Origin of the sequence: Anatilimnocola floriformis (genome assembly GCF_024256385.1) — a bacterium.
Lineage (GTDB): Bacteria > Planctomycetota > Planctomycetia > Pirellulales > Pirellulaceae > Anatilimnocola > Anatilimnocola floriformis.
Genome location: NZ_JAMLFW010000002.1, coordinates 977379 through 1438751 on the forward strand (window position 1 = coordinate 977379; position 461373 = coordinate 1438751).

At 59.3% G+C, this 461373-nt stretch carries 350 protein-coding genes, 5 tRNA genes and 2 pseudogenes (2 of these 357 running past the window's edge); 150 read left to right on the top strand and 207 right to left on the bottom strand.

Annotated elements, in window-relative coordinates; translation table 11 throughout:
* The 6 genes from M9Q49_RS28520 to M9Q49_RS28545 form a co-directional block, all read right to left on the bottom strand.
* A protein-coding gene (locus M9Q49_RS28520; RefSeq protein ID WP_254512706.1) for a type II and III secretion system protein family protein crosses the window boundary here: on the bottom strand, positions 1-237 show its beginning. Its footprint begins 1380 nt before the window's first position; 237 of the gene's 1617 nt are visible here — the first part of the coding sequence; its start codon is at positions 235-237; its stop codon lies off the left edge, out of view.
* A gap of 193 nt (positions 238-430) precedes the next feature.
* Complete coding sequence (locus M9Q49_RS28525; protein WP_254512707.1) at positions 431-1387, bottom strand: type II secretion system F family protein; 957 nt, start codon at positions 1385-1387, stop codon at positions 431-433.
* Between the two features lie 3 nt (positions 1388-1390).
* Entirely contained in the window at positions 1391-2212 is an 822-nt protein-coding gene (locus M9Q49_RS28530) for a type II secretion system F family protein (protein ID WP_254512708.1), read from the bottom strand.
* Positions 2209-3549: a CpaF family protein gene (locus tag M9Q49_RS28535; RefSeq protein WP_254512709.1), complete on the bottom strand. Its 1341-nt coding sequence runs from the start codon at positions 3547-3549 to the stop codon at positions 2209-2211. Before M9Q49_RS28535 ends, M9Q49_RS28530 begins: the two co-directional genes overlap by 4 nt.
* 6 nt (positions 3550-3555) lie before the next feature.
* Positions 3556-4560 carry a Flp pilus assembly protein CpaB gene (cpaB, locus tag M9Q49_RS28540; protein WP_254512710.1) on the bottom strand — a complete coding sequence of 335 codons (1005 nt, stop codon included), beginning with the start codon at positions 4558-4560 and terminating at the stop codon, positions 3556-3558.
* Positions 4561-5673: 1113 nt separating this feature from the next.
* Positions 5674-6183, bottom strand: a complete 510-nt coding sequence (locus M9Q49_RS28545) for an A24 family peptidase (RefSeq protein ID WP_254512711.1) — start codon at positions 6181-6183, stop codon at positions 5674-5676.
* Positions 6184-6360: 177 nt separating this feature from the next.
* On the opposite strand from M9Q49_RS28545, the gene M9Q49_RS28550 reads away from it, so the two are divergent.
* The 7 genes from M9Q49_RS28550 (at position 6361) to M9Q49_RS28580 (ending at position 32056) form a co-directional block, all read left to right on the top strand.
* Positions 6361-6924 carry a hypothetical protein gene (locus tag M9Q49_RS28550; RefSeq protein ID WP_254512712.1) on the top strand — a complete coding sequence of 188 codons (564 nt, stop codon included), beginning with the start codon at positions 6361-6363 and terminating at the stop codon, positions 6922-6924.
* 473 nt (positions 6925-7397) lie between these two features.
* Positions 7398-21452 (top strand): cadherin domain-containing protein, encoded by a 14055-nt coding sequence (locus M9Q49_RS28555; RefSeq protein ID WP_254512713.1) that lies wholly within the window; start codon positions 7398-7400, stop codon positions 21450-21452.
* A 226-nt stretch (positions 21453-21678) separates the two neighbouring features.
* Complete coding sequence (locus M9Q49_RS28560) at positions 21679-22044, top strand: Flp family type IVb pilin (protein WP_254512714.1); 366 nt, start codon at positions 21679-21681, stop codon at positions 22042-22044.
* 95 nt (positions 22045-22139) lie between these two features.
* Positions 22140-25121 carry a cohesin domain-containing protein gene (locus tag M9Q49_RS28565; protein WP_254512715.1) on the top strand — a complete coding sequence of 994 codons (2982 nt, stop codon included), beginning with the start codon at positions 22140-22142 and terminating at the stop codon, positions 25119-25121.
* Between the two features lie 132 nt (positions 25122-25253).
* Positions 25254-30455: a beta strand repeat-containing protein gene (locus M9Q49_RS28570; protein WP_254512716.1), complete on the top strand. Its 5202-nt coding sequence runs from the start codon at positions 25254-25256 to the stop codon at positions 30453-30455.
* Positions 30456-30555: 100 nt separating this feature from the next.
* Positions 30556-31017, top strand: coding sequence for a hypothetical protein (locus M9Q49_RS28575; protein ID WP_254512717.1), 462 nt, complete (start codon positions 30556-30558; stop codon positions 31015-31017).
* A gap of 10 nt (positions 31018-31027) precedes the next feature.
* Positions 31028-32056: a DUF1559 domain-containing protein gene (locus M9Q49_RS28580; RefSeq protein WP_254512718.1), complete on the top strand. Its 1029-nt coding sequence runs from the start codon at positions 31028-31030 to the stop codon at positions 32054-32056.
* 134 nt (positions 32057-32190) lie between these two features.
* Here M9Q49_RS28580 and M9Q49_RS36235 read toward each other — a convergent pair.
* Positions 32191-32304, bottom strand: a pseudogene (locus M9Q49_RS36235) (helix-turn-helix domain-containing protein); the annotation flags it as partial.
* Positions 32305-32692: 388 nt separating this feature from the next.
* Between M9Q49_RS36235 and M9Q49_RS28585 the strand changes: the two are divergent.
* Positions 32693-32992 carry a hypothetical protein gene (locus M9Q49_RS28585; protein WP_254512719.1) on the top strand — a complete coding sequence of 100 codons (300 nt, stop codon included), beginning with the start codon at positions 32693-32695 and terminating at the stop codon, positions 32990-32992.
* Positions 32993-33062: 70 nt separating this feature from the next.
* Here M9Q49_RS28585 and M9Q49_RS28590 read toward each other — a convergent pair whose 3' ends face one another.
* Positions 33063-43169, bottom strand: a complete 10107-nt coding sequence (locus tag M9Q49_RS28590; RefSeq protein WP_254512720.1) for a DNRLRE domain-containing protein — start codon at positions 43167-43169, stop codon at positions 33063-33065.
* A 315-nt stretch (positions 43170-43484) separates the two neighbouring features.
* Between M9Q49_RS28590 and M9Q49_RS28595 the strand changes: the two genes are divergently transcribed.
* Both M9Q49_RS28595 and M9Q49_RS28600 read left to right on the top strand, forming a co-directional pair.
* Positions 43485-43862 carry a PadR family transcriptional regulator gene (locus tag M9Q49_RS28595; protein WP_254512721.1) on the top strand — a complete coding sequence of 126 codons (378 nt, stop codon included), beginning with the start codon at positions 43485-43487 and terminating at the stop codon, positions 43860-43862.
* A gap of 65 nt (positions 43863-43927) precedes the next feature.
* Positions 43928-45094 (top strand): permease prefix domain 1-containing protein, encoded by a 1167-nt coding sequence (locus M9Q49_RS28600; protein WP_254512722.1) that lies wholly within the window; start codon positions 43928-43930, stop codon positions 45092-45094.
* Positions 45095-45167: 73 nt separating this feature from the next.
* On the opposite strand, the gene M9Q49_RS28605 is transcribed toward M9Q49_RS28600, so the two are convergent.
* From M9Q49_RS28605 to M9Q49_RS28615, 3 genes are all read right to left on the bottom strand, one after another.
* On the bottom strand, positions 45168-46202 hold the full coding sequence (locus M9Q49_RS28605; protein ID WP_254512723.1) for a hypothetical protein: 1035 nt from the start codon (positions 46200-46202) through the stop codon (positions 45168-45170).
* A 39-nt stretch (positions 46203-46241) separates the two neighbouring features.
* Complete coding sequence (locus tag M9Q49_RS28610; protein WP_315861224.1) at positions 46242-46511, bottom strand: phosphopantetheine-binding protein; 270 nt, start codon at positions 46509-46511, stop codon at positions 46242-46244.
* A 172-nt stretch (positions 46512-46683) separates the two neighbouring features.
* A complete protein-coding gene (locus M9Q49_RS28615; RefSeq protein WP_254512724.1) occupies positions 46684-47526 on the bottom strand; it encodes a hypothetical protein in 843 nt (280 codons plus the stop codon).
* A 250-nt stretch (positions 47527-47776) separates the two neighbouring features.
* Between M9Q49_RS28615 and M9Q49_RS28620 the strand changes: the two genes are divergently transcribed.
* Entirely contained in the window at positions 47777-49411 is a 1635-nt protein-coding gene (locus M9Q49_RS28620) for a hypothetical protein (RefSeq protein WP_254512725.1), read from the top strand.
* Between the two features lie 71 nt (positions 49412-49482).
* Here M9Q49_RS28620 and M9Q49_RS28625 read toward each other — a convergent pair whose 3' ends face one another.
* Positions 49483-50061, bottom strand: coding sequence for a hypothetical protein (locus M9Q49_RS28625; protein WP_254512726.1), 579 nt, complete (start codon positions 50059-50061; stop codon positions 49483-49485).
* Between the two features lie 114 nt (positions 50062-50175).
* Positions 50176-51210: a HEAT repeat domain-containing protein gene (locus tag M9Q49_RS28630; RefSeq protein ID WP_254512727.1), complete on the bottom strand. Its 1035-nt coding sequence runs from the start codon at positions 51208-51210 to the stop codon at positions 50176-50178.
* A 212-nt stretch (positions 51211-51422) separates the two neighbouring features.
* Between M9Q49_RS28630 and M9Q49_RS28635 the strand changes: the two genes are divergently transcribed.
* Positions 51423-51686, top strand: a complete 264-nt coding sequence (locus tag M9Q49_RS28635; protein ID WP_254512728.1) for a hypothetical protein — start codon at positions 51423-51425, stop codon at positions 51684-51686.
* 6 nt (positions 51687-51692) lie between these two features.
* Positions 51693-52010, top strand: coding sequence for a helix-turn-helix domain-containing protein (locus M9Q49_RS28640; RefSeq protein WP_254512729.1), 318 nt, complete (start codon positions 51693-51695; stop codon positions 52008-52010).
* Between the two features lie 608 nt (positions 52011-52618).
* Here M9Q49_RS28640 and M9Q49_RS28650 read toward each other — a convergent pair.
* From M9Q49_RS28650 to M9Q49_RS28675, 6 genes are all read right to left on the bottom strand, one after another.
* Entirely contained in the window at positions 52619-53101 is a 483-nt protein-coding gene (locus M9Q49_RS28650) for a hypothetical protein (protein ID WP_254512730.1), read from the bottom strand.
* 144 nt (positions 53102-53245) lie between these two features.
* Positions 53246-54727 (bottom strand): DUF1501 domain-containing protein, encoded by a 1482-nt coding sequence (locus tag M9Q49_RS28655; RefSeq protein WP_254512731.1) that lies wholly within the window; start codon positions 54725-54727, stop codon positions 53246-53248.
* A 44-nt stretch (positions 54728-54771) separates the two neighbouring features.
* Entirely contained in the window at positions 54772-55356 is a 585-nt protein-coding gene (locus tag M9Q49_RS28660; protein ID WP_254512732.1) for a nucleotidyltransferase family protein, read from the bottom strand.
* 2 nt (positions 55357-55358) lie between these two features.
* Positions 55359-58472, bottom strand: a complete 3114-nt coding sequence (locus tag M9Q49_RS28665; RefSeq protein WP_254512733.1) for a PSD1 and planctomycete cytochrome C domain-containing protein — start codon at positions 58470-58472, stop codon at positions 55359-55361.
* A gap of 99 nt (positions 58473-58571) precedes the next feature.
* Positions 58572-59168: an HNH endonuclease gene (locus M9Q49_RS28670; RefSeq protein WP_254512734.1), complete on the bottom strand. Its 597-nt coding sequence runs from the start codon at positions 59166-59168 to the stop codon at positions 58572-58574.
* A gap of 3 nt (positions 59169-59171) precedes the next feature.
* Complete coding sequence (locus M9Q49_RS28675) at positions 59172-59528, bottom strand: hypothetical protein (RefSeq protein ID WP_254512735.1); 357 nt, start codon at positions 59526-59528, stop codon at positions 59172-59174.
* 340 nt (positions 59529-59868) lie between these two features.
* Between M9Q49_RS28675 and dcd the strand changes: the two genes are divergently transcribed.
* From dcd to M9Q49_RS28690, 3 genes are read left to right on the top strand one after another with little or no spacing between them, the layout of a single operon-like run.
* Entirely contained in the window at positions 59869-60447 is a 579-nt protein-coding gene (gene dcd / locus M9Q49_RS28680; RefSeq protein ID WP_254512736.1) for a dCTP deaminase, read from the top strand.
* A 29-nt stretch (positions 60448-60476) separates the two neighbouring features.
* Positions 60477-61070 carry a HEAT repeat domain-containing protein gene (locus M9Q49_RS28685; RefSeq protein ID WP_254512737.1) on the top strand — a complete coding sequence of 198 codons (594 nt, stop codon included), beginning with the start codon at positions 60477-60479 and terminating at the stop codon, positions 61068-61070.
* Positions 61071-61076: 6 nt separating this feature from the next.
* Positions 61077-63299: a transglutaminase family protein gene (locus tag M9Q49_RS28690; protein ID WP_254512738.1), complete on the top strand. Its 2223-nt coding sequence runs from the start codon at positions 61077-61079 to the stop codon at positions 63297-63299.
* Here M9Q49_RS28690 and M9Q49_RS28695 read toward each other — a convergent pair whose 3' ends face one another.
* Positions 63300-63992, bottom strand: a complete 693-nt coding sequence (locus M9Q49_RS28695; RefSeq protein ID WP_254512739.1) for a YiiX/YebB-like N1pC/P60 family cysteine hydrolase — start codon at positions 63990-63992, stop codon at positions 63300-63302.
* Between the two features lie 162 nt (positions 63993-64154).
* On the opposite strand from M9Q49_RS28695, the gene M9Q49_RS28700 reads away from it, so the two are divergent.
* On the top strand, positions 64155-65909 hold the full coding sequence (locus tag M9Q49_RS28700) for a cytochrome c peroxidase (protein ID WP_254512740.1): 1755 nt from the start codon (positions 64155-64157) through the stop codon (positions 65907-65909).
* Positions 65910-65933: 24 nt separating this feature from the next.
* On the opposite strand, the gene M9Q49_RS28705 is transcribed toward M9Q49_RS28700, so the two are convergent.
* Both M9Q49_RS28705 and M9Q49_RS28710 read right to left on the bottom strand, forming a co-directional pair.
* The gene (locus tag M9Q49_RS28705; protein WP_254512741.1) at positions 65934-66155 is read right to left on the bottom strand and encodes a hypothetical protein; all 222 of its coding nucleotides are present in this window, start codon (positions 66153-66155) and stop codon (positions 65934-65936) included.
* 100 nt (positions 66156-66255) lie between these two features.
* Positions 66256-66696 (bottom strand): hypothetical protein, encoded by a 441-nt coding sequence (locus M9Q49_RS28710; RefSeq protein ID WP_254512742.1) that lies wholly within the window; start codon positions 66694-66696, stop codon positions 66256-66258.
* A gap of 147 nt (positions 66697-66843) precedes the next feature.
* Here M9Q49_RS28710 and M9Q49_RS35850 point away from each other — a divergent pair, with 147 nt between their 5' ends.
* Together M9Q49_RS35850 and M9Q49_RS28720 are read left to right on the top strand one after the other, a co-directional pair.
* The gene (locus M9Q49_RS35850) at positions 66844-67827 is read left to right on the top strand and encodes a cytochrome c (RefSeq protein WP_254512743.1); all 984 of its coding nucleotides are present in this window, start codon (positions 66844-66846) and stop codon (positions 67825-67827) included.
* A complete protein-coding gene (locus tag M9Q49_RS28720) occupies positions 67824-68315 on the top strand; it encodes a hypothetical protein (protein ID WP_254512744.1) in 492 nt (163 codons plus the stop codon). The genes M9Q49_RS35850 and M9Q49_RS28720 overlap by 4 nt, the downstream gene beginning before the upstream one ends.
* On the opposite strand, the gene M9Q49_RS28725 is transcribed toward M9Q49_RS28720, so the two are convergent.
* The 6 genes from M9Q49_RS28725 to M9Q49_RS28750 all read right to left on the bottom strand — a co-directional run bounded on the left by M9Q49_RS28725 (position 68316) and on the right by M9Q49_RS28750 (position 76165).
* Positions 68316-69038 carry a hypothetical protein gene (locus M9Q49_RS28725; protein WP_254512745.1) on the bottom strand — a complete coding sequence of 241 codons (723 nt, stop codon included), beginning with the start codon at positions 69036-69038 and terminating at the stop codon, positions 68316-68318. It abuts the gene before it with no gap.
* Complete coding sequence (locus tag M9Q49_RS28730; RefSeq protein WP_254512746.1) at positions 69035-69901, bottom strand: sialidase family protein; 867 nt, start codon at positions 69899-69901, stop codon at positions 69035-69037. The genes M9Q49_RS28725 and M9Q49_RS28730 overlap by 4 nt, the downstream gene beginning before the upstream one ends.
* Before the next feature lie 41 nt (positions 69902-69942).
* Positions 69943-71397 carry a DUF1552 domain-containing protein gene (locus M9Q49_RS28735; protein ID WP_254512747.1) on the bottom strand — a complete coding sequence of 485 codons (1455 nt, stop codon included), beginning with the start codon at positions 71395-71397 and terminating at the stop codon, positions 69943-69945.
* A gap of 18 nt (positions 71398-71415) precedes the next feature.
* Complete coding sequence (locus tag M9Q49_RS28740; protein WP_254512748.1) at positions 71416-73386, bottom strand: DUF1592 domain-containing protein; 1971 nt, start codon at positions 73384-73386, stop codon at positions 71416-71418.
* A gap of 70 nt (positions 73387-73456) precedes the next feature.
* Entirely contained in the window at positions 73457-74599 is a 1143-nt protein-coding gene (solA, locus tag M9Q49_RS28745) for an N-methyl-L-tryptophan oxidase (RefSeq protein ID WP_254512749.1), read from the bottom strand.
* Positions 74600-74629: 30 nt separating this feature from the next.
* Positions 74630-76165, bottom strand: a complete 1536-nt coding sequence (locus M9Q49_RS28750; RefSeq protein ID WP_254512750.1) for a hypothetical protein — start codon at positions 76163-76165, stop codon at positions 74630-74632.
* Positions 76166-76769: 604 nt separating this feature from the next.
* Between M9Q49_RS28750 and M9Q49_RS28755 the strand changes: the two genes are divergently transcribed.
* The 4 genes from M9Q49_RS28755 (at position 76770) to M9Q49_RS28770 (ending at position 82396) form a co-directional block, all read left to right on the top strand.
* Complete coding sequence (locus M9Q49_RS28755; RefSeq protein ID WP_254512751.1) at positions 76770-78329, top strand: NupC/NupG family nucleoside CNT transporter; 1560 nt, start codon at positions 76770-76772, stop codon at positions 78327-78329.
* 157 nt (positions 78330-78486) lie between these two features.
* Positions 78487-79362 (top strand): GyrI-like domain-containing protein, encoded by an 876-nt coding sequence (locus M9Q49_RS28760; protein ID WP_254512752.1) that lies wholly within the window; start codon positions 78487-78489, stop codon positions 79360-79362.
* Between the two features lie 361 nt (positions 79363-79723).
* Entirely contained in the window at positions 79724-81316 is a 1593-nt protein-coding gene (locus M9Q49_RS28765; protein WP_254513635.1) for an efflux transporter outer membrane subunit, read from the top strand.
* Positions 81317-81946: 630 nt separating this feature from the next.
* The gene (locus M9Q49_RS28770) at positions 81947-82396 is read left to right on the top strand and encodes a hypothetical protein (protein ID WP_254512753.1); all 450 of its coding nucleotides are present in this window, start codon (positions 81947-81949) and stop codon (positions 82394-82396) included.
* 21 nt (positions 82397-82417) lie between these two features.
* Here M9Q49_RS28770 and M9Q49_RS28775 read toward each other — a convergent pair whose 3' ends face one another.
* The 6 genes from M9Q49_RS28775 to M9Q49_RS28800 form a co-directional block, all read right to left on the bottom strand.
* Positions 82418-83728, bottom strand: coding sequence for a glutamine synthetase beta-grasp domain-containing protein (locus M9Q49_RS28775; RefSeq protein WP_254512754.1), 1311 nt, complete (start codon positions 83726-83728; stop codon positions 82418-82420).
* A gap of 2 nt (positions 83729-83730) precedes the next feature.
* Complete coding sequence (locus tag M9Q49_RS28780) at positions 83731-84459, bottom strand: hypothetical protein (protein ID WP_254512755.1); 729 nt, start codon at positions 84457-84459, stop codon at positions 83731-83733.
* A 262-nt stretch (positions 84460-84721) separates the two neighbouring features.
* Positions 84722-86881: a glutamine synthetase III family protein gene (locus tag M9Q49_RS28785; RefSeq protein ID WP_254512756.1), complete on the bottom strand. Its 2160-nt coding sequence runs from the start codon at positions 86879-86881 to the stop codon at positions 84722-84724.
* A gap of 992 nt (positions 86882-87873) precedes the next feature.
* The gene (locus tag M9Q49_RS28790) at positions 87874-89055 is read right to left on the bottom strand and encodes a trans-sulfuration enzyme family protein (protein ID WP_254512757.1); all 1182 of its coding nucleotides are present in this window, start codon (positions 89053-89055) and stop codon (positions 87874-87876) included.
* Positions 89056-89330: 275 nt separating this feature from the next.
* Positions 89331-89915, bottom strand: a complete 585-nt coding sequence (locus M9Q49_RS28795; protein ID WP_254512758.1) for a hypothetical protein — start codon at positions 89913-89915, stop codon at positions 89331-89333.
* Between the two features lie 306 nt (positions 89916-90221).
* Positions 90222-91019, bottom strand: coding sequence for a transposase (locus tag M9Q49_RS28800; RefSeq protein WP_254512759.1), 798 nt, complete (start codon positions 91017-91019; stop codon positions 90222-90224).
* Positions 91020-91209: 190 nt separating this feature from the next.
* On the opposite strand from M9Q49_RS28800, the gene M9Q49_RS28805 reads away from it, so the two are divergent.
* The 4 genes from M9Q49_RS28805 (at position 91210) to M9Q49_RS28820 (ending at position 100864) form a co-directional block, all read left to right on the top strand.
* Positions 91210-92325 (top strand): Gfo/Idh/MocA family protein, encoded by a 1116-nt coding sequence (locus M9Q49_RS28805; RefSeq protein ID WP_254512760.1) that lies wholly within the window; start codon positions 91210-91212, stop codon positions 92323-92325.
* Between the two features lie 137 nt (positions 92326-92462).
* On the top strand, positions 92463-94457 hold the full coding sequence (locus M9Q49_RS28810) for a hypothetical protein (protein ID WP_254512761.1): 1995 nt from the start codon (positions 92463-92465) through the stop codon (positions 94455-94457).
* Entirely contained in the window at positions 94454-96325 is a 1872-nt protein-coding gene (locus M9Q49_RS28815) for a hypothetical protein (protein ID WP_254512762.1), read from the top strand. The genes M9Q49_RS28810 and M9Q49_RS28815 overlap by 4 nt, the downstream gene beginning before the upstream one ends.
* Positions 96326-96481: 156 nt before the next feature.
* Positions 96482-100864, top strand: a complete 4383-nt coding sequence (locus M9Q49_RS28820; protein ID WP_254512763.1) for a PVC-type heme-binding CxxCH protein — start codon at positions 96482-96484, stop codon at positions 100862-100864.
* A gap of 198 nt (positions 100865-101062) precedes the next feature.
* Here the strand turns inward: M9Q49_RS28820 and M9Q49_RS28825 are convergent, their stop codons facing one another.
* From M9Q49_RS28825 to M9Q49_RS28835, 3 genes are all read right to left on the bottom strand, one after another.
* Positions 101063-104032, bottom strand: a complete 2970-nt coding sequence (locus M9Q49_RS28825) for a CHAT domain-containing protein (protein WP_254512764.1) — start codon at positions 104030-104032, stop codon at positions 101063-101065.
* Positions 104033-104172: 140 nt separating this feature from the next.
* The gene (locus M9Q49_RS28830; RefSeq protein WP_254512765.1) at positions 104173-105777 is read right to left on the bottom strand and encodes a hypothetical protein; all 1605 of its coding nucleotides are present in this window, start codon (positions 105775-105777) and stop codon (positions 104173-104175) included.
* Positions 105778-105826: 49 nt separating this feature from the next.
* Complete coding sequence (locus tag M9Q49_RS28835; protein ID WP_254512766.1) at positions 105827-106297, bottom strand: hypothetical protein; 471 nt, start codon at positions 106295-106297, stop codon at positions 105827-105829.
* Positions 106298-106392: 95 nt separating this feature from the next.
* Between M9Q49_RS28835 and M9Q49_RS28840 the strand changes: the two genes are divergently transcribed.
* Positions 106393-107136: a class I SAM-dependent methyltransferase gene (locus M9Q49_RS28840; RefSeq protein ID WP_254512767.1), complete on the top strand. Its 744-nt coding sequence runs from the start codon at positions 106393-106395 to the stop codon at positions 107134-107136.
* A 14-nt stretch (positions 107137-107150) separates the two neighbouring features.
* On the opposite strand, the gene M9Q49_RS28845 is transcribed toward M9Q49_RS28840, so the two are convergent.
* The 4 genes from M9Q49_RS28845 to M9Q49_RS28860 all read right to left on the bottom strand — a co-directional run bounded on the left by M9Q49_RS28845 (position 107151) and on the right by M9Q49_RS28860 (position 109764).
* Entirely contained in the window at positions 107151-107528 is a 378-nt protein-coding gene (locus M9Q49_RS28845) for a DUF2513 domain-containing protein (RefSeq protein ID WP_254512768.1), read from the bottom strand.
* Between the two features lie 73 nt (positions 107529-107601).
* Positions 107602-108051 carry a hypothetical protein gene (locus M9Q49_RS28850; RefSeq protein ID WP_254512769.1) on the bottom strand — a complete coding sequence of 150 codons (450 nt, stop codon included), beginning with the start codon at positions 108049-108051 and terminating at the stop codon, positions 107602-107604.
* Between the two features lie 29 nt (positions 108052-108080).
* Positions 108081-109130: a hypothetical protein gene (locus M9Q49_RS28855; protein WP_254512770.1), complete on the bottom strand. Its 1050-nt coding sequence runs from the start codon at positions 109128-109130 to the stop codon at positions 108081-108083.
* A gap of 163 nt (positions 109131-109293) precedes the next feature.
* A complete protein-coding gene (locus M9Q49_RS28860; protein ID WP_254512771.1) occupies positions 109294-109764 on the bottom strand; it encodes a GNAT family N-acetyltransferase in 471 nt (156 codons plus the stop codon).
* A gap of 193 nt (positions 109765-109957) precedes the next feature.
* Between M9Q49_RS28860 and M9Q49_RS28865 the strand changes: the two genes are divergently transcribed.
* Genes M9Q49_RS28865 through M9Q49_RS28875 form a run of 3 tightly spaced genes read left to right on the top strand, consistent with a single transcriptional unit; the run spans position 109958 to position 114036 of the window.
* Positions 109958-111460 (top strand): hypothetical protein, encoded by a 1503-nt coding sequence (locus M9Q49_RS28865; RefSeq protein WP_254512772.1) that lies wholly within the window; start codon positions 109958-109960, stop codon positions 111458-111460.
* Positions 111461-111482: 22 nt separating this feature from the next.
* Entirely contained in the window at positions 111483-113189 is a 1707-nt protein-coding gene (locus M9Q49_RS28870; RefSeq protein ID WP_254512773.1) for a tyrosine-protein kinase family protein, read from the top strand.
* 31 nt (positions 113190-113220) lie between these two features.
* A complete protein-coding gene (locus tag M9Q49_RS28875) occupies positions 113221-114036 on the top strand; it encodes an ExeA family protein (RefSeq protein ID WP_254512774.1) in 816 nt (271 codons plus the stop codon).
* Between the two features lie 306 nt (positions 114037-114342).
* Here M9Q49_RS28875 and M9Q49_RS28880 read toward each other — a convergent pair whose 3' ends face one another.
* Positions 114343-116325, bottom strand: a complete 1983-nt coding sequence (locus M9Q49_RS28880; RefSeq protein WP_254512775.1) for an FG-GAP repeat domain-containing protein — start codon at positions 116323-116325, stop codon at positions 114343-114345.
* Between the two features lie 138 nt (positions 116326-116463).
* Between M9Q49_RS28880 and M9Q49_RS28885 the strand changes: the two genes are divergently transcribed.
* Positions 116464-116910: a YybH family protein gene (locus M9Q49_RS28885; RefSeq protein WP_254512776.1), complete on the top strand. Its 447-nt coding sequence runs from the start codon at positions 116464-116466 to the stop codon at positions 116908-116910.
* A 2-nt stretch (positions 116911-116912) separates the two neighbouring features.
* On the opposite strand, the gene M9Q49_RS28890 is transcribed toward M9Q49_RS28885, so the two are convergent.
* From M9Q49_RS28890 to M9Q49_RS28910, 5 genes are all read right to left on the bottom strand, one after another.
* Positions 116913-117662, bottom strand: a complete 750-nt coding sequence (locus M9Q49_RS28890; protein WP_254512777.1) for a sigma-70 family RNA polymerase sigma factor — start codon at positions 117660-117662, stop codon at positions 116913-116915.
* A gap of 104 nt (positions 117663-117766) precedes the next feature.
* Positions 117767-118120, bottom strand: a complete 354-nt coding sequence (locus tag M9Q49_RS28895; protein ID WP_254512778.1) for a YciI family protein — start codon at positions 118118-118120, stop codon at positions 117767-117769.
* 161 nt (positions 118121-118281) lie between these two features.
* Complete coding sequence (locus M9Q49_RS28900) at positions 118282-120411, bottom strand: hypothetical protein (protein WP_254512779.1); 2130 nt, start codon at positions 120409-120411, stop codon at positions 118282-118284.
* A 52-nt stretch (positions 120412-120463) separates the two neighbouring features.
* Entirely contained in the window at positions 120464-122515 is a 2052-nt protein-coding gene (locus tag M9Q49_RS28905) for a WD40 repeat domain-containing protein (RefSeq protein WP_254512780.1), read from the bottom strand.
* Between the two features lie 161 nt (positions 122516-122676).
* Complete coding sequence (locus tag M9Q49_RS28910) at positions 122677-123756, bottom strand: alpha/beta hydrolase family protein (protein ID WP_254512781.1); 1080 nt, start codon at positions 123754-123756, stop codon at positions 122677-122679.
* Positions 123757-123914: 158 nt separating this feature from the next.
* On the opposite strand from M9Q49_RS28910, the gene M9Q49_RS28915 reads away from it, so the two are divergent.
* Together M9Q49_RS28915 and M9Q49_RS28920 are read left to right on the top strand one after the other, a co-directional pair.
* Complete coding sequence (locus M9Q49_RS28915) at positions 123915-125771, top strand: sensor histidine kinase (RefSeq protein ID WP_254512782.1); 1857 nt, start codon at positions 123915-123917, stop codon at positions 125769-125771.
* Positions 125772-126062: 291 nt separating this feature from the next.
* Complete coding sequence (locus tag M9Q49_RS28920) at positions 126063-127268, top strand: hypothetical protein (RefSeq protein ID WP_254512783.1); 1206 nt, start codon at positions 126063-126065, stop codon at positions 127266-127268.
* A gap of 252 nt (positions 127269-127520) precedes the next feature.
* Here M9Q49_RS28920 and M9Q49_RS28925 read toward each other — a convergent pair whose 3' ends face one another.
* The 3 genes from M9Q49_RS28925 to M9Q49_RS28940 all read right to left on the bottom strand — a co-directional run bounded on the left by M9Q49_RS28925 (position 127521) and on the right by M9Q49_RS28940 (position 130108).
* Positions 127521-127982, bottom strand: coding sequence for a hypothetical protein (locus tag M9Q49_RS28925; protein WP_254512784.1), 462 nt, complete (start codon positions 127980-127982; stop codon positions 127521-127523).
* A 1-nt stretch (position 127983) separates the two neighbouring features.
* Positions 127984-128910 (bottom strand): DUF1559 domain-containing protein, encoded by a 927-nt coding sequence (locus tag M9Q49_RS28930; RefSeq protein ID WP_261365331.1) that lies wholly within the window; start codon positions 128908-128910, stop codon positions 127984-127986.
* Positions 128911-128983: 73 nt separating this feature from the next.
* The gene (locus M9Q49_RS28940; RefSeq protein WP_254512785.1) at positions 128984-130108 is read right to left on the bottom strand and encodes a 2OG-Fe(II) oxygenase; all 1125 of its coding nucleotides are present in this window, start codon (positions 130106-130108) and stop codon (positions 128984-128986) included.
* Positions 130109-130282: 174 nt separating this feature from the next.
* Between M9Q49_RS28940 and M9Q49_RS28945 the strand changes: the two genes are divergently transcribed.
* Positions 130283-130858 (top strand): hypothetical protein, encoded by a 576-nt coding sequence (locus tag M9Q49_RS28945; protein WP_254512786.1) that lies wholly within the window; start codon positions 130283-130285, stop codon positions 130856-130858.
* A 354-nt stretch (positions 130859-131212) separates the two neighbouring features.
* Here M9Q49_RS28945 and M9Q49_RS28950 read toward each other — a convergent pair whose 3' ends face one another.
* A complete protein-coding gene (locus M9Q49_RS28950; protein WP_254512787.1) occupies positions 131213-131974 on the bottom strand; it encodes a hypothetical protein in 762 nt (253 codons plus the stop codon).
* 113 nt (positions 131975-132087) lie between these two features.
* Complete coding sequence (locus M9Q49_RS28955; RefSeq protein WP_254512788.1) at positions 132088-133137, bottom strand: DUF1611 domain-containing protein; 1050 nt, start codon at positions 133135-133137, stop codon at positions 132088-132090.
* A gap of 238 nt (positions 133138-133375) precedes the next feature.
* On the opposite strand from M9Q49_RS28955, the gene M9Q49_RS28960 reads away from it, so the two are divergent.
* Positions 133376-134329, top strand: coding sequence for a DUF1559 domain-containing protein (locus M9Q49_RS28960; RefSeq protein WP_254512789.1), 954 nt, complete (start codon positions 133376-133378; stop codon positions 134327-134329).
* Between the two features lie 43 nt (positions 134330-134372).
* Here M9Q49_RS28960 and M9Q49_RS28965 read toward each other — a convergent pair whose 3' ends face one another.
* Positions 134373-134603, bottom strand: a complete 231-nt coding sequence (locus tag M9Q49_RS28965; RefSeq protein ID WP_254512790.1) for a hypothetical protein — start codon at positions 134601-134603, stop codon at positions 134373-134375.
* A 108-nt stretch (positions 134604-134711) separates the two neighbouring features.
* Entirely contained in the window at positions 134712-135170 is a 459-nt protein-coding gene (locus M9Q49_RS28970) for a hypothetical protein (protein WP_254512791.1), read from the bottom strand.
* Between the two features lie 78 nt (positions 135171-135248).
* Here M9Q49_RS28970 and M9Q49_RS28975 point away from each other — a divergent pair, with 78 nt between their 5' ends.
* The 3 genes and pseudogenes from M9Q49_RS28975 to M9Q49_RS28985 all read left to right on the top strand — a co-directional run.
* Positions 135249-136991: a recombinase family protein gene (locus tag M9Q49_RS28975; protein WP_254512792.1), complete on the top strand. Its 1743-nt coding sequence runs from the start codon at positions 135249-135251 to the stop codon at positions 136989-136991.
* Positions 136992-137805: 814 nt separating this feature from the next.
* Positions 137806-139422: a DNA cytosine methyltransferase gene (dcm, locus tag M9Q49_RS28980; RefSeq protein ID WP_254512793.1), complete on the top strand. Its 1617-nt coding sequence runs from the start codon at positions 137806-137808 to the stop codon at positions 139420-139422.
* A gap of 12 nt (positions 139423-139434) precedes the next feature.
* Positions 139435-140037, top strand: a pseudogene (locus M9Q49_RS28985) (DNA-methyltransferase); the annotation flags it as partial.
* Positions 140038-140343: 306 nt separating this feature from the next.
* Here the strand turns inward: M9Q49_RS28985 and M9Q49_RS28990 are convergent.
* The gene (locus M9Q49_RS28990) at positions 140344-140628 is read right to left on the bottom strand and encodes a hypothetical protein (protein WP_254512794.1); all 285 of its coding nucleotides are present in this window, start codon (positions 140626-140628) and stop codon (positions 140344-140346) included.
* Between M9Q49_RS28990 and M9Q49_RS36240 the strand changes: the two genes are divergently transcribed.
* Genes M9Q49_RS36240 through M9Q49_RS29000 form a run of 3 tightly spaced genes read left to right on the top strand, consistent with a single transcriptional unit; the run spans position 140582 to position 142183 of the window.
* Positions 140582-140698, top strand: a complete 117-nt coding sequence (locus tag M9Q49_RS36240; RefSeq protein WP_390845208.1) for a Holliday junction DNA helicase RuvB C-terminal domain-containing protein — start codon at positions 140582-140584, stop codon at positions 140696-140698. The genes M9Q49_RS28990 and M9Q49_RS36240 overlap by 47 nt on opposite strands.
* Before the next feature lie 21 nt (positions 140699-140719).
* Positions 140720-141205 carry a helix-turn-helix transcriptional regulator gene (locus tag M9Q49_RS28995; protein WP_254512795.1) on the top strand — a complete coding sequence of 162 codons (486 nt, stop codon included), beginning with the start codon at positions 140720-140722 and terminating at the stop codon, positions 141203-141205.
* A gap of 42 nt (positions 141206-141247) precedes the next feature.
* Complete coding sequence (locus M9Q49_RS29000) at positions 141248-142183, top strand: tyrosine-type recombinase/integrase (protein ID WP_254512796.1); 936 nt, start codon at positions 141248-141250, stop codon at positions 142181-142183.
* A gap of 30 nt (positions 142184-142213) precedes the next feature.
* Here M9Q49_RS29000 and M9Q49_RS29005 read toward each other — a convergent pair whose 3' ends face one another.
* Together M9Q49_RS29005 and M9Q49_RS29010 are read right to left on the bottom strand one after the other, a co-directional pair.
* Positions 142214-143962, bottom strand: coding sequence for a hypothetical protein (locus tag M9Q49_RS29005; protein WP_254512797.1), 1749 nt, complete (start codon positions 143960-143962; stop codon positions 142214-142216).
* A gap of 5 nt (positions 143963-143967) precedes the next feature.
* Positions 143968-144351, bottom strand: coding sequence for a helix-turn-helix transcriptional regulator (locus M9Q49_RS29010; RefSeq protein WP_254512798.1), 384 nt, complete (start codon positions 144349-144351; stop codon positions 143968-143970).
* A gap of 193 nt (positions 144352-144544) precedes the next feature.
* On the opposite strand from M9Q49_RS29010, the gene M9Q49_RS29015 reads away from it, so the two are divergent.
* The 7 genes from M9Q49_RS29015 to M9Q49_RS29045 all read left to right on the top strand — a co-directional run bounded on the left by M9Q49_RS29015 (position 144545) and on the right by M9Q49_RS29045 (position 151659).
* Positions 144545-145144, top strand: coding sequence for a hypothetical protein (locus tag M9Q49_RS29015; protein WP_254512799.1), 600 nt, complete (start codon positions 144545-144547; stop codon positions 145142-145144).
* A 279-nt stretch (positions 145145-145423) separates the two neighbouring features.
* The gene (locus M9Q49_RS29020) at positions 145424-145750 is read left to right on the top strand and encodes a DUF1580 domain-containing protein (RefSeq protein WP_254512800.1); all 327 of its coding nucleotides are present in this window, start codon (positions 145424-145426) and stop codon (positions 145748-145750) included.
* A gap of 328 nt (positions 145751-146078) precedes the next feature.
* Positions 146079-147413, top strand: a complete 1335-nt coding sequence (locus M9Q49_RS29025) for a hypothetical protein (RefSeq protein ID WP_254512801.1) — start codon at positions 146079-146081, stop codon at positions 147411-147413.
* 59 nt (positions 147414-147472) lie between these two features.
* The gene (locus M9Q49_RS29030; protein ID WP_254512802.1) at positions 147473-148942 is read left to right on the top strand and encodes an ApeA N-terminal domain 1-containing protein; all 1470 of its coding nucleotides are present in this window, start codon (positions 147473-147475) and stop codon (positions 148940-148942) included.
* Positions 148943-149011: 69 nt separating this feature from the next.
* Complete coding sequence (locus M9Q49_RS29035; RefSeq protein WP_254512803.1) at positions 149012-150052, top strand: hypothetical protein; 1041 nt, start codon at positions 149012-149014, stop codon at positions 150050-150052.
* Positions 150045-151235 carry a hypothetical protein gene (locus tag M9Q49_RS29040; RefSeq protein WP_254512804.1) on the top strand — a complete coding sequence of 397 codons (1191 nt, stop codon included), beginning with the start codon at positions 150045-150047 and terminating at the stop codon, positions 151233-151235. The genes M9Q49_RS29035 and M9Q49_RS29040 overlap by 8 nt, the downstream gene beginning before the upstream one ends.
* Before the next feature lie 106 nt (positions 151236-151341).
* Positions 151342-151659, top strand: a complete 318-nt coding sequence (locus tag M9Q49_RS29045) for a hypothetical protein (protein WP_254512805.1) — start codon at positions 151342-151344, stop codon at positions 151657-151659.
* Here the strand turns inward: M9Q49_RS29045 and M9Q49_RS29050 are convergent.
* Positions 151641-152162: a hypothetical protein gene (locus M9Q49_RS29050; RefSeq protein ID WP_254512806.1), complete on the bottom strand. Its 522-nt coding sequence runs from the start codon at positions 152160-152162 to the stop codon at positions 151641-151643. The two genes, M9Q49_RS29045 and M9Q49_RS29050, sit on opposite strands and share 19 nt — an antisense overlap.
* A 117-nt stretch (positions 152163-152279) precedes the next feature.
* Between M9Q49_RS29050 and M9Q49_RS29055 the strand changes: the two genes are divergently transcribed.
* Positions 152280-153191, top strand: coding sequence for an ArdC family protein (locus M9Q49_RS29055; RefSeq protein ID WP_254512807.1), 912 nt, complete (start codon positions 152280-152282; stop codon positions 153189-153191).
* Between the two features lie 232 nt (positions 153192-153423).
* Here M9Q49_RS29055 and M9Q49_RS29060 read toward each other — a convergent pair whose 3' ends face one another.
* The 3 genes from M9Q49_RS29060 to M9Q49_RS29070 all read right to left on the bottom strand — a co-directional run bounded on the left by M9Q49_RS29060 (position 153424) and on the right by M9Q49_RS29070 (position 155820).
* Positions 153424-154356, bottom strand: coding sequence for a major capsid protein (locus M9Q49_RS29060; RefSeq protein WP_254512808.1), 933 nt, complete (start codon positions 154354-154356; stop codon positions 153424-153426).
* Positions 154357-154510: 154 nt separating this feature from the next.
* Complete coding sequence (locus M9Q49_RS29065; RefSeq protein ID WP_254512809.1) at positions 154511-155287, bottom strand: head decoration protein; 777 nt, start codon at positions 155285-155287, stop codon at positions 154511-154513.
* A 59-nt stretch (positions 155288-155346) separates the two neighbouring features.
* A complete protein-coding gene (locus tag M9Q49_RS29070) occupies positions 155347-155820 on the bottom strand; it encodes a hypothetical protein (RefSeq protein ID WP_254512810.1) in 474 nt (157 codons plus the stop codon).
* Positions 155821-156053: 233 nt separating this feature from the next.
* Here M9Q49_RS29070 and dacB point away from each other — a divergent pair, with 233 nt between their 5' ends.
* Both dacB and M9Q49_RS29080 read left to right on the top strand, forming a co-directional pair.
* Positions 156054-157712, top strand: coding sequence for a D-alanyl-D-alanine carboxypeptidase/D-alanyl-D-alanine endopeptidase (gene dacB, locus M9Q49_RS29075; protein ID WP_254512811.1), 1659 nt, complete (start codon positions 156054-156056; stop codon positions 157710-157712).
* Between the two features lie 22 nt (positions 157713-157734).
* Positions 157735-158640 carry a tetratricopeptide repeat protein gene (locus M9Q49_RS29080; RefSeq protein WP_254512812.1) on the top strand — a complete coding sequence of 302 codons (906 nt, stop codon included), beginning with the start codon at positions 157735-157737 and terminating at the stop codon, positions 158638-158640.
* 16 nt (positions 158641-158656) lie between these two features.
* Here the strand turns inward: M9Q49_RS29080 and M9Q49_RS29085 are convergent, their stop codons facing one another.
* The gene (locus tag M9Q49_RS29085) at positions 158657-158941 is read right to left on the bottom strand and encodes a hypothetical protein (protein WP_254512813.1); all 285 of its coding nucleotides are present in this window, start codon (positions 158939-158941) and stop codon (positions 158657-158659) included.
* A gap of 241 nt (positions 158942-159182) precedes the next feature.
* Here M9Q49_RS29085 and M9Q49_RS29090 point away from each other — a divergent pair, with 241 nt between their 5' ends.
* The 6 genes from M9Q49_RS29090 (at position 159183) to M9Q49_RS29115 (ending at position 164093) form a co-directional block, all read left to right on the top strand.
* Positions 159183-159518 carry a helix-turn-helix domain-containing protein gene (locus M9Q49_RS29090; RefSeq protein WP_254512814.1) on the top strand — a complete coding sequence of 112 codons (336 nt, stop codon included), beginning with the start codon at positions 159183-159185 and terminating at the stop codon, positions 159516-159518.
* A 10-nt stretch (positions 159519-159528) separates the two neighbouring features.
* Positions 159529-160077 (top strand): hypothetical protein, encoded by a 549-nt coding sequence (locus tag M9Q49_RS29095; protein WP_254512815.1) that lies wholly within the window; start codon positions 159529-159531, stop codon positions 160075-160077.
* A 118-nt stretch (positions 160078-160195) separates the two neighbouring features.
* Entirely contained in the window at positions 160196-161308 is a 1113-nt protein-coding gene (locus M9Q49_RS29100) for a GNAT family N-acetyltransferase (protein ID WP_254512816.1), read from the top strand.
* Positions 161309-161311: 3 nt separating this feature from the next.
* Complete coding sequence (locus M9Q49_RS29105) at positions 161312-162790, top strand: terminase large subunit domain-containing protein (RefSeq protein ID WP_254512817.1); 1479 nt, start codon at positions 161312-161314, stop codon at positions 162788-162790.
* A gap of 183 nt (positions 162791-162973) precedes the next feature.
* A complete protein-coding gene (locus M9Q49_RS29110; protein ID WP_254512818.1) occupies positions 162974-163114 on the top strand; it encodes a hypothetical protein in 141 nt (46 codons plus the stop codon).
* 97 nt (positions 163115-163211) lie between these two features.
* Positions 163212-164093 carry a hypothetical protein gene (locus M9Q49_RS29115; RefSeq protein ID WP_254512819.1) on the top strand — a complete coding sequence of 294 codons (882 nt, stop codon included), beginning with the start codon at positions 163212-163214 and terminating at the stop codon, positions 164091-164093.
* 83 nt (positions 164094-164176) lie between these two features.
* On the opposite strand, the gene M9Q49_RS29120 is transcribed toward M9Q49_RS29115, so the two are convergent.
* Together M9Q49_RS29120 and M9Q49_RS29125 are read right to left on the bottom strand one after the other, a co-directional pair.
* A tRNA-Leu gene (locus M9Q49_RS29120) sits at positions 164177-164260 on the bottom strand.
* Positions 164261-164438: 178 nt separating this feature from the next.
* Entirely contained in the window at positions 164439-166898 is a 2460-nt protein-coding gene (locus M9Q49_RS29125; RefSeq protein WP_254512820.1) for a hypothetical protein, read from the bottom strand.
* A 434-nt stretch (positions 166899-167332) separates the two neighbouring features.
* On the opposite strand from M9Q49_RS29125, the gene M9Q49_RS29130 reads away from it, so the two are divergent.
* The 7 genes from M9Q49_RS29130 to M9Q49_RS29160 all read left to right on the top strand — a co-directional run bounded on the left by M9Q49_RS29130 (position 167333) and on the right by M9Q49_RS29160 (position 172515).
* Positions 167333-168211, top strand: coding sequence for a hypothetical protein (locus tag M9Q49_RS29130; RefSeq protein WP_254512821.1), 879 nt, complete (start codon positions 167333-167335; stop codon positions 168209-168211).
* Between the two features lie 36 nt (positions 168212-168247).
* Entirely contained in the window at positions 168248-168811 is a 564-nt protein-coding gene (locus M9Q49_RS29135; protein ID WP_254512822.1) for a hypothetical protein, read from the top strand.
* Positions 168812-168942: 131 nt separating this feature from the next.
* A complete protein-coding gene (locus tag M9Q49_RS29140) occupies positions 168943-169974 on the top strand; it encodes a hypothetical protein (RefSeq protein WP_254512823.1) in 1032 nt (343 codons plus the stop codon).
* Positions 169975-169977: 3 nt separating this feature from the next.
* On the top strand, positions 169978-170892 hold the full coding sequence (locus M9Q49_RS29145) for a hypothetical protein (protein WP_254512824.1): 915 nt from the start codon (positions 169978-169980) through the stop codon (positions 170890-170892).
* Positions 170889-171218 (top strand): hypothetical protein, encoded by a 330-nt coding sequence (locus M9Q49_RS29150; protein WP_254512825.1) that lies wholly within the window; start codon positions 170889-170891, stop codon positions 171216-171218. The genes M9Q49_RS29145 and M9Q49_RS29150 overlap by 4 nt, the downstream gene beginning before the upstream one ends.
* Before the next feature lie 64 nt (positions 171219-171282).
* Positions 171283-171366: transfer RNA gene (locus tag M9Q49_RS29155), tRNA-Leu, on the top strand.
* Positions 171367-171813: 447 nt separating this feature from the next.
* Positions 171814-172515, top strand: a complete 702-nt coding sequence (locus M9Q49_RS29160; protein ID WP_254512826.1) for a hypothetical protein — start codon at positions 171814-171816, stop codon at positions 172513-172515.
* A 612-nt stretch (positions 172516-173127) separates the two neighbouring features.
* Here M9Q49_RS29160 and M9Q49_RS29165 read toward each other — a convergent pair.
* From M9Q49_RS29165 to M9Q49_RS29175, 3 genes are all read right to left on the bottom strand, one after another.
* Positions 173128-174552, bottom strand: coding sequence for a hypothetical protein (locus tag M9Q49_RS29165; RefSeq protein WP_254512827.1), 1425 nt, complete (start codon positions 174550-174552; stop codon positions 173128-173130).
* A gap of 285 nt (positions 174553-174837) precedes the next feature.
* Positions 174838-176088, bottom strand: coding sequence for a M16 family metallopeptidase (locus M9Q49_RS29170; RefSeq protein WP_254512828.1), 1251 nt, complete (start codon positions 176086-176088; stop codon positions 174838-174840).
* A 113-nt stretch (positions 176089-176201) separates the two neighbouring features.
* Positions 176202-176762 (bottom strand): GNAT family N-acetyltransferase, encoded by a 561-nt coding sequence (locus M9Q49_RS29175; RefSeq protein ID WP_254512829.1) that lies wholly within the window; start codon positions 176760-176762, stop codon positions 176202-176204.
* A 672-nt stretch (positions 176763-177434) separates the two neighbouring features.
* On the opposite strand from M9Q49_RS29175, the gene ilvB reads away from it, so the two are divergent.
* On the top strand, positions 177435-179225 hold the full coding sequence (gene ilvB / locus M9Q49_RS29180) for a biosynthetic-type acetolactate synthase large subunit (RefSeq protein ID WP_254512830.1): 1791 nt from the start codon (positions 177435-177437) through the stop codon (positions 179223-179225).
* A gap of 126 nt (positions 179226-179351) precedes the next feature.
* Here ilvB and M9Q49_RS29185 read toward each other — a convergent pair whose 3' ends face one another.
* The gene (locus M9Q49_RS29185) at positions 179352-179810 is read right to left on the bottom strand and encodes a DUF6924 domain-containing protein (RefSeq protein ID WP_254512831.1); all 459 of its coding nucleotides are present in this window, start codon (positions 179808-179810) and stop codon (positions 179352-179354) included.
* A 203-nt stretch (positions 179811-180013) separates the two neighbouring features.
* On the opposite strand from M9Q49_RS29185, the gene M9Q49_RS29190 reads away from it, so the two are divergent.
* Together M9Q49_RS29190 and M9Q49_RS29195 are read left to right on the top strand one after the other, a co-directional pair.
* The gene (locus M9Q49_RS29190; RefSeq protein WP_254512832.1) at positions 180014-180766 is read left to right on the top strand and encodes a DUF1559 family PulG-like putative transporter; all 753 of its coding nucleotides are present in this window, start codon (positions 180014-180016) and stop codon (positions 180764-180766) included.
* Positions 180767-181003 carry a hypothetical protein gene (locus tag M9Q49_RS29195; RefSeq protein WP_254512833.1) on the top strand — a complete coding sequence of 79 codons (237 nt, stop codon included), beginning with the start codon at positions 180767-180769 and terminating at the stop codon, positions 181001-181003. It begins immediately after the preceding gene.
* Between the two features lie 9 nt (positions 181004-181012).
* On the opposite strand, the gene M9Q49_RS29200 is transcribed toward M9Q49_RS29195, so the two are convergent.
* The 4 genes from M9Q49_RS29200 to M9Q49_RS29215 form a co-directional block, all read right to left on the bottom strand.
* Positions 181013-181876, bottom strand: a complete 864-nt coding sequence (locus M9Q49_RS29200) for a DUF6528 family protein (RefSeq protein WP_254512834.1) — start codon at positions 181874-181876, stop codon at positions 181013-181015.
* Positions 181877-181900: 24 nt separating this feature from the next.
* Positions 181901-182242, bottom strand: a complete 342-nt coding sequence (locus tag M9Q49_RS29205; RefSeq protein WP_254512835.1) for a hypothetical protein — start codon at positions 182240-182242, stop codon at positions 181901-181903.
* Between the two features lie 81 nt (positions 182243-182323).
* The gene (locus tag M9Q49_RS29210; protein WP_254512836.1) at positions 182324-182719 is read right to left on the bottom strand and encodes a DoxX family protein; all 396 of its coding nucleotides are present in this window, start codon (positions 182717-182719) and stop codon (positions 182324-182326) included.
* Between the two features lie 43 nt (positions 182720-182762).
* Positions 182763-183161 (bottom strand): VOC family protein, encoded by a 399-nt coding sequence (locus M9Q49_RS29215; RefSeq protein ID WP_254512837.1) that lies wholly within the window; start codon positions 183159-183161, stop codon positions 182763-182765.
* Positions 183162-183340: 179 nt separating this feature from the next.
* On the opposite strand from M9Q49_RS29215, the gene M9Q49_RS29220 reads away from it, so the two are divergent.
* The 9 genes from M9Q49_RS29220 to M9Q49_RS29260 all read left to right on the top strand — a co-directional run bounded on the left by M9Q49_RS29220 (position 183341) and on the right by M9Q49_RS29260 (position 190653).
* Positions 183341-183700, top strand: coding sequence for a hypothetical protein (locus tag M9Q49_RS29220; protein WP_254512838.1), 360 nt, complete (start codon positions 183341-183343; stop codon positions 183698-183700).
* 546 nt (positions 183701-184246) lie between these two features.
* On the top strand, positions 184247-184429 hold the full coding sequence (locus M9Q49_RS29225; protein ID WP_254512839.1) for a hypothetical protein: 183 nt from the start codon (positions 184247-184249) through the stop codon (positions 184427-184429).
* 70 nt (positions 184430-184499) lie between these two features.
* Positions 184500-185669 carry an ABC transporter permease gene (locus M9Q49_RS29230; protein ID WP_254512840.1) on the top strand — a complete coding sequence of 390 codons (1170 nt, stop codon included), beginning with the start codon at positions 184500-184502 and terminating at the stop codon, positions 185667-185669.
* A 21-nt stretch (positions 185670-185690) separates the two neighbouring features.
* On the top strand, positions 185691-186212 hold the full coding sequence (locus tag M9Q49_RS29235; protein ID WP_254512841.1) for a hypothetical protein: 522 nt from the start codon (positions 185691-185693) through the stop codon (positions 186210-186212).
* A 15-nt stretch (positions 186213-186227) separates the two neighbouring features.
* Positions 186228-187760: an efflux RND transporter periplasmic adaptor subunit gene (locus M9Q49_RS29240; protein WP_254512842.1), complete on the top strand. Its 1533-nt coding sequence runs from the start codon at positions 186228-186230 to the stop codon at positions 187758-187760.
* Positions 187761-187772: 12 nt separating this feature from the next.
* Positions 187773-188495 (top strand): ABC transporter ATP-binding protein, encoded by a 723-nt coding sequence (locus M9Q49_RS29245; RefSeq protein ID WP_254512843.1) that lies wholly within the window; start codon positions 187773-187775, stop codon positions 188493-188495.
* Between the two features lie 3 nt (positions 188496-188498).
* Positions 188499-189641, top strand: a complete 1143-nt coding sequence (locus tag M9Q49_RS29250; protein ID WP_254512844.1) for an ABC transporter permease — start codon at positions 188499-188501, stop codon at positions 189639-189641.
* 402 nt (positions 189642-190043) lie between these two features.
* Positions 190044-190268, top strand: a complete 225-nt coding sequence (locus tag M9Q49_RS29255) for a hypothetical protein (RefSeq protein WP_254512845.1) — start codon at positions 190044-190046, stop codon at positions 190266-190268.
* Positions 190269-190287: 19 nt separating this feature from the next.
* Positions 190288-190653 (top strand): hypothetical protein, encoded by a 366-nt coding sequence (locus tag M9Q49_RS29260; RefSeq protein ID WP_254512846.1) that lies wholly within the window; start codon positions 190288-190290, stop codon positions 190651-190653.
* A 119-nt stretch (positions 190654-190772) separates the two neighbouring features.
* On the opposite strand, the gene M9Q49_RS29265 is transcribed toward M9Q49_RS29260, so the two are convergent.
* From M9Q49_RS29265 to M9Q49_RS29510, 51 genes are all read right to left on the bottom strand, one after another.
* Positions 190773-191891, bottom strand: coding sequence for a hypothetical protein (locus tag M9Q49_RS29265; protein ID WP_254512847.1), 1119 nt, complete (start codon positions 191889-191891; stop codon positions 190773-190775).
* A gap of 2 nt (positions 191892-191893) precedes the next feature.
* On the bottom strand, positions 191894-192328 hold the full coding sequence (locus M9Q49_RS29270; RefSeq protein ID WP_254512848.1) for a hypothetical protein: 435 nt from the start codon (positions 192326-192328) through the stop codon (positions 191894-191896).
* Positions 192316-193287: a hypothetical protein gene (locus tag M9Q49_RS29275; RefSeq protein WP_254512849.1), complete on the bottom strand. Its 972-nt coding sequence runs from the start codon at positions 193285-193287 to the stop codon at positions 192316-192318. Before M9Q49_RS29275 ends, M9Q49_RS29270 begins: the two co-directional genes overlap by 13 nt.
* Before the next feature lie 3 nt (positions 193288-193290).
* Positions 193291-194106 carry a hypothetical protein gene (locus tag M9Q49_RS29280; RefSeq protein WP_254512850.1) on the bottom strand — a complete coding sequence of 272 codons (816 nt, stop codon included), beginning with the start codon at positions 194104-194106 and terminating at the stop codon, positions 193291-193293.
* Positions 194106-196139 carry a hypothetical protein gene (locus M9Q49_RS29285; protein WP_254512851.1) on the bottom strand — a complete coding sequence of 678 codons (2034 nt, stop codon included), beginning with the start codon at positions 196137-196139 and terminating at the stop codon, positions 194106-194108. Before M9Q49_RS29285 ends, M9Q49_RS29280 begins: the two co-directional genes overlap by 1 nt.
* Positions 196132-196275: a hypothetical protein gene (locus M9Q49_RS29290; RefSeq protein WP_254512852.1), complete on the bottom strand. Its 144-nt coding sequence runs from the start codon at positions 196273-196275 to the stop codon at positions 196132-196134. Before M9Q49_RS29290 ends, M9Q49_RS29285 begins: the two co-directional genes overlap by 8 nt.
* A gap of 41 nt (positions 196276-196316) precedes the next feature.
* Positions 196317-196853 carry a hypothetical protein gene (locus M9Q49_RS29295; protein WP_254512853.1) on the bottom strand — a complete coding sequence of 179 codons (537 nt, stop codon included), beginning with the start codon at positions 196851-196853 and terminating at the stop codon, positions 196317-196319.
* Between the two features lie 47 nt (positions 196854-196900).
* The gene (locus tag M9Q49_RS29300) at positions 196901-197509 is read right to left on the bottom strand and encodes a hypothetical protein (protein ID WP_254512854.1); all 609 of its coding nucleotides are present in this window, start codon (positions 197507-197509) and stop codon (positions 196901-196903) included.
* 70 nt (positions 197510-197579) lie between these two features.
* The gene (locus M9Q49_RS29305) at positions 197580-198014 is read right to left on the bottom strand and encodes a hypothetical protein (RefSeq protein WP_254512855.1); all 435 of its coding nucleotides are present in this window, start codon (positions 198012-198014) and stop codon (positions 197580-197582) included.
* Positions 198015-198026: 12 nt separating this feature from the next.
* Positions 198027-198422, bottom strand: coding sequence for a hypothetical protein (locus M9Q49_RS29310; RefSeq protein WP_254512856.1), 396 nt, complete (start codon positions 198420-198422; stop codon positions 198027-198029).
* Positions 198419-198952: a hypothetical protein gene (locus tag M9Q49_RS29315; protein WP_254512857.1), complete on the bottom strand. Its 534-nt coding sequence runs from the start codon at positions 198950-198952 to the stop codon at positions 198419-198421. The genes M9Q49_RS29310 and M9Q49_RS29315 overlap by 4 nt, the downstream gene beginning before the upstream one ends.
* The gene (locus M9Q49_RS29320; RefSeq protein WP_254512858.1) at positions 198952-199311 is read right to left on the bottom strand and encodes a hypothetical protein; all 360 of its coding nucleotides are present in this window, start codon (positions 199309-199311) and stop codon (positions 198952-198954) included. The genes M9Q49_RS29315 and M9Q49_RS29320 overlap by 1 nt, the downstream gene beginning before the upstream one ends.
* Positions 199312-199314: 3 nt before the next feature.
* Positions 199315-199728, bottom strand: coding sequence for a hypothetical protein (locus M9Q49_RS29325; protein ID WP_254512859.1), 414 nt, complete (start codon positions 199726-199728; stop codon positions 199315-199317).
* Positions 199729-199851: 123 nt separating this feature from the next.
* Entirely contained in the window at positions 199852-200763 is a 912-nt protein-coding gene (locus M9Q49_RS29330; protein WP_254512860.1) for a major capsid protein, read from the bottom strand.
* 132 nt (positions 200764-200895) lie between these two features.
* Positions 200896-202236 carry a hypothetical protein gene (locus M9Q49_RS29335; protein ID WP_254512861.1) on the bottom strand — a complete coding sequence of 447 codons (1341 nt, stop codon included), beginning with the start codon at positions 202234-202236 and terminating at the stop codon, positions 200896-200898.
* Positions 202233-203684: a phage portal protein gene (locus tag M9Q49_RS29340; RefSeq protein WP_254512862.1), complete on the bottom strand. Its 1452-nt coding sequence runs from the start codon at positions 203682-203684 to the stop codon at positions 202233-202235. The genes M9Q49_RS29335 and M9Q49_RS29340 overlap by 4 nt, the downstream gene beginning before the upstream one ends.
* 3 nt (positions 203685-203687) lie before the next feature.
* Entirely contained in the window at positions 203688-203891 is a 204-nt protein-coding gene (locus tag M9Q49_RS29345; RefSeq protein WP_254512863.1) for a hypothetical protein, read from the bottom strand.
* Positions 203892-203969: 78 nt separating this feature from the next.
* Positions 203970-204377, bottom strand: a complete 408-nt coding sequence (locus tag M9Q49_RS29350; RefSeq protein ID WP_254512864.1) for a hypothetical protein — start codon at positions 204375-204377, stop codon at positions 203970-203972.
* Between the two features lie 44 nt (positions 204378-204421).
* Positions 204422-204742: a hypothetical protein gene (locus M9Q49_RS29355; RefSeq protein ID WP_254512865.1), complete on the bottom strand. Its 321-nt coding sequence runs from the start codon at positions 204740-204742 to the stop codon at positions 204422-204424.
* Positions 204726-206900 carry a terminase gpA endonuclease subunit gene (locus M9Q49_RS29360; RefSeq protein ID WP_254512866.1) on the bottom strand — a complete coding sequence of 725 codons (2175 nt, stop codon included), beginning with the start codon at positions 206898-206900 and terminating at the stop codon, positions 204726-204728. Before M9Q49_RS29360 ends, M9Q49_RS29355 begins: the two co-directional genes overlap by 17 nt.
* Positions 206897-207694 (bottom strand): DNA-methyltransferase, encoded by a 798-nt coding sequence (locus M9Q49_RS29365; RefSeq protein ID WP_254512867.1) that lies wholly within the window; start codon positions 207692-207694, stop codon positions 206897-206899. The genes M9Q49_RS29360 and M9Q49_RS29365 overlap by 4 nt, the downstream gene beginning before the upstream one ends.
* Before the next feature lie 133 nt (positions 207695-207827).
* Positions 207828-208349, bottom strand: coding sequence for a hypothetical protein (locus M9Q49_RS29370; RefSeq protein WP_254512868.1), 522 nt, complete (start codon positions 208347-208349; stop codon positions 207828-207830).
* Positions 208349-209599, bottom strand: a complete 1251-nt coding sequence (locus tag M9Q49_RS35605; RefSeq protein WP_261365333.1) for a collagen-like protein — start codon at positions 209597-209599, stop codon at positions 208349-208351. Before M9Q49_RS35605 ends, M9Q49_RS29370 begins: the two co-directional genes overlap by 1 nt.
* Before the next feature lie 77 nt (positions 209600-209676).
* Positions 209677-209907 carry a hypothetical protein gene (locus M9Q49_RS29380; RefSeq protein ID WP_254512869.1) on the bottom strand — a complete coding sequence of 77 codons (231 nt, stop codon included), beginning with the start codon at positions 209905-209907 and terminating at the stop codon, positions 209677-209679.
* 112 nt (positions 209908-210019) lie between these two features.
* Complete coding sequence (locus tag M9Q49_RS29385; protein WP_254512870.1) at positions 210020-210244, bottom strand: hypothetical protein; 225 nt, start codon at positions 210242-210244, stop codon at positions 210020-210022.
* Positions 210245-210301: 57 nt separating this feature from the next.
* Entirely contained in the window at positions 210302-211297 is a 996-nt protein-coding gene (locus tag M9Q49_RS29390) for a hypothetical protein (RefSeq protein WP_254512871.1), read from the bottom strand.
* Positions 211294-213108, bottom strand: a complete 1815-nt coding sequence (locus tag M9Q49_RS29395) for a hypothetical protein (RefSeq protein WP_254512872.1) — start codon at positions 213106-213108, stop codon at positions 211294-211296. Before M9Q49_RS29395 ends, M9Q49_RS29390 begins: the two co-directional genes overlap by 4 nt.
* Before the next feature lie 43 nt (positions 213109-213151).
* Positions 213152-213292 (bottom strand): hypothetical protein, encoded by a 141-nt coding sequence (locus M9Q49_RS29400; RefSeq protein ID WP_254512873.1) that lies wholly within the window; start codon positions 213290-213292, stop codon positions 213152-213154.
* Positions 213289-213519: a hypothetical protein gene (locus M9Q49_RS29405; protein ID WP_254512874.1), complete on the bottom strand. Its 231-nt coding sequence runs from the start codon at positions 213517-213519 to the stop codon at positions 213289-213291. The genes M9Q49_RS29400 and M9Q49_RS29405 overlap by 4 nt, the downstream gene beginning before the upstream one ends.
* Positions 213520-213566: 47 nt before the next feature.
* The gene (locus tag M9Q49_RS35610) at positions 213567-213698 is read right to left on the bottom strand and encodes a hypothetical protein (protein WP_261365334.1); all 132 of its coding nucleotides are present in this window, start codon (positions 213696-213698) and stop codon (positions 213567-213569) included.
* Between the two features lie 5 nt (positions 213699-213703).
* Positions 213704-213967, bottom strand: a complete 264-nt coding sequence (locus tag M9Q49_RS29410) for a hypothetical protein (RefSeq protein ID WP_254512875.1) — start codon at positions 213965-213967, stop codon at positions 213704-213706.
* Positions 213968-213983: 16 nt separating this feature from the next.
* Entirely contained in the window at positions 213984-214895 is a 912-nt protein-coding gene (locus tag M9Q49_RS29415) for a caspase family protein (protein ID WP_254512876.1), read from the bottom strand.
* Positions 214896-214936: 41 nt separating this feature from the next.
* Positions 214937-215308 carry a hypothetical protein gene (locus M9Q49_RS29420; RefSeq protein WP_254512877.1) on the bottom strand — a complete coding sequence of 124 codons (372 nt, stop codon included), beginning with the start codon at positions 215306-215308 and terminating at the stop codon, positions 214937-214939.
* A 505-nt stretch (positions 215309-215813) separates the two neighbouring features.
* Complete coding sequence (locus tag M9Q49_RS29425; protein WP_254512878.1) at positions 215814-216269, bottom strand: hypothetical protein; 456 nt, start codon at positions 216267-216269, stop codon at positions 215814-215816.
* A gap of 56 nt (positions 216270-216325) precedes the next feature.
* Entirely contained in the window at positions 216326-216553 is a 228-nt protein-coding gene (locus M9Q49_RS29430) for a hypothetical protein (RefSeq protein WP_254512879.1), read from the bottom strand.
* 25 nt (positions 216554-216578) lie between these two features.
* Positions 216579-216908, bottom strand: coding sequence for a hypothetical protein (locus M9Q49_RS29435; protein ID WP_254512880.1), 330 nt, complete (start codon positions 216906-216908; stop codon positions 216579-216581).
* Between the two features lie 2 nt (positions 216909-216910).
* On the bottom strand, positions 216911-217159 hold the full coding sequence (locus tag M9Q49_RS29440; protein ID WP_254512881.1) for a hypothetical protein: 249 nt from the start codon (positions 217157-217159) through the stop codon (positions 216911-216913).
* Positions 217156-217896: a hypothetical protein gene (locus tag M9Q49_RS29445; protein ID WP_254512882.1), complete on the bottom strand. Its 741-nt coding sequence runs from the start codon at positions 217894-217896 to the stop codon at positions 217156-217158. Before M9Q49_RS29445 ends, M9Q49_RS29440 begins: the two co-directional genes overlap by 4 nt.
* Complete coding sequence (locus M9Q49_RS29450; RefSeq protein ID WP_254512883.1) at positions 217893-218270, bottom strand: hypothetical protein; 378 nt, start codon at positions 218268-218270, stop codon at positions 217893-217895. Before M9Q49_RS29450 ends, M9Q49_RS29445 begins: the two co-directional genes overlap by 4 nt.
* Entirely contained in the window at positions 218267-218725 is a 459-nt protein-coding gene (locus tag M9Q49_RS29455) for a hypothetical protein (protein ID WP_254512884.1), read from the bottom strand. Before M9Q49_RS29455 ends, M9Q49_RS29450 begins: the two co-directional genes overlap by 4 nt.
* Positions 218722-219834: a hypothetical protein gene (locus tag M9Q49_RS29460; RefSeq protein ID WP_254512885.1), complete on the bottom strand. Its 1113-nt coding sequence runs from the start codon at positions 219832-219834 to the stop codon at positions 218722-218724. The genes M9Q49_RS29455 and M9Q49_RS29460 overlap by 4 nt, the downstream gene beginning before the upstream one ends.
* On the bottom strand, positions 219782-220282 hold the full coding sequence (locus M9Q49_RS29465; RefSeq protein ID WP_254512886.1) for a ParB/RepB/Spo0J family partition protein: 501 nt from the start codon (positions 220280-220282) through the stop codon (positions 219782-219784). The genes M9Q49_RS29460 and M9Q49_RS29465 overlap by 53 nt, the downstream gene beginning before the upstream one ends.
* A 77-nt stretch (positions 220283-220359) precedes the next feature.
* Positions 220360-221481, bottom strand: coding sequence for a helix-turn-helix domain-containing protein (locus M9Q49_RS29470; RefSeq protein WP_254512887.1), 1122 nt, complete (start codon positions 221479-221481; stop codon positions 220360-220362).
* A 26-nt stretch (positions 221482-221507) separates the two neighbouring features.
* Positions 221508-221759: a hypothetical protein gene (locus M9Q49_RS29475; protein WP_254512888.1), complete on the bottom strand. Its 252-nt coding sequence runs from the start codon at positions 221757-221759 to the stop codon at positions 221508-221510.
* Entirely contained in the window at positions 221756-222052 is a 297-nt protein-coding gene (locus M9Q49_RS29480; protein ID WP_254512889.1) for a hypothetical protein, read from the bottom strand. Before M9Q49_RS29480 ends, M9Q49_RS29475 begins: the two co-directional genes overlap by 4 nt.
* On the bottom strand, positions 222049-222252 hold the full coding sequence (locus M9Q49_RS29485) for a hypothetical protein (protein ID WP_254512890.1): 204 nt from the start codon (positions 222250-222252) through the stop codon (positions 222049-222051). Before M9Q49_RS29485 ends, M9Q49_RS29480 begins: the two co-directional genes overlap by 4 nt.
* Positions 222253-222340: 88 nt before the next feature.
* Positions 222341-222418 (bottom strand) — tRNA-Met (locus tag M9Q49_RS29490).
* Positions 222419-222465: 47 nt separating this feature from the next.
* Positions 222466-222765 (bottom strand): hypothetical protein, encoded by a 300-nt coding sequence (locus tag M9Q49_RS29495; protein WP_254512891.1) that lies wholly within the window; start codon positions 222763-222765, stop codon positions 222466-222468.
* Between the two features lie 30 nt (positions 222766-222795).
* A complete protein-coding gene (locus M9Q49_RS29500) occupies positions 222796-223167 on the bottom strand; it encodes a hypothetical protein (protein WP_254512892.1) in 372 nt (123 codons plus the stop codon).
* 128 nt (positions 223168-223295) lie between these two features.
* Complete coding sequence (locus M9Q49_RS29505) at positions 223296-224390, bottom strand: site-specific integrase (RefSeq protein WP_254512893.1); 1095 nt, start codon at positions 224388-224390, stop codon at positions 223296-223298.
* Between the two features lie 361 nt (positions 224391-224751).
* Positions 224752-225054 (bottom strand): helix-turn-helix domain-containing protein, encoded by a 303-nt coding sequence (locus tag M9Q49_RS29510; protein WP_254512894.1) that lies wholly within the window; start codon positions 225052-225054, stop codon positions 224752-224754.
* Positions 225055-225086: 32 nt separating this feature from the next.
* On the opposite strand from M9Q49_RS29510, the gene M9Q49_RS29515 reads away from it, so the two are divergent.
* The gene (locus M9Q49_RS29515; protein WP_254512895.1) at positions 225087-225356 is read left to right on the top strand and encodes a hypothetical protein; all 270 of its coding nucleotides are present in this window, start codon (positions 225087-225089) and stop codon (positions 225354-225356) included.
* Here the strand turns inward: M9Q49_RS29515 and M9Q49_RS29520 are convergent.
* The 4 genes from M9Q49_RS29520 to M9Q49_RS29535 all read right to left on the bottom strand — a co-directional run bounded on the left by M9Q49_RS29520 (position 225353) and on the right by M9Q49_RS29535 (position 230418).
* Complete coding sequence (locus tag M9Q49_RS29520; protein ID WP_254512896.1) at positions 225353-225583, bottom strand: hypothetical protein; 231 nt, start codon at positions 225581-225583, stop codon at positions 225353-225355. The genes M9Q49_RS29515 and M9Q49_RS29520 overlap by 4 nt on opposite strands.
* A gap of 96 nt (positions 225584-225679) precedes the next feature.
* Positions 225680-225753: transfer RNA gene (locus M9Q49_RS29525), tRNA-Arg, on the bottom strand.
* Positions 225754-225865: 112 nt separating this feature from the next.
* Entirely contained in the window at positions 225866-227311 is a 1446-nt protein-coding gene (locus M9Q49_RS29530) for a DUF1501 domain-containing protein (RefSeq protein WP_254512897.1), read from the bottom strand.
* Between the two features lie 101 nt (positions 227312-227412).
* Entirely contained in the window at positions 227413-230418 is a 3006-nt protein-coding gene (locus tag M9Q49_RS29535) for a DUF1553 domain-containing protein (RefSeq protein ID WP_254512898.1), read from the bottom strand.
* A gap of 133 nt (positions 230419-230551) precedes the next feature.
* Here M9Q49_RS29535 and M9Q49_RS29540 point away from each other — a divergent pair, with 133 nt between their 5' ends.
* The 3 genes from M9Q49_RS29540 to M9Q49_RS29550 all read left to right on the top strand — a co-directional run bounded on the left by M9Q49_RS29540 (position 230552) and on the right by M9Q49_RS29550 (position 232949).
* The gene (locus M9Q49_RS29540; RefSeq protein WP_254512899.1) at positions 230552-231307 is read left to right on the top strand and encodes a FadR/GntR family transcriptional regulator; all 756 of its coding nucleotides are present in this window, start codon (positions 230552-230554) and stop codon (positions 231305-231307) included.
* Between the two features lie 87 nt (positions 231308-231394).
* Complete coding sequence (locus M9Q49_RS29545) at positions 231395-232468, top strand: DUF1559 domain-containing protein (RefSeq protein ID WP_254512900.1); 1074 nt, start codon at positions 231395-231397, stop codon at positions 232466-232468.
* Positions 232469-232541: 73 nt separating this feature from the next.
* Positions 232542-232949 (top strand): hypothetical protein, encoded by a 408-nt coding sequence (locus tag M9Q49_RS29550; protein WP_254512901.1) that lies wholly within the window; start codon positions 232542-232544, stop codon positions 232947-232949.
* Between the two features lie 6 nt (positions 232950-232955).
* Here the strand turns inward: M9Q49_RS29550 and M9Q49_RS29555 are convergent, their stop codons facing one another.
* The 5 genes from M9Q49_RS29555 to M9Q49_RS29575 form a co-directional block, all read right to left on the bottom strand.
* Positions 232956-233198 carry a GlsB/YeaQ/YmgE family stress response membrane protein gene (locus M9Q49_RS29555; protein ID WP_254512902.1) on the bottom strand — a complete coding sequence of 81 codons (243 nt, stop codon included), beginning with the start codon at positions 233196-233198 and terminating at the stop codon, positions 232956-232958.
* 32 nt (positions 233199-233230) lie between these two features.
* A complete protein-coding gene (gene mqnC / locus M9Q49_RS29560) occupies positions 233231-234364 on the bottom strand; it encodes a cyclic dehypoxanthinyl futalosine synthase (RefSeq protein WP_254512903.1) in 1134 nt (377 codons plus the stop codon).
* A complete protein-coding gene (locus tag M9Q49_RS29565; RefSeq protein WP_254512904.1) occupies positions 234361-235155 on the bottom strand; it encodes a menaquinone biosynthetic enzyme MqnA/MqnD family protein in 795 nt (264 codons plus the stop codon). The genes mqnC and M9Q49_RS29565 overlap by 4 nt, the downstream gene beginning before the upstream one ends.
* Before the next feature lie 185 nt (positions 235156-235340).
* Positions 235341-237137, bottom strand: coding sequence for an Hsp70 family protein (locus M9Q49_RS29570; protein WP_254512905.1), 1797 nt, complete (start codon positions 237135-237137; stop codon positions 235341-235343).
* A 47-nt stretch (positions 237138-237184) separates the two neighbouring features.
* Positions 237185-237736, bottom strand: a complete 552-nt coding sequence (locus tag M9Q49_RS29575) for a DUF2760 domain-containing protein (RefSeq protein ID WP_254512906.1) — start codon at positions 237734-237736, stop codon at positions 237185-237187.
* Positions 237737-238411: 675 nt separating this feature from the next.
* Here M9Q49_RS29575 and M9Q49_RS29580 point away from each other — a divergent pair.
* The gene (locus tag M9Q49_RS29580; RefSeq protein WP_254512907.1) at positions 238412-243451 is read left to right on the top strand and encodes an Ig-like domain-containing protein; all 5040 of its coding nucleotides are present in this window, start codon (positions 238412-238414) and stop codon (positions 243449-243451) included.
* A gap of 194 nt (positions 243452-243645) precedes the next feature.
* A complete protein-coding gene (locus M9Q49_RS29585; RefSeq protein WP_254512908.1) occupies positions 243646-244428 on the top strand; it encodes an SDR family NAD(P)-dependent oxidoreductase in 783 nt (260 codons plus the stop codon).
* 90 nt (positions 244429-244518) lie between these two features.
* Here the strand turns inward: M9Q49_RS29585 and M9Q49_RS29590 are convergent, their stop codons facing one another.
* From M9Q49_RS29590 to M9Q49_RS29600, 3 genes are all read right to left on the bottom strand, one after another.
* Complete coding sequence (locus tag M9Q49_RS29590; protein WP_254512909.1) at positions 244519-245337, bottom strand: hypothetical protein; 819 nt, start codon at positions 245335-245337, stop codon at positions 244519-244521.
* 63 nt (positions 245338-245400) lie between these two features.
* Positions 245401-245955 (bottom strand): Uma2 family endonuclease, encoded by a 555-nt coding sequence (locus tag M9Q49_RS29595; protein ID WP_254512910.1) that lies wholly within the window; start codon positions 245953-245955, stop codon positions 245401-245403.
* Between the two features lie 53 nt (positions 245956-246008).
* Positions 246009-246887: a M48 family metallopeptidase gene (locus M9Q49_RS29600; RefSeq protein WP_254512911.1), complete on the bottom strand. Its 879-nt coding sequence runs from the start codon at positions 246885-246887 to the stop codon at positions 246009-246011.
* Positions 246888-247058: 171 nt separating this feature from the next.
* Between M9Q49_RS29600 and M9Q49_RS29605 the strand changes: the two genes are divergently transcribed.
* From M9Q49_RS29605 to M9Q49_RS29640, 8 genes are all read left to right on the top strand, one after another.
* On the top strand, positions 247059-248399 hold the full coding sequence (locus tag M9Q49_RS29605; RefSeq protein ID WP_254512912.1) for a Gfo/Idh/MocA family protein: 1341 nt from the start codon (positions 247059-247061) through the stop codon (positions 248397-248399).
* 256 nt (positions 248400-248655) lie between these two features.
* The gene (locus M9Q49_RS29610) at positions 248656-249426 is read left to right on the top strand and encodes a transposase (RefSeq protein WP_254512913.1); all 771 of its coding nucleotides are present in this window, start codon (positions 248656-248658) and stop codon (positions 249424-249426) included.
* Positions 249427-249633: 207 nt separating this feature from the next.
* The gene (locus M9Q49_RS29615) at positions 249634-250074 is read left to right on the top strand and encodes a hypothetical protein (protein ID WP_254512914.1); all 441 of its coding nucleotides are present in this window, start codon (positions 249634-249636) and stop codon (positions 250072-250074) included.
* 8 nt (positions 250075-250082) lie between these two features.
* Positions 250083-250463 (top strand): DUF2750 domain-containing protein, encoded by a 381-nt coding sequence (locus M9Q49_RS29620; RefSeq protein ID WP_254512915.1) that lies wholly within the window; start codon positions 250083-250085, stop codon positions 250461-250463.
* A gap of 466 nt (positions 250464-250929) precedes the next feature.
* On the top strand, positions 250930-252996 hold the full coding sequence (locus M9Q49_RS29625; protein WP_254512916.1) for a transglutaminase domain-containing protein: 2067 nt from the start codon (positions 250930-250932) through the stop codon (positions 252994-252996).
* Between the two features lie 89 nt (positions 252997-253085).
* Entirely contained in the window at positions 253086-253688 is a 603-nt protein-coding gene (locus M9Q49_RS29630) for a helix-turn-helix domain-containing protein (protein WP_254512917.1), read from the top strand.
* 55 nt (positions 253689-253743) lie between these two features.
* A complete protein-coding gene (locus M9Q49_RS29635; protein WP_254512918.1) occupies positions 253744-256764 on the top strand; it encodes an ATPase, T2SS/T4P/T4SS family in 3021 nt (1006 codons plus the stop codon).
* Positions 256765-256983: 219 nt separating this feature from the next.
* On the top strand, positions 256984-257394 hold the full coding sequence (locus M9Q49_RS29640; RefSeq protein ID WP_254512919.1) for a hypothetical protein: 411 nt from the start codon (positions 256984-256986) through the stop codon (positions 257392-257394).
* 122 nt (positions 257395-257516) lie between these two features.
* On the opposite strand, the gene M9Q49_RS29645 is transcribed toward M9Q49_RS29640, so the two are convergent.
* Positions 257517-258641, bottom strand: a complete 1125-nt coding sequence (locus tag M9Q49_RS29645; RefSeq protein WP_254512920.1) for a leucine-rich repeat domain-containing protein — start codon at positions 258639-258641, stop codon at positions 257517-257519.
* A gap of 253 nt (positions 258642-258894) precedes the next feature.
* On the bottom strand, positions 258895-260970 hold the full coding sequence (locus M9Q49_RS29650; RefSeq protein WP_254512921.1) for a hypothetical protein: 2076 nt from the start codon (positions 260968-260970) through the stop codon (positions 258895-258897).
* 113 nt (positions 260971-261083) lie between these two features.
* On the opposite strand from M9Q49_RS29650, the gene M9Q49_RS29655 reads away from it, so the two are divergent.
* On the top strand, positions 261084-261935 hold the full coding sequence (locus M9Q49_RS29655) for an SGNH/GDSL hydrolase family protein (protein WP_254512922.1): 852 nt from the start codon (positions 261084-261086) through the stop codon (positions 261933-261935).
* A 70-nt stretch (positions 261936-262005) separates the two neighbouring features.
* The gene (locus M9Q49_RS29660) at positions 262006-262962 is read left to right on the top strand and encodes an SMP-30/gluconolactonase/LRE family protein (protein WP_254512923.1); all 957 of its coding nucleotides are present in this window, start codon (positions 262006-262008) and stop codon (positions 262960-262962) included.
* 15 nt (positions 262963-262977) lie between these two features.
* Here M9Q49_RS29660 and M9Q49_RS29665 read toward each other — a convergent pair whose 3' ends face one another.
* The 5 genes from M9Q49_RS29665 to M9Q49_RS29685 all read right to left on the bottom strand — a co-directional run bounded on the left by M9Q49_RS29665 (position 262978) and on the right by M9Q49_RS29685 (position 269118).
* Entirely contained in the window at positions 262978-263349 is a 372-nt protein-coding gene (locus M9Q49_RS29665; protein WP_254512924.1) for a hypothetical protein, read from the bottom strand.
* Positions 263350-263444: 95 nt separating this feature from the next.
* Positions 263445-265910, bottom strand: a complete 2466-nt coding sequence (locus M9Q49_RS29670) for a DNA gyrase subunit B (RefSeq protein ID WP_315861211.1) — start codon at positions 265908-265910, stop codon at positions 263445-263447.
* A gap of 202 nt (positions 265911-266112) precedes the next feature.
* On the bottom strand, positions 266113-266508 hold the full coding sequence (locus M9Q49_RS29675; RefSeq protein WP_254512925.1) for a DUF721 domain-containing protein: 396 nt from the start codon (positions 266506-266508) through the stop codon (positions 266113-266115).
* Between the two features lie 29 nt (positions 266509-266537).
* Positions 266538-267656: a DNA polymerase III subunit beta gene (gene dnaN, locus M9Q49_RS29680; RefSeq protein ID WP_254512926.1), complete on the bottom strand. Its 1119-nt coding sequence runs from the start codon at positions 267654-267656 to the stop codon at positions 266538-266540.
* 391 nt (positions 267657-268047) lie between these two features.
* The gene (locus M9Q49_RS29685; protein ID WP_254512927.1) at positions 268048-269118 is read right to left on the bottom strand and encodes a helix-turn-helix domain-containing protein; all 1071 of its coding nucleotides are present in this window, start codon (positions 269116-269118) and stop codon (positions 268048-268050) included.
* Here M9Q49_RS29685 and M9Q49_RS29690 point away from each other — a divergent pair.
* The gene (locus M9Q49_RS29690) at positions 269117-269284 is read left to right on the top strand and encodes a hypothetical protein (protein WP_254512928.1); all 168 of its coding nucleotides are present in this window, start codon (positions 269117-269119) and stop codon (positions 269282-269284) included. The genes M9Q49_RS29685 and M9Q49_RS29690 overlap by 2 nt on opposite strands.
* Here M9Q49_RS29690 and M9Q49_RS29695 read toward each other — a convergent pair.
* Genes M9Q49_RS29695 through M9Q49_RS29705 form a run of 3 tightly spaced genes read right to left on the bottom strand, consistent with a single transcriptional unit; the run spans position 269281 to position 271781 of the window.
* Positions 269281-270477, bottom strand: coding sequence for a cysteine desulfurase family protein (locus tag M9Q49_RS29695; protein WP_315861212.1), 1197 nt, complete (start codon positions 270475-270477; stop codon positions 269281-269283). The genes M9Q49_RS29690 and M9Q49_RS29695 overlap by 4 nt on opposite strands.
* 3 nt (positions 270478-270480) lie before the next feature.
* The gene (locus tag M9Q49_RS29700; protein WP_254512930.1) at positions 270481-271185 is read right to left on the bottom strand and encodes a hypothetical protein; all 705 of its coding nucleotides are present in this window, start codon (positions 271183-271185) and stop codon (positions 270481-270483) included.
* Entirely contained in the window at positions 271182-271781 is a 600-nt protein-coding gene (locus tag M9Q49_RS29705; RefSeq protein WP_254512931.1) for an RNA polymerase sigma factor, read from the bottom strand. Before M9Q49_RS29705 ends, M9Q49_RS29700 begins: the two co-directional genes overlap by 4 nt.
* Before the next feature lie 253 nt (positions 271782-272034).
* Here M9Q49_RS29705 and M9Q49_RS29710 point away from each other — a divergent pair, with 253 nt between their 5' ends.
* Complete coding sequence (locus M9Q49_RS29710; RefSeq protein ID WP_254512932.1) at positions 272035-273063, top strand: hypothetical protein; 1029 nt, start codon at positions 272035-272037, stop codon at positions 273061-273063.
* On the opposite strand, the gene M9Q49_RS29715 is transcribed toward M9Q49_RS29710, so the two are convergent.
* Entirely contained in the window at positions 273035-273667 is a 633-nt protein-coding gene (locus tag M9Q49_RS29715) for an IS630 family transposase (RefSeq protein ID WP_254508353.1), read from the bottom strand. The genes M9Q49_RS29710 and M9Q49_RS29715 overlap by 29 nt on opposite strands.
* Positions 273628-273975 (bottom strand): hypothetical protein, encoded by a 348-nt coding sequence (locus M9Q49_RS29720; protein ID WP_254508352.1) that lies wholly within the window; start codon positions 273973-273975, stop codon positions 273628-273630. The genes M9Q49_RS29715 and M9Q49_RS29720 overlap by 40 nt, the downstream gene beginning before the upstream one ends.
* Before the next feature lie 58 nt (positions 273976-274033).
* Between M9Q49_RS29720 and M9Q49_RS29725 the strand changes: the two genes are divergently transcribed.
* Positions 274034-274207 carry a hypothetical protein gene (locus M9Q49_RS29725; protein ID WP_254512933.1) on the top strand — a complete coding sequence of 58 codons (174 nt, stop codon included), beginning with the start codon at positions 274034-274036 and terminating at the stop codon, positions 274205-274207.
* 61 nt (positions 274208-274268) lie between these two features.
* On the opposite strand, the gene M9Q49_RS29730 is transcribed toward M9Q49_RS29725, so the two are convergent.
* The 4 genes from M9Q49_RS29730 to M9Q49_RS29745 form a co-directional block, all read right to left on the bottom strand.
* Complete coding sequence (locus M9Q49_RS29730) at positions 274269-276266, bottom strand: ABC transporter ATP-binding protein (RefSeq protein WP_254512934.1); 1998 nt, start codon at positions 276264-276266, stop codon at positions 274269-274271.
* A gap of 141 nt (positions 276267-276407) precedes the next feature.
* The gene (locus tag M9Q49_RS29735; protein WP_254512935.1) at positions 276408-276794 is read right to left on the bottom strand and encodes a type II toxin-antitoxin system VapC family toxin; all 387 of its coding nucleotides are present in this window, start codon (positions 276792-276794) and stop codon (positions 276408-276410) included.
* A complete protein-coding gene (locus M9Q49_RS29740; protein WP_254512936.1) occupies positions 276791-277027 on the bottom strand; it encodes a type II toxin-antitoxin system Phd/YefM family antitoxin in 237 nt (78 codons plus the stop codon). Before M9Q49_RS29740 ends, M9Q49_RS29735 begins: the two co-directional genes overlap by 4 nt.
* A gap of 92 nt (positions 277028-277119) precedes the next feature.
* Complete coding sequence (locus M9Q49_RS29745) at positions 277120-277980, bottom strand: enoyl-ACP reductase FabI (protein ID WP_254512937.1); 861 nt, start codon at positions 277978-277980, stop codon at positions 277120-277122.
* Positions 277981-278205: 225 nt separating this feature from the next.
* On the opposite strand from M9Q49_RS29745, the gene M9Q49_RS29750 reads away from it, so the two are divergent.
* On the top strand, positions 278206-280152 hold the full coding sequence (locus M9Q49_RS29750) for a sigma-54-dependent Fis family transcriptional regulator (protein WP_254512938.1): 1947 nt from the start codon (positions 278206-278208) through the stop codon (positions 280150-280152).
* Positions 280136-280996: an alpha/beta hydrolase-fold protein gene (locus tag M9Q49_RS29755; RefSeq protein WP_254512939.1), complete on the top strand. Its 861-nt coding sequence runs from the start codon at positions 280136-280138 to the stop codon at positions 280994-280996. The genes M9Q49_RS29750 and M9Q49_RS29755 overlap by 17 nt, the downstream gene beginning before the upstream one ends.
* Positions 280997-281182: 186 nt before the next feature.
* Here M9Q49_RS29755 and M9Q49_RS29760 read toward each other — a convergent pair whose 3' ends face one another.
* Positions 281183-282433, bottom strand: coding sequence for a BBP7 family outer membrane beta-barrel protein (locus M9Q49_RS29760; RefSeq protein ID WP_254512940.1), 1251 nt, complete (start codon positions 282431-282433; stop codon positions 281183-281185).
* A gap of 389 nt (positions 282434-282822) precedes the next feature.
* On the opposite strand from M9Q49_RS29760, the gene M9Q49_RS29765 reads away from it, so the two are divergent.
* The 5 genes from M9Q49_RS29765 to M9Q49_RS29785 all read left to right on the top strand — a co-directional run bounded on the left by M9Q49_RS29765 (position 282823) and on the right by M9Q49_RS29785 (position 290124).
* Complete coding sequence (locus M9Q49_RS29765; protein WP_254512941.1) at positions 282823-283794, top strand: TraB/GumN family protein; 972 nt, start codon at positions 282823-282825, stop codon at positions 283792-283794.
* Between the two features lie 395 nt (positions 283795-284189).
* Entirely contained in the window at positions 284190-286064 is a 1875-nt protein-coding gene (gene dnaG, locus M9Q49_RS29770) for a DNA primase (RefSeq protein WP_254512942.1), read from the top strand.
* 115 nt (positions 286065-286179) lie between these two features.
* Complete coding sequence (gene rpoD, locus M9Q49_RS29775) at positions 286180-287841, top strand: RNA polymerase sigma factor RpoD (RefSeq protein WP_254512943.1); 1662 nt, start codon at positions 286180-286182, stop codon at positions 287839-287841.
* A 150-nt stretch (positions 287842-287991) separates the two neighbouring features.
* A complete protein-coding gene (gene ilvA, locus M9Q49_RS29780; protein ID WP_254512944.1) occupies positions 287992-289221 on the top strand; it encodes a threonine ammonia-lyase in 1230 nt (409 codons plus the stop codon).
* A 291-nt stretch (positions 289222-289512) separates the two neighbouring features.
* Positions 289513-290124 carry a DUF4919 domain-containing protein gene (locus M9Q49_RS29785; RefSeq protein WP_254512945.1) on the top strand — a complete coding sequence of 204 codons (612 nt, stop codon included), beginning with the start codon at positions 289513-289515 and terminating at the stop codon, positions 290122-290124.
* Here M9Q49_RS29785 and M9Q49_RS29790 read toward each other — a convergent pair.
* Entirely contained in the window at positions 290072-291052 is a 981-nt protein-coding gene (locus M9Q49_RS29790; RefSeq protein WP_254512946.1) for a hypothetical protein, read from the bottom strand. The two genes, M9Q49_RS29785 and M9Q49_RS29790, sit on opposite strands and share 53 nt — an antisense overlap.
* 216 nt (positions 291053-291268) lie before the next feature.
* Between M9Q49_RS29790 and M9Q49_RS29795 the strand changes: the two genes are divergently transcribed.
* A complete protein-coding gene (locus M9Q49_RS29795; RefSeq protein ID WP_254512947.1) occupies positions 291269-293623 on the top strand; it encodes a hypothetical protein in 2355 nt (784 codons plus the stop codon).
* A gap of 20 nt (positions 293624-293643) precedes the next feature.
* On the opposite strand, the gene pstB is transcribed toward M9Q49_RS29795, so the two are convergent.
* Positions 293644-294528: a phosphate ABC transporter ATP-binding protein PstB gene (gene pstB, locus M9Q49_RS29800; RefSeq protein WP_254512948.1), complete on the bottom strand. Its 885-nt coding sequence runs from the start codon at positions 294526-294528 to the stop codon at positions 293644-293646.
* 232 nt (positions 294529-294760) lie between these two features.
* On the opposite strand from pstB, the gene M9Q49_RS29805 reads away from it, so the two are divergent.
* The 4 genes from M9Q49_RS29805 (at position 294761) to M9Q49_RS29820 (ending at position 296878) form a co-directional block, all read left to right on the top strand.
* On the top strand, positions 294761-295696 hold the full coding sequence (locus tag M9Q49_RS29805) for a TIM barrel protein (RefSeq protein ID WP_254512949.1): 936 nt from the start codon (positions 294761-294763) through the stop codon (positions 295694-295696).
* Between the two features lie 115 nt (positions 295697-295811).
* Positions 295812-295976, top strand: coding sequence for a hypothetical protein (locus M9Q49_RS29810; RefSeq protein ID WP_254512950.1), 165 nt, complete (start codon positions 295812-295814; stop codon positions 295974-295976).
* A gap of 79 nt (positions 295977-296055) precedes the next feature.
* A complete protein-coding gene (locus M9Q49_RS29815) occupies positions 296056-296439 on the top strand; it encodes an SMI1/KNR4 family protein (RefSeq protein ID WP_254512951.1) in 384 nt (127 codons plus the stop codon).
* Complete coding sequence (locus M9Q49_RS29820; RefSeq protein ID WP_254512952.1) at positions 296405-296878, top strand: YgaP family membrane protein; 474 nt, start codon at positions 296405-296407, stop codon at positions 296876-296878. Before M9Q49_RS29815 ends, M9Q49_RS29820 begins: the two co-directional genes overlap by 35 nt.
* Positions 296879-296890: 12 nt before the next feature.
* Here the strand turns inward: M9Q49_RS29820 and M9Q49_RS29825 are convergent, their stop codons facing one another.
* Both M9Q49_RS29825 and M9Q49_RS29830 read right to left on the bottom strand, forming a co-directional pair.
* The gene (locus M9Q49_RS29825) at positions 296891-299950 is read right to left on the bottom strand and encodes a VWA domain-containing protein (RefSeq protein WP_254512953.1); all 3060 of its coding nucleotides are present in this window, start codon (positions 299948-299950) and stop codon (positions 296891-296893) included.
* 141 nt (positions 299951-300091) lie between these two features.
* Positions 300092-302713, bottom strand: coding sequence for a tetratricopeptide repeat protein (locus M9Q49_RS29830; RefSeq protein ID WP_254512954.1), 2622 nt, complete (start codon positions 302711-302713; stop codon positions 300092-300094).
* A gap of 97 nt (positions 302714-302810) precedes the next feature.
* Here M9Q49_RS29830 and purE point away from each other — a divergent pair, with 97 nt between their 5' ends.
* The 3 genes from purE to M9Q49_RS29845 all read left to right on the top strand — a co-directional run bounded on the left by purE (position 302811) and on the right by M9Q49_RS29845 (position 305934).
* On the top strand, positions 302811-303308 hold the full coding sequence (gene purE / locus M9Q49_RS29835; protein WP_254512955.1) for a 5-(carboxyamino)imidazole ribonucleotide mutase: 498 nt from the start codon (positions 302811-302813) through the stop codon (positions 303306-303308).
* 190 nt (positions 303309-303498) lie between these two features.
* Positions 303499-304698 (top strand): SGNH/GDSL hydrolase family protein, encoded by a 1200-nt coding sequence (locus M9Q49_RS29840; RefSeq protein ID WP_254512956.1) that lies wholly within the window; start codon positions 303499-303501, stop codon positions 304696-304698.
* Positions 304699-305418: 720 nt separating this feature from the next.
* On the top strand, positions 305419-305934 hold the full coding sequence (locus M9Q49_RS29845) for a hypothetical protein (protein ID WP_254512957.1): 516 nt from the start codon (positions 305419-305421) through the stop codon (positions 305932-305934).
* Positions 305935-306186: 252 nt separating this feature from the next.
* On the opposite strand, the gene M9Q49_RS29850 is transcribed toward M9Q49_RS29845, so the two are convergent.
* Positions 306187-306738, bottom strand: a complete 552-nt coding sequence (locus M9Q49_RS29850; protein ID WP_254512958.1) for a hypothetical protein — start codon at positions 306736-306738, stop codon at positions 306187-306189.
* A gap of 51 nt (positions 306739-306789) precedes the next feature.
* Between M9Q49_RS29850 and M9Q49_RS36245 the strand changes: the two genes are divergently transcribed.
* From M9Q49_RS36245 to M9Q49_RS29865, 4 genes are all read left to right on the top strand, one after another.
* Entirely contained in the window at positions 306790-307053 is a 264-nt protein-coding gene (locus tag M9Q49_RS36245; protein WP_390845268.1) for a helix-turn-helix domain-containing protein, read from the top strand.
* Positions 307050-307664, top strand: coding sequence for an HNH endonuclease (locus M9Q49_RS29855; protein WP_254512959.1), 615 nt, complete (start codon positions 307050-307052; stop codon positions 307662-307664). The genes M9Q49_RS36245 and M9Q49_RS29855 overlap by 4 nt, the downstream gene beginning before the upstream one ends.
* Positions 307665-307756: 92 nt before the next feature.
* Entirely contained in the window at positions 307757-308323 is a 567-nt protein-coding gene (locus tag M9Q49_RS29860; protein WP_254512960.1) for a DUF4928 family protein, read from the top strand.
* 14 nt (positions 308324-308337) lie between these two features.
* Positions 308338-308607, top strand: a complete 270-nt coding sequence (locus tag M9Q49_RS29865) for a very short patch repair endonuclease (protein WP_315861225.1) — start codon at positions 308338-308340, stop codon at positions 308605-308607.
* Between the two features lie 243 nt (positions 308608-308850).
* On the opposite strand, the gene typA is transcribed toward M9Q49_RS29865, so the two are convergent.
* Positions 308851-310674: a translational GTPase TypA gene (gene typA / locus M9Q49_RS29870; protein ID WP_254512962.1), complete on the bottom strand. Its 1824-nt coding sequence runs from the start codon at positions 310672-310674 to the stop codon at positions 308851-308853.
* 260 nt (positions 310675-310934) lie between these two features.
* Between typA and M9Q49_RS29875 the strand changes: the two genes are divergently transcribed.
* Positions 310935-311450, top strand: a complete 516-nt coding sequence (locus M9Q49_RS29875; RefSeq protein WP_254512963.1) for a hypothetical protein — start codon at positions 310935-310937, stop codon at positions 311448-311450.
* Positions 311451-311465: 15 nt separating this feature from the next.
* On the opposite strand, the gene M9Q49_RS29880 is transcribed toward M9Q49_RS29875, so the two are convergent.
* Entirely contained in the window at positions 311466-311930 is a 465-nt protein-coding gene (locus M9Q49_RS29880; protein ID WP_254512964.1) for an EVE domain-containing protein, read from the bottom strand.
* Positions 311931-312057: 127 nt separating this feature from the next.
* On the opposite strand from M9Q49_RS29880, the gene M9Q49_RS35615 reads away from it, so the two are divergent.
* On the top strand, positions 312058-312192 hold the full coding sequence (locus M9Q49_RS35615; RefSeq protein ID WP_261365336.1) for a hypothetical protein: 135 nt from the start codon (positions 312058-312060) through the stop codon (positions 312190-312192).
* A 26-nt stretch (positions 312193-312218) separates the two neighbouring features.
* Positions 312219-312359: a hypothetical protein gene (locus tag M9Q49_RS29885; RefSeq protein WP_254512965.1), complete on the top strand. Its 141-nt coding sequence runs from the start codon at positions 312219-312221 to the stop codon at positions 312357-312359.
* A gap of 13 nt (positions 312360-312372) precedes the next feature.
* On the opposite strand, the gene M9Q49_RS29890 is transcribed toward M9Q49_RS29885, so the two are convergent.
* The 6 genes from M9Q49_RS29890 to M9Q49_RS29915 form a co-directional block, all read right to left on the bottom strand.
* Positions 312373-312906, bottom strand: a complete 534-nt coding sequence (locus M9Q49_RS29890) for a DUF420 domain-containing protein (RefSeq protein WP_254512966.1) — start codon at positions 312904-312906, stop codon at positions 312373-312375.
* A gap of 89 nt (positions 312907-312995) precedes the next feature.
* Positions 312996-314405 carry an SMI1/KNR4 family protein gene (locus M9Q49_RS29895; protein ID WP_254512967.1) on the bottom strand — a complete coding sequence of 470 codons (1410 nt, stop codon included), beginning with the start codon at positions 314403-314405 and terminating at the stop codon, positions 312996-312998.
* A gap of 120 nt (positions 314406-314525) precedes the next feature.
* Positions 314526-315008, bottom strand: coding sequence for a hypothetical protein (locus M9Q49_RS29900; RefSeq protein ID WP_254512968.1), 483 nt, complete (start codon positions 315006-315008; stop codon positions 314526-314528).
* Positions 315009-315051: 43 nt separating this feature from the next.
* Positions 315052-315909, bottom strand: a complete 858-nt coding sequence (gene ilvE, locus M9Q49_RS29905; RefSeq protein WP_254512969.1) for a branched-chain-amino-acid transaminase — start codon at positions 315907-315909, stop codon at positions 315052-315054.
* A gap of 392 nt (positions 315910-316301) precedes the next feature.
* On the bottom strand, positions 316302-316601 hold the full coding sequence (locus M9Q49_RS29910; protein ID WP_254512970.1) for a hypothetical protein: 300 nt from the start codon (positions 316599-316601) through the stop codon (positions 316302-316304).
* The gene (locus M9Q49_RS29915) at positions 316598-316867 is read right to left on the bottom strand and encodes a hypothetical protein (protein ID WP_254512971.1); all 270 of its coding nucleotides are present in this window, start codon (positions 316865-316867) and stop codon (positions 316598-316600) included. Before M9Q49_RS29915 ends, M9Q49_RS29910 begins: the two co-directional genes overlap by 4 nt.
* An 892-nt stretch (positions 316868-317759) precedes the next feature.
* Here M9Q49_RS29915 and M9Q49_RS29920 point away from each other — a divergent pair.
* The 6 genes from M9Q49_RS29920 (at position 317760) to M9Q49_RS29945 (ending at position 330045) form a co-directional block, all read left to right on the top strand.
* The gene (locus tag M9Q49_RS29920; protein ID WP_254512972.1) at positions 317760-320657 is read left to right on the top strand and encodes a choice-of-anchor D domain-containing protein; all 2898 of its coding nucleotides are present in this window, start codon (positions 317760-317762) and stop codon (positions 320655-320657) included.
* Between the two features lie 623 nt (positions 320658-321280).
* Entirely contained in the window at positions 321281-324112 is a 2832-nt protein-coding gene (locus M9Q49_RS29925; RefSeq protein ID WP_254512973.1) for a choice-of-anchor D domain-containing protein, read from the top strand.
* Positions 324113-324485: 373 nt separating this feature from the next.
* Positions 324486-325094: a hypothetical protein gene (locus M9Q49_RS29930; protein ID WP_254512974.1), complete on the top strand. Its 609-nt coding sequence runs from the start codon at positions 324486-324488 to the stop codon at positions 325092-325094.
* A 228-nt stretch (positions 325095-325322) separates the two neighbouring features.
* A complete protein-coding gene (locus M9Q49_RS29935; RefSeq protein ID WP_254512975.1) occupies positions 325323-327893 on the top strand; it encodes an ATP-dependent Clp protease ATP-binding subunit in 2571 nt (856 codons plus the stop codon).
* A gap of 191 nt (positions 327894-328084) precedes the next feature.
* On the top strand, positions 328085-328972 hold the full coding sequence (locus M9Q49_RS29940; RefSeq protein WP_254512976.1) for a leucine-rich repeat domain-containing protein: 888 nt from the start codon (positions 328085-328087) through the stop codon (positions 328970-328972).
* 164 nt (positions 328973-329136) lie between these two features.
* Entirely contained in the window at positions 329137-330045 is a 909-nt protein-coding gene (locus tag M9Q49_RS29945; RefSeq protein WP_254512977.1) for a hypothetical protein, read from the top strand.
* 222 nt (positions 330046-330267) lie between these two features.
* Here the strand turns inward: M9Q49_RS29945 and M9Q49_RS29950 are convergent, their stop codons facing one another.
* From M9Q49_RS29950 to M9Q49_RS29960, 3 genes are read right to left on the bottom strand one after another with little or no spacing between them, the layout of a single operon-like run.
* Complete coding sequence (locus M9Q49_RS29950) at positions 330268-331059, bottom strand: SDR family NAD(P)-dependent oxidoreductase (protein ID WP_254512978.1); 792 nt, start codon at positions 331057-331059, stop codon at positions 330268-330270.
* Positions 331060-331097: 38 nt separating this feature from the next.
* The gene (locus tag M9Q49_RS29955; protein WP_254512979.1) at positions 331098-331607 is read right to left on the bottom strand and encodes a GDYXXLXY domain-containing protein; all 510 of its coding nucleotides are present in this window, start codon (positions 331605-331607) and stop codon (positions 331098-331100) included.
* Positions 331600-332985 carry a DUF2157 domain-containing protein gene (locus tag M9Q49_RS29960; RefSeq protein WP_254512980.1) on the bottom strand — a complete coding sequence of 462 codons (1386 nt, stop codon included), beginning with the start codon at positions 332983-332985 and terminating at the stop codon, positions 331600-331602. Before M9Q49_RS29960 ends, M9Q49_RS29955 begins: the two co-directional genes overlap by 8 nt.
* Before the next feature lie 113 nt (positions 332986-333098).
* Between M9Q49_RS29960 and M9Q49_RS29965 the strand changes: the two genes are divergently transcribed.
* Together M9Q49_RS29965 and M9Q49_RS29970 are read left to right on the top strand one after the other, a co-directional pair.
* Positions 333099-333710, top strand: a complete 612-nt coding sequence (locus M9Q49_RS29965; RefSeq protein ID WP_254512981.1) for an SRPBCC family protein — start codon at positions 333099-333101, stop codon at positions 333708-333710.
* Positions 333711-333881: 171 nt separating this feature from the next.
* On the top strand, positions 333882-334874 hold the full coding sequence (locus tag M9Q49_RS29970) for a hypothetical protein (RefSeq protein WP_254512982.1): 993 nt from the start codon (positions 333882-333884) through the stop codon (positions 334872-334874).
* A gap of 25 nt (positions 334875-334899) precedes the next feature.
* On the opposite strand, the gene M9Q49_RS29975 is transcribed toward M9Q49_RS29970, so the two are convergent.
* From M9Q49_RS29975 to M9Q49_RS29995, 5 genes are all read right to left on the bottom strand, one after another.
* A complete protein-coding gene (locus M9Q49_RS29975) occupies positions 334900-336684 on the bottom strand; it encodes a hypothetical protein (protein ID WP_254512983.1) in 1785 nt (594 codons plus the stop codon).
* A 236-nt stretch (positions 336685-336920) separates the two neighbouring features.
* A complete protein-coding gene (locus M9Q49_RS29980) occupies positions 336921-337838 on the bottom strand; it encodes a hypothetical protein (protein WP_254512984.1) in 918 nt (305 codons plus the stop codon).
* A 122-nt stretch (positions 337839-337960) separates the two neighbouring features.
* A complete protein-coding gene (locus tag M9Q49_RS29985) occupies positions 337961-339739 on the bottom strand; it encodes a cytochrome c peroxidase (protein WP_254512985.1) in 1779 nt (592 codons plus the stop codon).
* 81 nt (positions 339740-339820) lie between these two features.
* Positions 339821-348448 (bottom strand): GH36-type glycosyl hydrolase domain-containing protein, encoded by an 8628-nt coding sequence (locus tag M9Q49_RS29990; protein ID WP_254512986.1) that lies wholly within the window; start codon positions 348446-348448, stop codon positions 339821-339823.
* A 51-nt stretch (positions 348449-348499) separates the two neighbouring features.
* On the bottom strand, positions 348500-348694 hold the full coding sequence (locus tag M9Q49_RS29995) for a hypothetical protein (RefSeq protein WP_254512987.1): 195 nt from the start codon (positions 348692-348694) through the stop codon (positions 348500-348502).
* A 352-nt stretch (positions 348695-349046) separates the two neighbouring features.
* Here M9Q49_RS29995 and M9Q49_RS30000 point away from each other — a divergent pair, with 352 nt between their 5' ends.
* Positions 349047-350891 carry an ABC transporter ATP-binding protein gene (locus M9Q49_RS30000; RefSeq protein ID WP_254512988.1) on the top strand — a complete coding sequence of 615 codons (1845 nt, stop codon included), beginning with the start codon at positions 349047-349049 and terminating at the stop codon, positions 350889-350891.
* Positions 350892-350903: 12 nt separating this feature from the next.
* Here M9Q49_RS30000 and M9Q49_RS30005 read toward each other — a convergent pair whose 3' ends face one another.
* The 7 genes from M9Q49_RS30005 to cysK all read right to left on the bottom strand — a co-directional run bounded on the left by M9Q49_RS30005 (position 350904) and on the right by cysK (position 356922).
* Positions 350904-351284: a DMT family protein gene (locus M9Q49_RS30005; RefSeq protein WP_254512989.1), complete on the bottom strand. Its 381-nt coding sequence runs from the start codon at positions 351282-351284 to the stop codon at positions 350904-350906.
* A 137-nt stretch (positions 351285-351421) separates the two neighbouring features.
* Positions 351422-353884 carry a DUF1549 domain-containing protein gene (locus tag M9Q49_RS30010; protein WP_254512990.1) on the bottom strand — a complete coding sequence of 821 codons (2463 nt, stop codon included), beginning with the start codon at positions 353882-353884 and terminating at the stop codon, positions 351422-351424.
* A gap of 72 nt (positions 353885-353956) precedes the next feature.
* On the bottom strand, positions 353957-354202 hold the full coding sequence (locus M9Q49_RS35620; RefSeq protein ID WP_261365337.1) for a type II secretion system protein: 246 nt from the start codon (positions 354200-354202) through the stop codon (positions 353957-353959).
* 37 nt (positions 354203-354239) lie between these two features.
* A complete protein-coding gene (locus tag M9Q49_RS30020) occupies positions 354240-354683 on the bottom strand; it encodes a hypothetical protein (protein WP_254512991.1) in 444 nt (147 codons plus the stop codon).
* Complete coding sequence (locus M9Q49_RS30025; protein WP_254512992.1) at positions 354680-355084, bottom strand: hypothetical protein; 405 nt, start codon at positions 355082-355084, stop codon at positions 354680-354682. Before M9Q49_RS30025 ends, M9Q49_RS30020 begins: the two co-directional genes overlap by 4 nt.
* Before the next feature lie 74 nt (positions 355085-355158).
* Positions 355159-355884: an RraA family protein gene (locus tag M9Q49_RS30030; protein ID WP_254512993.1), complete on the bottom strand. Its 726-nt coding sequence runs from the start codon at positions 355882-355884 to the stop codon at positions 355159-355161.
* 81 nt (positions 355885-355965) lie between these two features.
* On the bottom strand, positions 355966-356922 hold the full coding sequence (gene cysK, locus M9Q49_RS30035; RefSeq protein ID WP_254512994.1) for a cysteine synthase A: 957 nt from the start codon (positions 356920-356922) through the stop codon (positions 355966-355968).
* Positions 356923-357057: 135 nt separating this feature from the next.
* Here cysK and M9Q49_RS30040 point away from each other — a divergent pair, with 135 nt between their 5' ends.
* Both M9Q49_RS30040 and M9Q49_RS30045 read left to right on the top strand, forming a co-directional pair.
* Entirely contained in the window at positions 357058-358431 is a 1374-nt protein-coding gene (locus M9Q49_RS30040; protein WP_254512995.1) for an alkaline phosphatase family protein, read from the top strand.
* A gap of 163 nt (positions 358432-358594) precedes the next feature.
* Positions 358595-360634 carry a mechanosensitive ion channel domain-containing protein gene (locus tag M9Q49_RS30045; protein WP_254512996.1) on the top strand — a complete coding sequence of 680 codons (2040 nt, stop codon included), beginning with the start codon at positions 358595-358597 and terminating at the stop codon, positions 360632-360634.
* An 8-nt stretch (positions 360635-360642) separates the two neighbouring features.
* Here M9Q49_RS30045 and M9Q49_RS30050 read toward each other — a convergent pair whose 3' ends face one another.
* From M9Q49_RS30050 to M9Q49_RS30065, 4 genes are all read right to left on the bottom strand, one after another.
* Positions 360643-362019 (bottom strand): sulfatase, encoded by a 1377-nt coding sequence (locus tag M9Q49_RS30050; RefSeq protein ID WP_254512997.1) that lies wholly within the window; start codon positions 362017-362019, stop codon positions 360643-360645.
* 36 nt (positions 362020-362055) lie between these two features.
* Complete coding sequence (locus tag M9Q49_RS30055; protein ID WP_254512998.1) at positions 362056-362496, bottom strand: hypothetical protein; 441 nt, start codon at positions 362494-362496, stop codon at positions 362056-362058.
* A gap of 4 nt (positions 362497-362500) precedes the next feature.
* The gene (locus M9Q49_RS30060; RefSeq protein ID WP_254512999.1) at positions 362501-363559 is read right to left on the bottom strand and encodes a DUF1559 family PulG-like putative transporter; all 1059 of its coding nucleotides are present in this window, start codon (positions 363557-363559) and stop codon (positions 362501-362503) included.
* Positions 363560-364026: 467 nt separating this feature from the next.
* The gene (locus M9Q49_RS30065) at positions 364027-366414 is read right to left on the bottom strand and encodes a glucuronate isomerase (protein ID WP_254513000.1); all 2388 of its coding nucleotides are present in this window, start codon (positions 366412-366414) and stop codon (positions 364027-364029) included.
* A 188-nt stretch (positions 366415-366602) separates the two neighbouring features.
* Between M9Q49_RS30065 and M9Q49_RS30070 the strand changes: the two genes are divergently transcribed.
* Together M9Q49_RS30070 and M9Q49_RS30075 are read left to right on the top strand one after the other, a co-directional pair.
* On the top strand, positions 366603-367091 hold the full coding sequence (locus M9Q49_RS30070; protein WP_254513001.1) for a hypothetical protein: 489 nt from the start codon (positions 366603-366605) through the stop codon (positions 367089-367091).
* 209 nt (positions 367092-367300) lie between these two features.
* Positions 367301-368581 (top strand): MFS transporter, encoded by a 1281-nt coding sequence (locus M9Q49_RS30075; protein WP_254513002.1) that lies wholly within the window; start codon positions 367301-367303, stop codon positions 368579-368581.
* On the opposite strand, the gene M9Q49_RS30080 is transcribed toward M9Q49_RS30075, so the two are convergent.
* Positions 368559-369950 (bottom strand): efflux RND transporter periplasmic adaptor subunit, encoded by a 1392-nt coding sequence (locus M9Q49_RS30080; protein ID WP_254513003.1) that lies wholly within the window; start codon positions 369948-369950, stop codon positions 368559-368561. The two genes, M9Q49_RS30075 and M9Q49_RS30080, sit on opposite strands and share 23 nt — an antisense overlap.
* 84 nt (positions 369951-370034) lie before the next feature.
* Positions 370035-373181 carry an efflux RND transporter permease subunit gene (locus tag M9Q49_RS30085; RefSeq protein WP_254513004.1) on the bottom strand — a complete coding sequence of 1049 codons (3147 nt, stop codon included), beginning with the start codon at positions 373179-373181 and terminating at the stop codon, positions 370035-370037.
* 226 nt (positions 373182-373407) lie between these two features.
* On the opposite strand from M9Q49_RS30085, the gene M9Q49_RS30090 reads away from it, so the two are divergent.
* A complete protein-coding gene (locus tag M9Q49_RS30090) occupies positions 373408-375084 on the top strand; it encodes a CRTAC1 family protein (protein WP_254513005.1) in 1677 nt (558 codons plus the stop codon).
* A gap of 702 nt (positions 375085-375786) precedes the next feature.
* Positions 375787-376824, top strand: a complete 1038-nt coding sequence (locus M9Q49_RS30095) for a hypothetical protein (protein ID WP_254513006.1) — start codon at positions 375787-375789, stop codon at positions 376822-376824.
* A gap of 241 nt (positions 376825-377065) precedes the next feature.
* Here the strand turns inward: M9Q49_RS30095 and M9Q49_RS30100 are convergent, their stop codons facing one another.
* The 3 genes from M9Q49_RS30100 to M9Q49_RS30110 form a co-directional block, all read right to left on the bottom strand.
* Positions 377066-378088, bottom strand: a complete 1023-nt coding sequence (locus M9Q49_RS30100; protein ID WP_254513007.1) for a PIN/TRAM domain-containing protein — start codon at positions 378086-378088, stop codon at positions 377066-377068.
* 198 nt (positions 378089-378286) lie between these two features.
* Positions 378287-379330: a GGDEF domain-containing protein gene (locus M9Q49_RS30105; protein ID WP_254513008.1), complete on the bottom strand. Its 1044-nt coding sequence runs from the start codon at positions 379328-379330 to the stop codon at positions 378287-378289.
* 32 nt (positions 379331-379362) lie between these two features.
* Positions 379363-379500, bottom strand: a complete 138-nt coding sequence (locus M9Q49_RS30110; RefSeq protein WP_254513009.1) for a hypothetical protein — start codon at positions 379498-379500, stop codon at positions 379363-379365.
* A gap of 328 nt (positions 379501-379828) precedes the next feature.
* On the opposite strand from M9Q49_RS30110, the gene M9Q49_RS30115 reads away from it, so the two are divergent.
* The 6 genes from M9Q49_RS30115 to M9Q49_RS30140 all read left to right on the top strand — a co-directional run bounded on the left by M9Q49_RS30115 (position 379829) and on the right by M9Q49_RS30140 (position 390781).
* Positions 379829-379902: transfer RNA gene (locus tag M9Q49_RS30115), tRNA-Asp, on the top strand.
* A 242-nt stretch (positions 379903-380144) separates the two neighbouring features.
* Positions 380145-381353, top strand: coding sequence for a leucine-rich repeat domain-containing protein (locus M9Q49_RS30120; protein WP_254513010.1), 1209 nt, complete (start codon positions 380145-380147; stop codon positions 381351-381353).
* Between the two features lie 96 nt (positions 381354-381449).
* Complete coding sequence (locus M9Q49_RS30125; RefSeq protein ID WP_254513011.1) at positions 381450-385784, top strand: hypothetical protein; 4335 nt, start codon at positions 381450-381452, stop codon at positions 385782-385784.
* Positions 385785-385860: 76 nt separating this feature from the next.
* Positions 385861-388242: a c-type cytochrome gene (locus M9Q49_RS30130; RefSeq protein WP_254513012.1), complete on the top strand. Its 2382-nt coding sequence runs from the start codon at positions 385861-385863 to the stop codon at positions 388240-388242.
* Positions 388223-389725: a hypothetical protein gene (locus M9Q49_RS30135; RefSeq protein ID WP_254513013.1), complete on the top strand. Its 1503-nt coding sequence runs from the start codon at positions 388223-388225 to the stop codon at positions 389723-389725. Before M9Q49_RS30130 ends, M9Q49_RS30135 begins: the two co-directional genes overlap by 20 nt.
* A gap of 12 nt (positions 389726-389737) precedes the next feature.
* Positions 389738-390781: a ThuA domain-containing protein gene (locus M9Q49_RS30140; protein ID WP_254513014.1), complete on the top strand. Its 1044-nt coding sequence runs from the start codon at positions 389738-389740 to the stop codon at positions 390779-390781.
* A 17-nt stretch (positions 390782-390798) separates the two neighbouring features.
* Here the strand turns inward: M9Q49_RS30140 and M9Q49_RS30145 are convergent, their stop codons facing one another.
* From M9Q49_RS30145 to M9Q49_RS30170, 6 genes are all read right to left on the bottom strand, one after another.
* Positions 390799-395001, bottom strand: coding sequence for a M56 family metallopeptidase (locus tag M9Q49_RS30145; RefSeq protein WP_254513015.1), 4203 nt, complete (start codon positions 394999-395001; stop codon positions 390799-390801).
* Positions 395002-395385 (bottom strand): BlaI/MecI/CopY family transcriptional regulator, encoded by a 384-nt coding sequence (locus M9Q49_RS30150; RefSeq protein ID WP_254513016.1) that lies wholly within the window; start codon positions 395383-395385, stop codon positions 395002-395004.
* Between the two features lie 241 nt (positions 395386-395626).
* Positions 395627-424819 carry an autotransporter-associated beta strand repeat-containing protein gene (locus M9Q49_RS30155; RefSeq protein ID WP_254513017.1) on the bottom strand — a complete coding sequence of 9731 codons (29193 nt, stop codon included), beginning with the start codon at positions 424817-424819 and terminating at the stop codon, positions 395627-395629.
* A gap of 454 nt (positions 424820-425273) precedes the next feature.
* Complete coding sequence (gene rnhA, locus M9Q49_RS30160; RefSeq protein ID WP_254513018.1) at positions 425274-425744, bottom strand: ribonuclease HI; 471 nt, start codon at positions 425742-425744, stop codon at positions 425274-425276.
* Positions 425745-425747: 3 nt separating this feature from the next.
* A complete protein-coding gene (locus M9Q49_RS30165; protein WP_254513019.1) occupies positions 425748-428171 on the bottom strand; it encodes a transglutaminase TgpA family protein in 2424 nt (807 codons plus the stop codon).
* A gap of 682 nt (positions 428172-428853) precedes the next feature.
* Complete coding sequence (locus tag M9Q49_RS30170; RefSeq protein ID WP_449224115.1) at positions 428854-429867, bottom strand: IS1/IS1595 family N-terminal zinc-binding domain-containing protein; 1014 nt, start codon at positions 429865-429867, stop codon at positions 428854-428856.
* 312 nt (positions 429868-430179) lie between these two features.
* On the opposite strand from M9Q49_RS30170, the gene M9Q49_RS36250 reads away from it, so the two are divergent.
* From M9Q49_RS36250 to M9Q49_RS30200, 7 genes are all read left to right on the top strand, one after another.
* Positions 430180-430290: a ribbon-helix-helix domain-containing protein gene (locus M9Q49_RS36250; protein WP_390845502.1), complete on the top strand. Its 111-nt coding sequence runs from the start codon at positions 430180-430182 to the stop codon at positions 430288-430290.
* Positions 430287-430982 (top strand): DUF1559 domain-containing protein, encoded by a 696-nt coding sequence (locus M9Q49_RS30175; RefSeq protein ID WP_261365396.1) that lies wholly within the window; start codon positions 430287-430289, stop codon positions 430980-430982. The genes M9Q49_RS36250 and M9Q49_RS30175 overlap by 4 nt, the downstream gene beginning before the upstream one ends.
* A 333-nt stretch (positions 430983-431315) precedes the next feature.
* Entirely contained in the window at positions 431316-431918 is a 603-nt protein-coding gene (locus M9Q49_RS30180) for an RNA polymerase sigma factor (protein WP_254513021.1), read from the top strand.
* A gap of 185 nt (positions 431919-432103) precedes the next feature.
* Positions 432104-441541: a VIT domain-containing protein gene (locus M9Q49_RS30185; protein WP_254513022.1), complete on the top strand. Its 9438-nt coding sequence runs from the start codon at positions 432104-432106 to the stop codon at positions 441539-441541.
* A gap of 70 nt (positions 441542-441611) precedes the next feature.
* On the top strand, positions 441612-443636 hold the full coding sequence (locus M9Q49_RS30190) for a DUF1549 and DUF1553 domain-containing protein (RefSeq protein ID WP_254513023.1): 2025 nt from the start codon (positions 441612-441614) through the stop codon (positions 443634-443636).
* A gap of 15 nt (positions 443637-443651) precedes the next feature.
* Complete coding sequence (locus tag M9Q49_RS30195; RefSeq protein ID WP_254513024.1) at positions 443652-444986, top strand: DUF1501 domain-containing protein; 1335 nt, start codon at positions 443652-443654, stop codon at positions 444984-444986.
* Between the two features lie 43 nt (positions 444987-445029).
* Positions 445030-445491 carry an immunity 22 family protein gene (locus M9Q49_RS30200; RefSeq protein WP_261365397.1) on the top strand — a complete coding sequence of 154 codons (462 nt, stop codon included), beginning with the start codon at positions 445030-445032 and terminating at the stop codon, positions 445489-445491.
* Between the two features lie 6 nt (positions 445492-445497).
* Here M9Q49_RS30200 and M9Q49_RS30205 read toward each other — a convergent pair whose 3' ends face one another.
* The 7 genes from M9Q49_RS30205 to M9Q49_RS30235 form a co-directional block, all read right to left on the bottom strand.
* Entirely contained in the window at positions 445498-445668 is a 171-nt protein-coding gene (locus tag M9Q49_RS30205; RefSeq protein WP_254513026.1) for a hypothetical protein, read from the bottom strand.
* 20 nt (positions 445669-445688) lie between these two features.
* Complete coding sequence (locus M9Q49_RS30210) at positions 445689-445964, bottom strand: hypothetical protein (protein ID WP_254513027.1); 276 nt, start codon at positions 445962-445964, stop codon at positions 445689-445691.
* Between the two features lie 9 nt (positions 445965-445973).
* Entirely contained in the window at positions 445974-447005 is a 1032-nt protein-coding gene (locus M9Q49_RS30215; protein ID WP_254513028.1) for an aldo/keto reductase, read from the bottom strand.
* A 53-nt stretch (positions 447006-447058) separates the two neighbouring features.
* A complete protein-coding gene (locus M9Q49_RS30220; RefSeq protein ID WP_254513029.1) occupies positions 447059-448231 on the bottom strand; it encodes a hypothetical protein in 1173 nt (390 codons plus the stop codon).
* A gap of 16 nt (positions 448232-448247) precedes the next feature.
* Positions 448248-450842, bottom strand: a complete 2595-nt coding sequence (locus M9Q49_RS30225) for a serine/threonine-protein kinase (protein WP_254513030.1) — start codon at positions 450840-450842, stop codon at positions 448248-448250.
* Positions 450843-450883: 41 nt separating this feature from the next.
* Positions 450884-451498 carry a sigma-70 family RNA polymerase sigma factor gene (locus M9Q49_RS30230; RefSeq protein ID WP_254513638.1) on the bottom strand — a complete coding sequence of 205 codons (615 nt, stop codon included), beginning with the start codon at positions 451496-451498 and terminating at the stop codon, positions 450884-450886.
* 293 nt (positions 451499-451791) lie between these two features.
* Positions 451792-452793: a hypothetical protein gene (locus M9Q49_RS30235; protein WP_254513031.1), complete on the bottom strand. Its 1002-nt coding sequence runs from the start codon at positions 452791-452793 to the stop codon at positions 451792-451794.
* On the opposite strand from M9Q49_RS30235, the gene M9Q49_RS30240 reads away from it, so the two are divergent.
* Positions 452777-453046 carry a hypothetical protein gene (locus tag M9Q49_RS30240; protein ID WP_254513032.1) on the top strand — a complete coding sequence of 90 codons (270 nt, stop codon included), beginning with the start codon at positions 452777-452779 and terminating at the stop codon, positions 453044-453046. The two genes, M9Q49_RS30235 and M9Q49_RS30240, sit on opposite strands and share 17 nt — an antisense overlap.
* Before the next feature lie 79 nt (positions 453047-453125).
* Here the strand turns inward: M9Q49_RS30240 and M9Q49_RS30245 are convergent, their stop codons facing one another.
* Together M9Q49_RS30245 and M9Q49_RS30250 are read right to left on the bottom strand one after the other, a co-directional pair.
* Positions 453126-455099, bottom strand: a complete 1974-nt coding sequence (locus M9Q49_RS30245; protein ID WP_254513033.1) for an esterase/lipase family protein — start codon at positions 455097-455099, stop codon at positions 453126-453128.
* A 101-nt stretch (positions 455100-455200) separates the two neighbouring features.
* Positions 455201-456451, bottom strand: a complete 1251-nt coding sequence (locus M9Q49_RS30250; protein ID WP_254513034.1) for a PQQ-binding-like beta-propeller repeat protein — start codon at positions 456449-456451, stop codon at positions 455201-455203.
* Positions 456452-456621: 170 nt separating this feature from the next.
* Between M9Q49_RS30250 and M9Q49_RS30255 the strand changes: the two genes are divergently transcribed.
* The 3 genes from M9Q49_RS30255 to M9Q49_RS30260 are packed head-to-tail and all read left to right on the top strand — an operon-like array spanning position 456622 to position 457713.
* Positions 456622-456894 carry a hypothetical protein gene (locus M9Q49_RS30255; protein WP_254513035.1) on the top strand — a complete coding sequence of 91 codons (273 nt, stop codon included), beginning with the start codon at positions 456622-456624 and terminating at the stop codon, positions 456892-456894.
* The gene (locus M9Q49_RS36255; protein WP_390845292.1) at positions 456891-457313 is read left to right on the top strand and encodes an HNH endonuclease; all 423 of its coding nucleotides are present in this window, start codon (positions 456891-456893) and stop codon (positions 457311-457313) included. Before M9Q49_RS30255 ends, M9Q49_RS36255 begins: the two co-directional genes overlap by 4 nt.
* Before the next feature lie 25 nt (positions 457314-457338).
* Positions 457339-457713, top strand: a complete 375-nt coding sequence (locus M9Q49_RS30260) for a cupin domain-containing protein (RefSeq protein ID WP_254513036.1) — start codon at positions 457339-457341, stop codon at positions 457711-457713.
* Between the two features lie 22 nt (positions 457714-457735).
* Here M9Q49_RS30260 and M9Q49_RS30265 read toward each other — a convergent pair whose 3' ends face one another.
* From M9Q49_RS30265 to M9Q49_RS30275, 3 genes are all read right to left on the bottom strand, one after another.
* On the bottom strand, positions 457736-458824 hold the full coding sequence (locus M9Q49_RS30265) for a 1,9-bis(guanidino)-5-aza-nonane synthase (RefSeq protein WP_254513037.1): 1089 nt from the start codon (positions 458822-458824) through the stop codon (positions 457736-457738).
* Positions 458825-459216: 392 nt separating this feature from the next.
* The gene (locus M9Q49_RS30270) at positions 459217-460482 is read right to left on the bottom strand and encodes a tetratricopeptide repeat protein (RefSeq protein ID WP_254513038.1); all 1266 of its coding nucleotides are present in this window, start codon (positions 460480-460482) and stop codon (positions 459217-459219) included.
* 134 nt (positions 460483-460616) lie between these two features.
* On the bottom strand, positions 460617-461373 hold the 3' portion of the coding sequence (locus M9Q49_RS30275) for a dienelactone hydrolase family protein (RefSeq protein WP_254513039.1). It continues 338 nt past the right edge of the window; 757 of the gene's 1095 nt are visible here — the last part of the coding sequence; its start codon lies beyond the right edge, outside the window — the gene reads right to left on this strand; it ends in the stop codon at positions 460617-460619.

A 461373-nucleotide genomic window follows, 5' to 3' on the forward strand; every position in this document is an offset into this window, starting at 1 on the left:
TCGTGTGCGGATCAGTTTGGAATGGCCTGGCTCAACATCGAGCGAGAGTTCCGTTTCGAGCACTTCGCCAATGAGGTTCCGCTGCCGCTCCAGCGTCTCGGGTCGCGCCGGAATTGGCAGCGGCTGAGCGCGAGGAGGTTGGGCCAAAGCCGATCCAGCAAACAGTGCGACAGCCAGACTCAACGAGTTGGCAATCAAACGGCTCGGCAGGTGTGCTGGATGAATTCGTGTTGACATAGTCCGGGCTCCGCTCCGAAAACAGACGGCCGGTGAAATATCACTTTCGCTGCGGACTGGCAATGCGATTCGGCAACAGTCGCGGGTTGCATCATTACGGAATATGCATTTTTCCGCGGGAAATTGGCGTTTTTGCGTCAGCCTTGCCCAGCTGCGCGCACAAGATTCATCCAAACTTCACATTCACTGCCGCCTAGCGCCCAGCCGGTAAATCGCTGACGCTGTCGATCTTCGCCTTTCGTTCCAGCAGTCCGCCGGCGCGATTTTCTTCCTCGCGAAACCGCTGCAAATCGAGCAGCGGCGGTGCTAGCAGCACGATGTAAGTTGCTGGCGCGAGACAAAGCACCGTTGGAAACAGCATCTGAATCGCAACACGATTCGAACGAGATTGCAGACGTTGCATGCGCTGCAAGCGGAGCGTGTCGGCGTAATTTCGTAGCGTGGTTGCAATGCTCACACCAGTCCGCTCGGCCTGACTGATGAGTGCGGCGAGGCCGGAGACTTCGTCGAGTTCGACTCGCTCGGCCCAGCGCTCGAAAGCGAGCTCGAGCGTGGCCGCTGCTGCTTGTCGCCGTACGATTCGCAGTTGTGTGGCCAGCACGGGATAAGTCGTCGTGAGCTCATCACAGGCCCGCGCGAGCGCGGGGTGAATCGACAAGCCGCCGCTCAGTCCCATCACGATCATCTCGAGAGCATCGGGCAACCCCAACACGGTTTGATCCGCGGCCTGATCACCACGCCAATTCAAATAGACACGCGGCAATGAATAGGCGAGCAACAGTGCGATACCACCGACGAGCAGAACTCGCAGCGCGAGCGAGTCATCTTCCGCAACGACAACCAGCCAAGCGCCAACCGACAAGATCACGCCGATCACCAGCGCGTTACGGAGAGCGAGAAAGCTGTCGTACGCCTGCGGATGCAAGTAGCCGCAGCGCTGCAAATCGCGCCGAGCTTTGTAGGGGAGCAGATCGGGCAAGACCCGCGCTAAGAGCCAAGTAGCGCTGCCGAAGATGCCCGGACCTGGTTCTTCATGAGCTTCGTCGGCCGCGTTCGGCCGCGCGCGAAACATCCAGGCAATCGCGAGGAACATCGCGGCGAGCGAAAGACCGATCAAGCCGGCAGCGATGGTTTCGCTGGAAGTGTCCATCGCTCAAACCTCCGTCTGCGAGAGGTAGCTGAGCCAGACAATGCCGATCAGTTCCAAGACCACGGCCAAGCCGAGCGCGAACTGGCCGGTGGGGTCGTTCAGCAGCCTGTCGACGAACTGCCCGGTGTACCAGTAATAGGCAAAGATCGCCGGCGGCGCGATGGCCAGGCAAATGGCGGCAAACCTCGCGGTCGAACTAGCCGCCTGCGATTGTCGCCGATAATCGAGTCGCTGCTGCGCGACCAAAGCGAGACGTCGCAGCGCTGCGACCAGATCACCGCCCGTTTGACTATGCATGGCGAGCGCGCTGAGCGTCATCTGCAATTCGAGCGACTGATGACGCGCGCCGAGATCGCGAAGTGCCTCGTCCACGGGCAATCCCAAGTCGAGCAGATCCGCACTTCGGCGAACATCGGCCGCAAACGAACCACTCAGCTTTGGCAGGCTCGACCGCAACGCATGAGCCAGGCCCTGTCCGACCGACAGCGAACGAGCAAGCATCTCGATCCACCGCGGCAGAATGCCGAGCGTTTGCTGACGGCGAATGCTCGCCAGGATGAAGCCGCCCAGCGTGACGACAATTGCAACCACAGCCGCGACTACGGCGGCAACGAGTTCATTCTCGTAAATGACAAAGCACAAGCCACCAGCCAGCAAACTACTGCCGACGATCGCAATCATCGCGGCCGGTGCAGAAAGCGGAAGTCCCGATTCGCGTACTTGAAAGAAAAGCCAGCGATCAAGACGCGCCTGCCAGTCTGCGCCGGTCGGCGGCTGGATTGCTTCGCCGACGATATGCGGGCGGGCTGCAGCATCGTGGCTCATACACTCACCTGCTCGGCTCGCGCCGCATGGCGCGCGGACTCAGTGCTCCAGCGCTGCGGCGCAAAGTCGGCATCGCTCAAATCAACGCCCGCCGCGCGAATGCGTTCGATGCACCGAGGCACATAGCCGGTCGCGTAGAATTCGCCCTGGGCAACGCCTTGTGCATCAGTGCCCGTTTGCTTGAAACCGAAGATCTCTGCGAGCTGATACTCGCCCTCTTTCAGGCCGGTGATTTCCGCGATTCTAGTCACCCGCCGCACGCCGCCTTTAAGACGAGACAGCTGCACGATGAGCTTGATTCCCGCGGCAACATACTGACGCATGACCGGCACTGAAAAATTGAAGCCCGTCATGCCGAGCATGATTTCGAGCCGCGAAAGGGCATCGCCCACATCGTTGGCATGGATCGTCGTCAGCGAACCTTCGTGGCCTGTGTTCATCGCTTGCAGCATATCCATCGCTTCCACGCCGCGCACTTCACCGACGAGAATGCGATCGGGCCGCATCCGCAAGCTGTTGCGAACCAGGTCGCGAATTGTCACGGCGCCGAGTCCCTCGGCAGAGTTCGGTCGGGCTTCGAGCGCCACAACGTGCTCGTGCTTCAACTGCAACTCAGCCGCGTCTTCGATGGTCACCAGTCGTTCGCCGGCGGGAATGTATGCCGAGAGTGCATTGAGCAACGTCGTTTTGCCGCTGCCCGTGCCGCCTGAAATGAGAAAGCTGATCCGCGCTTCAATGGCAGCCGCGAGAAAGTTCACCATCGGCGGCAAGAGCGAGTTCTTCTGCACGAGGTTCTGAATCGTAAGGGGCTGCGCTCCGAAGCGGCGAATGGAAAGCGTCGGACCGCGCAGGGCAAGCGGCGGAACAACGGCATGCACGCGCGAACCATCAGGCAATCGCGCATCGACCATCGGACTCGATTCATCAATGCGGCGACCGACGCGACTCGCAACGCGTTGAATGATCCGCAGCAGGTGCCGTTCGTCGGCGAATTCGATCTCGGTGCGACTAAGCACGCCCAATCGTTCCACGAAAACTTCGCGCGGATGATTCACCAGAATGTCGCTGATCTCGGCGTCGTGCAGCAGCGGCTCGAGTGGCCCCAAGCCGACAATTTCTGCTACCACTGCGGCGACAGTTGTCTCTTGTTCTTCGGCCGATAGTTGTGGATACCGGCGACGGCAAAGGGCTTCGGCCGGAGTGCGGAGCTCGGCTCGCAGTTGCTCCGGATTCGATTCATCAAGGCCGCGCCATTCGAGCGACTGCACTAGTTGCCCGTGCAGTTGTTGCACGCGGGCGAGACGCTCGCGCGTGGTAGCTTGTGCTGAAGCGTTCATAGGTCACTAGCTGACACGATTCATTCGCGGCGGATTCGCATTGTTGCGCGGAGCAGGTGGGGCAGGATCAGCCGGCGGGGCATTTGCGGGCGGCAGTTGCGGAACGACAGGCGGTGGAACAACCGCTGGCGGGTTTCCTTGATCGGCTTGCACGCCACCGGTCGGTTTGAACGTCAATGTTTGCCGCTGACCGTGACGATAGACTTCGGCGACAAACGGCGGAGGAGGAGGCGCGGGAGGCGGCGGCTCGGGCGGAATTCGCAGAAGTTGCGACAATGTTAGATCAGGATTGAGCGCGTCGACTTCGGCATCGCTGCTGCCGCGAAGGGCGAGGGTCAAGTCGCCATGCCCTTCGGCGACTTTCAGAATCGTGGCTTGGTGCGGCGAAACAGCGAGCGTCACGGCTTGCGCTTCGCTCTTAGGATCGATGCCGCCCTGAATGCCGGGCGTGGCGTTGTTGCCGATGGCGAGGATCTTCACCCGCTCCATTAGCGTGCGCGTGACTTCGGGAATGCGCTGTTCCGGATTCGCCTTGGCGCGAAAAATTACATCGACCACCGAGCCGGGCATGGCCTGCGCGGGGAACGAACTGTCGCCGAGCACATTCACCGTCACCGCTCGCAAACCGGGCTCGATGAGCTCGGAAATATCAGGGCCCGTTCCCTCAGGGTAGAACGAATCGGGCTCGAAGGGATCACCCTTTTTGAGTTGCTTCTTCAACGTTCGCCCGACGATCTGTTTGCCATCGGCCAGCATTACGGCGGGCCACTTGCGGGCCACGTACTGTGCTTGCGAATAGCGAACGTTCATGAAGTCGCCGGAGTGAATCACTCGCCCCGGCGGCAAGTCGACCGAAGCCATGATCACCAGATACACCGGCTCTTTCGGCTTGGCGACGATCGGCGGCGGCGCGGGTTTTTGCAAGCTTTTGCGCACGAAGTACGCAGCTCCCAAGCCGATCACGCCGGCAAAGAAGAGGAGCAGCAACGTGCCTGGTGAGATCTGCCTCAAGGGGCAATTCCAATCAGAAAAACAGCGAGCAACGCGAGAGGAACGGCCATTGTGAAACGAGGTAATTTGATGTCAAGGATTACTAGAATGCTCTTAACTTAATCCGCGAGTAATCTTCACAAACGAAGCCGGCCATCTCGCCCTTATCACCGCCGCAGCGAGGTTCGAAAATCGGCGTGCATGGTGAAATAACCCCCACCATGCGGGCGCAAAACCATCGAAATCCTCGGTAATGGCACAGGTCAGGCTCGGATTGATTCACACGGACCCTGTTTTGCGCAAGCGGAAGAAACGTCGCCATTAGCGAACAGTTGCCGCATAGGTCGGCGGTATTTTTGCACTAATTTATCAACGTCAATCGAGCACTTCATTCTAAGAGGATCAATGACAACTCAGGTCTGGAGTGCTCAGGAAGTAAGAGCTTTTGTGGCAACCATTCGCGCGGGAACGGCTGTACCCGCTTCTTCCCTCGCTTACGCGTCGGGCTACCTTTACCTCGCTGCGCTCGGCATGTGATTCGTTGCGCAGCAACGAAAAGGTAGCCCGACGCGTGAGCGAGGGGTGACATGGTCGCCTTTGTTGTTAGCCGTTCGCGCTGGCGCTGATTTCGGGAGGGCGAGGCTCCTGCCGAGCCGCGCCGGTCGAAAGCAGTCGCCAACGGCCTTCGCAATTCCACCTCGGCGGCTCGGCGGGAGCCTCGCCCTCCCGTCGCTCGCCGCGACAGCGTCGCTGGCGTGAATGGCTACCTTTGTTGCAAAGCGTTGACCGAAGTTGTCATCACATTCGCGTTTAATTGGCGAGTGTTCTTTCTCAATTAGGTTGATGTTGTTTGAAAACGAAGGTCGTCTCTGCGCTACCGGTGCGCGCTGAGAGCAGCCGATCTATGTCGAAAGGAGCCTGGTTGTGGAAGCAATCGATTCGCACGCGAACAAACGGCGATGGTTATAAAGAGGTTATAGGCCTGGACTGATTTCACCGCGTAATTTTTTCGCAAGGCGTTGACTGCCAAGACGTTGCCATAATCGCGTAAAATTTTATAACCTGTTATATATTCCACCGCACGGATTCGTGACTGATATGGTGTCGAATAATTTTCGACGGCGTGAACAGTTGCTAAGAAGATCGGCCGATGAGAAGCAGGTGCGCAAGCCGCAGCACGATGGCGAGTGTCGCCGGCAGAGCATACGGAACGGTATGTGACAGCAGGTTTGTCTTCCCTTCGCTGCCGACGGTGGTGGCCGTCGCGGTTATGAATAAGCGACCGATCAGCAAGCAGGTCATGCACACGAGCATCAATACCGCCGAGGCGACGATCACTACGAAGGTGTGATACGGCCCCAGCCACACGCCGACCGCGGCCATGAATTTCACATCGCCGCCGGCGCTGCTGCGGCAGAGCCAGAGGAGCAGAAAAATACCGAAGCCGACGCCGAAGCCGGACAAGGCGTCGAGCAAGCCCGGAAAAAACTCAGTGCTGCCGCGGAAGACCACGCCGGCGAGGAGCAAGGGCAGTGTGAGCCAATTGGGAATCTTGCGGTCACGCAAATCGGTGCTCACCGCAATGCAACCCGCCAGGATGCAGACGATAAAGCGAAGCAAGAATAGCCAGGGAAGATCGGGCATGGTGCAGTCGTGGGATAGCGGCCGAGGCAGCATTGCTGGCAGTAGCAAGACTGGCAAGGGCTGCGGCGAGCTCTGCTGCCAAGAACATCAATTTTTCACAATTGGTTGCGATTTGCGCAGTCGATACTTTCGAAGAGGCGCGAACCTGCTCTGAGTCTGTTGTGGGAACTTGCAATCATGAACCACCGAATTTGCCATTGCTGCTGGCTGCCGCTGTTCGGTGGATTGCTCGCTGGTTCGCTGTTCGCGCAAGACACAACCAGCAGTCGGTGGATTGCGGAAGCACCAGCGAAATCGCCATTTCGCGAACGCGAGATTCCTAAAGTCGAAGCCTTCGATCGGCTGCGAGCTCTTGCCGAGCGGGATTCGCTAGCGGCGGGCAATCCAACGCACTATCCGGTGAAACCAGTGGCGCTGGTGACTGCCCAGCAGCCAGTTGCACCGCCAGCGACCTTGCCACAGACCGTGGTTCAACCGACGCAAACCTGCTGCGAAGCCGATGCGCAAATTCCTGCCCGGCAATGGCGGCAGGCCGCCCGTCAGGAGCAATGGACTGCAGCCCGCGAGATGTATCCGCATCACGCCTATCAAGCGCCATACGGCGGGGCGTACTATTTTCGCCCCTATCAGGCCCAGCACATCGGCCGCCAAGCGGAAATCATCGGCAACTGGGGCGGCGATCGCGCGAACCCCTACGACAACCGATTCCTGCAGGCCATCTACGCCCAGCCCGCGCAGTAAATCGCCGTTTTTCGCGGCAATTCTGCACTGCAAGGCCCCACGACTGCGAAAATCTCAGCTCCCATTTGGGAGGAGGTTGTGGGCTATTTGCGATTTTGTTTGCACAAACTCTTGAGGTATTTGCGCGCGCATTTTCGGCAGTTAACCGGAAAAGCACTCTTCCTTATCGCTCGATTAACCAAATCTCAACAATCGAGCTCTAGATTCCTCACCGTTCTGGCAATTGCCCCCCGGGCAATGGGTCAGAGCCAGGCGTGATTGCTAGTGGCGTGCAGGGATTCATTCGCACGCACCGCCAATTGCCCAGTCTGCCTGAGCAGCCAGCAGAAATCCTCTCGCTGGTGTTCGTTCCCGCACGCACGCTCGCACAACTTCAGCACTCCAGCGCCGTGAGCGCGAGTGCTTGTTTCGTATTGCAGTCGTATCTGGCCCGCGCCCACAGCAGTCATCTATCTCCCGTAAGGACCTTGTCGATGTTCAAGAATCTGGCGGACATGTTTCGTAGCTTGTTTGGACGTCGCACACGCAAGTCGGTCACTTCGCAGCGCCGGCGGGAATTTTTTAATCAGTTTCGGAAGGGTCAAGTTGAAGGGCTGGAAGATCGCTCTCTGATGGCGCAGCTGCTTTCCTGGGACTTCTTTGGTGAAAACACGGGTGTCGCGACTTCTCCTGCCGACTTCGTGGCATCGAACTTAGATGCTTCAACCAACGTAACCCGCGGCGCTACTGCGGCAGCGAGCACAGCGAGCAATTCTTTCCGCACGACTGGATTTCAGAACAATGGAATCTCTACTGCCAACACCGATTACTTCCAGGCGACCATTTCGGCGTCTCCTGGCTTTGAACTGAATTTGGGCACGCTCGATGCCCGCTTCGCCGGTACTGCGACTTTTCGCGCGGCCCCTGGCGCTTCTGGACAGTTTGCCTACAGCACGGATGGCACGAATTTTACGTTGATTGGTTCGCCGTTCAGCCTCACCGCTGATGCAGCCATGCCGCAAATCAGTTTGAGTGGTATTACCGCGTTGCAGCACGTGCCCGACAGCACCACGGTTACTTTGCGCTACTATGCAAGTGGCCAGACTACGACAGGTGGCTGGGGGTTCAATTCTCCTGCTGCTGGTCAGTACGGTCTTGATATTCGCGGCACGGTCGATGCCGTGGGTGTGAATACTTCCACCACAACGTCTCTGACCACGGTGACCCCGCTAACGGTCACTGGTGGAGACAACGTGACGTTCTCAGGCACTGTGGTCGCGGATAGTGGAACGACTACTCCTGGAGGTACCGTTGAAATTCGCAATGGTGGTTTGGCCGGCACGTTGCTCGCCACCGCTCCCATCACTGGTAGCGGCGTGAATGGCGCGTTCACCATCACCTCGAATACGTTGCCGACTGGCACTTACAACAATCTGCAGGCCTTCTACGTTCCCACGGCGGGATTTTCGGGCAGCAACTCCGCTGCATTTGGGTCGACCTTGACCGTAAACGCCCCGGTCGGCGCGACGCTGGCTGCCGGTGACGTCGCCGTGGTGGGCTACAACACTCAAGGTAGCCCCAATGACTTCTTCATGATCGTCGCCTTACGCGATCTGTCGGCGGGAACGACCTTCTTCATTGGCGACAATGAAATTGCTGCCGATGGCGGCGCGGCGTTCACGGATCTGGCGGAAGGCGTGGCCACCTTTACGGTCAAGAATGGCCAGTCGATTCCCGCCGGAACGGTAATCAGCCTGCCTTGGGGAGCTGGCGCGGTCTCTGCGACTGCCTATGACTATTCCACCACGTCGAGCTTTGGTCTTGGTAACAACAACGACGAGATCTACATCTACACTGCTCCGACCTCCACCAGCACCACGCCGACGGCATTTATCTATGGAGCCGCGATTGGCACTTCGCCGAGCCAGCGGCCCTTGGGCCTGACGACCGGCAGTACGTTCATCACGCCCACCATTGGCTCCTTTGGACGGTATAAGACCACGGGCGCAAGCTATTCAGGCAACCAAACAACCCTTCTCGCGGCCATTGGAAATACGGCTGCGAACTGGGAAAATGTGGCTCCAGGCGCGACGACTGATTGGACTTTTTCGGTCGTTGCTTCGCCAACGGTGACTTCTCCGACGAGCGCGGCCATCACTGAAACGGCTGCCACGCTGGGTGGTAACATCACCGCCGGAACTGGCATCACCGAGCGCGGCGTTGTTTACTCACTGACATCCGACAACGCCGATCCGCTCATTGGCGGCTCGGGAGTTATCAAAGTTGTCGAAGGCGGAACGACGACGGGAGTTTTCACGACGAGCGTCTCTCCCTTGACGGCGTCGTCGGGTTATTCGTTCAAGGCCTACGCGATCAATGCCAGCGGCACGAGCTATTCGTCCGTGGCGACCTTCACCACGCAAGCTCCAGCCGCCGCCCATCAGGCTCCGCAAGGAACCGACAAGACCGTCACGTTCAATGAAGACGGCACGTACACCTTTGCCGCGGCTGATTTCGGCTTTAGCGATCCCAACGATACGCCTGCCGATGCCTTCGCGCGGGTGAAGATCACTACGTTGCCGACGGCGGGAACGTTGACTCTCAGTGGCAGCCCGGTTGCTGCGGGTGACTTCGTCACGGTAGCCAATATCCCGAACCTCCTCTTCACGCCGGTCGCCAATGCGAATGGGATCGCTTACGCCACGCTCACTTTCCAAGTGGAAGACAACGGCAGCCTGGCCGGCGGTGGACAAAACCTGGATGGCTCGGCCAATGCCTTTACCTTCAACGTCACGAGCGTGAATGACGCTCCGGCCGGCGCCGACAAGACGGTCACTGCCTCGATCGCAGCCGGTTATGTCTTCGTTCCCAACGACTTTGGTTTTGCGGATGCGACTGATACTCCCGCGAATACGCTGCTCGCAGTGAAGATCGCCAGTCTGCCAGCCGTTGGCACTTTGACGAGCAACAATGTTGCCGTCGGCGTGAACGATGTGATTCCGGTGGCCGACATCCTCGGCGGCAAATTGAAATTTGCCGCAGCTGGTGGCGCGACGGCTGGGTTGAACTACGCCAATTTCACGTTCCAAGTGCAGGACAACGGCGGCACGGCGAATGGCGGTGTCGATCTGGATCAAACGGCCAATACGCTCACGATTGACTTGAATGCTGCCACGCCGCTGGTGATCGGCGATATCGCGTTCACTGCCGTTCACTCTGATTCGGGTGCGCCGGATTCGGACTTCTTCCAATTTGTCGCGCTCCGCGATATGGGCGTCGGCACCACGATTTACTTCTTCGACAGCCCTTTCAATGGCACCGCGTTCCAGGCCAATGAAAGTGGTCTGCGCTGGGTGGCACAGACGGCAGTAACCGCTGGAACCACGTTCTCCTTTGCGTCAGCGCCGGGTGGCGGAAGCGTAGCCAATACTCCGGAATGGACCGGCATCGTGCCAACGACCGGCGCAGTCGATGCCAACGCAGCCTTCGGCTTGTCGACCAGTGGCGAGTCGATTCACGCGGTCTTTAATCCGACGTTCGGCGGCACGAATGCCTTGACGGGAACTGTGCTCGCCGCTGTTTACTTCGGTGAAGTTCCCTCGACCTTCCCGGCCGGCGTGGTGCTGGGCACGAACGCTGTGTCGATCGGCAATATCGACAACGGGCAATACGATCCGAACATCGCTGGTTCCATCGAGTCCGGCTCGCCGGCAGTCGTGCGGGCTTCGATCAACACGGCCAGCAACTGGTTGCTCAGCGATAACTCGATCTCGCCGCCGGGCACCTCGGCCGTCTTTACGATCGTGGAAACTCCCGAAATCAACATTCAAGGGAGCGGCCTGAACATCGCCGACGGCGACAATACTCCGAGCACGGCAGACGGCACGGACTTTGGCGCAGCGGTGCAAGGTGGCGCGGCCATCGATCGAACCTTTACGATTCAGAACCTCGGCGCGCAGCCGCTGGTACTGTCGGGCGGTCCCAACTTTGTCGGGATTAGCGGCGGCAGCAACTTCTCGATCCTCACGCAGCCGTCCGGCACTATCGCGGCTGGCGCTTCGGCGACTTTCGTCGTGCGGATGATTCCGACGATCGTGGCCACGCAGACCGCGACGATCACCATCGCCAACAACGATCCCGATGAAGGGAGCTATGACTTCCAGGTAACTTCGGTCGTTACCTCGTCGGCGGCTGCGACCACGACTGCGTTGACGACGGTTACTCCGGTCAACGCGGCCGCTGGTGACAATATCACGTTTGCGGGAACGGTAGTCGCCGGCAGCGGCAGCGGAACTCCAGCCGGCACGATCGAAATTCGCAATGGCGGATCGAGCGGCACGCTGCTCGCCACGACGACATCGATTGGCGGCACGGGCGTGAATGGTACGTTCAACATCGTCACCACCACGGTGCCGGCAGGAACGTACAACAACATTCAAGCCTTCTTTATTCCCGGCGCGGGCTTCCAAGCGAGCAACTCGAGTCCGTTCGTCGGCACGCTCGATGTGGTCGCAGCTCCTACCTATGTCAATTACAACGCGGCTGGCGTCACTTACTCGCAGAACTTCAACTCGCTGATCAACACCGGAACGGTGACCTTGTCCGGGAACGGCCCGTTCCACCTGGCCGACACGCAATTCGCGAGCACGCCGATCACCGGCTGGTATTTCTCGAAGTATGCAGGCACCGGCAACAACGCTCTCTTCAATGTGAATGATGGCGCGAGCGGTTCGGGATCGATCTACAGCTATGGAGCGACCGGCGCGAGCGATCGGGCTCTCGGCTCGACAGCATCGGGCACAACGATTTCGCGTTTCGGCGCTGTCATCCGCAATACGACAGGCTCGACGCTCGATACTTTCACGATCACGTTCGATGGCGAGCAATGGCGGAATGGCGTGGGCTCTTCAACTGGCGCCAACGTCCTCGACTTTGAGTACGCCATTGGTGTCGCGCCGGGCGGCACGATCGATGGCACTGGCTTTACGGGAGAAAGCGGCCTCGACTTTACGGCTCCGGTCACGAGCAGCACCGAAGGACCCATTGATGGCAACACCGCGGGGCTCACGGCTGGGATCACGAAGACGATCAGCGGTATTAGCTGGGCGGCTGGCACGGATTTGATTTTGCGTTGGACCGACATCAACGACACCGGCAACGACGACGGTTTGGCCGTTGATAATTTCGCCTTCTCGGCAAACACCACCGCGCCCAATGGATCCCTCTCGTTCAGCTCGCCGACCTACAACGTTACCGAGAACGGCGTAACGGCTACGGTGACGGTAAATCGCGTGAGCAACGCGGCCGGAGCTATCGCGGTGAACTACAGCACGGTTCCCGGCGGAACGGCAGTGGCTGGCACCGACTATACGACGACCAGCGGCACGTTGAATTGGGCCAATGGCGACAACACGCCGAAGACGTTCACGATTCCGATCACCGACAACCTGACGCTAAATGCCAACAAGACCATCAACCTGGCCCTGTCGAATCCGACCGGTGGCGCTACGCTCGCCGGCACGACCACGAGCGTGCTGACCATTCGCGAAAACGAACAGGCTTCGCAAGTGTTGCTCAATGAATTCGTCGCCAACCCGCCGACGAACAACGACCGCCCGTACGAATACATCGAGGTTCGCGGCACGCCTGGCACCACGCTGGGCAGCTACTACGTCGTGCAAATCGACGGCGGCTCGGTCACGCCAGCTAACACGGGCAACGTCTGGTTCATGAGCGAACTGAGCAACGCCACGCTGGGATCGAACGGCTTGCTGATCATTGCAGCGACAACCGGTGGCCATACGGTCAGCGGGCCGACGACTGTCGTTGGCAGCTCGCTGCTCGACGTCGCGAATGGCCGAGGCTTGATCAACACGGCCCAGACCATGGCGATTATCTTCAGCCCCACGCCGCTGGCCCTCGACATGGACCTCGACACCAACGACGACGGCACGCTCGATCTGCCGGCAGGTGCCTCGCTCGTCGACGCCGTGGGTTGGACCGACAATTCAGATGCCAATGCGGGTCTGTATGCAGGCAAGGTCTATGGTGGTGCTGAAATCCATAACGAGCCCTTCCCGCTGAATGGCTCCGGCACTCCCGATGCCGCGTCACGCATTTACAACAACACCACGCCGCTCTCCTCTGCCGCCTGGTACGGTGGCGATATTGCCGACACGGGCACTCCCTCGAGCGTCACCTACGACCCCAACAAAGCCACCGCCAATCTGCCGCCGGGCGCCAATGTCAGCCCGGGTGTTCCCAATAGCGGTCTGTCGATCAGCACCAGCTTGGGTTCGCTTTCGCAGTCGGAAGGCAACAGCGGCCTGACGGCGTACACCTTCACGATTTCTCGCGCGGGCGATCTGTCGACAGCCGTCGATGTGACTTGGACCGTTTCCGGTTCGGGAACGAGCCCAGCCACCGCAGCTGATTTCGAAAACGGCGCGTTCCCGACGGGGCTAACGAGCTTTGCCGTGAACGAAGCGGTGAAGACGATCACGGTCAACGTGATCGGCGACACCAGCATCGAAACGACCGAGCGGTTTGCCGTCACGTTGTCGAATCCGACGAACGGTGCGACGCTGGCGAGCCCGATCGCAACGGCCGCGATCGTTAACGACGACTATCAAGCGCTGACGGCTGGCGATGTGGTGCTCACGGGCATCAACACTTCGAACCCCGATCAGTTCTCGTTCGTGCCGCTGGTCAACTTGGAGCCGAACTCGCCGATCAATTTCACCGACAACGGCTGGGATGGCTTTGGCTTCACGTTGACGGAAGGAACGGTGACTTATACGGCTCCTGCTGGCGGTCTCGCCGCGGGGACTAAGGTGATCATTCAAGTCGATGGCACGGTTCTCACCGTCACCGGCGGCGGCACTGCTGCCGTGGCGGGGAGCTTTGGTCTCAACGGCACGGGCGATAGCTTGATCGCGTATGTCGGCGCTTCCTTCGTGCCGACGTTCCTGTTCGCAGTCAACACCAACAACTTGTATCTGTCGGGCGAGGTGGTCGATTCGACCACGACCTATTTGCCTGGTCAGCTGACGATCGGCACTTCGGCGGTTGCACCGTTGGCCGCGACGGGAACGATCGGCAATGCTCAATACACCGGCACGACGAATGGCACGGCGGCTGAGCTGCGAGCCTTGGTTGCCGACAAAGCGAACTGGACCACTTCGACTGGCGCTCAGGTGCTGAGCACGGTCAACTTCACGTTCGGCGGCAACACCGCGCCGACGATCAACGCTCAATCGTTCAGCGTGGCCGAAAACGCCGCGAGTGGCTCCACGGTGGGAACGGTGGTCGCGAGCGATGCCAATGCCGGACAAACGCTGAGCTATGCCTTCGTGGTCTCTGGTTCGCCGACGCAGGTCAGTGGGCCATTTACGATCAGCGCGACGACCGGCCAGATAACGGTGACCGACGCGCTCGATTTCGAAACGACTCCGAGCTACACCACGACGGTGCGCGTCACCGACAACGGCGGCCCTGCCTTGTCGACCGATGGCACGGTGACGATCAACGTGACCGATCGGAGCGAAGGCCGAGTCTTCATTCCGACCACACTCACGGCGAACGCCGGTGGCACGCTTGTTGTGCCCGTGAATCTCAACGTCACCGAAGTCGATGGCGCTGCCGTGAGCAGCGCGGTCATTTCGCTCGCTTACGATTCCTCGAAGTTCACCTTCAACTCGATCAATCTGGCCGGTGGACCGCTCGCTGGCTTCAGCCTCGATACCAGCAGCAGCACTCCCGGCAACTTGGTCTTCACTGCGACCGGAACTGCGGGCGCGTTGATCACCAGTGGCACGACCGTGACGCTGGCGAACGTCACCTTCAACGTTGCTGCCGGGGCAGCCGCTGGAGCGAGCGAGCTCAATCTGCGAGCCGCGACCAACATCAGCGATGCCACGCCGAACTTGTTCTTGCTCGGTCCTGCAATCACCGATGGCAGTACCGATGCGAATGTCGATGGCAGTGTGGCGATTAGCGCCGGTCCGCTCGCGATCGCCAGCATCGTGCCGACGGCGACTGGTTTTGTGGTGACCTTCAATCGGCCGGTCAATCCCGCGAATCTGAATCTCTACCAGCAAACGGGTGCTGGCGGCATCTTGGGCGCGGCGGACGTGACCTTGGTGGGTACGACTACCGGCGCGGTTCGCGGCTCGGTGGTATTCAATAGCACCAACACGGCATTCACGTTCATCAAGACCGGCATGCTGACGACCGAAACGGGCGTTGCCCAAGCGGCCGGTCGTGTGCCGGGAATTCTGGCGCCAGATACTTACACGGTGACGCTGCGGAGCAACGCCGCCGACGGCTTTGTCGACCTGGCCGGAAATGCCCTGCGAGATTTCGCTGGCGCGACGGCGGGAGACTACACGACGACGTTCAACGTGGCGACGCCAGCGACGGGAACGGTCACGATTAGCGTTCCCGACTTCGCCCGCGGTTATGGCCAGGCAGTGCGAGTGCCGAACACGGCGGCCACTGGGCTGCCAGTGGTGATCAGCGACGGCACGAATGTGGCCAGCGTCAGCTTCCGTTTGAACTTCGATCCGACGTTGCTGTCGGTCACCAGCTTCGTGGTCAATCCGGCAATCGTGGGCGCTTCGGCGACCTTTACGGCGGTCAGCCCAGGCGTGGTGCAAGTTACGATGAGCAGTGCCTCGGCCTTCGCGGCCACTGCCGACGCGCTTTCGCTGGGTGAGTTTGTATCGGCCGTACCCGACACGGCAACTTACGCCGCGAAAGATTTGTTGACATTCACCAACGTGCAAATCGGCAGCGTGAGCTCTGGCCCGTTGCCGACATTGATCGACAACGGTTTGCACATTTCATCGTTCCTCGGCGACGTCAATGGCTCGCAGTCGTACAACGCAGCCGATACAGGCCTGATCCAGCGGGCGATCTTGGGAATCAATTCGGGCTTCGCGGCCTACCAATTGGCCGATCCGTATATCGTCGGCGACATCAACCACAGCTTGTCGTTCGCAGCTGCAGATACCGGCTTCGTGCAGCGGCAGATTTTGAACATTGTGGTGCCGAACATTCCGGCGCTGCCGGTGGGCGTGACGCCGCCGGTGGGAACTCCTGGTCCGGATCCGAAGTTGTTCATCCCGAATAACTTGTCGGGGTCGGTCGATGCGGATGGAAATTCCGCGAATGGAATTCAGGTTGATATTCCGGTGATGCTGGAAGTGACGGAACCGTCGGGCATCACGATGAATGGTTTTGATCTGACATTCAGCTACGACCCCACGAAGCTGACGATTCCCGGTTCGGCGGGAGCGCCGACGAGCTTGAGCTTCGGCAGCTTTCTGGCCGGTGCAGGCTTCAGCGGGGCGTACACGATTCCTTCGCCGGGCCTGGTTCAGGTAACGGCGTCGTCGGGAGGCGCCTCGCCGCAGTACGCGTTCGGCACGGTGGGCGCGCTGTTCACGATTCGAGCCACGGTGGTGGCGGGAGCGACGGGAACGACGAAGCTGAATCTGCGGAGTGGGGCGTCGGTCGTTGATACCGACTTCATCGATCTGACGTTGATTCCGGCGCCGACGAATGCGGATACCGACTCCGTCGATGGTGCGGTGGTGTTTGCGGCTCCGGTCAACAACCCGCCGGTGTTCGTGGGCTCGCCGTATACGTTCAGCTTGCCGGAGAACTCGGCTACGAACGCTGCCGTGGGAAGTGTATCGGCCAACGACGCCGATGCGGGGACCACGCTGGTCTATAGCTTGAGCGGCACTGGTTCGAGCAACTTCGCGATCAACCCGAGCACGGGTGCGATCACGGTGGCTGCGGGCGCGACGCTCAACTTCGAAGGGACGGCGAGCTTCGCGCTCACGGCTTCGGTTAGCGATGGCACCGCGACGGTGAATGCTCCGGTCACGATCAACCTCACCAACGTCGTGGAACCGACGACGTTTGCGAATCAGACGTTCTCGCTGCCGGAGAACACGGCGAATGGCATCACGGTGGGCACGGCCACGGCGGTTCCGGATACCGGTGTGACGATCACTGGCTATGCGATCACGGCTGGCAACGGCACGGGTGTTGGTGCCTTCAGCATCAACAGCAGCGGTGTGATTCAAGTCAATGATGGCTCGCAGCTGAACTTTGAGGTCACGCCGACGTTCACGTTGACGGTGACTGCGACGGATTCCACTTCCGCAGTCACCACGTCGACGGTGACGGTCAACCTGACGAACGTCAACGAACAGCCGATTCAAACGTTGAACCGGACGATCACGATCAATCCCGGCCAGGTGATTCAACTCGGCAGTGCGCTGCTGAGCTTTGCCGATCCGGAGAACGCCACGCTGACCTACACCATCACCAGTGCGCCGACTCGCGGCACGCTAACGAAGAACGGTGCAGCCATCACGTCGTTCACCTCGACCGACCTGAACGCCAGTAGCTCGCTCGGCAACGCGATTCGCTACACCGGCACGACGGGAACGGCTGGCCAAACCGATAGCTTCACCGTGACGGTCAGCGATGGTGCGAACACGATCACCGGTGTCGTGGTGAACATCAACATCGTGGCGCCGGTTGGACCGGCTTCGTTCACGGGCGTGTATACGCAGAACTTCGATAACCTACTGCCGACGCCAGTTCCTGCCGATCGGTTGACGTTGCCGACGGCGATGGTTCTGCCGGCTGGTTGGAGCGTGATCGAATACGGCGGTACGTTCGGCACGGTGGGCGGCAACGCTGAGCAGAGCATTCAGATCGACAGCGGCACTTCGACCACGGGGGATACTTTCCTTTACGGTAATCCTGGCTCGAACGAACGGTCGCTGGGTGCGTTCTCGTCCGGCAGCCTGCAAGCCTATCTGGGCTTGGCGATTGTGAACAACAGCGGCGCGCCGCTGAGCAACTTCACGCTGAGCTTTGTCGGTGAACAGTGGAAGGATGGCGTGCACGCCTCGGCCGTCAATAAGCTGACGTTCGACTACAGCACGACGGCCACTTCGCTGGGCGCGACGACCGGCTTCACCTCGGTGACGGCCCTCGACTTCACCGCGCCAGTCGCCGCTGCAGTGACCGGCGCCGATGTGGTGCTCGATGGCAACCTCGCAGCTAATCGCACGGCTGTCTCGGCGACGGTGACGGGAGTCAGCTGGGCGCCGGGCGCCACGCTCTTCCTTCGCTGGAAGGACTTGAACGATGCCGGCAACGACGACATGCTGGCCATCGACAACGTGACGCTCTCGACGAACACCTCGCCGACAATCGCCAACCAAGCCTTCAGCCTGGCCGAGAACAGTGCGAATGGTGCGGCAGCAGGAACGGTTGTCGCCAGCGACGCCGATGTGGGCCAGACGCTGAGCTACGCGATCACCGGCGGCAACGCCTCGGGCGCGTTCGCGATCAACGCCAGCACCGGTGCGATCACCGTAGCCGATAGCTCGCAGTTGAACTTTGAAACGACTCCGTCGTTCCCGCTCACTGTGACCGTGACCGATGATGGTGCTTCGCCGGTATCGTCATCGGCAACGGTGACGATCAACCTGACAAACGTGGACGAAGCTCCGACGTTCGGCGCCGCCAGCTACAGCTTGTCGGTGGCCGAGAACTCGACGACGGGAGCTGCCGTCGGTGCTGTTTCGGCAACAGATCCTGATGCCGGAGCCTCGCTGACTTATTCGCTCAGCGGCACTGGTTCGAGCAACTTTGTGATCAATCCGAGCACTGGCGCGATCACCGTGGCCAGTGGTGCGGTGCTGAACTTCGAAGGAACGAACACCTTCAGTCTGACGGCGAGCGTCACCGATGGAACTCATCCCGTGAGTGTCCCGGTGACGATCTCGCTGACGAATGTCAACGAAGCTCCGACGATCGGTGCTCAGTCCTTCAGCGTCTCGGAACAAGCGGCGATTGGTGCGACGGTCGGCACGGTGCTGGCCAGCGACGTCGATGCAGCCGACACCAAGACGTTCGCCATCACCGGTGGCAACACCGGCAACGCCTTCGCGATCAGTGCCAGCGGCGTGATCACGGTGGCCGCTGAGCTCGACTTCAACACCACGCCGGTTTACACGCTGACGGTGAGCGTGACCGATGGCGGCAATCTCTCGGCGAGCAACACGGTGACGATCAACGTCACGAACGTGAACTCGGCCCCGACGATCGCTCCGCAAACCTTCTCGGTCGCCGAGAATAGTGCGAATGGAGCGGCTGTCGGCACGGTGGTTGCTAATGACGTCGATGCGAGCGACTCGAAGAGCTTTGCGATCACCGCTGGCAACAGCAGTGGTGCTTTCGCGATCAACGCCAGCACCGGAGCGATCACGGTCGCAAACGGTTCGCTGCTGAACTTCGAAGCGACTCCGAGCTACAGCTTGACCGTGAGCGTCACTGACGGCGGCAGCCTGTCGGCCAGTGCCACGATCACGATCAACCTCACCAATGTCAACGAAGCCCCGGCGATCACCAGCGGTAATGCCTTCAGCGTTGCTGAGAACACCACCGCGGTGACGACGGTCACCGGTCTCGATCCGGATGCAATCGCCACGCTGGCTTACAGCATCGTGGGTGGACTCGACGCTGGGAAGTTTACGATCGATCACGATCTGGGCCTGCTGTCGTTCCTCTCGGCTCCCAACTTCGAGAACCCCGGGGACATCGGTGGTAACAACGTCTACGACCTGATCGTCCGCGTCAGCGACGGCTCGCTCTCGGGTGACAAAGCCATCGCCGTGACGGTCACGAACGTCAACGAAGCTCCAACGATCGCCAACCAAAGCTTCTCGGTGCTCGACACTGTGGCCACGGGCTTTACGGTGGGCACGGTCGTCGCCAATGATGTCGACGCTGGTGATACCAAGACGTTCGCGATCACTGGCGGCAACACGGGCAACGCTTTCGCGATCAGCCCAAGCGGTGTGATCACCGTGGCGAACACTCTTAACTCGGCGGTTACTCCGTCGTACTCACTGACTGTGTCGGTGACCGATGCAGGGAACCTCAGCAGTTCGGCTACGGTGACGATCACTGTGAATCACCTCAACAGCAATCCGACGAACATCAGCCTGTCGAACGCGACGATCGCTGAGAACGCCGGTGTGAACGGTGTGGTTGGTCTCTTGAGCACTACCGATCCGGACCTGCCGAGCGACACGCACACCTACACGCTGATGACGACTGGCACGGGTAGCACCGACTTCGCCAGCTTCAACATCAGCGGTAACCAGTTGCGTGCGAATGGCAATCTCGACTTCGAGACGAAGCCCAGCTACTCGATTCGTGTGAAGAGCACCGATCAAGGTGGTGCATCGGTTGAGAAGGTCTTTACGATCTTCGTCACCGACGTCCCCGAGACAGGTAACCAGGCTCCGACGAACATCGCCCTCTCGGGATCGACGGTCGCACCGTCGTCTCCGACCGGCACGGTCATCGGCAACTTGACGACCACCGATCCGAACAGCGGCAACACCTTCACCTACTCGCTGGGTGGCGTGAACGCTGCGAAGTTTATGATCGCTGGCACGATGCTGCGGATGGCTACGCCCGTGATCGAACCCGTCGGCACGGTCTACAACATCACCGTCACCTCGACCGATCAGGGCGGCCTGTCGTTCACGAAGGCCTTCACGATCACGGTTGGGAATGCAGCCAACGTCGCGCCGACCTTCATCAATCTCACGGCGACTTCGATCGCCGAGAATAACCTGCCGAACGACCTGGTGAGCTTCCTTACGTCGGTCGATGCCAACCCGGGGAACACGTTCACTTACGAACTGGTGAGTGGCACCGGCAGCGCTGACAACGCATTGTTCTCGATCCCGACCGGCACCAACGAACTGCGGGCCAACGTCAGCTTCGACTTCGAGGCGAAGACGTCGTACCAGATCCGCATTCGCAGCACCGATCAGGGTGGTCTGTCGACCGAGCGGGCCGTGACGGTCTACATCGCCAACGTGGTCGAGACCGGCAACCAGGCACCGACCAACATCAGCCTGTCGAACTTGACGGTGCGGCCCGCCGCTCCCGCGGCCACGGTGGTCGGCAACCTGACGACGACCGATCCGAACCCCGGCAACACGTTCACTTACACCCTGAGTGGACCTGACGCGGGCAAGTTCATCATCAACAGCCACGTGCTGCAAGTCGCCCCTGCCGCAGTCATCGGACCGGTGGGAACGACTTACACGATCAGCATCACGTCGACCGATCAGGGAAATGCTTCGATCACGAAGACGTTCACCATCACGGTCGCCAACCCGGTGAACGTAGCGCCGACGGGACTCGTGCTCTCGAGCAGCATCATCCCCGAAAACGCTGGGCCGAACGCCTTGATCGGCTGGTTCACACCGACCGATCCGAACTCGGGCGATACCCACACGTATTCGCTGGCGTCGGGCCTCGGTGGTGACGACAACGCCCTGTTCACGATCGTGGGGAATCAACTCTTCGCGGTGAACAGCTTCGATTACGAGCTCAAGACGAGCTACAAGATCCGCGTGCGTACGACCGATCAGGGTGGTCTGTTCTACGACAAGGCCATCACGGTCTTTGTGAGCGATGTGACGGGCGCTTAATTCTCGCAACGTTCATCTGAAATTCGAAATGAATCGGAAAATCTTCTCGCTGCCTGGTGCACTCAGTGACCAGGCGGCCACCATCGGGAGGATGGTGAATCAACCGGCCGGTGAGTTGTTCGCCAGCCGAGGAAATAAGTTCTCAATGACTTGCCGTGTCGGCGGTCTGTGTTTCCAAGTTCAGTCCAAAGGTCTGCGTTCTAAACCCATGTGTGAGGAGTTTGCTGTGAAGAATCTCGTTCGTAAGTTGTGGAAAGACGAAGGCGGCTTCGTGGTCAGCGTCGAGCTGATCCTGATCGTCACCATCCTGGTCATCGGCCTGGTCAGCGGTTGGACGATGCTCCGCGACGCGGTGCTCGCCGAATTGGCCGACACGGCCAACGCCATCGGCGCGACTGATCAAAGCTTCGAAGTCTCGGGCGTCACCTACGGCGCTGCCGGCAGCGGCGCCTCGAGCGCTCACTTCGGTTGGTCGGACGCCAAGGACACCGCCGACAGTTCGACCGGCATCGGCCTCGCCGTCGACACCGGCCTGACCGTTGTCGTCAACACCAACAACGCTGCTGACAACGTCAACGAAACCGGACCGTAGGTTCCGTTTCGAAATCAATCGAATCAAATAACCTTGGGACGTTTCTGCCGCGGCCCAAGGTTTATTCTTGCGCTGAAGACTTCTAGGGAATCGAGATGCCTGCCTCGAACGGAATCAAGCATCGTCGTTTGCGCTTGGAATTCTTGGAGCAGCGGAGCTTGCTGGCCGGCGATCTGCGGTTTGTTACGTACAACGTCCATGCGACCGACAACAGCTTTGGCCGAGGCAATGGTTTGCCGGCGAGCGATCTGGGAACTGTGTTGCAGGCGATTGGGAATGAAGTGACCAACGGTCTCGCGCGCCCCGTGGATCTGGTTGCACTGCAAGAAGTGCGGAGCCAGGCGACCACCACGGCAGACGCTGTTATTCAGCTGAATGCGATCTATGGTGCGGGCATTTATGCACGCGGCTCGCTCAACGGTAGCGGCAGCGGTGCAGATACGGTGGGATTTGTTTACAACACGCAAACGCTCGATCTGCTCGATGAAGTCGGGATCGGAGTGGTTAGTTCCAGCGGACAACCCCGACAAACGCTCCGCTATCACATGCGGCCGGATGGCGGCAGCGCGGCCACCGAGTTTTATCTGTATGTGAGTCACTACAAGTCGAGTGACGGCGATGAGGAAATGGCTCGTCGCGCAATCGAGGCCGCGGCAATCCGCGCCGATGCCGACGCGCTGGGCCAGGGCGTGAACATCATCTACGCAGGCGATTTCAATCTGCAGGGGAGCAGCGAAGCGGCGTACCAGACGTTGTTGTCGGCGGGCAATGGCCAGGCGTTTGATCCGATCAATTTGCCGGGGGCCTGGCACAACAACAATTTCTTCCGCTCGATTCTGACGCAAACTCCGGCCAACAATCCCACGAATCAGAATTTCACCGGCGGTGGGCTCGATGACCGTTTTGACTTTCAGCTGATGTCGGGCGAATTGACAAATGGAACCGGCCTGGAGTACCGCGCTGGTTCGTATCACACGTTCGGCAACAACGGCAGCCTGGGAGTGAATAGCAACATCAATGACGCAGGTAATGCTGCGCTGCCCGGTCTGGCCAATCGCACCACGATTTTGAATCTGCTCACGACGGTCTCGGATCACTTGCCGGTGGTTGCCGATTACTTTGTGCCGGCCGCGGCAACGGTGCAGTTCACTGCAGCGACTCAGACAGCAAGCGAAGGAACGACGAGCATCACGATTACCGCTCAGCTGTCGGCAACGACGACTGCCAACGTTGCCGTTCCCTTCACGCTGAGCGGCACCGCGAGCGGAAATGGGACAGATTACACGCTGGCGACTGCGAGCCCGCTGATGATTGCGGCAGGAAGCCTGGCCGCGTCGATCACGATCAACCTCGTGAACGACACGCTCGACGAACCGAATGAAACCATTGTCGTGACGATGGGCACGCCCACGAATGCAATTGCGGGCGCAACGACAGTTCATACAGCGACCATCATCGACAACGATCTGCTGCGAGTGACATCGCTTACGCCAACGGCGAGCGGGTTTCAGGTGAACTTCAATGGCGTGGTGAATACCACGAGCGTCAATCTTTACGACCAGAACGGTGTGTATGGTGCGAGCGATGTGACCTTGGTCGGCGCAACGACGGGTAGCATTCGCGGTTCGCTAATTTGGAATGCAACGAGAAACCAAGCCACGTTTGTGCGGACCGGCGGCTATCAACTGATCAGCAATTCATTCGGCACGCTGCCGGCGGATACGTACACCATCACACTAAGCAGTGGCGAGGCGGGCTTTGTCGGCGCGCAAGGAGATCAGCTCGATGGCGACGGCAATGGAATTGCCGGTGATTCTTATCACGCGAGTTTTGTGGTCGCTCCGGCGGCTGCGAATACGGTGACGCTGAGTCTGCCCGATTTCGCGCGCGGATTTGGCCAGGCTGTGAACCTGCCAGCCGATACGACGGCTGGCATTCCGCTGACGATCAGTCGCGGCGCGGGTTTAACGAGCGTGGCGTTTACGCTGCAGTACGACTCGTCGTTGCTCACCATCAGCAGCGTGACCAAAGGGATCGGCGTGGCTGCGGATGCTCTGTTGAGCACGGCGGGTTCGACGCCCGGTCAACTCGTCGTTTCGTTAACTAGTGCGACCCAACTTAGTTTTATCAACGCGCCATTCACGCTGTTGAATTTGGTTGCGAGCGTTCCTGCGACGGCGGCATACTCCGCGAAACAGGTCCTCATGCTCAGTGCAGCGACGGTCACTGCCGGCGCGACGAATCTGCCGGTTGCAGTCGACAACGGTGTGCATGTCGCTGCGTTCTTCGGCGATGTCGATGCCAGTCGCACGTACAACGTGGTCGATCTGCCCGTGCTGCAGCGGGCGTTGACGGGTACCAATTCAGGATTTGGAGCCTATCGCGATCTGGATCCCGTGATCGAGGCCGATCTCAGCGGCGATGGCGAAATCAAATCAGACGATGCAGCCCTGATCTATCGTTTGCTGCAGTCCTTGCCGGTTAGCACCATTCCTGCCTTACCAACAGGCATTGTCACTCCGCCGCCGACGGGGACCGATCCGCGAATTTCCATTTCACGCGATTTGGTTGCGCGGGTTGGCGAGTTGATTGCAGTTCCAATCTGGCTCGAGGCCACCGATCCACAGCCGATCAGCGTGCAAGCGGCCGACGTGACGCTCCAGTACGACTCTGCCGCCCTCAGCTTGGTCGGCGTGCGAGGCGGCTCGCTCCTCAGCAGCGTGGCGCGAACGTACGGTCCAGCACGATCAGGGGAAATCGAAATTCGAGCTTGGAGCAGCAACGGCGCGACAGAACTGACAACCGGAGAACGCGGCACGCTGGTGGTACTGGAGTTTCTCGTGGCCAGTGAAGTAGCGGGAACGAGTTCACTGAATCTCGTGCCGGGCCGAGGAACGCGCACCGCAATTTATGACGCGCAGCTGACGTCGCTGGTACTGCAGCCCGAGCCAACTTGGGACGCCAACGACGAGACCGATGGGCTGCTTTCGATTCTGGCCGCGGAGCAATCGCTGCAGCAACGGAACTCGCAATCACGCCCGATTCAGGGGCCAATACCGCTGTTTTCTCGCCAATAAGACGCGTCCGGGGGCAACTTCATTGATTCCTAACATGACCTTCATTCCTGCCTAGTTTGAATGGAAGTAACTAGGTGAACTTTCAATTTGCCCCGCTAATCCCGCCGAAATTCCCGACCAGGACTCGCTCCCATGACCGTTCGCTCCCTGTTAGCTCCTCTGTCTCGGACCTCGCGCAAACGGCGGGCTGCCGAACGTATTCGACAAACTCGCCGTCGGTTGTTTGGGGGCTGCGAACGCTTGGAAGATCGGTCGCTGCTGGCCACCGTCTCGATTCCGACGAATCTGACTGCCACCGATGTCGATCCCGGAACGGAAGGCATTCAGATTGACATCCCCGTCAACTTCACCGTCACCGAACCGGCAGGAGTAGCCATTTCCGGCTTGGATGTAACTTTCAATTTCGATCCAGCCAAGGTGACGATACCTGGTTCGCAGTCGGCGCCGACGAACGTGACGGTAGGCAGTCAGTTGGCCGCTGCGGGCTTCAGCGGAGGTTACGTTATTCCGTCAGCAGGTACGCTGCAGGTTACCGCTTCGACGGGAAGTCAAACTTCAGTCTTATCGCAGGGAACCACGATCACACTATTCACGATACGCGGCACGATTGTCGACGGCGCGACGGGGACGACGCGGTTCAACTTGCGCAGCGGCCTCTCGGTGGTTGATTCGGATTTTAACGATCTGACTCTGGTTCCAGCCGCGACGAATGCGAACACCGACGCGGTCGATGGCTTGATGACGATCTCGGCAGTGGTGAATAACCCTCCGGTGAACACCGCCCCGGTGGGCATGGTGCCGGGAACCGAAGACACACCGCTGGCGATCACCAGCATCTCGGTGAGCGATGCGGACGCGAGCGACACACTGACGACAACGGTGTCGGTGCCTGACAATACCTACGGCACGTTTACGGCGAGTGCCGGCAGCGGTACCGCGACGGTTTCGATCTTGAATGGTGGCACCCAGGTGCGGATTGTTGGCTCGCAAGCGAATGTGAATGCCGCGCTGCAATCGCTCATCTTCACGCCAGCGCTAAATCGGGCCAATCCGCCGGATAGCGCGACGACAATCACGGTGACGACGACGGATGGCATTGCGACCGACACAGATAGCTTCAATGTCGGCCTGTCGGAAATCAACGATCCTCCGATTGTGGGCGCCGATGTGCTGCCGAATGTCAACGAAGATTCGGCGCCGATCGTGATTCCTGTCGCCACGCTGCTGCTGAATGACAATGCGGGTGCGCCCAACGAAAGCACGCAAACACTGACAATCTCGTCGACGTTCACCAACGTGGTGGGCGGAACGGTGCAACTCGTCGGCACGGATGTGATCTTCACACCGACTCCCAATTACAACGGGCCGGCGTCGTTCCGCTACACAATCACCGACAACGGCAAGAATGGCGGCTTCGATTCGCCGCAGTCGGGTTCCGGCACGGCATCGTTCAATATCGTTGCTGTGAATGACCGGCCGACCTTCACGCCCGGGCCTAACCAAGTGGTGCCGTTTGGCACGAACACGCAGCAAACCGTGAACGGCTGGGCGACCGCCATCACGGCGGGTGGCGGCGAAACGCAGACGTTGACCTTCAACGTATCCAACAACAGTAACGGGCTGTTCACCAGCCAACCAACGATTTCGCCGACCGGTGTTTTGACCTACACGCCGACTGGTGTGGCCGGTACCGCAACCGTCACCGTCGTGCTGATGGACAACGGTGGCATCGCGAACGGCGGCCTCGATTCCACCTTACCGGTCACGTTCACCATCACGGTCAACTCACCCGGCAACGCGCCGACGCTTAACGCAATCGGCAATGTGACGATCAATGAAGGTGCCGGGCTGCAAACGGTCAACCTCAGCGGCATCACCGACGGCGGCGATCCGACCCAGCAGGGCATTTCGATCTCGGTGAGCAGCACCAACACGGCGGTTGTCCCCACACCGACGGTGAACTACACGTCGCCGAACAACACCGGCACGCTCACGTTCACGCCCCCGACCGATGCCAATGGTACGTCGACCATCACGGTTACGGTTCGCGATTCCGGCTTGGATTTGATTCCGGGCAACGCCGACGATTTGACGACGATTCGCACGTTCACGGTGACGGTCAATCCCGTTAATGATGCGCCGAGCTTTGTAATCGGTGGCAATCAAACGGTGAACGAAGACGCCGGGCCGCAATCGGTCCCGGGCTTTGCCACGGGCATTTCGCGCGGACCAGCCGACGAAAGCACTCAAACGTTGAACTTCACGCTCTCGGGAAACAATAACCCGGGGCTGTTCTCCTCGCCTCCGACGATCGCTGCCGACGGCACGCTGACTTACACACCGGCCGCCAACGCTAATGGCACGGCGACGATTTCGTTCACCTTGTCCGACAACGGCGGCACGGCGAACGGCGGGGTTGATACGAGCCTGCCGCAGTCGTTCACGATCACGGTCAACCCCGTCAATGATCCACCGACCATTTCGGTCCTCGGCAATCAAACCGTGGGCTTCAATGCTCCGGCCCAAACGGTGAATGGCTTTGCCAGCGTCGTTTCGGTGGGTCCGAACGAAAGTGGCCAGACGGTAACGTACAACGTTACGGTCAATACCAACGCGGGTCTCTTCTCGAGTGCTCCGACAATCGACGCGGCCGGTGTCTTGCGATACACGCCCGCTAGCGGCCAACAGGGAACGGCCTCGATCACCGTGGTGGGCGTCGACAACGGCGGCACGGCGAATGGCGGCAATGCGACGAGTGCACCGGTGACGTTCACCATCACCGTCAATGCACCGCTGGTGAACAGCCCGCCGACCATCAGCCCGATCAGCGCTGTGACGATCAACGAAGACGCCGGTTTGCAGACCGTCAACTTCAGTGGCGTGTCGTACGGCGGCGATGTGCCGGCACAAGCGATTGCCATCTCGGTGAGCAGCAGCAATCCCACGCTCATTCCCACGCCGAACGTGAACTACACTTCGCCGAATGCGACGGGGAGCTTGAGCTTCACGCCGGCTGCGAATCTGAGCGGCACTTCGACCATCACGGTTACGGTGCGTGATTCCGGCATCGATCTGATTCCCGGCAACGCCGACGACGGCAGCGTGACGACGACCTTCTTGGTCACCGTAAATGCCGTCAACGACTTGCCGAGCTTTGTCGTTGGGGTCAATCAAACCGTGAATGAAGATGCCGGGCCGCAAACGGTCGCAGGCTTCGCGACGAGCATTTCGGCCGGCCCTGCCGACGAAATTGGCCAGGCACTAACGTTCAACATCGCGACGAACAGCAATCCTTCGCTGTTCGCGGTTGCTCCGGCGATTGCCGCCGATGGCACGCTCACTTACACGCCCGCCGCCAACGCGAATGGCAGTGCCACGATCACGGTCACACTTTCGGACAACGGCGGTGGCACGAATACGACCGCCCCGCAAACGTTTACGATTACCGTGAATCCAGTCAACGACGCGCCGTCGTTCACTGTCGGCGCCAATCAAACGGTCTTCGACAACGCAGCACTGCAAACGATTTCGAACTGGGCAACCGCGATCTCGGCGGGGCCGACGAACGAAGCCGGCCAACTCGTCACGTTCAGCGTGACCGCCAACTCGAACTCCGGCCTGTTCGCTGTGCAACCGTCGGTGGCCAGCAACGGCACACTGACTTTCCGCCCCGCAGCGGGCTTCACTGGCACGGCGACGATCACGCTCGTCGCGCAAGACAACGGCGGCACCGCCAATGGAGGTGTCAACCAAAGCGCGCCGCAGTCGTTCACCATCACGGTCAATCCCGCGCCGGTCAATCAACCGCCAACGCTCAATCCGATCACTAGCATTTCGGTGAATCAAAATGCCGGGCCGCAGTCGGTCAGTCTCACCGGCATCACGGCTGGCGGCGAATCGCAGACCATCGCGATTTCGGCAACGAGCAGCAATCCGGCGCTGATCCCCAATCCCAGCATCAGTTACGTTTCGCCGAATACGAACGGCACGCTGGTCTACAACGCCGGGGCTCAGATCGGCACGACGACGATCACCGTCACCGTTCGCGATGCGGGCTTCGACGGAATCTTGAACAATGTCGACGACGGTGTGACGACGCAAACGTTTACGATTCAAGTCGTCGACGTGAACGATCCGCCGGTGGCCAACGATCAGACGTTGTCGGTGCAGTTCAACACGCCGGTCAACGGCGTGCTGACTTCGAGCGATCCTGATGGTCCAGCTCCGGCTTACGCGCTTACTTCCGCGCCGTTGCTAGGCACGATTTCGAACTTCAATCCAGCCACGGGCGCATTCACTTACACTCCGCTGACCGGCGCGACCGGCCTCGATACGTTCAGCTTCAGCGTGAGCGACGGCCAGTTCAGTGATACCGGTGTGGTGCGATTGGCCATTCAAGGGTTGACGTCGGTTGTCACGCCCATCGATGGCGACCTACTGGTGATCGGTACCCCGAATCGCGACATGATCATCATCACGCCGGTTTCGGCGGGAGTGGTTCAGGTTCGCACCGACTCCGGTTCTGGCTATTACCCCGTCGGCAATCGGCTGATCGTCAATGCCGGCGACGGCAATGATTATGTCGTCGTCACGAACGTCAATTCTCCGATGCAGATCGATGCCGGCAGCGGCGACGATTACATTTCGACCGGCATGGGCGACGACGTCATCATCGGCGGCGCGGGCAACGATCAAATCAATGCCAGTGGCGGCAACAACATCATCTGGGGCGACAACGTCGGTGAAGAGGACTTGCCCACGGGCGGCAACGATACGCTCAGCAGTCTTGGTGGCAACGACGTGATGTACGGCGGCGGCGGCAACGATCAGATCTTCCCTGGTGCTGGCGATGATTACGTCAACGCGGGTCAGGGGGACGATCTGGTTTCGGCCGGCATGGGCAACGATCGCGTCTTCGGCGGGCTCGGCAACGACTCGCTCTACGGCGATGAAGGCAACGACCTGCTGGTCGGCGGTGGCGGCAGCGATACGCTCGTCGGCCGCAGCGGCAGCGATGTGCTCATCGGCGGCCTGGGTGCCGACACGCTCAATGGTGAGGATGGCTCCGATATTCTCTTCGGTGGCAACACAACGAACGCCGCAAGTTCGCTCGCCGGCGATGCCAATGACCTGGCGCTCCTGGCAATCCTCAACAGCTGGGCAACTTCACGTCCGGCAGGACTTCTCTCCGGCAGCAGCGCGGGGAATGACGGCTCGGTCGATTCGCTCAATGGCTACACCGGCGACGACGATTTCTACATGAGCACCGGCGATACCCTGGGCGATTTCAACATGCCGTTTATGGGGACCGATCGGCTGTTCAGCGTATTGTGAAGAATGGATGAACAAGCCTTTGGGTAGTCCCCCCTGATCGTTAAGCTGACACGACTGTTTTGATCGATTTCATCTGGCAAGCATCGAGTATCTGAACATGATGTTCCGTTTGCCAGGATCTTGGATTGTCGTGTTGGTCGTGTGTGGTGCGCTGGCCGGTTGCGGACCGGCGCCAGCGGCGCGACTTCCCTGCGTACCGACGCAAGGGGAATTGTTCATCGGCGGTCAGCCTGCGAGCGGCGCCGAATTGTTATTTCATCCAGCCGATGCGAACTCAGGGCGCTGGCTGGCCGGTATGCCGCATGCCGTGGTCCGCGCCGACGGCACATTTGCCGTCGAGACTTATGAAACAAAAGACGGCAACGCCGATGGCGCTCCGGAAGGGGAGTACGTCGTCCTGGTGAAGTGGATGACGCAGCCCAGCACGCCACAAGGTGAACGGCCTCGTGACGATCACGCTTCGTACGATCGACTCATCGGCAAGCACTACAACCCTGCCACGGCCACGTTGCGAGCGAAGGTTGCCATGCCGGAAACCAGGCTGCCGCGTTTTCAACTGTAGGATCCTGCCGATGAAAAACCGCCCTCAGCACAGAACGGCTTTTACGCTCGTTGAATTGCTCGTCGTCATCGCCATCATCGGTGTCCTCGTGGCACTGTTGCTGCCCGCCGTCCAAGCTGCGCGCGAGGCTGCACGGCGAATGCAGTGTTCCAACAATGTGCGGCAGATCGGCATTGGGCTGCACAATTTTCACGATACGTATCAGACGTTGCCGCCAGGTCGCATCAAGGAATATGGCAGCACGCTCCCGTCGCAGGCGCATATCAAGTTCAGCATTCCTGGCGTGGGAACGACTGACCAGCGGCACAGCTGGGCAGTTTTTCTACTGCCGTTCATCGAGCAGAAGAACCTCGCCGACAAATACTCACTGCAAATCGACTGGCGCGTCGCGCCGAATGAAAAGGTCTATGCCGAACATGTGAAATGCTTCTCGTGCCCTTCGACGCCGCAGCCGAAACGCTTCGACGATTTCACCAGCAACGGCGTGACCGTGCACGCCGCCTGCGGCGACTACGGCCTGGCCAATGAAATCAACTCCGAGGAGCTCTTCAATCGTGCCTTGATCGACGAACAATCGGCCAAACTGCCTTACGGCGTCATGCTGCTCAACGGCCGTCCTGGTCCTGACCTGGCCGTGCTGATCACGGCTGGCAAACGCGATGCGAACGAATACAACCGGTTGCACAATTTCAAAGACATCACCGACGGGCTATCGAACACCATGTGGATCGTCGAAGATGCGGGTCGGCCCTTCGCCTACATCACGGGTCAAAAAAAATCGACACTGGCCAACGTGCAAGGTGGCGCCTGGGCCGACGATGAGAACGAATTCACGCTCGATGGTTATCATCCCAACGGCATGACCAAGTTCGGCCCGTGTGCGGTCAACTGCAGCAACGACAACGAGATCTACGGCTTTCATCCAGCCGGCGCCAACGTTCTCTTCGGCGATGGTTCGGTCCGGCTGCTGCAAGCCAATACCGACATCCGCATCGTCTCCCGCTTCATCACCCGCAGCGGCGGCGAACTCGTACCGTAGAGCTCATTGGCACGCGGCTGATCGAAAACGTTTCCAGAGGCCGTTGAGAAACGACGACGTTTTTGGGCGCGATGCGAGCCGCAGGATTCATCGCACCGCGCGAGTTGATTCGATTCGCGACGCTGTTGCTTCACGCGTCGCACCCATGATTCCGACACGCCGAAGCGAACCGCCACGACACGCGTCCCCTCACCCGCATCACACGCGGCAAGAATCTCCGCGCGAATTTCCACCGCAATTGGTTCCATCAGACCACCTCCTGGAGATGGTCTCTAAATTACCGACCTTACCTAGCTGGCGCTAGATGGATTGTGGAAACGCACTAGCCGCGGTGGTGGGATCAATCTTCGCCGCATTCGGCTTCAGGCCTTGGCAATATCTAGGGCTTGCAGCTCTGGTCTCAATTTCTATTGGCGCATGGATTCGGCTGAACTATCGACTGAGTCACGGCAGATAAGGCCCGCCGAGTCGGCAAGGCAATTGAGGCAGTGAGGGTAATGCTTGCAAGTCTTTTTGGAGAAAGCGCAGCCAAGGAATTTGATGCGGTTCCGAATAACACCGAATTCCTAGCAACTCATCTAGAGTCGCTAGCGATGCGAATTCACAACGACATGATCCGAATGGACTAGAGGCACCATGCTCTGCAAATTCACTGTCGGCGGTCCCGAAGATGACACCGAGCAAGACATTGCCGACGAAATCAACGAAGTGCGCTGCACCGGGTTAACTCGCGGCTTCGCTGATCTTTATTCCCGCGATCTGCAAAACCCTGCGCAATTCCTCTACAGCGGCACGGTGCCGGTCGAAGTCATCCCGCCCGGTGTCGAGATTCTGGAAGGACACGAAAACATCGATGACGTTCCCCTGCCGGACTGGGCGCAAGGCAAAGAAATGTACGACTTGATTACTCTGCAGCCGATCAGGCCACAGAGTTGATTTGATGGGCCGAATCCTCACTTGCCCATCAAATCAACGCGTTTCGGGGTTCGGTGGGCAAAGCCTGGCATCAGTTGAACAATCGATCGGTTCCCATGGCGCTCGCGTTGATGTCCGAGAGCAGATCGGTCGCGCTGGCATAGAAATCGTCGTCACCGGTTTGGCCGTTGAGCAAATCGTTCGCGCCGTCGTCAGCAGCGATCACGCTACTCAGCAGGCCTGGTGTATGCGAAGTATTCCAGGTGGTCAGGAGCGCGAGCAGGGCCAGATCGTTGGCATCGCCGGCCAAGCTGCTGGTTTCGTTCGTCGTGCTACTGCCCACCAGCACGTCGCTGCCGCCGTTGCCATTGACGTCGTCCAGTCCGGTGCCGCCGATGAGCAGATCGTTTCCTTCGCTTCCCATCAGCAGATCGTTGCCCGCGTTGCCGACCACGATGTCGTCGCCGGCGTCGCCGTTGAGCACGTCGTTGCCGCTGCCGCCGTAAAGACGATCGTTCCCCATGCCACCACTGGAGATGTCATCTCCCTGGCCGCCGTAGACGTAGTCGTCGCCAGCGCCCGGAAAGAGTTGATCGTTGCCGCCGCCGCCATACATCACGTCGTTGCCATCCAGGCTGCTGAGGATGTCGTCGCCGCCAGCGGCCAGGTTCTGCTCGCCGGGGACATCGCCCCAGATCACGTTGTTGCCGCCGCTGGCGTTGATCTGGTCGCTGCCACTGCCGCCGATGATCGTGTCATCGCCCATCGCGCCCGACACATAGTCGTTGTCAGGACCTGCATCGAGATAGGTCGGTCCGGTCAGACCGGCGATCATGATGGTATCGGCTCCAGCGCCGGTTTCGACATGAATCATCCCGGTCAGCGGCAAGGTGGCTGCCATGCTGTAACTGCCGCTCTGCAGGCGAACGAGCGCGTTATTGCCGGTCGCCTTCGAGACAATGACGTTGTCTGAACCAGGAGTGCCGCGAATGTTCAAATCGCCGCCGACTGCTTCCACGGTGGGAACAATCGGCTGAATAGTGATGCGAACCGTAGCCGTGTCGCTGTTCGTACCGTCGGTGACGCGGAAGGTAAAAATATCGAGGCCGACCGCATTCGGCGCGGGAGTGTAAGTGAACGCGCCGGTGGCTGGATTGAAGGAAGTCAAACCGCCGAGCAGGGGCGTGTTCACCAGGCTGAAGGTCAGTGCCGGGCCGTCGACGTCGGTCGCCACGAGCGTGCCGCTGACAGGATTGCCGGCCAGCGTGGTGAACGAACCGTCGCTCGCATCCGGCGGATCGTTGACGGCGGCGACATTGACCGTGAAGGTGGTCGTTGTGATGCCGTCGTCGGCGTCGCCCAGCGTGAGATTGAAACCGGCGTCGCGAACCGTAATGGTGATGACCGACGTGCCGCTGCCGTTTGCCACCGGCGTGAACGCCAGACTACCGGTCGTGCCGGGCGAGGCGTAAGTCACCGTAGGATTGGCGATCAGCGTGGGATTGCTGCTGGTCGCAGTGACCTGCAGGTCCTGCACTTCGCCACCCGCCGTGATGCCGCCGAGATTGATCGTCTGCGCGCCGGCGTCTTCGAGCAGCGGCAGATTGGGAATCGCATTGATCGTTGGCAAGCCGTTGACCGGCGCATCGACCGTGATCACAAACGTTTGTGTCGCGCTCTGATCGACACCGCCATTCGCGATGCCACCGTTGTCATTCAGGCGAACCGTGATTGTCGCCGAACCTTGCTGACCCGGTTGATGCGTGAATGTCAGTGTGCCGTTGCTGGAGATCGCCGGCGCGACGCTGAAGAGCGATGGGTTGTTGTTGGTGACGGTGAACGTCAGCGTTTCCGTCGATTCGTTCGGCGCACCGGGCGAAATCGCCGTGGCCCAACCTGGAATGGTTTGAGCGGGCGAGTTGAACGGAATCAGCAGGTCACTTCCCTTGGTGAAGCTCGGCGCGTCGTTCACGCTGTTGATGGTAATGGTGAAAACTTGCGGCGTGCTCGTATCAACACCGGTATTGGCCGTGCCGCCGTTGTCGACTGCAGTGACCGTGATCGTCGACACACCATTGGCGTTGGCGGCCGGCGTATAGGTGAGGACTCCCGTCGCCGAGATGCTCGGTGCCGTGGCAAACAACGCGCTGTTCGTCGCATTGACGATGTAGGTCAACGTTTGGGTCGATTCGTTCGACGGACCAGCCGAACTGCTGCTGACAAAACCATTCACCGTTTGTGCCGGCGCGTCTTCGTTCATCGTTTGATTGCCGCCAATCGTCAGCGTCGGCGCGTCGTTCACGCTGTTCACCGTTACGGTGAAGGTTCGAACGACCGTGCCGTCATCGGAGTTCCCCGCAATGAGATCGAGTCCCGAATCGCGCACCGTAACGGTAATGGTCGCCGTTCCGCTCTGGTTGGCAACCGGCGTGAAGGTCAAGCTGCCAGTGGCATTCGGCGACGTGTAGTTCACCGCCGGATTCGCAATCAACGACGGATTGTCGCTGACTGCCGTAATCGCGATCGTTTGCGCGGGAGTATCGCCGCCATAGGAGATGCCGCTGAGGTTCACCGTTTGCAGCCCTGCGTCTTCGTTGATCGTCAGATTGCTGATTGCGGTGAGCGTCGGCGGGGCATTCGTGGGTGCAGCGCCGATCGTGATCGTAAAGGTCTGCGAAGCACTCTGGTTCGTGCCGCCGCCGTTGTCTTGTGCGATCACCGTGACCGTCGTCGATCCCGAAGCGCCCGTCTGCGGACGGAAGGTGAGGGTGCCGGTGCTGTCGATCGCCGGTTGCGTGAGGAACAGCGCGGGATTGGCCGGCGTGACGAGGAACGTCACCGTTTGCGGCCCTTCGTTGGCTGGGCCGAACGAAATCGACGAAGCCCAACCGGTGATGGTTTGCTGCGGCGCGTTGAAGGCGACGTTTTGATCGGCGCCCTTGGTGAAGCTCGGCGCGTCGTTCACCGAGTTGACGGTGATCGTGAAAGATTGCACCGTGCTCGTCGGTTGTCCGCCATTGGCGTTGCCGCCGCTATCGGTGACGGTCAGGTCGAAAGTCGCCGTGCCAAAGGCATTCGCGGCTGGCGTGTACTGCAGCGTACCGTTGGTGCCGATCGTCGGCCCGGCCGAGAACAGCGAGGTATTCGTCAAATTGGTGATGTTGTACGAAACCACCGTTTGGCTAGTTTCGTTCGGTCCCGGATTGAACACGGCCCAGTTGGCAATCGAAACCGCGGCTGCATCTTCGTTGACGGCAGGCGGATTCGTCGCAGTGAAACTCGGCCGATCGTTGATGCCGGTCAGCGTGACGTTGAACGTATCGCTATCGATGGCAATGCCGTCGCTGGTCGTCATGGTGATTGTCGTCGCGCCGGAAGTCGTATCGCGATTCGCAGCCGGGACGAAGATGAGCGTTGCGAGGGCAGTGGTGATATCGGTTGGCAGGCCAGTGAGAGTGATCGATGCCGTCCCCGTGCCGGTCACAACGGCAGCGCCGCCGCCGTTGTTCGCCGTGAAGGTGCCGACGGTGGTTCCCGTCACCGAGACAGTCGTCGTCAGGCTCTGTCCCACATCGGCATCGCTCACGCTCAGGGCGTTGCCGCCGGTGAACGGCACGTTGGCGTCTTCGAAGCTGGCAATCGGTCCCGCCGGCGCGGTATTTACCGGCGCGACGTTTGGCACCCCTTCGAAATAGACCGTCAACATCGGCCGGTTCGTTACGACGGTGGTTTCGCTGGACGAAATCCCCCAGCCGTTCGTGCCGCCAGTCCAAGGAAGCCAGGCCCAACCGTTGTTGGTGTTGGTTCCATCGAGCCAGCTTTGCACATCGGCAGTCACGTCGTAGTTGTTGTAACCTGGCTGAGCATTGGAGCCCGCGGCCAAAGTCCCCGCGATTGCCGACGGTGTGATCGCCGCTTCGAACCCGTTCGCCGAAACGCCGTCGCCGCCCAGCGAAGCCCAGGTGGTGGTCGCCGTCCAGGGTTGCAGCATCATGTGCATCGTGCCGCCATCGCCGACTGTGTCGACAGAGCCAGTGCCCGGCAGCGTGAGAACGGCAGCGTAGACCTTGGTGCCGGCTGGCAATGCGCCCGCGCCGATGATGTTGTCGAAGCGGAACAAGATCTCTGACGAAGGAGCCGAGCCCGCATAGTCGGTAAACAGATCGACACCCGTGGCAGCAGTTGCCGTCGGTGTGATCGCGATGTCGGTCATGCCCGTGTAACCATTCACGCCTTGGCGGAAGGAGCTGCTGGCCGCGCCGGCAGGAATCCATTCGATTCGCAACTTCGGCCGATCGGCAAGCGTAACGGCTTCGGAAGCGCTGAAGCGGATCTCATCGCTGGCCGAGGCGGCAAAGGGCATGATCGCCCAGCCGTTGTTGGCTGCGCCATTCGACCAGGCTTGCAGGTCGGTCGTCACACCCACGCTGACCGTGCCCACGCCTGTCGTGGCGCCCGTGCCGGCCGCGTTATTCAGCGTCGAGCCGAAGGTGCTGCGAGCTTCAATGTCATCGGCTTGAATGCCGTTCGTCAGGCTGTTCCAGGTCGAGGTATTGGCATCCCAGCCGGTGAGCATGCGGCGGAACACCGGGCCGTTGCCGTCGTTGTTCACATCCAGATCGAGATAAGCCGAGGTGATGATCGAGCCCAGCGGAATCTGTCCTGGGCCGTTGCCGAAGATATTGTCGAACCGCAGCAGCGTTTGCGAAGCTGCCGTCGCGCTGCCGACCACGCCGAGTCCTTCGGCCGTCGCGCCCGTGGGATAAGCGGTCGCGGGATTGGCTTGCGAGATTTGAATATCCGCAGTCCCCGCGTAAGCACCATTGCCGACGTCAGCTCCATTCTGGAATGACGTGGTCCGACGCATGCCGACGACGATCGTCTTGCTGATCGGCAAGCTCGTGCTCCCCGCGCCGTCGTTGAGCGTCGCCGAAATCGTTCGCGTGCTGTTGGCGAACGTGCTGCTCACTTCGCGGAAGGTGATGTTTCGCAGCAGCGCTTGTGTGGCGGCGATCGTGGCCGAGCTGTTGAGCGTAATCACCAGCGGCGAAAATCCCGAGCCCCCCGTGAACGTGCCGATGGTCACACCACCGAATGTCACGTTGCTCCCCGAGATGCCGATCTGTCCAGCGCCCGTTCCCACGTTCCGAATTTCGAGCCGATCGTCGACCGTGGTGCCCGAGGTGGTTTGGATCGTCAGGTTGCCGTTATTAAAATTCGGCGAGTCGAGATCGACGATCGTCGCCTGAAAATCGACGAGCACGCCAGCCTCGCCGTGGCCGTAGACCTTGGTTCCTTCCAGCCAGGTGAGAATCGGTCGCGAATCGAGATTGGTCGCGGTTACATCGGCGGGATTGAAGTTGTTGTAATTGGGATCGCTGCTCGAGATGGGGCTCGTGATGATGGTGTAACCCACCGCGCCATCGCTGTCCCCATCCATCGTCCCTGTCAACGTGACTGTCTGCGGCACGTTCCAGTTGGCAGAGGTAAAGGTGAGGAATGACACCGAAGGATTTCCTTCGTTGCTATTGCTCGAAGACAAGTTGAAGGTGACATCGGCAGTCGGTTGCGTTGCCAGCACGGCAGTGAACGTGGCCGTGCCGCCGATTTCGGTGGTTTGCAAACCACTGCTCGGCGTGAAGATCACGCCTGCCACATCGTTGTCTTCATTGGTCACGCTCACGTCGGCGACCGGCAAGTTGTTGTAGCTGAGATCGGTGCTGACGGTGTTCGCCGTGATGATCTGATAAGCCACCGAACCGTCGATCTGCGAGTCGTTGACGCCCGTCACGGTCACCGTCTGCGGCGTGCTCCAATTCGCCGGCGTGAAGACCACGCTCGCGGGAACCGAACCTTCGGTCGTATCGCTCGACGACAAGCCGACCGTCACGTTCGCTGTCGGCGGGAAGTTGAGCACAATGGTGAACGTCGCCGTGCCGCCGTTTTCGTTGGTCACCAGGCCGAACAACGGCTGCACGGTCACGCCGGGTGTTTCGTTGTCGGTGTTGATGACGCTCACGTCGGCGGGATTGAAGCCGTTGTAGAACTGATCGGCGCTGGTCGCCGCGCCAGTGACAATGCTGTACGCAATGTTGCCATCGGCGAGCAAATCGTTCACACCAGCGATCGTCACCGTCTGCGGAATATTCCAGTTGGCGGGAGTGAAGATCAGGCTCGACTGACCAATGGTTCCCTCGGTCGTATCGTTCGACGACAACGGAATGGTGACATTGGCGGTCGGCGGCGTATCGAGCACCACGGTGAACGTCGCGCTGTCGCCGGCTTCGCTCGTAAACAGTCCCGACGTCGGCGTGATCGTCACACCGGGCGTGCTGTAAAACACCTTGAGTGTGGGGCGGGATTTTTCGATCAAAATTTCTGAGGAACCAAAGAACCAACCATCCGAGCCGTTCGTCCACGGCAGAACTGCCCAACCGTTATTGGGAAGCGCTCCGTTGACCCAGGCCTGCACGTCGGCAGTGACATCAAACGGATTGAAGCCACCCTGCACCATGCCCGACAGATCGGGGTAGCCAGCCTGCGTGGTGAACGTGGTCGCTGCTTCGACGCCATTCGCCGAAATGCCGTTTACGAACGAGTTCCAGGTCGAGTTTCCATCCCAGGACTGCAACATGCGATAGAAAGCACCGCCGTCGCCCATCGCATTGCCCGTGGTGCTGGCAAGCACCAGCGAGGCAGCATGCACGTAAGAACCGGGAGGAATCTGCCCCGCATTGGTTCCCACCAGATCATCGAATCGCAGCAGTGTTTGCCAGGCATTGGCAGGCGCAGGGTAGTCGACACCCAACGTAAAATCCGTCGATGATGGCACATCGGCGTTGGCCTGCTGCAGCGAGAGATCTTGCGCACCATTGTAACCATTCGCCCCTTGGCGGAAGCTCGTACTGCTCACTCCGGCTGGCAGCCATTGCACTTTCAGACGTGGCCGCAGCAGCGCATTCGTCGCTTCCGACGGGCTGAACGACGTGCCGTCGCCGTTGTTGGTCCAACCATCGATCAACCAACCTTCGTTGGCTTCGCCATTGGCCCAGGCCGCCAAATCGTTGGTCACGCCAATCGAAACGATGCCTGTGCCCGAAGCTCCCGAGCCGTCGACCAGACCCCATTCCGAGTCAGCCGTGGAACGGGCTTCCAGATCATCGGCGTTCACACCCTGAATGCCGTTGCGCGGGAAGACATTGCTGCCGAACGAGTTCCAGGTTTCGGTGTTTTCATTCCAAGGGCTGACCATGCGAAAGAGCCTGCCGCCGTCACCGGAATTGATGACGTTCACCAGCAGTTCTGCCGAAACGATCGTGGCACCCAGCGGAATCTGCCCCGGACCATTGCCAAACAGATTGCCGAATTTCAGCAGGATCTGGGCGGTTGCTCCCGAGGCATCCCAGTCAACGAGCAGTTCAGTGCCGTTGCCAGCCGGGCGCGGCGTCGTCGGATTGGCCTGCGAGATTTCGATATCCACCTGTCCGTCATAAACGCCCGTTCCTCGATCGACGCCTTGCTGAAGCTCGGTCGCCCGCATCAAACCGACGTTGATGTTGCGCGTGACCACGTTGCTGGTGACGCCGCCCAAGCCGTTGATCACAATCGAAGCCGTACGCACCGTCTGCGGCGGATTGGCGTTCACGCTGCGATAAGTCAGCGCTCGCAACACCGCTTGCACTCGCGCCGGAGTAGCGGCCGTGTTGAGGGTCAGCGTGAGCGGTGTGGAACCGCTGCCGCCGGCAAACGTCCCCACGACGGTTCCGCCGACAGACACATTGCTGCCAGAGACTCCGACTTGTCCCGCTGCCGTGCCGTAGTTGCGAATCTCGATCCGATCATCGACATTCGCGTTGGCAGTCAGCGAGACCACTAGTTGATAGTTGTTGTAATTCGCGGTCAGCGGATCGGTCAGCGTCATCAGCGAATCGATAGAGATCGCCGGCGTGCCAACGCCATACAGCACAGCCCCCGTGGCGATCGCCAGGAAGGGATCGTTGTCATTCGTCGTAACCGCAATGTCGTCGGGATTCATCGCTGCGTAAATCGCATCGGTGGTCGTCACCGTCGTGACGATGGAAAACGCGATATTGCCATCGCCGACAAGATCATTCACGCCCGTGATCGTGACCGTTTGCGGCGTGTTCCAATTCGCCGCCGTAAACACCAGCGCGCCGGTGCTGACCGTACCTTCGGTCGTGTCGGTCGAAACAACGTTGATGGTCACGTTCGCGGTCGGCTGGCTCGTGAGAACCACACTGAAGTTCGATGTCGTGCCGGCTTCGGTCAGCGTCACGGCGGTGCTTGGGTTGACAATAATCCCCGCCGTGTCGTTGTCGATGTTGACCACCGACAGATCGGGAGCGTTGAAATTGTTGTACAGCGGATCGCTGGAAACAGCCGGCGCGGTGACGATGCTGTAGGTGATATCGCCATCATCAATCGCATCATTCACGCCGGTGATCGTGACTGTTTGCGGCGTGTTCCAATTGGCTGCCGTGAACGTCAGGCTCGGAACCGAAATCGTTCCTTCATTGATGTTGCTCGAAGTCAGCCCGATCGTCACATCGGCAATCGGCGCCGTGTTGAGTCGCACCGTGAACGTCCGCGTGCCGCCGGCTTCGGTTGTGGTCAGACCAGTCGGCGGATTGAACGTGACCCCCGGCTCGTTGTCGGCGTTGGTCACCGTGATATCAACCACCGCGCGGTTGTTGTAATTCGGATCGGAACTAACGGCAGCCGAGGTGACAATGGAATAGTCAATCGAGCCGTCAGCGGCGGCGTCGTCCTGACCCGTGACCGTTACATTCTGCGCGATGTTCCAATTCGCCGGCGTGAACGTCAGCTGGTTGACCGAAATGGTTCCTTCGGCCGTATTGCTCGAGGACAAATCGATCGTCACATCAGCCGTCGGCGCGGTATCAAGCTTCACCGCAAACGTCGCCGTGCCGCCGCTTTCTGTAGTGAGCAAACCAGTGCTCGGCGTCACATTCACGCCCGGCGTCGGGCCTGGGATGAACACAAACGACACGACGTTGTCGGCCGCATCGATGTTTTGCAAACCCATATTAGGCAAATCGCGGGTTTGAATATCCCAGCTATTGCCGTTGGCCACGAAAGACACGGGATTGTCGATGTTGTTGCCGGCGCCACCTTCCGCTGAAATGATCAGCACGCCATCGGCCGGCGAGTGCCCTGGGATCGTCAGGCGGTAAGTTCCCGTCGAGGGATTCGTCACCGTAAACGGTGCGTTCTGCATCGTGATGTTATTGGCGCCCCCCCTAAACTTGCCGACGACTACATTGGTGTTCGACAGCGGTGCATAGACGAACGCCACCGGATCTTGTTCATAGCTGGTTCCATCTTGATTATGACCTTTGACGAAGACCGTCCAGGTACCATCGGCATTGGCTCGCGACAGCGCGAAGTTGTTTTCGTTCTTGGCGCCATTGACCAGCAGCACGCCGTCCTTTGTCGAGTCAATACCCATCGAGCGCAAGTCGACCGTCGATTGCCCTGCAACCGTGTTGGTGTAGTGCGCACCAAACGTGAGCCCGGGTGAGCCAATCAACTGATCGTTGAGCGCAGTAGCGCTGCCGTTGGCGCCATCAGCACGTCGGGCGATGCCGCCGATCCAGCCATCGGCATAGGGAAAGTAGGCGGCCGACAGATCGAAGTTGTATTCAATCCCTTCGTTGTCAGCGACATTCACGGCGTTCGACGTGTTGAAAACAGGAATGGAGTAGCCCGTCGCTGTCGCCGAAACAGCCGAAATGCCGTACTGCACGCCAGCCGCGGTGTCAGGCTCGGGGGGAACGCTATTCACTTCGCCGTTGTCGCGGCCGTTATTGCGAATGCTCGTCATCAAGATGCCGCCGGCCACGTCGTCGGTGGCGCTCGGGCCGATTTGCACGTCGTAATCGGCGCGATTGCCGCCGCGAATGCGAAAATCGTTGAACGAGTAGGGAGTCGTAATCGTCACCGAGGTAGCCGCATTCCCCGGATCATTCTGCTGCACGTTGATATTGGCTGCGGCAATGTGATGCGGCGTCGCATCCATCACTTCTCGCGCTTCGAGTCGTTCGATTTGTGCGTTACGGCGCTGCAAGCCAAAAAAATCCCGGCGGCGGGCGCGGGCGCTGGATTGACGGCGGTTTTGCTTGCGGGCTGCGAACAATTGAGCAATCTGATTGAGCATCGTCTGGTTTCCTGCGCGATCGGAAAGGTGTTGAGACCTTCCTCGCTGGGCAGTTAAGGGCGGGGACTTCTTGGAGAGGACTGCGGCGGCAGAAGAATCCGCAGAAGGGACCAGACGAGGGTAGATAGGCGATGTTCAGATTGTGTTAATACACTGCCAATTCCACCGCCAAGACACGGTCGCAATGTGCGGACTGCCGCACAAAAGCCGACGATTTCTCGTGTCGGAATTACATTGACAGGCGATATATCGCCACGCTATACATAGGCCTGCGATGGATGCTCGCTCGATGATAGAGGCGAAACGGAAGACGGCATGGCTGAGAAACCGGGACTGGACAAATTCGAACGCGACCTGCTCCGCGGCAGCTTGGACCTGATGTTGCTATCGGTCCTGGCCAGCGGCAAGAAATATGGTTACTTGCTGCAGAAGCAAGTCCGCGATGCGAGTGGCGGCCGTGTCGAGATCGCCGCCGGCACGCTCTATCCACTGCTCCATCGCCTGGAAGAAGACAAGCTCATCCGCAGTTCCTGGGACGACGACACCGGCCGTCGCCGCAAGTGGTACGAACTAACCGCCGCCGGCCACCGCCGTCTAAAAACCCAAGCCCAAGAATGGCTCGACTACGCAGCCTGCGTCCGTGAACTATTGCAACTGGCTTCGATTATGCCGAGGAGTAGTTTGGAGTTCTAAGTTCTGAGTTTTGAGACAAGAGGGCTTCTCCTGTCTCAGAACTCACAACTCAGAACTGAAATCCCATGAACCCCCACGAGTTCGACAACTACCTGACGCTCCTCACCAGCTTGCTGCGGATTCGCGGCGAGCAACGGGATGTGATTGCGCAGGAACTGCGGGCTCACCTCGAAGATCGGCTCGATGATTTGCTGGCCCGCGGCGTCGATCGCGACACGGCGGTCCGGATGGCCCTCGAAGATTTCGGCGATGCGGCTGGTCTAGCCGCCAATTTTTCTCTTCTCGTTCGGAACAGGCGAAGGAGGTGGTTTGTGAAGGTGACGTCTTATTCCACAGCGGTTCTCGTGTTACTCGCGCTCGGAGTCATCGCAATCTGGCCGGAGCGTCGGCCCGGTCCCGCGCCGCCCCAAGCTCAGGCCCAGGCCGTGGCCAAGAACGGACCGCAGATTCCCGAGCAGGGACCTACCAAGCCGACGGCTGACAACTCATTGAGCGACAAACTCGCCCTGCGCGTCACGGCGGAGTTCTCCCAAACTCCTCTCGAAGACGTACTGGCCTTCCTGGCCGATACGAGCGACGTGCAGATGTTTATCAATCGCAAAGCTCTCGAAAGCGAAGGGCTCGAACTCTCGGCGCCGATCACGATCAATCTGAAAAAAGTTCGCCTCGACATGCTGCTCGAACTGGTGCTCGAGCAAGCCAGCACGAATGGCAGCCTGGCCTATGTGGAACGCGACGGCATCCTGATTGTCTCGACGAGCACCAACCTCGAAGGGGCCAGCGAAGTACGAGTCTACAACTGCCGCGATCTGCTCAACTTCGAAGAGCCGCGTGGTCCGCGCGCGATGCCCGGAATGGGAATGCCGCCGATTGGCGGCGGTGCTGGAGGCATCATGCTGCCGGGTCCAGGCCCCGGTGGTCCGCCAGGGGCAGTTCCAGGTATGCCAGGTGGAATGGGCCCGATGGGCGGTGGCGGTTTTGGTGGGGGAGAAGACAAGCCGCTGACCGAAGCGCAACAGCGCGCCGAATCGCTCAAGCAATTGTTGCAAACCGCCGTCAAACCCAGCAGCTGGAGTGAAGTGGGCGGTATCGGCACGATCTCGGAATACAACGGCTTGATCGTGATCAATCACGACGCGAAGACGCACAAGCAAGTCGAGAACGTCCTGAAGATGCTCCGCGAAGCCGCCGGCCTGGAACCAGGCAAGACGGCGAAAATTCCGAAGCAGTAACTTCCACTCGGCAAACCGTCCCTCTCCTCGACTCGCGCGAGGAGAGGCCCTAGCAACGCTCGAAGCGGAGAGCCTACTCCGCAGCTCGTCCACCTGGCAAGTTTGGAAGTTCGCTTTCGGACCACAGGACTGATCCGGTGCGAGAATAGCGCAACATCTCAACGGCATCTTCCCAAGGGGTTGCCGGGATGTCCTCAACGGACTCAAGCTCATGCACATGGAGTCTCAACTTGTTGCGCCTCGATAGTTCGCTGCAGGTGCTCATCAGAGTCTCGTACTGCATCAGCGAAATCTCTAAGTCTTGAATCCGCTCACACTGCACGAGTGCCGTGACAGAACCAATCAGGTCGACGCTGCGCAAGTCGATATGCACCAATTCGGAATTCGCCATCGCCAGCACATCAGCCTCATCCAACTGCACGGCGGGAAGTGCAATCTCTTGCAGTTTCAGCTGACTCATTAGTTTACGCACGCCTGCCGTCGAGATGCTGGTGTGAGCGATGCCGAGTCGACGCAACGACTTCGAGGCTGCCAGGGGCTCTGCGGTCTTGTCCGTGATCAATTTGTTATTGATGTAGACCGCCGTAGCGGCTGGCTGGTTGGCGATCCACTCCAGGTTTTCGTCACTCACATCGCCCGAGAGAAAGCTGATGTTGTTGAGGTGCGGGAGTGGGGGAATGACGAATGGCTGCGAGCTGTTGTTGGGCTCCCAGAAGATGAGTGACTCCAGTTGGCGCGCATCACTGATGGTGGCTGCCAGCTCTGGTGACAAGTCACACGCATTAAACATTAGTTCGCGCAGGTGCTCCTGATTTTGTTGCACAAGTTCGCGAAACTCAGGACGCTGGATATCGGGATTCCAAATCGCTATTTCTCGAAGTTCTCCGAGCCGGCGAAGATGGCGCCAGTCAGTGCTCGTAGCGTCGCAGATCTCCACGGCCCAGCCGTTGGGTTCTGCGAAATAACCGCACAAGAAACGACGCGACTCTAAATGTTTGGTGGCACGCCATGTCGAATAATAGGACGCCGCAAACGTCCCCAGCCACACCGCAACAGCGACGACGCTTACCGCGATCAAAAAGGTTCGCAGAGAATAACGGATGCGCATCACGTCCGCTCAATTGCGTGAAATTGAACTAGTGGCACTTTACTTTTTATCCGTTGGCGGCAACTTCTTTTGCTGCTCCACCAACTCGGCCAGCTTGGCGAAAGTGACATTCTTCGCCCCTTGCTGCCACTCTTTGGTTCCGAAGAGACGTTCCGTTGCGTCATCGGGTATCGAAACGTCGAACTCCTCTTCCATTTCCATCACGAGCTCGACGAAGTCCAATTCGTCGGCGCCGATATCGGCCAGCGAAGTTTGGCCGTTCAACTTGGCGCGATCGACTTTCATCTGCTCGGCCACCAGCGCGCAGATCCGCTCGGTGGTGGTGCCGGAATGAAGCGGCTGTGCTTGACGTGCTGCGGGGCCGCTTGGCGTCGGCAGAGCTTTGGGTTTCGGCTGCCTGCATCCCACGAACAGGAGGCAGCCGAGCAGAAAACAACGAGTGAGATGAAGGTTACTCATCGCAACATTATAGCCACGTCATTCAGTCTTCCAGCACAGGCTCGTCGCTCGGCTTGCCGACTTCTTCTTCATTTGGTTTGTCAGCAGGCGGGTTAGATAGCGATTCTTCGGTCTTGGCTTCGGCTTTGGGTGCGGAAGGTAGTTCATTGGCAAGCGAAGGTGATCCCGCTGGCGGCAGCATGGCAGGTGCTTCATTGCTTGCTGGCGGCGTGCCATACATGGGGGGCGCAGGATAAGCGACCGGCTCGAGCGGTGTATTCGAAGATCCGTCGCTCGAGATATTCCAGCTGACGTGCAACGCATCGGACGGGATCAGTTCTACGCCGAGCGACAGCACTCCGACCAAGCCGATCAGAAGCGGCAGTGCGCCGGTGCACAAACCGGTGATCGCCCAACCCGTGCCCGTAGCCGTTTGTCCGCGACGAGCCAGTCGCAGGATCGACACGCCGCCGCAGAACACGGCCAAGCCGCCACCGCAGGTAATGAGCAGCGCGAGCAACACGAGCAGCAAGATGGCGAACGCTTCGCCCAGCAATTCGCCGAAGATCGAGAGCACGATGAAGAGAACCGGAGAAGCCAACAAGCCCGCGGCGACCACGATGCCCAGCACCCCAGAAGAAAAAGCCAATCGCGAACGACGCCGCCGGCCGGTGCTTGCCGTTGCGGTTGCTGTCAGCACTTCTGGCAGATCGCGACCAAGATCCACTGCGCCGCCGAGCTCGCGCACGCGACCTTCGACACTAGCCACCAGCGCCAGCCGTTCTCCGCGCGGCAGCAACCCCAGCAGCAACCGATCGAGTTCATCCAACCGCCGCTCGACTACGCCCCGACGCTCATCGGCTGACAAAACTGGTTCCGCTGCCATCCTGCACCTCCGTGAGAGAAACGCCCGACTCCAAATTCGGTTCGCACCACAGGGAAATGGTATGCCAACTCGCAACAATTCTCCTAGATCAGATCGATAACGAATCGTGCAGTGATAGCACGGCAATTGACGAGCTATACGTCGCTAGTGCCTTCGATATAAGCGTGCGCTAGATACACAAATTTTCTAGAAAAGGCCGATTTGCGAGGACAGAAATTGGCGTTTGTCCTGGTGCATGATAGGGCACACTATGACCCGCACTACAACTGCCGACAGCGCAACCAATCCGCTGGGCCGACTTCTTTTCCAACGGCAGCGGACGCTGTCGGAATTGAAATGGTCCTTGCTGGCTGCAGCGGTTGCGATTGTCCTGGGCATTGCGGGCTGCGCCGTCTCACTGCTCATTGAGTGGCAGACCGTCAAGCTGGGCCAGGATGCCCTCATGCTGTCGTCAGGCGCGGTCGGGGCCGGAGTTTTGTTGGCTGGCTTGTCTTGGTTTGCCTGGCGTGCCCAGTTGTTCTGTTACGAGCACGGCGTGGTGCGAGTTTCCGCTTTGGGGGGCGTGCGGCAGCTGCGGTTTGAAGATCTGGAATCGATCTCGTTCGCCAGGCATCGCTACGCAGGCACGCTCTACTTGTTGTCGCTTTACCCGCACTCCAATACTGCCAGTCAGTCGCTGACGCACAATGTCTGGCTGCTGCAAGGCGAAGATGTCGAGATGCAGTCCATTCGCGATTTCATCACGCGGATGGTCCTCGAAAACATGCGAGCCGAATTGGAGCAGACGGGGACCGTAGCTTGGACGCCGTTGCTGCGAATCACGCGCGCGGGCATCGAGCATGTTGGTAAAGCAGATGACTGGAAACTAGTTCCTTGGGCAAATTTGCGTTTCGTTTTGGAAGGTGATACTGGCGTTCATGTCTACGACAGCCGAATGGCTTCGCCCGTGATCTCGTTCGGCCAAAACTTCCCCAACTTCTGGCCCGGCTTGCGACTCGCCGAACAGCAGTGTGAGCAGCGCACAGGATCGGCGAATGACGTTGCTGCGAAAGGGCCGTCACCGGCTGCGCCCGCCGCAGCAGCCACGACCTCGGCGCAATCTACTGAGGTTAGCAACACCACGCACGAATTGGGTCGGTTGCTGTTTCGACAGCAGCGCGCATTCGCCGAAGCTTGGTGGATGTTTTTGCCTGGCGCTGGTCTGCTGTTGCTGGCTGTGGTTCCGGTCGCGCTGTGGATATTGAACATCGGCAGCGCCGACGCACTTGAACGCGGACTGGCCATGGGTCTAGGTGCGGCCCTTTGTGGCAGCGCGTGGATCGGTTACTTATGGGCTTCGCTCTTTACGCAGGTTCGTTGCTTCGAAACAGGAATCGTGTACTCCACACTTTTGGGAACACGGCAGTTGCGATTTGCTGATCTTGAGTCGCTAACCTTCGCCAAGCGCAGCCAGCATACAGGCCGAGGCGTGTACTCAGACTACTTTGCGTTGCTCCGACCAATTCCAATCACTGGCGTTCGTCCAATTTCATTTCATGTGGATGGAAACTGGCGTCGCGCCGACATCGAAGCACTCCGAGACCACATCGCGGCAATTCTCGCGCAGAAAATGCTGCTCAAGTTGCAGCAAACCGGCACGGTTGATTGGACACCACTGATGCGAATCACCAGAACGGGACTGGAGTGCTTGGACAACCGTGAGTGGCAGATGGTTCCCTGGACGAATCTACGTTTGGAATTGGAGGATGACGAATGGCTCAAGGTGAGAGACTCCCGCGTACGATCTGGCGTATTGCAGGTATCAAAGGAATCAGAGAACTTTTATCCCGGCTTGCTAGTTGCTATGGAGCAGTTCAATAAATTCGGCGGCAACGACAACAACTAGTTGTACTGAACGACTGGAGCTCAACTCCCGATTCCTGAAGTGTGGTATTCCAACTGGCAAATATGCAGTGGTTAGTCGCCGCTAATGCCTTCGATATAAGCGTGCGTCAGCCGCTCGCCGGTGTAGACCGGCACGTATACAGGCTGCAACCGTTCATAGGCCCCCGGCCTGCGCTCGCCGATGAGAAATCGGCGATTCACGACATTTTCGAACTGCACACGCTCCTTGCCGAACACCGCGATGCGATCGGCTTCGACCAGCGGGAAGAGATGAGCACTCTTTGCATGATCGGCGACATCGCAAATATCGAGCGCCGAATGAGTGCCATCCCACGATAGGCACTGCAGCACTCGCAAATCATCGAGTGTAGCCACCGTCTGGTCTTCCTCACGCTCCGCGATCCACGGCAACACTCCCTCGAGGCCTACTCGCTCGGCAAGGGACATAATCGGCTGCAAGCCGTAATCCTCCACCAGTTCCTCTCGCTCCTCATCCGGGACTTCAAAGAAGTCCATCTCTTCCAGAAATGAAATGTCCGTATGTGGAAATTGAAATAGCCGCTCGGCGAACACATACTCGTGCAACAAACGCAGCATTCGTTCGGGATCGCCATCGAACTCGCGAAGATAGGTCCAACCGGTTGCGCCCATTGGGTGATTCCAAGAGATCGTTCAGTAGCTGCTAATCGTTGGCAGCAACCTAATGCATTCCCAATGAAGATTCACCCTCTGACAGCCCTGGGCGCAGTCCCGAAGCGTCCGATGTTATTCGCAGCCGGGCGGTTCGGCTGGATAGCCGGCGGGAAATTGCTTCGCCTTTTCGCCCGTGAGTCTATAGAGGGCGATGGCAGCCTGCGCTTGAATCGCAACTTGCTCATCGTCGAGCAGTTTCCGCAGCGGATCTGCCAGCGTTGCAACCTTCATCCCACCGATAGATAGAATCGCGTTGCAGCGGACACCGAGCGATTCGCGTGTGTCGGCTGCCACTTCGAGTAACTGCGGCGCCGTCTTGGCGTCGCGAATTTCGCCTAAGACGAGCGCTCCCCACAACCGCACGCCCTCAGTTTCGTCCTTGAGTGTCGCGACGAGCTCGGCTGGAGCCTCTTTCAAACGCAAAAAGCGAAAGGCCACCACACCCGACTCGCGGGTCTTGGCGTCGCTGCTCGCCAATCGATCGTAAAACGGTTTGAGGAGCGCGGTGTCCTGCGTCACTTGATAAAGCGCCTGCAGTCGCACGTCGGCCAATTGTTCGCCGTCCTGCGGCTCGGCGGGTTTGAGGTTGCGCAGTTCTTTTTCCACCGCTGGTTTCAGCGCCGGAAACCGCGCGGCTAGATCGGCGAGCGCAAAAGTCGCTTGCCGCCGAGCGCTGGTGCGGAACGCAATGCAGCCGCGAACGCAATCGCTGGTCTTGTCATTGGCCGCAGCGTGAGCCAACGGCGCGAGCGATTTTTCAGTCCCATGCGTTCCCAGCAGGCTGGCCGCCTCGCCCCGCAGACCCGAGTCCTCTTCATTGGCCAGCACGTCCCCAAAGAACAAATCCGCCTCGGCTGCCGGCAGCCGAGCGGCGGTGGCAACTCCCTTTGCCCGCACCTCAACACTCGGGTCCTTCATCCATCGCTGCAGCACTTTCCGCTGCTCCGGCCCCGGCCGCGCCGCCGCAAACTGCTGCTGAAAGTCCGCCACGACAGCCGCCTGCCGCTGCCCCTCCTCCGCGCTCTGCGGCTTGGCAATCGCCCAACTCGCCGCTGCCCAGAGGATTAAGAAAGTAGCTGCTCTACTCGTAGTGTCGATTAGTCGCATAGCCGTGCCCTATATTCGTGCGTTACCTCTCTGACGAACCATCGAGCTGATTGTTTCAGGGGTAATTCTGAAAATATCCTAAAGCGCGTCGTGGAGCACAATTGATCTTCAATGGCCGAAGGCTCAAATGACGAATAGTCAATTGACTATTACCGTAGCACCGGTAAAATAAACGCAGCGAAAGGCCCCACATCCTGCCACGGTTGGGCTGTATGGATTTTCAAAGCATCATTTGGGACGAAGACGACGATCCCTTAGGCAATGTGCAGCATGTTGCCGAGCACGATCTAACGATTGACGATGTTGAATTTGCGCTGACACAGCCTGATACCGAGGGCACAAGCCGCTCCAGTGGTTTGCCGGCCATTTGGGGTTACGCTGAAGACGGCAGATACATCATCGTCGTATACGAACAGGTCGATGCCGAGACAATTCGTGTGGTAACCGCGTACGAGGTTCCCGAACCTGGGAGGTGACAAACGATGGAACGCAAAAAACTAACTCGCAAAACTCGCACATCCCCCGTGACATCGGAGGAATTCGCACGCGACGAGCAAGTGCGCCAAAAGATCCAGGGCGAATTTCCGCCTGTCGAATCAGCGTCACAGGTATCGGGAGGGCTCAGCGAATTCCTCAAGCAGGCGATTCAATCGAGCGACAAATCGGTTTATCAGATCTGCAAAGATGCCGGCGTTTCGCAAATCGTGGTTTCACGCTTCCTCTCGGGCGAGCGCGATATCCGCCTCGCCACGGCGGATCGATTGGCGAAAGCTTTGGGATTGACGGTGGCGAAACCCTAGTGAGTCTCTTTTGAAAGTCGACTTCGAAATCGCTGTCGGAATTTTGAGCTGCCCACTCGCGGTTGCGCCCACCCATTTTAGTGGCAATAAGATGCAATATTTTCGGAGCGATATCACTGCCACTTTGCGCCCTTAAGTCTTGTTTCGCAAAGACTTGCAGAGAAATCGATTTTCTGCGCGACCTGTTATAATCTGGGGGCACGAAAGGGGGTGGCAGGGCGAGAGAGCCTGGTGCGTTCCACGCCTAGTTCTCGCTGCGATGCGAAAGGCTTTTCTTGCCAAGCATTCGCAATTAGTTTTTATTTTCCGCCGACTTCGGACCAAAGTTGTCAATGGCTGCGCGTCTACTATTCGTAAATCGATGCGATCTTTGACAATTGAACCTGGAAACTTTCTGGGCTAAACGTGCGTTGCGGAAACAGGGCGGCAGTTATGCCAAAATCTCTTTCACCAACTTCCCTTCCACGTCCGTCAGCCGGAAGTCGCAGTCCTGAAAACGATAGGTGAGGCATTCGTGGTAGACGCCGGGGCAGTGGAGGATGGTGACGTTGAGGACAGCTAGATGGTGAAGGGCCGCCTAGAATGGGCCTGATCATCTTCTTATTCTCTCAATAGCCCTTCTCGTCAACCTTAGTAATCACGACCGTAACGCGAGCAGCCGGTCGTCCGAGATGTTGTGGCAGCTTATGCCCCATACCTTTTGGCGAGACGTGCGTGGCACCCGAGGCAACACCGGGCTCATCGCTGGATGTTGCGTAGATGCAGTATGCAGGTGCCGAATACACCACCTTGTTCTCTACGTCGAACGCTTTAATGTCCGCATATATCGCGCGCACTGGCCTCTTTCCTGTATTCTTCCAGTCAACATGAACCTCATGTGTTTTGAAGCCAGTGGCGGCCTGAAAGGGTTCCAAACGACTCCTAATAATTTCAGCCGACAATGTACCTCTGGAGCTCTTGACCTTCCGTGCAGAAGAATTTCCGGTCGCCTTGACCTTTTTGTTCGAGCTATTCACCTCCCCACAACCTAGAACCATTGCGAACCCAACCGCAAAGAAACTAGCCACGGCCGCCGATCGTAAAATATTCATGAACTTGAACCCGTTTCATCGTGTCGCTCATAATCGTGCCGACTCCGGAACACCCACATAACACGTGCCTATATCTAGCCGTAAGCGACACTCTCACGACGAATGAATGGCCTACGGCAATTCGCGGTAGTTGCATGTTTAACTTCACACCAAAATCTCTTTCACCAACTTCCCTTCCACGTCCGTCAAGCGAAAATCTCGTCCCTGAAAACGATACGTCAGGCGTTCGTGTTGAATGCCCATGCAGTGGAGGATGGTGGCGTTGAGGTCGTGGATGTGGACCGGTTTTTCGGTGACGTTGTAGCTGAAGTCGTCGGTCTCGCCGTGGACGATGCCCGGCTTGATGCCGCCGCCGGCCATCCACATGGTGAAGCAGCGAGGGTGGTGGTCGCGGCCGTAGTTGTCCTTGGTGAGCGTGCCTTGGCTGTAGACCGTGCGGCCGAATTCGCCGCCCCAGACGACGAGCGTGTCTTCGAGCATGCCGCGCTGCTTGAGGTCTTTGACGAGGGCCGCGGCGGGTTGGTCCATGGCTTTGCTGAGGTTGGGAATTTGACCCGGCAGGTTGCCGTGATGATCCCAGCCGCGGAGAAAGACCTGCGTGAACCGCACACCGCGCTCGGCGAGGCGGCGAGCGAGGAGGCAGTTGTAAGCGAAGGTCCCCGGCGTCTTCACCTCGGGGCCGTACATGTCGAGCGTCTCGGCTGACTCCTTCGAGATATCGACGAGGTCCGGCACGCTGCTCTGCATGCGGAACGCCATTTCGTACTGCGCGATGCGACTGGTAATTTCAGGATCGCCGACCTGTTCCTGCTTTTTCTGATTCAATTCAGCGAGGCCATCGAGCATGGTGCGGCGCGTCTCGGCAGACACGCCCGGCGGATTGGAGAGATACAGCACCGGATCGCCGCTGCTGCGGAGCGCGACCCCGGCATGCTTCGTCGGCAAGAAGCCAGCGCCCCACAAGCGCGAAAACAAAGCCTGCGTTTGCGAGCCCGCCGCGATCCGCGAATGAAGCACGACATACGCGGGCAAATCTTGATTCACACTGCCAATGCCGTAGCTGGCCCATGCCCCCATGCTCGGCCGGCCGGGAATCTGGCTGCCCGTTTGAATGTAGGTGATGGCCGGGTCGTGATTGATGGCTTCGGTGTTCATCGTCTTGATGATCGCGAGGTCATCAACGATGCCAGCTAGGTTCGGCAGGAGTTCGCTCACCCACGCGCCGTGCTTCCCATGCTGGGCAAACTTGAACTTGGTCGGTGCGCAGGGAAAGCGGGCCTGGCCGCTGGTCATCGTGGTGATGCGCTGGCCGTTGCGAATGCTCTCGGGCAGATCCTTGTCGAAATACTCCGTTAGCTTCGGCTTGTGATCCCACAAGTCGAGCTGCGAAGGACCATCGGCCATGAACAGCCAAATGACACGCTTGGCCTTAGGCGGATGATGCAGGGCTTTGAGTTCGCCAAGCGTGGCGAGCGGATCTGCCGACGCTTGTGCTGTAGCTGTATCCGCGGCGAAGAGCTGCGGGTTGGTCAACGAAGCGAGCGCCGCAGTGCCGACGCCGGCGGCCATGCGGCCGAAGAAGTAGCGGCGTGTTTCGGCTTGCAAGTGTTGTTCGATGGGGTTCATGGCTATTTTTCGATAATATGAAAGCGATTGATTGCCAAGCAGGACTAACCACTAGGATCGTCGAGGAGTGTTTGAAGCCGCTGGCCGATTTCTGTAGGGAATCGCGCGACCCAGGTTTGATCAATGAGGCCGACGTCGATGAGGTCGAGCACATGAACCTGGTCCTTGCGACGGTTGGACGTGAGTTTCATCCTCACAAGTGATTCCAGGTTAAGAACAGAGTATCCCTTGTATTCATCGACTTCATCCACATTCGGCGTCGCCAACAGGTACTCAGGCCGGACGCGTTCCGCGGCGAAAATGACGTGCACTGCATCGCGCGCTTTGGCATCGGGTCCATCGAGGAACATGTCGATGCTCGCGGCATGACGATAAACAAATCCTGCGTTTTCGAGCGCAGTTTTTGCTAGTGGTAAGTCTTCTCGCCGGATCAAAATGTCAACATCCTGAGTATTCCGCACTGCGGCTTCGTCAACACGCGACACCCAGGCGGCAACCGCATTGCCACCGATGATGGCATATGGAACCTGGTGTTGATTCAAGGCCGCCGTTGCGCGGAGTAATCGTTCGCGGACTTTTTCCACGGCACGTACCATCCGATCGAGAGAGAATTCACCAAGATCAACCACGACTATTCCTTCGTCATCGTTTCATCCAAGTTCAAAATCAAATTGCAAACCATCGCGTACGCTGCGAGGTTCTCGACGGCTAAATCCTTGTCGCGCGGGGCGAGGCCGACGGCGAGGAGTTTTTCGGCGGCGGGTTTGTCGGCGGTGAAAGTGGCTTCGTTCTTTTGGAAGACGCGCACGAGGACTGCTGTTTCATCGGCAGCCGGTTCGCGGCCGGTGGCGAGGCGGAAGGCATAGGCCAGTCGCTTTTCGGGGGTGTCGCCGCCTTCCTTGATGATTCGCTGCGCGAGCATCCGTGCGGCTTCGACGTATTGCTGATCGTTCATCAGCAGCAGGGCTTGCAGCGGCGTGTTGGTGCGAGCGCGGCGCACGACGCAAGCTTCGCGCGAGGGCGCGTCAAGCGTTTGCAAAGCGGCCGGCGGCGCGGTTCGCTTCCAAAAGGTGTAGATGCTGCGGCGATAAGTCGCGTCGCCGCCGTCCATCTTGTAGTTCTGCGTGTTGCTTCCTTGAAAGCTGATTGCTTCCCAAATGCCGTCGGGTTGATACGGACGCACGCCGCGGCCGCCGGATTTTTCGATCAACAGGCCGGAAGTGTTAAGGGCCGAGTCGCGAATGGCTTCGGCGTCGAGCCTGAACCGCGGACCGCGGGCGAGCAGAACGTTGTCGCCATCGCGCTTGAGTAGCTCGGGCGTGACCTTCGAAGATTGCTGATAGGTGCTGCTCATCACAATCAGCTTTTGCAACCGTTTCACGTCCCAGCCGCTATCGATGAACTCGCGCGACAGCCAGTCGAGCAACTCGGGATGACTCGGAGCTTGTCCTTGCGAGCCGAAGTCTTCGGCGGTCTTCACGAGACCGGTGCCGAAGTATTGTTGCCAGAAGCGATTGACCGTCACGCGGGCCACGAGCGGATGTTGCGGATCGGTCAGCCAGCGCGCGAGACCGAGTCGATTGGCCGGCGCATCGGCAGCCATCGGCGGCAGAACCGCGGGAGTGCCTGGCGTGACCTTTTCACCCTTCTTGTCGTACGCGCCGCGGATGAGGATGAACGTGTCGCGCGGGCTCGGCATGTCGGCCATCACGAGCGAGGCGGGAATCGCGTTGTCGGTGTCTTTGCGTTCCTGCTCCGCCTTGTCGACTTCTTTCTGCAATGGCAGCAGAATCTCTTTGGTCTTGGAGTAAACGTTCTTCAGAAAATGGTCGCGGATCGTTTTCTTTTGCGCGTCGTTCCGTTTGTCTTCGGCAACTTTTAGCGCATCCTGCACGGGCTTCGGCAGCGACGACTTCTTCTGCGTCTTTTCATACGCTTGCCAAACGGCCAGCGATTCAAAACCTTGGCCGTCTTGCGGAGTGCTCGTCAGAATGCCAGCCGTATCCCAATGCACGGTGCCGCCGAACTGCGTGAAGGCCCAGCCGTTGATCACCGCGCCGGCTTTCAGGCCGACGTGGGCCGCATCCACTTCGAGCCGGACCCATTCGCCGATGGCCGGCAGATCGCCGAGGCGACGATGGCCTGGCGAATCACCGCTGCCGAAGGGAATCGCATCGTCGCCCCAAAAGGCCCGATGCTCCCATTGGCCGTCGTTCCACTGCAGCATGACGGTCTTCGGCGGATCAAGCGGATCGAGATAGACGTAGGCAAACAGCTTGTCCCCGTCGCCCACCTTGAGACCAGGACTCGCATCCGTGAAAAAGTGCTGACTCTGGCCGGGAGCCTTGCGAGTGTTCGATTTGTCGCCGCGATGGACCGGGCCGTCCTTCTTCTCGACAAACTTCCAAGGCGTGTCTCCCTGGAGCTTCGCGCCGGCCGGCGTGCCGTCGTCAATCCAGACATATTCCTTTGGCTCGATCGTCTTCTCGGCCGCAGCGCCATCCGGAGTCGGATCGGTGTATTCGATCGTCGCGACCTTCTCGTCCATCTGCTTGCGCAGTTCGGCGACGCGCTTTTCGATGTCGGCGAGCTTCGTCAGTTGATCTGGCCCGGCCACTTTCATGATCGGCGCGGGCAGCAGGGCGTTGCCGTCCATGGCTGCATCGGCGGCAGAGTTGAAGAACGCATAGAGTTGATAAAACTCCTTTTGCGTCACGGGATCAAACTTGTGGTTGTGACAAACGGCACAGCCGAGCGTGAGGCCGAGGAAGACCGTGCTCATCGTCTCGGTTCGATCGACGGCGTAGCGCGCGAGGACCTCGTCGTTGATCGAACCACCTTCGCTGGTCGTCACGTTGCAGCGGTTGAAACCGCTGGCGATCTTTTGATCGAGCGTTGAATTCGGAATGAGATCGCCGGCGATCTGCCAAGTGGTGAATTGATCGTAGGGAAGGTTGTCGTTGAACGAGCGCACGACCCAATCGCGATACGGCCAGAGACTGCGCTCGTTGTCAAAGTGTAAGCCGTGCGTATCGCCGTAGCGGGCCGCGTCGAGCCAATAGCGGGCCATGTGCTCGCCGTAGCGAGGCGACTTCAGCAGGCGATCGACGAGCACTTCGCAAGCATTCGGCGCGGTGTCTTTGGCGAAGGCTTCGATCTCGGCGATCGTGGGCGGCAAGCCGGTGAGGTCGAATGTCAGGCGGCGAATCAGCGTGATCTTGTCGGCAGCCGCGGCAGGCGACAGTCCTTCTTTATCCAGCCGAGCAAGAATGAAATTGTCGATTGGGTTTTTCACGCTGGCTTGCGTCTTCACCTGCGGCAGTTCAGGCCGGACCGGCGTGACGAACGACCAATGGCCTTGGTACTTGGCCCCTTGATCGATCCAGCGCTTGATGAGTTCGATCTGCTGCGGCGAAACGGTCTTGCCCGAGTCCGGCGGCGGCATTCGCTCGCTGGCATCGGTCGCCGTCAGCCGTTTGATGATTTCGCTCTCGGCGTGCTTGCCAGGAACGATGGCCGCAGCGCCCGATTCGAGTTTCTGTAGCGCCCCTTCCTGCGTATCGAGCCGCAAGCCGGCTTCCCGCTTGGCCGCATCGAAGCCGTGGCACTTAAAGCAGGTGTCGGAAAGAATCGGCCTGATGTCGCGATTGAAATCAACCGGCGGATCGGCGGCTGAAACAACCGACACGCTCAGCGCGATGCCAACGACAACGTGAAAGACTGCGCACAGAAACTTCTGCAGCATGATGCAATCCCGCAGGTGGGAAGTAAGGCGGGTGAAAGGAAAGCGGACCTTTTAATTACAACACACGGGTGGGGCAGAGTCTAGCGCGGAAAATCTGGCTCAATAGAGCGACGGCAGCTCACCTCGCTCGCGCTGCACGAGGTAAGACTGCTCGATTCCGCTCGGTTTGCCGTTTCCACTCGGTGGCTTGAGCAAGCGGAGGTCTGGAAGGTCGGCTGGAAAGCCCATGAGTTGAAGGTGTAACTGCGGGTTACATTCCCTCGCCATCGCAATAATCTCGAGCCATAAGCGACGAAAGTGGATCATCTCCGAACTATTGAGGCGCAGTTGGGCGATCAGTCGCAGGCATTCCGAATCTGCGGTTATCAGCTCTCCGTGTGCGGCAATCGCAACGTTGCAAGCCAACAGATGATGAGTGGGATTGCCAACGGCTAGCGAACCCTTGATCAAATTGCAGCGCGAACAAGCGTACAAAAGATTGTCGTAAGACAGTTGCTGCAGGGGAAACTGGCTCACCGGCAGGAAGTGATCGATATGCAGACTCGCTACCACATCCCACTGCTCTCGGCGGAGGCAATAAACGCAGCGAAAACAGAACCCATCGCGGAGCCACGGGAGAAAGCTCGATACATCGAGATAGCCTCGAGGTTGATGGCGACGGACATGCGCGGCGGCTGGATATTCAAATGGCTCCATGCGTCACGGCTGCGAATTTCCAATAGCCCCGCGTAAGCGTTCATGGATCGCCCGTGCTTCAGCAAGTGGCAGCGGCGCAACACGGCGCAAATATTCGTCAATCTCGTGTTGCAGCTGCTGCAGTTCCCGCTGCTCATTAGCAGAAATGGTTCCGGCGATGTCCTTGTCGATCAGTGCAAACCGCCTCGCGTTTTTAGCTTCGTCCCAAGTGCCATTCGAGGCTGTGCCAGGAACAGTTGCAAACTGCTCCTCCGCGACGATGACGTAGACCTTGTGGTTGCGCGGATTTTCGACCCGCAACGGGATATTTCCGTTCCGTTCCAGTTCCTGAGAAAGCTCGTCCGAAAGTCGGGCAATCATGCGAGTGGTTCAACCATCAATTCAAATATCGAGGCACCATTTGATTACAACACACGGGTGGGGCAGAGTCTAGCGCGAAAAAGTCGTCTGCCAGGTCGTTCGCAAAGTAGCTGAATTCGCCAGAATTCTGATGGTCACTACTAGCTGCAGGCTCTGAATTCTGGCGAATTCAGCTACAGTTCGAATCTTGCTTTGCGCGCCGCCGTGCGGCGACCATCCTTTCCCAAGCCACACACTGCTACTAGAATGCACCGGCCTCGTCTCGATTGGCATGTCTCTTGGGACACGTCTTCAGGGGCAACTGCTCCTGTTCCGCACCGCAGCCGCTATTGGGTGAACCATGATCCTCTCCGGTGACGAGATCCGCCGACGCCTCGGACAGGACATCAACATCGATCCGTTCGAGCCCGAGCGGCTCAACCCCAACAGCTACAACCTGACGCTGCACGACGAGCTCATCACGTACGAAGAAGTCGTCCTCGACATGGCCCAGCCGAACCGCACGCGGCGGCTGCGGATTCCCAAGGATGGCATCGTCCTCGCGCCGCAGAAGTTGTATCTTGGCCGGACTGTCGAACGGACCGAAACGCACAACTGCGTCCCCATGATCGAAGGTCGTAGCTCGATCGGCCGGCTCGGCCTGTTTGTGCATGTGACGGCGGGCTTTGGCGACGTCGGCTTTTGTGGCTATTGGACGCTCGAAATGTTCGCCGTGCAGCCGATCCGCATTTATCCCGGCGTGCCGATCTGCCAGATCTTTTATCACGAGATCGCCGGCACTTACAGCGAATACAACAGCGACAAATATCAGCACAATCGCGACATTCAGCCGAGCCTGCTCTATCGCGAATTGAACCCCGGCAGCGACCGCCGCGATCCGCAGCTGACCCTCTCGTTTGGCAACGACGGCGCGCAGTAACGCCGGCTGTCGCTCGCGGAGATTCATCGATGCCCAAGCTCTTCGTTGCGCTGGCCTTTGTTCTCTGCGCCGCCAACTCTTTCGCGCAAGTCCCGACGGTTCTCGGCAAGACGGCCGATGACTGGCATTTGCGGCTCGCCATGGGCGATGGTCAGGATCGCCACCTTGCGGCATGGGCTTTGGCTCAATCTGGCAAGTCAGCCGATCGCTGGTTGCTCCATCAAACGCACCATCCCGATCCGGTCGTGCGTTATTGGCTGATTCAAGGCCTCGGCCGAAATGCTGCGAATGAGAAGACGAAGGATGGCCGTGAACCCTATTTGAAAGTATTGCGCAAGCTGCTCACCGACGAATCGCCTGCGCCCCGGCTGGCTGCTGCCGATCAACTCGCGCGACTCGGCGCCGTCGACGAAGCGATGCCGGTGCTCATCGCGGGTCTCGATGAACCTCAGGATTCCGCGGGCATGCAAGCCGCTGCCACGCTCGCTGCGTTAGGGAAGCAAGCCGCGCCGGCCCAAGCTAAACTACAAACGGCCGCCGCGAATGGTGGTGAATATGTCAAACGCCTCGCCAACCGAGCGCTGCAAAATCTGGGTGTGCCCAGCAAAAATCTCGAGGAATGATTTTCCATGCCTTCTCCCCGCTCCACGTTTCTCGCGTTGCTGTTGATCGGGGTTGGCTGGCTGAGTTCTGTTCTCCAGGCAGAAGAAAAGTTCACCGTCGAGCAGCTCGCGAAGAATGCCCGTCAGTCGATCGTGGTCATTTCCATCTCCGGTCGCGACGGCGGTCAGCAAGGGATGGGGACCGGCTTCGTCATCGATAAGACGGGCTTGATCGCGACCAATCTGCACGTCATCGGCGAAGCGCGGCCGATCAAGATTCAAACAGCCGACGGCAAGAGCTTGCAAGTCACTGCCATTCACGCCACCGATCGCGCTCGCGATCTCGCCATCCTGCGCGTGGCCGAAAAAGATCTCGCCGCGCTGCCGCTCGGTGATTCCGACAAGCTCGAGCAAGGTCAGCCGATCGTGCTGCTCGGCAATCCACAGGGTTTGAAACACAGCGTGGTTGCGGGTGTCGTCTCCGGCACGCGCGAGGTCGAAGACCGCACGCTCATTCAGCTCGCCGTGCCTGTCGAACCGGGTAACAGCGGTGGCCCGGTGCTCGATATGCAAGGCCGAGTGCAAGGCGTGATGACGATGAAATCGGCAGTGACCGAAAACCTGGGCTTTGCTGTCAGCGCGAATGATCTGCAACCGCTTCTCGACAAACCGAACCCCGTGCCGATCGAGCGCTGGCTGACCATTGGCACACTCGACAACAAAGAATGGACCACGCTTTTCGGCAGCCTGTGGCAACAGCGGGGCGGCCGAATTCTTGTAAGTGGACTCGGACAAGGCTTTGGTGGACGCAGTTTGTGCCTCGCGAGTGCGACGCCACCGGAGTTACCGTACGAAGTCGCAGTCAGCGTGCTGCTCGACGACGAAGCGGGCGCCGCCGGTCTCGTTTTTCACGCTGACGGCGGCGATCGGCACTACGGCTTTTATCCCAGCAACGGCAAGCTGCGACTCAGTCGCTTCGAAGGGGCCGATGTCTTCAGTTGGAAAGTACTGCTCGAAAAGCCAATCGATTCTTACAAGCCGGGCGAATGGAATCGTCTGCGCGTGCGAATTGAAAAGGACAAGTTCCGCTGCTACGTCAACGACGAGCTCGTCATCGAATCGACCGACGATGCCTTCACCAAAGGCAAGGTCGGCCTCGCCAAGTTTCGCCAAACGGCAGCTCAGTTCCGCCGTTTCGAAGTCGCCCGCGAAACTGTCAGCAAACAGGCCGATGAAAAACTGGCGTTGGAATTGAATGCGGCGATCGAAAGACTACCCCAGCTCGCGGAAGTGAAAGCGGAGCAACTTTCGCCACTCGAAAAACAAGCGGGCCTTAGCAGTGATCTCCTTCGTCAGCGCGCGAAAGAACTCGATCAACGAGCCACGGATCTCCGGCGTCTCGCTGCCGACGTGCGGGCGGCCAGCGTTTGCCAGCAACTCGCGAAAGTTGCCGGGCCAGAAGTAAAGGAAGTCAATCTCGTCCGCGGCGCGCTCCTGGTCGCCACGCTCGACGAAGAGGACATCGACATCGAAGCCTACGTCCGTCAGCTCGATCGCATTGCCGGTGAAGTGCGGGCTTCGCTGAAAAAAGACGCCAGCGATGCCGACAAGCTCGCCGCGCTGAACAAGCTGCTGTTCGATGAACTCGGTTTTCACGGCAGCCGTAGCGACTACTACAACGCGGCCAACAGCTATCTCAACCGCGTGCTCGACGACCGCGAAGGGCTGCCGATCACGCTGTCGCTCGTCTACATGGAGCTCGCCCGTCGCCTCGACTTGAAAGTCGTCGGCGTTGGTTTGCCGGGGCATTTTGTAGTTCGTCACGAACCGACCAAGGGGGACAAGCAGCTGCTCGATGTTTTCGATGGCGGCAAGCCACTCAGCGACAAAGAGGCTGCGAAGATCGTCCTCGATAACACCGGCGAACCAATCCAGCCGCAACATCTCAAGACAGTCACCGAGCGGCAGATGCTCCTGCGGATGTTGCAAAACCTCCTCGGTGTCGCGCAGGGCAAAAAGGATCGCGAAGCCACGCTCCGCTACCTGCAAGCGCTCATCACGCTTGAACCCGAACTGCCGCGCGAGCGCGGCTTGCAGGCGATGCTCCGTTTCGAAACCGGCCGCAAGCAAGCCGCCATCACCGGCCTTGATTGGTTCCTGCAAACCAAACCGGAAGGGATCGATCTGGAGCAAATCGAAAAGATGCAGCAATTCTTCCGCGACAACAAAGCCGAACGCATCGTGCCGTAGTTAGTAACCGTATGAGAACACAGTCTCCAACTGCTCCGCCCGCGATAGATCGCGCGGCGTGATCATCTGCCGATCGAGCGGCGGTGGCGCTTTCTCGATTCGTTCGATCAGTTTTTCATAGGGATTCCATTTCAACTCACCCAGCGCGATGAGCTGGCCTAACTGTTCTCCGTCGGTCGCATCCTGATACGCCAGGTAAATCAGCTCCGAACAATAAATGGCCGCTCGGTCGTCATCGAGTCGATAACGGATGTCATATGGCCGGCCGCGCAGTGAGCGCACACTGGCGAGCATTTTCGGCACGTGAGGTTGCTCATCAGCCTTCAAACGCTTGACGAGAAATGCTCGATCGCGCCCCCGCGCGACGAAATCGCCCAAGGGCGTCGGCCCCACCGGTGCGTATGCTTCATACACTACCCACCGGCCGTTCTCCCGCGCAACAATTCCGCAATGCGACAACGGCGACCGCGTGCCACCCTCAATCGCGTTCACCAGCGGCGAACGCGGCAGCGATTGAAAAATGACGTCCCCTTCCTGCGGCTGGTAGCTCGCTAAAGCCCACAGCGCCGGCCCGAACGTGAATCCCCAAATCGTTCCGGCGACGACCACAAACACAACCAGCACGATCGCCGACCAGAGCAACTCCCGCCGGCTATTCCGCCCACCGTGCGATCGTCGAATCATCTCGTTCATCGCGCAAACCTCCCGCCGTAAGATCCCCAATTCCCATTCGTTCTCCAGGCCTGGCGATATTCCTGCATTGCCTTCCTGAATGCCCCCTGCGATTCGAGTTGTCGCGATCGCATGGCTGTGCCAGACTGAAGGCTCCGATTCTCCCCGCCTGGATTTCCCGCCATGAAACGCTATTGCCTGCTGTTCGTTGGTTTGCTGATGGGGCTATTGGCGGGCAAAATCTTCGCTGCCGATGACGCGCCGCAACTGGCGACAAAACTCCGCCGGCCGATCGCGCTAACTAGCGACCAGGCCGGTGATTGGTGGTATGTCGCCAATCGCGACAGCGGTTCGATTTCAGTGCTTACTTCGGCTGGCAAATTGCGGGGTGAAACCACTGTCGGCAAAAAACTGTCGGACTTTATCGCGGATGGCGGCGATCTGTTTCTCGCGACGGATGAGCAAGCTCATCAGCTGTTGGTTCTGCAGATCAACGGCGAGAAGGTCAGCGTTCGGCAGCGACTGGGAGTCAGTCCTTATCCCGTCGGCGTGACGGTTTGGGACAATGGCAAACTGGCGGCCGTCACATCGCTCTGGTCGCGGCGTGTTTCGTTTCTTGATTTCAATGCAACAGCCGATGCGCCAGCGAAGATCGCCCAGGTTCTCGACCTCCCCTTCGCGCCGCGCAAGCTCATTCACCTGCCGCAGCAGGGCAAGCTGATTGTCGCCGATTCGTTCAAAGGGCAGCTCGCAGTCATCGAGCCGAACAAGCACACGATCGAAGCCGTCCGGCAATTCCCCGGCCACAATATTCGCGGCCTGGGCATCAGCGCGAATGGCGAGATGCTGCTGGTGTCGCATCAGATGCTGAATGAACTGGCCCACACGATTCGCAACGACGTGCACTGGGGCCTGCTGATGTCGAACGATCTCCGCTGGCTGAAGATCGAGTCGGTTCTCGCCGGCGGCCGCGAGACGTACTTCGGCTCGCACATGCATCCGCTGGGCGAAGCCGGCCAAGGTGGCGGTGATCCGGGCGGACTTGATGTTTCGCCGACAGGCACGGTGGTGGTGACCATGTCCGGCGCGGGGCAAATCTCCGTCGGCAAGGAAGACGACTTTTCGCTGTATCGAATCGATGTCGGGCAACGGCCCGTGGCGGTAAAGTTTTCGCGCGATGGCAAAAGCGTTTGGGTCGTCGATCAATTTGCCGACTCGCTCGTGCGCGTCGATCTCGTTGCCAACGAAGTGGCCGAAAAGATTTCGCTCGGACCAGCGCCGAAACTGACGCTCGCGCAGCAAGGTGAAGTTCTCTTTCACGATTCGCGACTCGCTCACGACGACTGGATGAGTTGTCACAGTTGTCACAGCGATGGCCATGCCAACGGCCAGATGAACGACAACTTCAGCGACAAATCGTTCGGTGCGCCCAAGCGAGTGTTGTCGCTTCTCTCGCAAAAAGACACGGCCCCTTACGCCTGGAACGGCGAGGCTAGCGAGCTCTTGCAGCAGATCCGCAGCTCGCTCGAAAACACGATGCAGCACGACGATGAAGTTCCCGATGCCGATGTGAAAGCGCTCGCGGCGTATGTGGAAACGCTGGAATTGCCGCCGTCGGTCGACGCACTGCGTGGCACGAGCGATCCCGCCGCGATCGCTCGCGGCAAAGCCGTTTTTGAAAACCACGACTGCTCCCGCTGCCACGCCGCGCCGACGTTTACCACGCCGAAGACCTACGACGTGGGGCTGACCGACAAGCAAGGCAACAAGCTCTTCAACCCGCCGAGCCTCCGCGGCGTGAGCCATCGTGGCCCGTTCTTCCACAACAACCGCGCAGCCACGCTGGAGGAGGTCTTCCTCAAGCATCAGCATCCGGGGAATGCGAAATACAGCGCGGAAGAAATCGCGGATCTAGTGAAGTACCTGAAGAGCTTATAGGCACACTCGCGCCAGCGGGCCCATTCACCTTGGTAGATGAACCGCGAAGTGATGCAATTCAACTTGCCGTTTGACCGCTTCGCGAGCACCCTGCGTGTCGTTGCGCGGTTCAGCATTGTGCGACTTGCCGCAGAGCGGGCAGTACCATTCGCCCCAATACCCGATCCGGCCAATCATCAGGCGAATTGCGTAAGTAACATTGCCTAAAGCGACTTGATAACTATCTTGCTGAATTGGCTTTGACATCGCGCGACCTTCCCACCGACGAGTCGGTTTTGCCCTGTCGAAATCGCCGCTACTTGCGCGCCGCTAGCGAGAACGCAGCTGGAAGGAAATTCCCCAGTCATTACAAGCGCGAATAGACAGCGAGCTCCGTGGCCAATACTGCCGTGAACGCGAACCAGTGCCATAGCAAGAATCGGTAGCGCAGAAAGGGACCGACGGCAAATGGCAGCAACAACGTGATCGCAAACGGAAGGGGAATCCACAGCGTGTGGCGAAAGCGCGCCAGGGTGTAGTCACTCCTTGCATAGCGGAACCGGCCCACGTAGCACCGACTGGGAAATTGCCTGGAAACCTCCGCGTGCACTCCGACTGGAAAGGCAGGACTTGGCGGCCGTAGAAAAAGATAGCGAAGCGTTCCGTCTTGAATATCAACGATGCCACTTCCCTGGGCGAACGGGTACGCTACCCAGACAACTCCCAACTGACTCACCAACCACATCACGAAAAGGATGCAGCAGCTAATCGCCGGTAGATACTTCGCACTATTGAAGACCGTCTTCATGACGTCGATCTTACATCCCGCTAGTATCCCATACCTTTGTGATCTGAAACCGGCCAACCTCGTTGCTCACCGGCGAGTTTGCGGCTCATTCCGAGCACCGTTAGAATATCGAGGTTCTTCGGGCTCTTCTCTACTCTGGACGCGATCGTGACAAAGCTCGTTCCCCTTGGCTTACTCTTGGCGATTCTCTGCGGCTGCAATTCGGCGCCGCCGCCAACTCCTGCCGCTCCTGCGCCGCCGGTTGCGCCTGCTGCAGTCACTCCTGCGCCAGCCAAGATCGAAAAGCTCACGGCCAAGCATCTGCCCAATCCGGTGCGGGTGCATGAGAAGGTGATCTCGGGCGGATTGCCCGAAGGGGACGCGGCGTTTGCCGAATTGAAAGAGCTGGGCATCAAAACAGTGATCAGCGTCGATGGTGCCAAGCCCGATGTGACGCTGGCCGAAAAATATGGCATGCGGTATGTCCATCTGCCGCACAGTTACGACGGCGTGCCGGAGAAAACAGCGCAGGAGCTGGCGAAAGCGGTTCGGGATCTTCCTGGTCCGATCTACATACATTGCCATCACGGCAAACATCGCAGCCCAGCCGCCTCGGCCGTCGCCTGCGTTGGCGCGGGGATGATCACTCATGACGATGCTGCCGCGCTCTTGAAAGTCGCCGGCACCAGCGAAGCCTATCGCGGCTTGTTTCAATCGGCCGAGAGTGCGCAAGCGCTCGATAAAGCGTTGCTCGACAATCTACAAGCCGAGTTCCCCGCCACGGCGAAGATCCCGGCGATGGCGCAGCACATGATCGAGGTTGAGCATGTTCATGATCGCCTGAAAGCCATCGAAAAAGCCGGCTGGAAAACTCCTGCCGACATGCCTGCACTGGTCCCCGAGCATGAAGCGCTGCTCCTCCGTGAAGCATTCACCGAATTGCTCCGCACCAAGGAAGTCATGGAGAAACCAGCGAAGTTTCAAGAGCTGACCAAGGAAGCAGAAGCTCTCTGCCTGCAACTCGAAGAGCTGCTGAAGAAAAACCCGGACGCGGCGGATGCTTCCAAACTATTCACCGCCGTGAGCAACAACTGCAAAGCTTGTCACACCGCATTTCGCGATATTCCGCTGAAAGAAAAGGGAATCAAATGAACCGTTTCCATCTGCTGCTAACCACGGCCTGCCTCGCGCTGTTGCCTGCCTTCGCTTGCGCTCAAGAAGCAAAACCCAAGCCGACCAAGGACGAGCTCGTCAAACAACTCGAACAACTGCTGACCGGCGCGAAGATGACCGGCACCTTCACGGTCGTCGGCAAAGCCGACAAGCCTCCAGCCGCGGAAGAATACTCGGTCGTCAGCGCCCAACGCATCGACGGCGACACCTGGCTGCTCAAAGCCCGCATCAAGTACGGCAAGACCGACACGACATTGCCCGTGCCGCTCGAAATTCAATGGGCAGGCGAAACGCCGATCATCACCATGACCGACATGTCGATCCCCGGCCTGGGCGACAGCTTCAGCACCCGCGTAGTGATCTACGACGGCATGTACGCGGGCACCTGGGCCCACGGCAAAGTGAAAGGCCACATGTTCGGCACGATCACAAAGGGTGACGAGAAGAAAGACGAAAAGAAGGAATAGTCACTGCACGAAGCGAATCAAGAACGGCAGCGCAGTCGTGTAGATCAAATAACCCGCCACCACGATCACGCCGATCCAGTGCACATTGTCGCGACGCACGCCCTGCCGCAGATCGGCAACGGCCAAGACGAGCAGCGCGAGGCCATATCCCCAGCCGAGCAGCTGCCGCAGCAGGTTGACCGCCACCAAGAACTGAAAGTCCAACCGCAATAGCAGCATCATGAAGATGGCCAAGGCATTGGCGGCCACGCCGATCGCAAACAAGATTCGCCAGCGATCGCGCGTGGCAATCGAGGCCGCGATATTCAAGATCATCGCGAATGCGAGCGCAACAAAGTTCACGCCGACGTAAAAACTCGAGCCGGGCAGTCCTGTCAGCGAGATGAAGGTCATCATCCGCATGAGCAGCGTCGCCACGCTGGTAAAACCAAACGCCAGCAGCAACCAATGCCCCGGCTGCGATGGAAACGGCGGCCCCTCGGTGTACCACCGCCAGAGCATCAGCACCCAAGCCGACAACCCCACGGCAACGAGCGGCGACACCACAAACGCCATCAGCAGCGGAAAGCTGCCGAGTTCACCATTCGACGGCTGACTCGTCGCCCGATCGTAGCCGAGCAGCGCCGCAGTTACCGCCGTCCACAAGAGCAACAAGCCGATGCTCAGCCGTTCTTCATGCGGCTGCTTCAGTCGCTGGTCGATCGGCGAGAACGGGTCGCTCATGATTTGAGCAGGCCGAATGCTACCGATTCGATGTGCTGTTCCGCCTGAAAGACTTCGTCCCAAGTCACTGCATCGGTGGATCGCAAAATTCGGCCCCGCCAGTTGGAACCCAGGAATTGCCCCTCGCCGAAGACCGCAATCAGCGGCGCGTTCTTATTCGGAATCCGTTCCCACGCGAGGCCGTCGGGCGAAAGATACGTCGCCCCCTGACCGACCGCGACAAACCGCTCGCCGGTCCAAACCACCGAGTTGATGTGCTCCCCTTCTTCACCGACGAGGCGCTCCGACCACGCCACGCCGTCTTCGCTGCTCATCCGCAGGCCGTGCAAACCCACGCCCACAAATCGGCCGTTCCCAAACGTGACATCGATCAGCGTATCGATGGCCTTCACTTTTTCGGCGTCGATCCATTCCTTCGTGTCTTTCGTCATCGCCCGCCGGCCGCGATCGCCAACGGCGACGTAGCGATCGTTCCCCCAACAAATCCGCCGCAGCATGTTCTTGCCGCCGATCGGCTGCGCATCGCTCCAGGTCATGCCGTCGGTCGAAGTCATCAGAAACGGATTGGAAATGCCCACCGCGCCGGGATCGCCACCCAAACCCATGAACTGTCCGTTGCCAAAACCCAGGCCGCGCAAGTACTGCACATACTTCGCCTCGCGCTTGCCGGTCTTCCAAGTCGCACCATCCGTTGTCGCCGCGAGAATGTTGTCGCCGCCATACGAACCGACCGCAGCGAACACCCCATTTCCAAAACAAACCGCGCGATAGGTTTCCCCTTCTTTGCCCGTCTGCAGGTTCGTCCATTCCTTGCCATCAACAGAAGACAAGCGGAGACCGCGATGACCAACAGCAACAAACATTTCCCGCCCTCTCTCTCTCTGCGTCCTCTGCGTCTCTGTGGTTAAACAAACCCCGGCAGCCGCCCATCGAGCGAACCCGCAAACCGCGACGTATGGCTATCCCCAAACGTCGTCGTCGGCACGCCGAGCAAATTCAATAGCTCGACATACAGATTCGCCATCGGCGCCTTCTTCTCAAAGGCCAAATGCCGCCCAGTCGCCAGCTTGCCGCCAGCCCGGCCCGCGATCACCACCGGATAATCGTCGCGCCCGTGCCCGCCGTCGGCCATGTACGAGGTGTAAAGGAGCGCACAGTTATCAAGCAGCGTGCTGCCCCCTTCATCGATGTTCGCCAGCTTCTGCACCGTCTCGGCAAAGAGCATCGTGTACCAGGCATGAATCTGCCGCAGAGCCTCGCGAGCGATCGGGTCGGCATCTTCAGGCCGGCCTGCGTTGCCTTGATGCTCGAGCGTATGGCAGTGACGTTCGTAACCGACCGTCACCACGCCGGGGAACATGCTTTCGTCGCTGCCAGCCGCGACGGTCGCCACGCGCGTCGTATCGGTTTGAAAACCAAGCACCAGCATGTCGGCAATCAACCGAATGTAATCGGCATGCCGCGACGGATCTTGTTCCGTCGGCCGCGTGATCTCCCAAATCGGAGTGCCGTGCTTCGGCAACGATTCGGGCAGCACCAATTTCGACTTGCTGGGACTCGCCAGATCGAGCAAGTCCTGCCGCTGCCGTTCTTCTGTTGCGGCGATTCGCTTTTCCACGGAGTGAACCGACTCGAGATACTGATCGAGCTTCTGCTGATCTCCCTTGCCGAGGACGCGACGCAAATCGTTCGCTTGCGAGAGCACCAGATCGAGCACGCTGCGGTCGAGCGAATCGCTGCTCGGCTTCTCGGGCGCTTTCGTCGCGCTCGCCTCAGCCCGCCGTTGCCAGTTGGGCGCAACCGGCGTGCGGCCGCGGAACATCCGATCGAAAATGAGTCGCGGATTTCCTTCGTAGGGAACCACCGACTCGCGCGAGCGGAACGAGTAGTTCTTCTCACCACCGTTGAGACCGATCTCGAGCGACGGCAGAAGCGTATCCTTGCCGATCACCGCCGCTGCCGCTTGATCGACGGAAATGCCAGCGTACAGTTTGCCACCTTCCTTCTTCACGCTGCTCGCGCCAGTCAGGTGGGTGAGCGAGCAATGCTCGTGAGCGTTCAGGTTTTCTGAGCGCCCGGCATGGCAGAGGCCGCTGACGATATTGATCTGATCCTTGGCAAATTCGAGCGGCCTGAGAATCGACGGCAGTTTTTCAATCGTCCCCGCTGCCGCCGGCTTCCACGACTCCACCACCGTGCCGCCGGTGACCGTAAAAATTCCCAGCCGCTGCGGCGGTTTGGCGACGGCAGCTCCTTGCGCGATCCGCGTGGGAAACAGCGTCTCGAAAAACGGCAGGGCCAACAGGGCGCCACTCGCGCGAAGCAGACTGCGGCGGGAAATTTGAGGTTTGGAATTCATAGCAACTCGGTTAGCGAATCAGTTCGCGGCACGCCGGTGTTGGAACGGATAACTCTTCACGATCTGCAGCACCAGCGACAAAAAGCGGTGCTGGTCGACCTTCAATTGTGCGGTGATTTGCCGAACGGGGCAATCGTCAAAATCCTCGAGTTCCCTGCCGAGCGCGTATGTCAGCAACTGTTCGCTCAGGTTCCGCACGAAATCATCTTGGCGGGCGAGGATCACTTTTTTCAGATCGGCGGCGCCGTTCAACTTCTCGCCGGTCGGCAGTTCGCCGCTGACGTCGATCGGCTGATCGCCAACCTTGTCGCGCCAACGGCCGACGGCGTTGAAGTTGTCGAGCGCAAAGCCCAGCGGATCCATCTTTTGATGGCAAGCCGCGCACGCTGTGTCGTGCGCATGTTGGGCGAGTTTCTCGCGAAAGGTTTGCACATCTTTCTTACGCTTGTCGGTCTCTTCCTTGATCTGACTGACGTTCGCCGGCGGTGGTGGCGGCGGCGTGCCGAAGATCACTTCCAGAATCCATTTGCCGCGCATCGTGGGGCTGGTGCGCGACGTGTGCGAAGTCACCGCGAGAATGCTCCCCATGCCGAGCAAGCCGCCGCGCGGATCGCCGGCAGGAAGTTGCACGCGCTGCAACTCCTTCCCTTTTACTTCGGCCAGACCGTAATACTTCGCCAGTTCTTCGTTGGCAAATGTGTAGTCGGCGTTCAGCAGTTCGAGCAGGCTGCGATCATCGCGGCGGAGCGTATCGAAAAATGTCGTCGTCTCGTCGAACATCGCCTGGCGGATGTTGCTGTTGAACTCCGGAAAAAACTCCGTACTTGGTCGCGCGACAGGCAGCTTATGAATCTGCAGCCAATGGACCGCGAAGTTGTCGGTCAGCGACCGGGCTCGTTTATCGGCGAGCATGCGCCGGACTTGCTGTTCTTGAACTTCCGGCTTCGATAGTTCACCACTCTCAGCCAGCCCCAGCAATTCGTCATCCGGCATGCTCGACCAGAGAAAATAGGACAACCGCGTGGCCAGTTGTACGTCGCTCACCCGCACGATGCCCTTCGCGGTCGCGTCATCCTGTTCGATCCGAAACAAAAACTTCGGCGAAACGAGAACGGCCTTCAGCATCACGCGCACGGATTCACCGTAGCTCTTTTGCTGCGTTGTGGCTCGATCGAAGATGGCCAGCAAGCGATCCACATCGGCTGGGGTTTGTTGGCCACGATAAGCGCGGCGAACTAGCGGCGTGATGAGCGCGCGGGCTGCGTCGCGCGGCTCGCTCCCCATCGGCGGCGCGACTTCGTAATCACTCTTCCGCCAGGTTCCTGGCTTGAGCGAAAAGAGTTGCTCGCGACTCACGCGGGCTTGATCGATGATCCTGCCATCGACTGATGAGCTCAATTCCACTCCGTACAACCGATCAAGCAGTTGATCGGCAGCGGCAAAGTACTTTTCCAAGAGCGCCGGCGGCATATCGAGCGCGGCGGCGAGATTGCCAAAGCTGTTGCCTTCGCTCACGTCGTTCGCAATGCCGACCGATGCCGCGTCAAACTCTACGCCGAGCAGATCACGCACCGTGCGGTTGTATTCCGAGAGCGTCAGCCGCCGCACTAGCGCGGGACCAGGATCTTGATTGGCGGGGTCGTTGCAATCGACGGTCTCGATTGCCCTCTTCATCCAGGCCAGCAACTTCTCTTTTTCCGCTGCAGTCAGCTGCGGTTCGTCGACGGGGGGCATCGCGCCGGCTTCGAGTTGCGCGACCACTTTCCGCCACAGCTTCCGCTGCCGCGCTGCCGATTTGTCGTCGGTGATCGTGGCGAAGTTGACGTTCGCCGATTTTTCATCTGGGCCGTGACACTTCACGCAGCGCGAGCGCACGATCGGCTGAATGTCGGTCGTGAAAACCGGTTCGGCGGCGCTGGCGAACGAGCAGGCAGCGCACACGGCCAGACAGAGGACGGAGATAGGGAAGCACACGATGCGGAACGACACAGAAACTGTCTCGGCGGGAAGTTGGCGGGAATGCCTCAGTATAGCCACTGTTCCCGGCGTTTGCTCTTATTCAGCGACTGCGGAGTGCCTGACGACTGGCCGAAAGAAAGTCCACTGGCAGCGACGTCGCGCCGCTGAGCGTCCAATCGGCGAGGACCTGGCCGAGGACTCCCGTGAACTTAAAGCCATGGCCCGAGAGACCGGCGGCGAAGCAAACGTTGGCATGCTCCGGATGGCGGTCGACGATGAAGTGCTCATCGGGCGACATCGTGTAGAAGCACACGCTGCGGCTGTGAAATTGCGGCGCGACTCCCGGCAGAAAGTCGCGAACAAACTCGGTCACCCGCTGCTGATCGCGCTCATCGGCCAGACGCGGATCCGACAATGGATCGGCCACTCGTTCGCCGCCGGAGTGCTCACCGCACTTCAACCCATCTGCGTTGATGCTGGGCAAGCCGTAAAAGCAGCCGTGCGGCAGATCGTAGAGGAAGGTCGGTGCACCGGCGCTGGCTTGATGCTCTGGCCGCGGCGCGGCGAACCAATAGAGATGTTTCCGCAGCACACGCAACGACAACTGCGGACAACCGAGCAACTCCGGCGACCATGCGCCGGCGGTAACGATCAGCCTGGCCGCGTGAAAGTCGCCCTGGTTGGTATGCACTGTCACTGCACCCGGTTTCGCATCCCAGCCATGAACCGTCACGCCGCTGAGAAGCTCCGCGCCGGCGGTCATGGCAGCCAGGCAATGGGCGCGCACGCAGGCTTCCACATGCAGCAGACCGGCCCGCGGTTCAAAGACGGCGGTCAACGCTTCGGGAACATGAAAGCCAGGGAAGCGCCGGTTCGATTCAGCGGCAGAAAGCGTTTCTACGGGCAGCTGATGGAGCGCCGCTGCATGCAGCACACCCGAAATCACCGCGCCGTCGTCAGGGCCGATTTGCAGCAGGCCCACTTGCTCGAATAGTTGCTGACCGACTGTTTGTTCCAACTCGGCCCACAACTCGTAGGCGCGGAGCAGCAGTGGCACGTAGTCGGCATGCTCAAAGTAAGCCTGCCGAATGATCCGCGTTTGGCCGTGGGAGCTGCCGCGGTCGTGGCCTGGAGGAAAGCGATCCAATCCCAAGACCGCGGCGCCCCGCTGACTCAGTTGCCAACAGGCGGCGCTACCTACGCCGCCCGTGCCTAAGACAATGCAGTCGTAATGCTGCTTCACACAAACTCGGCTTCAATCGCTGGGAGTGTGTTATTTAAACGGATCGTCAACCGGAGCCATCGGCATGGGAACGCCCATCGGATTGGCGGCTGGCGGACCAAAGCCCGGCACGCCCGAAGGACCAGCGGCAGGCGGAGCAACACCGCCACCAGCAGGAGCAGCAGCGCCGCCCGGACCACGCTTCTTGAACTCGTTCTTGGCTGCATTCGTGCCAAGCTCGACTTTCCGTTCTTCCGGCTTGTAGCCCATCATCGACATCAGCTTCTGAACGTTGATGGTCTCGGTACCGTACTTGTTCACTTCGCCGAGCATGAAGTTGTATTCGGCCAGCACGCGAGTGCCCGACCGTTCGTTCGGCTTTTCGCCCAGCACCAGGTAACGGGTGTTGACGTTGATGCTGCCCGTGCGAGTGCCGTCGTCTTGCAGTTCGGCATCGATGATGCCACCGCTCATCTTGATAACGTTGCGGATCATTTCGCGATCGCTCACGCTGTCCTTATTGATATCCATAAAGCCAACCAGAGCGAAGTGAACTTCCACGCCCGGCGACCAGGCCGGCGTGAAGATCACGTCGTTCTGCAGAATGGGATTGGCTGGCTTGTCTTCCAGAATCCGGCATTCTGCCAAGTGATCGCCAACGATGCGGACCACTTCCAAACGGGCCTTGGGTTCGGCTTGAGCGACGCCGTTTTCATCGTGGTTGAACACGCTGAAGGTCGTCTGCCGTTGCAAACCATCTTTTTGACCCAGGTTGATCCACACCAGACGCTGGGCTTGGTTGACCAGAGTCACGCGGCCATCGGGAGATTCAAAACGATTGACCGTCGAGTTGTTGAAATCGAGAACCTTCTTCTTCATCGTTTCGGCGAGACCTTGCATCGTGGTCAGCTGGCCGGAGATGGTCGCGATGGTCTTTTGCGATTCTTCGCGTTCCTTCTTCAGCAGTTGGTCTTTCACCGTCAACTGACCGGCGACGCGGTCTTTTTCTGCCAAGGCGGCAGCGCGGTCCGTGGTGTAGGTCGCGGTTTGATCTCTGAGATCGGTCTCGGCTTTGGCCTTGGCGTCTTCGGCCACTTTGGTGACGGCGACTTGTGAGGCCAGATCTTGCACGCTCTTGGCCTGCACGCGGCGGGTCTCGGCTTCGGAATCGACCTGGGCGAACTGCTTGTTCGTGATAATGCCCAGCAGGTAGTTCGGCAGCACGACGTAATTGCTGGCTCCTTGTTCGCCCACTTGAGCAGCGTACATAGCCATGTCGGTGTCGAACTTGGCGAGGATTTCGTCCACGGCTGGATCACCGGCAACCGGCTTGGCCGACATCACGGTCGGACGATCGATGTTGCCGTAGCCGATGACGAACTTCAGCGCTTGGTTTTGATAGAAAACCGCGGCCCGTTCCTTTTCCTTAGCGGTGGTGGCGGCTTGGGCGGTCGCTACGTCCTTCTTGGCCGTTTCGGCTTGGGCGTAGAAGACATAGGTGGTAACCGCGAGAACGATGGTGAGGACCGCGAAGATAATGACCGCGATCTGCAAACCCTGACTTTCACGTGACGATGCTGCTGCCATTCTCGGTTCCTCCCCACCCTGTAGAAAAGTTCGCACCCCTGACCCATTCGGACCGGCTGCGGCGAGTTATTCCCGCGGCCGAAAAAGGGGTGCGACGAAAGGGCGTCCAATTCAGTCTAGATACGGGGTGGTGGAGAGTCAACGAAATCTGGCAGGTTGTGTCTAGGGGTTGGGAACTGGGGACTGGGGAAACGGCAAAAGGAGTTTCGCTCTGCCTGCGGAACTCCCGCGCGGTGGAGTGACCAGCAATTTTGGAACAACCCACCCCCCCCTTTCATACCCCAGAATATAACAGGTGATGCAAATAATCATTTCATCCACAAGTCGTTGCCAAACCAGACTTAAGAACAAAAACTGACAGCAGTATCGTGTCTTCCATATCACACTTTATCACCATCACCACTCAGCCAAATAAAGACACGCCGGCTCGGACAACTTTGGTCCGGCACAAATCCGCGATACTCCCTGACTCCTGGCCCCTACCTCCCGCCTCCCGCCTCCCGCCTCCCGCCTCCCGCCTCTCGCCTCCCGCCTCTCCCTCACTTACTATTGCTGCTATCACATTCCGGTCCTCTCCGACTCGGGTTTGCGCAAAGGGTGTTCCGTGGACAGGCTGATCAGCTTTCTCGGTCTTGCTGTGATGATCCTGCTGGCCTGGCTGATGAGCAACCACAAGGGGAAGTTCCCTTGGCGGATGGTGCTGTTTGGCGTCGGCCTGCAATTCGCGCTGGCTTTCATCACCATCAAGACCATTCCCGGCCAGTTGTTCTTCGGCGCGATCGGCGACTTCTTTACCAAGCTGCTGGAGTTCACCGACAAGGGAAGCTCGTTCGTCTTCGGCGCGAGTTTCAAGGACCACTTCTTCGCCTTCAAGGTGCTGCCGACGATCGTCTTCTTCTCCTGCCTCATGACGATGCTCTACTACATCGGCGCGATGCAGTGGATGGTCAAGGTCATGGCCTTCGTCATGCAAAAGACGCTGGGCACGAGCGGCGCCGAAACGCTGTCGGCCAGTGCGAACATTTTCCTGGGACAGACCGAAGCGCCGCTCGTCATCAAGCCCTACCTGGCAACCATGACGCAATCGGAACTCAACGCTGTGATGGTCAGCGGTTTCGCCGGAGTGAGCGGCGGAGTGCTCGCGGCGTTTGTCAGTTATGGCATTGATGCTGGGCACTTGGTAACTGCCTCGGTGATTTCTGCGCCGGCCAGTTTGCTGCTGGCGAAAGTCATGCTGCCGGAAACCGAAAAGCCCGCGACGCTCGGCGTCGATCGCATCGAACCGCCGCCGGTCGGCGCCAACTTGCTCGAAGCAGCCGCCATCGGCGCGAGTGATGGTTTGAAACTCGCCCTCAATGTCGCTGCGATGCTCATCGCCTTTCTCGCGCTCATCGCGCTGCTCGATTGGTGTGTGCAGATGACAGGCGATGGCGTGGCAGCCGTCACTGGCTGGCAGGACGCCGCCGATTGGTCGATGGAAAAAGCGCTCGGGGCTCTCTTCGCACCGCTGGCCTGGGTGATGGGCATCGAATGGAGCGACTCCGGCAAAGGTGGCCAGCTGCTGGGCTTGAAGACCTTTGCCAATGAGTTCTTGGCATACACGCAACTGGGAGAGTGGATTGCCGCCGACAAAGCCACGCTCACCGAGATTCTGAAATCGGCCGGCAAACTGGCAGCCGATGCTGATCCGGAGACCATCAAAGAAGCGTTGAAGCACTGGATGCAAGTCGACCGCAGCGCCATCGATGAACTCGTCTCCCAAACCCGCGATCACAATTGGATCTTTCATAGCCGCGAGACACTCACGGCCGTCCTGCAAGTCGCTGGCGAGTTGAAAGACAAAGCCGATCCCACGACCGTCGATGCCGCACTGAAGCAATGGATGGCAGCCGATCAGACGGCGCTCGACGAACTGCTGCGGCAAGCGCAACACCAAGGCTATCAAATCCATTTCACGCGGATGGTGCAACCGCGCAGCGTCACCATTCTCACCTACGCTCTCTGCGGTTTCTCGAACTTCAGTTCCATCGGCATTCAGATCGGCGGCCTCGGCGCGATGGCCCCGGAACGGCAAGGTGACTTTGCCCGCCTGGGTTTGAAAGCCATGCTCTGCGGCGCGCTCGCCACCTGCATGACCGCATGCGTGGCAGGGATCTTGATCTAATCAAAACGCCACCGGGCTCCCGCCGCCGAGCCGCGGCGGTCGAATGCAGTCGCCGTTTCCCTTTGTGAATCCACCTTTACGGCTCGGCAGGAGCCTCGCCCGCCCGAAGGCAAAGATTAACGTACCCGGCACAACTTACGACGAAGCGGAGAATCCCATGAAAGTCATGGTCATTGTCAAAGCTACCAAGGATTCCGAAGCCGGAGTCATGCCCGGCGAGGAGTTGCTCACCGCGATGGGCAACTACAACGAGGAACTGGTGCGGGCCGGCGTGATGCTCGCCGGCGAGGGTTTGCACCCGAGTTCCAAGGGGGCCCGTGTCCGCTTTGCGGGGAAGAATCGCAGCGTGATCGATGGGCCGTTTGCCGAGACCAAAGAGCTGATCGCCGGCTTTTGGTTGTGGCAGGTGAAGTCGCTGGAGGAAGCTATCGAATGGGTCAAGCGCTGCCCCAATCCGCATTACGAAGACTGCGAACTCGAGATCCGGCAAGTCTTTGCCGCCGAAGATTTTGGCGCAGAGTTTACGCCCGCCCTGCGCGAGCAAGAAGCGGCGCTGCGGGCCAAGACGCTCGGCCTTGAAATGCCGCGGTTCGAAGATGGCAAGGAATTGCTCATCGCGGGATTAAACGAGCGGTATACGTTCGAGACCCGCGTCAACATTCCGGCGCAGTGGGGCCGGTTTTGTGAATATCTCGGCAAGGTGCCGGGACAAGTCGGACAGATGTCTTATGGCGTGAGTTGGAACTGCGAACCGAAGGCCGGATTCGATTATCTCGCGGGCGTCGAGGTGAGCGATACGTCGCAACTGCCGGCCGGCTTCAGCTATGTGAAGATCGCGGCGCAGCGTTATGCGGTGTTCGTGCATCTGCTGCACGTTTCGAAGTTGCCGGAAACCATCGACACGATCTGGCGCAAGTGGGTTCCCGACTGCGGCCTGGCAACCGGTGAGGATTGTATCGAGCGTTACACGGCAGAATTCAATCCAGCGACCGGTCTGGGTGGCATGGAGATCTGGATTCCGCTCAAGAGCTAATCGCGGCGAATTCCGCGCATGCCGTCCGTGACGATTGTACGGGCGCGGTGCTAGTAGTGAATCTCCCACTGATTGCGACAGTTTGGCCGAAAAACGCTGCAGAAAACGTGCGGGGGGTGCGGGACGTTCCGGTCGTACCGCCTTTGCGATCAGCGTTTTTTCCGCACCCACGTTACATGCGTTCTAACCAGCGCGCGGGGCCCTGCTCTGGCCGATAACTCGGGAACAACCGTTCCGTGAGGCAGTAGCAGAGCATCCGATGTTACTCATACGACAGCGCTTAATATTCACGATTCTTACGATCCTCTTGGCAGGAGCATCCGGCAGTCTAACGGGCTGCCGGACCGCACCCTTGGAGTACGTGAAGAACGGCTTCAAGGTCGGCCCGAACTACCAGACGCCCGGCGCGCCGGTAGAGTCGTTGTGGATCGACGACAAGAACAAACAGCTGGCCAGTTACCAGGAACCCTATTGGGATTGGTGGCGGGTCTTTCAAGATCCGTACCTGGAGATGCTGATTCAGGATGCCCACCGGCAGAACCTGACGCTCCGCCAGGCCGGCTTCCGCATTGAAGAAGCTCGCGCTCGGCGGGCCGTTCAATTCGGCAACCTGTTCCCGCAGCAACAATCGCTGTACGGCTCTTACAGCCGCCGTCAGATCAGTAAAGAAACCGGCATTACGGCGGGTGGTGGTGGCGGTTTGCCAGGCGCCAAGCGGGCCTTCGACGTGTACACCGCGGGTGGCCAGTTTGCCTGGGAACTCGACTTCTGGGGCCGGTTCCGCCGCGCGGTCATTCAAGCCGATGCGCAGCTTGATTCGACCGTCGAAGACTACGACGATGTGCTCGTGATCCTCCTCGGCGATGTGGCGCAAGCCTATGTCGACATCCGTGTCACACAGCAGCGCATTCGTTTTGCCGAAGCCAACGTCCGTTCGCAGACCGTCACCTACGACAAGGAAGTGATCCGTGCCAACGGCGGTTTGAGCAGCCCGCTCGACGTCGCTCAAGCCCGTACCAACCTCGCCCAAACCGAAGCCAATGTTCCGCAGCTGAAGACCGATCTCCGCCGCGCTCAAAACCGCCTCTGCATTTTGATGGGTATGCCGCCAGCGGATCTCGATCAGATGCTCGGCAGTGAACTGTCGATTCCCGGAGCGCCGGCGAAAGTCGCGGTCGGTATTCCCGCCGATCTCATTCGCCGCCGTCCCGATGTCCGTCGTGCCGAACGCCTGGCCGCGGCTCAGAGCGAACGCATCGGTATCACCGAAGCGGCCATGTACCCGGCCTTCACGATCAACGGCAACTTGTTCGTGCAAGCCAATCAGCTCAACAACCTGTTCGTCCCCACGGCGACCGCAGGCAACGTCGGCCCGTCGTTCAACTGGAACCTGCTCAACTACGGCCGGATCTGGAACACGACCAACGCCGAAGAAGCCCTGTTCCTGCAACTCGTCACCGCTTATCAGGTGGAAGTGCTCAACGCTCAGCGTGAATCGGAAGATGCGATCACCGGGTTCTTGAACGCCGAAGAGCAGAGCCGCATTCTGCGAATCGGTGTCGACAATGCCGTCATCGCCCGCGACCTCACCGCTCGGTTGTACCTGGAAGGCCGCGAACGTTACGACCGGTTGTTCATCGCTGAATTGTTCCTCACGCAGCAACAAGATTCGCTCGCGCTGGCCGAAGGGGCCGTCGCCGCGAACCTGGTCGACCTCTTCCGCTCGCTCGGTGGCGGTTGGCAAATTCGGCTCAACGGCGCCGACGGCGTGAACACGCAGCCAATGATGGACATTCCGCGAGACCAACTGGCCCCGATGCCGCAACGCTTGCGACCCGTGGAAGTGATTCCGGAAAACCTGCCGCGGGGCAACGCCGCCCCAGGTGGACCAATGCCCGCTGGCCCGATGCCCGGCAATGCACCCGGCAACGTGCCAATGCCGCCGCCGAACTAGGAATCGATCCCGCCGTGGATCACCAACATCAACCCCGGGTCGCTGCACGAGCGGCGCACCCGGGGCCTGCAACGTATGCCGGATCGATCATCAACGAGGATGAGCAATGCAGATTCATAACCGCTGGCTCCAAACAACGCTGCTACTGCTCGTGGCGAGCACACCTATCATCGCTCGCGCGGCAGAACCAACTCCAGCAAACGCAGCTGCCCCAACCGCGCCGGCCACCTCGTGCGGTTGGTTTCCCTTCTTTTGCCAAACCGCGCCCTACTGCTGCAAGCCGGCGCCCTGTTCGCCGCCGTGCGACTATCCGAAGGTCTGTGCACCTTACTGCAGCAAACCCTGCCCCTGCCCGCCGAGCCCTTGCCAGCACTGGTATCCCAACTGCTACTGCTCGAAGCCGCCGGTCTGCAACTTTCCGGGCGATCCCTGCCCGCCGTGTGATGCGAAATGCAAGCGTTGAACCGTCGCGAGCGATCTGACGTATAACAGGCCTGATGCAAACAGAGGTGAAGCAGCGAACATCGGCAGGTGACTGTGCGCGCAATCAAGACTTCGATACTGGCGGCCATATTTCTGGTGTTATCGCAAACGTGCGTTCACGCGATTGGTCCGCCGGATCTCGGAGAAGTGAACTCGGTTAACAAGCGGGCCTGGGATAGCTTGATTGCAATCACCGGCGTAGTCACCAAGGTCGAACCCGGCGAAAGCACTTGGGTTATCGCCGGCCTCAAGCCCCAATCTCTGTTGAGTGGTTCCTTTGATCCCGGCACGTGCTCGAGTATGCGGATTGCCTATCGGCAATCCATCATTACCATCTATCCCGATTTAAAAATTGGCGACGAGATCATAGTCGTCTGCTTTCGTAAGCGTGCAGACACCAGCGTTGACGACGCCGATGCCTTACCAGAAAACGCGGAATACGGCGTCATCTGGGCCAACGTCGATTTGGCCAAAACTCGCTTTATGGGGCTTGAAATAATCAGCGGTCCCGATCGCGAAATCGATGTCGACGCCCGCCGTGAGCGCGTGAAGCTGCTGCAGGAAAAGATCCGCGAGATTCGAGCATTCAAGAAGTAGGTTGCCGGCTAACAGCAGCACTCAGCAATCAAAGTACTGGCTGAATTCCAACGGATGAGGCCGGAGCCGCAGCGGTTGAATTTCCGTGCGCCGTTTTTGCTCGATCCAGGTCTGCAGCACTTCGGGTGTGAAGACATCGTCGCGGAGCAGAAACTCCTGATCGTCTTCGAGGGCGGAGAGCGCGTCGTCGAGCGTGGCGGGAATGGCTTGCTCGGATGAGCGCGAACCGTTGCGCTGTTCCTCGAGCGGTTGACCGGGATGCAACTTCAATTGAATGCCGTCGATCGCGGCGAGTACGATGGCGGCGAAAGCGAGATACGGATTGCAGCTGGGATCGGGCGTGCGAAACGCAACCCGCCGGCTCTTGGGACTCGCGTTGTAAACCGGAATGCGGCACGTTGCCGTGCGGTTCTGCTGCGAGTAACCCCACTTCGCTTCGCCGGCGCTGCCGGGGGCGAGCCGTTTGTAACTGTTCGTGGTTGGATTGCACAGCGCGAGCAGCGCCGGGGCATGCCGCAGCACGCCGCCGATCGCATACAGGCCGATTTCGCTCAGACCCGCATAGCCATGGCCGGCGAAGATCGATTGCTCTTTCTTCCAGAATGAAAAATGCGTGTGCAGTCCGCAGCCGGGTCCTTCGCCCAGCGGTTGCGGCATGAAGGTCGCTCGCTTGTTGCGGCGGCGAGCCACCTGGCGAACGATGTGCTTGTACGTCAGCAGCGCATCGGCTGTCGCCACAATCGGCTGACGAGCCAGGCCGATGGCCGTGGGATGCCAAGGCGAACTGGCTTGCAGCTCACCTTCCACCGGCAAGCCGGCTTCGCTCAGCGCTTGCAGAATTTCGCTATGCAGTTCGGCCTGATTGGTCGCGCTGCTAACCTGACAACTCGAAGCCGTTGCCGTGTTCGCAAAGCTGGCTTCATCGAAGACAAAAAACTGGGCCTTCGCGCCGATCGACGCGGCATCGGCAAAACCGGTGCTGCGCAGATAATTTTCGGCCCGCTGGGCGATCTGCCGCGGATCGCGGGCGAATGGTTCGCGCGTGAGCGGGTCCTGCAAGTTGCACAGAATGGCCAGAGTGGGAATCGCCGCCGTGGGATCGAGATAAGCCGTGTCGGGCTGCGGCAGCGCGATCAAATCGCTGGCTTTCGCCGTCGGCCCGCCCCACAGCTGACTGCCATCGAAGCCGATTCCTTCTTCGAACAGATCTTCATCCAGCCGGCTAACCGGCACGCTGATCTGAGTCCAACGACCAGCCAAATCGGCGAGCCGCAGATCGACGACCCGGACTTCCTTTTCACGGCAGAGAGCGAGAATTTCACGGGGAGTCACTATCAGCTCGCAGTCAGTTGTTGTTTGTAGATTCGCGGCATGCCTTGCAAGGCTGCCTGGTAAGTTGCTTCTAGGGGAACGTTCACGTATCGACCACGTTCCAAAAACAGCGGCATGTCGATGAGCTCATCACCGATGGCAGCCGGCTGAATGTAGGCTTTGAGCGGTGCATCAGATTCGTAAGCAACGAGCGTCAGTCGCTTGTCGGCCGGAGCCTGATATTCGCTGCCGTCAAACGTGTTGATGATCGCGCCGTGAATGCCTTGCGGGTCGCGCTTGGTTGGTTTGTGCGGATCAACGATTAGAACGGAAACGCCAATTTCAAAATAGTTATGCAGACGCGACAAAAGCACATCAAACTCGAACTGACTTGACTTATTGCCAGGCGACAAGATTTCTATCGCCGCAATCAATTGATCGCTTTCCGTCAGATGGATTCCCAGCGTGCGTCGGCGCCGAACATAGTGCTCAGTGGATTTCGCGGCAGTTGAAAAATCATCGACTTGGGAAATCACACTGTCGCCACGCCATTCATTGGCGATCTGAGCCGTAACCGCAAGCGAAGGCTCTTCTTCGGCCTGCATGATCATTGCGTAGCAATCGTTGGAGAGCAGACCATTATTCAATGCGCACTGTATCTGCGCAACCCAGCCCATGTGAAAGCTGTGAAATACCCCTTCGCTGACGCGCGACCAATCATGAACCGGCATGCAAATCTCGCCTTTTTGCATGAGGAAAGTCCACTCGCGGCACTAGCCCCTCACCCCAACCCTCTCCCCGGAGTACCGAGGCGAGGAGGAGTCCATCATACCTTCAGCTCGACACTGAAAATCAAACATCCAAACAACACGAGCGGAAGGCCTATTAAAAGGACCTTCCGCTCGTGATTTGTTAGGTGGAATCCGTTCCGAATCGGCAGGCGGGCAATCGAGGAGATTTGCCCGCGGCCGATGCGATCCCTGTTAGAGGAGTCTGAGTACAGACGGAATCAGACTACTTGATGAACAGCATTTCTTGATAGGTCGGCAACGGCCAGAGGTCGTCGGCAACCATGCCTTCGAGCTCGTCGGCGAATTCGCGAACCTTCAGCATGCCAGGAAGAACAGCCGTGCAGATGTGCTTGGCTTCTTCGAGCAGACCGCCGCTGTGATGGCTCAGCGTCTTGTCGAGCGCACTCGCCGAATCCTGCAAGCCCTTGACGAGCTTGGTCAGTTTGTCGAGCGTGTCGGTGTCGAAGCTGTAACCGAGCACCTTCAGATTGGTGCAGGTCGTGGCCAGTTCGCTTTGATAGCGAACCGCGGCTGGGAAGATCATCGTCTTGGCGATCTCGAGCGTGAGGCGGGCTTCGGTCAGCACCGTCTTCACGTACTGTTCGAGATAGATGTCCTGGCGCGAAGCAGTTTCCCGCGGCGAGAGCACACCGTACTTCTCAAACAGCGCGACCACTTCTGGATTGGTGATCTGTGGCAGAGCATCGACCGTCGTCTTCAGGTTCAGCAGCCCGCGCGACTCGGCTTCGTTGTGCCAGGCCTGCGAGTAACCGTCGCCGTTGAACACGACCGCGCCATGCTTGGTCACAATGTCTTGCAGCACCTTTTGCACGGCGCCAGCCAGCTTGCTGGAGTCGCCGCCCGTGGCCTTTTCCAATTCCGTGGCGATGTAATCGAGCGATTCAGCCACGATCGAATTGAGGGCAACCAGCGGGCCACCAATCGATTGGCTCGAACCGACCGCGCGGAACTCGAACTTGTTGCCGGTGAAGGCGAACGGGCTGGTGCGGTTACGATCGCCAGCGTCCTTCGGCAGGACCGGCAACGTATCGACACCCACGGTCAGCGTGCCAGCGGCCTTGCTGGTCTTCGCGCCACCCTTTTGAATCTGCTCGAACACGTCGGCCAATTGCGAGCCGAGGAAGATCGAGATGATCGCCGGAGGAGCTTCGTTAGCACCCAGACGGTGATCGTTGTTCGCCGTGGCGACGACAGCCCGGAGCAGACCGCCGAACTTGTGCACAGCGCGAATGACGGCGCCGGCAAAGACGAGGAACTGCATGTTGTCGTGCGGATTATCGCCTGGTTCGAGCAAGTTGCCTTGCGTCGAGTTGCCGAGCGACCAGTTCAAGTGCTTGCCCGAGCCGTTGATGCCGGCGAACGGCTTTTCGTGCAGCAAGCATTCCATGCCGTACTTCTGCGCGACCTTCTTCAAGGTCAGCATCACCAGCTGTTGGTGATCGGTCGCGACGTTGGCGTCTTCATAGACCGGCGCGATTTCGTACTGCGAAGGAGCCACTTCGTTGTGGCGGGTCTTCACCGGAATGCCGAGCTTGAACAGTTCGCGTTCGGTTTCCAGCATGCAGGCCAGCACGCGATCCGGAATGTGGCCGAAGTATTGATCTTCGAATTCCTGACCCTTCGGCGGCTTGGCGCCGAACAGCGTGCGACCGGCGTTGAGCAGGTCGGGGCGAGCGTAGAAGAAGTTGCGGTCGATCAGGAAGTATTCCTGTTCCGCACCAGCCGACGACGACACGATGGTCGGGTCCTTGTGGCCGAACAGCTTCAAGATGCGCTGAGCTTGCGCGTTGAGCGCCTTGTTCGAGCGGAGGAGCGGCGTCTTCTTGTCGAGCGCTTCGCCGGTCCAGCTGACGAAGCAGGTCGGAATGCAGAGCGTCGTGCCGTTCGGATTTTCCAGAATGTAAGCCGGGCTGGTCACATCCCAAGCCGTGTAACCACGGGCTTCGAACGTGGCACGAATGCCGCCGCTCGGAAAGCTCGAGGCGTCCGGTTCGCCTTGGATCAGCTGCTTGCCGGTGAACTCAGCGACCGTGCCACCCTTGCCGTCGGGCGAGAGGAAGCTGTCGTGCTTTTCGGCGGTCAAACCGGTGAGCGGGTGGAACACGTGAGCGTAGTGCGTGGCGCCGTTTTCGATCGCCCAATCGCGCATCGCGCCGGCGACGACGTCGGCCACGCTGTTGTCGAGCTGCGAGCCAGTCTCGATGGTCTTCTTCAAAGATTTGAAGACCGGCTTGGGCAGACGCTTTTGCATCTCTGCCAGACCGAAGACGTTGGCGCCATAGGCATCCTTCGACGAATCGGCTTTGAAATTGACCGGCAGACTGACCGGCTTGTAACCCGTAACGGCCGCAATGGCCTGCATGCGCGCTGTGCTACCACTCACGTAAAGAACCCCCTATATCCCAATACTTAGAAACCAGGAAACCGCCTTGGGGACGAAAACCCAATGGGTAAAGACCCAAGGCCCGGCGGAATCGCACCTTCTGTGCCAATCCCTGCCGCCGCTAGCATTCCGCTCAGCCGTGCGCCAAAACTGTTGCCAGATAACTACTTACTGCCGACGCTAATTTGTCTGTAGAAGTCGTTAAATGCTGTTTTTGCCCGCTTCCTTGGCAGCCGTGCACAAGAGCTGGGCAATTTGGGGAGAAGTGCTCGAAGAGCAAGCGCAAGCCATCGGCATGCGACGGCCTTTGTCACTCGATAAGCTCGCTCCGCCAAGCGCGCACACCGCGACCAGCGATGAACATAACGGCCAGCTAACCCTATTGAACACCCCCTCTTTCATACCCCCAGAATATAACAAGCGATCGAGATTTTCGAATCTGCTGTAAGTTGCTACAAGTAAACGTGTTACGCGCAAATCTGCCTGCAATATCGTGCTGAGGATATCACACTTTATTCTAGCTAAATCGGGTGGATTGAAATCAGCTCCTAACTCAGTAAACACCCAGTCACTGACAGCTCTGGTCTGACGTAAATCCGCCAAGTAGCCGTTCGCGACCGCGACGCTGTCGGCACACGCTGGCGACCACCGGCCTTGTGCCGGTGGGGCGATCACTGGTCAGCTACAACAAGTGACGCGAGAAAAACGCTTTCGCGACCACGGGGTTCATCCCCGTGGAGCGATCACTTTCCGCTTCCTCAAGCTGGTCAGTGAGGGCCCCATCGGCACAAGGCCGATGGTCGCCGTGTCGATTGGTCCTTGCGGGTAGCTGTCCAGTGAACGCCCCACCGGCACGAGGCCGGTGGTCGCGGTCACGCTCGCCAAAGTGCTGGAATATCGCTAACGCTCATTCCAGCGGGCCGTTGCCTGCCACCGCCACCACCGAATATGGAATATTCGGCGACGATAAATCACGTCTGCATCAGCGCCGTGGCCAGCGAGCTGCAAACAAACTCCGGCGTCTCGGTCCCGACCGAAAGACGAATCGTCCCGCCGGTGATGCCGAGGGCGGCGCGACCTTCCGGGGTCAAGCCGCGATGACTGGTGGTTTCGGGATGGCTTAGCGTTGTCGAGAGTTCACCCAGCGAGGGACAAAACGGAATGTCCTTGGCTGCCGTGATGAATTTGTCGGCGGCGGCGCGGCCACCTTTCAATTGAAACGCCACCATCGTGCCGAACTGCGGGCCGGTGGGGCCCACGAACTGCCGCTTGGCAATCGCGTGCTGAGGATGAACGGCCAGGCCCGGGTACTCGACGCGTTCCACTTCGCGGCGCTGCGATAAGAACTCTGCGGCGCGCAATGCATTTGAGCAGGCTCGTTCCAAGCGCAGATGAGCAGTCGCGAGTCCGCGCGCTGCCAACCAGCAATCAAAAGGGGAAGCCGAAAAGCCCCAAGCGCTCACCACCTGTTTCACGCGCGGCCAAATGTCGGTGCGACAACCGAGATAACCGAGCAGCACATCGCTATGGCCGTTCAGCGTCTTCGTCAGGCTCTCCATCACGATGTCGGCGCCGAGCTCCAGCGGTTTGCAGACCAGCGGCGAGGCAAACGTGTTATCGACCAGCAACCGCGCGCCGCCCCGATGCGTGATCTCGGCCAGCGCGGCGATGTCGGCGACCTGCAGCAGCGGATTGGCAATCGTCTCGGCAATCACGAGCTTCGTCTTCTCGTTCATCGCGGCAGCAACGGCGGCCAGATCGTTCGTATCGACAACAGTCAGCGAGATTCCGAGTCGCGAAGCTTCGGCATTCAACAACTGCAGCGTCTTGCCATACACACGACTCGCCGTGACGACATGTTCCCCCTGCGCGACCGTGGCCAGCAGCGGCACCGAGATCGCCGCCATGCCCGAGGCCACCACCATGCCATGCGGCGCTTGCTCAAGTTCGTTCAACTTCGCCGCCAGCGCCGCGCCATTGGGGTGGCCATCGCGCTGATAGACATACCCCGGCTCCTGCCCACCGAGCATCGCATCGGCCTGCGCCGGCGATTCGCATTCCCACACGCTCGTCAAATAGAGAGGCGTGGCATGCGGCTGTGTGGCAAAGGTCTTTACCTGATCAGGCCGCGGCAGAAAGTCATCGGGTTTCATGGTCACGCCGTTCTAAGAGAGAACTATCAGGCAATCGACTCGCCTTTACTGAGCGACATGCCCGTATGAAAGCTTACCAGCATTTCGGCTTGCTTTGCGCTGCGGCTCACATCGGCGAAATGCAAGCCACGCCATCATGGCCAACGGCTGGACCGGCTGCGACACGATCAACTTCACGACCAAAGATGTGGCCGCCCTGCAAGCATCGATCAAGGCCGAACCGGCCTACAGCAACTGAGCGTCGACCGCCGTGCATAACGGATGTTGAAAGCAAATCACTTCAATCCTGGCACCAGGCTCGCATCGTACTTCGCGCCGGCCGAGACCTGGATCATCGTGATCCGCATCTTCGTGGGGAAGAACTTTTCGTGGTCAGGCCGTTTGTGGGCATGACCATTTCCGCCGCTGTTGTCCTTGATCACCAGGTCCATCTGCTTGATCCCTTCCGTCCAGACAATTCCTTCGTTCTGCCAAAAGCTCTTCATCGAGACATCGGACTCGTACACTCCCTTTTCCTTGTACACCTTCGTACCGACGCAGCCGTAGCCACCTTTCTCTTTATCGCCCTTGTTCGGGATGTAGCACAGCGTCCACATCGTGGCTTCGCTCCCTTCGGGCTTCTCGAGCACCTCGGCCCGAATGTGCACCGTGCCGTTGCGATAATCGACCGGCGCCGTCCAATCCTTCGGCCGTTCTTTATTCAGCATGTCTCCCTTCACGTAGTAATGCGACTTGCTCGGCTTCGAGTTATCGGCATCGTCCTTCGTAAAAGTGAACGTCACATCAAACAGCACAAACTGCTCGGCGTGGGCGAGAGAAGCGGTAAGGATCAGAACGGCGAATGTCAGGTATCGGAGCATGGTTGACCTCGGGAGAAAGTAATCGGTCGTCAGTATAACAACTACGAAGCACTCAGCGCGCATTCTGGAAGCGCACGAGTTCTCCGTTTCCTTCTATCGATCTGCGTCTTCGAACCGCCTCCCGTGACCACTGGGCTTGCCCCAGTGGAACGCTCACTGGCCAGCTACCCACCTGCGTCTTCGAACTGCCTCCCGTGACCACTGGGCTTGTCCCAGTGGAACGCTCACTGGCCAGCTACCCACCTGCGTCTTCGAACCGCCTCCCGTGACCACTGGGCTTGCCCCAGTGGAACGCTCACTGGCCAGCTACAAGTTCGGCAACCGATTCCGAATGGCCTGGTGATCGTAAGGACCGAATGTACCCAGATAGAAACTGCTTTCAAAAACCCGTTTCATGCCGTGCGCAAAGGCCAAATTGTTCATGAGACTCAAGGCGACGTCTTGCGGGATTTCATCGACATCGCAGCCCAGCAAAATGTGAAGATGATTCGCCACAATGCCCACTCGCGATAATAGCCAGCCTTTCTTTCGGCAAGCGCGGATGATCATTTCGCGCGTGGTCACGAGCCACTCCTCGCGAACATCGTTCAAGTGGTCAGCGTTTTCAAGAACGATGTGCAGGCTATTGGTGAACCTGCCGTGCGCGCTGGACCGCAGTTCGTCCAACAGCACGCCTGAGTCGTGGAATTGAACTTGCTTCAACCGCTCAACAACTCGCGCGTCGGCTTGTGGATGATGTTCGACCTGCCGGCCTACGTATGATTGCAAGACTTCGTTGTTTGCCGATCCAACACTAGTGATTGCGTAGTGCCGCCTCCACAACTGAGGAATGGTATTGCGTAACAGGTATTGCAATCGGCCCTTGATCGAACGAACGACTGCGGCAGGCGCGACATCCGGACGTGAACTTAGAAAGAACTGCCCGGCGGCATTCTCGACGGAGGAGAATTCCAATAGCCGGACACCATCGGCTTCGACGGCGAGAGATAACGCTTCGCGCCATTCGGACGCGGCGGGAATTGGACATTGGCTAAAGACGCTTAGGGACCAGTGGAGCTGATAAGCGACGCTGCAGTTTGCTGCGATGTATTGCGGTTCTGGCATAATTCCGTCTTCACGTCTTTGCCGGCATTGTAGCTGGCCAGTGAGCGTTCCACTGGGACGAGCCCAGTGGTCACGGGAGCGGGAGGCGTTCGATGACCACAGCGGCAAGCCCGATGGTCATGCCGTTACAAATCACTACGCTAATGGGCAGACCTAAACGAAAAATCCTCTTCACGCAGCGGGAGTTACCATGAGCGGCAAAAAGTGGAATGTGGCCATGATCGGACTCGGCTTTGGCGCCGAGTTCATTCCGATTTATCAAGCCCATCCGAATGCGAACGTCTACGCCATCTGCCAGCGCAACACGGAGAAGATGAACGTCGTCGGCGATCGCTTCAAAATCGAGAAGCGGTACACCAGCTACGACGACGTGCTGAAGGATCCGAATGTCGACTTCGTCCACATCAACAGCCCGATTCCCGATCACGCGTCGATGAGCCTCGCCGCGCTGAAGGCCGGTAAGCACGTGATGTGCACGGTGCCGATGGCGACGACGATTGAAGATTGCAAAGCGATTGTCGAGATGGTGAAGAAGACCGGCCTCAAGTACATGATGGCCGAGACGGTCGTCTATGCCCGCGAATATCTGTTCATCAAGGAGATGTATCAGAAGGGTGAGCTCGGCAAGATTCAGCACCTCGCGGCGTCGCACCCGCAAGATATGGACGGCTGGCCAGATTATTGGGAACGGATGATTCCGATGCACTACGCCACGCACGTGGTGAGCCCTTGCCTCGGCTTGGTCGATGGCAAAGCCGAGTACGTCAGCTGCTTCGGCAGCGGCGCCGTGCGCGACGATATCGCGAAGAAATCGGGCAACAAGTTCGCCGTCGAGAGCTGCCACATCAAGGTGAAGGATCAGGACGTGGTCGCGCACATCTGGCGGTTTCTGTACGACGTCGCGCGGCAGTATCGCGAGAGCTTTGATGTCTATGGCACCAAAAAGTCCTTCGAGTGGACGCTCGTCGAAGGGGAGCCGCACGTGCTGCACACGGCGAAGAAGCCGGAGCACGAGATTGCCTCGAAGATCGAAGTGACGGACTTTGCACACCTGCTGCCCGAGCCGATTCGGAAGTTTACGAAGAGCATTCAAGATGCCGATCACCTGTCGTTCATCCAGGGCGGCGGCCACGGCGGTTCGCACCCGCACCTGGTGCATGAGATGATCTCGGCGCTGTCGGAGAATCGCGATCCTCGGCCCAATGCGGTGACGGCCGCCAACTGGACCTGCGTTGGCATCTGCGCTCACGAGTCGGCGCTGAAGGGTGGCGAGATCGTACGGTTGCCGGAGTTTACGCTGGGTTAGGATGACTACCACAGAGGCATTTCTCTGCGTACTCTGTGTCTCTGTGGTCATTTTTCTGCAACCCCGGCACGCCAGCTGCATTCCTCGCGTCAGCCTCCAAATTGGGGGCCTCCTGTCGCACCCTGAGGTTTGCAACCATGAGGCTGGCACTGTTTTTGGCGGGCGCGTGGTTTGCGCTCGCTCACCTTGGCGTTTCGGCTGCCGAGTCGACTCCCGAACTGCGCGATACCGCAGGAAATCGCCATCGCTTCGATCGCATTCACGATAAGAGTGCGAAGGCGACAGTCTTTGTTTTTCTCGATGACAACTGCCCCGACGCCAACCGCTACGTCGATACACTTCGGAAATTGCACGATCGCTACAACGCCTTTGAAATGGATCGCCGCGGCAAACCGATTCGCAAAAATGCGGAGGGCAAGTGGGAACATTCGGGGCGACAAGGAGACGCGATCAGCTTCATCGGCGTGTATAGCCGTGGGCCCTTTTTGAGTATTCGCGAAATCGCTCGTCACGCGCTACGGCAGAATATTCCGTTTCGCGTGATGCACGACGCCGAGCAGGAGTTGATGACGAAATTTGGTGTAACGAATTACACCGAAGTTCGCGTCTGGGATCCGCAAGCCAAACGTGTCATCTATTCGGGGCCCATCGACGATCAATATCAGCGCGGCGCTGGCAAACCCGAGGCGAAAAATCTGTTGCTGCAAGAAGTGCTCGATCGCATCGTTGCCGGCGAAAAGGTTGATGAGATCGACGAGCCGGTGAATTCTGGTTGTCCGATACCGAAGCTCGCCGATGCTCAGTTCGAACCGTTCACGTTCTACGAAGATATCGAACCGATTCTGCAACGACGTTGTCAGGAGTGCCATCGCGAAGGTGGCGCTGGGCCGTTTGAGTTGATGTCGCTACGCGACTTGCAGGACCACGCCGAGATCATCGATCAGGTGGTGCACGATCGCACCATGCCGCCGTTTCCCGGTGATTCGCCGCATGAGCTCGAGCATGATCGTCGGCTGACGAAGGACGAATGGTACAAGCTGATCTCTTGGCTTCGCGGCGAACGGAAGCTGGGAGATCGCGCCAAGCGGCCCGCGCCGCGCGAGTTCTCGCAGACGAAAGAATGGCAGATCGGCAAACCCGACTTCGTCGCCAAGATGGGTCAGCCGTTTCAAGTGCCGAAGGACGGGATCGTCGATTACGTCTACGTGCCGATTCGTGTGCCTGATGAGGTTCGCGAAAAGTACGGGCACGACGGCAAGCTCTATGTGCAAGCCATCGAGTCGCGGCCCGGCGCCCATCCGCAGGTCGTGCATCATATTCAAGTGCATGAGTACCACGGCAAGATCAACGAAGCCACGCAATCCGCGGCAGGCGGTGGAGCAGCCGTCGGCTTGAACGCGCTCGATTTGCTCTTCATGTATGGCCCTTCGATTCTCGGCGCCCGCCGCCTCGGCGGTTATGAACCGGGCGATCCCGACAACGCCCGCACCTTCGATCCGCAATTCGGCACGGTGCTCGGCGGCGACATCATTCTCGAGATGCATCTCACTCCCGACGGCAAACGTTCCTATCCCGTGCAGTCCGATGTCGGTTTAATTTTTTCGAAAGAGCCGCCGAAACGACTCATTCAAACGAACTACTTCTTCACCAAACGTGGCAACTTTCTCGTCCCTGCCAACGTGAAGAACCACACCATTCAAGGGCTGTTCCCGTTTCAGAAGCATGTGCGCATCGAGAGTGTGCGCGGTCACGGCCATTATGCGTGCACGCGACTGAAGCTCGAAAAGATCGGTGCTGCCGACGTGACGATCGCCGATCTGGAAGATCGCAAGCAGCACTGGCAGTTGCGGGGCGAGACGCTCCTGGAAGTGCCGAATTGGGATTTCAACTGGCAAGTGACTTACAAGTTCAAGGAGCCGCTGGTCGTGCTCAACGACGAAGCCGTGCTCGGCACCGGTTTCTACGACAACACCGAGCACAACCTGCGACGCGTCGGCAAAGGGCCGATCGAAGACATCGTGTGGGGACAGCAAACGTTTCACGAGATGTTCAACGTCCTCTTCTTGTATGAAGAGCTGGAGGACGATCATCCCCTCGTGATCGAAGCGAAGCGCAAGCGAGAGCAACCATGAAATGCAACTATGTTCTGACCATCCTCGTTTCTCTTTTGTCCGCCTCGGCTTGGTGCGCATCGCCCGAACAGCCAGCGAAGGTGGTGAAAGTGGCCCGGCAGGAACTCGCGCGCAATGAACTGCAGCCAGCCGACGAAGCCGATCGGCTTATCAACGAGTGCCGAGCAGCGTTGCAAGGTTTGAATCGACATTTCGAGCAAGCTTCGTCGCGCGACAAGAGTATTTTGAATCGCTTGCTCGATCGCGAGGCACTCACTGAAGCGCTGCAGGCCGCGCGCCCTGATGCAAGTCGCCTGCTGGTGCTCTCGAAGCAGTTCTACGCACCGCGCGAGGGGTTGGAACTCGATGCCGTGCTGCAGATGCGCGCTGCGCTCGATCGCTATCTCGATTCTCAACTGCTCACGAACGATCGCTTGCCGGAAGACTTGCGTGAAGAGCGCGCCATTCACATCGAGCGGATCATTGAGTTGTTGGCAAATCGCGAGTTGGATCACGCCGCTCTGCGGGAAGAAGTCGCTTGGCTGGCGACACTGAATCAAGCGCAGCCGCTGGTCGCCGCGCTGCAGGACGAATTTCAGCAACCCAATTTGCAGTTCACTATCTCGCGCAACATGCTGCCGGCGATGGCGGAGAAATTTCAGAAGCAAGTCGAACGGAGTCATTGGTCTTCGAATGTCATCCTGGGAAACCGCGTGGAAGGGATGAGCCACTTCCAAGGTCAGCTTGGCGGCCAACCCGTCGCCAAGCAGGAGAATGCCCTCGAGCTCGCACTGACCGGCCAACTGCAGTCGCCGCACAATACGGCGTACGCTGGCAAGTTTCAAATTCACAGTCAGGGACAAACCGCCATCCAAGCCAAGACCAAGGTGGAGTGGGATGGAACTAAGTTCACCGCCACGCCGGCGCAGGTGGCCGCTCAGACAACTTCGGCGCTCACCGGCGCGAGTGTCGAACGGCGGCGTTTGTTTCCGAATAGTCGCCTGGCCGGTCGCATCGACAATCGCATTCAAAGCGAAGTGTTGAGTCGCGCATCGGAGTCGCTGCCACAAGCTCGTCAGCAAGCATCCGGTTTGGCCGCGACGCGGATTGCTGAGTCGTTCAACACCGAAATCAAAGCGCGGATGGCCGAATGGAATGCACAGGTGCAACATTACTACACGCATCCACTCGTGCGCGTCGGCATGCTGCCGAAGTCGTCGGCGTCGCTGAACGAATCGCACGCCAATTTGCACTTCAACATTCCCGGCCGCAGCGGCATCGCGGCCCGAACTGCGCCCGACATGAATCTGCGCGGCGACCTCAACGTACACATTCACGAGTCGGCATTTCCGAACTTGATCGAGCGCTTCGCCGGCGGCGGCATTTGGGATGACGAGTTCTTTGCTTACATTCAAAAGGAAGCGCTCGGCGACAACGATGTGGAGCTGCGCGTTCGCGAGAACAGCGAGCGCTGGGCCGTTCAATTCGAACGCCTTAGTCCTTGGTCAACCCGCATCGATCGCGACGGCGTGCACTTCACGCTGGCGATCGCGGCGTATTGGATCAACGGCCAGGAGCGGGCCACGCCGTTCACGCTGCATTGCACTCTGGCTCCTGTTGAAGAAGTCGGCAACGAGCACGGCTGGCAACGTGTCGGCGACGTGAACATTGAAGGTGACATCGCGTCGCAAGATCGCGCGTTCCTGCGGCAAAAATTCTCTGGGTTCTTCGCGAGCCGCTTTCATCTCGATGGCTTGAGTTCGCCGGCTGGCGGCGCTTGGGATTATTTGAGCACCGTCCGGCTCCACAAGCTCAAGCTGGCCGATGGTTGGCTGGGGATGGAATTTCGGCGGGAGCAGAACAGCACCGATAAGGTGGCGGCTCAGTAAGCGAGCACGGAGTCGTTTTCTCAGCATCCTCTGGTCTCTGTGGTTATCCCTTCTCCCCGAAAATCGGTTGATTAATTCGCCCAAGTGGTTTCCAGCGACCGCTCCTCGGAACATGATGAAGCGGATACTTCGCGTCTCTCAGCGAGAAAGTTTCGCATGCATCGCCTCCTCTCCCTCGTATTATTCGTTTCGTTCTTGAGCGCCTCGGCACTTCAGGCCGCCGAACCGGCGCGTCTCAAGCTCCTCTTCCTCGGCGATCGCGGGCATCATCAGCCCGAGGCTCGCTTCAAGCAGATCATGCCCGTGCTGAAAGAGCGCGGCATTGATCTGACGTATACCGAGAAGATGAGCGATCTCAACGAAAAGACGCTCAGCGAATACGCGGGCCTGGTGATCTACGCCAACACGACCGAGATTTCGCCCGAGCAAGAAAAAGCGTTGCTCGATTATGTCGAAGGTGGCAAGGGGCTGATTCCGCTCCACTGCGCTTCGTACTGCTTTTTGAATTCGCCGAAGTACATCGCGCTCGTCGGCGCTCAATTCAAACGGCACGGCACGGGCACGTTTCGCACGACGCTGGCCGACGAAGATCATCCGCTGCTGCGCGGCTTTGGTGGTTTTGAAAGTTGGGATGAAACGTACGTCCACGAGAAGCACAACACGACCGATCGGACGGTGCTGGAGTATCGCGAAGACAAAGAGGGCAAAGAGCCGTGGACTTGGGTTCGCACGCAAGGCAAGGGGCGCGTGTTTTATACCGCGTGGGGCCACGATCAACGCACGTTCGGTAACCCGGGCTTTCACAACTTGCTGGAGCGCGGCATTCGTTGGGCGGTGAAAGACAACCTCGATGCGGTTCCGGCATTTGTCGATCGGCCGAAGATGACCGAGGTGGCGAAAAATGTGAAACCCTTCGAGTACGAACCCGCCGACGTGCCGTTCTACCCGCCAAATCGCGGCGCGGGTGCGAATCCGAACGCGAATTGGCAGATGCAAAAGCCGGTCTCGCCGGAAGAATCGATGAAGCATCTCGTCACGCCAGAGGGTTTTCATGTCGAGCTGTTCGTGGCTGAGCCGGAGCTGCAAGGCAAGCCGATCTGCATGAACTGGGACGAGCGAGGCCGACTGTGGGTGAGTGAGACGGTCGACTATCCGAACGAAATGCAACGGAAGGGCGAAGGCCGCGACCGCATTCGGATTTGCGAAGACACCGATGGCGACGGCCGGGCCGATAAGTTCACGGTGTTTGCCGACAAGTTGAGTATTCCGACGAGCCTCGTCTTTTGCCGCGGCGGTGTGATTGTTCATCAAGCGCCGGACACACTCTTCCTCAAGGATGAAGACGGCGACGACAAATGCGACACGCGCAAAGTCCTCTTCACTGGTTGGTCGACGGGCGACACGCACGCCGGGCCGAGCAACTTGCGCTACGGCCTCGATAACTGGTACTACGGCCAAGTCGGTTACGCGGGTTTTCAAGGTGAAGTTGCGGGGCAACAACAGTCGTTCAAGCAAGGCTTCTACCGCTTTAAAGTCGGCGCGGAAAAAGGCGACGTGAAGGTCACCGAGTTCGAATTCCTCCGCAACACGAACAACAACAGCTGGGGTGTCGGCATTACCGAGGACGGCATCCTGCTCGGCAGCACCGCCAACGGCAACCCGAGCGTCTACATGCCGATTGCCAATCGTTGCTACGAACGCGTCCGCGGCTGGAACAGCAGCGTGCTCGGCACGATCGCCGAGAGCGACCGCTTTTATCCGATCACCGACAAGATTCGCGAGGTCGATCATCACGGCAGCTTCACCGCCGCCGCCGGCCACGCGGTTTACACGGCTCGCACGTATCCGCGCGAGTATTGGAACAGCACCGCGTTCGTCACCGATCCCACGGGTCACCTGGCAGCCACATTTGTGCTGAAACGCAACGGCGCCGATTTCAGCAGCAAGAACAGTTGGAACCTGCTCGCCAGCGACGACGAATGGACCGCCCCGATCATGGCCGAGGTCGGCCCCGACGGTCATGTGTGGGTGATCGATTGGTACAACTACATCGTTCAGCACAACCCGACGCCGGCCGGTTTTAAGAACGGCCGAGGCAATGCGTACGAAACGAACCTACGCGATAAGAAACACGGCCGCATCTATCGCGTCGTTTATACGAAGGCGGAAAAAGAAAAGCCGCTAACGCTGAAAGATGCTTCGCCGGAAACGCTGGTGAAGACGTTGTCGAATGACAATATGTTCTGGCGGTTGCATGCGCAGCGGTTGCTAGTGGAGCAAAATGGCACGGCGAACACGGAGCAACTTCATGCACTGGTGAAGGCGGATGAGGCTATTTCGCCAGAGACGCGACAGCATGCGATTTGGGCCCTGCAGGCTCTGACCACGCGCGACGAACGGGCGAAGTTTGCAGCCACACTCGGGATGGCTTTACACAACTCAGCGCCCGGTGTGCGTCGTAATGCGGCACTGGCTTTTGTCGCCGATGCTGCCCGCACTGGCATGGACGAAGGGTCGTACATTGACCTGATGATCAGCTCAAAAGTCTTGCAGGATCCGGATGGCCAAGTTCGCCTGGCTGCGTTTCTTGCGCTCGCGGATCGACAGCCGTCGCCAGAGGTGGCCGACAGAATTCTGGCCGCGATTCAAAACTCCGAGACCTTGCGCGATCGCTGGCTGCTCGACGCAGTGACGGCCGCCGCTGCGAAAAATGACGAACACTTCCTTGCCGCCGCCCTTTCCCGAACTGCCAAGGGAGACTTCGCCCAGTCGCTGGTCCGCGAGCGAATCGCGCTCGTCGCGCAACACTTCGCCCGTGGGGATTCGGCAGGCGATAAGGTCGGTGAAGTGGTCTCCAACTGCATCATGGCTCAGCCCGAGGTGGTCTCTGCCGTTCTCAATGGGCTGGAGAAGGGTTGGCCGCGCGCGAAGAAGGCAAGCCTGAACGACAATCAAGAACTGGCGCTGGCGCATCTGCTCAAAGTGATCCCCGCCACCGAGCAATCGACCGTCATCAGCCTCGCCCGCAAACTCGGCAGCGAAAAGCTCGACAAGTTCGCCGCAGAAATTGCCGCGACACTCCTTTCGACAGTGCAGAACGACAAAATCGAAGATGCGGCGCGGGTGACTGCGGCGAAGCAACTCGTGGAATTTCGCAAGAATGATTCTGCCGCGGCCGCAGCACTGCTGAGTCTCATTTCGCCGCGGATTTCTCCGCAGCTCGCGCAAGGACTGATCGAAGCCGCCGCGAAAAGTGAATCAGCCGAAACCGGCGCGGCGTTGCTCGACGCGATGAAGCGCGTCACACCTGGCAATCGTGCGAGCGTGGTGAATGCAATCGTCTCGCGCAGCGAATGGACAAAGACGATGCTCGATGCTGCCGAGAGGGCCGAGTTCGCGCTTACTGAATTGAATCTCGATCAAAAGCAGTCCCTCGCCGCGCATCCCGATCGCGGCTTGCGTGATCGTGCGAAGAAATTGCTCGAAGCCGGTGGCGGTTTGCCCAATGCCGATCGGCAGAAGGTGATCGACGAGCTGTTCGACATTACGAAGACCACCGGCGATGCAGCCGCGGGCAAAATCGCGTTCAAGAAGGTCTGCGCCAAGTGCCACACGCACAGCGGCGAAGGAAACAAGGTCGGCCCCGATCTCACCGGCATGGCCGTGCATCCCAAGAAGGAACTCATCATCCACCTGCTCGATCCGAGTCGCAGCGTGGAAGGGAACTACCGGGCATATACGGTGCTGATCGACGACGGCCGGGTGCTGACCGGGCTGCTCGCTTCCGAAAGCAAGACCGCCGTCGAGATCATCGACGCCGAAGGTAAGAAGCACGCCGTGCAGCGCGAGCAGATCGAAGAGCTCGCGCAGTCGCAAAAATCGCTGATGCCCGAAGGCTTTGAAAAGCAACTCACGAAGGTCGAGCTGACCGATATCCTCGAGTTCCTCACGCAGCGCGGCAAATTCATGCCGATTCCGCTCGATAAAGTGGCCTCGATCGTTTCGACCAAAGGCATGTTCTACGACGAGAAGGCCGCGCAGGAACGGCTGGCCTTTGACGATTGGTCGCCGAAGACGTTTGAAGGTGTCCCCTTCCAACTGGTCGATCCCAAGGGAGACCAGGTTCCGAACGCGATCCTGTTCTACGGCCCGAACGGAAAATATCCGCCGACGATGCCGAAGAGCGTGACGCTGCCGTGCAACTCGCCCGCAAAGCAGATTCACCTGCTGAGCGGCGTGGCGGGCTGGGCGGCGCCCTACAACGCGAAGGAGACGACCAGCCTGATCGTCCGCCTCCGCTACGAAGACGGCAGCCGCGAGGATCACCCGCTGCAGAACGGCGTGCACTTCGCCGACTACATCCGCCGTGTCGATGTCCCCGGCAGCAAGTTTGCGTTTCAACTCCGCAACTCACAGCTGCGTTACATTGCCGTCACGCCCAAGAAGCCCGATACGATCGCGACGATCGAACTTGTGAAGGGGAACGACGAAACCGCCCCGGTGGTGATGGCCGTGACGGTGGAAACGTTGACGAAGTGAGAAAAAAGTCGTCGAACGCTCTGCGGTCGATGAAGGGACTCGAACCCGCCGCGCACCGCCGAAAGAGCGATAGCGAATTTCGGCACTTCGGCGAGTGGGAGGGGACGCGCGAGCAGATCGAGGTGGTTTGCAGGTCGCCCCTCACCCCGGCCCTCTCCCCTGAGTACAGGGGCGAGGGAGTGAGGAGAATGAGAACGTTTACCGCGGGCCCACGAAGACGAACGGGGCCCAGAAGTACGGGCGGTTCCATTTTTCTTGATCGCGGGTCCAGCGTTTGGCATCGCGGAGGGCCTTGGAGTAGTCGAGCGGCTTGTCGGCTTTGCGATCGAGGGCCAGACGGCTGCAGAAGATGCTGATCAAGCTGCCAGCCGCGGCGTCGTCGACAACCCAGTCGCTGGCGACCACGCGGCGAGCACCGGCGACCAGGAAGCCGCGCGAGAGCGCCCACACGCCTTCGCCTTCTTGCTGCGGGCCGTGGTTGGTGAGGCAGGCGCTGAGGATGGCCAGCTCGCAACCTTTCAGATTCAGCGTGTTGATCTCGGCGAGCGTCAGCATGCCGTCGTCCATCGGATTGCCGACCTTCTGTCCCGGGGCGACGGCCAGTGCGCCGAAGAAGTTGCCGTACGAGGCATCACTCGATCCGTGGCAGGCCAGATGAATGATCTCGCGGCCTTCGATGTTGGCGCGGATGTTCGCTTCCGTAGCCGTGCCGAGCAGGAACTGCACCGATTCGGCGCCCGACTTGCGAAAGGTTTCGGCGACCCAGCGCGATTCGGTGCCGGTGAAAGGCAACGGCCGCAGCGAACTGCGGATGACGGCAGCGCGACCGGTTTCGGCGAGAGCATTGGCAGGAGCACGAGTGTAGGTCGGGTTGCCTAACGTCAGCACCGAGATTTTCTTGGGCGGAACTGTCGGGCGGTCAGTGAGGGTCATCAGCACGGCAGCCGACGGGCCATATTCGATCGGCGGCGCGACGTCGAGCAAGTAGACAATGCCCGCCGAGCGATCGACGATCAACGCTTCGAGCGGCAACAGCGACAGCGGGCCATCGGGAACGACGATCAACTTATCGAGTCCGCCGCCGGTTACCTCAGCCCGCAGTTGCTCGGGCACGAGAACCTGCCACAAGCTGTGCAACTTCGGTTCGACATCGCCCAGCGGCACGTTCTTGGCAATCCGCGGCAACACGGCCGATTTGTCATCGCCAAGCAACACTTTCTTCAGATTATCTCGAGTGAGCGGTCCCACTTTAAGCGCCAGCACGGCGGCGTCTTGTGCGGAAACTTTCAACTCGAGCAGGCGAGCGTTGGTTGGAGTGACGGCCAGCACATAGCTGTTGTGCTCTCCGATGAAGTAGCTCAGGAGCAGCGTTTTTTCCTGCACCAATTTCTTCTGAACTTCGGCCAGCTCCTGAACTTTTGGTTGCGTCGAAATCAGCTGGCGATAAGCCTGGCTGGCGTTTCGCAAGTCGCGCTCGAAGTTGTAGAGTTCGTCGCGGGCGTCGAGCAGATTATTCGCGAGCTGCTGCCGTTCTTCGGTCACGGCGCGCTCTTCTTTGTCGGTGGCGGCGGGAAACTCAAGCCATTCGGTTTGCAGTTTCGAAACCTTGCTGTTGAGTTCGACTTGTTGCTGTTGTTCGCGAGCCTTGTCTTCAGCCGAACGGCCAGCCCACAGATCGACGCCGGCCTGATCGATCGATTCCTGAAAAGTTCTAGCCCGTGCGCGTTCAAAGGTCTTGAAGGCTTCGGGCACATCGCCGAGCTCGGCTTGCCATTGCAGCAAAATCTCGTGCGTGAGCGTGAACTTCGAGTAGTAGGCCGCTCGTTCCACTTCGCTGCCACCAGCCGAAGCTCGCGAAGAATCGACCAGTTCGATGGCTGCTTTCAATTCGCGAATGGCGCCCTGCTTGTCGCCTCGCTTCCACAGAATGCGAGCTTGCGTTCGCATCAGATCGTGACGCCGCGTCAGATCGGTGCCGCGTTCCGTCAGGTCACTCAGGGCCCGCTTGAGCTCGGCTTCAGATTGGTCCACTTTGTCTTGCAGGAAGAGAATATCGGCGAGCAGCGTACGCAATTGAGCTGCCAGACGCTTCTCGCCGTTGCTGGCCTTTTCGGCGATGGCCAAACCGCGACGAGCCACTTTTTCGGCTTCGGGATAGTCGCCATCGTCGACCAGATCCCAAGCCAACGCATAAATCATGGGGCACAAGCGGGCGTGCTCGGCGCCGTAGACGCCAGAGTAAATATCGATCGCTCGCTTCAGCAGCTCGCGCGCTTTCGCGGTTTCTTTCAGCTCGGTGTAGCACACCGAGAGGTTGGCACAAATCGAACCCGTATCAGGATGATCAGCGCCGAGCAGACTGTCAGCGGCTTTGAGAGCCTCTTCCAAAATCGGCCGAGCTTCTTCGTAGCGATGCTGAACCTGATAGGTCATGGCCAGACGTTCGAGCAGCATGATGGTCTTGGGATGCTTCGTGGGCAAACCCAAGGCCTTCACCACGGTCAGCCCGTAGCGGGCGATCGACTCGGCCTGCTCGTAACGTCCTTGGTATTGATAGAGCAAGGTGAGATTGCAGATCGGTATCATGCGTTCGAGATTGCGACTGCCGATGCGATGCTGGCGATTGATCGTGTCGCGAAACAGCGTGACCGCGCGGTCCCACTCGCCTGTCTTTTGATAGACGCTCGCCAGGTTGGTCTGCGCGTCGAGCGTGGTTTCGTTGTCGGGGCCGAGCTTGCGCACGCCCATCTTCACGGCTTCTTCCAAGACGGGAGCGGCTTCGTCGGTCAAATCCATCTCGATATACAAACCGCCCAAGGTCATCAGCCCTTCGACGGTGCGGATCTCTTCGCCGTGGTTCTTCTTGCAGAGCTCGACATACGATTCGAGCAGCGGCCGGGCTTCGTCGTAACGGCCCTGATTTTTGATGGCCAGGCCGAGAAAGATTCGCCAGGCGAAATTCTTCGGGTCGAAACGTTCGTCGTTGGCTTTTAGCTGCAACGCGTAACGCTCGGCTTCCTTGTAACGTCCGTTGTCGTTGGCAGCGAGCGTTGCCGCCAGGATTTCGTTGTAGGTATCGTCGTCCAGCTGCGATTGAGCCAGACAGGGAACAGCAAACGCCAGCATCAGGCAGACGGCCAGCGTTCGGTAAAGTTGCTGAAGCTTCATCTCATTCTCCTCACTTCGGACCCGCGAACCAGGCAAGAGTACTGCAGGGCGAATGCACGATTCAGCCCCAGTGTATGGTCCATACCGGCGGGATTCGAGTTTGTGACAGCGAGGCGAGATTTGCCTTACGAAGAAGTTAGCTACGGCAATTCCCAGAGATAAGCCGTGCCAACGTTGCTGCGGGCCGTGACTCTTTTGTCGTCGGCGAGCAGCCTGACATCGGTCAAGAACGAGGTTTGGCTAGCGGCCACGGTTCGCTTCGTGGCGAAGTTCATCACCTTCAACTCGGTAATGCTGGCGCCGACGATCTGGGTTCCTTGCTTTCTGGAGAACTGCAGGCTCGACGGTTGCTTGTCGAGCTTGGTGATCCGCATTCCCGGCAGATTGTCGAGCGGAACGATACCAACCTGGTCCAGACTGCCAAAGGTCAGCCAGCGCGAATCGGTGTTCGCGGTGATGTCCGAACTTTTCAGCTCTTCCGGAATCTTCCAGAGTTCACGCTGCACGCCCGTCGTGCAGTGGACGCTTTCGATGGTGTGGTTGCCGCGGAATAGCAGTTCTTCGTCGTTGGCCGAGAAGGCGATAAACCCGGAATCCGCCTTCTTCACGGGCAAGTTTTTACGCTGCTGCAGATTTAGCAGATTGATGAGTTCAATGCTGCCCGCGCGCATGACACCTGCCAAGCGTCCCGCGTGCGAGATCGTCAATCGCTCCGCGCCGGGCAACTTGATGACTTCCAGCACCTTGCCGGCCTTGGGGTCGATGCTGACGAACTCGTCTCTCGTCAAGTAATAAAGTCGCGAGCCGTCGGCAGAGAACTGCGCAGTCAGCCCCTTGGTGAATTTTTGATCGAGCGGCTTGAAAGGCTGTTCGCCGATGGCGATCTCGATCGTGCCCGCGAAATCGGCATAGGTGCTCATTCCGCCATCGAACGACACTGCCCAAGTTCGCGGTTCGCGACCCGAATCGATTTTCCAAGTCTTGACGAGCTTCAGCGCTGGCGCTGGTGGTTCTTGCACTGCGGGCGCAACCACTGGCGCAGCAGGCGGTGGAGCCGCTAGGTCTTTCGCCGGTGCAGCCGCTGGTTTGCTGGCCGCCATCACCAGGCTCACCAGCAGCGCGAGCAGACCAACCCCCGCGGCGATTCCTGCGCCGATCCACTTCACCGGCGATTGCCAGGTGGGGACCCATTCGCGCTTGATTTCGGTCAAGCGTTGCAACCGCACGCCGCGAGCCGTGAGAAATTGCACCAGGTTTTGCAGCGGAAAATCGCCGGGGATCGCCAGCACATCGAACGCGCCGTCGGCGCACACCACCAGCATGCCATGCCGCTGCGTATCACTCGGCGGCAAGATGCCGCAGCTCTCAATATCGGAGTAGGGCCAGGTCATGTCGCTCCATTGCGTCACCACGCCGTTCACGCCCATGTACATCTTGGTCGTCTTGCGCACGAGCGCCATCGGCTGACATTCGACGGTCGAGGTGCCCGGCCAAACGCGCTGCAACGCGACGAAGGCGACAAACAAGCCCAGAAAGCCCGAGAACAATAACCAGGGAATACCCTGCATCGTAAACTTTTCCGCAGGAATCGAGGCAATGGCCGGCGAAGCGACCAGCGTTGCCACGGCCAGGCCGATGAGCGCAGCAAAACCCAACCGCTGCGGAACATCGCCAGCCAATTGCAATTCAAACCAGCGCGGACATGGCCACTGCAGCGCTGCAGGGGAATTCGAATTCGTAGTCATTATTGTGGCTGACTAATGCGTGTGCGATGTGAGCGCGAGCAACATGCGATCAAGCTGTCTTTGGACGAGCGCCAGCAGGAAGATTCGGCAGCCGCGAGAGAAAGCCGACACCTTGTTGCTTGAGGCGAGCGATCTCCTCAGGGCTGCCTGGCATCGTCCCGGATCCGTCGCGCTTCGACATCTGCACCACGTTGGCGTGCAGCTGAAGTAACGGCGCGAGATTGATCGCCAGCCCCGCCTGCTGATAGGCAGTAGTCATACCGACCATCGCTTGATCGAACGACTCTTGCTGTCCGGGCCAAATCTTGAAAGCATCGTTGGTCCCCACCGTAATGGCCGCAGCTGCTTTGTAAGCGACGACCGCCTCGGCGAGGTTTCCTTTTCGCAGGCTCGCGTTGCCGGCCCAAATCTTCGCCTTCGCTCGGCCCAACTGGACCGCTACAACGATCGCCACGACCAGGAAGAGAAGCACCACGAGGACCACCAGCCCGGCGATCATTTCAGGAGAGAGTAACAACATGCAGAGGCTCTACACAATTACGAGGAAGCAATCTGCTCTACTATAACTAGACCAGCCCCGCTAACAAACGGCTGAATTGCGACCAGGAAACGCGCATGTCCCTCGGCGACTTCTCTCCGCAGGCCGATGCCTATCGTCAGGCCCGGCCGACCTATCCTGCCGAGCTTGTCGAACAACTAATTGCCGACGCTTGCCTGCCGTCAGGCGCTGCCGTTGCCGATTTCGGCGCGGGGACCGGCATCTTCACGCAGCTGCTGATCGACCGCGGTTTGCAGGTCACTGCGCTCGAACCCAACGAGCAGATGCGCTCGCAAAACGCCGTTCCCGCCGCGTGCTGGACGGCGGGAACCTTTGAAAACAGCGGCCTGGCCGATGGCTCGCAGCGCTGGGCTGTTGCCGCGCAAGCCTTTCATTGGGCCGATCCACCGCGGGCTCTGCCGGAGCTCCGGCGCATTCTCGCTCCCGGCAGTTTGTTCACCGTCGTCTGGAACAACCGAGCCAACCGCGACAGCGAAATCCTCGGCTGGACCGAAGCGACCATTCGCCGCCTCATTCCCGAATTCGACGAAGCCTATCGCAATCGCCCCTGGCCCACGATTCTCGCCTCGACCGGCGACTTCACCTTCACCACCCACCGCACCGCCACGCACACCATCCGCATGTCGCGCGCCCGCTACCTCACCCTCTGGCGCAGCCACAACCGGCTCACCATCACCGCCGGCCCTGAACGCTTCGCGCAGCTGCTGCAGGAAATTGAAAGCCACCTCGATCAACTTGGTTTAGCAGAGGTCGACGTGCCGTACCGCTGCGAAGCCTGGTCGGCGCGGCGAAGCGATTAGTGCTTATCGGTGAGTTACCGCCGCAGCCAACTATCCACCGCTCCCATCGCAAAGATCCCCAGCGTTTGCGTAAGGATATTCAGCGTCAGGCCGGCGCCGCTGCTGAGGGCGGCTTCTTTGGCTTTGTTCCATTGGCTGTCGTTGCGGGCCGCTTCGAGAAAGTCGTGGCCGGCGTTGGTCAGATGCGTGAGCAGTACAAAGGGGAAGTCGCCGCCACCAAGATTGCTCTGCTCGATGCCGATGGCCAGGCCGGCGTCGTGAATCAGATAGAGGTGATAACTCAAATGCCGCACGGTAAACGTGCTGGTGATGAGCGGCCGAAAATCGGGTTGGCCATCGCTCTCTTCGAGCATGGCCAGGATCGAACGGACGGCATCCATGTCCCGTTTCATCGTGTTCCCTCACCGTGAGTTGGTTGGCAGATTCCGACGTAGCAGAATACCAAACTCGAGGCGCTGACAAAGTTCAGCACGTACCTCGCAAATAGTCTTTTCCGTTGTATTCAATCAAGCCCGACGTAAGCACAATCTCGTCGCCAGCGCCGCGTTCCACACCAAATAGCAGGCAAATGCCCGGCGATCGCCAGACCAGTTCGTCGAGGTGCCGGATCATGAACTCCATCTGGCCGAGCAAGCAGGGCTGCGTCGTGCCGAGCAGCAAAAGTCCCCAGGCGCACCGGCCCGCCAGTGTTCCCCGCGACCAGGCCACGGTTTCGTCATCGCTCGCTTCCGACCACTGCAGCACGGCAGAGGGAACCTGACCCCAGTCCACGACCGATGTTGTCGCTTTGGTCTGAAGTGGAAACTGCTGAGCCAAGTAACGATCGGCCGCTGCCGACACAGCAATCGGCAGTAGTTCGACATGCCCTTGCTGTATGAACAGTTGAATCGGCTCGGTCGTCAGGTGGTCGTTCATTAGGTTTGTCGGCGTTATCTAAATCGCTGCTAACGATACCGATGATACGTCACACCAAATAGCGCAGGGACCAGGTTCGCGAACGGTGTGTAAGAGAAGGTGACGAGCATCACCATCCAGGCGATGCCAAAGCAGACGACATACAAGCCGATGGGTGGACCAGGGTTGACCACGTTCGGCGGAATGCACGCGATGGTGAGCAAGCCGGCGAGCGGCAACAACAACAGGTAGTGCGCGATCGCGCACGCGGCGGGAGTTTTGCGCCACATTCGTTTGCGAAAGGCTTCGAGGGTTTCGCCGGTGTCGGTCCAGCGCAGCTTGCTCAGCACTGGAAACTCTCCGCACCCTGTGCACTGCGCGACACTCGCGACGCGCAGCGGATTGCACAGGCGTTTCAGCACGCTGTCTTTGGCGAGCGTTTGACCGCCGCAAATCTCGCAGGTGAACGAGCGGCTTGGCGAGCCGGCTTGCACTTCATCGCGCAGCTCAAGTGGATCGGCTGCGGATGGAATCTTCGTTTTGCGAGGCACGCCCGCCGAACCACCAGCAGCAGCGACGCGCTCGCGCAAGTAGTCGATAAATTCAAACGGCCCTTCGATGCCGTCGATCAACCGATAGTTGATCCGCTGGCTGATCATCGGCGGCGGCGCGATGCCGGGCGCCGGCACCTCCCAATAAACCTGATTGCCTAGCTCCCTGCTCGCGGTCGGCGTGAGCCACACGAGCAACATCGGCACCCCTTTTCCCGACGGCAGCTTGCCGTTCGTCAGCTCGATTCGCGTGATGGTCTGCCAAGGGATGGCCAGCTCTTGCTGCGGAAAATCTAAATCCTTGCGCGAGAGAATGAGCCTGACCACTCCCTTCTTCATACTGATCCAGCCGTAGCCGACGAGCAGCAACGCGGCAAAGAGCAGCACCCAGTTCAAGGCCGACTCATTGGCTGAAACCTGCCTTAGCAACAGCCACTCAGTAAGCATCTTCGGCACGATCGTCGACAGCATGATGATGCCGAGCCACCGAATGATCACACCCGGCAACCAGGTGGCTCTCAATTCCGTGGTGGTGCGAGAGGAACTCATCGGAGCGAATTGAGAAAGGTGAATTGGCAGGAAACGCGTTCCGGATTGTAGTGGCAGCGCGGTCGATCTTCCAATGAACTCGCGGCGTGTGCGTCAGTAGCTGAATTCGCCAGAATTCAGATGGTGGCGTCTAATTGCCAAGTCTGAATTCTGGCGAATTCAGCTACTTAAGCGCGAGTGTCATAAACACGCTGTGCGGATCGATCACGTAATCGCCGAACGGCCCGCACTCGGTAAAGCCGAAGTCTGCGTACAGTCGGCGCGCGGGTTCGAAGGCAGCGGCGGAACCGGTTTCCAAGCTCAACTGTCGATAGCCGCGCTGCCGGGCAGTGGCAATGATGTGCTCGAGCAATCGCCGCGCGACGCCCTTGCGCATGTGAGCGGCGGCGGTCCGCATCGATTTGATTTCGCCCTGCTGTGGATCGAGTTCCTGCAGCGCGCCACAACCGAGTAACTCGGCGAGTGACTCGTCGCCGTCCCAAATCGTCCAGACAGTGATAGCAGGACTGCGCAGGCCGGCCAGATCGAGTGCATGCACGCTTTCTGGCGGCGAGTGCAAGTGCATGCTCTGCAGATGTTCCTGCAGCAGTTGCAGAACGGCAGGGCTGGTCAGATCATCGACGCGGATTTGCATAGCGTCAGTGTAGTCATTGCGGCTGGTCGCTAGCACAGCAGTGAATTTCTCCCGCAAAGTCGCGCCAAACCTCAAGATCGTTAAATTCGATTCCGATAAAGGGAAAGCGACAACATCCCTTCGCGCGCTCAGCCGCGCGGCAATGTTCTGCTCGGCGGGCAGCCAGCAGACGGGGAAAGGACTCCCCCCAATCATGAACAACGCTACCGAAAACCAGACCGGTCACTGGCCCGTTCGCAACGCCGCTGCGGCCGCCGATCAGCAGCGCACTCGCGAGATGCCGCTGCTGTTTCAGCTGGCCGATGCCACTCGCGCTGCCGCTGCCAGCATGCAGGCCTCCGCGAACACGCAAGCGTTCGCCACCAGCCTTCCGACTGCGATCGCGCCGCCAGCACCGAAACTGCACACGAGCAACTTGCCGCCGGTCGTCGCCGCGCCGATCGAGCTTCCCAAAGCCGATCCGTTTCCGCTCGCTTCGTCGGTGCTCGACTCCTGGCCCAAGGCTCCGTCGAGCATGTTCGAGATTCCCTCGGGACTCTCGACCGCCGCCCTCGCCATCGGCGCTGCGGCTCACAAGGAAGAAGCCAAGCCGGCCGCCAGCGCCACGCTCGCTCCCGAGTCGCCAGTCGCGGAAAAGAAACCAGCCGAAAAACTTGCCGACAAGCCAGCCACGCCGGCCGTCAGTAGCGGCTTGCCTGCTGCCATCGAATCGGCAGTAAAGGCCGCGACCGAAACCAGCGAAGCCAAGGCCGAAGTAAAAATCGAAGCGAAGGCCGAAGCCAAAGTCGAAACTAAAGCAGCCGCCAAACCTGAAGTCAAAGTCGAACTCAAACCCGACGCCAAAACCGCCAAGCCAGCTGCCGACACAACCGCCGCTGCCACGCCAACCACCGAAAAGCCGTCGCCCGCTTCGCTCCGTCGCCAACGGGCCGAAGCTCGCCAGGCCAAGGTCGAAGGGAAAAAGGATGGCGATTGGCTGCAGTCGCACGGCAAGGTGATTGCCATCTGCTTTGTGCTCGCCCTCCTCGGCACGATTTATCTGGCTCGTCGCAATCGTGGCGCGGCGCTGCCGCCGCCGACCATCGACACGCCGAACCTGGCCGTCGAAATTCCTGGCGAACACAGCCACGACAAACACGACCACACTCCGGTCAAGCCCGTCGAAGCGGCCAACACCGCGCCGCGACTTGTCGAAGCGCCCAGCCATCCGCAAGACACCACTCCTTCGCCGGCCACACCCGTCGAACCAGCTGCTCCACCGACCAGCACTGCCGAGCTCCATTCGCCCGTCGTGCCCAACGCCGGTCAATCGACCACTCCGCCGACGAGTGAGCCGCTGTTCCCCTGGCAAAACGAATCGCGCGTCGCCACTCGGCCCGATGCAGTGCAACCGACGGCTCCCGCGCACGCCGCGCCGCCAACCGCTGCACCTAGCTTCAATCCGCCGACCTACAACGCACCGGCTGCCAACACTGCTCCGCCATCGGCGCCCACGCTCAACGCACCGACTTATCCTGAAACGAATCTCCGCGACGCTCCTCTCTTGCCTCCGGCTCCACCTGCCACGCCGACCACTGCACCCGGCTCGGGCCAAGGTGGATCGACGGGCCGCGTTCCTCGCAGTTTTTCTCCTGCATCGTTCACCTCAGCCCCCGGCGGTAATCGCTATGAGCGCACTGGATCAGGCCTTTATTAAAGCCTTCGCGAAAGAACCGCAGATGCAGACTCCATCCCAATCTGCCTACGCGCCATCGGCCCCGCCGTCGCGATCCGCTGCTCGTAGTTCTACGACAACGGAACGGACCGCAGCGCCAGCGCGCGATCCGTCGCTGTTCGACGAGCAGTACGACGCGGGGACGTTCTATCGCGTCGACTCCGCGGCCGCCAATCCGGTTCCCGCCGCACATGTGACGGCCGAACCGAAGGTTCCGCGCCGCTTGCAGCGCCGCGCCGGTCGCTTCGATTCGACCATCGAAGACGTAGCACCGCCGCCGCAGCCCGCTGTCGAACCCCATCCGCACACGCTGCCGCCGCGCCGTCAGTGGTCGCAGAGCATGCTCGAAATCGCGCGGCAACTCGCCCGCCTCGATTTCAAGGGCACGCCCCTCAGCGAACTGCCGCCGGAAATCGTCTACGTCGAACCCGAACTTCCCGCACCGCCACCCACGCCGGTCGTCCCTGCCGAACAAAACGTCGTTGAGGAAGAGATCGCTGCCGAGATCGAGCTCGAGTGCCCGCCGCAAGCGTTGGCCGAACTCTGGTCGATGAACGCGATCATCATGCAGTCGTCGCTCGTCGAACTGGCCGATGCCGAAACCTGGCTCGCTCAGCCCGTCGCGCCATCGGTCATCTGCCACGAAAATATCGCTAATGGTTGGTCGGCTGCGGCTGAAGTTGCCAAGCCGGAAGCAAAAATCGAAGCCGCTATTCAGCAGAGCATTGAAGCGAAGTTCAAAGCCTCGGTGGTGATCGAAACACCAGTCGAAGAAGTCTTCAACGAAGTAGAAGCCGAATCGATCGTCGAAGAGATCATCGAGCCGGTTGTCGAAACCAAAGCAAAAAAGAAGTTCCGCATCGACTCGGCTCACGCGCCGATTCGCGGCCCGCACACCAAGGTTGCTGAACCGGTTGAAGAAATCGCCGACGAATTCGCCGCAGAGATTGTCAGCGAAGAACCGGTTGCTGAAGTGAAGCCCGAACCAGTGGCTGAAAAGCCCGCCGAGGCGCCGACCGTGCCGAAGCGGCCTTACGTGCCGCTGTGGGAAGTCGATCGCCTCACCTGGCCGCCGTTGTGCGACAAGCTGATGAAGGATCCGCAGGGCTACTTCGCCACGGCCAGCAACAAATTGCTGAGCGTGGTCCGCGGCGGCCTCAAGGTTCTCGGCATCACGGGCAGCCGGCGCGGCGAAGGTCGCACGACACTCGCGCTCTGTCTCGCTCGCGCTGCCGCGCAGGCCGGCATTCACGTCGCCCTCGTCGATGCCGACTTTGCTCGTCCGCAGTTGGCCACGATGCTCGGCCTCGAAACCGCTTACGGCTGGCAGGAAGCCGCGACCGGCAAGATTCCACTCAGCGAAGCCGCCGTGAAATCGCTCGCCGATCGCCTGACGGTGCTGCCGCTCGAAGTTTCGACCTCAACCTCGAAGCTCTCGCTCGCCGATCCCCGCGTGACTGCCACGCTGCGGGCCACGGCGGCGACGTTCGACCTGGTGATTGTCGACATGGGTCCGCTCGGCACGAGCAATGAGCCGCTCTTTCCGGTCGGTGAGAACTGCCCGCTCGATGCTGCCGTGGTCGTTCGCGACGTCCGTTACTCGCTCGTCAACGAAAGCCGCTCGGCTGGCGATCGACTGTACGACGCAGGCATCGAAGCCGTCGGCATCGCCGAAAACTTTGTCACGCAACCCGAACTCGCTTTCCTGTAGTCATCACTGATTAGCTCCGGATTCCGTCACCATGTACGAAGCGTATTGGCAACTCGCAGCCCGGCCGTTCGATCATTCGGCCGACGCGCGCTTCTACTATCCGGGCGAGAGTCAGCAGGGCGCGCTCCTCAAACTGCGCTACGCCGTCGAAATGCGTCAGCCGGCTGCGCTCCTCGCCGGACCGGCCGGCGTCGGCAAGACCGCGCTTGTGCAACATCTACTGCGCAAGTGCAGCGACGCTCTCGCGCCGCGACTGAGCATCGTCTATCCACAATTGCCCGGCGACCAACTCCTCAGTTATCTCGCCGCGCAGCTGAATCCGCACGCGCCGCGCCTCAGCACTCCGGAACAAAACCTGCGACAACTCGAAACCACACTCGGCGACAACGCCCGCGCCGGCAAACACGCGCTGATTCTCATCGATGAAGCGCATCTCCTCGCGCATAACGGCGGCCTCGAAACCGTTCGCTTGCTCCTCAACCTGCAATGCGAAGGCTTGCCCGTCGCGACGCTCGTGCTGCTCGGTCAAACGGGTTTGCTCGTTGCCGTCGAACGCTTGCCAGCCCTCGAAGAACGGATCGCTGTGAAGTGCCTATTGCGCCGGCTGACGCAAACGGAAACACTCGCCTACGTGCAACATCGTCTGCAAGCCGCTGGCGCTACTCGGCCTCTCTTCAGCGATGCCGCGCTGGAAGCCGTTCATCAACATTCTCTGGGCGTGCCGCGGCGAATCAACCGCCTCTGCGATCTGGCCCTGCTCGTCGGCTTTGCCGAAGAAGCTACCACCATCGAAGCTCCGCAGATCGATGCGATCTCGGAAGAGCTGCTCACGTCGACGGCGGATTAAACGCCGGAGCTCTCATTCATCCACCTTGTAACGCACCAGGGCGTAGATACCTGCTGCACACGTGATTGCCATTAAAAGGAGCGTCACGAGCTCAGCGGCGTGATTCTGGATAGCGCGCCAAGGAGTTGAGACTACGAACAGCTCCACATACAAGCCATGCAACAGCCCGACAAGAATCACGCCGAGGACCAGCACGGGGAACCACCGCAAGAGACTTCGAGCTGACCTTTGCCGGGGCCGTGGGTCAACCGGCAAGGGCTCGTCCGGCAGCGGCGACTCGTAGGGGTTTTGCTCCATGGGGCGCTGCTACTCGCGTTCGGCGTAATAGAGGAAACCATCCTCGGCGCCGATCAACAGATTCCGCGCCGCATACGCTTGCCAGCCGATTGTCGTGGGGCTGGTGTCGTGCCCCGCGAGTTCTCGCTCGGCGAGGTCGCCGATTTCCTGAAACTCGATGCGGCCAGGCGCGGACTTTACGCATTTGAAGAACGTCGCGTTCTTGCCATTCAGCAGTAGATCGGGCAAGCCATCGTGGTCCCAGTCAGTGACCGACAGTTTTCGCCGTCCACTCTTGCCGGCTTCGCCGTTGTTGAGGCGGAGTTCACCGGGCTCTTTATTGACGAGCTTGCCGTTCGATTCCCACTGCGAGCCATTCGCGCCGAAGAAGACGCGCTGCGGCGGCTCGAGCGTCAGTCGTTCGCCGACTTTCTTGCGCGGGAAGAGAGCGAGATAACCTTGCTGATCGATCATGGCGAGATCGACGAGGCCATCGCCGTTGAAATCGTAAACAAGCGGCGTCGTGCGCCACTGCGTAACGATTTCTTTCCCCTGCGGATTCCACCAGACCCACTCGGGCTTCGGCGTCGCGGCTGGCCAGGCCACTTCGATCGCTTGCATCTTGCCGAGCCTCGGCTCGCGCCGCGTGCCGATGTTTTTCCACCACACGACTCGGCCCCAAATGCTGTTGGCCACGATATCGGGCAAGCCGTCTTGATCCCAATCGGCGACGCTGATCGTGGTGTAACCCCACTTCGCTTCGGCAGGTCCCTGAATGCTGCCGTTCGGACCGGCTTGAATGCGAATCTCTTCGCCATCGGCGGTGAAGTTGCGGGGCGCGGCCCACTTCGGCGTCTTGCTCTCTTTCGCCGCGCCGAGATTTTCTACCCAGCCGATGTAGCCCGCGCTGTTACCACTCACGATGTCTTCGTCGCCGTCACCATCCCAATCGAAACCGACTGGCGTGCAGAGCACTCCATACTTCACACAGTCCGCTTCTTGCTGAAAGAATCGCGGCGCGGCGAACTCTGGCTGCTCGCCTTTCGCTTGCTTGATGTTCTCAATCAGCGCGACTCGGCCATCCTCCTGACCGACGACCAAATCCGCATCGCCATCGAGATCCCAATCGAAGGGAACGACGATCAGCATCTGCAAATCCATCTTTAGCTCACTGCCGTTCCGCTTCACGCGCTGGCCGGCGGCATACTCCGGTTTCTTGCGCGTGCCGACGTTTTGAAAGTAAGTAAAGCCATCGAGAAATTCGCCGCAGAGCAAATCAAGATCGCCGTCGCCATCAAAATCGGCGAAGCTCTGGGAAGGGCAGCCAAAAATATCTAGCGTCTGGCCACCAGCGGTGATCTTCACCGGCTTCTCGTAGTCCGGCTTCTCCGTCGAGCCCGCATTCCGCAGCAGATAGATCTGCCCATGCAAGGGCCCGCGGGTCCACTCGCCTTTTTCGTTGAACGCGCGATCCCAACCATACTCGGCCCAGTCTTCGATGCCGATCGTCAGATCGAGCGCACCATCGCCGTCGTAGTCGACATATCGCCATTGATTGAAGCGGACCTTGCTGCCGTGCACGTTGGCCGTGAGTTTCAGCTTTTGCGGGTTCGCGAGACCGCTGCGGAGAAAATCGGGATACTCCACGGCTGGCGTCATCACGCGTACGGTCGTCTTGCCTTGCGCGTCGACGACGTACGACGGCGTGACTTGAAAAGCCCCTTCGCTGAGCTTGCGCGCGGGTTTGAAGATCGGAAACTTCTCTTTCCCCTGCGTGTTCTCAAAAAACCACGTGCCGTTGGAGGGAACATCGGGGCAGACCACAATCAAATCATGATCGCCATCACCGTCGGCATCGGCAGGAACCGGCCAGGCCCAGAGACCCACGCCCAGATCGACGACCAGGCCGGGGTTGTTGTAGGGAAGACGTTGCAGCTCGCCACCGTGTGCGGTGAAGACGATCGCCACGGTTGCCAGAGTCAAGACAGCGAACGTTAGGGCAGCAGTGCGCATAAGACTCTCCAGATATGCTGAATGCAGGCAGTCTACAATATCGATGCGAGGTAGCCGAGCCGATGGCAACACTCGCTGGACATCGCACTTGCGATTGGCCCAACAAAACCGCGATTTCAAGAGATGGAAAGGTTCGTGATGCTGCGATTCATCGTTATGCTCGGCCTGTTTTGCCTGACGCTCTCGGCTGCCAAGGCCGCCGAAACCAAGCCGTCGGCCGAAGAGACTGCTGTTCGCAAAGTGTTGAATGACCAGGTCGCTGCTTGGAACAAAGGCGATCTCGACGGCTTCATGGCCGGCTATTGGAACTCCGAGGAGTTGACCTTTTATTCCGGCAAGGACAAACAACTCGGCTGGGCAAAAACGCTCGAGCGCTATCAAAAGCGTTACCAGAGCGACGGCAAAGAAATGGGGCAGCTGGCATTTGCCGAACTGGAAGTGCAAACGCTGAGTCCGGAATACGCCATCGTCAAAGGTCGCTTCAAAGTCGAGCTGAAGAAAGAGACGCTCGAAGGGCTCTTCACACTCGTGATGAAGAAAATGGACCGCGGCTGGGTGATCGTACACGATCACACGTCGTCGTGAATTCATACGAGCTGCGCGAGGAGTGAGTAAGTCTCCGCCGTGGCATAGCGACGATCGGAGGCGAGCAATCGACCGAGGCGGAGTACTTCGCCGCGCATCGCCAGCGCGACGTGTACGGGAAGATGCCCGCGGTTCGCTTCTTGCACCAAGGCCCGCAACACGCCGTGCACAGCCGTCAATCGCTGAACTGCTTCGTCGGGACCGGGTGCGTCGAGCGTCACTTGGAAGTCGATGAGTTCCGTTTTGGCCCGCTGCAACCGCTTCTTCACCGCGGCCTCGGAAGCGCCGATGGCTTCGGCCACTTCGGCGGGCGAATAGGCAAACAGTATTTTTAAGATCAGGGCGATGCGATTCTCGGCCGCCAGTCGCGGATGGCAGCAAGCAAAGATCATCCGCAACTCGCTGTCGGCTAAGACGGCGTCGTCGAAGAGTTCGTCCAATTGCAAATCGGCCGCTGCATCACCGCCGGCACGACTGACGGCAGCTCTCAATTCCGCTCCTTGTCTGCGCAACGCATCGATAACCTTGTTGCGAGCAATGCGATGCATCCAGGCTTCGGGGCATTCCGGAATGCCATGTCGCTGCCAACATTGAAATGCATCCAGCAGCGATTCCTGCACCATGTCTTCGACCAGCTGCAGCTGTCCCCAGCCGAAGAAACGCGTCAGCACCGCGATGAGTCGCGTGGCCTGATGACGAAAGAAGTGCTCGAGCATCGGCCTGATCAAAGCGGTGTGGCTGTTGTCAGTCATGGAACGGTCGATCGTTGAGGAAGGCCAGGAAGCGGGCAAAAGCGTGAGCAGAACTGGCTCGCTGCGGGCGACGTTGTGACGTCGCCCGCAGTTCACCGCACCGTTTAGCCTTCGTATTCACCATCGAACAACGGTCGCACTTCCACGCGTCCCCCCGCGAACAAGCCGGGGCATTCCTTGGCTCGCTGCGCTGCGGCTGCCAGATTTTCGGCCTGCACGATCGAGTAACCTCCCAACGTTTCGCCACATTCGGCAAACGGCCCGTCGGCAGATTTTCCATCGGCTGCCACCACGACACCAGCGTGATCAAACTCGTTGCCGGCATCGAGCATCCAACCCGCGGCCTGCCCTGCGGCGATCCAGCGGAGCCATTGTTGCATGACTTCCTGCATTTTTTCCGGCGAGGTCGCCTGGTAAACGCCCACGGGATAACGATAGATAAAAATGAACTTCGGCATGACAGCCAACTCCTGCGATAGGGGAATGGATCGATTCGCATCAAGAGCGGCTAGCCTCGCTCCAATGAATAGACGAAGACGAGCCTCAAATCGGGACAACTTCCCGGCCGGTTAGGCAGAATAAGTTTCGCGCGCCGCAAATGTCTCGCGGCCAGGCAGCGTTATGGCGAAGGCGCGTCAGCGGCGGGGATCTTCCAAAGTCGCACAGGCCCATGCTGATCCCAAGTAGCGAGCCAACTGCCGTCGGGGGAGAAGCGGCCTTTGATGAGCGCTTTGTCGGCGTGACCCTGGATGCTGTGAATCTTTTTGCCGTCGCGCAGGCGATAGATATTGATCTCGGGCTGATGGGCCGATCGATCGGGACCGCAGGCGACCAGTTCATTGCCGAGAATGGCCATCGGTTGATCGCGCCGCTCGAGGAGGCCTAGCTTGCGCATTTCTTGGGTCTCCAGATCGAAGACGCTCAGCGTCAGATCACTCGTGCCGGAAGTTCGTTTGCGACTGCGGAACAGTGCGCTGTGATCGGGCAGCAGACCGCCAAAGCCCATGAGAAATTCCGTGCGCACCATTTTCTCCGAGATCTCGCTCACCTTCGTTCCTTGTTCGCAGTCCCAAATCTCGATGCGTTCTTGCGCTTGCAAGGCCAGCAATTTGCCATCGGGCGAAAGATGACGCGTCTTGCTTTCGATCGAGCTGTAGGCGTCGCCGACGTTGAACGACTTGAGCTTCTTCGCCGTCGCCGGATCGAAGACCTCGACGTCGCCGCCCAAGTAAGCGACGGCAACCTTGCCGTCTTCGCTAATCTCAAAGAAGCCGCGGCGGGAGTTGGCAGGGCCGCTCAGCGGATTGACGGTGGTGGCCTCGATCCGCGGACGATACCAGACGACCTTGCTGAATTTTTGGGGAACCGGCTCGGCCGATAAACGGAAGATGCGCGTGATCAAACTATGGCGGCCGACATCGTAAACCAGCAGGCAGTCTCCCTGCCGATCGACGTCGAGCTGCCAGCCCATCGGTTCGTCGATCCGAACGTGATGTGGTTCGCCGAAATTTTCGTCAGCCATCGGCCAAACGCAGAGCGCATCCTGGTTGCGATCGCCGCCGGTAGTAACGACATACCGCCCCTGATCGACAAAGACCATCGCGCTGACTCCTGCCGGTCCCGGCCAAATCAGTCGCGCGGCTTGATCGCGTGGCGCGGTGGTCTTGGCGAACTCTTGAAAGTTCCGCCAATGCGCTTCCTCGCCCCAATCATCCATGCTCGGCTTGCGAGCAGTCAGCTCCGGAAGAACTTCCTGAGCCAGCGCGCGGTCTTCCGTGAGATAAGCCACCACGCCGATGAAATCGATCAGATCGGCTGCCTGCGGATAACGTTGCAACAGCAGCTTGCAACCGGCGTTTAACTTGGCCAGATCGAAACCGCTGCGCAGGATCGTGCGACGATCGACGCGGTTCGCGGCCCGGGCGATGCGCGTATAAATCTCCAAGCCTTCGTCGCCCGGATGATCGGCCAGCGCTTCGCGAGCCAGCCGCGCGAACTGCGGCAACTTGCCATCGATCTCGGTCCCTTCCTGGGAAAGTTTGGCCAAGAGATCGTAGAGCGGGTAATACTTGGGAGCCAGCCTGACCGCCTGTTCGATGGTGGGCCTGAGCAACTGCGGCGGCATCTCGAGCTCCAATCCCGATTGCACGAACAGCCGAAAGGCTTCCGGATCTTCGATCCCCTGCTCTAGCGCTTCGGCAGCGCGACGATGGGCATCGGTCAAGAGCAAGACAAAGCGTTCCTTCTTCTTCTGCGAAACAATATCGCCATAGACTGCGCCGCGCGCGGTGTAAGCCTGGTTGAGGCTCGCGCGGGCAATGGCCAATTGCGGCGCGGGGTCGCTGTTGTCGGCTTGCAACCATTTCTGCAACTGCTGATCGACTTCCTGCGAGTTCGCGGCGCCTTGAAAGCCGCGCGAAACAACCAGGTGATACAAACGATCGAGCTCGGCACTGCCGTCGGGCAAAGTCTTTTGCTCTTTGCGTGCCTTGGCGAAGCGCTGCGAGAAATCGGTAAAGCTGGCATCACGAGCAATGTCGAGCGGCGCTGAGGTAATCATCTCGCGCGCTGCCCGCTGCGTTGCCGGTACTCCCGGCGGTGTACCAACCGGCTGCACGGCTTCCTTGGCGGTTTGCGCATTGGTAGGAACGGGGACCCGCGCAACGGCTTGGCGGTCGTCGTTACTCGCTCCGCAACCGACGAGCAACAGCAGCGCGAGCAGGCAATTCAGATGACAGATACTTTTCATGAGCAGAGATAATCGTTCGTTTCGATGCCGACACGCGAGCGACGGAGTTACCTCAATTGGCTGCCGCTGCCGGCAACTTCCAAAAACGGATCGGGCCGAACAACTCGGCGACAGCGAATTCGCTTTCGTTGGGAGCGATAAGAACCTTCGTCATCGGTCCGTAATGACCGTCGATCGTCCGCAGGTACTTGCCGTCCGGGAGGCGATGAACGTGCAGCAGTGTCGAAGCCGGGTGGCGCGTCTCTTCCAGAATCAGGAAGTTCTTGCTCACTGTTTTGACAGACATATGGTGCTTGGACGGAATCAGCAGGAATGGTTCCCCCTTTTGCTCCGTGGTCAGCCACTTGGCGAACGACGTCTTTCCTCCCGTCGAGGTGCCGCGAAAGAAGATCGTGTCGGAATCGAAAAAGTCGCTGAACTGACTCAAATACATTCCGGTCAATCGCTTCGACGGCTCGATTTCGGCGACCACCTTGGCATCGACCACGTCGTAAAGTTTCACGGCTTTGCTCGTGGCAACCAGCAGCCGTTTGCTGTCGGGCGAAAAAGCCAGTTTGGTGTAATCGGGCGCGGCGGGAATCTCGTGCAGGACATTGCCGGAGCGAGGATCCCAGAGCGCGATGTCGGCTTCGCGCCGCGTCGCAGCGGTGTTGCCATCGGGGCTGAGAATGACAGCGGCATGCTGCGCGGTGGCTTTAAAGATCGCAGGCTCCTCGGGCGTATCGAGATGAATGGCGACGGTGTTGCTTTCCTTGCCGTTGATTGCCGTCAACAGCAACTGCTTACCGGCGGCTTGCAACTGCTGCACCTTGTCGGGAAATGGCGGGATGGCCCCTTTCGGGGTTTTCAGATTTTGGCGGTCCCACAGACGGACCAGTTCCTCTTTGGCTTGCGGCGAAACCACCAGCGTCGCGCCGCCGTCGAGGTAGGCGATGTCGCCGGTCCCTTGGCGGAACGGCCAATGAATTTCATCGGCGACATCGGGACAAGGAGGCGCTTCGCAGTAGTGCGTGTATTGCTCAAACCGCCACTGAGTTTTCCAGTGACGAATCTCGGGTTTGCGACCTTTTAGTTGCGGATAATAACTGCGCGCCAGCTCGTGGTTCTGCGCCATCCAAGCCACCACGGCTGCAAAGCTGATGGGCGCTCGCGCGAGCGGAAACCGCTTTCCCATGATCTCGCAACCCGCCGCGATTTTCTTGGGATCGTATTCGCTCGTATAAAGCATGTCTCGGTCATAACAATTCGTGGTCATCGCGATGCGCGCATACGCCTCCAAGCCATCATCGCCCCCCACGGCGGCACAGATCGACTCGGCAAAGGCTTCGCAATCGCCGGGCGCACCATGCCACCGCGGCAAAAGATATTCGACGGTCGATTCGTAGAGAGGAAAATAGTTCGGGCAGATCTTGCGGCCCGTCTCTACATAGCGATCGATATGCTTGCGCTCCGCACTCAAACCTTTGCCCAGATCGACGAGCGCGCGATACAGTTCCGGATCCTGCGGCTGCAACTTCTCAGCTGCCAAGGCATACTTCAAGCCTTCACCCAGACGATCCTTGAACTGCAGGTAACCATCGCCCGTAACGGTGTTGATAAAGCCGTTGCCGCGCGCCTCCCAACCCCACGTGGTGTAAAGGCGAGCGAGAATGATCAACGGCGTCGGATCTTCGGGTTTGGTGGTGGCCCATTCTTGCAGAATGGGAACGCGCTCTTCGACGGCCTTTTTATCGCGAAAGGGAGTTCGTATCGCCGCGTTGTAGAGCTCCTGCAACTCAAACTCGCCGATCGGCAGTTGCTTCATTTCCTGACGGGCTGTGGCGAACCGCGCCGATAAATCGTCGAAGCTGGCCTGCGGATCGAGCTCGATCTTTTCTTCGGCAAAGGCCTGATTCGTCGCCGGCGTTACAGGCTGGAGAGCCTTCACCGCGATTGGTTCTGGCGGCCCCGCCAACGGCAGCGGCGGGCCTTCGTCTTCGACCGGCTTCGGCGGTGGTGCAACCGCGACAACCGGATTCGCGACGGGCGCGGGCAAATTGGGTTTGCCGCCGCAACCAGCCGCCAACAGCAACAGAGCAACGAGGCAGAAACGCTGCACTACCATCGGAAATAATCCCAACCGAAGAGGATGATCGCCGCCCTCGGAATCGGGCAGCAATCAGCGATTGAAAAGTGCCATCAGCTTAATGCAGGGGAGAAGTGGGCGGCAAATCTTTTTATAAGACAGCAACAGCGTAAAGCCCGCGTGAAGGTTCACAAAAAAACTTATAAGCGTTTCTCAAACCAATCGAGCGCCGCCGTCCTCTGTTCTGCTGTCACCGAGTGCCCCACTCCTTCGGCGACCATGATTTTTAAATGGTCGCTCCGTTTCTTTTCAGCGAATGCTTGTTCAGCCGAGGCGAACGCGATCTTCGCGCCGCCGATCGGGCAGTTGGGATCTTTTTCGCCGTTGACGATCAGCAAATCGCGATCGGCAAAGAGCCGGAGCAAGCTCGGGCAATCGTATTGAGCGAGCATGCCGGGGATGACTTTGTTCCAGAGTTCGCGGCAAACACGCTGATTGACTTCCTTTTCGCCCAGATCTTTCGCCGCCGCATCGTGCGCCGCTTTGATGGTCTTGGCTCGGCCTTGCCATTCGTCGTGTTCGAGGCTCCAGCGAAAGCTCTGCACTGCGATCGCCGGCACGGCGACTTTGATGCGCTCGTCGACCGACGCGGCCAGCCACGTTTGAATGCCACCCATGCTGAAACCGATCATGCCGATGCGGGTGGCGTCGATATCATCGCGCGTAGCGAGATAGTCGACGGTTCGCCACAGATCCCAAGCCGTGTCGTAATAAAACGGATGCTCTTGCGGTTCGCCAGCCTTCGTCTGCCAGGCTCGCTCGATGGCAGCGACGTAAGCTTCGGCCCCCTTCTTTCCACCCGAGCGTTCGCCGTGATAGCGGGCGTCGATGGCCACGCCGATGATGCCCCGCTTGGCGAGATCAACCAGAAACCCCCGCTGACTTTCCTTATTCCCACCCGTGCCATGCAACACGATCACGCAGGGCAACTTCGCCTTGTCCGACTTCGGCCGCACGAGCAGCAGCGGCACCCGCTCTGTCACGCCATCGGCCTTCTTTTCGCTAGCGAACGATAGCTTCTCTTCGAGCATCCCCGCCGCATCGGTTTTCGATTCGCTCACCTGCGGGTCAATCGCCACACGTGGCCGATCGAGCATTTTTAGGAACGAGGCCTTCACTTCCGCCGCTGGCGGATACTTCGTCGGCGAGGCTTCTTGCCCATAAGCAGGGAGCGCCAGCAAGCCCAACAGCAGCCCGAAGTAAAGCCAAGGTAAACGCATCGCAATTGTCTTGTTCATAGAGAAAGCTCAGCGGGATTGCGGCAACCAACTCCTGATTACCAGCCTGCATTGCACTGGCTGCAAACCGGGAGTACTGCGTAAAATAAGCAACGGGCGAATCGCCAAGGATTCGTTCAGGACCAGAATAGCGGACGATCATGGGCGGATACAAATCTCTCAAGCGCGTGCTCGGCGAAACCCATCTAGGGCGGAAGCTGCGCTGGTTGTTTGGCGTGAGCCTGTTCGCCCTTATTTTTGTTTCGTTCTTCCTCGTCGACTGGATCGGCGAAGATCTGGTCATGCGCAACATCCACCGCAACGGCCGCGAGTGGGTCCGCTATTACCTGCTCGATCAGCACTGGAATTTCTGGGACACCAAGCCCGAGAACAAAGCGTTTCGGAGCGAGGTCAGCAAAAAGTTTCTGCCGGAGACTTACGAAGCCCGCACCATTGGCAAGGATCCTGCCTGGGTGAATTCGCTTCATGCGGGATTCAATCAGCGTGAAGGCAAGCCGCGCATCTGGTCGCCGGAGAACGACGAAGAGCAAAAACTGATTCGCGAGTTGCAAGTCGATTTTGCGCGCGTGCTCAATGGTCAGCCAGCAGTGAATCCACAAAGCAGCCCCGAAGAACGGCGAGCCGCCCGCAACCAACTCGAGGACAAACTCGACGATGTGTTTGCGACCCGCGTCGATGCAGCCAAGGACAAGTTCTACTTCTATCAACCCGTGGTTTGGGACCAAGCGCTCTGCTCGCATTGCCATTTAGACACGTATCAGGTCGTCAAAACGGGCGAGCTGGCCGCGAGCGATATGGAAGCGCAACCGAGCTCGGCAGAGCTGCCGTACCTGGTCACGCGCGTGGCCCTGCCTTACAGCAAAACGCGGGCTTCGGTCTCTTGGATCCGCGCGATTCTCTCGACCGTCGGCATTCTCACCGTGTTCCTCTCGATGGTCGCGCTGTGGATGGTGGTGCGCTATGTCGTCCTCAAGCCGCTCGCGCACTTGCGCGAGGTGAGCGACTCGATCACCCGCGGCGATCTCGAGCAGCGGGCCGAAATCAATACCAACGACGAATTCCAAGAGCTGGCCGCGTCATTCAACAAAATGTTGCGCCACCTCGTCGAAGCCCAAGGCCAACTGCAAACGGCCAACGATGAACTCGACGGCAAGGTCGATCAGCTCGCGCAGCTCAATATGCAGCTGCATGAGCTCAACCGCCTGAAGGGCGAATTCCTCGCCACGATGAGCCACGAGCTCCGCACGCCGCTCAACAGCATCATCGGTTTTTCCGAAGTGCTCGCCGGCATCGACGCGCTCGACGATCGGCAAAAGCGGTTCGTCCACAACATTCAAAAGTCCGGCCAAAAGCTGCTGGAGATGATCAACGACATTCTCGATCTCTCGAAACTCGAAGCCGGCAAGATGGACGTCAGGCCGAGCGAATTCCGGATCGATACGATCGTCGAAAGCCAGTGCGACTTGGTCCGCGCACTTACCGAAGACAAAAACATCGACCTCTCGATCGAGGTCGAGCCCGAGCTGCCGCTGCTGTTCCAGGATCAAACCAAGGTGCAGCAGATCCTGACCAACTTGCTATCGAACGCCATCAAGTTCACGCCCGAGGGAGGCCGCATCACCGTCGGCGCCAAGGGAAACTCGCGCGGCTTCATCGAGCTTTATGTCTCCGACACCGGCGTGGGCATCGCCGAGAGCGATCGCGAAATCATCTTCGAAAAATTCCGCCAAGGCGCTGCCGTGCTGGGGACCGACAACTTGACTCGCGAATACAGCGGCACGGGCCTGGGCCTGTCGATCGTCAAGGAACTGTGCAAACTCCTCGGCGGCGAAGTGCACGTCGAAAGCGAACTGGGCCGCGGCAGCACGTTCCGCGTGCTGATCCCCTGGATGCGCGTCGACGCCTCGCCGAAGCTCAACAACCGCCTCGACGACCTAACCCGCCCCCGCCGCGCCGACGTGGCCATCTCTGGCGATACGGTCGTCATCGGCAAATAAAAGTCGCACTTTCGTCATTGTCGTCGATCACTCCGTGCTCGATGGGTTGAGGTTAACCAACCGCGCGCCGCCGAAAGAGCTCCGCGATTTTCGGCACTTTGGCGAGTGGAGGTTAGAGCAGAGACTGCGTTGGTGGTGAGGCGAACTTCAAACTCTGCACGCCAAAACCGGAACTTCGCGGAGCTCGTTCCTTGGCGCGCTGCAGAGTCAACTCAACCCACCGATTTCGGAGAAATCGGCGACAATGTCGATCCACCAAAGAGAAGCAACGAACACATTCAGTAGCGCGCGATGTTCAACTTTCTTCCCACCTTTCGCGTTCCCCGCCTGCGGTTCAGCCTGCGAACTCTGCTATTGATGATGGTCGGCGTGGGTGTCGCCCTCACGATTTACCGTTGGCCCTGGGAGCAAGTGGATGTAAGTAGTTCACCACCCATCACAAGTCGTTATCACCGAAGTTGGACTGGACGAGCGGTCAAGCATGGTTGGGAGATCCAAAAAGATTCGCAGGAAAATTGGCGTTCGGAGACGCTGTACGATGAGGGAGAACTGCGGCTCAATCGCACCTGGAAAAACGGCGAGCTGACTCACGAGTTGAACTATCGCCAGGGCGATGTACAGGGTCACGTTTTGTGGGTGAACGACGGCGTGCGGATGGAGGGAGAAGGCCTGCGGGGCAAGAAGCACGGACCTTGGACGGAGGACAGCGCAGATGTCCTGCTGCGCGAAGTTTGGAATCACGGCAAGCTGCAAGGCCGACGAACTTGGACCACGCCTGCTGGCAGAGAGTTGCAATCGGCTGAGTACGACGACGCCGGCCAATTGGTGAAATGGAATGGCCAGCCGATAGCGACCGCGGTGCGTCAATGGCTTGACCAACACATGGAGGATGATGAACTGCGCCGGTTCCTGCTCGAGACCCGCGTGACCCGCAGCGAAATCCGCATGCAGTATTGCAACTTTTTACAACTTCAATATTCCATCGGCCGGCGAAAAATTGCTGTCCAATGCGTCCGCCGTTTTGTTGCGCCCGACACCGAGTTCGCGGCGTGCCCGCTGGGTGAAGTCCTCCTGCAAGATGCACTGTCATTCAGTTGCACGCTGGCCTACCGGTTTGGCGCGCTCCATTTCGTACCGATCTCGCCGGAGTCGCTCGCCTGGCAAGATCGCACACGCATTGGCGAAGTAAATTTCGAGGCTGGCTCGTTACAAGAAAAGGCTTGGCTCAGCGAAGTCGCTGCCGATCAAGCAGAGTGGGTGTTTCCTGCTGCATGTATGTCCAAGATGTTTGAGCCCGTGAGCGCGACGGGTATCACGATCGATACTACGGCAATTCCTGATTCGGCGGACCCAACACTTCGCGGCTTGTCCACTAATCGACCGAATCCGCCGCGCGCCCGACGATATCTCCTCGGCCAACATCTCGAAATGGAGAACTGCTACTGCGAACAGCACGGTAACGTGCTGGTTATCAAACGCCGAGAGATGGCGAAATAACATGAGGCTCGCTGCATCACAACGTCGTCGATCACTCCGTGCTCGATGGGTTGAGGTTAACCAACCGCGCGCCGCCGAAAGAGCTCCGCGACTTTCGGCACTTTGGCGAGTGGAGGTTAGAGCAGAGACTGCGTTGGTGGTGAGGCGAACTTCAAACTCTACACGCCAAAACCGGAACTTCGCGGGGGTCGTTCCTCGGCGCGTGATGAGTCACCTCAACCCACCGATTTCGGAGAAATCGGCGACAATGGCTTACTTTCCATCTGCCGGCAGATCGAATGGCAGGTCGTTCTTGCCGCGTTTGACTTCCGCGGTTAGCGGCGTGGTGTGCAGTTGCGAGTATTTTTCGGGGACGAGCCAGGTGACTTTGCCGGGGACAAGTCGCTTGCCGGGGGCGCCCGGCGTGGCGAGTTCGTCTTCGATTGATTTAGGTTCGACGATACTGCTGGGGCCGATGCTGGTGGCTTGGATCACGACGCGATGGCTGCCGATCCAGGCGCCGTCACCGGGTTTGCTCGTCGTGAGCGTGTAGCTGCCGTTTTTAATTTCGCCCACGGCAGCCGGACCGCCGCTGGGAGTAAACATGATCGTGCCGCTGGGGACGGGTTGGCCGCCGACGCTTACCGTGCCACTGACCTTGGCCAGCTTGTTGTCGGAGCAGCCGATGAGGATTGGCAGCGTCGACAACAAAAAGAGAAAGACGCCGCGCGGCATGTTAGTAATTTCCACCAGGCACCACTTCGCCATCCTGACAGGCAGCCAGCATTTGATAGATGTTCATTTCTAGGCCGGTCCGCAGGAAGCTCACATGGCCGTCGGCGAACACAAAGTTTGCTCCGCCCGGATGCTGACTTCCCAGCGGCGAGTCGTTTTCGTTGTCAGCCAGCAACGGCACGATGGCGTTGATGGGGAATCGCGTGTTGCGCATATCGCGTCCATACGACCGATCGGCGGGTAAGCAATTCGGTTTGATGCACGCACTGCCGACGATCCAACCGACGGGCCCACCTTGGGTCGCCACGCCATAACCTGGCCCGAGTCCCCACAACTGCGCGTGACACGATTCGCCGACGGCCATCGTGTTCGACGTGCCGTCGGTGATCTCGGCGAGTTTGCGGCGCTGATTGATATTGAAGATGCCGTCGAGATAAACATCGCCCCGCCAGCCGTGGCTATCGCGCACCCGGCCACCTGCAATGCCGAAGAAATTGCGGCGGTTCTTTGTCGTCAGCCATTTGGCATCGCTCGGACAGGTGTAGGTCGCAATCGGCACCGCGCCGAGCACGTTCACATGATTGGCCACGTTGTAGCCCAGCGAGTCGTCGTATCGATCGGAGATATTCCGCTGCTCGATATACGGCAGCAACCGCGTCCACATCGCATTGCCTCGGCAATCGGCAGCCGTGCAATGGATCGACAGTTCCACTTCCATGCCGGCCGGCAGCCAGACGTGCGTGTCGTTGTAATTGTGAATGGCCAGGCCGATTTGACGCGAATGATTCTGGCAAGTCGTTCGGCGGGCTGCTTCGCGGGCGGCCTGCACGGCCGGCAAGAGCAACGCGACCAGTACGCCGATGATGGCAATGACGACCAGCAATTCGACAAGCGTAAAAGCTCGCCGCGCGATGGAAAAGCGATTCATAGGTAGGCCCTCCAGGCCTCAAGTAAACATGCCTGGATGCGAGCCGTCAACTAAATGTTTCATCCCGTCACGATTACGAAGATGAGTCCGCTACGAACTTCTGATTCTCTTGACGGATTCTGGCAGCCGCTTCGTCGTAGAGAAAAGGAAGATAGGCGTAACGCTTGCCGCGAGTGATTTTCGTCGCTTCGTGAAGCAGCGAACAAGAAAAGACGACCGCGCCGCCGGCCGGGGCTTCGTATTGCAACCGGCCGAACTCCGGAAAGCGCAAGCGGCCGCCATCGTACTCGCCCGTGTTGAGATTGAGCGAGACGGCGAACTTGCGGTGGGCTGTTCCCTTCGTCGTATTGTCGCGATGGGCACGAAAATGCCCGCCGTCATTGGCGTCGTAACAAGCGACGATGTGCCGTTCGATGCGCGTCGCATGAAATTGAAAGGCGCGCTGGATCTCCGGGCCGACTCGATCGTGCACGGCAAACATCGCTCGCTTGCGCAGATCTTCGTCGGCAATCTCACAGTCCTTCCGCTGCTTGTGATCGGGGTTGTGAATCTCGACCGTCTTGCCGTTCACATCTTTCATGAATCCTGAAACCTCACCGCCCTGCGTTTCGTAGTAAGCGATCAGCTCGCGGCAGAGCGCCGGCTCAAAGACTCGCGGCACGATCAGAATCGGCGCTTGCACCGCTGCCAACGATTCGGCGGGGAGCGGCGGCAGACGATCGAGGATCGCTTGCAGTTGTTTTAGATGCTCGTCGGCACGATTGTCTTCCAGCAACAGCGTGGCGACGGTGCGCAGTCGTTCATCGATCACGACTGTCATCCGGCGATACAGGTCACGTTGTTCTGGCGACGACACCGGATCGAGCGTCGCGGCGCCGAACTGTTTGCTCGCGCTCCGATCGAGATCGTAGACAAACCGCACGCCGTTGCCCCGATCAGCCAAGCGGTTTTGTTCCTGATCCTGTGGATCGACACTCACGCCAACAAAACCCACGTTGTCGTAATCAAAGCGCTGACCGATCGCAGCCAAGCCGCGCAGTAACTGCTGGCTCGTCGCGTCGCCCGCGGAGCGGAAGAAGCTGACGACCAGATAACGGCCGGCGTGCGAATCGAGCTTGTAAGGGATTCCGGCGATCGATGTCGCCAGCAACCAGGGAGCAGGATCACCATTCTGAAGCAGAGCTTTGGCTTGCGGCATGAGCGATGGTCTGTGAAGGCAAAAGTGAAGTGGAGTTGTCTATCGTAACTCGATTGGCAACGTGCTGGCACGCTCGCGGTAGCAGCAGATCATTTCCTTTGGCCCGCTGATTGCATAATGGTCTGGCAGCCAGTTTGGACGCTGGAACCATCCACGATAGCAAGGAGGCTTACCATGAAAACCGCCAACCCAGTTCACTTTATCGGTGGTTTGTTTCTCGAGTTCGGTGCTGCTGCCGCTGCAATCGCGGTTCTTTGGCCAACTCACAAGGCAGAAGTGTTGCCACCACCGCCACAACCGGTCGAATGGTCAATGTCGCAGCCTGCTCCCTTGGCTCAAGCCCCTATCTATTTTCAGAACGACGCTTTTCAAAATGATGCAGTTCGCGAACGCGAGAGCTTCGCGACTCGCCCGTTGCTGCCGCCAGCTCCCGCGCCGCGGTCGGCCGAATCGGACCGCTATTTCGTCCGCAACTCGTTCAGCACGAGCGACTATCGCCCAGCCGAACCACTGCCGCAGCGCGAACTGCCGCCTGCGTATTCGCAGCGGGAAACCTCGTTTTCGCGGCCACAAACCGCCTATTCGCAACAGCAACCGAATGCGTATCCGCAGCAGCAAACCAACTATTCGCAGCAACAAACTGCTGTGGCTCGGCCGCGTGTGCGAACCTTTGCGAACGATCAGTATTCGCCAGCTCCCGCCTATCGCACTGCCGAACGCTTGGATGACAACTACCACAGCCGCTACTAAGCATTGTTGATCACTGACGCCTGCCGGCGAGTCGCGCTCCCTCATCCGATTAGTTCTTCTTTCTCGCGCCCCACAGCTGCCCTTGGCAGCCTTCTTTCTCAAGCCGCCCGACGTGCCGCCACACGTCATCTTCTGGCGATGCTGTCTCAACTCTGGCCTGGCCAATCTCATTTTGAGCCGCTGTTTTCACCTGCCGGTCTTCAACGATTTTTCGTCCCTGGCAAAATCTGCGGCTGATCGAATGTTGATCCGCCGGGCTGGCGACCAACCAGAACACTCACAACGGCGAGCAGACCAAAAGATTCTGTAAAAAGATTCGGCCAATGCTAGCGAGTCATCTCGATGGCTGAGAACCTATCGCTTCGGTTGCTGCGGAGACATCGTCGCCGCCAGAATGCTGCAAAGAATTAAACCCATCAGCAGACCGATGCCAATCACGCCGAGGAAGGCGTAGGGAGCGGGGATGACTTGTTCCAAGCCGTGATTGAGCGACACGCCGAAGATCGAGCAGAGCGTGACGATCGGAAAGAAGAAGGCCGCGAGCAAGTTGAGGCGGTGCGCAGCAAGAGCCATCTGATGGGCAGCGGCGGTTTGCTCTTCCGTCTTTTTGGCGAGGGCAAACTCGAGCGCTGTCTGCACTTCATTGAGTAGCAGTTCCGCGGCGCGTTCGATTTCATACGCGCGGTCGCGAAAGTTGATCAAATCGCGATCACCCGAGATCAGTGTGCGACCTTCTTGCAGCGCGACGTGCAAGTTGCGCGTGCTCCGCTGCAGCGGGCTCATCGCTTCGATGATGTTGAACATCTGATCGACGGTCGTCGCATTCTCTTCCAGACGGTCAAACTTTTCGACGAGATCGCTGTACTCGCCCAGATGCTTGGTGATCGAGACGGCCCCTGGTCCCAACTCATTCGAGATCCACGAGCCATCGGGCTTGCGCCAAAAGAATCGACCGAAGCGTTCGTTGTCGTTCACCTTCGGCGGCCGATGCAGCACGAGCAGCAAGTGACCATCAGCAGCCATCGCGCGCTGTCGGCCCACCTTGTCGCCCAATCGTTCACGAATGGCAACAGGAATGTCCCAGGTCGGCGGCAGAATGTTCTTGGCAATCGGCATGCAATGTTCTCAGGGGCCAAAACTCAGAATGTAGAACGCAGAATGCAGAATTAGAAATTCAAAATGCATTTCATTTTGCATTCTGCGTTCTTCGTTCTTCGTTCTGCATTTTCCTAACCCTGCCAGCCACCTCGCTGATGAAAGGCAATCACCGCGTCGACCAGTTCGTCGGGGCCGTCGCGGAGCACGTCGCAGGCGGGCAAGCCGAACTCCGCTTTGATGCGGGCTCGTTCGGCGGCTGCGGCAGCGGCGTCGATTCGTCGGCTGTTGATCGCTATTCCAATGACTTCGCATCTCTGATGGATATTCGCCATCAGCTCAAACATCTTTTTAATTTCCGCAAGTGGTGGAATCTTCACGCTTTCCACGCCGGTGACGGTGTCGCGGCCCACCTCGTAACACAAAATTAACGCCTGCGGAGCACAGCCATGCAGCAAGCTGAGCGTGACGCCGGAATAAGACGGATGGACCAAGCTCCCCTGCCCTTCAACCAGCAGGATCTGATGGTGCTGATGCTCAAGTACCATCTTTTCGGCGGCTCCGGAAACGAAGTCGGCGACGATGCAATCGATGGGTAAGCCGTCCCCTTCGATCATGATGCCGGTTTGGCCGGTGGCGATAAACTTCGAGTCCCAGCCGCGCTTCTTCAGCGCATTCGTGATTTCGACCGACACCACCATCTTGCCGATGCTGCAATCGTGACCGACGGTATGCACTCGCAGGCAATCGGGCCGCAGTCCTTTCCGCCGCGCGATCGACTTTTCGCTGTTGCTGCGAACGTCGATCAACTTCACGCCGGCCTGATCGGCAGCCGCTTTGAACTCGGCGTCGTTATTCAGAAAATCATGCAGACCGGAGAGGATGTCCATCTTCCGCGAAATGGCCTCGAGGATGATCGGCCGCCAGCTGGCCGGAATCTTTCCTCCCGGCGGCGCGATACCCAGCAACAGCGTGTTGGCCCCGGGCGCCTCGGCGAGCTTGGCGATGACCGGTACCGGTTCGCCGGTGGTGACGGCCAGCAGTTCGCGGCTGGTTTTGCCGACCTGGGTGCTATCGAGCATCGCGACAACTTCTTCGCGGCGGTAGCGAATGACATTGGCCGCGGTCTTCCCCGCGTGTGGTTCGGAGTGCCCTTCGGTGAGACAGACAATTTTGCGTGGCATGGCGCTAATCGATGAAGGTGAAAGTGCGAAATCCGCCGGATGGCGATTGTAGCGTGCGCAATTGTATCGCATTGAGCCAGGCACCCGCTGGCCCGCGCCGCTGAGCCAACGGCGCAGAAAAACCACCAAATTCTCGTAGCCGACCTTTGACTTTCACGCTATCCTGAGCGGGTATTCAGCGCTTCGTCCTCTCTCCTGTTCTTCGTTAGCGCGGCTGCGCCGATTCATCGGATCAACTATGCCTCTTCAACATCCCCAGCGCTCGGCGCGGGCGTTCACTCTCGTGGAACTCCTCGTCGTCATTGCCATCATCGGCGTCTTGGTGGCCCTGCTGCTTCCGGCGGTGCAAGCCGCTCGTGAATCAGCGCGGCGAATGCAATGTCAGAACCATCTCAAGCAGATGGGGCTGGCGTTTCATAACCATTTCGACACGATGGGCCATTATCCGACCGGCGGTTGGGGCTGGAACTATGTGGGTGATCCTGACCTGGGTTTCGCCGAAGGTCAGCCGGGTGGCTGGACCTACAACATTCTCCCCTTCATCGAACAGAAAGCGGCCCGCGAAATTGGCTTGGGGCAGACAGGCCCGCTGAAACAAGCCGAGCTTGAGCGACTCGTGACGATCCCGATCAAGTTCTATAACTGCCCCTCGCGACGGCCAGCCAAGGCGTATCCCATCAGCGTCCATCCCACGAACGCACCGAATGTGAGCGCTGGCGCGAAGCTCGATTATTCGGCCAACGTTGGCGATGGCACGGGTAACCAATGGAAAGGTGGACCTCCCGAGGATCGATCGGATCCAACCATTTGGACCGGCCTGCTCTACGATTACAGCAAGGTACGGCAGTCAGAAGTGACCGATGGCACTTCGAACACGTTTATGGTGGGTGAAAAGTTTCTGGATCAGAACCATTACTCCGACGGTCTGGACGCGGCCGACAATGAGAACTTGTATGTCGGCTTCGACAACGATAACTGCCGTTCAACCAATGCCAGCTATTATCCTCCGCGCCGCGATTTTCGCGTGCCGCCGACTGAAGGTCCTTACTACGTATTCGGCAGCGCTCATCCCGCCGGTTTCAATGTAGTTCTTTGCGATGGTTCGGTCCGTCTTGTCGCGTACAACATCGATAAAGAGAACTATCGCCGCCTGGGCCACAAATCAGACGGCGAAACCATCACGAACTACTAGTGCGTACGTGACGATTCGTCACGTACTACATCATGATGTGGCTCTAAGCAGCTTCGGCACAACTCCGCTGCGGAAACTCCTCAGCGAGCACGGCCTGCGCTGGATCGCCGTGAATCACCTCGTTGTAAGTTCGCGCCCAGGCCGTCGCCTCGCGCAGCGACAAACCACGAGCAACCAGTTCGTACTGCGGCAGCAGCAGCACCGAATACGAAGCTGGTGCTGGCTCGGCCAGGTGCGCGCGGGAGGAAATCATCGAGTTTGCAACCTTGTTCATAGGCAGTTCCTTTCCAAAACCATTAGTGTACATCTGTGCCAATTAGAGCGTCGGCCTGGACAACTTAGGTCCGCTGCCAGCAGAAAATGCTGGCGTGATTTTTCGGGCCTACGCCGGCGGCGCAGCGACACCGCCAAAGCGCTCGCCGTAGGTTTCCGTCAGTGGTTGCGGCCGGATTTCATACTGCGGCACGACGCCGAAGTTGAGTTGCGCGATCGGTCGCAAGATGTCTCGATCGACACAGCGCACCAGCTCGGCGAACTCCGTTTGCACTGCGCTGAGCGCGATGACGAACGGAATCCAGCGGCCCGAGTAGCCGCTGCCCGTGCTCGCGGCCTGAATGATTTCGGGCGGCACTTCGAGTGCTTTCCAGATTTCGATGTCGAGGTCCTTCTTCCAATCAAAGATCGCTGTGTGCCCGCCCATGCTTTGCGGCGGCGTGTAATCGACCAGCTTCCTGCCGTCCTGGTCGTACAGCAGCGGCAACGTCATCGCGCCGCCTGATTGCCGGGCTTCGATCATGCCGCGAGCAATCTCCTGCCAGCTCACTTCCGTGCCGTCGGCCATTTGCACCTTGCGCTCCGGTGGGTACCAAAAAATATCTCTCTTGTGTAGGATTCATCCCTGACGAAAGAGAGTGCGAAAATGAGCGGAGATGCGTACAGTTACGTCCGATTCAGCGCCAAGAAGCAGGAACTCGGCAGAAGCCAGAAACGGCAAGCTGAGGCAGCCGCCCGATTCTGTGAGCGGCACAATTTGAAGCTGTCCCCAAAAAGTTATCAAGACCTCGGCGTAAGTAGCTGGAAGGGCAAGAACTTTCACGAGGGAGCGCTCGGAGCATTTCTAACGGCAGTGAAAAAAACGAGTAGCCCAATCAAACGAGGCTCGGTGCTGGTCGTCGAATCCCTAGATCGCATCAGCAGGGCCTCTGCTCGGAAGGCGCTGCGAATCATGGAAGAAATTATTGAAGCAGGCGTTACGATTGCCACGCTTGACCCTGAACGCTCCTACGATGAGAAATCTCTCGACGATCCGTTCTCCCTGATCGAAATGATTCTGGTGTTTGTTCGAGCAAATGAAGAAAGCAATATGAAGTCAATGCGGGTTCGTGACGCATGGACTGCAAAGCGAATGAATGCTGCGAACGCCCCGATGACAACACGAGGTCCTGCGTGGCTCATCCCGATTGCGGGCGGGTGGAAGAAGGACGAGCGAAAGGCGGAGTCAGTTCGGACAATCATCAGAATGTCCGCCGACGGAAACGGCGCTCCCGCAATCCTGCAATATCTTCACGATGCTCAAGTGCCGAACCCATCAACCGGCAAAGCTCGATGGTCGCTCGCCTATGTTCAACTCCTAATGCGTGACCGCCGTATCATTGGTGAGTTGCAACCTTGCGTATGGACAGATGGTAAGCAGCAGCCAGTCGGCCCGCCATTAGAAGATTACTACCCTGCGATCTGCGACCTCGATACATTCGCTCGGGCGCAGTCCGCTCTTGCGAATCGACGAAAGAACAACAACACAAAGCAAGGTAACACCATCAACTTGTTTGGCGGACTGATGATTGATCCTGAAAGCGGCTCGAAGTGGATTGTCGGTAAGAAAGCAGCAAACAAACCGGCAAGGCTGCAAACTATGGCTGCTCGCAATAAGGTCAAGAAGTCGCTCTCAGTCGATTATGACGAAGTTGAGAAAGCCGTCCTTCGATTCATTGAAGGACTAGACCTTGAACAGTTGCTGCCGCACGAGGCTCATGCGAACCGTGGCAGGCTCGGAACGGTCGAGCAGCGTATTGCGATCTTGCAGCAACGAATTGAAATGGATGATCCGGCAACGCTCGGGCCGCTGATGGATACACTCGCAAAACTAGAAGCTGAACGGCAACAACTGAAAGCAGACTTCAATGAAGAATCGGCGCTCCGCCATTCGGCGGTCAATGCTCACGATGTAATCGACAAGATGCGCAAGGCGAAGGGCGACGAACGGAAGCGATTGCGGCTTCAACTTCGCACCCACCTAGCAACGGTTATCCGTAAAATCACGATGACCACCGCACCGTTTTGGCGTCACAGTATCGGAATCCTCGATATCGAATTGATCGACGGAATATTACATAGAGAGATTACACATCAGGATATTATGCCAGTCGAAACGCTCGCAGAAATTGCACTTTCGGGCCTATTGCTGAACGACAAGCGTAGGGAATCAGTTAGAAAAGGAATCCTCTACGTTGCTGAACGAGGCTTCACGTTGCGAATTGTCGTTGAAGGCGGACGAAAGGGCGTAAAGCTGATGGCCGTCAGGCCGAAGGGAACTGGTAATCCCGTCGTTGATGTTGAAAGCGCTATGACGCCCGAGGAATTATCGGGCGCTGCTTGGCGCTAGTCCGATACCAACCCCACTCCCTGCGTTGCAGGGAGTGGGGTTTTTCATGCGGTGGCATTACTCAACAGTGAACGACCGCCGGTACTTTTTGCCGATCCAATCGCTCTTTGTATCCCACAACGAGTTGTCTTTGGCGATGTCCGACGAGAACTCTCCGATATTTTCCAGCCTCGGATAGCCTGCTTCCTTCATTAGGGCGTAAACGCCCACTAGTAGAGTCTCGGCGGTCTGTTTATCGCCTAAAACAATCCCTGGCACTGATTAGCTCGATCCTGCCACGCCAAGGTCAAAGTCGGTATAAACGACGGCGGCTCAGTTATCGGTTAATCTCCGAGTGATCCGACCATGCCACCCAGTGAACGCTAGAGCAGCAGTTCCTCTCCCAACGGCCGAGGGTTTTAGAGATGATCAGCGGAGAGAATAACAAACGCAAGGACGTGCCATGAAGCGCAATGCGAAACGTGCCCCCTCACATCGAAAGACCAGCAAGACGCCGTGATCGAAGCCACGCTCCGGGCCGCTTACCTTGGTCCTCATTCCCCAACGTCGCATCGAGCGATTGCTTCAATGCTCCCTGCGTGGATCAAAGCCGATCATAAACGTGTTGGGCGGCGAGCTACCTATTCACGAGCAATGGATGCCCTGCCAATGACTGACCAGAAAACTGCTCTCGGAATCGACCCGCTAAGAGTATTCGCTGAGCCGATGCGGCAACTCCCTTCCTGAGCATCATTCGACAATTCCCCTGAGCAAACTGACAGCCCCGGCCGTTTCGCACGGCAGCGGTTTTACATGCGCTACTTCCCCCTTTTTTTTGGGCATTGCCATCGGCGAGGGCTTGGGCGATGATTTCCTGATGGCATTTAACGTACTTAGCATGTTCTGTGGCGGAGGGGGCTTCGACCTTGGCTTTAAGCAATCCGGCTTCGACATCATCTGGGCCAATGATTACGACAAAGATGCTTGTCGTACTTATCGGCGCAATTTTGGTGATCTTCATTTGGTGGAGGGCGACATTACCAAGATTCCGATCCCAACCTTGAAGCAACCAGTCCATGTGCTCTTAGCGGGCTTTCCCTGTCAGCCCTTTTCGACTACTGGCAATAGATTATCTGGCGATGACTCACGAGGCCGACTCTACCAAACCTGCTTTGACTATATTGGCAAATTCCAGCCACAGGTTGTTTTCTTTGAGAACGTGCGGGGAGTTCTCAAATCCCAGGGCATCGAGCGCAAGTACATCATTGAGGACATATGCGACGATCTTGTTGGACTGGGTTACGAACATGTTTACATCTCATTGATCGATGCAACCATGTATGGCGTTCCTCAGAAACGTCGGCGAGTAATCATCACAGCATGCAGGAAGCCATTCATTTTCCCCCAGCCGATTGCTGAGGAATGTGGCCTAACCATACAATCCGCTTTAGAGGGCATCCAAGAGGCTACACCGAACAGCCAGGAGATTCAGAAGATATGTGATCGGTATTTGACTTTGCTTCGCTACGTGCCTCCTGGGGGCTGCTGGGACGACATTCCCTATGACCAATTACCGAAACGGTTTCAAAAGATCAGGGACGACAAGAACAAGTACAGAAGCCCTCGTTTCTTTCGCCGGCATGCGATGAGCGACATCTCAACAACAATTAAGGCAAAAGCACTACCAGAAACGAGCGCTATTTGGCATCCGATGTATGATCGTTCGTTCTCCGTGCGGGAAGTTGCCAGGATTCAATCGTTCCCAGATGACTTTGTGTTTGATGGCCGAAGTGTTTGTAGTAATTATCGGGTAGTCGGAAATGCCGTCCCGCCCCGCCTGTCCTACAACTTGGCGCAGGCAGCTAAAGAGATGCTGTCAGGCAATAATCATACGACCAACATCTCCATGTATCAAAGCGAGGCGATTTTAGCATTGGGTGAAACCGTCAGATATCCGAATAGTGTAACTTCCAAGTGCCAAAATATGGTAAGCAATTCGTTACTACAACCCATTGAGGGAGCCATGAAGCCGCAATGCAATGAGTGCCCGCTCACGTCGAAAGACCAGCAAGACGCCGTGATCGACGCTGCGATTCGGGCCGCTTATCTCGACCCTCACTCGCCAACGTCCCACCGAGCGATTGCTTCGATGCTCCCTGGTTGGATCAAAGCGGATCACAAGCGGGTTGGGCGTCGAGTGCAGGAGCTGGTTTCAACTGGGGCATTGCCCCAATTAAGCAGGAGGGTTGGGCTAGACGGGAAGTTGCGGCAAGGCAGGCAGATTCCTAAGGCGGACGTTCCTGATGACTTCCAGCCGCAAGTGTCCCTTCACTGCGGTGATGCCGAGCAGCAACTGCGAAAGTTGGGCGATGATTCCGTGGATTGCTGCGTCACCTCTCCGCCGTATTTTTTGCAGATGGATGTCTGCGCCGAGCAGCAGATCGGCCAATAGCAAAGCGTCGAACAGTACATCGCCAAACTTGCGAAGGTCTTCGACGAGGTTCGCCGCATCCTGCGGCGAACCGGCACGCTCTGGATCAACATCGGTGATACGTTTCGTGATGGCCAGTCGTTGCTCGTTCCGCAACGACTGGCTTTGGCGCTCACAAGCCGGGGCTGGAAATTGAGGGGCGAAATCATCGTTGAAAAGTCGAATCCGGCACCATATCGACACGAAGGCAGACTGTCCCCGACACACGAAACGATGTTGGTTTTTGCGCTCAACGTGCCGCACTATTTCGACATGGATTCACTGCGGGTCGATTTTGCAGATACACAGAACTGGGGGCTGGCTCGGCACCATGCGCCCATTCGAGGTACGGTCTGGCGATTTCCGCCTGTCCGCCACGAAGTTGGCGGTCACCCGGCCCCGATGCCAATTGAATTGGCACGGCACTGCGTGACGCTTGGATGCCCTCCAGGCGGCATGGTTCTTGATCCATTTGCCGGGATCGGGACGAGCTTGATCGCCGCCGCAGAAAACTACCGTCACGGCATTGGGATTGAACTCTCTCCGTACTACCTCGCCTTGGCCCGGCAGCGTCTTCCTCAGTCTTCATTGGTCTAGGGCTCTTAATGGGTCGTGCTCCGAAAGCGACGACCTAACTCTCGATACCGCCTTCTTTTCGGTGTCGACAAGGCTGGACCTCGGCCCTTCTTCCGCTCATTTCTGCGTGAGTCTTCTGCACGTTTGTCGCCTTATGGCAGCGATTCGCAACGCAAGGGAAATCGTCGATCTCTTTCCCAGGTTATCCAGAGTTTCCGACGGGTGTCATGAAATTCTGAAACCTGGGCAGTCCAGGCCAAGAAATCGCATCGAAAGGAACCAGTTTGATGAACGTGACGAAGCTGACCGGTTTGAGCAAGCGACAACTCAACCGACGGATGAAGGCTCGGTGCCTCCGGCAGACGCCATGCACGATTTATTTCGTGGATTCGTATGACGTAGCCATGCGTTGGCACAGCCGGAGGCCGGAGCTGCTTCGGGTTCTGTTAGTGGCGGCAGGGCCATCCCGTTTCGCAAATCGCCGCCCAGCGTGCGGATGATGATGCACAGCGCCGGGCAAGTCTTGAGCAACTCCTTCGCCTCGTGAGTGACCACGGCGAGCGCCGTGATTGAACCGTTTCTGATTCGGTCAGGGTTGATCACGAAGGACAAGAGCGGGCTGCGTGAGTTGACCGCCGACGGGCGAGAGTTTCTGTCGAACTCGTGTCAACAAGCCGTCTAATTTTCGTAGCAGGAGTGTCGTATGAGCGCCCAAATGCAAACCCAAACGAAGGCCATCGTGACCGTTGCTGAAATGGCTCGCATGGTCGGATTGTCACGAGCGAGGTTTTACCAATTGATCGGGTCGGCGTTCCCAGCGCCGGATCGTGACCCGGAAACTGACCGTCCATATTACGTCGAAGATGCGCAGAAAATCTGTCTTGAAGTGCGCCGGCGAAACTGCGGCGTCGATGGCAAGCCGATCTTGTTTTATGCACGACGAGGAGGAGCGCCCACGATGCCCAAACGACGGGAGTCCAAGCCGCAGGCAAAAGAAAAGAACAAGTACACCGCCATCGTCGATGCGATGAAAGGTCTTGGCCTCGTCGGCGTGACCGATCAACAGGTCAGTGCGGCGGTCGCCAAATTGTTCCCTTCGGGGATCGCAGGCGTCGATGAGGCCGAGGTAATCCGTTCCGTTTTCGTCCAAATTCAGCGCCAGAACTCGACCGATAATCTCGGTCGATAATAGTCAATATCAGCCCAGTTAGCGGTGAAAGGTGTCAAATTCATGTCTACTTTCCGTCAGGAAGGCCGTGAGAATTGGAGCGATAATGTTTTCAGCGGCGTCCCGACCGGGCCGGACGAGGCAGCGCTGTTCGGTCAGTTCCTCGGATCTCTCGATCTCGCCGCCAACAGTCGGCAAGCGATGTCCCAGGACGTGCGAAAGTTTGCTGCGTGGTTCAGCACCTCGAACAAAGAACCCTTCGTGATCGGTCGAGTGACGACGAGGGACGTGACGGACTTCAAAGAGCATCTGCGCCGTGACAAGCAGCAGGCCGTCGCCACCGTCAATCGCTGCCTCGTCACTATCCGCCGTTTCTTTCGATGGCTGACCGAGAACGGCCATGCCAAGTCGAACCCTGCCAAGCCGGTGAAGGAACTGCGCCGGCAGCAACTGTCGCCAAAGGGATTGGATCGTAGTGCCGTGCGCCGGCTACTTCGTGAGATCGAACTGCGCCAGGACGTGCGGGCAAATGCGATCTTCAGCACGATGCTCTACACTGGATGTCGAGTGGGTGATCTAGTCAATCTCGAACTTTCCGACATTCTGGTCAACGAACGCAGCGGCTCGGTCCTCTTCCGCCACGGCAAAGGTGGGAAGCAGCGGTCGGTGCCGCTCCCGCTTCCTGCACGGCGAGCATTGCAGGCGTACCTTGAAACTCGACCACCTGTCCAGTCGGACAAGGTGTTCGTCGGAGAGCGAGGACCACTTACAGATCGAGGGGTGCGGGCACTGTGCGACAAGTACAGTGCTTTGATTGGGGTGAAGCTCCACCCGCACCTGCTGAGGCACACGATGGCGCACCAGTTCCTGGCCAATTCGCAGAACGATCTCGTCAGCCTTGCTCAAATCCTCGGCCATGAGTCGTTGAACACGACGGCCCGGTACACGAAGCGGTCGGCAGATCAGTTAGCGGATATGGCGGAACGGCTGAATTATTGACCACTGCGTTCATGGGCGTGACTTGTTGTCTCACCGACGATGCTTCGGCTTCTTTTGTCCAAAGCTATTCATCATGCCCAGCATTTCCGCCATCATTTTCTTGTGCCGTGCCTCCGAAACATCATCTGGTTCTTCCAAGGCCGGAAGTCGATAGGTGACGTTTCCGACCTTCACTGGCACATGCTTCTCCTTGTACTTATCGAGTGGGTCCAGCCACTTTCGATCACGACACGCAGCCCAGAACTTCACGGGCGATGCAAAATGGTTGTCACGCAATCGTGTCTTGATTGCTTGAAGGGAAATGCCGGGATAGTTCGAGTGGTCGTAAAGGTCATTTGGCTCTGCGTCCAATGCCACCACCACTCCTTTGATCGTCTTTACGTTTTTCCATTGAACGTACTTGAACGTGGCCTGCCGTTCTTCAAGACTTAGCTTCTGCAAGAGTTCAATGGATCGTGCAAGTTGCCGTTGGCCCTTCTGCATTTCCTTGGTCGCTGACGCTACCTCTCCAATTTCGTCAACGCCGAGTACCGCCTTGCCTTCGAGTACAAGCACTTCTTCGGGGAACTTTGTGTTGAATCCCAGCAAGTCAATTTCTGCCTCTTCATTACCGACTTTAATTGTCGTAGTGAGCTTATATTGAGTGCCACCCTTTCTCGAAAGATGCTGCCCGATTTCGAGCAACATCTTCGGTTCCTGGCTGCCGATAAGCGTTGCTGTGTGATCTCTGGTTGCAGCGGTCCGGCTCATTAGCTTGAGCATATTGCGTATGTATCTGGAGTTGAGCACAACCATCGTGCTCCACGCCACTAACGTCGGCCCCATCAGCAACGGTTGCTGAAATATGTCGGGGCTGTTAGTTCGTGCGTCAAGCACCAGCCTCTGTGTAATGGCATTTACCTTCTCTTCGGTTAGTCCAGTAATTGCTATCATCGTGTCTCGAAAATGGTCCACGTTCACAGCCTGCGTAGGAATGCACTCCAACTGCTTCTTGCCGCTTGTGACCTCTTTCATGAATGTGAAGGTGGCGCAAAGACTCCAACGTCGGAGAGCCTCAAAAAACGTCGTAAACTCCGAAAGAGAGAATCCAACGAGATCGCAATTCCCGTCGAGCAGCACTGCCTCCTTCGGGAACACCACATCCAAAAGCTTAGCAATGGCGGGATCATTGACAATGCTGAGATTATCGAGAACTACTCGACCTTCGACTGTGTGAACTGCTGCCGAATCGAGAACCTTAAAAGCACTTTGTCGTGTTTGCTCAATTGATGCAGGGTCATTGAGGGCGGGGATTGCTGCTAAGCGGTGAGTCTGCTCAGCCATTCCGCTGATCGGAGTGCGACCTGGATTCCCTGGTGGAGACGAAAATGTAATAATACGAGCGCTTTCATCTACGCTCACGTCCATCTGCTTTTGACCATACATCTTGTGAAAATCGGCGATGTTCACGTAGTTCCCGGCAAACTGGCCGAAACTCCCTGCTTCATCGAACACTTTTTCGTCAATGGCCGTCGAAACATCAGTCGCACTGCCGTCATGAAACCACTTAATTGCCTGCGAAAGCCCTTCTTCGATGGACTTAAATCCCTGTACTGCGCCCATGTAAGCCCCGCCGGGCATGAACAGAGCAAGGATAGCAGTGCAGTCGAATTGTGCGAGTAGGGAAAACAGTGCTTGAGTGGCGGGTCGTTTCCACAGTGGCAACTGCTGATGATGCTTGTCGAGCACGCTTGTCTCATAATCTCGAAATACTTTCTCGCTGTTGGCATCAAGTGGCATAGTGGTTACTCGTTTATCGAAGTTGCGCTGTTGGGGCAGCCTTGCTCAACCCATTTCTTCAGTGCTTCGTAGCTCCATCGTACCGCTTTTCCAATTCTGATCGGCGCAGGCATCCGCCCATCGTTTTGCATTGCCCAGAGTTTTCTCGGCGACACCTTGAGAAGTTTGGCCGCTTCACGGGAGTCGATCAACAATCCTTGGTCTTCCGGTGGCTTCTGCCCGGCAAAGAGGGCGTTCTGGGATGCTCGAACACGGGCCTCCCGTCTCTCGTCTACATCGCTGCTGGTCGGCGTCTGTGCCTGTTTGATTGCAGGCCCAAAAATCTCAGCAAGAATTCTGGCTGCGTCGTCACCAATTGTTACCGAAAGTTGCAACTGAATCGTTTTCATAGTCGCTCTCCCTCAGGTTTGTTCGGTTATCTTCTCCCGAAAACGACATTGGACCACGAAGGATCGACTGTCGGGCGTAAATTGCCCGCTCGGCCAACGGAGTCGAGCGGAAACCTTCTGCGGTTCTGAAGTTGAGTTGTAAGCCATGTCCAAACGAAAACGCCGAGAAACCAGCGGACGGATTCAAATCGTCGTGATCGGCACTGAACACGTTGGTGCGATCCTTGTTCCTCAGATTTGCCAATTGCTTACGAGCGGCCAGGAACCCTATCAATTCAATCATCCCTTGCTCACTCTCGTCGCCTCGCACGGCGTCGATGCCTTGGCTGACAAGTGTCGGAGGGAGTTTGGGGAAATCAAGATTGCTTCTCGCCAAGCAGCGGTGACACCAAAGTCAGCGCCGGGACTCTTTTCCGAAGACGCACTGGTTTTCTGCTGCGACCAGAGCCGATCCACTGCACGGGTCGTCTCTGACCATTGCGGCACGCTTCAGAATATCACGGCAATTCGATGTGGCTGCGGTGGCGACAACGGAGCCATCTACGTTTTCATGCGCCGGAATGGAGAGAACATCACGCTGCCGTTCGTCAACGACTTCCACGCCGACTTGGCAGCACCGAGCGATAGCGGCTCGGAGCGGCAATTCATGATCACAAACATCGCCGTTGCGAGCCTAATGCTCAATGCGCTCCACGCTTGGCTCTTTGGTCGTCTCGGAGAATACGACGAAGCATACGTCAACGTCACGGAGCAAACGGTGCGGCAAGTGAGGCTGCCGACGAAAGTAAAGTGATCGGCGGCCATTGCACCCGAAGACAGGCTCATTTGAATGTCGGAACTTCCGACATCTAGTTTCGGAATGCAGCAGGTCGGTCATCTTCCGTAAAGGGATCGCCCTCATGGGCGTGAAGCTCCACCCACTGATGAGCCATTCAGCCTTGCTAAAAACCTCGGCCATGAGTCGGTTGGCCGAGGCGGCGGAACAGTTGCATTACTGACCGTTGCGCTCCTAGATGAAATGATTGCCGCCACGTCGGTGGCACAGTTCCTGCGTTTCACAAGGAGCGGTCTTATGGCGATTGATGTCTTCACGGAGAAGGTTGTCAGCCTGAAGGAGGCAACGAAGATTCTCCCAAGCCGAGTTCCCGGCAAGAAGTTGAACTATGCCACGATCTATCGTTGGGCGCTTCGGGGTTGTCGATGCAAGGATGGCCTCTGGGTGAAGCTGGAGACGATCAAACTCGGTGGCACCCTTTGCACCAGCAAAGAGGCTCTTCAGCGGTTTTTTGACCGTTTATCCGCTGAGGAACCCATCGTAGTTCCGCCGCCTGTGACAACCCGCAGCCGTGAACGAGCGATCCTCGCCGCCGAGGAAGAAATGCGGCGGGCTGGAGTCTGATTCGCTTTGCAGCCCAGTCTCCCCGGCATGGCCGGGGAGACTGGGCATCGAGCGGCGACATTTGAAGTCTCCGTTCTGCTCTGCTGTCGGTAGACCGCCGAAATAAGTCGATACAATTGGAACATCGACGAGGCGGACGTGAAATTTCAAATCACAATAACTGCACCCGAGGAACCCGACCTGGATGGACGTGAGATCGAGTTTGTATGTCCGAAGTGCCGCCTCTTCAACCCGGATTGAACCTGAGTACGCCGAACGGCGTCCTTGGCGGGTGTATCAGGAATCAGGCGTTTCGGTGACTTCACTGGCAACTTCAAAAGGCACACAAGTGACAATCAAGCAATATGCATTTTGGAAGACACCGTGGGGCAAACCTTACAAGGGGAAAGACGAATCGTCCGAGGCGCAAGACGATCACAAGCATATACCTTCGGAGTTGATCAAGAAGATAATTGAGAATGCAGCGGTTAGCGCCGAAGGGAAAGTCGTCTGGTTGCCAATCGTCGGTTCGCCGATGTTAGAAACCGCTGTCCGCAGCACACTTGTGATATATGGAGAAGCCGGGCAGGTTCTTGATGAGGGTACGTCCTGGTCGCTTTTCACGAAGGCTCTGTCGAACTTGATCGAGAAAGCGGGCAAGAGAAAGCACATTCCAATTCCCGACATCATGAAGGAAGTTAATAGCGTTGTCGCCGAACATCTCAGGCAGGCTCCGCAGGACTTCATTCTGAAATCATCGTTGTCAATTCGAGAACTGCCAGCCAAGTGCATCACCGTGAATGGCTGCGATATTCGCTCCTGCGACGATACAGCAAAGTTCAAACACCCGGAGTCGCTTGACAACTATCTCCGGCACACGAAGTCAGATTTTGCAGGTGGATACCATGTCGTAACAGTCGCCACGAAGGGCCGTTCAAAGACCGAAGCCATAGATACATCGCTGACGGCTCTGCACGTATTAAGAGGAGTCTGGACGCTATTTGCCACTCATGGGTCGTGGCGAATACCGCTCATGTCTTCCCCCTCAACTCAGAAGCCAGTCGGAGTGATTCACTCCGGGCAATTTCATACTCTGCATAACGCAGACGGATCATCGGCGACTCACATGTACTGGTTTGAAGTGGCGACAGGTGAGAACACCAAGATTTTTCATCCCAAGGATGATTGGAAAGCGCTCGAAAAGAAGCGGCGTTGGGCGCTCAAGAAGCTGGCGACTCATCCCTTCAAAACGGAAATGGAATCGCTCCTTGTCCGATACGTGTCCGCACTCGATCATGTCGATTACGACGTGGCTTTTCTCAAGTTGTGGAGCCTATTGGAAACGATCACTGGGACCGACCAGTACGATCAGACGATCAAGCGAGCAACGTGGTTTTTCGGCCACCGCCGATATTACAGGCAAGTCCTGGAATCTCTCCGAGTGCGCCGCAACCAATATGTTCATGCGGCCCAGCAAGGTGAGGGCGGCGAGTACGTTCTTTACATGATCAAAGAGTTCATTGATCCGCACTTGTATCGGTTGCTACGCAATTCGTTCAATGTGTCCAGCCTCCACGACTACGGAGAGTTCCTTTCGCTTCCCGCTGATCACGACGGGATCACGAAGCGAAAGCGGCAGACGGACAAGGCCGCACGATGGATCAAGAAACATGTGAAGGAATAGACTTGATTCGCTCCGAACCTATCACTGCCTATTGATGTCCTTCTTAACTGGTGAGTTCGATGCCGGAAAATATGGGGGCGGGGATGACCAAGATGCGATACATGTTGGACGAGGATTTCGAGGCTGATGGCCGATGGTGGCTGCCTGACCGTCCCGATGAATGGCGGTACGGCACGATTCTATTTTCGCAGCGTGACCTGAAACTGAAAATCCACGGCTCGCTGGAAAGCAAGGAAACGGTTCAGGCCGAAGCAGGCGTATGGCGTCGAGATTTCCGGCGATTCGATACGATCTATGGTGTCCTCAACGATGGAAAGCGGGTCACCCTGCTGAAGTGTCGGGCGCAGGGCGGCACATCCGACATGCAGGAAGCGCTGATTTCGATCTACGGGGCGATTTATGGAGTTGTCGGCCACCATTGTCAACCGTTCGATGAACAGCGTTTCACCGATTGGCGATTCAACTGCAACCGGCTTGATGACTTCACTGCGAATCTGACGATCACTTGGGACGAACGAACGAACGAGGTAGGCGACTTTTCCGGCATCGGTGTGGATCACACTGCGCCGCCGAAGCAGTTGTACGAGAGCCAATGCACGGATGCCAAATGGCAATTTGAATCCGAGTTATGGTTCAAAACTAAGATCGGCAAGCCAAAGGTTTCGATGAGGGGAGTGCCAGTTGTTAATGTCCAGCCGAACCAGCCGCAGACCATCGATTGGTTCGTCAAACAGATGTATCACTTCTGCGGATTGCTCTGTCTTTTCATGGATCAGCGGATACTGCCAAGGTGGGTCCGATGCAGCATTGGCGAGGAAGCAACGTGCTGGCTTCTGTTTCCCAACGGCTACACCAAGGAGGAATCAGAACGTGAGACTCTTGGAGCGGACTTTCCGCTATTTGTTCTCCCCGACTTTGGCGAGGGATACGGATCGAAGTTGGAAAAGTGGATGTCTGCGCCCGAGATGCTGCGAAACGCCATCCATCTGTTTCTTGACGCTCGGTTCTCCGAAGGCGATTCCGACCAGGGCCGGTTCTTGACTGCGATGAGGTCATTGGAAACCGTAAGCCGAGCAACCCAGCCCGGCCTGTACATGAAGAAAGAAGACTACGCCGATGTTCAAACCGCTCTTGTCGATGCGATTCCCAAGTCGCTTTCCGGGCCTCATCGGAGCAGCCTGGAAAGCAAGATTGAATACGGAAACGAACTCTCTCAACGAGTTCGGATCGTAAGTCTTCTGGAATCGCTTACGCCGGAATTGCTGAACTGCGTTTGCGTTTCGCTCGTTAAGTTCAAGAACGGAATTGTCTTAACTCGGAACTATCTGACGCACTATTCGGAAAAAGACCGCTCCGTGGCGCTGCGTGGCGGAGAACTGATTTGGGCGAGAGATAAGATCATCATGCTTATCAGGATTCTGTTGCTAATGCACCTTGACTTACCTCAGGAAAAGATCGCCGCTCGGATCAGCAATCATCCCCGATTCATGCAGCAAAAGTGGATTTGGAAAGAGGTCAGGGAGTGCTAAGGTTGGGGCAGCGCCAAATTGTCCTCGGATATTTGCGGCTTGCTCAGTCTGTTAAGTCATGGAGGGGATATGAACGATCTCGAACTGCGAATCGAGCAATACCGAGCCGATTTTAAGGCGACAACAGGAAAGCCCTTCGACCATTTTTACTGTCCGATCTTGATGCGAGACGAACAGACTGAAATGTGCCGAGGCCACGTCGTGGCCGATGCATTTGGGACATGTGGCAAGTGGGTGCCACAGCGCAAGGACGTAGATAATTTCTACGGGTCAGTCGTTGAGGCCGACTTGATCACCGTCGTCGAAGACAGAGGCAAAGACCCATTCAGGCTCTGGCTCGAACCCAATGGGCGAAGGCTACACCGCCCTCGGCTCGAATACGATGGAACCGTATGGTCGCACTATTTTCCTCAAGGTGATATTCCCAAGGTTGAAGGGCATACGCCAATCCTGATTGAAGGTTCCGATGGCAGCAACTACAAGATGGTTGTCAAGGTTCCGCCAAGCGTTCTCCAGTCTGCAGAGAACCCGAAACTCAGTTTGATAATCGAGCGAGATTATCGTCCTGCGGTCACCGCATCCATGCTTAAAGCGGCACATCTCACTCTGTTCGAGATTTTCGGTTACGAGCATGTGTTTCGTTCATCTGGGCAGTTTTTGGCGAGCATTCTCCGTGAGTTCTTCGACAGATTCAAATCTGCGAAGAACGTCACCGAAGACGATGTCGCTGACCATTTTATGAAATTCGAGAGGATGATTTCCCCGATTGTCCTCCAAGACAAAACTCTGTTGCAAGGAACGATTACTGACCGGCGATTTATCACATGCATCTCGACGAACAAGGACGTTTTCGCACTCGGCGTTATCGTCAGGGCCAAAGATGATATGTTCTGCGTCTTTCTCCCAACGGATAAGTCGATTGATACGTATTTCAGCTTCTTGAAGGAGCCGCCAAAGTCCATCGCTGCGAGAATCACGCAGTTTTTCGAGAAAGATGACAAAGGTGGCCCTCGGTGGCGGGACTTGCACGCTGACACTCTTCGGCTCCCACTGGATCAGTCGATGCCGGACTATTTTTCACATGAATCCAACGGAGGTCCAGATGAGTGATTCAAACCCGCAGGGCGAAAACAGTTCGATGGCAAAGCAGGCGGCTGAACTGCAAGCAATGCTGAAACCTATCGACTTTGCGAAAATCCAAGCGGCGACCGCTGCCTTCAATTCCATCAAGATGTCGGAAGAGGTGAAGAATGCGGCGAAGATGTTGGCGGAACTCGCCGTTCCTAAGTTCGCCGAATCGATGCCAGATATGAATCTGTTGGCATCGCTTGTGGTGCCTGACCTGACGGTGATCAAGCAGTTCGAGATGCCGAAAATCCCGAAGATCGAAATGACAGACTTCCCGAAGATGCACACCGATTTCGAGCGGGTGCGTGATCTCGTAATTGGGGCACAAGCGAACTACACGGAGCAGTTCAATCACATCAAGTCGATGCTCGATGGCATTTCAACAAGTCTTACCACTCCCTTTGAACACCTGTTCTTTGAAAACCGGCTCTCATCGCTCGTCAATGACTTGATCGGAATCAACAACAGCAAGATTGCAGAGCGGCTGCGTCGTCATCATGAGCGACATCTGATCGTCGGCGATAAGTTGCCAAGTCGTGGCTGGTATCTCACTGGCACCGAACCCATCGGTCTGACCTTCACTCTGGCCGAAGCCATCGAGAACAATGACTGGGATCGTGTTGATCAGAAAGTCATGGAACATCTCCCCGTATTCGACGAGGACAAACTCCGGGCCGCTTTGGTGGATGAGGGCGTCCCAGAACACTGCATAAACCGTCTGTGCAAGTTCTTGCAGCATCATCGTTCGGGGAATTACGAGGAAGCGACCTATCTCGGCGTGCCGCTCATCGACGAGTTGGCCCGGTGCATGTACAAGGGTAAGGACTTCACGACAAAGGGCAGGGCCAACCCCAAGAATGGCAAGATGCGCCCCCAGATCGCAATGGCGTCAGCGGGTGCGCCGGCGCTCAAGGAATACCATAGCGCTTTCGTGAGTGACTTCGGATCGCTCCAGCACGAATCCAACACGGCAAAAGTCGCCGACGAGAACTATTGGAATCGCCATGCCATAGTTCATGGTCAGATGAAGCGACCGATGGGTGCAAAGGACTCAGCAAAGTGCCTGATGGCGATCTCCTTTGTTCTGTCTGCGAAGGAGGAACCGAAGCCAACGCCGCAGGAAGAAGTCGAACGGCTTGTTGCCGAACTTGAGGGCAGGAACTGAAATTGCCCCTCTGCTCGATGCGTAATTTGAGAGGCATTCGCTTAATTTGGTAGAAATCCGCCGACGACGGGCGTCCTGAAACTCACCAGCAAAGTGAGGCTCAGGAATGTGCAGCGAATCACACGTCGTCGTTTTTCGGAAGTGGCGAGACACCGGCACGGTCATCGCCCTTTTCCCCGAACTGCCGTCCGACATCAACGGATGGTACTGCGACTCATATGAGCAGATCGGCCAGCACGGCGGAGCCGACTATCACGGCGTCATCCAGCACACCACGCCTGCGTCAGCCGAAGTCTGTGCAGGTTTGTCCAGAGAACTAACCGGCATCGGATACAACCTCAAGCCGATCAAGCGTGCTTCGTACCGGCACCATGAGCGCCGGCGTGAAGCGGCTCGGCAATTCCGCTATCCCCAGACAACGTAACGAAGATTCACCTCGAATCCGCACTCAGAACATCTGGGCTTTGCGACTCCGACTTTGCCCTTCTCGCAATGCGGGCAAACGTCAGAGTCCAGTAGTATCTTCACTTGCTCGCCAAGCCTGATTCCGCACTCACCGCAAACGGGCTGATCCATCTTGAAGTCCCAGACACCCCAGCAGGCCGGGCAGTGATCGTGGGGAACGATCATCATCTCACCGTTAACGACGTATTTTTGCGGCGACGAATCGCCCCAGGTGCGGTACGGCTGTTGGCCACGTAGTGACGATAGGCCAGTGGAAAGCAGCGGCAATGATCGCTCTCGCTTGGAATCGAACACATCGAGCCGACAGTCGAGACTCACCGACAAATCGCTGCCAACGGCTTTGCTGAGTTCTGCCAACTTCGTCTTGAGCAACTCCGCTTTCTCCGACGCCAACATCTCATCAACGATGTCGGCGATCTCATCGACGAGCGCATCGGCGGCTTCAAACTTCTCACGGTCCATTGCTTCATTTCCTTCGGTGGGTATTGCGCCAGCGTACCGACCAACGGCGATTATCACCAGCAGCCGACGGGCGTCCAAAAGTCAGTGGCAATCCAACTGACTCAAAAGGACGCTCAAATGATCGCTCAGTCTGATCTCTACCAGCAAGTCACCGATCAAATCATCAAGCAACTCGAAAGCGGCGTCGGTGAATGGCGCAAACGTTGGGCGAGCGCCGGCTGCGGCCTGCCACGAAACGTAGCAGGCCGCAGCTACCGTGGCGTGAACATCTTGCTGCTCTGGTCTGCGGCTCAGGATCGGAACTTCGATTCGTCGATCTGGGGTACGTTCAATCAATGGAAGGGGATCGGTGGTCACGTCAAACGTGGCGAGAAGGGGACTCGCATCATCTTTTGGCGAGTTGTCACGGAGACTGTCACGGACCCGAAGACTGGCCAGGACAAAGAAGAACGCCGGTTTTTCTGCAAGCAGTTTGTTGTTTTCAACTTGGACCAGTGCGGCGGCGACAAGCTCGAGCGCTTTCGCACGGTTCGACCCGTTCGTGAATTTGTCGATTTTGGCCCGGCAGAAGAGGCGATCTCTGCGACGGGCGCTGACATCCGCCACATCGGAAATCGGGCTTTCTACACTCCCGATTCCGACTTCGTACAACTGCCGCCGAAAGTCGCATTCGACAGCGAAGCGGCCTATTACTCGACGGCACTCCATGAATTGGTTCACTGGAGCGGCCATGAAAGCCGTCTTAGTCGTCTCGACAAGTTGGCCCGGTTCGGTGATCAGTCCTATGCGGCTGAAGAATTGGTTGCCGAGTTGGGGGCTGCTTTCTTATCGTCGTCGCTTGGCATTCCCAACTTGCCGCTGCAAGACAATGCCGCCTACCTGAAGTCATGGCTTGAAGTGCTGCGTGCCGACAATCGAGCAATCTTCACCGCCGCAACTGCCGCCAGCGCCGCAGCGGATTTCATCCTTGGATTCAGTCGGCAGGATGAAGCTCAAGAAGCGGAAGAAGAGGAGGCAATGCTGGTCTAACCACACCGACGGGAGTCGGAAATCTGTCCGATTCACGTCGCATTAGTGGAGACAAGCAATGGTCGCTCTCGGTGAAGTTGATCTGAAAGACGCCGCTCGTGAAGCGGCGGGCAACTGGCAGGACTTCAACTGCTTCGTGTGGTTTCGCCGCAATGAACTCGCCAAGCCGGAAGACTGGGCGGTTATCTATACCAGTAACCGAGACAGCGGGCTGCTCGACCAAAGCAATGCTTCAGTGATCCGGGCAGCACTGAAGCCCTTCGGGGAAGAACGCCGCGTGCGTATCGTCGATCAGCTTGGCAAACGTGTGGCTCGAGCCATTCCAGATGTCGAGACCATAATCGATCACGTGAAACGTCACCCAAGGAATCGCCCGCAGCACCACCGAAAACTCACCCGCGCCGATCCGCTGCAGCGAATCGAACACGACGTTGGCCGAACCTCCTTGCGCTTGCACCTTGGTGTTATTCACCAGGTATTGCCAGCCGACGCTGGTGAGCGCGACGTGCGCGAGCCCCAGCCCCGTCAATCGCACCATGGCAGCATTGATCTGGTGCAAGTGCTGGGGAATGTCGGTCCCCGCCGAGGCCCAGTCGGCATTCAAGATGTCCCCCTCGCCGAGCATGTCGAGCTGACTCGTATTACCGGTGGGAACCGAGAACGAGATCTGCACGCCATTACCCGTGAAGCCATGCCGCAGCTCGTCTCCTTCTTCCTGATAGGCATAGCTGCCGCGCAACATGGCCGCCGTCTGAAACTCGATCAGGTTGGCGAACCGCTGCGCGAGATAAGCTTCCTGCCGCGTGACGTATGTCTCGCCGCGCGAATCGAGTTCATCGCTCGGCCCGCCGATGGCGCGACGATTGAGCAGGTCTTCGTCGAACAGCGAGATCGTTTCTGCCGAGCGCGGAAACGTGCCGGTGCTCGCCTGAATCTGCTGTGGCCGCTGCCGCGACGAAGCCTGGCCCGGCACACGGGCAGTCGCAATCTGACGCGTGTTTTGGACCACATCGTAGGCAAAGTTGCGACCCGACTGCTGCAACTTGTTCGTGCCGCTGAAATGCCAGCCGAAGAGCCGCTGCAACGTGGTGCCCGGCAAATTGAGTTGCTGCACCGCTTTGACAATCGTCTTCGGGGCAAGCACTTGAGAAACGGAAAGACCCATGGTGAAAACTCCGGGAAAGGGGGCTAGGAACTGAGAACTAGTGACAAGGGACTTGAGACTGGGGAAAGAACAGAAAGCTCGATTCATGGACGGAGCGAGAACCGGGATGGAACTGGTTTTCCCCAGCTCCAAGCCTCCAGTTCCCAGCCTCCGCCTACGACACCGTCGCGGTCGTACCGCCGAGGTTCGTCACCAGCCACTTCAGCGTGGAACTGGCCGTGTAGATGCATTCCACAAGCACCTGACTGCCGATCTTCTGGCCGGTCGTGCTGAACACGACCGAGCTGGCGGCGGCGTTGCCTTTGTGAATCAGATCGCCGCTGCCGGCGATCGTCAGATCGCTATCGGCGAGTTGCACGATCCGAAACGCCAGGCCATTGGCTTTCGTCGGCAGCGTGAACGTCGCCGCGCCGGTCGCGGCAAAGAGCAAGCCGTTGTCACCCTGGGTCAGCGAGTAGCTGGTCGTCTTGCGATACACGCCCCGCGGCGCCAACATCGGCGCCGGCGACAAGGGCTTGCGATCGAACACGACCTGCTGGCTCAACTGCTGCCGGGCCCGCGTGTCGAGATTGATCAACTCTCCCTCGCGCACCAAGCCATGCACGATCATCTGCGTGTACCGCTCCGTGGCCACGCCATCGACGAGCATGTCTTGATGTTGATCGAGCACGCCGACGGCGATTTGCGAACCATCGTTCGCGTCGGGCGTATACTTCGTCACCTTGCTGTCGGTATCGCGAATGGCAACGACCAAGCCGGCCCGCAGCGTGGTCGTCGGCGTGTTGCCGCTGTCGGTCGTACTGCTGTGAATCACCGCCCGCTGCGTGACCACCTGATCCTGGCCATGCCGGCCCGACCAGGTGATCTGCTTCTGCTCCGAGGTAACTGCGGAACCAACGCCGGGTGCATTGCCTGTGGTGAACTGCGTCATAGCGAACTCTCCTGGAAACGAACTGTGAAACAAAACAAACGTTGAAAAACCGTTGCCAACTACACTGAGCGCAACATGCCGGCCCGTTGCAGTTGCTGCCGGGCGATCTGCTCGGCTTGTTGATCGCTGAGGTCTTCGCCCGCCAGCGCGAAGAACGCATCGCCATCGGGATGATGCGGCCGAACAATCTCGGCTGCCGCTTCGTGCCGCAGCACCGGCGGCAACCCCTGCGCGAGCAGATCGAGAACTTGCCGCGTGGCCAGAAGCGGCTCGCCGGCGACATCGAGCGTCACGGCCGACTGCACCAGCGTTTGCAACCGCTCGCGCACTCCCGGCGGTAGCTCGCGAGCAGTTTGCACCGCGGCCAAAACCGCCGAACGCTGATCGAGAGCAGCGCTCGCCGGCGGCGAAACGGCAACTTCCGCAACAGTGGATTCTTCCAGGCGCACTTCGGCCGGCTCTTCAGCGCTCGCTTCTACAGAAATCGCCTCAACCGCTGTAACTTCTTCCTCAACCAGCATCGAATCGGACATGACAACTCTCCTGCAATGAACGTTTCATTCACTCCCGCGAACCACTCCGCAGATGTGTGTACGAATGTTCATAATGTGCTGGCTGGTTGTCAACAGTTGTTGGAAAGATTTCCAATACCTCTTCATCTCGATCGGCGGAAGACCTTATCGATCCTTGTGTTGTGACGCGGGAAAATCTGGCGAAATCTTCTCCTGCAGGCCGCCACTCCCCCGGCTCGCGGTCAGAATTTAGAATGAGTCTCTCGGCGTCGCGCATCGTTTGCGCCGGTTCGCTCGCCAGGCGGGTCGTCTCGTTCCCCTTCAGCTTTTATTGCTCGACCCCCATGCACATTTCATTTCGACCGATCGGTTGCCTGTTGCTGGGTTTGTGCCTGGCCATGGGTGGTTTTGCGCGCAGTAGTCACGGCCAGGATTCGCTCGAAACGCAAGTTCAAGCCCTGCTCGATGAACCCATCTATCGCCAGTCGCATTGGGGTTTGCTGTTCGTCGATTTGCAGTCGGGCGACGTCGTGTACGAGCACAACCGCCACAAACTCTTTGCGCCGGCATCGGCGACAAAGATTTTTTCTACTTCGGCCGCCCTCGATGGCCTGGGTGCCGATTACCGCTTTCGCACGCCGGTCTTCGCCCGTGGCAGCGTGAATAGCGCGGGCAAGCTAAGTGGCGATTTGATTTTGCGGGCCAGCGGCGATCCCACGCTCGGCGGCCGCACGAGCGATAAAGGAACCATCGAGTTCGCCGATTCCGACCACACGTACGCCAACTGGAGCAGCGAAGCCGGTCTCACTCCGCAGGAGCCGCTCGCTGGTCTCAACGATCTCGCCCGCCAGGTGCGAGCCAGCGGCATTCGGGCGGTCGACGGCGAAGTGCTTGTTGACGATCAACTATTCGAACGAGCCGAGAGCTCGGGGAGCGGGCCGAAGCAAGTCTCGCCGATTGTGGTCAACGACAACGTGATCGATCTCGTGCTCAAACCAGCCGAAGCCGGCAAGCCAGCCGAGGTTACCTGGCGGCCTCATTGCGGATTGCTGCGAGTCGAGTCGCGTGTCGAAACCATCGCCGCCGGCGGAAAAACTGAAATGTTTCTCCGCGATCACGATGGCTTGATCACCATCACGGGCAAATTAGCCGCCGACAAACAGCCCGTCGTCCGCATTCAAGAAGTGAGCGATCCCGCCGGCTGGGCCCGCTCGCTCTTCATCGAAGCCCTCGAGCGCGCCGGCGTGACGGTTTCGTGCAGCCCCTCGCTCAAGCATCCCACCCATTCGCTTCCCAGCGCAAGTCAGTATGCCGAGCTCAAGCAAGTAGCCGAGTTGAAGTCGTTACCCTTCTCGGAAAATGCCAAGCTCATTCTGAAAGTCAGCCATAATCTGCATGCCAGCGAGTTGCCGCTGCTGCTCGCGGCCAGCAAGGGAAAGAAGACACTCGCCGATGGCATGAAGTTGCAGCGCGAATTTCTGCAGCGCTGCGGCGTGAATGTGGAAACAATCTCCTTCGGTGGCGGCGCGGGAGGCGCGCGGGCAGACTACGTCACGCCGCAGGCCACCGTGCAACTGCTGCAACATCTAGCCACGCGCAAAGATTTCGCCGCGTTCGAACAAGCCCTACCGGTGATGGGTGTCGATGGAACGCTGGCCAAGACCGTGAAGTCCGACAGCCCGGTGCGCGGTAAAGTACAAGCCAAGACTGGTACGCTGGTGTGGGACAACGTCCTCAACGATCAGGGCCTCATCACCAGCAAGGCGCTCGCCGGTTATCTGACGACTGCGTCGGGCAAGCGTCTCGCCTTCGCGGCCTTCATCAACGGTGTGCCAGCCCGCGATGGCGTCGACAGCAAAAAGGTCGGCAACGATCTCGGCCGGCTGTGCGAAATCATTCATCGCGCCAAGTAACTGCAGAAGTATCACTCGAAACATGACCGAATCAGAGGCCACCTGCCGACTCTACACCGCCGCGATGCTGGCCGAACTCTCGGGCGTCGAAACCTGGCGGATTCGCAACTGGCAGCGCCGCGGCTGGCTGCAAGCCTGCGAACAGCAGCACCGCGTGTCGTATTTCGATTTCGCCGAAGTGGCCGTTGCGCGGCAGCTCGCGCAACTCCATCAGGCCGGCGCCGCGCCCAAACAGATTCAAGCCCAGCTCCGCAAGTTGCAGCGCGCTGCTCCGGATGTCGCACGGCCGATGGCAGAGTTGAGTGTCGTGCTCGACGGCCGGCAGATTTTGCTGCGCAGCGATTCCGGCTTGATCGAACCGGGGGGCCAAAAACGCTTCGAATTTGATGGCGACGAAGCCACCGCCGAAACACCGGCGACCATCCTTTCGCCCGCGCAATTTCTGGCCAGCGGCGGCGCGAGCACGACGCCCGCGGCCACACTCGCCGAATGGGCGCTGCAGCTTGACGAACAAGGAGATTTGCCCGGCGCGCTCGATTTGCTCCGCGCCGCTCTCGCCGCCAATGGCCCGTCGGCGGAATGGTCGTTCCAGCTGGCCGAAATGCTGTATCGACAGGGAGATCTATCAGCCGCCCGCGAACGCTATTACTGCGCGATCGAGCTCGACGAAGACTTCGTCGAAGCTCGCGCCAACCTCGGCTGCGTCCTCGCCGAGCTAGGACAATCCGAACTGGCCGTCGCCGCGCTCGAAGGGGCGATTCTGCACCATCCAAACTACGCCGACGCGCATTATCATTTGGCGAGATTGCTCGACGAAGCTGCGCAGGCCGGCGACGCCGAGACGCATTGGCAGCGTTTTCTGGAACTGGCCCCGGAGAGTCCGTGGGCAGAAGAAGCCTTGCAGCGCATCGAGGCTGCAAGGCTGTAAGCGTGGGGGTTTAACCCTACAGCGTTTCGCGTGCGGTCTTGGCTTCGCGTACGGCTCGCGAGGCGTTGTCGAGGAAATTTTCGATCTGGTTCAAACCGCGAATCAACATCGCGTGGCCATCGACGACGATGGAGTCGATCTTGGCGTCATCCAGCGCGCGGGCCAAAGCCGACATCCGCGTGGCTTGTTCACGAATACGTTCGAGCACGGCGCCCATCCGTGCGCTCGTGTAGGGTTCTTTGCGAGGTATGCGGTCATCCGACGCCGCGTCCACTTTCTTCACCGCTTTTTTCTTGCCCACCAGAATACCTCCTACGAGTAATTGCAGCCCTAAGTAATTTCAGCACTGGGCCGCGAGTCGTGAAACATTTCCTCGCTATTTATGCAGGGTTTCTCTCGGCTCGTCAAGCAGTTTCATCAAAAAGTCATCAGAACTATTGACAGAATGTGTACGTATGTATACTATCTGCACCGTGACAAGTTAGTGGCCAGGAACGGCTGACTTCCGCAATTTTAAGACATTTATTGCTGAGGACCTGCCCATGATCACTTCACGCACTGCCATCAACTTCGCGCGCATTTTAGAGCTGGCGGCGGAGGGACATTCGCAGCGCTGGATCGCCCGCCGCTTGGGCATCGATCGCGCCACCGTCAGCCAAGTTGTGCAAGCGGCGGCAGAGCAGCCGAACCCACAAGCAGCATCAAACGCGGCAGAAATCAACTTTTCCAGCGATCTGCCGAATCCCGACGATGCTCCCCCGGGCTTCGATCCGGCCAACGTCCGGCGCTGTTGCGGTTGTGGCGCACTCGTTTATCTCTGGCCCTGCCTGGCTTGTTGCCATGCCGCGGGAATCTTCGAAACGACCTCGCAGAAATAGGAGACTTGCCATGCAAATCCGTGATCGCATTCAAGACTTTCGTCGGGTCCTCGCGCGGGACCTGCAGCCCAATCCACGCAACTGGCGAACGCACCCCGCGCCGCAGCAAGATGCCCTCCGCGGGATCCTCGCCGAAGTGGGTTACGCCGGCGCACTTTTGGCCCGCGAAGTCGCCGGCGGCGGCCTGCAATTAGTCGATGGACACCTGCGCGCCGAGACGACGCCGGATCAACTCGTGCCGGTGCTCGTGCTCGACGTCAGCGAAGCCGAAGCCAACAAGTTGCTCGCCTTCTACGATCCTCTCTCGTCACTCGCGGGCCGTGACGAGGAACTTGCCCGACAACTCGCCGCGGAAGTGGAGACCAGCTGCCCTGTTCTACAGGAACTGCTGCAATCGCTCCGCGGCGACCAAGCCGCGGATGCCCACGCTGCCGAAAGTGATGATGCGCTCGCGGCGTCGTACCAGCTCGTCGTGCAATGCGCCGATGAAGCGCAGCAGCGCGAACTCTTCGAGCGACTCTCGGCCGAAGGATTGAGTTGCAAAGTTCTCACGATGTAGCGCCGTAGGGTGGGTCGAGCGGTACCCCCGCGAGGCCCACCGCAATGGACGCTGAACTCATAGTGGGCCTCGCGGCGTACCGCTCGACCCACCCTACACTTCGCGCGAGGAGCCCATCATGCAATGCACCGTTTCTGTCGAGTCGCCGGTTCGCGATAGTTTTCGCGTCCGGCAGATCATCGGCATGTTCGATCTGCCGGAGAAAAAGGCCTGGGGCGAAACCTTCACCGCCGATATTCCCGCACCGGGCGACGAGTGGTCGATCGGTTGCATTGTGGGACCCTCAGGAAGCGGCAAGTCGACGCTGGCCCGCGCGGCATTTCCCGATCACTTCTATGAAGCGCAACCTTGGCCGCGGCAGCGCGCGGTGATCGATTGCCTGGGCGCTGCGCCGATCCAGCAGATCACGCACACGCTCACCGCCGTTGGCCTCGGTAGTCCGCCGGCCTGGCTCAAGCCTCACTCAGTACTCAGCAATGGTGAAAAGTTTCGCTGCGAGCTCGCGCGGGCACTGCTGACGACTGCCCATTCAAAAGGTGAAGAAAAGTTGCTCGTCTTCGATGAGTTCACTTCGCTCGTCGATCGCCAGGTAGCCAAGATCGCGAGCGCTGCCATCAGCCGTTCGATTCGTAGCGGCAAGTTGAACTGCCGGTTCGTCGCCGTCACTTGTCATGCCGATGTCGTGCCGTGGCTGGAGCCCGATTGGGTGCTCGATTTGAGTCAGCCAGCCGGTTCGCAGCTATCGCGGGTGCGTCTTCGGCGACCGCAACTTCAGTTCCGCGTTACCAGCGTGCCGAAAAAACTGTGGCAACTCTTTGCCCGACATCATTATCTGAGCGGCGGCTTGAATGCAGCCTCGAGTTGCTTTGCGGCCTGGCACGAAGAGCAGCCAATCGCGTTTTGCGCGCTCGTGCCAGTGCTCGGCAAGAAAGGTCAGAAGCGGATCAGCCGCATCGTGACATTGCCCGATTATCAGGGCCTCGGCATTGGCCTGCGACTGGCCGAGCGTGTGGCCGAGTTCGGCCGAGCGCTGGGTTCGCGCGTGAGCATCACGGCCAGTCATCCCGCTGTGATCGGCGCTTGTCGCCAGTCGCCGCGCTGGCAACTTCGATCCTTCAAACCACTGGGCAATCTTGGTCGCCAGCGATTCGAGCAGCGAGTGATCGTCGGCTCGGCTGGCCGCGGCGTGGCGTCGTTTGAGTATCTCGGTGAGCGCATAACAAAGGAATAGAACATGAGTCACTCGCAATCAGCGCAAAATCTGCTCAGCACTGAGGCCGCGGAACCAACGCAACCAAAGGTCGAGTCATCGCGGCCCGTCGCTTGGGTGCCGCATCGTCCCTGGCCAAAACAGCAGACATTCATGCAGCTGACTTGCCTGGAAGCGCTCTACGGCGGTGCGGCTGGCGGCGGCAAAAGTGAAGCGCTGTTGATGGCAGCGCTCGAGCATGTGCATGTGCCCGGTTATGCCGCGCTGATTTTGCGGCGCGACACGCAGCGGCTGAACCTGGCCGGCGGTTTGATTCCGCGTTCGCACGAATGGCTGTCCGGCAAAGGAGCGACGTGGAGCAGCGCGCAGAAGCGCTGGACATTTCCCACCGGCGCCGAACCGGCCACGCTGACGTTTGGTTATCTACGTGATCGGCACGACAAGTATCGCTACGGCAGCAGCGAGTTTCAGTTCATCGCGTTCGACGAACTGACGGAGTTTCCGGAGGAGGATTACCTCTTTCTCTTCAGTCGGCTGCGACGGAAGCGCGGGCTGCACGCGCCGCTGCGGATTCGCTCGGCGAGCAATCCGGGAAACATCGGCCATCTGTGGGTTCGGTCGCGCTTCATTCATCCTGACTACCTTGCTCACGGTACGGATCAATCTCGGGCTGCGATTATCTGGCATCAAGATCGAGCTTATGTGCCGGCGCAGATCGGCGACAATCCGGCGCTCGACGAGCAAGAGTATCGACAGAGTCTCGTTCATCTGCCGCCCCTCGCGCGCGAACGGCTGATGCACGGCGATTGGACGATTCAGGAGCAAGGACTCATTCAAAGCGAATGGTTGCGGTATTTCCAAACGACGGGCGCGGGTGCTGAGATCATGCTGCACTTGCTATCGCCGCCGGGCGAGATCGTGCAGAGCATTGCCGCGCGTGACTGTCGACGGTTTGTCACCATCGATCCGGCCGGCACGAGCGCCGATCGGGCTCGCGAACGGCAAGGACGTTCAGCGAGTTGGAGCGTGGCGCAAGTTTGGGATCAACCGCGCGGACCGTTCTCGAAGCTGCTGATTCTCCGCGATCAAGCGCGCGAGCGCGTGGGCTTCGATGGTTTGTGCCGCATGCTGATGCGTTTGCACGAGGAGTGGCGGCCCGGGGCAATGTGGATCGAAAACGAAAAGCTGGGCCAGGCCGCGGTCGATGTGCTGAAGAACCGTCTACCGCTGCGAACCATCGCCACGCAAGCGCGCGACAAAGTGGCCCGCGCGGCGCTGCTACTCGACAAGCTCACTCGCGGCGAAGTCTTCCTGCCGCAACAAAGCCTGCAATGGCGTCCCACCCTCGAAGCCGAATGGCTGGCCTGGACCGGCGACCCATTGGAAGCCGCCGATCAGATCGACGCGGCTGCCTACGCGGCGATTCTGGGGAATCAGCAGCCCAGCGGGCCGGTCAGTTTCAGCATGCTGACGTTGCCGTTATTCTCCCGCACGCTTCCATGACAAATTCGAGGAAAAAACTACCACGGATGCTCATTCCGGTCTCAAGAACGGCAAAACAGGCACGAATCGGCCAATCGATGCTATCACCGCGACCCGCAATATCACTAAAGCCCGGGCAAGATGCGCTCCGATGGTAATATCGGGGGGATTCTTCGAGCCAGATTCGATACTCAGGAGAATAGCATGGACGCTTTGACCTGGATTGTTGAATCGGTGACGGAAGCCGCTGCCGGAATTTTGGTTCTGTGCGTGGCGATCGTGGCCGTTTGTGTTGGCGCCTGGCAAGGTGTGGAACGGGCTTTTCGCCCGCGCCGCCGTTGCTAAAGGTAAAGCGTACATGCGTATGCCTGCCAAACTGTAACAACGAAAAAGAGCCGCTGAAGCGAACGCTTCAGCGGCTCTTTCTTTTTGAGGTGAAGTAATGTCCGCGGCGACCTCTAAAATTTCCAGACGGAACGCTCTTCTGGTCGCGTTCACGGTAGTTGGATTGGTTGCGGTCGGTGCATTCGCACTTAGGCAAAAATTCCAATCCGGCGGGTTCGGGGCGGTTCAGGTACTGGCCGCAGATGGCGTCATTTTTTTCGGGAGGGAGGGTGGAGAGTACTCTGGCGTCGCTGCCAGCGCACTCCAGCCCAGTGACATTGTCGGCCTCAAGTTTAGTCGCTCAACGGCCCAGCCTGCAGACCTAAATCGCATGCGACAGCTTCCGGGGATTTTGACAGTTACGATTGAAAAATGCGATAACGCCGACAACATTCTGGAGACTACGAGTACGCTCCCGGGATGTCGATGCGTGGATATCTTAGGATCACAAATATCCAACAAAGGAGTTGACGCGATTCGCCGCCACGGCGAGCTGGCGCAGCTGACGGTGAAAGACATTTCATTAAAGGAACTAGATATGCGACTACTTGGGAAGCTACCCAAGGTTCGAATTTTAACTTTGCAAGGTCGGACAATCGATGATTCCGTACTGGATGCTGTTACCGAACTCTTCGATGTTCAGTTTCTGGGCCTCGAAGACTGCAGTGTTTCAGATCTTTCCTTTGCGAGCATAGCAAGAATGTCGAATCTGGAGTCACTTGCAATTATTGACACTTCAATTACAGGGGCCGGATTCAAACACCTGGCGAAACTGAAAAAACTGTCGCGGGTCAGACTGCAAGACTGCGACGTTGACGACAGCGGCCTGTTCAGCCTGTCCACCATCGGCTCTCTGGAGACCGTTCGGATTGGGTCTCTGAAAACAACTGCTTCTGGAGTTTCGCAGTTGGGCGAGAAGGTTAGGGTAATCCGCGACTAACCAAACTGAGGGCCTAGAACGGCCGACAAATTTCAAGAAAAGAAAAAAGCCGCTCAGGTCGTAAACCCAAGCGGCTTTTCGAGTGCGGGCAAGAGGAGTTGAACCTCCACGTCCTTACGGACACAAGAACCTGAATCTTGCGCGTCTGCCAATTCCGCCATGCCCGCAGACTGATCAATGGAATATAGGACACGACACCCGCGCGTCGCAAGGGGTTCGCGCTTTCTCTCCGGGCTGTGAAGCACACTCACCCGGATTGACTGCCAGAACCGCTACAACCGGCCGTCGCCAGTGTAGTGGCCACACTCCGTGTGGCCTGACCCCACGCGGAGCGTGAGGACGACACTACTTCGCCGGTTCGGCAGGTTTCGCTTCGGCTTTTTCGGCCGGCTTCTGCTCAGTTGCCTTTGGCGAGGCAGCGGGCAGGGTCCAAGCCAGGGTCAACCAACCTTCGGCCGACTTGGCCGTGGTGGTCGGCAGCGGCGGCAACTTCGACCAGTTGCCGAAGTTCTGCGCCGTACTGTTAGCACCGGTCGACTTCTTTTTGGAGAAATCCATCGGGCCGACCTTGATCACGATCGGGAAGACATCGCGGCGCATCCGATTGGTGAACTTGGCTTGTTCGGTCCGGCTGACCAGCGTCGAACGCTCCTTCGAGAAGCGGGCGCTGTACACACCGCGGCGAACATCCGGAATGTCGGCGGCTTGGCCTTCGCCACCTTCTTCGACGTCTTCACCCATCTTGTCGCGTTCGAGCACCCAGTCGCCGTCGACTTGCTTCAGCTCGTAGAGGGCGGTCACTTCGATGCCCTTGGCCATCACCTGGCGTTCGTCCTTCGGCCCGCCGTAGTTCTGCACGCGTTCGAGTTGCTTGACGCGCATCACGATCAGCACGTGACCGCCGCGGAACTCGACGCGAAGCGGAATCTCTTCGTCAAATGTAATCAGCGAACCGGCCAGCTTGGCGACGGCATCGTTGGCGCTTTCGTAACGGCGTTCCTTGGCGAGTTTTTCCAACGAAGGAACTTCGCCACCCATTTGCGCCTGCATCTGCCGCATTTCGAGGGCCGTATAAGTTTGGCCAGCGAGCATCGCATGGGCATAGTTCATCACAAACGACTCATGCACCTGCGCGGCAATGTCACCCTCGGGCGCTTGCGGCGGAGTCGTCGGTGCGCCGAGCTGCCCAGCGCTGGCTTGCGACAGGACGACCTGCATCTTGTTCGCACTGGTCGCAGTCAGGAACTGCTTGGGATATTCGCCGCGGATGATCAACGGCCGACGATACTTTTCTTCAAAGCCCTTGTTGATCTTGTTCGTCGAATCCACACCTTGCGAATCCATCTCGGCGCTCAGATTGGCCGCGGCGTGTTGCGAGGCAATCGCTTCGGCTTCGGCTTTGCTGGCCGAGGCCCGCTTCCAGGCGATTCGTTCGATGAGCCGGCTGCGAGCACAAATGCTGTTGATCGTCGTGCAGGTCGAGGCCGACGCGGTGGCCGGGCTCGGTTGCATGCCGCCGATTTCGTCGTCGAAGTGAATCTTCTTTTGACCGCTGAGTTGCGTTACGCCCGTGCTGTAAATCACCACTGGGCCGTTGTAGCCGATGGTGTTCGAGTTGGCCGTCGCGCCGAGCTTGATCAAGTAACCGGCTTGCAGCGGATTGGTGAGCATATCGACCGTCGTCGCGCCGACCACGTGGGCCGTGCCGCTGACGCTCGTGCCGAGAATGTTGTCACTCACTGGGCGAACGCGATCGATCTCTTGTTGCAAACCGCCCGCGAAGAAATCTTGCGAGGCATAGACCACGAGGTTCGGCAGCGAATAGCCCGCCACGACTTCGCGCGTCACACCGCCGGCCTGACCCGTGCGCTGCAACTTGCCGAGCGTATCGGCAGCTTCGACGGCAGCGGGAAACGGCAGCGGCTCGGTCGTTTTGGGATCAATGCCCTTCGGCACGGCGTCGGCGCGGAGATTTTCTTGCGACTTGGCGACGTCGGCGGCGAGCTTTTCGAGCAGCGTCTTCGTCGAGCCTTCGCCGTCCTTGAGACCAGTCGTGGCGTTCAGATCTTGCACGCGGCGGATGGCGGTGCGGAGTCGCGAGAAGGCGGCGCCGGCGAGGCCTTCGACCTTCGTTTCGTTCCATAGCGCCAGGTCGGCAACTTCGATGGCTTCGAGTTTTTTCTCGGCCTTCAGTTTGGCAACGGCGTCGATATATTCCTTGTCGTAGACCAGCCAGCGATACTTGGCGAGCTTGGTGCCGAGGGCTGCGAGCTGGGCATCGTCACCCTTGCCACTTGCGATGGCTTGGAGCGCGGGAAGATCGAAGTAAGCCCGTTGAGCTGCCGGCAATGCCTTGACCTGCGTCTGAACCGCAGCAGCGGCCTGGCGGAGTTCCGTTTGAGCCTTGGTGACAACATCGTTCGCCGGCGCGGCGAACTTGGCATCTTTCACGGCCGCGGCGACTTGAGCGCGAGCGAGCTTCGTACGGTTATTAATGTATTCGTCGAGCGCGACGCGGACCTTTTGAAAGCGAGCTCCTTCCAAGCCGGCTTCGCCGCTGTTGAACCGCCGCCAGGCTTCGACCAGCACGGCGGGATTGGCTTCGCGGTCGCCGCCGACTTCGGCTTGCAATTCCTTGAGCAGCAGATAGCTGCGCCAGGTCTTGGCATTGGCATCGGAACCGAGCCATTTGTCGAGCGACTTGACCTCGGCATTGAGCGCGGGTGCATCGTTCTGAGCTTGGACCGGAGCTTGTGTCACCAGTCCGGCCAGCGCAAAGGCACCCCAATAAAGAATCTTCCTCATAATCGCCACCTTGCTTGTGCGTGCATGCGTGCGCTAGCTGCCTTAGGACTAATAACCATCGGTTCCACCGAGGGGAGATCAGCAGCCCGCAACGTCGACTTCATATTCTGCAGACTTCTCCCGTCATGTAAATCATGTATCAGGCAAAGTTGACCTACTTGACGCAAGACTCCCGCCTGCCCTATTCTCTGCGACTCCTACGAACATTCTCTGCGCTCGCTGTGAAAACCGCGCACTCAGAGACAACCCTGCCGCGCGGGCATGACTGCCCCGCCTCTCTGGCAAAGGATGTGCCACGCTCCGCACCCCTGCGAGAGTGGTCTTCGGTTCTCGCCAATCTTCCCCCGTTTTGAACTGCGCTGTGGCTGTTCTGCGTATTCGCAGCACGTTTTGGCTTCACGCCCCAACAGCACCGCGCGAAAGGAAAGGCTCCGATGCGCTGGCAATCTGGTTTCGCGGCAACACTGTTGGTCTCTTTCGCTTCGCTAGCACTCGCTGCCGAAGCCCTGCCGGAGATTCGCACCGAAACACCGCTGAAATGGCAAGACAACTATCTCGACGCCACCGAAGCGGCCCGCGATGCCAAACAAATCCTGCTCGTATGGTTTGCAGATGAAAAACAGGAACCAGCCAACGAGAAGTTTGCCGCCAGCGTGCTCAACCAAGCCGACGTCGCGCCGTTGCTCGCGGGCATGACGCTGGTGAAAGTGAATACGAGCACCGAGATCGAATCGAAGGGAAAGACCTTCAAGCTGATCGAGCATTCGACGATGAAGGAGCTGCTCGGCGGGCCCGGCCTGGTGATGATCGATTTTCGTGATGCCGAACAAAAGGTGTTTGGGCACGTCGTAACGGTTTATCCGTTTCAGCATGGACCGATTACCGCGGCGAAGCTGAAAGTGCTGTGCGAATTGCCGACTGGCACGCTCACGCAACGAACTTTGATGTTCGCCGTCCGGACGCATCCTGCCAAACCGGCCAGCGCCTGGTCGCCGCACAGCGACTATCTCGCCAAGGAAGCCGAGAAACATTCGCAGCATCAGGCCAGCATCAATCTGCAAGGTCATCACAACTGGGAAGCCCGCTTCCACCAGATCAACGCCGGCTTGGGCATTGGCGGCGCGAAGGAGGTGTGTGCCGAAAGTTGGCCGGGGCAAAATCTGCTCGACGCCGCCGAAGAATGCGTTCACAGCTGGAGCCAATCGCCGGGGCATTGGGCAGGCGTGAGTGCTCGCCACTCGTACTTTGGTTACGATATGAAGCGAGGGACGAACGGCGTGTGGTATGCCACCGGCATTTTCGGTGGGCGTTGATTGTTCCAATTTAGACTCGGGCGGGATCGCACCACCATGGATGAAGAACAACAGCGGCTCGCGGCGCTCGACGCTTATTTTGCTCAGCACACGGGCCCTGAGTTAGAAGCGCACTCGCAGCGATCGCCAGTCAAGCATGATGCTTCGTCGGCGCTCGCCGCAGTCTCGGGCATCGACGATCCAGAACTGCTGCGCGATCTGCTCGCAGCCGGCATTCGGCCCGAAACCTTCGCTTGCCTTGCCTTGTTGCCGCTGTGCGAAGTGGCCTGGGCCGATGGCGACATCAGCAGCCGCGAGCGCGACGCCATCCTCAAAGCCGCCGTTCAGCACGGCATCGAATCGGGCACGGCAGCCCGCGCCCTGCTCGAAGTTTGGTTAGCCACTCGCCCCGAACTAAAAATGGTCGACGCCTGGAAGGAATACATCGCGGCCCTCGCTGTCCGCCTGCCGCCCGACCGCGCGAAGCATCTCGCCGAAGAAATCCTCGGCCGCGCCCGCGACATCGCCGCTACCTCCGGCGGCATCCTCGGCTTGGGGGCCAAAGTCTCCGTCAGCGAACAGTTCGTGCTGGATGAGTTGGAACACGCTTTCCGGCCCTGATTTTCTTATTTTCGGCGATTTTCCCAGCTGGGAAAATTGGCATTTTCAGGAAAACAAGCTACAATTTCCTGAAACAAGCCGATTTCCCGGATGGGAAAATGAACGCAATCGAGAAAATCACCGAATCAGAGATGCTTCGCTCCCTCGTCGCAGGCAGCGTCGTCTTGGATCGCTTTATCGTCACCGAATCGTCGCGCAATCGTCGCGACCAATCGATCGATGCCACCATCGAACTCGAATTGTGCGGCGAGAAGGATCGCTTCCGTTTTGCTGTAGAAGCAAAAACGGCGAGCGCACCGCGCGCCATCGAGAGTGCGGTGGCGCAAATCCAGAAAGCCACCGGGCCCGACGAAAATCCGATGATCTTCGTCCCCTACCTTTCGCCCGAGAGCTTGCGCTCGCTCGAAGAAGCCAAGGTCAGCGGCATCGATCTTTGTGGCAATGGCGTAGTGATCGTGCCGCGGCGTCTTTATGTCGTCAGCACCGGCCAAGCCAATCGCTATCCCGATTCCCGGCCGCTGAGCAATCCCTATCGCGGCCGCTCGGCCATGGTCGCCCGCACGTTGCTCAGTGGTGGCCGTTGGGATTCACTCAATGCGCTACGCGAGTCCATTCAAGCGGCTGGGCTCGATCTTTCGCTGTCACAAACCTCGAAAGCCGTGGCTGCGTTGCAAGATGATCTGATCGTAACCAAGCAGGGCGGAGCCATCGTTCTCAACCAACCGCTGAAGCTACTCGATCAACTCGGCGCTGAATGGAAAAGGCTGTCGCCGATCCGCAGTCGTCAGGCCTTCCGTTTGCCACTTGGAACTGACGTGGCTAAGTGCTTTGCGTCAGCAGCCAATTTGCAGTGGGCAATCACCGGCGAATCGTCGGTTTCGCGCTACGCCATGTTCGCTCAGGGCGGACCGCAACGCATCGCCGTTTCGGATCTGCAACTTGCTCAGTCGCTGCTACCAGGCAAACCCGAAGTTGCAACGACATTTGCAGATATAGAATTACTAGAGACAAGTGAGCCCGGCTACTATTTTGAGAACACGCGAGACGAGCAAGGTGTTCGCTGGGCAAGTCGCCTACAAACGTGGCTTGAACTGCAGGCCGGTGATGCCAGACAGCAGAATGCCGCCGCCGAAATACGCAACCAGCTTTTGAGCCAAAAATAAACCATGGCACAAAACTCCGATCCCTTGTGGCCCCTGTTTGCCCCGCTGTGGACGGAACTGCGTGCAGTATCGCCTGGCCTGCTGTTAGCTGGTGGTTATGCGCTATTCCTGAAGCAGCAATGGCTGATTTCCCAGTCGCACCTGAACTTGGGAAATCACGTTGCACCGTTCATTTCGATCGAACGCTGGCTTGACCCCACTCCGCGGGCCACGAATGATCTCGATTTCGTCGTGGGAGTAGAAATCATCGCATCGCGCGGCGAGCAACAGTCGTTCGACGCCGCCCTGAAAAAGCACGGCTTTCGCGTGGTTCCCGAGAACCGGCTGTGGCAGTTTTCCAAGGCGATTTCCGCAGAAACGGAACTCAAAATCGACTTTCACGCAGCGCCACCAAGCAGCGACCGCGCTGACGTTCGTGTCGAAGCACGCCGCGTCAAACCAAATCCATCGCTGGCGCAACTCGGCATCCATGGCCGTGAAAATGCTGAAGCGGCCGGCTGCGAGTGGCATCCCTTTCGATTCGAGATCGACCATGTCGAAATCGCGATTCCCAATGCAGTCACCTTGAGTGTAATGAAGCTGGTGGCAGCCCTAGAGAAGCGACTCAAATCACTTGAGGCTAGACGATCGCCGGCTGAGCGGAATATCCTGGAAGCGGAGTCGCACAAACATGCTCGCGACGTATTTCGGGTGATTGCCATGCTGACGCGTGAGGAAAACGATCTCGTGCCGCAGATTGTGGCTCGATTTCGGCCGATGAGCAGTTTCCGAAACGCCGCCAACGCCTTTCACTTGATGTTCGTCAGCGACGAACAATGGGCCGCACCGATCGTGGCCAGCCAATGGCAGCCGGCGGATTATGAGTTGATTCGCAACTTACTCGCGCAATGGCTTTCCCACGCGGAGTCTCAGTCATGAAAGAATCTCGTGCTCCGCTCGTGATTGCTGTCGTGCTGTTGCTGTTGCCGGTGTTGTATGTGGGGAGTTATTGCGTCGCGCTGCGGTCGAGTTCGCAGATGGTGGGGCTGAACGCGTTGTTGCCCAAGGGCGCCTCGCCGGATTACTATCGCTTTGGTGGTGTGTGGTCGAAGCGTGTTTATTGGCCGCTGGAGTGGGTCGATCGACGACTGAGACCAAAGGCTTGGGCGCAGATCGATCCGCCGATGGTGCAATGGCGCATGCCAACGCTGCTGAATCTGGAAACTGGCGAACCCGAATCATTTTCACCCGATCCAACTGAGTAACCGCTCACAACGGTGATTCCTCCTTGACGTTCGGGCAAAAGGACCTAGACTTAAATCCTTCCTCGCGGTCGTGGCGGAATTGGCAGACGCACCAGCTTGAGGGGCTGGCGCCAGCAATGGCGTGGAGGTTCAAACCCTCTCGACCGCACTTGAATCGAATTGAATGAAGTCACCATTGCCTCGTGCGATGACGAACTTCACGAGAAGCCGATCCTCATCGCGCTTCACTCAACACGCTTCTTCCTCAACAATGAAGTCGTGCAAAAGCCGTTGAACCACCGCCGAGAAGGCGGTGGCACGGCCTTCTCTGGCCCAACTGGCAGCGGCAATCGCCCGGCCAAATCGTCCCGCGGGACATGTCAAGAGCCGGATTTCATTTGCCGTAACTCTATACGGCTGAAGTATTTACAAAACTTGCTTGAATCCCCCCAGGCGTCCCTCGTAGGATAGGTGTGTGGGAATTGCCCGCCGCATTTGAGCCGGAGACCTGTAAGTCGACAGGTCAGGACAGGCTCAACGGAAACCGCCAGCAGGATGCACTTACGAAGCGGCAAATGCAGATCGGTCATTCCGCTTTCCATCCTAGGTTGCTGTCATGTCCCGCCGTGCTCCGCTCAATCTGAAAGCTCCCGCTCCTGCGCACAACAACACTCAGCGAGCGCCGTCTCGCCGTGTCGCTGCTGTGGGCAAAGGTGCGCGAGTCGCCGGCTCGCCCATCCGCGGGCCCTATATGCCGCCCGAAAACTGGTACGAACCCGCCGAAGAACACACCGGCAGGTACAACGTTGTCCAGCAACAGCCGGGTCTCGGCTTTCGCCACATCCTTTCTGAGGACGACATCCGCGAGCGGTTGTCACTCCTCCCCGCCGCCATGGTCAAGCCGCTGCAAGTCGTGCAGCTGAGCCAAATGACCCGCAAAAAGCGCCGCGCTCCTTGCTACGGCATGCAGTGGGGCAACGCCATTTATCTGTATCCGATCGAGCTCAATCTGGTCGAAACCTTTCAACGGGCGCCGAAACCGGCCCAGCTGATCGAAGCCAAGATGTATGGCGCTCGCTGGGAGCGAATGTCGGCAAGCACTTGGACGCTGAACTGGACGGAAGACACCATTCGGGACTTCTATCTCAACAACGTGCTGATCCACGAGCTGGGTCACATCCTCGACGAGCGCAACACCCGCTCGATCGACCGCGAACGCTACGCCGAATGGTTTGCCCTCGAATACGGCTACAAGCCGACGCGCCGCAAGGTGCTCGCGGCCCGAGCGGCATCGCTCTACAGCGGTGAAGCTTCGTAACAGCCCATTGTCGTCGTTCGCTCCGCGAACGACTGCCGTAGGTAGCTACTGTCCTAACCGCGGCAGCGGTGCCAGATGCCCAGCCCACAGCGTTAGCTGTGGGATCGAGGACGCATTTCTGCGAAAGCTGCGGCAGCAGCGAAAGGTGATCCGCAAGTTGGCTAGATTCGCTCTTTCGCCCCTGCTGGGGCTCTTGGCCCGTTTTTCGGCTTTACCCACAGCTTACGCTGTGGGCTAGGCATCTAGTCGCCGCTGCCGCGGCTGCAGGTTTTGCAACTTTCACGGATGGCGTTCGCTCGGCCCCAGCGATTTCGCTCCACACGCCAAAGCCGGAACTTCGCGGGGCTTGTTCCTGATTCGCTTGTGATTTCGCTGGCGGTTTAACTTTCGCGGAGCGAAAGTCGACAATGGGGCTCAGCTGAAGGTCGTCGCATGCTTGACCCATTGTCGTCGTTCGCTCCCGCGAACGACCACCGTAGGCGGAGTTGCTCGGAAACCAACGATTTCGCTACGGACTCCGCACGCCAAAACCGGAACTTCGCGGAGCTTGTTCCTGGTTCGTGGTGATTTCGCCGGCGGTTTAACTTTCGCGGAGCGAAAGTCGACAATGGGTCACTTGTGGGCCTGCCATTGCTTTAGCCAAGCGGTGGCTTGCGTGGTCGTTTCATCGTCGGGCCAGGTTTTGATGTGCTCGCTCAGGATTTCTAGGTAGAAGGGCGAGGACTGCGGATCGCGGCGGACTTCCTGGGCGGCGAAAAGAACGGCTTGCAGGTGAATGGCCGCACTGAGAATGTTCGACGGTTCCTTGAGGCTCGCGCGGCGCAAGCGGCGGGCAGCATCGGTGAAGAGCTCTCGCTTGAACTGGATGAGCGCTCCTTTAAACGCCAACTCGAGCGCGACTTCGGTACCTCCGGCGTTGAAAGCTTGGTCCGATCCTTTCTCGTAAGTCACCGCTGCCTGGGCGAGATCTCCCTGCCGATAGAAATGATCGGCGGCGCGCGACAAGATGGCCGCTCCCGCGCCGTTGGGATTCGCGGCCAGCGCTTGGACCAAAAGTTGATCGCCGCGGCGGCCCCAGTACGCACCGTGGGTGGTTGCCATGAGTCGCGCGAGATCTGCCGCTTTCTCCTGCCAGGCTTTTGAATCGGCGGTGTTTTTAGCCTGCTGCCACGCCGCCAGGTATGTCTCCAGCCAGGCCAGATCGAGCTCGGCCGCAGGTTTTTCTTTCAGCAGCCGCCCTTCTTCCTGAATCTGCACGGCCTCGGCGATGTTCTGCCCATCGAGCGCGGTGCGAATTCTCTCCGCTCGCGCACGGAGTCGAAACTCGGTCGGTTTGGGTTCCTTATCGAGCGTCGCCAGCAATTCTGCTGCGTTGGCAAGATTCCCGAGAAGTCGCTCGCTAATGACGAGTTCCAAGCGTACCTGATTGCCGAGTGGATCGCTGGGGACGACCTGCGTCAGCGGCGTGCGGAGAATTTCCTGGGCCTGCTGCAACAGCGTGATGCGATCGGGCGACTTCGGCGGATAGAGCTCGCCGCGAACCCGGCAAACGTGAGCCCATTGATAAAGGACATGCTGCTGCAGCGAGAAGAGTTCATCGGCAGAAAGTTCCGCCGCGGCCGGCTTGCGACGACGCAGCAGTGGAATCTCCTTCGTGAGGAATTTGTTCAGCTCATCAAGGGCCGCCGTTGCCGTGCGGAGTGGTTTCAGCGCGCGATCGAGTTCGGTACCGGGCACCGCTCCCGCGCGGATCTCGGCAGCCACGAGTTCACCTTCGGCGAGCCAGGTCAGTGCCGCTTGCAGTTGCACCGGCACGGGTCGCGGTGATTTCTGCTCGAGGAATTTCTGCGCGACATCGTGAGCCAGTTGAAACCAACCAGCGCGTTGGCTGGCCGGGCCGTAGATCGCGCGAGCCGCGTGCGTCTTGAGCAGTTCGACGGTCAGCTCGCAGCGCGAGATTTCATCCGTGCTCGGCGTGGCGAGCTTTTCCAGACAGTAGCTTTCGGCCCGGTCGAAGAGGCGGAGTTCGCGAAGCATCGCGACTTGCCGTTGATCGGGAGAATCGGCGCCGCTTGCGCGGAGTAAAGAGCAGAACAGAACCAGGCATGCAATCCACGGAGCGATGAAGGGTGATCGCATGGTTCGACCGATCTCGGCTCCACCGAGTTTGCTCGGTGGTGAAACGATTCTGCCCTAGAAACCGCGGACCAATCATTCGCTCCACCGACGCAAGGTCCGCGGGGGCGAGCGTTTATCGTCAACGCAGCTAGTGCAAAATCATCGCTCCACCGAGCAAGCTCGGTGGTGGCGAACAACTAGCCCCTACTTCACATCCACTTTAATCGGCTGCGGGCCGAGCGACACCACGGTGAGATTTTTTGGCGGATGCTTTTCCAGCCAGCCGTTGATCGATTTCACCGTGAGGTTGTCGATGAGCGACTGCAGCTCTTCCTTGGTTCGCACGTGCTGCAGGTAGTACCAATCGAGGGCGATGTTGCCGGCCCGCGAGGGGCTCGATTCCTGCTGGATGATCAGCGAGCGCTTGATGCGCCCCTTCAAGCGGTCGAGTTCGGCTTGTTCGATGCCAGCGAACATCCGTTGCAGTTCGCCCCAGGTCACATCGAACGTATCCTGGCCGTGCTCGGGCGTGGTGCCGGCAAAGGCGATGACGCTGCCGCGGTCCTTCAGCGAGTTGCACATCGCGTACACGCTGTAGACGTAGCCGCGCTTCTCGCGAACCTCGGTGAAGAGACGGCTGCTCATGCCGTCGCTGAGAGCGCCGATGGCGCCGCGCAGCTGAAAGTAGTCTTCGTTGGCGTACGACAAACCATCGATGGCCAGGCCGACGAGCGTTTGGCTCGATTCGTGTTCGATGTGGTGATAGCCGCGCTCCGGCGCGGTTTCGACGAGTTGGTTATCGAGGCCGGGCCGCCAGTCGCCGAAGAGATTTTCGACGAGGTCGCGAACCTGCGGCCAATCGATCTTGCCGGCGATGCTGAGGATGCCGCGGTTCGGGCGGATGCGATCGTTGAAGTAGTTCTTCACGTCCTTGTGCGTGACGGCTTGCAGCGTTTCCGTCTTTCCTTGTGAGCTGCGGCCCCAGGGATCGCCGTAGTAACGGCGACGCAGTTCCTGCATCACGCGCTGGCCCAGGTCGTCTTCGACGGCCCGCACTTCTTGCAGACACGACAACTGCGCGTCTTCGAATTGATCCTCGGGCAGCAACGGCCGGCGCACGACATCGGCATATAACCCCAAGACCTTCGGCAAGCTTTCGCAGGGCATCGAGCCGCCGAAGGTGGTGTGCGTGACGCTGACCGAGGCGCTGGTATCGGCTCCGAGGTTTTCGAGATCGGCGATGAACTGCCGGCTGTCGCGTTTGCCCGCGCCGCGCTGCAACATCTCGCACGTGAGCGAAGCCAAGCCAGCTTGGTTCTGCTGTTCATGCACGCAACCGGCGGGCAACAGCAGAGCGAACGCGGCGGACTCGAGCCAGTCCATTTCTTCGGCCACCAGCGTGAGGCCGTTGGCGAGCGGGTGGACGTGGATTTTTTGAGCAGCAGTAGCGGGCATGGGAGTCCTAATTTCAGATTTCAGATTTCAGATTGCAGATTGGAAAGCAAATACGGATGAGCCTTCCTCAATCTGCAATCTTCGATCTGCAATCTGCAATTCTTCCCCGCCTCCTACGCGTACGCAACCTCACTAGCCTTGTACACGGTCTTCGTCTTGCGAAAACCGATCCGCTGATAGAGGCGGACGGCGGGGGTGTTTTGGGCGGTCACTTCCAGAAAAACCCGCGATAGGCCGGCTTGCTTGAAGCCTTGCAGCGACTGCCAGACGAGAATCGCTCCCAGGCCGCGGCCGCGATGTTCGGGGGCGATGCCGACGTTTTGGATCGCGCCGTAACCGCCACTTTCGGCGACACCCTGAATCGTGCCGCAGATCTCCGGCCGACGGTTTTCTTCCGGCCAGTGCTGCACCAGCCAAGTGGCCGACGGCAAAAAGCCGTCGCGGGCCGCGATCTCGGTCATCAACCGTTTGCAACCTGCGCGGCTCCCAAGGCACGGAAAGACACTGGCGTCCATCTCGTCGCAAAAGCAGCGGAACTTGGCATCGGCATGGAGCGGAATCATCTGCTCCGACCAGGCCAGCAAGGCATAATCGGCGGGCAACGCCGGCGCGTCGGCGGGGATGAGCCGCAGCTCAATCTCCATGCGATAGCGCTTGAAATAGGTGATGCCCATGTCTGCCCCTGAGTCGCCTTTCACTCCGTGAAAGGACGCGTCATTCTCCCGTACCCAAAAACTCTACCACGCTTTGCGCATCTCCAAGGGAAGACGCATTCCTTCGCGGGAGCGAAAGACGACAGTGAAATCGTAGATTTTTCCACCAGCAGGGTCAACGAAATACCGAGCCAGTCGGCAAAGAAAGCAAAAATCGTCAAACCTTGTCAGCTACAGATGTTACGACGAGACGGTGCGACCGGTTCGAAGGCAACCGGCATCTATTATAACCACCCGGTATAGCTATTATATACGACGCTCGATCGGGGGAATAAATGCAATATGATTCTCGGCAGATTTTGCTTTAAGCCGTTGTGACATAAAGGCCTAGAGTAATTTTGAATCAAGTATCACTTGTTATATTTTCCTCGCCTGAATTAGGGGTGCCCACTGGAGCCCTGGGAACGGGTTACCTCCGCGATCCGCAGGCGGAGCTCCGACTTTGCCGGAGCTGCTTCTTGTTTTTCCAACCATTCCCCGCGAACCACCTCACCCGTTGCCTTGTCGAAGAGGAACATGTGGCATAATCTGAAGGGTTCCCCGTGCGGCGAAGCTGCGCCTTGAGGCAGCGGTTTCGAACACGCGGGCACCCGGAATATGCCGATTTTGCTGAGTTTTTTGGAGTAAGACGCCATGGCTACTGCCACCACCCCCGCCACTGCCACCGAAACCCAAGTGATGAACGGGGCCCACATCCTCGTCAAGTCGTTGGTCGATCACGGCGTGGATGTCGTCTTTGCCTATCCGGGCGGCGCTTCGATGCCGATGCACCAGGCCCTCACCAAGTACGCCGACAAGATCCGCACCATCCTGCCGCGTCACGAACAAGGGGGCGCTTTCGCTGCTCAAGGTTACGCCCGCTCCACCGGCAAGCCGGGCGTGGTGTTTGCCACCAGCGGTCCGGGCGCGACGAACCTCGTCACCGCCATTGCCGATGCCAAGCTCGACAGCATTCCGCTGATCGCCATCACCGGCCAAGTGCCGACGCCGATGATCGGCACTGATGGTTTTCAAGAAACGCCGATCGTCGAAGTTTGCCGCCCGATCACCAAGCATCACTTCCTCGTGACGAACGTGAACGACCTTGCTCGCGTGATGAAGGAAGCCTTTCACATTGCCACGACTGGTCGCCCTGGTCCGGTGCTCATCGACATGCCAAAGGACGTGCAGAACCGCGACTGCGTGCCGGACTGGGATGTGAAGATGAACCTGCCGGGCTACAGCGGTGCCGCGCCGAAAGCCAAGCCCGAACAGATCAAGCAAATCGTCGCTGCCATCAAGCTGGCCAAGCGGCCTGTGATTTACGCGGGCGGCGGCGTGATCTCGTCGGAAGCGTCGGAAGATCTCCGCACGTTCATCAAGAAGACCGGCATTCCGGTCGCCATGACCGTGATGGGCCTCGGCGCTTATCCGAACGAAGGCCCGCTCTCGCTCGACATGCTCGGCATGCACGGCAGCGTTTATTCGAACTGGGCCGTCCGCGATTGCGACCTGCTCCTCGCCTTCGGCGTGCGGTTTGACGATCGCGTGACCGGCAAGCTCGAAGCCTTTGCCAAACACGCCAAGATCATCCACATCGACATCGATCCTTCGGAGCTCAACAAGAACAAGCCAGCCCACATTCCGGTTTGCAGCGATGTCGGTTACGCCCTGCGTGAGATCAACAAGACCGTCGAAGCTCCCGCCGAGATTGGCTCGTGGGTCAAGCTCTGCCAGGATTGGAAAAAGGAACAGCCCTTCAAGTTCGATCAGAACAGCAAGGGCATTCTGCAACAGCACGCCATCGCCGAGCTCAGCCGCTTGACGCAAGACAAGAAGACCTACATCAGCGTGGGCGTCGGTCAGCATCAGATGTGGGCTGCTCAGTTTTACAAGTTCAAGCACCCGCGCACCTGGCTGTCGAGCAGCGGTCTCGGCACGATGGGCTTCGGCCTGCCCGCCGCCATGGGTGTGCAAGCCGCTCATCCCGATGCCCTGGTCGTCGACATCGACGGCGACGGCAGCTACCAGATGAACATTCAAGAAATGGCCACCTGCTACTGCGAAAACCTGCCGGTGAAAGTGCTGCTGCTCGACAACCAGCACTTGGGCATGGTGGTGCAATGGGAAGACCGCTTCTACTCGAGCAACCGCGCCCACACCTACATGGGCCCGATCGAGCACGAACACGCCAGCGGCGAACGCAAATGGGACGGCAACGCCTACATGGCCGAGCAACACCGCTACCCGGACTTCGTCGGCATCGCCAAGGGCTACGGCTGGGGCGCGGCCAACGTCAGCAAGAAGGAAGACCTGACGGCTGCCCTGCAAGAAATGATCAACTACAAGGGCCCGTACGTCCTCAACGTCCAAGTGCCCTACCAAGAACACGTGCTCCCAATGATCCCGGCCGGTAAGACGGTCGACGATATCATCACTGAGTAAGGCAGAGGTTAGGGGCTAGAGATTAGAGGAAGACAGCGGAACGCGTTGCGTTCCGTCACTCCTCGCTCAGGATCGCGTAGTACGAAGCCCCGCTTCGTACGAGCGAGTTCGCCTCCTAGCCGCCATCTAGCTGCGCGGAAAATCTCGAAACACGCCATCCGCATCCGCGCACTGGGCAAACTCTTCCAGATCCATATTGCCGATCGAGACGTTGTTCTGAATCGCTTGAATCTTTCTGGGCAGCGCCCGAAACGCGAGATTCACTTTCGGTGGATCTTCATCGACGGCCTCATCCCAGTTGTCCCAATCGGTGACTTCACCCAGCACCAGCACTGGATGTTCCGGATCGGTGAGACAACGGCGATCGATGACAAAACAAAAGCCAGAGGGGATCTCATCGGCGGCAAGCGCTGCAAAAATCTTCTCCGGCAGCGCGTCTTGCCAGCGTTTGTCGCTCACGTAGCGAACGTACGCCAGGAACCGATCCTCTGTTTGCGGCGCGGCAATTAGCGCGCACACTTCCTCCCACGCCGCGTCATCCAAGAAGTCGGTGCGAATCACCCACGGATCGTGCTCATTACTCATTGAGTGAGTCCTTTTAATCAGGATCGGCGAAAGCAATAAGGAAAGCCTGAGTCGTGAGGCGAGGCGATCGTGCGAGTTGATACGGGTTCGCGAACGTGCGACAGCACACAAAAATGCCCTTCAGCCGCAACGCTGGATTCTATGCCAGCTTCCGAGTAACGTTAGGCAGTTTCCCGGCTTCTGCAAATTCGCGAAGGTCCAACATGCGTGCCGCTGCCAAAAAATCGCCCTCAAGCAGTGTGATGCGTATCATCCTGATCGTGCTTGTGGTTGTATTCCTACTGGGTGTAACCGTTAGTTATCTTTGGGTTCAACCCTACCTGAAGATGTCGAAGTCGGTTGATCACCTGAAACGGATCATCCTGTTCGTGCACAATCATGAAGACAAATATCACGCTCTGCCCAACGGCTATCCTGCCGGGGCAAAGCATCGCTTCAGTTGGCGCGTGCAGTTGTTGCCCTTTATGGGAGCCCAGGGAAAGTCACTTTTTGACAGGTTCCATTTTGATGAGCCGTGGGATAGTCCGCACAACCTGAAAGTGGCCAAGCAGATGCCCGACATCTACCGCACCCCCTTCGCGCCGGAGGACTCGATCCATACTTCGTTTGTCGCCATTGCTGATCCCCAGGGCGCATTTCCAGAGCCGGAAACGCCAGAGCACCGGCTAAGCTTCAACAGTATCGTCGACGGGACGGGGCAAACGGTCGGCATCGTGCATTGCGAGGGAACGGGAATTGTGTGGACCGAACCGCGTGACATCAACATCGACGAGTTTGTGCAACTCGCCAAGACAGGCCGCCTCAATCCGCCCTCCAAAGGCTATGCCCCGATGGTTGTCCGAGTCGCCATGATGGATGGCTCTGTAGCGCCGGTATTGCGGGACGTCTCCGAAGAGACGTTGCGGGCGATCTGCACGCGCGAGGGGCACGAAGCGCGCCCGAAAGATTTCAAGTAGTTGCCAGAGCAGCAATCACCCCTGGTCGAACAGGGCCAGCTCACTCCGCCCGCCAAAGGGATCGTCCGCAACAGCATCCGCGTGGCCCTCATGGACGGCTCGGTGGTCAGCCTGCCTCGCACCATTTCCGCCAAAACCGCCCGTGCTATCTGCACCCGTGGCGAGGGAGACCAAATCTCGGAGGATGATTTGAAGAGACTGACGACGAATAGCAAACCCTTTATTGGTGGGCGGTAAGCGGCTCCCTTATTTCCCCGCATCCCACCGAATTTTATACAGCCGTTCGTCCGGCACATGCAGTTCGGCGGACGGATTCAAAAAGCGAATCGTATCGCTCCACCAGGTTTTCTCGGTCCCCTGGTGGTAAACAATCCGGCCGGTGACGGCCGATTGAGCGACCGACTTCACGTGCACCTTGTCGGCGAGTTCTTGCTGCGGCGAGAACTTTGTTTCCTGCGTATCGAAGCGATAGACGTTCGTGTCGGTTGTGACAAAGAGAAAGCGCGGATCCTGGCAGGGCGAAAGATCGTGCCCGCCCGGCGTGGGAAGTTCGAAACGTTTGTCGATCGTAATCGCCGATGATTTGTCGCGCGCGGCAATCTCGACCAGCAGCAACTCCTTGCCGCCGATGGCCCAAAGTCGCTCGCGTTTTTCATCCCAGATGGCGCCATGTGCTCCATTGAGCGGAATACGCGCGATTGGTTCTGCCGTTGCGCCTGGTTTGTCCTGGTCAAAGATCAGCAACTCATCGCCGCCGTAACTCGATCCCACCGCGATGCGCCGATCGGGCAGCAAACAGGCGCTATGAGCATTCCGCGCCGAGGCGTGAAAGAGGCACTTCTTATCAGCGCGACGAATCAGCGCCACGCCGCCACCCGACGACGTGATCAAGATCGATTCGCCGACCGGCTTGCATTCGTCGGTGGTCCGAAATTGCCGCTGCATCTCGGCAGGAATCTCAGTCGAGTCAGCCGCCCGCCATCGCCAAATCCGTTCGGCCGGCAGCACCACTTTATCGGCGGGAATGACAAACACCTCGTCGCCGCCACACACAATCAACCGCTCATCGGCCGTGATACTTAGCAGAGCGAGCAAAATCAAAACATTCATTCGTAGGATCTCTTCCGTCTGTCACTACGAAGCCTTCGGATACTGCGTATACTTCGGCGGTTCCGACGACACAGGTGGATTCGCGCGGCTGAACCAGCGGTGAAAGCGGGACCAAAAGCTGCCCGGTTGCCAGTAGCAGTTCAGAATCTGCTCGACTTCTTCAGGCGACATCTTGCGCTGCACGACCATCACCTCAATCAGCCGGGCCGCTGTTTCGCGGTCGTTGCGACGCCGTTCGGTTTCGGCGCTGACGTTGAGATACACAATCACAATGATCGTGCCCGCGATGACCACGACGAGCGAAAAGACAAACAGCCAAAAATACCACGGCGGAAAAAACGGAGCCTGAGCGACGTGAGCATTCATGGGCGTCCCTTTCTGAAGTGACTCCCTGCATTGTAGCCGCCGCAACAGTCGGACGTATCGCGCAGTTCCGGCCTACAACTACTACATCTCCCGCCGCGGTCCTGTCGCGCCATTCATCAGCAACGAAAAGATCATCGGCTGCCGTAGCGCCAAACCCAGCCACATCAGCACACCAATCATGACCGGAAACCACCACGGGTCGCCGACTAGCAGATGCGTGCAGATGGCGCCGCCCAAGTAACCGCTGACCAAAATCGCACCCAGGAACGACGTGCGCGGAATGAGGTAGAGCACCGTGACGGCGATCTCGAGCACACCCAGCGCTGGTAGCAGCTTCAGGGGGATGCGCAGGTGCTCCATCATTTCGGCCTTGCCGGGGAAATCGAGGAACTTCGGAACCCCGCTGGCTCCGATCAGAAACAAACCGACAAGCACCGTCAGAACCCAGCCGGTGATGTGTTGCGCTTTCGTGGACATGGTCTTCTCTCTTGTTGCGTGGCTGCGTGTACTACTGTTGGTGCTACTGCGTCGGCATGTTCATCCACACCAGTTCCCACATGTGACCATCGGGATCTTGAAAGCTGTGCTGATACATGAAGCCGTGATCCACCGGATCTTGTGATTTCGAGCCCCCGGCCGCGAGCGCCTTCGCCACCAAGCCATCGACGGCTTCGCGGCTGTCGCACGAAAGACAGAGGAGCACCTCTGTGACCTTCGTCGTATCGGCGATCGCCTTCGGCGTAAAGTTGGCAAACTTGGGATGCGTCAGCAGCATCACATAAATCGTCTCGCTGATCACAATGCACGCCGCCGTCTCGTCCGTAAACTGCGGATTGTGCTTGTACCCAAGCCCTTCATAAAACCGCATCGAAGCCTGCAAGTCTCGGACAGGCAGATTCACAAACATCATGGTGGGCATCGGAGGTTCCTTCAAATAGTGCGCGGTGAAATCGCGCTCAGTGTGGTGCGACGAGATCGACGTCTCTTGGAATAGTCGATTGAAGCCTTTCGAAATAGACGGCAGCCTGAGTATTCCTGCCCTCCAAATCTCATTTATTAAATCCCACGACCACGCCTTAATCACATTTGCATTGATGGATGGAAGAGGATACGCTCATAAAGCACCCTACCTGCGAGGGAATTCTCCCCATGCCAAGCCGCCACCTTATCCCGCGATGTTCGCTGCGTAGTCTGTTCCTGGCGACTGCCGCAATCGCCGTTGCTACGCAGATGATCGTCTCTGCCCGAGCGCACAGTCTCGAAGCTCGGCGAGAAGCGTTCATCGCATCAATTCATGGCTCGCTGCTCGCCAGCCAAGTCACTGATCCGGCATTTGTCGAGCGCTATTTGAACTACGTCGAGCGCACGATCGCGGCCAAGGATGATACCTTTTTGCCTCCGCGAGAAAGACAAGAGCTGCTGAGAAAAGTCGCCGCGGCAAGGTCGGCAGAACGGTAAAGACGGGACACACAGTATCCACCCTAACGCCAGAGGCACGCTGGGAGCTGGGCCAAAGAGAGGGCGGAAGAAATACGCCAAGAGGGATCGAATCGATCGCCGCAACCTCTTGGTAATCTAGGCACTTGCGCAAAACCACTGCAAGCAGGTGGCGCAAAATCCGGCGCGCTTGAACCGGAAAGCGGCGCGCATGATGGCGAATTGGTCCCTCGCGAATGAGATGGAACGTTCCCAAATCGATCCATCCCAAACTACACCAGTGAATGGGTTTGCTCTGTTTTCAAATTGGGAATAGGATTTAAACAGAAGTTCTTTACCTGGAATGCCATGCTTCGTTTGGTACTACTCATCGCGATGATTTGCCAGATGCTGGGGTGCCGGTACGCTTGTACCGCGGCACATGCCGGCCGGGGCGATGCTACGCAGTCGGTCGGGTGTCGTTGCTGTCAAGCGAAGCGTCTTGCCGAGCAGAGCAGGAAGGGCGAACAACTCCCTACTGAGGACGAGCAGAATCGGTCGCATACGGGCTGCTTTTGCAATAGCCCCGTGAAGATCGCAGATTCCATTCCGGCGGATCACGACCTGGCTGTTTCACCGATTTGGACGATTGTAGAAGCGCCGCCGCAGTTGGCGGTGGAATCAATCGCGATCGTTTCTGGCCAGCTACGGCCTCCGAGAGACGATGCGGGCAAGGGCCTGCGCGTCGTCGTTCAATCTCTCTTACTGTAAGCAAATCCGTTGGCTGCTCCGCGCGTCATCTTGCGCGCATTCTGTCTTCGCAGTTTACGGATCTTGGCAGATGTTTCGGCTTCGCTTACTTCCCTGGGAATACGGGGTGCGCAATCTTTTGCGTCGCCCGGCACGCAGCGCGCTCACGCTCGGCGCGCTCGCGACCGTCGTATTCTTGGTGTTTGTCGTCGTCGCCTTCATTCGCGGCTTAGAGAGTTCGCTCGCCGTCACCGGGCAACCGAACGTTGTGCTTGTCTATTCAATCAACACGGCCGAAGACATTGAAAATAGTGCCATTCCGGGCCGTACTGCAGCGCTGCTCTCCGCCAGTTTGGCTGCAATCGAGAAGCAGCACGGCGTAGCGCGGGTTTCACCGGAGTTGTACGTCGGCACTCGGGTCGCGCGCAGCGAAAATGACCCGCCGCTGTTCGGCATTGTTCGTGGCGTTTCGCCCTCCGCGCCGCTTGTTCGTCGCCAGGTGCAATTGACTGAGGGACATTGGCCGGGCGCGGGCGAAGTGATTGTCGGCAAACTCGTCGCCGCCAAGTTGGGCTGCAACGATGCGGATTTGCAGATCGGGAAATCAATTCGCTTCGACGGCCATGATTGGAAAATTGCGGGCCGGTTCGCAGCTGGTGGGGCAGCATTTGAATCGGAAATTTGGGTGCCCCTAGCGGATTTTCAAGCGGCGCTCAAAAGACAAGATCTCAGCCTGGTTGCCATCGCCTTAAACGATTCTGCCGCGCCCGGTGACGTTGAACTCTTTTGCAAGGAGCGCTACGACCTCGAACTGCAGGCCGTTGGCGAAATGAAGTACTACGCGGCACTGCAAAAACACTATCAACCCGTTCGCATGCTCGGCTGGTTGGTGGTGCTGCTCGTGGCCGGTGCGGGTGTGTTTGCCGGGCTCAACACGATGTATGGCTCGGTGATGGGCCGTGTGCGCGAGTTGGCCACGCTGCAGGCCGTTGGTTATCGGCGGCGGGCGATTGTGATCAGCCTCATGCAAGAAGCGGTTCTGTTGTCGACGACGGCTTCGCTGCTGGCAGCTGTGGTCGCCATTTTTGTCGTCAACGGTACGGCGGTGCGATTCACGATGGGAGCTTTTGCGCTGCGCGTCGATAGCGTCGCAATGTTGGTTGGATGCGGCGTGGGATTGTTGCTCGGAGTGTTCGGCGCGATCCCGCCGGCTTGGAAAGCCATGCAGCATTCGGTGGTGGATGGATTGAAAGCGGTTTAACCCTGTTTTGGAGAATGGATCATGCGATTGATGGTGATGTTGGGATTGCTAAGTTTCGTGAGTGTGCTCGTTGGCTGTGGCGGAGGTGCTCCCGCGCCGGCCGCGTCGAGCGGTCCTTCGGCGGAAGGCGCGAAGTATGTCCTCGCGGCCGAACCCGGTGACGCGAAGGGTGTGAAGGAATTGAAAGCCGATGCCAAGGACGGCGACGACATCGTGATTGAGGGCCGCATCGGCGGCGATGAGAAGCCCTGGGTAGAAGGGCAAGCGGCTTTCATGATCGTCGACAAATCGCTCAAGCCGTGCAACGAGAAGGATGATGACGACTGCAAGACGCCCTGGGACTACTGCTGCGACACCGATCAGCTGCCGAGCTGTAAGGCGCTAGTAAAAATCATCGATTCCGAGGGGAAGACGGTCGCTTCCGATGCCAAGAAATTGCTCGGCGTGAAAGAACTTACGACCGTGGTTCTCAAAGGTAAAGCCAAGAAGGATGAAGCCGGCAATCTGACCGTGCTCGCCAGTGGCGTGTTCGTGCGTAAATAACGCAAGGAATTTGCGATGACTTCTTCATTGGACCTCAGGCAACTCGCCGTCGACCGCTCGTCGTCAGTGAGCTCGGTCGGTGCCAGGCCGCGCAATTGGCTAACTCGTTTTGCGCTGCCGGGCGGCATCCTCGCGCTCTTCGTGACAGTCGTCGGGTGGTCGCTGCAGGAGAGCTTGCTGCCTGCAAAAGCTGTAACAGTCACTCCGGTCGTGCTGATGCGGGCCGATGTCCAACAATCGGGAACGCCCCTGTTTCAAGCCGCCGGCTGGATCGAGCCGCGGCCCACGGCGACAGTTGTCTCCGCGCAAGTGGAAGGGATCGTCGAATCGCTGCTGGTGATTGAAGGGCAGGAAGTGAAGAAAGACGAACCACTCGGCAAACTCGTCGACGTCGATGCGAAGCTCGCGCTATCTGAAGCGAAGGCCGCGTTTCGTTTGCGGGAAGCCGAGGAGAGGTTAGCGAATGCGTCGCTGAGTGCGGCCCGCCAAAGCCTGGCGAACCCCGTTCACCTGCAAGCCGCGGTCGCCGAAGCCGAAGCGGCATTTGGCAAGACCGATACCGAACTGCAGTCGCTTCCTTCGTTGCTCAAGGCCGCTCAAGCCCGGAAGCAATTGGCGCAGCAGGATCTGGAAGGGAAGAAGAGCGTCGGCGATGCCGTTTCCGGCCGATCCATACAACGGGCTCAGAGCGAATTCGATACTGCCTCGGCGACAGTTATGGAACTCACGCAGCGCGAGAAAGGGTTGCAAGCCGAAGCCAAATCGTGGGGCGAACGGGTCGCAGCGCTCCGCTCGCAACTCACCATGAAATCCGAAGAGAATCGTAGGGTGCAAGAAGCGGAAGCTAATTGCACGATCGCGGCTGCGCGCATGGAGCAAGCGAAGCTCGTGGTCGACAGCGGGGAATTGCGGCTGACGCGCATGACCATTGTCGCGCCCTGTGCCGGCAAGGTGTTGGCCGTGCATGCCCAACCAGGACGTCGCCTTGTCGGCTTATCGCCGGCCTCCGAGCGCGATTCCAGCGCAGTTGTCAGTCTTTACGATCCGAAAATGTTGCAGGTCCGTGCCGACGTTCGCCTGGAAGACGTCCCGCAAGTCCTCGTCGGTCAGCCGGTGCAAATTTCGACGGCTGCTCTCGGCGCGGCGCTCAGCGGCCAGGTGATCGCGGTGAATTCAGTTGCCGACATTCAAAAGAACACGCTGCAAGTGAAGGTTGCGATTCATGACCCGCCGGCGGTGGTGAAGCCCGACATGCTCGTGCAGGTGACGTTTCTCGCTCCAGATTTGCCGAAGAATACACTGGCGGAGAACGATCCTTTGCGACATTTGATTCCCCGCGAACTCGTGAACGGCAGCGGCGACGGCGCGACGGTTTGGGTTGCCGATTTGCAAACTTCGCGCGCGATCGAAAAGCCGGTGCATCTCGGCAAGGCAGGCACCGAACAACTGGTGGAAGTGACGCAAGGTGTGACGGCTACCGACAAGCTGATTGTCTCCGGCCGGGACGCGCTGAAGAACGGAATGCGGATTCGCGTGAATCAAAAGTAAGGAACGCCACCGATGGCACTTGTCGAAATTACGAAGCTGACCAAGCAATTCCGCAAAGGGGATGAGATCATCACTCCGCTCAACGAAGTTACGCTGCAAGTCGAGCAAGGAGAGTTCGTGAGCCTGATGGGAGCGAGCGGCTCCGGCAAATCGACGCTGCTGAATGCCATCGCCGGCATCGACCGCCCGACATCGGGAGCGATCGTGATCAAGGGAGTTGATATCACGAAACTTTCGCGCTCGGCGCTCGCCGATTGGCGAGCCGAGAACATCGGCTACATCTTCCAAATGCACAATCTGATTTCAGTTCTCTCGGCTTACGAAAACGTCGAGTTGCCCTTGCTCTTGTTGCCGATGAATGCAGCCGAGCGGCACAAGCGCGTGATGATTGCTCTTGAAGCAGTGAATCTGACGGATCGTCGCGATCACTACCCGCGACAACTTTCCGGTGGTCAGGAACAGCGCGTGGGCATTGCTCGCGCGATCGTCGCCAATCCCACGATCATCGTCGCCGACGAACCAACCGGTGACCTCGATGCCGAAACAACCGATCAGATTCTCGAGTTGATTCGGCGGCTGAATGTTGAACTCGGCATGACGCTGATTGTGGTGACGCACGATCCGCGCGTCGGTGCACTGGCTCAGCGGCAGATTCGCCTGGAGAAGGGAAAGCTGATCGAGCGCGGCCAGCAGGTGAGCGTGGTTGGCGGCGAATCCTTCGAGCGGAGGGCCTAACCCATGTTTAAGTTTGCTCCCTACGTTTTCAAGAATCTGTGGCGACATCGTGGCCGCACGATGCTCACCGTCAGCGGCTCGGCCGTCGCGCTGTTCGTCTTCTGCTTTGTCGGCGCGGTGCAGCAAGGTTTGGAACGACTCACGAGCAGCCAGGAAGCCGAGCGGACGCTAATAGTCTTTCAAGAGAACCGTTTCTGCCCTTCCAGCAGCAAACTGCCCGAAGACTACGCCCGCACGGTCCAAAAAATGCCCGGCGTGAAGGATGTCGTTCCAATCAAGGTCTTCACCAACAACTGCCGCGCGAGCCTCGACGTCGTCGTGTTCAACGGCTTGCCGCCGGAGAAACTGCGGACCGCCCGCAAGTTGGAATTGCTCACCGGCAACTGGGGCGATTTCGACGGCCGCACCGATGGCGCGGTGATCGGCCAGGCCATCGCCGCGCGACGCAATCTGAAGACCGGACAAAAATTCACGATCGGCGACGTGACGGTCTCGATTGTCGGCATCTTCCGCTCGACCGTTGCTGCCGAGGACAACTTCATTTACACGCATCTCGACTTCTTGCAGCGAGCCCGCGGCAAAACATCGGTCGGAACCGTCACACAACTCGAAGTGCAACTCGCCGAAGGAGCGAAGCCGGACGAACTCTGCCGCGCGATCGACGCCGGCTTTCGCAGCGGACCAGTGGCAACGACGACGCGCTCGAAAGGGGTGTTTCAGCGCGATACTCTTTCCGATCTGGCGGAACTGATCGGCTTTGCGCATTACCTGGGCTATGCCTGCGTTGGCCTGGTGCTCGCGCTCGTGGCCACCACTACCGTGATGGCCGTGCAGGATCGCATCAAGGAACACGCCGTGCTGCAAACGCTCGGCCTCCGCCCCGCACGCATCTTCCGCCTCGTCCTCGCCGAAAGCGTGCTACAAAGCTTCGCCGGCGGCCTATTGGGCATCGGCTTCGGCACCTTCCTCTTATTCTTCGGCGGATTCGCGATTGGCGCAGAAGGAGTCACGATCGCCTTTCAGCCATCCCTGCAGATCGCCATGGTTGGCGTTGCGGTGTCGCTCGTCGTCGGCCTCTTCGCCGGCATCATTCCCGGCTGGCAGGCCGCTGGCACCGAAATCGTAAAAGCGCTCCGTCAGGTCTAGCACTTGTTTGGAACTGACATTGCGCAATTCCCCCGTGGCTCCCATCCAGACTTGCATCCCTGGAACTGGCGAAGGCCGGCAGCCGGAGCCTGCTAGGTCCTTCCCGCGAATGGTCTTCGGAACGTTTCCTACTACCATCACGCCCGCCCGGCGCGCTCAAAGCGGCGCAGCAAGCCGGTGAAAGTAAGTGCATCGAGGCGAATGCCCAACGCGAGAATTGCGAAAACGCCGGAGAATACGCGTTTTCTGCGACATCTGAAAATGATCAGTACGCCCAACAGGGGTCGAACCTGTAACCTTCGGTTCCGAAGGTCGATGGTCCCGGGTTGCGCCGGTCGCGCGGGCCAGGTGATGACAGCTTCCGTCACAGCCTTGCAATCGCGCTGCGCGGAGCAAACACCAATGTCGATGCTGCAGAAACAAGCCTTTTGCCCCTCGTGCCGTCGCCCCACGTTGCATCAGAAAGCGAACGCGGAGCAGAACAAAACCTTCACCACGGGACACGCGATCTTGTCGGTGTTCACCTGCGGGCTGTGGATCCCCATCGCGATCGCCTGGGCCATCTGGCACGGGATGACGCTCGGCACGCAGAAATACCACTGCACGCAGTGTGGCCACGCGAGCTAATGGTGCGCAGAATAGGGCGATGCTCAGATTCATTGACCTAACCGACGAAGCGTCGGGCACGCGTGCGGCCGGCTTCCTAAACACGATCGACAACCGGTTCGTTGAGACCGGGTTTGGCGACCACGTGTTCGATTCACTGAACGAACTTCCGGACGGGGAGCTGGGCGATCGGATGCGCGCTCTGTTGCCGCCGAATTTTTTCGCTGCGCAGACTCGCAAATCCGGCACTGATGCCGTTGCCGCGGCTGCCGGCGAGATCGTGACGGCAGTTCTTCATGGCGACGATCACTTCGGGCAGCAACATCTGCAGAGGGCCCTCGAAGAGTTCGCAGGCGCAATCATCGCGGAAGCCCGACGCGGCGCTTCGGTGTTCGGCCCTCAGTGACGCAAGTCGTGCGAGCTGGTTACAATCCACGCAGCCCCGGTTGGTCCGCAGCGTAGCGATGGCAGGTCGCGATCCTGCAAACCCAACCGGGGTTTTTTTGCGCGCGTGTCCCGGGACACCTAAGCCGAACTGCCCTCGAAACCGCACCAGAGAAAGCTGCTCGTCGCGTCGAAGTTCAGCGTCTCTGGCGCTCCTTCCGTCGCGATTTGTTCCGCAGTCGACCAGTTCGCCTTGTCGCGAAGCCACACGCCATTCTTCGGCGTGAGCACGTTGCCGGTGCGGTCCTTGTCGCCGTGCACGATCAGGCCGAGCTTGTTGCTGTACCTCGCGAAGTTCACTGCGTAGGGATCGGCCGATTGATAGAGCAGCTCGACGCTGGAGCCGTCGAGATTCGCGCGGCGAACCTTGCCTTCCTGCCGGCTGCTCGCCGTGAGGTAATGCTCGCACCAATAGATTTTTCCGTCCGCCAGGTCGAACGACAGGCAGTTCAGCAAGTGAATCACGCTGCTGCCGAGCCCCGACGTCGTTTGCGCGCCGGTCACGCTGTAGATGGTCGACTCGGCGAAGGTGCCGAGATCACGATAGCGAATCTCCCAAACCCAATCGGCCGCGGTCGACGTCGTGACGTTCTGGCGCACGACGTAGTAGAGACGGTTCTCTTTGCGGTTCACCAGCATCGAGCCCAGCTTGCCGGCCGTCGCGATGCTGCCCGTGCGGTAGACATTCACCGTAGCCAGGTTCGCCTGGTTGGTGCCGTCGTAATTCATCCGGCGCAGGTCGATGCCGTAATTCGACGAGAGGTTAGGAAAGGCGCCATCGACGTACGCACGCGCCGCCCAATAGATCTTCTCTTCGTCCGGACTCGCCGCCAGCGCGTCGCAAATCAAACTGTTCACTTCAGCCACGGCCGTGCCGGGCCCAGCGTCTTTGGTATCCCACCACTTGAACGTCGACTTCATATCGATCATCGTCCCGCCGCTGTCGCGCACGCGTGTGCTGTAGGCGTAGTAGAGCCGCTTGTTGCTCCAGTCGGGGGCGATCGTGTGAACGCTGAGCGAGTCGCCGCCGGGCGTGATCAACTGGTTTACTCGCACGCGCTGATCGGTGGGCTTGTCTGGTTTCTCGTCAATGAAGGTTCCCGACAACCCACCGCCGGGCATCATGAAACTGCTGATCTCATTGCCGCGAATGAAGTGTTCGCAGCAGCAACACGCGGGGCCAGCGGTTCGCATACCCATGGTTATTCCTCGAAGACGGCTGAGGCAATGCAGTCGACGGCGTTCGGTGCATTGCACCGGATGCCGATGCGGCCGCCGCCAGGGATCGTGAACGGACCGAAGTCGATGCGTCCCTGAGGATGACACATTTTCGAGTCGAGCAGGTCGGTGGTGGTCGGCTCGTCCGAAGCGGCGCGGTTCGCCGTGGTCTGCAGCGTCTCGGCATCGCTGTCATTGTCTTTGACGGGAGTCGTGCCGGTCGAGGTACCGGCCGTGGTCTGCCGCACGATGTCGATTTGAACGGGCGCGTCGGTGGTGTTCGTTCCCTCGAATGATACCGAGAGACGCTGCACCTTTACGCGGTGGTTGCTCGGCGCGACGAGCTGCAGCACGGTTTTCGCCGTGGCAGCTGCAAGCGCGATTTGGGGAGTCGATACGCGGCCAATTACGCCAGCCATTGTGTGGATCCTTGGGGGTTGAAGTCGTAGCCTGGCAAGATGGGCGTCTCGCCGTAGTTCCCGATGTCTTCGGTGTTGCTGCTCTGCGTCGTGTCGGTCGTTGGTTCCTGCTCGCCCGGGTAGCCGGTCGACGGCGACTTGGGTTTAAGCTCGTCGAGATCGCTGGGCGAACAGTACATGCCCGTGACCGCCCAACAGTTGATGTACCAGTCGACGCGGACCTTCGTTTTCTTCTCGAGCTTTTCGCCTTTGTTGAGAAACCAGTCTTCCGCTTCGATCACCACGCCAGGGAGCTTGCGCCATTTGCGGCCGTCGAGATCGCGCGTGTAGACGTCGATCTTGATCTTCGCCGTGGAGCTGCTGCTGCCGCTGCTCGGCGTGCTTTGTGTGTAGTCTTCGCGCACGATGCCGAGAAACCAATTCGGCGTGTCGTCGAGAATGTGGACCGCGCATTCGTTGCCGCCACTCACGGACCGGCCGACGTGCAGGATCTTCACCGCTCCGCGCTCGGCGGACACGAACGTCCGCCGCTCCGCGTCGCGCCGCGCGAACCGATGCGCGCTGTTCGTGATCTCGACGATCCCCACGCACGTGCCGTTCATCACTGCCGCGCCGATCCGCGGCCGAGCAGGCGCGTACGGAATCGGTTCGAGAGCGATTGCCCAGCCAGACCGCTTCATGTTCGGTGTCACGCCGTTGAACCATAGGCTGGCGTTGTCCAGCGGATCGAGAATGTAATCGTCGATCTCCAGTACTTCGCCACGCCGCAGATTTGCGCCACAGCTGTTGCGAAGTTGAATCACGGTTTGCGACGGGCGCGACAGCGGTAAGTGCTTCTGCGCAACGCCCTGAGCGCGGCGATCGTGATAGTCGTCTGCAGACTCAACAACGCGGTTCCACGCGCGGCTGTTGAACGGTCCTTTCTGCGGCGAGTCGCCGGGATTCATTTTGTCGGTCATGAGCTATCCCCCGAAGCCGAGCTCGGCCGCCAAGTCGACGCGATCGTAGACCCGGCACACGTCGATCTGCACTGGCACGGTCACGGGAGAATCACCGTCGGTATCGTTTTTGAATTCGACCCATGCGTAATCGTGGCCATCCTTCTGCACCACGTTGATGCCGCCGATCAGTTTGTTCTGCAGGTTCTTCTCGATCGCGAACATGCAGCCGACCGAGGCCTCGGTTTCCGTGCCATCGGAGCCGCGGCCGCCGAGAAACAGAACTTCGCCAGGTGGTCGGCCGAACATCGGCTTCGAGTTCACACAGCCGGTCAACTCATGGATGTGCATCGCATACGCGATCGTGACCACGCCCAGCGGCTGAACGCACGTCACGTTGAACTTCATCGAACGGATGACGATATCGGCACCGTCGACCGAGCCGTCGAGCTGCCGGCCAATGGCGCCCTTGTGATCCTTCGCGGTTTCGCCAGGTTGCACGTAGCTACCCATGTGCTGCCGGCTGGTTTTGATGTTGAACGTGCCGCCTGACGTGTCGAAATCCCACGTCCACTTCGTGCGGTCGCGCGGCGTGTAATGCACCGTCACGTAATACAACGCGTGGCCCTGGCGCGAGAGAGTCACGCCGCGGCGGTAGAGAATCAACTGCGTCGTCGGGATCGCCGCCGGCGACATCTGAAACGCCAGGTTCCGCACTGTCTCTGCATCGTCGATGCCGTCAGCAATCCACTCTTCTTCTTGCGTGATTTCGAGCACCGGCAGCAACGTAGTGACGAGGCTGGAGGGGCTGGTCGCGCGGCGTTGAAAGCTGAAAACCATTAGACCACCCCCATCACTTTCACGAGCTTGTCAGCGAGAGCGCGTTGCTCCTCCTGCTTGTCGAGTTGCTTCTTCTGCAGGTCGCGCTGCTCTTGTTGCGCGGCGAGTTGCCGCTTGGCGAAACCGCCGTCGCTGCCGCCGAGTCCGAGTGCCAGGCCGCTGAACGTGCCGAACGCATTGCGGAGCGCCGCGCCGCTGGCCGGATCGCCACCTGGTGGACGAACCGCGACGTCGCCCGCGCCGCCGGCTTTCAGCTCGGCTCGCTTCGCCTTCGCATCTGCTGCCCGTTGATGGAGCTCGTCGCGCAGACCGGCGATCAGCTTGCCTTGCTCTTCGCGCCAGATATCGGCACCGGCTTCGCGTTCTTCGCGCTTCGCATCGCGGTCGGCACCGGCGCGGTCCATGGCGGCATCGGCCGCGGCAGCCGCTTTGTCGAATGCGCCGGCGACGTCGGGCCCGACGACTTCACGCACGGCAATGCCGGACGCGGCCGCAGTGGCGTTGATCACTTGGGGCACGACTACAGCGACGTCCTTCACCGTCTTCATCAGCACGCCGCGTACGGCGTTGATCGCCGCTGAGAGCGAGCGAATGTAGAGCAGCACGTGATCGATCGCCGCCACTGCGGCGACGCGGAACGCAATCCATCCTGCCGATAGAGCGGTGCCGTAGTCCCAGCCCGTGAGCGCGGTAAACACGCTTCCGAACAGGGAGCCGATGTAGGCAATTGCTCCGGCCGCGGCCACCGCGATGCTATCCCACACCGCTAAGGCCTTCTCACGGATCGCAAACCAGCCGTTGACGATGGCCAGCTTCGCGACTTCGAACGCCAGGCGAAGCGCGGTCATGGCGATGCGGCCGGCCTCGGCAATGTCCCCGGACATGAGCGAGTCGACGATGCCGCCGATCGTCGTCTTCACGACTTCGACGTACGGTGCGATGGCAGCAACAATGTCGGCCATCACTCCTTTCGCCGTCGTAGACACCAGGTTCCAGGTAGCTTGGTTGCGCAGCAGCAGCGTGGTGATGCCACCTACTGCCGCCGCGATCAGCGCGAGCGGAATTAGGATCGGAGCCAGCAGCCCCGCGATCGTGGTGACGACGGTGATAATGCCACCGATGGCCGACACGACGCCGGTGACGATCGAAGCGACGAAGCCGAACGCTGTGCCGATACCGAAGATGAGCGCACCGACGGCCGTGATAGCCGCGCCGGCCGCGGTGATCATGCTGCCGATCTTGAAGACCGTGCGGACGACTTCCTGGTTTTCGCGGATCCACCTGGTCACGCTGCCGGTGATCCGGATGATCGCTTCGCCGACCGGCATCAGCACGGGGGCGACGGCAGCTCCGATTTCGAAGATGGCCGCACTCACCGCCTCGAATTGGCGTTTGATCATGCGCCCTAAGTTGGCGGCGTCGGCGACTGCTTTCGCCGACGGCGCGAGCCCCATGTCGCGGGCTTCCTGACGCAACGCTTTCAGCTGGCCGATCATCGGCAACAGGTTCGTGCCGCCGAGCAATTGCGTGGCGAGTGCGGCCTGCTGCGCTGGGTCTTTGATGCCAGCCAGGCGATCAGCGACGGTCTGCAGCTGCTCCTCGGGCTTTTGCTGTTTCAGCTGCGCCGCGGAGAGCCCCAATCGCGACAGAGCGACGGCCGCACCGGAGCTACCCATGGCCGCGTCGGCGATGTTCTTCGTGACAGACTTCGACGCCCCTTCGATGTCGCCGAGCGCTGCGCCGGTTTGTTCGGCGGCGTGCTTGAATTCGGCGAGCGCCTCCACTCCGACGTCGGTCCGGCGCGAAACGTTCTGCAGCTCGGTCCCCATCGTCACGAACTGTTTGACGGCGGCCGTGATTGGTCCGGTGACCAGCGCGCCGGCCGCAGAGATAACGCCGCCGAGCTTCAGCACGTTGGTGCCGAGGCCCTGCAGCTGAGCTTTGATCTCGTTGATGCCCTTGATGAACGGAGAGTTCTTGATGTACGTGGTGACGTACGCTTTGCCGGCTTCGATATCACCGCGACTAGCCACCGTTCCCCTCCCAATTCTTTGCGATCATTTCTGCCACGAGCGGGTTGTAGCGCGGGATCTCCTCGGGCGTGGTGTTCGTGAACTCGCCGGTTTCGACGTAGCTCTGCAGCTCCGCCGCGCTGTACGTTGCCCACACCAGGTGAGCTTGCGCGACGATGATCGCGCGGGCCTGGCGTTTTACGCCTTCGTTTCGGAGCCAGAGCGTTCGGTAGGTGTATCGCTCAGGGTCCAGTCGCAGGATTCCTGCAAGCCCTTGAATGCAGTCGTAAGTACTGAGTCGAGTTTCTCGCTCGCGATCGCCGGCAGATTCTTGATCGTCTGGTCGCTTGCCATGCGCTCCTTGACCTTCGCCGCGGTCACGATGTTCAGCTGCAGAATCACCTCCAGCGCCGTCGCTACGTCCGGGCGCTGGATATGGTGGAAAAAATCGATCCACTCACGAAAGAACGCCTGCTGCGCGGCAATCAAACAATTGCCTGCCATCAGCCGACCGAAATCCTGGGCGGTCACGCCACGGTCGGTGGCCTGCTCCTCGACGATGATGTGCAGCAGCTCCCAGAAGAGCAGCAAATCGTTATCGAGCCGCTTACCGAGTTCACCGACTTCCGGCTCGAGCAAATCAAAGCGGGAATCCTTGGCCTTGATGCGGAGGATCTCGCCGAACGGCAGATCGATGTTCCATTCGCCACCGTGGCGGTCGTTAAACGTATGCATGGTCGTTTCTCGTGAAAGTGAGTGGGGCGTGTCCCGGGACACGGTGACTACGGCGTGCGATCTTCCATCGAGATGATCGTGAGCGTGCCGTCGAGCTCGATGCTGCCGTTGCTGGCGGTGACTTTGACGGCATCGCCGGAGAGCGGATTCGCCACGCCGCCGGCGACGTTGAAAACGAGTCCGACGTTGGCGACGAGCTCGAAGTTGCCGACGCTGGCCGGAACGCTCGATAGAAAATTCACACGGCCTGCCGTTACCGCGCCAGGAACGGAGAGCTGCACAGCGAAGGCTTGAACACCCGACGCGTCAAAGAACACGGGCGAGATCACCTTTTGCTTGGCGACGCGGACGGCCGTTCCCTGCGTGGGCAGGTTGGTGCCGGTACCGGCGTCGATCGTGATCGTCGTGGACGTCACAGCCGTGACGTCGACGTCCTTGCGCAGCAGCAAGCCGTCGGCGTCGTAGAGATCAATGGTGTCGGTGTCGAGGATCCCGTGACCGCTGGCGACGGTGACGACGCCGGTATCGTTGTCGGTGCGCGTGGTGAGCGAACCGGCGATCGCCTTCGGCACCGGCACGTCCGGGAACGGATTCGAGGTGTCGGCGTTGATGAGGATCGGTCCGCCGATGGTTAAACCACCGGAGGCCAGGGTCATGATCAGGTTCGCTTGCATGGTGATACCGGGGAAAATGAACTTCGAAATTCGACACCAAGTCGCGCGGCGCTTACGTGTAGAGCACGGGTTCGCGGCCGGCAGAGCGCGTGGGCTTCACGGTCACGTCGTAGGTTTGTTCACCACGTAGCGGCTTGCCGAGCTTGTGCTCGATGATCACGTCGCCGTCGTAGCCCTTGCCGGCGGCGAAATCCTTGCTGCGGAAGGCGATGGGGCTGCCCGCGTACGAGGCAGCGAGAATCGCGGCCTGCACTTCGTTGCCAGGAACGCTCAGCATGTTGAAGTCGAACTGCCACTTGCGGGTCGTCACGCGCTCCGTCTCGATCGGGATTGTGCCGGCCGCATTGCGCGCGGTCGTGTTACCCTTGTCCGTCGAGTAGGTCATCGACATATCGCGCGTCTCGGGGATCAGCGACCCCGCGGTGTTGCCGGCGACGCCGTAGAAAATCTGGCCCTCGAAGCCCATCTTTTGTTCGTTGGCTGGCATGCTGTGAAACTCCTAAACTCCGATGGAGCCAGCGAAGCTGCTGGCGAAGCGGGCCGCGTTACGATCAAGCGCCGGGCCCATGAATGCGCGCTCTTCAAACTCTTCACCGCGAAACTCTTCGCCGAACTCGTGAGCTCGGCCGGACTCGCCGACGAAGCTGAACCGCGGACCGGTGATGGCCATCTGCTCCGCTTTGTCTTCGAAGTAAACGATTGAGCGCGGCAGCAACCCCTTGCGTGTGTGCGGAGGCGTGTTCGGTAGCGATGCGGAATCGCTCTTCTCGATCGAGTTGATCGCGTCTTTGCGGATCGACGCTGCGGCGTGCCCAGCGTTCTTGAACGAGGCTTCGGCCGCGGCGTCGGTGACGCGCTTCGAGGTGTCCGTGAACTCGTAGCCGAACTCGATCATGTGATTGACTTGCGTACTCCGTACTTCACGCTCATGGCGCCGAAGAACATCCCCTGCGTGCGGAGGCGCTCGCGCTGGAACGTGAAGAGGACTTTGCTTTCCTGCCACACCGCGTCCCGATAGTTCGGCAGCCGGCCAGAGGCGACGTCGGCGTCGTCGGATTGCGGATTCGGCCGGAGGAACTGATAGAGTTCCTGCATGAAGTGAATTAGCCGTGCGACGTACTTGCGGTGAATCGGTCCCGCCTGCGTGCGGAGCTGCGGATCGAATTTGCAGCGGATCGCCAGGTCGCAGCGGCAGAGGAAATAGTCGGACGTGCGCGTCGCGAGCGACGTCTCTTCAAAAGTGACCGGGATGACATCGACGCGGGTACACAGTTGCTTCAGCTCGTCATCCCAGTCACCGTAGTTCCAATCGATCGAATGGATCTGCATTCCGACGAACGCATTCGCGTCGTAGCCAGCGCGCACTTTCTCCGTGATCGCGTCGGCGACGTTGTCGAGCACGTCATCAGGGTTCAGGTCGGACATCAGATCTCTTTGGAGTGAACAACCACCATCAAGCCGCTGGCGTCGTGAGGTTCCACGCACGGCCGCTTGGGAATCGGGAACACTTCGAAACGGCGACTGCCGGCAAGCAGCTCGTCACCAGGTCGCAGCTCGATCGACTTGCCGCCGACCACAATCAGCGACTTCTCGATCACCCAATCGCTTGAATTCACCCGCAGGGGCAAATTGGTTTCTTCGTCGAGCACGTCGTAGCTCGTCACGGTCAGCGTGCCGATGATCGGTTCGCTGCGTTCGCCGCCGCGGCGAATCACAAGGCTGGTACCGGCCGCAAGTCGGAGCGTGGCGGCGAGCGCTCCGACGGCCAGGTCGATCGAGTTCATGGCTTAGAACAACGGCCGGAGAGTTGCGGTCCGAGCCGACGAGTCAGTCGTCGATGCGCCGGAATTGATCCGCAGGCCGACATTCGCTTTCACGTCGACCGGCAGGCGAATCGCTTGTTCAACCGCTGCAGCACCGGCAGCGCCGGCACCCGTTTGCACGATGACGTTCGGATAGAGGACGACGGCCGACGACAAATCGGCGTTGTCGCTGTGGATCACCGAGTAGCTCATCGTCCGCGTGTCGGGCAGCATGGTGGTGGTGAGCGCGGGCGCTTCGACGTTGAACTCGACGGGAGCGAGGAAGTCGCCTTTAGCCCCGTGGCCGAGCGCGATCGCCGCGCCGTCGACTTGCGTGGAGGCAGCGCTCGGCAGCACGCGCGTCGCCTTGAGTGCGTCGTCTTTGAGTTTGAATCCCATGTTTGCTTTCCTTCAAATGCTGATCGTGAGCGGTTTGGCGTGTTCGGCCGTCTACTGCCGCAAGCCAGCCCACGGCAGGCGTGGGCTGGCTCAGTTGCTGCAGGAACTTGCGCGAAACGCGGACTACGAGATCGCTTCGGTGTTGAGGATCGCGTCGGTCCGGATGATCGGGCAGCCTTCGAAGTCGGTCGGCGTGGGAGCCGGCGTGCCGGTGGCGTTGGTTGCCGTGCGGCTCTTGCGGAGCTGCGAGAGCGAGCGCCGCGACATGAAGATGGCGTCGGGCTCGTGACCGACGGGGAAGAGCGCCATCAGGTCGCTGAGCATGTCGTCGTTCAGCGTCTTGTTGGTCTGAGCGGTGAGGTTCTTGATCCGCGCGACCGAGTAGATCGAGCCGACCTGCAGACCTGGCCGGAACAACATGTTCTGCGTGTAGGCCGTGTACGGCCGGTTTTGCGAGTCCAAAACGCGCATCACCTGGGGATCGCTGACGGACATATCGCCGCCGTTGCCGAACACCCATTGCACGTTCTGCGGTCCGAACTTCACCGCCCACACCGAGCTGGCGGTGCTGGCCGTATCGCCGGTGGCATCCACCACCATCGAACTGTCGTGACCTTGCACGAGGCCGGGGTGACCTTCGCTATCGCCGCCGCTGGCGGCTCCGTAATAGAACTGCTTGGCCAGCGCGATCATCGCGGCTTGCGTCATGCCCGTCGCCTCCATGGCGATGTAAGCAGGCGCGCCGTCTTCGTACGCATCGGCGACGGCTTTGTCGGCAACCCATTGCGGGTTCACGATGAAGCATTCGACGTTGCGGTTTTCCAGCGTCGAGAAGCTGTCGGCGACGCCGCGGTTGGCAGCACGGAAGCCGACGCTCGGCAAGCTGGTGCGGACGAGCGTCTTGTACTGAATGCCCTTGATCGTGCGGGCGGGGATGAGCTTCAATTCCGGGATGAACGGAACGACTTCTTCGATCAGGCCCACTTCGCGATCGGAGTTGTTGGCCTTGGCGATGTCGAGCAGAGTGACGGGCATGGTGGCGAATCCTGGGTTGCGAGTGAAAAACTCGTCCCGGCGGATCCGCCAGCAACTGAGCACTGATCGAAGGGCCTGACGATCGCCAGAGCCCAGGGTTGGGTTGTGTTTCCCGGGACACGCCCGGAACGGTTACTTCGGCAGCTTGATCGTGGCGGCGAACTTCGACTGTCCGTCGCTCAAGCCGTTCATTTGCTTCGCGGCAGGTTTTGCCTCCCCGCCACTTACCGGCGTTTCTTCGCCGCGGAGAGCGCTGAGCGCGGTTTCTTGGCTGCTCACCTTCTTCTTGAGCGTGGCGTTTTCCTGCTGCAGGCCGGTGGTGAACAGCGTCTGAGCTTGGGCGAAAGTTTTCCCTTCGCTGAACCACACGCCGCCTTGGGGGCCGAACGCGGTGACGAACTTCTTCACCTCGGCGGCAGCCGGCGTGAGTTTGGTTTTGCCCTTCGCGCTCAGCTTGGTTTTGCCGCCCTTCTTGGCCGTGTGCTTCGTGGCGTTTTGCTGGCCTTCCTCTTCGTCGGAGTCCATTTCGTCGACGGGTTCTTCCTCCGACGATTCGTCGCAATCGCACTCCTCGCCATCGGGGCAATCGCAGTCTTCTTCGTCGGCTTCGTCATCGCTGTCGTCGGCTTCGTCGGTCTCGTCGTCAGCGGCCTGCTTCCCTTCCTCGTCTTCGTCGTCTTCGCTGGCTTCGAATTTGGTTTTCGGCTTGCCGTTCTTACCGGCAGACAGCGCGGTCGGCTTCTTCGGCTTGCCACCTTTAGCGCTCAGCGCTGCGGCCTGGCGACGGGCGTGGCGGTTGGGTTGTGGCTTGGTCCCGGACAACTTGGTCTTCTTGGTCATGGTTGACGAATCCGAAAAGGTAACGGCGACCAGGTCGCCAGGTTGGGAAGCGGAAAATTGCACAGAGGTGTTCGGGTCTTGGCCGTACGGGCAAATGGCATTGCCGCGGATCATCCAGTCTCGCGCGATCACGATGGGGCCTTCGACGTTGCCGCCGTTGACCGCGCTGGTGAATCCCTCGGGGATGAACTCGAGTACAAGCTCTTGCGGATCGAAATAGATCGATGCCTGCCACTGAAAGCCGTGATTCGCCTTGTTGATCACTTTGCTGGTGCGGTCGTTTTTTGCGTCGGGAATCAGCACCCCGCTCACCACTAGTTCACCCGTGCTGATGTCGACCTTGTCAGCGAAGCCGAGGACTTCCTTCTCGTCGTGGCAGTAATCGAAGGGGAGCTGAGCGCTCGCTTTCCGCATGCCAGAGAAGTCGTGCACGATCCGGCCGAAGTACCAGTGATCGACGGGATTGCCGCTGCGAGCGACGACAGTGATCGGCACCGTGCCATTGGCCGCGGGCGTCTCGCCGATCGCTACCGAGGCCTCGAAGCGCAGGGCGTGCGTGGGAATCTTCGCCTTGCCAGCCTTCACGGCCGCGGCGTCGAATCGCACCGCTTTTCGTTTCAGCGTTTTGGTCACGCAGCCACCTCGTTGATCTGAACGTTTGCCGCCGACAGATTGGTCGAGAGACCGAACCTCTCGAGGAACTTGGTTTCGCGGACGAGCTCGCGGGCGACTTCGAAGAAATCGACGCCGTACTTCTCGCGGCACACGCGCTGGCGTGAGGTGAGACCGGCGCCAATTGCGGAGATGTCCGCAGTCACTTCCTTGAGCGGATCGATCCACGGTGTGCCATTCGGCACCCACAGCCAGCGATCGAGCACGTCCTCAAGGCAAACCCCGGGCAGGCTGCCATCGAGCATCCAGAGAACACAGCGCCACCTCAGCATGGCCGAGAGCAACGCCTGCAAGTCCTGGCGTTTGATCTTCGCGCTGTCTTCGTACTGCAGCAGCGCTTGCCGCGCGCCGCTGTACGTGGTGAACGACTCGTCGAAAAAGCTATAAGGGATGTCGAGTGCTTTGAGCGCGAGGACGATCATCTGCGTCCAGAATGCTTGCGCGTTTGCGGACGGGTTGTCCGACGTCACGAACTCGAGTGAATCGTCGCCGTCGAGATTCAACTGCACGGGGCCGTTCCAATTGATGCGGCCGTATTTCGGTTGCCCGTCGTCAGCCTGGCCCTCGGCGGGTGCGGCGGTCTGCGTGAGCGGGTGGTCGTCTTTCGAGACCTTGATCACCGCGGCGAACAACTGTGCGATCTTCTCTCGCGCGAGCGCGTAGTCGAACGATTCGTAGACATCAGCCAGGCCGTTGATCGCGCTCGTGATGGAGCCGATGCCGCGGGTCTGATCGAACCGGTCGTAGTTGCCGAACCAGAACATGTTCCGCGCGGGGACCATCCGTTCGAATTGGAACTGCGAAGTGCCGCCGCCGGCGTCGGAGAATTTGCCACGTCGACAGACGCAGTACTCGAGGTGAGCTCCCCAGTCGTTCGTGCGGACGCCGTGAATGAAGTCTTCGAGCGTGTAGCCGCTCGGCAGACCACCATTCGGACTGCGGACGCGCTCGCCTTCGATGCCCTGCACTTTGCCGTTGCGGAGTCGGAGGACACCGAAGTCGCCGTTCAACACCCGCTGCAGTTCACCCATGCGAGTGAACTTGCTGCGCGAAAAGCGGCCGCTGACTTCGAACTCCCCGGCCTTCGACCAATTGGCGACGAGGCTTTCGAGTTTGTTGTTGAGCGCACGATTGCCAGTTTTGGCTTGGAAGTGAAACGTGCTGACGTAGTCGAGGTGTCGCGCAATCATCCACCGCGCAACGGTGAAGTTGCGGTAGATCTGCTGCGAAGAAGAGAGCAGCCGTTTGCGATCGCTCTGCCGCAGCGTGTCATCTTCGCTGCGGAGCATGCCGTCGCCCGTGCGACGTCGGCCCGTTTGTTTCACCGCGTCATAGCCACTGCCGACGGTATCAATGCCGGCGCTGGCAAATGTGGTGAACGAGAGATTGGGGTTGGCAGCAGCGTGCATCGCTTAGTTGCCCCCCAGGTTGAAACGCAGCACGCCGGCCGTGGTGCCTTTCTGGCGGTTGACTTCCTTCTGCCAGTACTCGCGCTGCTTGATCAGATCGTCGTAACTCACCGACGTGTTGCCGACGGTGATCGACGTGAGACCGACCGAAGCGACTAAGAGCACTTCGACACGGGCGAGTTGAGCTTCGGCGAACGTTTGGGCCATGCGTCAATTGATGGCCGTGTCCCGGGAAACGGGCCACCGCTCGCGCGCGGATTCTCGAAGGTAATAACCAGGGTTTGGTTATCTTTTCGCTTTCCGCTTCTTGCGCCCAAACGCACAGTTCGGGCATTCGCCGCAGGCCGCATCAGGTCCGTATACGGCGCACGGCACGTCTGGATCCGGATTGTCGTTTTCTTCGGCGGGCCGACGAGCCACGAAGTTGATCGCGAAGAACATTTGCAGATGCTTGGCTGCGGCCGAGCAGACGTCTTTCACGAGACTGTCGTCGTTGCCGAATCGGAGCCTGCGCAGGATCTCCAGTGCGAAGCGTTCGCGCGGCCCAACAGGCCGATCGAGAAAGTCGACTTCGTCATCGGAGTTTAGTTTGATCCGCATCTTGTCGAACTGACCGGCGACGATATCATCGAAAGGCTCGCCCGCCTTGCTAGCTAGCGTTCGCCGACTTTTTTCCACTTTATATTTGGCCATCGGTTTCCTCGGTTTTAGGGTTTGGGTTTCGGGGCTTCGGCAAGCTACGCGGCGGCGCTGTCGGGCAGTCCGTCCGGAGGAGTGATTTGTTGCGGTTCGTCGGGCTCGGTCGCTTCGTACACCGGCGTGCGATCGATGCGAATCTGCCCGCAGTTGAGGCACTGGCACCGGCGGAAGAGCAAGGCGCAAAACGGCGTCCCTGCGCCTTTGAACTCCCGGCGCGTCGTGTTCAGGTAAGGGCCACGCTCCGAACTCTTGCACTTCGGACAGCGGCTGGGCTCGACGTCGACGACTTCTTTCACGTTGGGCGAGCCAGGTGGCCGGCCGGTCGACCGAGGCGATTTCTTATTACGGTTCGTTGTCATAGAACACTCGCGTGATAGGTTTGCGTTGAGGGGGTTTAGGATTTGCCGGCGTGGCTGCAGCCGCGGCATCGGCCTTGGCCTTCACGATCGAGTTGAGCGCGGGGGCGAGCAAACGCACGCCCTTCATGCTGCCGCCGACGTCGGAGTAATAGCTGCCGTCGTTGAAGTGGTCCGCGTCGCTCTTCGACACGAACACTCGCGTGAGCTTGCCCTTGATGATTTGCTCCGCGACGACTTCCGCGCAAACTTGGTGCGCGTAGTTCTGATGCAGCTTCTCATCTGGTCCCAGCCGGCCGAGACGGTTGGCCTCCGGATCCGCTTCGCCGAAGATCAGCATGCGGCCCGGATTGCCCTCGTCCGTCATCCAGCGTTCGTGCTCGTAGCGCTTCCAGCGATCGGTGTCGGCGTAGACCAGCCAGACGCTTTTCTTCTTGCGGCCCTTCACGATCTGCGACGTGACTTCCTGACGAGTGAGAAACCAGCCGTCACCCGGCTTGCGGTCTTCGGTCTCGCGCTCCAGGTCGGTGAAGTTTGGTTTCACGCAGCCGGCAGATTTGCCGCAACCCATGATCGGGAAGATGCCGGCACCGATGGTGAGGCAAGCCGCGTAGACCGATTGCGTTTCCCAGCCAGCGTCGACGAGCGTCAATTGCTCGTCGATGATTTCGCCGTCTTCAGTGTGGTAGCCGTCCGGACTCTCGAACTGCTCGCGGTAGTCGTCCCAGCGCTGCAGGATGGCTTTATAGATGGCCATCTCGACGCCGACGTTGCTGCCGCGCTTGGTGCCGATGACTTCCTGGATGCCGTAGTCGATCGTGTAGTACTTCGAGCCGTCGGCACTCCACGCGCGCACCACCCAGTGCAAATGTGTTTTGCGAACGTCGATCCCGTGCGTGATGAGATTGCAGCCGCGCGGCACGCACTTGCGTTTGTGACCGCTGAGCGATTTTTGAATGTGGTGCGGAGTGATCGCCGACATGATCGGCGCGGAGATCTCCGGAGGGTTGTTGTCGAGCTCGGTGTCGACGGCTTCCTGATTGGTTCGAGCAACTTCGCTGAAATAGTATTCGAGCGAACTGGCTTCGTCCGGAGTGAAGCGGTTTGGGTTTGCGACGACAGCGCCTGCGTCCATCGCTTTGCGGTTCGCCAAGTAGAACTCGTGCGCCTTCGTCGTCTCGGGGACGTAGTCGGCGCGCTTCATCGCGACGTACTCATCCCAAAGGTCGATGCGGTGCGGTTTCTCGATTAAGAACTTGTTGCGCCGGCCGCGAAAGCTGGGCTTTTGTTTGGGGTCGGTGTACTTGTACGAAACGCTGGTGCGACTCTGCAGCGTCGTGATCATCACACGTGCGATGCGACGTTGTTGGCCGCCGAGGCCTGCGACGCCGCGGTCGATACGTTTCTCGAGCTTGGTCGCTGCCTTTTCGTTTTCGGCCGTATCTTCGGTGTCTGGATCGTCGATGATCGCGACGTCTGGCCGCTTGCCTTTGATGTTCAAACCGCGGACCGCTGAGTCGAGCCCGCGCGTAACGATGATCGCGCCTGCAGCTGGCGAGCCCGGTACGTTTGGCATAATGATTTTACGAGTGCCGCGCCACACGAAGTGGCTCTGCTGCTCGACGAAAGGCTTCCCGTCGGCGTGGCTGTGGCCGCTGACCAGCTGCGAGTGAGCTCGCTGCGCAATTCCTTCCAACGCACGAATCGGCACGCACACTTCCGGATAGTCGGCGAGCAGCCGATCGTTCCCTTCGAGCTCCATCTTGATCGCGTCCATTCCGTCGTCAGCTCCGGGCCCGTTGGCACCGAAGATCACGGGAAACCGCGCCTTGCCTTGCAGCACGTTCTTTAGCGCCACGCGGAGACAGATCGTCGTCTTGCCCTCGCCGCGGCTCGCAGCGACGGCCTTGTCATGCCCCTTGGCAATCGACTCATCGACCGCATCGATCATCTCTCGCTGCTGCTCGGTGAACTCGTACCAGAATGGGCTCGGTGAACCGCTGCCCTCGCCGCAATACCAACGCAGCCAGGCCTTCGTGTCGGCCTCGAACTTCTCGCGGCGCTTTCGATCAGCGCAGGGCGGGATCTCGACCAGGCGGCCTTTGCCACGCGACTGGCGTTTGCGATCGGCGTCGTTGTTGCGATCTTCGGAGCTGCTCATCGTGTCCCGGGAAACGTGGCCAGGCGATGACGCGCCGTTGCATAAATATCCGGATCCCGCTCGAAGCCGAGGAATCGGCGCCCTTCGGCGGCGCATGCTTCCGCTGTCGAACCGCTGCCGCTGAAGGGGTCCACCACGAGGTCGCCTGGCTGGCTGTAAGTGCGAACCAACCAGCGGCACAGATCGTTCGGCTTTTGCGTCGGATGAATGCGCGGCCCGAAGTCGTTCATCTGCAGCACGCTCGTCGGATGCCGCGTGCCGGCGTTGTCCGCAATTTGGTTGTGCTTCGATTGGCCGTAGATCTGCGTTTGCTTTCTCACGCCACCCTTGTACGGTTTGCCGCTCGTGAACTGCGGGTTGTAAGTACTGAGTGACGGACGTCGGCAGAAAATCAACAGCAGCTCGTGCTGACGTAGCGGCTGCCGGTTGGCGTTGAAGAAGCCGACCTTTCGCGCCTTGAGCCACACCAGCTCGTAGCGAAAGTACTTGCGGGCTGACACGACCACATCGGTGGCGAACGGCTGAGCTGCGAACACGGCGACGACGCCGGCCGGCTTCAGCACGCGCCAGGTCTGTTGCCAAAACGCAACCAGGTCAATCTTGTGATCCCACCGGCAGTCGGTGCTGCCGTACGGCGGATCCGTGATGAAGGTGTCGACCGATGCATCGGGCACGTCGGCCAGCAGCTGAAAGCAATCGCCATGGCGCAAGTCGACCCCGGCCGGCAGCTCCGCGCGGTCCGATTGATTGAGCGGGTTGCGACGCTCGATCGACTTTGGGGAAAGAGCAACCACGCTGTTTTTCTGATTTCTTTTCTGAGGGTTCATTTGCCACGACCTACGGTTTGGTGGGTATGGCAACGGATAACTCGTTGTCGTATCAAGGGCGGCCGGCTGCGCTCCAACGCTCCGGTCGCCCGACATTTTTTCAGCAGCGGCGCGAGCAGTCGCGCGGCACTGCAACCTTCACGCATTCCCACTCGGCGACGATGTTCGTCGGAGTGTCGATCGTCGCTTGCACGCGTATGACGTAGAGCGTCTCTTCGATCAGCGGAAGCGAGTGCGGCAACACTCCTCGGAACTTGCCGGGGACACCTGCATACGTCATCGGCAAGCCGTCGCCGCCGGCGATCGGTAGCATGCTTTCCTTCAGCAGGACGCTGGCCACGCACACGACGTCATACTCCTCGCCTGCGATCGTGACCGTCTCGGTGAGTAGCGTTTCTTCGCCCTCAATGTCGGCCTCGGCTCCCACGAGCCAGACGCCCACGTCGTTGCGCATCAGCAGGGTCATAGGGTGAAACTCCACAACACCGCGGATAAGAGGAGAGCAGCGCGCGCAGCCGGCAGTGATTGCAGCCGCGGGCGGCGCTGGAACGTAGATGAGCAAGTCGTCGGCGCTCGGGTCGCAGATGAATTGCTCGCTCGAATCAGGGTCGTAGATGAGCATTACGAGGCCTTGAGCAGGCCGTAGGTTTCGAGCGCCGTCAGGATTGCGTTGACGCGAGTTATTACGTCAGTGGCGTTGGTGGCGTCGTCAATGTGGTTTTGCTGAACAACTGGCTCTGAAAAGGTTGCAAAGAATCCCAGCTCTGCGCCACGAACGGCGATTACGCCGTTGTTGATTTTAACCTTGCCGTTATCTCCACCGTCGTAGCTATAACCGGCATTAATGCTAATGTCGCCTGCGGCTCCAAGTTGGCCTTGCGATGTTATTGTGACGCTGCCTCCCTTTGCATTGCTGCCGCCAGCACCGGACCTGATAAAGACACTCCCGCCCGACTGACTGCCACTAACTCCGCTGCCACCGCCAGCGTACACGAACACACTTCCTCCGCTTGCCCCTCCCGGCCCGCCGTCGTAAGCAGAGTAGCCGGCCCCGGAAATCAAGCTCAGCGCGCCGCCGGTAGGGGTGCTGGAATTGCCAGCTCTTGACGTCACAGTGACTAAGTTGTTGAGGTTGTAATTGGCAGCGTCAATGTTGCCGGTCCACGGAGTCTGAGAACCGCCGCTGCTTGGAGTTACCCACTGCGTGTTGTAATCTGTGCCGTTGATCTTGCTGAGCACCTGACCAGTCGTGCCGCCCGTCGGTACACCCTGGCCATTCGCACCGGCAGACCCTGTTGCCCCAGTTGCACCTTGGGGACCTGTAGCGCCGGTGGCTCCAGCATTTCCTTGCGGACCTGTTGCACCTTGCGGCCCCGTCTCGCCTGTTGCGCCGGTCGCACCTTGAGGCCCTTGCGCTCCTGTGGTGCCGGTGGCACCTTGCGGCCCCTGCGCTCCGGTCGCTCCTGCCTGACCCTGTGCGCCAGCGGGACCGGTGGCTCCGGGAATGCCCTGCATCTGAATGAAGATCCGAGTCGCGGTGTCAGCGACGGCGATCCTGCGGATGAACCCGGTGACTGGCTGCGTCTGCGTGAGTTGACCGTCGTTGCCGATGTAGATATCACCCGTCGGAGTCCACGTCCAACCATCGTGAGTGAGCGGCCCATAGATCTGAATTCGGGCCGTCGCATTCTGCGCGGGAGCATTGAGAAGGATGCCTCGAACCACTCCGGCATGCGAGCTCGTGTCTTTGTCGGCATGCACCGCCTTCCCGCCGACAATAGCGACGGCGCGCAAGATGGTGAGCGCTGCGTTGGCCGGATGCTCAACGGTCGGGCCGGTAGATCTTTTGTCAGTCAATCTTTTGTCAGTCATGGTCGTTTCCCGGGACACCCCGCGCCCGCAGCGGCACTTGTTGTCACCCGAAGGTCAAGCCGCTCGGCGCGTGGGCGTTATTTGCGAAGGAGTTCGAGGATGCGATCGAGCTTGCCGTCGGTCCGCTCGGCGAAGTCTTCCAAGTGTTTGACGCGGACGTCCGACGCCGCCGCGGTGGTGTTGAGTCGCTCGATCTTTTCACCGTGCTCGGTAAACATCGAACTGACGGACGTCGCGACCATCAGCAACACGGAGCCGATGGCGCTGAGCACCCAGACCGGAATTGCGATTCGCGAGCTTTCGTCCATGGTGACTTTCAAGGCCTGGCCGGCGGCAGGTCGCCGACCAGGCTGGGAGGTGTAAGGGCTCGCCCGGAGTCGGGCTGGAATGTGGGGGACCGCTCCCGCCGGCGAGCTTGGTTTATCGGCCGTTACGCTGGCCGCGGCGGTTTGCATCGCGGACGGCGTCACGCGCGATGTCGAGAGCGCGCTCGGCATCCCGGAGCGCACGAGCTCGGATCGACGGCGGCAACACACGTCGCGGTGCAATGCGCGGCACCGGCCGCGGCGGCGTGGCATGCACGATTGCGGGGGCAACCGCGACGGCCGCGGCGACGATCATCGCTGTGAGAAGTTTGCGGAACATGGTTTTCAGCCTTGGGGTGAAAGTGAGGGACGGTTGAGGGCGCGAAACTAGGCCGCGCTAATCGGTTTTGATTGCCAGGTCGAACTGCCGCTCGAAGGCCTTCACTTCGGTCGGTGAGAGTCGCTGCCCGCCATCGGGCATTGCGCCGGTTTTGACGAGCGCCCAGCACGAGCCCCACGTCTTCGACTTGAATGACTTCGCATCCCGAAAGTCGACGCCGCCTTTGGTAGCGCCGCCGCCGTGGCATTCGAGGCACTTGGTGCTGATGATCGCGGCGAGCTCGGGATCGTCGACCGGAATGGTTGACCTGGCTGCGTCGCTGCTCACGGTGCTTCGACTATTCGCGACCGCGGCCACTTCGTTGAATTTGCCCATCGCTCGTTCGAACGCCTGGTAGTGCGTGGCGGCCATCGCGATATCGCGTCGCGCTTCCGTCTCGACACGCTCGTTCGCAGCTTCCGCCAGGGCAATCGATTTCAGCGCTTCGTTTGCCGACGTCGCACCTTTGCCCGCATGTTCGATGCGTGCGGCGCGCTCATTTGAAGGGGGCGGCAATAATGCGGCGACGTCGAGCGGAGACGGCGGCTGTTGCTGCAGCAGCCGAGCTGGGCCCGGACCGTAAGCGCGAGCCACCGCGTCGCGATAAGGATCGATGCCATACTGCGTGGTGCCAAAGTAGGGAACACGTGGTTCGGGCTGCAGACAGATCGAACGGTATTGCACCGCGTAGTCACTCTTCAGCAGAGCTCGATCGAAGCCGCAGTGCGTCTTGATGTACAGGTAGCCGTCGCTCTCGAAGCGGCGATCGCAAGCGCTGTAGTTGATCCAGCGGCTTTTGACCCAATACGCAGGATCGGTTTCCCACTGCCCCCACTGCCACGAGCCGTAGCTGGGATAGGTCGCGCACGTCGGCCCGCAATAGGGTTGCTGGTAGCACGGCTGCGTGTAGTAAGTCGGCGTGTAGCAGCCGCGGCGGTATTGAGCGTCGGCCTGCAAGCCGACAAGCGCGACGATCGCCAAGGCGATGAGCGCAGAGAAGATCTTCGGAATCACGGTTTCAAACCCTCCAGTTGTGGATCAGCGAACAAAAGCCGTTCGGCGACGCTTTGGTAAATGCCGCGCCATTGCGCGGGGGCGACGTGCTTGCCATCCTTCAGTCGCAGGACGACGCCGTCTTCGAGCAAGCGATAGGGGAGCTTCTTCGACTCGATCGCGGCGATGAAGAATTGCTGCGCCTGTTTGTCGGTGAGGTTGCGGCCGAGCTCGAGAGCGGCCGTACGCGGCGTGTAGCGATCGTAGAGCAGCCCCCAATACGAATCGGCCAGGCCGGCGACGGTCTCGCGCGTGGTCCGCTGATTCGTGGCGAGCTGCCCCTGTCGTTGATACGGCAGCCGCGCCAGATTGAGCGCTTCGTTGATGTCGCCGCCGTATTGGCTCGCGAGCAGCTGCAGACCGCGGACTTGATCGGGATCCGCCTTGTCGTCGATGATCGAGCCTAACCCGCGGATCGTGTCGAGCAGGTCGTTTTTGACCGGTTGCCAGCCCCAGTTCGTGGCGGTCTTCTCGTGGCAGTTCATGCAGCTGATGCCGCTGAACACCCGCGCGGTGGCAACGTTTCCCCGGACACGGTGAGCCTCGGTGTCGAATGCGACGTTGTCGGGAACGCTGGCGATCGTCGCGTCCTGGGCGTTGAACACCAGGTAGCCGAGCAAACCATTGGGCAGCGCGAAGATTGCTTCGCCGCCGTCATAGGTCTGGAAGTTGAGCGCGTTTCGGAACGGGTCGTTGTTCGGATCCACGTTCTCTTCGCTGATGTCGAAAGTGATCGACACGAGCTGCACGCCGGCCGTCGGCGGACCGCCGGCACCAAAGAAGATCACGATGATCCGCTGCCGACCGGTGACTCCGGATTCGAGCACAAGCGCTTTCGACTTACCGAGCTCGGGATCGAGCCGGCCGGCGATCTTCGCGATCGCTTCGCCCGTCTTGCGACTCTCGGCGGCCGCGGTCCGCAGCGTCGCTGTGAACCGCTTCGCCTTTTCGGCCGCATCATTGCCGGCAAACTCGCGGACCGTGTCCTGCAGCGTCCCTTTGATGCCGGTGATTTGATAGTACTTGCCGCGGTTCACCGTCGACATCGTCGCCGCTATGAACTCGTGCAAGTGCATGATCGGCACGCCGCTGCGGCTGAGCGAAAAGAGTTCGGCGCCAGTTGGATTGAGGTACGGTGCGGCGGCGTAGATCTCTTTCACATCGGGCGCGGTCTGCCGCGCCGGCGCTGACATCAGTCGATTGCGGAAGCGCACGGCCGTTGCCGCAAACGTCAGCTGCTTGCCGTCGACGAGCTTCGCGCGGTAGCGATCGCCGTCACGCGAGACGAACGTGGCCTTCACCCAACCCGTGGTCAGTTGCACTTCGACGACGTCGCCGGCGGCCGGTGGTTGGTCGACGATGACGGCTGTCTCTTCACCGATCACTTTTACGAGCACGTTGAAGTAATTGTCGTGCTCGGCGAGCAGCTCGCGCGAGCGCCGCAGCTCCACGATCTGATCTTCACGAGCTGCGTACTTCGCCAGGTCGATGCGGATAAGCTTGCCGTTGCACAACCTGGTTGGCTGCACGATCGTGGCCACGCGCGAGAACGTCGAGTTGACGGCCATCGACACCTGGGCGAATCCGGAGTCGGCATCGATCCAGTCGGGCACCCACACGTAGAGAGCGCACTGCGCATCATGGGGCGAAAGAGTTTTGATGTCGTCGCGGGCAGCGCAGGCGATGTCGTGCGGTGACGTGACCGGTGTGCCGACGGGAATCTCGCGGCGTAGTTTGTACGCCCCAGCTCCTGCGTCGAGTTGTCCGATCATTGCGATCATCATCAGAACCCAGTGCATGCCGCACCCCGCGGCGCTATTTGAGGAAAACCGCCGGCCCGTGAACGAGTGCCACTACGAACGTTGCGGCGATGCTGAGCCCAATGAGGATGAAGGCCATGCCAAACAAAAGCAGGCCGGGCTCAGCTTTGAGAAGGAAGTCGAGGAACGTTTTCATTTGGACCAAGCCTCGGCGATGGCTGCCACAGCGGCGACCAAGGCGATCGCGATCAACAAGACCACGATCACGCCGAGCCCGAGCGCCAGGGGAACCCACAGCGGTGAGAGCACCCAAATCCAAGTCCAAGCGATCACGTTGCAGAGTTTCAGCGTGATCAGCACGATCGTCAGCAAGCCGAAGAATCCGATGCCGCCAGACTTTTGCGATTCACGCGAGCGTGGCATTTCCTCGCGCGGAGCCGCCTCGTCCGGAAAATGAAAACGTCGCCCCATCACCGTGCCCCATATATCTGCGAAAGGTGCCAAAACGAATCGAGGAAAGCCGATGCGCACCACAGCGCCGCCGTGATGATGCCGATGGCCATCACCAGGTCGAACACGTCGGTAGGATCGAGCTTGAACATGCGACCTACGAAATCAGGGCGCGGAGTTTGGCGGAGACGCTGCGGCCGCGATCGTTCGCGGCGTTGCGTTGATCGATCGCGGCTTGCAGCTCGGCGATGTGCTCGACATCGGCCGTATTCAGCTGCTCGTTTTCGGCCACGGCCGAGTCGAGCTCGGTGGCGATCGATTCGAATTGGTTGATCGCCTGGCTGATGCGATCATTGGCAGGAACGAACAGCGTTCGCGCGATGGCGCGACCGACGGCGTTGAACGGTGAACCCTTCGGCATAACAAACTTCCCTGTACTACGCGGCGCGCTTGCGCCACTCTTGGCGGAACAACTCCCACTCGCCGATCGACAACTGCACGTTTGGCGGTTGCGAACCGGCTGCCGCCGGCGGCGGCGTTGGTTCAACTTCGAAGCCAGGGACGACGACGCTAAACCATTCGTCCGAGGCGTTCATTTGCGGTGTTTGTGGGTAGAACTTCGACGGTAGTCCGCCCGGCGGGGTCCGGATCCAGCGGTACCAATCCATGAACGTTGCCGCGCCAGGCTCGAGCATTCGAAGTGAGTCGATGGCGACGCGCGACATGGCACCGTTCGCGCGGCTGCCGAACACGGCGTCGTAGCTGACCTCGTTGTCCTTGCAGCCAGAAAGATGCACCACGCCTTCAGCGATGCCGTCGGCTTCGGAGCGAGGCATGGCGCGGGAATAAAGCCTCTCGCGATGCAACGCGTGCATGCCTTGAGCGAGCATCTGGAATGGAACGAAGCGAGGCTTCGTCTTCTGTTTTTCGATGCCTCTCGCCATGCTGCCCGAATAACAGCAGTCGGTGATAAACAGCACGCGGCTGTTCGGGTCGCGTGCCTTCAGCAGCGCGTACCACTCGTCGTCGAAGATGACATTCTTGTCGAGATCGTAGGGGCAGAACAATTCGTTGCGGCCGTCGGGCTCTTGCTTCGTCGCATCGGGCTGATACGAACCGTGGCCGCTGATCTGCAGAATGAGCCAGTCTTGCGACTGCAATCGCGCGAGCGCTTCCTTCACGAAGCGGAGGATGCCGGCCTTGGTGGCCTGCTGCTCGAGCAGCAGTTCGCCACTGGTAAGAAACCGTTTGTGAGCGGCGAGCCAGTCGGTCGCATCGTTGATGCAGCCAGCCAGCGCGTGACGGCTGTTGGCGTAGTTGATCCCGATGTAGCGACCGTGAATGGCCATCGCGAGAGCTCCGCGCGGAGGATGAAGAAACGGGCCGAGTGCTACTTGCCGAGTTGCTGCAGCAACAGAGGCAGCACTAAGCGGAAGAGCTCGATGCCGGCGTCGAGCCACCTGCCGTCGCGGGCCGGGCGATCGGCAGCACGGTGGTTGCTTTCCAGGCGAGAGATTTCATGCAGCACCGCTGCACGCATCTCGTCCGTGGTGGCCACCGACTTCGTCTTGCTGGCGATCAGCGCCTTCAGCTCGTCGGCTTTCGGCGCGATCCGTTCGAGGAACGGATTGAGAATGGCCACCTGCGCGACGCAGGTCGGAGCGGCCTTGATTTCGACGAAGGCGTCGGCGGCATCGGCGAGGAGATCGGCGTTGGCAAGCCCGAATTGGAGATACTTGCCGTAAGTGAGAATGCTGGCCACGGTGAAAACCTCGTGAGGTCTCACTCGTCCCAGCGGTTCCGCCAGCAACAGAGTCTGATTGAATGATGGGCCTGACGATCGCCAGAGCCCGGTGGCAGCGGCTGGAGCCGCCGCCTGATGCGGTGGTGAATAGTAACGATTCTCGCCCGCGCGTCAAGCTCGACGGCAGCGAGGTTCTTTCTTGCAAGGTCGGTTTGTGCTGCACGGTGGGGCTTCGTTCCGCTCATTGCAGATCGTCGCACCTGGCGGCAGACCCAGCAGCAACTGCGGCTTCCCCTTTTGAAAGCGCGCCCGGAAGGTGACAACCTGCCCGGACTCCAAAACCACGCTGCATCGTCGGTTACGCCGCAGCCCCATCACTCGTTCGTTGCCGGTTTGCATGGCAATCCTCGTTGCGCCTCGTCGCGCGGGTTGAGGCGTGCAATCGTTGCACGCCAGCTTCGGGTTTGCCCGGCCGGACGGTCCGGACGGACTGTGTATCGTTGGCGCATGCCCGACTGGGAAACTACTCGTACGCCATCCCCTGGGAAGGACCCGTGGAAGCGTTCCTGGCCCGACATTCGACGCACGGCTCGAACATCGTCCGGTGGCCCGCGGCGCAAATGACGGGCCTCTGGACGCGTTTCGGGCGAAATTCAAGGTCGGCCGAGACGATCTGCTCTCGCAGACGGCTCACGGTGTCCTTGGAAACCCCCCGTTCGCGTGCTATTGCGCGTAAGGATCGTGTGGATTCGAACAGATCCTGCACCACTGCGGCGATCGTCTCAGGCGGCAGCGGCCAGGAGCGTCGAGCTAGCTCGAGATCGTCGGCCCATCGATGGAGAGTCGTTTTCGACAACCCCAGCAATGACGCTGCGGTGCGGAAAGAAGCGCCGTTGCCCAACAAAGTGCGCAACGTCACCTGGGTCGCTCGTTCCTTCGTGCTGACCATGATCATGATCTCAAACCGGCCATCGGCCATGAGGAAAGCTCGGGTCTGCCTTTGTAGCAGGCGAGCGTTTCCCGGGACACGCGTCCCTAGTCGCAGGGCTGCGTCGATCGATTTAACCGTTGGGCCAAAGCGATCGACATCGTGACAGTGTCGAGCTGCATGTCGTGGTCGTGCCCGAACGTGACGTCCGCCGCTGTTGGCAGCGCGAGCTCACCAACCAGGCCGAGCTCCATGGCATCACCGAATCGGGAATCGACAACGAAGACCGTGCCGTCATTCCCTGACGATGCGATCTTTCCAAACAACTTCGGCATCACCGAACCTCCAATGTGGGCCGAATTATAGCGACCGATCCTGGGGTGTCCGATTGTCCCGATCCTCCAGTTTTTCGAAGTACCAATCGAGCACCTTGCTGCGGCGTTTTTTTCGCAGCCTGGCGGTGCGCTCTGAGCCGGGAAGTCGCCCAACTTGCAAGCGATACGCTTCGCTGGCAAGTGTGTACGTCGCGTTGAGGAAATCTAAAACGACCTGCCGATAGAACAACTCGCGCAGCCTCACAGACGACGCGAATGCAGCTGCCATGATAGCGCGACACCGTAACGCTGCAGCGTCGGGTCGAGACAAATTTGGGCCCATAAAAATGATACCGCCTACTTTCACGCTATCCATGATTAACCTCTGGGGCTGGAATCGAGCTTCAAACGGTTTGCAATTGCACTGAAGTGTGCCTCGGCCGCTGCGTGCCACGTCGATCCGTAGCGAAGGTAGAACAGCAGCAGCAGGTGAATTACGTGCGCCTGCTCAGCCTCAGCCTTGCGCGGAATATCGCGGCCATCCCGACGAAGCAATTCGGCGAGTTGCGCGCCGCTAACTTCGTTGCCGAGGGAGGTGATGTTCATTTCAGGTTGGCTCAATTTCATGCTGCCTCCCGCGAATTCACTTCAGCAACGGCGAGTGTCGTCGCCATCGATTCGGTTATGCCCGGCGCGACGTAGAACGGGTACATCATCCCGCCAGGAATTCGAAACCACTTACGCTCGTAGCAGATTGATTTGCCCTTCGCGCTCAGCACGCCTGGCGGCAGGTCCTCATCGTCGAAGAACCATATGTGGACCACTGGGCGATGGCAATTTTCGATTATCTTGCCGTCGGCCGGGCCACCGAGCAGCTTCGTTGGCGCAGCAAGAGCTCGTGCGGAATGCTCCTCGAACGTCCGTCGCTGATGCGAGTTAAAGGCATGACCGAGCCGATCTTCCGGCGCACGGCTCACTTCTTCGAGTGAGAGCTCCAATTGGTAATCGATCGCCCCCCTCGCCAACGTCAAACGAAGGTGCGTGTCGCCCGTGATGCGCGCGACCAGCGTCGGCGCGTTCGCGAATGTCAGATAGTCGGCCACTGCCTGCAAATTGATCTCGAACTTTGCCGGTGGTTTCATTTCACCGCACACGGCCGCGGCGTACAGCGCGAGCCGCTCTCCGTGCAGCTTTGGATTGTTTCGCACGGCCTCTCGATCGAAACACACGCCGCGGCCGCGGCCATCGAGACGACCTTCGCGTAGCAAGTTCACTCGCATGAAACCGTTTTGCAGACCACGGCCGATGTGCAGCACGTCGGCCCGCGCGAGCGCGAGCAGCTCGAGGAATTTATGCAGGATCATTTCACCCCCAGCAGATGAGCAACGTTCGTCGGAATATCCATGAGACCACGACACTGGAACCGCTCGCGTTCAAATGGCTCCGCGCGGCGGAAGCAGAAACCGACTTGTCGACTGCTAGTGCATGCACCGTGCGTGCTCAAGAGGACAAGCTCACCTGGCTCGAATCCGAAAACCGGATGCGCGATCAAGCGACCCCTGGATCGGTATAAAAACCGAAGGTCTTCGATCGTGAGTTCCGGAGACGTCACCAGCACCGTCAGAAAGCGAGTGTCGAATGACCAATACCACTTACGCGGTGGCATTGGTGACACCGTTGGAAGAATTCGAAGCGTGGCCGCCGCCACGGTCAGCCGGAAAAAGTCGCGTCTGTTCATTTACCACCTCCGCTCGTGAGCAGCGGCAACTGCCGTGGCGACAGCCGCGGCGTTGAACCACGTGGTTCAACAAAGTCCGGATCGAAGTCTTCGTCGATCTCACCTTCGTAGGCAGGACGGACCGGGATTAGCGCGCGTGACTGCGGCTTCGGTGGTGGCGCCTTCGGCTTTGGTGGCTCTTGCAGCGCGAGCTGCACGGCCGTGACCAACGCGGCCGGCGTTGAACCTCTCACGTCGACGATCGTCACATTCGCATTGCTCACTTCGCAGAAATAGGACGCTGAGCTGTACGAACTGTTGTGGCTGCGTTGGTCATTGAACAATGCGTGAACGTAGACACGGCAGTTTACCGGCACGATCTTACCGATCTGCTCGCGAGCTTCCTCGATCGACTTCGCTTCCTTGAGCCGCCGCGCGGTGCGGTGCGTTCGGTTTCCATTTGTTCGACGGGTCATTTGCTTCCTTTCTTTGTGTTCTTCAGAGTCAAGCACTTCGGCAAATTCACCGGCTTCGCGCAAAGCGCGGCGATGATCTTCTTGCGGTTCGTTTCGCGTGCGGCGAGCGATCCGAGCTCCTTGGCCAGCTCAAGGAGCTGCTCCGTCGTAAAAATCGCGTAGAACGTTTCGAGAGCCAGGGATTTTTTGGTGTAGAGATCCTTCCACGCGTAGGTCAGATCGATGCTGCCGGCGATTTCTTCGATCACTGCGTACGGGATGTTGGGATGCCACTTGTCTTTGTCAGGTGTGTTGAGCACCTTGCTGCAGAACGCTGTGGCCGCAGTTGTGAGTGAGACGTTGCTCCCAGGCAGACCGGCGGTTGAGAGCAAATCCCACGCGTCCATTGCCGAGTCGTAACTGGTTCGCTTGATCGGCTTGCCGCCGGCGAGCTCGGCTGCCTCATCGACCAGCGTTACCCACGGAACACCGTTGTTTGCTGGCCATTGCCGCGATCGGACGAGGAACCACATCAACAAGCGCAACACTTCGGTCGGATCAGAATCCAGCCGCGCCGCGATGATCGACGCCAACCAGTGGTGACGCCAATTGCGAATGCGGATCTCGAGTAACTTCCGCTTGTCCTCTGCCTTTTGCTTTTGCGCGGCAGGCGATACCTTCGCGCCGGTTTTATTAGCCCGCGCTGTCTCCGCGGCCTTGCGCTTCTTTACCAGCTCGGTGACGGCCGCGTCCTGCAGCTCCTTGAACTTCACCACGTTGGTCGCGACTTCCACGTCGCCGATCTTCACGATCGCGAGCTGCTCGCGCACCTTCGGATCCTTCGTGTCGATCAAGCATCGGTGTGTGTCGTGATCGACGTACGAATAGTGGTCGCCGGTAAATTTGCGAGTGAGGTTGCGCGTCAGATTTTCAATTTGCCCCTGCAGGCTGTTTCTGCTTTCGAAGCCGTCGTGCCGTTTGAAGATCTTGTCCAGCTCACTCATCACGGGCGGCACTTCGAGCAGCGGAACGATCAGCCGAGCGAGTGACTCGGGCAGCTTGTTGTCTGCCACGCGATCAAGCCACTTCGGCGGCAGCCGCAACAGCTTGACCAGGTTGGAGTTCCTCAATCAGCTTCGCTTGCTCGACGGCGTTTAAATCTTCGCGCTCGGCGTTATGGCTCGCCACGCGTCGACGCGCCTCGACGTCGTCGCACTCGATAACGTCGCAACGCAGCTGCTTCCACTTGAGCGACGCCGCGGCCATCCATCGAGTTTCACCGCTGATCATCTGGTACCGACCGCCGGGCATCTTGCGCACTTCGCACGCGTCGCGCTGGCCATCGGTCTGCATGCTCGCGGCGCGGTTCTCGATCGAGGCCTTGCGCGGGTGCCTGTTGATTGGGTGACGGTCGAGATTCTTCAGATCGATCGATACGTTGCGTTCGAGAGTCCTGGCCGGGCCCGGAGCCACGTAGATCGGCTGCGGCTTGGGTTTGGTGTCCCGGGACACGGCGTGCGGTTCTTTGCATTTGCTGCAGTACTTGCCCTTGCCGTCGTCGTCGGTCCAATCATGCATGCCGCCCTTCGGGCAATTCGCCGCGCTGGTTTTCTTATTCGGTTTCGTTTCCTTAACAGCAGTTTGGGTCGATGCAATCATTCGGCGGTCCTTTCGATAGTGGCTTCGTTGAAAAAATCCTCGGCGGTCGCGCCGCACGCTTCGAGCGTTTCCAGGAACGTGCTGCGCGCGTAGCCGGTCGGAGGCGGGTTGAAAGTTGCGCGGTACGCCGCGTCACGCTGGAAGTCGCTGAGGTCAGCCGCGAGATCGATCAGATCGCGCAGCTGTTCTCGATCGAGTCGATCGAGCAACGGGCCAAAGTTCTCTTCGCGTTGCTGCAGCAATTCGCGCAGCCGCTGAGCTTCGGCCTCCGCTCGCAGGTGTTTCGCGCGTTCGACGGTCTCGCGCTCGGCGGCTGCCGCCTTCGTCGCGCGCTGCCTGGCGAGCACATGGGCGTCGACGATCCCCGCGCACGGCCAGCTGCCGCGTCGCAGGTAGAACTGCACCGATGCTGCCTTGTCGACGAGCTTGTCGGCGTTCTCGGGCATCTCTGCCGTTTCCCACGCGCCAAGCATCTTCGCGCGGAACTCCGCTGGTGTGAAATTTCGCGCGAGGTGTTCTTCGGCGAGTTCTCTCGCGATCGCCTGCTTGGATTGAAACTCTTCCACCACCACCAGCCAGGCCGCGTCGAGCTCGCCGCCCGGTGGTGGTCGCTTCAATGGGCGTTTCTTGGTCGCTTTATGCGCCACTGGTGGCGCATCGGAGCCGCCACTGGTGGCGCGTCCGGAGCCGCCACTAGTGGCGCGACGGAATTCTCCTGGCGCGTTTTCCGATGCGCCACTAGTGGCGCATCGGAAACCATCGGTTGACTCAATCTCGACGGCCGGGACGAGCAGCTTCAGTTCGTTCCAGACGATCTGATAACGGTTCGTTAATTGAGTGCGGCGCGAGAGGATCAGATTCATCGACTGCAGCGCGGCGATGCCACGCTGCACCTGGCGTTTGCCGATGCCGGTCTCTTCGACGATCGTGTCCTGCGATTGCCAGCACTCCGGGTTGTCGCCGATGTGATCGCCGAGGTTAATCAAGATGAGCTTCAGCACGGCCGCGGAGACCTTGCCGGCGAATGCAGGGATCACGCACTTGCGGAGAATCATCAGCTGTTCGCCGCGTGCGAGTGTTCGCTGTCGGCCGCTTCGTGCTTCGTCGTCGGATCGCATGACTGCAATCGATTCCTTCTAGGCTGTTATGCGAACAGCCGAGTTTGACCGGGAGAGTCGGGGACTTGCCCGCCGCATTTCATACGCGGCGGTCGCAGCTGTAGCTGGATGCGAATTTCGTCGCGCCAGATCTTGTAGCGCCAGCCGCAGCGCTTTTTGAACGGGTAGTGACCGAAGAGCGCACGCTCTTTCATCACCACGCCGTAGTTGTCGGGGCATTTGCGGAGCACGGCCGTGATGATCGGCCGCACGTACTCGCGAATGGTTTGCTTGTTCATTCCTCGTCACCAGTTTGGCCGAGCATCGCGCGCAGGCTGCCAATAGCCAGCGCCAGCGGATCGCCGGAGAGCCGCAGCAGATCGACGTCGGATGCCATTGGCCACACGCCGTCGCAGAGCCTGCGCGCTGACGCGGGGCCAATACTGAGCTCTACGCGGACTACTTCGACGCTCCAAAAGCATGCGCAGATGCGGCGTTCGAATTGGCGCGCCGTTGCTGGCTCGCGGAAGTATTTGCAGAACGCGCCCCCACTGGCGCGATCATGCGTCGCGTTGAGTCGCCAGAGCATCATTGGATTGCCTCTTCAGCCTGCAGCATGGCTTCAGCGGCGCTGGTGGCGCGTCTTGCTTCGCTGGTCAGCGCGAGCGCGAGCAGCTCTCCCACTGGCGACAAGCCGCGGCGTAGTGATTGAATCGCCATGAGCGCGCCGGAATAGAAGATACCTTTCGCCGCTGAAATCATTTCTTCCGGCACATCGGGATCAGCGCGCATTTGCTGCTCAATTCCCTCCCACGCCCGCGCAACCGGGGACTTGAGAGTTCCTTCGTGCGGGCACGGTTCACCAGGCTTACACATGCGTTCGACCTTTCGATTGAGGATTTGAACCGACGACCTCGAGGTTATGAGCCTCGCGAGCTAACCGGGCTGCTCTACGTCGCGCTTCCAGGACCGCCGGGCGCTGATAATTTCCGACGGGCCATGGTTTCAGTTGAGCGTGCTGCGACCGGTGCCGACGTGCCGCGCGACCTTACGCGAGTCGCGCGGCGTCGGACCGAGCTGCACGGCCGGTGAGCTTGTCTCGATCGTGACGACGGTCATCGTTTTCGGTTGCCGCGCGGCGAGCATCTCGTAGCGCTCGACCAGCTCCGACGTCTCTTCGATAACCTGCGCGCCGTGACCGCGGCCGCGCATGAAGTTCGCGAACGTCGTTGCCTGCACATGGTCGACTGAATTGGACATTCCGCGGACCATGCCGCTCGCGGTTGTGATCAGCACTCGAAACATCGGAGGTACTCCAGCGTGTAAAAGAATTGCCTAATTGACTGCGATTTCAACGAACGCGCGACCGGCCGCTATGTCTCCTTGCTGCTCCGAAGCGCCGAACTTTGGCTCACACTCGCATCGCCCAAAGATGCCGCCGGGGAGCTCTGCTCCTGTCCAGATTCTTCCGCGGTCTTCCCAATTCATCACGCTCGCAGTTGCGTGAAACGCGAGGTGCCAAGTCGATGGTTGCATGCGCATCACGACAGCTCGGTAGGCATCGAGCAGCGACGGCTGCCGGTCGTATGCATAGAGTTCGACAATCGCGACTGCTGCGGCCAGGGCCTTCGAGTCGGTCGAAGTCAGCGGCGCCAAACAGCGCTTGCCGAGGTTCGCTTGCAGCCATTTGATGAGCGCTCGATTCATCGGTGGACCTTTCATAAAAGATGCGGGCCTCACGCGCGGCGCGAGACGTGCGCCGACGGATCGCGATGAGGCCCGCGTTAAGAGGTGAAGAAAAAAACCGCGCCCACAGCGACGGTCGGAACACGGGACTAGGTGAAGAGCTGCATTTGCTTGTCGTCGACCTTCTTCGCCTTTGGCGACGGCAGCCGCTGAATCGACGCAGTGACGATCTTTTGTTGCACCGAGCCGTTGATGTAGCTGCCCTTCGTGGTGCTCTCGTGTGAGTGCCCCAGCGACAACTGCGCTGCTTGAATCGACGACGTCGAGCCCTCTTGGTCGGCGATCAGCGTCGCGTGCATTTTGCGAAACCCGTGAAACTTGAACTGCCGTTCTTCGGGAATGGCCGCGTGCTGCAGCAGCCGCTCCATCTGCGTCTGCAGCCAGCGCTTGTTTTTGTCCCAGTTGGGGAATTCGAAGATGCGCGTCCGCTCGGTGCGGATCGCGAGGATGTCGGCAAGCGCCTCCGGGTGTAGGAATTGCTTCTTGCCCTTCCTTCCCTTCGAACCGTTTCGAGCCCAAACGGTGATGAACGGGGCGTTCAGATCGGCGTACTCTAATCGCATCAGCTGGCTGATGCGGAGGCCGGTGAAACAAGCGACGACGATCAGCGCACGCCACCACGCTGCCGGCGTGACGCCCTCGATTCTCGGCGTCGTCATCTTGTCTGCTGCAGCAAACAGTCGCTGCACTTCGTCGAGCGAGAAATCGCCGTTCGGGGGATCGTCGTCGGCTTGCGGCTTGTCGACCATCGGCGGCAGATCGAGCAGGCCGAGGTTCTTGCGCCCCTGCTTGTCGCGCGTCTTGGGTCCGGTGAACGCGAGCAGCTTGTCGATCTGCGTGCAGTGTTTCCGTACCGTGCCGATCGACATGAATTCGCTCTTGCGCCCTGGCTGCTTGAGCAACTCCGAGGTGAACAAGGCCGTGGTGTAGTCGGTGATCTCGCCGATCGGCGGATCGTTGACGAGTTTTTTCCAGTAGCCCAGCGCGTCGAGGTACAGCGTAGAAGTCGAATCGGTGAGGGCCTGCGGCTGAATCCACAGCGGCGTGAAGCAGCGTTCGAAAACTTGCGACAACCGCCAGAGGACGGATGGCACTGAGGGATCGTCCGGCGCTAGGTCGATCGTCGTCGGATCGAAGAGTCGGATTGTGGCGGGGAGCGGGGAGGCAATCGCGGTGTGGGTCATGGTGGTGAGCAATCTGCGGTGAGCACCAGAACTTTCCGGCTTCCGTCGCCGACTGGGGCTCGCGGTGGCCATCCGTGAGGGGCCGGCACCCCGCCGGCGAACGATGCAAAAAGAAAGCATGCGCAGGTGACAGGGGCTGACAGCGAACCGCGCAGAATCGGGAGAAAAACGGGGAAAATCCCCATGCCGTGACCGGCATGACCGTGAGGGTCGTTAGAACGATGCTGATCAGCACGATCGGCTCGGGTAGGAGCTTCGAGACGGGGAAAGCACCTCCCGTCAGCGGCGAAGAATCGCCAAGAGATGCCGTCGCAGCTAGTGCGACGGCCGTAGGTTATGCCAAGCTTGCTATAATGTCAAGCTAAGCTGACCGCTGCTTCATCGGGTGTGCGCTGCCGAGTAGCTCAGCAACAGAAACACCGAGTGCAATGGTGATCCGCTCGACGGTTACGAGCGATGGCACGTGTGATCCGTTCTCGATTTTCGCGTATTGCGGCTGCGTCATGCCTAGACGATCTGCCATCGCTTCCTGCGTAAGGCTGCCTGCTGCACGCATCGATCGCAGGTTCTGGCAGAACACGCGGTGCATCGTAGTTTCGGCTGGCATCACATTCATCCCGGTGTTTATAACACTCTTGCTAGTAACTGGCAAACCAAGGTTCAACGGAGTTCATTTGACGGAGCTCGCCCAAGCCGATGACACCCGAAGAAATTCATAAGCAGCTCGACCTCGACCTGATCGCAGACGGCGAAATCACCGACCTGCGGGAAATTCGCCACTGGCTGGCTGCCGCCCATGTGGCCTACGAAGAAATCTCGACGGTTGCGCACAGGCTGTATTTGCGGCGGGTCGAAGTCGAAGCGCACGTGCTCGGCTACGAACTGCCCGGCTCGCACCGGCTCGTCATGCGCAGTGCTCAGCTCTCGATCGAAGCGGTCGATGAGGATGAAGGTGGGGACCACTAGGAGCCCCCCAGTTTAATTTTGAGCACGCGCGGCCGTGGTATCGGCAACCCAGCATTCATTGCCTCAATTTGCTCGGTTAGACGGGTGATCTCATCTGCCATGGCGATTGCAGCCACCATGCCGACGTTGACCCCCTTTTTTTCGTATGCCTCTTTCGCCGCGAGGCGCGAAAGTTCGTTCGGCGGTTCGATCCGCACCGAGTTGGGAGCTGGTTTCGCTTTGGCCATACCAGGGCGCTCCGGTTGACCATCGGTTACAGAAACCGATGGCCTGCCCCCATCTCAGCCGCGCAAATGCATACGACTAGGCAAGATGGGGTGAAGTACGCCCAACAGGGGTCGAACCTGTAACCTTCGGTTCCGAAGACCGATGCTCTATCCAATTGAGCTATGGGCGCGGGAGGTTTCCCGGCTCCCAGGTTAGCAAGAAAATGTTGCGGCGCGTAGTCGCACATGGGCCTGAAACGCCAGCGACGGAATTTCGTCGATTCCTTCGCTGGCGCATCAGGCTCATGTGGCGATCAACTCTCGAATCACGTGGCCGTGCACGTCGGTCAGGCGGCGGTCGATGCCGTTGTGGCGGACGGTGAGGCGGGTGTGGTCGAGACCCAGCTGGTGCAGGATGGTGGCGTGGATGTCGTAGACCTGCGTGGGCCGGTCGCGGTCGAGCGGTTTGTAGCCCCATTGGTCGCTGGGGCCGTGCGACACGCCGCCCCGGATGCCGCCGCCGCACAGCCAGTTGGTGAAGCAGTAGGGATTGTGGTCTCGGCCTTTGCCGCCTTGCGAACTGGGCATGCGGCCGAACTCGGTCGTCCAGAGAATGATGGTGTCGTCGAGCAAGCCGCGTTGCTTGAGGTCTTGAATGAGGGCACTCGCGCCGCGGGCCATGCCGGCGGCGAGCGGGCCGTGGTCGCGCTGCACGTCTTCGTGCGAATCCCAGTTGCGACGCGGAAAGCCATTGTCGTTCCCCGACCAGATCTGCACAAACCGCACGCCCCGCTCGAGCAATCGGCGAGCGGCGAGGCACTTGCGCGAGAAGTGCACCGTTTCCTCGCGAGCGTTGATCTCTTTGTCGAACGCGGCGGGAATATGGTCGAGGCCGTAGAGTTTTAAAATGTGCTCGGGCTCTTGCGAGAAATCGAGGGCTTCGGGCGCGGCGAGTTGCATCTTGGCGGCGAGCTCGTAGCTGCGAATGCGCGATTCAAGCCGGGCATCGGTTTGTCGCGCGGTCGCATGCTGGCCGTTGATTTTCGCGAGGAGTTCCTGGGCCGCGGCTTCGCTGGTTTTGTTGATATAGCTGCCGTTTTTGTGCGGATACAAATCAGCGATCGGCGTTTCCGTGCCGGGATAAATCACCGTGCCGCTATGCTGGGCTGGGAGGAACGCCGAGTCCCAATTCTTCGTGCCGTTGCTGGCCAAGCCGCGATGGTCTGGCAGCACGACGAACGTCGGCAGATTGTCGTTCAAACTGCCGAGGCCATAACTGCACCACGAACCCATGCCGGGAAAACCAGGCAGCTGAAAGCCGGTGGCATGCAATAGCGTCGCCTGGCTATGCACTCCCGTTTTGCCGACGACGTTGTGGACAAAGGCGAGCTCATCGACGACTTTGCCGAGCTCGGCCACAGGCTCGGCGAGAAGCTTGCCGCAGTTGCCGTAGGGTTTGAAATCCCAGATCGGTTTCAGCCACGGCCCGAGGCCGTTTTGAAAGGCTTCGACGGGTTCGCCGAAGTCGCTCATCTCGCCGTGATGCTTGACGAGCTCGGGTTTGAAATCGAACAGATCGATGGCACTCGCGGCGCCGGCCATGAAGAGCTGGATGACGCGTTTGGCTTTGGGAGGATGATGAAGTACAGCCTTTTCTGCAGCGGACCCGTCATTCGCGAGTAGCCCAGCGAGCGCGATGCTGCCGACACCTTGGCCGAGGTTTTGGAGAAAGTCGCGGCGGGATTGCATGGTTCGCACTGTGTAGGGTGGGCCCCTGTGTACTCACGAGGCCCACCATGTTCGGCAAGTGATGGTGGGCCTCGCGGAGTACCGCTCGACCCACCCTACGATTAATCAACAAACGCAAACTCGTTCAGGTTGAGAGCAGCTCGACACGCATTCGCTAGTCCGTGCTCGCGGATGAAGACGGCGAACATTTTCTGCTCGGAGAGTGTCGGTTCTCGCGAAACGGCGAGCCGGAAGATCAAGCGCACTTGTTCGTTCGGTTCGCTCGTCGCTTTGGAAATGCGTTCCGCAAAATGGTTACTCATCGTCACCATGAAACCGTTATTGAGGAGCGCGAGCGCTTGCAGCGCGGAGAGGGATTCGTTGCGTTTGTCGACTCGCATCGAGGGATCGGCGCAGTCGAGCGTCGTCATGAAGGGCTGCGGTTGCGAGCGGACGATGAAGCGATAGATGCTGCGGCGGTGCGATTTCGGATCGTTCGGGTCGTGCAGATGATATTCGTAGTGGGGCGAGTGGGCGGGCTGATCGATGATGAAATCTTGAAAGCTCGGGCCACCCATTTTGGCGTCAAGCTTGCCAGCGACTTGCAGCGCGGCGTCGCGGATCGACTCGGCTTCGAGCTTGCGGCGGTTCATACGCCAGAGATAAATATTGCCGGCGTCGGTTTTGCGAGGATCATTCTTCAAAGTGGTAAGCGTCGCTGCATCGGGCTCCGATTGCTGCTGATACGTACTGCTGGTGACGATCAGTCGATGAAGGTCTTTGAGCGATTGGCGGCCATCGCGAAACTCGACCGCGAGCCAATCGAGCAGTTCGGGATGCGACGGCAGTTGGCCCATGCGGCCGAAGTCGTTCGGCGTATCGACGATGGCCCGGCCGATGTGATATTGCCAGACGCGATTGACGATGCTTCGCCAGGTGAGCGGATTCCGCTTGTCGGCGAGCCAGTGGGCGAGGGCAGCGCGGCGGTCGCCTTCCGTGTGATCGGCGGCGAGCGAAAACTCACCGGGCCAATTCGGCAAGCAACTGAGTGCGGCGGGCGTGACTTCTTCACGCGGATTTTTCACGTCGCCGCGATGCAGGACAAAGATCTTCCGCGGCTCACCTTGTTTGCCGCCAGTACCCGCAAAGTTGCCACTGCCGGAGTGAACAGTGCCGGCGTAGACGACATTCGGCGGCGTGAGCTTGGCGAGTTCGACAGCGGCGGCGTCGAGTTTTCGTTGATTCTCTTCGCTGGCGTTTTGCGTTTCTGCGGGAATGATGCGCGCGAGCAGCTCCTGCCGTTGCTCTACAAGCTCGTCGAGCTTCTTGCCGTTATTACTTTCTTGAGCACCAGGATAGATACCATCGACGAGATTGGTCTGCCGCCAACGAGGACCGGCTTCGATGGAATCGAGCGCCGTGACCTTCGCGCCGGCGGCGATGTTTTTGCCCGCAGCATCGAAGACCTGCAGTTCGGCGAGGGCGAGCATGTAGTCATTCTGCCGCAGCGCGAGCTTTGTTGCCGTGAAGCGAATGTAGCGGGCGCGCTTGGATGCGAACTTAACCGTCTGCGGAGTTGTGCCCGGATTGGCGAGGTCGTTTGCTGTTTGATCGACGAGCACCTTGCTGGTTTTGAAAGTGGCATCGTCGCTGCCTTCGATGCGAAAGCGCACAGGAAAACCGAAGCCGGCGCCGATCTGATTGAAGTTGTCGTAGCAACCGACGTACGTCAGCGCGGCAATCTCGCGCGATTCGCCCAGATCGATTTGCACCCACTTTTCCGTGTCCGCTTTGGGAGCGAGTTGGCTGTGATAGCCGTACTCGGGGCGCAGGCCGGTCGGCGCGGTTTGACGCGCAGCGGCGATGGCCTGATCGAGTGCGGTGAGCTCCGCGCCGCCAAGTTGCTTGATTTTAGCATCGAGCGTTTTCTTCGCTTCGGTCAGTTCACGTTGCTCCCTTTCGAGCGCAGCGTAACGATCCATCACAGCAGGATCGGCGTGATACTTTCGATCAGCGCGATCGACGGCGGCGAAGACGGCTTGGAGGCGGTAGTAATCGACTTGCTTGATCGGATCGAACTTGTGGTTGTGACATTGAGCGCAGCCGATCGTGAGACTGTTGAACGTGCCGATGGCGTTGCTCACCATGTCGTCGCGATCGAGATGCCGGGCGACCTTGCCATCGAGCTTGGTCTCCGGCACTTCAGCATGGCCGATGAAATCCCAGGGCCCGGCCGAGATGAAGCCGAGGGCTTCGATGCCGTCGATGGTGTTCGGGTAAAGAACATCGCCGGCGAGTTGCTCCTCGAGGAAGCGGACGTAGGGCTTGTCCTGATTCAGGGCCCGAATGACGTAGTCGCGATACGGCCAGGCATTGCGGCGGGGTTGATCTTTGTCGTAGCCGTGCGTCTCGCCGAAGTGAACGACGTCGAGCCAATGGCGGGCCCAACGTTCGCCGTAGTGAGGCGATTCGAGCAGCCGATTGACGAGTTTTTCGTAGGCTTGCGGATCAGGATCGCGGACAAAAGCATCGGCTTCTTCGGGCGACGGCGGCAGGCCGATCAGATCGAAATACAACCGGCGAATAAGCGCACGGCGATCGGCTTGCGGCGACGGCGCAAAACCCTGCTCACGCAACTTGGCGAGGATGAAAGCGTCGATTGGATTTTTAGTCCACGCGCGATCTACGGCCGTTAGTTGCGGCGGTTCAGGACGAGCCAGCGTTCGCAGCGACCACCAATTGTTATCGGCGAGGCTGCGGTCTTCGAGTTTTCGTTCGGCGGGCCAAGGTGCACCGGCAGCGATCCAACGACTGATGGCGGCGACTTCATCGGCCGTCAGCTTGGACCCTTTCTTCGGCATGGCTGGTTTGTCGCCGCTGACCATATCGAGCAACATGCTGGCCGCTGGTTTGCCCGCTTCGATTGCGACGCCGCTTTCGCCACCCGCGAGCAGGTCGGCCCGCGACTGCAGCGACAGGCCACCCTTCTTTTCATCGGCCTGGTGACACTCGACGCAGCGGCGCTCGAAGATCGCAGCCACGGCGGGAAAGGTCGTGTCGGCGGCTTGCACTTGCGTCACCGTCAGCAGCAGCAAGCAGACTCGTTGAAATGTCGTGATCGAGACCATTCTTCGCCCTCGGCAACTTATCATACAAGTTGAAAGGTACGCGAACACGCTTGCTATGTCAATATTTCGGCTGAAGCGATGCCTCACACCGCAAGTTGACCTGGATCGCCGCTACTTATACGATAAGTTGATTATGCCCACCCGAACTACCAAACGCCGCCAGACCACCGCCGCCAAAACTCGCACGCGAGGAGTTCTGGCCGGTTCCAATCGCGTCGAAGAAGTCGTGGTGCGCCTGCGCGAGCAGATCGTCAGCGGCAAGCTGACGGCCAATGACTCGCTGCCGTCCGAAGGAGATCTGGCAACCACGTATCGCGTCTCGCGCACGGTCATTCGCGAAGCGATGCGGATTCTCTGCACCCAGGGACTCGTCGAGATTTCGCAGGGTCGTCGGCCGCGCGTGAAAGGGGCCGATCCGCAGGCGGCGATTGTTAGTCTCGATGCGTTATTGAGTCGCGGCAGCGGCTCGCTGCAACATCTGACCGAGGTTCGCCTGCCGCTCGAGGTGGAAATCGCCGGTCTCGCCGCGGAACGAGCGACGGCAGAGCAGCTGCAAGCGCTCGCACAAACCAACGATCAATTGGCCAGCGCCAATTCGCTGGAAGAATGCATCGAAGCCGATATCGCCTTTCACCGGGCACTAGCAGCGGCCACGAACAATCCGCTGTTTGTGCTGCTGCTGGAAACGGTCGCGCAATTGCTGCGTGAATCCCGCCGCCGCACGCTCACGCAGTCGGGCACGCAACTGGCTTGGGAGGAGCATGTGAAGATCTATCAAACGGTCGCCCAGCACGACCCGGCTGCGGCCCGCGAAGCCATGCGCCAGCACATGCGGTTGATCAAGCGGGACCTGGCGGGCTTGGCCCAAAGTGGGGTTAGTGAAAAATGACAAAAATTTGCATTAATCTCGTTGAAAGTGACGTCCGAGGCTAAGATATTGAAGCCTTGCTCTCACTCCTCTTGTCAGGCTGCTCTCATGTTCCAACTCAAAAATCGCTGCAGACTTGGGTTTACTCTCGTCGAATTGCTGGTGGTCATTGCCATCATTGGCGTGCTGGTGGCGTTGCTATTGCCGGCAGTACAAGCCGCGCGCGAATCGGCGCGACGGTCGCAATGCTCGAACAACATGAAACAGTTGGGGCTCTCTGCCCATAATTTCGCCGATGTGAATAACTCGCGGTTGCCGCCGTTCGTGCAAATCATCAACCCGCCGACACCTTCTCAAACCGACACTCTAAGCGCCTATCGCACACCTGGCTTTGGGCCCAATTGGGTCGTGCTGATGCTGCCGTATTTCGAACAGCGGGCTCTATATGAACAAAATGCGACGGGCATCAATAACTTCGTTGCCAGCGCCGGCACGGATCAATCGTGGCGGAATGTGCGCCTGGAGCAAGGAACGACTACGGCCATCAAGCTTAAAAACATGATTTGCCCAACCGACCTGAACAGCGTGAAGCCCTTCTCGTTGAATGGCGGCAGTTGGGGTCGCGGCAACTATGGCGCAAATGGCGGACCAAGCTGGCTGTCGTTCGCGGTGGATGGAACTTCGCAGGCGACTTCATTCGGCGGCGGCTGCTTCGGCATTAATAAGAGCCCGACATTGACCGAAATCAGCAACGCTGACGGTACCGCAAACACCATCATGATTCACGAGATCCGACAGGGTCTTACCGACAACGACCGTCGCGGCGTGTGGGCGATGGGCGTGGGGGGCTCGAGCGTCACGGGTGCGTTTTCCCAAGGAGATGCGACCGTTCCGAATGACACCCTTGAGTATTCCGACGACATTGAAAACTGCAACGACGTGCGAACCTCGCTGGGCGTAGGCAATTCCGGTCTCGGCAAACTTCGCATGGGTTGCTCGAACGACAACTTGCCCAACAACTGGCCCAACTGGCAGGCTCAATCACGCAGCTTGCACCCGGGCGGCATTCAAGCTTGTTTTGGTGACGGCGGTGTTCGCTTCATCAGCAACACGATTGCCCAAACCACTTGGCAGGCCATTTGCGGCCGTAACGATGGCGAAATAGTAACGACCAGTTATTAATTTCACGTCCGCTGCATTTCCAAGAAAACAATTTCGTTTTCTTCCGAGTCTAGGTTCTGAGAAAGCTCTTTTGATGCCCTCGCAGATTTCGATTCAACATGCCGCTTCTTGGTTGCTCGGCGTTGTCTGTTTGCTTTCGCTGACTGGCTGCAGCGAAAAGCTGGTGACGGTCAAAGGAAAAGTGTTGAATAATCAGCAGCCCCTGCCGCTTAGTCCGACGGGCTCGGTTCAGGTGACGTTGATTCCCGATGTCCCGCCAGGCTCGCCCTATACAACTTATCCGGGCCGCGCCGACGCCACCGGTAGCTTCGCCATCGAAGAGAAGGTGAAGCCGGGCAAATATCGAGTGGCCGTGGAACACAATGATCCACTGCCGGGCACCGACAAGCTGATGGGTAAGTTCTCGCCCGCAAATACAAAGATCGTTCGCGAAATCGTCGACGAAAAAACGCCGCTGTCGATTGATCTGTCGATGCCCTAAGCGAAACTAGGCACGCTTGATCAGCCGCAAGATCGCAATAAAGATCACCGCGCCCACGGTCGCCGTGATCAGGCTGCCGAGCAAGCCGCCGGCGGCGATGCCGATGAGGCGGAAGAACCAGCCGCCCACAATTGCGCCGATGATGCCGAGCAGCAAGTCACCCAGGAGGCCATAGCCGCCTCCCTTCATAATGACTCCGGCTAGCCAACCCGCGACGATGCCGATGATGATGAACCAGAGAATATCCATGGCAGGTGGACCTCGTTGAAAAGTGCTTTGGGCTAACTGGCTAGTTGCACCAGCGGCAGCGGCTTTGGTTTGCGATTGGCGGCGACCGCGCGGGCTTCGTGATCGAGCGAGAGGAGTTCGTAATGCACGTTGCGTTGACGCGGCGTGTAGCCGAGCTCGGTGATCGAGTCGCGAATTTGATCGAGCGTCAGGAAGTGAACAGTGCCGGCTTCGGCGACGACGTTTTCTTCGATCATCAGGCTGCCCATGTCGTTCGCGCCGAAGAGGAGCGCGAGCTGCCCGATCTTCATTCCCTGCGTGACCCAACTGCTTTGAATGTTGGGGAAGTTGTCGAGATAGAGACGGCTGACGGCTTGGGTCTTGAGATATTCGAACGAACCGGCTGGCGGAATGTGGGCCATGTCGGTGTGATCGGGCTGGAAGGTCCAGCAGATAAACGCCGTGAAGCCGTGCGTTTCGTCTTGCAGCTGGCGGAGGCGTTCGAGATGTTCGATGCGCTCGGCGAGCGTTTCGATGTGGCCGAACATCATCGTCGCGCTGCCACGGCCGCCGAGCTCGTGCCAGACGCGCATCACGTTCAGCCAATCGTCGGTCATCACCTTGCCGCGCGTCATCGCGCCGCGAACACGATCGACGAGGATCTCGCCACCACCGCCCGGCAAGCTGCCGAGGCCGGCTGCTTTCAAGCGTTCGAGCACGGTACGCAGCGGCAGCTTGTTCACTTTGGTGAAGTGATAGATTTCCGGCGGGCTGAAGGCATGCGGATTGATCTGCGGGAAGTTGCTACGAATGTCGTGTAGCAGCTCTTCGTACCACTCCAGTTTGTAGTCGGGATGCAGGCCGCCTTGCATCAGGATTTGATCGCCGCCGAGCTCGGCAGTCTCGCGAACTTTTTGCAGCAGCTCCGCCCGATCGAGCACATAGCCTTCGGGCGATTTCGGTTTGCGATAGAACGCGCAGAAATCGCAGACGGCAGTGCAGATGTTGGTGTAGTTGATATTCCGATCGATGTTGTACGTGCGGATCGGCTCGGGATGGAGACGACGCGTCACGGCATCAGCAGCACGGCCGATGGCAGCGAGGTCGTTCGATTGCAGCAGCGCGAGGCCTTCTTCCGGAGTGATCCGCTGGCCGGCGACTGCTTTGCTGAGAATAGTGTCGATCATGTGAGGGTCGGAATGGAGTCGGGCAACTTGATGCCGGCTGGAGCCAGGTCGAGGCCGACGGCGTGTTGATAATAAAGTCGCAGGCCGGCGAGCTCGCGCGGGCCCAGCGTGAAATGCAAGTTATCGCGCAAGTAGCGCAGGCATTGATCGTAACTCAGTTCGTACCGCGATGCTTCGGCCCGCGCGATCTGCGTGAGATGAGCGACGCCCTGATCGCGAGCGGCAGAAAGTTTCGCGGCGAGCTCGGCGGTATCGATGCCAGGCCGGGCAACCCACATCGCGAAGACGAACGGCAGTTCGGCCCAGCGGCACCAAACATCGCCGAGGTCCCAAATTTCGACAAACTCCGACGCGGGCGGATGCATCGCCCGATCGCCGATGACGAGGATCGCGTCGGCAGGAGATTCTTCCCAAGGAGACCCGATCGGCAACGGCAGCAACTGCGGAGTTACTTCGTGGCGTTCCTTCAGCAGGATTTGAATGAGGGCGGCGCTCGTGCGTGAGCCTTCGTCGAGGGCCAGCGTTTTGATTTCGGCAATCGGCTTGCGGGCGAAGAGCTTCACGCTGAAGACGGGGCCGCGGCAGCCGATGCAGGCGTCGGAGATGATCGTGTAGGCAGGGTTCTGGAAGAACTCGACCGAGGGTATCAAGGCAACATCGAGCTCGCCGGCGGCCAGCCGATCGGCGAGACGACTGGGGAGGTCGAAAATGAGATCGATACCATCTCCGGACGCTGGCAGGTTGTAGACCAGCGGTTTGGTGTTCAAGTAGGAGACGGCGCCGACTTTCATGATCGAGAATTCCTTAGCCTTTACCACTGAGTAACCTAACTGACTAACCGTTAATCGCTTGGTGAGTTAACTCGCTGCTCGACCCCTCACCCCAGCCCTCTCCCCGCAGCGGGGCGAGGGAGCTTACGAATGCTGCGCATTCTCCTAATTTTCGTGCCCTTTTCTCTCGCCTCTCGCCTCGTCCCTCACTCCGCATCTTTCCGCACGCTGAATTCCAACTTCCACCGCTGCGGTTCTGCCGCGGGGCGGGTGCTGGCGCACCAGAGTTCGAAGACGCCGAGCTCGGTGATGTCGGATTGGAAGCGGACGGGGACGTAATCTTCGGTGGTGGCTTCGTCTTTGGAAAGGGTGACTTCCATCGAGTCGGTTTCAGCTAGCTCGTTGTCGTCCCACGAATTGAGCAGGTCGCCCGGCTTGTCGTTTTTGCGGGTCGGCGAGCTGAAAAAGCGGAAGTCCGCCGGTTCGCCGACGACGAGGCCGATTTCGCCCGAGGGAACGTCGACGCTGGTCCCTTCTTCCATGCCGAAGGGGACGACGCACAGGGCCCGCAACGGCCGGGGTGCGCCGGGAATCGCCAGGCCGGCCGTTTCGATGCCGACGTAATACGAGCGGGCAGTGCCGCCGCGGATTCGCACGCCGCCGTGGAGCTTGGCCCAGCCGTAGTAAGCAGCGCCGCGAGCGACGCTGTGATCAAGGTCTTGTTCGCCGGTGAGGATCTTGGCGGGGCGATCGGGAGCCCACTGGGCGAGAACATCCATCAGCCGATCGCGGAAGGGCGCCGCTTTGAAGACACCGCCGTTGAAGAGAACATGCGTCGGCTGGACTGCGTTGCCGTTTTCGCCGTGGGCGGAAAGGAACGCCGCGAGATGCCGAGTGACGGCGGTATCGGATTCAAACGGCAGGCCGATTTCTTGAAAGCCCGATTGGCGACGGCGGGCTGGTTTTTCCGTGAGGGCGACTTTTGGGAAGAAGCCTTCCAGGAGTAAATCAGCGGCAGCAGCACGTTCGACATCAACGGTGATCGTGCCGCCGATCAACTTACTGCCGCGACCGAGCACGCTGATCGGGTGCTTCTTCGGCCCTTCTTCCGGCAGCAGTGTTTCCTTTGCAGTGCGGCAGGAGTGCCAGAGGGAAACGGACTGCCAGGGATCGAGCTTCGTCCCCTTTTCGCCGAACTTGCCGGCGACGTAGTGGGCCAGCGCGAGATCCATGTTGTCGCCGCCAACTAGCAAGTGATCGCCGACGGCGATTCGGCGCAGCATCAGTTCGCCGCGCTCTTCGGCTACGCCGACGAGGGTCAAGTCGGTGGTGCCGCCGCCGACGTCGCAGACCAGCAGCGTTTCGCCGACTTTCACCGTCTTTCGCCATTTGTCGCCCATGCTCGTGAGCCAGGCATAAACGGCGGCTTGTGGTTCTTCGAGCAGGACGAGCGCCTGTGGCAAACCGGCGGCGAGGGCGGCTTCGCGAGTCAGTTCGCGGGCGGCAGCATCGAACGATGCGGGCACCGTGAGCACGACATGCTGACTGGCGAGCGGGGCGTTGGGGAAGGCATTTTCCCATGCCGAGCGGAGGTGTTCGAGGTATTTCTTCGTCGCCGTAACGGGCGAGACCTTGGCGACTTCGGCGGGAGCGTTCCAGGGGAGGATCGGTTGGTGGCGATCGACCCGGCTGTGGCAGAGCCAGCTTTTGGCCGCGGTCACGGTTCGCTGCGGGGCATCGGCAGCCTGGCGGCGGGCCATTTCTCCGGCGACCTGCGTTTGACCGGCTTGCCAGGGGAGATCGAGGGTTCCGCCGGCGGCTTCCTGATCGGGAGCCAGGTAGAGGAACGACGGCAAGGAGGTCCGGTTTTCGAGCGTTCCCGGTGCGGTGAGCTGGGGAATCTCCAGCAGTTCCACCTGCGGCTTTTCGGCGTTGATCGGGGCGTAGGCGATGACGCTGTTGGTCGTGCCGAGATCGATACCGACTACATATTGGGCGGACATATTGTTATTAGCTCAAATTCGGGAAGCAGACAGGCTGGAAGCCTATCCTACGGGCACTCCACTTCGGCGGGTGCGACGACCAAAGCGGAATTTTGCGAGCCGGTCCAAGCCGGCAGGTTCACAGTGGTAGCTTCCCAGCCGGCGTGGGTCAGGTTGCCACGGAACGGGCCGTTGCCCGTAACGTTGCCGACGAGGCGGAAGCGAGCTGGATCGTAACCAGCTGGGACGTCGGCCTTTTCCCCTTCTGCCCCGTTCGAGACCCGCTTCAGCGCGAAGAACCGCTGCAGCACGCCGGCCGAATCGCGCAAGACGTTGCGGGCGGCCTGGCCGATTTGTTCGTCGCTGTAGTCGCCGAGCGGTTCCTGCACGAGGTCGAGGAGCCGGGCTTCGCGCTGCAGGGCGGCGAGCAAAGTCAAGGCTTCGCTCCGTTTTGGCTGTGGCGCGGGTCGAGCTGGCACGTCCTCTTTTGGCAACGTGCTGCCCGTCGTGTTGAGCGCAGGCAACTCCCGGCCGGCGAGGGCCGCATCCACTCGATCGGCTACCGCGCGATCAAAAAGGGCCTTAAAGAAGGCCCGAAAGGCCACTCCGATTCGTCCCATGTGCTTATCTCAAAAAGAGTTGCGATTCTTCGCCGGCAATACCCGAAAAATCCACATCCGCAGAGGAAACTTCCCCAGCCGACTTTGCGTCCAAACGACTGGCGCGGCGTGGACGCGCCTGGACCGCTGTTTGCTAATCAAACAGGTCTGACCTAGTACACACGCCAGTCTGGCAGGTTGTCAACCGCCGGACGGCACGGTGCTGAGTCGGAACCGCCAGCACGCAGTGGAAATCGCAAGAAGCGGTGTAGCCAATTCCTAAGTGTCGCTCGGTAACGGGCTAGTGACGATCGATCCGCAAAAACGGGCAATTTCGCACGATATGTGTTTCACCTCTTTCCTAGCTAGTTATTCTGAAGGTTATGAGCGACCCGTCAGCGGTGGGTCGTTAGTGGCGGTGTCGTCGAGGATCGGTTCGACCCGCAGGGGCGTTTTTCGTGTCGGCTCAGTCCGGAACCTGAGCGGACCATCACTTCTATTTGCTCGCGGGAATCACCCGCCGGTGCAGAGTTCATCGAGCGCTTTCGCAAGCGCTTCGGCACGGACGTCGAACCATCGTCCCGTCATGAAGGAGTCGGCCTGTTAACGGCAGGTCGCTTTCGTGACGTTTTGGTTCATCCGTCTCTCCCGCACGCATCTTTTCGGTAATACAGAGCAGAAGGCAAGTTTTCGATCATGAAGAAGCAGCACCGCAGCCTGGCCCAACGGACCATCGACTCGCTGAAGCAATTGTGGACTCGCCGCGAACGGCAGAACGCAGATTTGCGCGGCAAGAAGAAGGCTTTCTTCTTCGATCAACTCGAAGCTCGCGAACTGATGGCGAGCGATCTCGGCAATTCGCTGCCCGACACCAATAACGATACGCCCGCCATCGTTTCGCAGCAGAGCGCTGGCGAAGCTTCGGTGCTGGCCAACGACTTGGTCGCGTTTGCTAAGGCACTGAGCGCCGCCAACGTGAAGTTCTATGGCGCTGCCTGGTGCCCGCACTGCACCGCGACGAAGAATCTGTTCGAAGATGGCGCGAAGTATCTGAACTTCATCGAAGTTACCAACCCCGATCACACGCCGAACGCCATTGCCACGGCCAACAACATCACCACCTATCCGACCTGGGTCTTTCAGGATGGCTCACGGTTGACCGGCGAACAGACGCTGGCCGCCATCTCGGCGAAGGCCGGCATCGCCATTCCGCAGACCAGCACGCCGTTCCTCGCCGAACTGCCGGAAACCGTGCTCAATGGCGGTTCGCCATTGATGGTGAGCCTCGATGGCTACGATCCGAACGGCGGCACGCTGACCTATACGGTGACGAGCGACAACCCGAGCCTGGTTACGCCGACGATTCTGCAAGGCAATCAAAGCCTGAAGATGAACGTGCAAGGCTACGGCACGATGACGTATCAGTTGTTCGACAACTTCGTGCCGCGCGTGACCGCCCGCATCAAGCAGTTGGTGAACAGCGGTTTCTACAACGCGACTGCTTCCAATGAGATCACCTTCCACCGCGTGATCGACAACTTCGTGCTGCAAGCAGGCGATCCGACCGGCACGGGCAGCGGCGGTTCGTCGCTGGGTGATTTCGACGATCAATTCAATGTCGACCTGCAGCACAATCGCAGCGGCTTGCTCTCGATGGCGAAGAGCAGCGACGACACCAACGATTCGCAGTTCTTCATTACCGAAGACAATCAATCGTGGGAAGTGACGCTCGGCGGCTCGCCGACCGGCGGCACCTTCACCCTGAGCTATAAGGGTCAAACGACTGGGCCCATCACCTTTACCAATGCCGCCACGACCAACGGCAGCCTGGCCACCACGGCCACGGCCATGCAGACCGCTCTCGAACAGTTGACCGGCATTGGTGCGGGCAACATCAAGGTCGAGCACGATCCGCAGTTGAGCAGCACAGGTGCTGTCGTCGAAAACCGCCGCTTCCGCGTCGAGTTCCTCGGCCAGAAGGGTGCGGTTCGCACGATCTATCAAGTGACCGGCAATGGTGCTGGTTTGACCGGCGGCACCTCGTCGGCCGTGTCGGTTTCCGAAAACTTCTCGGCCCGGCACTTGGATTTCAATCACTCGATTTTCGGCGTGATGACCGAAGGCGAAGCCGTTCGCGAAGCGATCAGCGAAGTTCCGGTCGACAGCAACGACAAGCCGACCACCGATGTCATCATCGACTCGATGCAGATCTTTACCGACACCGAAAACGGCGTGTTGATGCTGAAGGCTGCCGAAGGCGCCACCGGCTCGGCCAACATCACCGTGCGGGCGACCGATGCCGATGGTCAGTTCGTCGAACGGACCTTCCATGTCGAAGTGCGGGCCGATAACAAGAACGGTGCGCCGTTCCTCTCCGACATCGCACCGGTGAATATCGTGCAAGGTGGCGTGGCCAACTTCACCCTGCAATCGACCGACGTCGAAAATAACCCGGTCACTTATGTCGGCGTGAAGCCTTCGAGCGAAACCGTCAACTACACGTTCACGGTGAACCCGACCACGGGCGCCGTGCAGATCACGCCGCCGTCGAACTTCGTCGGTACCTTCAAGATTCTGCTGGGCGTGCAAGGCGCGACCACCACCGACACCTCGGATCAATTCGATTCGCAGCTCGTGACGGTGAACGTCGGCCCGTCGGGAACCCTGGCCGTCGATTTGACCGATGCTTCGGATAGCGGCAGCAGCAACACCGACAATGTCACGAACGCCGGCTCGTTGAGCTTCCTGGTCACGGGTGTGTCCGGTGGCGCCACGGTCAAGCTTTACAACGGCAACACGGTCATCGGCCAGGCGACCGCAGCCAGCGGTGCGACGAGCGTCACGATCACGACCACGGCCATCTCGACGCTGGCCTCGGGCACGTATCAAATTTCGGCGACGCAAACGCTCAACGGCGGCGAAAGTGCCAAGTCGACCGCACTGCCACTGGTCTACGACAAGACCGCTCCTGGCGCCTTTACTTCGACCGCGCCGACCGAAGCGACCGACGGCGTGGCCTTCACCTACAACGCCCAGAGCCCCGACGAAGGGCAGACCGGTTACGTCTACTCACTGGCTTCGGGCGCTCCGGCGGGCGTGAGCATTCAATCGCAGACCGGCATCGTGGTTTGGACACCGACCACGGCTCAAGTGGGTGCCCAGACCTTCACCATCATCGGCACCGACCTGGCCGGCAACAGCGTTTCGCAGACGGTGAATCTCACAGTGGCTGCAGCCGCCGTCAAGGACATCAAGCTGACGCTGAAGATCGTCGATGCCAACGGCAATGTGCTGAATAACCTGACGAATGGCCAGGAGTTCTATCTGGCAGCGTTCGTGCAAGACACGCGCACCGTCAGCGCTGGATCGGCCTTCGGCGTGTTCTCGTTCTACACCGATGTGACCTATTCTTCGAACGTGCAGGTCAATGGCGCGATCGAACGCCTGTCTACCTACACCTCGGCGGTCACTGGAACTACGACGACCCCCGGCTTGCTCGATGAAGTCGGCGGTCTGGCCAACACCTTCACCGCACTCGGCCAAGGTGAGATCGCGTTCTTCCGCATTCCGATGAAAGCCATCGGCGGCGGCACCGTGACCTTTGCCGCTGATCCGCACGATACTGAGAGTCTCGACATCGTGACGTACGGTGCGCAAGCTCCCACGACACCGAGCCAGATCACCTACGGCACGGCGACCGCAACGATCGGGCTCGACTTCACCGCCGTCAACGATACCGTCAACTTCAACGAAGACTCGACCAACAACACGATCAATCCGCTGGCCAACGACACCGTGACGAGCGGTTCGGTCAGCGACCTGGTGATCACCGCCGTCGGCACGACCAGCAATGGCGGCACGGTATCGATCGCCGCCGACGGCAAGACGTTGTCGTACACGCCGGCCGCCAATTACAACGGCTTGGAAACGTTTACGTACACCATCCGCCGCGGTGCCTCGGGGGCCACCACCACGGCCACCGTCAACGTGCAAGTTCAGCCGGTGAACGATGCTCCGAACGCGGTCGACGATACGAAGACCGTCAACGAAAACAGCACCGACAACACCATCGACGTGCTCGGCAACGACTTGACCACACCCGATACCAACGAAACCATCAAGGTGACCGCGGTCGGCCAAGGCAATCACGGCGGCACGATCACGATCGTTTCCAACGGCTCTTCGATTCGTTACACGCCGGCCCCGAGCTTCGTCGGCACCGAAACGTTCACCTACACCATCACCGACACCGGCGGCTTGACCGACACCGCCACCGTGACGGTAACCGTGCTCGATGGCAACGATCCGCCAGTCGCGAATGCCGATACGGCCACTACCACCGAAGACATCGCCACGCCGATCTTCATCAACGTGCTGGCCAACGACACCACGGGCAACGACACCGGCGAAACCTTGACCGTGCAATCGGTCACGCAAGGTAGCAACGGCGGCGTGGTCGCAGTGGCCAACAACGGCGCCAATGTCTCGTACAAGCCAGCCGCCAACTTCCAAGGGACCGAAACGTTCAGCTACACCGTCAGCGATGGCAACGGCGGCACCTCGACTGCCACCGTGACCGTCACCGTGACGAACACCAACGACGTTCCGGTTGCCACGGCCGACACGCTGAACGCCTTCAAGAACAGCACCACCACGCTCAACGTTCTCACGAATGACAACAGCGGTGTTGATCCGACCGAAACGCTGATCGTCTCGGCGGTCACGCAAGGTTCGCAGGGCGGCTCGATCACGATCACTCCCGGAGGCGGCAGCGTAAAGTACACGCCAGCCAACAACTTCACCGGCAGCGAAACCTTCACCTACACCATTCAAGATCCAGGTGGTTTGACCGCCACGGCTACGGTCACAGTGACCGTGCTTGCTTACTCGCCGTCGACCCTCGCTGGCTATGTCTTCAAGAACGGCACGACGGGCGGCTTGGCCGGTGTGACGATCACGCTGACTGGCACCGATGTGAACAGTGCAGCCGTCAGCCGCACCGTGACCACCGGCACCGATGGTTCGTACCTCTTCGATGCGTTGCTCCCGGGCACATACAAGATCAAGGAAACGCAGCCCGCCTTCATGACCGATGGCGTGGATGTGGTCGGCTCGCAAGGCGGCACGCTGAGTGCCAATGACGAAATCAGCGTGACACTGACGCAAGGAACCACCGGCACGGGCAATAACTTCGGCGAGAAGGGTCTCGTCGGCAGCGTGACCACCGGCACCGGCAGCACCGCGACGACGAACTTCGTGATGAAGAAGTTCGACCTCACCTCGCACAACAGCAAGAACTATGTTCTCGCTGCCGTCGATACTTCGACGGGCCAGGTTTGGTACAGCGACGTCGGCAGCTCGTTCATCGATACCTCGACGCAAACCAGCTTCGCGGTGAACAGCACGGGCGCCAACGCGACCGATCCGAAACTGACGATCCAAACCAAGGACAGCACGGGCACGCAAAAGTCGGCGACCATCAGCGTCTCGAACCCGAACGTGCGGACCCTGGCTTCCAGCGGCACGATGCGGCTGTATCGCCTCAAGGGGAGCGCCAGCTTCTACAACTTCACCCCGCTCACCACCGCGAGCACCTCGGCTGGTGAAGACACCAGTGCCCTGGCCAACAACAGCTCGGCTGGTGAATTTGTTGATCCGCAACAAGCCCAAGCCACCGATACGCTGATGGCGTTGCTCGGCAGCGATAACGGCGATGACGGCAACGACGCCAACTAGTTCGTAAAACTTCGGAACGCTTCGCGGAGCGAAGCACCCATCCCTCGCACCCGGCGCGATCCCCTCTCGCCGGGTGTTTTTATTTCTTGCTCTCTATTACTCCCTCTCCTCGGTACTCCGGGGAGAGGGTTGGGGTGAGGGGCTGATCTGAGAGTGGAGCATCTCAAAACGATCGAATCCGCTACATTGCTCCCATGTTTACCTATCAAGGAAGAACCGCCCTCGTCACCGGCGCCTCATCCGGCATCGGCCAAGCCTTTGCCCGCGAACTCGCCCGCCGCGGCATGTCGCTGATTCTCGTCGCCCGCGACGAACAGGCGCTAGAACAACTCGCCACCGAATTGCGCAGCCAGCATTCGACAAAGGTCGACGTGCTGCCGACCGATTTAAGTCAGCCAGCCGCGGCCGAGCGACTGCATCAGCGCTTGGTCGAGAAGCAACTCACGGTCGACTTGCTCGTCAACAACGCGGGCTTCATGGCCTACGGACATTTCGACCAGATCGCGCCCACCGAAAACCGCGCTGAGATCATGCTCAACACCGCCGCCGTCGTCGATCTCTGCCACGCGCTGCTGCCAGATATGCTGGCTCGTCAGCAAGGCGGGATTATCAACGTCGCCTCGATCGTCGCGTTTCAGCCGGTCCCTTACATGTCGGTCTATGCGGCGACCAAGGCCTTCGTGCTGTCGTTCTCGCTGGCTCTCGCCGAAGAACTGCGCGGCCGTGGCGTGCAAGTCGTCACGCTCTGCCCTGGCCCAACAGCTACGCAATTCTTCGTGCGCTCGAAGTCGACCACCGCCGTTCGCGTCGGCAATCGCACGCCGGACAAAGTCGCCGCCACTGCGCTCGGTGCCCTCGATCGCGGCCGAGTGCTGATCGTCGATGGTTGGAAAAACACGCTGCTGACCTTCTTCTCCAGCGTGCTGCCGAAGACCTTCACAGCCTACATGGCAGCCAAAGAAGTGCGGCCGAAGTAAACCTGTAGGACGGACCATTGGTCCGTCCAATAGGTGCACTCACAACGGTTTGGCTCGGTACCCGCTTCTTAGACGGACCAATGGTCCGTCCTACGAGTCACCACCGGCGCAGCGGCGCAAGAGCAACAACACCGCATCGGCTTGCGCCAGCGTGCTTGCCGATTTCAATTCACTTTCGAGTCGATCGAGCAGCGCATCGAGTTCAGCGGGCAGCACCTGATCGTGGCAGTGTTGCGGATCGACGAGGCAGCGAGTCGCCGTGACGAGTTGTCGGCTGGTTTCGAGCACGTCGTTGATTTTCGCGGCTTGCTCTTCGGCAACGAGCCGGCGAATCATCACGAGTTGCGATTCCACAAAGTTGGCAATCCGCGCCACGCGGCCCCGAATGACCGACGCGTGCGAAACAGCAACCAACTCGGGAAAGCCCGTCACGGCTACTTGATGTCGCAGCGCGTCGACATAAGCGGTCATGTCGGAATGGGCCAGATACCAAACACGCCGCATGCCCCCTTCCGACTGCTGAAACATCCGGCCGTAGCCATCGAGCAGCGAGCTGCAAGTATTCATGTACGCCGAGAGAAACAACATTTGCTCCGAGCGCTCCTGCGCGGTCGCCGAGCGCTTCAGCTCTTCGCGCGTCTCGGCAAGTTCTTCGCGTTGCAGCCGCAGTTCCATACTCTGCAGCAAGATCGTCACCACCACGCCGGCAAACGCCAAGCCGCCAAAGAGCGCCGAAACGGCGGAATAGGTATCGCCCAGCGGACTCGTCCACTCGGTGGGCATGTAATGTGGCGCGACGCCGACGATCAACCAAATGAGAAAGACGCACCCCAGTGATCCTCCCATGATCGCCAGAGCACGAGGACCAAAGGAAAGTTGCAGCTCGAGCTTATCTTGCGGTTCGATCATGGTTTCGTGGGAGTTCCGGCGTTAGAGATGTAAGCAGGAACTCCAACTTACCCACTACCGAGCCTACGCTGTCGGCGGAAAAAAGTTATCGACTTGCGCAGAAAAGCCGGGCAGCTCAGGCGATTCGATGGTTTGTGCTGCCAGCACGACGCGCGGCACTTGGTTCGGCTTGTGAATCGTCACCGTTCGGCTGCGCGGCATGATCACCCAAACTTCTTGCACACCCGCCGACAGCCACAACTCCACCTTGGCTTCCACTTCATAGGCGAGGTCGTTCGGCGAGACGACTTCTACTGCCAGATCCGGCGACACGGGAATGTAGCCTTCGAGGGGTAAGCTAGAGAGCCGTGAACGACGAACGAATGCGACATCAGGCTTGCGAACTTGCTCTGGGTCACGTGGAAAACAGCGAAAGCCGGCATCGACGGGAAGGACCCAGCCGACTTGCGGTTGAATCACCAAGTGCAATGCGGCAGCAACCTTCCCAGCGATCCAACTGGTTTCACCGCTCATGTTCAGTTCCACCAGTTCGCCGTTGACCAACTCGTAGATGTGACCATCATCCTGCCGAGCCAGTAGATCGGCGGCTTTCAATTTCGGAAGATCGGCGATGCTCATATTTGTGCTCCAGTGCGCAGCAAGCTTAATTATTATACTGCGCGACCTGAGGATTATGGCTTCCCCCGGTTGGCTGCGTAAATCTTCATTGCATCCGGCATCCAACCCTTCAGGTCGTTGATCCGCGTGCCGTGGCTGGGATGGGTCGACATGAACTCGGGCCGGCCCTGGCTGTTGCCGGTCGCTTCTTGCATTCGTTCCCAGAAGTGAATCGACTCTTGCGGATCAAAACCCGCTGCCGCCATCAACAGCAGACCCATGTGATCGGCTTCGGATTCGTGGCCGCGGCCGTAGCTCATGATTCCGTACTTCGCGCCGGCATTGAGCAATTGCAAGACGCTCTGACGTTGTTCGGGACTCATGTCGGCAATCGAACCATTCGCCGATTGCAGCGCGATATTGGCCATCTTCGTTTGTGCCATGCGTTCCGCGCCATGACGGCCGAGCGCGTGCGAGATTTCATGTCCCAGCACAGTGGCCAAGCCCGCTTCGTTTTTGGCGACGGGCAAGATGCCGGTGTAGACCACCATCTTGCCGCCCGGCAGGCAAAACGCGTTCACTTCTTTGCTATCGACGACTTCGACAGCCCATTTCATATCAGGCGGCGTGACGCCGATGGCTGCGAGGAATTGCGGATTCTTCGTCGCGGCAATCAACCGCTTGGCGACATCCTTCACTTCGGCGACTTCCATCCCGCCTTTCACGACGCGCGCCTCACTGAGCGTTTCGTTAAACGCCTGCAGCCCGAGCGCCTGCTCTTCTTGCGGGCTCAGTTCCACGATCTGATGCCGACCAAAGGGAGCGGGCTGACACCCCTTGATGGCCATCCAGCCGATCGCCGCAAGTCCCAACAAGATCGGCACGAACCGCGCCACCAACGGCATCGAACGCCGCTGCCGAGGATCGTAGTTTTGCTCGTAATCGCTGGACATAGGGACCTCGGGGAAAGGCAGAAGTGAGAAGGCAGAACGCAGAAGTAAGACAGAAGTTTGTCCTCACTGATTATGCCAATTGGCTTGCGCAGCTGGTATGGTACGAGACGGAATAGCTCTCCCCACTTTTGCATTCTGCCTTCTTCGTTCTGCATTTCCTCGGAGCCCGCCATGACTCACTCGCCGCGCAAACCCTCTCGTCGTTTGTTCCTCCAAGCCGCCGCCGCTTCGGCGCTTGCTGTTCCCTTTTATGTGAAGTCGCTCCGCTCGGCGCCGCCGAGCGAGACCGTACGGCATGCGAGCTTCGGCGCGTCGGGCATGGCCGGCGCCGATTTGAATGCGATCGCCAAGGCGCCGAATGTGAAGCTCGTCTGCGTCGCCGACGTCGACACGTCGCATACGGCGGCGATCAAAAACATTGCTCCCGACTGCCGCATCTATCAAGACTGGCGCGAGATGCTCGCCAAGGAAAGCAAGAATCTCGACAGCGTGAATGTCTCGACGCCCGATCACATGCACGCCCCGATGGGCCTCAGTGCGATGAACTTCGGCCTCGCCGTGTATGGTCAAAAGCCACTGGCCCACAACGTGAGCGAATGTCGCCAACTGACCGAAAAGGCCAAGGAAAAGAAGCTCGTCACGCAGATGGGCATTCAAGTCCACAGCAGCAATGAATATCGGATGGCCGTCGCGCTCGTGCAGGCCGGCGCGATCGGCCTGGTGAAGGAAGTGCACACTTGGAGCAATAAGAAGTGGGGCGACGGCTCGCCGCTGCCGACGCGCACGGACACGCCGCCGGCCAGTTTGAATTGGGATCTGTGGCTCGGCGTCGCAGCCGATCGGCCGTTCATCGGCGGCGGTTACTATCATCCCGGCAACTGGCGCAAACGGCTCGACTTCGGTACCGGCACGTTCGGCGACATGGGTTGCCACATCTACGATCCGGTCTTCGCAGCCCTCGCCCTCACCGCGCCTCTCTCGGTGAAGAGTACCGGCCCCGTGCCGACGGCCACGAACTGGGCCAACGACGCGGTCGTTCAATACACATTCCCCGGCACCAAGTTCTCCGAAGGGAAAACGGTTTCCGTCACGTGGTACGACGGCGACGCCAAACCGCCACAAACGATCAGCGATCTCGTCGGCGGCAAGATTCCCGATCAGGGTAGCGTCTTCATCGGCACGAAGGGTCTCATGGTGTTGCCGCACGTCAGCGCGCCGCGCCTGCTCGAGCTCGACGGCAAAAAGGAACTCCCCTTCGATCGTCCGAAGCTCGACGGCCAAAACCACTGGCATCAATTCGTCGACGCCGTCCGTGGCAAAGGCGAAACCAGCGCCCCCTTCAGCTACAGCGGCTTGCTCACCGAATCGGTCCTCCTCGGCGGCGTCGCCTGCCGTTTCCCCGGCGAAACACTCGAGTGGAACGCCGAGAAGATTCAGTTCAGCAACAAACCCGATGCCAATCAGTACCTGAAGCGCGAATACCGCAAAGGCTGGGAAGTGCTGCCGGGGTAAGGAACTTTTATCGCTTAGACCCCACCGAGCTTGCTCGGTGGTGAACTGATTTTGCACTAGCACGATCACCAAGAACTTCGCCTGCCCCCACCGAGCTCGCTCGGTGGAGCAAATGATTAACGTTGCCACAAACATTCGCTCCACCGACACAAGGTCGGTGGGGGCGGATCATTTCGGCCCGTCGGACTGGTGCAGAATCACTGTGCTCCACCGAGCAAGCTCGGTGGGGGGCAAAACAGTTTATCGGAGCAAAACGATGACCTCGCCAACTTATACGCCGCCGCACGTCACGGCCGCGTATCAGTTGCAGTGGTCATACTCCATCTTCTGGCACGAGACGCCAACTGATTTCGAGTGGCTTGAAACGTTGAAATCGGCCGTTGAGCCCGACGGCCTGCACCTCCTGAAACATCATTTCGAGCCGCCACATACCAGCCAGTTTCTTATCAGCTCGCTCCCCGCAGTCACGCCGCTGCTGATTGCGCAGCGCGTCAAAGGACGACTGCAACATCTTCTCCGCCTCGGGCCACGAACATTCAGGCGGAACTATGCGCTGCGAAGTGTCGGTTCGACCAAGCGCGAGAAGGTAGAAGCCTACGTCGCTTCGCAGCTGAGGCACCATCCCTTGGCTGATCCGCGCGTGGCAGCGCGCTTCGAGAAATATCAGATTCATTCCCCGGCGATCGATCTGGCGGCCCCGCAAGAAACGGCGCATGCCAGGTACTGGTACAACTTGCACTGCGTGTTTGTGATGCGCGATCGCGAGCGTCACGTGCAAGAGACGACGCTATCCACGATTCAAACGACGCTCATCAAAGCAGCCGAGAAGAAAGAGCATCGGTTGTCACGAGCGGGAATCTTGCCCGATCACATTCACCTGGCCGTCGGCTGCAATCTGCACGAGTCGCCGGAAGAGATTGTGCTTTCGTATATGAATAACCTCGCGTACGCGACGAAGACGGCGTTGTTTGATTTTGGATATTGGGTGGGGACGTTTGGCGAATACGATTGTGGGGCTATCGAGTAGATTTGCTCAACGCAATCATTCGCTCCACCGACACGAGGTCGGTGGGGGCGGGCGCGGCGGTTGTGTATTCTGTTGCAGAAGCTCGGTGGGGGCCTAAGAGGCGCAAAATCAGACTCAGCCTGCGGACGTTTTTGCTCGCGACGACGTTGCTTGCCATCTTTCTCGCAGGCGACAGCTACGCGCATTTCCCCGAACTAAAATAGACCCATGTCAGCCCCCAATCCCTATGCTTCCCCAGCCGAAATCGTCGACGCCGAGGTCGCCAAACTGCGCCAACGTGATGAGTTGTTGCCGGTGGCGATCACACTTATCGTGTTTTCGGTCCTGTGGATTTTTCTCGGGCTGAATGGCCTCGCGTTCTTCTACATCACAACCGCGATCGCCTCGGCCGAAGCTCAACCTGGTGCGTTCGATGGCGTGTGGCTGCCGATGTTGGGCATCGCGACCACCATCCTCTACCAGTTCGTGTTGCTCTCGGGCGCATTCAGCATGGTTCGCAAGGGCTCGTATGTGTGGGCCTTCGCCACCTGCTGCCTGGCCTGCGTTCCCATTCTCACTCCCTGTTATTTTCTCGGCATGATTCCGGGCATCTGGGGTATCATCGTCCTGCGCCGACCTCATGTGCGGGCTGCTTTCCGTACGAACTGAATGCCATCATGACCGACATCACCGAAGAGCAATTCGCCGCCGTTCAGGCTCTACCGCCAGCCGAGCGCTATGCCTATTTCCTCCGCTACGTGACCGAGAGCGAAGAGTTGTGGACGCTGCGCAATGCCGAGGACTTTGTGATGTACTCCGACGAGAACGGTCGCGAGTTGGTGCCGGTTTGGCCGCATCGGCGGTTTGCGGAGGCGTGTGCCGACTCGGCTTGGGATGAGACGGTGGCGTTCAAGATTGATCTCGATCGCTGGTTGGCCGCGTGGACGCCGGGGTTGGAAACCGAGGGCCGCTTGGTGGCCGTCTTTCCACTGGCCAACGATCAGGGCGTGATCGTTTCGCCCGAGCAACTCGCCGCCGATCTGGAAAAGTTGCCCTAAGGCGCACTCGGAAAATCCCGACAGACTTGTCTGGTCACTAGCCGTGCGTATAATGAACTCTTGTGCACTTATCTACTGCTGGAGGAATCCAACAGAGGCCGGTCGGGGTGCGCGCGGACCTCGGCGGGTCGAAAATGGTGAGCGAAGAGCGCGGCGGTCGGCTGTTCGCCTCCCGTGGCGGTGCGGCAGGCTGGTGATCGAGGGTTATAGAGGTGTTATAAAAGGTTGTAGCCCAGCGATGTGTTTTTTACGCAATCACTTGTCATTAAATGACTTATGGTCAAATCGAAATTCTAATAACCTGTTATATTCCATCGGCGGTTACTGGCCCTGATCGGTGCAGATCGAGCAGCTGGGCAGTGGCCGATTTTGGTTGGCGCGAGGGACCGCAGGGCGTATTTTCGGAGTCCAGTCGACAGTTGGTCGTAGGGCATTGGTCCGTCCGACAGAAAACGGAGTCAGCATCATGGGTTCAACCAACTTGCCAACCTTCGCGCGAGGAAGACGCGTCCTTTCGCGGGAGCGAAAGGCGACTTTGATTGGCTGCCTCCTTTCCGTCCTTTGCGCAACGGCAGCGGCTCAGGAAGCGAAACAAGAACTGACGCTGACGGCGGCGGAGATTCTCGCCCGTTCGGCGAGTCGCAATGTGCGCCTCAGCGACGACGGCAAAGCGATCGTACCGCTGCCCGGTTTGTTGATCGAGGACGACGGCGCGGCCGCGGGTTTTTCGTACAAGCCGAACGAAGAGCTATTGAGCAACGAGACCGTGGCCGTCAAGCGCTTGATGATCCGCTATTTGCGACAGCCGTTTGAGCACAAGGCCTGGCTGCTGGTGGGTCACACGGGGAACGATTTGAAAGTCGTCATCAATGACGAGGCGGTCGAGTTGCCGGAGCCGACCAAGGCTGGCAATTATTGGAAGCGTTACGAGATCCCCAGCAAATTGCTGCGGCGGGGTGCGAACGAAATTGCCTTGAGTGGTGGCGGCAAACTCTGGATCGCGCGGCGCGACGATCTCGATGAACGCGTGCCACGGCAGCAGACCGAGCAGCGGAGCTACAAACGTGATCCTGCTGGCGAGAAGTCGCTGAAGCTCGGCCCGAACAATGACATCGAAGGGGAATACTATGTTCGTTTGTATCTCGACGGCTATCACTCGCAGTTGGAGCATCATGTTCTGCGGCTGAACATTCCCACGGCGATCAATCTTCGCGGAGAGGGAATCGCGCCGCAGAAATTCAAAATGTATAGCCTCCCTTTTGACGTCGAAGGGAACAGCCTGTCGATGTCGCTGTTCGAACGCCGCGACGATGAGTATCGGAACACCGAGCTATTTCAAGTCGACCGCCGAACCGCACTGACGCGCGAACAGACAGAGCGTTCGCACGATTTGGAACTCTCTTTTCTCCAGGTTCTTCCGGGCACGCCCACGAAGATCACCGGCTTGACGTTCATTGCGGATGTCGAAGTGACGGCGAGCGACGTTCGCACCAAGATCACCGCGCAGCACAATCCACCGATCCCCGGCGATGCAGAATTTGCTTTCGAAGATCTCGCTCACCCGCGCCTCGCCGAGTTCCGCAAACAGCACTCACTCGATGACGTGATCAAAGGTTGCACGACCGATCTGCAGCGAATGGAGAAGCTGGCGATTTGGACTTCGCAGCTTTGGACCAAGGGGCATCTCGGCAAGATTTATCCGCAATGGGACGCGCACGACATTCTGAAGAAGCACGACGACGGCACGCCGGTCGGCGGGTTTTGTCAGCAGTTCAACATCGTCTTTCTGCAAGCCTGCGAGAGCGTGGGGATGCCGGGGCGCTGCGTGTCGATCGGCGCGGGTGATCACGGCGTGAAGATTCGGAGCGGCCATGAGGTCGTCGAGATCTGGTCGAACGAGCACAACAAATGGATCTACGTCGACGGCCAGGCCGCGTGGTACTTCGTCGATAAGGAAACGCGCACGCCGCTGAATTTGCTCGAACTGCGCGAACGGCAACTCGCCGTGCTGGTCGATAAAGTGGCTTCGGCCAATGCGCCGCGGCCTGTCGATGTGGTCGTACTCGCGCCGAGTCCCTACGAATGGAAGGGGCTGCAAGAGTGGCCGGCGTTTGCCGAGTTGCGGATGATTCCGCACACGCGCTTTCTCGATGGCAAATTACCGTTGCCGGTCAATCAAGGCATGCGCGGTTGGTTCTGGACCGGGCATCGTGTGTGGACCGACGAACTGTATCCCGGCTCGGTGCTCTATAAGAATTTTGTCGCCAGTCCTCACGCGTGGAACTGGCCCATCAATCAAACGCATCTCGAGTTGCAACACGCCGCGAAGGCCGGCGAGCTCGACGTGAAGTGCACGCATAACATGCCGAGCTTTGCGAAGTTCGTCACGCAGATCGACGATCAGCCTGAGCGTGTTGTCGACAAAGTCAACTTCACTTGGCCGTTGCACGACGGCGAGAATCGGCTGCAAGTTCGCGCGGTGAATGTGCACGGCGTGCGCGGGCCGACGAGCTGGATCAAAGTCAGCCGCTGAAATCTCAGCGAATCAGTATCGGTAATGATTGCGATACAACCGGCACATTCCTCTATTGACACTGTCATATGACAGTGTAATATTCAATTATGAGCGATTTGTGGCGAATCGAAGAACTGCAAGCCATTGCCGAACAGGCCTTGGCGGCGACTTTGCCCGAAGCCGATTTGTCGGGCCGGGTGCGAGCGGTGCCCGACGCCCGCACGATTCGCTATTACACAACGATCGGCTTGCTCGATCGCGCCACGGAGATGCGCGGCCGGACTGCTTATTACGGCAGACGGCATGTGTTGCAGCTCGTCGCGATCAAGCAGTTGCAAGCGACTGGGATGTCGCTGGAACAAGTGCAACAGAAGTTGGCCGGCGTAACGACTCGCAAGCTGACTGACATCGCCGGCCTGCCCCACAACTTTTGGGATCGGCCGTTGCTGGCAAAAACCATCGCGCCACGGACTGCAGCGGCACCTATCGCCGACCGCGCGAACTTTTGGGCGGCGGCTGTGGCTCCTGCATCCGAGTTGCCGGTGGTCAGCGAAGCACAGACAGTGATGCGTTTGCCACTCGCGCCGGGCGTCTCGCTCGAACTCGCGGGCGGCGCGGCGAATCAATTGACAGCCGACAACGCGGCGGCCCTTCGTCCCGCGCTCGAACAACTCGCACAGGAGCTGAAACGACTCGGCATTACTTCTTAATCGCACGGTTAGCGCATCCCCGACTCCGCTTCTATCTTTTCTTCGGAGACTCCCTATGACCATGACTGCCAGCGCTCCTCGCCAACTCCCTGAACTTCGTGAAGAGTCGATGAACTTCCAGAGCAACCCTCTCGAAGCCGGCGGCATCGGCGCCCTGACTGCGAATGGCCGCAACTTGCCGTTGCGGCGACTCGCGATTCGTTCGCGCGTGAGCGGCGTGAACGTGCAGACGATGGTCGCGCAAGTCTTCGCCAATCCGCAGCGCGAGTTCGTCGAAGCGACTTACATTTTCCCACTGCCGGGCCGCTTTGCCGTGACCGCGTGCACCATGCACGTCGGCGGCCGCACCATCGAAGCCGAGCTGCAAGAGCGCGGCCAAGCTCGCGCCACCTACGACAAAGCAATTGCTGCCGGCCATCGCGCGTCGATCGCCGAAGAGGAGCGGAGCGAGACCTTCACGCTCCGCGTCGGCAACATTCCGCACAATGAAGAAGTCTCTGTCGAACTCACGCTCGTCGGCAATATCACGGTCGATCACGGCGAGGGAACGCTGCGTCTGCCGCTGGTCGTTGCGCCGCGTTACGTTCCTGGCCAGGCTCTCGATGGTCCGTCGGTCGGCGCGGGAACCGCGAACGACACCGATGAAGTCCCCGATGCGTCGCGCGTCACGCCGCCGGTGTTGCTCGCCGGACTTCCGAATCCGGTGAATCTGTCGATTGAAGTCGAACTCGATCCGGGCGCTGCCGCGCACGACCCAAATTGGCGGAACGCCATTCGCTCGAGTTTGCACAGCGTGTTCGTGAATGAAACCACGCCGGTGAAAATCAAGCTTCACCCCGGCGAGCGATTGAATCGAGATTTCATCCTTCGTTTTCCGGTGCTGCCATTGGCTGCGCAAGGGAGCGCAGAATTCGCGACTGGTAAAAACAAACAACCTGGTACGTTCGCTGTCACCATCTTTCCGCCGGCCGATTGTGCTGCCAAGCAGTTGCCGCGTGATGTCGTGTTTGTGCTCGATCGCAGTGGCAGCATGGAAGGCTGGAAGATTGTCGCGGCGCGGCGGGCTCTGGCGCGGATGATCGATACGCTCCGCGGCGATGATCGCTTTCGCGTCCTCGCGTTCGACGACACCATCACCACGCCGCACGCGAAGGGCGCTAGTTTTCAAATCGCCGACGACCGTCAGCGCTGGCAAGCGGCCGAGTGGATCGCCAAAATCGAGTCCGGCGGCGGCACCGAGTTGGGCGGTGCTCTGCGCGCCGCGCTGCAACCATTTGCGACATTCGGCATGCCGGAGGGGCGCGATGCGGTGGTCGTGCTTATCACCGATGGCCAGGTGGCCGGCGAAGATTCGGTGCTGCGGACCATCGAAGCTCTTCGTCTGCCGCGCATGCCGCGGATCTTTACGCTCGGGATCGACCGCAGCGTGAATGCGAGTCTCCTCACACGGCTCGCCAATCTCGGCGGCGGTGCGTTTGAACTGATCGAATCAGAACAACGACTCGACGAAGTGCTGGAGCGCGTGCATACGCAAATCGCGCCGCCGGTTCTCACCAACGTGACGATCGAATCGCTCGATGGTGACCTCGTCGAAAGCACCATCACGCCGGCGAACAACCACCATGTCTTCGCCGATCGGCCTCTCACGATTCTTGGCCGTTGCGGTGCCGATCCGAAGGCGCTCCGCCTGCGCATCACCGCGCACGATGCGAGCGGCGGAACCTGGCGACAGGAAATTACTGCCGAGCGCACCAATTCGCCGATGCTCCTCCCGCTCTGGGGCCGCGGCCGAGTGCGCGAGCTCGAAGATCAATATGCCAAGAGCAGCGATCAAAAACTCCAAACGCAAATCGTCGCCACTTCGCTCGAGAGTCACATCCTCTCGCGCTTCACAGCCTACGTCGCTGTTGATCGCGCGGAGGTCGTGAACAAAGGGGGCGTGCTAGAGCAAATCATTCAGCCAGTGGAACAGCCCGAGGGTTGGGCGATGCCGGTGGCCTGTGCGGCGCCGGCACCGGCCCGGGCCATGATGATGCGTGCACCAACTGGTGCTCAGCCAGCTGCGGGCAAGACCCGCGGGCGCAAGAAGAGCAGTGGATTCCTCGGCTTCTTCCAACGCACAGAACCCGTCGATCTGACTCAGCACACGGACGGCATGCAGGACGACGCAGCCAAAAGTGCGTCGCCCGGCAGCTCCGAAGATCAATGCTTTAGGCACGATGACGATGCTGATTCCGTCGATTCGAAGTTGCAGGAGTTTACAGATACGGAGTTGGGCTTCTGTGAAACGTCCGCAAACACTGTTCCTACCCTAGAGAGCCTTATCGAAAACTTCCCGAGGTCGCTCGCTCGCGAACACCAGCTTCTCCCCGTCACAGAAAAGGACGGCAAACTTGTCGTGCGGATGGCCAATCCAAGCGATCGCGACGCGATCGAAATACTGCGATTCATTTTGAATCGTGAGATTGAAGTGGAGAGCAATCCGATTCAAGACTTTGAGGAAGAGTTTAAGCGAGTATTCCCGCAGGATGGCGACAACGAGCCGGGCAGTACGCTGGTGGAATTTTGCTCCCCAGCATATGACTTCGATGAATCGGATAACACCACGTTGACTGGGACGCTCGATGAAAACAGCTCGAAAGTGGTGCGCACGATTCAACTGGTGATCCAAGAGGCAGCGCAGCTGAATGTTTCGCATATCACTCTGCAGCCTGACGGAACCGGCCTGGCCGTGCATTATCTATTCGATGGAACACTCCGCTGCCGAGACTACCTGCCGCAGCAAATGTGTTCGGCCATCGCCGATCGCATCTGCACGCTGGCCAAGATCAAGGACCGGAGCGAGCGGCTGAAGTGTGGTCAGATCAAGGTCACCGTGGGAGAGCATGATTTCGATTTGCGAGTCATCTTCATTCCGACTGTTGCGGGAATGGCCATCGTGATTCGCATTCGACGCAATCCCGCACAGCCTGCGGACGCAAATTGGCCGCAGCTACTTGCTCCTTGGCTCGAAGCCGCCGCCGCGGCCGATCCCGCTCAAGCGCCGGCGGTTTTTGCTGTGCTGTGCGGGGATTAGGTCGCCACCGAGCTTGCTCGGTCGAGCGAATGATTGAACGGCGATTCGTAGGGCGATGTTAGCGAACTGCTCCTGGTGCAGAATCGTTTCACCACCGAGCAAGCTCGGTGGAGTCTGCAAAGACAGCAACGTTGTAACAACCGCTCCCAGCCGTCGCTTAGCAAGGTAGAAGGCGAATCGCCTCACCTTTTTCTTACGGGCGGATCCGGGAGTCCAGCTATGTCGACTTTCTTTGCCGGCTGGTTTCGTCGCGCTGCCATTGGCCGCTTACTGACAGCTAGCCATCCTGCGCTGCCGCAGCAACAGTGCGCGGCCGAGCCCAGCGTTGAAGTGCAGCAGGATGGCAACTACATCATCGTCGATGGCTTGGCCGATGCGACATCACTGCAGGTACAGCATCAGCCTGGCAATGCCTTGAGCCCTTACGACGATCAAATTCTGATCCGCTGGCAGAGCAACGGCGTGGCATGTGTGAAATCGTTCGGTCTCTATAAGTATGTGGAACAAGGCGACCAACGGCGGGCCGTGAAAAACGTGGAGTACCTGGAAGTGAGCGGCGGCAGCGGACGGAATCGTTACTGGACGCAATCCAGGCTGTCGTCGTATTTGCCCAGCGCGAAAGCAAGCTAATACCACGATGCAGTGAGCGGGGAGAAGAGGCCCGTGCTGGGCGCTGAGTCTGGAACCGACTTAGGGGAAGCGTTCAGCACGGGCGGGGATTGAGCACCGTATTCTTGCAGCGTCACAGCGACTTACTTCTCCAGCGCCTTCCGATCAAGAATGAGGCGATCGGCATCGAATAGTCGTAGCCTCACTTGCGGCAGCGCGTCGCTCAATTCCTTGGCTGCTTGCGGAGTAAGATCCGGGACGCGCAGCATCACGGCTTGCAGCTTTTCTAGTGACCGCAGGTGCTGCAGATTTTCCGCCGCTGGCGGCGTCGCGAAGCCGATCGAAAGAAGCTCCAGTTCAGTGAAACCAGCAATCGTCGCCAAGCACTCCTCAGTTACTTGGGTGCCATCCAAATGAAGAAACTTCAGCTGGAAAAGCGATCCTAGACTTTGCAGTGCCTCGTTTCCGATTGCCGTTTGCGAGAGGCGCAACTCTCGCAAGTTTCGCAGCCAGCCGATCCGTTTCACGCCTTCGGTCGTGATTCGCGTCCCTTCCAGGTCCAACAACTCCAAGTGCTCAAGTTCGGCAATGGCTTCGAGGGCACCATCGCCAATCTGCGGACAACGGAGCGACAAAGACCTGAGGTTTTTCAGACGCGATAAGCGCTGAGTTCCTTCATCATCCAATCGCTCGTTGAAGTTCAACCACAGAAGCTGCAAGCCGGACAATTCGCTCACGGGCGCGAGAATCTTCGAATCGAGTTGATCGTTGTTGTTCAGAATCAAGGCTTGCAGCTGTCGCAGTTTGCTGACTTCCATCAGCGCTTCGTTAGGAATGCCGTTGCCGTAAATCATCAGCAGTTGCAGCTGCTTTGCCCTTTGCAGCGATGCCACGCCAGCCGGGCTGAGTTCTGCAGGGATTTCGGCAAGCAACACCAACTCCCGCAGCGTGTTGGATTTCGCACACTGCGCTATCCAGGCGTCGTTGATTTGCGATTCCTTCAGCATCGCAATTTCCAAATGCGGAAAGGCATTCAAGACCTGCGGATCCAGCTCACCTGGCGGACCGTCGAGAAAGGAGAAATGAACCCCGACAACCTCGGCAAATGCATTCTTACCCAAGCAGTCGCGCAACCATTTGGGACCCGGCGGACGAGACTGCTCAACGACCGTCCTTGAGCGCGACGTAAACGTGCGTTCGGTGCCATCGGGCAGCGGCAGAATTGTTTCAGAGCGGAATTCGTGCGGCGGACGAAAGTTCGTGAGCATCGAAAATTCGTAGTCGTAGTGAACGCTGCCCCCCGCTCCTTGCACCAATGCCACCGCGCGGCGCTTCAAATGCAACTTGCGCCAGAAATTGCCGGCACATCCAAAAGCCACTCCGAGCACTGCCATCAGGATCAAGCCCGTGCGCAATGTGAAACGAGGCCACCAACGGCGACGCGGTTTCGAAGATGGTGTCGTTGCCACATTCATCGTTGATCAAGCTCACAACCATTGCGGCTGGATTACACGGAAGCGATTACTTCACCCACACCGGTTGAGTGAACGCGCCGTTGGTGGCGGTGTCCCAACCTTCGACGCGGATCCACTTCACGCCGGGAAGTTCGAGTTCGACGGCGACGGCCACGTCGAAGAATGGTCTGGCGAAGATCTCTTTCCGGATGCGGTGTGTTCTTTCGCCGTCACCCCAGACAATCTCCGCGCAATCAAAAGGAAACGTCGTGTGGGCGCTGAAGTGGACGAGGTACTTGTCACCAGGCTGGCGAGCGAGCGTTTCGCCGCTCCGCTTCTCGTTGACATGAAACCCGATTGGCAGCACCTCGCCGGTCGTAACGAAGAACTTGCCGCCGCGGAGAGCATCGACAACCGGCTGCCAGCCATCGTCGAACTTCGGCAGTTGCTCGAGCTGCAGGTAGTTCACGTTCATGTGGCCGTACAACTCGTGGTCGGGTTGGATCTGGAACACATCGACCTCGCCAAGGAGATATTTCTGCTGCCCCCAGTTGGCCATGTCGCTGCCGAGGTCGAGCGCACGCGTGCCGAGCCGCGGCAACGAGAGATCGGCAGGCAGCGCCTTCCACGCGGCGCCGAGAAAACGATCTGACTGATAGAACGGCTCGTTTTTGTATTTGTCGGGAAAGCCGAACGACGACTTCGTCCGCGGATGAGCTGCCCACATCAGCCCACCTTCGGCTTCCATCAACTTCTGCACTTCAGCGGCGTTGTGCACCGCATAGACCTTACCGAGGCCGTCGATCTCGCGAACAAACGGATCGCTTTCCTTGGGATGCAGCAGCCAGTAGACGGGCTTGGGAAACAGGCTGATCCAATGGCCACCGAGATGAACGTTCGGTTCCTCGCCCGGCAGCAGCAGGAGTTTGTCATTCGACAGGCGGCGACATTCCTCGTGCATCAGCGCGAGTTGCGGCAGGCGCTGGGCGATGAAATCGGGCGAGTGACCGACGTGGAACTCGGCGAGGTGGACGATGTCGACGCCGCGGGCCTTGAACGTGCGAACAAAGCCGGGCTCTTCGAGACCCTTGGGAATGCCGGTCGTTCCTTGCTTCCGCTGCTGCGCGAGATAATGCAGCGTATGCTCGACGTGATAATGACTCGTGAACTTTTTGTAGCCGGGCAGATCGGGAAAGCGGTCGCCGTGCGTGAACATCTTCACTTCGTCGAGAGCCGATTCCGCTTTGCCGGGACTCAGCAAATAAAACACGCTCAGCCGTTGCTGCGAACCGGGTGGCGCATTCATCCAGGGCACAAACCGACCATCGCCATCGGGCGGCTGTCGCACTCCGAAGCCAGCTGCCTCGCCCGACTGTCGATAACCTCGGCCTTGCCAGGCGAGCTGAAAATTGTCGGAGAAGTCGAGCGGATAAAGAAATTGATGCGGCGGAGGAAACAGGGCGAGCGAACCGTTGTCGCCCTCGGCAATGATCGTGCGATGCCGAACGGCAAGCGGCGCGGCGTTGCGATTGCTGCCCACCGTTTGCCGCTGAAATTCATCGTTCGTGTTGAGCCAGGCAAAGTTCTTCCAACTCGGCTTGTCGCTGCTCAGTCCCGCGTCATACAAAATCGCGCACGCATCCTCGTCGGTCTTCAGCAGCGCAGTTGCTTGCAACAGTCGGCAATCGGCGAAGAGCTTGAACTGCAACTCGCCGGTGAACTTTCCCGCCGAGAGATCGCTGATCGAAATCAGCAGGCGATCGCCAATGCTTCTGACCACGAATTTCTTGCGCTGCAACTTCGCGGTGAACGTTTCATGCGGCCGCCGCGGCGGATTGTCGAAGAACGCATTCCAACCCTGTTTCGATAAGTCGCGCGAACCAACCGTGAGATGCAGCACAGGATCGACGCCATTGAGAATCGCCTTGCCATTGATGCCGAGTTCCTTGATCAGGGGCTGATCGGCATTTTGTTCCAGCACGAGGAACGCCGTTTCCTCTTTCGTGATCGGCCACTCGGCGCGGAGGGTTGTTCCGCTTGCTGTAACTTTGATTTCGCCCGCGCTCTTATACTCGGAAAGATCGATATCGGCTGCGCTGGCCACTGCGCAGAAGAAGAGGCCCAGCAGGACAGGCCAGTGCACCGTTCTGCAAGATGTGTTGGAAAACATGGATTCGCCCAAGCATCGAAAGATAAAATGAAGTCTCACCATACTCGCACATCTAGCGGCATAGTTCATCACCCGAGGCTTTACGCATGAACCCGCTGGTCTACCACATCGCCAGTGGACAGTGCTTTTTCTCCGGCATCGCGCTGTTAGTTGCAGCTGCATTCCTGCGGCAGCGCGCCGGCAACCTATGGCGCAGACTTACCTGGCTGGCGATGTTCTTGGGCCTGCTCGCGGTAACACTTTCCTCAACGGCGATTCCATATTGGTTTTATGCCATCGCGATCGTTGCCACGTTACCGTGGTTCTCGATTCACTATCAACAACATTGGCTGCATTGGGCGCCGCACGCGATGATCGCGGCTTGGCTAATCGCTGCTGCCGTCGAAGTGCCGTACCACGCGCTGCCGACCATCAAGCCGACGGCGAATCGAGCGCTCACCATCCTCGGCGATTCCGTCACGGCGGGCGTTGGTGATGATCAGACTGAAACCTGGCCAAAGATCATCGCCCGCGAACATCAGCTCGAGGTGCAAGACATTTCGCACGTCGGCGAAACGGCTGCGTCAGCCCTTAAGCGTATTCAAAAAACCCCGCCGACCGCGCCGCTGGTCATCGTCGAAATCGGCGGCAACGATTTGCTCGGTTCCACAACTTCTGCCCAGTTCGATCACGATCTGAATGCCCTACTCGCAGAACTCAGCAAGCGTGATTGTCAGATCATCATGTTCGAACTGCCCCTGCCGCCGTTTTATCACGAGTATGGCCGAGTCCAACGCGCTGCCGCGAAGCGCCACCATGTCGCGCTCATTCCTAAACGGGGCTTCCTCTCGATTCTCGCCGGTAACGGCTCGACGCTAGACTCCATTCATCTCTCACAGGCCGGACATCAGCGCATGGCGGAAATGGTCTGGCAGCTCATCGAACCCGCTGTTCCCTAGAGTCTGGTTGCTGGCGCTATCTCTGGGCAACTAGCATGAGGCGATTCTCCCCTTCTCCGGATGAGCTGCCATGCGAACCACTATTGCCCTGCTGTGTCTCTTTGCTGCCTGGTCGATGGCGAGCGCTGAAGAGGAACCTATCTTTGCCTCGAAGCCCGAACTCTTGCAAGAGAAAGGCGCCGGCGAAGGGCCGGTCTGGCACAAAGAACTCGGTTTGCTGACGAGTGGCGACAATCATATTTATCGGCGCGATCGCGATGGCAAGGTGTCAGTCCATCTGCAAGATGCGGGGTCGAACGGCTTGCTGTTTAAGAAGGACGGTAGTCTTGTTTTTTGCGATGCCGAGCGCCGTCGGGTCTGTCTGATCGATGGATCGCAGAAGATGAGCGTGCTGACCGACAAATACAACGGCCAGCGCTACAATCAACCGAACGATCTGACCGTCGATTCGAAGGGGCGCATTTATTTCTCCGATCCTTGCTACGGCGATCGGAGCAAAATGGAAATGACCGATGCCGCCGGCAAGAAGGTCGAGGGTGTGTACCGCATCGATCCAGACGGCAAGGTGACGCGCGTGATCGGCCGCGAAGTGAACCGCCCGAATGGCCTGACGATCACCGCCGATGAAAAAACCCTGTTTGTCGCCGACAACAACAACGACGAAGTCGGCGGCGCTCGCAAGCTGTGGCGATTCGATCTGCAGGCCGACGGCGGCGTCGATCTGAAATCGCAAAAACTCGTGCACGACTGGGGCAAGACTCGCGGCCCGGACGGCATGAAACTCGACGCCAAGGACCGGCTGTTCGTCGCCGCCGGCCTCAACAAACCCAACCCGCCTGCCGAAATTCAAGACAAACCAACAGCGGGCGTCTACGTCTTTTCACCGGACGGCAAGCTGCTCGACTTCGCGCCGATCCCGCGTGACGAAACCACCAACGTCGCCTTCGGCGGTGATGATGGTAAGACGTTGTTTGTCACCGCGGGTGGGTCGCTGTGGAGCATCAAAGTGAATACTCCAGGGAAGTAGTTATTCCTTATTTCATCATTCAGCCGGAGTGGAATCTTCGAGAGTGTGAAGTAATTCCTGGTCGGCCGAAAGTTCCATGTTCGACTTTGATCCGACCGGATCCCAGCCTTGCACGTGTGCGTAGCGAATCAACTGGCAGACGATTTTTGGCGTGAGGGAGATGCGCGGCGTGTTCTCCGGATAATCGTGCCAGAACGATCGATTCGTCAAGCCACGCACCTGGCAGACGGACCGATTGCCGAATTCAGCTCGGAAAGAAACACACAGCGGCACGTTGCCGTCGAAGTCAATTGCTGTGGCTGAAATGGAAACAGAATAATCCCGACCATCGATCGCGTAGGGTCGAGTCTTTTTCGGCCCGCCATGTCTTCTGGGTGCTTTGGTCATTGCACATCACCCGCTGAGTTCTCGCGAATCAGCCCCTCACCCCAACCCTCTCCCCGGAGTACCGGGGCGAGGGAGTTAAGACATACGCCCGGCTCCTACACATCCAGATTCTTCACCTCGAGCGCGTGCCGTTCGATAAACTCGCGGCGTGGTTCGACCTTTTCGCCCATCAGCGTGCGGAACATTTCATCGGCGGAACCGGCGTCGCGCATGCTGACTTGCAGCAAGGTGCGGTTGTTGGGATCGAGCGTGGTTTCGCGGAGTTCTTCCGCGTTCATTTCGCCCAGACCTTTAAACCGCGTGACGTTCAGGCCCTTTTGACCCAGATCGCGAACGGCGCCGACCAGCGATCGCAGGTCCTGCAGGCCGGATTCGTTTTCGCCGCGGCGGAGAGCGTAGCGCGCTTCATCGCTGCCGGTTCGCTCTTGCGGGATGAGAATGTTGATGTCGAAGTTGAAAGTCCGCTTCAATTCACCCAGGCCGGCGTTGATCGTGCGGATTTCATGCAGCTCGACAATGTGCATGCCGTGGGCACTCGTGTTGGGTGTTTCGGCTAAAGAAGATTCATCGACCTTCACTTCGTGGCCCGCTGTTTTTTCGTGCTCCGATTTGAATTGATCGACTTGAGCGCCGGTGACGAACCACTGCTCCTTGCCATCGAGAAAGACGTGGTAGTACGGCAGCTTGCCATCGGCATCCTGCCGCAGCGCGTGGGCTCGCAGGCTGATGCCGCGACGCTCGAGAGCGATGATCGCATCTTCCATATCGGCGAGTATGTTGCAGAGCTTCGTCATTTCGGCCCCGCGAATCACCTGGCCGTCGCGCAGGTCGAGCTCGCAATCGGCGAGGCCCTTTTCGAGCAACTGCGACTTCATCTTCTCTTCGGTCTGAACGTAGTAGGTATCCTTCTTGCTCTTCACGCGGAACAGCGGTGGCTGGGCGACATAGACGTGGCCGCCGGTGATTAGCGAATACATCTGCCGGTAGAAGAAGCAGAGGAGCAGCGTGCGAATGTGCGAGCCGTCGACGTCGGCATCGGTCATGATGATGACCTTGTTGTATCGCAGCTTCGAGAGATCTTGATCCTCGCCGAAGCCGCCGCCAATCGCCGAGATCATGCTCTGCACTTCTTCGTTGGCGAGCACTTTGTCCTCGCGCGACTTGTAAGCGTTGATGATCTTACCCCGCAGCGGCAAGATGGCTTGGAAGTCCCGCAATCGGCCACCCTCGGCCGAACCGCCGGCCGAGTCACCTTCGACCAGGTACAACTCGCACTCTTCCATTTTCTTGCTGAGGCAATCGCGCAACTTGCCCGGCAAACCGCCGCCACTGAGCACTCCCTTGCGATCGCGGATCAACTTCTTGGCTTTCAGGGCAGCTGCACGGGCTTCGGCGGCCAGCAGCGCCTTCTTGATGATGGTCTTGGCAACCTTGGGATTCAGCTCCAAGAACTTGGCGAAATACTCGCCGAACGAAGCATTGATGATCCCTTCGACTTCGGCATTGAGGAGGCGGTTCTTCGTCTGGGATTGAAACTGCGGATGCGGCACGCGGACCGCGATGACCACGGTCAACCCTTCGCGAAAATCTTCGCCACTCACCGCCACATCGCTGAACATATTCTCCTTCTTGCCATAGGTATTCAGCGTGCGCGTGAGAGCAGTTCGGAAACCAACCACATGCGTACCACCGTCGGGCGTGTGAATGTTGTTCACATACGCGTGCAAGTTTTCGGTGTATTCATTCGCATATTGCAGCGCGATTTCGTACTGAATCCCTTCGCTCTCACCATTCACGTACACCACGTCGTTGTGAATTGCTTCGGTCGAGCGATTGAGATACTCGACATATTCGACAATACCGCGCTCGTAGTGAAACTCCTCGGTCTGGCCATTCCGCTCATCGTGAAATTTGATGTGCACGCCACTGTTGAGGAATGCGAGATCGCGCAAACGCTTTTGTAGCTTGTCGAACTGGAACTTCGTCGTCGTAAAGATCGTGCCGTCCGGCTTGAAGCTGACTCGCGTCCCGCGCTTGCTCGTGGCGCCGACTTCGCGGGCCGCTCCTTGTGGAATACCGCGCTCGAACTCCTGCTGATACAGATGGCCGTTGCGGAAAACCTGCACCTCGCACCACTGCGAGAGGAAGTTCACGGCTTTGATGCCAATGCCGTGCAAACCGCCCGAGGTTTTGTAGCTCTTCTTATCGAACTTGCCGCCAGCTTTGAGGTTCGTCATCACCACTTCGAGCGCACTGACATCGCGTCCTTGCTTGGCCGATTCCTCTTCGTGCTTATCCACTGGAATGCCGCGGCCGTCATCCTCGACACTGCACGAACCATCGTTGCGAATCGTGACCAGCACGTGCTTCGCATGGCCAGCCATCACTTCATCGATGGCGTTGTCGACGAGCTCATACACCAGGTGATGCAGCCCCTGCTCATCGATATTGCCGACATACATACCCGGCCGCAGCCGAACGTGATCGACATCGGACAAGTGCGAGATCGACTCTGAGTTGTAATCTTCGCTATTGGGATTCGGATTCGTTTCATCGGCCATTGCGGTCACTATCTCTCTTTAGCGGACTTTGTTCTTCGACTCATAATCCGCGGCATTAGCCAGCGAATTCGGCGAGCGACGTAGCACGAACTCCTAGGTTCGTGTGAGTCGTTCACGCATCACAACTTTGGTCTCTGGTGTTTTCGATAATCGCTCACACGAACCTGGGGGTTCGTGCTACGCGATCCTGCTGCCGTCCCACTCATCCCAGTTTCCCCACGCGGAACTTGATGTCCTTGATCTTTTGATCCGCTGCTGTCGTGGCCAGGGTTTTCACCAGCTTCGCTTTGACGAAGGCTAGTTCTTGCATGACGGCAGAGTTGAGAACGAAGACTTCCAGCACGCCGCGCTTCACCTGGCCGGCTTTGGTTTGGGGAGCGAGTCGTTCACCGACCGCGGCGGTCCACACCGCATCGAGCGAAGCCGCTTGTTGCACGTTGGCGTAGCCACGCTTAACCAGCAGTTGACCGACGACGTCGCCCATCTTTTTCGCTTGCGGCACGGGGACGCGCCGCCGGCGATAGTCGTCTTGCAGGTAACGCTCGGCCTGTTGGGCTTCGGTTTCGTTCTTTGGTGGCGGCTGGGGCCTGGGCGGCACTAAACTCCTCCTTGTGTTGCGACTCACACTTAGCGATCGCGCGACAACGGCATGACGACATATCCGTACTTGTCGTCATCGGCGGAAAAGACGGCAGCCGTTTCGCCATTCTCAATCTCGAGAATGATGTTGGCCTCGGGGCCGAGCACCTTCAAAAAGTCCGAGACAAAGCGGTGATCGAGCGTCACCACAATGGCTGGCCCTTCGTAGGCGATGGGCAGTTCGACCTGAGCCTGACCGATATCAGCCGTCGACGACGTGAGCGTGAGCGTGCCCGCCGTGAAGCTGAAATCGATGCCGCGGCTGTCGTTGTTCGTCACGACGGCTGCCTGGCGCAAGCACGCGTGCAACGGGCCGACGGTGAGCGGAATCTTCTGCATGTCGCGGCGATTCGGAAACACATCGCGCCAACGCGGAAAGCGACCTTCGACCAGCCGCGAATAAAACGTGGCCCGCGGCGTGCGGAGAAGCACATCGTTGCCGCGAGCGGCCAGGTGAACTTCGCCATCGGAATCTTGCACCGAACGATTGAACAGTCGCATCGATTGCGTGCGGATGATCGTCATCGTGTCGCCCGTCTTGTGACCACCCACCGACGATGCGGGCCCTTCCATCCGCGACAACCGCCGGCCATCGGTGCCAACGGCGGTGATCTTGTTTTCGTCGAGTTCGACCAACACGCCACCCAGAGCATATCGGCTGCTCTCCAGATCGGTGGCGAACTCGGTACGGCTGACGATCTGCCGAAACAACGGCGCCGCGATGACGTGATATTTCTCTTCGGCAAACTTGGCGACCTCGGGAAACTCTTCCGGATCGGCGCTCGGGAGTTTGAACTCGCTGCGATCGCCCTTCACCACCGTGCCACGGCTGGTCGATTCGATCGTCAGGAATTCATCGCTGCTCTCGCGGAGGATCGCACCCACATGGCTCACGGGCAACACGATGCTCCCGGCCTTGTCGACCTCGACCCCTTCCACGTTCACTCGCACGCCCACTTCCATATCGGTGGCCGAGAACGTCGCTCCGTCCTTTTCGACTTCGAGCTTTACGTTCTGCAGAATCTCTTTCGGGCTGCGAGCAGGTGCAAAGAGAGCTGCCGTCTGAAACGAATTGAGGAGCTTCTCACGATCACAACGAATCTTCACTGTCGAATTCCTTCCTGGTGTTCAGTTTGCTCAAAAGGTGTGAAGTTCACTCTCACGCCTTTTGCGTTGCCTATTGTCTTTTAAGTTCTTTAAAATTTAGCAGTAGTAGAAAAGCGAGCCGCTGCGCTGTCGATAGAGTCACCGACACATCGCCCAACTCCCTTGGGCGGCAGCGATTGCATTCGAAAATTCGATCGCCAACCGTCGTGGAAAAACAGTCGAATGCCTGTCGCACGATTGTGCATGACGGCCGCAGGTTGTGGATGAGTCGCAACTTGAACGAACAAGCCGCAAATCAACGAGAATTGTGCCTGCCAGGACCGACAGCCATCGACGAGTTTTCCCCAAAATGTGCCCCGTTTCTGAACGTAGACACATTGAATTTCATGGTTCATCCGCGGGCCTCGCTCGCGGAAAGTTCCTGTCGTAGTTCTTCCACATGCTGCCGCAATTGCGAGTCTTGATCGATCTGCTCGGTGATCTTGCGGGCCGAATGCAGGATGGTGGTGTGGTCGCGTTTGCCGAGCAATTCGCCAATCGTGGCAAAGCTGGCCGACGTGAGTTGCCGCGACAGATGCACGGCGACGCCGCGGGCGAGGACTAGGTTTCGTTGCCGACAATCGCCCTTGAGCGACGAGAGCGAGATCTCGAAATGCTTTGCCACGGCAGACGCAATGCGTCGCAGTGTTGCTTTCTCATCGGGCAAATGTTCGGCGAGCAATTCGTCGACCAGGCTGGCATCGATCGGGCATTTGTTCTCGGTCGATAGATGAGCCAATTGCAACAAGGCATGCCGCAACGAAGCAGCCGTCAGAAACGCCGGAGCAGCCGCCGTACGCTGAGTGAGGCGTTCGCGGGCATCGGTTGGCAGTGTGAGCTGTTCCCGCTCTGCATAGTGCGCCAGGAGCGCTGAGCGGGTTCCATCCTCCGGCGGCAACAACGGCACACACAGGCCGCACGATAACCGGCTGACCACACCCGGCGACAAACCCTCGGTCTCGGCCGGCAGTTGCTTGAGCGTAACAATCACCAGCGAACCACGTCGCAGCCAACCATCGAGCCGGTTCTGCAGTTCTTCGAGCGCGGTTGCCCGACCGGCCAACTTGTGCACATCGTCAATCAGCACCACATCGGCTCGACCCATGCGACCGCGATATTCAGTCACCGAGTCGGTATCGTGAGCATGGCTGGCCGCCCGAGCGAAGTCGGCACCGGTGGTGCGAAAGACCTGACTCGTTCCCAGGTGCTGAGCTCGCAGATCGACGAGCAACATGGCCAGGCTAGTTTTGCCGGTGCCACTGCCGCCACAGAAGACCAGCGGATTGCCGGCCGGCTGCACTTCGTGAACGAGACTTTCGAGACGGCGAACGAGGGCATTCTCGGGACCAAACAACAACGGCTCGCTGTTACCATTTGCGGTACGCGATTGCACCGCAGTGCGCGCTGCCGAAGGGCTGGCCATGGTTAAAATGCCGCTGATCACCGAACCGTCCGAGCAGGCCTTTTCGCGTCGCTTGACTCGCCGAAAATGGCCGGAAAAAGAAGCTGCTTTTGAGCTAAAAAATCGTCCCCGAATTGTAGCGGATTCGGCATCTCAATACGAGGACTTGTGGACAGATTTCGACTAGTTTCTCGTCGGTTGTAACCGCTTGACAGTATTGATGATACGCTCAGCCGCGTCGGCAATTTCGGCCGTCGTCGTCAACGCACTCAAGCTGAAGCGGAGTGCGCTGGAAATTACCGCCGCGGGTAGCCCCATCGCCACGAGCGACGGCGAGGGTTCGCTCGACCCGCTAGCACACGCGGAACCGGTTGAACAAGCCACGCCGGCCAGATCGAGTGCCATTACGAGAGCCTGGCGATCGAGCATCGGAAAACTGATACACGTTGTGTTCGGAGTACGCAAAATATTTTGGCTAACAACCACGGCAGACTTAATTTCTGTTTGGATAGTAGCTTCAAACTGATCGCGCAATTGTTTCATTCTCAAGCAGCGAATCTCGCGCTCGGAGATCGCCAGATTCAGCGCACGATGAAAACCGACCGCCAGTGCTGCGCTCTCCGTGCCAGGCCGCAGCGCGCCTTGCTGAAATCCACCAAACAATTGTGGCTGTAGTTGTACATCATTTCGCAGCAATAGACCGCCGATGCCGATGGGGCCGTGAAACTTATGCGGAACCACCGTCAACGCGACGACACTTAGCGAGTGAAATTGCACATCAGTCTTGCCGATCGCTTGCACCGCATCGCTGTGAACGAGCACCTGTGAGCTAGCCGCGAGTCGACTCACTTCAGCCACCGGCTGCAAAACGCCCGTCTCGTTGCTGGCAAGCATCAGGCTCATCAACTGCGGCCGAGTTGCTTCGTCGACAAGCAGTTGCTCGATCGAGGCCAGATCAATCAATCCAGAACTCAACACCGGAATACGCTGCACGCGCACTCCGCGCGAGCGAAGCTGTTCAGCGGTAGCTTGAATGCTGGGATGTTCTAATGCAGAAATCGCCAGGCCGCGGTCAGGCTCAGTCAGCAAACCATGCAGCGCCAGATGATTCGCCTCGGTGCCGCCGCTGGTGAAGATCAATTTATCGGCGGCCATGCCTGTGGTGCGAGCGCCGAGCAGTGCGAGAATTCCTTCGCGCGATTCTTCCACCAACCGCCGAGCGGCGCGACCGAAGGAATGCGGACTCGCCGGGTTAGCGCCGCAATCGCGCCAGACTTTCGTCATGGCCTCGAGCACGCGCGGATCAAGCGGAGTGGTGGCGTTATTGTCCAAGTAAATGGACTTACTCCCGCCTCCCGCCTCTCGCCACTCGCCTCCCACGCCTCAACCCTTATGACAAATCAAGCAACTCTGCTGCAGCGTCGCAACCTGCGTCATCGAAGGCGAATGCGAGCGATTTTCTTTGTGACACCGCGTGCAACAGGCGATTTCATGCATATCGAGGGCTTCGGCAATTTGCTGAGCAATTGGGCCCGTGTGGCGAGTTCGCGGGAAATTCTGATCCAACCAACAAGCGGCAGGAAGTTTCAAAGCCAGCAACTGCCGGGCTGCCTCAGCCGAAGTATTCGCGGTCGGCACGGTGACAATTCGCTCGCCACCGCCGCTGCCGTTTTTCATATTGCGAGAGCTATTGCCAAAACTCATGACGAGCATGACGACGACAATCGTAAGCGCCATCGCAATCGCGCCTTGCAAGAACATCATCCACCGTTGAGCCGTGGGATGATCATGCCGGGGCGTGTTTTCCGACGGCAGTTGCACCTCGGCCATTGTCTGGGGCAAGCGACGCGTGAACGGTTGCGTCATGGGGGTGACGTCGCCGTGGTATTCCGGCAGGTCGGCGACTTCTTCTTTCGACAGGCACTCATGAAATAGTTCGACCGCGGGTCGGAGCGCTTCGGCCAATTGCCGGCAGTCGTGACACGACCGCAAGTGGTGCTCAACGGCGGGATCGCTCTCGTGCCCAGACGGGAACGGCCCGCGGGTGAGGATGTCGAAAACTTCGTCGCAATGAATCAGGAGTTTCATCGAGAATCTCCAGCCAGGTCAGCTGTTCTTTCGCCAGTGTTCGCGAGCGGCTTGGGATTCAACCACGCAGCCAACTGCGTCAGTCCCAACCGCACGCGGTTCTTCGCGCCACTCACACTGCATTCCATCGCCTGCGCAATTTCTTCAAACTTCAGTCCGCCAAAAAATCGCAGCCGGAGCGCATCGGCTTGTGTATCGGGCAGTCGCGCGAGGAGCGCATGCAATCGATCGGCGCTTTCGCGAGCGAGGAGCAGTTCCACCGGCGAAGCCTCCGCCTGGCGTTCCTCTTTCGGCTCTTCCGTGGTTGCCGGCAACTTGCTTCGCCGCTGCGCGATCCGCGTGCATTGGTTCAGCAGAATCGTCCACAGCCAAGTCCGAAAGCTGTAGCGCGAATCGTAAGTATGCAGCCAACGAAACGCATTCAGCAGTGCCTCTTGCACGGCATCTTCGGCCAACTGCCGATCGGTCAGCCGGCTCCGCGCGGCATGTTGCAGCGGCCCTTGATAGCGCCGAGCCAACTGCGCGAACGCAGCCTCATCGCCAGCGAGTGCCGCGGCGATCAGCGAACCATCGGGAATGGAATTCGGCTCGGACATCGAACATTATTCTATCACAGCCGCTGATCGCTCAGTGAAGTCTCGCTGCCTGGATGTAGCTGAATTCGCCAGAATTCAGAACCTGTCGAGCCAGAGTTTGCCATCCGAATTCTGGCGAATTCGGCTACTTGGTCACCGTCTTGATACGATAGCATCCCGCCCTGCGATCGATCACAATACATTGTGCCAATTCGCTCCCACGAGAGGACGCGTGCTCTCACGGAGTGAAAGCCGACAGTCTGGAACTCTTCTCATGACCACAAAACTCGGCTCGATGTTCGCCGTCGCCTGGCTCTTTTTGGCGGTCTTGCTTGCGCCTGCCAGCGCTCAGCCGGCGTCCGAAGCGGCAGCCCGTCTGCGCGCACTCGGCATCGAACCGACGACCGAGGGTCTGCAGCAATATCTTCGCGAGTTCACTGGCGGCGAACTGCAAAAGACCGTTGCCAAATTGATCGCAGATCTGGGAGCCGAAGAATTTGCGACGCGTGAAAAAGCCTCCAAAGCCCTCGCCGATGTGGTGCCGCTGCCGATCGCCGCGCTGACAAAAGCCACTAAAGGAGACGACGCCGAACGAGCCTGGCGGGCCGACCGACTGCTGAAGCTCGTCCAGCCGCAAAGCGACAAAACCCTCTCCGCCGCGCTCGAGGTCATCACGCAGCAAAAGCTCCTCGTCGGCGCGCCCTTGCTAATCAAGGCTTATCATCAACTCGAAACGGCTGAGTCGCGCGGCGAAGTGCTCGCCGCGCTGCTGGCGACCGTGCAAGAAAGTGACCGCGCTGTTGTCGTCGATCTCACCAAGCATGCCGACAAGTCCAAGCAAGATCTTGGCCGGGTGCTGTTGGCCCGTCTCGACAAAAAGGACCTGCCCCTCGACTTGGCCCGCAGCTTCGACGCCGTGAAGGTCACGCCCGGCGGTGTCGCTGGCGGCGGGCCCAATTTAATCTGCGGCTGGGAGTTCAAAACCAAAGCCGACATCACCGTCACGCATCTCGCCCTGTACGACCGCAAGCCCTACGGCCTCGCCATGCCGCACGAAGTGGCCATCTACGACATCGAAGAAAACCAAAAGCCGCTCGTCCTCGAAACCATTCCCGACGGCGAAAAAGCCCCGCTCGCCGGCGAGTTCCGCCTCGTCCCCGTGCCGCGCACCCGCCTCCGCGCCGACCGCCGTTATGCCATCGTCGCCCACTATGCCGACCCCTCCGACACTACCGTCAGCATGGTCAACCCCGGCGGCCTAGTGCGTTTCCATCTTAGGTGTAGCGGTAGCCGCAGTGCTTGAAGTAGTTGCGGCACTCCTGCTCGGTGAATTCATCGAGCAGTGTGCCGCATAGCTCCCAAAGTTTTTCGACGGTGCGTCGCGCGCCATCGCGCAGTAGCTTTTTGAACTTCGCGAACGCCAGTTCGATCGGGTTCAAGTCGGGTGAGTACGGCGGCAAGTAACGCACCTCGGCACCTACGGCTTCAATCGCTTCGCGGACGCCGGCCACTTTGTGGCTGGAGAGATTATCCATCACGACAATGTCGCCAGGCCGCAACACCGGCGATAGTTCTTTCCGCACCCAAGAAAGAAACAGCTCGCCGTTAATGGCTCCTTCGACTGTCAGCGGCGCGATAAATCCTTCGGCTCGCATCGCACCGAGAAACGTCGTTGTTTCCCAACGGCCGCTGGGAACTTTTTCGATCAGTCGCGTACCAATGAGCGAACGCCCATAGGTCCGCGTCATACAAGTTTTGGCCCACGTTTCATCGATGAAAACTGCTTTTTCGGGAGGAATGGTTTGCTGCTCAGCGCGCCACTTCTCGCGCTTCTCGACAACATCCGGACGATCATGCTCGCTCGCAATCAGCGTCTTTTTTTTCGCGTGAGCTCGAGCGCGCGACACGCATTGCAGATCGTCATCAAACAAACTTCTTCGCCGCGCTCGGCCTTGAGTTCCGCCTGCAGCTCGCGCAAATAAATGTCCGGCTGAGCCGTGACTTTCGCCACCAACCAATCGCCCCACGCCTTCCACTCGGGCTGCCGCGGCGCTGCCGTCTTCGGGCCAAGCTGATTCGATTCGCGACGCTGCTGCTTCACGCGTCGCACCCACGACTCCGACACGCCGTAGCGTACGGCGACGATGCGTGTGCCCTCGCCAGCATCGCAAGCGGCAAGAATCTCGGTGCGAATTTCCACGGCAATCGGTTCCATCAGACCACACCTCCTTGAGATGATCCCTAAGTTACCGACCTTGCCCACCTGGCGCTAGATGGGTCATGGAAACGCACTAACCCTCGACTACAGCCCGCACCTCGAACCCCTCGGCCGCCGCTACACTTTCCCGCACAAAGCGATGGCCTTCCCCAGCAACTTTCAAGAAGGCAAAACCCACGCCACGATCGGGCCGAGCTTTAAGTATGAGACGCTGGAAGTCGGGAAGTAGGTCACCTTCATAACCCGCGGCATTAACCCTACGGGCGATGAAAACCGCACTCTCGACCACTCTAAGCCGTGGCTTTAAAGCCCAGGTGGTACAACCGGCGATAGAGTTCGCAGCGGCCGATGAGTTCTTCGTGCGTGCCGATGTCGAGGACTCGGCCGCCGTCGAGAACCAGCACTTCGTCGGCGAGGGCCAGTGAGGCCACGCGGTGCGTGATCATCAGTGTGGTGCGGCCGCGGGTAAATTGTTCCAAGACGCGATGGATCAGTTGTTCGCTCTCGAGGTCGATCTGGCTGGTAGCTTCGTCGAGAATGAGGATGGCTGGATCTCGGAGAATGGCGCGGGCTAGCAAGATGCGTTGCCGCTGACCGCCCGAGAGTTTGCCCCCTCGTTCGCCGACCACGGTCTGATAACCCTTCTCGAGTTTCTCGGTAATGAAGCGATGCGCGTGGGCCTTGGTTGCGGCTTCGATCACTTCGGCATCGGTCGCTTGGGGCGAGCCGTAGCGAATGTTGGCGATAACCGTGTCGTCGAAGAGCATGGCTTGCTGCGCGACGAGGCCTATCCGCGAGCGCAGATCTTGCTGCCGCATTTGTCGCAGGTCGAGATGGTCGAGTCGAATGCTCCCTTCCACGGGATCGTAGAAGCGGAGGAGCAGGCTGATGAGCGTGCTTTTGCCGCAGCCATTAGGGCCCACGACGGCGACGGTCTTGCCGTAGGGAATGCGGAAGCTGATGTTTTTCAGAACCGGATTGCCCGCTTTGTAGTGGAACGAGACATTGTCGAAAACCACTTCGGGCTGTGGATTGGCCAGGCGTTCGGCCTTTGGCGGATCGACGATCTTCGACTTGGCGTCGAGCACTTCATAAACGCGATCGGCAGCGGCCAGGCCACGCTGAATGTAGTTGAAAACATCGGCCAGCTTTCGCGCAGGATCGCTGATGCCGGCCAGCAGAGCGTAAAACGCGAGCAGCGATCCAGAACTCAGCGGCCGTTCCATGATCTTGATTCCCAGCAGCGTCGTTTGCTGATTGAGAACCAGGTAAGCGCCACACAGAATCGCGAGGGAGATGATGATCGTGCCCATCAGTTCGGCGCTAGTGCGGGCGCCGGCGTTGTAGACCGCGATGCGAATGGCTTTGAAGAAATAGTCTTTGCTGGCTTCATGAAAGCGGCGGCTTTCGTAGCGTTCCATGCCGAACGCTTTGACCGCTTGAATGCCGGTGAGCGATTCGGTGATGCGGTTATAGAGCTGCGACATTTGTTCCATCGCGCGGCGGTTGGCTCGCTTGAGCGACTGCGCCAATTTGTAGGCGACGTATCCGGCCAGCGGCGCGACAATGAGCGACACGATCAGCAACCGCCAACAGATCAGCGCGGCGCCGATGAGGCAGGCGAGCATCTTGAGAGGCTCAAGCAACACACGGCCAAACATTGCGTTGACCGCAGCCGTGACGCTGGAGACATCGGTGGTAAAGCGCGATAGTAGATCGCTGCTGCGATCGTTGCCAAAGGCTTCAAGCTCGCGGCCAAGCGTTTTCCGCATCAGCTTGGCGCGCAGATCAAACGCGCTGAGTTGAGCCAGGCGTTCGACGAGAATCATATGGCCGGCGAGGAACCCATCTTTGACGACGGTGACGGTGCACAAGATGCCCATCAGCAGCGCGAGGGCCCAGAACGAGCTGTCGGGTAAGTAGCGGACGATCCAGGGATGATAGGCTTCGGCTTGCTTCAGACCGAGACGTTCACTGACGAGTTGCAGCTGATCGGCGTCGAGTTGCTTGCGAATGTCCGCACGCTCGGCAGCCGTCGCGAGAGGAAGTTGCAGTTGTTCATCGGCGATCTTTTTTTCGAGATCATGCACTCGCTGGGCGGCTTCGAGCACTTCGTCATCGGCCCACTTGTGCGGCGATTTGCCGCTGAAGGTGATATCGACGATGGGCTTCACGAGACCAAGATTCGAGCCCCAGAAGAGGGCGACGAAGAGCGCGCATGTAACGGTCAGCGCAAAGGTCAACCGCCTCCGCAAGGTGAGTTGCATGACGCGGAGAAAATTCCTCATGACGCTTCCGCTGCTGACTGGCGACCATCCGTGATCGAACCCGCGCGACCGAACTGCTAGCAGGACCAATGCGCAATCTTGCGGGACAGTGAAGCTTTTAGCAAAACCGGGCAATTTCGCCAAGGTCGGAAGAGTGGCCGATTACCAGATCAATGGCACCGCGTATGGCTGGAATTGAGAATCGTCACTGACGAGCGTTAATTGCTCGCAAAGTGCTTGGGAGATTAGGAGGCGATCGAAGGGATCGCGATGAAGTGCTGGGAGGTTGGCAACGAACAAAACGTGTTCTTTGCGAATGTCCAGCAACCGAATCTCACTGGCCTCCAGCCATTGATCGATGACCAAGTCCAATTGCCCGTTGATGACAAACTTCCCGATACCAACTTTGATTGCGATTTCCCAGATGGAAGCAACACTGAGATAGAGTTCGTTTTGCGGGTCCGCAATTGCCGCGTTTGCAGGTGAACTCAGTTGCGCACTTCCTTGCGCAAGCCAAAGGAAGGTATGCGTGTCGAGCAGGAGCTTCACTCCATATACTCCCGGAATTCCTCCAGGGGCGCATCAAAGTCAGGCGCGATGTAGACGATCGAATCTTTGCCGAAACCCGGCGCGGCGCGAGTGCCTCGGCGGGGAGCTTCCGAAGTAATCTTGGCAATGACCTGCTGATCCTTCGTGATCACAATCTCATCGCCACGAGCCAAGCCGCCAATGAGTTCTTTCAGATTGGCGGCGGCTTCATCGAGTGAAACGGTGGTGGTCATGGACAATACGCTGCGCAAGGTGTGAACTGAGCGTCCTCAATCTATTTTCGCAGCGGTAGCTTGCTCCTTCAAGCTTTGCCCCGAAGCGTTCCTTACGCCCGATACTTATCGAGCAGCCGGCCCGGCGTGCCCATTTCGGAATAACCGCCGTCGACATGCACCGTTTCGGCCGTGATGCCGTCGGACATGGTCGATAGGAGGAAACCGCCGGTGCGGCCCACTTCTTCGTGCGTGACGATCCGTTGAAGTGGCGCCATTTGCTTGTAGACGGGTTGGAACTCACCGACACCAGCGGCAGAACCAGCGAGCGTCTTCAGTGGGCCGGCGCTGAGCGCGTTCACGCGGATGCCGTCGATGCCCAGGTCGTAGGCAGCGTATTTCATGCACGATTCGAGGGCTGCTTTGCAAATGCCCATCACGTTGTAGCCCGGCACGATGCGCTCGCCGCCGTAATACGTCAGCGTGAGGACCGACGCCCCAGCTTCGAGCACTTCTTCGCGCTTGTCGTCAACCTTGGCCTTCTTGAGGATGTCCTTAGCCGCGTTGCAAACGGCGAGCAAGCTATAGGCGCTGATGTCCATCGCCAGCTTGAAACCGTCACGCGAGGTGGCGATCGAATCGACCTTCAGATCGTCGAGTTTGGCGAAGGCGATGCTGTGGAGGAGAAAGTCGATCTCGCCGAATTCCTTCTTCGCCGTGGCCATCACCTCAGCGATGCTTTGATCGCTCTGGGCATCGAGCGGCACCAGGAATTTCGTCTGCTCGGGATATTGCTCGACGCACTTTTCGACGCGGTGGCGATTTTTCTTTTGCTTTGCTTCATCGGCGTCGGCCAGGTGAGTGAAGCCGCACACGCCGCCCTGATCCATGATGAACTTGGCGATGTACCAGGCGATCGACCGATCGTTGGCGACGCCGAGGATGAGACCTTTTTTGCCTTCGAATATGCCCATTGCTTAAACCTTGTTCTACGTCTCGAGGGACGGCCGAAGTTTCTGGCGGCCCGGCCCCTCACCCCAACCCTCTCCCCGGAGCACCGAGGCGAGGGAGTAATGCAGTGAAACAGCGCTCGCAGAATACCCCAACTTGCCGAAATCGACCATGCCAGACTTTTCGATTTGAACACACTTACTTACGATAAGCGCTATCGGGTTGACGACAGAACAGGTTGAAATTTCATGGCCAAAACTCCGCGCACGCCGCTTCAAAGCCTTGAGTCGCATCCTGCGCTGGCCGAAACGGCTTCGCAGCTGTTCTATGCGGCGGCGCTCGAATCGTCGCCGGCGGCTTTTTTGAAGATCGCCTTGCCGCTGGTTTGTCAGGCTCTCGGTGGCGATTATCTGGCCCTGGTCAAAGGGGAAAAAGGAAAATGGCGAGTCCTTGGCGCTTCTGGCCCCGAACGGCCGTTGCCGCAGGACTTGCTCGCTGAAGTGCTCGATGATGATCAGCCACAACTGAAACGCCAGTGGTACATCGCGCCTCTTGCGCCGCGGAGTGGCACGGGCGAAGTCCTCGCCGCGTATCGAACCTGGCTGGAACGACCCGAGCCGGGCGATGCACTTGAAACATTGGCCGGTTGGTTGCAAACGGCGCTGGCTGCCGTCCGTGAGCGCGAACGACAAGATCAGCGCATGCTCCGGCTGCAGGCGATTTTGGAAATCGCTGCCCGTTGGCAACAGACGCATGAGATGCAACCGCTGCTCGAACAGATGGCCGCAACCTCGACTCGGCTGTTGCATGCGGAGCGAGCAACGATCTTTTTGTGGGATCGTGCGACGAAGACACTCGTCGGCAGGCCGGCGCTGGGTGTGACCGGGAACGAGTTGAAAATTCCCGATCATGTCGGCGTTGTCGGGCAAGTGGTTCACAGCGGGCAATCGCGGCGCGTCGATGAAGACGTCGCTGCCGAGCAAGGCGAAGTCGATCGGCGTGTCGATCAGCAGCTAAAGTTTCACACGCGGTCGCTGCTGTGTGTGCCGTTGCGGGGCCGCGGCGGCGAACTCTTCGGCGCGTTTGAAGTCATCAATAAAATCGGCGGTAACTTTTCCGACAGCGATCTGGAAGCGCTCCAAGAGCTCGCCGCGCACGCTGCCATCGCGCTGGAGAACACGCAGCAAGTCGAAGAGCTGCTCCACTCGCGCAAGCAGATCACCGACGATGCCGCCGGTCGGGTGCAGATGATCGGCGATTGCCCGCAAGTGCAAGCGCTGCGTTCGACCATTCGTCGCGTTGCCGATACGGATCTCGCCGTGTTGATACTCGGCGAAAACGGCACCGGCAAGGAAGTCGTCGCGCAGATGATTCATTACGGCAGCCGCCGCCGCGCGGAGCCGTTCGTCGCCGTCAACTGCGCGGCGATCACCGAAACGCTCCTTGAGAGCGAGCTCTTCGGCCATGAAAAAGGGGCGTTTACGGACGCTCGCGAGACTCGCCAAGGCAAATTCGAATTGGCTTCCAGGGGTACGCTCTTTCTCGACGAGATCGGCGACATGAGCCTCGGCGGCCAGGCGAAATTGCTGCGCGTGCTCGAAGAAAAAATCGTGGTTCGCGTCGGCGGCTCGACGAATATTGCGAGCAACGCGCGCGTCCTGGCGGCGACAAATCAAAACCTGGCCGATCTCGTGCGGCAGAAAAAGTTTCGCGAAGATCTCTATTTCCGTCTGTGCGTAGTGACCGTCGATATGCCGCCACTGCGTGAGCGCGGCGATGACATCGTTACGCTGGCCGAGCACTTTCTGCGGCACTTCTGCCTGCAAGCACGGCGACGAGTGGTGAAGTTCACCACTGCGGCGAAGAAACGTCTGCTGTCGCACGCCTGGCCGGGGAACGTCCGCGAGTTGCGGAATTTGATGGAGCGTCTCGCCTATCTCGCGCCGGATGACAACGACAAGCTCGACGCGCCGGACTTGGCGTTCATCCTTTCTCCGGCAGCAACAGCGGCTGGCGCGCTGTCGCTCGATGCGCCGCTGACCGACGCGACGCAGCGATTTCAAACCGAATACATCAAGCGTCACATCGAAGCCTGCCGTGGCAACATGACTGCCGCGGCGGAGCGACTCGGCCTGCATCGCTCGAACTTGTATCGCAAGATGCGGCAGCTGGAGATGGATGTGGTGGAAGAGTAACAGTGTAGTCGCCACACTCCGTGTGGCGATGCACCACGCGGAGCGTGATGACTACACTAATTCGCAGGAGATGACTTTGAACGGCCAATGGCATGAGCTTTCAATCGGTGGGCATCCCGCCGATGTTTTTGAACCCGCGGTGCGGCATCCGCAGGGCTTTGTCGTGCTTTATTTGCATGGCGTGCATCTGAATCGCCTGGTCGACAAAAGCGTTTTCGTCGAGCTGTTTGCCAAGCATGGTTTGACCGTGGTGTCGCCGTTCACGCAGCGGAGCTGGTGGACTGACATCATCTGCAACGAATTCGATCCGAAGATCACCGCGCAGCAACATCTGTTGCAAAACGTCGTGCCGTGGATCACCGAGCGCTATGGCGCGCAACCGGGTCAACTATCGCCGCCGCGGCCAACGAAGATCGCGCTGCTCGGCACCAGCATGGGAGGGCAAGGCGCACTTCGGCTGGCATATAAATTTCCGAATCAGTTTCCGGTGGTTGCCGCGATCTCACCGGCGATCGACTATTACCTGCGCTACAACGAAGGGGACGAGACGATCCCGCAGATGTACGCCGATCCCGAAGCTGCCCGGCAGGATACCGCTTTGCTGCACGTTCATCCGCTCAATTGGCCGCGGAATCAGTTCTTTTGCTGCGATCCGGAAGACTTCCGCTGGTGGAACAGCGCCGATCGCTTGCGGATGAAACTCTACTCGCTCGGCGTGCCGCACGAGTGCGATCTGGAAACCAGCGGCGGTGGCCATGGCTTTGAGTATTACAACCGCATGGCGCCGCGGGCGATCGAGTACCTCGTTGATCGGCTGCAAGCAGAACAACGTCGGTTGATGTAGCTTTTTTCAGTAAGACGGACCATTGGTCCGTCTAAGAAGCGGTATCGAGCCAAACTTCGGTAGCGGCACCTGGCCGGACCAATGGTCCGGCCTACGAGGAACGTGCGATCCTCTCAAACCTATCAAGAAAACGAACAAGGCGGTTCTTGCGAACCGCCTTGCGTGGATTGTCGCTGACTGAGTTGCTTAGCGGTTGATTTCGAAACCGATATTCAAACCAGCCATCGTCAGGCCTTCGGTGTTGTCGCGGATGTCGTTGCCGCGGCCAATGCCGTCGGCGAAGTTCATCACGGTCAAGCCAAAGCGGAAGCCGATGTCGCGGGTCAGAGCATAGGCTGCTTCGACGCGTACTTCACCACCCCAGGTGAACTCATCGCTGCGGTCAAAGGCACGGGCCCGGTTCCGCAGTTCATACACTACGTCAGTACCGTTCGCATCCCCGTAGTTGGTTACAGTCTGGTCCTGGTACCGCGTCAGGTACTGGAAGTTATGGCAGGCAAACATTCGGAATTCGCTTTGCAGTTTCCAGTGGGCCTTCTCATAGAAGTGCCGGAACCCAATGTGACCACCGAGCATGTTGTTCTCGAAGTGGGCCCGATCAACCACCCGCACTTCCACCGGGCCGTCTGGCGTCGGCACGTTGAGGTCTGGGAAGTTGTCTGGATCCAGAGCATATCGGCCGTATCCATCCTGGCGATAGATGTCCTTGAAGGTCATGTACCGAGCCCCGACGAATGGTTCGAGCACACCGCCCAGGTGGAAGTCTTTCTTCCGCCAAACCTTGTTGAGCTCAATGTTCGAGAAGCGAGCCGCATTCAACGTGGCATACAGATCGTAGTACCGTGGATTGCGGTCCTGCAGAATCGGGTCGGGATTGGTCGGCGGAGTATCATCGGGGTTGATCCGGTTGATACGTTCCTGCCGCACTCGCAAGCTTTCGGCGGGACCAGCGACGTGCGTATGCGATGCATACCAGCCGTGGTCGTCTTCGGTCATGTAACCGAAATCATAGCGATTGCCCCAGGTAAAGTCGCCATCGTAACCCGTCTGGCGATCACCCGTGAAACCGATCATGCCCAGCGTCTTGATCTGATCGTTATTGAGCCCGGCCGCGAAGTCCTGCTCAAAGCCGACTCGATTAATCGGTCGCTGCGACGGCCGCTGGATGTTCCAGTACAACCGCGTGTAGTTGAAGAAGAAGCCGATATTCGGCGGATCTCCACCACCGTAGTCCGATGCATCGAATGGCGCAAAGAACTGCAGGTCCGGACCGAAGTGGTCAGGCTCGGTGAACGGCGACCAGCGTTCCAGCTGAACCGTCGGGGCTGAGGCTGGATAGGCAGGTTCCGCCTTGGCGCTCGGCGTCATGCCGGCGAAGGCTGCGCCCATCGACGCCAGGATCGCCAGGAACCACTTCTTTGTTCGTTTCAGCGACATAATTAATGCACCTTCGGAGTTGCGTTCCGTTGGCTTCTCGTCCGGGGGTATAGGACGTTCCACGCGGAAACCTTTTTTCCGCTCGTGACGGTAGTATCGGATATGCTCGCCGCAGAGATTGAGTAAACGTGGTAAAGGATTCCGAGAATTCCGGTTCTGCGGCGCGATCTTGCCATGGCCGGTACATCGACAGCCCCTGCCGCCAGCCGCCAGCAAAACGCCTCGGACCGCCTGCGACAGCCGAAAGAATTGCCGCAAGTACCGCAGCGGCGTATACTTTGGCGCTGCGGGCGCGGTATGTCCGCTAGTTTTTTCAGCAGGTTCGGCTCGGCCGATGAATGCACCGGCTGCTGTCATTTTGCTCGCTTTCCGCTCTTAGGACCGTTCTTATGCGCGCTTCCCCGATGTGGTTGACTGCCGCTCTTGTCGCTAGCACCTGGTTCAGCGGCCTGACCAGTTTCCTCTTCGCTCAAGAGACGAAGCCCGCCGATGCACCTGCGGCAAAACAGCCCGAAAAGAAGGTTGAGAAGAAGAAGGAAGAGAACTTCATTCGCATCGTGCGCAACGACAAGGGAACGGCCCTGACGATGGACACTGCCATCGCCAGCTATGTTCCCGCCGACGGCAAACATGCGGGCGTGACGATCGACCTGATTGGCGCTGTACACATCGGCGAGAAGGGCTACTACGACGCGCTCAACAAGAAGTTCGAAGACTACGAAGTGCTGCTGTTCGAGCTCGTCGCGCCGCCGAACACTAAGATTCCCAAGGGAGCCAAGGGTGGCTCGGCCCATCCGATTGCTGCCATGCAAAAGGGGATGCAATCGATGCTCGGTCTCGAACATCAGCTCGAATGCGTCGACTACACGAAGGACAACTTCGTGCATGCCGACATGTCGCCCGAAGAGTTCAGCAAGTCGATGACCGACCGCGGCGAAAGCTTCGGCCAGATGTTTATGAAAGCGATCGGCGCCGGCCTGGCCCAGCAAGCGACCGGCACGGCAGGGACGAGCGATTTCGAAATGCTATCGGCACTGTTTGCCAAAAATCGCGCCCAAAAGCTGCGGCAAGCGATGGCAGGCCAATTCGAAAACATGGAATCGCAACTGACAATTTTCGACGGCCCCGAAGGCTCGACGATCGTCACCGAGCGCAACCGCAAAGCCTTTGAAGTGCTTGCCAAACAGCTGGAAGAAGGCAAAAAGAAGATCGGCGTGTTCTATGGCGCCGCCCACTTGCCCGACATGGACAAACGCCTGCTCGCCGACTTTGGCATGAAGCGCAAGGGCGAACTGACGTGGATGAAGGCTTGGACGCTGGGTGAAGGCAAGGACGAGGGGAAGAAGGAAGAGAAAAAGTAGAGCCTATTTGGCTTGGGTCGTTGGCACGCCAATCCGTTCGGATTTCCTCCAGCCAAGAAACTGGGGTTGAATCGCGGCAGCCACCTGCGCTAGAATTTTCGCGGTGCTATGGAGGGCACACTATCGGCGGCCGTTTCTGCTGCAGCTTGGCAGCGAACACACGGCAACTGGTGGCATGGAAGCCGTCATCTGACGGATTTGAGCAACACCCGAATGACTCAGGGCGATGTGCGGTAAATCCCAAAAAGGATGAACCAAGTCAACGCCTGATTCGTAATCCGGCCAGCCCAGCAGCTCGCCGCAAGGAATGCTCAAACCGGCCGTGACTGCTAAACTGGAGGCAGCGAATTACGTGACATCTTGTCACACGATGAGCTGCAGGAGTTTCAGCGAACGTGAATTTCGCCGCATCAAATTTCGGCAGTGCCAAAGACGAAATCCGCCAGGCGATTAACATCGTCGACTTGGTGGGCAGCTATCTCGACCTGCGTCGGCAGGGGAGTGGCTTCGTCGCGCTCTGTCCGTGGCACGACGACAGCAAGCCCTCGCTACAAGTGAATCCCGCCCGCAACATCTGGAAGTGCTGGGTCTGTAACATCGGCGGCGATATTTTTTCGTTCGTCATGCAGCATGACGGCGTTGATTTCCGTGCGGCGATGAAACTTCTCGCCGATCGCGCCGGCATCGAGCTGAAACAATACGCTCCGGAAAAACACGTCACGCCCGGCAGCCCCGATGACAAAGTCGCGCTAATGGCCGCGGCTGCTTGGGCGGAACAGCAATATCATCAGTTCCTGCTAAACGCCCCCGACGCCGAAGTTGCCCGTCACTATCTCGAGGACCGCGGCGTTACGCCCGAAAGCATCGAAAAATTTCGCCTCGGCTTTTGCCCCGACAGTTTTTCCTGGCTGCTCGATAAGGCCCGCAACACACCGCATTCACCGGCGATTCTCGAAGCGATCGACGTCGCCGGCAAAAGCGACACCGGCAGGTATTACGACCGCTTTCGCAATCGCGTGATGTTCCCGATTCGCGATTCGCAATCACGGCCCATCGCCTTCGGTGGTCGCGTGTTGCCGAATTCGGCCGACAAGGGCGGCAAGTACATCAACAGCCGCGAAACAAAACTCTTTAGCAAGCGCGAACAGCTCTACGCTCTCGACATTGCCAGCAAGGAAGCCCGCAAGTCGCGGCACCTGACGGTTGTTGAAGGCTACACCGACGTCATCGCCTGCCACCAGTACGGTGTGGGCGACGTCGTCGCTTGCCTCGGCACCGCGCTCGGCGAAAAGCACATTCCGCTGCTACGGCGCTTTGCCGATACGATCACGTTGCTCCTCGACGGCGACGAAGCGGGTCAGGCGCGCACAAACGAGATCTTGGAAATCTTCGTCACGGCCGGCATCGATTTGCGCGTTCTCACACTGCCCGATGAACTCGACCCCGCTGAGTTCTTGATTGAACGAGGCCGAGAGCCGTTCGTGAAACTGCTGCAAGAACAGGCAGTCGATGCGCTCGAACACAAAATCCGCGTCGAGACTTCGGGTCTGAATATCGCCACCGAGACGCATCGCGCCAGCATCGCCTTGGAAGGAATTCTAAGCACACTTGCTCGCGGCACATCGACTGGCGCGCTCGATGCCAAGAGTCTTCGCGCTCAACAACTCCTCGCTCGTCTCGCCCGGCAGTTCTTGTTGAACGAAGCCGACGTACGCGATCGCTACATCCAGCTCTGCAGCGCTGCACAGACTCAGCAGCGTCCCACGCCCGCGCCGGCCGTTACGCTGGAACCGCCGAAGCCAGAATATCGACTTTCTTCCATCACGATGGACGAGATTGAGCTTCTTGAAATCTTCGTCGCGCATCATGATTACGCCTGCACCGCGCTCGGCGAGCTCGGCGAACTCGATCTCTCGTCGGAAGCGGCGAAGGTTGTGTTCCGCACCTATCGACAATTGGAAGAAGCCGGCGAGTCGCTCGATTTCAATCGAGTTCTCTCCGAGATCGAAGACCCACAACTGCAGAGCCTGCTGGTGCAACTCGTCGAGATCGCCGACCGCAAGGCGGCGAAGGCAACGATCGATGTCGCCACGCGGCTGCGGCAGTTACTACAAAAATTCCACCGCGGCCATGAGCAGCGGATCATTCGTGAGAAGCAAGCGTTCCTGCAACAAGCGGAGGGTAATGACCAGGAAAAGCACGATGTGTTTTTAGAAATATTGGAAGCCAAACGCCGGCAGCAAGGCATTATCGCGCCCACGGAAGGGTAGCGACTGCTGGGCCGTTTCGCACTGAACCCGCAATTTCAGCGCGAACCGGTGACAGATTAAATGCGTCCCGATTTAGTCAAACGCGGACCGACACGCACGTTCAAGGAGGAACGACATGACCCAGAACCAAATGCCGACCCATCTCGAAAGCGACCTGCAAACCCTCGTGAGCAAGGGCAAGACGCAGGGCTATCTCACCTATGACGACATCGGCGGCTATCTCCCCGATCAGGACACCAACCCCGAGAAGCTCGACAATCTGCTCGTCGCGATCGACGAAGCGGGCATCGAACTCCTCGATCAAGCTCCCCCCGGCCCCGGCGACATCCTGAAGTTTCCTACCAAGGAAGACGAAGGCCCGACGCTGACGAACAAGTCGACCGAACCGCCGACGAAGCTCAACAACGATCCGATCCGCCTGTACCTGTCGCAGATGTCGGAAATTCCGCTCCTGTCGCGAACCGAAGAAATCTCGCTCGCCAAGAAGATCGAAGTCACCCGCAAGCGGTTCCGCCGCACGCTGCTGAGCTGCGATTATGCGATGCGCGAAACGGTGAAGATCCTCACGCAAGTTTACAAGGGTGAGCTCCCCTTCGATCGCACGATCAAGGTCTCGCTCACCGAGCAACTCGCCAAAGAACAGATTCTCGCTCGCATGCCGCACAACCTGCGGACCATCGAAAATCTGCTCGATCGCAACCGCGAAGACTTCACTCGCCTGGTGCGCAAGAGCACCAGCCGCGAAGAACGTCAGCTCGCTCGTCGCAACTTCCTCCGCCGTCGTCGCAAGTGCCTGCAGCTGGCCGAAGAGCTGAGCCTCCGCACTCGCCGCGTGCATCCGCACATGGCGCAGCTCGAAATGTATTCCCGCCGGATGGACGCGGTTCAAGCGCGCTTGAATGCCATTCGCGGCGACGTCGCTTATCGTGACGAGCGCGCCGATCTTCGTCGCGAATTGTTCGACCTGATGCGGATCACGCTCGAAAGCCCCCGCAGCCTTCGCGAACGCTGCACCGCTTTCCGCCGTCAGCATCAGGAATACGAAGAAGCCAAGCGGAACCTCAGCAGCGGCAACCTGCGGCTCGTCGTTTCGATCGCCAAGAAGTACCGCAACCGTGGCTTGTCGTTCCTCGACTTGATCCAAGAAGGCAACACCGGCTTGATGCGGGCCGTCGATAAGTACGAATATCGCCGCGGCTTCAAGTTCAGCACCTACGCCACGTGGTGGATTCGCCAAGCCATTACTCGCGCGATCGCCGATCAAGCCCGCACGATTCGCATTCCGGTCCACATGATCGACATTCTGTCGAAGCTGCGGAACATTCAGAAGACGCTGCAACAACAGCTGGGCCGCGAAGCGACGACTGAAGAAATCGCTGCACAGACCGATGTGCCGATCGAAGAAGTTCGCCGCATCATGGACATCGGCCGCCATCCGGTGAGCCTTGACCGCCCGGTCGGCGACAGCGAAGACTCGAGCTTCGGCGAGTTCATCCAGGACAACAGCAGCGACAACCCGGTCTACAGCGCGACCAACGCGATCCTCCGCGAGAAGATCGAAACGCTGCTGAAGACGCTAACCTGGCGGGAACGCGAAATCGTCCGCCTGCGTTACGGCTTGCAGGATGGCTACACCTACACGCTGGAAGAAGTGGGCCGCATCTTCAAGGTAACCCGCGAACGCGTCCGGCAAATCGAAGCCAAGGCTGTGCGGAAGTTGCAACATCCGAACCGCAGCCAGCACTTGGAAGGCTTTTTGAAGCCGATGGCTGGCTAAGTTCTGGAGCACATTTCGAAAATCAAATCCCCAGGTGTGGCGCAATTGCGGTGCACCTGGGGATTGTTTTTGATACTGGCTCGGTGCCTCATACCTTCGGGATAACTCCTTGGGGATTGCATTCGCTGAGATAACCTCCATCCTGATGGCATGACACAATCCATCTCTCTCGCCGACATCCGCGCTGCGCGTGAGCGCATTCAAGACGGCGTTGCTCTCACGCCTTGTCCACTTAGCGTGCCGTTGTCGGAAGTCACCGGCTGTGAGATTTATTGCAAGCTGGAGTTCTTGCAGCGAACCGGTTCGTTCAAAGAGCGCGGCGCGCGGAATGCGCTGCTGTTGCTCAGTGATGAGCAGCGGAAGAAAGGCGTGACTGCCGCGAGTGCGGGAAATCATGCGCTGGCGCTCGCGCATCATGGCAACTCGCTGGGCATTCCGGTGACGGTGGTCATGCCGACGTATGCGCCGCTGATCAAGCAGACGAATTGTCGCAAGCTCGGCGCGAAGGTCATCGTGCAGGGGAACAGCTTTGCGGAAGCCGCAGCTCTCGCGCGAGAACTCGTTAGCAACGAAGGGCTGACGTATGTGCATGGCTACGACGATCCAGGCGTGATCGCGGGGGCAGGTACGCTTGGTTTGGAAGTGCTCGAGCAGGTGCCCGATGCCGATGCGGTGATCGTGCCGCTCGGTGGCGGCGGCCTGGCGGCGGGGGTGTCGCTGGCGATTAAGTCGTTGCGGCCGCAGGTGCAGGTCATCGGCGTGCAGGCCGCCAATGCGACGGCCTTTTCGACTGCTTTTTCGGCGGAAAAGCCGGTCGAAGTGACGACTCAACCCACGCTCGCCGATGGACTTGCGGTTTCCAAGGCGGGAGCCCTCGCGGTGTCGATTGCTGGGCCGCGACTCAATCAAATCGTGACGGTCAGCGAAGCCGAGTTGGCCCTCGCGGTGGTCCGCTTGATGGAACTCGAGAAGAGCGTTGTCGAAGGGGCCGGCGCTGCTTCGCTCGCTGCCGTTCTCAGCGGCAAGTTACCTGAACTCGCCGGCAAAAAAGTTGTGTTGCTCCTCTGCGGCGGCAACATCGACCTCACGATTCTCGCGCGCTTGATCGATGCCGCGCTCGTTGCCGATGGACGTCTCGCGCGGTTCACTGCCGAGATCAGCGATCGGCCCGGCGGTCTCGCGACATTCACTACGCTGCTCAAAGACATCGGCGTGAGTGTGCAAGACATCGTGCATGATCGTACGTTCTGCGGAACCAACATTGCCGCCGTGAATGTGCTCTGCACGGTCGAGACGCGCGATGCGGCACATCTCGCGCAGCTCTATGAGCGTCTGACTGCGGCTGGCATTCGTCACTTCGCGCATGTCGGTCGTGAGTGAACGATGATCAACGCGCAAGCGCGCGGCGCACTTCGTCATCATCAAGCGCGCAGAAAAAGTTTGCAAAATTTCATGCGCTCGCGTGAGTTAGCAATTGCAAATGCGCGGGGTCGTCGATTACTTTGAATCATGCGAGATGAATTGCGGCTTGGACCGCCATTCAACCCAGCGCGCGATGCACATCACTTCCCTCCTCGCCGGTGTTGATTCGAGTTGTTGTGAGTGAACAACAACGAACAGCACACGAAGTGAACTGCGATCGCCGCGCAAGAGACCCCGTGAGCGACGGATATGTATCAGGAGTTTGCCCGCTTTCTCGAGCTGCCCGGCCGCGCGACGTTCATCGCCGCGCGGGCTGCCTGGCTGCAACAGAAGGTGTCGCCTCTCACTCCCGAAGAATTGCAGAGTGTCGCTCAGTTGCTCGCTGCTGGCGAAGCAACGGCGGTGATCGAGCAAGTTCACAGCTGGAAGTCGCGGGCCGCTTTTTCACCGCGGGCGCACTACTTTTGTGGTGAAGCCCATGCTCTGCTCGGCGAGCTCGAGCAAGCCGAAGTCGAACGTCTCGCCTTCAGCGCTTGCTTGCAGGGCATTCTGGCGACCGGTGATGGTTCGCGGCTAAAGCCCTACATAATCTCGCAAATTCCCGACGAATACGACGTTTTGAAGCTCCTCGGACTGACTTGTCAGAAGCAACGTCTGGTGCAGCGCGGCCGGCGGTCGTGTGATGTGCTGACTTGCCAGGACGGCAGTTCGGTGTGGTTCAACATCAGCGATTTGCTGACGCTGCCCGCCGCGGAGACCAAGTCGCCAGCGATTGAACGCGTGCAAATCGAGCGGGCCACGACTGGCTTTATTCGAACGAAACGTCGACCTTCCGGCCGTCTACGAGCGTCTCCCCGGTGAAGTGATACAGCTGTTTTTCCAGCAGCTTGTTCACACTCTCAAAGTACCGCGCGATCTGCTCCTTCTTGCCGGATAGATCGGTACCCTTCAGCGTCTTGCTGCGCGAGATCACCAGCACGTAGTACTTGCCGGGCCGCGGCACGGTGATGCTGTAGTTCCCATCCTTATCGGTGCGAGCATAGCCGCCTCCCATCTGTTGCAGAATGAGCAAGCCGCGATGATTCTCTGCTGGCGCGGCGTCGCTGGGCCGCAGGCCGTCAACGGGCACTTGTTCGTCGATGTTGCGTGAGTCTTCCGGCAGAATAAAAACCGCGGCGCCTTCTTCGGGCTGAGTGGTTTTTCCCTCGGCGACATTCACCACGCCACTTATCTTGCATGGTCCGGCTTGGGCGACATCCGTTCCGCGCAAGAACGCGCTTCCCATGAGTGCGCCGAGCGTAAAGCAAACGATGGCCACGGCGGCGAGCAATCCGGCCTGCACATATAGCACGCGCCGCGGCAACGTGATCAGGTCGGGATTGTCGTGCTGGGGAACGTGCGGATGCGTGTCGATTTGTGATGCGGTTATGGAGTGCCCCAATCCGGGGTCGCTCAAGCCCGTGTCGTGCGGCCGCGCCTCGCTAGAGATGGCGTTGCTCAGCCCTGAATCTTCCACACCGATTTCGAAGCCGAAGTCGGCCGGCTCGATGGCGAAGTCTTCATCGCCGCCGATAGCCAGGGCGGGATCGTACGGCGCCGGCTGCTCGATGGCTTGGGCTTGGCCTTCCATCACAATCACCGACGCGGTCATCGTCGCCGCGCCGGGCGTGGGATCGTCGGGGACGCGGATGGTCTGGTGGCACCGCGGGCAATCGGCTTTCGAGCCGCCGCGTCGTCTGCCGACGGTCAGCTTCTGGCCGCAGTGGTGGCAGACAAAACGAATGGGCATGAGAATCTGCGTTCCTGCGTACTCGCAGCATCAAACCCGTAGCGCCAAATCTGGCCCGGGCCGCAACGGGAAAAAGGACAATCCTTCCAGAGTAACTAGCGAGCCGGCGATTGCCCAGCGAGACCCGTTCGTACGGCAAAATTCTCTTGCAACTTGCCAGCCAGTTCGGCATCCTAAAGTGAAACCCCGCCTCACTTTCCCTCCCGAGCGTTCACCATGTCTACCCGCAGCAACGGCCTGTTGCTTCTCGTTGTTCTTGCCGGCACGGCCGCCGCGGAGCCACCCGACACGGCGTATCTGTTTCCCGCCGGCGGGCAGCGCGGAACAAAAGTGCCGGTGCGAATCGGCGGCTACTACTTATATGAGCGCACTCCGCTGGAAATGATTGGCCCGGGCATCACGGGGCCGGCGGAAATCGAACGCGTGCCGACCAAATGGTTCGAAGGGCCGGTCATCAAACAGCCGGCGAGTCAGCAGAAAGAAGATTATCCCAAGGACTACGCGGCCGAACTCGTGATCACTTCCGACGCGGCGCTCGGCCCGCATGGCTGGCGGTCGTGGAACGCGCAAGGGGCCACGCCGGTGCGGCCGTTCATCGTCGGCACGTTGCCGGAAGTTGTCGAAGAAGAAACCGACGGCGATCCCTTGCCCGTGGCGGTCACACTGCCGGTGACGATCAACGGCCGAATCTTTCCGCGCGAGGATCTCGATGAATGGACCTTCACCGCCGAGGCCGGCAAGCCGATCACAGTCGCAGTGATGGCCGAGCAAATCGGTTCGTCGCTCGAACCGCGGATTGAAATTCGCAGCGCTACGGGCGCGCTCGTCGCCGAAAGCACCGGTCAACTCAATCGCGATCCGCAACTGCGATTCACTCCCGCCACGAGCGGCCAATATGCCGTGCGCATTACCGATACGCGCAGCGCCGGCCTGCAGACGTTTGTCTATCGAATGACGATCACGGCCGGGCCGTGGATCGATTCGATCTATCCGCTCGGTGGTCAGCGCGGCGTGGCGACGAAGTTCGCTGTGCGCGGTCAGGGCGTGGAAACACTCGAAGAGACGTTGCCGGCCGCGACTGGAACGGTTTCGCATTACTTCACGCATCAGGGGAACTCGCTGAATGCGGTGAAGCTCGATATTGATGAGCTCGCCGAGATTCGCGAACAAGAACCGAACAACTCGCTGGAGCAAGCGGCTGAGTTGAAACTCGCCATGATCGCCAACGGCCGAATTGATCAAGCCGGCGATGTCGATGCCTGGAAAGTGACGCTCGCCAAGGGCGAAACGGCGCAATTGGAAGTTCGTGCAGCGCGACTTGGCTCGTCGCTCGATGCGGTGATTGTGATTCATGATGAAACGGGCAAGGAACTGGCCCTCGGCGAGGACTTGCCGAATGGCTCGCCCGATTGCGAAGTGAAGTTTACGGCGGCGAAGGAAGGGACTTACGCCGTCCTCGTGCAAGAACGCTTCGCCTCGCGCGGCGGGCCCGATTTTGCGTATCGTCTGCGTTGCACAAAACCGACGCCCGATTTTGCGCTCGATATGACCGTTGATTCACTGCCGGTCGACATCGGTAGCACGAAAAAACTGCCGATAAACATCACGCGGCTCGGCGGTTTCGCCGGCGCGATCACGTTGACTGCGGAAAATCTGCCGACCGGCGTCACTGCTCCGGCCGTCGAAGTGAAAGCCAATCAAAACAAGGGTGAGCTCGTCTTCACTTGCGAATCGATGGTGCCAGTCAGCCGCACGGCGATTCGCATCGTCGGCAAGGCGGACATCGACGGCAGCAGCGTTACTCGCCTGGTAAAAAGCGTCGCGCCGCCGAACAACAACAATCAAATCTCCGCGCTCGGTCTCGTCGATGTCGATCATCTGCTGCTCGTCACCAGCCTGGCCACTCCGTTCAAATTTGCTGGCCAGTACGATCTGCAATACATCGTCCGCGGCTCGACGCTCCGCAAAGGCTTTGAAATTGACCGCGGCGGATTTGAAGGGCCCATCTGGGCGGAACTTTCCGACAAGCAAGGCCGCCACCTGCAGGGCGTAGCCGCTGAGCGAAAAACCGTGCCGCCCGGCAGCAGCGATTTTGAATTCGAAGTTTCGTTGCCCCCCTGGATGGAGCTCGGCAGGACGAGCCGCACACAGCTGATGGTTGTCGGTGAACTCGCCGATGTGACCGGCAAGAAGCACAAAGTGAGTTACACGACGAACAATCAAAACGAACAGCTGATCGCAATTGTTTCGCCCGGCCCGCTGCGTGTTTCTGCCGAAGCGACCACGATGTCGATTCGGAAGGGAACGGAATTGGTCATTCCGCTGCAGATCAACTGCGACCGCACTGTCGGCAAACCGCTGAAGATCGAACTGCTCATTCCCGAGCATATGCGCGACCTGGCAACCACGGCCATCGAAGCCAAACCGCAAGACACGACGGCGAAGATCAAGCTCCGCTGCGGCGAAGCTCCCGGCCCGCTGAACATGCCGCTGACGATTCGCGCGACGAGCGAACGTGACGGCAAACCGATTATTTCCGAAACGCCGCTGACGTTGTTACTGCAGCCGTAATTCGTCGAGCAAGCAAGCGATTAACCAAACCGGCCCGTCACGTAGGCTTCGGTTTCTTTCAACTTCGGCCGAGTAAAAATTTCCGAAGTCTCGCCGTACTCGATCAAACGGCCGAGATACATGAAGGCCGTGAAGTCGCTGACGCGCGATGCTTGCTGCATGTTGTGCGTGACGATCACGATCGAGTATTCGCCGCGCAACTCTTGAATCAAATCTTCGACCTTCGCCGTGGCGATCGGATCGAGCGCCGAACAAGGTTCGTCGAGCAGCAGCACTTCCGGTTCACCGGCGAGTGCTCGCGCGATGCACAACCGCTGTTGCTGACCACCCGACATCCCGAGCGCGCTATCGTGCAGTCGGTCTTTCACTTCATCCCACAGCGCGGCGCCCTTCAGGGCTTGCGCGGCTACGTCGCGGATGATCGCGCTGTTGCGTTCGCCATCGATCCGCAGCGGATAAACGACGTTCTCAAAAATGCTCATCGGAAACGGATTGGGCTTTTGAAAGACCATGCCCATTTGTTTCCGCAGTTCGATCACATCGACGCCCGGCGAATAAATCGACTGGCCGTTGATCTTCATTTCGCCTTTGATGTCGACGTTTTCGATCAGGTCGTTCATGCGGTTGATGCACCGTAGCAGGGTGCTCTTGCCGCAGCCGCTCGGCCCGATGATGGCCGTCACCTGCTTGCGGGGAAAGCTGAGGTTCACGTCAAACAGGGCCTGCTTTTGCCCGTACCACAGATTGAAGTTTTGCACTTCAACGACTGGATCGATCCCCTGCAACGATTTGTGGATGACCGGTTGCACTGGCTCGCCGCGAGCGATGGCATCGAGCCGCGTGTTGCCGGCGCCGGGCGCGGGGGGAGGCGTTTTGACAGGCTGATTCGGCAGAGGTGAAGACATGGGAACGGCACAGAAGATTCAAAGTAGCTGAATTCGCCAGAATTCAGAGCGCACCGCGGGACTCAACCGGCTGAATTCTGACGAATCCAGCTGCTGAAAACAGACGCGGGTCCAACTATCCTAAGCTCCGTCGCATCTTGCGGCGAGTCGCCTGCTGGTTAAGAATTGCGGAAGTTCTGCGGGTTTTTGACCTTTCCCGTTTCCATTTCTCTCTGAGATGAAGTTGGTTGCCATGAATCGTGCACCTGTTTCGCGTCGTGATCTGCTCAAGTGGACCGCTGCCGGCGCTGTCGCCGCTACTCTGCCCGGCTTGCTGCGGGCCGAAGATAAGAAGGAACCCCTCTTCAAGATCTCGCTCGCCGAGTGGTCGCTGAATAAGTCGCTCTTCGGCCGCACCGATTGGAAGATCACCAACATGGACTTCGCCCGCGTCGCGAAGGAAGAGTTCGGCATCGAAGCCGTCGAGTACGTCAATCAATTCTTCAAGGACAAAGCCAAGGACACCGCGTACCTGGGCGAACTGAAGAAGCGCTCGGACGATTTGGGCGTGAAGACCCTGCTCATCATGTGCGACGGCGAAGGCGCGCTGGGCGATGCCGATGAAAAGAAGCGGACGCAAGCCGTTGAAAATCACTACAAGTGGGTCGAAGCCGTGAAGTATCTCGGCGGGCATTCGATTCGCGTCAACGCGCAATCGAGCGGCACTTACGAAGAACAGATCGATCGCGCTGCCGACGGTTTGCGGAAGCTGAGCGAATTTGGCGATACGCACGGCATTAACGTGATCGTCGAAAATCACGGCGGCAACTCGAGCGATGGCGAATGGCTGTCGAAGGTGATGAAGAAGGTCGACCACAAGCGCTGCGGCACGTTGCCGGACTTCGGCAACTTCAACATCGGCAACGGCAAGGTCTATGACCGCTATAAGGGCGTCGACGAACTCATGCCGTTCGCCAAAGCCGTGAGCGCCAAGAGCCACGACTTCGACGCCGATGGCAACGAAACGAAGACCGACTACAAGAAGATCATGGAAATCGTGGTCAAGAAGCACAATTACCACGGCTACTGCGGCATCGAATACGAAGGAAGCCGCCTGCCAGAAAAGGAAGGCATCATGGCCACCAAGAAGTTGCTGGAAAAAGTCCGCGACGAACTGGCCAAGGCTTAGTCTGCCCAATCAGTCGCCTTTCACTCCGTGAAAGGACGCGTCTTCGGGAAGCCACCAACATCGGTTGGTGGCTAAGAGGCTAGGACGAGCGCGATCATTGCGAAAGCATTTCTAAATGCGTCGAGTGGCAACTAGCTGGGCGGCGATCGAAGCGATACTTCAAGAGCAAGCGCGCTCGACCTTCAAAACGCTGCGACCACCGGCGACACCAGCCGCCATCGAAAAACTCGAGCGGCAGATCGGCTGCAAATTGCCGCCAGCAATCGTCAGTCTCTGCTGATCCATAACGGTATGTCGACGCGCGGCGACTGCACGTTCATCGATTACGTCACGCTCTTGCCGGTTTCCGGCATGGCCGAGTGGCGCGGATCTGCCTGGATTATCCGTGGGACGATCCCGGGCCGAGATTCAGCGCTGGGAAGAAAATCCTCGGCGACTCGCGCTGGCGGCAGCGCTGGCTTCCCATCGCCGTCGATGCGGGTGGCAACTTACTCGCGGTTGATCTCGATCCTGGTCCGCAGGGCTCGCGCGGCCAGGTGATCGCTTGGAACGGCTCGCCGCCGCCACGTGTGGTCGCTCCGTCGTACGCTGCCTGGCTTAACGCCATCGCCGAGGAGCTAAGCGCGCGGCGCTTTGATATCGACGACTGGCATGCACTTTGCGACTCCCGTGCGAACGTCGCACAACGTCCTCTTCAGGAGCCCGCAAATGTCTACGTCTTCCATTTTTCCCAGTACGGTTGATCGCGTACCTGCCAACACGGCGGACGAATACAACCAGCGGATTCAGCAGCAAACCGAAGAGCGCGTCGCTCAGCTAGCTCGCCAAGGGCGGGCTGCGATCGACCAGCGGCTTGAGGAACTCGATGAAGAATGGGACGTCGAACGGCGGTTGGAAACCAACGCGGCTTGCGCGGTGGTCGTCGGTTCAGCGCTCAGCGTTCTGGTCGATCGGCGGTTCATTTTGTTGCCGATCGCAGTCGGTGGATTTCTGCTGCAGCACGCACTGCAAGGTTGGTGTCCACCACTGCCGGTGTTCCGGGCTTTGGGTGTGCGAACGCAATCCGAGATCGATGAAGAACGCTACGCGCTGAAAGCGCTCCGCGGCGATTTTGTTTCGACTAACGGCAGTCAGCCTGGCAATCGTTCGCCGCAACAAGCGCTGGCGGCAGCGCGGCGATAGTTGTCGCTGGGCCTACTTCTTATCGCGATCTCGCGCCCGTACTTCACGCAGTTTCTTCAGCAGCCGATCGGAGTATTGTTCTTCGTCGGCTTGAGGCGTGATGGGCTTAGTCTCGGCAATTTTTGGCTGCGGTGTAGATATACCTTCGCTCGCAACGGTGCGAACTTCGGCGGGCGCTTCGTCATCGAGTTGCGGCGGAGTCCAATGCCGGTTGGAAGTGGTTTGCTCTCGCACTTGTCGCTTCGTTGCTTGTAATCGATCGAGCGGATGAGCCACGGCGACTGCTGCTTCGCGGCGAGTTAAGCGCGTCCAAACATCGGCGAAGTAATCCCAGGGAATCTGCACGCGGCGGTTGAAGATATCGAAGAAGAACAGGCACGCGCCGATCAGCACGACTGTCGGCCAGATGGCGGTCAAGCCGCGGCCCGGTTGCAGATCGCGGCGGAACAGATTCGGTCCCGCGAACTTCCGCCAAGTGTCTGGATCATCCGGCAAGCGGATGAGTTCGCCCGCTTTACCGCCGGCGGGCTTCAACTGAGCCAGCGAAGCGAGGAGTGCTTCATTGGTCGTTGTTTCACGATACTCTGCCGACGGCGGCACGTTGATGCCGGTGCGGAGTACACCCAGGCCGGGGCCCGGTTGAATGCCGAGGAGATAAGTGCCAGCCTGCGCGATCGGCACGCGGGCTCGGTATTTTCCCGGGCCGGTTTGTTCGAAGCGGAGTTCGGCATCGCCGCTGGCGGTGGTTTCGACTGCGGTGGCATCGGCGTTTGTCAGGCCACCGATCATCGTCAGGTTATTGACGAAATCGCCCGCCGAGGTGATGGCTTGCACGTTCACCTCTAGCTCGCCGTCGCGAACTTGCGAGTTGACGGTGAAGTTGCCTTGATCGAGCAACGGCCGCATCGACCAGCGAACCATTTGCACAAACAGCTTGTCGCGATCGGCCCAATTGTTCCACGAGGTCGCCCACCGCTGCCCCGTATCCGAGGTGAACGCCACCGTTCGGCCGAGGCCATAGGTCCATGTCGCGAGCACGGTGTTATTCGGCGCGCCTGGCGCGGATGCGAGGAGCGGCGCTTCGACCAGCGGGTTGGCTTTCAGCGTGGTCAGCACATAACCGGTGATCGGCGGCAGCTCAGTCGACACTCCGGCGAGGATTTCATGATCGTGCGACCGCTGCAGCTGCAGGCCGCTTTCGTTTTCATACACCAGCGGCCGCACCACGCGGCGCGTCTCGCGCATGAAGATCTTCGGCAGCACCTTGGGATTGGTCGCTTGATAAAACTTGCCGTCGCCACGAATCGCGATGTCTTGCAGCAAACCCTTGGCTGCATCGGTGCCGACGGCGACCGTGGTGGTGGTGATCTGATGGCGACTGCGCATCGTGGCCGATTGCTGGGCGTAGCCACTGCCGGTCGTCTGCCCATCGGTGAGGATGATCATGTGCTTCACCGCCGCCTTGGAACTGCGGAGTTGTTCATAGCCGCGTTTGAGTGCCGACTCCATGTTGGTGCCACCGCCGGGCCCGAGCCGCTTGATTCGTTCCTTGATGCGGTGGGCGTTGCCGCCAAGCTTTTGCAGCGGAATGACTTCCTCGTGGCCGTCGTCAAAAGCGATCACGCCGATCGAATCATGCGGACCGAGCATGCCGGCCGCGGCGATCGCGGCCCCTTTGCTCATCTCCAATTTTTCGCCCGCCATCGAGCCCGACTTGTCGATGATGAGCATCAACGCGCCCACAGCGGCAACCTTGGAGTTGCTCACTTGCAGATCGACCGGCAGGGCTTTTTCGAGCTCGGTGTTTTGCCAGCCGCCGGCGCCGAAGCTATCGGGGCCGCCGATCATCACCATGCCTGCACCGAGTTGCTCGACGTTTTTCACCAGCATGTTCACTTGCTCGTCGGTGAATTGCACCAGCTCTTCGGCCTGATTGCCGGTGGTCCGCGCGACATTGCCCAGCACCACACAGTCGTAGTTCTGCAGCTCGGCCAGGCTTTGAAAAAGAGCGCTCGTTGGCTGGATGGTTACTTCGAGTTCATCCTTCCGCAGCAACGAAGCCAAGCCATCGAAGGCCGCGGGATTTTCGGAGTCGACAATCAGCAGCACGCGACCGCGACCCTGCAGATGCGTGAAGGCCGTCGCGGTGTTGTTCTGCGAGTAATGGTCGGCCTTCACATCGTCGGGCTGAAACTTCGCTTCGTAGCTGTAGAACGCGGCTTCGGTCAGTTGCTGGCGAAATTGAAACAGCTGCTTACCGGGACGGAGTTTGACTTGCTCCTCCGCGATCAGGTGCGTGTGCCCCGATGATTTGCGAAGGATCACCAGTTTGCCGCCGACGGTTTCGGCTGCTGCCGGGCGAAATTCGTTCGGCGGCGGCAGGCGGTAGTCGACGAGCACCTGCACGTCGAACGTGGTGCCGATGCGCGCACCGGCCGGCGCGGTGACGCGCTCGATCACCACATCGCCATGCGGGCCATGCGCGAGCGGAGCCACGTCGATGCCGATGCCGGCCGCAGCCAGGTCGCTCGCTTCCAGCAGCGCATCGCCGGTGTTTTGATTGCCATCGCTGAGAATGATTACCCGCTTTGCCGATTCGGCGGGGAACGAAGCCTTGGCCAAACGAAGCGCCGCGGCCAGATTGGTGCGACTGTCGTCGACTTCGCTTTCTCGCTGCCGGACCAAGTCGCCGACGGCGGTGGGGGCTTGTTCGATATGGGCGCTCGCGCCGAACACGATCACGCCGGCGGCGTCTTCGACGATGGTGTTGCGATGCTTCGCGACAGCGGAGTTCGCGTACGCAAAAGCCGCGCTCCGTTCAGCGGTGGCGACGCTCGTCGATTGATCGATGAGGAACAGCGCCACAATCCGCTGCGAAATGCGGACGATCTGAATTTCGGCCAGCGCAAAGACAAACAGAATGAGCAACGCCGATCGCAAGCCGAGGGCTAGCCAAAAACGATATCGCCCGAGGCCGGACAAACTTTGCCAGCCAATCCGCCAGATGACCGGCAACAGCAATAGCAGCAACAACCACCAGGGACGATCGAACGAAAGTTGCAACCAGTGCATAGGCCTGCGATCCTCGGGCGGACTTGCGATGCGGTTCTTCCATCATAGCTGGCTGGGCAGCGGGCGTTTGGCAGTAGCTGAATTCGCCAGAATTCGGAATCCGGCATGCACGCGAGACCTTCTGAATTCTGGCGAATTCAGCTACTTCTTCTTCCACTTCTGCAACCGCTGCTTCAGCTCGACATTTTGTTTCTCTAGCCGAATCGCTCGCTCTCCCGACTCGATGGCAGCCGCTCGGTCGCCGCGGACGAAGTAGATCTCGGCGAGCGCGTCGTGATATTCCGCGTCGTTCGGTTCGAGTTTCATCGCGTCCTTGGCGAGCTGCAGCGCTTCATCGAGCCGGCGGTTGCAGCGCGCGAGCATCAAGGCGAGCTCGCGGCGATGGTACGAAGTTAGGGGGTAGTCGCGAATCGTTTGTTCGTAACGCTGCGCCACTTCCTGGAAGAGTTCCGCGGCGACTTCTTTGCGATCGGCCTTTTCGAGTTGCGGCACAAACTCTTCGATCATTCGCACGTTGCCCGGCATGATGTTCAGCACGCGCCGCAGTTCCGCAATGGCTGCGTCAGGTTTGCCTGCCGCGAGGTGGGCCTGAGCGCGGCAACGATGGATCAACTCTGGATCGGTCAAATAGTGATCGAACAGGCTGTAGTTTTGCGAGCCCCACAGCATGCTGAGGAGCCACCGTTGCCACGCATCGGCCGATGCGGCAGGCGTTTCGATCGACGTGAGATTGGCCCGCAGATGCCCCGCGGCCAACGTCGGTTGCTGCACGGTCGGGTTTGCGGTGCGGATGATGATCTGCGCTTGTTCAGCCGCGGCGGTATTGAAGCGTCGCTCCTTCAATTGCTGGGCGAACGCGTAGCGCGTAACCGGCGACAGCGCCGCGAGCGAAGCCCGCCGTTGCTCCTTTTCGCCTTCCTCGCGCTGTCCGGCATCGATCAACGTTTGGCCGAGCAGATAGCGCGGCAACGGCAAGCCGGGCAATCGCTCGAGCGCTTTGCGATACCATTTTTCGGCGGCCTTCCAGTCCTGATCTTCACGGGCCAGATCGCCGAGGCGGACCGAAGCGTCGGTGGTGTGTGGCTCCGCGCGTTCGAGCCAAGTGCGGGCCAGTTCGCGTTCGTCGAGCCGCAGATAAACTTCGGCGGCTCGCATATGCAGGCGGAAATCCGTCGCTCCTTGCCATGGATCGAAGAGGGGCGCGAATTTTTTGACCAGCTCCTTTCGTTCGTCCTCGGTGTAACCACGCGGGCCAAAGAGCTGTTCCAGCAGCGGCAGATAGTCGGGCTTTTGCACACCATCGGCGGTGAATTTCAGATGGAGCCCATCGACCAGCGCCGCGTCTTTTTCATAGACCATCCGCAGGACGGACGTGGAGTTGACGCTGGGACGGAGGGCCGATTCAAGATCGATGAGCGCTTGCGCGCGATTGCCGCTTTGCACAGAGGCATCGATGAGCGCCGGCCAGTGATTGCCGTTCGGATCTCCTTCGCTGCGAACGATGGCGACGATCTCTTTCGCCCGCTCGCGCTCACCGAGCAAATAGAGTTGCCGGGCGAGATCGCGGGCGTAATTAAACCGTGGCACGAGTGACTGCGTGACCACGAGTCCGCCGGCAGGGAGCTTCTCGTACCAGGATTTGTCGAACTTGGTATCGAGCGTGATGCCGGCCAGCTTCTGCGAACGAGCATACTTCATTCGCAGAAAGTCGTAGTACGAGGCCGCGGCGGGAATGCTTTCGGAGAGGAGTTCGGTGGCTTCCTCGATTTGTTCGCAAGCCAGATGAGCTTCGGCGGCGAACCAATAGTCGCCGGGTTGCCGTCGCGCGAGATCGCGCAGCTCTAGCAGTTTTGCATCGGCCACTCCTTGATTGCCCGCAAAGAACTGCAGCGTGGCCGAATACGCCGTGAGCTCAGCCGGCGGCATGCGATCCTTGGCCAAGCCATCTTGCACACCGGCAGCAGCGGCCCAGTCTCCTTTTTCCAACAGAATGGCTCGCTGATAAAAGCCCAGCTGTTGTTGACCCGCCAGCTCGGCGGCGCCCGCAAGATCGCCGGCGGCGCGACGGTAGTAAATGACTCGTTTGGCGAGCGCAGGATTCGGCGAACGCTTGTAGAGCTTCTCGGCGGCTTCGAGTCGTTCGGGCAAACGGCCGGTGATGAGCAGCACGGCGGTCAGCCGCTCAAGCGTGGAATCGGAGGTGATGTCGACCTGCTCGAGAATACTTTCGGCTTCGCTATACTCCTCGCGGACGAGCATCTCGGGCACATACCGCTGGGCCTGACGGGCAGTGCTCATCAGCAGCGTATCGCGTTCAATATCCACGTTATGCGAACGGGCCAACTGCATCGCCAGTTTGACTTGCTTTTTGTCGACCAAGACCCGCAAGGTGTTCTGCTTGGAATCGAGGTCGCCGCTGCGAAATTGCGCCAGCAGCGTTTCGAATTCCGGTGGCATGTCGGGAGTCAGGCCGAGCTCGAATTTTTCGAGAATCAACCGCGCCCGCATCTTCACTTCGGGATCGTTGCTCGTCACCGCTTTTCGAAGCACTGCTTCGGCGTTGTTGCCGGCCAGCCAGAGGAGCTTCGAAGCGGCTTCACGCGTGGCGAACTCTTCGTGACCGAGCTCCACCACTGCCTTTTGAATGGCAGCCGCATCGGGCTTGGGGCCGCTGACTTTCTTCTCCGGCAGATCGGCCTGGCCGTGAGCCAAACGAATGCTGCCGAGCAAGATGAGGGCTGCTATCCAGATTCGTGTCGACATACGTTTCGGGAGGGCGAGGCTCCCGCCGAGCCGTGGAGGTGGCGAATCGAAAAATGCTGTGCCCTGGAAGAGAACCAAAATTGATTATGATAGTCGCATGAATACACAACAACCGCTGGTCGGCGTGATCATGGGCAGCAAGTCCGATTGGGAGACGATGCGTCATGCCGCCGAAATGTTGACTCAGTTTGGCGTGGCTCACGAATGTCGCGTGGTCTCGGCCCATCGCACGCCGCAGTGGATGTGCGAATATGCCGCCTCGGCTGAAGAGCGCGGCCTGGCCGTCATCATCGCCGGAGCCGGCGGCGCCGCGCACTTGCCGGGCATGGTCGCTTCGCAAACGGTGCTCCCTGTGCTCGGCGTGCCGGTGCAAAGTCGCGCTCTCTCGGGACTCGATTCGCTCCTTTCCATCGTGCAAATGCCCGGCGGCATTCCGGTCGGCACGCTCGCCATCGGCGAAGCCGGTGCCAAAAACGCCGGTCTGCTCGCCGTCCGCATTCTCGCCGTGCAAGACGCCGCGCTCCGCAAAAAGCTGCAGGAGTTCACCGACGAACAAGCGGCGAAGGTGATGAAGGATACGCTGCCACCGGTGTAGCGAAGCGTGCAGTGACTTCCCTCCCGTAGGACCGGACCATTGGTCCGTCCAAGAAGCGGGTACCGCGTCAACCAGGCAGCACGCGCTGCCCATCAACGGACCAATGGTCCATCCTGCCGACTGGCAGACCCACTGTCGCCCAACTTATCATGCGAGCGCCTTCCTTCTTTCCTTCCGAGGAGCCTCTCCCATGCTTTGCCGTATCTGGTCCGTATTCTTCACGCTGGCCGCTATCTCCATCGCGCACGCCGCCGAACCCGCCGTGCCCCTCAAGCTCAAAGAGAACGACGTGTGGGTGATGGCTGGCGACAGCATCACTGCCCAGCGGCAACACTCGAATTACATCGAAGCCTTCTTTCGCACTCGCTATCCCGAGCTGAAGTTGCAATTCCGCAATTCGGGCGTCGGCGGCCACACGATGCAAAGCACGTCGGCCCGGTTTGATTACGACATCGCCGCCTTCAAGCCGACAATCGTCAGCATCGAGCTCGGCATGAACGACGTCGGTGCCGGTGACGACCCGAAGAAGTACATCGAAGGCGCCGTGAAACTGATCGGCCAAGTGCGCTCGGCCGGCGCAACGCCCGTGCTCATCACATCGAGCCCGGTCAACGACGGCAGTAAAATGGAAAGCTGGAAGGGCGATCGCTGCCGCCGCATTCATCCTTACTCGGAGGCTTTGAAGCAACTCGCCACCGATGAGAAGCTGACCTACGTCGATCAATATCATCCGCTCCTCGCCCTATGGGCCAATAACAAAGATGAATCCAACAAGGACAAGATCGGCCTGATCGGCGATCCGGTGCATCCGGGCCCAGTCGGTCAATACACGATGGCGGCCACCATCATCACGGGCCTCGACGTCAACCGCGAAGTCAGCTCGGCCACCCTGCAAGCCGATGGCAAGGTCGTCGAAACGAAGGGCTGCATGATCACCGCGACCAAGGCCGCCGATGGCGGTTTGACCTTCACGCGGCAGGACGAAAAGTTGCCCTGGCCGATCCCAGCTCAAAGCCGCGCCGCGCTGAAGCTCATGCCCGAGATCGCCGACCTGTCGCGCTACCTGCTCACCGTCACCGGCCTGGCCGCGGGCGATTACACCATCTCCATCGGCGGCAAAGACGCAGCCAAGGTCACCGCCGAAGAACTGGCCCGCGGTGTGAACATGGCCACCTTCGAAAACGGCGCGATCGCCGAACGCGGCGCCAAGATCGTCGAGCAGATCAACAAGCTGCAAGGCGGCCTGAACAACAACTTCCGCGGCGCCAGCAAAGCCAAAGACGAAACCAAACTCGCCGAAGCCCAAAAGGAAATCGCGGCCACCGAAGCCGAACTCACGAAGCTCGTTCAGCCCGAAGCGGTCGAGATCGCCATCAAGCCGGTGAAGTAGAAACCACCTGAAGAAAAGCCAGGCGTCAACATAACCATTCCATTCGTTCAGGTGGTTATAATATAACAGGTTATCAAATTTTCATTTGGCCGTAAGGCGTTTCGGTTCAACGCCTTACGGCAAATCACTCTCCCGGGGTTATAACCTTTTATAACCCCTGCGATGTCTCTCTAACGCGTCGCCATGTCGCCCGGCGAGCATCTCCCGCGTCCAATCCGGCGCGCACCGGTAGCGCATGGATCTTTGTCCCAACGCGCGCACCACCACACTGAGAAAGAGCACTCGCAAAATTAGACAATCCCACCCTGACAACTCAGGTCCGCGCGCGGCGAGAAAAGTGAAACGTAATCGTTCACGTTGACACAGAGTCCGCGACCACCGGGCTCGTCCCGGTTGAGCGCTCACTGGTCTGCTACCCGCAGATCCAATCGACGCGGCGACCATCGGCCTTGTGCCCTCACTGAGCGGCTGAGGAAGCTTAAAGTGATCGCTCCACGGGGATGAACCCCGTGGTCGCGAAGGAACGTTTCTCGCGTGACATTGGTAGCTGGGGAGTGATCGCCCCACCGGCACAAGGCCGGCGGTCGCGGGAATCGCAACCGCTTGGCAACGGTAGCCGGCGTGAATGGTTGCTGACCAATCCCAGAAATGTCACAGGTTCAAGTCAACCTCTAGCCCCTCTACAATAACCCGCCAACCCTCTTCGAGAAGGAGCTCGCCATGCGCTTCGGATTACGAACGCTCTTAGCCGTCAGCACTGTTTGTGCGGTTCTCTGTGCGATCCTGTTCGCCTTCCCCCTCGCCGTCGAGTTGCCGATCTTGGCCCTCATCGTGCTCGTCGCTCCCAGCTTTTGGATCAGCGGCGCGTGCTTCGCTCACGGCGGTTGGCGAGCCTTCTTTGTCGGCGGCATCTGCGCCGGCTGGCTCCCGCAAGCGGCCCTCATGTACCTGGCCGCCACCGTAATCGTCTCCAGCCCCGCGCTACTCACCTCCGGCGAAATCCCGAGCATCTTCAACGACCCCGGCATCCGCGGCAGCATCGCGTTCTACTTCTTCCTCCCCCTCCTCATCACCCTCTGCGGCGGCGCCTGCGGAGCCCTCGTCCACCACTTGTTCAACCCCGCAGCAACTCGCACACCCACACCACAACCCACTCCCGAATCCTCCCGCCTGCATGAGCCATATGTATTGCTCGAAAGCAGACTGACAGCGCTGGCCAAGGAAGAGACGAAATAGCAACGACTCAACCGCCGGGTGGCACGGCGTGTACTCACCCGTGTCTTCTTTTAGATCTTCTGCGGTAAGTCTCCACCACGAAGCCCGGCGAAACCCCAATAAATTTCGCCACCCACGGCAGCACGCCCTTAACTCAGAACGGCCCGATCTCCACCGCCGACTGCCATTGATCCTCAACCGAAAATGGCCAACGAACACTGGTGAGTACACGCCGTGCCACCCTGCAGAATCTCCGCGGCTGATACCCTTGGTCTAGTGTAAGTCGATTGACCGTGGAATCTCGGACGTAATTCGCAAAGCACCTTCATTCGCGGGCACCAAAAAAGATTCGCCGTCGTCGCGAATCGCAAGCACGGCGACGGGATCGCCAGCATTCGGATGCACAAACACGCTCCAGCCATGTGGTCGGCGTTCGACTAGAAGATCGGGTTTCGAAACGTCCGACTTGTCGCGAGCCCCCAAGATCAAGCGAAGACCGCTTGAGCAACCAATAAGTATTGGCGTTTTCGAATATGTGTACTCGCCTGCTTCGGTATTCGGGCTGATTGTCAAATTTCGTTCCCTAACGTAGGTCGGCACGAACACCACGAGCTCAGCGCCAACATCGTCGCGTGACGATGAGTTAGCTTTTTCACGTTCGTCGAGAAAGCGTTGAAGTAAGTCGCGAACTTCGCGTTGCGACAGCGGTGACTCTCGCGAGAGCTGGCTTTCATCCATGATCCGCTGATCTTCATCGTAGAGCCCCTCCTCCCAAAAATCTAAAGCCTCGACAATGGTGGAGAGCTCTCGTTCGGTGAATTTCACATCGATGCTCCTGTTTTGGGAGCATCGTAGCACGCTCCGATAATCGGAGCAATGCAAAAGTCGACTCATACGAACGATTATCGAAAACTGCGGGCCGCACTCGTTGAGGTGCGCACAGCGGCAGGGCTTACTCAGCGAGAACTAGCGACCATTTTGCGAGTCCAACCCAGTTGGGTCGCAAAAGTCGAAACGGGAGAGAGGCGAATCGATGTGCTGGAGTTTTGTTGGTACGTGAGGGCATGTAACGGAGATCCTGCAGCCACGATAGCAGAGTTCTCAGCGACGAAAGGCGCGAAAGGAAATCGCGCGTCATGACTCTGCCGCTCGACGATTTCCACCGAAAGTCGCTGCTCGAAGTGTTTCGCATGCCGCTCGCGCAGTCGATGCTTGGCCGCAAGTCCAGCATCACTAACGCCTTCGTGAATGCAATAATTCCCATCGTGAATCCCTCGGCCGAAGAGATTCACGAGGCGCTCACCATTCTGGAAATGACGCCGGAAACAACTCGATGCGCATACTGTGGTGACAAACAAACCGAGTGGGATCATCTGCGACCGCTCGTCGACAAAATGAGGCCCACGGGATTCATTTCTGAGATTGCCAACCTTGTTCCGTCGTGCTCCAAGTGCAACCAGAGCAAAGGAAACAAGTATTGGAAAACATGGATGTGTGGTAGTTCTAAACTCTCACCGCGCACCAGAGCAATTGCTGATGTCGATTCGCGGATTGCTAGGCTCGAAGCATATGAACGTTGGCGAGCACCGACCAAGGTCGACTTCCAATCGTTGCTCGGAGATGAAGCCTGGCAGCACTACTGGAAGATGTGGGAAAATTTGAACGGCGCGCTGGCGGAGGCGCAAGCAGTCGCCAATGAAATGCGAGATGCCATTCGCGATCGCGTCAAGAGTTCGAAGAACGAGCGCTAGCTCGGACCAATTGCGAATCGCTTCGACAGTGGTTGCGATTTGCTCCGAATATCGAAGCGCGTTACCATGCTCCCCAATCAGGAGCATGCTTAATGTCGCCGAAGCGAGAACGCCCTATTTCTGCGGATCCCATTCTGTTGCCAGCTCTCGCATGCTCGCACTTAGGCGCCTTCGTGACGCTAATTCTCGGTTCCACCGAAACGCTCTCGGCGGGTGGACGTGTTGCACGAGCACTTGTAGATGCCAAACTGCGCCTTCGCTTTCCCAGCCACATGGTCACGAGGTGCGAAAAGCGAGGTTCACAGACGTTTACGGAATTCACGGTCGGAAGCCTGCGCGTAATCGTCGCGATACCTTTGTCTGACGAGGCCTTCAACTCCGCTGGAGCCTTTGCAAAAAATGAGCGACAAGTATTTTTCGTCGTCCCAGCAGATGACGTAGAGTATGCACACCACCGAATCAAGAAAATGCGATGTCGGCTTGAGTGGGTCCGGGTGAAATCGGTCGATGACTTTGTCACAGACTACATGCACGGTGTTGCAACGGATTTGAGTTTGACTCCTGCACAATTCTGCCTCAAATTTATCGCGGAGTACAATCGGCGAATTGCCGCTGATGGTGATCCTTCGCTGCAAGTACTCCTGCCGGCAATTGAGTAGCAAATGGCCGACACATATCGCCCTCTGAGCGCTCGCGAATTATGGCAGCGGTGAAGTCGACCGACACTTCGCCGGAGTTGGTGGTGCGGCGGTTGATTCATGCGATGGGATATCGCTACCGGTTGCATGTAAAGTCGTTGCCAGGGACACCAGATTTGGTGCTCCGCCGACTGGGCAAGGTTGTCATTGTGAACGGCTGCTTTTGGCATGGCCATTCATGCGGTAGGTGCCGCATACCCGCAACCAATCGCGACTACTGGGTGGCCAAGATCGAGCGCAATTAAGCCCGCGACCGGCGAACACGTCGCGCGCTCAATCGGCAGGGCTGGCGAGTTATGACCGTTTGGGAATGTCAGACCGTCGTGCGCCGCCGTGAGGCGCTGCGGCGGAGGTTGGCGACGTTTTTGAGCTCGAGTTAGCGCGGAGAGCGCAACTAGTTCGACGTCGTGAGAGAGATTTCACACTGCATTAGCCCCTCTCCCCGGAGTACCGGGGCGAGGGAGTTTGGAAAGGCAGAGCTGCGAGCGTTAGGCGGTCGAGGCTTCTTTGCGGCCTTCGCGGCGGCGGTCGTGTTCCTTGAGGAGCATTTTCCGCAGGCGGATTTGCGTCGGCGTGATTTCGACTAGCTCGTCGTCCTCGATGTATTCGAGGGCCGCTTCGAGGTCCATGCGGCGCGGCGGCTTGAGCAGGATGTTGTCATCGGTGCCCGAGGCTCGCATGTTGGTGAGCTTCTTTTCCTTGGTCGGGTTCACGGCCAGGTCGTTGTCGCGGGCGTTTTCGCCGACGATTTGACCTTCGTACACTTCGTCGTTGTGCGTGACGAACATGTCGGCCCGTTCTTGCAGCGTGTTCAAGCCGAAGGCGTTGGCTTTGCCGGTGACCATGCTCACATACACGCCGTTGGGCCGCTTCGGCACTTCACCGATCACAGGCTTGTAGCCGGCGAAGCGGTGATGCACGACGGCGGTCCCCTGCGTGCCGTTGAGCAAGCGGGTGCGGAGGCCGATCAGGCCGCGGGCGGGGATCATGAATTTGCAGTGCGTGAAGTCGCCACGGACGTGCAGCTCTTCGGTTTCGCCGCGGCGAGCGCCGACCAGTTCCATCACCGGGCCGAGCTTGTCCGAGGGGACTTCGACGACCAGCGATTCAAACGGCTCTTGCTTCACGCCGTCGATTTCCTTCATGATCACCTGCGGCTTGCCGACCGAAAGCTCATAGCCTTCGCGACGCATCGCTTCGATCAGCACGGACAAGTGAAGCACGCCACGGCCCGAAACGGCAAAGGCATCGCTCCCTTCCACCTGGCGGACGCGAAGAGCGACGTTACGCTCGAGTTCCTTGGTGAGGCGTTCACGCAGCTGGCGGTTGGTGACGTACTTCCCTTCCTTGCCGGCGAAGGGGCTGCTGTTGATCGTGAAGATCATCTCCAGCGTCGGTTCGTCGATCGTCAGGCGCGGCAGCGGGCGAACATGTTCGCGATGGCAGATGGTATCGCCAATTTCGACGTCTTCGACGCCGACGATCGCGCACACGTCACCGGCTTGCACTTCTTCGGTTTCGGTGCGGCCGAGGTTGGTGAAGATGTAGAGCTTTTGAACTTTCGATTCCGTGACCACGCCGCCCTTCTTGACGAGGGCGACGGTTTGGCCACGCTTCACGCTGCCGGCTTGCACACGACCCACCGCAATGCGGCCGACGAACTCCGACCAGTCGAGCGTGGTGCAGAGCATCTGCAGCGGCGCTTCGATATCGACGTCGGGACCGGGGATTTGTTCCAGCACCATGTCGAGCAGTGGCTGCATCGACTCGGTCTTCACTTCGGGATCGGTCGTGGCGTAGCCAAGGCGGCCGCTGGCAAACAGGTATTTGAAATCTTCGAGGTGCTCTTCGGCGCCGAGGTCCATCAGCAGAGCGAACGCTTCATCGAGCGTCTCATGCGGGCGGGCATCGGGGCGATCGATCTTGTTGATGAGCACAATCGGCTTGAGACCAACTTCAAGGGCCTTCGAGAGGACGAACCGCGTTTGCGGCATGGGCCCTTCGGCAGCATCCATCAGCACCACAGCGCCGTCGGCCATGCGGACGACGCGCTCGACCTCGCCGCCGAAATCGGCGTGTCCGGGGGTGTCGATGATATTGATCTTCACGCCCTTGTAGGGGAGCGAAATGTTCTTGGCGAGAATGGTGATCCCGCGTTCGCGTTCCTGATCGTTGGAATCGAGGATGCAGTCGCCCTGGAGCTGGCTTTCGCGGAACTGGCCGCTCTGGTGCAACAGGCAGTCGACGAGAGAGGTCTTCCCATGGTCGACGTGGGCGATGATGACGATGTTTCGAATGTCGTTACGGCGCATTGTGATTGCTGCGGGTACGCAGAGTGGGGTTTTTGGCTGCGAGTACGCAGGCTCAAATTCCGGGCAAATTTCTCGCTAATCCTTATTTTTAGGCTGTCGGCGTGAAATGGCCAAGGGCAACGATGGTTTTGGGGGCTGGGAACTGGGGGCTAGGGGCTGGGGAGGAAAGCTTTGGTGAAGAACGGATGAAGCCAGGGGCTGAGGCAAAATCTGCTTAACTGTGCTGCTGTCGGGAGTTACGATGACGGCAGGAGGAGAATATGTCGAATAACGAGCCCCAGCCGAATCCCTTTGAATCTCCGGTGGAAGCAAACCCCGGTGACGAGCAATCTTCGGAAACCGGCAAGTTGATCTTCAAAACCGTCAAATACGCCGGCGGGGCGCTGGTGCTGTTGGTTGCCTTGCAGTTCCTCAACATCGTGGGATTTACGTATATCCGCCGCGTGGACAACCAACCGCTGAAGAATCCGATCCGCGTTATTCGCAACAGCAACGACGAGTTGGAATTGGCCGATGGTCGGGTGGTCGTCAATTACTGGGACGGTCAGCGCTTGGCTGAGGTGATGAAGCGCACAGGATTGAATGACGTCGAAATCGAGTCATCCGACCTGGGGCACGATAAGGTCGATGTTTACGTGCGGGACCACCAGTTCATTTGTGGCATCGGCGGCCCGATATTCATCATTCCTTTGATTCCCTTGAACGCGCCGCGCTACAAACGGACGTCCGCTGGCTACGGGTATCGAGTTCAGCAGCCAGATCAAGTGAGTGAGTGAGGCAGTCGCACGGAACTATAGTCCCGCGAGCTCTAGCACTTCTTCGAACTCTTCTTCCGTCACCGGTTGCACGGAGAGGCGCGAGCCCTTGCGCAGCAGTTCCATCTTGGCCAGCGCCTTTACTTTCTTTAGCTCGTCGAGTCCCAGCGGCTTGTCGAAGATTTGATCGAGTTGGATGTCGATCATGTACCAGCGCGGGTTTTCTTTGGTGCTCGCGGGATCGTAGTGATGGTGCTTTTTGTCCTGCGCGGTGAGATCGGGATAGCCTTCCTTCACGACCTTGGCAGTACCGACGATCGCCGGGGGATTGGCGTTGCTGTGATAGAACAGCACGCGGTCTCCGGACTTGATTTCGTCGCGGAGAAAGTTGCGGGCCTGGTAATTTCGCACGCCGTCCCAGCAGGTCGTTTGCTTCGGCGCCTTCTGCAGGTCCTGGATCGAAAACGACTCGGGCTCGGATTTGAGCAGCCAGTATTTCATGGTGACGTATCTGGTGAGTGACTACATTGCCTTCATAACCCGTGGCAGCAGCCAGGGAAAATGAGAGTGTAACAAGATTCGCCTGTACGCTGCGAATAACCAGCCAGCCAGCCACGAGAGGATCATCATGCTCGCCCTGTTTGGAATCGGTATGATCGAGTTGATCATCCTGGCCGCAGTCGGCGGCTTGGCCTGTTTGATCGGCGCGATTGTCCTCGTCGTGATCTTGATGGCGGCGTCGAAAGATCGGCGTCGGGATTAAACCTCAACCGCAAAGAACCAGACTCCATGGGTCCGGCACCAATGATGTCATTCAGCATTCTGCTTATCGGCGGCGTGATGGCGCTCGTCTTCGTCGTCGGCCTGATCGTCGTGGTCGCCGCAGTGGCTGCATCGTCGGGCAAGCGTGGCGATCGGCGCGAGGACTAGCGTCGCCGCAGAACTATGTCGCGATAAACGCCATCCAGTAGAAGATCCACCCGGTCACGCCGGTCATCACCATGCCTGCCGTGGCGATCATGCCCCAGCGGCGATGCCACGCCGAATGCTTTCCCGGTTGCGGCGGACTCGGAAAGTGCCGCAGCGCTTGCACGATCACCACGATCCACAGCAACAGCGTGGGAATCGCGAATGACAGGTGCACGATCAGGCTGTAACCAACCGGGCAGCTCCAAGGCTTGGTCGCATCGAAATAGGGCGACGGCGTGGCGAGGGCTTTCCAATCGGTGAAGAACCGCATGTCGAGCTCAAAAGCCGTGACCGCGATCAGCAGCACCGTGCCGAGGACAATCTGCAGCTGTTTATGCAGCTGATACCGCCGCAGGTACTTCACCTGATAGACGCTGAAGAGCAACACCGGCACGACGAGAAACATGGCTAGGAAGACCACGTCGAGCATCAGTGAGCCGCGGCCGCCCAGAAAACCATAGGCGCCTTTCACGGGCAAAGCCGCATCCGCAGCCAACAAAAATTCCACGCTCAAACTCCGCGGCAGGTGTACTTCAAGGATGCGGAAGATTGTACCACCGCAGCCTAGGGCGACGAATGGCGGGTTCGAGTTGCCATTCACCACGGCTTGAGCCAATTCCACCAACCGCCACCGAGCTTGCGGAGCTCCTCATGAGGAGATTTGCGGAGGCTTTCGCGAGCGAGCGTGGCGATCGATTTGGCATCGCCCATCCAGCCGAGATTAGTCCGTCGGCTGGGAGTTTTGGTTTCGGCGAGCAATTTTTCCGCAACCGGTTTTGCGCGGAGGTCGCCCAGTTTGCACAGGCTTTCGAACGCGGCCAAGCGGTGCAAATCATCGGCGTCTGCGATCCATTTCAACAGCAGGTCGACGTTCGTCTCACCCGGAATATCGCCCAACAGCCGCAGTAGGTTGTCGATGTGATTCGGGTCAATTTCGCGCGCGAGGAGTTCGGTAGCCGCCGGCAAGCATGACGGATTCTTCAGCTGCCGTAAGCCGAGAATGGCATAGTGGCGAACGCTGAAGTTCTCATCGGCAAGTAACTCGATGAGCAGCGGCACATCGTTGAGCTTCCAGTCGATTGCGTTCGCCGCGAAACCGCGCAGCGACCGATGCGGCGAACGGAGCAACTGCAGGAGGATTGCACGCGAATGGGGCTGCGTCGCATTGAGCGCAAAGTAAGCACTCTGCGCGACCTCTTCGTTCTCGTCAAAAAGAAGAACTACGGCTTCTGGGTCAAATCTCTGCTGCAGATTTTCGGCGGCATATACCGCTGCTTGCCGCACTTCGGCTGCTTCGTCTTGCAGACGAGGGACCAGGAGCTTCGCTGCCTCGTGAATCTGGAACTTTCGCACGACACGACAAGCGGCAGCTCGAACACCGGCCAGCGGATGACCGAGGAGTTCGGCCGCGCGGCCGCGCCCCGCCCGAGATAACGTCGGCCAGCGGAGGAGCGCATCGACGGCGAACCCACGATGACGATCCTGAGTGGCAGGATCGTCGAAGATCTGCCATAGCTGCGGCTCCTCGCCCCTCAGCCCGTAACCAAAACCACTCATTTCGCAGCCGGCGAGCAACTCATCGAGCCAACGCTCATACCAACTCAAAAAATCAGGTTCGAGAATCACATACGGCGGTTGATTGTCTTCATCGAGATACACCACGCGGCCCGCGTACTCGCCGGTCACAATCAAGCCGATCATGTACGAACAGCCTTGCGTGCCGATCACCAGAATGCCGTGGTAGACATCGTTGTTGAACTCCTTTTCCCAATCGTTCTCGCGCGACATGTCAGGATAGAGCGGGCACGGCAGCGCCAGAAAATTGGCCGGCGGATCGTCGACCGTGTAGTCGAGCGGATGCATCTTCTCGATGCCGTAAATCCCATAGTAGGGCCCCGCGCCGCCATTTCCGGCGAGTTGCAGAAACGCCGCAAAATCAGCGGGCAAACGGATCTGATGCTTCGTTTCAAACTGCCGAATATCCACTGCGCTCAGTCGCGAGTTCAATTTGAATTTGTGTGAATCCGAGCCAAAGCAGGACAAGCCCCGGCTGCGAACCAGGCCGAGCTTGGCAAGGATTTGCTCGATGCGATCGGCGTGGGAAGCGGTGATGGCTCTGCCCTTACTTCATTGCGAATTCAAATTTGGCTGAGTTTGAATCTGCTTGGCAATTTCTGCCTGGCGCTGTGCCGATTGAATCGCGCCGTCGATGTAAAAGCAATCGTAAAGCGCGGCGCAGAGTAATCGAAATCGCTCTTGGTCGGTCGAGGTCTTCCTGGGATCGGCGTAGGACGGATAGGCATTCACGCCCGCAGCTTTGTGGCTACGGCCGTCGATCTCAATGTTAAAGAACCACACGCCGCCATCTAGGACTTCGTGGCCGATGTCGTTGGGGTTGTAGTCGGTTCGCCAATTCCAAACATCGAGCAGTTGCAACGCGACGACGAACTTCTCAACTTGTTGATTCGATGCTGGAATGCGGCCGACGATCAAGTCCTTGAAATAGTCTGTACCGCGATAACGAAGCTCGCCGTCCTTCAATCGCCAGCTGTATTCGCCATGAAAACAGAGGCGTTCAGCGAGTTCGAATTTTGAATTGGTCGGCGACATAACGCACTATCAAAGAACGCTACTTCGCTGATTTGTTGAGCGCCTACTCGCGCGTCAGCGCATGAAACTTTGCGGTCAACTGCTTCGTCATCGGCCCGGGTTTGCCGTCGCTGATGCTGCGGCTGTCGATTTCGACGACGGGGATTACTTCGGCGGCGCTGCCGGTGAGGAAGACTTCGTCGGCGATGTAGACGTCGTGGCGGCTCAGCGGGATTTGCTTCACCGTGATGCCGGCCTTTTCGGCGAGCTCGATCACGGCGTTGCGGGTGATCCCTTCGAGAATGCCCGCGTCGATCGGCGGCGTGAAGAGCACGCCGCCCTTCACCAGGAAGATATTGTCGCCGGTGCACTCGGCCACTTCGCCTTGCGTGTTGAGCATCAGCGCTTCGACGCAGCCAGCTTTCAGACCTTCGATCTTGGCGAGAATGTTATTGAGATAGTTCAACGACTTGATGCGCGGGCTGAGGGCGGCGGTGTGATTGCGCACCGTCGACGCCGTCACAATCTTCAGGCCGTTGTCGTAGAACTCTTTGGGATAGAGCTGAATGTGATCGGTGATGATGATCACTTCGGCCACCGGGCACTTGTTCGGATCGAGGCCGAGCGTGCCACTGCCGCGGGTGATGATCAGGCGGATGTAGCCATCGCGGATGCCGTTCTTGGCCAGCGTTTCGTTCACCGCCGTGGCCATCTGCTCTTTGCTGATCGGAATGTTCAGCCAGATCGACCGGGCCGAATCCCACAGGCGGTCGAGATGCTCCTCCAGCCGAAACACCTTGCCGTGGTAGCTCCGCATCCCCTCGAACACGCCGTCGCCGTAGAGCAGCCCATGGTCATAGACGCTGATCTTGGCGTGCTCTTTGTCGTAATACTTGCCGGAGATGTAGATTTGGAGAGTCATGGCGGAAGGGGCCAGGGGTTAGAGGTCAGAGGTTAGGGCTGTGGGGCGAGGCGAGAGACGGGGGAAGTCGTCTCAAACCATTGGGCCTGCTCCCCAATCATATCGGAGTTCGAGAGACTTGGGAGAGAGTGAGCAGCGAGCGAATCGGTTCGCGCGGCGGGGATTTTTTCTAACCGCTCCCGTCGCTTGAGCTCCGCAGGCCACCACTTTCACAACAGTGGTTGCAGTATTTTGAATCGGCGGTAAGTCCTTTGGGTGAATTTGGTTGCGGCAGAAAACAAGGGTTGTTTTGGTCGGATTTCACAACAGTTCACAACAACTCCGCAGGTAGTGCTGGATTAAGTGGACCTGGCCGGGAAGGGCGGAACTAAGGGGAATCGGGTTAGTTTCACCTACTGGTGGGACCAAATAACCGGCGGTTCCCACGCCCCCGGTCGCAATCGGCGGTCAGCGTTCTCGATTGGCCAGAAGAAAGACTCGGCCCACTTTCCGCCAACTCGATATGTCTTGTACTTTAGAAGGTCGAGAAGAACATCCCGATTCGAGACTTCGCCGTAGCGTGTCTCAGTCCCATCAGGCATGACACACACACTTCCCGGCAAGACCAGAGCCAGATAACTTCCCGCGTACAGCACCGGCAAAACCAGTAGCACGATGGCGACGATCAGGGGTGCGCGGGATTCGCGTTTCATGGCCCCTCGCTTTCCTGAGTGACAGTGCCATCCCGCAAATTGACAATCAGTGCCATATAGCCGCCATCAATCACGCTACCTTGTGGTGGTACCGGGGCAAATACAACCTGCCACCTAACCGGATACGGCGTATCCACTGCTGCCGGAGATGGATATGTGCAACGATGGTAAAACATGTCGCCACCTGGAATGCCAGCGATCAGCGTTTCGGCCCGCTGCCGCGCAATCGCTGCCGCTTCTGCCCACGTAAGACTGACGTTGCCCATAGTCACTCCACTGCGTATTTCGGCATCAGTCCGGCAACTCGATTCCCAGCAGCAGATCAGCTTAACCGCCATTCGGCTCGACTGCGCTCATTATTACTCGCGCACTGACAACTCAGGTCTGACCAATTCGCGCACGGTAACCGTGCACGCCAGTGCCGCTGTCATCGCCTTTTTCTCTCTCCCCTCGCCCCGTTTCGGGGAGAGGGGTCGGGGGTGAGGGGATAATGCGTGAGTTTGACTCAATTTTCTGGCGAACTGGTCGGCAATCTATAGTGCGTGCTCATTAGCAGACTCTCGCTTCGGTTCACCCCTCACCCCCAGCCCCTCTCCCCGAAGCGGGGCGAGGGGAGCAGGACAGGATGCTGCCTGCCGAGCGCTCACGATCATGCATTGCCAGCGTGAACGGCTACCGCGCACGCGAGAGTTGCGCGCGGCCTCGCAATTCGTCCTCTGGTAAGCGGAGATTCGTGTGCAGGCTTGTGGGGAAGAATCGACGCCAAAATTGTCGCGCGGCTCGTCGGCGAAGAGTGGAACTTGCCGAACGCCAGGTGCGGAAAAGCTGTTGCCAAATCACGGCTGAGATAAGCCAAAACTGATTGCGGCAGACCGTGTGGCAAAAAACATTGCCAAGCCAAAATTTTTTCCTATAAAGCAATTCACGCGAATTTTTCGGCAGTAGTCCGAGGCTGCCGGATCGATTCGTTCTTTTCTCTTGCTTCGTCCGCCGGAACGGCGAAGCGCACTTATCTGTCGCCGACCAACGGCGAACAAACACTGCGGTGGCATTCTGTCGGCTACCCAACACGGAGTCTTTGCCTTGAAGAGGTCTACTCTCTCCCTGCGCCGTTGCTCTACTTCACGACGGCCTCGCACGACTGCTCAACGGAAAAACTTGCGGCTCGAATTTCTCGAGCCTCGCGCGGTGCTCGCCGCCGATTGTGGTGTGGATCTCGCGCACACCGATGTCGTCTTTGCTCCTGGCACTTCGGCCGAAGTGATGGCCGCTTACGACGATCTGCCGAGCCAAGACGGCGTGGCGAATTTCACGTTCGACGACAGCGATCGCTGGACGCGCACCGCGACCAACACCACGACGCTCGCACAGGGCGATCCGACCATCATTCGCTGGAGCGTCGTGCCCGATGGCACCGCGGTCGCGGGTTCGAATGGCGAACCGGCAGCGCCGAGCAACCTGCGCTCGTGGCTCGCGGGCATCTATGGTTCGAATGCCAGCAGCACGGCGGCCGCCGATCAGCCCTGGTTTCCGGTGTTGAAATCGGTTTTCGATCGCTGGAGCGCGGTCTCGGGGGTCGAGTATGTCTACGAAGCAGCCGACGATGGTGCGGCGCTTGGCTCGCAAAGCAATGGCGTGATTGGTCGTCGCGGCGATGTGCGGATCAGCGGCCATTACATCGATGGCCCGAGCAACATTCTGGCCTACAACTTTTATCCGACCGTCGGCGACATGGTGCTCGACACGGGCGACACGTTCTTCAACAACACGGCGAACAACTCGCTGCGGCTGCGGAACACGATGGCCCACGAAGCGGGGCACGGCTTGGGGCTCGATCACGTCACGCCGGTGAACGGCACGAAGCTGATGGAGCCGTCGATCTCGCTGAACTACGACGGCCCGCAAGCCGACGACATTCTTGCCGTGAATCGCGGCTACGGCGATCGCCTGGAAAAGAACGGTGGCAACAACACCGCCGCCACCGCGACGAGCCTCGGCAGTGGCGCGACGTTCTCGTTTGATACGCTGAGCATCGACGACGACAGCGATGTCGATTGGTTTCAGTTCATCGTCGGGGCGAATTCGTCGGTGAGCGTCAATCTCACGCCGACCGGCAGCACTTATACGTCGGGCAGCACGTCGTTCAATTCGCTCGCGCAGAGCAACCTGGCCTTTGCGATCTACAGCAACAACGGCAATACGCTGCTGACCACGGTCAACTCCACCGCAGCCGGCTTGGCCGAAACGCTGAGCGGTTACAACCTGCCGGGCGCGGGGACTTACTATGTAAAAGTCACCGGCTCGGCCAACGCCGCGCAGATGTACAAGCTGACGGGATCGATCTCGGGCGTGACGACCACCACCGCGCCGGAAATCGGCGTGCTCGACGGCAGCACGAACATTGTCGATGGCACGGGCTCGGTGGCGCTCGGCAGCGGCAACGTCGGCAGCACCGTTTCAAAAACCTTCACGATTCAAAACACGGGCAATGCCGATCTGACGCTCGGAACGGTTACGGTGCCGACGGGCTTTGTGTTGACGCAAGCGCCGACGAGCACGGTCGCGGCGGGAGCATCGACGACGTTCACGGTCTCGTTGAATACGACCACGGCAGGCACCTTTAGCGGTGAGTTGTCGTTTACGAATAACGACGCTGATGAGAGCCCGTTCAACTTCGCGCTCAGCGGCACGGTGAATACGACCACGCCGACGACGTCGCCGGAAATTGAAATCCTCGACGGCTCGACGGTGCTGGTCGATGGCGCGAGCACGGTCAACTTCGGCAGCGTTGCCGTCGGCAGCACGGCGACGAAGACGTTCACGATTCGCAATCTGGGCACCGGCAATCTGACTCTGTCGCAAATTGTGTTGCCGACGGGTTACTCGCTGTCGGCGGGACCGGGACAGACGACGATTGCTCCCGGCGGTTCGACGACACTCACGCTCGCCATGAATACGAGCACGGCGGGAACGAAGGCCGGCGGCGTGGCGCTCGCTAACAACGACGCCGACGAAGGGCCGTTCAATTTCAACGTCACCGGTGTGGTGACGACGCAAACGCCGACGACGGCGCCCGAGATCGATGTGCTCGACGGTTCGACGTTGCTCGTCGATGGTGTGAGCACGGTCAACTTCGGCAACGTGACGGTCGGCAGTGTGGCCACGAAGACGCTGACGATTCGCAACGTCGGCACCGGCAACCTGGTCCTCTCGCAACTCGTGCTGCCGCCGGCGTACTCGGTGACGGCGGGGCCGGGCGTGACGACACTCGCGCCGGGCGTTTCAACGACGATCACGCTCTCGCTGAATACGGCGAGCGCGGGAACGTTCACCGGCGCGTTCGAGCTGCGCAACAACGATGCGAACGAAGGGCCGTTCAATCTCACGCTCACGGGAACTGTGACTGCGACGACGACCAATCCGACGGCGCTCTTCAGCGACAACTTCAACCGCACGAGCAGCACGTTCATCGGCAACGCGTGGACGGAGCGGGCCGGCAACTATTCGATTTCGAATCAAGGACTGGTCAGCACGAGCTCCGGCGCTTCGGTCGCGACTGTGAACGTTACGGCGACCGATGTCATCCTCTCGGCCGATGTCGACATCGGCACGGGGACGAGCACGCGCGATACGGGCCTGGTCGCTCGGCAAAGTGGCAACGGCGTCGGTAGCCAATACTGGGCGGGCATTCGTTACAGCAACGGTGGTTACTCGGCGGACATTTACAAGGCGATCAACGGCAGCTGGACTCGCCTGGCCACGACGGCAGTGACTTCCGGTTCGGCGGCTATTCGCTTTGAAGTGGTGGGCTCGTCGCTGAGCTTCTACGTCAACGGCGTGCTGACGACGAGCGCGACCGATACGTCGCTGACGACGGGCCGGATCGGCGTGTCGTCGACCAATGCTAATACGCGGCTCGATAACTTCGTGGCGACTCGGCCAACCGCGCCACTGACAGCCGCCGCCACGGCAGGGACGGCCAACAACAGTGCCTGGCTGGCGGCGCTCGATCAGTTGTTGGCACAGTGGAATCAGCAGTCGCACCGCAACCCGTAAGTCGGTAGCCAGCCACGCTCTGGCGAGCGTGGCTACGGGCAGGTTATCTAGTTGGCGGAGCTCTAGGACAGAGAAAGAGCCCTTACACGGAATCGTAAACGCCAACGGGAGCAGGGCGGAGTCATTACTCCGCCCTGTTTCCTTTTCTGTTTCCCATTTTGGCAGGTGCAGGCAGCCAAATGCTTGCGAAAAAGCAACCTGCAATCGAACATGGGTCGGTCAAGGCAACGTTGGGCTTCCGGCTGCTCATGAACTAGCGGCAAACTGCCGCAGTGACCGCGAAAAGTGACGAAAGTCAGCCAAACGGGTGCATTTTTCCCTAGGCGATTGCCGGTGGGGGTGAGTAGACTTAGGGTTCTAGTAGTTTTGCTTATAAAGCATCCTCAAACGAATATAGCGGTGGCAGCCTAGCCGAATCCTGCCGGTCGCGAACTTCGGACTTTTTGTTGGAGCTCTTCGCTCGGCGGAGCGCGAAATCTGAGGCGGCACCAGTCGGCGACAATCACGGAGTTTATGCATTGAAGAGGTCATCCTTCTCCTCGCGTCGTCCTTCCCTGCGACGAAAACCAGACACGACCGCCCGGCGTAAGCTCCAACTCGAGTTTCTGGAGCCCCGCGCGGTGATGAATGCCGACAGCGGCATCGATTTTATCTTTGCGCCCGGCACGTCGCCCGATGTGATTGCGCGCCACGAAGACACGCCCGGCCATCAGAATACTCCCCGGTTCACGTTCAACGACGTCGACCGCTGGGATGTGACGGCGACCAACACCGTGCCGTTGAATCAGGGCGATTCGACCACGCTCACTTGGAGCATCGTTCCCGACGGCACACCCGTCGGTGGTTTTAGCGGCCCTCCCGAACCTGCTGCGCCGAGCAACTTGATTTCGTGGCTGGGGACCGTGTATGGGACCAATCCCACCAGCACGCTTGTCGCCGATCAGCCGTGGTTTAGCGTCATCCAGTCGGTGTTTGATCGCTGGAACGCCGTTTCGGGCGTGAACTATGTCTACTCCGCAGCCGACGACGGCGTCGCGTTGAGCTCGCAGGCCGGCGGTGTGCTCGGCACGCGCGGCGATGTGCGGATCAGCGGCCACTATGTCGATGGTCCAGGCAACATTCTGGCTTATAACTTCTTCCCCACGTACGGCGACATGGTGATCGACACGAGCGACACCTTCCTCACCGACACGAGCAACAACTCGGTCACTCTGCGGAATACGATCGCTCACGAATTCGGCCACGGCTTGGGGCTGAATCACGTGAATCCGCCCAACAGCACGAAGCTGATGGAGCCGTTTCTCTCGACCAATTACGACGGCCCGCAGCCTGACGATATCCTGGCCGTGAACCGCGGCTACGGCGATCGGCTGGAGAAGAATGGTGGTAACGACACCTCGGCCACGGCGGCGCTCTTGGCCACGACCGCGACGTTTACGCAAGATACTTTGAGCATCGATGACGACTCCGACGTCGACTGGTTCAAGTTCACCGTGACCTCGGGTGGGTCGCTGGCCATGACGCTCACGCCGACTGGCAGCACCTATCAGTCGAACACGGGCATGTTCAACAGCTTGAGTCAGAGCGATCTGACGCTGACCGTCTTCGGCACGAACGGCACGACGGTGCTGCGAACGGTGAATGCGGGCGGAGCTGGCGCGACCGAAACGCTCAATGCCATGAACCTGCCCGGCGCTGGCACTTATTTCGTCCGCGTCAGCGGCACGGCCAACGCGGCGCAAATGTATCGCCTGAACGGCACGATTACGGGCCTGGCGGTTCCCGCCGCTCCTGAAATTGCCGTGCAAGATGGCGTGACGAACATCGTCGACAATACGGGCACGGTGGCCTTTGGCACCGCCCCGCTGACGACACTCGTGCAGAAGACCTTCACGATTGTGAATTCGGGCACCGCGCCGCTGACCATTGGTACCGTGACGGTGCCGACCGGCTTTGTGTTGGCGTCGCCTCCGGCGGCCACCGTGGCCGCGGGACGCACCACAACGTTCTCCGTGCGACTGAACACCGCCGTGGCTGGCAACTTCAGCGGCATGGTTTCGTTTGCGACGAACGATGCCGATGAAAATCCCTTCAACTTCACGATCAACGGCATCGTGACTCCGACCGCGCCGGTAACCGCGCCCGAGATTGAAGTGCTCGATGGCGCGACGTTGCTCGTCGATGGAACGAGCACGGTCGACTTCGGCAGCGTGGCCCTCGGCGCCACGGCGACGAAGACGCTCACCATTCGCAACCTCGGCACCGCCGCTCTCACGCTGACGTTGCCGGTTACCGTGCCGACAGGTTTCACCGTCTCAACGCCTCCCGCTGCGACCGTTGCAGCCGGCGGATCGACGACGATGACCATCACGATGAGCACCGCCAGCCCAGCGACTCTCGCCGGCGGCGTCGTGATCACGAACAACGATGCCGACGAAGGGCCGTTCAATTTCAATGTCACCGGTGTGGTGACGGCTCAGGTGCCGAAGGCTCCCGAGATCGAAATCTACGACGGCACGACCGTTCTCGTCGATGGCACGAGCATCGTCGACTTCGGCACGGTGGCTGCCGGCGGCACATCGACCAAGACCTTTACCATTCGCAATTTGGGCACTGCCGATCTGAGCATGTCGCTGCCGGTGTTGCCGGCTGGATACACCATGGCGGTCTCGCCTGCCTTGCGAGTGCTCACGCCGGGATCGTTGACGGTCTTCACGGTCGCGCTGAACACCACCAATGCAGGAACGTTCACGGGGCCGTTCTCGCTCGTCAATAACGATGCCGACGAAGGGCCGTACAATCTCACGTTTACGGGAACGGTGACCGCAGCCGCGCCGACCACGGCCTTCAGCGATAACTTCAATCGCACCAACAGCACCGCGCTCGGGGCGAATTGGACCGAGCGAAACGGCGACTTCACGATCACCAACCAAGGTCTGCAGAATTCGTCGACCGGCACTTCAGTCGCCACGGCGAACAACGTGAACTTGAACGACGCGATCATTGCCGCCGATATCAACCTGGGTACGGGCACGGCGACTCGCGACGCGGGTCTCACCGCCCGGCAAATCAGCAACGGCGTTGGCAGCCAGTACTGGGCCGGCATTCGCTACAGCGGCGGGCAGTACTCGGCTGAAATTTACCGTGTGATCAACGGCGTGTGGACTCGGCTGGCCACGACCAGTGTCACTTCGGGTTCGGCTGCTCTGCGCTTTGAATTGAGCGGTCGATCGCTGAAGCTGTACGTCAACGGCACGCTGACCACCAGCGCTACCGACAGCGTGCTGACAACCGGCCGGATCGGTGTGACTTCGACAGGTCTCAACACGCGGATCGACAACTTCTCGGTCACGCAACCCACGGCGCCGCTGACGGCCTCCAATCTGGCCGTGCTCGATCTACTGCTGGCCCAATGGGACCAACAGTCGCGCGGCAGTAACGGCAACAACAAGTAACAGCCGATTCGCGGCATCACTGAAGTAAACGCTAGCAGGGCGGAGTCATTACTCCGCCCTGTTTCGTTGCTAGCAACAGAATCGGCGCGGTTGTTGCTTTTGTTGGTGGCTGACTCGCTGCAACTGCCGAAATTGCGGGAGAAGAAGTTCTGAGTTCGAAGTTTTGAGTTCTGAGACAAGAGGCTGAAATCGCTTCCTGTCTCAAAACTCAGAACTCCCAACTCAGAACTGTTCCCCGCCCCTAACCACTTACTCCACTTCATCTTGTCGCAAAATTCCACTCTCGATAGAATCCCACACGTCTCGCATTGCGCGCCCACGGAGGGCTGCTTCGCATTGTTAGATGCTGCAGGGAGGTTGGCATCGCTCGCGCATGACCGCGTCGTCAGCTCGCACCATATCGCCGTGGAATCCTCTCTCGGCCAGCGCTGTCTGGCCGGGACTGGCCCGGTTATGGCTGCGCGGCGAGGTGGGAGGATTGTTGACGGCCGTAGCGTTTGGGCTGTTGTTGAACTTCGCGCTGATCACAACGTTTGTATGGCCGCAACTTTTATCGCGGCAGCTGCCCGAGTGGCTGGTTCCCACGATGGCATGGATTGCGGTGGTATGGTTTTGGATTGCCGGACTGCGCGCCGGGGTGCGGATTGCCGTGGCCCTCGCTCGTGCCGGTATTCCCGCCGATGCCGAATCGACAATATCCCTCCGCCAGGCACAACTCGACTACTTGAAAGGTCATCTGATCGAAGCCGAACGCCGGCTGACTACGCTGCTCGCGCGAACTGCGGGAGACGTGGAAGCCTGGCTGCTGCTCGCGAGTGTCCAGCGTCGTTCGCGACGCTTGACCGAAGCCCGTCAATCGTTGGCCAAACTGGCCGAACTGGCGGGCTCGGCCCTGTGGGCCGACGATGTGCAGCGAGAACTGGCCAAGATTCAGTTGCTCGAACGCGAACAACCCACCAAGCCCGTTGCCAAGGCGGCTTGAGGGGTAGAAATACCTTAGACCACTTGGCGATTGATCCCCAAAGGGAAAGAATGCCTGCGGAAGGATGACGGATTAGTTAAGACGGTTAGGACGATTTGATTTCGGTTGGAACAACTTAGAACAAGCAACCACGAAGATCGCGGCTGTACACAGGTAAGGACGCTCACTATTCACAAGGTGTCACGAACTGGGTTCACCAGCACCGAACACCTGCGGGAGAGATGAAGAATGTACGAACGATTTACTGATCGCGCCCGCAAGGTCATGCAATTGGCCAACCAGGAGGCTCAGCGCTTCAACCATGAATACATCGGCACCGAGCACATTCTGCTCGGCCTGGTGAAAGAAGGTAGCGGCGTCGCGGCAAACGTTTTGAAGAACCTCGACGTCGATTTGCGGAAGATCCGCCTCGAAGTCGAAAAGCTCGTTCAATCGGGACCCGAAATGGTCACCATGGGCAAGCTGCCGCAAACTCCGCGGGCCAAGAAGGTCATCGAGTACTCGATGGAAGAGGCTCGCAACCTGAACCACAACTACGTCGGCACCGAACACATACTGCTCGGCCTGCTGCGTGAACAAGAAGGCGTCGCCGCTCAGGTTCTGATGAACCTCGGCCTCAAGCTCGAAGAAGTTCGCGAAGAAGTTCTCAACCTCCTGGGCCATGGCCTGGAAGGTGAAGGGAGCAGCGAACGTGGCGGCCGCGAAGGCGTGGGCGCTGGCGGTGGTGGCGGCGGCAGCGGCGAACAAGCCAGCTCGGGCCGCAGCAGCAAAAGCAAAACGCCCGCTTTGGACAGCTTTGGTCGCGATCTCACGGAACTGGCTCGCCAAGGCAAGCTCGATCCGGTGATCGGCCGCGAACGCGAAATCGAACGGGCCACGCAGATCCTCTGCCGTCGTAACAAGAACAACCCGGTTCTGCTCGGCGAAGCAGGCGTCGGCAAGACGGCCATCGTCGAAGGCTTTGCTCAGCGCGTCGTCGCTGGCAACGTTCCCGAGATCCTGGCCGAAAAGCGGATCGTGGTGCTCGACCTGGCCATGATGGTCGCCGGCACCAAGTATCGCGGTCAATTCGAAGAACGCATTAAAGCGGTGATGAACGAAGTTCGTCGCGCTCGCAACACGATTCTCTTCATCGACGAGCTTCACACCCTCGTTGGCGCTGGTGGCGCTGAAGGTGCGATCGATGCAGCGAATGTGCTCAAGCCGGCCCTGGCCCGCGGTGAGATCCAGTGCATCGGCGCTACGACGCTCGATGAATATCGCAAGTACATCGAAAAGGATTCGGCCCTCGCTCGCCGGTTCCAAGAGGTCATCGTCGAACCGACCGGCAAGGCCGAAACGATCGCGATCCTCAAGGGTCTGCGCGAGAAGTACGAAGAACATCACCGCGTGCAAATCACCGACGACGCTGTCGAAGCGGCCGTCGAGTACAGCGAGCGGTATATCACGGCTCGTTGCTTGCCCGATAAGGCGATCGACGTCATCGACGAAGCCGGCGCTCGCGTCCGTCTCCGCAGCATGACTCGGCCGCCAGATCTCAAGGAGATCGACGACGAAGTCGAATCGCTCGGCAAGCAAAAGGAAGAAGCCGTCGCCAATCAAGACTTCGAGCGGGCGGCTGCTCTCCGCGATCAAGCCGACAAGCTGAAGAAGAAGAAGGACAACATCACCAAGGAATGGCGCGAGAAGGCTCGCGACAACGAAGGTGTGGTCGACGAAGAAGTGATTGCCGAAGTCGTCAGCAAGATGACCGGCATTCCGCTCACGCGGATGACGACCGAAGACAGCCTCCGTCTGATGAAGATGGAAGAAGATCTCCACAAGAAGATCATCAGCCAGGAACAAGCGGTGAAGGCGGTCGCCAAGGCCGTTCGCCGCAGCCGCAGCGGTTTGAAAGATCCGAAGCGTCCGGCTGGTTGCTTCCTGTTCGCTGGTCCGACGGGCGTCGGCAAGACCTTGCTCGCCAAGGCTCTCGCTGAATTCATGTTCGGCGATAGCGAAGCGCTCATCCAAATCGACATGAGCGAATACATGGAGAAGCACAACGTCAGCCGGCTCATCGGTGCTCCGCCGGGCTACGTCGGTTACGAAGAAGGTGGCCAGCTCACGGAAAAGATCCGTCGCCGCCCGTACGCTGTCGTGCTGCTCGACGAAATCGAAAAGGCTCACCCCGACGTGTTCAACACGTTGCTGCAGGTGATGGAAGAAGGTCGCTTGACCGACAGCTTCGGCCGTCGCGTCGACTTCCGCAACGTGATCTTGATCATGACCACCAATGCCGGTGCGTCGGCCATCAAGAACGAATCGACCTTCGGCTTCGTCGGCAATCCTGATCAGGATGCGTCGTACGAAGGGATGAAGGACCGCGTGGTGGATCAGATCGAACGGATGTTCCGTCCGGAATTCCTCAACCGTCTCGACGACATCATCGTCTTCCGCCACCTCCGCACGGAGGATCTGAAGCAGGTGATCGACCTCGAACTCTCGAAGGTTCGCGAACGCCTCGGCGAACGCGGCTTGAAGCTCGAGCTGACCGATGATGCGAAGGAATTCATCATCATGAAGAGCAACAAGGGTGGCGGCGACGACGACAACCCGTATGGTGCCCGTCCGCTCCGCCGCGAAGTCGAACGCCTGATCGAAGACCCGCTGTCGGAAGAACTCCTCAAGGGCGAGTTCCAAGGCAAGGACACGATCATCGTCTCGGCCATCCGCGACGACGAAAACAAACTCCGCCGCCTCGACTTCAAGGGGATCGTCTCCGAGAAGAAGGAAGAAGTGCCGGCCGAGACGAAGTAACTCGTTCGTTGTCGCTTCAGCGACGTCTCACTCCCTCGCCTCGTGTACTCACGGGGAGAGGGCCGGGGTGAGGGGCCGAAGCGGCAAAAAAAACTCGACGATCAAGCAAACGCCCGCGAGCCATCGCGGGCGTTGTCATTTTGCAACGTAGATTTGCCTGCCTGCCAATCTGCCTTTGCGAGATTCCCGCCATGACCGCTGTTCTTCCCGCCCGTCGCCATCAAGGCAGCGTCAGTCTTGGTTTCATTCTGTTCGCGACTGTGCTGGTAGCGGTGCCGCTGAGTATTGTTTGCAATTGGCGGAACCAGGTGATTCAGGAGCATTACGCGGGAGTGCGGCTGCGTCAACTCGGCGCAATCGCGGATAGTGGCGCGGCAGCGGAATACAAGAGGAACTTCGCGCTGCCGAAGGAATGTCGCTGGCCGATCGAGAGTGTTTGCATGCAGCGTTGGGGGAGCGGCTATCTCCCCACGACCGATGAAACGGTGCAGCTGCTGTTGAAGCTGCCGAACCTGAAATCGCTCTGCTTAGGTTGCGAGCGCAAGCCCGCTCCTTCGCCAGCCGTGCCCGGTGTCTCGTCGAGAAATCCAGGCGTCAGTTTCGCTCCGTTTTCGCGACTGGCCCAACTGGAAAACCTGACGCTGGAACAACTGGAGGCAACCGATGAGGATGTGCTCTGCTTTCTAACGCAGCGGCACTTGAAAGAATTAGACCTCAGAGGGCAGCCCATTACCGATGCGAGCTTGGCTCTCGCGGAGCGAAATCCGACCCTGGTCAACCTTGGTCTGAATGACACCGCCATCACCGACGAAGGCTTGCAGAGACTCGCTGGGCTAAAGAATTTAGGGATCCTCAAGCTACGGAAAACTCGCATCACCTCGGCCGGGCTGCGGCATCTGCGGGGACTGAAACACTTGGTTTATCTGGATCTGGAAGGAACAGCGATTGACGACGACGCTGTTCCTCATCTCGACGAACTCCGTTCGCTGAAGTCGCTGAATCTGAAGAGTACAGGCATCACTCGGATGGGAGTGAATACGTTGATCCAGCATTGTGAGCGGGTTGACTACGACTACTAACGACAAAACGGGACGTGCGCTTGCCGATCGTGCCGGGGTGAGGGGCCGAAGCGGCAAAAAACTCGACTATCCATCAAACGCCCGCGAGCCATCGCGGGCGTTTTCATGCGCAGCCGCGACCTACACTTGCACGTCAGTCCTTGCGCCTCGATGTGCTCCAGCCAATGACGATCCTCGCCCCACTGAACGCTGCAAAGTGGCTCCAGCCGCGTTTCACTCTGCGCGCGTTGCTGTTGCTCATCTTCGTTCTGTCCCTTGGCATGGCCTGGTACGCCAATTGGCGCGCGGGAAAGATTCGCGAGCACGCCATCGAACGGCGGCTCATTGAACTGGGCGGCGATACGCGGGAGTCATACCGGTACGACTACTACGTGCAAAAACACGGCCCGTGGGAGCCCGCGTGGCTGTTGGCCACATTGCCTGAGAATTGTCGCTCGCCAGTTCTTTCGTACTCGTCGGCAACCTGGAGCGAGAACAACAAACGCATCGAATCGCCGCTCAATGACGAGGTCTGCGGACTCATCGTGCAACTGCCGAATTTGCTTCGGCTCGAGCTAGGGCCTGGGTCCGACCACGATTTCACAAAGTTGCGCGCCTTGCCGCAATTGGATCGTTTGACGCTTTGCGAGGCCACCGATGCCGACTTATCGCCATTCCTCAATCAGCGTCGGCTGACAGAGCTTAATCTTTGGAAGCAACCGATGACGGACTTAGGGTTGTTGCTCGTCTCGCAAAATTCAGATTTGCGAGCCCTCGAGCTGGACGATACGGGCATCAGCGACGATGGCTTGCGACACTTGGCGTCCCTCAGAAAACTCGAAGTCCTGAGCCTGAGTGGAACGCAGATTACCTCGGTAGGAATGAAGCATCTGATGCCGCTGCAAAGACTCGAAATCCTCGACCTGGAACAAACGCTCGTCGACGATTCCGCCGTGCCGCATCTCAAAAAACTGAAGGCGATTCGGAGCATCCGTATTGGGCAGACTCGGTGCTCCTCACAAGGTAAAGAAGAACTTTACCAATGGGTCAGTAGGATCTACGAGGAACGAATGCGTTCTCCAAATGGCTATTGATAGCGCGAGTTCACCCATTGTCGACTTTCGCTCCGCGAAAGTTCATTGCGGCGAAGCCCGCAATGCACCACGCGGAGCGTGATGACCACACTGATCAGCGGTGATCCACTGTTCGTTCTGCAGCCGAGTTCGCTGCCGGGCGCGACGACAATCTGGATGCCTCTGGCCGCTGGCGCGGCACCGATTGCTGAAGCAATCGGTGGTATCCAGGCGAACAGCAACTCACCAATGCATCACCCAGCCGCCATCCACATTCAGCGTTTGCCCTGTGATGTTTTGTGCCTGCGCTGAAGCCAGGAATACTGCGTACGCGGCGACGTCTTCGGGCGTTTGCCAGCGTTTGAGTGGGATGACGGTGCTCACCTTTTCGCCGGCCCAGCTTTCGTAGGTTCGCTTGGCGGCTTCGGGTCGCTGGTCGTTCCAGGCTTGCCACACGCTGCGGTTGAGGGGCGTTTGGATCATGCCCGGGCAGATCGTGTTGACGCGGACGTTGTGCGGGGCCAGGTCCTTGGCCGCGGCGATGGCGAAGTTGATGAGGGCCGCTTTGGCAGCGGAGTAGGGCGGATCGGTCTGCGAGCCGATCTGACCGGCGACGGACGAAATGAAGAGGAACGAGCCGCGGCCGCGCTCCGCAAGGCCCGGCGCGAACGCGTGGGCCGTGTTGACCGCGCCCAATAGATTCACACGCAGCACGCGGTCCCAGTCGCTCGGGTCGAGCTTCCAAAACGGAAAGCCGAACTTGCCGGAGCCCAGACCGGCCGCGTAAATGACGTGATCGATCGGGCCGAAGCTTTCCGCGGCGGCGGCAGCCGTTGTTTTGACGAGTTCGTAATCGGTGATGTCGACCGCTTGGCCGGTCAGAGAGAGTTCGGCAGCGATCGCCGGAGTGTTGGGATTGCGATCCCAGATAAGTACCCGGCAACCTTCCTTGGCGAAGGCTTTGGCAATGGCGAGGCCGATGCCGCTCGCGCCGCCGACGACCAGGGCGCGTTGTCCAGTTAGTTGCAGGTCCATGAGTTCTTTCTAGTTCCCGCGCTTGCACGCCGGGCTTCTTATTGGCTGATTTTCACCTCCTTCAGTTTGGCTTTTCCTTGCCAGACTGCAACCTCGGCAGTCACTTGTTTACCGGCGCGGACGGCATCGTCGATGGCGCGGCCACGGCCTTCTTGCACGAAGTAGGCTTCGATGCCGCACTCGACTCGGCCGTAATTCAGCGTCCCTTGCAAGTAAGTGCCGCCGCTCGGCCGCTGCGTGGTGACTTCCTTCGTCGTCCACAGGTCGCCATCGGACTTCTCAAGCACGATGAACACCTCGCGGCCTGCATCGCGCCAATAATCGTCGCTCTTATCGAGACCGACGATCTTCCGTCGATCGAGATTGGTGAAGTCATAACCGAGGATCGAGTAGTCGCCGCGGAACATATCGCGCGGATCGACAGGAATGACCTTCAAACGAACTGTTTCGCCCAGCCGATACGGCAAGCTGTCGATCGCAATCATGCCGCCGAGCAGGCTGATCTGGCCGAAGGCGACGAGGCCGATGAGAACCAGTTTGCTAACCATGAAGCACCTGCTTGCGGCGATGCCAGAACCAGGCAAAGCCGCCGATGAGAAGACCACACGTTGCAAAGAGAGCAGCCGCACCGAGCATGCCGCCCACGATGCCGAACAGATCGGCGTAACGTGCAAACATCCAGATCATGAAATAGACAATCCCCGCCACAAACGGCTGGCCGCGATCGTCGCGCAGACCAACCCACATCAGCCAAATAGCGAGCCCGATCATCGCGGCGTTCGCTACGAGCAGTGCCAGCACGATCCCAACGTCGCCCGTCACGGCAGGCAACAACGCGAGCACCATGATGACTCCCGCCAGCGCCAGCGGAAACCATTGCCGTTGCCGAATATCGACAACGAGATCGGCCTGGTCTTTTTTGCCTTGCTCGAGCAATCGAAAGCGCACGAACTCAGCTGCAGCCAAAACCAGGCCGGTGCTCGCCGCGATCACGAGCGTCATCAGCAGCACGTGCGACGATTTGTACCAATCATTGAACCACGTGAAGCTGAGGGGCAAGAGCGCGCCGCCGTACAGAATCACGCCGAGCACGCGATAAGGAATCGACAGCGGACTGCGCGGCGGATGACTTTCGCCGAGGATCAGCAGCATCGATCCCACGGCAGCGATGAAAAACGCCGAGGTTTCTTCCCAGCGCCAGGCGACCGGTTGGAGCGAAATCCAAAAGACAATCAGCGATAAATAAATGCCGAGTCGCGCAAACGACTTACCGCGATAGGCCAGCCAAATGCCGGGCGCTGCCATGATCGGCGCGAGGAGCACGATGTTCGGTGCTGCCGGAATTCGCCAGCCGAAAATAACGGCGCCGAGATGCCGAAAGCCGATGATCTCGGTCGAGAACCATGTTCCGAGCAAAAATGCAAACAGCACATGCAGCGGCAACGTATCGAGAATGATCGCCAGCGGTAGCACACCGACGGCCCACCAAAAATATCCGTCGGGATAATGCGCGCTCATGTGAAAGATCTGCGCGATCAACCAGATCGCAGCGCCATACAAAAGCGCCGCAAAAAAGAAGACGACTTCGGCCACGCGCGGAAAGCCGATCTGCCAGGCAAAGGCCCCGGTTGCGTACGTCAAAATCAGCGAACCAAAAATGACCGCCAACTTCCCTGCTGGCGGAATTTCCTGCCAATTAAAACTGACTAGCAAGAGCACAGCCGCGGCCATCAGCAGCGCGGCGAGACCACCGAGCGAATACAAAAAGACGTTTTGTGAGTTCTGCCGCGCGGTTTGTTCGGACTCATATTGAGCGAGAATCGCGCGGACCTGATCGCCGCTCAGCAGATCCTGTTGTTGCCACAGGGCCAGTTCTTTTTGCAGCCACGCGCGGATTTCGACCGACAGGGGACGACGTTCGGGCATTGAGACTGCTCCCGGCAGTGGAGTTCTTATTCAAAAATCATCCCTCGGACGCTAAGATGCGTGCAAAGATAGTACCAATTGGGTGGGCAGCTGTGGTGCAGAGGAGCTAGACGATGAATGTCATCAAGAAAATTGCGATAGCCGTGGCCACGATTTTGGTTCTGCTGGTGGTCATCGGCTTCTTCCTGCCGAGCAAGGTGCATGTCGAGCGAAGCGTGAATATCGCGGCGCCGCCGGAGCAGATCTATGTTTACGCCGGCACTCCCAAACGTTGGCCGGAGTGGGTGGCCTGGAAGCCGACGAAGTGGGAATTTCCGGGAGCGGAAACGGGAGTAGGCGCTGAGTCGAAGTGGGACGATTCGACGGGTGGCGGCCATCTGAAAATGACCAAAGCTGATCCGCAAAAGGGAGTCGAATACGATCTCGCATTCGCCGGAGCCCCGCCGGTTCCCGGTTGGATTCGCTTCTCGCCGGAAGGTGCGACGACCAAAGTCGTCTGGGCCTTCGACGCCGAGTCGAGTATGAACCCGCTCAATCGCTACTTCTGCTACTTCGCGCTTGATAGCCTGGTCGGCGCTGATTTTGAGAAGGGCCTCGCCAATTTGAAAAAGAAGGTGGAAGCGGAGTCGCTCCCTGCCGAAGCACAGCCGGAAAAACCTGCTGCCGAAAATCCGCCGCCAACAAATCTGCCCGAGAGCGAGACACCACCGGCCAAGAGCGAATAGCGCGGTCTGTCCGCCTTCCGTAGGACGGACCATTGGTCCGTCTAAGAGCAGCGAGTGCAGCAAATTGGGCTTAGTACCCGCATCGGGACGGACCAATGGTCCATCCTACGCAAAACGCCAAAGCTTTCGAAATCCATGACAGCCTGACCGCCAACGAATAGGATGGAGGGGATGACCTCTCCCGATTCAAAACGATCTGCGTCGCTGCTCGCTGACATCTCGCTGTCGCGGCGCGCGTTCATCGCTGCTGCCGGTGGCACGGCGGCAGTTGGGCTGAGCGGATGCGTTGCCACCGGGCCGACACAAGGCGAGCTCGATACGGTGTGGGGAGTCGCGGGCTCCGGTGAAGGAAAGTTCAATCATCCGCGCTCGATCACGATCGACGATGAAGATCAGCTGTACATTGTCGACAAGACGCCGCGGATTCAGGTCTTCACGACCAACGGCAAGTTGATTCGTTCATGGCAGACGCCCGATTTTCAGTACGGCAAACCATGCGGTTTGTCCTTCGATCTCGATGGCAACTTGCTCGTTGCCGATACGCATTACTATCGGATTCTCACGTACGAAAAGAGCGGCCGGCTGCTGAATGAGAAAACGATCGGCGGCGAGCGCGGTTTCGTGCCGGGGAAGTTTCACTTCGTCACGGACTGTCAGCAGAACAAGCAGGGCGATTTTTATATTGCGGAGTACGGCGAGTTCGATCGCATTCACAAGTACTCGCCCGACCGCAAGTTTGTGCTGCAGTGGGGTGGCCACGGCAGCGAGCTGGGACAATTCTTGCGGCCACAAAAGATGGAGTTCGATCGCGCGGGGCTGCTGTGGGTGACCGACGCCTGCAACCATCGCATGCAGGTCTTCGATGTTTCGGGCACCGAGCCGAAGCTCGCGAAGACCTGGGGCGAGTATGGCCAAGACCCAGGCCAGCTCGGCTATCCCTACGACCTGCATCTCGATGAAGCCGGCGGCGTGGTTTATCTCTGCGAGTTCGGCAATCATCGCGTGCAAAAATTCACGCTCGACGGCAAGTACCTCGGCGGCTGGGGCCGCAACGGCCGCCAGCCTGGCGAACTCGATCAGCCGTGGGGCATCACCCGCGATTCACTCGGGCGGATGTACGTGATCGATACCTACAACCACCGCGTGCAGCGGTTCTGGTTGTAGGCCGATCTTTCTACGACCGCCAGCGCTACGGCGCGCGCTTCGTCACGGTCACGCTCTGAATCAGATACTTGTTGAACTGATTGCCGTCACTTTCCAGGTTGAAATTGAAGCCCCAGTAGTTCACGAACTGTGGGTCGTCGATTTTCCAAGTGATGGTGTGCCACTTCTTGTTGTCCGGCACCGTGTACCAACCACCAGCCGTTTTGAAACCGTTGGTCGATTCATAAACCAGCTTGAAACCGCTGTTGTCATTGGCCTGGTTGCGGCGGACGACGGCGGTGATTTCGATCGGGGCGTTTGTGTAGCTGAAGAAGTTCGGATCGACGGTAAACATGTTGCCGCCGGGAACATTTCCCGCGCGAGCACTGCCGCCGTAAGCGATGACCGCGGCAGCGACATCAGCGCCGGCCAACGTGTGCAAACCTTTCTCGACGGTTGTTTCGCCGAACTCGATCGAGACCGATTTTGCATTCGAATAATCGCCGCCCCAGTCGAACGGCTTGGGCTTGTTGGTCTTGGCTTGGGTGATGAGTGACTCGGGCGGATCGAGCACGATGACGGGAGAAGGAGTTAGTTCGATGCTCCGCGCGGCAAAGACATTGGCGGTGATCGGATTGACGATCTTCACTTCCTTCCCGAAGTCGACGACCGGCGGTTTGCCCGGGCGTGACCAAGTGGCGAGAATCGTCGACTCGGCCCCTTGAAGCGCAAAGCCGTAGTGCTGATCGTTCAGTAGAACCCAGCCGAGATACTGCGGCCGATTGCCGAAGTGCTTGATCATTTGCTCCATCGCGGTGTACGAAGGTCGGTGCGTGCCCTTGGCATCGATCAGACCCATCGGGCCGCTATCGCCGTCGCGACCTTCGAACCATTGAATGCACGACACGCCCTGCGCGATGCCCATCGTGTAAGCCTTGACCAGCGCGCGGGCCTGGTGATCATTTCCCTTGCTCGCATCGGAACCGAGTTCGGTAAAGATGATCGGCACGTTGACCTTGTTCGGATTCTGCGCGGCGAGCATCCGCCGCACCGTCGGCACGATGCCCATGTAAACCGCATCGGCGCCGCTGTTATTGGCCACGCCGTTCAGCACTTCGTAGGGATGCAGCACGATGTAATCAAAATGGTCTTTCGCGCCGGCTTTGATGACCTGCTCCAGATAATTCACATGCGCGCTCTTCGCCGAGAGTCCGATTTGATAGTTCGGATCGACGGCCTTCGCGGCATCGTGCGCGGCGACAACGAGCTTCGCATAGTCGGCGGGCGTTTGATCCTTGCCCGTGCCGTTTGGCGGCTCGTTCCAAATCTCCAGGTGCTTCGCTTTTCCCTGCGCTCGCTTGGCGACTTGCGTAACGTAGTTCGACCACCCCTGCAGATTATTCACCGGCAACGTGCCGGGCTTATCGAGCTTGTTCCAGCGCGCGTTGCCGTGCAGCAGCAAACCAAACTCGAACTTTTGATCGGCTAGATATTTCAGCTGCTTGTCGAACTCTTCCCACTGCCATTTTCCCTCTTCGATTTCCAGATCATTCCAAGCCGCGTGCGGCGTGCGAAAAACGCGCAGCCCAATCGCCGACATCTCCGGCACCCAACTAGCGTTGTCGCCCGCATTGCGGTTGCGCACGTGGCAACCGCCGATGCCGAAGGGACTCGAGAACATACCATCGCCGGCCCACCCGCCATTTTTATTCGCGGGTGCATCATCGCCGGCGACCGTGGCCAGCAAACCCAAACAACCGACGAAGCCGATCACAATGGCAGGAAATGCCCGACGGGAAACGCCGCGGGAAAGATAATTGCCGAAACTCATAGCTGCTCGCTCGCTCAAGATGCGTGGAAATGCCTGGACCGAATTCTAACCAATGTCGATTGCTGCTGTGGGAATCGCGGCAACGATTGGCATTCTGGCAGCCCAACGCGTGAGCGAGGATTTGGGCGCAGCGACATTCGATCTGGCAATGTGCGGCAGCACCATAGAAGCGGTTTCGACTTGGAAACCGCAGGCAGAGAGTCAGCGAATGCTCTGCGTAAAAAGACTCAGCCCGACTAAGGCTTGGCTGCGGCCGGCAACGCGGTGATCAATTCGCAGTTCAGCGTACTGGCGGTTTTGCCATCGGCTCGCAGCACGTGCAAGGTCGCCTTGCTCGTCTTGGTCAAACCGAGCACGGGCAACGTGCAGGTCACCATGTTGTTCTTCCATTCGGTGATCGTGGCCGGCAGGGCGATTTCGCCGATTTGCAAAACCACTTGGCCTTCCTTATCCGACAGATCCTTGCCGTTCAGGGTCACGGTCGCTCCGACCGGAATCTGCGGCAGGGCCACTTCCTTGGGGACAACGACTTCGGCCGGCGGGGCTTCGGCGGCAGCAGCGTCGGCGGCGAGAGCTTCGAGAGCCTTCTTGGCTTCGAGCGACAAACCGGTCGACTGCACGACGGCGGCTTCGGTTTCGTTCTCGACTTCCGGTGTGACTGCGTTGCCGGTCAGGTTGAAGACCAAGTGACTCGGCGAGTTGGCGTTGCGATTGCCAGCCACCGTCGCCGGCGCTGGAGTTTGTGCGGGAGCTGTCGCCTTGCTCGTTGGGGTGCTCTGAGGGGCGGCAGCGTTGTTCACCACGTTGCCGGTGGCCGGCGTGGCTGGTTTGTTCGGGGCTGCGACCGGCGGCTTGGCGTTGCTCGTGGCACCGCCGATTTGAACGATGGGAGCAGCTACTGCCGGCTTTGGTGCTGGCGCGGGAACCGGCGCAGGGGCAGGTGCGGTATTGCCGGCGACACCGTTATTTCCGTTGCGATTTCCAGGTCCGTTGCCCTGTTGCCTGCCGCGGGGAGCGATGCCCCCGCCGAGGCGAATGCCGCCGCCACCGCCGCCGATCCGCACGCCGACACCGTGGGCGTCGACCGAAGCTGTTGTTCCTACGGTACTTAAGGCCACCGCGATGGCCGTCGCGAGCTTAATTTTGCGAAACATAGGATCGACTTTCGGGCGGGAATGGGAAAACAGCTGCCTTCGTAAGCGTAAAGCAGCCAGTAATGTTACGTCTAATCGCTCCAATTGGCCAGTATTTTCCGGAACTTGCGCCAGGGCGAGAACTACAGCGATTTCAAATATTCCACCAAGTCCTCGATCTCTTCCTTCGTCAGCGGCCGTTCGCCCGCGACTTTTTCCGGCGAGTGCACGCCCTTCAGAACTTCCGGCAGCGAGCTTGCCCGGCCGTCGTGGAAGAGTTGAGTCTTTTGATAAACGTTGCGGAGCGTCGGCGTGTTGAAACCGCGGTAAGCGTCCTTCTTCGACTCGAGGCCCACTTCGTGAACTTCGCCGTCAGTGAACATCGGGCCCTTGTGGCACTCGATGCAGTTGGCCGTTTTGCTGTTGAAGAGAATTCGACCTCGTTCTTGGGCGGCGGTTAGCTTGCCGTCCTTGGCGAGGAACGGATTCGGCGCCGGCTTCAACTCACGCAGGTACGCGAGCACCGCTTGCACATCGTGATCGTTGGGCTGCGGCCCGTGCATTGTGTCGACGAGGCTCTTGCGCATCGCAGCCGAGAGATCCATCTGCCAGCCGTGCCACGTCCACGGCCCGGTGTCGGCGAGATGGTACAGTGGCAGCACTGTCTTGCTGGTGAACGGCGTGCCGTCGTTGAGCGTGTCCATCTGCACGGTATTCGTGCCGCCCTCGAAGTGGCAGGTCGCGCAGCTGTACCACTGATCGAGACTTCTTCGGGCATCGTGAAAGATCACTTCGCCTTCGCGGGCCAGCGAAGGTTCGCTGGGCGAGCCGAGCGCGATCTCGCGTTTCAGCTCGCGCGCTTTCAAATCGACAATCTGCACGCTGTTTTTGAAGTAGTTGGCGACATACACCGTTTGATCGTCTTTGCCGATCTTGATTCCCTGCGGCCGACCGCCGAGCTCGATGCGAAAGAAGCGGTCCTTGTCGCGCAGCACTTCATCGGGCACATGGTCATCGCTGCCGACGGCTTTCAAGGGGAGATCGTTCGCGCGATAGACCAGCAGCTCATGCGTGCCGCCGGCAGCGACAATCATTCGCTGTTCGTCATTCGTCAACGCAAAGCCATACGGATCGGCAATGGCTTGGCCGCGCGGATCGAGGGCCATCGCTTCGCGGCGCGAGTTCGCATCGAGTCGCACCCGACCAACGCGGCTGGCCAGCACCCAGCCCTGGCGAATGTTGGCGATGTTCAACGGAAAACCGCGGTAGGTCATCCATGTGGTGTAAACATGTTCTTGATCGCGGCCGATCTGCATCTGGCCGATGTTCAGCCCCATGAAGGTCTCATGGAATTTCTGCTTGCCTGTCGCGAGATCGATCACGCTGATGCCCCGATCGCCGCTCGCGCCGACGGCCAGTGTCTGACAATCGGACGACAGCGCAAGATGCCGCGGCCAACGCCCGACGGCGATCTTTTGCACGACGTCATTCGTCCGCAGATCAACTACGGCCACTTCCGCCGTCGCCGTCAGCGACACATACGCCGTGTTGCCGTCCTTACTCACCACCACACTGTGCGGCAGATAGCCAAGCTCGATCGAGCGAACGAGCTTCAACTGTTCGCCGTCGATTTTCACTCGCTGCAACTGCCCTGCGTGATGGCAGGCGATCAGCAGTTCCTTGGCATCGGGCAGCAGCGCAATGCCCGTGGGATGATCGCCGACCGGCAGTTCGTGCAGCACCTTGCCATCGCTCACGCGCACGAGCGAAACGCTGTCAGCCGATTGGTTGATCGTCGCCAGCCACGATTCATCGGGCCCGAGCACGAGATCGACCGGGCTCCGATCAACTTCGGCGGCGTCGCACAGCAGGGCTGCGCTGCCCAGCAAACAAGCCAGCGCGGCGAAGCGAGCAAACAGCATGGCAGACCTCGGCTGGTGGGAGTCGTAAGGCGAGAGCTGTTATTTTGGAGGATGGGTGACGCGAACGCCACCGTGCATCCCTTAACGAACCTGCGAGGTCAAGCTCGGAGACTCTTTGCGCTCTGCCGAATTCGGCCAGGTCAGCGTTTGCTTGCCGCCGTTGTGCTGCACGGTGATTTCAAAACCGGCCCACATTTCGGGAGCATGCGGAGCTAGCGAAAGACCATCCGCCGTTGCTTGCAGTCCGAGCATTTTTTCCAGAATCACCCGATACAGCCAGGACGCGGAACCGGTGTACCACGTCCAACCGCCGCGGCCCTGATGTGGCGCGGCGCCATAAACATCGGCAGCGAGAACGTAAGGCTCGACCTGATAGCGAGCCACCTTGTCCGGCGAATCGGCGTGCAGAATCGGATTGATCAAATCGAGCAACGACAAGGCCTGATCGGCTTCGCCCAGCTCGGCGAGAGCTTGAATCATCCACGTCGCAGCGTGCGTGTATTGCCCACCGTTTTCGCGGATGCCGGGAAGATAACCCTTGATGTAACCCGGATCCATCGCCCCCTTATCAAACGGCGGCTCAAACAGCAGCACCAAACCGTGCTGCCGATCGACAAGTCGTTTGACGGCCGATTGCATGCCTTTCCGAGCACGCTCAGGATCACCACCGGCGAACACAGCCCACGTTTGCGCGAGCGAATCGATCTGACACTCATCGTTCTGTTTCGAACCGAGCGGCGAGCCATCGTCGAAGTAGGCCCGGCGATACCACTCGCCGTCCCAGCAATGCAATTCAAGCGCGCGACGGAGCTCGCGCATCGTGGCTTCGTATTCGGTAGCCTTGGTCACGTCGCCGCGCTCGCGCATCAGCGGCAGGAACTCATCCATCACCACGAGCAGGAACCAGCCGACCCACACACTTTCGCCCTTGCCTCCTTCGCCGACCTTGTTCATGCCGTCGTTCCAGTCGCCGCAGCCCATCAGCGGCAAACCGTGCGCGCCAAACTGCAAACCGCGATCAATGGTCCGCAAGCAATGTTCATACAGCGATGCCGATTCGTTTGAGACCTTCGGCTGTTCGTACCGCTCGTGCTCGTGCGGTTGTAGCGGCGGTGAATCGAGGAACGTTACCGTCTCGGCCAGCACTTGGTCATCGCCGGTCACGCGCACGTAGTGACCGACCGCGAGCGGCAGCCACAGCAGATCGTCAGAGAATCGGGTGCGCGTTCCCTTGCCATGCGGCGGATGCCACCAGTGTTGTACGTCCCCCGCGCGATACTGCCGGGCGGCGGCGCGGAGCAAATGCTCGCGCATCAAATCGGGCCGACTGTAGACTACGGCCATCGAGTCCTGCAGCTGATCGCGAAAACCGTAAGCGCCACCCGATTGATAGAAAGCCGAGCGAGCCCACATGCGACAGCAAAGGACCTGATACAGCAGCCATTGATTCATCAATAAATCGAGCGAGCGATTCGGCGTCTTCACTTGCACGGCAGTAAGAATCTTCTGCCACTGCTCGATGTTTTGTCGAACCGCCGTCGCAGCCGACTCGGGCGAGTTGAACTTCGCCAGAATCCGCCGCGCATCGGCTTCGTCATCGCCGCTGCCGAGCAGGAAAGTGATTTCGACGGTCTGCCGCGGCGCGAGTTGCAACGCCGATTGCACAACGGCACAGGGATCGAGCACAGTTCCCGTGCGGCGATCGAGTTCATCGGCATTCAAGCCAGCCGGCGCGGCCCACGAACCATGTCGACCGAGGAACCCCGCGCGATCGGCTGTGTAGCCGCTCGAACTGCCGAGAACTTTGAGAAACGCGACCTGATTGGGATAGTCGGGATGAAACGGATTGCGGCAGAGAACGGCCTGCGTGCCCGCATCGAAATCGGTCCGCAAATGCAAGTGCGTCTGCTCGCGCACGACGCCGAGAACCCATTCGGCAAAGTAGCTGACGCGCAGCGAACGCGGCTTGCTCGAATTGTTGGTCAGCTTCACGCGGACGATCTTCACCGGCTCGGTTTGATCGATGCTTAGCGTCGTCTCTTGCTGCAAGCCGTCGTTGGCTTGCGTGAATCGCGCGTAGCCAGCACCGTAATGAGCCCACGTCGTCGCCGACGGGCTCGAAATCATTGGCGTCCAAATCTGGCCTGTAGTTTCGTCCTGCACATACAAAACTTCGGCGGGACAATCCTCAACCGGATCGTTCGACCAGGTCGTCAGTTTGTTCTCGCGACTATTGGCAAACCACGAATAACCGCCCCCTGCTTCCGTAATCAAAAAGCCGAGCTTCTCGTTCGCAACGACGTGCGACCAGGGCATCGGCGGACGTTCGTCGCCACGAACACAAATGCGATATTCCTTGCCGTCTTCGGCAAAGCCACCCACGCCGTTCCAGAATTCCAGCGACTGAGTTTTCGCAGCATCAACGGGTGGGGCCGGTCGGATAATAATCGCGCCGTTGTTGTCTCGCGCGTAAGTCGCCGTTTCGGCAGCCAACTGATTGGCGGCATCGAGCTGTTGCGACAGCGAGCCATGTTCGCCGCGGAGCACGCACGCAGCTGCGGTTTCGAACAGTTGCTGTTCTTCCGCAGGCAAGTGCGCTCCGCGGAGCAAGAAGACACTTGGCTTGTCCGCCGTCGAATTTAGCTCCTGCATCAGCGCGACCATCTGATCCTGCAGCGCGTCGATATAGCTGCCCGGATAGTCATTGATGATCACCAGATCGGCGCGGAAACCGCGCTCGCGCCAGAATCGCTGGGCAAGGGCCAAATCGCGTACTAGATCGATGTGCTCCGGCTCGGTGACGTGTGCGAGCAAAATCGGCAAGTCGCCCGAGATGCCATGCCGCCAGAGCCCACTTTGCCCCAGGCGATTCTGCGCGATGATTTCGACATCGCCGCGCAGGCTCGGATGCGGATAGAGCAGGAACGACGCCAGCCGTTGATATTGATGCACCTGACCGGGGTTCAAATGCTGATGTCGCAGTTCCACTTGCGAATAGGCCCACGCCAATTCGAAGACACGCTGCACATGACGCAGCTCGTGATACTGATCGGCCAGCACCATCGCTTCTTCACGCGAGGCAGCCACCGCCGTCGAAAAGGCCACGACGATCGATTCACCCGGTGGAATCTCGACCGTGCAGCGGAGCGACATAATCGGATCGAGCACCGCGCCCGATGTTCCTGTGAGACGCTGCGAAACGGCCTGCGGATTTTGCGTCGATCGCCCGCGTCCTAAAAACGCGGCCCGGCTGCTTTCAAAAGAGATGTTGCTCGCGCCGGTCGCTGGCGTGGCGAGCACATGCACCGCGTATTGCGCGGGCTGTTGCATGTCGCGTGGCCGACGGCGCGCGAGGAGCGCCGTCTCTTCGGCGATGTATTCCGTTTCGACAAACAGCTTCTGAAAGGCCGCGTGCGACAGATCGGCAGCAGCCGGCGCGAGAACCACTTCGGCGTAACTGGTGACTTCGATTCGCCGCGCCCGGTGCGAATGATTCGTGATCCGCAGTTGCCGCACTTCGGCTTTATTCTCGGGCGAGACCGCCACTTCAAGTTGCGTCTCGATTTCGCCCTGACGGCGGTGAAAATCGACTTTATCGATCGCAAAAATCACTTCGTAGTGATCGGGCGCGACGCGCGTCGGTTGATAGGTCGGGGACCAGACGAGATCTTCGTCCAGCTCGCGCAGGTAGATAAACTGCCCCCAGTGATCGCGGGCCCGATCGCTTCGCCAGCGCGTAACATCGAGCCCTTCGGCCCGGCTAAAGCCACCGCCGCAACTCGACAACAGCACGCTGTACTTGCCGTTCGAAAGCAAGTGCGTGCGCGGCAGCGGACTCTCGACACCCATCACGCGACGACTGACCAATTGCTGTTCTTCGCCGACGATTGGTTTCTTATCGACTTCGTCGGCGTGGGCCTCGAACGGTGTCATCACCGTCGGCACGCGTTCTTGCAGCAGCAGTTCTGCCGCCCGCGCCATCGGATGCGCATTGAACCGCCGTTGAATACAACCGCTGTTCAGCAGATTGCCGAGCGCGAGCATTCCCATCCCCTGATGGTGCGCCATGAAACAGCGCACCACGATCCGCTGCTTGCCGAAGGGAACTCGCTCGGGAGTGTAGTCGAGCGCGTCGTAAAAACCCCACTCGCCATACGCGCCGGCATCGGCCAGGTGCTGCAGATTTTCTGCCGCCGCCGCCGGATCGACGATCAGCGCCATCAGTGTCGAGTAAGGCGAGATCACGAGGTCCTTGGCGAGACCTCGTTTCAAGCCGAGGCCCGGCACGCCGAAGGAGCGATAGTGGTAATCGGAGTTGACCGCGAGCGCCCCGAACGCCGATTCGGAGATGCCCCACGGCACGTTGTTTTGTCGGCCGTATTCTTGCTGACGAAGCACGGCGGTGCGGCAACTTTGCGTGAGGAGCGAACCCTCGAACTGCCGCTGAAAAAGTGGCGGCATGAGATATTCGAACATCGTGCCGCCCCACGAAAGGAGCGCGAACTGCCCGGCAGAAATCGTCGCATGCCGGCCGAGATGAAACCAATGATTGGCCGGCACATCACCCTTGGCAATGGCCAGATAACTGGCCAGTCGAGCCTCAGAACAAAGCATGTCGTAGTGCGAACGATCGAGCCGGCCATCTTCGATATTGAAGCCGATCGAAAACAACCGCCGCGCCGGGTTGTAAAGAAACTTGAAGTCCATATCGAGCGCGAGGCGTTCGACCAGAGTCGACAGCGTCGTTAGTCGCTGCTGCAAATCTTTCGCGGCCTGCGCGCCTAGCTGCAGCTTCTCGCGCAGCTGGTTTAGGCGAACGCCGTTGCTCGCATCTCCGTTGGCTTTTTCCAGCTGTTGCAATTGGGATTCGACTGCCTGCGGAAGCGCGGCGATTTCCGCCAGGCTACGCGTGCCGTGCAGTTTCTCGCTGATGCTTTGCCAATCCTTGCGCTGCGCCACTTCCGCGAGTTGCGACTGCCAGGGAAAGAGCGTTTCGACATCCTGGCAGATGCCTTGCAGCCGAGCGCGAACCAGGCTGGCCTTGCGAATCAGCAACTGCGCCGCGTCGTTGGTGGCGTGTCGCGCGGGCGCTTCCGGTTGGTTCTTCAGGAAATGTTCGAGGAGCAGGATCGCTTGCTGCCAGCTGTTGCCATCGTTTAGCGCTGCAGGAAGTGCGGCCTGCAAACTTTCGGCCGCCGCTTGCAGCTGCTGCGACCATTGCCGCAGATCGTTCGGCGCGTCGGCGGGGAGCGCGGTGCAAGCGTGAATCAGCAGCTCAAGAGAATCGACGATTCCCTGGCGATGCTCCGCTTGAAGAATTGGTGCGCGGTGTAGTTCATCGATCCCCGCGTGCAATGTCAGCAAGCAAGCCGCGAGGTTGCCGCTGTCGACGGTCGAAACATACCGCGGCGGCAACGGCTGGAGCGTCTCGGTGTCATACCAGTTGAAAAAATGCCCGTTCAGTTTTTCGAGTCGCTGCAGATTTTGCAGGTTGTTCTCCCAGACCGTGGTCACCGCGTGCAGGCCCGTCAAACCGAAATCGCGGGCGATCAGCGCCGAGAGCAGATACAGCCCTTCGTTCGTCGGTGACAAACGATGCGCGACCTTTTCCTCGGGCTCTTCTTGCACATTATCGACCGGCAACCAATGATCGCCGGGGCCGACGAAGGCTTCGAAGAACGCCCACGTATCAGAAGCGATCTCGCGCAGCCAAGCGTGCTGCTGCGGCGTGCATTCCGAGCGTTCGACCCGGAGCGGTTGACTCAAATACCAGAGAATCCCTGGAGCGGCACACCATAAAACAAGGAGCGGAGCGGCGGCGAGCTTCGCAGGCCACGGCAACAGAATGGCGAGGAGAATCGCGAGGATCGGCAACCAGGCGAGATTCCACAACAGCGTCCAACGACTGGCAGCCACACGCGATTCCACGGCAGCGGCGGTTTCCCACTCGAGCAAATGGCGACGCGTGATCAACATTCGCACGAGCGTTCGGCTGATCGCATCGACCATCGACCAAGCCTTGTGTGGCAGTGAGGCGAGCGCGAGCCCGCATTGCACGAGCGTTTTCAGCAGATCAGGCGTGATCGCCCGCAAGTGCTCACTGGCAGCCGTTTTTGCGGGCCAATTGCGCACGGCAAAGGCGGCTTGCGACAACAGCGGAAACAACATGATGACGCAAGCGATGAGCGTCCACGCCCAAGCCGCTTGCGGCGCGAGGAACCAGCCGAGCAACAGCGCGGCGAAGAGCGCGATCGGCATCGCACTGCGGCGGAGATTATCAAATACTTTCCAGCGTGAAAGAAGCGACAACGGATTCCGCTTCCAGCCGGCAGCATACGGAACATAGGGCAACAGCCAGGGGAGCAACTGCCAGTCGCCGCGGACCCAGCGATGGGCCCGCTTGGCTTCGGCGTCGTAGCGAGCCGGATAACCGTCGTAGACCTCGATGTTGCTCACGAGGCCGACACGCGTGTGACAGCCTTCGATCAGATCGTGACTGAGAATTGCATTTTCAGGAAAGGCATCGCCGAGCGCACGCTCGAAGGCTTGCAGGTCGTAGATGCCCTTGCCGGTGAAGCTTCCTTCGCCGAATAAGTCTTGATAGGTATCGGAAGCCGCCGTGGTGTAAGGATCGACTCCGGGGCTGCCAGCGAAGATCCGCGCGAACCACGATCTCCCCGCGCCGGCGAGATGCACATTCACCCGCGGCTGCAAAATGGTATAGCCAGCCGTGACCGTCGCGTGATCGGCAGCAAACTTCGGGCGATTGAGCGGATGGGCGAGCGTGCCGACGAGCTTGCGGGCCGAATCGTGTGGCAGTTGCGTATCGGAATCGAGCGTGATGACAAATGGCGTGTAAGCGGGATCATGAAACCGCGCGAGCGCGGCGAGATCGCCTTCTTGCACGACGTACGATGTCTCGGCTTCGCCATGCAGCAGCCGACCGAACTCCATCAGCTTGCCGCGCTTCCGTTCCCACCCCATCCAAGTCCCCTCGGCGGGGTTCCACTTGCGCCGGCGATGAAACAAATAGAACGGCGCACGGCCAGAAGCTTGATATCGGTGATTGAGTGTGCGAATGCCTTGCGCGGCGCGCTCGACGAGCGCGGCATCTCCCGGCAGAACCTCTTCGGCTGCATCGGCAAAATCCGTGAGCAAGGCAAACGTGAAAGCTTCATCGCCGTTTGATAGATAATGACTCTCAAGGCGACTTAGCAGCGAATCGACTTCCCCGTTGCTCGTCAGCATCGAGGGCACGACGACGATCGTCGGATAGTTTTGCGGCACGCCGGCTTTGAAATCGAACCGCGGCAAGATTCGCGGCGGGACGAGATTGGTGATCAGTAGGTTCGACGCGCTTTGCGCGAGTTCGCTGGCGGGAAGTATCCACAGCAACGTCAGCAGCGTGAGAATTCCCACCGGAACGCCCAGCGACCAACCGATACTGGCGATGGACACGACGCCGAGGAGCGTGAGCAGGCCGAGGATGCCGAAGTAGGTGATGTTGGGATGGCGGAGCATCGCATAACGCAAGTTGCGATGCAGTGGCGCGCGATGGCCGATCTGCACTTCCAGCTGTCGACGGCCCGCATCGACCAGCCAGTAACCAACATGGCCGCGGCGAGCAACGTCGTCATTCGCGACTCGCGCAGCCAGCGCACAATCGATGGCGATTTCGGCAATCTCAACATCCGAGCGCTTGGTGCGCTTAGCCAGTTCCTCGACCACATGGCGATATTGATCGCGGCTGTTGAAGTGCATCTGCGGATAGACGCCGGCCGGATCTTGCCGCAGTACTTGCTCGGCTTGGTTGTTGTCCTCAAAGAACGAACTCCAGTCGAGCGCCGCAATCAGCCGCATGCTGGTGATGACGTTGCCGATCGAAACCTGGTTGGCTGCCTGGCGCTGGTGTTCCTGCCGAACCAGATCGGTCGGATTCCAACCGCGAGCCGCAATCTGGCGCTCGAGAATGCCCGCCGCACTGCGGTGACTGGCGCCCAGATCAGGAATCTGCTCGAGCAGCTGAATGATTGTCGGAAAGCAGTGCGGTTCCGATTCTTCGGCAATCTCGAATGGCTTGTCCGCTTCCCAGCCGTCGAGCATGCTCCGCGCAGATTGATGACAGCGATACGAAAGGAGCAACTGATCACACAGCCGTCGCAGGTTTTCCACCAGCACCAGCCGCAACATGATCGGCACGGCCCAGACTTCGCCGATCGTGAGGGTCGCGACCGATTGAAACTGCTTGAGGCAGCGTGCGACGAGCGCGTCATCGAGTGAGCTATCGGTGTGAATCACCAGCTCGCGCGCCAGCTCATACACGCGCGGATGCCCCGACTTGGTCTTCGGCAATTCCTGATAGTAACCGCGCGGTAAGTCGTCGCGAATTTCGCGTAGCTGCTCCTCGACGACGTAATAATTGTCGAGCAGCCATTCTGCCTCGGCGGGCACAGCATCGCCGCGAGACGCGGCGTCGATCATCGCGGCATGCGTGGTCGCGATGTGCGTCGCATTCAGCTCAAAGCGCCGCGCGAAGTCACGGCTCGGCAGAGTTTCATCCGTCGCGAGCTCAATGCGCGCAGCAACATCCCGAAAATGCAATTCGAGGTGCTCACTGCTGAAAGCTTCGCCGCGCAGTGGATGTAAAAGAGAATTCCCAGGCGCAGCAGGATTGGCAGGCTGCTCCGGGCAGGTGGGTGCGGTCGACATTGCTTGCTATCCGAAAATGGTCAATGCGCACCGCCCGGCGCAGGCAGAGCCCTACTTAGCGCGAGGGCGAACAGCGGCGGTCGAGCGATAGCCATCGCTCGGTTGATAAGCGGCGACCTTGCGATCAACGTGCTGAGACGGGCTGATCGTGGCGCGGCGGTCGGCGACGAGCTCTTCACCTGAAATAAAGGCTGGTCGTGGTTTGGCGGATGAACTGCGGTTTTGTAGTTCGATAAGCGTGGGCATATTTGGACTCCTGGTTTTTGCAGGTAGTTTGCAACTTGCATGCCGCGATCTCGTTTGGCCGACCGCTGCCACGTTATTGGCTGCATTTCGCGAGAATCTGATCTGGCGATGCAGCGGCATCACAAGTTCTTCATCAAACAAGTGCGTTGATCGCAATCAAAGTGAACGATCTGCAGTCAACGCGAAGCGACGCACGGCGCGCAAGATGTGTCTGCGTGAGCCGCGAGAGAAGCGGAATGCGGATTGCTTAGGTGTGGTGCGACCCCGCACGCGCCGCTTCTCCCTCCCAGCGCCGTTCGATGCATGCGTCAGTTTGTCAGGCATTAAGCCGTCCTTTGGGAAGCACGCAGTTATGGATGAATCGGGTACCGTCGCTGAGTTGCGACTGATGGCGCGTCGCGCGCGCCAGGTGTTGCCCTTTGTGGCCACCGAAGATCGGATGACGCTAGCCTTTGCCGCTGCCTTGATGGCCGTGGTGAGCGTGGCCAACACGGGCGTCGCTTTACTGCTCGGCCAACTCGTCGATCGCATTCAGTCGGGTGCGCGCGAACAATACAGCCACACACAGATGTACTGGGCCGCCGGTTTGATCCTGTTGAGCCTGGCCGGCATCTATCTGGTGCGCGAAGTGATCAATGTGGTCCGTCGCACGTTCGTCGAGCGGAGCGTGGCACGGCTGAATCGCGACATGCAATTGAAACTCGTCGGTCACGCGCTGCGCGGCGATCTGACGTCGCTCAATGGCGAGAAAGTCGGCGTGCTGCACGGCAAAATCTTTCGCAGCGTCGATGGGCTCATTCGTTTTGTGCGGCTGATGTTTCTCGATTGCTTGCCGGCGTTTCTGACCGGCGCCTTTGCGATCATTGCTGCAGCGTGCAAGCAACCGCTGCTGGGATTGATCATGCTTGGTGTGATTCCGCTGGCTGTGTATCTCACGCTGCGACAACTTAAGTCGCAGAAGGGTGTACGTACGAGCTTGATGCGGGACTGCGAGGAAATCGACGGCGCAGTCGTCGAACAACTTGGCGGCGCGGAGTACATTCGCGTCGCGCACACGTACAACTTCGAAATGTTCCGTCTCACGCAATCGGCCGAGAAACGCCGCAAGAGTGAAGTGAAACATCATTTCGAAATGTCGGTCTACGGCTGTTTGAAGGCCTTGAACGAGGGCTTTTTTCACATCATCGTGCTAGCCATGGCGACGTATCTGGCCATTCACGGCAAGATCAGCTTTGGCGATGTGCTGACATTTTCGGTGCTGTTCCTCAACGTCATGGCGCCGCTGAACGAGGTTCATCGCGTGCTGGATGAAGGTCACGAAGCGAGCCTGCGCGTCGGCGATCTATTGCAGATGCTCGAGACGCCGCTCGATCGTTCGTTCGCCACGCCCAACCACGATCTGTCGGTGAAGACTGGTCAACCGTTAATCGAAATCGACGATTTGCTCGTGCAATATCAGACGCCGGATGGCAAAACGCGGCTCGCGCTCGATCACCTGACGCTCTCGATTCATCACGGCGAAACGATCGGCGTGGCCGGCCGGTCGGGATCCGGCAAATCGACCTGGATCAAAGTGCTGCTGCGACTCGTCCATCCACAAGGAGGTCAGCTGAAACTGGGCGGCAGGCCGCTCGAAGAAGTCAGCCGCGAGGAACTCGCCGGCCTGGTGAGCTATGTCGGTCAGAATCCGTTCGTCTTTTCCGGCACGATTCGCGACAACATCACCTACGGCAACGGCGATGTGAACCAGGCCGATGTCGAACATGCGGCCCAGCAAGCCAACTTGCACGACGAGATTCTGCAAATGCCGCTCGGCTATCAGGCCCAAGTGACGGAGCGCGGCCAGAATCTTTCCGGCGGTCAGCGACAGCGGCTAGCCATTGCTCGGTTGCTGTTGAAGAACGCGCCGATCTTGATTCTCGACGAAGCGACCAGCGCTCTCGACAACATCAGCGAACGGCACGTGCAGTCGGCCCTCGGCATTCGCAATCCCGATCGAACTACGATTCTGATCGCTCATCGCTTGTCGACGCTGAAGAACTGCGACCGCATTCTGGTCTTCGAAGATGGACGCGTCACGGCCATCGGTTCGTACGACGAACTGATGGAGCAGGACGGGCTATTTTCGGATCTCGTCCACTGTGCCGAAGCCGAGCCCGACGTGGCGCACAAGCTCACGCCGGCAGTCAGCCATTGATTATTCTCGTGCTCATTCCACGCCGGAAAAACCGCTGCTGAAAACGAAGTACGCAGCCCCCGCCATGCAAACGGCGGCAGCGAGATAATTCCACTTCAGCGGTTCGCCCAGCATCCACAGCGAGAACGGCACGAACACCGCGAGCGTGATGATCTCCTGCAGAATCTTTAGCTGACCGAAGTTCAGGCCCGCATCGTGGCCGAGGCGGTTACCGGGGACTTGCAGCATGTACTCGAAGAACGCGATGCCCCAGCTGATGACAATTACCAGAATCAGTGACAGCTTCTTCAGAACCGGCAACTGCATGTGCAGGTACCAGGCACAGAGCATGAAGAAGTTAGAAGCAACGAGCAGGCCGATGGAATAAACCAGCAGGAGTGTTTTGGGATTCATGTGCGAGCTTGCAGAGGTCTGGAGGATGGAACGGTGGCCGTGAGAAATAACACGGCGCGAAGTGCCCGCGCTGGCTGCGAACCATGTGCCAATTTGGCCGGTGCAGCCCGAAGCATGCTCGTTCCCACGTCAGCCGCTCATCTTACAAACAAAAACTGCTTGCTGTTCATCAACGCCCACAACAGATCCTGATACACCTCTTCGGCGTTCTCATTCTCGCTCAAGAACTGCTGGGCCTGCGTTCGTTCCGCAGCCGTTGGTAGGCGTGAGAGGGCGGCCAGGTAGATCTCTTCGACGATCTCCTCGGCTGGTTTCTTCGCCGCAAGAAGCGTCGCAATGCGCCCCTTCTTATCGGCGATCTTGCTGGCCAGCGTATCGCCGTTGAGTGTGTGCAGGGCTTGAGCGAGGCTTGGATCGAGAGGCCGTTCGCATTCGCAAATGCTCACCCGCTTCGGCTTGCCGAAGGTGGCGAGAAAATAATCGCCATATTCTGCATCGGGCAGTTCGATCGCTCGCGTGCCGAGCGGCAGATTCTTGTACTTTGTCTGCACGCCGGTCACGCGATCGAGGGCATCGACCAGCGGCTCGGCAGTGAGACGCTTCACGGTGAAATGGCTGTAGAACACCGTGTCGGCCACATTGCTCGTCGTTGGTTGCGAATCGAGTTGATACAGGCGGCTGGTCATGATTTCGCGCATTAGTTGCTTCAAGCTGAAGTTGTTGTCGACGAACTTTTTCGAGAGAGCGTCCATGAGCGCGGGATTGCTCGGCGGGTTCGTCGAGCGGAGATCATCGACCGGTTCGACCAGGCCGCGGCCTAGCAAGTAGGCAACGTAACGATTCACTACATTGCGGGCAAAGTAACTGTTTTCTTTAGCCGTCAGCCAATCGGCCAGCGGCATGCGGCGGTCGAGCGGATGCTCCATTTCGGCGGCTTCGAGGGCCTTGGGTTTCATTAACTGATTGGTGCGCGGATGGCGAACGTCGCCAGCATCGCGAACGACGACGACTTGCTCACCGCCGAAGAGACCGAACTCCTCGCTGTTCTTTGTGCCGACGCGTGAGAAGAACGCGGCCAAGCCGTAGTAATCCTCCTGGCTGTATTTTTCGAACGGATGATGATGGCACTTCGCACATTCCATCCGCACGCCGAGGAACAGCTGAGCCGTTGCTTCGGCAAGTGTTGACGAGTCCTTGTTGATCCGGAAAAAATTCGCCGGGCCGACGCTGTAGAGCGAGCCGCGGGCGGTGATCAACTCGCGGACGAACTGGTCGAAGGGCTTGTTCGTGCGAAACGATTCCTTGATCCAGTTGTGCATCGACCACATTCCCTGCTCGCCGAGATCGGCACTCGTGTTACGGAGAAGGTCGGACCATTTCAGCGACCAGTAGGCCGCGTAGGCATCGTTGTAAATGTCTTGCGCCGGATCGCCGGTGAGACCGAGCAAACGATCGATCAGCTTTTTTCGCTTGTCGGGATCGGTTGATTCGAGAAAGGCCTTCGTTTCTACCGAAGTCGGAATCGTGCCGATCGCATCAATGAAAGCCCGCCGCAAGAACGTGGCATCGTCGCACAATGGCGACGGTTCGATGCCCAGCTCGCGGAACTTTGCGACCGCGAGTTCATCGACCTGGTTGTTTTTCGTCCAGCCGGCGAGCTCAATCTTGTCGGCGTAAGGAACGACAAACAGCGTCGTATCGGCTTGCCCTTCGAAGCGAACCATCACGCCCCCCTGGCCCTTGCCGATGGTGTTGCACAATCCTTCGCGAGTGACATTCACAATGCCATCGTCGAGCGAATCGAAGCGGGCCCAGTGCGTCACATCTTGCCGCTGCCCATCGGCATACTCGGCTTCCACACGCAGTTGCTGACTCATACCGACCGTGCCTAGCCGTTCCTTGGGGAAGACATGGAGCTGCGTCACGGCGTTTTCAGTCTTCGTGGGCGCCGGTGCGCCGCCGCGAATCCAGGCGACGAGCATTTGGTAATCGACCGAGCCCTTCTCCAGCCGTCGACCACCGCCATGCGGCGTTTGCATCGTTGGCTTGAGCAACAGCAGACTATTTTCTGGATCAACCAGACTCACTCGCCGGCCGATCGAATCGCGAGCCATCGCCGCGCGATCTTTGTCGGGCTCAAAACCAAACACCGAAAGTTTGAAACCACCCTGGCCATGTTGCGCCGCATGACAGGCCGCCATCGCGCAGCCGTTCTTCGCGAGGATCGGCCTGATGTGATCGAGAAATTGAATCGCCGGCCGATCGCTGAAACCACTGACCGTCACCGGCACTTCGAGTTGCTGTGAACCATGCGTCACTTTGATCTTCGCCGCGCCATCTTTCACTGCCAACAACTGACCAGCTGCAGTGACGGTCACGATCGCCGGATCGGTCGATTCATACTTGGCGAGCGCGGTTACGTCGTTGCTGCTGCGCGTAACTTTGGCGGCGTTCTCCGCTTCGACAATCACCAGCTGGGCGCGCGCGAAATTGCCCTGCAGCTTTACTTCAGCGGGCTGAGAAACGAGGCCATTCGCCACTGCAACACGGGCCAACAGCGCGAGCACGACGACGGCAGACAAAACGCGAGGAAGGCTCATGAAATCGCCCTCGTTCGAGAGGTGAGGCAATCTGGGCGGGAGCGCCGCGCTGTCGCGACGCCGATGGCTCGATTATGGGCGATTCGGCGGCAGCGTGCCAGAGAAATCGCCCGGCGGGGCGAAGTCGATTTTCGACGGCACCTGCCAAGTCCTTTCCAGCGCCGCATGCCTGGCCGCACCGACCGCCGGCAGTAAGAGCGCGAAAAACACCCCAACAATGGCAAACGCAACGAGGAGCTCCACCAACAGGCCCGGAATGAAAGATCCAGGCGGTGGGGCATCGGTATCTGTCGGCGATTCGTACGGATTCAAATCCATGTCGTCAGTTTAGGCCGACGAAGCTTTGCGTCGCTACTTATTTTCTGACTTGGCGGACGGCATCGACTTTGGCCACAGCTTGCAAGAGATCCTGCTTTATCTCCGTGCTTTGCTCGCATTCACGCCGGAAATCCGTGAGCAAGCGGACGACTTCGTGTCCGGACTCAACTTTTAATTGAGCGCTTGAGAGATGGTCAAGCGCGGTGTCATCCAAGTCGTAGTCACACTTATTGCGGCTGTAGTGCAAATGAGACAGCAGAATCGCCGCTTCCTTTGCAGCGGTGTTGTTCGTGGTTTGCAAATACTGAGGCAGCACTGCGTGCGTAGTGCCGTTACGTGGAATTGTTACGCCTAACTCGCTAAGCGTCTCGCGGGCGAAATGAAAGGCACCGTAATAAGCACGACTAACCGCGCTGCGGGCACCAGCCGCGCCGAGCGTCGCGACGCGGCCGGCAAATGAAAGAAATTCAAGCGAGTTCATTCAGCGGCCACGACGCAGAGTCGGGGTTGTTGAAAGGGACCGAACAAATGCTGAACGCGCCGAGCCCAAGCAATTTCCTGAGCGATCATGCCCCGCGCATCGCCAGACCACTTCACGTTGATACCGAAGAATGGATACTCCTGCGTTTCCGCATCGCAGACCACTTCAATGGTTGGCGGCGCGGCAGGAAAAAGTTCACCAGCCGCGAGTAAGGCTTGATGCAAGGCTTCATCGCTCACCGTTTCCAGCCGTGAAACTGTCGGAGTTGGCAGTGCCAGGACTGCGGCATGCACCTGAGTGAGATCGAAGGGCGCGAAGCACTGTTCGCTTGCCGCAACCTGCGCATTGCCGACGGCTATCTTCGGCCAAGGCGTAGAATTTTGCGAGGATGCAGTACTCATTCGACGATCCTTGACAATCAATCAGAACAGCACTCCATTTTAAGTCGAATTTCGTTCTGATTCAATTTTTCAATCTACTTCTTCCGCGAAACCCGCTTCCCCAACGCCGCAGCAGCTGCTTGAAATTCCTTGCGCAGTTTGTCGTATTCGGTGATCGACTTCGCGCCGGGGGCCTTCACGTATTTCATGACAATGTCTTCTGCCGCGATGAATTCTTCGGCGACATCGGCCACTTCGGCGGCGATGTCAGGCGGGATGGCGGCTACACCGTTGGCGTCGCCGTGCAGCAGGTCGCCTTGGTTCACCATCAGACCGCCCACGCGCACCGGCAAGCCGAGGTGCAGCATGTGGCAGTAGCCGTGCGAGCAGATCGTGGAGCCGGTGAAGACAGAGAATTTCAGAGCACGAACTTGTTCGAGGTCGCGACCACCACCGTTGGTGACGAGGCCCGCAGCGCCGAAGGCCTGGTAGGTGCTGCACATCACTTCGCCGAAGACGGCAGCGGCCGGTGGATCGTCGAGATCTTGAAACACGACCATTGCCGGTCCCGGCAGCGCGGCGAACTGCTCCAGCTGCTTTTGAATGCTGCCGTAGGCGTCGCCACCTTTCGGCGGCGCGTCGCTGCGAAACGACGCCGTGCAGGCGTAACCGATCACCGGCGGAAACTCAGGAAAGTTGCACTTCACCCGGCCATCCATGTAACCACGATTGCGCGGGATGACATCGAACAGCTCGATGACGTTGCAGATGGTCGGGGTGTCGAACTTGGTCAGCTTCTTCAGGATTTCAGGGCTTAGCATGGGAGAAAGTTCTGAGTTCTAAGTTCTGAGTTTCGAGACAGGAATTCAATCTGCAATCTAAAATCTGCGATCTGCAATCCCTTACTCTGGGTACAGCTGCGTCGACAAATATCGTTCACCCAGATCTGGCAGGATCACGACAATCAGTTTGCCGGCGTTTTCTGGACGCTTGGCGACTTGAACTGCCGCCCAGGCTGCGGCGCCGCAGCTAATGCCGCAGAAGATTCCTTCCTGCGTCGACATCTTTCGCGCGGTGTCTGCTGCGTCTTCATCACGCACCAGCACCACTTCGTCGATGACGTCGACATTGAGCACATCGGGAATGAAACCAGCGCCGATGCCTTGAATGGTGTGGCGGCCAGGTTGCAGTGGTTTGCCTTCGCGCTTCTGCGTGATCACCGGGCTGTTGGCTGGTTCGACGGCGATGGCTTTGAAGTCCGGCTTGCGACTCTTGATCACTTCCGACACGCCCGTGATCGTGCCGCCCGTGCCGACGCCCGAAATCAGGAAGTCGATCTTCCCTTCGGTATCGCGCCAGATCTCTTCTGCCGTCGTCTTGCGATGGATTTCGGGATTGGCTGGATTCTTGAATTGCTGCGGCACGAAGAACTTGTCCGGCTCGCTCTTGGCGATCTCTTCGGCGCGCCGCACCGCGCCGGGCATCCCTTCAGCCGCGGGGGTGAGAATGATTTCGGCGCCCAGGGCCTTCAGCAGGCGGCGGCGTTCGACGGTCATGCTTTCGGGCATCGTCACGGCCAACTTGTAACCGCGCGAAGCACACACATAAGCGAGACCGATGCCGGTGTTGCCGCTGGTCGGCTCGATGATGACGGTATTCGGCTTGATCTTGCCGTCGCGTTCGGCGGCGTCGATCATCGCGCGGGCGATGCGGTCCTTGACGCTCCACAGCGGGTTCATGTTTTCGATCTTCCCCACGACCGTTCCGACGCAACCCTGCGTGATCCGCCGCAACTGCACGAGCGGCGTGTTGCCGATGCACTGAGTAATGTCTGTCTTGATGCCGGCGGGAAGAGTCATGAGCGCCTCCGTGGGTGCAAAGTTGAAAGTTTGAGTTCGTCGTCGAGAAAGCGGGGCAAGGAACCGAAGTATAGCAAAATGAAGTAAAGTAAGGAGTTGCCGGCCTCTTTCCTCACTCGCACGCTGAATCGCACTGTGCCGCAACCACTCGTTCTCATCCTCGCCGTTGGACTCACCAAAAAACTCCTGCCCCTCGCGCCACGGTTGAACAGTCTGGCCGCGAACGGCTGGACGCGCGAGTTGCGTGAGATCGTCCCCGCCGTGACGTGCTCTGCGCAGGCGACCATCCTCACGGGTCAGCAGCCGGAAAAGCACGGCGTCGTAGGCAATGGCTGGCTGTATCGCGACACGCGCGAAGTCCGCTTCTGGCAGCAATCAAACAGTCTGATCGGCGCCGAGCCCCTCTATCAAACCGCGCGTTTGGCAGCCGAACGAAACGGCCAAAAATTCAAAGCCGCCAAACTCTTCTGGCAGTTCAACCAAGGTTCGGATTGCGAAATCAGTGTCACGCCCAAGCCGTATTACGGCGCCGATGGTAGCAAAGCCTTCGGCATCACCGGCACGCCGGTTGGTTTATCCGATCGCTTGGAAAAACAGCTCGGGCCGTTTCCTTTTTCGGCGTTTTGGGGGCCGATGGCGGGACTGCCGAGCAGCAACTGGATTGCCCGCTGTGCTGCCGAAGTTCTCACCAGCGAACGGCCCGATCTGTCGCTCGTTTATTTGCCGCATCTCGATTACGATCCGCAGCGCTTCGGCCCGAGTGGCTCGGACATGCCGCGCCTCGTCCGCGAGCTCGACGATGCCTGCGAACCGCTGCTCGACTCCGCGAAGAAAACCGGCGCTCGCGTCTGGATCGTCAGCGAGTACGGCCTGGTCGATGTCAATCAACCCATCCTCATCAACCGCGCGCTGCGAACGGCCGGCTTTCTGCAAGTTCGTCCCGGACCCTTCGGCGACATTCTCGATACCTTCGGCAGCCGAGCTTTCGCCGTTGTCGATCATCAAGTGGCTCACATCTATGTAAAGAACCCTGCCGATGTTCCCGCAGTGCGCGAGCTCGTCGCCTCGCAGCCGGGCGTCGGCCGCGTCTATGCCAGCGAAGAGCGCGCCGACATCGGCTTGAATCATCCACGCGCCGGCGAACTCGTCGCCCTCGCGCAGCCGAAGGCCTGGTTTGCCTATCCTTTTTGGCTCGACGATCGACACCAGCCCGACTTCGCTCGCACGATCGACATCCATCGCAAGCCCGGCTACGACCCCTGCGAAATGCTCTTCGACCCGAAGCTCCTCTGGCCCAAGGGCCGGGCGGCCTGGCGACTGTTGCAAAAAAAACTCGGCTTCCGCTCGCTCTTCGATATTGTCCCCACCGACCCCACGCTCATCCGCGGCAGCCACGGCTTGCCGACGACCGACGACCGACCGCTTCTCATCGGCGATGGCGCTGCACCGGGAGAGAACCTCGCGCTCACCGATGTGCGTGACCTCATACTCGGCCAACTCCTCTCGTAGGCGAGTCACTCCGTGACTCGCAACAGTTGTTTGGCGCGGTTCGTAAGGAGTCTTGCGATGCGTTTTCCAGCACTCGCCTACACATTCGCTCTTTGCCGCCGAAACGCCCTCTGCTATACGTCCCGGTGCGAAAATCTCGCTCCGTATTTGCAAGGGTGGATCGATGTCGATGGTTGCTCGGCGTGGCTTGGCATTTCTCAGCTGTCTGTTGCTGGCATCGCTGGCAAACGCACAGACAACAGCGAAGATCAGCGCGCCCGATGCTGATTTGCCCCCGCCACCGCCGGCCGAAACGCTCAATCCCGCTCAGCCACAGATTTTGACCGAGGCCGAGCAAATCACGCGGTTGCAACGAACGATTGCTAGCGATGCCAAGCGGGTCGATGAACTGCGCTGCGAAGTCGCCGATCCCAGCAGCGATTATCACCAGGCCGAAGCCGAGTTTCGCACGCTCGACGATCGCGCCGCGCAAGAAAAAACCGAACTGACCAAATTGATCGAAGCCGGCGAAGAAACGGCTGCGACCGCGCTCAAGACCACGCTCGCCGAAACGGAGATGAAGCGGCAACTCGCGCGTGCCCGCTTCGACCTTGCGATCAAAACTCGCAAAACGCTGCAAGAACAAATTGCCGTTCTCGAAAGCAAGCTCCAGCAAGATCAGTTGGCTCTCGATAAGCTCACCGGCGTCGAACCGAAAACGCCGCCGGCGAAACCAGTCGAAACGCCTCTGCCGCCGATGGCGACGGTTGAACCGACCACGGTAGCGCAGCCCGCCGCGATTGCACCGCCGACCCTGGCCTCCGCCGATGCTACGGGTTTGTCGTCGCTCGTGAAGCACGATCCACCGGCGCCGCCGAGCCGCGAACTGATCGCGGCCAAGCAGTCGGTGGACGTGAAGAAGCAGGCCGCCGATGCCGCCGAGCAGGAAGTTCGCAGCGTGACCGATCGACTCGCCGCGCTCGAGAAGAGCGTCACGATCGAACAGAAGTTGCTCGCCGCGGCTCGTCAGAAATCCGGTCTCGCGAAACAGACCAAGGTCGCCGCCGAGGTCGAATACAAACGTAAGTCAGCCGAAGGCTTGATGGGAACGCAACTGGCCGAGATCGCCACCCGTCGCGCCGACAGCGAACGCCTGCTGCAAGAAGCCGACGGCGAAGTTCACACCCGGCTCGATCGTTTGCAAGAGTTGCAAACCGAACGAGTCGAGCTGCAGCGCGAGCAACTCGCCGCCTTGCAAGCAGCGAAGCAAAAACAAGATGAAGCCGCTGTCGCCAACGCCCGGCTCGGTCAGCTGAAAAATCCCTTCTCGCTGCAAAACATCTTTCAGTGGTTTCTGACGCACGGCCCGACGCTCGCGATGATCGTCACGATCGGAGCCAGCCTGTACAAGATCATGCAACTCTCCACGCGGCGCGTCGTCGATCTGATGGTGCAGAGCAGTTCGCGCAGCCCACCGGAAGAAAACGAAGCCCGCGTCAACACGCTCGTCGGTGTCTTTCAAAACGCAGCCACCATGACCATCGTCATCGGCGGCGGCATCATGTTTTGCGAAGAAGCCGGCGTGGCGGTGGCACCGTTGATGGGAGGTGCCGCGGTCCTCGGTTTGGCCGTGGCCTTTGGTGCGCAGAATCTGATTCGCGATTACTTCTATGGCTTTGTGATCCTGCTCGAGAACCAATACAAGATCAACGACGTGCTGAAGATCGGTGAAGTGAGCGGCCAGGTCGAGCGCATCACGCTCCGCATGACCGTGCTCCGCGATCTCGAGGGCTGCGTTCACTTCATTCCCAACGGCAAGATCGATTGCGTTACGAACATGACGCACGGCTGGAGCCGCGCGGTGTTCGACATCGGCATCTCGCACAAGGAAGATGCCGACTCAGTGATGAACACGCTGCTGACGATGGCCGCCGATCTGCGTCACGAACCAGCATACTCGCGGCTGATCATCGACGATCCTGAAATGCTCGGCGTCGACAAACTCGACAGCAGCGGCGTGACAATCAAGTTCCTGCTGAAAACCCGGCCGCTCAAGCAATGGGCCGTGAAGCGCGAGTTGCTGCGGCGCATCAAACGCCGCTTCACGGAGCTGGGCATCGAAACCTCGATGCCCACGCAACTGGTCCTCCGCGCCGAAGGGAGCGGTTCGTCGACCGAAACACTGCCCGAAGAGACGATCCAATTGTCTCGCCGAGCCGCGTAGGCCGAACATTAGTTGTCCGCTTTCTTCTTCGCACCCGCCTTTTTCTTGCCGCCAGCACCGCCGCCGGGACCCCATTTGGGAGCGATGTTGTCCTTGTCCCAAGCCGCGTAAGTGGCTTCGAGCTCTTTCAGTTTTTCTGGATGCTTGGCGGCGAGATCGGTTTGTTCGCCGATGTCGTCCTTCAGGTTGAAGAGCTGCGCGCCGCTGCCGATGTCGACCAGTTTCCAATCGCCCGTGCGGACCGCGTGCTGCTGGCCCCACCGCCAGAAGAGTGATTCGTGCGGCGCGCCGGTTTTTTCGCCCGACAGATACGGCAGCAGGTTCACACCTTCGAATTTGTCTTCCGGCTTCGCAGCGATTCCGGCGGCCGCGAGCACCGTCGGTTGCACATCGAGCTGAATGATCGGTTGATCGTAAGTCTTGCCAGCCGGCAGATGCCCCTTCCAGTTCAAAACAAACGGCACGCGAACGCCACCTTCCCACACGGTGGCTTTGAAACCGTGCAGCGGACCATTCGACGAAGTGTTGACCGCCGTCGGTCCGCCGTTGTCGGTGAAGAACACGATGAGCGTGTTTTCTTCTTGCTTCAGTTCGCGCACCTTCGCGAGCACCACCCCGACCGCATCATCGAGCGCGTGCGTCATGGCTGCATACGAGCGGCGCTTCGGATCGGCAATGTCGGCGTACTTCTGCAAGTACTTTTCGGGCGCTTCGAGCGGACCGTGTACCGCGTTGAATGGCAGGTAAACGAACCAGGGCTTCTCATTGTTCTTCTCGATGAACTTGGCGGTTTCGCGGGCAAAGGCTTCGGTCGTATGATCGATTTCAGCCACCGGTTCAGTGCCGCGCAAGACGGCGTTCACCCCCTGGCCGACTGCGAGATAGGTGTGCGCGCCGCCGAGAAAGCCATAGTACTCATCAAAGCCGCGCTTCTGCGGATGATAGGCCGGCCCGTTGCCGAGATGCCATTTGCCGAACATGCCGGTCGCGTAACCGGCGGCCTTCAGGCGATCGGGAAGGGTCTTTTCGTTGAGCGACAAGCCAAGCTCTTGATGTTCGGGCTGCTGCCCTGGGTTGAACTCATGGCCGAAGCGCTGCTGATAACGGCCCGTCAGCAAACCGGCCCGCGTTGGCGAACAAACAGTGCCGCTGACATAACCCGACGTAAACCGCACACCGCCCGCGGCCAAGCCATCGAGGTTCGGCGTGGGAATGGTTTTGTTCCCTTGAAAGCCGAGCTCACCCCAACCGAGATCATCGGCGACGATCACCAAGATGTTCGGCTGCTTCGTTTTTTCTTGCTTCACTTCATCGGCAGCGAACGCCGGCCGACCAACAAATACGACGGTGGCCAGCAGCGCTGCGGCCCAAATCTTCATGCTCATGCACACATTCCTAAACCAAAGAGAGAAATGCCGGCGTCACGATTTGCGAGCAATCGTAAAGCGCTGACCGGCGGGGATCACGTAATAGATGCGCGACTCGCGCACTTCATTGGCTGGATCGGCGACTCCACTCGCCTGATTATCCAGAATCAGCGTCACCGGCACTTCATTTCCCTGCGGAGTGCCGTTGAAATTCCAACGGAGCAGACGTTGCTGAGCGCCGAAGAACGTCGGAAACGAGTCGCGAAAATCAACCGGCGCGAGCAGCGACAAACTCTGTGGATCGGTCGCGCCTTCTTGTACCGCGTTCAAGAACAACAGCAGGCCGCGCTGCTGCGATTGTTGATAGGGCGTGAGGCTCGTATCGACCTGCCCTTGCGCGGGTTCGACGTGCGATTGCGCCGCAGTTTGTCCGCCGCAACCGGCGAGCGTGGTCAGTCCAGCGATCACGATAAATAAAGCGAGGTATGTTCTCATGGCTTTAGTAATCTCCCAACACTTCGCCGCCGTCGCGGCTGCCGAGTGCCCACCAGGTTTCGATCTTGATGCTGCTAGTGACAAACCGCACACTGCCGTCGACTAGCGCGAGGTTCACGCCGTTCGGATGGCGGCTCGAAGCCGTCGTGGCGGTTCCCTTGTAGTTCATCCGCACATTGAGCGCACCAGCGCCGCTGCACGCGCAGCTCTTGCCGTTCGGCGGCATGATGTGGTTGTAGCGCGAGACCGCGTAGTTCCCCACGTACCAGTAGCGGCCCGAGTAAGACCACTGCGGCGTCGATGCGGTCGGAACCAGCGCCACGCACGCGTTGTAAACTTCGAGCCGATCGGCAGGAGTGGGATCGGCGGGGCCGTAGCCGATTTCGAAATAATCGCCGAGCGGCGAGATCTTGTTTTGATCGCCATCGCCGAGCACTGCTTCAGAAAGGAGCGCAGTATTCGAAGTGCCGTCGGTCACGTCGCTCATCTTTATCACGCGGTTGGTGACGAACAGACCGTTGTTGTATTCGGGACTAGCCGCGATGTTGATCGCCGAGCCAGAGAGAATCCAGCCGGTGTCGCTGCCGCCGCTCGAGCGATAGCTCGTTCGCCCTTGACCCACGGCATTGCCTGAGTCGGCGGTGTTCGTCATGCGGTCCATGTCCGAAGGGCAGTAGCAGATCTTGATCTTGGCGTTGGTGATTTGCGGATCACTCATGCTCGCCGGCGCCGAGTAGTCGATCTTTTGAAACAGATTCCCCTGCTCGATGTAGGGGAGCACCGAAGCCTGCATGCTCCAGCGATAGCCGCCGACCGCAGGATCGAGCCGACCCTGTGGAAAGGCGAGGAACGTATCGTGATAGTTGTGGCAACCAAGGGACCACTGCCGCATGTGGTTGTTGCATTGCATGCGACGAGCTGCTTCGCGGGCCGCTTGCACGGCAGGGAGCAACAGCGCCACGAGCACGCCGATGATCGCGATGACGACCAGCAGTTCGACGAGTGTGAAGGCTGAGCGGGAAAAAGTGGTGCGCGAAATCCTTCGCGCGAGGAGATTAGTCACGGCTGGACTCCTTGAAGGGCTGTTACTGCGGGGAGCAGTTTGCGAGCTAGCCTCTGGGTTTCCAGTGAGCACAGCACAAGCGAAAGAATTTGTCCGGGGTTCGGATCTGGGGTGATGGATTCCGGCGGGAGAGTCATCCGGCGGGGCCATGCTAAAGCGAGTCGCATGCCAATTGCGCGAGTCGGGCCGAAAACAGCTTTAGCCGTGAGGAGTGCCGGAAAAGTGCCGGTAGCAAGTCAATTTGGACAAACTGCACGGGCGGCTGAGCCGTGATAGTGAGCGTGCCCATGATGGGGCCCAGCGGATTTGCGTCCTGGCGATGAAACTTCCTGGGTGCGCAGTGAGGAAGGTGCGCGCAATTGCGCGTCACCGATTTGGTGCTGTCGCACGTTGCCGAGGGATTGCTGAACTCGCGGTGGCCCTTCCGCTTACGCGTTGGGCTACCTGGTTGGCGAGCGTGACGCGATTTACTTCTTCAAGAAGCTGAAGGGATCATCCGGTTCGGCTTCCGGTGGATCGTCGGTGGCTGGCGGAGTGAGGTCGCTCGGGTTTTCCGGCTCGAGGTCGAGGGCTTCCAGCATGTCGTCGAAGTCCTCGTCGGCGACGGCGATAGGCTCTACCGGGGCTGCCTCTTCGTCCGGAATGATTTCAGCCGATTCGATGATCTCTTCTTCGGCTTCGGGAGCTGCTTCTGCCGGCTCGGCATCGGCCCAGGCAGTTGGGTCGAACGGCACGGTGGCGTTGGTAGCGAACTCGCTGGGTTGTGTCGGCTGTGGTTCGTCGAGCGCGAGTTCGAATTCGCTTTCAGCCGGCGCTTCTTCGACGGTTTCGAGTTCAACAGTTTCGAGCACGATCTCGCCGTCGTCGACGATTTCATCTTCGACAATCTCAGCGGCCGGGAGTTCCTCTTCGTCAGCAATGATTTCAGCGGCTGGAAGTTCTTCACCGTCGGCAATGATTTCGCCGGCGGGGAGCGACTCGTCTTCGAAGCTATCGAGCAGCGGCTCGGTGTGCATGCCGATCATCGAGCCCGATGGTTCCATCGGCACGCTGTCGTGTTTCCATTCCGGATCGAGCGACAGTTCGCCGTCGAGGTCGAGATGATCGTCGCTCGCTGCCACATGTTCGTAACGCTGTGTTTCAAATGGCTGCGTTTCAAACGGTTGAGCTTCGAGAGACTCCTCTTCCATCGGCTGCGCTTCGAACGACTCTTCTTCGAACGACGGCGTTTCGAACGACGGCGTTTCGAACGTGGAGAGCGGCGACTCTGCCGACAGGGGTTCGGCGTCGAGCGCAGGTGTTTCGAGCTCCACTGCATCCAGGTCCGAGTCAGCGGCTGGTTCGTAGCGATGTTCGAAGCTGCCCTGCGAGAGGTGCGAGGCGGCAGCGCCGAGCGCGCCGGCTGCGAGAGCTCCGCCGATGGGCAAACCAATGCCGCCAGCGGACGGCAGTTCGCCTAGCTTCGGCCCAGCGACCGAATCGAACGTGTCGTGCTCTTCGGGGAAACCGCCAGCCACGGCTGCGTATGATTCTTGAGCCTGTTCGCGGCGCATCATCACCTTATCGATCGGGACTTCGGGGAAGATCGCTTCGGTATTGCCTTGCAGCACTTGGGTGCCGAGGGCGACGGCCTGTTCTTCGCTCCAGCCGCGGTCTTGCACGAATTTTTCGGCGAGAACCTTGGCCAAGCAGCGCTTGTACATGGCGAACTTCGGCTGCGCGAACTCCAGCTTGTAGGCGTCGCTGTAGTAGCCGATCTGCTTTGTCCGCGGCACGGCTTCGAGGCGAGCGCTCAGGTCGTGCTCGATGAACGTCGGTGTGTTTGAGTACCACCAGTGACCGCTGGTGATGACGTTCGGGAAGATCCAGGCGTAGCTCGTCAGCTCTTGATTGGTGACGCTGGCGAGCACTGAGAGTGGGAACTTGACCGTAGGGAAGGCATTGAACGCTTCCTTGTATTGATGCAGCGACACGCGGCTGTCGTACAGGTCGCGACCTTGATGCACACCGGCGGGATAGACGCTGCGATTGACGCCGATCATCAGATCGAACGGCAAGCCGAACTCCTGGCAGTATTCGCAGAGCGTCCAGAAGACGAAATTGCTGATGGCCTTCTTGTGCGTGTCGTGGCATTCGGCGCCCGATTGCTCGATGGCTTCGAGAGCGGAGAGGGCGCGATTGGCCGAGATCTTTTGCGGCGCGAAATCCGGCGGCAGCGAAATCGCACAAGCGCGAGCACCCTTGCTGACGAAGTGATCGAACAGCGTGCCGATGGCTTGGCGAAGCGCTTCGGGCGTGGTGGCGCGAATGCCCGACATCCGCTCGAGTCGCTCGCGAACGTTGTACTGCGAGAGCTTGAAGACGAGGTCGTCGGTGCGGAGGCAGGGGATGTACTTCTTGGTGTCGAAGTCTTCGAGCGGATCGTCGAACTCGTTCGTCAGGAAGACAGCCGAGAGCTTGCTGGTTTCGAGCACTTTGTCGGCCCAACCGGAGTAGCTCATCTGGGCTTCGGCGTCATCGTAGAGCTGTTCCCAGTTGCTGCTGTCGATCGAATCGCCTTGAAAGCCGAAGAGCTTTTGGGCCATCTCGACGAACCAGCTCCACTGAATGGTGTTGCTGATCGCGCCCAGGTTGTCGATCAGCAAGCCCACCTTTTCCTTGGGCGAGAGGGTGGCGTCTTCGATGGTTTCTTGCGGCAGGCCAGCCGAGTGAGCGAGCTCGGTGTAATAGTGGTAGCCAAGAATATCGGCGAGCGTGTGCGAAGCCGGGTCGAGCGGATTGATGTGCGTGTGCGGGTCGATGATGACCAGCGAATCGAGTTGGTCGAAAATCCGGCGGCGTAATTCCAGCGACATGCGTAGACTCGGCGGCAGCTCAAGGAGAATAGGTAGAATAGGGATTGTTCTACCTATACCACACGGCCCGGGCGATTGTTAGTCTTTGCGGGCGGATGACGAAAAAGTCGCAGGAAATGGGATGATTATGGGGCTCTGCGGCCGTACAATCGCTCGGGCCTTTCGACCTCCTAACGGGTAGAAATCAAATGATCACGGCGGCTGAACTTGCTGGATTTATCGCGGCTCATGCCATCTGGTGCGTGTCGGATTCGGATGGTCTCACCCCGATGCTGGGGTTCGCCGCAGTCGATGGTTCACGGAGCCTGGAACGGCTGGCTATGGATGACCTTGCTGCCGCCGTGGAGCATGGCAAGCAACGGCTCGAGGAAGATCCTCACGGCAGTGCAGATGGAGTGCTCGCCTACGACGGCCGCATCACCGTCGGCGATGAAAAGCTGGATGCGATTCTTCTGGAGATGCGGTCGTATGCTTTTCCCGGGGCTCAGGCGGTGATCGCCGTGCCCTACACTCCGGCCAGTTCCGGGCGATTTCGCGTTCACAAGCCCAAACTGCTGCAGTGGGCAGAGTGCGATGACTTCGACATGGACGCAGCTTTCGACGCCTTCTTCAACGGCGTTGAGTCGCACGAAAAGGGATTTCCCCTCTGGCAGGAAGCCAGTGATCCAAGCAGCTAATCGGCTGGCCGATTTGTGCCTTGTTGATCGAGATTCAATCGCGCTCGCCGAAGGTCGAGCTTTGATAGCGACGTATTATCCATCGCGAATCAGCGAGAAACGTCGGTTGACTACTGCTTGGATTACGAATTGGCGTTCGCGGCGAACGTGGAACACCGATTGCTAATGGTCGGCGAACTTCGCTTTCCACGCAGTCAGGATGTTGGCCCATGTCGCTCGCGACGCTTGAACCTACCCCCGCCCTGGCGGCCACCGTTACCGATGCTCCGCGCGCGAAGACGCAGAGCGAACGGGCTCTCGATGCCCTGACGTTTTTCCTGGCCGATGTCGCCGATGGGCTGGGGCCGTTTTTGGCTATTTATGTGACGTCGACGCGCGGCTGGACGTCGGGCGAAGCGGGCATGGCGATGGCAGCGATGCTGCTCGGCACGATTTTGAGTCAGACGTTTGTCGGCGCGTGGATCGATCGACTCCGCGCGAAACGGATGGCCATCGTCGGTGCTGCCGTACTGGTCGCGACGTGCTGCGTTGTCATGTACTACTTGCCGCTCCGGAGCGTCATTTTTGGTTCGCAGTTTTTGGCGGGAGTCGCAGTGACGGTTTTTCCACCGGCGATCGCGGCCATCAGCCTCGGACTGGTCGGACGGAGACGGCTGGCGACGCGCGTCGGTCGCAACGAAGGCTTCAATCACGGCGGCAATGTGTGCGCTGCGGCACTCGCGGCGGGACTGAGTTATGCGTTCGGCAGCGGCGGTGTTTTTTATGGTGTTGCCGCGATGGCGCTGGCCAGCGCAATTGCGACGACGTTCATTCGCGAGGAAGACATCGATCACAACCTGGCCCGTGGCGCCGATGCGGAAGATGGCGAAACGGAAGTGGTCTCGCTGAGTCAATTATTTAGCGACAGCAGAATCTGGTGGTTCACCACGGCCGTCGTGCTGTTTCACTTTGCGAATGCAGCCATGTTGCCGCTCGTCGGGCAAAAGGTCTCGGTGAATTACAAAGAGACGGCGGCGATCTGGATGGCGGCCTGCATCATCGTCGCACAGTTTGTGATGGTGCCGGTGGCGATCTTTGCTGGCAACCACATCGATACTTGGGGCCGGCGAGCGATTTTTTTGATCGGGTTTTCGGTGCTGCCGATTCGCGGCTTGCTGTACACGTTGACCGATAATCCGGCGCTGCTGATTGCGAATCAAATTCTCGATGGCATTGGTGCGGGCATCTTCGGCGTAGCCGCGGTGGTGATGGTGGCTGATCTCACACGCGGCACGGGTCGATTCAATTTCCTGCAGGGGCTGATCGCGACTGCCGTGGGACTGGGGGCCGCGGCGAGTAACTTGCTGACGGGATTTCTCGTTGATGCGTTTGGGTTCAACGCGGGTTTTATTTTCCTCTCGGCAATCGCCCTCGTTTCACTCGCAGTGTTCTTTCTGCGAGTGATGGACACACGCGAGAGCGGCTTGCTTAACGCTGATCGGCCTGCGTGAGTTTGTCGGTCGTCACGGTGTGACCGTTCGCGAGGTCATCGGTCGGATTCACCACCAGGCGTTCGCCGCCATGAATGCCGGAGTTGACTTGCACGCGGTCGCCTAAGTCGCGGCCGAGAGTGACCGTGCGAATCTCGACGCGGTTTTGTTCGTCGATCACCGCCACCCGCGGCCCTTCGACTCGCATCTGCAGCGTGCTGGCCGGAATCGTCCAGTTGGCGCTGCTGGCGGAAGTAGCGAGCAACACTTGAGCGTAACTCCCCGGCTGCAGACGGGTCGCGGCGTTGTCGAGCTCAACTTCGGCGAGCATCGAACGATTGGCGACTTCGATCGCGCCAGAAATGCGAGTGATCTGCGCGGAAATCGCTGGCTGTCGCGATTCGGGAACGGTGATCGTTGCCGTTGCGCCCACATCGAGCTGGGCCGCATGCGATTGCGGCACGCTGATCTGCACGCGAACACGGCTCACATCTTCGATGGTGAAGAGGGGCTTGCTGCTGCTGGAGACGAGCATGCCGACCTCGGCATCGCGGCGAGTGACTCGACCGGCGAAGGGCGCGGTGATCTTTTGAAAGCCTTGGAGCTCTTTCAGACGCTCGACATTGGCCTGGCGACTGTTGGCCGTGGCTTCGCGAGCGGTGATGATCGCAGCCTTGGTTTCGAGGCTCGTCCGTCGCCGCGCGACATCGGCTTGGGCAGCTTTCACATCAGCGATGCGAGCTTCGTACTGTTTTTGGAAGGAATCGAATTCTTCTTGCGATACTGCATGCTTGGCGAGCAAGCTCTCGCGGCGAACATATTGCGTTCGCACTAGTTCTGTTTCGGCATCGACACGAGCGAGTTGGGCGATGGCAACATTCAGCTCCGCTTGCGCTTCGGCCCGTTCGGCGCGAGCTTGCACGGCGGCGGCGAGTGCTTCGGCTGCTTGAGCTTCCCCTTCGGCGACTTCTTGATCGAGTTCCGGCGTTTCGATTTCGGCCAGCAATTGGCCGGCCTTCACGTTGTCGCCCAGATCGGCGTGCCAGGCTTTGAGATAACCGCTGACACGAGCATTCAGATCGGTCGATTGCCAGGGACGAATCGTCGCGGGGAGCACCACACTTCCCGCCGTCATCGCCTGCGGTTGAGCGAGCGTAACGAACCGCGCTAGAGCAAATTCGGTTTGATGCGTGGGAGCTTCGTGCGAGAGGCCTTCCCACGGTTTGAAAGCCGCCAGCGCGGGAACCGCCACGCCGAGCACAACGGCCGGCCAAGCGAAAGACCGCCACGACCAACCGGTTGAGGGTTCATCCGAGATCACCCGAATGACCTGTGAACGGGTCCGCGAGTGTGGGGAAGTAATCGCGGGAGTAATGAGTGTGTCAGGCATGGGACGATTCCTCGAGCGGGGGTTCAGACGCTTACATGTGGTGATTTACCGGCGGCGGAAAGGTTTCTTACAGATTTTTTCGGTTCACTCGGCCGCGACGGGCTGCCGAGTTCGCAGCAGGCTGTAAACCACGGGCACGAACAGCAACGTCGTGAGCGTGGCCACAAACAGCCCGCCGATCACGGCCCGGCCGAGCGGCGCGTTTTGTTCGCCACCTTCACCCAGGCCCAGCGACATGGGCAACATGCCGATGATCATGGCGAGCGCGGTCATCAGCACGGGACGCATCCGCGTGCGGCCAGCTTCGAGCGCGGCTTCGAAAGCATTCTTCCCTTCGGTCCGTTGTTCGTTGGCAAAGGTGACCAGCAGAATGCTGTTCGCCGAAGCCACGCCGATCGACATGATGGCGCCCATCAGGGCAGGCACACTGAACGTTGTCTGCCACAGGAGCAGCGCCCACACGATGCCGACAAACGCACCCGGCAACGCCGTGATGATGATGAACGGATCGAGCCAGCTCTGGAAATTCACCACCATCAGTAAGTAGACGAGCACAGCGGCAAAGACGAGACCAAGGCCAAGCCGGAAGAATGCCGACTCCATGCTCTCGACCTGGCCACGCATGGTGATGGTGTTGCCAGGAGCGAGCTTGCCGCGGAATTCGTCGAGGATCTGGTTGATCTCAGTCGCCACGCTGCCGAGGTCGCGACCTTGCACGTTGGCGTAGACATCGAACACCGGCTGCACGTTCGTGTGATTGGCGATTTCCGGCGTCACGCTGCGCTGCACTTGAGCAACGTTCGACAGCAATTGCACGCCGCCTTGTTGCGGTGAAGTGAGCGGCAAACCAGAGATCGAATCGACCGTGTCGAGCTTGTACGTCGGCGTACGCGTTTCGACGAGATAAGAAATGCCGAGGGCGGGATCGACCCAGTAATTCGGTTGCACCTGGCCGCTCCCGGAGAGCGAAACCAGCAAGCTATTGGCGACGTCTTGCTGTGTGAGACCGAGTTCGCGAGCGCGAGTCTGATCGACTTCGACATGCAGCTTCGGCACGTTCATCACTTGATGCTGATGCACATCTTGCACGCCGTGAATGCTGCGAATGCGTTGCGTAATTTCGTTGGCCAGGGCGTAGTTTTCTTTGCGGTTCATACCCGCGATTTGAATATCGATCGGGGCCGGCAAACCAAAGTTCAAAATCTGGCTGACGATATCCGCCGGTTGAAAGAAGAAGACCAGCTGCGGAAAACGTCCCGGCAGTTCGCGTCGCAGGTCAGCGATATAAGCCGGTGTCGACTTGCCGCGATGATGAGCCAGCGAGACAAGGATCTCACCGTCGGCCATGCCGGTTGTGGCGCTGTCGCCGAAGGCCATCGCGTAGGTGCGATTCGGCAGGCCGATGTTATCGAGGACGAGTTCGACTTCATGCTTCGGAATGATCTCGCGAATGGCCGCTTCCACTTCGCTGAAGTAGCGTTCGGTTTGTTCCACGCGGGTGCCAGCCGGAGCTCGCACGTGCAGGCGGAATTGACCGGTATCGACCGTCGGAAAGAAGTCGCGGCCGACCCACGGCAGGGCGATGAAGCCGCTGATCGTCACCAGGCCGAAGATCACAAACACCGCCACGCGATGCTGCAAGTTCCAGTTGAGCAGCGCGACATAGGCGTCGCGGAATTTTTCGAATTGCCGTTCAAAAGCCGCATGAAAACGAGCGAACAGGCCCGTTCCACCGCCATGGCCATGCTGCAGTTCGGCTGGCAGCAAATAATCGACCATCGTCGGCACGATTGTCCGCGACAGCAGGTACGATGCGAGCATCGCAAACGCCACAGCCAACGCGAGCGGCGTGAAGAGATACTTCGGCGGCCCTTCGAGGAACAGCACCGAGACAAACACGATGCTGATGGTCAGCGTGGACACAAATGTCGGCCCGGCGATTTGCATAGCACCGTCGAGAATCGCCTGACGGAGTGGTTTGCCGAGCCCCAGATTGCGGTGAATGTTTTCGATCTCCACCGTCGCATCATCGACCAGAATGCCGACCGCCAGAGCCAGGCCGCCAAGCGTCATCACGTTCAACGAGTGTCCAAGCAGAAAGAGCATCACGATCGACGAGAGAATCGCCAGCGGAATCGAAACGGCCACGATCAGCGTGCTCCGCCAGCTGCCGAGGAACACCAGAATCATCGTCGCTGTGAGCAAACCAGCGATGATGCTTTCGATCACCACACCTTCGATGGCCGCCGTGACGAACAGCGATTGATCGAAGAGGAGTTCCACTTTCAGACTCTTCGGCGCTGCGGCTTGAATATCCGGCATCATCGCCTTCACTTGATGCACGATGTCGAGCGTCGAGGCGTTGCCGTTCTTCAACAGCGTGACGAGTGCGCCGCGGCTGCCGTTGCGGCGCACGACCGTGGTTTGCGAATTGCTGCCGTCGCGCACTTGAGCCACGTCGCGGAGAAACACCGTCGCGCCGTTGACTTGCTTCAGCGGAATGTCGTTGAACGCCGCTGGTGTGAGAGGCGTGTTGTTGAGCGTCACAGGATATTCGTGCGTATCGATGCGGGCCACACCGGTTGGGTAGGCGAGGTTGTAGGAACTGATCGCGTCGGCGACCTCTTTCGGCGAGATTCCCTTGGCTTGCAGCAGCTGTGGATCGATATCGACCATCACTTGCCGTTCGCGACCACCCGAGGGCGTCGGCATGGTCAGGCCCTGCACGGTCGAGAGTTGCGTGCGAAGAATATACAGACCGTAGTCGTACACCTCTTCTTCCGACATCGTGTCGCTGCTCAAACCGATCTGCAGAATCGGCACGCTCGAGGCGTTGTAGCGCACAATGATCGGCGGCTGAATGCCGGGCGGCATCACAGCCCGAATCGCTTGCGTGGTCGACGTGACCTGCGACATGGCCACGCCGATGTTCACACCGGGGTGAAAGTAAATCTTGATCACCCCCACGCCGTTGAGCGTTTGCGATTCCATCCGCTTGATGTCGTTCACATTTGAGCTAATCGCGTACTCGCTGTAGGTCGTAATCCGCCGCTCGACCTCCGCCGTTTCCATCCCTTTGTAGGTCCAGATCACCGTGACGACCGGAATGTCGATCTCCGGAAAAATATCCGTTCGCATCTGCCGAATCGCGGTCGTACCGAGCACGACAATCAGCAGAGCCATCACGACGAAGGTATAAGGCCGCTTGAGGGCAAGTTGTACGATCCACATGGTGTCGGTCCTCGGCAGTAAACGCTTCGTAGCGATGAAAACTACGAGGACCTACCGGTTGCCCGCGGCGTTCTTACAGGGAATCCTGCGGACAGCGAGATTAATGCTGAAATCCGGCCTGAAAGTCGCAACCCGCGGCAGGAAGCTTGAACCAGTCGCGGGGGGCCATTATCGTGACGGTCCCGCCGATTCGCGCTTCAAACGAAAGTCTCTCCCGAGGTGCTGTATGGTTCTGGCCTTTGCTCGCCGTGCTATTTTGCTCAGCGCGGTTGTTCTCATCACTTCGCTGGCCTCTGCTGCCGAGCCGGCGTCGGTCTTCAAATTCAAAGATGCGGGCGACGAAGCGGGGCTCTTTCCTGCCGTGGCCGAGATCGCCGGGCATGGCTGCGGTTGGGGCGATGTGAACGGCGACGGCTGGCCCGATTTGTACGTCGGCACGTTCGGCGGCCTGCCCTACAAGAGCAAGAGCAATCAGCTCTTCTTGAATAAGAACGGCAAGTTTGTAAAGGACGAGCAATCGTCGTTGCAGATCACCGGCCGGGCCAACGGCGCGATCTTTGTCGACTTCGACAACGACGGCGATCTCGATTTGTATGCGACCAATCACGCCATCAAAAGTGGCAAGCCCGAGACTGCGCACTTCCTCACTCCCAACGCTCTCTTTCGCAACGATGAGAACGGCAAGTTCACCAACATCTCGCAGGACTGTGGCGCGTGCCCGGAAGGAATGGCTTGCCGCAGCGCGTGCGCGCTCGATTACAACGGCGATGGTTTGCTCGATCTGCTCGTCGGCGAATGTTTCTTTCAAGGCGGCAAAAGTCGAACCCGGCTCTATCGCAACGACGGCAATCTAAAATTCACCGACGTGACGAAAGAAGCAGGCCTGCCGGAAGAGAACACCGGCTTTGGTGTCGCTGCCGGAGATGTGAATGGCGATGGTTTGCCCGATGTGTTCGTCAGCGGTCGGCATCATGGCAATCGATTGTTTCTCGGCGGCAAAGATCACAAGTTTACCGAGTTGCCGAAGGAGAACGGCGATTTCCTGTGGACGAATTATAAGGACGGCGACGACACGACCTGCGGGGTGACTTTTGGCGATGTGAATCGTGATGGCTTGATCGATATCGTGCACGGCTCGCACTTCAGCTCGCCCTGGCGGAACGACGTGGGCGTGCGGCTGTACCTGAATCGCGGCGTGAAAGATGGCCTGCCGAAATTTGAAGACGTGAGCAGCCAGGTCGGCCTGGTGCCGCTGCCGCTGAAGAGCCCGCACGTGGAGATTCAAGACTTCGACAACGACGGCTGGCCGGAGATTTATACGAGCATTGTGAAGTTCGCCGAAGGTCGGCCGTACCCGTTCATCTTCAAAAACAACGGCGTGAAGGACGGCCTGCCGCAGTTCACTTGCGATGCGCTCGCTGCCAATGATTTTCCGACGGAAGAAGACAAAGCGATCACCAGCTCAGGAAAATTCTTCGCCAAGATGGAAGCCGACAAGAAGATCGTCTATTCCGCGCCGGGCCCCTGCTGCGACTTCGACCGTGATGGCGACATCGATATGTTCCTGCCCAACTGGTGGACCGGTTTGCGCTCTCTTCTTTTGCAGAACGAAACTGCCGGCGGCAAGTGGCTCGACGTGACGGTCACCGGCCAAGGCAAAGTAAATCGCCAAGGAATCGGCGCGGTCGTGCGCATCTATCCCGCCGGCAAACTCGGCCAGGCCAACGCCCTGCTCGGCGTGCAAGAAATCAGCGTCGGCCGCGGCTACGCCTCGGGCGGAGAAGCCGCCGTCCACTTCGGCCTCGGCCAGACCGACAAAGTCGACATCGAAGTCACCCTGCCCCACTGCCAAGGCCGCGTGGAGAAGAAAGACGTCGCTGCGAATCAAAGAATCGCCCTCTAACGTCGTCGAATACTCCGTATTCGATGGGTTGACGTCAAACAGCCGCGCACCGAGGAATGAGCTCCGCGAAATTCCGGCTTCGGCGAGTGGGCGTGGAAGTTCGGACATGGAAGCGTGAGTGCATCGCGGCGGATCACAAGCCGCTGCGAAATCAACTCGCCGAACTTGCTGGAATATCGCTGGCGCTGATTCCAGCGAGCCTCGGCTTTCGACCGCCACCACCGAATACGGAGTATTCGGCGACATAGCCGTCTTCTTACTCCCTCGCCTCGGTACTCCGGGGAGAGGGCTGGGGTGAGGGGGCTGGAAGTTTAGAGCGGCTCTATTTGGCAGATAGTTTTGCCAAATATCTCAGGAGATGCATTATGAGTTATTTCCTAATGGCAGCGTATTTATCGCGCTATTTAGTTGACAACCGTCCACTATGTCGCGAAAATTCAGGTCGTCCCATCAGCCGCCGGGCGCTAGCCCCCGGCTTCTTCTGCGAGTGAAGGTAAGAGCCGGGGGCTAGCGCCCGGCGGCTGACGGGACTGTGTTGAGATTAGGTCGATAGCGCTGCTAACCCCTCACCCCAGCCCTCTCCCCGAGGCGGGGCGAGGGAGCGAAGCGTGCTGCGCACGTGCTTTGTGGCGTGCGGCGTTTTGGCGATGTGTGATTGTATGTTGGCTTTCGTTCTCACTTCCTTTTTTCAGGAGTCATCTCATGCCTGCCAAGTCGAAGAATCCGTTGCGGTCGATTGAGATGCGGGTGTCGCAGCGCGATCGGCAGATTTATCAAGCCGTGGTGATCGAGCAGCGGTTGCAGTCGGCGGTCGCGGCCGAGCACGGCATCAAGCAGCCGCGCGTGAGTGCGATCGTCAGGCGGGTGCGGAAGTGGCGAGCGCTTCCCGCGCCGCCGGGCATGGAGCAGTTTTCGCGCGAGGAGCAGTTGCGGGTGGCGGCCCGCGATCATCGCGATCGGCTCGCGTTTTGGCATCAGCAAGCCGTGGTCGCGTGGCAGTCGTCGAAGCAGACGAAGCACAAAGTGAAGGTGCGAAAAGTGAAGGGCGAGGAGGTCGAGGAGCGGACGGTGGAGGTGCGCGATGGCGATGATCGGCTGTTCAAGGTTGGGTTGCTCGCCGCGGATAAGATCGTGCAGTTTGAGGGTTTTGATCTGCGGGGCAATGTCGATGTGTCGAACAACGGGCGCGTGCCAGAGCCGCCGAAGATGGCCGACGAAGAGCTCTATCGCGGCGTGAAACGCAAGGTGATGAGCGGCGACTTCGACACTCCCGGCGATGAAGGCGTGCCCGGCATGTGGAAACAAGAAGCCGAGAAACGGAATGCCGAAGTGAAGGCGGCGCAGGCGGCAGTGGCGGAAGAGACGCTGGCGGATGAGATGCCGACGAACGCGCCGCTGCTCGCGTGTGTGACGGCTGCGGTGGAACAGGAGAGTTCGAACCAGAAACCGGCAGTCGTCGAGGACTCAAAGCTGAAGAGTTCCTCCGCAGAGTGCAATAAAGTGTTATGCAAAAACGAAGGAAAAGCGTCTCAAGACAATCAGCAACCAGCGGTTACATCGAAAACAAAAACAGATCACCTGTTATATAACGCTCCGCCGCCCGAGGGGGCACGCCAGCGGCCACCGGCCCCGGTCAGCGCGCTTGTTCGGGGTTATTGCGTGCCGGTGCAGCATGTACCGGACGACGAACCGCCCGGCACCGGCGAATTCCGCTGGGCGAATCGGCCTCGTGGAGGGTGACCGTGTTCATTGTCGTCGAATACTCCGTATTCGATGGTTGAGGTCAAACGGCCACGCACCGAGGAATGAGCGCCAGCAAATTCCGGCTTCGGCGCGTGGAGGTTGAAGCGGAGACATATTGATGCGAGACACAAACGTCGTAGGCGCAACTCGCCGAACTTACTGGAATTTCGCTAGCGCTTATTCCAGCGATTCTCGGCCCGTAACCGTCACCACCGAATATGGAATATTCGGCGACAATTTAAGCAGCCGAGTATTTGCCGAAGATCATCCGCCCTGCGCTGTTCTGCAGCACGCTGGTAACGGAGATTTTTACTTCCTTGCCGACGTGGTCGCGGCCACCTTCGACGACGATCATCGTGCCGTCGTCGAGATAGCCCACGCCTTGACCCATTTCCTCGCCTGCCTTGACGATGCGCACGGCCACCGATTCGCCCGGCAAGAAGACCGGCTTGAGCGAGTTCGAGATGTCGTTGAGATTGACCACCTGCACGTTGTGCAGCTTGGCGACCTTGTTCAGGTTGTAATCGCCGGTCACGACCTTGCCGCCGAGATGCTTGGCGAGCAGCACCAGTTTCATATCGACGGCCTGATTGGCCAGCTCAGGCAGCTCGCGATCGAAAATCTTCAGATCGACGGCGGGATTGTTCCGCAGCTTGTTGAGCATATCGAGACCACGGCGGCCGCGAGCCCGGCGCAGCTTGTCGCTGCTATCGGCAATCGCTTGCAGTTCGCCCAGCACAAACCGCGGCATGATCAGCTGACTATCGAGAATGTTCGTCTCGGCCAGGTCGGCGATGCGGCCGTCGATGACCACGCTCGTATCGAGGATATAAGGTTTGAGGCCCTTCACTTCCTTGGCAAATTCCACATAAGGAATGATGAACCGGAAGTCGTCCTTGGTTTGCAGCAACACGCTGATGCACGTGTAGCAGAGGATCATACCGATGAGCAGCTGGGCCACATCGTGCGCGAGCTTGTTTTCTGGCAGCGGTCCCAGCAACGGCTGGAGCGCAAGCATGAACATGTAGGTCAAGAACGTGCCGATCAGCAGACCGAAGTAAACGCCCGAGATGATGTCGATCTGTTTACGCGGAATAAAGATGTCGGCGCCGATGACCGCGCCTGCGAGGCCCAGAATGCCTACGAAAATAAGCCACGGCACATACGTTTCGCTGATGTACGTCTTCAGCATGCCAACGAACAGCGTTGCCACGCCGATCGCGACCATCATGAACACGCAACGAAGGACAAGCAGTGGCATCGGGCTAAGATCAGGCAGGTAAAGGAGGGCTCGAACGCTTCATCGTCTGTACGCTGTTTCGAGGGGAATCAGCAGGAACTTCCCAAACGAAGTATACGTGATGATTGTTCAGCTCACCACTGCTAAATGAGGGGACGAGCCGCGCAACTGCCATACATTTTCGTCAGATCGTCGCAATCGGCGCGACCGGATTATTAGTTAGACCAGCGTGCTTTCGCGCTTGTCGCTGGTGTGGGCAATGTTTGGCCGCGGCACGGCCGGCACGGCTTGCAGGGCCAGCGTTTGCGAAACCGAGCGAATCGTTTCTCGTACGGCTTGATCCTGGCTGGCCTGCTCGCGAACGGTGGTGGCGATCGCCGGCTGGCGACAGGGAACGGCAATCATCGATTTGCCGGTGTGCTGATACACCTGGTTGCGGCCGGCGACCTTGGCGGAGTAGAGCGCTGCATCGGCGCGAGCAAAAAGCATCGCCGCATCGTCGTGAGCCATGGCTTCGGCTACGCCGCAGCTGATGGTGACCGGCGAGAGGCGTTCGATGATGCTCCGCATCCGCTCGGCAAAAGCCGCAGCGCCGCCCAACCCGGTTCCGGGGAGCAGCACGACGAATTCCTCGCCGCCGTAGCGAAAGATCACGTCCGACTCGCGGGTGTATTGATCGAGAATCTGCGCGACTTGCCGTAGCACCTGGTCGCCCCGCACCGAACCTTGCTCGTCGTTCAGGTGGCCGAAGAGATCGATATCGAACGTCGCCAGCGAGCAAGTCACGCCGCACTGCTGCATCTTGATTTGCAGGGCCAGTGTGTCTTCGCAGGCCTGGCGATTGCCAAAACCGGTCAGCACATCGGTCCGCATGTCGGCGCTAAAGCACATCAGGCGGTCGGCCTGCTGGCGGATCATTTCATAAGCCTGCGTCAACCGCGTGGTGAGCAGTTCGGTCGGCACGAGCAGTTTATCGGTTTCATTGGCCAGCATATCGATCGGTTCGCATTCGCCGGCTTCGCTCAGATTGCGCAGTCGCGAAGCAAACTTGCCGAGGCTTCCTTGATGCCGGGCCAGGTCGCGGCGAACCTGCTGCGCGACTTTTTCCAAATCGCGAATAATGCCGCGCGCCCGCTTCAGTTCGCGCCGCAGTTGCATTTGTTCCGTCGTGGTCGCGGCGGTCCGTTGACCGAACATGTAACCCAAGAGCACTACGGCAGCCAGCGCCACCGTAGTCGGCAAACCCAACATCAACAGTCCCATGATCGATCTCCCGAGCGCACGTTGGGCGCACACTACATCCGCGTGTTCATCCCGCGCATGCAACCGATGCCGACGACGAGCAACACCACGGCCACGCCCACCCAGTGCATCGCTTCCATGTGATTGATCTGACGAAACACTTGATCCAACAACCGGGAAGCCTTATCCATGGTGCACCTCGCAAAACCTGACCGAAAACTCGCCGCCCATGCAGCCAAAACATGACCCGTGAAAAGCCTAGGTCACAAATCGTGCCGTGAAATAGCCATCGATCGAAGTTGATGCCAGCGAAACGCCGCCTCGGCGGCACGCTGCGTAGAAGCTGGGGAGGCGAACCGGAACTTCCGGCGAAGCAACCACTTAGCAACATCTGCAGAATCGGCAAAACCCCACCCCAAACCAGTCGATCAACTGCCACAAGATTGCCGACCAGCCCTTGCGAGTCACCGAGAGCGTGTTAAAATTACCTGTCTCTCCAGGATACTCCCGGAATAATCTGGGGCCGTAGCTCAATTGGTTAGAGTACCGGACTGTCGATCCGGTGGTTGCGGGTTCGAGCCCCGTCGGCCTCGCTGGTAAGGCTCATTATCGTTCATTCGGTAATGAGCCTTTTTTCGTTGGTAGACAGAGAGTTATGTTCACAGCCCTCTCCGCCTTCCTTCACGCACCTCTGCAGCAAGTTGACCAGTTCGCCTCGGAGATTCCGTTTGATCCACCAAACGCAAGAGTGGAGAATAGCCGGGTTGATCTGACCTCCATTCGGCAGGCGTAGCCGGCCACCTCGCCGGGTGAGTGTGGAACTGGCGAGCGAAGAATGAACGAAGCATCGCGAAAGAACGAGCCTCTTGGGAATGGTCCAACGGCGGAACCATCGGCAAAGCGCTGGCGCTTTAGCTTGAAGCATTGCTTCTTGGCAATGACGTTGTTCGGGTTGATCTTATTTCCGATCGTACGCGCCGTGCATGCCTATTGGCGGCAACGACAGGCGATTGCGTCGATTCCAGGGACCGTGACAGTCCGGTGGGAAGGGCGCCAATGCAAGTCGATTCACATCGCCAACGGCAGCGACGAAAGAAACGAGATCCAACGAGGCATCGGGCAATTGCCGCACCTGCAAACGCTCGAAATCAGCAACTCCAAGCTGGGGAAGGACTCACTAGCGCGTGGTGCATTGAGGCCACAAATCAAATCACTAACGTTGCGCAATGTCGAGTTCGTCGAACCTGAGTGCAAATTCCTGGCGTACTTGCCGGAAGTTAACTCCGTAGACGTGGAAGACTGCGACATCTCGCCCAGCATGATGGCACGATTGGCCGAGTGTCCCCAACTTCTGTTCCTCCGTATTCGTAATTGCAAGGTGTCGCCAGAAGCCTGGGAGGAGCTATCGGGTCACTCCAAGCTGGCTATGTTGACATTGGAGGGGGATGTCTTGACTGGCGAGCACCATTGGCTGCGCGGTCTGACGAAACTATACACATTGAATCTAAAGGACGCGCAAATGCGTCCGCAGAACAGTCCCTTTGAGCGCTTGCCTACTCGTTCGCTGGAGCGCATCTCGATCGAGAACTATCCAGCCACCGATGAAGACCTGGCCGTGATTGGCAAGCATGCCAAGATCGAGTGCGTTGCTCTGACGCAAACGAGGATCTCCGACGCGGGAATCGATGCCCTGGCAAACATGCCGGGACTCGTCCATCTGGAACTAAAGGAGAATGGACTTTCCGAGGCCGCGTTCAATGGCATTGCCAAATGCCGCCGTTTGGCAGGCTTTGACATCGACGAAAGCGGAATCACCGGGGCCAGTATCGGCAAGTTGAAACAGCTCACTAATTTCAGTTATGTTTCGGCGCGAGGTTGGACGATTGACGAACCGCGCGCTGAGGAGTTAGAGCAACTGAAACTCCGCTTGCTGCGTCTTTACGACTGCGATATTTCGCAGGATCGGGTGGATCGCTTCGAGGCGGCGATGAAGGGGAAGTATCAAGAGTGCAATATCCACCGCAACCGGTCCAAGAGGAAATGAGAGGGCGGCAGCCGAAAGGCACCATCAGGCGGCTGCGCCAGCGCATTACAATGGCGGGCCCGATTCTGCCTTCCTGTTTTGCCCGGCATGCTGCACATGAAAACTTTGTTGCTCGCTTTCTTTACCAGTTGCCTGCTGTGGCAACCTCTCTTTGCGGTCGCTGCGGACGCCGACTTTCAGCCGGTTGGCGGACAGCTGCTCGATAACGGTTCCTTCGCCGACTGGGTCGATGGCAAAGAGTCGCCGATCACCGAGGCCGAGGCCAAAGGGGGCGCGGCGGCGATTGTCTGGACGGCCAAGAGCAAGCCGGAGTGGAGGGGCGTGAAGTTCGGCGAAGGTCGCGCCACGGGAGTGCGACATTTGCGGATTGGTTTTACGCAGAGTGTCGCCGTCGGAAGTGTGCTCGTGCGCGGCGGCGGTGTGCTGAGCGTGCTCAAGTCGAACGCTGCTTATCCGGGCGATCTGGCGGATGACGCGCAGTGGATTGCAGCCGAGCGGTTGGTCGATGGGCAGGTTTCGAAACAAGAAGTGGTCGGCGAAGGTTATGCGACTTGGCTGCTGCCGCCGGGAACTACGACGCGCGCGCTGCGATTCAGTCACGTGCCGAATCCGGGCGATCGGGAAATGGCGGGTTGGCTCGGCGGGGCGTGGGTACTCGAATCGCGCGTCGGAAATGTCGCGCCGCAAGCGCTCGCGCAGTCGGTCGAGCGCGACGATGTGAGCGCCAAATTGATCGACGAAACGAACAATCGCACCTGGGATACCTGGAGCAACGGCGAGCGCGGCGCCGTGCTGCCGATCTCTGACGAGCATCCCGAGTTCATCACGCTGACTTGGCCACGAGCAGTTTCGCTCAACGGCATCTGCCTGTTATGGACCGGCTTTGCAGAGGTCGAGGTCGAAGCGTTCATGGGCAACGAGAATGAAAATGTGCGCGAGGCCGCGGCTGGCAGTTGGCAACGCGTCGGCCGACGCAGCGACATGGATTCGCTCTATCCGATGGCGCTCGGGCCGCAATGGATCGCCTTTGAGAAAGCAACGACGACGCGTGCGCTGCGGCTGCGTGTCACCCAAGGCGCCAAGTCGGGCCATCCGCACCTGGCCGACAAAGTGAAGCAAGGCAAACGTATCTGGCTGGGCGAGCTCATGGCCATCAGCACGCTGCCGCAGGAGGCAGGCTTGGCCAGTCTTGTGCTGCCCAAAGCCAGCGAAGAGCCGCCGCCGATCCCGGTGAAGTTTCACTTGCCGGCCGCGGGCGTGGTGACGCTCGTGATCGAAGATCAGCAAAGCCATCGCGTGCGAAATCTAGTTAGCGAAACGCCCTTCCCGGCAGGTGACAACATTGCCTGGTGGGATGGCAGCGACGACTTGCTGCGCGACTCCGAAGCCGCGAAGCATGGCGTGTATCACATTCCCGCGCGGCCCGTCGCTCCGGGCAATTACAAGGTTCGCGGTCTTTGGCACCAACCACTCAAGCTGCGGTACGAGTTCAGCATCTACAACGCCGGCAAGCCCGCTTGGGTCACGGCCGATAACACGGGCTGCTGGTTGACAACGCACACGCCGCAAACCAGCGTGGCCGCGGTGCCAGGCGCGAAGACCGCCGATGGCAAGCCTTTGATTTTTCTCGGCGCATTCGTCGCCGAAGGCGGCCACGGCTTGCAATGGCTGCACGAAGACGGCACGAAGATCGGCGGCCAAGGCTGGGTCGGCGGCAACTGGACTGGCGCGCCGACGCTCGCCGTGGATCTGGGCTCGGAAGCCGTGACCGATCACCTGTGCTACGTCGGTTCGGTGTGGGAAGGCGAACTCCGACTAACAGCGAAGACGCGCGGGCTCACCGATAAACCCGTGCTCAAGCAGAAGCTGGGCGAAGAAACCGACAAGAACAAAAAGGGTTCGCCGCCGGCGCCGACCGCGCTGGTGGAGTTCGACGGCGGCGACAAGATTTTTGTGCTCGGCGGAATTGCGGCCCGCGATGGTCAACTCGTGTGCTCACTCGTGCGGCAGAACGAACTGCTCGTCGTCGATATTCGGGGCGGCAAAATCGCGTCGCGCATTCCGCTTGAGAATCCGCGCGGAGTTGCCTTCGACGCGCAAGGCCGACTCCTCGCACTCAGCGGCCAGCAGTTGGTTCGCTTTGCGACGCTCTCGGCCAAGCCGGAGATGATCGTGACTAGTGGTCTCGAAGACCCGCGTCACGTGACGGTCGATGAGCAAGGCAATCTGCTGATCACCGATCGCGGCGCTGCCCATCAGGTGAAAAAGTTCTCCGCCGCTGGCGCGCTGGTCGCTGCCGTTGGCAAAGCCGGCAAGCCGGCGATTGGCAACTACGATCCGCTACATCTGAACAATCCCAACGGCCTGGCCGTTGATTCGCAGGGTCGGCTGTGGGTTGCCGAAGCCGATAACTTTCCGCGACGAGTTTCGCTCTGGTCAGCCGAGGGAAAACTCGCGCGGGCCTTTTATGGTCCCACGGAGTATGGTGGCGGCGGCGTGCTCGATCCGCGCGATCCGACGCGGTTCTTTTACAAAGGAATGGAATTCAAACTCGATTGGCAGGCCGGCAGCGATCAGTTGGTCCGCGTCTTCGCTCGGCCCGATCATCTGCTGGAAGCACACTACGGCCATTACTCGCCCGATACGCCGCTGTATCCCGATCAGCAAAAGGGACGTCGCTACTTCACCAGTTGTTACACCCACAACCCGACTTCCGGCGATGACGTTGCGTTCATCTGGCAGGACGGCGATCCCGCTGCGCGATTGGTGGCTGCCGTGGGAAATGCTCACTCTTGGCCGATCTTGCGTAAGGAAGAATTTCGCAGTCGTTGGCCGATGGGATCGAAGCCTGCGGAAGAAAATCCGCACCCCGCGGCGCTTGCGACGTTTACTTGGACCGATGCCAACGCCGATGGCCAGCCACAGCCCGACGAAGTGGTCTTCGCCAGCCAGCGCAGCCGCGGTGTGACAGTGATGAACGATCTGAGCTTTGTCGTCTCGCAATTCGGCGACAAGAATGTTCGTTTTACTCCCGCGTTCGATGCTGCTAGTCTGCCGCGCTACGATCTGACGAAGCCCGAGGAACTCGGCCCGGCGGGCGGACATCAGCCATCGAGCGGCGGCAATCAATCGCTGACAGATAGCAGCGGCTGGACGATTCACACCAACGCGCCGCAACCTTATTCGCCCTTCAGCCTGGGCGGTACGTTTCAAGGCGAACCGCGCTGGAGCTATCCGAGTCCCTGGCCCGGTTTGCATGCCAGTCACGAGGCCGCGGTGCCTGATCGGCCTGGCATGGTCGTCGGCCATACACGTTTGCTCGGTGGATTGATCCACGGCAAGTCCGGACCGATGTTCTGCGTGAACGGCAACATGGGAAACATGTATCTCATCACCGCTGACGGCCTGTTCGTCAGCACGCTGTTCAACGATATTCGCCTGCGGCCGAACTGGGCCGCCCCGGTCGCGACGCGCAATATGGATGTGACCGACGTTTCGCTGCACGATGAAAACTTCTGGCCCAGCATCACGCAGACCGCCGATGGTCGCGTGTTCCTGGTCGACGGCGGTCGCACCAGCCTGGTGCGAGTCGACGGCCTCGATACGCTGACAGCGATTCCTGAGTCGACAATCACGGTGACGACCGACGATCTACGCCGCGCCAGCGAGTGGTATGCAAAAGCAGAGACGCGGCGACAACAGGCTCGCGGCAGCGGCATTCTCGCGGTGCCGCTACGAAAAACGCCGCCGGAAGTCGATGGCCAACTCAGCGATTGGCCGGCGTCGACGGAGTGGGCCTTCATCGATCGACGTGGTACGAAGGCCAACTTCAACAGTGATTCGCGCCCGTATGAAGTGAGCGCTGCCGTGGCGGTGACCGGCACTCACTTGTTTGCTGCCTGGCGGAGCAGCGAAAAGAATCTGCTCAGCAACAGTGGCGAAACTCCGAACGCCCTCTTCAAGCATGGCGGCTGTCTCGATCTGATGCTCGCCACCGATCCCACCGCGCCGGCCGATCGCGCCACAGCCGTGGCGGGCGATCAGCGACTGCTTGTCACGCAAGTGAAGGGTCAGACGCGGTCTTGGTTGTACCGTGCCAAGGTTCCCGGCACGAAAGAGCCCGTGCGCTTCAGCAGTCCGTGGCGAACGGTTTCGCTGGATGTGGTCGAAGATGTCAGCGAGCAAGTGCGTCTCGCCAGCGACAACGCGGGCAATTTCGAAATCAGCATTCCGCTCAGCGCGCTACATTGGGAACCCAAGCCGGGCGAAACCTATCGCGCCGATCTTGGTGTGCTGCGCGGCGCGAATGGGCAGACGACACAGCGCGTCTATTGGTCGAACAAAGCGACGGCCATCACCGCCGATGTGCCCAGCGAAGCCGAGCTCATGCCGAGGCTGTGGGGTAAGTGGAAGATCGCTGCCGAAGAGTGAAATTGCGGACGGCAGGGTTCGGGTTGTGTATCATGTCGCCAGATCCAGGTGACATGAATGCAGCGATAGAACACTCATGAAACGCATCCTCTCCTGGGCGGCCTGTTGGCTCGCGATGACGGCCTCCGTTGTCGCCGCCGGCGATCCTGCCCTGCCCGGCAATCATCCTCTCACGCAGCCACAAGCAGGCGAAGTGCTGATCGCGGAGCTGCGCTGCGCAGCCTGCCATAGCGATATCCCGCGCAGTTCGTGGCCCGAGAAAACAGCGCCTGACTTGAGCGAAGCCGGCGCGCGAATCTCGCCGCAATACCTGCAGCGATTTTTGGCATCTCCCGCGTCGGTTCATCCGAGCACGACGATGCCCGATGTCTTAGCGTCGCGACCGGAAGCCGAACGAGCGCAGATCGCCGAAGCACTAACGCATTTCCTGGTGGCTCAGTCAAAGACGCACTTCACGGCGAGTCGCAGCGAGCAGGCCGATCGGGAGCAAGGCAAATCGCTATTTCATTCGGTCGGCTGCGTGGCCTGTCATGGTCCCAAGGAAGCGCTCGCCGATGCACCGCCGATCGGACAGCCCAATGAAGAGGACGAGGACGACGACCCGGAGACCAAAGCCCGCAAAGCGATCAAGCCGATCGCGGTTCCACTCGCTCATGTCGCGACCAAGTACAGCGTGAAGTCGCTCAGCGACTTTTTGTTTCAACCGCTGCGCGTCCGCACTTCGGGCCGCATGCCCGATATGAAATTGACTCCCGTGGAAGCGCAAGCGATTGCTAGTTATTTGGCCGGAGCACAACCGTCGCAAGATCAAGCATTGGAGCCACAAGAAAAACTGGTGACGCAGGGAAAGAGGTATTTTCAAGAGCTGAACTGCGCTGCTTGTCACGCACTGCCAGGCATTACTGCGGCGCCGCTGGTCAAATCTTTGCAAACGGCCGATCTGAGTCGCGGCTGTTTGTCGAAAACCAGCACACGCAGTCCACGCTTCGAACTCGCCGAGGCACAGGTCAAAGCGATTGCCGCCGCCGTGCAGGCCGAACCGCAGGTCGACACGAATCCGCTGGTCGTCGCAAAGACAATGACAGCGTTTCGCTGCGTGGCCTGTCATGTGCGCGACGACTACGGCGGCGTGCCCGAAGCGTACAGTCATTACTTTGTCGGTAGCGAACAGAAGCTGGGCGACGATGGTCGCATTCCTCCGCCGCTGACGTTGCTGGGCGCGAAGTTGCAGCCCACCTGGCTGAAAAAAGTGCTCTTTGATGGCGAAAGCGTGCGACATTACATGGCCACGCGCATGCCGCAGTACGGCACGGCCAATCTGCAACACTTGCCTGCCGTCGTTGCAAAGCTCGACGTGCTGCAAAGCAAAACGATGAACATCCCTGCCGCTGAAAATCGCTCCGAAGCCGATCGCAATCGCGAAAAGCTGTTGCGGGCCGGCGGTCGAGATCTGCTCGGCGACAAAGGATTGAACTGCGTCGCTTGTCATACTTTCAACGGCAAAGCCGCACCGGGGAGCCAGGGAATCGACCTGGTGACGACCACACAACGACTGCAGCCCGGTTGGTTCAACAGCTATGTGCGCAACCCCGGCGCGTTTCGCCCGCGCACCGTCATGCCGAGCGCGTGGTCGAACGGCATCGCTGCGCACCAGACCATTCTCGATGGCAATACCGACATGCAGATCGAAGCCATCTGGTATTACCTCTCGCTCGGCACTTCGGCGGCCGGTCCATCGGGCATTCGCGGTGTGAGCACTCGGCTGACTGTCGCGGACCAGGCCCGAACCTTTCGTGGACGCAGTCGCGTCGCCGGTTATCGCGGCATCGCGGTCGGCTTGCCGGAGAAACTGAGCTACGCCTTCAACGCCGAAACGGGAGCACTCTCCGCCCTCTGGCAGGGCGACTTCATCGGCGTGAATTGGAGCGGCCAGGGCTCGGGAGATTTCAATCCGGCCAGCGAAGCCATCACGCTCGCGCAGGATGTTTCCTTCTCCAAGCTGGCCGACGAAAACGCTCCCTGGCCGTTGCTGCCGGTGATGACCAAAGAAGCCAAGACCAATCCCGATCCGCTCTACCCCAAGAATCACGGCTATCAGTTCCGCGGCTACTTTGTCGGCGAGATGGCGATTCCCACGTTCCTGTATCGCAGCGGCGACATCGAGATCGAAGATCGGTCGATCGCCACGGGAGCCGATGAGCAACAGCAGTTGAAACGCGTGCTGCAATTCGAATCGCCACAAAAGCAAGTCATTTGGTTTCGCGCGCTGACTGGAGACATCAAGCAAGAGTCCGAGCGCGTTTATCGCAGCGGCCGACTGCGGCTCACGATTCCTGCCGTCGAGACGAAACTGCGTTCGCTCTCCGACGAGCCGAAGCGAGCGGAACTGTTGCTGCATTTGCAGATTCCTCAAGGCAAATCCTCGCTGGAGTTTCAATATGAACCACTCAAAAAGTAGTTGCTGGCGACTCCTGTGCCTGGGGCTGATCACTCTCTCGTGGATTGCTGCGCTGCGCGCGGAAGAAGTCGGCGATCGCTGGGGAACCGAAGAGCGCGAGCGCGAATATTATCCGCTCGTCAACATTCCGCTTCCGAAGGACACCGTCATCGAAGCCGGCGCCTTTGCGGTGTTGCCCGATCGCCGAGTGGCTGTCGCCACGCGGCATGGCGAGATCTTTTTGATCGACGGTGTCGATGCGGCCAAGCCGATTCCGACGTTCCATCGGTTTGCGAGCGGGCTCGACGAGATCTTTGGGCTCACTTGGCAGGACGGCGCCTTTCGTGTGACGCAGAGCTGTGAACTGACCCGCGTCAGCGATACCAATCGCGATGGCGTGGCCGATCGCTTTGAGACGATTTCAGATGCCTGGGGCTACGCGAACTATCACGAGTATGCGTTTGGTTCGAAGCTCGACACCGATGGCAACCAGTTTGTGGCGTTGGGGCTGTCGGAGTCGTATTACTCGCACGCGCTGAACCGCGGCTTCATCATGAAGATCGCCGCCGATGGCAAGACTACTGCTTTCGCCAGCGGCCTGCGTAGTCCAGGCGGCATCGGCTTTGATGAGCATCGAGCGTTGTTCTACGTCGAGAGCCAAGGGCCCTGGAATTGTTCGTGCAGTTTGAAAGCCGTTGCGCCGAACAGCTTTCATGGGCATCCGGCGAGCTTCACCTGGTACAAGCAGTCGCCCGAACTGGGGCCGACGCCCGACACGCCAAAGTCGGGGACGCGGATCGCGACTGAGAAAAAACGGATCCCGCAGCTCACGCCCTACGCCATTGTGTTTCCGTATATCCGCATGGGTCGATCGATCACTGCCTTCAGTGTGAACCGGACGGAGGGGAAATTCGGCCCGTTCGAAAATCAAATGTTCCTCGGCGATTACACGCTCTCGATCTTGATGCGGGCCTCGACCGAGCAAGTGAACGGCGTGTGGCAGGGGGCCTGCTATCCATTTCGCGAAGGGCTGTCGACCGGCATTTTGAATGTCGAGTTCACGCCCGGCGGCAAGTTGCTCTGTGGCGGCACCAATCGCGGTTGGCCGGTGCGTGGCATCAAGCCTTTTGCTCTCGAGCGCCTCGAGTGGAGCGGCAAGATGCCGTTCGAAATCAACCGCGTTACGATCGAGCCCGATGGTTTCAAAATCACGTTCACGAAGCCGGTGGATGACGCGACCGGCAGTTCGCCCGACTCCTACGCGATCTCGACGTTCACGCATCCGTATCACGGTGGCTACGGCGGTCCGGAAGTGGATCAGCAAAAGCCCGCCGTGAAAGCTGTCGCTCTCGCCGCCGATGGACTTTCGGCGCGGATCACGCTGGAGCAACTCGATCCGGGGTTTGTGTACGAGTTTGATCTGGTGAAACTTCGTTCGCGCGATCAGGAAGGGCTCCTGCATCGCAACGCGTTCTACACCGTCAATGAAATTCCCTCCCGCTAGTGGAACCCGCCCATGCCTGCCTGTCGATCAACTCTCCGCCTGATGCTGCTGTGCTCGCTCCTGCTGCTCGCGGTCCTGCAAGGGCAAGCCGCTGAGCATCCCATTCCCGAGAGTCCGCTGTGGCTCACCTACGCGGGCGAGAAAGTGCCCGGCGCGGGGAAGCACATCGTGTTGATCGCTGCCGATCAGGAATATCGGAGCGAGTACTCGATGCCGATGCTGGCGAAGATTCTTGCGCAGCATCACGGCTTTCATTGCACGGTGCTGTTCAGTTTGAACAAGGACAACGAGGTCGATCCAACGCAGAAGATTCGCTGGGAAGACAAAACGGTCACGCACAGCATTCCCGGCCTCGAGCATTTGGAGAAGTGCGACCTGGTCATCCTGTTCAGCCGACTTCTCTCCTTGCCGCCCGAGCAACTGCAGCACATCTATCGCTATCTCGATTCCGGCAAACCGATCATCGGCATTCGGACGGCGAATCATGGCTTTCTGGATTTCGACTATCGCGTCGATGGTAAACGAGTCGACTTCGGCGAAGCCGTGCTCGGTGGTTCGTTTCGCAATCATCACGGCCGATGGCAACAGGATTCCACGCGCGGCGTGATTGTGGAACAGAACAAAGATCATCCGGTGCTGACCGGCGTAAAAGATATCTGGGGCACATCCGATGTCTATCGCACTTACAAAGAAGGTGGCAGCTTGCCCGCGGGTTGCCTGCCGCTAGTCGAAGGACAGCCACTGATGGGGCGCAAGCACGACGACGAAGTGAACACCGCGCTCATTCCTCTGCCGGTCGCTTGGGTGAAAACATGGATCGGCAACGGCGGGAAGACGGCGCGCGTCTTCCATGTGACGATGGGGAGTGCGCAAGATTTTCAGAGCGAAGGCCTGCGGCGAATGACCGTGAACGCAGGCTATTGGTGCTTGGGAATGGAAGCAGAAATCAACGGCAAATCGTGCATGGATATCGTTGGAACGTACGAACCACTCGATAGCGGATTCAATTACAAAAAGCTGAACGTCGTGCCGAGGAAACCGGACTTTTATAAGTAGGGGCGTCTGGTCAGTTCCTACTTTTTCTTCTCCGCTGCTTCGGCTGCAGTTACTTGAAACTTAATCGCCGCTGGTATGAGATCTCCGCGGAACGAAACAATCCCTTGGCGAGCATGCAAACGCTTGGCCAACGACTCGCCTGCAGTCGCCTGTTCGTCGGCGACGAAGGCAGCCGTTTCTTGCGCAGTCGCGGCCGTGCCGAACAAGTCACGCGAGACTTGATCAAGCAGGCGAATCCGCTCCTGAGCCTCCTTCGGCAACGGTGCTGCCCGTTGCAACCGCGCTTGGATGTGAGCCAGCCACCAATCCGACTTCGGCGAGTCTGCTTCATTCCAATCGCTCAAGGGAACGGCCGCGGGCTGAAAGGTGACTTCGGTGTCCGCAGGGGCATCGAACCACGAGCCGACTCGTGTTCCTGGCCAGTCCTTGGCCGTGCGATTGTCACCAATGCCGATGCCCGCCGCATTGAGTTCGATGAACTCACCAGGCGCTAACCGATAGCTCACGAGCGAAGAGAGAGTCGTCCAGTAGGTCGAATCGACCTTGATCTCTTTTCCTTGAGCATCTTGCGCACGGTGATCGTTGAACTGGTGCCAGCTCCGCGTGCGAAAAACTACCGGCTGTTTGCCGTCGTTGTGAATCAGAATCTTGGCCTTCAACGCAGTCCCCAAGCGATGCTGATTGCCGCGTGGTTCGAGCAGCCACGCCGTTCGCAGGCCACTCGTATTGCTCTTGCCCCACGGCGCGGTGGCGAGCTCTTTCGGCAGCGGCTTGCCGGTGCGCAGTTGTTGCAAGCTCAAATGCTCGTAGGTTGTCTCCAGTGGAATCGTGTTCGCGCTGGCCACCTCATCGAGCAACTTCACCACTTCGGCGGGCGTGCGATCGCGAACTTCCGCAAAGCGAGAAATCAGCGGCGCCATCTTCTTGGCATACGGATCGCCCGAGGCGTCTCCCGAATTATTGCGGACGAATTCCAGCACTTTCTCGCCGAGCAACGCAACCAAACCGCCAGGAATATTGCCGTTCGCGCGAGCCTGCTCTTGAAAGCTGGCGAGTAACTGCTGACCAACCTTTTCCTTTGGCTGTTGCAGACCGGCAGCGATCGCGCCGGTCGTTGCGCCCGTGATGAGACTCCCTTTCCAAGCGCCAGCCGGTGCGGTAGTGATGTTGAGTTCGGCGATCAACGACTCGCGCGGATCGGCGAGCAAACCGTCGACGATAAAATGACTGGCCGGCCGACCGGTGTCGCTTTTCGACTCGGTGATGAAGATCGGATAGTAAGTGACTTCGTTCGGCTTGAGCGTGGTATCGGTCTGGCTCGGCTGTTCATCGGCAATCACGCCGGTGATGCGGTCCCCCACACGCATCTGCAGCGACCGCAGCTTGGCGTTCTTGGTTTGATCGACAACGCGGAAGGGCTCTTTCGAAATGTTCTGCACAACGAGAAACAGATCGAGCTTGTCGGCCGGCTTTTTCTCGTCCGGCGTCTCACGAATGATGATCGCCGCGCGCAGGCCATTCGCGGTCGGGCCCCAGGCGAGACGCTTTTCAACGTCAGGAGCGAGCTGCGTTCCTTCCCGAAGCTTGGGCTGTTGCGGAGCCGGCGCATCGGCCGGCGCGAAGACTTTCTTCAATGCTTCCTGCATTGCGGGGGATGCTGCACTCAGGCTGCCATCCTCGAAGCGTTCTTCCTTTACCTTGGCAGGGTCGGCGAAGTTGAATTTGCGTGTCAGCCCTTTCTGCACGACCCACAATTCATTGCCATCACGCTCCCAGGCCGCTCCCCAGGACTGCAAACCATCGGGTAGCGCGATTTCATATGGCTCGTGCGGCGAGGCGACCTTAGGATCGGCCGAGAGGAAGGCGATCAGGGCTTTGTTGGTACGCTGCGAGTTGGTGGTGGTCTGGCTGACCAGCAAATGGGCTCGCTCGCTCAGCACATATCGGCCCGGTGCGTTCGCCGTGCGCGGCCGTTTGGCTGCGTCTGGATCAGCGGGTGTTACTTGGAATTTTGTCTCGCCCGTCTTCAGCACGCCGTCGAACGGAACAGGCCGCGGCTTGTTTTGTAGCCGAGTGGTCAATTTCGTTAATGCATCCGCGTCTTTGTCTGCGACGAATTCTTTGATCTCTTCGTCCGCAGGCACTTCGCCAATCGCATCCAGCGTCGCGCGGCGAATCAACTGTTCGCGATCAGCGGCCGATGCAGGGAGTGGCGCCTCGCGACCAACTCGTTCGGCAATCGATTTCTTCCACCGCTCGGCGGGGTCTTTGGGATCGCTGGGTTTCGTCCAGCCGCCCTCGTTGGTACTGACCGTGTGAGACAGCCGCACGTCATCACCCGCCTTGGCTTCGATGATCGCGCCGACGGCGCCGGCACTGAACTCGTCGACATACTCACCAGCACCAACGGCCAGACCGTGTCCGGGGACCTCGCAATATTCACCCGGACCGAGCCGATAGAGAGCAGTCAGCGTGACGCCGGAATAGACCGTGCCGTTGATCTTGATCTTCTTGTCGGCTGCATCGATCGCATCGTGACCATCGAACTGCCGCCAGGTTTCGATATTAATGATCACCGGCGTCTTACTCGTGTTGTGAAACAGCACGCGAGTTTTCAGCACGGTGCCGAGCGGATATTTTTCGGCCCGCGGTTCCAGAAGCCAGGCCGCCCGCAGGCCGTTCTTCGCCGGAGCACCCCAATCAGCCGTGGCGAGGTTGTCGGGCAATTTCGAACCGCGTTTGAGATCGCGAGCACCATCGAACGTCAGCGGCAACTCAACCCAACCGACCGGTGCCGTGGCGATTGCAGTGATGTCGTCGAGCAAGGCGACTGTTTCCTCGGGAGTCCAATCGCGAGTCGCTACGATCCGCGGCAGCAATGCGGCGAGTCGCGTGGATTTTTCATCGGCGGGAAATTGCCCGCGGTAAGATTCGATTTCTCGCGACAGTTGCCCAACCAGCGCGCCAGGAATCTTGCCATCGGTCCGCGCATAGCCTCGCCAAATCTGAAACAACTTTCGCCCGTATTCGTCCTTGGGCTGCGGGACGACGACCGGCTTGGTTTCAGTAGCCGGAGCTTGCTCCATCGCGTGCAGCATGGCGAGAGGAATCGCAAGCCCCACGGCCAGGCCGATGGCAACCGCCGCCGCGGCAGCCGAAACGCTGCGACGATTCCGCTTGTTGCTGAGGATCGCGAGCAGCCGACCTTCGAGCGAGGATTGCCGCGCCATGGCCAGGCCGCAGGTGGTGGTCCAGCGATTCTCGGACAAGCGATGAACAACATCGAGCAAATGCCCTGCATACTGCGACGGCCGCACGCCACTGGCGAGAACCAGATCGTCGCAAGCCCGTTCTCGTTCCACTCCCAGTTGCCAAGCCGCGACCCAGACTAGCGGATTGAACCAGTTCAACGTGCAAGCCACCTGCGTGAGTAACTGCGACCACGTATCGCGGCGCTGCAGGTGTGCCAGCTCATGGAGCAGCACCGATCGCAACTGCTCCGGGTTCCAGTCGCGAGCGCCTTGCGGCAGCAACAGGCGATAACGCAGAATGCCCCAAACCAGCGGAATGCAATCGCCCGGATGAATGAGCAACGTGACCGGCTGCTGGAAGCCCAATTGCTGCCGAGCGAGTTGAAACGTGCTCAGCAGCTCATCGTGCTCATCGCTCGAGGTTAGTTCGACCGCGGAAGCCGTCGAGCGAAGCAGCAGCCAGCGCGCGAACAGCAAACGGAAGGTCAGCAATCCGACGCCGCCCAGCCAGATGGGCCCGACCAAGGATAGCCAGTGCCAGTTCGAGAAACCGGCAGCCAACTCGCTGTTTTTTGAAAGTGACTGAGACGGCGCAGCATCAGGTGCGAAGGTTGAAGTGGAATCTGCTTTCGATGGCTGCACTTCGCTGACGAGCGGCGAATCATCGCGCGCTTCGCTAATCTTTGCTGTCGATGGGGAGAACGCAGTTGGCGGTGAACTCGAACGCAACGCAGCGGGATACGGCAGTACATTCCACTCCGGCAACAACAGTGAAAATGCGGGCAGAACCAGCACCGCCACGATCGCAGCCAGCCAGATCGTATGCCGGGTGGCCGCAGAATCGCAACGCAGCAGTGCAGCACCGGCGGTTGCGAGCAGCAGAATCGCCGTTCCTTTGACGGCAGAATCCAGCACCAAGAAACTCGAAGCCGTCGCCAGGCCCACGGACAAAAGCAAGTAACGAGCCATTTATCGACCCTCTTGTTGAGCTTGTTCGATCAGATTCCGCAGACGCTGCAGTTCCTCGGCCGAGACGCGATCCTTCTTCGAATGCAGATGCGCAGCGAGCGCTTCTTCTAACGATCCACCAAAGAAAGTTTCGAGCACCTGTTCCAGCGCATGCCGGCCGGCCTTGTCCTTCGTCTGCCGCGGAAAGTAAACCACTTCCCGGCCGTTCTCTTTGCGCTTGAGGTGCCCTTTCTCTTCCAGAATGTGCATCATTCGCCGCACCGCCATCGCCGTCGGTGGCGAGGGAATGGCTTCGACCACTTGATTGACGGTCGCCTCGCCTAACGCGAAGACCGCCTCCATGATTTGCCGCTCTCGGCGGCTGAGCTGCGCTGAATCCGGCATGCCATCGCTCCTGGGCGACACTCGCTCTATGGGCAATTCTCTGATGCGTTAAATTTTTAACGTCTCGTCCCGTGAATGCAAGAGCAGTTCGTTAAAAAATTAACGCTGACGAAGAGCTTTCGTTTCAGAGATTCGGCGTGCAGCGCGCAAAAAGAAGCGGGAGTTGCTAAGCAACTCCCGCTGGTAGTTCGCGGGTGGTCATCCTCTGGCCGCAAACTGTTTGTACAACTCTGCTTCGACCTTAGGTGGGATTGAACCGCTCGTCGATGCCCATGCCAGGCCGATTGAAATCGGACGGAGCGATGTTCGGGTTGTCGTCAGAAACGTCGATCGACTCCCAGCAGAAGTCATCGTCGCCGGTCCCGCCGATCAACTCGTCGTTGTCGCCGTCGTGGGTGATCGCGCCCAGCGTCGTACGCAGGCCGAACGTGCCCCATTGCGCGAGCAAGGTGAGGAGCGCGGCATCGTTGTCGGTGCCATTGGTGTAGGTCGCCGGGCTGTAGGTGCCCACAGTGGCCAGCGATGTCCACACGCTGTTCTCGTTGTCGACGCTGCCGCTCACCAGTATGTCGTTGCCATCGCCGGCATCGAGCAGATCGGCGCCCGTGCCGCCGATGAGTACATCGTTGCCCGTACCGCCGTACAGCTTGTCGTTGCCCGTACCGCCGGATAGCAAGTCGTTGCCGGTCGCGCCGCTAAGAATGTCGTTTCCAGCGCCACCGTACAGCCGATCATCGCCGTCGCTGCCATCGAGCGTGTCGTCGCCCTGGCCACCATAGACGTAGTCATTGCCGCCACCGGCGCTCACCTGATCGGCTCCAGCGCCACCGTAGAACACGTCGTTGCCGCCGAGACCGCTGAGGATGTCGTCGCCGCCGACTGGGCCATCTTGAGGCGTCGGATCGGTCGGATTGGTCGGAGCATTGTCGCCCCAGATAACGTTGTCACCGCTGCCGCCGTTGATCCGGTCGTTGCCGATGCCGCCGACGAGCCAGTCGTTGTTCGTCGCGCCGCTCAGCACGTCATCGCCATCCTCGCCGTAGAACTCGGCAGGGATTGTGAGGTTCGACTGCGTGATGTTGTCGTTCCCGCCGCCGCCGTAGATGATCGTTTTGTTCGTCGCGCTGTAGTTGGCAATGGTCGACGTGATGCGCAGCCGCACTTGATTCGGATTGCCAGCCGTAGGATTGCGCGTGAGTTGCACCAGATCGGCAGCACCCGTGGTGCGAGCAAACAGATCGCCCATCTGCACGTTGGTTAGCTTGCCTTGGTCGACCAGATTGATGTCTTCGATCTGCGTCCAAGTCAGCGGCTGAACAAATGTCGAAACCACCGCACCGGGCGAGAACGTCGAAACAACCAGCGGAGCCGAGTTCGGCACTGCCGTGACATCAAGATTGAGAACATCGCCGGGTACGTCGCTCACCGGAGCAGGCAAGCCGCTCGGCTGACCGCCGTCGATCGAGATCGCCGTGCTCGCGCTCGGGCGAATCATCCGCGTCGTATCGGGAACGATCAGGCCGACATTGGTGAAGCCGGTGCCCGTAAGCCCCAGCGGAGTTTCGCCGAAGACATCGTTGCCGTCGCCCGCGTTCGGATTGCCCGGAGCATCGCCATACAGGCTGATCGAATTGACGCCCGAAGGCATCATGTTCGGAGTCACGCCCACTCCGCTGCCACCGAACTGATCGGACGTGAACAGCAGGAACTGATCCGCGCCGGTCCAGCCGCTGAGGCTGACCGTATTCAGATCATGATTGTGCAAGGCTTGAGCGATGAACTTGGCATCGATCACATCGTTGCCAGCCGTGGCAGTCAGCGTGAGAGCATCGATATTGCGATAGATGATGTCGTCGACGGCGGCCGACGTGATCCCTTCGATGCGATAGTTCGGCGCGACCTGCGCCGCCGTATCGATGAGGATCGTGTCGCCCGTCAGATCGCCGCTGTCGATAATGATCAGCTGATCGTTGTTGCCGCCGATGTTGCCATCGCCACCATCGATGATTACCTGGCCGGCGATGTTGTCGACCGTGTTGCTGCCGTTGTACAGCTGGAAGATGTCGCTGCCGGTCCGACCGAGCAACGTCGCCGTGGCCGTGGCCGGCAGGCTTTGCAGCCGAATGGTGTCGGCGCCGGTATCGGTGACGACTTCGACATCGGCCAGATTGCGAGTGCTGCCGCCATCGAGCGTCAGGCTGGTGAGAGCTCCGCCGCCGATCGAGGGCGCGCCATCAACACCGATGGCGTTGATCGTTTCGGCGCCCGCACCACCGCGAACGGTAACAGTCTGGAAGCCGGCGAACGTGGTTGCGGCCACTCCGCCATCACCGAGCAACTGCGAAGCGCCCGGCATGACAAAGCCCGCGGTGCCGCCGAAGGCCGGAGTGTTATTCACCGGGTTCAGTGCATCGTAGAGTGGAGCCGCAGGATCGGCGATGTTGGCGAGCGACAAGTTCGCCGTAGCCGCCGTGCCGCTCGCATCGATCAGCAGGCTCGAGCCCGCGCCGTTGCGATCGAGAATGTGAACACTCTCCAGATTGACGAACGTTGCGGCCAGGCCGATGGCAGGACCGGCTCCGGCTTGCACGCTCAGGTCGCCAGCGCCGGCAGCCGAGCTGTCGGAGAAGTAGGCGACGTTGCGGGCCGTTGGCAGGTCGAGCACGATCGAGTCCGTGCCACCGCGGCCATCGAAGTAAATCGCCGGCGGGTTGGTCCCGTGCGGCAGCGTTCGCTGAGCGTTGGTGAAGGCACTCGAGACGCTCTTGCGCACGCCATCGATCGTTGGCAGCACACCACTACCGAGCAGCGCGCCCGTTTCTGTCAGCAGCTGACCACTAGCGAGGCCGTGAATACGAACCGAGTCGTTCGTCGCCGCGCGACCCGCGAACGTCAGGCTGTTCACATTGTCGTCGCCACCTTGGAAGATCACCGTGCCATCGAGTGCGACTTGCATCGTGTTGGCATCGAGCAGCTGCACGTCGAACACGTTGCCCGTTGCGAAGTTGTTCAGATCGAAGACGTGATTGACGCTGCCACCCAGCGAATTGCTCGTTTCGATCTCGCGATAAGTGATTCCTTGGAAGCCTGGAGCCGAGATGGTCGTATCGGGAACGCCATGGATCTCGGTCGCGATGCCAACCACACCGGTGAAATCGATATTGAGGATGTCGCCCGGCGGAGTCGTCGGGTTGTCACCTTCGATCTCGTAAGCCGTGACCGTGCTGATACGAATGTTGAACGTATCGCCCAGATCGGCAATACCACCCTCGGTGCCGCCAAAGTCGAAGCCTTGGATGCGAGTGGTGGCTGCGTTGATCGTCGCCGTGCTCACTGCGGTGCCAAGGTTGAATACATCGGCCCCGGCTCCGCCAGTGATGCGGATCTCGTCGCCTGCCGCGTTGAGCGTAGCGACCGTCGCGCCATTGGCCGTCAGCGTGTCGTTGTCGGCGCCCATGTCGATCGTGATGTTGCCATCACCGACGAGCGCCGTGCCAGCCGTGATCGTGCCAGCCAGTGTGACCAGCGAACCAACGCCGACATCCACTACCCCAGCATCGACCGTGAGCGAAACATTCGACGCGGCTTGAACCGTCGTGCCGGCGGGCAACGTCAGGTTATCGCCCGCGCTCAGTGCCACCGAGCCGCCCGTCGATTGAATGGTAAAACCGGTGCTCAGGTTGAAGTCCTGGCCAGTGGTTGCCGCATCGGTCGCCGACAGTGTGATCGCGCCACCCGAAGTGACGTTGCCGGCAACTGCGAGGCCGCCAGCCTTGTTCACGATGGTCGTCGTGCCGCCCAGATTGCGAGCCGCAAAGCCCGCCGTCACCGGAGCGATGTTCGACAGCGTGAGCAAGCCGCCCACCGTGTTGTAAATCGCAACGTTGCCGCTGGTGGAATTGTCGATCGACAAAGATGACGTTGCCGTTTCCAGCGAATCTGTGCCACCAATGCCAGCCGCAGCCGTGAGTACGATCGAGCTGCCTGTGATGTTGATCGTGCCGCCATCATTGCCATCGGCATCGTTGTCGGTGAGAGCACCCGCGGCGAGCAGCAGCGAGACCGCAGCCGTGCCGGCGTTGACGGTATTCAAGGCCAGGCCGTTCGACTCACGAATTGCGATGGCCGAGTTCGTCGTCGCGGCAGTCAGTGTAGTAACTGCCGTATCGAGGTTGATGCCGCCAGGACCCGTCGCATTCAGCAAGCCACCCGTCACGTTCAGCGTGCCGTTGCCGTTGTTGTCGGTGATCGCACCAGCCGCCAGTGTGAGCGTCACGTTGCCAGTGCCGGCGGCGACCGTGTTCACCGCCAAGCCGTTGGTTTCGCGAATGCTGATCGCGGCGTTGGTGCTTGCCGCGGTCAGCGTCGTGATGGTCGTATCGAGATCGATGCCACCAGGGCCAGTTGCATCGAGTAGCGCAGCCGTCACGTTCAAAGTGCCGCTGCCGTTGTTATCGGTGATGGCGCCAGCCGCCAGCGTGAGGCGGGTGTTCGCGGTGCCCGAGTTCACCGTGTTCACGGCCAGACCATTCGTTTCGTCAATTGTGATCGCGGCATTGGTGCTGCTCGCGGTCAGCGTAGTGATTGTCGTATCGAGATCGATTCCCGCTGCCGCTGTGGCGACGAGCAGTTGTGCGACCACGTCGATTCCGCTGCCAGAAGTCGTGATGCCGCCAGTCCCCGCGTTCAGCGTGGCCGTGCCGGCCGCACCCGTCGTCAGCGTGGCGTTCACGGCAATCTGCTGCGAGTTGATCGTGAGGTTGCCACCCACGGTCAAAGCCCCAGTCGCCGTCACCGTATCGGTTCCAACACCCGTGCCAAGCGTGAGATTGGTGATGCCGTGAGCCGTCGTGCCCGAGCTGATCGTCACCGTGTCGTTGCCATCGACGGTGGTCGTATCGATGTTGACGTTCGTCGTGTTTCGCAGGTTGATCCCTTCGAAGGCCACGCCACCCGAGCTGCCCGTCACTCGCAGAGCTGGCAGGAGGTTCGTATTTGCATCCAAGCCATCAGCGATGTTGATCACATCGTTGGCGTTGGGGAGCGTGATGTTCACCGTGCCGAAGCCGAACACGTCGAGGACTGGTTCGAGTTGGCTGAAGGTGATCGTATTCTGACCGACGATCGTCAACACACCGTTGTTGTCGTTGGCATCGACCACGCCATCGACCGTGTAGTTGGCGGTGAGGGCACTCGTGCCATTGACCACCAGCACGTCGCCGTCTTGCGGATCGGCGCCAGCCGTGAGCGGAATATTGTGATTGCCGCCGTTGTAGGTGATTTCCGGAATCGGATTCACACCGGCGTTGACGATCATCACGTCGTCGCCGTCGAGCCCATTGAACACGACGGGTACCGTAACCAAGGCATTCTGAACGGGCTGAGCGTTGAGCTGATAGGTGTAACCGCCCGGAACCGTCGTGATGATCAGCGTGTCTGCACCAGACGTGCCGTAGATCACCAACTGATTGTTCAGCACCACATCGTTGCCGTCGCCACCTTGGTACGTGATGTAGTACGTGCCGTTGGCGGTGACGATTGGCGAAGCTTCGGGCAAGCCGTTGAAGATGCCGTTGACCGGGTCGGTGCCCGCGTTGTTGATGATCACGAACGACTGCAGTGGCGTGGTGGGAACGACATACGATCCCGTAACGCTGAGCGTCGCGTTGTTCAGATTCACCGTACTGGCCGGAGTTGTGACTGCAAGCTGATCGTAGTCGGTACCCGCAACCGTGCCATTGATTTGAACTGGGAAGATGCTGAACGGATTGAGCGTGAGGGTGCCAGCTTCCGTCAGGATTGCCGTGTTGTTGGTTCCCGGGCTCACCGTACCGCCAGGAATCGTCGCAGTGCCGGTCACCGCGGTGACCGTGCCGCCAATCGTGCCGCTGCCACCGAGAGTAGCCTGTTGAGCAACCGTGTAGTCGGTGGTGGCGCTCGTCGTGCCATTGACCCATAACGTGCCTTGCGACACGGCGACATCACCGGTGAACGTATTCACCGTCGGTGCTGCAAACACCAGCGTGCCGTCGTTGAGCTTGGTCAGATCCGCGCTGCCACTGATTACGGCAGCAATCGACAGATCGGCGCCCGTGGCCAACTTGGCGACGTTGAATTCGCGACTCACGCTGCCGAGGGCCAGCTTGCCGGCCAGCGAAGCCGCAGTCGCGCCCGTGCCAGTCACATCGAGATAAAGATCGCTGTTGAGCGTCAGGGTAGCCACACCGGTGTTGATCGCCGTGGCATTGGCAGCTGCCGTGCCACTCGTGAGGGTCAGCGTGCCGACCGTATCGCTAAAGCCGTTCATATTGAGAGCGGCGTTGCCGAGCAGCACGAGGTTCGAAGTATCGGGCAGCTGATTGGCTTGCAGCAGGCTCACGGTCGCGCCGGAGCTGACCGTCAGGCCGTCGCCGAACGGCGCGACGCCGTTCTTATTGAGTGCCAGCGTACCAGCGTTTACCAGCGTGCTGCCGGAATACGTATTGGCTCCGCTGCCCGACAAGGTCAGCGTGCCGTTGCCAATCTTTGCCAGACCAACATTGTTGGCCGATGTCGCCAAGGTGCTGATCGCACCCGACAGATTGAGATTGCTCACAGTCTCGATCAGCACATTGCCGCCGAGCACGCCATTGGCGAGCAACACTTGGCCAGACCAGCTGTTGTTGCCTGCCGTGCTCTGCAGCGTCGCTCCGCCGTTGACCGTCGAAAACACGCTGCCGTTGAGCGTAAGGACTTCGTCGGCAATCGCCACGGCAGCCCCACCGTTGCTGTTGAGTCGCAACGTGGCATTGGCAGCTACCGTCGTTCCATTGGTCGACGAATTCGCCGTCGGCGGAACTGGAGCAGGAACCGCATCGACCGCACCGAGTGCGAGCGAGTTGCGAAGTTCCAGGGTGCCGAGATTCACCACCGTACCGCCGGAGTAAGTGTTCACTTCGGTGAGCACCAGCGTTCCCAGGCCGGTCTTTGTCAACATGCCCGCAGTGGCGCCACCACCGGTGATGGCGGCGTTGATGAGCAGATCGGCTGCGTTGCTGCCATCAGCGACTGCAAACGTGTGTGCCACGTTCGAGAGATTGAGCGCACCGTTGATCACCGACGAATTGGCGTTGTCATTCACAAACACGCTGCCAGCCATGTTCAGCACGCCGCCGCCGGTGTTGATCGTGGCGCCATGCAGGGTGATGTCCGTCACATTGCCAGCCGTCGAGCGACCACCCAGATCAAGCGTTGCGCCATCGAGCAAGCGAATGTTCGAGCCGTTACCAAGCTGATTGTCAAACGCCGTCGTCACACCCAGGCCCGTGGCCGGAGCCACATTAACCGTCAGGCCTGGATTCACCACCAGGTTGCCGGAAGGAACTGCAGCCACCGCAGCGGTCTTCGCCAGCGTCAGGCTACCTTCTACCAACATGATGTTGCCAGTGTGACTGTTGGCGCCCGAGCCCGAGAGGATCAAACCACCGGCCCCAATCTTCATGAGGCTGGTGCCCGTCAGCGAGCCGTTTACCGTCAGCGTGCCAGCCTGCACATTGACCGCCGTCGCCGAATTGTTGAGCGCGATGTTGTTGGCCCACACGTTGCTGCCGCTGACGTTGATCAAACCGCCGTTGGGCGAGTAGTCGAGGAAAGCGAGCAGCGTGAGCGGAACGGCCACCGTCACTCCGCCATCGAGCCGCATCGCGGCGTTGTACTGAACCGTCGCACCGCTGGAAGTTCCCAGGGCTGCGCTCTTGGCCGCGGTGATGCTACCTTGGCCGATGTTGACCGCGCCAGTGAAAGTATTCGCTGCAGCGCCCGACAAACGCAGGTCGCCTGCGCCGCTCTTCATCGGAGCCATGCCGGTGCCGGAAATCACTCCCTGCACATCGAGCACGTTGTCGGCGACGACGAAGCCGGTTTCGGCCGTATTCGACAAGCCGATCGAAATCACATTGTTGCCACTGCTGCCGACCATCGCAGCGCCGGTCAGCGCTTGCGTGCCAGCGCCGCTCACCGTGACGCCGCCGCGTACGAGCAGTGCGTTGATGGCGGCGGCCGAGGCTCCGCTCGCATCGTTGGCGGTGATCAGCACATTGGCATTGGCTGGAGCGGCGCTCAGTGCGCCGGTGTAATAGCTGCCAGCCGGCAGGGCTTCGATGCGGAAGGGACCCGCCCCCGTGACCGTTGCCAGGTCGAGTTGATTTGCCGAGGAAGTCACCGTGGCCCGAGCCACAATGCCGTTCGTCACCGTCGGCGTGGCGGTAAACAGAATCTGATTGCCTGCACCCAGATCGCTGCCGCTGCCGACAAACCGAACCGCTGTGTTCGCCGTGGCGGGGAACGCACCGGTGAACGTCAACGCATTCGTGCCGCCGCTGGTGCGCGATTCGATGGCGTTCGCGGTGCCGCCGGTCAACGTCAGCGCACCGACCGTTTCGGTGCTACCTGCTGCATTGCCGATATAGACCAACTTGCCGTTGTTGAGCGAAATGCCCGCGGCATCGGCCAGCCGATTGGCAATCGGGCCGGCCGTGTCGTTCACTTCCAAGCTGCCGTTATCGATGATCGAAATGGCCGTAGCACCCGTCATCGTCGACGTGCCGGTCATTTGCACCAGGTTGCCGTCCACCGTGAACGTGCCGCTGCCCGTGATCGGTGCTTGGAACTCGAACGTGCTCGTCGATCCGCCGTTGATCGTCGTACCGAACGTCGCCATGTTGTACGTGCCGCCGAAGATCAGCTTGGTGTTCGGTGCACCACGCAACGTGGGGCTGCTTGTGGCAACAGTGATCGTTCCACCGATCGTGTGCGTTCCCTTCAGCACGCGAATGTTGCCGTGGTTGTTGCTCGTCATACCGCCGGCCAGGTTTTCGGTCGCACCCGTGCCGCCAGTAATCGACATCGAGATCACACGGCTGGTGCTCAGCGACGTAGTCGTATCGAGCTCGAGCGTAGCGCCCGCTGCCGAGATGTTGATCGTGCCGGTAGCAGCGCCATCGAGAGCATTCGGATTGCGAATGGCCACAATGCCACCACCGATGGTCAGAATGGTTCCCGTATTGGTGTAGGTACCAACGCTATTGAGCACCAGGCGGCCCGAGCCTGCAGTCGTCAGCGCGCCGGCCGTGCCACCGCCGTTGACAGCAGCGTTGATCACCAGTTCATCCGAACCAATCACACCGACAAAGGTGTTGCTGAGCAACGGATTGATCGAGCTGCGATCAGCCGTGGTGACCGTGCGATTACCGTTATTCAGATTCAGAACCACGCTCGCCGCAATCGTTGCTGCCGGCGAAGCGCCCATGGCGTTACCCGAGATACCAGCGACCAATTGCTGGGTCAGGTTGCCGTTCAGCGTCAATGTCGGCACGCCAGTCGAGCTGAAGACATCCGCGCTGGTGCTCGTACCGACCGACATGGTGAGCGCTGTCGCGATGAACGCAATGCCGTTCAAATTCAGTGCACCAGTGCTCGCGATCGACACCGTTGCCGACTGCCCGGCAATGCCGGTCACTGTTGCCGTTTGAGCATTGTCGCCACCCAGATCGGTGCCGATCGTCAGTGTGCCAGCCACGGCCACAGCGGCCGTCTTGGCCAGATTCACATTTCCTTGAGCGACGGTCACGTTCGCAACATTCGCCGCCGAACCACCCAGCGTCAAATCGCCGACGCCGATCTTGGTGAGCGTGCTAGCCGTGGCCAGCGTGCCATTGACCGTTAAGCCAAATCCGCTCGCGCCCGTATTCAGCGTCGCATTCGTATTCACCGTGATGGCCGTGCCAGCAGCAGCCACGCCAATCGTGCTTCCCGCCGTGGCATCGTCTGCCAGGCGGATGGCGCCCGTGTTGTTCACACCGCTGCCGTTGAGCACGATGTTCTCATTCGCGCCACCCACGCCCAACGTCAAACCGCCGGCGATTTCGAGCGTCGCGCCCGCGGCCACCGTGGTGCTCTGAGCAACCACGCCGAGAGCATCGTTGCTTCCCGCGCGGAGCACGCCTTGCTCGACCGAGATCAAGCCCGTCAGCGTGGTGCCGTTGGCGCCCGACAGGGTCAGCGCGCCAGGCCCACGTTTGCGGAGCGTATTGGTTGCACCCGCGAAGGTCACCGCGCCGCTGATCGTCAGCGAGTTGCCGTCTTCGACTTGTACGATGCTTTCGGTGTTCGTCACACCCAGCGTCAGCGGAGCACTGATCACCGATTGAGCCGAGCCCGAGCCATTCATCCAGATCGAACCGCTCGAAACCGTGAGGGCCCCAGCACCACTGATCGTGATGTTGTCGCCAGCGATGATCAAACCAGCCACCGTCTTCGGCGTGGTGATGACTTCGCTCTTCGTCAGACGGACAAAATCGGTCGCGGTTAGCGTCGGATCGTTCAGACTGGTCTTGAAGGCCGTTGCCGCATGCACACCAAAAGTAGTGTCGTGCACAGCTTCGCGGACAACGCCAGACGCTGTGGTCACACTGCCATAGGGCACCAACACAGGGGCCGCCGGAGTGCCACCGAGCGCCGTGAAGATCAACTTGTTGTCGGCCGAACCCAGATCGTCGTTCACGCCAACGAAGCTGGCAAACGTATTCGCGCCGCCGCGAGTCAACCCAGCGCTGGTCACCGTGTTCGTGCCATTTCCGGTGGTGGTCGAACGGAAGACGGAGTAGTTGCCCGTCGTCAGCGTGGTCGCGCCAAATGTTTCGCTGGAGTTCGCCGCATTGCCGATGTAGTTGAACACCGTCGGAATGCCGACCGTGCCGCCCGTCATCGTCAGCGTAGCCGTATTGTTTATGCGATTGGCATTCGGTGCGCCTTGCGAATCATCCACTGTCAGCGTCGCGCCAACGTTGGTTGCCGTGGGCAATGTCGAGATCACCGAAACGCTGCTCGTGCCCGCCAGCGTGCCGCCGTTGCGGAGCACTGTCTCGCGATTGTTGATCGTCGTGCTGCCTGTGTAGGTATTGTTCCCGGCAAGTGCGATTTTGCCCGTGCCGCCCGTTACCAGGCTGCCTTGAACCGTGCGGAACAACGTCGAATCACCCGGATCGGCCGGCAGGATGTAGTTGGCCGCATCGGTGCTAGTCAGATTGAGCGTGGTCGGGTTCAAGCCGAAGCCAAACGTCGCGAGCCAGTTGGGAGCACCCGCACCAACACTGCTGGCCACCGCGCCCGCGCCACCGCTGCCGTTGTAAAGCCGGATTTCGATGTTGTGCCAGCCATCGCCATTCGGGCCCATGCCGAAGTTGGTCGTGCCGCCGTTGGGATTGGCATTGGTAGTGGTGCCGGCTGCGGTTGAGTTGCCACCGGTCGTGCTACCGGTCGTGGTCGCCACGTTGAAGGCGCCGTTGTTCATCCGCAATACGCCGTCAATGGTCACCCGCGCAACGTCGTCGATGTTCTCGGCGAATGCGAAGATGCCATCCGCGTCAAAGAACTGCCCGGTGTAGACGTACGTGACGTTCACCGCCCAGGGAGCGATGCTCGTCCCGCTGAATGCTTCGCCCAACCGTACAAACAACTGATTCGGACCACCAGGACTCGAAGTCGTCGTGTCGATGGCGCCGCCGCTGCTCAAAAATGCTTCGGTCAAGCCCGCCGACGTGCCGTCGCTGATCGCGGCTTCCACGATCAGTTCTTCATCCGCCAGCGTATCAACCGCAGTCATCGCGCGAGCACCACCGCCGAGGCTCATCAAACCGGTGATCTTCGCACCGGTCGTAATTTCTGATTGATTGCCAGCGGCCGCGGTCACGGCAATGTTGCCCAACAGGTTAAGCGTGCCAGTGCCCGTCGACACCAGTGCGCTAAACGAAGGACCAATCACCAACGACAGGCCGTTGGCAGTTGCCAGCGTGCTCGAGCCAATCGGCGCTGCGCCGAAACCATCCGTCTTGTTGTTCAAATCGAGCCAGCCGGTGCTGTTCACCGTCACGCCGACAGGATCGGCAATGATGTTGCCGTTGGCAGCAGCGCCGTAGCGCACCACATCATCGAGTGGTCCGCCAACGTTATCGCCGACGGTCAGATTGCCGAGAATCAGCGATCCTGCACCAGCTGCGAGGTTGCGGTTCAGGAGCAACGTCCCTTCATTGACCGTCGTGGCCCCAGCATAGGCGTTGACCTGCGTGCCGCTCATTTCGAGCGTACCAGCGCCGGCCTTCGTCAAAGCACCAGCACTCGTGCCACCCAAAGTCGCGCCCAAGTTCAGATCGCTCGCAGCAGCCGTGTCGTTCACCGTAAACGTGCGGGTTGCGCCACCCAAGTCTACGATACCGGTCGGAATGCTCACGCTCGTGTTAGCCCCCGTGTGGCCGTACACAGTGACAACGGTCGTGGACAGCGTATTTGCGCCACCAATCAACACGTCAGCTGCCGCACCCACGCCGCTCGCCAGGTTGAGCGTCGTAATCAGTTCTGTCGGCACACCGTTCGTCGGTAGGAAGGTGACTGGACCCGTACCAAGCGAAACGACGGCCGAGATGGCGTTCACATCGGTCTTGGCGAGGGCCGCTTGGAACGTCACTGTGTAAGGTCCACCAGCGACGCCGGTCACGGCGACATTGCCTACACCAATCGACGGCAACGCTTCGAGCGCGGCTTGAATCGTGGCCCCGGTAGCCGTGGCCCGCACGATCGGTACGGTGAGATAGTTGTTGAAGTTGAGATAGAAGTGCGTCACGGCCGCAGGGACGGTGATCACATTCGTCTCGTTCGACCCGCTCGTCGAACCGCTGAGATCAAGTTGGCCGCTGCTAAGCACCGTGACTGCCACGCCGTCGGCAATTTGATTCGGTCCTGCCAGCGCGCCATAAGTCACCAGGTCGGCATCGTTGCCGCCCAGTGAATCGCCGATGATCAGGGCATTCGAAATGGCAATCGCCGCGCCCGATTTATTGAGCTGCAACGTTCCCTGATAGTGATGGAAGGTACCCGCGCCAGTGTTTGCTGTGGCGCCCGACAATTGCAGAGTTCCCGCGCCCGACTTCACGGTCGTAAAGCCGCCGTTCGCGAGCACGCCGGTCAGATTCAAGCTATTGCCGGTCTCGACGCTGATCACCGTATTGGCCACACCAATATTGACGTTGCCGTTCCAGGTGACATTACCATTGAACACGCGTAACGCACCCGAGTCGAAGCGGGTATTCGCTGCATTCACCGAACCCAGAATTCCCGTGCTGGTGATACCGCTGCCGTTGAGCGTCAATGTTTCGCCGAAGGTGAGCCCACCGTCGGTTTCGAGCACGCCGGTCGCGGCTACGGTCGTTGCTCCCGCGACGGTTCCCAAACCGCTGGCTTGCAGGATGCGCAGTGCACCGGCGTTGATGGAGAGCGCCCCGGTGTAGTCGCTGTTGTCGGCTGCATTGTTCAGCACCACGCGGCTGTTCGCCGTGGCCTTGATCAGGCCGCCGGCAGCAGCGCCGTCGCTGATCCGCGACGTGATCGTCAAATCGGCAAACGCGGCCGAATCGGCGACGGTCAGCGTCCGTTGCGTCGTGGCTTGATTCGGCGCGATCAACAAGATCGTACCGCCGTCGATCCGCGCACCACCCGCGGCCACACTCGGCGAAGCGCCAGAGAAGACCGTGACATTGAGATTGGCGCCGAGCACCAGCGTCGTTCCCGCTGCCAGGCTAATGTCGCCCGCAGCCGTACCGTTGCCGATCACGAGGGTCGGAGCAGTTTCGAGCGTTTCGCGGCCACTCAAGCCACCGTCGGTAACCGTGCCGACCGAGGTAATGCCCGTGCCGCCCGAAAGCGCCGTCGTGCCGTTGGCCACCGCGAACGCTAAGGTGACGTCCGTTTGATTCAGGAAGGTGACGGTGTAAGTCAACTGGTTGGTGCCGGAACTGAAGAAGTTCACTCGCACACCACCGAGCGCGGCGACACCCGGCAATGCATTCAACGCTGCTTGCACCGTCGCGGCGTTCGCATTGAAGGCCAGGTTGGGCGTGACATCCGCGCCGACGGTGACAGTGAACTGCCCTGCCGTGGCGCCGATCGTGAAGGTTCGTTCTTCGTTCGTCGTCGAAGCAGCCTGCGCAACCGACGTTCGGATCAGGCTGGTGGTTTGGCCAACCACGGTCACGGTGTGGGCAATCTGTTCGCTGCTGCTCAGCGTGAGCGTATCCATTCCCGCGCCCATGTTGTCGCCAACCTGCAACGTGCCGCCGTTGAAGACATCCATGCCCGCTGTCTTGTTCAGCACGAGTTCGCCGTCGTTCACCATCGAAACACCGGCCAGGAAATTGGTCGCATTTCCAGCGAGCGTCAACGAACCGGCGCCGACCTTGTTGATGCCGCCGACGTTGGTGACGTTGGTCATCGTCCCATTCAGCGTCAACGATGCTCCGCTGTTTGCGCCAAAGCTCAGCAACTGATTCGTACCGGTATAGGTGAAGTTGAACGGAGTTTCGCCCGTTCCCCACGTCGTGTTGCCGCTCGTCGCCACCAGGCTGCCGTGTCCCTTGCCGAACGACTCTTGTTCACCGATGAAGCCACTTCCTTGACCTGAATTCGTTGTCAGCACCAGGTTCTTGTTGCCGATGGCCAGGTTGCCGTTGGTCTCGATGGCAGCGCCCGCCGTAACGCTGACCGAGTTCGTATTCCCCTTGACGATTTCGCTTGCCACCGGAGTGGCGGTTCCGGCCACAACGCCGAGCGTGGCGACGTCAGTTCCAGCCAGCGCCCCGCCGAATTCGATGAACCAGTTCACCGTGCCGGGGATGCCCGCGTTGACCACGCGCGTCACCGTCACCGAACCACCCACGCCGCCGATGCTCGGCAACGCGTTCAGCGCGGCTTGCATGGCTGCAGCCGTCGTCGTGTCATTGAAGCCAGCAGCGGTCGTGGTTGCGGCCTGACCACCCAACAGCGATGGCGCGGTGAACGACAACGCAAAGTTGCCGACCGTCGTCAATTGCAGCCGCTGCACTTCGTTGCGATCGATCCCCAGCGAGTTGTTGCTCGTCAGAATCAACTTGCCGGTGCTTACCGTCGTGCTGCCGGTAAAGCGGTTGTCGCCACCGAGCGTCAGCGAGCCGATGCCGGTCTTCGTGAGGTTGGCTCCCGCCGTTTGCAGGTTGGCGATGTTTTCGCCGAGCGGCCCATTGATGGCGACCGCAGTGTTCGGATCTTGCACCGCCAGGCTGACGCTCGCGACATTCAACACCGACTTTGCGGTCGAGCTGAAGGTGAGATCGAACGGGTCGTTGAAGCCGTTGACATCGACACCAGCGAACACATTCGTATTGCCAGTGACTGCCGAATCGCGACGCGCACCCAGCGTGAACGACGTGCCAATGAGCAGCGTGTTATCGATAGTCCGGTTGGACCCGTAAGCCCAGATTTCGCCGGCGCCAAGCGCCAGGCCAGTTCGGTTGCCAGCTGTACCCAGGGCATCCGCGCTGCCAACCGCCAGCACACCGGCGTTGACCGTCCACGCCGTTACACCGGCAGTCGTCGTGGCAACCGCCACCGTCGGTTGCGGAGTTCCTGCGCTCGTCAACGTGTCGCCGATCGCCGCTTGCATCAGCGGCACATCGATGCCAGCGAGGGCGCCTTGGAAGGTAACGGTGAACGTATAAGTCGGTGGACCTGCTGTGGCCACAGCAACCAGCGAATTGCCGGCACCGATTGTCACCAAGGCATCGAGGGCTGTCTGAATGCTCGCAGCCGTCAAAGCCGGAGTCGCACCGAACGGAATATCGCCGGTCAGTTGCCCGCCGTAGGCCAGCCGGAACGTGCCGCCCGTCGGCGAATTGGCGATCGTGATCGTTTGCACTTCGTTCGTGCCGGTCACGCTGTTCGAACCATTCAGAACCAGCACACCGTTGCCGGCCTTGATGAACGCGCCGCCAGTCACGCTGGAGACAGTCGCGTTGAGTACCAGGTCCTCGACCGCGTTCGTGTCGTTGATGGTAAAGGTGCGCACCGCACTGCCGAGAATCACATTGCCCGAGATGGTCGCCGTGCTACCAAAGGGTTGAATCGTGGCATTGGTCTGGAGAGTTACCGCACCAGCGCCCATGTCAACCAAACCGCCGGCCATAGTTAGGCCGCCAGTCAAGGTCGGACCGCTGCCTGCCGTGCCGCCAGTATTGATCACACTGCCGTCAATCACCGTGATCGATGTGAACGTATCGGCTTTGTTGGCGAAATCGATTTGACCATCGCGATTGACCGTGATGTTAGCGCCGGCGACGATCTGATCGCCACCTGCCGCAGCACCGTAGACAACACGGGCCGAGTTCGCCACGCCGTCGTTGTTGCCGATGAAGAAGTGCTTGTTGACGTTGCCCGAGGGCTTGTTCAATCGCAACGTACCATCGTTCACCACCATGCCGTTGCCGCCGCTACCGACGTTTGTAGTAGTGCCGCCAATTTCGAGCGTTCCAGCACCTTCTTTAATCGTGTAACCGGCAGTGTTGTTATTCGTCATACCGCCAGTCAGGATCAGCGTCGTCGCCGTATCGACAAAGTAGGTCGCATAGGCCGGATTGGCATTGAGTTCGGTGATCGCGCCCGCATGCGTGATCGTGCCGCCACCGATGGCTCGCAATACACCGCTATTGTCATTCAGATAACCGCTGCCGTTGATGGTCAGCGGTTCGGCGGCCAGAGTTACTGCGCCACTGAAGTTGAGAGCGAGTGCCGCGCCAGCATTAACCGTGGTCCCACCAGCGATCGTGCCGAGAGCGTTGATGTTCTGCGCTTCGACGACACCTTCGTTGATCGTCAACGCACCGCTGAAGGTATTGTTCCCGGCCAGTGCGAGCCGACCCTTCCGTTCCTTGCGCACGGCAGCAGTGCCAGTCACCGCGCTATTCACCGTCAGCGTGCCGCCACCACCGGTGGTCGTGCTGATGGTTGCTCCGCCGGTGACAACCGCGTTGTTGTTGACCTGCAGTTGCGGCAGGTCGGCGCCCATGAGAGTGCCGATAAACGTAATCGCAAACAGGCCGCCTCCAAGCACGGTAACCAGCACATTGCCGCTGCCGATGGCAGGCAGAGCCTCCAGCGCCGACTGAATCGCGCCTGCCGTCAATGTGGCGAGGTCCAGCGAAATCGTCGTCTGTGGCAGTGCCGGCGCGACCTGTGTACCACCGAGCGTGGGAGCCGGAGACTGGCTGGTCGACATCGGCATCGTCAGCGTGATCGTACCGGTCGATCCACCGGTGACCGTCAGCTGCTGTGTTTCGCCACGACCTTGGGTGGCAAATACCGGTGCAACTGCTGCAAAGTTGAGCGCGCCAGCGCCAGAAATTGCATTGCCGACGATTTCACCACCAGCGTTGTAGACGTACCCGCTGCTGATGGTTGTGCCCGCTGCGTTGGTTGTCACGACCACGCCGTCGCCAGAGACGAGCAGGACGTTCACGGTCGTCGCCAAGGTCGTCGCCGCGGTGGCCTTGATGTTGTTGCCGCTGGCATAGTCCGCGGCCAGGAACTTGCCGAAGCTGATCGGCGTGCCGTTCACGCCATCGAGATCTTTCACCAGATCGACGGTGCCGGTGACGGTGTTGGTGATCGTCGCAAATGCAAACGCCGCAGTGCCGGTGCCGGTTCCGGCTGGAACTGTGCCGGTGAAGCGTACTTCATGCGAGCCGATCGCGAAGTCGGCATTCGTAAACACGTTCAGGGTCGCGGCGGCATTCGCCGTCAAACCATTGAACGTCAGCGCGGTCGAGCTTCCGCCGCCAGCGCCGAGATCCGTGCGCAGATACGACTGCGTGTTGGCCGCCAGTGTCATCGCCCCGAGCAACTCGGTCGAAGCGCTGCCGCTGTTTCCCACGTACCAGAGAGTACCACCCGACATATTCACGGCAGCGGTATCGCGGATTCGTGTGACCGAATTTGTAGCCGAGTTGTCGATCTTCAGCGTGCTATCGGCATTGATCGTGATCGCGCTGGTGTTTGCCAGATTGCCGTTGCCCGACAGCAACAGCGTTCCGCCCTGTGCATTGATCGTCGTCGTGCCGGAGTAAGTAGCGTTGCCGGTGATGTTCAGCACGCCGCGACCCGCCTTGGCCACGCTGGCTGCTGGGCCAGTGGCGCTGCGGAAGAGATTCTGCGTACCGTTGTCGATCGGCAGGAAGAAGGCGTTACCCGCGGTGCCGGAAGTGCCCAGCACGATCGTGCCATCGGGCGCGATACCCACGCCGTAACTGTTGGTCCAGCCGTTGGCTGCGTTTGCGCCACCGCCGCCGCCGGTGTTGGCCACCCGAATTTCAATGTTGTGCCAGCCGCCACCCACACCTGCGCCAAGTGCAATCAGACCTGACGTAGTCGAGGTATTGCCGCCTTGCGTATAGACCAGCGCGCCATCGATGAAGACGTAAGCGTTGTCGTCAATGTCGGTGCCAAACGAGACCAGGTTGTCGGCGTCGAAGAACTGCCCCGTATAGACCCAGGTTTCATTGACATTCCAGGGATTCCCGGTACCGCTGGAAAACGCCGAGCCCATCCGCGGCAAAATTCCAAATCCGCCGCCCGGGTTAGCCGTCGTGGTGTTGTTCGCAGCCGCGATTCGCCCTTCCACCAGACCTGGGAAGAATCCGCCGCTCGACTGCAGATCGCTGATTGTCGCCGGCACGTTCAGCGTGGCGCCAGTGTTGACAATGAACGTTTGCGGAGCGTTGAACTGCCCCAGCGAGTTCGAACTCACCAGCGCACCAGTCAGCGACAGATTGCCACTGATGTTGGCCGCAGTCGCGGTGGGATACGCAGCCGTGGTGCCCACGCCGCCGAACGGATTGGCGTTGACAGTCACGTCGCCATTGATCGTCAGACGGCCAGTTCCTGTTTGCACGTCGGCAGCCTTCAGCCGACCAGTTTCCATCGTCAAGGCATTAATGAATTCCGACTTGCTGTTCGTGGCCAGATCGAGCAACCCCGATGTGGTGACCACGATATTCGCCGTGCCTAAGATCTGATCTGCACCAGCCGTCGCGGCCCAACGGAGAATATCACTTCCTCCTTCGTCGCCAATCGTCACGGCTCCAGTGCCGGTCGCATTGGGCTGGAACACACGGCCGGCGGTGTCTTGCTTATTAAGTAGCAGCGTACCTTGATTGATGAAAGTTCCGCCGGTGTAGTTGTTGCTGCTCGTGCCGTTCAGTTCGAGCGTGCCGGCGCCGAACTTCGTCAAAGCAAAGCCGCCCGTGATGAACGAGGTGCCGCTCTGAGTCAACGTGTTAGTCGCCCGATCGACGCCAATCACAGCGTTCGCTGCGAGCGCGATAGTCCCGACAAAAGCGTTGCTGTCGGTCACGCCGCGATCGATCATCCGCACCGCGCCGGTGGGAACGCTGTTGAAACCCAAACCGCTGATCGTCAGCGGTTCGCTGATCGACACTCCATTTCCCGCGATTTCGAGCGCCGCACCCGCAGTCACCGTGGTGCCACCGCCACCCGCGACGGTGACCGCCGCGGCAGTGCTATTCGTCACGGCTCCCGCGGGAGTCACGGTAATCACGCCTTGGTTGAAGCCCGACAGCGCGCCGCTGAACGTGAGTGTGTAATTGGCAGTTGAGCCAGTTACGGTCGAAGTGACGGTTACAGGACCCCCGCTGGGGCCGACGAGCGCAGCCATGACCGGCAAAGCATTGATGGCGGATTGCACCGCTGCCGCCGACGGCGGCGTCAAACCGTTGAAGAAGACCGAAGTGGATTGCTGACCGCCAAACGTGATCGAGAACGAGTTGCCCTGGCCGCCGTTGCTGACGGTCGTGGTGGTCAACGTCGATCCACCGGTGGTTGCACCCTGAGCGATCTGCGCTGTGTTGGTGGTCGCCAAAGCATTCTTGAAGACGACAAAGAACGGTCCGGCATTGCCGCCAAGCACCGACACGTTGCCGCTCAGCGGCGCGATCGAATTCAAACTGGTTGTGACTTGTGCAGCCGTCGGCGAGGTACCCGTCGTAAACGTCAAGGCCGTCCCCAGCACACCGCCGTACGAAGGAGTCACCGTGCCGCCCGAAGTGCCGCCGAAAACCAGCGACTGCAGTTCGTTGCCAATGCCGTTCGAGATTGCGGTGATACCCGCGGTCGCCGTCACCGCAGTGGCAGTCAACGTTGGCACGTCGACGTTGGCCAACTCGTTGTTAAAGATCACAACAAACGGACCGCCGGTTCCACCCAGCACGGTCACGTTGCCGTTCAAGGCAGGAATCGTATTCAAGTGCGTTTGCAGCGCGGCTGCCGTCAAACCCGTGAAGGGCGCGTTCAGAACAGGAGTCGCGGTCACGGTGACCGCACCCACTGTCAAGCTGTAAGCAACCGTTCCGGTCGCACCGGCCGGAGCCAGCGTTTGCACTTCGTTCCCTTGACCATCCGACACCGTCGCAATGGTCAGTGTCGAACCACCAGTGGCGGCTCCTTGCACCAGGGCGCTGACGTTGGCCTTCGCCAGGGCTGCGTTGAAAACGACCGTGAACGGTCCACCGTTCGCGCCGATCACCGTCACGTTGCCATTCAGCGCAGGAATCGAATTCAAGCTCGCCAGCACCGAGGCTGCCGTCGTCACACCGGCTGTGTAAGTAATCGCCGTCGTTGCGTTCACGCCGAAGAACTGCGGCGTGACCGTGCCGCCGCTCGTGCCGCCGAGCGTGAGCGTTTGCACTTCATTGCCGCCGCCGTCGCTGTTGGTCGAGGCCGCCACCGTGCCGCTGACACTGAGCGCCGAGACCGTGAACTGCTGCAGATTGGCGTTAGCCAATGCGCCGGTGAACGTAATCGTATAGGTGCTGCTGTTCACAAACGCTGCCGTCGCGTTCCCCGCGCCGAACATCGTATTGAGCGCGGTTTGCAAGCTGGTGACGTCCGCAGCGCTATACGTGACCGTGGCCGACAGATTGCCGTTGTACGTCAGCGTGAACGTCCCGCTCGGACCACCAGCAAACGTCAGCTGCTGCACTTCCGTGCCGGTCAGACCAGCAGAGGCAGTCACGCCGAAGGTTTGCACAGTGTCGATTCGATTGCTGAGCGCGTTATTGCTCGCGGCTCGGAGAATACCTTCCTGAACGTTCAACACACCATCGAAGGTGTTATTTCCCGAAAGGATGAGCACACCTTCGCCGTCGGCGGTGCCGCCGCCGGAATTTTTGGTGAGCGTTCCCTGCACTGCCGTGGTGGGCGTATCGATCACGTTGCCCGAGATCTCTGTCACTTCATTGGCGAACGTGCGGAAGTTGACAGTCTGGTTGCCGAGGTCTAGCGCGGTGTTTGCCGCTTGCCCCAGCCACGCGACATGCGCAGCACCGGTGTGAATGACCGTTGGGATTTGCGTCGCCGTGGGTAGATTGAGCGAAGAACCGACGTTGATGATGAAGGCCGTCGCAGCAGCGACGTTCGTGGTGCTGACCGTCACCGAATTGGCATACGTAAACGTCGGCGTCGGCAAGGTCGTGTTCGGCAGCACGCGCTGACCCACGGTGCCATAGACGATGTTCGTGCCGGCCCCGGTCGTCGTGGTAATGTCCACGGCATTCGGCAGCACGATGCTGGTTTCGTTGGTTCGCAACGAAGCGATATTGGTCAAATTCTGCGCGTGCCGGATCGATACGCCGCCGGTTCCCAGAGCGTTGTTCGCTCCCACCGCAATCGAGTTGACGCCCCAGTTGCCGGACGTAAAGGAATTGATGATCGTGCCGCCGCCGATCGTCGTTTCGGTCGTTGCCCCGGGAGCTGCAATGGGAGCCGTCGTTCCTGCCGCGAAAGTCACCACCGGCAGGTCCCGCTTGGCGAGTGCGCCTACGAAGGTGATCACATACGGCTGAGCCGCGCCCGCGCGAGTCACCAGCACGTTGCCCGCGCCGAATAGATTCGTCTGCAGGAACGTCTGCAGGGCGGCTCCGGTGGTGTCGCCCGTGCTATTGAACTGCGGCGTGGTTTGCCCGCGGAAAGTGACGGTGAAGTTGCCGTCCGTCGGCACGGGAATCGTTTGAACTTCATCAAAGCCGGCATACGAATTGGAATTGTTGGTCAGCAGCAACGTCGCCGCAGTCCCGACCTTTAGAACCTGGCCGTTGCTGATCAAGCCGCTGACTTCCAGTTCGGCTTGGCCAAGTGCGGAATCGGCGACATTGAACTGCCGCCGTGCGCCACCCAAATCCAAGCTGGTGGCAATCAACGCGCCGGGCGAATTGGCGACCATGCTCGCCGCACTGCCACCCGTACTAGCCACAATGGTGCTCGTGTCGTTAGCGCCGGCGAGGATCAGCGTGCCGTTGTTGATCGTCGCCCGGCCACCCACGCTGGCGAACAGTTGCAATGCATTGCCAGCCGTGTTGCCGATGGTTTCGGTCTGGGCGTTCAAGTCCATTCGGCCGGCGTTGGTGACCTGCAGCGTGACGGTGCCGGTCGACGGAATCTGTTCCGATTGCAGCCAGCGGATCACGTCCGCATCCTGACCACCCAGGTCGTTGCTGGCGCTGAGCACCAAGGAAGTCGCACCGACGGCATTCACGCCAGCTGTCTTATTCAATTCCAAGACACCTTCGATCACCCGGAAAGTGCCGTTGGTGAAGGTGTTCGCATTCGCTCCCGAGAAACGCAGCGTTCCCGGCAACAGCTTCTGCACGACGTTCGTCGTCAAGTCACCCGCAACCACGGTATTGAGATTCAGCGAAGCACCCGTATCGACGCCGATGTTCGTGGCGCCCGACAACGTGATGACACCCGCCGTCGCAGTCGCTCCTGCCCAGGCACTGGCCCCCGAGCCCGGCACGGCCACCAAAGCCCCGCGTGTCCCGAATCCCGTACCCGTGATGGTTAGCAATTCGTCGTTGATCGTCACGCCAGCAAGTTCCAGCGTTGCGCCCGAAGCAACACTCGTCTGTGCCCCGGCTCCGACCGCGCCCAAGGCGCTAGCGTTTGTCAGTTGCGTTCGTCCGGCGCCGATAGTAGTCACGCCGGAGAAATTATTCACACCCGACAAGACCAAACGTCCGTTGCCTGCCGTCGTCACATTTTGCAAGTTCGCATTGAGGTCGCCATCGGTAATGGCGGCTGCAATTTCCAGATCGATCTCGTTGATCGAATCGCCCGTGGTGATCGTCCGCGTCGCTGCAGCGCCGCCATTCGTCTGCAAGGCCAGGTTACCGGTCACGCGCGGAGCGCTGAGGCTGCCAAACGTATTTCCGAGGTTGCTGACAGTGATAAACGCGCCATTGTTGATCGTCAGCGTTCCCGCGCCAGTGGTCACTTCGGCAGCGGTCCAACCATTGACGAGGGTCAGAGTGGTATTGATGGTGTCGCTGAAACCATTGAGATCCAGCAAGCCCGAACCTTGCACCGTGACCACATTCGTGTCCACGATCTGATCGTTGTTCATCAGGCGAAGAACGTCGGCATCAGCGCCGCCGACATTGTCGCCGACTTGAATCGGGAAGGCAGCGGTGAAAGCTGTTACGCCGGGGGCTTTATTCAGTTGGAGCGTTCCTTCAGACACAAACGCGCTTCCACCCGTGAAGGTATTGGGGAGACTGCCGCCCAACTCGAGGGCGCCGGCTCCGACCTTGCGGAAGTTCAGCGGGTTGGTGCCGCTCAGCGCGCCAGTCAGCGTCAGCAAGCCGGCATCCGATCCCAAATCGATTTCGTTATTGAAGACCGTGTTGTTCGCGGCCGAGTACAGGTTGATATTGCCGCTCCACGAGTTGGTGCCCGCGATGTTGCGAATCGCGCCCGTAAAGCCGCTGGCCAGCGTCGTCGAATTCGTATTGCCGTAACCAAAGCCGACGCCGTTCAGATTGAGGGCTTCATCGCCCACGTTGACCGCGCCGCCGCTGCCGTCGATTTCGAGGGCAGCGCCCGACACAACCGTAGTACCTTGCGCAGCCGTGTTGTTGGCAGAGATACCCAGCGCACTGCTGTTGCCGATCCGCAGCGTTCCTTCGGCGACCGTCGTCGTTCCGGCATAGGTATTCGCACCGTTGAGCGACAGTGCACCAACGCCCAGTTTCGTTAGGCCCGCATCGCCGTTCACCACTCCGCTGAGCGTCAAACGCTGATTCACGCTCGGCGTGGCAATGGTCGCCGTTTGTCCGCCAAAGTTCAGCGGAGCCGAAATCGTGTTCGAACCGCCGAAGTTGAGCACCAGGCCAGAGCTCACGCTGATGGCCGAGGCGCCACTGATCGTATTGCCGTTGCCGACGATCAAAATCGCGTTCACGCCGGTCGGCGCGGCGACTGCTGCACTTGCCGACAGCTTCACATTGTCACTCGCCGTAGCGCCGGCCAGGCTCGTGAGCGCAGCCACCGGCGTGATGCCGACCAGCGCGTTGTAGCCGGCGAAATCCAGGTCCTGCGCGCCGCCCGTTTTCGTCCGAATGGCGGCGAACGGCAGAATGCCATTCAGCAACAAGTTCGTCGGCGGATTGAGGAACAACACCTCGGAATCAGCCGATCCCAGGTTGTCGCCATCGCTCGATTGTCCGTTGAACAGAATGAAGCTGTTCGCCTGGCGAGTAAGCCCGGCGAACGAAAGCTTCGTAGCCGCACTCGTGCTGTTCGTCGAAACGAGCGACGTGAAGTTCGTGTTCGTCTGCAACGTGCCGACGACTTCGTTCACGGCTGCTGCACCACCGACCAGTTCGATACCACCGCCGGCCAACGTCACGTTGGCCGAGTTACGCACGCGATCGGCAACTGTTGTCGTCGAGTTGTCGATGCTCAGCGTGCCGCCGAGATTGACCGTCACGCCCGAGGTATTCGCCAGTGTGCCGCCACCGGTGAGGAGAATTTCACCACCGGCCGAATTGATCGTCGTGGCTCCGGAGTGCAGCGCAGGGGCCGAGATATTCAGGATGCCGGTGCCGCTCTTAGCCAAAGCGAGCCCAGGAACCAATTCGCCCACACCGCCGGCGAATTCCAACGTCACGGCGTTGAAGACAGTCATCGTAGCGCCAACGACCATGTCGAAGGCGCCGTTAATCCGCAGATTGTTGCCGCCCGAGAGACGCAGATCTTGTGAGATAAATCGATTGGCCAGCGTTCGCGCGCCGCCGTCAGTAGCAATTTGCAGAGTGTTGGCGGGATAGACAATGCCGGTTCCCAACGCGGTGTTGCTGCCAACCGTGAGCGCAGCTTGGTTGAGCGTGGGGTTATTATCGATGTAGAAATTGCCCGACAAACCGTTGTTGCTGCCCGAGAGGAGCAAGTTACCAGCCCCCTGCTTCCGCACGTCGGCAGCGCCGATCAGGTTCGCCGAAATGATCGCATCGACCAGCAATTCGCCACGATCGGCAATATCGATCAACCGCAGGAAGTTGCTGCCCAAATCAATCGTGCCGCCGCGAATTTCCGGCGCGCGGAACACATCGGGATTGGCTGGCAAACCAGCAACGTCAACCGTCGCCGCCGTGGCGATGTTGCCATTCACAACCAGCGTCGCACCGCCGAGTTCGACAGTGCCTGAAGTGACGGCCAGCGCAGTCACGCCATCGGCAGCGCCGATCGTTTCGTTCCTGCCGCTGAAATCGAGCAAGCCCGAGCCGTTGACCGTGACCAGCGCGTTGTAATCTGGCACTTGATTGGCGGCCAACCAGCGCACCACATCGCTGCTGGCAAAACCACTTTGAATATTGTTGTCACCAGCCGTCAGCGGCCCCGACAGGGCGTTCACGCCAGCCGTCTTGTTCAGCTCCAGCGTTCCTTCGCTAACCGTCGTCGTGCCGGAGAAGGTATTTGCCGAAGTCCCCGCCAGCTGCAGTGTTCCCAGGCCCGTCTTGTTAAGGCCGACGTTCACAAAGCCCGTGCCATCAACGATGGTGGAACTAATCGTCAGATCCGTTCCCGCTGCGCCATCGGCTACTTGGAACGTGCGAGTCGTGGCCGTGGTCGAATTGAACAGCTGCAATCCCAACGTCCCGCCCGTGATCGAGGCGCCGGTCGGATTGCTGCCACCCAGCGCATGCACCGTCACGTTGCCATTGATGGTGGCCGAAGCGCCGCCGAGCGAGATGTCGGCAGCACCATTGGGACCGACCGACATGTTGACTGTGCCCAGGATCTGATCGTGACCGTTCAGATCGATATGTCCCGTGCTGGAAATCGTGAAAGTATTGCTCAGCAACTGATTGTCGCCACCATACTTGAGCGTGGCAGAATTTCCCGGCGCGTCGTTGCCGATTGTGAAGTTGGCGCCAGTCGCCCCCAACGCGTTCACGCCGGCGGCCTTGTTCAGAAACAGGGTCCCTTCGATCAAACGAGGTGCGTTGGCATTGGTGTTCGGGTTCACGCCGCTGAGTTCCAGCGTACCGCCACCGATCTTGATGATGTCGCTGCTCGTGTTCTGCACACCGCTCCAGTTGATCGACGTGCCGGGATCGGTATTGATCAGCGTCCCCGAGAATGTCGTAAAGCCAGAGTTCGGCTGCAGCGTATAGGCGTCGAATGTGGCGAGCGACGTGAGCGAGATCGCGCCAGTGAACACGCTGTTGCCGCTAGTGCTGTAGAGCGCGCCCGTGTTGTTAGGACCACGTCCAAACAGCGTCACGGCTTCGCCCAGCACATTCAAATTGCCAGCCGTTTGCAACTGGCCGCCGTAGTTGACCGTCGTGGCGCCCGCGGGCGAACCAAGGGCCGCGGAGTTCGTGATCTTCGTTACACCTTGATTCACCGAGAACGAACCGTCGAATTGATTCGCGTTCGAGAGCGTCAGCGTTCCTTCGCCGAACTTACCGATCGCGCTGACATTTGCGGTGCGAGTGAGAATGCCGCTGATCGTGCCGCTGCCGCCGGCTTCGGCGTAGATGGCAGCGCTGGCATTCGGCGTTTGCACGTACGGCACCGCGAGCGTCGAAGTGCCATCAAACATAATAGGGCCGTTGACGGTCAACGTCGTCAGCGCGCCATTTCCTCCCAAGGTCACACCAGGGCCCAGCAACAGCGCATTGACTGTCCGCGAATCGATGTTCACCGTTCCCGACGTAATCTTGACGTTGCTCGTCGGATTGGCGGCGTCGAAGCTCGTTACGTAACCATCGGCTGGCAGCGGAATGAGGGCCAGACCATTCTGGCCGCCCGAGATCGTGGCGAAGTCGAGACTTCCGCCCGGGCCGACAACGGCGGCATTGAGGAGAATATTATTCGTCAACGCCGGCCCGGCTTGCAGCAAGCTGATCTGATTCGGTCCGTTGTCACTCAGCGCATTTCCCACACCCACCAGTTCGGCCTGGCCGTTGTTGGTGAGAGACCACAGGTTCAGCCTGGTCGTGCCGGCGCCGGTGGTTTCCGATTCGAGCGTGCCGCGGTTGTTGATCGTAACAGCGCCGACGGTTTCGCTTGTGCCAGCCGCATTGCCGATCATTTCCAAGCGACCTTGATTGATCGTGATGGCCGCCGCGTCGGTCAACCGGTCCTGCAGGTTCGTCGTGGTGTTGTCCAGCACGAGCGTGCCGTTCTGGATGGTGGTGGCGCTTACGTTCGAGAGCAACGTGCCATTGCCGGAAAACCGCACCGTACCGCCGTCGGTGTTGGTTCCACCGATCGTCAGCGCGCCAGCAAAAGTCGCTGGGCCGGCGATGACGATTTCGCCAAGACCAGTTTTGGTCAGACCGGCAGCATTGCCGGCGAACAAACCTTCGGTAAAGCCACTCTGAAACGTGGTGACTTGATCGGTGTTGTAGTTGGTAATCGTCCGGCCAGCGGTCAACAACGTTTGTGTCGTGCTGGTGAACGCGATGTCGTTGCTGCCCAAGATCAACAGCGAACCATCGAGCGAGATCGGCCGATTGACCGTGCGATCGGCCCCCTGGGCCATGATGTTGCCGCCGCTGATCGCGACCAGGCTGCTATTGCCGAATGCCGCATTGCTGCCGATTTCGGTGATGCCCGCCGTCAACCGCGTAGCGCCGGTGTACGTGTTGTTGCCGCTCACGCGCAACGTGCCCGTGCCAGTTTTGCTCCACATGCCGACGCTGCCGTCGGCGCTGCCGCCAATCAAGTTGGCCGAGATGATCAAGTCGGTGGCCGCATTGGCCAGCGCGGTGTCATTCACCGCAATCGTGTGCACGCCTGCCGTGGCTCCGCCGCCACCGATACCGGAGAAGAACGAACCGATATCCAGGTTGCCGCCGGAGATCGTCGTGGCGGGACTCAAGCCGCTCGAGCCTTGAAAACCAGCATTCACGGTGATGTCGCCGAGCAACTTCACCGTAGCGCCGCCCAAGGTCACATCGGCCGAGTCGCTGCGGCTCTGCTGCAGGGTCAAGCTGCCGATGGTGTCATTAAAGCCGTTGAAATCGAGCGTGCCGTTGCCGAGCACGGTGACCGTATTCAACCCGGTTCCAAAGTAGTTCGTTTCCGGGATCTGATCGGCCGCCAGCAGCCGAACCCGGCCCGGGTTTGCCACGCCATCGCGGTTGTCGCCAATCGACAGCGCACCCGACAACGCCACGGCGCCGCCGGTCTTGCCGAGTTCCAGCGTTCCCTGCACAACGCTCACCAGGGCATTGGTTGTGTTGTCTGTCGAGCCCGAGAACCGCAGCGTACCCTGGCCGAACTTGAACAACTGGCCGTCGCTGGAGTTCGGAGTGTTGCGGATGCTGCCGGAAATATCGAGCGTACTGCCGAGGTTGACGCCGATGCTCGCATGGTTCGTAAGCGTAATGACGCCGCTCAGCGTGTTGCTGCCGCCCGTGCCGCGGAGAGCGCCGAGTGTCTCGTTGTCGAACCCCACGCCGTTAAGCGCGATGGTGATGTTCTCCGCGATATTCACGCCACCCTGCACTTGCAGAGCACCGCCACCGAGCACAATCGTGCCAGCCGTCGTCGCACCGAGCGCGGTGTTGCTGCGCGCGTTGATCGCACCCTGCGTGACCGTGATGATCCCGTCATAGGCCGAGTTGTTGCCCGCCAGAATCAACGAGCCATCGCCGAGCTTGCTGATCGGGCCACTGCCCGAAACCGACCCGCCGATGTTCAGACTGCCGCGACCATCGATCGTCAGTGTCTGCAGGTTGGCGATGTTGACCGCGCCAAGCGTAATCGTCGCGCCGTCATTCGCCGAATAGAAAGTCTGCGCAGCGCCCAGCGTCAGGGGCGCCGTGAAGTTAGCACCGCTGCCCGGCGCGTTGTAAACAAAACCTTCGAGCAACGTGAGCGGCGCACCACTAATGTTGAAGGCCGCGTCAGAAACCGTCACCGAGCGAAACCGCGTTCCTGCCGCGAAATCGTTCACGCTCGTAAACACCGCAGCGCCCGTAGGAAACGCCAGGTTATCGTCCTGCTGCGGCGCGACACCACTTTGCCAGTTGGCCGCGGTCGTCCAATTGTTATCAGCGCCGCCGCCGACCCAAACCATGGTCGCCATCAGCGAGCGATTTTCGAGCTGCTCGAGAAACATCTTCCGCCGCACTTGTGGCGGCATGCGCCGCGGCTGCAGATGCTTGGCATCTTTCCGCTGAGTGTGAGCGCAGTTCGGACCCTGACCACGTTGACCGTAGGGGTTGCTATTCATGTTGGAGAGGTTTTATTCGTACCGAAGGAGAGTTGACCGAACCGCGCAATCAGAGACAGGATCCATGGACCCGTTGGTGGTCAAAGAGCAGCTCTTGGCTGGCAGCGCAGGATTCCGTTAGTCCCGCGGTGAAAATCAAGTTGTTACCAGTACATTCGCAATCCCGCGAATGTGCGCTTCTTTTGCCCGTTCCCTGCAGTCCTGCGCCCGAGCCACTTTACCGATTAGAAAAATTCACCGGATTGGTGGACTTAACCGGGCGACGCACTGATTCTGCTTGAAACTGCGACAGAATGTCAATCATTACGCGAGGATTAGTTCAATTTTCAACTAAACGTAACCGGCGCAGATACTTCGGTGACGAATAAACGTCGCGACAGATTGTCCTGTTCGGCCCTATAGATTGGACCGCTGGCTGATTTAGAAGCAGTTACAGCCACCAGGCTGCCCCCACTTACCGCTCCCGATACGCCGCCACGGCCAATTCATCGCAGCGGTCATTTTCCGGATGACCGCTATGACCGGCCACTCGTGTGAGCTTCATGTGAGGATGCTGGGCCTTCAACACATCCAGCTGTTTCCACAGGTCGTCGTTCTTTAGGGGTGCTAGCTTCCCCTTTTCCTTCCGCTTCCAGCCGTTCTTCTTCCAGCCTGCCATCCACTCTTCCAGCCCTTTGCGAACATACTCGCTGTCGGTCAAGACTTCGACAAAGACATCGGGGCGGGTTAGCGCGGTCAGTCCCTGGATGACGGCCATCAGTTCCATGCGGTTGTTGGTCGTTTCGGCTTCAAAGCCGGAGTTCTCTTTGACCGTTCCCGACTTGGGATGCTTCAAAATATAAGCCCAGCCGCCTGGCCCGGGATTGCCGCCGCAGGCTCCATCGGTAAAGAGGAGTACTTCTGGCCCAGAGGATGATTCAGGCATGACTTAGCTAACGGCAGAGGTTGCGGGGCGAGGCTGATCTGAACTACGAAGTTGTGCCCGGCTGAGTTCGCCCAGGGCGTGAGTAACCCTGTGCTGTTCGGACTGACTTAACGGCACGCCGCCAAACCGAACCCGATGATAACAGTCGACAATCGGATCCAGAACAGCAGTGGGTAAGACCAACCACTCCCCGGCCAGGTTCGCCATGTCTCGCGCCGTCGCTTGCGGCGGCACTTTGATTCCCCGCCGGGCCAAGATCCGTGTCAGCTCCACAAAGAAATCCGGCGCTTGATCGATCGACTCGCGCTTGGCCGACCGCCGTTGCTGCCAGTACCAGCGAACCGCCAGCAACAATCCTCCCGCCGCTGCCGGCGCGACAGTCATCAGCCCGAGCAGCAGCGCATACTTGAACCACGGCGGACCACCACTGCCCGGCGAGTCACTGGCCGTCGCTGCCATCTCGCGCGAACCATCTTTCGAACGCAACGACTTCTGCAGCCAACGTTGCCAGGCCGTGCCGTCGAGCGCCGCAGGAAACATCTCGCGCGAGCGACTGGTGATGGGCTCCAGCACCGAGTCTTGCCGGCCGGAGTTCAGCCCCAGCACATAGTCGCGCCACAAGTAATCGGCGTAGTCAAAAATGTCGTGCACCTGCGTCGCCAGATTCGCCTTCTCGAGCGCCGCTTCTTCCTCGCTCGACGCCGGCGTGGGATCCAATCGATACCAGGCGCCGCTGCCGCTGGGCTTACCGGCGATTTCGTCTGGCGACAACTCATCAGCCGTCAGCAACACTTCGACCCAGGCATGAGCATGCTTCTGGCGGACCAGATAGTAATGCCCCACGGCGTTCCAATCGCCACCCTTGTAACCCACGACCAGGCGGGCAGGAATTCCTTGGCTGCGCAACATCATCACCAGCGCACTCGCAAACAGTTCGCAGTGCCCGCGGTGACTCACGCCGATGAAGTGCTCCAACGGATCTTGCTCCGTTTCGGTCGCGTTTTCTTCCGGCCCATCAAACTGCAGCGCGTAGTGATACTTGCCGGAAATGAACAGGTGATTCCGCAGCGCGAGCGCTTGCATCAAATGCGATTCATCGGCGATCCGTTGCGAATGAATGACCTCATCGGCGACCTTCTGGATCTGCGGAAACCGGGTGGCATCGAACTCGCGATGCTTGCGGTAATCCTCCACGAAGTCGTTGAAATCCTGCTTGTTTCCCGGGTTGTAATGCGGAATCGCCGGCAGTTGCCGACCGTTGTGAATCGCGAGCGTGCCGATCGCATACCGCAATTCCCGCAGCAGGCTCAGCTGTTCTTCGTTGCCGTTGCGCAGCAGGCGGGGAACTCGTTTCCTATCGTCGACCCAGCTCGGCGTTTCGGGCAGGCGGATCACCGGAAACATCGCGAACAATGATTTTGCCTGCACGCCATCCAGCACGATTTCTTGCTTCACGAAATCGTCGGGAGTCTTGGCTTCACTGACATGCACGCTCAAGCCCCGCGTCCGCATGTCGTCGCGATACGACCACCGCCCGCCCTGTTCATTCCGTTGATAATGGTTCAGCACCTGGCCGTGAAAATAAGGTTCGGCCGTCAATTGCATCGCGCGGTTATTCTGGGGGTTCACAAAGCTCACGCGCATCACCGGCTGATCGCTGAACTTCAGATTTCCCGATGTCTGCAACACGACATCGCCGCTGAAACCACTCACCGTGCTACGGCCACGACCCATCTGCCACACAGCTTCGCTCAGCCGCGGCGCGGTGAAGAAAAAGACGAGCGTAAACACCAGACTGCCGAGCGTGATCATCAACACGTTACGGGCCAGCCATGGCCCGCGCACCCAATGCTCCAGTTGCAGTTGTCGTGCAGTCGAAGATTGTTGCCGCGGCGGATCGAGCAATCGATGGAGCGACGTCGCCGATTTCGCCGGCGCGCGCGGCGTGTCTTCATCCACTACATCGCGCTGATAACAAAGCAGAATCATGCTGGCGATCGCCGTCGCCATATAAATGGTCAGCAACAGCCCAAACTGCGGCCCCATCGCCAGCGCTGCCGCCACCACCACCTGCAACACGCTCAGCACCAGCAGCTGCCAATGCACCCGCCGGCTCTTCAGCTGAAAGACGAGCACCACCTGCAGATAGATGAGCATGTGCGAAATGGTCAGCAGCTGCGCCTCGCGATCGCGAGTCAACCGCATGAACTCGCGAAACGTCCAAGCCACCGACAACAGCGCCGCCAGATTGCCCAGCCCGCGCGGCACCTGCACCCAGCCATACCAATCGGTCACCACCAGCGCGACCACGGCAGCCAAACCGAGCGCATAGGGAAACCAAGTCTGGTCCCCGGTCAGCACCAAAAACAACGCCCCCAGCACCGCCAGGCCCGCCGTCGTCAGTTGCAGCCAGCGCTGAAGATTCACAGAAATCGCCCCGTCCAAAAATGACCACCGCCGTTGATTATAGACACCCGCCGATCTGCCCATCGCCCCGAGCCGATACTTCTGCCGATATCCCCTCTTTCAGACGATGGTTATATAACAGATGATAACAATTTAGATTTTCTCTAAGTCGTATTCATTAAATGACTTGCGAAATTTTGACGCGCCAAAGGTATAACCTTTTATAACCTCTCCATAACCCCAGCATCCTCCTCGACATTCCGCCGGAAAATATAACCGTTATAATCATTTTCAAATTGACGTAACCAATTTCAGTGGTTCATGTTATGTCAATTCGTTCGGTCTGACTCATAACCTTTTATAACCCCGCCGATTTCCGGCAGGGCGAGGCTCCCGCCGAGCCGTCACGGTGGGAATTCACTGGCTGTCGGCGACTGCATTCGACCGGCGCGGCTCGGCAGGAGCCGCGCCCTCCCGAATAGCGATCTCACTTCCCTCCCAAGAAATGCAGCAACCCACCGCGCTGGTAACCCCAGCCGATGGTTGCACATTCTCGAAGCTCGATCGCTAAGTGATTGTATACTAATGTTCACTTATGTCAAGCTCGGTAGTGGTCGACTAAGTGGACCTGCGAAAAATCTGAAAATAATTTTACCACAAGAAATGAAAAAGCCCCGCCATTTCTGACGGGGCCGACTGGCGACTAGTTGTCGCCTATCCGCTCGATCGCTTCGATGATCGATGGTCGCTTTGGTTCAGGCTTCACGTAGGTGCCAACCGCTTCGATCATTTCGGCAATCGTCCACTGCCGATCTGCCAGACCTGCCGCTTGTGCTGGCGTCGACTTAATCGTGCCGTGCATCGCGACGTAGTTGTAGTGCATGAAGAACAAAGCCAAGGCCGCTTCGTGGTGCTCGTGCGACTTGCTGAAGCCGTTCGTCAACCGAGTGAACCGACGCATGCCCATGCGAATCGTCAGATTGAAACGTTCGCTGTGGCTGGTGTTCATGCGGCTCTCGTCTGGCTTGCCAGCGATAGTCCGCAGTTTCATTTCGACTATCTTCGCGGGGCTGTAGCGGGTCTGATCGCCAGCGCTCGCGAATATCTTGATGACCATGCCGTAGTCGGCGTTCGGGAAGTGATTCGGGATCAGGTGCTTGTAGGGCTTCCAACCGTCGCTGCTGATCTGGCAGCGGCCTTTCTCGCAAGCCCGCTGGAGCTTCTGCACGAACTCCAAACCGTTCTGGTGAGTCCGCTCGCCTGAATGCCAAGCGAGGATGAGCCGCGTGTTGCGCTCGAAGCCGACATAGCAGTAGTTGTCACCGCAGCTGCCAACCGGCAGGCTGTTAATCTTGCGGGTCCGCTCCTTCATCATGCAGAAGCTCCAAAGTTCGTCGACGCTCACGTCCTTCACTGGCTGGCCGACGATCACGTTTTCGAGGAATGTCTTGCAGCGCTGGCCAACGGTCAGCAGCAATTCGAGAATCGTGTCTTTGCAGACACCCGACAAACGCGAAGTAGCACGGATGCTCAACCCTTCGCAAAGCATGCTGATGACCTGCGCCGACTTCTCAACTCCAAGCCTCATGCCGCTGAGCACCTTCGTGCTGTGCGTGAACCGCTTACCGCATTCCAAGCACTTGTAGCGCTGCGTTCCGCACTTCGTCATCCCGCTCTTCTTGCTCCGGGGGTGATTGCATTCTGGGAGACCGATCATAGGGACAGCCTTCAAAGTTGCGGCTGCCTCGCTTATGATTCCAGTTACTACGCTGGGGAATCGGGCGAACAGCCTGGTTTTCTTTGCTGGCCCAGTTCGACCTTGCCGGGTTGGACTGGGCTTTTTTCGTGGGCTTGCCGGCCCGCGTTGATTTCTATTATATTAGAATCATGTTCGCCGTCAACATGATTCGATTATATTTCTTTCAAGGAGTGGAAAATAGGGAAGAAAAAGGCGCACGGCGGCAAACGGAAGGGCGCTGGCCGGAAGCCAATTGACCCTGACGCAAAGGCCGTTCTGGTGGCCGTTACAGTGCCGAGTGACGTAGTGGCACAACTCGATGAGCTACGCGAGAAAGAGGGTTGGAACCGCTCACAGGCGGTCACAATTGCCATTCGCGAATTGCTTAGCAAGAAGGGCTGAGCGGAGAGCGGGGGTTACGATCCCAACGGCGACGCCGTACCCTCTACGATCAGTGGAACATTCAGGACCAGTACTACAACCAAACGCAAGCCGTGCGCGAAGCCAATGTGAAAGGGCTCTTCTGCCCCACGCGGCGCTCGCCGAGCAAGCCGAGTTCCGTCGGCGATATTCCCGACAACAGCACGCCGAGCGCCACCCATTTTTCCGGCGCGCTATCGGACTACGCCGGCAGCTCGGGCGATTTCAACTACTCCAGTTGGTACGACGGGGTGAATGCCAACGGCGCGATCTTTACCGGCGAAGTGATCGAGCAATCGGGAACGCTCATCAAGCGCTGGCGCGGTCGCGTTAACTTCGCCAAGATCGAAGACGGCACGAGCAATACGTTTCTCGTGGGTGAAAAGCACGTCCTGCAAGGCAAATTCACCATCGGCTACGGCGACGGCTCGATCTACAACGGCGACCACGAATGGAATTTCAATCGCGTCGCGGGCCCCGGCTATCCACTGGCGCCGAACCCCAAGTACGCGACCTCGAACGCTCAGCTCTACCTCTTCGGCAGCTATCACCCGGGCTTCTGCCAATTTGTGCTGGTCGATGGGGCGGTGCGCATGATTCGCAACGACATAAGCACGACCATCCTGCAGCGGCTCTCGGTTCGCAACGACGGCGAAGTCATTCCGGACTTTTAAAGCCTGCGCGTTCGCAAAATCAGCCGCCGGGCGCTAGCCCCGGCTTTGGTGCTGATATCCAGTAAGAGCCGCAGGTGAGCGCCTGGCGGCTGATACCCCGCCGAACTTTTCTTGCTAAATTCGGCAAATCCTCCAATAGGTGCGACAGGTGGGAAGACCTGCGCGCACATAGGAGGTGGGTAAGTTGGAATTCGTAGGCCGGAACAAGCTGTACGCAGCGCAGTTCCGGCAGAGGCGGCTTTGACGATCGGTTGCCGCTCCTGCCGGAACGGCGCGGAGTACCGCTCGTTCCGGCCTACAGCAATCCAACGACGGCAACGAAACGGCGGGCGTATGGGTTTCGCAGACGAGCGGCAATTAGCAGCGGCGCTAGGCCGGGGCGAGAGTATCGCCTGGCAAGCGCTTTACGATGCGCATGCCGCTCGGGTCTGGGATTGCGTTGCTCGCCGAGTCGGCCCGTGTGCCGCCGAAGTGGCCGATATCGTCCAAGAGACGATGCTGGCCGCGGCCCGGTCGGCACACACGTTCGATCCCGAGCGAGGTTCGCTGTGGATCTGGTTGAGTGGCATCGCGCGGCGGCAGGCGGCGTTGTTTTATCGTCGCAAGCAAACGCGACCGTCGCCTCGACCTGCCGTCGATGACGAATCGGTCGATTGGCTCGAAGGTGACGAAACCGATCCCGCCGATTGGCTCGCTGCGGGCGAGACGGCGGACCTGGTTCGCCAAGCACTGGCCGAGCTCCCTGCCGATTACGAAATCCTGCTGGCCGGCAAGTATTTTGCCGATCTGTCGCTCGCGCAACTCGCTGCCGAGAGCAACTGCACCGAAGCCGCGCTCAACTCCCGCCTGGCTCGCGCCCGGCGCGCGTTTCGCGCGGCGTTTGCCCGTTTGTGTCCTGATTCTGTTTCGACCGATCCGCTGACCAAGAACGTATGACCGAGTCGCCAAGAAATCCCGAATCTGCTGATCGCCCAGATCGCACCGCCAAATTGCTGACTGCAGCGGGGCAACATGGTGCGCCGGTCGATGCTGCTTTTCTCGCGCAGCTGCGCGAGCGATCGTTGGCGGAGTTCGCGGGCGCTCATCAACCTCAGCCACTCAACTCTTCCCGGAGATGGCAAATGCTTTTCCTGCGTACGATTTCAACTGCCCTTGCCACGGCGGCTGTCTTTTCTGCCCTCTGGTTTTCGCACAACCCGCGCGGCGGCCGTTCGACCGGACCGGAATGGGCCGCGCTCGATCGCCCCGCGCTCGCCGACAAGCCGATCATGTCGGCGTTTGCTCACCTGCAAAACTTCGACGCCGAAATCGATGGCACGGGTGGGACGCAAAAGATCAGCGGCGCCGAGAACGGCTTGCTCCGCTTCGATGCCGAGCCGGGGCGCTATTCGATCGTGCAGCGCAATCTCGCGTGGCACGTCGATGAAGCCGCCAATCGCGCCGAGTCGAAACCGGCTACGTATTTTTATCGCCGCGACGAAGCGGCTGCACTCAATCCGTGGCAGTTGCTCGGCATTCAGCCCGAAACGGGCGCTGCGGCCGGCTATCGCGAAGAAGAAACGAATCAAAACAACAGCCCACTCCTGGCGAGCTACTTCAACGCTCATTACCGCGGCCAAGCGGTGGCTGTCGAAGCGCGCGTGGATCCCGTGAAGAACTTGCCCCGCGATCTCACGATCTGGCCGCGAGCCAATCGCGGCGCGCAACCGCTCCTCCGCTTCCAACTCACGCAGGCCGGTGGTGCTGCCGATGCGACGAAGTTCAAGATTGCTGAGTCGCTCACCGAAGACGGCCGCATCGGCAAGATCGTCGATCTGCAGGGCTTAGTTTCGGTCCGCGCACTCGCCAGTGCGCGTTGGACACCACTGAGCAATCAAGCGCTGCTCGTTCCCGGCGATTGGCTTCGTACGGACAACCGCGGCGCAAATGCTGCCACGGTGCAACTCGCGCCGCAAACCAAGATGATCGTCGGCCCCGGTACGACCGTGGAATTGCCGAAGCCCGATCAACTGCGTGTGAGCACCGGCATCGTGCAGATCGCCGCGAGCGAAAAATCACCGATCACGCTCACTGGGCCCGACGGCGGCTCGGTGACGGTGAAGGCCAAAGAAATCTGGCAGATCGCGCAGAACAAACTGCAACAGCTGAAGGACGAACCACTCTGGCTGAAGGGTTACCTCGGCCAGGCCACGGCGGAGACGCTCGGCTCGCTCATCGCCCTGGTCGATGGTCGCAATGTGCCGCTGACGGTCGGTTATCACAAAGTGCTCGTTGAGATTCGCGATCAGATTGCTCGCACCACGATCGAAGAGTCGTTCGTCAATCGCACGAACACCGAACTGAAGGGCGAGTTTTATTTCCCTCTGCCGCAAGATGCCTCGATCTCCGGCTTCGGCATGTGGATCGGCGACAAGCTGGTCGAAGCCGATGTTGTCGAGAAGCAGCGCGCTCGCGAGATCTTCGAACAAATCCTCCGCGAGAAGCGCGATCCTGGCCTACTCGAATGGACCGGCGGCAACATTTTCAAAGCCAGCGTCTATCCGATTCCCGCCCACGGTGAAAAACGGATCAAGATCACGTACACGCAGGTCTTGCCGCTGGTCGGCGATTCGTATCGCTACAGCTATGCTCTGCAAAGCGATCTATTGAAACAGAACCCACTGCGGCAGCTCGACATTGCGGTCAACATTCAATCGACCCAGCCGTTGCAGCAAGTCATCTCGCCGACGCATCCGACGCGGAACCCGCTTGAGAAATCCTCGCACGCCAATCACCTGGCGCGACTCGAATTCAGCGCGCAAGATTACACGCCGACGCGCGACTTCGAAGTGGTCGCCACACTGGCCACACGCAATCAAGATCTGACGCTTATCCCGACTCAGCGCGGCGACGACGGTTACTTCATGCTGCTGATGCAGCCGCCAAATCACACCGGTCAATGGAAACGGCCTCTCGTCAACGACGGCCAACCGCTAGAGCTGTTGATCCTCGCCGATACCAGCGCGTCGATGGACAAGAGTTCGCGCACTCGCCAAGGCGAAGTTATCGCCGCGCTGCTCGGTTCGCTTGCCCCGAAAGACAAATTCAATCTCGCCGTTTGCGATGTCGATTGCATTTGGGCGATGGAAAAGAGTAGCGAAGCCACGCCCGAGTCGATTGCCAAGGCTCGTGACATGCTCGACAAGCGTCGTTCGCTCGGCTGGACCAACTTGCAACGCGGCTGGGAAAGTGCATTGCAAAAAGCAGGCGACGGCGCGCACATCATCTACCTCGGCGACGGCGTGATCACTCGCGGCACTTTGGATATCGCTGGCGATACGCAAGCGATTGCATCCGCCGCCAAAGGCAAGAACGTTATCGGCCACGCGATCGCCGTCAGCAGCAGTTATGAATCGCAAGTTCTGAAGGCTCTCGCCGCCGTCGGTGGTGGTTCGCTGCGGCAATCTGGCGGTGAAGTGAAGCCGGCGCAAGTCGCACACGATTTTCTGGTCGAAGCAACGCGCCCCGCGCTGCGAAATATGAAAGTCACGTTCAACGGCTTCCGCACGGCAGCCGTTTATCCGCCGACTCTCGCCAATCTGCCGGCCGGCACGCAGCAAGTCATTCTCGGCCGTTATTTGCCCGATTCCGCCGAGAAGAAAGCGGAAGTGATCATCATCGGCACGCTCGATGGCAAACCGGTCTCCTATCGCGCCGATGTCGATCTGAAACAAGCACCCAAGGCCGGCAGCGACGACGATGCGTCGTTCATTCCGCGTCTGTGGGCCCGCGCTCATCTCGATGAACTTCTCTCGCAGGGTTCCTCGCAGCAGACGCAGGAGCAGATCATTGCGATGTCGGAAGAGTATCACATCATCACGCCCTACACGTCGCTGCTGGTGCTCGAGACCGACGCCGACCGTGAGCGTTTCAAAGTGAAGAAGCGAGTGCAAATTCGCGACGCCGAGCGCTTCTTTCAGAAGAGCAACGACGATCTGCGGTTCGCCCTTATTCAGCAGCAGCTCGAGCAAGCCCAGGCCTGGCGACAACAGTTGCGGCAGCAGTTGCTGCAGTCGCTGAGCACGCTCGGTCGCGATGCCAATCTGCTACAGGCCCGCGTGCGAGAGGAGCTTTCCAAGTCTCTTTCAGAGCCGACTCTCTACAACTTCTCGCGTCACGGTCACTATCTCGGCGATGCAAATCACCTCAGCATGTCGCTGGGGCGATTGAGTGCGAGCTCGGGTGGCGGTGGTGCTGGTGGTGCCTTTGGTAATCAGTGGAATGAGGGCTGGTTGGATTCGGACGGCGATGCGCTCACCGTGCTCGCGGACGACTTCAGCGAAGCGGACGAAAAGGGGTACTTCAACGGCCGATTCGGAAGGCCGGTGAAATTGGGTGTCGCGCTGAGTGGTTTGCGCGGAGTAGGCGATCGTGCCTTCACCGGCGAAGAGCTCTTTGATGTCGAGTACGAGTTTTCGGCCCGTGACGGTGAAAAGCAGTCGGCTACCCACCTGTGGGCCGCAACCAACGGGCTCGGCATGATCGACGCACAATCTGATTTTCTGGACGCTGGCGGCAAGTTGAATATCAATGTGTTCAACTCCGACGGCCTGATGCTGGGTGAAGCCAAAAACGAATTCGAATCCAATGGGGGTGAGTACTTCAGTTACGCCGGCCGTGGTTTGCAGTGGGGGTTCGATGGTCCGGTTCGCTACAAGCGGGCTCAGCGCGGCTATGGCTACGTCGCTCCTGCCCGGCAGTCGCTGTTGCCCACGCCGCCTCCCTTCCACGTCTCGCAACGCAAACCGCGCGAGCGCAAGACCAGTTGGCCAGCCGAAGCGGTTACGTTGCTCCGCAGCCTCGAGCTCGATGCCGATCTGCGGAAGCTGGCCGGCGGCGTGCTTGTCGATCGGCAGGAGGATTCGTTCAACATTCGTACTGCAGCCCTCAGCAGTCGGCGACAAACGCGGCAGCTTTATTCTCCCGCTGCCTGGCTGACTCGCGGCGATCTGCAGCGCGACGATTCGCCGCTGCTGCAATGGTGCGACAAGAGCGAGCGCGGCAACCACTCGCTGGCCTTCGGCGTGTCGCTGGTCCGCAAGAGTGACGATGCGGATTTGCAGTTCCTCCCTGATCTGCTCAACGACACGCATCGCTGGGATCAAACCCTGCACGATTACGACGTGAAGATCGAACGCCCCGCGCCGAACCGCGTGCTGATCATCGCTAAGGCCAGCGAGGATGTTCTCGCTGGCTACGAGGAGCAGCGCTGGTTGATCGACACCGAGCTCCGACTGGTGATTGAATCGGAACGGCGTTACCAAGATAAGCTGGTCGACCGCACGGTCTACAGCAAGTTTGTGCAGATCGGCGAACGGTTCGTGGCAACAACGGCTGAGAATTTCGACGCCAAGGGGAAGCGGACCAGCCTCAGCACTTTGCAAGTGAAGGAACTCGCCGCCGCCGATTTCAAAACCGCCTGGGATAGCGAACAGAAAGCGCGCACGACGGCCGTGACGTTGCAGCTGCCGTTGCCCAAATTGGCCGATGCCGAAAAGCACATCGCCGCCGGCCAGGCAAAGATCGAGGACCGCATCACGCTCCTTGGCCGGCAGTATGGACGGAATCAATGGAATGAAGCCGCGAAGGAACTCGAAGCCGCCGAAAAACTCGCGCCCGGCAAACCCGGTTGGGATTGGATTCGCCTGGTGTTGCTGTGGGAAAGTCGCCGCCACGCCGAAGCCAAGGATTGGTTGCTGACTGCCGCTGAAAAGACGGTCGCCGCGCGGCCGGCCACGGAGTTTGCCATCGTGCAACGGCTGCGGCATGTTTCGCTGCAGTTGACTGGCGGCAACGAACAGCTGGAATTGCTCGCCGCGCTGCAACCTGCGTATCTACGCTTCGCAGCGCCGCGCAACGGTGAGAAGGAATACCAACTCGCTCGTCTCGATTCGCTGAGCACGGCAGGTCGCAATGACGAGTATCGCGACTTGCTATTGCAGCTGACCAAAAAGTATCCGAGCGATGCGAGTCTGCAGCAGTTCCACGTTGGCCAGCTGCGGCAGAACGGCGACATCGCGGCAGCGCTTGCTTGGATCGAAGCCGCGCTCGCCAGCGACGTCGATTGGCAAGAGCACGAAGCCGATAATTTCCGCAGCTTGTACTGCGACATTCTCGAAAGCGAAGGCCGCTATGCCGACGCGGCGAAGTTTGCTCGCACTTGGATTGAGAAAAATCCCAACACACAGAACGGCCACGATCGGCTGCTGGCGTATCTGGTCCTCAGCGGTCAAGAGCCGCAGGCCTTTGCACTCGCCGAAACCTGGCTCAAGGAAAATGTGCCAGCCGTGGGTCAACCGCTGAAATATCCAGCGTTTTTGAAGGTCTATTCCGCCGTGCAATTGCTGCTCGGTCAGGGCCGCAACATCAGCCAGGCGACGTTGAACGCCAAGTATCTGCCGCAGCTCGAAAAGCTGTTGCTACAGTTCGTCGGGAGTAATGATGCTCATTCGATCGCGCTGCAGATCTGGAATGAAAACGACTTTCGCAGTTCGCCAGCCCGCGAGCGCGTGCAACTCGCGATCTTCGCTCGGCTGCAAGAAAACATCGGCACGTTGCCCGTCGATCAAGTCCAACGGCTGTTCGACATCGCTCCCTGGAATGGCAACATTCCGAATTTGCTCGGCAGCTGGGAGCGAATTCAAAGCGAACTGGAACGCCGCTGGGCTGTGGAAAAGAAAATTCGGCCTCGGGCGAAGTACCGCGAACTGATTCTCCGCATCACCGACATTCGCGGCACGAACGAACGCGAACAAGCCTTGCGAAAGTTCCTCGCTGGCGCTCTGCCGCGGGAAAAAGATCAAGCCACGCTCGATCTGTTCAACTTCCTGATGATTCAATCGTGGACCGCGGAGCGCGAAGCCGAGACGCTGAAGCTGCTCGATCAGCTGGGCCAATCGGAGCCACCGAACGCTCGACTCCACACCCGCGTGCAAGCGCTCTATCGCTGGACCGATACCCTGGAAGGACTCCGCGGTTCGTACCTGATCAACAAGATCGATCACCCCGATAAGTGGAAGCGTGAAGCGCTCGACAAGGAACATGAAAAGCTCCGCAAGCAAGCTCGCGAAGAAATTTCGCAGCGGCTCGCCACGGCAGCCAATGCTCATCAAAACGATCCACTGGCGCGCTGGTTCCTGCTCGAGCATCTCACCCTCGAAATCCGCTTGGAGCGAAAGCTGCCGCAAGTGTCTGATCAACTCTGGTCGCAGTTGCAGCAGTCACTCGATCGTCAGCCGGCAACGGAACCAAAGGATGATGATGCAGCCGCCGAAGACGACGTTGCTCAAGCACTCGAAGACGTCTGGCAACATCGACTCCTCAAATCGCTCCTCCACCTGGCCGCCCGCAAAGACGCGCCGGCTGGAGAATCCAATCGGCTCATCAAGCTCTTCGAAGCCGAACAAAAGCTGCGGCAGGACCGCCAGGCCGATCCGACACCTGCCGAAAAACGAGTTGAGAAACGGGCCGCAAATCGGCTCGATTGGCAGCAGCTTCATTACGAACTGCTGCTCGCTCGCGATCGGCCTGCCGAGCTCCAACAACTGCTGACCGGCTTCGTCGCGCTCGGCGATGAAACGGGGCGTTGGCGTCGGCAGCTGGCTCGCGTGTATGCCGAGCTGAATAAGTTGGAAGCGGGCGTGCAGGTCTTCGAAGACTTACAGCGAGCCGACTTGCTCGGCAGCGAAGACTATCGTGCACTCGCCACGTGGTATCACGCGCTCGATCAGCGCGCCAAGCACGAAGCGGCCCAAGTGCGCGTCTATCGCTTTCAAAATCCGTGGCAGCTTAATCAGCTGCTCACCCGCCAGTTGCAACGCTGGCAAACTCGCGGACCGGCGCCGGAAAAACTCGATCCCAATGTGCTGCTGATGTTCGCCGCGCTCCTCAAGGCGGAAGACAATCCGAGCTATTTCCTTTCGAACACGTTGCTCCAGTTCTACACAGCAACGCACGACCCGCGACTGCTCCAGTCCATCGCGCAGGCCCTGCCGGGTCACACGGCAGAGCGGGTTTATCCGATGCTCAGCCAGTGCTGGCAAGTGTTGCTGCAAGTCGAGCACGAAGCCACGATCGACGAACTCATCGAAGGCCTGGCTGAGGTTCGCAAAAGTGTAAAGACACCGCTCGATCAGCGCACGCTCGATCTGCTCGAATCACTCGCGCATCGCCGTGCAGCCGAATTGAAGAACGGTGCGCAACCGCATTTGCAAGCGGCTCTGGCAGCACTGCAGCGGGCCGAAAAGCGCGACTGGCAAACCGGCGAGCCGCTGCAGATGGTCGAGTATCTCGCCTCGCTGGGCGTCATTTCCCAGCCGTTGCTCGCAGCCGAACAGGTTCGCCTGCTCGGCGAATTGGTGCAACGAGAAAAGCCCGGCACCGAAGCGCATCTGCGCATGAGCGCTGCCTTTGCGAACACCGAATGGGGTTACGAACGAAAGGATCGAGCGATCCAACTGCTGACGACTGCCTGCGAGCAATATCGCGAAGCTCAGGGTGGCAAAGTGACGCAGGGCGCGCTCGACCACTGGTTCCGCATTGTGGAGTGGCAAGCTCAGCGCAGTCAGTTCGTCACGGCAGAACGGACGCTGGACACATTGCAAACGCAAGTGGCGAACAACCTGCTCGCCCAGCGAGTCATTCATCGCCGATTCGGTTTGTATGCTACGGCAATCCGCTCCAAGGGACTCACCTCGTTCGGCCGCGGCGAAGATCAATATCGCGCTGCCCTGGCTGCGTCACGCGAAGAAGCTCGCAAGCAGCCCGAGCTGAATTTTCTGGTTGAGCTCGCCAACCAAACCATCGGCGTGATCGAAGCCGCGCACGATGTGCAAATCGCTGCCGCGCCGCAAGACATGATCGCCTATGCTAACGACGACTTCGCCAAGATCCTGTCGCGCCAGGTGAATAACTACGACAACAGCGTCGAGCGGATGGCGCAGTCGCTCAACCGCGTGGCGGGTCCCAAGCCCGCAATCGCCTTTCTGCTCGATCGTTCCGACAGCGAGCCGATTTGGGTCCGCTATCAGGGGACCAACACCTGGGATCGCCACGCTTATCGGCTGGCCGAATGGCGGACGCGCGTGAAAGAGCTCAAGCAGGACCTCGGTGAACTCGAACCGCGGCTGCTCAAGTTTGTCATCAAGGAACTGAAGCGCGATCTCGCCGAACGGAGCTCGCGCAATCGCTACATGTATTATCGCCACCAGTGGTTCTGGGACGAAAAGGCGGGCGACTTCGCCGCAGCCGCTGAGGAAGTCCTCAAGACGTATCGCGACAACAACCACGTCGTGGCCTACATCGCTGAGTACTTCTACTACGGCTTGGATCGGCCCGATCGTGGCTTGGAGATTCTGCTCGACGCGCACGAGCGCAAGTTGCTCGACGAGAGCCAGCAGATCCGCCTGGTCTATCTGCTGCACGAGGCGAAGCGTTATGCCGAATCGATTCCGATTCTGGAACCGCTCGTTAAACGGCATCCGCTCGTCCTCACCCGCCGCTGCGAATTGATGAAAGCTTATTTCCATACCAAGCGGCAGCAGGCCCTGCTCGATCTACGTCAGCAAACGCACGATGTGTTCCACGAAGGGAGTCGCTGGCACGAAAGTGTGATGCACGAACTGGGCAACGCCTGCCTGGCCTGCGAACTCTTCGAGCCCGCCGTTGAGTACTTGAAGGAAGCGACCGCAGCCCATCTCAAGGGAACGAACGGCAAGAGCATTGGCGACAGCACGCTCTCCGCTCAGTTCCAATCGCTGGCCCAGTCTTACGCCGGCCTGAAGAACACCAAGGGCGCCGTCGATGCCGCGGCTAGCGCCATCATCTGCTGGCCGCGACAAGTGAACGAACGCGAAAACGCCTTGCATGTTCTGCGCCTCGTAATGCAGGCTTCGCCCAATCTAAAGGCTTACGTCAAGCAACTAGACCAAGAGACCAAGGAGCAAGATCGCCCTGTCGTTCGCAAAGCGCTCGGCATGGTGTTTCAGCAGGAAGGTGATTTTGCGGAAGCGATCACTCAGTATCGCGCTGCCGTGCAATTGACGCCCAACGATGCCGACTTGCACAAGAAGTTGATCGAATGCTTCGATGCTCGCAACGACAAGACCGGCGCGATCGCGCAGTCGCTCGATTCGCTGGAACTCAATCGCCGCAACTTCGAGCTCTGGAAGAAGCTGGCCCAGCGCTTGGATGCTGCCATGGATCCAGCGGAAGCCGAACGAGCTCGCACGTCGCTCGCCGAAGTCGCGCCGGGTGAAACCGAAGGGCTGACGATTCTCGCGCAAGAGCGCGAACAGCAAAAACGTCTCCCCGAAGCGCTCGAGCAATGGGAACAAGTCGCCAAGTTGCGAAAGCTAGAACCCCTCGGCTTGCTCAATATGGCCCGCGTGCAATTGCAGCTGAAGCAGAAAGACGCCGCAGCCGAGTCGCTACAGCAACTCGAAGCTCGAACCTGGCCGCAACATTTCCGCGCTGAGCTCGACCGGCAGCTGCCACAGCTGAAGGAACAAATGCGAAAATAAGATTGACATCTACTGGTTAAGCAGTAGATTGTTCTCCGGCATCCATTTCGGCCTGCCGGAGAACCTTCGCATGCCAGCCCGACATCTGCTCGTCTGCTGTTTTCTCATTTCCTGGGCGCTTGCCATTCCGGGCAATGCTCAGCCGCGGGCGGCCAAAGCAGTCGATTACGATTCGCTTCCTTGGTCCTTTCGGCCGCTCGTCAAACCGGCTGTTCCGACGGTCAAAGATCAGGCTTGGCCGCGAACGAATGCGGATCGATTCGTCCTCGCGCGTCTCGAGAAGAAAGGGATCAAGCCGAACGCCGATGCCGATCGGCGAACGTTGCTGCGGCGGTTGTCGTTCGATCTGACGGGCTTGCCGCCGACGCAGCGCGAGCTCGCCGAATTTGTTGATGACAACGCGAGTGACGATGTCGCGCTGGCCCGCGCCGCTGATCGCTATTTGAAATCGGCCCACTTCGGCGAACGCTGGGGCCGGCATTGGCTCGACATTGCTCGCTATGCCGACAGCACCGGCCGAGCTTGGAACGCACCGTTCACCTATGCCTGGCGGTATCGCGATTGGGTGATCGATGCCCTCAATCGCGACTTGCCCTACGATCAGTTCATCACGCAGCAACTGGCCGGCGATCTGTTGCCTGCGAAAACCGCGCAGCAGCGGCGCGAGCAACTCATCGCGACGGGCTTTCTCGCGATTGGCGCGCACGATCTGCAGAACTTGAGTTATGAGCAGTTTCGCTTTGATGTGATCGACGATCAGATCGATGCCACGACGCGGGCCATTCTCGGCTTGAGTGTCAGTTGTGCTCGTTGTCACGATCACAAGTACGACCCGATCAAGATGCGCGACTACTACGCGCTGGCCGGTGTTTTTCAAAGTTTGGACCTGCGCCCTGGCGTGGCTCATCAGCGCGAGAGTGGCGGCGAAGGCTATTTGCATCCGAGCAACCTCCTCGCGCTACCGAGCAGCGATGCGGAAGTGGCGCGAGTCCTATCTGTGTCATTGCCGGCCGGCATTCATTCGATGAGCGACTATCAGGATGAATGGCGAACCGGCTTGCGCGATATTCGCTTTACCACGGCGAGTAACGTTGCCATGGGCGTGACTGCCGCAGAACCGCGCGACTGTGCGATTCGCGTGCGCGGCGAACCGCAGGACATTGGCGATGATGTCCGCCGTGGCGATTGGCAGCTCCCTGGTTTGCCGCGCGGACCGCAGGTCGCGGCAAGCTCCGGCGGCCGACTCGAGCTCGCTCGCTGGCTGACGGCAGCGAATCAACCACTCACGCCGCGGGTGATGGCCAACCGCGTGTGGCAACATTTGTTCGGTGTGGGCATCGTGCGGACCGTCGATGATTTTGGAATGAATTCCGAAGAGCCGACGCATCCCGAATTGCTCGATCATCTGGCCGTGGAATTGCGCGACAACGGTTGGTCGCTGAAGCAACTAATCCGCGGCCTGGTGCTGAGTCGGGCGTATCGCCTCAGCAGTGTTCATCAACCTTCGGCTGCCGAGGCCGACGGTTCCAATTCACTTTATTGGCGGATGAATCTGCGGCGACTCGAGATCGAACCGCTCCGTGATTCGCTGTTGGAGATTGCCGGACGATTGGAACTCGATCCACCGGCGGGAATTCAAATCGCCGGCATCGGCGGCAAGAGTCCGCAGTCGCAGGTGCGTAGTTTGTTGCCGTTTTCGTCAAACTATCGCAGCGCCTATCTGCCGGTGATTCGCGCGAAGTTGCCGGAAGAACTCACAACCTTCGATTTTCCCGATCCATGCTTGCTGCAAGGTCAGCGCGAAGTGACCACTGTCGCGCCGCAAGCGCTGTTCTTTCTCAACAGCGACTTTGTCGTCGAGTGTGCCCACGACACAGCACGGCGAATGCTTGATTTGAATCTCAAGGATGAGCAAGCGCACATCGATTGGATTTATCGCCGTTGTTTTGCCCGACCGGCAACGGCGGCGGAAGAAAAAGCGGCGCTCAAGCTCGTGCATGAGTTGCAACCGAGTGCCCGCGATGCGGAAACCTATCGCTGGACCGCGCTGATCCAGGCGTTGTTTGCCACGGCGGAATTTCGGTATTTGCGTTAAACGTAGGAACTCGACATGTGGAACCGACGTCAATTGCTGCAAGCCTCTGCGACTGGTTTTGGTTGGCTGGCGTTCAGCGCTTTGCACGCGCAAGAGAACACGAAGTATCGCAGTCCACTCGCGCCGAAGCCGCAGCATTTTCCCGCCAAGGCCAAACGAGTGATTTTCTTCTTCATGGCGGGCGGGCCGAGTCACGTCGATACGTTTGACTGGAAGCCGGAGCTCGCGAAGGCAGGACCGGGTGGCAAAAGCAAATACCTGGCGCCGGTTTTCAAGTTCAATCGCAGCGGTCAGAGCGGCCTGCCGATCAGCGAGATCTTTCCGCACCTGGCCAAGCACGCCGATCGACTGTGCCTGCTCAACGGCATGCACACTGCCGTCGCCGGTCATCAGCAGGCGACTGTCGCTGTGCATACAGGCAATCCAAGCTTCGTGCGGCCGTCGTTCGGTTCGTGGATCACATACGGCCTCGGCAGCATCGCCGACGATCTGCCCGGTTTTGTCACGATCAATCCGCTCGGCGACCAAGGCGGCGCGCAAAACTACGGCAGCGCATTCCTGCCGGCCGCGCATCAAGGAACGCGACTGGGCACTGGTTCACGCGGCGTGCCGAACGTCGCCAACCGGCACCTCACGGCCGGCGATCAGCGTAAGCAACTGGATTTTTTGGCAGAGACCAACCGGAGATTACTCGCCGAAAATCCGACCGATCCCGCGATCGCGGGTTTGATCGAGTCGTATGAGCTGGCCTACAAGATGCAAACCAGCGTGCCGGAAACGCTCGACCTGAATCGCGAATCCGCCGCCACTCGCGCGCTCTACGGCCTTGATGATGCGGCGACATCTTCGTTCGGCGAGCAATGCCTCACCGCGCGGCGACTCGCCGAGAAGGGCGTGCGGTTCATTCAGCTGACGAGTCAGGGTTGGGATCAGCACAATAACTTGCGCGAAGCGCACGGCCGCAATGCGACGGCCATCGACAAACCGATTGCCGGACTCATCAGCGACTTGTCCCAGCGTGGCATGCTCGACGAAACGCTACTGATCTGGGGCGGCGAATTCGGCCGTACGCCGCGCGATGATAAAGGGGACGGCAACGGCCGCGGCCACGCCAACCGCGGCTACAGCATGTGGCTCTGTGGCGGCGGCGTGAAGGGCGGCCTCCGCTACGGAGCCACCGATGAGATGGGCGATGCCGCCATCGAAGGCCGGATGGGAACGCACGATCTGCACGCGACCATCCTGCACTTGCTCGGCCTCGATCATGAAGCACTCACGTTCAAATACGCCGGCTGCGACTTTCGGTTGACAGATACGAGTGGGGAAGTAGCGAAAGGGGTGATTGCGTGATTCATGCCCGACGCTGCCAGCGTCGGGATGTATCATGAAGTCTATGAACGCACACTCGTACGAACTGACAAAGAATCACGAGGGTTTCGTATCCATCTGGGTCGGCATCGTGCCGCTAGCCGAGATTCCCGAAGAATACTTCATGAAACGCTACGACGATGGAACGGAAGTAGACGATGATGACGAGGACCTTGAGCCAAATTTTATCGACGACTTTTCAGTCCTCTATGACGAAGATCGCGTTGACTACAATTGTTGTGTGGAAGAATTCGTGTCAGTGGAGAGGCTGATTGGTGAGTGTTCCCACTCCACGTCGTATTTGAAGCCCGCCTGCGAAAGTGCGAAGAAACTCGGCTTGGAAACTACGCAGAACGTGATTCTCCTCCACGATTTCAATTACGCCTTGAACCCATTGCATTTGAAGAAGAACAAGTACATGCACTTCATCGGCAGTTTTCCGTTTGACTCGGATGCCGAAATTGCATTCCAGTCCGGCGCGAAGTAGCAGTGGTTAGGTTGGAAACGGATTCCGTTCTGCAAATCCCTTCTGATGCCAGTACGGATACGCCGGCGTGGTCGTCGAGGCGGCGTCGAGTTGCTTCACCTGTTCGGCAGTGAGATTCCAGCCGATCGCGCCGAGGTTTTGGCGGAGCTGTTCTTCGTTCCGCGCGCCGACGATCACCGTGGAGACGGTCCCCGCGACTAAGCGACCAAAGGTAGCCCAGCGATGATCTGAGCCACGCAAGCCACTGCGCTGACGAAAGCCGCGTACAGTTTGTGACGTAATTCCAGTCGGGAAAAACACAGCACTAAAAGCGTCGCCAGCGGGGCGATGGGAATCAGCACGATCGAGTAAATGCCCACCCCATATACAAATTGGCCGTATCCGAGCGGAACGCCAACCCGATCCCAATACGCGGCCAGGCCGGTCAATGCGATTGCCAAGAGCTGCGCGTAAATAATCCCGCGAATTGCCATCATCGAGACCTATGTTGGAAACGGATTCCGCTCCGCAAACCCCTTCTGATGCCAGTACGGATACGCCGGCGTGGTTGCCGAGGCGGCGTCGAGTTGCTTCACCTGTTCGGCAGTGAGGTTCCAACCAATCGCGCCGAGGTTTTGGCGGAGCTGTTCTTCGTTTCGCGCGCCGACGATGACGGTGGAGACGGTCGGACGCTGCAGCAGCCAGTTGAGGGCGATTTGCGGCACGGTTTTGCCGGTTTCCTTGGCGATCGCGTCGATGGCATCGACAACGTTGAAGACGTGCTCATCGGGAACCGGCGGGCCGATGTCGCGGACCAGTTTGCTTTGCAGGCGACTTTGATCGGGCAACGGCTGACCGCGGCGGATCTTGCCGGTGAGGCGGCCCCAGCCGAGCGGGCTCCACACGACCGCACCGACCTTTTGATCGACGGCGAGGGGCATGAGTTCGAGTTCGTAGTCGCGGCCGACGAGCGAGTAATAGGCTTGGTGAGCGACGTAGCGCGACCAGCCGAACTTGTCGCTGGTGGCGAGCGACTTCATCAGGTGCCAGCCCGAAAAATTCGAGCAGCCGATGTAGCGAATCTTGCCGCAGCGAACGAGCCCTTGGAGCGTGCTGAGCGTTTCTTCGACCGGTGTGACCGCATCGAAACCGTGCAGTTGATAGAGGTCGATGTAGTCAGTCTTCAGCCGTCGCAAACTGGCATCGACGCTCTTCAGCAAATGGAAGCGCGATGAGCCAACGTCGTTCGGGCCATCCGCGGCGCGAAAGGTTGCCTTCGTCGAGATCAGCACTTTGTCGCGCCGGCCCTTGATCGATTCGCCGAGAATTTCTTCGGCCATGCCGTGCGAATAGATGTCGGCCGAGTCGAACATGTTCAGGCCGGCTTCGAGACAGATGTCGACCAGCCGCGTGGCTTCGGCGACGTCGCTCGCGCCCCACGCCTTGAAGAGTTCACCGCCGCCGCCGAACGTTCCCGTGCCGAAACTGAGTGCGGGGACTTTCAGGCCCGAACCGCCGAGTTGCCGATACTCCATGGCTGCTGCTCCGTGATGCTGATGTGCTGAAGTGGAATCAGCACGTCAGTATCTCACTGAGCTTCCCGCGCTGGCAATGCGGCAGCCGCAACGGCGGCGGGTACTTCTGGCCCGGGCGAGGGAGTGGCCTCGATGGCCTGGTAGTAACCGAGATTGGCTTCGAGCTGCGCCGGCGCCGCGGCAAACGGCGTGGCGCGATGCTCGCCGTTCGCGGTTTGCTCGACTTGATCATTCGTCAGCAGCTCGATCAGATCATCGTTCACCGGCAGCGGAGCCGTTTCGGCAACTTCGCCCGACCAGGTGTGTTCTGCGGCTGGCAACTCCAGACGACGAAGTGACAGCCGATCGGTTTGCGTGGCGATATCGCGAATGCGGAGAGCTTCGTGATTGGCTGCATTCGCTGGCGTGGCCTTGCGCTTGGTCCGCTTGAGCAGCTCTTCGGAGTTGAGTTCGATCAGGTCTTTGTCTTCGTCTGTGTCGCGTTGTTCCAGGTTTGTCGCGTTGTCTGTTGTCTGACGCGGCAGAACTTGCGACTCTTCTTCGCGCTGCTCGCGCTCTTTGGTGGGCGAGGCCGTCGGAGTTTCGCTGTCGCTGCTTTCCGACGAGTCGGTATCGCGCGGCGTTACCAAGCCCACCGCGAGGCCGGAGAGAATCGATAGCGAGTTCCGTTCGGCATTGAACGAACTCGGCGCGCGGTTGACCACGTTCGCGGTTGGTGGTGGTGCTGGAGGCGCCACAATGCGGTTGTCGAGATCACTCGACGGCGAAGCGAGCGCCGAGACAAACGAAGTCGGCGGCGACTGAACGGACGACTGCGCAAAGGAAGACTGGGCCTGCGGAGCATGCACCAGCGGTTCAAAATAAGTCGGCTGCGAAACGGCCGGCGCTGGAGGAACGGTCACGACGAAGATCGTGACTGTCGCAGTAACTTGATAATTGGAACTGCTGTAATCAATCGCGTCGTAGCCAGCCGATGAGTTCTGCTGGGGGAACTGCGCCTCACCGCGGAAATCATTGCGCGGGCCGCGATCGTTATTGACGGCGAAATCGCGCGAGGACATTTCCATGCGCGGCCCGCGAGAAAAATCGCGAGACAAATCACTCGCGCGATCGTACTCCGTCTCGTGCATCATGCCCTGCGGCATGCCGGCGGAGGCGAGGAGCGCGCGGGACTCAAGCTGTTCGAAGGAACCCAGGCGATGGGTTTTGCGCGGTTGCTTGTTCATGTCAGTTCCCTGCAGGTTAGGGCGTCAGGTGAGCTGCAGCCGTGGTTTCGACGGCGGCAGCGCCTGGCAGATCCATCTTTTGCTTCGTCGTCGCCAGCAAGGCTCGATGCTTGCTCAGCAGCGTTTCGATCCTTTCCGAATCAGGAGCCAGCTCGTGAGCTCGCTCCTGAAATTGGACGGCGGCAGTCAATTTCTCGACCGCAGCCGCATGATCGCCACGTTGCGATAGCGCGACACCCCAGTTACTGAGTGTACTGCCGTGGTTGCTGAGGAGCGAGACGTCGTGCGGTTGGCTTGCTAGCAGTTGAGTCTGCAAATCGGCTGCTTGCGCGAAGCTCGCAGCAGCCGCGACATCTTTTTGCCGCGTGAGGACCAGGCCCAAGTTGTTGCAACTAATTGCGAGTTCGCGTTTGAGCGAAACCTGCGCGGGAGCGCGGGCGACAATCGCGGTTTGAATTTCAATGGCCTGCCGATAAGCGGCCGTGGCGGCTGGGAGTTGCTGCGAACGAGAAAGTGTCGCGGCCAGATTGTGATGCGTCAGCGCGAGTTCGCGTAGCGATTCGATCGTGCCGGCGGTCGCGCTCGCGGTTTGGAGTTGAATCGCCCGCTCGTACAAGCGAATCGCTCGGGTCGGCTCCTGCGGTGCTAACACACCGGCCAGATTGCTCAGAGCGGCAGCCAACTTCGGTTGATATTGCGAATCGGCGGTCACGAGACTCGACCAAGCATCGACCGAACTTTGAAAAGCCGTAGCCGCCGCGGCGGTATTCTCAGCATCCTGTTGCACGAGCCCCAGATTGCTATACGACTTGGCGAGTTCGGCCGCGTACGTAGCGTTGTTTGGCGAAGCCGTGTGCAGCGCGTGTTGCGTGCGGATCGCCTGGTCTAACTGATCTTTCGCCTCGGGGAATTTATCCGACCGCCGCAGCGCGAGGGCGAGATTGTTTTGGGCGACGGCCAAGCGCTGCCGCGACTCGGGAGTTGCCTCGCGCGCAGACAACTGCTGCAGAAACCCCACGGCTTCTTGATGCGCGGCGAGCGCTTCCTGGGCTGTTCCCACTTCGTCGAGCAACGACGCCAGGCGGCCGTAAGTGATCGCGAGTTGCGTTTGCAGCGCGGGATCATTCTGGCTATCGGCGATGAACCGCCGGTAATAGTTGCAGGCCGAGAGGAGCAAGTCGCGGCGAACTTCCTCGGCGCCGGCGATTTGCGCAAGGCGTTCAGAAAGTTGCCGGCCGAAGCGATCGAGCATGTCGCGAGCTTCGCTGGCCGATTCTTGCGAACGGGCCAGATTTTGATTGGCCCGCTGAGTTTCGCGCAGCACGAGCGCCGAGCCGATGGTAAGGCCCACGACCAGCAACACGAGCAAGCTCATCGCCATGGCTACCGCCCGACCGTGACGAGCAATCCAGCGCGAAGCGCGTTCGACCACCGACGGCGCGCGAGCCGCCGTTGGTTCGCCAGCCAAGAACCGCTGTAGATCGGCGGCGAAATCGGCGGCCGTGGCGTAACGATCGTCGCGTTGGCGACTCATCGCCTTGTGAATGATGTTGGCCAGGTCGGCGGGAATCTCTGGCCGCAGTTGCCGCAGCGGCGTGGGATCGTGCGCTTCGATTTGCCGCAGCAACGTCGCCGATTGATCTTCGCGATAAGCCGGAGCCAGGCCGGCGAGTTCGTAGAGTGTGACGCCGAGCGAATAGACATCGGTCCGATGATCGACGAGTGAACCTTGCGCTTGTTCCGGGCTCATGTAGCGGAGCGTGCCGACAAGATCGCCGGTGCGCGTGAGCGAAACTTCGCGCTGCACGCGGGCCAGGCCGAAGTCGGTGACCCACAGTTTGTTGGGCTCGCCAGTCCCGCCCACCGCAGAACCAGTTGGCTCAACCATCAAGTTCGAAGGCTTGATGTCGCGATGGACGATGCCGTACTCGTGCGCCGCGTGTAGCGCTTCGGCCGCTTGCCTGCCGAGGCGGGCGACATTTTCGAAGTGCTCGCGCGGCAACTGCCGATTGCGTTTGGCAAATCGCGATTCGTTTTGTTCTTCGATCCAGCGATCGAGCGATTGGCCATTCACCAATTGCATCGCGTAGTAATGCACGCCGCGTTCGACTCCGATGGCAAACACCGGCACGATGTGAGCGTGATGCAATTGTGCGGCGGCTTGCGCTTCGTGCTTGAAGCGGGCAATCTGCCGAGAATCGAGCACCGATGCAAACGGGAGGATCTTGATGGCGACGCGGCGGTCGAGTGAAATCTGCCGCGCTTCATACACGACGCCCATTCCGCCGCGGCCCAGTTCGCCGAGCAGTTCAAAATCACCGATTCGCTTTTCGGTGTCGTCGTCGCGTTCTTCATTGACCTGCGAGTGATCGGCCGCCTGGCCAAAGCCGGCTGCCATCTCGTGCAGATCGGTCAGGCTGTGGAAATATTTTTTTAGCACCTCGGCCAGGTCGGGATGTTCGGCGAGCAACTTGTGCTGCGCGAGCGGCGTGCCGACCTCGAGCGACATCAGCCAGCGATCGAGCACATCGGTCAGCCGCAGCTGTTGCTCGTCGGTCAGTTCATTGACCGGCGCCAACGACTGATCGACCGACCAGAGGGACGACGACATCAATGTGCCCGACGCAGACGACGCCAATGAGGAGCCCGATTTCATTCGTGGTCCTCGTAGCTGTGGCGGAACTGTTCGATCGCGCGCAACCAGAGCATGCGGACCGCGCCCGATTTTCGTTCCATTCGCTCGGCGACTTCCTCGAACGACAAGCCTTGCAGATTGCGAAGGACGATCACCTCGCGATAGTCAGGCCGTAGCTTGGCTAATTGGTCGGCGATCTCGACCGCTCGTTCGCGAGCGTGAACCGGAGCGCTCGGCGAATGAACTCGATCGGCCAGGCACGCGCCGAGGCGCATCGCGCTGCGATCGAGCGCCTGGCCGACGTCGTCGAGCGAGACTTCGCGCCGCAGATCGCGCCGGCCGGCTTTGATGTGCGTTTCGTAAGCGTGATGCAGGCAGTTGATCAGAATCTGCCGCAGCCAGGCGAGAAGTTCTCGTTCGCTGCCACCGCGGAACTGAGCGAAGTCGCGATACGCGCCGAGCAGCGCATCCTGCACGAGATCGCTGGGACTGAGCCGCCGCCGCAAACGGGCATCGAGCTGGGCCGTGGCGAGGATCGTGAGATAGTTGCGATACAGCTGCAACAGTTGGCCGACTTCGGAGCCGCCCGCTGGTGAACTCGCGGCGGCAGCCTGTCGCGCCGCGGTGAGCAATTGCTGCGGATTCACGCCGCTGGAATCGGAGCTGGAAGTAGACGACGAGACCGGTGGAGGTGCGATGGTAGACAAGCGCTGATCCCTCAAATTCACGCCGCACTAGCCCGCACGGCGGCCCCTTCATTGTAATGAGAGGCGCGTCTTCGGCCAGCAAACTGCGGGTTGCCGTGAGGCATTCCGAACGGAAAATTCATTGACGAGATAGCAGTGCAACGCCGGCAAAGATGGTTTATTGCAGGGCTAGCAAAGAAAAGTGGATCATTACAGTTCAGCAAGCCGAACGCCCGCCGCTACCGTATCGTGCCATTCATCACGGCCCGCGCCATGGTCGCAGCCGCGGCTTCGCTGGTGCTGGAATGAACATAGAACGAGCGATCCTTGCCTGAGGAGCGGAACCAACGCTTCTCATAAACCTGGCCGAGCGTCGGCAAGCGCAAGAACTGTCCGACATCGGCCACACGCTCGCCGTCTCTCGGCCCGCCCAGGCACAGGATCGGGCCGTTGGCGAGCACGAGTTCGCCCTCGAAGCCAAAAGACATGCTCGGTATTTTTTGCTGCGCCTCGAAGAGCGTTTTGCGAAACGCCACCGACAGGCCGTACAGGGCTTGGTCTTTGTCCGAGAGGCTCACTTCGTCAGTGCCTTGAATGGTGTCGCCAGTCATCGCGAAGGTATAGGCGATCACTTGGCCTTCGACTTCACTGGCGAGCCTGACAACGACTACGGAGTCGCCATCCAGTCGGATCGACAACACGGCCGCGCCGGCGGACGTCATGTATTCCACGATCGGCGTCAGTTGCAGATCGATGCCGAGGTTGCCACACGACTTGTGAGAGACGGACTCCACGTATTCAGAAAGTTCACTGCCGAAGTCATCGGCCTTACGCAACGAATCGAGCGAGATCTCGAGGCCATCGCTCGTTACTTCATCTCCCTTGCGATGCAAAGCAAGTTTGAAAGTGTGCGATTCGCTATCAAGACTGAAGTGGAGACTATCAGCTTCGCCCAGCTGAAGTAGCGCCAACAGTTGAGTCAGGTCCATACGATTCAGTGCCTGTGGCTGCGAGTACGCGGGCTGCGTGCACGCAGGCTGGAATCCGTTCAGCAAAAAAAGAGTCCACCATTGTAGCGGTTTGCGCTGCGGTGTCGTTTGGACTAGACGTGATCGCTCGCGCACCGCTATGTTGCGCGACTCCAAGGCAAGGTTCGGCCAGGCAAGGGGCTTCGGTCCATCAGGCCCGAACACGTTTCTTTCACGCCTTTGGAGAATCTGTTTTATGTCGATCAACGTCACGTTTGACGATGGCCAGCCCTCGCAAGATTTTGACAATCTCGAATCGGCCAAAGCTGGATTGCAAGAGAAATGGCCACGCGTCGTATTCGCCTGGGAATGGCGTTCGACGGGCGGTCCCGATAGCAAGATTTGGCGCGATGCAGAGCTGGATTTTCTGGGAGCCAGCAATGCTCGGTTGGGCGTGATTGCCAACCGCAGCAACGACCCGCCAGGTTCGCACGCCATGATTCTGGATCGTCGCAACCGAGTGTGATTGCGATTCGGTAACGCCCTCGATTCGTCGAGGGCGTGTTGTTTTGTGAACTCACCGCAGGCTCAGTTTTTCGCCTGCACTACCGAATCCACGGTTGCACGCCGGGCAGGGCATAGCGCGGTTGCTGGGCCGGTTGCAGCTGAGCATGCTCCAGCAGAATGCGGCGGACTTCGAGGATGCTGAGCGGATAGCGATGCACATCGGTGTGGCCGGCGGGGACGATTTTTTCGGAAGCGGCGCCGGCTAGCATCGCACTTTTTTTGCTGACCACACCGTCCCCTTCTTCGCTGAGGTAACCGACCCAGGTGTTCTTGGGAACGACGCCGATCACGGTGTGATATTGCACGTTCGGCGCGGCTTGAGCAGCGTTGAGCGCGCCGAAGATCGGGCAATCGGGAGCGAGCGAGTCGATCGATGTGGTCATCGTCAGCAACTCGGTGTTCTTGAAACCGTTCGGGTTTTCGTGGATTAGCTTGTTCGTGAACTCGGTCATCATTTTCGGCAGCTTGATAAAAGTCCGGCCGAAATAGCGCGTGGCATCATCGGCAAAGTCACTGCCGTGGTGCGGCGTGCCGAGCGTGATCACACGACGAACCGAAGGATTGGGATGGAAGTAAAAGCACTTCGCCAGCCTGCTCCGTTCTTCTTCGCTGGCGCTGATCTGCTCGATCGGCACCTTGCCCAGCAGATTCCAAAAATGATCGCCGCTCTCGATGGTTTGCATCCGCGACACCAGGCCGCCCATGCTGTGGCCGACGAGCACCATTTGATCGAGGTTCGGATTCTGGCCGAGAGGATCGAGATCGGCGCGCAGCTTCGCGAGCGAATCGCGCATTTGCGAAGCACTCAACCAGAACGGCTGACCGGTCGGATATTGAAAGAACCAGAACTGATACTTCTGCCGAATCTCGGGGAAGGCTCGCAGATCGTTGAGCATTTCCATCCAGGTAATGGGACTCGACCACAAGCCGTGCACCATCACGACGGGAATCCGCGTGGGGTCGTAGGGCTCAACCATGAACAGCCCTTTGAAGCCCTTGGTTGTGCCGGGGTCAAACAGCGCGAGCGTGGCCGTCTCGGTTTCCTGGAACTGCGGATCGTCGAGGAAGAACGCGAGCGGCGTGGTGATATCGGCTTCGAGCGGCACGAGGCGGTTGCAAACTTCGACGTTCGTCGACAGCAATGGATCGTAGAGCTCGAGCACGCAACGATGGACGTTGGCGTTGTCGGGCGACGTATCGGGCTCGACTCGCATGAACGCCGTCGCCGCGAAGCTCAAGCCTGGCGGGTAGTACTTTTCGGCCGGCGAATCTCCCACGTTGCGACGCCGCACCGCGATCAGCGGCACTCCCAGGCCGAAACTGTGATGGTGGTTCGTCAGACCGCTGGAAATCTCATACGTGCTGACAAACTCGAGCGTCGACAGATCATCGGCTTTCCACGGACCCTTGAGCGCGATCTCGAGGTGATATTCCTTCTTGCCCGTTTTGATGATCGTCTTGACGCCCGGCTTGAGCTGCTCGGCTTTGCTCACGATGCGGAGAGCGGCTTCGAGGGCTTCGTTGTAAATGTCGCAGGCGCGGCGGAACTCAGGATCGTACGGATTGCGAAAACGATCGAGCCCTGGATCGAACAGATACCAATAGGCGTGCGCGACCGCAGCGCCGTGCAGATCGAGAGCTTCTTTCGGTTTGTTTTGCAGCTCGAGCTGTTTGCCTTCGAGATAGGCCAGCTCAGCGTAGGCGTAGATCTTGTCCGCCGTGGGTTCGCGGGCCAGTTCTTTTTGAAAACTGGCCAGGGCGATCAGCGGTTCGTCTTGCACCTGCTCGACGAGGTTATATCGCCGCAGCAGCAGCTCGGTTCGGCCGGTCGGCTTGGGGCCGGTGTGCGCGAGGAGCTGCAACGTGCCTGTCAGCGGATTGTGAGGCCGTTCGCGAACCGTCACATAGCGATGCCGAGCGCAGCCGGAGTTGCTGAGCGCGCAGGCCAGCGCAACGCAAGTTGCCAGTAGCAACCAGCGCGACGAACCACGTCGCTCGGCGGCAGTATTCAAAAATCTTCCCTCGGGATGCGCGCAGACCTTCGGCGCAGGGGTAATTAGGGAAGACGTCAGCGAGCGTCAAGAGCGGATTTTGCGTGGCGCAGTGCTAGCAACTACTGGCCGACTTCGCCGACGCACCAAACCGAGTCTTTGGTGCGAAGAATCAGATCTTTTCCCGCGATGGCCGGGCTCGCCATGAAGCCGCCGGGGATCTTGTTTTCGGCCAGCGATTCAAAAGTCTCGCCTGGCTTCAGGACGTGGCAGGTTCCTTCTTCGGCAAAGAAATAGAGCTTGCCGTCGGCGTAGATTGGCGAAGACATGAAGAGCCCACCCAACCGTTTTTGAAACTTCACATCGCCCGATTCGGCATCGACGCAAGTGATGATCCCCTGCTCGTTGCCCATGTAGAGCATGCCATCGATCAAGATCGGCGAGGCATAGCGCGGATAACCCTTGGCGAGCTTCCACAACACATGCGAACCCGTCACATCGCCGCGGCCGCCGAGCTTCATCGCAAACAAATGAATGCCGCCGTCGGCAGTGCCGATAAAGGCAGTGTCCTTGAGAACCACCGGACGGCACGAAGCATTCATGCCGCCGCTCTTCACTTGCCACAACTCTTTGCCGGTGCGCGGATCGTAGGCCGCGGTGGAGCCGGCGCTGGGACTGACCAACTCTTCTTGTCCGTTTACCTTCACGACTCGCGGCGTGGCATAGGCCTTCATCACGTCGCCGTTATCGGTGCCGTAATTGAAATTGCGATCCGTCTTCCAAACCGTTTCGCCGGTCGTTTTATTCAGGGCGATGGTGTACTGCACATCAAAGCCATCGAACGTGAGGATTAGCAAATCTTCCCAAATAATGGGCGACGAGCCGGCACCGCGATGGTGGTTGCACTCCAGGTCGTTCCGCTTCCACAAAATCTTGCCGCTCGTGGTATCGAGACAAGCAGTTCCATGCACGCCGAAGTGAACATACAAGCGATCCTGCTCGATGAACGGAGTCGCCGAGGCGTAGCTGTTGCGGTCGTGACAGAATTGCGGCTTTTCGACTTCAAACAGTTTGACGTCGTGAACGACCTTGCCGGTGTTGCGATCGAGACAAATGGCAAAGAGTTCCTTGCCGTCTGGCGGCGCGGTTGTAAGCCAAATCTGATCGTTCCAGACCACTGGCGAGGACCAGGCCTTGCCGCGGATCGGCGTTTTCCACTTGACGTTTTCCGTCTCGCTCCAGCTCACCGGCAAACCAGTGGCCGACGAAGTTCCATCCGCATTCGGGCCGCGATATTGATTCCACTGCTCGGCAGCCAGAGCAGGCAGGGCGCAAGCGAGCGTCAGGAAAAGTGCGAACGGAGAAGTGCGCATGACAAACAACCAGGCGGGAGGTGGGAGGCGTGCAACCCCTCCAATGTCGCACGGCGGTGCGGAAATATCCAGTGGCGCGCCTCCTCCGAACAATTCTAGCTGCACGCGCAGGAATGGCTTTTATCACTGCCGCCATGGCAGCTAAGATGAGGCTGAAAGGAAGTTCATCCATGTCTACTGTTTCAGCCAGCAGCGAGAACGCGATTTGGGCGCGAGTCATCCATCCCGAAGACGGTGAGGTACCTGTCGCCGCCGCCGAATATTTTCTTTCTTTGCAGTTCGAGAAAAACGATTTGATTCGCATGCATGAATTGACAGAGAAAAATCAAGCTGGCGAATTGACGGCTGAAGAAGAAGGCGAATTACGCCGCTTTCGACACGTGGGCTTGCAAATCGATTTGTTGCGATCCAAAGGACGACTGGCGCTGCGTGAAGCAAAATGACAGTTCCCAGCGTGCTCGCTAGATTGGTGCGAGATCGCGCCGGCTCGCGATGTGAGTATTGCCAGTTTCCACAAGCGTTCTCGTCGATCCCGTTCGAAATCGACCACGTGATTGCTCGTAAGCACCACGGACTGACTGAAGCGGAAAATCTCGCTCTTTCGTGTTTCTTCTGCAATAGTGCGAAAGGACCGAATATTGCGGGCGTTGATCCCGAGAGTGGAGCCATCGTCCCTCTGTACCATCCTCGGCGAGAGAGTTGGTCGGTTCATTTTCGCTGGAAAGGCGCAGAATTAATCGGACTGACTCCCGCAGGTCGCGCGACAATCGACGTGTTGTCTATTAACGAGCCGAATTTTCTGATCCTTCGTGAATCGCTACTCGCCGAAGGTCAGACGTTCACAGCGGCTGACCCACCATGATTAAGACAGGTTGCCGAAATCAAAGATGAACCTACCAATCCCAACAACCAACAAGCCGCCCTACGAACTCGTCGATTTCGCGAGCATTCCGCCCGTCGCGTGTCCCTGCGGACAAGCTCGCCGCGGGCTAGCCGAGGTGGAGGACTATCCGGGGACGATTCACGTCACCGAGATCTCCGTCAACGCCAAGCTGCACTACCATCGCCGGCTGACCGAGACGTATTACTTTCTAGAATGCGGACCCGATGCGCAGATGCAGCTGAACGACGAGATTCGCGCGGTGCAGCCGGGCACGTGCATCATGATCCGGCCCGGTACGCGACACCGGGCGCTCGGCAAGATGAAAGTTCTGATCGTCGTCTATCCAAAGTTTGATCCAGAAGACGAATGGTTCGACTAACAGATCGGAACCACAGCGGGGCCTAAATAATCTCGCCCGCTTCGATGAACAGATCGGCGAAGCGCTTGAACTTGCGGCCTTCCCAACCCTTCTTGTGATAGGCATAGCCGGCGATCAACGGCAGCGCGACCGTCGCTTCGCTGTAGACCATCTGTTCCCACGTCGTATCGACCTTACCCCAGCTGCTCGCTTCTTTCAGCGTGCTGCTGCTGAGAGCACCGTCGCGCACGTCGGCGATAGTGATTTGCACGGCGTATTTGTGCATCGCGGGATACTCGTGCTCACCGCCGTGTTCTTCCTGCAGCAGAATGTCGGCCGCGACCACGATGTCTTGCGCGTAGTTCTTCGGCACACCGCCGCCGATCATGAACAGGCCCGTGGTCGGGTTGTTCATCTTGATCTGCGTCAGTTCGTAGAAGTCCATCGCGCTGTCGAACGAGATCGGCTGCTTGCCGTACTTCAGACGCTGGTGAATGTGCGCCACGATACCGAGCCCTGCCGAGCAGTCGGAAAACGCCGGGCAGAAAATCGGCACGCCGCACTGATAGGCAGCACCGATGATCGAATCGGTCTTGGCATTCGTCTCGAGGTATTCGCCCATCTTGTTGAGGAAGAACCGCGAGGTGTAAGCGCCCGGCGGCAAGCCGTCGGCGATCTTGCGGGTCGTCTCGTCGCAAATCCGCAGCTCTTCTTCGTCGATCAGCGTGTCATAAATCCGGTCGATGCCGTGATCGCGCAGGATGTGATCATCCATGCCGGCCTTCAGCCGCTCTTCGGCGATGTAATGCTTAAAGCCGAGCGCTTCGAAGAAATCCTGATCGACCATGTTGGCCCCGGTGCTGACGATGGCATCGACCATCTTGTTCCGCACCAGATCGATAATGATCTGCTTTAGCCCTGCGCTGATCAGCGAACCGGCGAGGCACAGAATCACGCCGCAGTCGTGATCGCGCAACATGCGGTCGTAAATACTCGCAGCGCGGCTCAAGTCGCGAGCGCTGAAAGCCATGGCTTGCATCGCGTCGACCAGCGGCACGACATTGTGCTGCTTGATGTCGATGTGTTCGATGGTTTTTTGCAAAAGGTCTTGCTTGGAAGGATTCCAGGACATGGTTCAATGAACCTTTCAAGATTGCTGCGGCGTTTTTTGTAAGCGAGCCGTCAGCGAATTTCAGAATGTTACGCAGTCGCCTCAGAAGTTCCCGGCAGGATCTGCGTACAGGCGAAAATTGTAGCGCTCTGCGCCACTAAGTGAAGAGGCAGGCGCGAAGAATTCACGGACTTGCTGCCAGCAAGTTGCGAACGGTCGGCCACCAGCTTTCGGCTACCCATCCAGATCGCCATACGGTGTCGCAATTTCGACCGGACAAACCAGCTTGCATGTCGCCAGAAAATCAGCCGCGATTCGTCAAAGGAGCAGCTGCGTCGCAAAAGAAGTAGTCGTATTCCCGCAAGCGACTATCGAGCCACGATCTCATCGTAGTTTGACGCTCTAGATTGTCTTCAAGGATCGCGATTTTCATTCGCTGGCTTTACTGCGGTTGCGCCAGGTCCCACTTCAGCCGCCTCGCGATCGAGTTGCAAGGGCTGTCTGGTTCCTTCAATGACTTCTACCACGACGGTCCGAAGTCGCTCGTAGGTTGGCTCTGCTCGAAACACTTTCATGATTTCGTGTTTTCCATTTTGCGTCTTAAGTAGTAAAAACGCCTTATCGGACTCCTTGAAATGCCCCTCTTCAACTAAACCGGCATCCACCTCGGGCCAATTCCTTAGGCTCACGTAGTATTTTTCGTTGACATCGTCCGACACACCAAAACTAAACCTGATTCCCGCATCTTTCAGGTCAAAGTATTCACCAGCAATCACATGCTTGCGTCCCACGGAAAATTCGTCTCGGGCGAAAGAACTGTCCCTGAATTTTCCTGCTCGGTGAAACTCACGAAGTCGATCGATGTGAGTGGCTGCCAAGGTTGGTTGGCGTGCTTGGGTGGCTAATACGATTAGTTGTCCTTCCACGACAGGATCTTCCGGATCTAGTTTCTGTAGTTCGAGGGACTCGCGATAGGCCTTCTCGTACCTTTGCTGGCTAGCGAAGCCAGAGACGAGGAATTGGTGCAGTACTTTCTTATGCTGGGGATGCGTGTTCATCGCGGAACGTACAATTCGCTCCCACTCATCATATTTGCCGGCGTCGAAAAGAATGCTCGCTTGGAACCCCGCAAAGAACATCACTGCCCCGGAATCATCCGGCGCGAGCCTGAGCACCTCGCGCGCCTGCGAAAGAGCTTCTTCGGTTTCATCCTGATAACGTAAGCAGATGCAAAGATCCACCCTAGCAGCCTTTTGCTTCGGATCCAGCTCCAAGGATCGGCGGAGTGCCTTGATCGCCTCAGAATACTCCTTGGCGTCAGAGTGAAACCTACCCTTCAGCGCATGCATGGCCGCATTGTTCGGCTCTAGCTGCACTGCTCGTTTCAGATGGACTTCGGCGGTCTCGACTTCATTCAATTGCATCTGCAGCTGTGCCAGCGCAAAGTGAGATTGGGCATCATCGGGTTGTTGCTTGATTTGGTCTTCGCAATTCTTCACCGCTTCGCGCAGGTATTTGTCAGCCACATTTTTTTGGCCTGATTCCCTAAGGGTCTTAGCTTCCTTGACGATCCTGGCCGCGATGATCCCGGCATCGTCGGCCGCATCTGCGGGCGAGTTGATGAAAAACCCGCACAGCAAAAGAAGTGTCCAACGCCATTTCGCGAGTGTGATATCCATACCCACCTCAACGACTCGTAATGTCCCAGTAGCGCGACCGTATCGTACTGCTATTGAGGTATGGCGATAAAGATGAAGTTAAGTGAGTTCTCTGAATTCTGGCGAATTCAGCTACTTTGCATGCTAGCAGCATACTACAAATAGATCGCAAACCACTCTTCAATCCGCTCCTCCGCAATCGGCGGCACCGCGTGGCCTTGGCGGTGGTTCCATTGGCCGAAAGTGACGCGCGGACCATACAGGCGATAGACCGGAAGGGCCGCTGCGATGAATGGCCAGCCGCGGTCGCCGTCGGCACTTTCGCCGCCGATGAGCAGGAACGGCCGCGGTGCGCAGAGGGCGAGCAGTTCGTGCTGGTCGCGCGCGAAGCCCGGCTCGTCGATGGCCGGGCCGAGGTACCAGGGCGCGTTCCAATTCGAAAAGCGAACGCCGATGCCTCCTTCGCTGCTGACGGTGGCTTTGATCCGCTCGTCGAAGGCCGCGAGATAGAGCACCTCTTTGGCGCCCAGCGAATGGCCCACCGCGCCGAGTCGCTGCGGATCGACGCCATCGAGTTGGGCGAGAATATCGACGGCGACGAGAGAGTCGTACAGCATCTTGGCCATGCCCAAGCTGTTCGGCACGCGGGCCAGATACTTCGCGGTTTCTTCCTTGGCTTGCAGCTTGTCGTTCGTCGGCCAAGCAAAGCAGCGCGGCGACAACACGATCCGCCCTTGCTTGGCGAACTTCAAACCGAAGGCTTTCTGCGGATCGGGACCCAGGCCGGCGGGCTGACGAATGGAGTGATCGACCGTCGAGTGAAAACAAACCACACCTGGCGCCTGGCCCGTGAGTTTCTCCGGCCGGCAAAGATAGGCTTCGGTCTTCAAGCCCGGTTCGACTTCGTATTCC

What these genes read in the sequence shown, in the direction of transcription:
- M9Q49_RS29785 (WP_254512945.1), top strand. Translation starts at nt 289,513, where the DNA reads ATGTATCAGGAGTTTGCCCGCTTTCTCGAGCTGCCCGGCCGCGCGACG.
- M9Q49_RS29295 (WP_254512853.1), bottom strand. Translation starts at nt 196,853, where the DNA reads ATGCATACGTTTAACGACCGCCACGGTGGCGAATGGAACATCGATCTG.
- M9Q49_RS28525 (WP_254512707.1), bottom strand. Translation starts at nt 1,387, where the DNA reads ATGGACACTTCCAGCGAAACCATCGCTGCCGGCTTGATCGGTCTTTCG.
- M9Q49_RS29565 (WP_254512904.1), bottom strand. Translation starts at nt 235,155, where the DNA reads ATGAAAGTCGGCGCCGTCTCCTACTTGAACACCAAACCGCTGGTCTAC.
- M9Q49_RS29935 (WP_254512975.1), top strand. Translation starts at nt 325,323, where the DNA reads ATGTACGAACGATTTACTGATCGCGCCCGCAAGGTCATGCAATTGGCC.
- M9Q49_RS29520 (WP_254512896.1), bottom strand. Translation starts at nt 225,583, where the DNA reads ATGGCCAAAGCGAAACCAGCTCCCAACTCGGTGCGGATCGAACCGCCG.
- M9Q49_RS29115 (WP_254512819.1), top strand. Translation starts at nt 163,212, where the DNA reads ATGTCCGCGGCGACCTCTAAAATTTCCAGACGGAACGCTCTTCTGGTC.
- M9Q49_RS29145 (WP_254512824.1), top strand. Translation starts at nt 169,978, where the DNA reads ATGGCACAAAACTCCGATCCCTTGTGGCCCCTGTTTGCCCCGCTGTGG.
- M9Q49_RS28790 (WP_254512757.1), bottom strand. Translation starts at nt 89,055, where the DNA reads ATGAAACCCGATGACTTTCTGCCGCGGCCTGATCAGGTAAAGACCTTT.
- M9Q49_RS29080 (WP_254512812.1), top strand. Translation starts at nt 157,735, where the DNA reads ATGACCGAATCAGAGGCCACCTGCCGACTCTACACCGCCGCGATGCTG.
- M9Q49_RS29325 (WP_254512859.1), bottom strand. Translation starts at nt 199,728, where the DNA reads ATGGGATTCAAACTCAAAGACGACGCACTCAAGGCGACGCGCGTGCTG.
- M9Q49_RS28640 (WP_254512729.1), top strand. Translation starts at nt 51,693, where the DNA reads ATGGAACGCAAAAAACTAACTCGCAAAACTCGCACATCCCCCGTGACA.
- M9Q49_RS28750 (WP_254512750.1), bottom strand. Translation starts at nt 76,165, where the DNA reads ATGGCAGCAGCATCGTCACGTGAAAGTCAGGGTTTGCAGATCGCGGTC.
- M9Q49_RS30110 (WP_254513009.1), bottom strand. Translation starts at nt 379,500, where the DNA reads ATGGATAAGGCTTCCCGGTTGTTGGATCAAGTGTTTCGTCAGATCAAT.
- M9Q49_RS29760 (WP_254512940.1), bottom strand. Translation starts at nt 282,433, where the DNA reads ATGTCGCTGAAACGAACAAAGAAGTGGTTCCTGGCGATCCTGGCGTCG.
- M9Q49_RS28860 (WP_254512771.1), bottom strand. Translation starts at nt 109,764, where the DNA reads ATGCAAATCCGCGTCGATGATCTGACCAGCCCTGCCGTTCTGCAACTG.
- M9Q49_RS29575 (WP_254512906.1), bottom strand. Translation starts at nt 237,736, where the DNA reads ATGGGACGAATCGGAGTGGCCTTTCGGGCCTTCTTTAAGGCCCTTTTT.
- M9Q49_RS30045 (WP_254512996.1), top strand. Translation starts at nt 358,595, where the DNA reads ATGTCGATGGTTGCTCGGCGTGGCTTGGCATTTCTCAGCTGTCTGTTG.
- M9Q49_RS28870 (WP_254512773.1), top strand. Translation starts at nt 111,483, where the DNA reads ATGCAGACTCCATCCCAATCTGCCTACGCGCCATCGGCCCCGCCGTCG.
- rpoD (WP_254512943.1), top strand. Translation starts at nt 286,180, where the DNA reads ATGACCCAGAACCAAATGCCGACCCATCTCGAAAGCGACCTGCAAACC.
- mqnC (WP_254512903.1), bottom strand. Translation starts at nt 234,364, where the DNA reads ATGATCGACACTATTCTCAGCAAAGCAGTCGCCGGCCAGCGGATCACT.
- M9Q49_RS28595 (WP_254512721.1), top strand. Translation starts at nt 43,485, where the DNA reads ATGGCTGAGAAACCGGGACTGGACAAATTCGAACGCGACCTGCTCCGC.
- M9Q49_RS29135 (WP_254512822.1), top strand. Translation starts at nt 168,248, where the DNA reads ATGGATGAAGAACAACAGCGGCTCGCGGCGCTCGACGCTTATTTTGCT.
- M9Q49_RS28605 (WP_254512723.1), bottom strand. Translation starts at nt 46,202, where the DNA reads ATGCGCATCCGTTATTCTCTGCGAACCTTTTTGATCGCGGTAAGCGTC.
- M9Q49_RS29090 (WP_254512814.1), top strand. Translation starts at nt 159,183, where the DNA reads ATGATCACTTCACGCACTGCCATCAACTTCGCGCGCATTTTAGAGCTG.
- M9Q49_RS28915 (WP_254512782.1), top strand. Translation starts at nt 123,915, where the DNA reads ATGGGCGGATACAAATCTCTCAAGCGCGTGCTCGGCGAAACCCATCTA.
- M9Q49_RS29885 (WP_254512965.1), top strand. Translation starts at nt 312,219, where the DNA reads ATGGGTCCGGCACCAATGATGTCATTCAGCATTCTGCTTATCGGCGGC.
- M9Q49_RS28670 (WP_254512734.1), bottom strand. Translation starts at nt 59,168, where the DNA reads ATGGAGCCATTTGAATATCCAGCCGCCGCGCATGTCCGTCGCCATCAA.
- M9Q49_RS28810 (WP_254512761.1), top strand. Translation starts at nt 92,463, where the DNA reads ATGAGGCTGGCACTGTTTTTGGCGGGCGCGTGGTTTGCGCTCGCTCAC.
- M9Q49_RS29435 (WP_254512880.1), bottom strand. Translation starts at nt 216,908, where the DNA reads ATGGATAGCGTGAAAGTAGGCGGTATCATTTTTATGGGCCCAAATTTG.
- M9Q49_RS28625 (WP_254512726.1), bottom strand. Translation starts at nt 50,061, where the DNA reads ATGGGCGCAACCGGTTGGACCTATCTTCGCGAGTTCGATGGCGATCCC.
- M9Q49_RS29600 (WP_254512911.1), bottom strand. Translation starts at nt 246,887, where the DNA reads ATGTCCAGCGATTACGAGCAAAACTACGATCCTCGGCAGCGGCGTTCG.
- M9Q49_RS29465 (WP_254512886.1), bottom strand. Translation starts at nt 220,282, where the DNA reads ATGCATGATTGGACCGACGACGACGGCAAGGGCAAGTACTGCAGCAAA.
- M9Q49_RS28925 (WP_254512784.1), bottom strand. Translation starts at nt 127,982, where the DNA reads ATGCCGCGCGGCGTCTTTCTCTTTTTGTTGTCGACGCTGCCAATCCTC.
- M9Q49_RS29065 (WP_254512809.1), bottom strand. Translation starts at nt 155,287, where the DNA reads ATGACGCAGTTCACCACAGGCAATGCACCCGGCGTTGGTTCCGCAGTT.
- M9Q49_RS29230 (WP_254512840.1), top strand. Translation starts at nt 184,500, where the DNA reads ATGTTTCGGCTTCGCTTACTTCCCTGGGAATACGGGGTGCGCAATCTT.
- M9Q49_RS29050 (WP_254512806.1), bottom strand. Translation starts at nt 152,162, where the DNA reads ATGGACCGTGAGAAGTTTGAAGCCGCCGATGCGCTCGTCGATGAGATC.
- M9Q49_RS29350 (WP_254512864.1), bottom strand. Translation starts at nt 204,377, where the DNA reads ATGGCCAAATATAAAGTGGAAAAAAGTCGGCGAACGCTAGCTAGCAAG.
- M9Q49_RS29205 (WP_254512835.1), bottom strand. Translation starts at nt 182,242, where the DNA reads ATGAATGCTCACGTCGCTCAGGCTCCGTTTTTTCCGCCGTGGTATTTT.
- M9Q49_RS29620 (WP_254512915.1), top strand. Translation starts at nt 250,083, where the DNA reads ATGACCGACATCACCGAAGAGCAATTCGCCGCCGTTCAGGCTCTACCG.
- M9Q49_RS29440 (WP_254512881.1), bottom strand. Translation starts at nt 217,159, where the DNA reads ATGAAATTGAGCCAACCTGAAATGAACATCACCTCCCTCGGCAACGAA.
- M9Q49_RS29630 (WP_254512917.1), top strand. Translation starts at nt 253,086, where the DNA reads ATGAGCGATTTGTGGCGAATCGAAGAACTGCAAGCCATTGCCGAACAG.
- cysK (WP_254512994.1), bottom strand. Translation starts at nt 356,922, where the DNA reads ATGACTCTTCCCGCCGGCATCAAGACAGACATTACTCAGTGCATCGGC.
- M9Q49_RS30010 (WP_254512990.1), bottom strand. Translation starts at nt 353,884, where the DNA reads ATGAGCCTTCCTCGCGTTTTGTCTGCCGTCGTCGTGCTCGCGCTGTTG.
- M9Q49_RS28970 (WP_254512791.1), bottom strand. Translation starts at nt 135,170, where the DNA reads ATGGCCGACGGCACGGAAGTGAGCTGGCAGGAGATTGCTCGCGGCATG.
- M9Q49_RS29700 (WP_254512930.1), bottom strand. Translation starts at nt 271,185, where the DNA reads ATGAAACTCCTGATTCATTGCGACGAAGTTTTCGACATCCTCACCCGC.
- M9Q49_RS28585 (WP_254512719.1), top strand. Translation starts at nt 32,693, where the DNA reads ATGCTCTGCAAATTCACTGTCGGCGGTCCCGAAGATGACACCGAGCAA.
- M9Q49_RS30135 (WP_254513013.1), top strand. Translation starts at nt 388,223, where the DNA reads ATGAACCACTCAAAAAGTAGTTGCTGGCGACTCCTGTGCCTGGGGCTG.
- M9Q49_RS30125 (WP_254513011.1), top strand. Translation starts at nt 381,450, where the DNA reads ATGAAAACTTTGTTGCTCGCTTTCTTTACCAGTTGCCTGCTGTGGCAA.
- M9Q49_RS29970 (WP_254512982.1), top strand. Translation starts at nt 333,882, where the DNA reads ATGACCTCTCCCGATTCAAAACGATCTGCGTCGCTGCTCGCTGACATC.
- M9Q49_RS29570 (WP_254512905.1), bottom strand. Translation starts at nt 237,137, where the DNA reads ATGTCCGCCCAATATGTAGTCGGTATCGATCTCGGCACGACCAACAGC.
- pstB (WP_254512948.1), bottom strand. Translation starts at nt 294,528, where the DNA reads ATGTCTTCACCTCTGCCGAATCAGCCTGTCAAAACGCCTCCCCCCGCG.
- M9Q49_RS30100 (WP_254513007.1), bottom strand. Translation starts at nt 378,088, where the DNA reads ATGCCACTGCTTGTCCTTCGTTGCGTGTTCATGATGGTCGCGATCGGC.
- M9Q49_RS29405 (WP_254512874.1), bottom strand. Translation starts at nt 213,519, where the DNA reads ATGCCACGCTCGCGTGAATCGCAAAAGTCTGGCGGCATCGGATTCTTC.
- M9Q49_RS36255 (WP_390845292.1), top strand. Translation starts at nt 456,891, where the DNA reads ATGACAGTTCCCAGCGTGCTCGCTAGATTGGTGCGAGATCGCGCCGGC.
- M9Q49_RS29430 (WP_254512879.1), bottom strand. Translation starts at nt 216,553, where the DNA reads ATGCCGAAGTTGTTTGGAAAGATCGCATCGTCAGGGAATGACGGCACG.
- M9Q49_RS30075 (WP_254513002.1), top strand. Translation starts at nt 367,301, where the DNA reads ATGTCGCTCGCGACGCTTGAACCTACCCCCGCCCTGGCGGCCACCGTT.
- M9Q49_RS28905 (WP_254512780.1), bottom strand. Translation starts at nt 122,515, where the DNA reads ATGGTAGTGCAGCGTTTCTGCCTCGTTGCTCTGTTGCTGTTGGCGGCT.
- M9Q49_RS29995 (WP_254512987.1), bottom strand. Translation starts at nt 348,694, where the DNA reads ATGCCCACGCTTATCGAACTACAAAACCGCAGTTCATCCGCCAAACCA.
- M9Q49_RS28820 (WP_254512763.1), top strand. Translation starts at nt 96,482, where the DNA reads ATGCATCGCCTCCTCTCCCTCGTATTATTCGTTTCGTTCTTGAGCGCC.
- M9Q49_RS29500 (WP_254512892.1), bottom strand. Translation starts at nt 223,167, where the DNA reads ATGAATCGAGCGCTCATCAAATGGCTGCAAGCGAACCTCGGCAAGCGC.
- M9Q49_RS29345 (WP_254512863.1), bottom strand. Translation starts at nt 203,891, where the DNA reads ATGGCCCAAACGTTCGCCGAAGCTCAACTCGCCCGTGTCGAAGTGCTC.
- M9Q49_RS29485 (WP_254512890.1), bottom strand. Translation starts at nt 222,252, where the DNA reads ATGCGCGCTGATCCCGATGTGCCGGAAGAAATGATTTCAGCGGCGAAA.
- M9Q49_RS30150 (WP_254513016.1), bottom strand. Translation starts at nt 395,385, where the DNA reads ATGCCGGATTCAGCGCAGCTCAGCCGCCGAGAGCGGCAAATCATGGAG.
- ilvA (WP_254512944.1), top strand. Translation starts at nt 287,992, where the DNA reads ATGACACAATCCATCTCTCTCGCCGACATCCGCGCTGCGCGTGAGCGC.
- M9Q49_RS28930 (WP_261365331.1), bottom strand. Translation starts at nt 128,910, where the DNA reads ATGAATCGCTTTTCCATCGCGCGGCGAGCTTTTACGCTTGTCGAATTG.
- M9Q49_RS28825 (WP_254512764.1), bottom strand. Translation starts at nt 104,032, where the DNA reads ATGAAGCTTCAGCAACTTTACCGAACGCTGGCCGTCTGCCTGATGCTG.
- M9Q49_RS29830 (WP_254512954.1), bottom strand. Translation starts at nt 302,713, where the DNA reads ATGTCGACACGAATCTGGATAGCAGCCCTCATCTTGCTCGGCAGCATT.
- M9Q49_RS28895 (WP_254512778.1), bottom strand. Translation starts at nt 118,120, where the DNA reads ATGCCGAAGTTCATTTTTATCTATCGTTATCCCGTGGGCGTTTACCAG.
- M9Q49_RS30210 (WP_254513027.1), bottom strand. Translation starts at nt 445,964, where the DNA reads ATGGCAATTCGCGGGATTATTTACGCGCAGCTCTTGGCAATCGCATTG.
- M9Q49_RS28855 (WP_254512770.1), bottom strand. Translation starts at nt 109,130, where the DNA reads ATGAGTTCCTCTCGCACCACCACGGAATTGAGAGCCACCTGGTTGCCG.
- M9Q49_RS28650 (WP_254512730.1), bottom strand. Translation starts at nt 53,101, where the DNA reads ATGAATATTTTACGATCGGCGGCCGTGGCTAGTTTCTTTGCGGTTGGG.
- M9Q49_RS30195 (WP_254513024.1), top strand. Translation starts at nt 443,652, where the DNA reads ATGTGGAACCGACGTCAATTGCTGCAAGCCTCTGCGACTGGTTTTGGT.
- M9Q49_RS29915 (WP_254512971.1), bottom strand. Translation starts at nt 316,867, where the DNA reads ATGGGCAACGTCAGTCTTACGTGGGCAGAAGCGGCAGCGATTGCGCGG.
- M9Q49_RS28785 (WP_254512756.1), bottom strand. Translation starts at nt 86,881, where the DNA reads ATGCAGGCCATTGCGGCCGTTACGGGTTACAAGCCGGTCAGTCTGCCG.
- M9Q49_RS30130 (WP_254513012.1), top strand. Translation starts at nt 385,861, where the DNA reads ATGAAACGCATCCTCTCCTGGGCGGCCTGTTGGCTCGCGATGACGGCC.
- M9Q49_RS29825 (WP_254512953.1), bottom strand. Translation starts at nt 299,950, where the DNA reads ATGCACTGGTTGCAACTTTCGTTCGATCGTCCCTGGTGGTTGTTGCTG.
- M9Q49_RS29875 (WP_254512963.1), top strand. Translation starts at nt 310,935, where the DNA reads ATGTCGAATAACGAGCCCCAGCCGAATCCCTTTGAATCTCCGGTGGAA.
- M9Q49_RS29470 (WP_254512887.1), bottom strand. Translation starts at nt 221,481, where the DNA reads ATGCGATCCGACGACGAAGCACGAAGCGGCCGACAGCGAACACTCGCA.
- ilvE (WP_254512969.1), bottom strand. Translation starts at nt 315,909, where the DNA reads ATGACTCTCCAAATCTACATCTCCGGCAAGTATTACGACAAAGAGCAC.
- M9Q49_RS35615 (WP_261365336.1), top strand. Translation starts at nt 312,058, where the DNA reads ATGCTCGCCCTGTTTGGAATCGGTATGATCGAGTTGATCATCCTGGCC.
- M9Q49_RS28630 (WP_254512727.1), bottom strand. Translation starts at nt 51,210, where the DNA reads ATGCGACTAATCGACACTACGAGTAGAGCAGCTACTTTCTTAATCCTC.
- M9Q49_RS28675 (WP_254512735.1), bottom strand. Translation starts at nt 59,528, where the DNA reads ATGATTGCCCGACTTTCGGACGAGCTTTCTCAGGAACTGGAACGGAAC.
- M9Q49_RS29535 (WP_254512898.1), bottom strand. Translation starts at nt 230,418, where the DNA reads ATGGTCTCGATCACGACATTTCAACGAGTCTGCTTGCTGCTGCTGACG.
- M9Q49_RS28700 (WP_254512740.1), top strand. Translation starts at nt 64,155, where the DNA reads ATGAAACGCTATTGCCTGCTGTTCGTTGGTTTGCTGATGGGGCTATTG.
- M9Q49_RS29450 (WP_254512883.1), bottom strand. Translation starts at nt 218,270, where the DNA reads ATGAACAGACGCGACTTTTTCCGGCTGACCGTGGCGGCGGCCACGCTT.
- M9Q49_RS30005 (WP_254512989.1), bottom strand. Translation starts at nt 351,284, where the DNA reads ATGAATCCCAAAACACTCCTGCTGGTTTATTCCATCGGCCTGCTCGTT.
- M9Q49_RS30085 (WP_254513004.1), bottom strand. Translation starts at nt 373,181, where the DNA reads ATGTGGATCGTACAACTTGCCCTCAAGCGGCCTTATACCTTCGTCGTG.
- M9Q49_RS28900 (WP_254512779.1), bottom strand. Translation starts at nt 120,411, where the DNA reads ATGAAAAGTATCTGTCATCTGAATTGCCTGCTCGCGCTGCTGTTGCTC.
- M9Q49_RS30255 (WP_254513035.1), top strand. Translation starts at nt 456,622, where the DNA reads ATGTCTACTGTTTCAGCCAGCAGCGAGAACGCGATTTGGGCGCGAGTC.
- M9Q49_RS28565 (WP_254512715.1), top strand. Translation starts at nt 22,140, where the DNA reads ATGCCTGCCTCGAACGGAATCAAGCATCGTCGTTTGCGCTTGGAATTC.
- M9Q49_RS30240 (WP_254513032.1), top strand. Translation starts at nt 452,777, where the DNA reads ATGTCGATCAACGTCACGTTTGACGATGGCCAGCCCTCGCAAGATTTT.
- M9Q49_RS29020 (WP_254512800.1), top strand. Translation starts at nt 145,424, where the DNA reads ATGGCGATTGATGTCTTCACGGAGAAGGTTGTCAGCCTGAAGGAGGCA.
- M9Q49_RS29370 (WP_254512868.1), bottom strand. Translation starts at nt 208,349, where the DNA reads ATGCTCATCTACGACCCTGATTCGAGCGAGCAATTCATCTGCGACCCG.
- M9Q49_RS30030 (WP_254512993.1), bottom strand. Translation starts at nt 355,884, where the DNA reads ATGCTAAGCCCTGAAATCCTGAAGAAGCTGACCAAGTTCGACACCCCG.
- M9Q49_RS29310 (WP_254512856.1), bottom strand. Translation starts at nt 198,422, where the DNA reads ATGATCGAGTTCGGCTACGAGTTCACGGACACCTCGAAGCGCGTCACC.
- M9Q49_RS28530 (WP_254512708.1), bottom strand. Translation starts at nt 2,212, where the DNA reads ATGAGCCACGATGCTGCAGCCCGCCCGCATATCGTCGGCGAAGCAATC.
- M9Q49_RS29790 (WP_254512946.1), bottom strand. Translation starts at nt 291,052, where the DNA reads ATGCCCATTCGTTTTGTCTGCCACCACTGCGGCCAGAAGCTGACCGTC.
- M9Q49_RS29095 (WP_254512815.1), top strand. Translation starts at nt 159,529, where the DNA reads ATGCAAATCCGTGATCGCATTCAAGACTTTCGTCGGGTCCTCGCGCGG.
- M9Q49_RS29280 (WP_254512850.1), bottom strand. Translation starts at nt 194,106, where the DNA reads ATGGTTTTCAGCTTTCAACGCCGCGCGACCAGCCCCTCCAGCCTCGTC.
- M9Q49_RS28535 (WP_254512709.1), bottom strand. Translation starts at nt 3,549, where the DNA reads ATGAACGCTTCAGCACAAGCTACCACGCGCGAGCGTCTCGCCCGCGTG.
- M9Q49_RS29190 (WP_254512832.1), top strand. Translation starts at nt 180,014, where the DNA reads ATGCGTGCCGCTGCCAAAAAATCGCCCTCAAGCAGTGTGATGCGTATC.
- M9Q49_RS28545 (WP_254512711.1), bottom strand. Translation starts at nt 6,183, where the DNA reads ATGCCCGATCTTCCCTGGCTATTCTTGCTTCGCTTTATCGTCTGCATC.
- M9Q49_RS29055 (WP_254512807.1), top strand. Translation starts at nt 152,280, where the DNA reads ATGATCGCTCAGTCTGATCTCTACCAGCAAGTCACCGATCAAATCATC.
- M9Q49_RS29480 (WP_254512889.1), bottom strand. Translation starts at nt 222,052, where the DNA reads ATGATGCTCTGGCGACTCAACGCGACGCATGATCGCGCCAGTGGGGGC.
- M9Q49_RS30260 (WP_254513036.1), top strand. Translation starts at nt 457,339, where the DNA reads ATGAACCTACCAATCCCAACAACCAACAAGCCGCCCTACGAACTCGTC.
- M9Q49_RS29110 (WP_254512818.1), top strand. Translation starts at nt 162,974, where the DNA reads ATGGACGCTTTGACCTGGATTGTTGAATCGGTGACGGAAGCCGCTGCC.
- M9Q49_RS29960 (WP_254512980.1), bottom strand. Translation starts at nt 332,985, where the DNA reads ATGCCCGAACGTCGTCCCCTGTCGGTCGAAATCCGCGCGTGGCTGCAA.
- M9Q49_RS29910 (WP_254512970.1), bottom strand. Translation starts at nt 316,601, where the DNA reads ATGAAACGCGAATCCCGCGCACCCCTGATCGTCGCCATCGTGCTACTG.
- M9Q49_RS28945 (WP_254512786.1), top strand. Translation starts at nt 130,283, where the DNA reads ATGAAAACCGCCAACCCAGTTCACTTTATCGGTGGTTTGTTTCTCGAG.
- M9Q49_RS29530 (WP_254512897.1), bottom strand. Translation starts at nt 227,311, where the DNA reads ATGCAATCCCGCCGCGACTTTCTCCAAAACCTCGGCCAAGGTGTCGGC.
- M9Q49_RS29645 (WP_254512920.1), bottom strand. Translation starts at nt 258,641, where the DNA reads ATGCTCACGAACTTTCGTCCGCCGCACGAATTCCGCTCTGAAACAATT.
- M9Q49_RS29845 (WP_254512957.1), top strand. Translation starts at nt 305,419, where the DNA reads ATGCGCTTCGGATTACGAACGCTCTTAGCCGTCAGCACTGTTTGTGCG.
- M9Q49_RS28725 (WP_254512745.1), bottom strand. Translation starts at nt 69,038, where the DNA reads ATGAGCGACCCGTTCTCGCCGATCGACCAGCGACTGAAGCAGCCGCAT.
- M9Q49_RS29580 (WP_254512907.1), top strand. Translation starts at nt 238,412, where the DNA reads ATGAAGAAGCAGCACCGCAGCCTGGCCCAACGGACCATCGACTCGCTG.
- M9Q49_RS29505 (WP_254512893.1), bottom strand. Translation starts at nt 224,390, where the DNA reads ATGACCCACACCGCGATTGCCTCCCCGCTCCCCGCCACAATCCGACTC.
- M9Q49_RS29060 (WP_254512808.1), bottom strand. Translation starts at nt 154,356, where the DNA reads ATGGGTCTTTCCGTTTCTCAAGTGCTTGCCCCGAAGACGATTGTCAAA.
- M9Q49_RS29540 (WP_254512899.1), top strand. Translation starts at nt 230,552, where the DNA reads ATGCCCACCCGAACTACCAAACGCCGCCAGACCACCGCCGCCAAAACT.
- M9Q49_RS28615 (WP_254512724.1), bottom strand. Translation starts at nt 47,526, where the DNA reads ATGGCAGCGGAACCAGTTTTGTCAGCCGATGAGCGTCGGGGCGTAGTC.
- M9Q49_RS29275 (WP_254512849.1), bottom strand. Translation starts at nt 193,287, where the DNA reads ATGACCGACAAAATGAATCCCGGCGACTCGCCGCAGAAAGGACCGTTC.
- M9Q49_RS30170 (WP_449224115.1), bottom strand. Translation starts at nt 429,867, where the DNA reads ATGATCGGTCTCCCAGAATGCAATCACCCCCGGAGCAAGAAGAGCGGG.
- M9Q49_RS29125 (WP_254512820.1), bottom strand. Translation starts at nt 166,898, where the DNA reads ATGAGGAAGATTCTTTATTGGGGTGCCTTTGCGCTGGCCGGACTGGTG.
- M9Q49_RS30095 (WP_254513006.1), top strand. Translation starts at nt 375,787, where the DNA reads ATGCCTGCCAAGTCGAAGAATCCGTTGCGGTCGATTGAGATGCGGGTG.
- M9Q49_RS29860 (WP_254512960.1), top strand. Translation starts at nt 307,757, where the DNA reads ATGTCGCCGAAGCGAGAACGCCCTATTTCTGCGGATCCCATTCTGTTG.
- M9Q49_RS28780 (WP_254512755.1), bottom strand. Translation starts at nt 84,459, where the DNA reads ATGCAAAAAGGCGAGATTTGCATGCCGGTTCATGATTGGTCGCGCGTC.
- M9Q49_RS29750 (WP_254512938.1), top strand. Translation starts at nt 278,206, where the DNA reads ATGGCCAAAACTCCGCGCACGCCGCTTCAAAGCCTTGAGTCGCATCCT.
- M9Q49_RS28880 (WP_254512775.1), bottom strand. Translation starts at nt 116,325, where the DNA reads ATGCGCACTGCTGCCCTAACGTTCGCTGTCTTGACTCTGGCAACCGTG.
- M9Q49_RS28620 (WP_254512725.1), top strand. Translation starts at nt 47,777, where the DNA reads ATGACCCGCACTACAACTGCCGACAGCGCAACCAATCCGCTGGGCCGA.
- M9Q49_RS28965 (WP_254512790.1), bottom strand. Translation starts at nt 134,603, where the DNA reads ATGAACAAGGTTGCAAACTCGATGATTTCCTCCCGCGCGCACCTGGCC.
- M9Q49_RS29720 (WP_254508352.1), bottom strand. Translation starts at nt 273,975, where the DNA reads ATGGAACCGATTGCCGTGGAAATTCGCACCGAGATTCTTGCCGCTTGC.
- M9Q49_RS28815 (WP_254512762.1), top strand. Translation starts at nt 94,454, where the DNA reads ATGAAATGCAACTATGTTCTGACCATCCTCGTTTCTCTTTTGTCCGCC.
- M9Q49_RS28920 (WP_254512783.1), top strand. Translation starts at nt 126,063, where the DNA reads ATGTTCAACTTTCTTCCCACCTTTCGCGTTCCCCGCCTGCGGTTCAGC.
- M9Q49_RS29545 (WP_254512900.1), top strand. Translation starts at nt 231,395, where the DNA reads ATGTTCCAACTCAAAAATCGCTGCAGACTTGGGTTTACTCTCGTCGAA.
- M9Q49_RS36245 (WP_390845268.1), top strand. Translation starts at nt 306,790, where the DNA reads ATGCAAAAGTCGACTCATACGAACGATTATCGAAAACTGCGGGCCGCA.
- M9Q49_RS29495 (WP_254512891.1), bottom strand. Translation starts at nt 222,765, where the DNA reads ATGTTTCGAGTGCTGATCACAACCGCGAGCGGCATGGTCCGCGGAATG.
- M9Q49_RS29655 (WP_254512922.1), top strand. Translation starts at nt 261,084, where the DNA reads ATGAACCCGCTGGTCTACCACATCGCCAGTGGACAGTGCTTTTTCTCC.
- M9Q49_RS28830 (WP_254512765.1), bottom strand. Translation starts at nt 105,777, where the DNA reads ATGACTACGAATTCGAATTCCCCTGCAGCGCTGCAGTGGCCATGTCCG.
- M9Q49_RS29340 (WP_254512862.1), bottom strand. Translation starts at nt 203,684, where the DNA reads ATGCACGCTGCTGCCAACCCCAATCTCTCGTTCACCACATTTGCCAGC.
- M9Q49_RS30055 (WP_254512998.1), bottom strand. Translation starts at nt 362,496, where the DNA reads ATGAGAACATACCTCGCTTTATTTATCGTGATCGCTGGACTGACCACG.
- M9Q49_RS28885 (WP_254512776.1), top strand. Translation starts at nt 116,464, where the DNA reads ATGCTGCGATTCATCGTTATGCTCGGCCTGTTTTGCCTGACGCTCTCG.
- M9Q49_RS28995 (WP_254512795.1), top strand. Translation starts at nt 140,720, where the DNA reads ATGAGCGCCCAAATGCAAACCCAAACGAAGGCCATCGTGACCGTTGCT.
- M9Q49_RS29585 (WP_254512908.1), top strand. Translation starts at nt 243,646, where the DNA reads ATGTTTACCTATCAAGGAAGAACCGCCCTCGTCACCGGCGCCTCATCC.
- M9Q49_RS28580 (WP_254512718.1), top strand. Translation starts at nt 31,028, where the DNA reads ATGAAAAACCGCCCTCAGCACAGAACGGCTTTTACGCTCGTTGAATTG.
- M9Q49_RS28600 (WP_254512722.1), top strand. Translation starts at nt 43,928, where the DNA reads ATGAACCCCCACGAGTTCGACAACTACCTGACGCTCCTCACCAGCTTG.
- M9Q49_RS29765 (WP_254512941.1), top strand. Translation starts at nt 282,823, where the DNA reads ATGCGCGCTTCCCCGATGTGGTTGACTGCCGCTCTTGTCGCTAGCACC.
- M9Q49_RS28850 (WP_254512769.1), bottom strand. Translation starts at nt 108,051, where the DNA reads ATGAACGACCACCTGACGACCGAGCCGATTCAACTGTTCATACAGCAA.
- M9Q49_RS35605 (WP_261365333.1), bottom strand. Translation starts at nt 209,599, where the DNA reads ATGACTGACAAAAGATTGACTGACAAAAGATCTACCGGCCCGACCGTT.
- M9Q49_RS29140 (WP_254512823.1), top strand. Translation starts at nt 168,943, where the DNA reads ATGCTTCGCTCCCTCGTCGCAGGCAGCGTCGTCTTGGATCGCTTTATC.
- M9Q49_RS28835 (WP_254512766.1), bottom strand. Translation starts at nt 106,297, where the DNA reads ATGTTGTTACTCTCTCCTGAAATGATCGCCGGGCTGGTGGTCCTCGTG.
- M9Q49_RS30155 (WP_254513017.1), bottom strand. Translation starts at nt 424,819, where the DNA reads ATGAATAGCAACCCCTACGGTCAACGTGGTCAGGGTCCGAACTGCGCT.
- M9Q49_RS29260 (WP_254512846.1), top strand. Translation starts at nt 190,288, where the DNA reads ATGCTCAGATTCATTGACCTAACCGACGAAGCGTCGGGCACGCGTGCG.
- M9Q49_RS29035 (WP_254512803.1), top strand. Translation starts at nt 149,012, where the DNA reads ATGAACGATCTCGAACTGCGAATCGAGCAATACCGAGCCGATTTTAAG.
- M9Q49_RS29705 (WP_254512931.1), bottom strand. Translation starts at nt 271,781, where the DNA reads ATGTCCGAGCCGAATTCCATTCCCGATGGTTCGCTGATCGCCGCGGCA.
- M9Q49_RS29740 (WP_254512936.1), bottom strand. Translation starts at nt 277,027, where the DNA reads ATGACCACCACCGTTTCACTCGATGAAGCCGCCGCCAATCTGAAAGAA.
- M9Q49_RS29005 (WP_254512797.1), bottom strand. Translation starts at nt 143,962, where the DNA reads ATGCCACTTGATGCCAACAGCGAGAAAGTATTTCGAGATTATGAGACA.
- M9Q49_RS29215 (WP_254512837.1), bottom strand. Translation starts at nt 183,161, where the DNA reads ATGCCCACCATGATGTTTGTGAATCTGCCTGTCCGAGACTTGCAGGCT.
- M9Q49_RS30120 (WP_254513010.1), top strand. Translation starts at nt 380,145, where the DNA reads ATGAACGAAGCATCGCGAAAGAACGAGCCTCTTGGGAATGGTCCAACG.
- M9Q49_RS30140 (WP_254513014.1), top strand. Translation starts at nt 389,738, where the DNA reads ATGCCTGCCTGTCGATCAACTCTCCGCCTGATGCTGCTGTGCTCGCTC.
- M9Q49_RS29070 (WP_254512810.1), bottom strand. Translation starts at nt 155,820, where the DNA reads ATGTCCGATTCGATGCTGGTTGAGGAAGAAGTTACAGCGGTTGAGGCG.
- M9Q49_RS29945 (WP_254512977.1), top strand. Translation starts at nt 329,137, where the DNA reads ATGACGATCCTCGCCCCACTGAACGCTGCAAAGTGGCTCCAGCCGCGT.
- M9Q49_RS28840 (WP_254512767.1), top strand. Translation starts at nt 106,393, where the DNA reads ATGTCCCTCGGCGACTTCTCTCCGCAGGCCGATGCCTATCGTCAGGCC.
- dacB (WP_254512811.1), top strand. Translation starts at nt 156,054, where the DNA reads ATGAGTCTCTCGGCGTCGCGCATCGTTTGCGCCGGTTCGCTCGCCAGG.
- M9Q49_RS30065 (WP_254513000.1), bottom strand. Translation starts at nt 366,414, where the DNA reads ATGTCGCTGGAATTACGCCGCCGGATTTTCGACCAACTCGATTCGCTG.
- M9Q49_RS30145 (WP_254513015.1), bottom strand. Translation starts at nt 395,001, where the DNA reads ATGGCTCGTTACTTGCTTTTGTCCGTGGGCCTGGCGACGGCTTCGAGT.
- typA (WP_254512962.1), bottom strand. Translation starts at nt 310,674, where the DNA reads ATGCGCCGTAACGACATTCGAAACATCGTCATCATCGCCCACGTCGAC.
- M9Q49_RS29210 (WP_254512836.1), bottom strand. Translation starts at nt 182,719, where the DNA reads ATGTCCACGAAAGCGCAACACATCACCGGCTGGGTTCTGACGGTGCTT.
- M9Q49_RS28705 (WP_254512741.1), bottom strand. Translation starts at nt 66,155, where the DNA reads ATGTCAAAGCCAATTCAGCAAGATAGTTATCAAGTCGCTTTAGGCAAT.
- M9Q49_RS35620 (WP_261365337.1), bottom strand. Translation starts at nt 354,202, where the DNA reads ATGGATTTGAATCCGTACGAATCGCCGACAGATACCGATGCCCCACCG.
- M9Q49_RS30105 (WP_254513008.1), bottom strand. Translation starts at nt 379,330, where the DNA reads ATGGGACTGTTGATGTTGGGTTTGCCGACTACGGTGGCGCTGGCTGCC.
- M9Q49_RS28875 (WP_254512774.1), top strand. Translation starts at nt 113,221, where the DNA reads ATGTACGAAGCGTATTGGCAACTCGCAGCCCGGCCGTTCGATCATTCG.
- M9Q49_RS29730 (WP_254512934.1), bottom strand. Translation starts at nt 276,266, where the DNA reads ATGAGGAATTTTCTCCGCGTCATGCAACTCACCTTGCGGAGGCGGTTG.
- M9Q49_RS29385 (WP_254512870.1), bottom strand. Translation starts at nt 210,244, where the DNA reads ATGTTCCGCAAACTTCTCACAGCGATGATCGTCGCCGCGGCCGTCGCG.
- M9Q49_RS29690 (WP_254512928.1), top strand. Translation starts at nt 269,117, where the DNA reads ATGGTTAAAATGCCGCTGATCACCGAACCGTCCGAGCAGGCCTTTTCG.
- M9Q49_RS28635 (WP_254512728.1), top strand. Translation starts at nt 51,423, where the DNA reads ATGGATTTTCAAAGCATCATTTGGGACGAAGACGACGATCCCTTAGGC.
- M9Q49_RS30225 (WP_254513030.1), bottom strand. Translation starts at nt 450,842, where the DNA reads ATGTCGTCGTCCCTCTGGTCGGTCGATCAGTCGTTGGCGCCGGTCAAT.
- M9Q49_RS28590 (WP_254512720.1), bottom strand. Translation starts at nt 43,169, where the DNA reads ATGCTCAATCAGATTGCTCAATTGTTCGCAGCCCGCAAGCAAAACCGC.
- M9Q49_RS30180 (WP_254513021.1), top strand. Translation starts at nt 431,316, where the DNA reads ATGGGTTTCGCAGACGAGCGGCAATTAGCAGCGGCGCTAGGCCGGGGC.
- M9Q49_RS29045 (WP_254512805.1), top strand. Translation starts at nt 151,342, where the DNA reads ATGTGCAGCGAATCACACGTCGTCGTTTTTCGGAAGTGGCGAGACACC.
- M9Q49_RS28695 (WP_254512739.1), bottom strand. Translation starts at nt 63,992, where the DNA reads ATGAACGAGATGATTCGACGATCGCACGGTGGGCGGAATAGCCGGCGG.
- M9Q49_RS28890 (WP_254512777.1), bottom strand. Translation starts at nt 117,662, where the DNA reads ATGACTGACAACAGCCACACCGCTTTGATCAGGCCGATGCTCGAGCAC.
- M9Q49_RS29955 (WP_254512979.1), bottom strand. Translation starts at nt 331,607, where the DNA reads ATGGTTAGCAAACTGGTTCTCATCGGCCTCGTCGCCTTCGGCCAGATC.
- M9Q49_RS29595 (WP_254512910.1), bottom strand. Translation starts at nt 245,955, where the DNA reads ATGAGCATCGCCGATCTTCCGAAATTGAAAGCCGCCGATCTACTGGCT.
- M9Q49_RS29965 (WP_254512981.1), top strand. Translation starts at nt 333,099, where the DNA reads ATGAATGTCATCAAGAAAATTGCGATAGCCGTGGCCACGATTTTGGTT.
- M9Q49_RS28940 (WP_254512785.1), bottom strand. Translation starts at nt 130,108, where the DNA reads ATGCCGCAAGCCAAAGCTCTGCTTCAGAATGGTGATCCTGCTCCCTGG.
- M9Q49_RS29710 (WP_254512932.1), top strand. Translation starts at nt 272,035, where the DNA reads ATGACCACAAAACTCGGCTCGATGTTCGCCGTCGCCTGGCTCTTTTTG.
- M9Q49_RS30215 (WP_254513028.1), bottom strand. Translation starts at nt 447,005, where the DNA reads ATGGAGTATCGGCAACTCGGCGGTTCGGGCCTGAAAGTCCCCGCACTC.
- M9Q49_RS28555 (WP_254512713.1), top strand. Translation starts at nt 7,398, where the DNA reads ATGTTCAAGAATCTGGCGGACATGTTTCGTAGCTTGTTTGGACGTCGC.
- M9Q49_RS29235 (WP_254512841.1), top strand. Translation starts at nt 185,691, where the DNA reads ATGCGATTGATGGTGATGTTGGGATTGCTAAGTTTCGTGAGTGTGCTC.
- M9Q49_RS28760 (WP_254512752.1), top strand. Translation starts at nt 78,487, where the DNA reads ATGAAAGTCATGGTCATTGTCAAAGCTACCAAGGATTCCGAAGCCGGA.
- M9Q49_RS29555 (WP_254512902.1), bottom strand. Translation starts at nt 233,198, where the DNA reads ATGGATATTCTCTGGTTCATCATCATCGGCATCGTCGCGGGTTGGCTA.
- M9Q49_RS29320 (WP_254512858.1), bottom strand. Translation starts at nt 199,311, where the DNA reads ATGAACTCGATCGACCTGGCCGTCGGAGCGCTCGCCGCCACGCTCCGA.
- M9Q49_RS29745 (WP_254512937.1), bottom strand. Translation starts at nt 277,980, where the DNA reads ATGGGCATATTCGAAGGCAAAAAAGGTCTCATCCTCGGCGTCGCCAAC.
- M9Q49_RS29840 (WP_254512956.1), top strand. Translation starts at nt 303,499, where the DNA reads ATGCTTTGCCGTATCTGGTCCGTATTCTTCACGCTGGCCGCTATCTCC.
- M9Q49_RS29725 (WP_254512933.1), top strand. Translation starts at nt 274,034, where the DNA reads ATGGGTCATGGAAACGCACTAACCCTCGACTACAGCCCGCACCTCGAA.
- M9Q49_RS29605 (WP_254512912.1), top strand. Translation starts at nt 247,059, where the DNA reads ATGACTCACTCGCCGCGCAAACCCTCTCGTCGTTTGTTCCTCCAAGCC.
- M9Q49_RS29395 (WP_254512872.1), bottom strand. Translation starts at nt 213,108, where the DNA reads ATGATCGGACAACTCGACGCAGGAGCTGGGGCGTACAAACTACGCCGC.
- M9Q49_RS29010 (WP_254512798.1), bottom strand. Translation starts at nt 144,351, where the DNA reads ATGAAAACGATTCAGTTGCAACTTTCGGTAACAATTGGTGACGACGCA.
- M9Q49_RS29670 (WP_315861211.1), bottom strand. Translation starts at nt 265,910, where the DNA reads ATGGCCGATGAAACGAATCCGAATCCCAATAGCGAAGATTACAACTCA.
- M9Q49_RS30250 (WP_254513034.1), bottom strand. Translation starts at nt 456,451, where the DNA reads ATGCGCACTTCTCCGTTCGCACTTTTCCTGACGCTCGCTTGCGCCCTG.
- M9Q49_RS29660 (WP_254512923.1), top strand. Translation starts at nt 262,006, where the DNA reads ATGCGAACCACTATTGCCCTGCTGTGTCTCTTTGCTGCCTGGTCGATG.
- M9Q49_RS29455 (WP_254512884.1), bottom strand. Translation starts at nt 218,725, where the DNA reads ATGACCCGTCGAACAAATGGAAACCGAACGCACCGCACCGCGCGGCGG.
- M9Q49_RS29220 (WP_254512838.1), top strand. Translation starts at nt 183,341, where the DNA reads ATGGAAGAGGATACGCTCATAAAGCACCCTACCTGCGAGGGAATTCTC.
- M9Q49_RS29200 (WP_254512834.1), bottom strand. Translation starts at nt 181,876, where the DNA reads ATGAATGTTTTGATTTTGCTCGCTCTGCTAAGTATCACGGCCGATGAG.
- M9Q49_RS29040 (WP_254512804.1), top strand. Translation starts at nt 150,045, where the DNA reads ATGAGTGATTCAAACCCGCAGGGCGAAAACAGTTCGATGGCAAAGCAG.
- M9Q49_RS29305 (WP_254512855.1), bottom strand. Translation starts at nt 198,014, where the DNA reads ATGCCAGCCAACGAACAAAAGATGGGCTTCGAGGGCCAGATTTTCTAC.
- M9Q49_RS29360 (WP_254512866.1), bottom strand. Translation starts at nt 206,900, where the DNA reads ATGAGCAGCTCCGAAGATCGCAACAACGACGCCGATCGCAAACGCCAG.
- M9Q49_RS29170 (WP_254512828.1), bottom strand. Translation starts at nt 176,088, where the DNA reads ATGCCCGCTACTGCTGCTCAAAAAATCCACGTCCACCCGCTCGCCAAC.
- M9Q49_RS29160 (WP_254512826.1), top strand. Translation starts at nt 171,814, where the DNA reads ATGTCCCGCCGTGCTCCGCTCAATCTGAAAGCTCCCGCTCCTGCGCAC.
- M9Q49_RS29250 (WP_254512844.1), top strand. Translation starts at nt 188,499, where the DNA reads ATGTTTAAGTTTGCTCCCTACGTTTTCAAGAATCTGTGGCGACATCGT.
- M9Q49_RS29665 (WP_254512924.1), bottom strand. Translation starts at nt 263,349, where the DNA reads ATGACCAAAGCACCCAGAAGACATGGCGGGCCGAAAAAGACTCGACCC.
- M9Q49_RS29400 (WP_254512873.1), bottom strand. Translation starts at nt 213,292, where the DNA reads ATGAAAACGTTCCTCGACTTCCTTCTCAAAGCTGAGCCCGGCCTGCTT.
- M9Q49_RS35610 (WP_261365334.1), bottom strand. Translation starts at nt 213,698, where the DNA reads ATGTTCAAGCTCGATCCTACCGACGTGTTCGACCTGGTGATGGCCATC.
- M9Q49_RS28960 (WP_254512789.1), top strand. Translation starts at nt 133,376, where the DNA reads ATGCCTCTTCAACATCCCCAGCGCTCGGCGCGGGCGTTCACTCTCGTG.
- M9Q49_RS29000 (WP_254512796.1), top strand. Translation starts at nt 141,248, where the DNA reads ATGTCTACTTTCCGTCAGGAAGGCCGTGAGAATTGGAGCGATAATGTT.
- purE (WP_254512955.1), top strand. Translation starts at nt 302,811, where the DNA reads ATGAATACACAACAACCGCTGGTCGGCGTGATCATGGGCAGCAAGTCC.
- M9Q49_RS29425 (WP_254512878.1), bottom strand. Translation starts at nt 216,269, where the DNA reads ATGGCCGATGGCCGGTTTGAGATCATGATCATGGTCAGCACGAAGGAA.
- M9Q49_RS29810 (WP_254512950.1), top strand. Translation starts at nt 295,812, where the DNA reads ATGCGTCGAGTGGCAACTAGCTGGGCGGCGATCGAAGCGATACTTCAA.
- M9Q49_RS29925 (WP_254512973.1), top strand. Translation starts at nt 321,281, where the DNA reads ATGAATGCCGACAGCGGCATCGATTTTATCTTTGCGCCCGGCACGTCG.
- M9Q49_RS29805 (WP_254512949.1), top strand. Translation starts at nt 294,761, where the DNA reads ATGAATCGTGCACCTGTTTCGCGTCGTGATCTGCTCAAGTGGACCGCT.
- M9Q49_RS30270 (WP_254513038.1), bottom strand. Translation starts at nt 460,482, where the DNA reads ATGGATATCACACTCGCGAAATGGCGTTGGACACTTCTTTTGCTGTGC.
- M9Q49_RS29475 (WP_254512888.1), bottom strand. Translation starts at nt 221,759, where the DNA reads ATGAACAAGCAAACCATTCGCGAGTACGTGCGGCCGATCATCACGGCC.
- M9Q49_RS28690 (WP_254512738.1), top strand. Translation starts at nt 61,077, where the DNA reads ATGCCTTCTCCCCGCTCCACGTTTCTCGCGTTGCTGTTGATCGGGGTT.
- M9Q49_RS28550 (WP_254512712.1), top strand. Translation starts at nt 6,361, where the DNA reads ATGAACCACCGAATTTGCCATTGCTGCTGGCTGCCGCTGTTCGGTGGA.
- M9Q49_RS30090 (WP_254513005.1), top strand. Translation starts at nt 373,408, where the DNA reads ATGGTTCTGGCCTTTGCTCGCCGTGCTATTTTGCTCAGCGCGGTTGTT.
- M9Q49_RS29315 (WP_254512857.1), bottom strand. Translation starts at nt 198,952, where the DNA reads ATGTCCGACCTGAACCCTGATGACGTGCTCGACAACGTCGCCGACGCG.
- M9Q49_RS29300 (WP_254512854.1), bottom strand. Translation starts at nt 197,509, where the DNA reads ATGACCCTGGCCTCCGGTGGTTTAACCATCGGCGGACCGATCCTCATC.
- M9Q49_RS29175 (WP_254512829.1), bottom strand. Translation starts at nt 176,762, where the DNA reads ATGGGCATCACCTATTTCAAGCGCTATCGCATGGAGATTGAGCTGCGG.
- M9Q49_RS30200 (WP_261365397.1), top strand. Translation starts at nt 445,030, where the DNA reads ATGAACGCACACTCGTACGAACTGACAAAGAATCACGAGGGTTTCGTA.
- M9Q49_RS29590 (WP_254512909.1), bottom strand. Translation starts at nt 245,337, where the DNA reads ATGATCGAACCGCAAGATAAGCTCGAGCTGCAACTTTCCTTTGGTCCT.
- M9Q49_RS28655 (WP_254512731.1), bottom strand. Translation starts at nt 54,727, where the DNA reads ATGAACCCCATCGAACAACACTTGCAAGCCGAAACACGCCGCTACTTC.
- M9Q49_RS29245 (WP_254512843.1), top strand. Translation starts at nt 187,773, where the DNA reads ATGGCACTTGTCGAAATTACGAAGCTGACCAAGCAATTCCGCAAAGGG.
- M9Q49_RS28730 (WP_254512746.1), bottom strand. Translation starts at nt 69,901, where the DNA reads ATGTTTGTTGCTGTTGGTCATCGCGGTCTCCGCTTGTCTTCTGTTGAT.
- M9Q49_RS29755 (WP_254512939.1), top strand. Translation starts at nt 280,136, where the DNA reads ATGTGGTGGAAGAGTAACAGTGTAGTCGCCACACTCCGTGTGGCGATG.
- M9Q49_RS28845 (WP_254512768.1), bottom strand. Translation starts at nt 107,528, where the DNA reads ATGAAACGGGACATGGATGCCGTCCGTTCGATCCTGGCCATGCTCGAA.
- M9Q49_RS30000 (WP_254512988.1), top strand. Translation starts at nt 349,047, where the DNA reads ATGGATGAATCGGGTACCGTCGCTGAGTTGCGACTGATGGCGCGTCGC.
- M9Q49_RS30185 (WP_254513022.1), top strand. Translation starts at nt 432,104, where the DNA reads ATGCTTTTCCTGCGTACGATTTCAACTGCCCTTGCCACGGCGGCTGTC.
- M9Q49_RS30050 (WP_254512997.1), bottom strand. Translation starts at nt 362,019, where the DNA reads ATGAGCATGAAGATTTGGGCCGCAGCGCTGCTGGCCACCGTCGTATTT.
- M9Q49_RS28570 (WP_254512716.1), top strand. Translation starts at nt 25,254, where the DNA reads ATGACCGTTCGCTCCCTGTTAGCTCCTCTGTCTCGGACCTCGCGCAAA.
- M9Q49_RS28975 (WP_254512792.1), top strand. Translation starts at nt 135,249, where the DNA reads ATGAGCGGAGATGCGTACAGTTACGTCCGATTCAGCGCCAAGAAGCAG.
- M9Q49_RS29880 (WP_254512964.1), bottom strand. Translation starts at nt 311,930, where the DNA reads ATGAAATACTGGCTGCTCAAATCCGAGCCCGAGTCGTTTTCGATCCAG.
- M9Q49_RS30265 (WP_254513037.1), bottom strand. Translation starts at nt 458,824, where the DNA reads ATGTCCTGGAATCCTTCCAAGCAAGACCTTTTGCAAAAAACCATCGAA.
- M9Q49_RS29515 (WP_254512895.1), top strand. Translation starts at nt 225,087, where the DNA reads ATGACACCCGAAGAAATTCATAAGCAGCTCGACCTCGACCTGATCGCA.
- M9Q49_RS29635 (WP_254512918.1), top strand. Translation starts at nt 253,744, where the DNA reads ATGACCATGACTGCCAGCGCTCCTCGCCAACTCCCTGAACTTCGTGAA.
- M9Q49_RS29030 (WP_254512802.1), top strand. Translation starts at nt 147,473, where the DNA reads ATGCCGGAAAATATGGGGGCGGGGATGACCAAGATGCGATACATGTTG.
- M9Q49_RS29100 (WP_254512816.1), top strand. Translation starts at nt 160,196, where the DNA reads ATGCAATGCACCGTTTCTGTCGAGTCGCCGGTTCGCGATAGTTTTCGC.
- M9Q49_RS29685 (WP_254512927.1), bottom strand. Translation starts at nt 269,118, where the DNA reads ATGGCCAGCCCTTCGGCAGCGCGCACTGCGGTGCAATCGCGTACCGCA.
- M9Q49_RS29900 (WP_254512968.1), bottom strand. Translation starts at nt 315,008, where the DNA reads ATGTCGCCGACCAATTCAAAATTCGAACTCGCTGAACGCCTCTGTTTT.
- M9Q49_RS29980 (WP_254512984.1), bottom strand. Translation starts at nt 337,838, where the DNA reads ATGTTTCGCAAAATTAAGCTCGCGACGGCCATCGCGGTGGCCTTAAGT.
- M9Q49_RS29255 (WP_254512845.1), top strand. Translation starts at nt 190,044, where the DNA reads ATGTCGATGCTGCAGAAACAAGCCTTTTGCCCCTCGTGCCGTCGCCCC.
- M9Q49_RS28735 (WP_254512747.1), bottom strand. Translation starts at nt 71,397, where the DNA reads ATGAATTCCAAACCTCAAATTTCCCGCCGCAGTCTGCTTCGCGCGAGT.
- M9Q49_RS30220 (WP_254513029.1), bottom strand. Translation starts at nt 448,231, where the DNA reads ATGAACAAGCAACCGCGCAAAACCCATCGCCTGGGTTCCTTCGAACAG.
- M9Q49_RS28795 (WP_254512758.1), bottom strand. Translation starts at nt 89,915, where the DNA reads ATGCTCCGATACCTGACATTCGCCGTTCTGATCCTTACCGCTTCTCTC.
- M9Q49_RS28720 (WP_254512744.1), top strand. Translation starts at nt 67,824, where the DNA reads ATGAACCGTTTCCATCTGCTGCTAACCACGGCCTGCCTCGCGCTGTTG.
- M9Q49_RS28910 (WP_254512781.1), bottom strand. Translation starts at nt 123,756, where the DNA reads ATGCGTTTACCTTGGCTTTACTTCGGGCTGCTGTTGGGCTTGCTGGCG.
- M9Q49_RS29625 (WP_254512916.1), top strand. Translation starts at nt 250,930, where the DNA reads ATGGGTTCAACCAACTTGCCAACCTTCGCGCGAGGAAGACGCGTCCTT.
- M9Q49_RS29330 (WP_254512860.1), bottom strand. Translation starts at nt 200,763, where the DNA reads ATGCCCGTCACTCTGCTCGACATCGCCAAGGCCAACAACTCCGATCGC.
- M9Q49_RS29270 (WP_254512848.1), bottom strand. Translation starts at nt 192,328, where the DNA reads ATGGCTGGCGTAATTGGCCGCGTATCGACTCCCCAAATCGCGCTTGCA.
- M9Q49_RS29415 (WP_254512876.1), bottom strand. Translation starts at nt 214,895, where the DNA reads ATGGCCATTCACGGTCGCTACATCGGGATCAACTACGCCAACAGCCGT.
- M9Q49_RS29150 (WP_254512825.1), top strand. Translation starts at nt 170,889, where the DNA reads ATGAAAGAATCTCGTGCTCCGCTCGTGATTGCTGTCGTGCTGTTGCTG.
- M9Q49_RS29610 (WP_254512913.1), top strand. Translation starts at nt 248,656, where the DNA reads ATGACCTCGCCAACTTATACGCCGCCGCACGTCACGGCCGCGTATCAG.
- M9Q49_RS30190 (WP_254513023.1), top strand. Translation starts at nt 441,612, where the DNA reads ATGCCAGCCCGACATCTGCTCGTCTGCTGTTTTCTCATTTCCTGGGCG.
- ilvB (WP_254512830.1), top strand. Translation starts at nt 177,435, where the DNA reads ATGGCTACTGCCACCACCCCCGCCACTGCCACCGAAACCCAAGTGATG.
- M9Q49_RS29820 (WP_254512952.1), top strand. Translation starts at nt 296,405, where the DNA reads ATGTCTACGTCTTCCATTTTTCCCAGTACGGTTGATCGCGTACCTGCC.
- M9Q49_RS28865 (WP_254512772.1), top strand. Translation starts at nt 109,958, where the DNA reads ATGAACAACGCTACCGAAAACCAGACCGGTCACTGGCCCGTTCGCAAC.
- rnhA (WP_254513018.1), bottom strand. Translation starts at nt 425,744, where the DNA reads ATGCCTGAATCATCCTCTGGGCCAGAAGTACTCCTCTTTACCGATGGA.
- M9Q49_RS28710 (WP_254512742.1), bottom strand. Translation starts at nt 66,696, where the DNA reads ATGAAGACGGTCTTCAATAGTGCGAAGTATCTACCGGCGATTAGCTGC.
- M9Q49_RS29940 (WP_254512976.1), top strand. Translation starts at nt 328,085, where the DNA reads ATGACCGCTGTTCTTCCCGCCCGTCGCCATCAAGGCAGCGTCAGTCTT.
- M9Q49_RS30070 (WP_254513001.1), top strand. Translation starts at nt 366,603, where the DNA reads ATGATCACGGCGGCTGAACTTGCTGGATTTATCGCGGCTCATGCCATC.
- M9Q49_RS29165 (WP_254512827.1), bottom strand. Translation starts at nt 174,552, where the DNA reads ATGCTTCGCGAACTCCGCCTCTTCGACCGGGCCGAAAGCTACTGTCTG.
- M9Q49_RS29410 (WP_254512875.1), bottom strand. Translation starts at nt 213,967, where the DNA reads ATGCCGAAGGGTTCACCGTTCAACGCCGTCGGTCGCGCCATCGCGCGA.
- M9Q49_RS28950 (WP_254512787.1), bottom strand. Translation starts at nt 131,974, where the DNA reads ATGCCGATTGCCAAGAACATTCTGCCGCCGACCTGGGACATTCCTGTT.
- M9Q49_RS29615 (WP_254512914.1), top strand. Translation starts at nt 249,634, where the DNA reads ATGTCAGCCCCCAATCCCTATGCTTCCCCAGCCGAAATCGTCGACGCC.
- M9Q49_RS30025 (WP_254512992.1), bottom strand. Translation starts at nt 355,084, where the DNA reads ATGAGTACTGCATCCTCGCAAAATTCTACGCCTTGGCCGAAGATAGCC.
- M9Q49_RS28800 (WP_254512759.1), bottom strand. Translation starts at nt 91,019, where the DNA reads ATGCCAGAACCGCAATACATCGCAGCAAACTGCAGCGTCGCTTATCAG.
- M9Q49_RS29445 (WP_254512882.1), bottom strand. Translation starts at nt 217,896, where the DNA reads ATGATCCTGCATAAATTCCTCGAGCTGCTCGCGCTCGCGCGGGCCGAC.
- M9Q49_RS29855 (WP_254512959.1), top strand. Translation starts at nt 307,050, where the DNA reads ATGACTCTGCCGCTCGACGATTTCCACCGAAAGTCGCTGCTCGAAGTG.
- M9Q49_RS30020 (WP_254512991.1), bottom strand. Translation starts at nt 354,683, where the DNA reads ATGAACTCGCTTGAATTTCTTTCATTTGCCGGCCGCGTCGCGACGCTC.
- M9Q49_RS28805 (WP_254512760.1), top strand. Translation starts at nt 91,210, where the DNA reads ATGAGCGGCAAAAAGTGGAATGTGGCCATGATCGGACTCGGCTTTGGC.
- M9Q49_RS28665 (WP_254512733.1), bottom strand. Translation starts at nt 58,472, where the DNA reads ATGCTGCAGAAGTTTCTGTGCGCAGTCTTTCACGTTGTCGTTGGCATC.
- M9Q49_RS29975 (WP_254512983.1), bottom strand. Translation starts at nt 336,684, where the DNA reads ATGAGTTTCGGCAATTATCTTTCCCGCGGCGTTTCCCGTCGGGCATTT.
- M9Q49_RS29240 (WP_254512842.1), top strand. Translation starts at nt 186,228, where the DNA reads ATGACTTCTTCATTGGACCTCAGGCAACTCGCCGTCGACCGCTCGTCG.
- M9Q49_RS29550 (WP_254512901.1), top strand. Translation starts at nt 232,542, where the DNA reads ATGCCCTCGCAGATTTCGATTCAACATGCCGCTTCTTGGTTGCTCGGC.
- dcd (WP_254512736.1), top strand. Translation starts at nt 59,869, where the DNA reads ATGATCCTCTCCGGTGACGAGATCCGCCGACGCCTCGGACAGGACATC.
- M9Q49_RS29795 (WP_254512947.1), top strand. Translation starts at nt 291,269, where the DNA reads ATGTCTACCCGCAGCAACGGCCTGTTGCTTCTCGTTGTTCTTGCCGGC.
- M9Q49_RS28575 (WP_254512717.1), top strand. Translation starts at nt 30,556, where the DNA reads ATGTTCCGTTTGCCAGGATCTTGGATTGTCGTGTTGGTCGTGTGTGGT.
- M9Q49_RS29380 (WP_254512869.1), bottom strand. Translation starts at nt 209,907, where the DNA reads ATGGACGAAAGCTCGCGAATCGCAATTCCGGTCTGGGTGCTCAGCGCC.
- M9Q49_RS29640 (WP_254512919.1), top strand. Translation starts at nt 256,984, where the DNA reads ATGTCGACTTTCTTTGCCGGCTGGTTTCGTCGCGCTGCCATTGGCCGC.
- M9Q49_RS29990 (WP_254512986.1), bottom strand. Translation starts at nt 348,448, where the DNA reads ATGTCGACCGCACCCACCTGCCCGGAGCAGCCTGCCAATCCTGCTGCG.
- M9Q49_RS29950 (WP_254512978.1), bottom strand. Translation starts at nt 331,059, where the DNA reads ATGGACCTGCAACTAACTGGACAACGCGCCCTGGTCGTCGGCGGCGCG.
- M9Q49_RS29185 (WP_254512831.1), bottom strand. Translation starts at nt 179,810, where the DNA reads ATGAGTAATGAGCACGATCCGTGGGTGATTCGCACCGACTTCTTGGAT.
- M9Q49_RS29985 (WP_254512985.1), bottom strand. Translation starts at nt 339,739, where the DNA reads ATGCTGTTTGCTCGCTTCGCCGCGCTGGCTTGTTTGCTGGGCAGCGCA.
- M9Q49_RS30080 (WP_254513003.1), bottom strand. Translation starts at nt 369,950, where the DNA reads ATGCCTGACACACTCATTACTCCCGCGATTACTTCCCCACACTCGCGG.
- M9Q49_RS29105 (WP_254512817.1), top strand. Translation starts at nt 161,312, where the DNA reads ATGAGTCACTCGCAATCAGCGCAAAATCTGCTCAGCACTGAGGCCGCG.
- M9Q49_RS29355 (WP_254512865.1), bottom strand. Translation starts at nt 204,742, where the DNA reads ATGACAACGAACCGTAATAAGAAATCGCCTCGGTCGACCGGCCGGCCA.
- M9Q49_RS29130 (WP_254512821.1), top strand. Translation starts at nt 167,333, where the DNA reads ATGCGCTGGCAATCTGGTTTCGCGGCAACACTGTTGGTCTCTTTCGCT.
- M9Q49_RS28955 (WP_254512788.1), bottom strand. Translation starts at nt 133,137, where the DNA reads ATGCCACGCAAAATTGTCTGTCTCACCGAAGGGCACTCCGAACCACAC.
- M9Q49_RS29265 (WP_254512847.1), bottom strand. Translation starts at nt 191,891, where the DNA reads ATGGGTATGCGAACCGCTGGCCCCGCGTGTTGCTGCTGCGAACACTTC.
- M9Q49_RS29930 (WP_254512974.1), top strand. Translation starts at nt 324,486, where the DNA reads ATGACCGCGTCGTCAGCTCGCACCATATCGCCGTGGAATCCTCTCTCG.
- M9Q49_RS28685 (WP_254512737.1), top strand. Translation starts at nt 60,477, where the DNA reads ATGCCCAAGCTCTTCGTTGCGCTGGCCTTTGTTCTCTGCGCCGCCAAC.